The sequence below is a fragment of the Rhodococcus sp. ACPA4 genome (assembly GCF_002300185.1).
GTDB lineage: Bacteria > Actinomycetota > Actinomycetes > Mycobacteriales > Mycobacteriaceae > Rhodococcus_F > Rhodococcus_F globerula.
This window is the reverse complement of the sequence record NZ_NSDY01000001.1, coordinates 1,454,792-1,916,164: the sequence shown is the minus strand read 5'-3', so window position 1 is coordinate 1,916,164 and position 461,373 is coordinate 1,454,792. Positions and strand designations below refer to the sequence as shown.

413 protein-coding genes, 1 tRNA gene, 4 pseudogenes and 1 riboswitch (2 of these 419 only partly in view) are annotated in these 461,373 nt (G+C 62.1%); of the genes and pseudogenes, 255 read left to right on the top strand and 163 right to left on the bottom strand.

The window, feature by feature from the left end; translation table 11 throughout:
- Positions 1-648, bottom strand: the 5' portion of a protein-coding gene (gene nadE, locus CJ178_RS08700; RefSeq protein WP_095886536.1) for an ammonia-dependent NAD(+) synthetase. It extends 177 nt beyond the left edge of the window; 648 of the gene's 825 nt are visible here — the first part of the coding sequence; the start codon lies at positions 646-648; its stop codon lies off the left edge, out of view.
- Positions 649-681: 33 nt separating this feature from the next.
- On the opposite strand from nadE, the gene CJ178_RS08695 reads away from it, so the two are divergent.
- The gene (locus tag CJ178_RS08695) at positions 682-1,236 is read left to right on the top strand and encodes a nucleosidase (RefSeq protein ID WP_045070428.1); all 555 of its coding nucleotides are present in this window, start codon (positions 682-684) and stop codon (positions 1,234-1,236) included.
- Positions 1,237-1,251: 15 nt separating this feature from the next.
- Here CJ178_RS08695 and CJ178_RS08690 read toward each other — a convergent pair whose 3' ends face one another.
- Positions 1,252-2,031, bottom strand: coding sequence for an META domain-containing protein (locus tag CJ178_RS08690; protein ID WP_095886535.1), 780 nt, complete (start codon positions 2,029-2,031; stop codon positions 1,252-1,254).
- Positions 2,032-2,067: 36 nt separating this feature from the next.
- The gene (locus CJ178_RS08685) at positions 2,068-2,667 is read right to left on the bottom strand and encodes a TetR/AcrR family transcriptional regulator (protein ID WP_033231103.1); all 600 of its coding nucleotides are present in this window, start codon (positions 2,665-2,667) and stop codon (positions 2,068-2,070) included.
- 107 nt (positions 2,668-2,774) lie between these two features.
- Here CJ178_RS08685 and CJ178_RS08680 point away from each other — a divergent pair, with 107 nt between their 5' ends.
- Complete coding sequence (locus CJ178_RS08680) at positions 2,775-3,341, top strand: NAD(P)H-dependent oxidoreductase (protein WP_033231102.1); 567 nt, start codon at positions 2,775-2,777, stop codon at positions 3,339-3,341.
- 75 nt (positions 3,342-3,416) lie between these two features.
- Here the strand turns inward: CJ178_RS08680 and CJ178_RS08675 are convergent, their stop codons facing one another.
- Complete coding sequence (locus tag CJ178_RS08675; protein ID WP_095886534.1) at positions 3,417-4,256, bottom strand: siderophore-interacting protein; 840 nt, start codon at positions 4,254-4,256, stop codon at positions 3,417-3,419.
- A gap of 302 nt (positions 4,257-4,558) precedes the next feature.
- Here CJ178_RS08675 and CJ178_RS08670 point away from each other — a divergent pair, with 302 nt between their 5' ends.
- The 3 genes from CJ178_RS08670 to nrdE all read left to right on the top strand — a co-directional run bounded on the left by CJ178_RS08670 (position 4,559) and on the right by nrdE (position 7,511).
- Complete coding sequence (locus tag CJ178_RS08670) at positions 4,559-4,789, top strand: redoxin NrdH (protein WP_033231100.1); 231 nt, start codon at positions 4,559-4,561, stop codon at positions 4,787-4,789.
- A gap of 101 nt (positions 4,790-4,890) precedes the next feature.
- Entirely contained in the window at positions 4,891-5,370 is a 480-nt protein-coding gene (gene nrdI / locus CJ178_RS08665) for a class Ib ribonucleoside-diphosphate reductase assembly flavoprotein NrdI (RefSeq protein WP_033231099.1), read from the top strand.
- Positions 5,328-7,511, top strand: coding sequence for a class 1b ribonucleoside-diphosphate reductase subunit alpha (nrdE, locus tag CJ178_RS08660; protein ID WP_033231098.1), 2,184 nt, complete (start codon positions 5,328-5,330; stop codon positions 7,509-7,511). The genes nrdI and nrdE overlap by 43 nt, the downstream gene beginning before the upstream one ends.
- Before the next feature lie 70 nt (positions 7,512-7,581).
- Here the strand turns inward: nrdE and CJ178_RS08655 are convergent, their stop codons facing one another.
- A complete protein-coding gene (locus CJ178_RS08655) occupies positions 7,582-7,794 on the bottom strand; it encodes a hypothetical protein (RefSeq protein WP_020969285.1) in 213 nt (70 codons plus the stop codon).
- A gap of 12 nt (positions 7,795-7,806) precedes the next feature.
- The gene (locus CJ178_RS08650) at positions 7,807-8,724 is read right to left on the bottom strand and encodes an SPFH domain-containing protein (protein ID WP_033231097.1); all 918 of its coding nucleotides are present in this window, start codon (positions 8,722-8,724) and stop codon (positions 7,807-7,809) included.
- A 171-nt stretch (positions 8,725-8,895) separates the two neighbouring features.
- Between CJ178_RS08650 and nrdF the strand changes: the two genes are divergently transcribed.
- On the top strand, positions 8,896-9,861 hold the full coding sequence (gene nrdF / locus CJ178_RS08645) for a class 1b ribonucleoside-diphosphate reductase subunit beta (RefSeq protein ID WP_033231096.1): 966 nt from the start codon (positions 8,896-8,898) through the stop codon (positions 9,859-9,861).
- 89 nt (positions 9,862-9,950) lie between these two features.
- On the opposite strand, the gene CJ178_RS08640 is transcribed toward nrdF, so the two are convergent.
- The 3 genes from CJ178_RS08640 to CJ178_RS08630 are packed head-to-tail and all read right to left on the bottom strand — an operon-like array spanning position 9,951 to position 12,526.
- Positions 9,951-10,427, bottom strand: coding sequence for an NUDIX hydrolase (locus CJ178_RS08640; RefSeq protein ID WP_095886533.1), 477 nt, complete (start codon positions 10,425-10,427; stop codon positions 9,951-9,953).
- 4 nt (positions 10,428-10,431) lie between these two features.
- Positions 10,432-11,496, bottom strand: coding sequence for an iron-siderophore ABC transporter substrate-binding protein (locus CJ178_RS08635; protein ID WP_095886532.1), 1,065 nt, complete (start codon positions 11,494-11,496; stop codon positions 10,432-10,434).
- A 37-nt stretch (positions 11,497-11,533) separates the two neighbouring features.
- Positions 11,534-12,526, bottom strand: coding sequence for an ABC transporter substrate-binding protein (locus CJ178_RS08630; protein ID WP_095886531.1), 993 nt, complete (start codon positions 12,524-12,526; stop codon positions 11,534-11,536).
- Positions 12,527-12,885: 359 nt separating this feature from the next.
- Between CJ178_RS08630 and ctaD the strand changes: the two genes are divergently transcribed.
- The 4 genes from ctaD to yczE all read left to right on the top strand — a co-directional run bounded on the left by ctaD (position 12,886) and on the right by yczE (position 17,570).
- Complete coding sequence (gene ctaD / locus CJ178_RS08625; RefSeq protein ID WP_072782333.1) at positions 12,886-14,619, top strand: aa3-type cytochrome oxidase subunit I; 1,734 nt, start codon at positions 12,886-12,888, stop codon at positions 14,617-14,619.
- Between the two features lie 150 nt (positions 14,620-14,769).
- Positions 14,770-15,990 (top strand): phosphoserine phosphatase SerB, encoded by a 1,221-nt coding sequence (gene serB / locus CJ178_RS08620; protein WP_033231092.1) that lies wholly within the window; start codon positions 14,770-14,772, stop codon positions 15,988-15,990.
- On the top strand, positions 15,987-16,760 hold the full coding sequence (locus tag CJ178_RS08615) for a peptidyl-tRNA hydrolase (RefSeq protein WP_095886530.1): 774 nt from the start codon (positions 15,987-15,989) through the stop codon (positions 16,758-16,760). The genes serB and CJ178_RS08615 overlap by 4 nt, the downstream gene beginning before the upstream one ends.
- A 120-nt stretch (positions 16,761-16,880) precedes the next feature.
- Positions 16,881-17,570, top strand: a complete 690-nt coding sequence (gene yczE / locus CJ178_RS33645) for a membrane protein YczE (protein ID WP_306453209.1) — start codon at positions 16,881-16,883, stop codon at positions 17,568-17,570.
- A gap of 14 nt (positions 17,571-17,584) precedes the next feature.
- On the opposite strand, the pseudogene glgX (CJ178_RS08605) reads toward yczE, so the two are convergent.
- Positions 17,585-19,525, bottom strand: a pseudogene (gene glgX / locus CJ178_RS08605) (glycogen debranching protein GlgX); the annotation flags it as partial.
- A gap of 33 nt (positions 19,526-19,558) precedes the next feature.
- Between glgX (CJ178_RS08605) and CJ178_RS08600 the strand changes: the two are divergent.
- Genes CJ178_RS08600 through CJ178_RS08580 form a run of 5 tightly spaced genes read left to right on the top strand, consistent with a single transcriptional unit; the run spans position 19,559 to position 24,267 of the window.
- The gene (locus CJ178_RS08600; protein WP_179300730.1) at positions 19,559-20,410 is read left to right on the top strand and encodes an ABC transporter ATP-binding protein; all 852 of its coding nucleotides are present in this window, start codon (positions 19,559-19,561) and stop codon (positions 20,408-20,410) included.
- A gap of 11 nt (positions 20,411-20,421) precedes the next feature.
- Entirely contained in the window at positions 20,422-21,249 is an 828-nt protein-coding gene (locus tag CJ178_RS08595; protein ID WP_033231089.1) for an NUDIX hydrolase, read from the top strand.
- Positions 21,250-21,259: 10 nt separating this feature from the next.
- Positions 21,260-22,039, top strand: a complete 780-nt coding sequence (locus CJ178_RS08590; RefSeq protein ID WP_045070404.1) for an enoyl-CoA hydratase/isomerase family protein — start codon at positions 21,260-21,262, stop codon at positions 22,037-22,039.
- A gap of 52 nt (positions 22,040-22,091) precedes the next feature.
- Entirely contained in the window at positions 22,092-23,105 is a 1,014-nt protein-coding gene (locus tag CJ178_RS08585) for a class I SAM-dependent methyltransferase (protein WP_372472364.1), read from the top strand.
- Positions 23,106-23,109: 4 nt separating this feature from the next.
- Positions 23,110-24,267: a THUMP-like domain-containing protein gene (locus CJ178_RS08580; RefSeq protein WP_045070402.1), complete on the top strand. Its 1,158-nt coding sequence runs from the start codon at positions 23,110-23,112 to the stop codon at positions 24,265-24,267.
- A gap of 19 nt (positions 24,268-24,286) precedes the next feature.
- Here CJ178_RS08580 and CJ178_RS08575 read toward each other — a convergent pair whose 3' ends face one another.
- Entirely contained in the window at positions 24,287-25,594 is a 1,308-nt protein-coding gene (locus tag CJ178_RS08575; RefSeq protein ID WP_095886527.1) for an outer membrane protein assembly factor BamB family protein, read from the bottom strand.
- Between the two features lie 117 nt (positions 25,595-25,711).
- On the opposite strand from CJ178_RS08575, the gene CJ178_RS08570 reads away from it, so the two are divergent.
- On the top strand, positions 25,712-26,473 hold the full coding sequence (locus tag CJ178_RS08570; RefSeq protein ID WP_045070397.1) for an acyltransferase: 762 nt from the start codon (positions 25,712-25,714) through the stop codon (positions 26,471-26,473).
- Positions 26,474-26,501: 28 nt separating this feature from the next.
- Complete coding sequence (locus tag CJ178_RS08565) at positions 26,502-27,131, top strand: maleylpyruvate isomerase family mycothiol-dependent enzyme (RefSeq protein ID WP_045070393.1); 630 nt, start codon at positions 26,502-26,504, stop codon at positions 27,129-27,131.
- On the opposite strand, the gene CJ178_RS08560 is transcribed toward CJ178_RS08565, so the two are convergent.
- Genes CJ178_RS08560 through CJ178_RS08550 form a run of 3 tightly spaced genes read right to left on the bottom strand, consistent with a single transcriptional unit; the run spans position 27,117 to position 30,756 of the window.
- Positions 27,117-28,361: a glycosyltransferase family 4 protein gene (locus CJ178_RS08560; protein WP_033231082.1), complete on the bottom strand. Its 1,245-nt coding sequence runs from the start codon at positions 28,359-28,361 to the stop codon at positions 27,117-27,119. The two genes, CJ178_RS08565 and CJ178_RS08560, sit on opposite strands and share 15 nt — an antisense overlap.
- The gene (locus tag CJ178_RS08555; protein ID WP_045070391.1) at positions 28,358-29,917 is read right to left on the bottom strand and encodes a 1,4-alpha-glucan branching protein domain-containing protein; all 1,560 of its coding nucleotides are present in this window, start codon (positions 29,915-29,917) and stop codon (positions 28,358-28,360) included. The genes CJ178_RS08560 and CJ178_RS08555 overlap by 4 nt, the downstream gene beginning before the upstream one ends.
- Positions 29,918-29,946: 29 nt before the next feature.
- Positions 29,947-30,756: a class I SAM-dependent methyltransferase gene (locus tag CJ178_RS08550; RefSeq protein WP_045070389.1), complete on the bottom strand. Its 810-nt coding sequence runs from the start codon at positions 30,754-30,756 to the stop codon at positions 29,947-29,949.
- Between the two features lie 247 nt (positions 30,757-31,003).
- Between CJ178_RS08550 and CJ178_RS08545 the strand changes: the two genes are divergently transcribed.
- The 9 genes from CJ178_RS08545 (at position 31,004) to CJ178_RS08505 (ending at position 40,721) form a co-directional block, all read left to right on the top strand.
- Positions 31,004-31,804, top strand: a complete 801-nt coding sequence (locus CJ178_RS08545; RefSeq protein WP_033231080.1) for an electron transfer flavoprotein subunit beta/FixA family protein — start codon at positions 31,004-31,006, stop codon at positions 31,802-31,804.
- A gap of 48 nt (positions 31,805-31,852) precedes the next feature.
- On the top strand, positions 31,853-32,809 hold the full coding sequence (locus CJ178_RS08540) for an electron transfer flavoprotein subunit alpha/FixB family protein (RefSeq protein ID WP_045070388.1): 957 nt from the start codon (positions 31,853-31,855) through the stop codon (positions 32,807-32,809).
- 135 nt (positions 32,810-32,944) lie between these two features.
- A complete protein-coding gene (locus CJ178_RS08535; RefSeq protein ID WP_045070386.1) occupies positions 32,945-33,775 on the top strand; it encodes a GNAT family N-acetyltransferase in 831 nt (276 codons plus the stop codon).
- The gene (locus tag CJ178_RS08530; RefSeq protein WP_045070384.1) at positions 33,772-34,629 is read left to right on the top strand and encodes a lysophospholipid acyltransferase family protein; all 858 of its coding nucleotides are present in this window, start codon (positions 33,772-33,774) and stop codon (positions 34,627-34,629) included. Before CJ178_RS08535 ends, CJ178_RS08530 begins: the two co-directional genes overlap by 4 nt.
- 44 nt (positions 34,630-34,673) lie before the next feature.
- Entirely contained in the window at positions 34,674-35,903 is a 1,230-nt protein-coding gene (locus CJ178_RS08525; protein WP_033231476.1) for a cysteine desulfurase family protein, read from the top strand.
- Positions 35,903-37,015, top strand: a complete 1,113-nt coding sequence (gene mnmA, locus CJ178_RS08520; protein ID WP_033231077.1) for a tRNA 2-thiouridine(34) synthase MnmA — start codon at positions 35,903-35,905, stop codon at positions 37,013-37,015. The genes CJ178_RS08525 and mnmA overlap by 1 nt, the downstream gene beginning before the upstream one ends.
- Positions 37,012-38,034: a methionine synthase gene (locus tag CJ178_RS08515; RefSeq protein ID WP_045070381.1), complete on the top strand. Its 1,023-nt coding sequence runs from the start codon at positions 37,012-37,014 to the stop codon at positions 38,032-38,034. Before mnmA ends, CJ178_RS08515 begins: the two co-directional genes overlap by 4 nt.
- A 105-nt stretch (positions 38,035-38,139) precedes the next feature.
- Positions 38,140-40,179, top strand: coding sequence for an NAD-dependent DNA ligase LigA (ligA, locus tag CJ178_RS08510; protein WP_373557475.1), 2,040 nt, complete (start codon positions 38,140-38,142; stop codon positions 40,177-40,179).
- Positions 40,180-40,232: 53 nt separating this feature from the next.
- A complete protein-coding gene (locus CJ178_RS08505) occupies positions 40,233-40,721 on the top strand; it encodes a GNAT family N-acetyltransferase (RefSeq protein ID WP_033231074.1) in 489 nt (162 codons plus the stop codon).
- Positions 40,722-40,776: 55 nt separating this feature from the next.
- Here CJ178_RS08505 and CJ178_RS08500 read toward each other — a convergent pair whose 3' ends face one another.
- A complete protein-coding gene (locus CJ178_RS08500) occupies positions 40,777-41,427 on the bottom strand; it encodes an ACT domain-containing protein (RefSeq protein ID WP_033231073.1) in 651 nt (216 codons plus the stop codon).
- A gap of 254 nt (positions 41,428-41,681) precedes the next feature.
- On the opposite strand from CJ178_RS08500, the gene gatC reads away from it, so the two are divergent.
- The 4 genes from gatC to CJ178_RS08480 all read left to right on the top strand — a co-directional run bounded on the left by gatC (position 41,682) and on the right by CJ178_RS08480 (position 45,385).
- On the top strand, positions 41,682-41,981 hold the full coding sequence (gene gatC, locus CJ178_RS08495; RefSeq protein WP_033231072.1) for an Asp-tRNA(Asn)/Glu-tRNA(Gln) amidotransferase subunit GatC: 300 nt from the start codon (positions 41,682-41,684) through the stop codon (positions 41,979-41,981).
- Positions 41,978-43,459 (top strand): Asp-tRNA(Asn)/Glu-tRNA(Gln) amidotransferase subunit GatA, encoded by a 1,482-nt coding sequence (gatA, locus tag CJ178_RS08490; RefSeq protein ID WP_045070375.1) that lies wholly within the window; start codon positions 41,978-41,980, stop codon positions 43,457-43,459. The genes gatC and gatA overlap by 4 nt, the downstream gene beginning before the upstream one ends.
- A 195-nt stretch (positions 43,460-43,654) precedes the next feature.
- Positions 43,655-44,782: an NDMA-dependent alcohol dehydrogenase gene (locus CJ178_RS08485; protein ID WP_033231475.1), complete on the top strand. Its 1,128-nt coding sequence runs from the start codon at positions 43,655-43,657 to the stop codon at positions 44,780-44,782.
- A 72-nt stretch (positions 44,783-44,854) separates the two neighbouring features.
- Positions 44,855-45,385, top strand: a complete 531-nt coding sequence (locus tag CJ178_RS08480; RefSeq protein ID WP_045070373.1) for a hypothetical protein — start codon at positions 44,855-44,857, stop codon at positions 45,383-45,385.
- On the opposite strand, the gene CJ178_RS08475 is transcribed toward CJ178_RS08480, so the two are convergent.
- The 6 genes from CJ178_RS08475 to CJ178_RS08450 form a co-directional block, all read right to left on the bottom strand.
- The gene (locus CJ178_RS08475) at positions 45,359-46,048 is read right to left on the bottom strand and encodes a hypothetical protein (protein ID WP_045070370.1); all 690 of its coding nucleotides are present in this window, start codon (positions 46,046-46,048) and stop codon (positions 45,359-45,361) included. The genes CJ178_RS08480 and CJ178_RS08475 overlap by 27 nt on opposite strands.
- A complete protein-coding gene (locus CJ178_RS08470) occupies positions 46,045-46,677 on the bottom strand; it encodes a hypothetical protein (protein WP_052683624.1) in 633 nt (210 codons plus the stop codon). The genes CJ178_RS08475 and CJ178_RS08470 overlap by 4 nt, the downstream gene beginning before the upstream one ends.
- Positions 46,674-47,465: an ABC transporter ATP-binding protein gene (locus CJ178_RS08465; protein WP_045070368.1), complete on the bottom strand. Its 792-nt coding sequence runs from the start codon at positions 47,463-47,465 to the stop codon at positions 46,674-46,676. The genes CJ178_RS08470 and CJ178_RS08465 overlap by 4 nt, the downstream gene beginning before the upstream one ends.
- On the bottom strand, positions 47,458-48,543 hold the full coding sequence (locus CJ178_RS08460) for a FecCD family ABC transporter permease (protein WP_095886526.1): 1,086 nt from the start codon (positions 48,541-48,543) through the stop codon (positions 47,458-47,460). The genes CJ178_RS08465 and CJ178_RS08460 overlap by 8 nt, the downstream gene beginning before the upstream one ends.
- Entirely contained in the window at positions 48,524-49,687 is a 1,164-nt protein-coding gene (locus CJ178_RS08455) for an ABC transporter substrate-binding protein (protein WP_045070363.1), read from the bottom strand. Before CJ178_RS08455 ends, CJ178_RS08460 begins: the two co-directional genes overlap by 20 nt.
- A gap of 187 nt (positions 49,688-49,874) precedes the next feature.
- Complete coding sequence (locus tag CJ178_RS08450) at positions 49,875-50,561, bottom strand: GntR family transcriptional regulator (RefSeq protein WP_033231065.1); 687 nt, start codon at positions 50,559-50,561, stop codon at positions 49,875-49,877.
- Positions 50,562-50,732: 171 nt separating this feature from the next.
- On the opposite strand from CJ178_RS08450, the gene CJ178_RS08445 reads away from it, so the two are divergent.
- The 3 genes from CJ178_RS08445 to CJ178_RS08435 are packed head-to-tail and all read left to right on the top strand — an operon-like array spanning position 50,733 to position 53,635.
- Positions 50,733-51,641: a sulfurtransferase gene (locus CJ178_RS08445; protein WP_052683623.1), complete on the top strand. Its 909-nt coding sequence runs from the start codon at positions 50,733-50,735 to the stop codon at positions 51,639-51,641.
- Positions 51,642-51,683: 42 nt separating this feature from the next.
- Positions 51,684-52,526, top strand: a complete 843-nt coding sequence (gene thiM / locus CJ178_RS08440; RefSeq protein WP_033231063.1) for a hydroxyethylthiazole kinase — start codon at positions 51,684-51,686, stop codon at positions 52,524-52,526.
- Positions 52,526-53,635, top strand: coding sequence for an LLM class flavin-dependent oxidoreductase (locus CJ178_RS08435; RefSeq protein ID WP_045070360.1), 1,110 nt, complete (start codon positions 52,526-52,528; stop codon positions 53,633-53,635). Before thiM ends, CJ178_RS08435 begins: the two co-directional genes overlap by 1 nt.
- Before the next feature lie 17 nt (positions 53,636-53,652).
- On the opposite strand, the gene CJ178_RS08430 is transcribed toward CJ178_RS08435, so the two are convergent.
- A complete protein-coding gene (locus CJ178_RS08430) occupies positions 53,653-54,444 on the bottom strand; it encodes a helix-turn-helix transcriptional regulator (RefSeq protein WP_257013061.1) in 792 nt (263 codons plus the stop codon).
- 56 nt (positions 54,445-54,500) lie between these two features.
- On the opposite strand from CJ178_RS08430, the gene CJ178_RS08425 reads away from it, so the two are divergent.
- Complete coding sequence (locus CJ178_RS08425; RefSeq protein WP_095886524.1) at positions 54,501-54,893, top strand: VOC family protein; 393 nt, start codon at positions 54,501-54,503, stop codon at positions 54,891-54,893.
- A 29-nt stretch (positions 54,894-54,922) separates the two neighbouring features.
- On the opposite strand, the gene CJ178_RS08420 is transcribed toward CJ178_RS08425, so the two are convergent.
- The 3 genes from CJ178_RS08420 to CJ178_RS08410 all read right to left on the bottom strand — a co-directional run bounded on the left by CJ178_RS08420 (position 54,923) and on the right by CJ178_RS08410 (position 56,028).
- Positions 54,923-55,240 (bottom strand): hypothetical protein, encoded by a 318-nt coding sequence (locus CJ178_RS08420; protein ID WP_141484478.1) that lies wholly within the window; start codon positions 55,238-55,240, stop codon positions 54,923-54,925.
- 78 nt (positions 55,241-55,318) lie between these two features.
- Positions 55,319-55,765 carry a hypothetical protein gene (locus CJ178_RS08415; RefSeq protein WP_095887897.1) on the bottom strand — a complete coding sequence of 149 codons (447 nt, stop codon included), beginning with the start codon at positions 55,763-55,765 and terminating at the stop codon, positions 55,319-55,321.
- Between the two features lie 32 nt (positions 55,766-55,797).
- A complete protein-coding gene (locus tag CJ178_RS08410) occupies positions 55,798-56,028 on the bottom strand; it encodes a hypothetical protein (protein WP_033231472.1) in 231 nt (76 codons plus the stop codon).
- Positions 56,029-56,183: 155 nt separating this feature from the next.
- On the opposite strand from CJ178_RS08410, the gene CJ178_RS08405 reads away from it, so the two are divergent.
- Both CJ178_RS08405 and CJ178_RS08400 read left to right on the top strand, forming a co-directional pair.
- A complete protein-coding gene (locus tag CJ178_RS08405) occupies positions 56,184-56,441 on the top strand; it encodes a hypothetical protein (protein ID WP_230589960.1) in 258 nt (85 codons plus the stop codon).
- Between the two features lie 171 nt (positions 56,442-56,612).
- On the top strand, positions 56,613-57,071 hold the full coding sequence (locus CJ178_RS08400) for a DUF5994 family protein (protein ID WP_033231058.1): 459 nt from the start codon (positions 56,613-56,615) through the stop codon (positions 57,069-57,071).
- A gap of 27 nt (positions 57,072-57,098) precedes the next feature.
- Here CJ178_RS08400 and CJ178_RS08395 read toward each other — a convergent pair whose 3' ends face one another.
- From CJ178_RS08395 to CJ178_RS08385, 3 genes are all read right to left on the bottom strand, one after another.
- Positions 57,099-58,130, bottom strand: a complete 1,032-nt coding sequence (locus CJ178_RS08395; RefSeq protein ID WP_095886523.1) for an alpha/beta hydrolase — start codon at positions 58,128-58,130, stop codon at positions 57,099-57,101.
- Positions 58,131-58,307: 177 nt separating this feature from the next.
- Complete coding sequence (locus tag CJ178_RS08390) at positions 58,308-58,637, bottom strand: DUF3349 domain-containing protein (protein WP_080711566.1); 330 nt, start codon at positions 58,635-58,637, stop codon at positions 58,308-58,310.
- 11 nt (positions 58,638-58,648) lie between these two features.
- Positions 58,649-59,887 carry an inorganic phosphate transporter gene (locus CJ178_RS08385; RefSeq protein ID WP_245006045.1) on the bottom strand — a complete coding sequence of 413 codons (1,239 nt, stop codon included), beginning with the start codon at positions 59,885-59,887 and terminating at the stop codon, positions 58,649-58,651.
- A gap of 116 nt (positions 59,888-60,003) precedes the next feature.
- Here CJ178_RS08385 and CJ178_RS08380 point away from each other — a divergent pair, with 116 nt between their 5' ends.
- Entirely contained in the window at positions 60,004-60,402 is a 399-nt protein-coding gene (locus CJ178_RS08380; protein ID WP_095887896.1) for a PPOX class F420-dependent oxidoreductase, read from the top strand.
- Here the strand turns inward: CJ178_RS08380 and CJ178_RS08375 are convergent, their stop codons facing one another.
- On the bottom strand, positions 60,403-60,750 hold the full coding sequence (locus CJ178_RS08375) for a nitroreductase/quinone reductase family protein (RefSeq protein WP_095886522.1): 348 nt from the start codon (positions 60,748-60,750) through the stop codon (positions 60,403-60,405). It abuts the gene before it with no gap.
- 122 nt (positions 60,751-60,872) lie between these two features.
- Here CJ178_RS08375 and CJ178_RS08370 point away from each other — a divergent pair, with 122 nt between their 5' ends.
- Positions 60,873-62,075: an LppP/LprE family lipoprotein gene (locus tag CJ178_RS08370; RefSeq protein WP_095886521.1), complete on the top strand. Its 1,203-nt coding sequence runs from the start codon at positions 60,873-60,875 to the stop codon at positions 62,073-62,075.
- Positions 62,076-62,085: 10 nt separating this feature from the next.
- The gene (locus tag CJ178_RS08365; protein WP_095886520.1) at positions 62,086-62,691 is read left to right on the top strand and encodes a transglutaminase-like domain-containing protein; all 606 of its coding nucleotides are present in this window, start codon (positions 62,086-62,088) and stop codon (positions 62,689-62,691) included.
- Between the two features lie 44 nt (positions 62,692-62,735).
- Here the strand turns inward: CJ178_RS08365 and CJ178_RS32730 are convergent, their stop codons facing one another.
- Complete coding sequence (locus CJ178_RS32730; protein ID WP_155276671.1) at positions 62,736-62,888, bottom strand: hypothetical protein; 153 nt, start codon at positions 62,886-62,888, stop codon at positions 62,736-62,738.
- 694 nt (positions 62,889-63,582) lie between these two features.
- Positions 63,583-63,846: a cyclic-phosphate processing receiver domain-containing protein gene (locus CJ178_RS33640; protein WP_095886519.1), complete on the bottom strand. Its 264-nt coding sequence runs from the start codon at positions 63,844-63,846 to the stop codon at positions 63,583-63,585.
- Positions 63,847-64,566: 720 nt separating this feature from the next.
- Between CJ178_RS33640 and CJ178_RS32725 the strand changes: the two genes are divergently transcribed.
- Complete coding sequence (locus CJ178_RS32725; RefSeq protein ID WP_162487763.1) at positions 64,567-64,743, top strand: hypothetical protein; 177 nt, start codon at positions 64,567-64,569, stop codon at positions 64,741-64,743.
- Here the strand turns inward: CJ178_RS32725 and CJ178_RS33820 are convergent.
- Both CJ178_RS33820 and glnA read right to left on the bottom strand, forming a co-directional pair.
- Positions 64,740-64,895, bottom strand: coding sequence for a hypothetical protein (locus tag CJ178_RS33820; protein WP_441346844.1), 156 nt, complete (start codon positions 64,893-64,895; stop codon positions 64,740-64,742). The genes CJ178_RS32725 and CJ178_RS33820 overlap by 4 nt on opposite strands.
- A 251-nt stretch (positions 64,896-65,146) precedes the next feature.
- Positions 65,147-66,583 (bottom strand): type I glutamate--ammonia ligase, encoded by a 1,437-nt coding sequence (gene glnA, locus CJ178_RS08355; protein ID WP_095886518.1) that lies wholly within the window; start codon positions 66,581-66,583, stop codon positions 65,147-65,149.
- Between the two features lie 215 nt (positions 66,584-66,798).
- Here glnA and CJ178_RS08350 point away from each other — a divergent pair, with 215 nt between their 5' ends.
- Entirely contained in the window at positions 66,799-67,272 is a 474-nt protein-coding gene (locus CJ178_RS08350; RefSeq protein WP_033231048.1) for an RDD family protein, read from the top strand.
- Positions 67,273-67,339: 67 nt separating this feature from the next.
- On the opposite strand, the gene CJ178_RS08345 is transcribed toward CJ178_RS08350, so the two are convergent.
- The 5 genes from CJ178_RS08345 to sucB all read right to left on the bottom strand — a co-directional run bounded on the left by CJ178_RS08345 (position 67,340) and on the right by sucB (position 72,805).
- Positions 67,340-68,095: a DUF4191 domain-containing protein gene (locus CJ178_RS08345; RefSeq protein ID WP_033231047.1), complete on the bottom strand. Its 756-nt coding sequence runs from the start codon at positions 68,093-68,095 to the stop codon at positions 67,340-67,342.
- 76 nt (positions 68,096-68,171) lie between these two features.
- Positions 68,172-69,212, bottom strand: a complete 1,041-nt coding sequence (gene lipA / locus CJ178_RS08340) for a lipoyl synthase (RefSeq protein WP_230589957.1) — start codon at positions 69,210-69,212, stop codon at positions 68,172-68,174.
- A gap of 51 nt (positions 69,213-69,263) precedes the next feature.
- On the bottom strand, positions 69,264-70,025 hold the full coding sequence (gene lipB, locus CJ178_RS08335; protein WP_095886517.1) for a lipoyl(octanoyl) transferase LipB: 762 nt from the start codon (positions 70,023-70,025) through the stop codon (positions 69,264-69,266).
- Positions 70,026-70,054: 29 nt separating this feature from the next.
- On the bottom strand, positions 70,055-70,942 hold the full coding sequence (locus tag CJ178_RS08330) for a TIGR01777 family oxidoreductase (protein WP_033231045.1): 888 nt from the start codon (positions 70,940-70,942) through the stop codon (positions 70,055-70,057).
- A gap of 108 nt (positions 70,943-71,050) precedes the next feature.
- Positions 71,051-72,805: a 2-oxoglutarate dehydrogenase, E2 component, dihydrolipoamide succinyltransferase gene (sucB, locus tag CJ178_RS08325; protein ID WP_095886516.1), complete on the bottom strand. Its 1,755-nt coding sequence runs from the start codon at positions 72,803-72,805 to the stop codon at positions 71,051-71,053.
- Between the two features lie 355 nt (positions 72,806-73,160).
- On the opposite strand from sucB, the gene CJ178_RS08320 reads away from it, so the two are divergent.
- The gene (locus CJ178_RS08320; protein WP_033231043.1) at positions 73,161-73,511 is read left to right on the top strand and encodes a hypothetical protein; all 351 of its coding nucleotides are present in this window, start codon (positions 73,161-73,163) and stop codon (positions 73,509-73,511) included.
- 56 nt (positions 73,512-73,567) lie between these two features.
- Here the strand turns inward: CJ178_RS08320 and CJ178_RS08315 are convergent, their stop codons facing one another.
- The gene (locus CJ178_RS08315) at positions 73,568-75,085 is read right to left on the bottom strand and encodes a leucyl aminopeptidase (protein ID WP_095887895.1); all 1,518 of its coding nucleotides are present in this window, start codon (positions 75,083-75,085) and stop codon (positions 73,568-73,570) included.
- A gap of 133 nt (positions 75,086-75,218) precedes the next feature.
- Here CJ178_RS08315 and gcvT point away from each other — a divergent pair, with 133 nt between their 5' ends.
- Complete coding sequence (gene gcvT, locus CJ178_RS08310) at positions 75,219-76,319, top strand: glycine cleavage system aminomethyltransferase GcvT (protein WP_045070334.1); 1,101 nt, start codon at positions 75,219-75,221, stop codon at positions 76,317-76,319.
- Between the two features lie 32 nt (positions 76,320-76,351).
- A complete protein-coding gene (locus CJ178_RS08305) occupies positions 76,352-77,455 on the top strand; it encodes a branched-chain amino acid aminotransferase (protein WP_095886515.1) in 1,104 nt (367 codons plus the stop codon).
- Between the two features lie 91 nt (positions 77,456-77,546).
- On the opposite strand, the gene CJ178_RS08300 is transcribed toward CJ178_RS08305, so the two are convergent.
- From CJ178_RS08300 to CJ178_RS08285, 4 genes are read right to left on the bottom strand one after another with little or no spacing between them, the layout of a single operon-like run.
- Entirely contained in the window at positions 77,547-78,314 is a 768-nt protein-coding gene (locus CJ178_RS08300) for an adenosylcobinamide-GDP ribazoletransferase (protein WP_033231040.1), read from the bottom strand.
- 2 nt (positions 78,315-78,316) lie between these two features.
- Complete coding sequence (cobT, locus tag CJ178_RS08295; protein WP_095886514.1) at positions 78,317-79,471, bottom strand: nicotinate-nucleotide--dimethylbenzimidazole phosphoribosyltransferase; 1,155 nt, start codon at positions 79,469-79,471, stop codon at positions 78,317-78,319.
- A 31-nt stretch (positions 79,472-79,502) separates the two neighbouring features.
- Positions 79,503-80,054, bottom strand: coding sequence for a bifunctional adenosylcobinamide kinase/adenosylcobinamide-phosphate guanylyltransferase (gene cobU / locus CJ178_RS08290; RefSeq protein WP_257013057.1), 552 nt, complete (start codon positions 80,052-80,054; stop codon positions 79,503-79,505).
- A 2-nt stretch (positions 80,055-80,056) separates the two neighbouring features.
- Positions 80,057-80,713, bottom strand: a complete 657-nt coding sequence (locus CJ178_RS08285; protein WP_045070330.1) for a DUF3043 domain-containing protein — start codon at positions 80,711-80,713, stop codon at positions 80,057-80,059.
- A 101-nt stretch (positions 80,714-80,814) separates the two neighbouring features.
- Between CJ178_RS08285 and CJ178_RS08280 the strand changes: the two genes are divergently transcribed.
- From CJ178_RS08280 to CJ178_RS08270, 3 genes are all read left to right on the top strand, one after another.
- On the top strand, positions 80,815-81,876 hold the full coding sequence (locus tag CJ178_RS08280; RefSeq protein WP_095886513.1) for a glycerate kinase family protein: 1,062 nt from the start codon (positions 80,815-80,817) through the stop codon (positions 81,874-81,876).
- A 143-nt stretch (positions 81,877-82,019) separates the two neighbouring features.
- Positions 82,020-82,370 carry a HesB/IscA family protein gene (locus CJ178_RS08275; protein ID WP_033231036.1) on the top strand — a complete coding sequence of 117 codons (351 nt, stop codon included), beginning with the start codon at positions 82,020-82,022 and terminating at the stop codon, positions 82,368-82,370.
- Positions 82,371-82,488: 118 nt separating this feature from the next.
- Positions 82,489-83,463, top strand: coding sequence for a carbohydrate kinase family protein (locus CJ178_RS08270; protein ID WP_033231035.1), 975 nt, complete (start codon positions 82,489-82,491; stop codon positions 83,461-83,463).
- A 68-nt stretch (positions 83,464-83,531) separates the two neighbouring features.
- Here CJ178_RS08270 and asnB read toward each other — a convergent pair whose 3' ends face one another.
- Positions 83,532-85,457 (bottom strand): asparagine synthase (glutamine-hydrolyzing), encoded by a 1,926-nt coding sequence (gene asnB / locus CJ178_RS08265; RefSeq protein WP_045070326.1) that lies wholly within the window; start codon positions 85,455-85,457, stop codon positions 83,532-83,534.
- 321 nt (positions 85,458-85,778) lie between these two features.
- On the opposite strand from asnB, the gene ctaC reads away from it, so the two are divergent.
- The 4 genes from ctaC (at position 85,779) to CJ178_RS08245 (ending at position 88,688) form a co-directional block, all read left to right on the top strand.
- Entirely contained in the window at positions 85,779-86,843 is a 1,065-nt protein-coding gene (ctaC, locus tag CJ178_RS08260; protein WP_033231033.1) for an aa3-type cytochrome oxidase subunit II, read from the top strand.
- Between the two features lie 39 nt (positions 86,844-86,882).
- Positions 86,883-87,299, top strand: a complete 417-nt coding sequence (locus CJ178_RS08255; RefSeq protein ID WP_033231032.1) for a cytochrome c oxidase subunit 4 — start codon at positions 86,883-86,885, stop codon at positions 87,297-87,299.
- A gap of 109 nt (positions 87,300-87,408) precedes the next feature.
- Complete coding sequence (locus CJ178_RS08250) at positions 87,409-87,717, top strand: antibiotic biosynthesis monooxygenase family protein (protein ID WP_033231031.1); 309 nt, start codon at positions 87,409-87,411, stop codon at positions 87,715-87,717.
- Positions 87,714-88,688, top strand: coding sequence for a helix-turn-helix transcriptional regulator (locus CJ178_RS08245; RefSeq protein ID WP_033231030.1), 975 nt, complete (start codon positions 87,714-87,716; stop codon positions 88,686-88,688). Before CJ178_RS08250 ends, CJ178_RS08245 begins: the two co-directional genes overlap by 4 nt.
- Before the next feature lie 83 nt (positions 88,689-88,771).
- On the opposite strand, the gene qcrB is transcribed toward CJ178_RS08245, so the two are convergent.
- The 4 genes from qcrB to ctaE form a co-directional block, all read right to left on the bottom strand.
- Entirely contained in the window at positions 88,772-90,394 is a 1,623-nt protein-coding gene (gene qcrB / locus CJ178_RS08240) for a cytochrome bc1 complex cytochrome b subunit (protein WP_204369004.1), read from the bottom strand.
- 59 nt (positions 90,395-90,453) lie between these two features.
- On the bottom strand, positions 90,454-91,596 hold the full coding sequence (gene qcrA / locus CJ178_RS08235) for a cytochrome bc1 complex Rieske iron-sulfur subunit (RefSeq protein WP_033231028.1): 1,143 nt from the start codon (positions 91,594-91,596) through the stop codon (positions 90,454-90,456).
- Positions 91,593-92,444, bottom strand: a complete 852-nt coding sequence (gene qcrC, locus CJ178_RS08230) for a cytochrome bc1 complex diheme cytochrome c subunit (RefSeq protein ID WP_080711563.1) — start codon at positions 92,442-92,444, stop codon at positions 91,593-91,595. Before qcrC ends, qcrA begins: the two co-directional genes overlap by 4 nt.
- Before the next feature lie 63 nt (positions 92,445-92,507).
- On the bottom strand, positions 92,508-93,122 hold the full coding sequence (ctaE, locus tag CJ178_RS08225; protein ID WP_033231027.1) for an aa3-type cytochrome oxidase subunit III: 615 nt from the start codon (positions 93,120-93,122) through the stop codon (positions 92,508-92,510).
- A 128-nt stretch (positions 93,123-93,250) separates the two neighbouring features.
- Between ctaE and CJ178_RS08220 the strand changes: the two genes are divergently transcribed.
- Both CJ178_RS08220 and trpD read left to right on the top strand, forming a co-directional pair.
- Complete coding sequence (locus CJ178_RS08220) at positions 93,251-93,739, top strand: hypothetical protein (RefSeq protein ID WP_175393471.1); 489 nt, start codon at positions 93,251-93,253, stop codon at positions 93,737-93,739.
- A gap of 109 nt (positions 93,740-93,848) precedes the next feature.
- Positions 93,849-94,940, top strand: a complete 1,092-nt coding sequence (gene trpD / locus CJ178_RS08215; protein WP_033231025.1) for an anthranilate phosphoribosyltransferase — start codon at positions 93,849-93,851, stop codon at positions 94,938-94,940.
- A 3-nt stretch (positions 94,941-94,943) separates the two neighbouring features.
- On the opposite strand, the gene CJ178_RS08210 is transcribed toward trpD, so the two are convergent.
- Positions 94,944-95,219: an Lrp/AsnC family transcriptional regulator gene (locus CJ178_RS08210; protein WP_033231456.1), complete on the bottom strand. Its 276-nt coding sequence runs from the start codon at positions 95,217-95,219 to the stop codon at positions 94,944-94,946.
- Between the two features lie 40 nt (positions 95,220-95,259).
- Positions 95,260-97,041, bottom strand: a complete 1,782-nt coding sequence (locus CJ178_RS08205; protein WP_373557449.1) for a DEDD exonuclease domain-containing protein — start codon at positions 97,039-97,041, stop codon at positions 95,260-95,262.
- 524 nt (positions 97,042-97,565) lie between these two features.
- Positions 97,566-97,743, top strand: a riboswitch (cyclic di-AMP (ydaO/yuaA leader).
- 14 nt (positions 97,744-97,757) lie between these two features.
- Here CJ178_RS08205 and CJ178_RS08200 point away from each other — a divergent pair.
- The 4 genes from CJ178_RS08200 (at position 97,758) to CJ178_RS08185 (ending at position 102,370) form a co-directional block, all read left to right on the top strand.
- Positions 97,758-98,333, top strand: coding sequence for a C40 family peptidase (locus tag CJ178_RS08200; protein ID WP_033231024.1), 576 nt, complete (start codon positions 97,758-97,760; stop codon positions 98,331-98,333).
- 425 nt (positions 98,334-98,758) lie between these two features.
- Entirely contained in the window at positions 98,759-99,727 is a 969-nt protein-coding gene (locus CJ178_RS08195; protein ID WP_092800740.1) for a C40 family peptidase, read from the top strand.
- 69 nt (positions 99,728-99,796) lie between these two features.
- Positions 99,797-101,167, top strand: a complete 1,371-nt coding sequence (locus CJ178_RS08190; RefSeq protein WP_257013055.1) for a hypothetical protein — start codon at positions 99,797-99,799, stop codon at positions 101,165-101,167.
- 75 nt (positions 101,168-101,242) lie between these two features.
- Positions 101,243-102,370, top strand: coding sequence for a glycosyltransferase family 4 protein (locus CJ178_RS08185; protein WP_095887893.1), 1,128 nt, complete (start codon positions 101,243-101,245; stop codon positions 102,368-102,370).
- 69 nt (positions 102,371-102,439) lie between these two features.
- On the opposite strand, the gene CJ178_RS08180 is transcribed toward CJ178_RS08185, so the two are convergent.
- Positions 102,440-104,251 carry an AMP-dependent synthetase/ligase gene (locus CJ178_RS08180; protein WP_095886510.1) on the bottom strand — a complete coding sequence of 604 codons (1,812 nt, stop codon included), beginning with the start codon at positions 104,249-104,251 and terminating at the stop codon, positions 102,440-102,442.
- A gap of 161 nt (positions 104,252-104,412) precedes the next feature.
- Between CJ178_RS08180 and CJ178_RS08175 the strand changes: the two genes are divergently transcribed.
- From CJ178_RS08175 to CJ178_RS08140, 8 genes are all read left to right on the top strand, one after another.
- Positions 104,413-104,805 (top strand): polyketide cyclase / dehydrase and lipid transport, encoded by a 393-nt coding sequence (locus tag CJ178_RS08175; RefSeq protein ID WP_033231019.1) that lies wholly within the window; start codon positions 104,413-104,415, stop codon positions 104,803-104,805.
- Between the two features lie 79 nt (positions 104,806-104,884).
- Entirely contained in the window at positions 104,885-105,322 is a 438-nt protein-coding gene (locus CJ178_RS08170) for an SRPBCC family protein (RefSeq protein WP_095886509.1), read from the top strand.
- A complete protein-coding gene (locus tag CJ178_RS08165) occupies positions 105,319-106,536 on the top strand; it encodes an ArsA family ATPase (RefSeq protein WP_095886508.1) in 1,218 nt (405 codons plus the stop codon). The genes CJ178_RS08170 and CJ178_RS08165 overlap by 4 nt, the downstream gene beginning before the upstream one ends.
- A complete protein-coding gene (locus CJ178_RS08160; protein ID WP_095886507.1) occupies positions 106,533-106,949 on the top strand; it encodes a hypothetical protein in 417 nt (138 codons plus the stop codon). Before CJ178_RS08165 ends, CJ178_RS08160 begins: the two co-directional genes overlap by 4 nt.
- 71 nt (positions 106,950-107,020) lie before the next feature.
- On the top strand, positions 107,021-108,019 hold the full coding sequence (locus CJ178_RS08155) for an ROK family glucokinase (RefSeq protein ID WP_033231453.1): 999 nt from the start codon (positions 107,021-107,023) through the stop codon (positions 108,017-108,019).
- 108 nt (positions 108,020-108,127) lie between these two features.
- A complete protein-coding gene (locus tag CJ178_RS08150) occupies positions 108,128-108,943 on the top strand; it encodes a lysophospholipid acyltransferase family protein (RefSeq protein ID WP_033231016.1) in 816 nt (271 codons plus the stop codon).
- Positions 108,944-109,009: 66 nt separating this feature from the next.
- Positions 109,010-109,501, top strand: a complete 492-nt coding sequence (locus CJ178_RS08145) for a polyadenylate-specific 3'-exoribonuclease AS (RefSeq protein WP_033231015.1) — start codon at positions 109,010-109,012, stop codon at positions 109,499-109,501.
- Positions 109,502-109,591: 90 nt separating this feature from the next.
- The gene (locus CJ178_RS08140) at positions 109,592-110,977 is read left to right on the top strand and encodes a class II 3-deoxy-7-phosphoheptulonate synthase (protein ID WP_033231014.1); all 1,386 of its coding nucleotides are present in this window, start codon (positions 109,592-109,594) and stop codon (positions 110,975-110,977) included.
- Between the two features lie 94 nt (positions 110,978-111,071).
- On the opposite strand, the gene pknB is transcribed toward CJ178_RS08140, so the two are convergent.
- On the bottom strand, positions 111,072-113,123 hold the full coding sequence (gene pknB, locus CJ178_RS08135) for a Stk1 family PASTA domain-containing Ser/Thr kinase (RefSeq protein WP_095887892.1): 2,052 nt from the start codon (positions 113,121-113,123) through the stop codon (positions 111,072-111,074).
- A gap of 137 nt (positions 113,124-113,260) precedes the next feature.
- Between pknB and CJ178_RS08130 the strand changes: the two genes are divergently transcribed.
- Complete coding sequence (locus CJ178_RS08130) at positions 113,261-113,629, top strand: Rv2175c family DNA-binding protein (protein ID WP_033231451.1); 369 nt, start codon at positions 113,261-113,263, stop codon at positions 113,627-113,629.
- A gap of 158 nt (positions 113,630-113,787) precedes the next feature.
- Here the strand turns inward: CJ178_RS08130 and CJ178_RS08125 are convergent, their stop codons facing one another.
- Positions 113,788-115,344 (bottom strand): alpha-(1->6)-mannopyranosyltransferase A, encoded by a 1,557-nt coding sequence (locus tag CJ178_RS08125; protein ID WP_033231013.1) that lies wholly within the window; start codon positions 115,342-115,344, stop codon positions 113,788-113,790.
- A 188-nt stretch (positions 115,345-115,532) separates the two neighbouring features.
- Positions 115,533-116,645, bottom strand: a complete 1,113-nt coding sequence (locus tag CJ178_RS08120) for a polyprenyl synthetase family protein (protein WP_095886506.1) — start codon at positions 116,643-116,645, stop codon at positions 115,533-115,535.
- Between the two features lie 172 nt (positions 116,646-116,817).
- On the opposite strand from CJ178_RS08120, the gene CJ178_RS08115 reads away from it, so the two are divergent.
- Positions 116,818-117,807 (top strand): methylenetetrahydrofolate reductase, encoded by a 990-nt coding sequence (locus tag CJ178_RS08115; protein WP_033231012.1) that lies wholly within the window; start codon positions 116,818-116,820, stop codon positions 117,805-117,807.
- 9 nt (positions 117,808-117,816) lie between these two features.
- On the opposite strand, the gene CJ178_RS08110 is transcribed toward CJ178_RS08115, so the two are convergent.
- Genes CJ178_RS08110 through CJ178_RS08095 form a run of 4 tightly spaced genes read right to left on the bottom strand, consistent with a single transcriptional unit; the run spans position 117,817 to position 121,626 of the window.
- The gene (locus tag CJ178_RS08110; RefSeq protein ID WP_095886505.1) at positions 117,817-118,554 is read right to left on the bottom strand and encodes an LppM family (lipo)protein; all 738 of its coding nucleotides are present in this window, start codon (positions 118,552-118,554) and stop codon (positions 117,817-117,819) included.
- A 23-nt stretch (positions 118,555-118,577) separates the two neighbouring features.
- The gene (locus CJ178_RS08105; RefSeq protein WP_095887891.1) at positions 118,578-119,399 is read right to left on the bottom strand and encodes a carotenoid biosynthesis protein; all 822 of its coding nucleotides are present in this window, start codon (positions 119,397-119,399) and stop codon (positions 118,578-118,580) included.
- Positions 119,399-120,979 carry a phytoene desaturase family protein gene (locus tag CJ178_RS08100; protein ID WP_179300817.1) on the bottom strand — a complete coding sequence of 527 codons (1,581 nt, stop codon included), beginning with the start codon at positions 120,977-120,979 and terminating at the stop codon, positions 119,399-119,401. Before CJ178_RS08100 ends, CJ178_RS08105 begins: the two co-directional genes overlap by 1 nt.
- Positions 120,980-120,984: 5 nt before the next feature.
- On the bottom strand, positions 120,985-121,626 hold the full coding sequence (locus tag CJ178_RS08095; protein WP_095886504.1) for a GNAT family N-acetyltransferase: 642 nt from the start codon (positions 121,624-121,626) through the stop codon (positions 120,985-120,987).
- A gap of 181 nt (positions 121,627-121,807) precedes the next feature.
- Between CJ178_RS08095 and CJ178_RS08090 the strand changes: the two genes are divergently transcribed.
- The 25 genes from CJ178_RS08090 (at position 121,808) to CJ178_RS07970 (ending at position 149,922) form a co-directional block, all read left to right on the top strand.
- On the top strand, positions 121,808-122,365 hold the full coding sequence (locus CJ178_RS08090; RefSeq protein ID WP_233365277.1) for an SAV_6107 family HEPN domain-containing protein: 558 nt from the start codon (positions 121,808-121,810) through the stop codon (positions 122,363-122,365).
- Between the two features lie 238 nt (positions 122,366-122,603).
- Entirely contained in the window at positions 122,604-123,050 is a 447-nt protein-coding gene (locus tag CJ178_RS08085; protein WP_033231008.1) for a DUF3040 domain-containing protein, read from the top strand.
- Between the two features lie 532 nt (positions 123,051-123,582).
- Positions 123,583-124,014 (top strand): division/cell wall cluster transcriptional repressor MraZ, encoded by a 432-nt coding sequence (gene mraZ / locus CJ178_RS08080; RefSeq protein WP_033231007.1) that lies wholly within the window; start codon positions 123,583-123,585, stop codon positions 124,012-124,014.
- 158 nt (positions 124,015-124,172) lie between these two features.
- Complete coding sequence (gene rsmH, locus CJ178_RS08075) at positions 124,173-125,186, top strand: 16S rRNA (cytosine(1402)-N(4))-methyltransferase RsmH (protein WP_095887889.1); 1,014 nt, start codon at positions 124,173-124,175, stop codon at positions 125,184-125,186.
- The gene (locus CJ178_RS08070) at positions 125,183-125,851 is read left to right on the top strand and encodes a hypothetical protein (protein ID WP_095886503.1); all 669 of its coding nucleotides are present in this window, start codon (positions 125,183-125,185) and stop codon (positions 125,849-125,851) included. The genes rsmH and CJ178_RS08070 overlap by 4 nt, the downstream gene beginning before the upstream one ends.
- Positions 125,848-127,791, top strand: a complete 1,944-nt coding sequence (locus tag CJ178_RS08065; RefSeq protein ID WP_233365276.1) for a peptidoglycan D,D-transpeptidase FtsI family protein — start codon at positions 125,848-125,850, stop codon at positions 127,789-127,791. Before CJ178_RS08070 ends, CJ178_RS08065 begins: the two co-directional genes overlap by 4 nt.
- A gap of 153 nt (positions 127,792-127,944) precedes the next feature.
- Entirely contained in the window at positions 127,945-129,576 is a 1,632-nt protein-coding gene (locus CJ178_RS08060) for a UDP-N-acetylmuramoyl-L-alanyl-D-glutamate--2,6-diaminopimelate ligase (protein WP_095886502.1), read from the top strand.
- The gene (locus tag CJ178_RS08055; protein ID WP_095886501.1) at positions 129,573-131,072 is read left to right on the top strand and encodes a UDP-N-acetylmuramoyl-tripeptide--D-alanyl-D-alanine ligase; all 1,500 of its coding nucleotides are present in this window, start codon (positions 129,573-129,575) and stop codon (positions 131,070-131,072) included. Before CJ178_RS08060 ends, CJ178_RS08055 begins: the two co-directional genes overlap by 4 nt.
- Positions 131,069-132,151 carry a phospho-N-acetylmuramoyl-pentapeptide-transferase gene (mraY, locus tag CJ178_RS08050; protein WP_033231003.1) on the top strand — a complete coding sequence of 361 codons (1,083 nt, stop codon included), beginning with the start codon at positions 131,069-131,071 and terminating at the stop codon, positions 132,149-132,151. Before CJ178_RS08055 ends, mraY begins: the two co-directional genes overlap by 4 nt.
- Positions 132,152-132,153: 2 nt before the next feature.
- Complete coding sequence (gene murD, locus CJ178_RS08045) at positions 132,154-133,671, top strand: UDP-N-acetylmuramoyl-L-alanine--D-glutamate ligase (protein ID WP_373557448.1); 1,518 nt, start codon at positions 132,154-132,156, stop codon at positions 133,669-133,671.
- Complete coding sequence (ftsW, locus tag CJ178_RS08040) at positions 133,668-135,071, top strand: putative lipid II flippase FtsW (protein WP_095886500.1); 1,404 nt, start codon at positions 133,668-133,670, stop codon at positions 135,069-135,071. The genes murD and ftsW overlap by 4 nt, the downstream gene beginning before the upstream one ends.
- On the top strand, positions 135,068-136,258 hold the full coding sequence (gene murG / locus CJ178_RS08035; protein WP_095886499.1) for an undecaprenyldiphospho-muramoylpentapeptide beta-N-acetylglucosaminyltransferase: 1,191 nt from the start codon (positions 135,068-135,070) through the stop codon (positions 136,256-136,258). Before ftsW ends, murG begins: the two co-directional genes overlap by 4 nt.
- Positions 136,255-137,763: a UDP-N-acetylmuramate--L-alanine ligase gene (gene murC / locus CJ178_RS08030; protein ID WP_033231000.1), complete on the top strand. Its 1,509-nt coding sequence runs from the start codon at positions 136,255-136,257 to the stop codon at positions 137,761-137,763. The genes murG and murC overlap by 4 nt, the downstream gene beginning before the upstream one ends.
- Positions 137,760-138,566 (top strand): cell division protein FtsQ/DivIB, encoded by an 807-nt coding sequence (locus tag CJ178_RS08025; protein WP_084703025.1) that lies wholly within the window; start codon positions 137,760-137,762, stop codon positions 138,564-138,566. Before murC ends, CJ178_RS08025 begins: the two co-directional genes overlap by 4 nt.
- Positions 138,567-138,792: 226 nt before the next feature.
- Entirely contained in the window at positions 138,793-139,980 is a 1,188-nt protein-coding gene (ftsZ, locus tag CJ178_RS08020; RefSeq protein WP_095886498.1) for a cell division protein FtsZ, read from the top strand.
- Between the two features lie 144 nt (positions 139,981-140,124).
- A complete protein-coding gene (pgeF, locus tag CJ178_RS08015; RefSeq protein ID WP_033230998.1) occupies positions 140,125-140,880 on the top strand; it encodes a peptidoglycan editing factor PgeF in 756 nt (251 codons plus the stop codon).
- A 9-nt stretch (positions 140,881-140,889) separates the two neighbouring features.
- Entirely contained in the window at positions 140,890-141,648 is a 759-nt protein-coding gene (locus CJ178_RS08010; RefSeq protein WP_095886497.1) for a YggS family pyridoxal phosphate-dependent enzyme, read from the top strand.
- A gap of 82 nt (positions 141,649-141,730) precedes the next feature.
- Positions 141,731-142,381 (top strand): cell division protein SepF, encoded by a 651-nt coding sequence (locus tag CJ178_RS08005; RefSeq protein ID WP_045070302.1) that lies wholly within the window; start codon positions 141,731-141,733, stop codon positions 142,379-142,381.
- A 189-nt stretch (positions 142,382-142,570) separates the two neighbouring features.
- Positions 142,571-142,858 (top strand): YggT family protein, encoded by a 288-nt coding sequence (locus CJ178_RS08000; protein WP_033231443.1) that lies wholly within the window; start codon positions 142,571-142,573, stop codon positions 142,856-142,858.
- A gap of 117 nt (positions 142,859-142,975) precedes the next feature.
- Positions 142,976-143,806 (top strand): DivIVA-like cell division protein Wag31, encoded by an 831-nt coding sequence (gene wag31, locus CJ178_RS07995; protein ID WP_033230995.1) that lies wholly within the window; start codon positions 142,976-142,978, stop codon positions 143,804-143,806.
- Between the two features lie 49 nt (positions 143,807-143,855).
- Complete coding sequence (locus tag CJ178_RS07990) at positions 143,856-144,119, top strand: hypothetical protein (protein ID WP_033230994.1); 264 nt, start codon at positions 143,856-143,858, stop codon at positions 144,117-144,119.
- Positions 144,120-144,346: 227 nt separating this feature from the next.
- Positions 144,347-147,511: an isoleucine--tRNA ligase gene (gene ileS / locus CJ178_RS07985; protein ID WP_095887887.1), complete on the top strand. Its 3,165-nt coding sequence runs from the start codon at positions 144,347-144,349 to the stop codon at positions 147,509-147,511.
- A gap of 59 nt (positions 147,512-147,570) precedes the next feature.
- Complete coding sequence (locus CJ178_RS07980) at positions 147,571-147,918, top strand: TfoX/Sxy family protein (protein WP_045070295.1); 348 nt, start codon at positions 147,571-147,573, stop codon at positions 147,916-147,918.
- Between the two features lie 36 nt (positions 147,919-147,954).
- Entirely contained in the window at positions 147,955-149,307 is a 1,353-nt protein-coding gene (locus CJ178_RS07975; RefSeq protein ID WP_045070293.1) for a DNA polymerase IV, read from the top strand.
- A 132-nt stretch (positions 149,308-149,439) separates the two neighbouring features.
- Complete coding sequence (locus tag CJ178_RS07970; RefSeq protein ID WP_245006040.1) at positions 149,440-149,922, top strand: hypothetical protein; 483 nt, start codon at positions 149,440-149,442, stop codon at positions 149,920-149,922.
- 72 nt (positions 149,923-149,994) lie between these two features.
- Here CJ178_RS07970 and CJ178_RS07965 read toward each other — a convergent pair whose 3' ends face one another.
- The 6 genes from CJ178_RS07965 to CJ178_RS07940 form a co-directional block, all read right to left on the bottom strand.
- Positions 149,995-151,386: a glutamate decarboxylase gene (locus CJ178_RS07965; protein WP_033230992.1), complete on the bottom strand. Its 1,392-nt coding sequence runs from the start codon at positions 151,384-151,386 to the stop codon at positions 149,995-149,997.
- A gap of 118 nt (positions 151,387-151,504) precedes the next feature.
- Complete coding sequence (locus CJ178_RS07960; protein ID WP_141484460.1) at positions 151,505-151,840, bottom strand: hypothetical protein; 336 nt, start codon at positions 151,838-151,840, stop codon at positions 151,505-151,507.
- A gap of 186 nt (positions 151,841-152,026) precedes the next feature.
- On the bottom strand, positions 152,027-153,793 hold the full coding sequence (locus tag CJ178_RS07955; protein WP_095887885.1) for a flavin-containing monooxygenase: 1,767 nt from the start codon (positions 153,791-153,793) through the stop codon (positions 152,027-152,029).
- A gap of 19 nt (positions 153,794-153,812) precedes the next feature.
- Complete coding sequence (locus CJ178_RS07950; protein WP_095886496.1) at positions 153,813-154,655, bottom strand: mycofactocin-coupled SDR family oxidoreductase; 843 nt, start codon at positions 154,653-154,655, stop codon at positions 153,813-153,815.
- A gap of 127 nt (positions 154,656-154,782) precedes the next feature.
- Positions 154,783-155,541, bottom strand: a complete 759-nt coding sequence (locus CJ178_RS07945; protein ID WP_052683651.1) for a sensor domain-containing protein — start codon at positions 155,539-155,541, stop codon at positions 154,783-154,785.
- Positions 155,541-156,482: a hypothetical protein gene (locus tag CJ178_RS07940; RefSeq protein ID WP_051730192.1), complete on the bottom strand. Its 942-nt coding sequence runs from the start codon at positions 156,480-156,482 to the stop codon at positions 155,541-155,543. Before CJ178_RS07940 ends, CJ178_RS07945 begins: the two co-directional genes overlap by 1 nt.
- A 78-nt stretch (positions 156,483-156,560) precedes the next feature.
- Between CJ178_RS07940 and lspA the strand changes: the two genes are divergently transcribed.
- The 5 genes from lspA to dnaE all read left to right on the top strand — a co-directional run bounded on the left by lspA (position 156,561) and on the right by dnaE (position 163,409).
- Entirely contained in the window at positions 156,561-157,253 is a 693-nt protein-coding gene (lspA, locus tag CJ178_RS07935; protein WP_052683620.1) for a signal peptidase II, read from the top strand.
- On the top strand, positions 157,250-158,176 hold the full coding sequence (locus CJ178_RS07930; protein WP_045070283.1) for an RluA family pseudouridine synthase: 927 nt from the start codon (positions 157,250-157,252) through the stop codon (positions 158,174-158,176). Before lspA ends, CJ178_RS07930 begins: the two co-directional genes overlap by 4 nt.
- Complete coding sequence (locus CJ178_RS07925) at positions 158,173-158,817, top strand: hypothetical protein (RefSeq protein ID WP_095886495.1); 645 nt, start codon at positions 158,173-158,175, stop codon at positions 158,815-158,817. Before CJ178_RS07930 ends, CJ178_RS07925 begins: the two co-directional genes overlap by 4 nt.
- Positions 158,814-159,773, top strand: a complete 960-nt coding sequence (gene rarD / locus CJ178_RS07920) for an EamA family transporter RarD (protein WP_095886494.1) — start codon at positions 158,814-158,816, stop codon at positions 159,771-159,773. Before CJ178_RS07925 ends, rarD begins: the two co-directional genes overlap by 4 nt.
- Positions 159,774-159,872: 99 nt before the next feature.
- Positions 159,873-163,409 carry a DNA polymerase III subunit alpha gene (dnaE, locus tag CJ178_RS07915; RefSeq protein ID WP_033230986.1) on the top strand — a complete coding sequence of 1,179 codons (3,537 nt, stop codon included), beginning with the start codon at positions 159,873-159,875 and terminating at the stop codon, positions 163,407-163,409.
- A gap of 86 nt (positions 163,410-163,495) precedes the next feature.
- On the opposite strand, the gene CJ178_RS07910 is transcribed toward dnaE, so the two are convergent.
- A complete protein-coding gene (locus tag CJ178_RS07910) occupies positions 163,496-163,726 on the bottom strand; it encodes a hypothetical protein (RefSeq protein WP_033230985.1) in 231 nt (76 codons plus the stop codon).
- Between the two features lie 172 nt (positions 163,727-163,898).
- Between CJ178_RS07910 and CJ178_RS07905 the strand changes: the two genes are divergently transcribed.
- The 3 genes from CJ178_RS07905 to ilvA are packed head-to-tail and all read left to right on the top strand — an operon-like array spanning position 163,899 to position 167,526.
- Positions 163,899-164,333: a nitroreductase family deazaflavin-dependent oxidoreductase gene (locus CJ178_RS07905; protein WP_033230984.1), complete on the top strand. Its 435-nt coding sequence runs from the start codon at positions 163,899-163,901 to the stop codon at positions 164,331-164,333.
- Between the two features lie 15 nt (positions 164,334-164,348).
- A complete protein-coding gene (locus CJ178_RS07900; protein ID WP_095886493.1) occupies positions 164,349-166,124 on the top strand; it encodes a pyruvate dehydrogenase in 1,776 nt (591 codons plus the stop codon).
- Positions 166,125-166,170: 46 nt separating this feature from the next.
- The gene (gene ilvA / locus CJ178_RS07895) at positions 166,171-167,526 is read left to right on the top strand and encodes a threonine ammonia-lyase IlvA (RefSeq protein ID WP_033230980.1); all 1,356 of its coding nucleotides are present in this window, start codon (positions 166,171-166,173) and stop codon (positions 167,524-167,526) included.
- Positions 167,527-167,545: 19 nt separating this feature from the next.
- Here ilvA and CJ178_RS07890 read toward each other — a convergent pair whose 3' ends face one another.
- Positions 167,546-168,067 carry a TetR/AcrR family transcriptional regulator gene (locus CJ178_RS07890; protein ID WP_033230979.1) on the bottom strand — a complete coding sequence of 174 codons (522 nt, stop codon included), beginning with the start codon at positions 168,065-168,067 and terminating at the stop codon, positions 167,546-167,548.
- A gap of 141 nt (positions 168,068-168,208) precedes the next feature.
- Between CJ178_RS07890 and CJ178_RS07885 the strand changes: the two genes are divergently transcribed.
- Positions 168,209-169,753, top strand: a complete 1,545-nt coding sequence (locus CJ178_RS07885) for an MFS transporter (protein ID WP_033230978.1) — start codon at positions 168,209-168,211, stop codon at positions 169,751-169,753.
- A gap of 26 nt (positions 169,754-169,779) precedes the next feature.
- Here the strand turns inward: CJ178_RS07885 and treZ are convergent, their stop codons facing one another.
- Together treZ and CJ178_RS07875 are read right to left on the bottom strand one after the other, a co-directional pair.
- Entirely contained in the window at positions 169,780-171,501 is a 1,722-nt protein-coding gene (gene treZ, locus CJ178_RS07880; protein ID WP_045071093.1) for a malto-oligosyltrehalose trehalohydrolase, read from the bottom strand.
- An 86-nt stretch (positions 171,502-171,587) separates the two neighbouring features.
- Positions 171,588-173,579 carry an MFS transporter gene (locus tag CJ178_RS07875; protein ID WP_033231434.1) on the bottom strand — a complete coding sequence of 664 codons (1,992 nt, stop codon included), beginning with the start codon at positions 173,577-173,579 and terminating at the stop codon, positions 171,588-171,590.
- A gap of 174 nt (positions 173,580-173,753) precedes the next feature.
- On the opposite strand from CJ178_RS07875, the gene CJ178_RS07870 reads away from it, so the two are divergent.
- The 3 genes from CJ178_RS07870 to CJ178_RS07860 all read left to right on the top strand — a co-directional run bounded on the left by CJ178_RS07870 (position 173,754) and on the right by CJ178_RS07860 (position 175,063).
- Complete coding sequence (locus tag CJ178_RS07870; RefSeq protein WP_033230977.1) at positions 173,754-173,942, top strand: DUF1918 domain-containing protein; 189 nt, start codon at positions 173,754-173,756, stop codon at positions 173,940-173,942.
- A 78-nt stretch (positions 173,943-174,020) separates the two neighbouring features.
- Entirely contained in the window at positions 174,021-174,650 is a 630-nt protein-coding gene (locus CJ178_RS07865) for a TetR/AcrR family transcriptional regulator (RefSeq protein WP_033230976.1), read from the top strand.
- 56 nt (positions 174,651-174,706) lie between these two features.
- Entirely contained in the window at positions 174,707-175,063 is a 357-nt protein-coding gene (locus CJ178_RS07860) for a PLD nuclease N-terminal domain-containing protein (protein ID WP_095886492.1), read from the top strand.
- Positions 175,064-175,097: 34 nt separating this feature from the next.
- Here the strand turns inward: CJ178_RS07860 and CJ178_RS07855 are convergent, their stop codons facing one another.
- On the bottom strand, positions 175,098-175,691 hold the full coding sequence (locus CJ178_RS07855; protein WP_045070266.1) for a TetR/AcrR family transcriptional regulator: 594 nt from the start codon (positions 175,689-175,691) through the stop codon (positions 175,098-175,100).
- 55 nt (positions 175,692-175,746) lie between these two features.
- On the opposite strand from CJ178_RS07855, the gene CJ178_RS07850 reads away from it, so the two are divergent.
- On the top strand, positions 175,747-176,166 hold the full coding sequence (locus CJ178_RS07850) for a PaaI family thioesterase (protein WP_239654798.1): 420 nt from the start codon (positions 175,747-175,749) through the stop codon (positions 176,164-176,166).
- Positions 176,167-176,182: 16 nt separating this feature from the next.
- Here CJ178_RS07850 and CJ178_RS07845 read toward each other — a convergent pair whose 3' ends face one another.
- The 5 genes from CJ178_RS07845 to CJ178_RS07825 all read right to left on the bottom strand — a co-directional run bounded on the left by CJ178_RS07845 (position 176,183) and on the right by CJ178_RS07825 (position 184,182).
- The gene (locus CJ178_RS07845; RefSeq protein WP_045070263.1) at positions 176,183-177,112 is read right to left on the bottom strand and encodes an NADP-dependent oxidoreductase; all 930 of its coding nucleotides are present in this window, start codon (positions 177,110-177,112) and stop codon (positions 176,183-176,185) included.
- A gap of 79 nt (positions 177,113-177,191) precedes the next feature.
- Entirely contained in the window at positions 177,192-178,004 is an 813-nt protein-coding gene (locus CJ178_RS07840) for a mycofactocin-coupled SDR family oxidoreductase (protein ID WP_092800635.1), read from the bottom strand.
- Positions 178,005-178,114: 110 nt separating this feature from the next.
- Positions 178,115-180,469 (bottom strand): malto-oligosyltrehalose synthase, encoded by a 2,355-nt coding sequence (gene treY / locus CJ178_RS07835; protein WP_095886491.1) that lies wholly within the window; start codon positions 180,467-180,469, stop codon positions 178,115-178,117.
- A 10-nt stretch (positions 180,470-180,479) separates the two neighbouring features.
- Positions 180,480-182,834 carry a glycogen debranching protein GlgX gene (glgX, locus tag CJ178_RS07830; protein ID WP_095886490.1) on the bottom strand — a complete coding sequence of 785 codons (2,355 nt, stop codon included), beginning with the start codon at positions 182,832-182,834 and terminating at the stop codon, positions 180,480-180,482.
- A 61-nt stretch (positions 182,835-182,895) separates the two neighbouring features.
- Positions 182,896-184,182 (bottom strand): adenosylmethionine--8-amino-7-oxononanoate transaminase, encoded by a 1,287-nt coding sequence (locus CJ178_RS07825; RefSeq protein ID WP_095886489.1) that lies wholly within the window; start codon positions 184,180-184,182, stop codon positions 182,896-182,898.
- A 38-nt stretch (positions 184,183-184,220) separates the two neighbouring features.
- Between CJ178_RS07825 and CJ178_RS07820 the strand changes: the two genes are divergently transcribed.
- Both CJ178_RS07820 and bioD read left to right on the top strand, forming a co-directional pair.
- Positions 184,221-185,366 carry an 8-amino-7-oxononanoate synthase gene (locus CJ178_RS07820; RefSeq protein ID WP_095886488.1) on the top strand — a complete coding sequence of 382 codons (1,146 nt, stop codon included), beginning with the start codon at positions 184,221-184,223 and terminating at the stop codon, positions 185,364-185,366.
- Positions 185,363-186,079: a dethiobiotin synthase gene (gene bioD / locus CJ178_RS07815; protein ID WP_095886487.1), complete on the top strand. Its 717-nt coding sequence runs from the start codon at positions 185,363-185,365 to the stop codon at positions 186,077-186,079. The genes CJ178_RS07820 and bioD overlap by 4 nt, the downstream gene beginning before the upstream one ends.
- On the opposite strand, the gene CJ178_RS07810 is transcribed toward bioD, so the two are convergent.
- Positions 186,035-186,841 (bottom strand): FadR/GntR family transcriptional regulator, encoded by an 807-nt coding sequence (locus CJ178_RS07810; protein ID WP_033230967.1) that lies wholly within the window; start codon positions 186,839-186,841, stop codon positions 186,035-186,037. The genes bioD and CJ178_RS07810 overlap by 45 nt on opposite strands.
- A gap of 96 nt (positions 186,842-186,937) precedes the next feature.
- Here CJ178_RS07810 and CJ178_RS07805 point away from each other — a divergent pair, with 96 nt between their 5' ends.
- From CJ178_RS07805 to CJ178_RS07785, 5 genes are read left to right on the top strand one after another with little or no spacing between them, the layout of a single operon-like run.
- Positions 186,938-188,113 (top strand): acyl-CoA dehydrogenase family protein, encoded by a 1,176-nt coding sequence (locus CJ178_RS07805; protein WP_045070249.1) that lies wholly within the window; start codon positions 186,938-186,940, stop codon positions 188,111-188,113.
- Entirely contained in the window at positions 188,110-189,135 is a 1,026-nt protein-coding gene (locus tag CJ178_RS07800; protein WP_095886486.1) for an acyl-CoA dehydrogenase family protein, read from the top strand. Before CJ178_RS07805 ends, CJ178_RS07800 begins: the two co-directional genes overlap by 4 nt.
- Positions 189,132-189,914, top strand: a complete 783-nt coding sequence (locus CJ178_RS07795) for an enoyl-CoA hydratase/isomerase family protein (protein ID WP_033230965.1) — start codon at positions 189,132-189,134, stop codon at positions 189,912-189,914. The genes CJ178_RS07800 and CJ178_RS07795 overlap by 4 nt, the downstream gene beginning before the upstream one ends.
- Positions 189,911-191,089, top strand: coding sequence for an acyl-CoA dehydrogenase family protein (locus CJ178_RS07790; RefSeq protein ID WP_033230964.1), 1,179 nt, complete (start codon positions 189,911-189,913; stop codon positions 191,087-191,089). The genes CJ178_RS07795 and CJ178_RS07790 overlap by 4 nt, the downstream gene beginning before the upstream one ends.
- Positions 191,089-192,186 (top strand): acyl-CoA dehydrogenase family protein, encoded by a 1,098-nt coding sequence (locus CJ178_RS07785; protein WP_033230963.1) that lies wholly within the window; start codon positions 191,089-191,091, stop codon positions 192,184-192,186. The genes CJ178_RS07790 and CJ178_RS07785 overlap by 1 nt, the downstream gene beginning before the upstream one ends.
- Before the next feature lie 57 nt (positions 192,187-192,243).
- Here the strand turns inward: CJ178_RS07785 and CJ178_RS07780 are convergent, their stop codons facing one another.
- The 3 genes from CJ178_RS07780 to acuI are packed head-to-tail and all read right to left on the bottom strand — an operon-like array spanning position 192,244 to position 196,172.
- The gene (locus CJ178_RS07780; protein ID WP_257013052.1) at positions 192,244-193,944 is read right to left on the bottom strand and encodes a class I adenylate-forming enzyme family protein; all 1,701 of its coding nucleotides are present in this window, start codon (positions 193,942-193,944) and stop codon (positions 192,244-192,246) included.
- A 28-nt stretch (positions 193,945-193,972) separates the two neighbouring features.
- The gene (locus CJ178_RS07775) at positions 193,973-195,172 is read right to left on the bottom strand and encodes an FAS1-like dehydratase domain-containing protein (protein WP_095886485.1); all 1,200 of its coding nucleotides are present in this window, start codon (positions 195,170-195,172) and stop codon (positions 193,973-193,975) included.
- A gap of 16 nt (positions 195,173-195,188) precedes the next feature.
- Entirely contained in the window at positions 195,189-196,172 is a 984-nt protein-coding gene (acuI, locus tag CJ178_RS07770) for an acrylyl-CoA reductase (NADPH) (RefSeq protein ID WP_095886484.1), read from the bottom strand.
- Between the two features lie 337 nt (positions 196,173-196,509).
- On the opposite strand from acuI, the gene CJ178_RS07765 reads away from it, so the two are divergent.
- The gene (locus CJ178_RS07765; protein WP_045070240.1) at positions 196,510-197,910 is read left to right on the top strand and encodes a sensor domain-containing diguanylate cyclase; all 1,401 of its coding nucleotides are present in this window, start codon (positions 196,510-196,512) and stop codon (positions 197,908-197,910) included.
- 18 nt (positions 197,911-197,928) lie between these two features.
- On the opposite strand, the gene CJ178_RS07760 is transcribed toward CJ178_RS07765, so the two are convergent.
- The 4 genes from CJ178_RS07760 to CJ178_RS07745 all read right to left on the bottom strand — a co-directional run bounded on the left by CJ178_RS07760 (position 197,929) and on the right by CJ178_RS07745 (position 202,785).
- Positions 197,929-199,221 carry an acyl-CoA dehydrogenase family protein gene (locus CJ178_RS07760; RefSeq protein ID WP_245006036.1) on the bottom strand — a complete coding sequence of 431 codons (1,293 nt, stop codon included), beginning with the start codon at positions 199,219-199,221 and terminating at the stop codon, positions 197,929-197,931.
- Complete coding sequence (locus CJ178_RS07755; protein WP_095886483.1) at positions 199,218-200,357, bottom strand: acyl-CoA dehydrogenase family protein; 1,140 nt, start codon at positions 200,355-200,357, stop codon at positions 199,218-199,220. Before CJ178_RS07755 ends, CJ178_RS07760 begins: the two co-directional genes overlap by 4 nt.
- Positions 200,358-200,482: 125 nt before the next feature.
- The gene (locus CJ178_RS07750) at positions 200,483-201,259 is read right to left on the bottom strand and encodes an SDR family NAD(P)-dependent oxidoreductase (RefSeq protein ID WP_233365225.1); all 777 of its coding nucleotides are present in this window, start codon (positions 201,257-201,259) and stop codon (positions 200,483-200,485) included.
- Positions 201,256-202,785: a class I adenylate-forming enzyme family protein gene (locus CJ178_RS07745; RefSeq protein ID WP_257013050.1), complete on the bottom strand. Its 1,530-nt coding sequence runs from the start codon at positions 202,783-202,785 to the stop codon at positions 201,256-201,258. The genes CJ178_RS07750 and CJ178_RS07745 overlap by 4 nt, the downstream gene beginning before the upstream one ends.
- Before the next feature lie 77 nt (positions 202,786-202,862).
- On the opposite strand from CJ178_RS07745, the gene CJ178_RS07740 reads away from it, so the two are divergent.
- The 4 genes from CJ178_RS07740 (at position 202,863) to CJ178_RS07725 (ending at position 207,544) form a co-directional block, all read left to right on the top strand.
- Positions 202,863-204,011 (top strand): CaiB/BaiF CoA transferase family protein, encoded by a 1,149-nt coding sequence (locus tag CJ178_RS07740; protein ID WP_095886482.1) that lies wholly within the window; start codon positions 202,863-202,865, stop codon positions 204,009-204,011.
- Positions 204,002-205,246 (top strand): acetyl-CoA hydrolase/transferase family protein, encoded by a 1,245-nt coding sequence (locus tag CJ178_RS07735; protein ID WP_095886481.1) that lies wholly within the window; start codon positions 204,002-204,004, stop codon positions 205,244-205,246. Before CJ178_RS07740 ends, CJ178_RS07735 begins: the two co-directional genes overlap by 10 nt.
- Positions 205,246-206,031, top strand: coding sequence for an enoyl-CoA hydratase/isomerase family protein (locus CJ178_RS07730; protein WP_095886480.1), 786 nt, complete (start codon positions 205,246-205,248; stop codon positions 206,029-206,031). The genes CJ178_RS07735 and CJ178_RS07730 overlap by 1 nt, the downstream gene beginning before the upstream one ends.
- 121 nt (positions 206,032-206,152) lie before the next feature.
- Positions 206,153-207,544 carry an HNH endonuclease signature motif containing protein gene (locus tag CJ178_RS07725; RefSeq protein WP_095886479.1) on the top strand — a complete coding sequence of 464 codons (1,392 nt, stop codon included), beginning with the start codon at positions 206,153-206,155 and terminating at the stop codon, positions 207,542-207,544.
- A gap of 85 nt (positions 207,545-207,629) precedes the next feature.
- On the opposite strand, the gene CJ178_RS07720 is transcribed toward CJ178_RS07725, so the two are convergent.
- From CJ178_RS07720 to CJ178_RS07665, 11 genes are all read right to left on the bottom strand, one after another.
- A complete protein-coding gene (locus tag CJ178_RS07720) occupies positions 207,630-208,208 on the bottom strand; it encodes a carboxymuconolactone decarboxylase family protein (protein ID WP_095886478.1) in 579 nt (192 codons plus the stop codon).
- A 38-nt stretch (positions 208,209-208,246) separates the two neighbouring features.
- On the bottom strand, positions 208,247-208,990 hold the full coding sequence (locus CJ178_RS07715; RefSeq protein ID WP_095886477.1) for an SDR family NAD(P)-dependent oxidoreductase: 744 nt from the start codon (positions 208,988-208,990) through the stop codon (positions 208,247-208,249).
- A complete protein-coding gene (locus CJ178_RS07710; RefSeq protein ID WP_095886476.1) occupies positions 208,987-209,823 on the bottom strand; it encodes a TauD/TfdA dioxygenase family protein in 837 nt (278 codons plus the stop codon). The genes CJ178_RS07715 and CJ178_RS07710 overlap by 4 nt, the downstream gene beginning before the upstream one ends.
- Positions 209,824-209,836: 13 nt before the next feature.
- The gene (locus tag CJ178_RS33635; RefSeq protein ID WP_306453177.1) at positions 209,837-211,303 is read right to left on the bottom strand and encodes an SDR family NAD(P)-dependent oxidoreductase; all 1,467 of its coding nucleotides are present in this window, start codon (positions 211,301-211,303) and stop codon (positions 209,837-209,839) included.
- A 13-nt stretch (positions 211,304-211,316) separates the two neighbouring features.
- Positions 211,317-212,747, bottom strand: coding sequence for an aldehyde dehydrogenase family protein (locus CJ178_RS07695; RefSeq protein ID WP_095886475.1), 1,431 nt, complete (start codon positions 212,745-212,747; stop codon positions 211,317-211,319).
- 69 nt (positions 212,748-212,816) lie between these two features.
- Positions 212,817-214,523, bottom strand: coding sequence for a thiamine pyrophosphate-binding protein (locus tag CJ178_RS07690; protein WP_095886474.1), 1,707 nt, complete (start codon positions 214,521-214,523; stop codon positions 212,817-212,819).
- A complete protein-coding gene (locus CJ178_RS07685) occupies positions 214,513-215,439 on the bottom strand; it encodes an SDR family NAD(P)-dependent oxidoreductase (RefSeq protein ID WP_095886473.1) in 927 nt (308 codons plus the stop codon). The genes CJ178_RS07690 and CJ178_RS07685 overlap by 11 nt, the downstream gene beginning before the upstream one ends.
- Complete coding sequence (locus CJ178_RS07680) at positions 215,432-217,285, bottom strand: flavin-containing monooxygenase (protein WP_233365756.1); 1,854 nt, start codon at positions 217,283-217,285, stop codon at positions 215,432-215,434. The genes CJ178_RS07685 and CJ178_RS07680 overlap by 8 nt, the downstream gene beginning before the upstream one ends.
- 44 nt (positions 217,286-217,329) lie before the next feature.
- Positions 217,330-218,706 carry an aromatic ring-hydroxylating oxygenase subunit alpha gene (locus CJ178_RS07675; RefSeq protein WP_095886472.1) on the bottom strand — a complete coding sequence of 459 codons (1,377 nt, stop codon included), beginning with the start codon at positions 218,704-218,706 and terminating at the stop codon, positions 217,330-217,332.
- Positions 218,707-218,734: 28 nt separating this feature from the next.
- Positions 218,735-219,595, bottom strand: a complete 861-nt coding sequence (locus tag CJ178_RS07670) for an SDR family NAD(P)-dependent oxidoreductase (protein WP_033230943.1) — start codon at positions 219,593-219,595, stop codon at positions 218,735-218,737.
- Between the two features lie 8 nt (positions 219,596-219,603).
- Positions 219,604-221,202, bottom strand: coding sequence for an SMP-30/gluconolactonase/LRE family protein (locus CJ178_RS07665; protein WP_257013048.1), 1,599 nt, complete (start codon positions 221,200-221,202; stop codon positions 219,604-219,606).
- Positions 221,203-221,907: 705 nt separating this feature from the next.
- On the opposite strand from CJ178_RS07665, the gene CJ178_RS32720 reads away from it, so the two are divergent.
- Positions 221,908-222,066, top strand: a complete 159-nt coding sequence (locus tag CJ178_RS32720) for a hypothetical protein (protein WP_165826276.1) — start codon at positions 221,908-221,910, stop codon at positions 222,064-222,066.
- A gap of 20 nt (positions 222,067-222,086) precedes the next feature.
- Here CJ178_RS32720 and CJ178_RS07660 read toward each other — a convergent pair whose 3' ends face one another.
- The 3 genes from CJ178_RS07660 to CJ178_RS07650 all read right to left on the bottom strand — a co-directional run bounded on the left by CJ178_RS07660 (position 222,087) and on the right by CJ178_RS07650 (position 223,526).
- The gene (locus CJ178_RS07660) at positions 222,087-222,467 is read right to left on the bottom strand and encodes a VOC family protein (RefSeq protein ID WP_033230942.1); all 381 of its coding nucleotides are present in this window, start codon (positions 222,465-222,467) and stop codon (positions 222,087-222,089) included.
- The gene (locus CJ178_RS07655) at positions 222,464-222,874 is read right to left on the bottom strand and encodes a VOC family protein (protein ID WP_045070208.1); all 411 of its coding nucleotides are present in this window, start codon (positions 222,872-222,874) and stop codon (positions 222,464-222,466) included. Before CJ178_RS07655 ends, CJ178_RS07660 begins: the two co-directional genes overlap by 4 nt.
- Before the next feature lie 91 nt (positions 222,875-222,965).
- Positions 222,966-223,526, bottom strand: coding sequence for a helix-turn-helix domain-containing protein (locus CJ178_RS07650; protein ID WP_084703021.1), 561 nt, complete (start codon positions 223,524-223,526; stop codon positions 222,966-222,968).
- 64 nt (positions 223,527-223,590) lie between these two features.
- Between CJ178_RS07650 and CJ178_RS07645 the strand changes: the two genes are divergently transcribed.
- Positions 223,591-224,268, top strand: a complete 678-nt coding sequence (locus tag CJ178_RS07645) for an AzlC family ABC transporter permease (RefSeq protein ID WP_045071069.1) — start codon at positions 223,591-223,593, stop codon at positions 224,266-224,268.
- Positions 224,265-224,585, top strand: a complete 321-nt coding sequence (locus CJ178_RS07640) for an AzlD domain-containing protein (RefSeq protein ID WP_092800557.1) — start codon at positions 224,265-224,267, stop codon at positions 224,583-224,585. Before CJ178_RS07645 ends, CJ178_RS07640 begins: the two co-directional genes overlap by 4 nt.
- On the opposite strand, the gene CJ178_RS07635 is transcribed toward CJ178_RS07640, so the two are convergent.
- Positions 224,571-225,209, bottom strand: a complete 639-nt coding sequence (locus CJ178_RS07635) for a TetR/AcrR family transcriptional regulator C-terminal domain-containing protein (protein WP_045070205.1) — start codon at positions 225,207-225,209, stop codon at positions 224,571-224,573. The genes CJ178_RS07640 and CJ178_RS07635 overlap by 15 nt on opposite strands.
- A 139-nt stretch (positions 225,210-225,348) precedes the next feature.
- On the opposite strand from CJ178_RS07635, the gene bioB reads away from it, so the two are divergent.
- Positions 225,349-226,377, top strand: a complete 1,029-nt coding sequence (bioB, locus tag CJ178_RS07630) for a biotin synthase BioB (RefSeq protein ID WP_033230938.1) — start codon at positions 225,349-225,351, stop codon at positions 226,375-226,377.
- Positions 226,374-226,598 carry a biotin synthase auxiliary protein BsaP gene (gene bsaP, locus CJ178_RS07625; protein ID WP_092800548.1) on the top strand — a complete coding sequence of 75 codons (225 nt, stop codon included), beginning with the start codon at positions 226,374-226,376 and terminating at the stop codon, positions 226,596-226,598. Before bioB ends, bsaP begins: the two co-directional genes overlap by 4 nt.
- Positions 226,599-226,616: 18 nt before the next feature.
- On the opposite strand, the gene CJ178_RS07620 is transcribed toward bsaP, so the two are convergent.
- On the bottom strand, positions 226,617-227,783 hold the full coding sequence (locus CJ178_RS07620) for a TDT family transporter (RefSeq protein WP_257013047.1): 1,167 nt from the start codon (positions 227,781-227,783) through the stop codon (positions 226,617-226,619).
- 121 nt (positions 227,784-227,904) lie between these two features.
- On the opposite strand from CJ178_RS07620, the gene CJ178_RS07615 reads away from it, so the two are divergent.
- The 3 genes from CJ178_RS07615 to CJ178_RS07605 all read left to right on the top strand — a co-directional run bounded on the left by CJ178_RS07615 (position 227,905) and on the right by CJ178_RS07605 (position 230,457).
- The gene (locus CJ178_RS07615; protein ID WP_095886471.1) at positions 227,905-228,474 is read left to right on the top strand and encodes a DUF2567 domain-containing protein; all 570 of its coding nucleotides are present in this window, start codon (positions 227,905-227,907) and stop codon (positions 228,472-228,474) included.
- A gap of 50 nt (positions 228,475-228,524) precedes the next feature.
- On the top strand, positions 228,525-229,898 hold the full coding sequence (locus CJ178_RS07610; protein WP_373557447.1) for a DUF2252 domain-containing protein: 1,374 nt from the start codon (positions 228,525-228,527) through the stop codon (positions 229,896-229,898).
- Positions 229,899-230,124: 226 nt separating this feature from the next.
- Positions 230,125-230,457 carry an SDR family NAD(P)-dependent oxidoreductase gene (locus tag CJ178_RS07605; protein WP_045070198.1) on the top strand — a complete coding sequence of 111 codons (333 nt, stop codon included), beginning with the start codon at positions 230,125-230,127 and terminating at the stop codon, positions 230,455-230,457.
- 15 nt (positions 230,458-230,472) lie between these two features.
- Here CJ178_RS07605 and CJ178_RS07600 read toward each other — a convergent pair whose 3' ends face one another.
- Complete coding sequence (locus tag CJ178_RS07600) at positions 230,473-231,201, bottom strand: NUDIX hydrolase (RefSeq protein ID WP_033230933.1); 729 nt, start codon at positions 231,199-231,201, stop codon at positions 230,473-230,475.
- A gap of 102 nt (positions 231,202-231,303) precedes the next feature.
- On the opposite strand from CJ178_RS07600, the gene nadA reads away from it, so the two are divergent.
- Genes nadA through nadC form a run of 3 tightly spaced genes read left to right on the top strand, consistent with a single transcriptional unit; the run spans position 231,304 to position 234,781 of the window.
- Positions 231,304-232,341 carry a quinolinate synthase NadA gene (gene nadA, locus CJ178_RS07595; protein ID WP_033230932.1) on the top strand — a complete coding sequence of 346 codons (1,038 nt, stop codon included), beginning with the start codon at positions 231,304-231,306 and terminating at the stop codon, positions 232,339-232,341.
- Complete coding sequence (locus CJ178_RS07590; protein WP_095886470.1) at positions 232,338-233,912, top strand: L-aspartate oxidase; 1,575 nt, start codon at positions 232,338-232,340, stop codon at positions 233,910-233,912. Before nadA ends, CJ178_RS07590 begins: the two co-directional genes overlap by 4 nt.
- On the top strand, positions 233,909-234,781 hold the full coding sequence (gene nadC / locus CJ178_RS07585; protein WP_095886469.1) for a carboxylating nicotinate-nucleotide diphosphorylase: 873 nt from the start codon (positions 233,909-233,911) through the stop codon (positions 234,779-234,781). Before CJ178_RS07590 ends, nadC begins: the two co-directional genes overlap by 4 nt.
- Before the next feature lie 57 nt (positions 234,782-234,838).
- Here nadC and CJ178_RS07580 read toward each other — a convergent pair whose 3' ends face one another.
- A complete protein-coding gene (locus CJ178_RS07580) occupies positions 234,839-235,291 on the bottom strand; it encodes a GNAT family N-acetyltransferase (protein ID WP_033230929.1) in 453 nt (150 codons plus the stop codon).
- Between the two features lie 112 nt (positions 235,292-235,403).
- Here CJ178_RS07580 and CJ178_RS07575 point away from each other — a divergent pair, with 112 nt between their 5' ends.
- The 3 genes from CJ178_RS07575 (at position 235,404) to CJ178_RS07565 (ending at position 239,244) form a co-directional block, all read left to right on the top strand.
- Positions 235,404-237,395 (top strand): glycosyltransferase family 39 protein, encoded by a 1,992-nt coding sequence (locus CJ178_RS07575; protein WP_095887880.1) that lies wholly within the window; start codon positions 235,404-235,406, stop codon positions 237,393-237,395.
- Between the two features lie 47 nt (positions 237,396-237,442).
- Positions 237,443-238,627 carry a hypothetical protein gene (locus CJ178_RS07570; protein ID WP_095886468.1) on the top strand — a complete coding sequence of 395 codons (1,185 nt, stop codon included), beginning with the start codon at positions 237,443-237,445 and terminating at the stop codon, positions 238,625-238,627.
- A 68-nt stretch (positions 238,628-238,695) separates the two neighbouring features.
- On the top strand, positions 238,696-239,244 hold the full coding sequence (locus tag CJ178_RS07565; RefSeq protein WP_095886467.1) for a GbsR/MarR family transcriptional regulator: 549 nt from the start codon (positions 238,696-238,698) through the stop codon (positions 239,242-239,244).
- A 28-nt stretch (positions 239,245-239,272) separates the two neighbouring features.
- Here CJ178_RS07565 and CJ178_RS07560 read toward each other — a convergent pair whose 3' ends face one another.
- Both CJ178_RS07560 and CJ178_RS07555 read right to left on the bottom strand, forming a co-directional pair.
- Positions 239,273-240,307, bottom strand: a complete 1,035-nt coding sequence (locus CJ178_RS07560) for an iron-siderophore ABC transporter substrate-binding protein (protein ID WP_045070188.1) — start codon at positions 240,305-240,307, stop codon at positions 239,273-239,275.
- A gap of 146 nt (positions 240,308-240,453) precedes the next feature.
- On the bottom strand, positions 240,454-240,909 hold the full coding sequence (locus CJ178_RS07555; protein WP_095886466.1) for a MarR family winged helix-turn-helix transcriptional regulator: 456 nt from the start codon (positions 240,907-240,909) through the stop codon (positions 240,454-240,456).
- A gap of 85 nt (positions 240,910-240,994) precedes the next feature.
- Here CJ178_RS07555 and CJ178_RS07550 point away from each other — a divergent pair, with 85 nt between their 5' ends.
- From CJ178_RS07550 to CJ178_RS07520, 7 genes are all read left to right on the top strand, one after another.
- Positions 240,995-242,257, top strand: coding sequence for a multidrug effflux MFS transporter (locus tag CJ178_RS07550; RefSeq protein ID WP_257013046.1), 1,263 nt, complete (start codon positions 240,995-240,997; stop codon positions 242,255-242,257).
- A gap of 295 nt (positions 242,258-242,552) precedes the next feature.
- Positions 242,553-242,834: a hypothetical protein gene (locus CJ178_RS07545; RefSeq protein WP_033230926.1), complete on the top strand. Its 282-nt coding sequence runs from the start codon at positions 242,553-242,555 to the stop codon at positions 242,832-242,834.
- A 39-nt stretch (positions 242,835-242,873) separates the two neighbouring features.
- Entirely contained in the window at positions 242,874-243,287 is a 414-nt protein-coding gene (locus CJ178_RS07540; RefSeq protein WP_095886465.1) for a DUF7144 family membrane protein, read from the top strand.
- Positions 243,288-243,400: 113 nt separating this feature from the next.
- Positions 243,401-244,774 carry an MFS transporter gene (locus tag CJ178_RS07535; protein ID WP_306453176.1) on the top strand — a complete coding sequence of 458 codons (1,374 nt, stop codon included), beginning with the start codon at positions 243,401-243,403 and terminating at the stop codon, positions 244,772-244,774.
- The gene (locus tag CJ178_RS07530) at positions 244,764-246,278 is read left to right on the top strand and encodes a pyridoxal phosphate-dependent decarboxylase family protein (protein ID WP_095886464.1); all 1,515 of its coding nucleotides are present in this window, start codon (positions 244,764-244,766) and stop codon (positions 246,276-246,278) included. The genes CJ178_RS07535 and CJ178_RS07530 overlap by 11 nt, the downstream gene beginning before the upstream one ends.
- Before the next feature lie 109 nt (positions 246,279-246,387).
- Positions 246,388-247,677 carry an SAM-dependent methyltransferase gene (locus CJ178_RS07525; RefSeq protein ID WP_095887877.1) on the top strand — a complete coding sequence of 430 codons (1,290 nt, stop codon included), beginning with the start codon at positions 246,388-246,390 and terminating at the stop codon, positions 247,675-247,677.
- A gap of 21 nt (positions 247,678-247,698) precedes the next feature.
- Complete coding sequence (locus tag CJ178_RS07520; protein ID WP_267951774.1) at positions 247,699-248,391, top strand: DUF1345 domain-containing protein; 693 nt, start codon at positions 247,699-247,701, stop codon at positions 248,389-248,391.
- Between the two features lie 15 nt (positions 248,392-248,406).
- Here the strand turns inward: CJ178_RS07520 and CJ178_RS07515 are convergent, their stop codons facing one another.
- Positions 248,407-249,036 (bottom strand): LysE family transporter, encoded by a 630-nt coding sequence (locus CJ178_RS07515; protein WP_033230922.1) that lies wholly within the window; start codon positions 249,034-249,036, stop codon positions 248,407-248,409.
- A gap of 161 nt (positions 249,037-249,197) precedes the next feature.
- On the opposite strand from CJ178_RS07515, the gene CJ178_RS07510 reads away from it, so the two are divergent.
- The 3 genes from CJ178_RS07510 to CJ178_RS07500 are packed head-to-tail and all read left to right on the top strand — an operon-like array spanning position 249,198 to position 251,565.
- Positions 249,198-250,310: a GGDEF domain-containing protein gene (locus CJ178_RS07510; protein ID WP_095886463.1), complete on the top strand. Its 1,113-nt coding sequence runs from the start codon at positions 249,198-249,200 to the stop codon at positions 250,308-250,310.
- 56 nt (positions 250,311-250,366) lie between these two features.
- Entirely contained in the window at positions 250,367-251,023 is a 657-nt protein-coding gene (locus CJ178_RS07505; RefSeq protein WP_095886462.1) for a nitroreductase family protein, read from the top strand.
- A complete protein-coding gene (locus CJ178_RS07500; RefSeq protein ID WP_095886461.1) occupies positions 251,017-251,565 on the top strand; it encodes a dihydrofolate reductase family protein in 549 nt (182 codons plus the stop codon). Before CJ178_RS07505 ends, CJ178_RS07500 begins: the two co-directional genes overlap by 7 nt.
- 8 nt (positions 251,566-251,573) lie before the next feature.
- Here the strand turns inward: CJ178_RS07500 and CJ178_RS07495 are convergent, their stop codons facing one another.
- From CJ178_RS07495 to CJ178_RS07485, 3 genes are read right to left on the bottom strand one after another with little or no spacing between them, the layout of a single operon-like run.
- Positions 251,574-252,014, bottom strand: a complete 441-nt coding sequence (locus tag CJ178_RS07495; protein ID WP_095886460.1) for a nuclear transport factor 2 family protein — start codon at positions 252,012-252,014, stop codon at positions 251,574-251,576.
- 8 nt (positions 252,015-252,022) lie between these two features.
- Positions 252,023-253,309, bottom strand: a complete 1,287-nt coding sequence (locus CJ178_RS07490) for a glycoside hydrolase family 1 protein (RefSeq protein WP_095886459.1) — start codon at positions 253,307-253,309, stop codon at positions 252,023-252,025.
- 49 nt (positions 253,310-253,358) lie between these two features.
- Positions 253,359-256,532, bottom strand: a complete 3,174-nt coding sequence (locus CJ178_RS07485) for an arabinosyltransferase domain-containing protein (protein ID WP_257013353.1) — start codon at positions 256,530-256,532, stop codon at positions 253,359-253,361.
- A 335-nt stretch (positions 256,533-256,867) separates the two neighbouring features.
- Between CJ178_RS07485 and hisD the strand changes: the two genes are divergently transcribed.
- The 11 genes from hisD to hisF all read left to right on the top strand — a co-directional run bounded on the left by hisD (position 256,868) and on the right by hisF (position 264,880).
- Entirely contained in the window at positions 256,868-258,190 is a 1,323-nt protein-coding gene (hisD, locus tag CJ178_RS07480; RefSeq protein ID WP_092800465.1) for a histidinol dehydrogenase, read from the top strand.
- Positions 258,187-259,323, top strand: a complete 1,137-nt coding sequence (locus tag CJ178_RS07475; protein WP_095886457.1) for a histidinol-phosphate transaminase — start codon at positions 258,187-258,189, stop codon at positions 259,321-259,323. The genes hisD and CJ178_RS07475 overlap by 4 nt, the downstream gene beginning before the upstream one ends.
- On the top strand, positions 259,320-259,934 hold the full coding sequence (gene hisB, locus CJ178_RS07470; RefSeq protein ID WP_033230915.1) for an imidazoleglycerol-phosphate dehydratase HisB: 615 nt from the start codon (positions 259,320-259,322) through the stop codon (positions 259,932-259,934). Before CJ178_RS07475 ends, hisB begins: the two co-directional genes overlap by 4 nt.
- Positions 259,931-260,080, top strand: coding sequence for a hypothetical protein (locus CJ178_RS32715; protein WP_033230914.1), 150 nt, complete (start codon positions 259,931-259,933; stop codon positions 260,078-260,080). Before hisB ends, CJ178_RS32715 begins: the two co-directional genes overlap by 4 nt.
- A gap of 62 nt (positions 260,081-260,142) precedes the next feature.
- Positions 260,143-261,297 carry an MFS transporter gene (locus CJ178_RS07465; protein WP_230589946.1) on the top strand — a complete coding sequence of 385 codons (1,155 nt, stop codon included), beginning with the start codon at positions 260,143-260,145 and terminating at the stop codon, positions 261,295-261,297.
- The gene (locus CJ178_RS07460; protein WP_033230913.1) at positions 261,284-261,580 is read left to right on the top strand and encodes a DUF2470 domain-containing protein; all 297 of its coding nucleotides are present in this window, start codon (positions 261,284-261,286) and stop codon (positions 261,578-261,580) included. Before CJ178_RS07465 ends, CJ178_RS07460 begins: the two co-directional genes overlap by 14 nt.
- 37 nt (positions 261,581-261,617) lie before the next feature.
- Positions 261,618-262,253: an imidazole glycerol phosphate synthase subunit HisH gene (gene hisH, locus CJ178_RS07455; protein WP_033230912.1), complete on the top strand. Its 636-nt coding sequence runs from the start codon at positions 261,618-261,620 to the stop codon at positions 262,251-262,253.
- On the top strand, positions 262,250-262,513 hold the full coding sequence (locus CJ178_RS07450; RefSeq protein WP_033230911.1) for a membrane protein: 264 nt from the start codon (positions 262,250-262,252) through the stop codon (positions 262,511-262,513). Before hisH ends, CJ178_RS07450 begins: the two co-directional genes overlap by 4 nt.
- Positions 262,514-262,532: 19 nt before the next feature.
- Complete coding sequence (gene priA / locus CJ178_RS07445; RefSeq protein WP_033230910.1) at positions 262,533-263,267, top strand: bifunctional 1-(5-phosphoribosyl)-5-((5-phosphoribosylamino)methylideneamino)imidazole-4-carboxamide isomerase/phosphoribosylanthranilate isomerase PriA; 735 nt, start codon at positions 262,533-262,535, stop codon at positions 263,265-263,267.
- A gap of 9 nt (positions 263,268-263,276) precedes the next feature.
- Entirely contained in the window at positions 263,277-264,110 is an 834-nt protein-coding gene (locus CJ178_RS07440; protein ID WP_095886456.1) for an inositol monophosphatase family protein, read from the top strand.
- Positions 264,107-264,880: an imidazole glycerol phosphate synthase subunit HisF gene (gene hisF / locus CJ178_RS07435; protein WP_033230908.1), complete on the top strand. Its 774-nt coding sequence runs from the start codon at positions 264,107-264,109 to the stop codon at positions 264,878-264,880. The genes CJ178_RS07440 and hisF overlap by 4 nt, the downstream gene beginning before the upstream one ends.
- Here hisF and CJ178_RS07430 read toward each other — a convergent pair.
- On the bottom strand, positions 264,877-265,506 hold the full coding sequence (locus tag CJ178_RS07430; RefSeq protein WP_084703054.1) for a TetR/AcrR family transcriptional regulator: 630 nt from the start codon (positions 265,504-265,506) through the stop codon (positions 264,877-264,879). The two genes, hisF and CJ178_RS07430, sit on opposite strands and share 4 nt — an antisense overlap.
- A 77-nt stretch (positions 265,507-265,583) precedes the next feature.
- Between CJ178_RS07430 and CJ178_RS07425 the strand changes: the two genes are divergently transcribed.
- The 4 genes from CJ178_RS07425 (at position 265,584) to CJ178_RS07410 (ending at position 271,521) form a co-directional block, all read left to right on the top strand.
- Positions 265,584-267,065 (top strand): flavin-containing monooxygenase, encoded by a 1,482-nt coding sequence (locus CJ178_RS07425; RefSeq protein ID WP_095886455.1) that lies wholly within the window; start codon positions 265,584-265,586, stop codon positions 267,063-267,065.
- 116 nt (positions 267,066-267,181) lie between these two features.
- Entirely contained in the window at positions 267,182-270,514 is a 3,333-nt protein-coding gene (locus CJ178_RS07420; RefSeq protein WP_095886454.1) for a protein kinase domain-containing protein, read from the top strand.
- 101 nt (positions 270,515-270,615) lie between these two features.
- Positions 270,616-271,125, top strand: coding sequence for a DUF3558 family protein (locus tag CJ178_RS07415; RefSeq protein WP_373557446.1), 510 nt, complete (start codon positions 270,616-270,618; stop codon positions 271,123-271,125).
- A 57-nt stretch (positions 271,126-271,182) separates the two neighbouring features.
- Positions 271,183-271,521, top strand: a complete 339-nt coding sequence (locus CJ178_RS07410; RefSeq protein ID WP_045070155.1) for a hypothetical protein — start codon at positions 271,183-271,185, stop codon at positions 271,519-271,521.
- Positions 271,522-271,828: 307 nt separating this feature from the next.
- Here CJ178_RS07410 and CJ178_RS07405 read toward each other — a convergent pair whose 3' ends face one another.
- The gene (locus CJ178_RS07405) at positions 271,829-272,365 is read right to left on the bottom strand and encodes a universal stress protein (protein WP_033230903.1); all 537 of its coding nucleotides are present in this window, start codon (positions 272,363-272,365) and stop codon (positions 271,829-271,831) included.
- Positions 272,366-272,494: 129 nt separating this feature from the next.
- On the opposite strand from CJ178_RS07405, the gene hisI reads away from it, so the two are divergent.
- The 4 genes from hisI to CJ178_RS07385 all read left to right on the top strand — a co-directional run bounded on the left by hisI (position 272,495) and on the right by CJ178_RS07385 (position 274,272).
- Positions 272,495-272,839 (top strand): phosphoribosyl-AMP cyclohydrolase, encoded by a 345-nt coding sequence (hisI, locus tag CJ178_RS07400; protein WP_033230902.1) that lies wholly within the window; start codon positions 272,495-272,497, stop codon positions 272,837-272,839.
- Positions 272,840-272,864: 25 nt separating this feature from the next.
- Positions 272,865-273,158 carry a DUF1905 domain-containing protein gene (locus CJ178_RS07395; RefSeq protein ID WP_033230901.1) on the top strand — a complete coding sequence of 98 codons (294 nt, stop codon included), beginning with the start codon at positions 272,865-272,867 and terminating at the stop codon, positions 273,156-273,158.
- A 24-nt stretch (positions 273,159-273,182) separates the two neighbouring features.
- The gene (locus tag CJ178_RS07390; protein WP_095886453.1) at positions 273,183-273,809 is read left to right on the top strand and encodes an SRPBCC family protein; all 627 of its coding nucleotides are present in this window, start codon (positions 273,183-273,185) and stop codon (positions 273,807-273,809) included.
- A 73-nt stretch (positions 273,810-273,882) separates the two neighbouring features.
- Positions 273,883-274,272 (top strand): DUF2784 domain-containing protein, encoded by a 390-nt coding sequence (locus CJ178_RS07385; RefSeq protein ID WP_095886452.1) that lies wholly within the window; start codon positions 273,883-273,885, stop codon positions 274,270-274,272.
- 8 nt (positions 274,273-274,280) lie between these two features.
- Here the strand turns inward: CJ178_RS07385 and CJ178_RS07380 are convergent, their stop codons facing one another.
- The 3 genes from CJ178_RS07380 to CJ178_RS07370 all read right to left on the bottom strand — a co-directional run bounded on the left by CJ178_RS07380 (position 274,281) and on the right by CJ178_RS07370 (position 276,059).
- Positions 274,281-274,892: a glyoxalase gene (locus tag CJ178_RS07380; protein WP_095886451.1), complete on the bottom strand. Its 612-nt coding sequence runs from the start codon at positions 274,890-274,892 to the stop codon at positions 274,281-274,283.
- A 128-nt stretch (positions 274,893-275,020) separates the two neighbouring features.
- Positions 275,021-275,608: a DinB family protein gene (locus CJ178_RS07375; protein WP_095886450.1), complete on the bottom strand. Its 588-nt coding sequence runs from the start codon at positions 275,606-275,608 to the stop codon at positions 275,021-275,023.
- 25 nt (positions 275,609-275,633) lie between these two features.
- Positions 275,634-276,059 carry a nitroreductase/quinone reductase family protein gene (locus CJ178_RS07370; protein WP_033230896.1) on the bottom strand — a complete coding sequence of 142 codons (426 nt, stop codon included), beginning with the start codon at positions 276,057-276,059 and terminating at the stop codon, positions 275,634-275,636.
- A 103-nt stretch (positions 276,060-276,162) separates the two neighbouring features.
- On the opposite strand from CJ178_RS07370, the gene CJ178_RS07365 reads away from it, so the two are divergent.
- The 4 genes from CJ178_RS07365 (at position 276,163) to CJ178_RS07350 (ending at position 282,346) form a co-directional block, all read left to right on the top strand.
- Positions 276,163-276,576 (top strand): ArsR/SmtB family transcription factor, encoded by a 414-nt coding sequence (locus CJ178_RS07365; RefSeq protein WP_095886449.1) that lies wholly within the window; start codon positions 276,163-276,165, stop codon positions 276,574-276,576.
- Positions 276,573-277,598: a cation diffusion facilitator family transporter gene (locus CJ178_RS07360; protein WP_095886448.1), complete on the top strand. Its 1,026-nt coding sequence runs from the start codon at positions 276,573-276,575 to the stop codon at positions 277,596-277,598. The genes CJ178_RS07365 and CJ178_RS07360 overlap by 4 nt, the downstream gene beginning before the upstream one ends.
- A 137-nt stretch (positions 277,599-277,735) precedes the next feature.
- A complete protein-coding gene (locus CJ178_RS07355; RefSeq protein WP_373557474.1) occupies positions 277,736-280,843 on the top strand; it encodes a multicopper oxidase family protein in 3,108 nt (1,035 codons plus the stop codon).
- 132 nt (positions 280,844-280,975) lie between these two features.
- On the top strand, positions 280,976-282,346 hold the full coding sequence (locus tag CJ178_RS07350) for an HNH endonuclease signature motif containing protein (RefSeq protein ID WP_095886446.1): 1,371 nt from the start codon (positions 280,976-280,978) through the stop codon (positions 282,344-282,346).
- Positions 282,347-282,555: 209 nt separating this feature from the next.
- Here CJ178_RS07350 and CJ178_RS07345 read toward each other — a convergent pair whose 3' ends face one another.
- Genes CJ178_RS07345 through CJ178_RS07335 form a run of 3 tightly spaced genes read right to left on the bottom strand, consistent with a single transcriptional unit; the run spans position 282,556 to position 287,050 of the window.
- Positions 282,556-283,527 carry an antibiotic biosynthesis monooxygenase gene (locus tag CJ178_RS07345; protein WP_045070134.1) on the bottom strand — a complete coding sequence of 324 codons (972 nt, stop codon included), beginning with the start codon at positions 283,525-283,527 and terminating at the stop codon, positions 282,556-282,558.
- Complete coding sequence (locus CJ178_RS07340; RefSeq protein WP_095886445.1) at positions 283,524-286,229, bottom strand: molybdopterin-dependent oxidoreductase; 2,706 nt, start codon at positions 286,227-286,229, stop codon at positions 283,524-283,526. The genes CJ178_RS07345 and CJ178_RS07340 overlap by 4 nt, the downstream gene beginning before the upstream one ends.
- On the bottom strand, positions 286,226-287,050 hold the full coding sequence (locus tag CJ178_RS07335) for an FAD binding domain-containing protein (RefSeq protein WP_033230890.1): 825 nt from the start codon (positions 287,048-287,050) through the stop codon (positions 286,226-286,228). The genes CJ178_RS07340 and CJ178_RS07335 overlap by 4 nt, the downstream gene beginning before the upstream one ends.
- Before the next feature lie 196 nt (positions 287,051-287,246).
- On the opposite strand from CJ178_RS07335, the gene CJ178_RS07330 reads away from it, so the two are divergent.
- The 3 genes from CJ178_RS07330 to CJ178_RS07320 all read left to right on the top strand — a co-directional run bounded on the left by CJ178_RS07330 (position 287,247) and on the right by CJ178_RS07320 (position 316,219).
- Positions 287,247-314,138 carry a non-ribosomal peptide synthase/polyketide synthase gene (locus CJ178_RS07330; RefSeq protein ID WP_441346841.1) on the top strand — a complete coding sequence of 8,964 codons (26,892 nt, stop codon included), beginning with the start codon at positions 287,247-287,249 and terminating at the stop codon, positions 314,136-314,138.
- Positions 314,139-314,251: 113 nt separating this feature from the next.
- Positions 314,252-315,295, top strand: coding sequence for an alpha/beta hydrolase (locus tag CJ178_RS07325; protein ID WP_045070131.1), 1,044 nt, complete (start codon positions 314,252-314,254; stop codon positions 315,293-315,295).
- A gap of 93 nt (positions 315,296-315,388) precedes the next feature.
- Positions 315,389-316,219, top strand: coding sequence for a helix-turn-helix domain-containing GNAT family N-acetyltransferase (locus tag CJ178_RS07320; protein WP_033230887.1), 831 nt, complete (start codon positions 315,389-315,391; stop codon positions 316,217-316,219).
- On the opposite strand, the gene CJ178_RS07315 is transcribed toward CJ178_RS07320, so the two are convergent.
- Complete coding sequence (locus CJ178_RS07315; protein ID WP_033231413.1) at positions 316,213-316,692, bottom strand: carboxymuconolactone decarboxylase family protein; 480 nt, start codon at positions 316,690-316,692, stop codon at positions 316,213-316,215. The genes CJ178_RS07320 and CJ178_RS07315 overlap by 7 nt on opposite strands.
- Before the next feature lie 486 nt (positions 316,693-317,178).
- Between CJ178_RS07315 and CJ178_RS07305 the strand changes: the two are divergent.
- Together CJ178_RS07305 and CJ178_RS07300 are read left to right on the top strand one after the other, a co-directional pair.
- Positions 317,179-317,460: pseudogene (locus CJ178_RS07305) on the top strand (hypothetical protein); the annotation flags it as partial.
- A gap of 176 nt (positions 317,461-317,636) precedes the next feature.
- Positions 317,637-318,575, top strand: a complete 939-nt coding sequence (locus CJ178_RS07300) for a thiamine pyrophosphate-dependent enzyme (RefSeq protein ID WP_051730185.1) — start codon at positions 317,637-317,639, stop codon at positions 318,573-318,575.
- Positions 318,576-318,697: 122 nt separating this feature from the next.
- Here the strand turns inward: CJ178_RS07300 and CJ178_RS07295 are convergent, their stop codons facing one another.
- The 4 genes and pseudogenes from CJ178_RS07295 to CJ178_RS07280 all read right to left on the bottom strand — a co-directional run bounded on the left by CJ178_RS07295 (position 318,698) and on the right by CJ178_RS07280 (position 321,537).
- Positions 318,698-319,084, bottom strand: a complete 387-nt coding sequence (locus tag CJ178_RS07295) for a hypothetical protein (RefSeq protein ID WP_033230886.1) — start codon at positions 319,082-319,084, stop codon at positions 318,698-318,700.
- Positions 319,084-319,725 carry a nucleotidyltransferase domain-containing protein gene (locus CJ178_RS07290; protein WP_033230885.1) on the bottom strand — a complete coding sequence of 214 codons (642 nt, stop codon included), beginning with the start codon at positions 319,723-319,725 and terminating at the stop codon, positions 319,084-319,086. The genes CJ178_RS07295 and CJ178_RS07290 overlap by 1 nt, the downstream gene beginning before the upstream one ends.
- A gap of 282 nt (positions 319,726-320,007) precedes the next feature.
- Positions 320,008-320,121, bottom strand: a pseudogene (locus tag CJ178_RS07285) (IS110 family transposase); the annotation flags it as partial.
- Between the two features lie 471 nt (positions 320,122-320,592).
- Positions 320,593-321,537, bottom strand: a complete 945-nt coding sequence (locus CJ178_RS07280) for an alpha/beta hydrolase family protein (RefSeq protein WP_033230884.1) — start codon at positions 321,535-321,537, stop codon at positions 320,593-320,595.
- A gap of 119 nt (positions 321,538-321,656) precedes the next feature.
- On the opposite strand from CJ178_RS07280, the gene CJ178_RS07275 reads away from it, so the two are divergent.
- Positions 321,657-322,256, top strand: a complete 600-nt coding sequence (locus CJ178_RS07275; protein WP_095886442.1) for a TetR/AcrR family transcriptional regulator — start codon at positions 321,657-321,659, stop codon at positions 322,254-322,256.
- A 210-nt stretch (positions 322,257-322,466) separates the two neighbouring features.
- A complete protein-coding gene (locus tag CJ178_RS32710; RefSeq protein WP_179300729.1) occupies positions 322,467-322,841 on the top strand; it encodes a hypothetical protein in 375 nt (124 codons plus the stop codon).
- Positions 322,842-322,853: 12 nt separating this feature from the next.
- On the opposite strand, the gene CJ178_RS07265 is transcribed toward CJ178_RS32710, so the two are convergent.
- From CJ178_RS07265 to CJ178_RS07240, 6 genes are all read right to left on the bottom strand, one after another.
- Positions 322,854-323,984, bottom strand: a complete 1,131-nt coding sequence (locus CJ178_RS07265) for a lipase family protein (RefSeq protein WP_033231410.1) — start codon at positions 323,982-323,984, stop codon at positions 322,854-322,856.
- Positions 323,985-324,223: 239 nt separating this feature from the next.
- A complete protein-coding gene (locus CJ178_RS07260) occupies positions 324,224-325,708 on the bottom strand; it encodes an FAD-dependent oxidoreductase (protein WP_257013041.1) in 1,485 nt (494 codons plus the stop codon).
- A gap of 6 nt (positions 325,709-325,714) precedes the next feature.
- Positions 325,715-326,146, bottom strand: a complete 432-nt coding sequence (locus CJ178_RS07255; protein ID WP_033230881.1) for a carboxymuconolactone decarboxylase family protein — start codon at positions 326,144-326,146, stop codon at positions 325,715-325,717.
- Positions 326,143-327,060, bottom strand: a complete 918-nt coding sequence (locus CJ178_RS07250; protein WP_033230880.1) for an NAD(P)-dependent oxidoreductase — start codon at positions 327,058-327,060, stop codon at positions 326,143-326,145. Before CJ178_RS07250 ends, CJ178_RS07255 begins: the two co-directional genes overlap by 4 nt.
- Positions 327,057-327,833: an SDR family oxidoreductase gene (locus CJ178_RS07245; protein WP_095886441.1), complete on the bottom strand. Its 777-nt coding sequence runs from the start codon at positions 327,831-327,833 to the stop codon at positions 327,057-327,059. The genes CJ178_RS07250 and CJ178_RS07245 overlap by 4 nt, the downstream gene beginning before the upstream one ends.
- 40 nt (positions 327,834-327,873) lie before the next feature.
- A complete protein-coding gene (locus tag CJ178_RS07240) occupies positions 327,874-329,340 on the bottom strand; it encodes an aldehyde dehydrogenase (protein ID WP_095886440.1) in 1,467 nt (488 codons plus the stop codon).
- 224 nt (positions 329,341-329,564) lie between these two features.
- Between CJ178_RS07240 and CJ178_RS07235 the strand changes: the two genes are divergently transcribed.
- The 20 genes from CJ178_RS07235 to CJ178_RS07140 all read left to right on the top strand — a co-directional run bounded on the left by CJ178_RS07235 (position 329,565) and on the right by CJ178_RS07140 (position 348,912).
- Complete coding sequence (locus CJ178_RS07235; protein ID WP_045070108.1) at positions 329,565-330,422, top strand: mycofactocin-coupled SDR family oxidoreductase; 858 nt, start codon at positions 329,565-329,567, stop codon at positions 330,420-330,422.
- Between the two features lie 101 nt (positions 330,423-330,523).
- Positions 330,524-331,099, top strand: a complete 576-nt coding sequence (locus CJ178_RS07230; protein ID WP_033230876.1) for a TetR/AcrR family transcriptional regulator — start codon at positions 330,524-330,526, stop codon at positions 331,097-331,099.
- Positions 331,096-332,301 (top strand): cytochrome P450, encoded by a 1,206-nt coding sequence (locus CJ178_RS07225; RefSeq protein WP_095886439.1) that lies wholly within the window; start codon positions 331,096-331,098, stop codon positions 332,299-332,301. The genes CJ178_RS07230 and CJ178_RS07225 overlap by 4 nt, the downstream gene beginning before the upstream one ends.
- Positions 332,301-333,107, top strand: a complete 807-nt coding sequence (locus CJ178_RS07220; protein WP_095886438.1) for an SDR family oxidoreductase — start codon at positions 332,301-332,303, stop codon at positions 333,105-333,107. The genes CJ178_RS07225 and CJ178_RS07220 overlap by 1 nt, the downstream gene beginning before the upstream one ends.
- Positions 333,104-334,516, top strand: a complete 1,413-nt coding sequence (locus CJ178_RS07215) for a cytochrome P450 (protein ID WP_095886437.1) — start codon at positions 333,104-333,106, stop codon at positions 334,514-334,516. Before CJ178_RS07220 ends, CJ178_RS07215 begins: the two co-directional genes overlap by 4 nt.
- A 3-nt stretch (positions 334,517-334,519) precedes the next feature.
- A complete protein-coding gene (locus CJ178_RS07210) occupies positions 334,520-334,714 on the top strand; it encodes a ferredoxin (RefSeq protein ID WP_045070099.1) in 195 nt (64 codons plus the stop codon).
- Between the two features lie 16 nt (positions 334,715-334,730).
- The gene (locus CJ178_RS07205; protein WP_095886436.1) at positions 334,731-335,282 is read left to right on the top strand and encodes a hypothetical protein; all 552 of its coding nucleotides are present in this window, start codon (positions 334,731-334,733) and stop codon (positions 335,280-335,282) included.
- A gap of 5 nt (positions 335,283-335,287) precedes the next feature.
- Positions 335,288-336,535, top strand: coding sequence for a hypothetical protein (locus CJ178_RS07200; RefSeq protein ID WP_373557445.1), 1,248 nt, complete (start codon positions 335,288-335,290; stop codon positions 336,533-336,535).
- Between the two features lie 26 nt (positions 336,536-336,561).
- The gene (locus CJ178_RS07195; protein ID WP_095886434.1) at positions 336,562-338,199 is read left to right on the top strand and encodes an acyl-CoA synthetase; all 1,638 of its coding nucleotides are present in this window, start codon (positions 336,562-336,564) and stop codon (positions 338,197-338,199) included.
- Positions 338,200-338,246: 47 nt separating this feature from the next.
- Positions 338,247-339,500, top strand: coding sequence for a cytochrome P450 (locus CJ178_RS07190; RefSeq protein WP_095886433.1), 1,254 nt, complete (start codon positions 338,247-338,249; stop codon positions 339,498-339,500).
- Positions 339,501-339,536: 36 nt separating this feature from the next.
- Positions 339,537-340,277, top strand: coding sequence for an MlaE family ABC transporter permease (locus tag CJ178_RS07185; protein WP_045071049.1), 741 nt, complete (start codon positions 339,537-339,539; stop codon positions 340,275-340,277).
- A 5-nt stretch (positions 340,278-340,282) separates the two neighbouring features.
- The gene (locus tag CJ178_RS07180) at positions 340,283-341,134 is read left to right on the top strand and encodes an MlaE family ABC transporter permease (RefSeq protein ID WP_045071047.1); all 852 of its coding nucleotides are present in this window, start codon (positions 340,283-340,285) and stop codon (positions 341,132-341,134) included.
- Positions 341,135-341,143: 9 nt separating this feature from the next.
- The gene (locus CJ178_RS07175; protein ID WP_095886432.1) at positions 341,144-342,313 is read left to right on the top strand and encodes an MCE family protein; all 1,170 of its coding nucleotides are present in this window, start codon (positions 341,144-341,146) and stop codon (positions 342,311-342,313) included.
- Entirely contained in the window at positions 342,310-343,332 is a 1,023-nt protein-coding gene (locus CJ178_RS07170) for an MCE family protein (protein ID WP_095886431.1), read from the top strand. The genes CJ178_RS07175 and CJ178_RS07170 overlap by 4 nt, the downstream gene beginning before the upstream one ends.
- A gap of 5 nt (positions 343,333-343,337) precedes the next feature.
- Positions 343,338-344,351, top strand: a complete 1,014-nt coding sequence (locus CJ178_RS07165) for an MCE family protein (protein ID WP_080711549.1) — start codon at positions 343,338-343,340, stop codon at positions 344,349-344,351.
- Positions 344,351-345,571 (top strand): MCE family protein, encoded by a 1,221-nt coding sequence (locus CJ178_RS07160; protein ID WP_095886430.1) that lies wholly within the window; start codon positions 344,351-344,353, stop codon positions 345,569-345,571. The genes CJ178_RS07165 and CJ178_RS07160 overlap by 1 nt, the downstream gene beginning before the upstream one ends.
- Positions 345,568-346,656 (top strand): MCE family protein, encoded by a 1,089-nt coding sequence (locus tag CJ178_RS07155; protein WP_095886429.1) that lies wholly within the window; start codon positions 345,568-345,570, stop codon positions 346,654-346,656. The genes CJ178_RS07160 and CJ178_RS07155 overlap by 4 nt, the downstream gene beginning before the upstream one ends.
- Entirely contained in the window at positions 346,653-347,951 is a 1,299-nt protein-coding gene (locus CJ178_RS07150; protein WP_095886428.1) for an MCE family protein, read from the top strand. Before CJ178_RS07155 ends, CJ178_RS07150 begins: the two co-directional genes overlap by 4 nt.
- Positions 347,918-348,448: a hypothetical protein gene (locus tag CJ178_RS07145; protein WP_257013040.1), complete on the top strand. Its 531-nt coding sequence runs from the start codon at positions 347,918-347,920 to the stop codon at positions 348,446-348,448. Before CJ178_RS07150 ends, CJ178_RS07145 begins: the two co-directional genes overlap by 34 nt.
- Positions 348,445-348,912 (top strand): hypothetical protein, encoded by a 468-nt coding sequence (locus CJ178_RS07140; RefSeq protein WP_095886427.1) that lies wholly within the window; start codon positions 348,445-348,447, stop codon positions 348,910-348,912. The genes CJ178_RS07145 and CJ178_RS07140 overlap by 4 nt, the downstream gene beginning before the upstream one ends.
- 7 nt (positions 348,913-348,919) lie before the next feature.
- Here the strand turns inward: CJ178_RS07140 and CJ178_RS07135 are convergent, their stop codons facing one another.
- On the bottom strand, positions 348,920-349,507 hold the full coding sequence (locus tag CJ178_RS07135; RefSeq protein WP_033230861.1) for a TetR/AcrR family transcriptional regulator: 588 nt from the start codon (positions 349,505-349,507) through the stop codon (positions 348,920-348,922).
- A gap of 53 nt (positions 349,508-349,560) precedes the next feature.
- Positions 349,561-350,070 carry a MarR family winged helix-turn-helix transcriptional regulator gene (locus tag CJ178_RS07130; protein WP_095886426.1) on the bottom strand — a complete coding sequence of 170 codons (510 nt, stop codon included), beginning with the start codon at positions 350,068-350,070 and terminating at the stop codon, positions 349,561-349,563.
- Between the two features lie 161 nt (positions 350,071-350,231).
- On the opposite strand from CJ178_RS07130, the gene CJ178_RS07125 reads away from it, so the two are divergent.
- On the top strand, positions 350,232-351,014 hold the full coding sequence (locus tag CJ178_RS07125) for a dioxygenase family protein (RefSeq protein WP_045070071.1): 783 nt from the start codon (positions 350,232-350,234) through the stop codon (positions 351,012-351,014).
- Between the two features lie 4 nt (positions 351,015-351,018).
- Here CJ178_RS07125 and CJ178_RS07120 read toward each other — a convergent pair whose 3' ends face one another.
- Entirely contained in the window at positions 351,019-351,477 is a 459-nt protein-coding gene (locus CJ178_RS07120; RefSeq protein ID WP_033231404.1) for a peroxiredoxin, read from the bottom strand.
- A gap of 57 nt (positions 351,478-351,534) precedes the next feature.
- On the opposite strand from CJ178_RS07120, the gene CJ178_RS07115 reads away from it, so the two are divergent.
- From CJ178_RS07115 to CJ178_RS07065, 11 genes are all read left to right on the top strand, one after another.
- A complete protein-coding gene (locus tag CJ178_RS07115) occupies positions 351,535-353,118 on the top strand; it encodes an anthranilate synthase component I (protein WP_033230858.1) in 1,584 nt (527 codons plus the stop codon).
- Positions 353,119-353,184: 66 nt separating this feature from the next.
- Positions 353,185-353,835, top strand: a complete 651-nt coding sequence (locus tag CJ178_RS07110) for a TIGR02234 family membrane protein (protein ID WP_045071040.1) — start codon at positions 353,185-353,187, stop codon at positions 353,833-353,835.
- Positions 353,836-353,966: 131 nt separating this feature from the next.
- Complete coding sequence (gene trpC / locus CJ178_RS07105; protein ID WP_033230856.1) at positions 353,967-354,776, top strand: indole-3-glycerol phosphate synthase TrpC; 810 nt, start codon at positions 353,967-353,969, stop codon at positions 354,774-354,776.
- 99 nt (positions 354,777-354,875) lie between these two features.
- Positions 354,876-356,192, top strand: coding sequence for a tryptophan synthase subunit beta (gene trpB / locus CJ178_RS07100; protein WP_045070068.1), 1,317 nt, complete (start codon positions 354,876-354,878; stop codon positions 356,190-356,192).
- Complete coding sequence (trpA, locus tag CJ178_RS07095) at positions 356,189-356,992, top strand: tryptophan synthase subunit alpha (protein WP_095886425.1); 804 nt, start codon at positions 356,189-356,191, stop codon at positions 356,990-356,992. The genes trpB and trpA overlap by 4 nt, the downstream gene beginning before the upstream one ends.
- Positions 356,989-358,023: a prolipoprotein diacylglyceryl transferase gene (gene lgt, locus CJ178_RS07090; protein WP_033230853.1), complete on the top strand. Its 1,035-nt coding sequence runs from the start codon at positions 356,989-356,991 to the stop codon at positions 358,021-358,023. The genes trpA and lgt overlap by 4 nt, the downstream gene beginning before the upstream one ends.
- Positions 358,024-358,109: 86 nt before the next feature.
- Entirely contained in the window at positions 358,110-358,922 is an 813-nt protein-coding gene (locus CJ178_RS07085) for a TM2 domain-containing protein (protein WP_373557444.1), read from the top strand.
- Between the two features lie 138 nt (positions 358,923-359,060).
- The gene (gltB, locus tag CJ178_RS07080) at positions 359,061-363,554 is read left to right on the top strand and encodes a glutamate synthase large subunit (RefSeq protein ID WP_095886424.1); all 4,494 of its coding nucleotides are present in this window, start codon (positions 359,061-359,063) and stop codon (positions 363,552-363,554) included.
- On the top strand, positions 363,547-365,052 hold the full coding sequence (locus CJ178_RS07075; RefSeq protein ID WP_095886423.1) for a glutamate synthase subunit beta: 1,506 nt from the start codon (positions 363,547-363,549) through the stop codon (positions 365,050-365,052). The genes gltB and CJ178_RS07075 overlap by 8 nt, the downstream gene beginning before the upstream one ends.
- A gap of 74 nt (positions 365,053-365,126) precedes the next feature.
- The gene (gene pyk / locus CJ178_RS07070) at positions 365,127-366,545 is read left to right on the top strand and encodes a pyruvate kinase (protein ID WP_033230849.1); all 1,419 of its coding nucleotides are present in this window, start codon (positions 365,127-365,129) and stop codon (positions 366,543-366,545) included.
- A 1-nt stretch (position 366,546) separates the two neighbouring features.
- Entirely contained in the window at positions 366,547-367,428 is an 882-nt protein-coding gene (locus CJ178_RS07065; RefSeq protein ID WP_033230848.1) for an acyl-CoA thioesterase, read from the top strand.
- 26 nt (positions 367,429-367,454) lie between these two features.
- Here CJ178_RS07065 and CJ178_RS07060 read toward each other — a convergent pair whose 3' ends face one another.
- Complete coding sequence (locus tag CJ178_RS07060; RefSeq protein ID WP_033231403.1) at positions 367,455-367,958, bottom strand: SRPBCC domain-containing protein; 504 nt, start codon at positions 367,956-367,958, stop codon at positions 367,455-367,457.
- A 301-nt stretch (positions 367,959-368,259) separates the two neighbouring features.
- On the opposite strand from CJ178_RS07060, the gene CJ178_RS07055 reads away from it, so the two are divergent.
- On the top strand, positions 368,260-369,402 hold the full coding sequence (locus tag CJ178_RS07055) for a GNAT family N-acetyltransferase (RefSeq protein WP_095886422.1): 1,143 nt from the start codon (positions 368,260-368,262) through the stop codon (positions 369,400-369,402).
- A 29-nt stretch (positions 369,403-369,431) separates the two neighbouring features.
- On the opposite strand, the gene CJ178_RS07050 is transcribed toward CJ178_RS07055, so the two are convergent.
- The 6 genes from CJ178_RS07050 to CJ178_RS07025 all read right to left on the bottom strand — a co-directional run bounded on the left by CJ178_RS07050 (position 369,432) and on the right by CJ178_RS07025 (position 373,680).
- Entirely contained in the window at positions 369,432-370,682 is a 1,251-nt protein-coding gene (locus CJ178_RS07050; RefSeq protein WP_045070059.1) for an amidohydrolase, read from the bottom strand.
- Between the two features lie 134 nt (positions 370,683-370,816).
- A complete protein-coding gene (locus CJ178_RS07045) occupies positions 370,817-371,269 on the bottom strand; it encodes an AMIN-like domain-containing (lipo)protein (protein ID WP_141484378.1) in 453 nt (150 codons plus the stop codon).
- A gap of 262 nt (positions 371,270-371,531) precedes the next feature.
- Complete coding sequence (locus tag CJ178_RS07040) at positions 371,532-372,134, bottom strand: methyltransferase family protein (protein ID WP_045070057.1); 603 nt, start codon at positions 372,132-372,134, stop codon at positions 371,532-371,534.
- A gap of 30 nt (positions 372,135-372,164) precedes the next feature.
- Positions 372,165-372,857, bottom strand: a complete 693-nt coding sequence (locus CJ178_RS07035; protein WP_095886421.1) for a cation transporter — start codon at positions 372,855-372,857, stop codon at positions 372,165-372,167.
- Positions 372,857-373,186 carry an ArsR/SmtB family transcription factor gene (locus CJ178_RS07030; RefSeq protein ID WP_095886420.1) on the bottom strand — a complete coding sequence of 110 codons (330 nt, stop codon included), beginning with the start codon at positions 373,184-373,186 and terminating at the stop codon, positions 372,857-372,859. The genes CJ178_RS07035 and CJ178_RS07030 overlap by 1 nt, the downstream gene beginning before the upstream one ends.
- A 420-nt stretch (positions 373,187-373,606) precedes the next feature.
- Positions 373,607-373,680: transfer RNA gene (locus tag CJ178_RS07025), tRNA-Leu, on the bottom strand.
- A 107-nt stretch (positions 373,681-373,787) separates the two neighbouring features.
- Between CJ178_RS07025 and CJ178_RS07020 the strand changes: the two genes are divergently transcribed.
- Together CJ178_RS07020 and CJ178_RS07015 are read left to right on the top strand one after the other, a co-directional pair.
- On the top strand, positions 373,788-374,405 hold the full coding sequence (locus CJ178_RS07020; RefSeq protein WP_033230841.1) for an ANTAR domain-containing response regulator: 618 nt from the start codon (positions 373,788-373,790) through the stop codon (positions 374,403-374,405).
- Positions 374,406-374,597: 192 nt separating this feature from the next.
- Positions 374,598-375,926, top strand: a complete 1,329-nt coding sequence (locus CJ178_RS07015) for an ABC transporter substrate-binding protein (RefSeq protein WP_033230840.1) — start codon at positions 374,598-374,600, stop codon at positions 375,924-375,926.
- A gap of 62 nt (positions 375,927-375,988) precedes the next feature.
- Here CJ178_RS07015 and CJ178_RS07010 read toward each other — a convergent pair whose 3' ends face one another.
- From CJ178_RS07010 to CJ178_RS06995, 4 genes are read right to left on the bottom strand one after another with little or no spacing between them, the layout of a single operon-like run.
- Entirely contained in the window at positions 375,989-376,795 is an 807-nt protein-coding gene (locus CJ178_RS07010; RefSeq protein WP_033230839.1) for an ABC transporter ATP-binding protein, read from the bottom strand.
- A complete protein-coding gene (locus CJ178_RS07005; protein WP_033230838.1) occupies positions 376,792-377,820 on the bottom strand; it encodes an ABC transporter ATP-binding protein in 1,029 nt (342 codons plus the stop codon). Before CJ178_RS07005 ends, CJ178_RS07010 begins: the two co-directional genes overlap by 4 nt.
- Positions 377,813-378,802 carry a branched-chain amino acid ABC transporter permease gene (locus CJ178_RS07000; protein WP_033230837.1) on the bottom strand — a complete coding sequence of 330 codons (990 nt, stop codon included), beginning with the start codon at positions 378,800-378,802 and terminating at the stop codon, positions 377,813-377,815. The genes CJ178_RS07005 and CJ178_RS07000 overlap by 8 nt, the downstream gene beginning before the upstream one ends.
- Before the next feature lie 6 nt (positions 378,803-378,808).
- Entirely contained in the window at positions 378,809-380,119 is a 1,311-nt protein-coding gene (locus tag CJ178_RS06995; protein ID WP_267951265.1) for a branched-chain amino acid ABC transporter permease, read from the bottom strand.
- Between the two features lie 280 nt (positions 380,120-380,399).
- On the opposite strand from CJ178_RS06995, the gene polA reads away from it, so the two are divergent.
- Positions 380,400-383,147: a DNA polymerase I gene (polA, locus tag CJ178_RS06990; RefSeq protein WP_095886419.1), complete on the top strand. Its 2,748-nt coding sequence runs from the start codon at positions 380,400-380,402 to the stop codon at positions 383,145-383,147.
- A 68-nt stretch (positions 383,148-383,215) separates the two neighbouring features.
- Here polA and trxA read toward each other — a convergent pair whose 3' ends face one another.
- Positions 383,216-383,587, bottom strand: a complete 372-nt coding sequence (trxA, locus tag CJ178_RS06985) for a thioredoxin (protein WP_033230835.1) — start codon at positions 383,585-383,587, stop codon at positions 383,216-383,218.
- Between the two features lie 422 nt (positions 383,588-384,009).
- On the opposite strand from trxA, the gene CJ178_RS06980 reads away from it, so the two are divergent.
- Positions 384,010-384,528, top strand: a complete 519-nt coding sequence (locus tag CJ178_RS06980; RefSeq protein WP_051730183.1) for a C40 family peptidase — start codon at positions 384,010-384,012, stop codon at positions 384,526-384,528.
- A 379-nt stretch (positions 384,529-384,907) separates the two neighbouring features.
- Here the strand turns inward: CJ178_RS06980 and CJ178_RS06970 are convergent, their stop codons facing one another.
- Both CJ178_RS06970 and CJ178_RS06965 read right to left on the bottom strand, forming a co-directional pair.
- On the bottom strand, positions 384,908-388,222 hold the full coding sequence (locus CJ178_RS06970) for a protein kinase domain-containing protein (RefSeq protein WP_095886418.1): 3,315 nt from the start codon (positions 388,220-388,222) through the stop codon (positions 384,908-384,910).
- 155 nt (positions 388,223-388,377) lie between these two features.
- Positions 388,378-389,379, bottom strand: coding sequence for a helix-turn-helix domain-containing protein (locus CJ178_RS06965; protein ID WP_045070043.1), 1,002 nt, complete (start codon positions 389,377-389,379; stop codon positions 388,378-388,380).
- 213 nt (positions 389,380-389,592) lie between these two features.
- On the opposite strand from CJ178_RS06965, the gene CJ178_RS06955 reads away from it, so the two are divergent.
- On the top strand, positions 389,593-390,522 hold the full coding sequence (locus CJ178_RS06955; protein ID WP_095886417.1) for a DMT family transporter: 930 nt from the start codon (positions 389,593-389,595) through the stop codon (positions 390,520-390,522).
- On the opposite strand, the gene CJ178_RS06950 is transcribed toward CJ178_RS06955, so the two are convergent.
- A complete protein-coding gene (locus CJ178_RS06950) occupies positions 390,467-390,988 on the bottom strand; it encodes a 2'-5' RNA ligase family protein (RefSeq protein ID WP_033230829.1) in 522 nt (173 codons plus the stop codon). The genes CJ178_RS06955 and CJ178_RS06950 overlap by 56 nt on opposite strands.
- A 19-nt stretch (positions 390,989-391,007) precedes the next feature.
- Between CJ178_RS06950 and CJ178_RS06945 the strand changes: the two genes are divergently transcribed.
- The 4 genes from CJ178_RS06945 (at position 391,008) to CJ178_RS06930 (ending at position 394,879) form a co-directional block, all read left to right on the top strand.
- Complete coding sequence (locus tag CJ178_RS06945; protein ID WP_095887873.1) at positions 391,008-392,105, top strand: isocitrate/isopropylmalate dehydrogenase family protein; 1,098 nt, start codon at positions 391,008-391,010, stop codon at positions 392,103-392,105.
- Positions 392,106-392,190: 85 nt separating this feature from the next.
- On the top strand, positions 392,191-393,165 hold the full coding sequence (locus CJ178_RS06940; protein WP_242484549.1) for an ABC transporter substrate-binding protein: 975 nt from the start codon (positions 392,191-392,193) through the stop codon (positions 393,163-393,165).
- On the top strand, positions 393,165-394,121 hold the full coding sequence (locus tag CJ178_RS06935) for an amino acid ABC transporter permease (protein WP_084702999.1): 957 nt from the start codon (positions 393,165-393,167) through the stop codon (positions 394,119-394,121). The genes CJ178_RS06940 and CJ178_RS06935 overlap by 1 nt, the downstream gene beginning before the upstream one ends.
- A complete protein-coding gene (locus CJ178_RS06930) occupies positions 394,118-394,879 on the top strand; it encodes an amino acid ABC transporter ATP-binding protein (RefSeq protein WP_033230826.1) in 762 nt (253 codons plus the stop codon). The genes CJ178_RS06935 and CJ178_RS06930 overlap by 4 nt, the downstream gene beginning before the upstream one ends.
- A 3-nt stretch (positions 394,880-394,882) precedes the next feature.
- Here CJ178_RS06930 and CJ178_RS06925 read toward each other — a convergent pair whose 3' ends face one another.
- On the bottom strand, positions 394,883-395,728 hold the full coding sequence (locus CJ178_RS06925) for a class I SAM-dependent methyltransferase (RefSeq protein ID WP_095886416.1): 846 nt from the start codon (positions 395,726-395,728) through the stop codon (positions 394,883-394,885).
- Between the two features lie 307 nt (positions 395,729-396,035).
- Here CJ178_RS06925 and rpsA point away from each other — a divergent pair, with 307 nt between their 5' ends.
- Positions 396,036-397,523, top strand: coding sequence for a 30S ribosomal protein S1 (gene rpsA, locus CJ178_RS06920; RefSeq protein WP_033230824.1), 1,488 nt, complete (start codon positions 396,036-396,038; stop codon positions 397,521-397,523).
- A gap of 186 nt (positions 397,524-397,709) precedes the next feature.
- Here rpsA and CJ178_RS06915 read toward each other — a convergent pair whose 3' ends face one another.
- Entirely contained in the window at positions 397,710-397,931 is a 222-nt protein-coding gene (locus CJ178_RS06915) for a hypothetical protein (protein ID WP_033230823.1), read from the bottom strand.
- 152 nt (positions 397,932-398,083) lie between these two features.
- Here CJ178_RS06915 and coaE point away from each other — a divergent pair, with 152 nt between their 5' ends.
- Positions 398,084-399,298, top strand: coding sequence for a dephospho-CoA kinase (gene coaE, locus CJ178_RS06910; RefSeq protein ID WP_095887872.1), 1,215 nt, complete (start codon positions 398,084-398,086; stop codon positions 399,296-399,298).
- 3 nt (positions 399,299-399,301) lie between these two features.
- On the opposite strand, the gene CJ178_RS06905 is transcribed toward coaE, so the two are convergent.
- On the bottom strand, positions 399,302-399,820 hold the full coding sequence (locus tag CJ178_RS06905) for a DUF402 domain-containing protein (protein WP_045071025.1): 519 nt from the start codon (positions 399,818-399,820) through the stop codon (positions 399,302-399,304).
- A gap of 72 nt (positions 399,821-399,892) precedes the next feature.
- Between CJ178_RS06905 and uvrB the strand changes: the two genes are divergently transcribed.
- From uvrB to CJ178_RS06890, 3 genes are all read left to right on the top strand, one after another.
- Positions 399,893-402,055, top strand: coding sequence for an excinuclease ABC subunit UvrB (gene uvrB, locus CJ178_RS06900; RefSeq protein WP_033230821.1), 2,163 nt, complete (start codon positions 399,893-399,895; stop codon positions 402,053-402,055).
- Positions 402,056-402,101: 46 nt separating this feature from the next.
- Positions 402,102-402,977, top strand: coding sequence for an SCO6745 family protein (locus CJ178_RS06895; RefSeq protein WP_045070036.1), 876 nt, complete (start codon positions 402,102-402,104; stop codon positions 402,975-402,977).
- Positions 402,978-403,136: 159 nt separating this feature from the next.
- Positions 403,137-403,589, top strand: coding sequence for a universal stress protein (locus CJ178_RS06890; RefSeq protein WP_033230819.1), 453 nt, complete (start codon positions 403,137-403,139; stop codon positions 403,587-403,589).
- 6 nt (positions 403,590-403,595) lie between these two features.
- Here CJ178_RS06890 and CJ178_RS06885 read toward each other — a convergent pair whose 3' ends face one another.
- The 3 genes from CJ178_RS06885 to CJ178_RS06875 form a co-directional block, all read right to left on the bottom strand.
- On the bottom strand, positions 403,596-404,078 hold the full coding sequence (locus tag CJ178_RS06885) for a hypothetical protein (RefSeq protein WP_051730181.1): 483 nt from the start codon (positions 404,076-404,078) through the stop codon (positions 403,596-403,598).
- Positions 404,079-404,128: 50 nt separating this feature from the next.
- Complete coding sequence (locus CJ178_RS06880; protein WP_095886415.1) at positions 404,129-406,411, bottom strand: HelD family protein; 2,283 nt, start codon at positions 406,409-406,411, stop codon at positions 404,129-404,131.
- A gap of 134 nt (positions 406,412-406,545) precedes the next feature.
- Positions 406,546-407,415, bottom strand: a complete 870-nt coding sequence (locus tag CJ178_RS06875; RefSeq protein WP_095886414.1) for a DoxX family protein — start codon at positions 407,413-407,415, stop codon at positions 406,546-406,548.
- A 174-nt stretch (positions 407,416-407,589) separates the two neighbouring features.
- Here CJ178_RS06875 and CJ178_RS06870 point away from each other — a divergent pair, with 174 nt between their 5' ends.
- Positions 407,590-409,068 carry an FAD-dependent monooxygenase gene (locus CJ178_RS06870; RefSeq protein WP_095887871.1) on the top strand — a complete coding sequence of 493 codons (1,479 nt, stop codon included), beginning with the start codon at positions 407,590-407,592 and terminating at the stop codon, positions 409,066-409,068.
- Here CJ178_RS06870 and CJ178_RS06865 read toward each other — a convergent pair whose 3' ends face one another.
- Positions 409,069-410,007, bottom strand: a complete 939-nt coding sequence (locus tag CJ178_RS06865; RefSeq protein WP_095886413.1) for a DUF5996 family protein — start codon at positions 410,005-410,007, stop codon at positions 409,069-409,071.
- Between the two features lie 360 nt (positions 410,008-410,367).
- Here CJ178_RS06865 and CJ178_RS06860 point away from each other — a divergent pair, with 360 nt between their 5' ends.
- Genes CJ178_RS06860 through CJ178_RS06815 form a run of 10 tightly spaced genes read left to right on the top strand, consistent with a single transcriptional unit; the run spans position 410,368 to position 421,238 of the window.
- Entirely contained in the window at positions 410,368-411,630 is a 1,263-nt protein-coding gene (locus tag CJ178_RS06860) for an ABC transporter substrate-binding protein (RefSeq protein ID WP_033230814.1), read from the top strand.
- A gap of 22 nt (positions 411,631-411,652) precedes the next feature.
- Positions 411,653-412,426, top strand: a complete 774-nt coding sequence (locus tag CJ178_RS06855) for an ABC transporter ATP-binding protein (protein WP_033230813.1) — start codon at positions 411,653-411,655, stop codon at positions 412,424-412,426.
- Positions 412,419-413,228 (top strand): ABC transporter ATP-binding protein, encoded by an 810-nt coding sequence (locus tag CJ178_RS06850; RefSeq protein WP_033230812.1) that lies wholly within the window; start codon positions 412,419-412,421, stop codon positions 413,226-413,228. Before CJ178_RS06855 ends, CJ178_RS06850 begins: the two co-directional genes overlap by 8 nt.
- Positions 413,221-414,111, top strand: a complete 891-nt coding sequence (locus CJ178_RS06845) for a branched-chain amino acid ABC transporter permease (protein WP_033230811.1) — start codon at positions 413,221-413,223, stop codon at positions 414,109-414,111. Before CJ178_RS06850 ends, CJ178_RS06845 begins: the two co-directional genes overlap by 8 nt.
- Positions 414,104-415,234, top strand: a complete 1,131-nt coding sequence (locus tag CJ178_RS06840; protein ID WP_033230810.1) for a branched-chain amino acid ABC transporter permease — start codon at positions 414,104-414,106, stop codon at positions 415,232-415,234. The genes CJ178_RS06845 and CJ178_RS06840 overlap by 8 nt, the downstream gene beginning before the upstream one ends.
- Complete coding sequence (locus CJ178_RS06835; protein ID WP_033230809.1) at positions 415,234-416,760, top strand: class I adenylate-forming enzyme family protein; 1,527 nt, start codon at positions 415,234-415,236, stop codon at positions 416,758-416,760. Before CJ178_RS06840 ends, CJ178_RS06835 begins: the two co-directional genes overlap by 1 nt.
- Positions 416,761-416,799: 39 nt before the next feature.
- Positions 416,800-418,353: an AMP-binding protein gene (locus CJ178_RS06830; RefSeq protein ID WP_095886412.1), complete on the top strand. Its 1,554-nt coding sequence runs from the start codon at positions 416,800-416,802 to the stop codon at positions 418,351-418,353.
- Positions 418,354-418,380: 27 nt separating this feature from the next.
- Positions 418,381-419,106 carry a GntR family transcriptional regulator gene (locus CJ178_RS06825; protein WP_033230807.1) on the top strand — a complete coding sequence of 242 codons (726 nt, stop codon included), beginning with the start codon at positions 418,381-418,383 and terminating at the stop codon, positions 419,104-419,106.
- 33 nt (positions 419,107-419,139) lie between these two features.
- Positions 419,140-420,306, top strand: a complete 1,167-nt coding sequence (locus CJ178_RS06820; protein WP_033230806.1) for an enolase C-terminal domain-like protein — start codon at positions 419,140-419,142, stop codon at positions 420,304-420,306.
- Positions 420,307-420,314: 8 nt separating this feature from the next.
- On the top strand, positions 420,315-421,238 hold the full coding sequence (locus CJ178_RS06815; RefSeq protein ID WP_095887870.1) for a ketopantoate reductase family protein: 924 nt from the start codon (positions 420,315-420,317) through the stop codon (positions 421,236-421,238).
- Positions 421,239-421,287: 49 nt separating this feature from the next.
- Here CJ178_RS06815 and leuC read toward each other — a convergent pair whose 3' ends face one another.
- Complete coding sequence (gene leuC / locus CJ178_RS06810) at positions 421,288-422,706, bottom strand: 3-isopropylmalate dehydratase large subunit (RefSeq protein WP_095886411.1); 1,419 nt, start codon at positions 422,704-422,706, stop codon at positions 421,288-421,290.
- A 16-nt stretch (positions 422,707-422,722) separates the two neighbouring features.
- Complete coding sequence (locus CJ178_RS06805) at positions 422,723-423,289, bottom strand: VOC family protein (protein WP_371851300.1); 567 nt, start codon at positions 423,287-423,289, stop codon at positions 422,723-422,725.
- Between the two features lie 148 nt (positions 423,290-423,437).
- Here CJ178_RS06805 and CJ178_RS06800 point away from each other — a divergent pair, with 148 nt between their 5' ends.
- Positions 423,438-424,055 (top strand): TetR/AcrR family transcriptional regulator, encoded by a 618-nt coding sequence (locus CJ178_RS06800; RefSeq protein ID WP_033230803.1) that lies wholly within the window; start codon positions 423,438-423,440, stop codon positions 424,053-424,055.
- 69 nt (positions 424,056-424,124) lie between these two features.
- Positions 424,125-425,246 carry an alpha/beta hydrolase gene (locus CJ178_RS06795; protein ID WP_045070009.1) on the top strand — a complete coding sequence of 374 codons (1,122 nt, stop codon included), beginning with the start codon at positions 424,125-424,127 and terminating at the stop codon, positions 425,244-425,246.
- A gap of 79 nt (positions 425,247-425,325) precedes the next feature.
- Here the strand turns inward: CJ178_RS06795 and CJ178_RS06790 are convergent.
- The 4 genes and pseudogenes from CJ178_RS06790 to CJ178_RS06775 form a co-directional block, all read right to left on the bottom strand.
- A pseudogene (locus CJ178_RS06790) lies at positions 425,326-425,556 on the bottom strand (MBL fold metallo-hydrolase); the annotation flags it as partial.
- A gap of 577 nt (positions 425,557-426,133) precedes the next feature.
- Positions 426,134-427,576: a phospholipase D-like domain-containing protein gene (locus tag CJ178_RS06785; protein ID WP_095886410.1), complete on the bottom strand. Its 1,443-nt coding sequence runs from the start codon at positions 427,574-427,576 to the stop codon at positions 426,134-426,136.
- Positions 427,573-427,812, bottom strand: a complete 240-nt coding sequence (locus tag CJ178_RS06780) for a hypothetical protein (RefSeq protein ID WP_095886409.1) — start codon at positions 427,810-427,812, stop codon at positions 427,573-427,575. Before CJ178_RS06780 ends, CJ178_RS06785 begins: the two co-directional genes overlap by 4 nt.
- Positions 427,813-428,107: 295 nt before the next feature.
- On the bottom strand, positions 428,108-428,794 hold the full coding sequence (locus CJ178_RS06775; RefSeq protein ID WP_095886408.1) for an MBL fold metallo-hydrolase: 687 nt from the start codon (positions 428,792-428,794) through the stop codon (positions 428,108-428,110).
- Positions 428,795-428,975: 181 nt separating this feature from the next.
- Here CJ178_RS06775 and uvrA point away from each other — a divergent pair, with 181 nt between their 5' ends.
- On the top strand, positions 428,976-431,936 hold the full coding sequence (gene uvrA / locus CJ178_RS06770) for an excinuclease ABC subunit UvrA (RefSeq protein WP_179300814.1): 2,961 nt from the start codon (positions 428,976-428,978) through the stop codon (positions 431,934-431,936).
- A 73-nt stretch (positions 431,937-432,009) separates the two neighbouring features.
- On the opposite strand, the gene CJ178_RS06765 is transcribed toward uvrA, so the two are convergent.
- Positions 432,010-432,717: an alpha/beta fold hydrolase gene (locus tag CJ178_RS06765; protein ID WP_033230799.1), complete on the bottom strand. Its 708-nt coding sequence runs from the start codon at positions 432,715-432,717 to the stop codon at positions 432,010-432,012.
- An 86-nt stretch (positions 432,718-432,803) separates the two neighbouring features.
- Between CJ178_RS06765 and CJ178_RS06760 the strand changes: the two genes are divergently transcribed.
- Positions 432,804-433,508 (top strand): helix-turn-helix transcriptional regulator, encoded by a 705-nt coding sequence (locus tag CJ178_RS06760; RefSeq protein ID WP_033230798.1) that lies wholly within the window; start codon positions 432,804-432,806, stop codon positions 433,506-433,508.
- Between the two features lie 4 nt (positions 433,509-433,512).
- On the opposite strand, the gene CJ178_RS06755 is transcribed toward CJ178_RS06760, so the two are convergent.
- Entirely contained in the window at positions 433,513-433,932 is a 420-nt protein-coding gene (locus CJ178_RS06755) for a DUF1801 domain-containing protein (RefSeq protein WP_092800179.1), read from the bottom strand.
- Between the two features lie 22 nt (positions 433,933-433,954).
- On the bottom strand, positions 433,955-434,320 hold the full coding sequence (locus CJ178_RS06750; RefSeq protein ID WP_033230796.1) for a DUF1844 domain-containing protein: 366 nt from the start codon (positions 434,318-434,320) through the stop codon (positions 433,955-433,957).
- Between the two features lie 385 nt (positions 434,321-434,705).
- Between CJ178_RS06750 and infC the strand changes: the two genes are divergently transcribed.
- The 6 genes from infC to pheT all read left to right on the top strand — a co-directional run bounded on the left by infC (position 434,706) and on the right by pheT (position 440,647).
- Positions 434,706-435,353 carry a translation initiation factor IF-3 gene (gene infC, locus CJ178_RS06745; protein ID WP_165826367.1) on the top strand — a complete coding sequence of 216 codons (648 nt, stop codon included), beginning with the start codon at positions 434,706-434,708 and terminating at the stop codon, positions 435,351-435,353.
- Positions 435,354-435,397: 44 nt separating this feature from the next.
- A complete protein-coding gene (rpmI, locus tag CJ178_RS06740) occupies positions 435,398-435,592 on the top strand; it encodes a 50S ribosomal protein L35 (RefSeq protein ID WP_033230795.1) in 195 nt (64 codons plus the stop codon).
- A gap of 62 nt (positions 435,593-435,654) precedes the next feature.
- On the top strand, positions 435,655-436,044 hold the full coding sequence (gene rplT, locus CJ178_RS06735; protein WP_033230794.1) for a 50S ribosomal protein L20: 390 nt from the start codon (positions 435,655-435,657) through the stop codon (positions 436,042-436,044).
- A gap of 23 nt (positions 436,045-436,067) precedes the next feature.
- On the top strand, positions 436,068-436,892 hold the full coding sequence (locus tag CJ178_RS06730) for a TrmH family RNA methyltransferase (RefSeq protein WP_045069994.1): 825 nt from the start codon (positions 436,068-436,070) through the stop codon (positions 436,890-436,892).
- A gap of 133 nt (positions 436,893-437,025) precedes the next feature.
- Entirely contained in the window at positions 437,026-438,096 is a 1,071-nt protein-coding gene (pheS, locus tag CJ178_RS06725) for a phenylalanine--tRNA ligase subunit alpha (RefSeq protein ID WP_033230792.1), read from the top strand.
- A 64-nt stretch (positions 438,097-438,160) separates the two neighbouring features.
- Positions 438,161-440,647, top strand: a complete 2,487-nt coding sequence (pheT, locus tag CJ178_RS06720) for a phenylalanine--tRNA ligase subunit beta (RefSeq protein ID WP_095886407.1) — start codon at positions 438,161-438,163, stop codon at positions 440,645-440,647.
- A gap of 74 nt (positions 440,648-440,721) precedes the next feature.
- On the opposite strand, the gene CJ178_RS06715 is transcribed toward pheT, so the two are convergent.
- Positions 440,722-441,771, bottom strand: a complete 1,050-nt coding sequence (locus tag CJ178_RS06715) for an Lrp/AsnC family transcriptional regulator (protein WP_045071018.1) — start codon at positions 441,769-441,771, stop codon at positions 440,722-440,724.
- 102 nt (positions 441,772-441,873) lie between these two features.
- Here CJ178_RS06715 and CJ178_RS06710 point away from each other — a divergent pair, with 102 nt between their 5' ends.
- From CJ178_RS06710 to CJ178_RS06645, 14 genes are all read left to right on the top strand, one after another.
- A complete protein-coding gene (locus CJ178_RS06710; protein WP_095886406.1) occupies positions 441,874-443,193 on the top strand; it encodes a flavin-containing monooxygenase in 1,320 nt (439 codons plus the stop codon).
- Positions 443,193-444,104 (top strand): bile acid:sodium symporter family protein, encoded by a 912-nt coding sequence (locus tag CJ178_RS06705; protein ID WP_033230789.1) that lies wholly within the window; start codon positions 443,193-443,195, stop codon positions 444,102-444,104. The genes CJ178_RS06710 and CJ178_RS06705 overlap by 1 nt, the downstream gene beginning before the upstream one ends.
- Entirely contained in the window at positions 444,101-445,036 is a 936-nt protein-coding gene (locus tag CJ178_RS06700; protein ID WP_095886405.1) for an SDR family oxidoreductase, read from the top strand. The genes CJ178_RS06705 and CJ178_RS06700 overlap by 4 nt, the downstream gene beginning before the upstream one ends.
- 65 nt (positions 445,037-445,101) lie before the next feature.
- Positions 445,102-445,614, top strand: a complete 513-nt coding sequence (locus tag CJ178_RS06695) for a hypothetical protein (protein WP_179300813.1) — start codon at positions 445,102-445,104, stop codon at positions 445,612-445,614.
- A gap of 54 nt (positions 445,615-445,668) precedes the next feature.
- Positions 445,669-446,724 carry an N-acetyl-gamma-glutamyl-phosphate reductase gene (argC, locus tag CJ178_RS06690; RefSeq protein WP_033230787.1) on the top strand — a complete coding sequence of 352 codons (1,056 nt, stop codon included), beginning with the start codon at positions 445,669-445,671 and terminating at the stop codon, positions 446,722-446,724.
- Complete coding sequence (argJ, locus tag CJ178_RS06685) at positions 446,721-447,980, top strand: bifunctional glutamate N-acetyltransferase/amino-acid acetyltransferase ArgJ (protein WP_045069982.1); 1,260 nt, start codon at positions 446,721-446,723, stop codon at positions 447,978-447,980. The genes argC and argJ overlap by 4 nt, the downstream gene beginning before the upstream one ends.
- A complete protein-coding gene (argB, locus tag CJ178_RS06680; protein WP_095886404.1) occupies positions 447,977-448,894 on the top strand; it encodes an acetylglutamate kinase in 918 nt (305 codons plus the stop codon). Before argJ ends, argB begins: the two co-directional genes overlap by 4 nt.
- Positions 448,891-450,090 carry an acetylornithine transaminase gene (locus tag CJ178_RS06675; protein ID WP_033230784.1) on the top strand — a complete coding sequence of 400 codons (1,200 nt, stop codon included), beginning with the start codon at positions 448,891-448,893 and terminating at the stop codon, positions 450,088-450,090. The genes argB and CJ178_RS06675 overlap by 4 nt, the downstream gene beginning before the upstream one ends.
- Positions 450,091-450,095: 5 nt before the next feature.
- Complete coding sequence (gene argF, locus CJ178_RS06670; RefSeq protein ID WP_033230783.1) at positions 450,096-451,034, top strand: ornithine carbamoyltransferase; 939 nt, start codon at positions 450,096-450,098, stop codon at positions 451,032-451,034.
- Positions 451,031-451,510: an arginine repressor gene (locus CJ178_RS06665; protein ID WP_033230782.1), complete on the top strand. Its 480-nt coding sequence runs from the start codon at positions 451,031-451,033 to the stop codon at positions 451,508-451,510. Before argF ends, CJ178_RS06665 begins: the two co-directional genes overlap by 4 nt.
- 47 nt (positions 451,511-451,557) lie before the next feature.
- Positions 451,558-452,757, top strand: coding sequence for an argininosuccinate synthase (locus tag CJ178_RS06660; RefSeq protein WP_033230781.1), 1,200 nt, complete (start codon positions 451,558-451,560; stop codon positions 452,755-452,757).
- A 3-nt stretch (positions 452,758-452,760) separates the two neighbouring features.
- Positions 452,761-454,203, top strand: coding sequence for an argininosuccinate lyase (gene argH, locus CJ178_RS06655; RefSeq protein WP_095886403.1), 1,443 nt, complete (start codon positions 452,761-452,763; stop codon positions 454,201-454,203).
- Between the two features lie 144 nt (positions 454,204-454,347).
- A complete protein-coding gene (locus tag CJ178_RS06650) occupies positions 454,348-457,329 on the top strand; it encodes an acyl-CoA synthetase (RefSeq protein ID WP_095886402.1) in 2,982 nt (993 codons plus the stop codon).
- A gap of 60 nt (positions 457,330-457,389) precedes the next feature.
- On the top strand, positions 457,390-457,596 hold the full coding sequence (locus tag CJ178_RS06645; protein ID WP_033230778.1) for a Trm112 family protein: 207 nt from the start codon (positions 457,390-457,392) through the stop codon (positions 457,594-457,596).
- Here the strand turns inward: CJ178_RS06645 and CJ178_RS06640 are convergent.
- Genes CJ178_RS06640 through CJ178_RS06630 form a run of 3 tightly spaced genes read right to left on the bottom strand, consistent with a single transcriptional unit; the run spans position 457,593 to position 459,684 of the window.
- On the bottom strand, positions 457,593-458,201 hold the full coding sequence (locus CJ178_RS06640) for a TetR/AcrR family transcriptional regulator (RefSeq protein ID WP_095886401.1): 609 nt from the start codon (positions 458,199-458,201) through the stop codon (positions 457,593-457,595). The genes CJ178_RS06645 and CJ178_RS06640 overlap by 4 nt on opposite strands.
- A complete protein-coding gene (locus CJ178_RS06635) occupies positions 458,198-458,953 on the bottom strand; it encodes an ABC transporter permease (protein ID WP_033230776.1) in 756 nt (251 codons plus the stop codon). The genes CJ178_RS06640 and CJ178_RS06635 overlap by 4 nt, the downstream gene beginning before the upstream one ends.
- Entirely contained in the window at positions 458,950-459,684 is a 735-nt protein-coding gene (locus CJ178_RS06630; RefSeq protein WP_095886400.1) for an ABC transporter ATP-binding protein, read from the bottom strand. Before CJ178_RS06630 ends, CJ178_RS06635 begins: the two co-directional genes overlap by 4 nt.
- 84 nt (positions 459,685-459,768) lie before the next feature.
- Between CJ178_RS06630 and CJ178_RS06625 the strand changes: the two genes are divergently transcribed.
- Together CJ178_RS06625 and tyrS are read left to right on the top strand one after the other, a co-directional pair.
- Positions 459,769-460,380 (top strand): DNA-3-methyladenine glycosylase, encoded by a 612-nt coding sequence (locus CJ178_RS06625; RefSeq protein WP_095886399.1) that lies wholly within the window; start codon positions 459,769-459,771, stop codon positions 460,378-460,380.
- Positions 460,381-460,399: 19 nt separating this feature from the next.
- Positions 460,400-461,373, top strand: the 5' portion of a protein-coding gene (gene tyrS, locus CJ178_RS06620) for a tyrosine--tRNA ligase (protein ID WP_095886398.1). Its footprint extends 304 nt past the window's final position; 974 of the gene's 1,278 nt are visible here — the first part of the coding sequence; it begins with the start codon at positions 460,400-460,402; its stop codon lies beyond the right edge, outside the window.

The following is a 461,373-nucleotide window of genomic DNA, read 5'->3' as shown; positions in this document are numbered from 1 at the left end:
GTCTTCGAGGTCTGCGGTGGGCACTTTGCGCCACGTGCTCTCGGGCGCGCCCAGTTCCTGCAACAGTGCGGCGCCCTGCCTCTTGCTCAGGCCGGTCAGCGGTGTGATGTCGACTCCGCCGTCGCCGAACTTGGTGAAGAATCCCGTGATGGCCTCGGCAGCGTGATCGGTGCCGATCACGATGTACCCCAATTGGCCGGCGATGGCGTACTGGATCATCATGCGCTCCCGAGCTTTGATGTTGCCGCGCACGAAGTCTCGCAGTTCACCGTCGCCTAGGGCCTCGGAAGCTTCACGGGCTGTGGCGTCGGCTCCGGGCTTGACGTTGACGGTCAGGCTGCGGTCGGGCTTGATGAAACCGAGCGCGATCTGCGCGTCGGACTCGTCGGCCTGCTCGCCGTACGGCAATCGAACGGCAACGAACTCGGCGTCGTGGCCCTCCTCACGCAGTTCTGTCACCGCGCGCTGAGCGAGCGCACCGGTCAGTGTGCTGTCCTGCCCGCCGCTGATGCCCAGCACGTATCCCTTGGCAGGAGTGGACAGCAGATAGTCCTTCAGGAACTGAACCCGGGTGCGGACTTCGGCCGCCGGCTCGATGGACGGCTTCGCGCCTAGTTCGTCGATGATGCTCTCGCGCAATGTGGCCATGAGGGAACTTTAGCGACCGGTATCGTCTCGCGCATGAGTGCGAAGAAAGTTCTGGTGGTCAGCGCAACCAAGGCGGAGGCGGCGTACGTTCCGCAGGAGTTCGAGTTGGTGATCACCGGTATCGGAAAGGTCAGTGCGGCAACGGCAGTCGCGTCGGCGCTGGCACGGTTTCTTCCCGGAGAGTTGCCGTTGGTCGTCAATATCGGCACTGCAGGCGCGCTGCACGTGCATCACGGCGGGTTGTTCGTGCCGGGTGTCGTGATCAATCACGACATCAGCAGTGCGGCGATCAGATCGTTCGGCCACGAGGTTGTGGATCGACTGGCCTTAGTCGACGGCGACGATTCGGTTCTGGCCACCGGCGACGCGTTTGTCTCCGACGCGGCCGTCCGGGATGCGCTCGCGCAGCGGGCCGATCTGGTGGACATGGAAGGTTTTGCGGTCGCCTACGCGGCGCGGGCCGCCGGTGCTCGGTGCCGGTTGGTCAAGCATGTGAGCGATCAGGCTGACGATTCCGCTCTGGACTGGCCGGCCCAAATCGATGCCAGCGCCCGCGAATTGGGGCGCTGGCTGGCCGAGAACGTCTGAGTCGGACTCGTTCGATCAAGCCTGGGCTGTCAGGATCAAGCCGTTGCCGTCGGGCTTGCGGAGCGTCATGGTTCCGGCGTCGACGGCGACGGTGACCTCACCGTCGAGCACTGTCAGGACGTGCCGTTCGATGTCGGCAACTTCTGGCTCGCACGCCATCCTCGTGGTTCCCATCGGGGCGAAGGTGATGGTGGTGTCGGTGACCGTTGCCGAGCCCATCATGCGGTTGCATCCGGTGCTGCCGGTAACCGATCCGTCGGCGGCGATCGTGAGTTCCGGCGCCGAGGTTTCGAGTGCCAGGCTGGATGTGACGGCGTCGGGAGTGATGAGCGACGTCACGGTCCAGGCAGTGCCCTGAACAGGACGGTCCGGGTCGACGACCTTCTTGTCGGCCAGCGTGACGGTGATCGTGTCGGTGGTGAGCGTGAGCGTGTCACCGGACAGTGTCCAGGACGGCTGCGCGGAAAGGAGCGTTGTCACCCAAGCATCGGATTCCATGACGGTGGGCTCACACGCCATCATCGTCGAGGCCATCGTGTCGGTGGCGATCTTGCCGTCCGTGAATTCGACTGCGCCGCTCGCTGTATTGCAGCCGGCAGTCGCCGCCACCAGGCCGGGCGTCGTGAAGTCGAGGGACAGCGGGCCGCCGCCGGGAATCGGGGTTCCGTCCACCTGGGTGGAGATGAATACCCGCCCTGCGGGATCGGCGACCGAGTCCGGTGTTTCCGAGTTGCTGGAACAGCCGCTGACGGCTGCGATGGCGAGGAGGCCGAGGACGGCGGCTGCGATGCGCATTGGCTCAGACTAGGCGCTGGAATGTGTTCGAGGTCTTCAACATCGAGTAACGCGCCGGGCAAGATTTTCCCAACCGTCAGCGAGTCTTTCCGTCGTCATCCCGAGGTCGCGAACCTGGTACAGAACCAACGACGCTTCGAGTGGCGCCAATAGTGCCGAGGCGAGAAGTTCCAGATCGCCCTCGACGCCGGCCGTGCGGAGCAAACTGATCACGTGCGCGATGCTCAGCGAGCGGGCCGGGCCACCGAAGCGAAACTCCGGCGCGTTCTCGGCAGCGCGGAGAACGTCGCCCTGGACCTCGACCATGGCGATGCGGGCGCGACCGAAGGCGACCAGTCGGTCTATCGGCGGCGCGCCAGGCCCCAGTGGCGGCGGACCGAACATGAAGGCGTGCTGCAACTCTCGCTCGGTGTGGTCCAGGAGTGCTTGCATCAATCCAGCACGACTGCCGAAGCGGCGAAAGACTGTGCCCTTGCCCACACCTGCGCGGCACGCGACGGCGTCCATGGTGACGGCGTCGACTCCGCGTTCGGCCACGAGCAACGCTGCGGCGTCGAGCAGAAGTGCCCGGTTACGTGCGGCGTCGCCGCGCTCGGCCGGTTGCGCGCCGATCTGGGGTAGGGGGATTGCGCTCACCCGGTCGAGGTTACATGGCTGCGGAATATAAGTGGACCGTGGTCCGTTTAGGGGGTATAACTTTCAACCAGAGCCGCCCACCGCACCAATCTCGAAGGAATCACCCAATGTCACAGAGCAATGTTCTCGTTCTCGTCGGAAGCCTGCGCGCCGGATCCGTCAACCGTCAGCTCGCCGAGACTGCAGTGTCCGCTGCGCCGGAGGGTGCTGCCCTGACGATCTTCGAAGGCCTCGCCGACGTTCCCTTCTACAACGAAGACCTCGACGTCGAAGGTGCATCGATCCCCGCAGTCGACGCCCTGCGGGCCGCAGCCGGCAATGCCGACGCCTTCCTGCTCGTCACCCCCGAGTACAACGGCACCATCCCCGCTGTCCTCAAGAACGCCATCGACTGGATCTCGCGTCCCTACGGCGCGGGTGCTGTCTCCGGCAAGCCGGTTGCAGTCATCAGCGCATCGCCCAGCGGCAACGGTGCGAAGTGGGCCAACGACGACACGGTCAAGGCTGTCGGCATCGCCGGCGGCAACGTGCTCAGCGATTCCGCTCTTGCTGTCGCCAGCACGTTCGACAAGTTCGGCACCTCGCACGCACGCGAGAACGCTGAGGTTGTCGCACAGGTGTCCAAGGTTGTCGCAGACCTGGTCGACGCCACGAAGACGCTCGTCAACGCATAATCTGTACCAGTTCTCGAACGAGGGTCACGCCGGACAGGCGTGACCCTCGTTTCATGTCAGCCGGGGTCGGCCGCGCTACAGGCCTTCGCGTTCCATGGCGGCGTCGACGGCATCACGAACGGACTCGAAGTCCTTGCCCGCCATCATTGCTGCGCCCATTGCCTCGTCGATGCGCTCCGCGACGAGAGCATAGCGACGTTCCCAGTTCTCCTTGTCGGCGCGCCAGTAACCCATGGTGTGCATGGCGGTCGCGGGGATCTTGAGCGTGTGACGCAGGTAGGCGCGAACCTTGCGCGCTGCTGCGGCCTCGAGTGCGCACCAGACGTATCCGGTGCCGGGAGGTAGGGGAACGGCGGCCAACTCGGTGAGAAGGGAGTCGGCGTCACCGATCCATCGGATGTCGGCGTCGGCTGCGGTCGTGAAGCTCTGCTGCTCGCTCGGATCGGGAATCTGCGCGATCACCTGTACGGAAATCCCGGCCGGCAGGCTCTCGAGAATTCGGCCGACTGCGGGGAGTGCGGCGTGGTCGGCGAGCAACGTCAGCCACTCGATGTTCTCGGGCGGGCGGAACCATCCGTTGGCGCTCGACAGGTGCACTGTGTCGCCGGGGATAGCCGTCTCGGCCCAGCGCGCCGCCCCGCCGTGTCCGTGCAGAACGAAGTCGATATCGAGCTCGCCGGTGTCCGCGCTCCAGCGGCGCACTGTGTAACTACGCGCGTGTGGGGGCTCGAGTGGGAACCGGACAAGCACCCGTTCGTCGGGTAGGTCACTTGATGCGAAGTCGGCCAGGCCGGCACCGCCGAAGGTGATTCTGCGCATCCCTGGCGTTATCTGCGTTGCCTCGAGAACAGTTGCCAGGTGGCGTGGGGCTTCGTCGCTGGGGAGGTCGATCGGGGCTGATTCCACGTCGCTCATGGTAGAGCTGCGGGGTGTTCCGAGACCCGGTCGAGTAGGCGGCGCACATGTGAGCGCCGACACGCCGACACGGCGTGGAATTGGCGCGGAGTTATGGGTGCTGAGCTGGGTCGACCTGGGAATTTCATCTATGTGACTCACAACATCTTCGGTTATGTGATTCTGTCGGCCACTAGGTGTAGTGTCTTGAGCACTGAGAGACCACAACGCGGAACGCCTTGAGCGAAGCTCCGGCAATCGGTCGAATCGGTGCTGAACATCACTACATCGGCCTTTGTTGGCTAAGCGAAAGAGGGACTCTCATGAGCATCACCGTCTACACCAAGCCCGCTTGCGTTCAGTGCAATGCCACCTACCGCGCCCTCGACAAGGCCGGTCTCGAATACGACATCATCGACATCACCGAGGATGCCGAGGCACGTGACTACGTCATGGCGCTCGGATACCTCCAGGCACCCGTCGTGGTTGCCGGTGAAGATCACTGGTCGGGTTTCCGTCCCGATCGCATCAAGACGCTGGCCGTCGCTGCTTGAAGCGCGGCTGCGCCGGTGGCCGACGACGCTGTCGGCCCTGTAGTTGAAAGTGTTGAATAGTCGAAAGTTCCGGGCACCGCATGAGGAAATGGTGACAACCGATGACTTCGCTGGTTTATTTCTCCAGCGTGTCGGAGAACACCCACCGATTCGTTCAACGTCTCGGGCTGCCTGCGACACGCATACCCATCCATGACCGTGACGGCTCATTTCTCGTCGACGAGCCCTATGTACTGATCCTGCCGACTTACGGCGGCGGGGCAACAGTGACAGGCCGCGACACCAGCTATGTGCCCAAGCCGGTCATTCGTTTTTTGAACAATCCACACAACAGGTCGTTGATCAGAGCTGTGATCGCGGCAGGAAACACCAATTTCGGTGAATCCTTTTGTTACGCAGGAAACATCATTTCCCAGAAATGCCACGTTCCTTTTCTGTACCGCTTCGAACTCATGGGCACTGCCGAGGACGTCGAACGGGTACGAGAAGGCTTGGGGGAGTTCTGGAATCATCTCGAAGCAGAGAAGGAGAACGGGCAGTGGCGCCAACCATCACTGACACGATCGCGGCTGGAAGCGTAGAACGTGACGCACGCGGCGGTGATTCCACCAACGGTCTCGACTACCACGCACTCAATGCCATGCTCAACCTGTACGGCGCAAACGGCGAGATCCAGTTCGAGATGGATGTCGCGGCGGCCCGTCAGTACTTCCTGCAGCACGTCAACCAGAACACGGTGTTCTTCCACAATCTCGACGAGAAGCTCGACTACCTCGTCGAGGAAAACTACTACGAGCCTGAGGTTCTCGATCAGTACTCACGTACGTTCGTGAAGTTCCTGATCGATCACGCGTACTCCAAGAAGTTCCGCTTCCCGACGTTCCTGGGCGCGTTCAAGTACTACACGTCCTACACGCTCAAGACGTTCGACGGAAAGCGCTACCTCGAGCGTTTCGAAGACCGCGTGTGCATGGTGGCCCTGACGTTGGCTGCCGGCAACGAAGATCTGGCCGTCGAACTTGTCGACGAGATCATTGCCGGTCGCTTCCAGCCCGCAACCCCCACATTCCTCAACTCCGGCAAGAAGCAGCGCGGCGAGCCCGTTTCCTGCTTCCTCCTGCGCATCGAAGACAACATGGAGTCCATCGGGCGCTCCATCAACTCGGCTCTGCAGCTCTCCAAGCGTGGCGGCGGAGTTGCGTTGCTGCTCACCAACATTCGTGAGCACGGTGCGCCGATCAAGAAGATCGAGAACCAGAGCTCGGGTGTCATCCCGATCATGAAGCTCCTCGAGGACTCGTTCTCGTACGCAAACCAGCTCGGAGCGCGTCAGGGTGCCGGTGCCGTCTACCTGCACGCACACCACCCCGACATCTACCGCTTCCTCGACACCAAGCGTGAAAACGCCGACGAGAAGATCCGCATCAAGACGCTGTCGCTCGGCATCGTGATCCCGGACATCACGTTCGAGCTGGCGAAGAAGAACGAGGACATGTACCTGTTCTCGCCGTACGACGTCGAGCGCATCTACGGCGTTCCGTTCTCCGACATCAACGTCTCCGAGAAGTACTACGAGATGGTCGACGACAAGCGTATTCGCAAGTCCAAGATCAAGGCTCGCGAATTCTTCCAGACCGTCGCAGAGCTGCAGTTCGAATCGGGCTACCCGTACATCATGTTCGAGGACACGGTGAACAAGGCCAACCCCATCGAAGGCAAGATCACGCACTCGAACCTGTGCTCGGAGATCCTGCAGGTCTCCACGCCGTCCGAGTTCAACGAGGACCTGACCTACAGCCACGTCGGCAAGGACATCTCCTGCAACCTCGGTTCGCTGAACATCGCGAAGACCATGGACTCGCCCGACTTCGCCAAGACCATCGAGGTCGCGATCCGCGGCTTGACCGCGGTGTCGGATCAGACGCACATCTACTCCGTGCCGTCGATCGAGCAGGGCAACAACGACTCTCACGCCATCGGCCTCGGCCAGATGAACCTGCACGGCTACCTTGCTCGTGAGCGAATCTTCTACGGCAGCGAAGAAGGCATCGACTTCACGAACATCTACTTCTACACCGTGTTGTTCCACGCTCTGCGGGCATCGAACCGGATCTCCATCGAACGCGGTTCCTACTTCAAGGGCTTCCCGCAGTCGAAGTACGCGTCGGGTGAATTCTTCGACAAGTACACCGACCAGGTGTGGGAGCCGGCCACGGAGAAGGTTCGTGGACTGTTCGCCGCCGCCGACCTTCACATTCCGACGCAGGACGACTGGCGTGAGCTGAAGGCGTCGGTGCAGAAGCACGGCATCTACAACCAGAACCTGCAGGCCGTGCCGCCCACCGGTTCGATCTCGTACATCAACTACTCCACCAGTTCCATCCACCCGGTGGCATCGAAGATCGAGATCCGCAAGGAAGGCAAGATCGGTCGCGTCTACTACCCGGCGCCCTACCTGACCAACGACAACCTGGAGTACTACCAGGATGCCTACGAGATCGGGTACGAGAAGATCGTCGACACCTACGCTGCCGCAACGCAGCACGTCGACCAGGGCCTGTCCCTGACCTTGTTCTTCAAGGACACCGCCACCACCCGCGACATCAACAAGGCGCAGATCTACGCATGGCGTAAGGGCATCAAGACGCTCTACTACATCCGTCTGCGTCAGCTGGCACTCGAAGGCACCGAGGTCGAGGGCTGCGTTTCCTGCATGCTGTAAAGGGCTCCGCCCCCGTGCGCCTTTTTGGTAGTAACCACTACCGGAAAGGCGCACGGGGGCATTTTCTCTGCTAGGACGGCGGCCGGCCGGGACCATGCATCTTGCCGGCGTTCTTCGGCATTCGGCCGTGCTCGGTGAGCGCCCGTCGGAGTAGGAATTCGATCTGGGCATTGGTACTTCGGAGGTCGTCGGCGGCCCAGCGGGCAAGAGCGTCGTGCACCGCCGGGTCCAACCGAAGAAGGATCTTCTTCCGCTCTGATCTCGGAGCTGGATCCGTGGCCATGTGGCCTTCCCTTTACTGGTAGAGCGAACCGGTGTTGAGCACCGGTTGTGCGTCGCGGTCACCGCACAGCACGACCAGAAGGTTACTGATCATCGTGGCCTTGCGTTCTTCGTCGAGTTCGACGACGTGCTTTTCCTCTAGCTGCTTGAGGGCCATGTCCACCATCGACACTGCGCCTTCGACGATCTGCGTCCGGGCGGCGATGACAGCGCCCGCCTGTTGGCGGCGCAGCATCGCGCTGGCGATTTCCGGTGCGTAGGAAAGCCGGTTGATGCGGGTCTCGATCACTTCGACCCCTGCCGCCCGCACGCGGGCGTGAACTTCCTCCGACAGCGTCGTTGTAATGATGTCGGCGTTCTCCCGCAACGAGACTCGGCCTTCGGCGTCGTACGGGTAACTGCCGGCGATGTGGCGTACTGCTGCCTCGGTCTGAACCGAGACGAACTCCTCGTAGTCGTCCACCTGGAATGACGCGAGCGCGGTGTCGGCCACCTGCCAGACGACAACGGCCGAGATCTCGATGGGGTTGCCGTCGGCGTCGTTGACCTTGGACTGGCCGGTCTCGTGGTTTCTGATGCGGGTGGAGATGGAACGACGCACGGTCAGCGGGTTTGTCCAGCGCAGTCCAGGGGTGCGCAATGTGCCGCTGTACGAACTTCCCAGGAATTGCAGAACACGCGCCTGGTTCGGCTGCACCAGTGTCAGGCCGATCAGTGCGGGGAGTGACGCGAGGAACAGCACCACTCCGATGGGAATCAGCGCTATGAGTCCGAGGAGCCCTCCGACAACGGCCAGGGCGATTCCGCCGAGGAACAGAATCAATCCGCCGAGGAGCATCCAGCTGCCCGACAGGTCCCAACCTGGGCGTTCGGCGATTGTGGTGGTGGCAACTCCGGTTGGTTTCTCGGCCACGGTGGGCGTGCTGGTCATGTGAGACTCGCTTCCTCATCGGTAAGTGATATTTAATTGATATCACATTTTTCACGTTGGCAGGTGGGCGCGTACGACACATCTTGTTGTGTTGGCGTCTGGAGTCGGACACAACGGGTAGTGTTCAGGCAAGCCAACATTCGGCAGTATCTCTCGCGCTAGGTAGGAATTATGGTCAAGCTGGTCAGTCGCGTTTCCGCAATCAACTGGAATCGCGTCCAGGACGAGAAGGACGCCGAGGTGTGGGACCGCCTCGTCAGTAACTTCTGGCTGCCCGAAAAGGTGCCGGTCTCCAACGACATCCCGTCCTGGGGGACTCTGACCGCGCCTGAGCAGCAGCTCACGATGCGCGTATTCACGGGTCTGACGCTGCTCGACACCATTCAGGGAACCGTCGGCGCCGTCAGCCTCATCCCCGACGCCATCACCCCACACGAAGAAGCGGTGTACACCAACATCGCCTTCATGGAATCGGTGCACGCCAAGAGTTACAGCTCCATCTTCTCGACGCTGTGCTCCACGCCCGACATCGACGACGCCTTCCGCTGGTCGGAGGAAAATCCGAACCTGCAGCGCAAGGCTCAGATCGTTCTCGACTACTACAACGGTGAGTCGCCGCTCAAGCGCAAGGTCGCGTCGACCCTGCTCGAGAGCTTCCTCTTCTACTCGGGCTTCTACCTGCCGATGTACTGGTCCTCGCGGGCCAAGCTCACCAACACGGCCGACCTCATCCGCCTCATCATCCGCGACGAGGCCGTGCACGGTTACTACATCGGCTACAAGTACCAGAAGGGCCTCGAGCAGCTGTCCGAGGCAGAGCGTGAAGAGCTCAAGAACTACACGTTCGAGCTTCTCTTCGAGCTGTACGAGAACGAGGTCGAGTACACCCAGGATCTCTACGACGAGGTCGGACTGACCGAGGACGTCAAGAAGTTCCTGCGTTACAACGCGAACAAGGCGCTCAACAATCTCGGTTACGAAGGACTGTTCCCGAAGGACGAGACGGACGTCAATCCGGCTATCCTGTCGGCACTTTCACCCAACGCCGACGAGAATCACGACTTCTTCTCCGGCTCGGGTAGCTCCTACGTCATCGGCAAGGCCATCAACACCGAAGACGACGACTGGGACTTCTAGAGCGACGCGCTCAGGATTTCCAGCCCCTGACAACTGAGCCCGATTCCTGCACACGCGGGAATCGGGCTTTTGTTGCCGGTAGGGGAGGGCTAGCTCGCCGAGAACCAGGCTTCTGCCTTGTCCTGCAACGCTTTTTCCAGACGCAGGCGCGACGTGTCGGTCAGATCCGAGGGCAAGTTGTCGGGCGCGAACCACGCAACCTCGAGATTCTCGTCGTCCGCGACATGCGCGTCGCCGCCCGTCCAGCGGGCCAGGAAACAAACGTCGAGATACTGCGTGATATCCCCATTGGGGTACGTAATAGGTTCTGTCACATCAACACTCGTGATGCGAACCAACTCCGCGTCGACGCCCGTCTCTTCCTTGGCTTCGCGAACGGCAGCCGACGCCGGCTCCTCGCCGGGCTCGAGAACGCCGGACACCACTGCCCACAATCCGTTGTCGGCGCGGCGGGTGAGGAGCACGCGGCCCTCGTCGTCGCGAATCACGACACTGACTCCGGACAGCCACAGTGGCGCGTGACCGATTTTTTCGCGTAACTCGACGATGAACTCAGGGATCGGCATCGCGTCAGCTCGCGTAACCGTTGAGCGTGTGCTGGAGATCGTCGAGAACGGCGCGCGCGGCAGTCATACCGTTGCCGTTCCAGATCTCGTCCTCAGCGACGAAGACGCGGTTCCCGGAGGGCGCTCCCAGATCGTGCCACTGGTCGCTCTTCATCACCTCGGTTCCGAACTTCAGCCCGTTCGGACCGTCGAACAGCACGTAGATCAGATCACCTTCGGCAGCGCTGAGATCGTCGGCGGGAACCTCGGCGGTCACGGTGTCGGTGAGTCGTTGTGCTGGGGGCCGGCGCACCCCGACATCGCTCAGAATCTGACCCGAGAACGAGGCGGGGCCCTCGATGTTCAGCGAGTCCGAATCGAACCGCACCACAGATGCCTGAGTCTGCGCCGAATTGAGCGACTCGCCCAGTTCCCGAGCGTCCCGTTGGTAACCGTCCAGAGCGGCTGCTGCTGCGGCGGACCGTCCGAGGGCCTGGCCGGCCAGAGCGAACTGCGACTTCCAATAGACGGGATCGGAACCGGCAAACACTGTCGGGGCGATGCCGGTCAGTTGCCCGTACAAGTCCGCCGACGCCGGACTCGATCCGAGAATCAGATCCGGTGCTGCTGCCTTGATCGCAGCGACATCGGGCGCGCTGACCGGGCCGACGCTCGGAATCTCCGAAATGCCGAAACCGAGGTACGACGGCTGAGGTGAATCCACGCCCGTCGCGGCGCCCACCACACGTTCCCACAATCCCAATGCACACACCGCGTCCATCGACGCACTGTCGAGCACAACGATGCGCGCAGGATCCGAGGGAACCTCGGCCGTGCCGGCCGTGTGCGCGACCTGTCGCGTCACCGTGGGTCCGGCGCCGGCGTCGGCCGCTGTCGGGGTGGGGCACGCGCTCGCCGTATCGCGCGCGAGCCCCATGACACCGGCTCCGGCGATGGACGTCGTGGTCCGCACGATGCTGCTGGCGATGTCGTCGGAGGTGTCCGACGAACAACCACTCAATACAAGGAGTGTGGCTGCGATGCCGAGTATCGAGACGCGGCGAACGGTAATGCGGGAGAGAACGGTCAAGTCGACGGCTTCCTGTGTGGGCGGGCGCCGCTTTAGGTTAGCTGCTCGACTTGTCCACTCCGAACGTGTCCGCGAGGTCGTCCAGAATCAGGTGCGCGCCCTGAATACTGACCGGAGACATCCACTCCGAATCGTCGACGTCGACGGTACGGCCACGCAGAGTTTGCCACAGCGGACTCGTGAGGAACGGCTTCGCGGCTTCGGCGCTCTTGCCCTCGGGATCCTGCCACGTACTGACGAAGATGACGTCGGCGTCGGCCTCGTTGATCAGCTCTGGACTGATCTTCATCATGATATTGCCCGGGTCGGCAGGATCGGGGCCCTGGTTGCTCGGGCGGGCGAGGCCGGCGTCCTCAAGGACGATGCCGCTGAACGAGGTGGTGCGGTACAGGCGTGCTGTCGGTTCGCCGGCAAAGCGGACGACGGAGATGACCGGGTTGTTCGCGGCCTTGTTGACGGCGCTTCCGACGGAGGCGGCACGCGCTTCGTATTCGCCGATCTTCTGCTCGGCAAGATCTTCCTTGCCGAGGGCCTCACCGACGAGTCGGATGTTGGCCTTCCACGTCGGTCCCGTCGTCTGTGTGAACACGGTCGGGGCGATTGCGGAGAGTTGTTCGTAGTTCTTGCCGTCGCGGACTTCGGCCGAGATGATCAGATCGGGCTGGAGTGCCGCGATCTTCTCGAGGCTGACGGCGCCGACTGTTCCGACGGAAATTGCGTCGGCTGCGAACTCGTCGCGGGTTGATCCGAGGTAGTCGGGCAATCCCGGCTCGCGGTAGTCGACGTATCCCACGAGGGGTGACTCGAGGAGCAGTGTGGCGTCGGTGAAGCTGTTGTCGAGCGCAACGACTCGCTTGGGCTGCGACGGAATCTCGGTGCTACCGCGGAAGTGTTCGATCGTGCGGGGAAATGCCCCCTGTTCGGTCGACGTCGCGGTGGTGTCCGGCTCGTCACTCGAACATGCGGGGACGATCAACGCCAGGGCGGCAACGACGGAAATCGCCGCGGTTCGGCGAGCAAAGTGTTTCACGGGTACTCCTGTACTAGGTTAGGCAAGCCAGACCTTAACAACCGGACCGAACAACGGGACAGTTCGGGCTTCGACTCCCTGGCGATGCGAAATCAGGGTGCGACACGCCGCAACACGAGATCACACTCGTCACTTCGGGAACATAAACCGCAGGTCGATCGTTTAGTGGGAGCCAAAACGGTCCCTCGAGTACGACGCTGAGTAGGACCGGGTCGCGAGGCGTCACGGTCACGGTCTACGATTCGATGAGCGCAAGCCAGAAGCCGTTTCCCGCACGCCGGGAAATGGACCCTGCGGCGCGACCAAAGGCTCTGTCGAAGGAGTCTGCGGAGCGACCAAAGGCACATTCAGGAGGATCAGTGACTGCCGTAGCGCCCCAGCCAGTCCCCGCGATAGCTGCAGCCAGGCCTTACCCGCCGCGGCAGGGACCCAAGGGCTCATTCATTTTCAAGATGATCACGACCACCGACCCCAAGGTGCTCGGAATCATGTACTTGGCGACTTCCATCGCCTTCTTCCTCATCGGTGGCCTCATGGCACTGATGATGCGTGCCGAGCTAGCTGTGCCCGGCATGCAGTTTCTCTCGAACGAACAGTTCAACCAGCTGTTCACCATGCACGGCACCATCATGCTGCTGCTGTACGCGACGCCGATCGTCTTCGGCTTCGCCAACTACATTCTTCCGCTGCAGATCGGCGCGCCCGACGTTGCGTTCCCGCGTCTGAACGCGTTCAGCTACTGGCTGTACCTGTTCGGTGCGATCATCGCGACGGCCGGATTCGTGACCCCCGGTGGCGCAGCCGACTTCGGTTGGACCGCCTACACCCCGTTGACGAATGCACTGCATTCTCCGGGCGTCGGCGCTGACCTCTGGATCATGGGCCTCGCAGTCGGTGGTCTCGGCACCATCCTCGGTGGCGTCAACATGATCACCACCGTGATCTGCCTGCGTGCACCCGGTATGACCATGTTCCGCATGCCGATCTTCACCTGGAACATCTTCATCACCAGCATTCTCATCCTGCTGGCGTTCCCGCTGCTGACCGCTGCACTGCTCGGCCTGTTCGTCGACCGACATCTGGGTGGTCACATCTTCGACCCGGCAACAGGCGGTGTGTTGCTCTGGCAGCACCTGTTCTGGTTCTTCGGTCACCCCGAGGTGTACATCATCGCGCTGCCGTTCTTCGGCATCGTCTCGGAGATCTTCCCGGTCTTCAGCCGTAAGCCGATCTTCGGCTACAGCGGTCTGGTGTATGCAACGCTCGCCATTGCAGCTCTGTCGATCGCCGTGTGGGCGCACCACATGTACGCAACCGGCGCAGTTCTGCTCCCGTACTTCTCGTTCATGACGTTCTTGATCGCAGTGCCGACAGGCGTGAAGATATTCAACTGGATCGGAACGATGTGGAAGGGGCAATTGACCTTCGAGTCGCCGATGCTCTTCTCGATCGGCTTCCTGATCACCTTCCTCTTCGGTGGTCTGTCGGGTGTCATCCTCGCGAGCCCGCCGCTCGACTTCCACGTCACGGACAGCTACTTCGTGGTTGCCCACTTCCACTACGTGGTCTTCGGCACCGTTGTGTTCGCCACCTACGCCGGTATCTACTTCTGGTTCCCGAAGATGACCGGCCGCATGATGGACGAGCGCCTCGGCAAGTGGCACTTCTGGACCACGTTCGTCGGCTTCCACGGCACGTTCCTCGTGCAGCACTGGCTCGGCGCCGAAGGCATGCCGCGTCGTTACGCCGACTACCTGCCGTCCGACGGCTTCACGTCGCTGAACACGGTCTCGACAATCTTTGCCTTCGTACTCGGTGCCTCGACGCTGCCGTTCATCTGGAACGTCTTCAAGAGCTACCGCTACGGCGAAGTTGTCACGGTCGACGACCCGTGGGGTTACGGAAACTCGCTCGAATGGGCAACCAGTTGCCCGCCGCCGCGTCACAACTTCACCGAGTTGCCGCGTATCCGCAGCGAGCGTCCGGCATTCGAACTGCACTACCCGCACATGGTTGAGCGGATGCGCGCAGAAGCGCACGTCGGCCCCGGCCACAACAGTAAGAACGACGCCCTCGAAGGCAGTTCTCACTAAATGAGCAACCCGACCTACACGTAGGTCAACGCCAAAGGCCCCGCCCGAACAACGGGTGGGGCCTTTCGCTTGTTCGATTGCCGATTGGCACAATAGGTGTCGACGCATGTCGATCACGACACGATTTCCAAGAAATGATCGGAGTTCTCGGTGGGTGCCTCAGACACCACTGTTCTGGTGACCGTGACCGGGCCTGACCGGCCCGGTGTCACCTCGGTACTGTTTGCCGCACTGTCGCGGCACAATGTGAGCCTGCTCGACGTCGAGCAGGTGGTCATCCGAGGTCGGCTCACGCTCGGCGTCCTCGTTGCATGCCCGAACGATCCGGAGGCGCTGCAAGAAGAACTCGAGCAGGCGATGGCGACGGTCGGCATGAACGTCGACATCGAAATCGGCGCAGATCCCGGTCGGCCCGCTGTGTCCACCCACGCCGTTGTCGTTCTCGGCAGTCCCGTGAATGCTCGCGCGATGCGCGGAGTGGCACGCGAGTTGGCCAAGCAGGGCGCCAACATCGATTCCATTCGCGGTGTTGCCGACTACCCGGTGACAGGCCTGGAACTCAGTGTCAGCTCCGCCGGCAGCGCCGACGCAGACGCGAAGTTGCGCACCGGTCTTGCCGAAGTCGCAGCACTCGAGAACGTCGACATCGCGGTCGAGCGCGCCGGTTTGGCAAGGCGCGCCAAGCGTCTCATCGTGTTCGACGTCGACTCGACGCTCGTTCAGGGTGAAGTCATCGAGATGCTCGCTGCCAAGGCCGGCGTCGAAGACGAGGTTCGCGCTGTCACGGAAGCTGCGATGCGCGGCGAGATCGACTTCACCGAATCGCTTCATCAGCGGGTGGCCACCCTCGCGGGACTGGACGCCTCGGTGATCGACGAGGTAGCTGCGAGCATCGAACTGACCCCAGGTGCACGCACCACCATCCGCACCTTGCGTCGTCTCGGCTTCCATTGTGGCGTTGTCTCCGGCGGATTCCGTCAGGTCATCGAAGGATTGGCACACGAACTCGAACTGGACTTCGTTCACGCCAACACCCTGGAAATCGTCGACGGCAAGTTGACCGGCCGAGTGATCGGCGAAATTGTCGACCGCGCCGCCAAGGCGGTCGCGCTCCGGAAGTTCGCCGATCAGGTCGGCGTCCCCATGGAACAGACCGTGGCCGTCGGTGACGGCGCAAACGACATCGACATGCTCAATGCTGCCGGCCTTGGTGTGGCGTTCAACGCGAAGCCGGCACTGCGCGAGGTTGCCGACGCGGCGCTGTCGCATCCGTTCCTCGACGCCGTGCTCTTCATCCTCGGTGTGACTCGCGACGAGGTCGAAGCAGCAGACGCGATCGACGGCGGCGTTCGGCGCGTGCCGATCCCATGATCGACGACCCCTGCGCCGCGGTGATGTCGGGCCCGGACGCGCTCTGGCGCGCCCGGCACGCCGTGCTGGCTGCGGGTTACGGTGGCCGGCCCGATCCGGCCGATCCCGCGCAGGTTTTGGCGATGCCGATGGTCCTGCATATTCCGAAAGCTGATCCGCCTCTGCGCAGTTCGCTCCTCGAAGCGGCCGCATCGGCGTCGGTCGCTTTGTGTCTCGACGAGCGAGTCGGGTTGGCCGAGGACGGCGAACCCGGCCCGTGGCGAGGCAGCTTCACGGCATGGGTGAGCGGGCGAATTCGTAAGGTGTCGCGCCGCGCTCGGGGAGCGCAGTGGTTGGCCGCGCAGGATGTCGCGGGAATCACTGTCGATGTCGACGGTGCCCAGGCCCGGGCTCTGGTGCCCGGACCTGTCGGGGAACTTGATCCGCGGATCAAGAAGATGCAGATCGGCGGCACCGATCTCGAACACGACATCCCGGGTCCGCCCATGCCTGGACTGCCCGTGCTGTGGATTGACCCCGCGCTCGAGATGACGGTGGGAAAAGCATCGGCACAGGTCGGTCATGCGTCAATGCTGTTGGCGGCAGCCATGTCCGACGAGGAAGCCTGGCGCTGGGCTCAGACCGGATTCCGGTGTTCGGTTCGTGACGCGGACCCGGCGCACTGGGCGGATGCTGTGGCTCGGTTGAGTTCCGACGCCGTCGCTGTCAGGGATGCCGGTTACACCGAAGTGGCGCCCGGGTCGATGACGGTGATTGCGGTTCCCGGCTAGACCAGTCCAGTATCGCCATCTTGGCTATGGGTTAAGTGTCCAGTGAGCCTGCAGGATGGCTGAGTGCTCATACGTAGATTTGCCTCGCTGTTCCTTGGCCTGTGGCTGTACGGCTTCTCGATGGCGATGATGATCGCCGCCGGACTCGGCCTGGACCCCTGGGATGTTTTTCATCAGGGTGTGGCAGAGCGGTTCTCGTTGAGTTTTGGTGTCATCACCGCGATCACCGGTGCGCTTGTGCTGTTGTTGTGGATCCCGCTGCGTCAACGACCGGGATTCGGAACCGGCGCCAACGTTGTTGTCATCGCCATTTCAGTGGATACCTCATTGGCCTTTTTGCCGGACTTTGATTCCATGCCAGTTCGAATCCTCATGCTGGTATCCGGTGTTCTTCTCAACGGGTTGGCCAGTGTCCTGTACATCGGAGCGGGCATGGGCCCCGGCCCACGCGACGGGCTGATGACGGGATTTGTCGCGCGCACCGGGCTGTCGGTTCGCCTGGTTCGGACCAGCATCGAGGTTGTTGTCCTTGCCGTGGGGTGGGTCCTCGGCGGCACGGTCGGTGTGGGAACCGTGCTGTACGCGTTGGGGATCGGACCCACCATTCAGCTCTTGATCAAGGTGCTGCCGGACTCCATGACGGCGGCAGTGACAGGGACGCGCAAGGCCAGGACCGTCGGACCGCTCACCGTCAGCGTGGAACCAACTGCGACGGGGCCGGCCGACCCTGGTTCGCCGGTGGAGGTGGCCGAATCGAACACCGGCACCAGTGAACCGTCGAACCATTCCGGGGTTCCGACCGTGATCTGAGCCGGTCCGCCGGAATGCAGGATCAGTAGCCAGCTGCTGTCGCCGAGTGGTCGCCCGGCACGCGTATGGGAGCGGACGTCGGCGCCGTCTATCCACGCTTGCACTGTTCGGTTGCGCTCGTCGTACCAGGCGCTGTCGTCGAATTCGGTTCCGGTGGAGTCGAACCAGACGAGGTCGGGATGGTCGATGCGTCGGCGCCCCTCGAAGAACTCAGGTTGCCGGAGGGCAGGTGCCGATCGGCGCAGTGCAAGTGCTCGGGAGACAAAACTGATCAGGGTGGGATCCGCACTCGACCAATCGAGTGCCCACGATTGTGCCGGCGTTGCATGCGTGGGAACGCAATACGCGTTGTTGTTGCCGCCGAGGCTGCGTCCGAACTCGTCACCCGCGGTCAGCATCGGTGTGCCGGTGGAGAGGACGAGTGTTGCCAGGAGTGCCCGGACGTGTCGGCGACGGGCTTCGATGACGTCGCTGTCGTAACTGGGGCCTTCGATTCCGTGGTTGAACGAATCGTTGTTGTCGGCGCCGTCGCGGTTGTCCTCACCGTTGGCCTCGTTGTGTTTTGCGTTGTACGACACGAGATCGGCCGCGGTGAAGCCGTCGTGGGAGGTCACGAAGTTGATCGATGCCCACGGCCGCCGACCGTTGCCGGCAAAAACGTCCTCCGAGCCTGCGAGTCGTGACGCAACTTCCCGGACGCTGGAATCGCCGTTCCAAAAGCGTCGAATACTGCTGCGGTACTTGTCGTTCCACTCGGACCACTGCAAGCCGAAGTTGCCCACCTGATAGCCGTCGCCGGTGGCGTCCCATGGTTCGGCGATCAATTTTCGACGCGTCAAGACGGGGTCGGACGAGATCGCCGAGAGCACGGCAGCTCGCGAATCGAAGGCGCCGCCGCGTGGTCGTCCCAGCGCGCTCGCGAGGTCGAAACGGAAGCCGTCGACGCCCATCTCATCGGCCCAGTAACGCAGGCTGTCGGTAATCATGCGCACCGAGACAGGGGAGGAGGCGTCGACGGTATTGCCGCACCCGGTCAGGTCGATATCGCTGCCGTTTTCGCTCAGGAGGTAGTAGCCGCGCGCATCCAATCCGCGCCAGCTGACGCTGATTCCGTCGACGCCTTGCTCACAGGTGTGGTTGTAGACGACGTCGAGAATCACTTCGATTCCGGCGTTGTGCAACGCGTCGACCATGAACCGGAACTCGGAGACCTCGTTGCCCGGGGTAGCCGCATAACCGGGGTGCGGCGCGAAGTACGACGCCGTCGAATAGCCCCAGTGATTGCGCATTCCGCGCGACCGAACGCTGTCTTCGGTCAGAAATGCTTGGACGGGAAGCAGTTCCACGGCCGTGACGCCTAGGCCTACGAGGTAGTCGACGATGGCTGGGGCTGCAAGCCCGAGATACGTTCCGCGGTGCGCGATCGGTACGTCGGGATGAGTGGCGGTGAAGGCGCCGACGTGAAGTTCGTAGATCACCGTCTCCTCCCACGGTGTCTCGAGTCGATGGTGCGGCGGTGTCAGGCCGGCCGTCACGACGCAGACGGGGACGTGGCCGAGCGAGTCGACTGTCGACGGTTCGCCGAACGGATCGTGTTGGTAGTCGCGCAGCGCTGCAGCGTCGCCGAGGTCACCTTCGATGCGGCGCGCCCACGGGTCGATCAGAAGTTTGTGGGGATTGAACCGCTGACCTGTCCGCGGACTCCACGGTCCGTCGGCGCGGACGCCGTAACGTTGCCCGGCCCCGACGCCGTTGATCACTCCGTGCCAGATTCCGTACGTGTGTTGGCGGAGGTTCACACGCTGTTCTCGGCCGGCGCTGTTGATCAGGCAGATCTGTACCGCGGTGGCGTCCGGCGAATGGACGGCAAACTGGGTTCCGCCGTCGACGACGGTCGCTCCGAGTGGGAACGGAGAACCCGGAAGTGGGGTGTGAGATTCATCTAGAGGCGACACGCAAGTAGATCCTGCCGTGGATGGCCGGAGAATGTGCGGGAAGATGGTCGGGTGCCAACACCTGATCCTGACCTGCTCATCGATTTCGACAACGTTCTCATCCGCCGCGGCGGGTCCACTCTTGTGGGTCCGGTGACGTGGAAGGTGGAGCTCGACGAGCGATGGGTGGTGCTCGGACCCAACGGTGCGGGCAAGACGTCGCTGCTGCGTATCGCGGCCGGCGAGGTGTTTCCCACCAGCGGTACCGCGCATCTGCTCGGCGAGGTGCTCGGCCGCGTCGACGTCAACGAACTCAAGCCGCGCATCGGCCTGTCGTCGTCCTCGCTGGCCAACCGGGTACCCGCCGACGAGAAGGTCAGCGACCTTGTTGTCTCGGCTGGTTATGCGGTTCTCGGCCGCTGGCGCGAGGAGTACGAGGCGATGGACACATCCCGTGCCGTCGAGATGCTCGAGAGCCTCGGCGCCGAACATCTCGCGGACCGCACGTACGGGACTCTTTCCGAGGGCGAACGTAAGCGAGTGCTCATCGCGCGTGCCCTGATGACCGATCCTGAACTGCTGCTGCTCGACGAACCCGCAGCCGGCCTCGACCTTGGTGGCCGCGAAGAACTGGTCGCCCGCCTCGCTGTACTCGCGGCCGATCCCGACGCGCCCGCCACTGTCCTGATCACCCACCACGTCGAGGAGATCCCGCCGGGATTCACTCATGCCCTCCTGCTCAAGGAAGGTGGCGTCGTGGCTCAGGGGCTGCTCGAGGACGTCATCACCGCCGAGAACCTCAGCAACGCGTTCAGTCAGTCGATCACCCTCGATCAGGTCGACGGTCGGTACTTCGCGCGTCGTACGCGAGCATCCGGAGCACACCGGGCACCCGTGACGGTGTAGGTTCCCGAAACATGGCTAACGAGTTTGCGGACGCTGTCCCCACACCCAAGGACGCATCGACGGTGATTCTGGTGCGCGACGCGGAAAACGCGGCATCGGGCATCGAGATATTCCTGCTCCAGCGGGTGAAGGGGATGGCGTTTGCCGGCGGGATGACCGTGTTCCCCGGCGGCGGCGTCGACAAGTCCGACGGCACGGCCGAGGTCGAGTGGGCGGGTCCGTCGGCTCAGTGGTGGGCGGAGCGTTTCAGCACCGATGTCGCGCGAGCCAAGGCGCTCGTGCTGGCAGCAGTCCGTGAGACGTTCGAGGAATGCGGTGTCCTGCTCGCCGGGCCGAGTGCGGATACCGTCGTCGCAGACACGTCCGGCTACTCGGCGTCGCGGGTTGCTCTCGAGAACCACGAACTCACGTTCAGCGATTTCCTGAAGCAGGAGAATCTGGTTCTGCGTACCGATCTGTTGCGTCCGTGGGCGAACTGGATCACCCCGATCGGTGAGGCCCGTCGATACGACACTCGCTTCTTCGTGGCCGCGTCACCCGAGGGCCAGGTGGCCGATGGAGTTACCTCCGAGGCAGCCGAGGTTCGCTGGCAGAGTCCGCAGGACGCGCTGGACCATTGGCGCGCCGGCGACAGTATCCTGTTGCCGCCCACCTGGACTCAGCTGACGGAGTTGGCGAAGTACAACTCCGTTGCCGACGTCCTGGCGGCCGAACCCGAGATTCCGATCATCCTCCCGACGCTCTACCGCGACGAGACGACGTTCCGGATCGACTTCCCGAATCAGGATGACTACTACATCCCCGGGCCGCATCCTTGGGCTGCCCGGCCCGCCAAGTAATCTCCAGGGCATGTCTGAATTCGTAACTCTCGAGGTTTCCGACGGTATCGGCACGATCCGTCTCGCGCGCCCCCCGATGAACGCTCTGAACCGTCAGGTCCAGGACGAACTCGCGGTCGCGGCACGCGCGGCGGCAGTCGATCCGGCAGTGAAGGCCGTCATCGTCTACGGCGGCGAAAAGGTCTTTGCTGCCGGTGCGGATGTCAAGGAAATGGCCGAGATGGACTTCGCTCAGATCAGTGACGCGGTGGCCGGAATCCAAGCCGGAATCGGCGCCGTCGCCGCGATCCCGAAGCCGACCGTTGCAGCGATCACCGGCTATGCCCTTGGCGGCGGACTCGAAGTTGCACTCTCCGCGGACCGTCGTATCGCGGGAGACAATGCCAAGGTCGGCGTACCGGAGATCTTGCTCGGCATCATCCCCGGCGGCGGCGGCACCCAGCGATTGGCCCGTCTCATCGGACCGGCTAAGGCCAAGGATCTGGTGTTCACCGGCCGTTTTGTCGGTGCTGACGAGGCGTTGGCAATGGGCTTGATCGACGAGGTTGTCGCGCCGGACGACGTGTACACCGCTGCCCGGAAGTGGGCGTCGCAGTTCGTGGGCGGCGCATCGCGTGCGATTGCGGCTGCTAAGGCTGCTATCGACGAGGGCCTGAACACGGACCTGGAAACGGGCCTGAAGATCGAGCAGCATCTGTTCGCAGGACTGTTTGCGACCGAGGATCAGTCGATCGGCATGGCGTCGTTCATCGAGAACGGTCCGGGCAAGGCCGAGTTCACGGGCCGGTAGGCTTCCCTAAATTAGAACTTGTTCATCTCTTACCAGCGAGTAGGATAGCCGAATGACTGCCAGCCCCACTGACGACGACATTGCCACGCCGCCTGCTGCCGAGGAAGCAGTAATGGACCCCGCGCCGCGGCCGCACGCCACGGCCGAAGAGGTCGAGGCCGCTCGTAAGGACACCAAGCTTGCTCAGGTGCTCTACCACGACTGGGAAGCCGAGACCTACGACGACAAGTGGTCCATCTCGTACGACGAGCGCTGCATCGACTACGCCAGGGGCCGGTTCGACGCCGTCGCCGGTGATCAGCCGCTGCCGTACGAGCGGGCACTGGAACTGGGTTGCGGCACCGGCTTTTTCCTCCTCAACCTGATGCAGGGTGGGGTTGCCAAGACGGGTTCGGTCACTGACCTCTCGCCCGGCATGGTCAAGGTCGCGATGCGCAACGCCGAAAACCTTGGTCTGCCCGTCGACGGACGCGTCGCCGACGCCGAGACCATTCCCTACGAGGACAACACCTTCGACCTCGTGGTCGGACACGCTGTGCTGCACCACATTCCCGACGTGGAGAAGTCGCTGCGCGAGGTTCTTCGTGTCCTCAAGCCCGGTGGGCGCTTTGTCTTCGCGGGGGAGCCGACCACCGTCGGTAACTTCTATGCTCGCTGGCTCGGCCGCGCGACATGGGAAGCCACGACCACGGTGACCAAGCTGCCGTTCCTCGCCGACTGGCGTCGTCCACAGGAGGAGCTCGACGAGTCCTCACGCGCCGCCGCTCTCGAAGCTGTTGTCGACATTCACACGTTCGACCCGACGGACCTCGAGAACATGGCGAAGTCCGCAGGCGCCGACCAGGTTCACGCCGCCACCGAAGAATTTGCCGCCGCACTGCTCGGGTGGCCGGTTCGCACCTTCGAAGCCGCAGTTCCGCAGGAAAAGCTCGGTTGGGGCTGGGGGCGCTTCGCTTTCGGTGGTTGGAAGACCCTCAGTTGGGTCGACGAGAAGATTCTGCGCCACGTCGTACCGCGCGGCTTCTTCTACAACGTCATGATCACCGGCGTAAAGCCAGGCAACTGAAACATTGGGTTATGACTTCACCCTCGCTGACATCGCCTATCTGGAAAGTGACTCCGGCATAGCGGCATTGGCCGAGATGGAACAGTTCGAGCTGTCCACGCGTACGCGTCTGGCCGACATCGGCCGGGCGCGTACGCGTTTCGGCGACCACATGCCCGCGCTTGTCGACACGGTTCTGCTGCGCCGAAAGGCGGCTGCAAAACTCCCCGGCAGCGGGGGCTGGTTGTTCACCGACGACGCGATGCAGCAGGCCACCCCGGCGGCTGTCGCAGATCACCGTGCGCAGCGACTTGTCGGGCGCACGGTGCACGACGTGACGTGTTCCATCGGTGCGGAACTGCACGCCCTCACCGGCGTTGCGGATCGGGTAATCGGTAGTGACATCGACGCCGTCCGTTTGGCGATGGCCCGTCACAACGTGCCGTCGGCGGCGCTGTTGCGGGCTGATGCTTTGCGTCCGACAACGCGCGGCACCGTGATCCTTGCCGACCCGGCACGCCGTTCGGGTGGACGGCGAACACACGATCCGGCCGCATTGATGCCGCCGCTCCCGGATCTGCTCGATGCGTACGACGGCCGCGACATTGCCGTGAAGTGTGCTCCCGGACTCGATTTCGACAACCTCGGCTGGAACGGCGAGGTCGAGGTCGTCTCACTCGACGGCGGTGTCAAAGAGGCCTGTCTGTGGTCGGCGGGACTTGCCGAGGCGGGCGTGACGCGTCGGGCATCGGTACTGCGGTCCGACGGCACCGGGTGGTCGGTGACCGACGCCGAGGACGACACCATCCCCGAGCAGGAACCGGGGGAGTGGATCATCGACCCGGACGGCGCCGTCGTTCGGGCGGGCCTGGTGCGCCACTATGCGGCCAGACATGGTCTGTGGCAACTGGACCCACGGATTGCGTATCTCACCGGAAACAGCATCCCCGAGGGTGTTCGCGGATTCCGGATTCTCGAACAGATCAAGTACTCCGAAAAGCTGTTGAAGCAGACTCTCTCGAAGCGCGACTGCGGCGTCGTCGAGATCCTGGTTCGTGGTGTCGACGTCGATCCGGCAGTGCTGCGTCCACGGCTCAAACTCAAGGGTTCTGTGTCGCTGAGTGTGGTGATCGTGCGCATCGGACGCTCGGCGTCGGCCTTCATCTGTGAGGCGTCGCGCTAGCCCTGAGTCGTCGCACAGCTCACTTGAAGACGAACAGCTCACCGATTGCGCTGGGCGTCAACACTTCACCATTCGGGCCGATGGAAGTGCCGACGGTGAAGCCGACCGCGCCTGGCAGGGTGTTCTGAGCAACGGTTTCACCGGATCGGGTGTCGAACGTGATCAGGCTCAGCCCGTTGTCGCCTTCGCGGACGACGGTGTACCCGGTGTCCCCGGCAGTTTGAGCCGGAACACCCAACTGCAGTAGATCCTTGCGCTCCCAGACGAGTTCGGCGTGATCGCCCTTGTCCTGGACGGCAAGCAGGTGACCGTCGGCAGCTCCGGCGGGGATGATCAATCCGTCGTCGGAGGTGGAGGGACTACCCGCGGAGTTGAAGCCGATGTTGTAACTCCACACCGGGTCGCCGGTTGCGGCATCGATCGCCCACAGCGTTCCGTTGTTGTCGGTGGTGTAGACGGTCTTTCCGTCCTTCGACAGGTCCGGGCTCGACGCGGTTCCGCCGGGCAGTGCGTCGGTGGACCACTCCGGGGTGATCGAGGGATTGTCGCCGCCTGTGTACTTCATGGCGACCAGATCGGCGGCCTGGGAGTTGGGCCCGTAGAACGTGAAGTAGAACGTGCCGCTTTCCAGATCGATTGCGGGGGTGTTTGCCACCGGGCAGCCCGACGTGCCGAGGAAGCACTCGTCGAGTCCCTGGTTGTCGGGAATGAGTTCGGCGTTGGTCTGCTGCTCGAACGTCGGCGGCGGAATCAAATTGAACGACGAGACAACCTTTGCGCCGGTCTGGGGATTGAGCACGTTGATCTGACCGAGCTGCGTGATGAACAGCAGGTTGCCGTCGCCCGTGAACTGCGCCGACAGGGGAGTGCCGACAACGAGTGTGCGCCAACGCAACTGGCCGTTGCGGGTGTACGACGCCATCGCCCCGCTTTCACCCACGTAGACGTTGGTCGCGGTGTCCACGATGGGCGTCGACGCGGCAACACCGTCGTTCATCCGGGTACACCACACCTTGCGGCCGGTGTCGAGCTGAAACGAGAAGAGGTTGCAGCCGTTCTCGGCGCGCGCCGTCACGAAACTCTGGCCGTTTGCTCCCACGGATGCATATGCGGCAATGGGACCGCCGAGTGGACGAGACCACGCGAACTCGAGATTGCGCGAACCCGTGACCTCGCTGGTGTCGCTGTTTCGGGCGTCGGCGTGCATCGCCGGCCAACCGGCAGTTGCGTAGCGGTCGACGACGGAACTCTCGCTTCCGCACCCGGCAGCCATCACCGTAGCGATCGCCGCCATCACCATCACGGACGACCGTAGGACCCGCCGCATCTCACATCTCCCTGCCGCTTGCGAAAGTAGTTCGGACCAGAGACTATCCCGCCGTAGGCAACGTGACGGGGCACACCCCGAGGGTCGGTGCGTCGACTGCCCGTACTCTGAATACTCATGACGAGCATGTGGGGCGCACCGTTGCGCACTCGGTGGCGGGGATCACGCCGAAACGACAGCGATCAGGCCAAGTTCCTGACCGTCGATTCCCTCAAATGGGTTCTGGCGAACAAGGCATATACCCCCTGGTACCTGGTGCGGTACTACCGTCTTGCCAAGTTCAAGATGGCCAATCCGCACGTGATTCTGCGCGGCATGGTGTTTCTCGGCAAGAACGTCGAAATCCACTCGACTCCCGATCTGTCCCGCCTCGAAATCGGGCGCTGGGTCCACATCGGCGACGGCAACGCGATCCGCTGCCACGAAGGCTCCTTGCGCATCGGAGACAAAGTGGTCTTCGGCAAGGACAACGTCGTCAACACGTACCTCGACATCGAGATCGGCGCCTCGACGCTGGTTGCCGACTGGTGCTACATCTGCGACTTCGACCACCGCATGGACGACGTCAACACCCCCATCAAGGATCAGGGCATCGTGAAGGGCCCCGTGCGCATCGGTCCGGACACCTGGGTTGCCGCGAAGGTCACCGTCCTGCGTAACACCCGCGTCGGTCGGGGTTGTGTTCTCGGAGCGCACGCCGTAGTCAAGGGCGACATCCCGGACTACAGCATCGCCGTCGGTTCCCCGGCCAAGGTCGTCAAGAACCGTAAGGCCGACTGGGAAGCGGGCGCAGCGGACCGTGCCGAGTACATCGCGGCCCTCGAAGACATCGCGCGGAAGAAGGCAGCCGCCGAGGCGGATAAATCTGTCAGGAAGTAGAGCGTGACGCTCGGGAGGGGAGTGCGGCATGAGTGAACAGACACCCGATTGGGTTGTGGAGCACCGACGCGAGTTGGTGACCTTCCTGGACGGTCTCACCACCGCGCAATGGGACACACTCTCGCTGTGTGAGGGGTGGCGTGTGCGTGAAGTGGTCGCGCACATCACCATGCCGTACCGTTATCCCGCTTCGCGATTCGTACTCGAAATGGTGAAATCGCGCGGCAACTTCAACCGCATGTCCAACCGCCGTGCGCTTGCGGACGCACGCGATTTGACCGAGCAACAGCTGCTTGCCTCCCTGCGCGAGCACGTTGCATATCCCTGGAAGCCGCCCGGTGGCGGCTTCGACGGGGCGCTGTCCCACGACGTCATTCACGGCCAGGACATCCGCGTTGCCCTCGGCGACGACTACGTCGTACCGGAGGACCGCCTCAGTCGTGTTCTGGGCGGCTTGTCACCCAAGAACGTGAAGTACTTCGGCGCAGACCTCGAAGGCGTGCGTCTGCGCGCTGACGACCGGGACTGGGAATTCGGCGCAGGCGCCGAAGTGCACGGCGCCGCACAGGACTTGCTGATGGTGCTGTGTGGCCGCATCCTGCCGCCGGGCCATCTGCTCGGCGACGCGCGGATGCGGTTCACGTCAGCGTCCGGGTAGGGGGCGCTCCGGAATCACCGGGCGGGCCAGGGGATGGCGCACCCGACGCTTGGCTCCCGCGTACACGTGCGCGGTTTCCTCGGCCACTTGATGCCAGTCGAAGTCCGAGGTGAGGCGTGCCCGCGCTGCGACGGCTCGTTCCTGAGCGCCCGCCGGGTCGTCGAGCACTTCGCGTACGGCCGACGTCAGTCCCGCAACATCGCCGGGTTGGAAGGACATACCGGTTACGCCGTCGACAACGGCTTCGCCCAATCCACCTGCAGTAGAGGTAATCAGCGGTGTACCGGCTGCTGCGGCTTCGAGAGCGATGATGCCGAACGGTTCGTACCGTGACGGCAGAACTATGGCGTCGGCGCCGTGCAGCCAACTCAGAAGCTCGGAGTGGTCGAGGTTGCCGAGAAAGTTGACCGACCGCACGACGCGATGGGTGCGCGCCTGTTCGGCGAGCCAGCCGAACTGAGTGCCCTCGCCCGCGACAGCGAGTGTGGTGCCGGGATGGCTACGACGGATTCGCGGCAGCGCAGCAATAGCGTCCTGGACACCTTTCTCGTATTCGAGGCGTCCGACAAAGAGTAGTTTCGGTGGCCCCGACCTCGGTGCACGTTCGCGAAAGTTCCACGTGGTCAGGTCAATTCCGTTGCGGATGACCGTGAGCGGCGGTAGTGAAGGGCCGTAGAGCTCGGTAACCTCGTCCTGCATTGACGCGGAACATGTTATGAGAGCGTCGGATTCGTTGGCCAGCCACCACTCGACGGAATGGACCTGACGGTTGATGCGTCCGGAGATCCAGCCGCTGTGCCGGCCGGCTTCCGTGGCGTGGAGCGTGGAAACCAGTGGCACGTCGTAGAATTCGGCCAAGGCGATTGCGGGGTGAGCGACCAGCCAGTCGTGGGCGTGAACCACGTCAGGCTGCCAGCCTTCGCCGACGCCGGGCTTGTGCAGCGCCGTTCCGGCTCTGACCATCGCGTGCCCCATCGCGAGTGTCCAGGCGAGCATGTCCTCGCCGAACACGAAGTGTGCTGGGTCCTCGGCAACCGCGACGACAAGCACGCCTTCGGAGATGTGCGTGACCGTCGGGTGCGTCGACGCGTCGGTACCGGACGGACGACGCGACAGAACAACCACCTCGTGCCCGGCCGCGGCCAGTTCGGTGGCGAGATGGTGGACGTGCCGACCCAGTCCGCCGACCACAACCGGGGGGTATTCCCACGAAACGATGAGAATTTTCACGAGATGCTCCCGTTTGCCAGTTCGCTCTGGGGCGGACCGTCGAGTTCGCTCTGGCGCAGACGCCGTGCGTCGAGGCCGGGGAACAGGCCGTCCGCGCGATTCCAGCCGTCGGCGAGGCGGGTGGCAACCGCATCCCTGCCGGAGACCACGGCGTCGGCGATCTCCCTGGTTGCGTGAGCGTGCTTGTGTGCGCGTTCGCGCGCATACCCCGCTGCGGAATCCTTGCTCACCATGAACGCCCAATCGCTCGACACTGTCATCAGTGTCTCCCGAAGCACCTGATCGTTTACCCGGTTTCGCAGTTCCGGACGTCCGGGGACATTGTCGTGCCCACGAGACTTGTCCACCGCATTCAGTGCCGTGTCGACAACTTCGGTGTTGAGTTGCACGAGATCACTTACCTGATCGCCCGCCCACACTCGCCAGTCCTTACCTGATCCCCAAGACGAATCCTCCAGTTGCACAGGCTTACCCACGTATCCGGCGGCCTGCGCATCGCCTAGGGTTCCGACGCGGATGCCCGCCTCTGGTAGGGCGCGAAGAACCTTTTCGAGCCACTGCGGACCCTCGTACCACCAGTGCCCGAACAGCTCGGTGTCGAACGCCGCGACCACCAGTGCGTCGCGCCCGATGCGCGCGGATTCCGATCGCAATCGCGCACGGACGGCCTCGACGAAGTCGGTGACATGCTTGTCGACGGCGGCCGCTGCGAGGTCCGGATCGTAGGGAGCCTTGTCAGCGGAGTCGACCGTTCGGCCGGTGACCCGGGACGGTTTCAGGCCGGTCTCGTGGTCGTACGTGTGGAAATCGCGGTACGCGCCGTGGCCGGGATATCCGGATTTCGGAGACCAGACGCGGTAGCTGACCTGCAGGTCGCGGCCGAAGGCCACAACATCGGAGTCGCGGACCGGGCGGCCGAGGGTGGTGTCACCGCGCAGGGCAGGGCCGTCGACCATGAAGTGTGTGACGCCGGCTTCGGCGTACCCACGTTCCATTCCGGGGGTGTACCCGCATTCGGGTCCCCAAATGCCGGTGGGAGTGTGGTTCCACCGCGCCTGAGCATCGGCGAGGCCCTCGCGGAGGGAGAACGCGCGCAGCCGAGGATCGAGAAGCGGCTGGAACGGATGAGCCAGCGGGCCCCCGAGCAATTCGAAGGCGCCGCGGTCGATGAGATCGCGGAAAACCGGGGAAGCGCCGTGCTGCCAACGGGTTTCGAAGTCTTCCAATGCTGCGGCAGACGCACGGTGCTCGCGCGCGCCGAGTTCACGGTGCGCCGCGTCGGGCATCCCGGCCGCTTCGTGCGCGCGGATCTGCCAATTGCCGAGCCAGTGGTGCATCCCGGCGAGGCAGTGTGGATCGTCGAGCTGTGCCGCGAGTACCGGCGTGATTCCCAGCGTCAGAAGGTTGGATCGACCTTCGTCGGCGAGGCGTCGTAGCGCCGCGGTGAGAGGGAGGTACGACCCGGCCCACGACTGGTAGAGCCATTCTTCGCCGACGGGCCATCGCCCGTGGTTGGCGAGCCACGGCAGGTGCGAGTGCAGGACCAGGGCGAACATCCCCGGTTCTCGGACGGGTGTTGCGTTACTCACTCGGCAGGATCTTTCACTGCGGGGTCTTTGACAGCGGCGTCTTTCACGGCAATTGCGACGAGGTCGAGGCTTGCGTCGATGTCGGGGACGGCGAGCGTGAAGTCGTCCACGGTGATGCCTTCGACGTCGCGGGTCAGGTCCGCCGGCCATGGCTCACCGGCGAGGGCACGGTCGATCTGCGCATTGATGAACGATCCGCCGTGTTTGGCGTCGAGGTCCTTCAGTCGCGGGCCGTGATGGACACCCGTCATGAGTTGGACGCGGAATCCGGCGTCGACCAGGAGTTCCGTCATCTCGTCTGCGTTGAGTTCGCGGGTGTGAAACGGGTTGAGCGGTGTGTCCCGGCCCGGGGAGAAGGTGATCCGATTGGGGGTGCTGATGAGAAGTTCGCCGCCAGGAGCCAAGACTCGGAAGCACTCGCGCAGGAATTGTCCCTGGTCCCACAGGTGCTCGATTACCTGGAAGTTCACTACTACGTCCACCGAATTGTCTTCGAGTGGCAATTCGGCGAGATTGCCGTGGACCATCTCGACGCGGGGGTAACGAGCGCGGACGTGTTCGACGGCGGAGATGTCGTAATCGAGACCGGTGACCTTGGTGGCGACATCGGCAATCATGTTGGCGCCGTAGCCTTCTCCGGAACCGGCTTCGAGCACGCGGCGATCGGTGCAGCGTTCCAGCAACGCGCGGTAGACAACTTCGTGGCGCCGGAACCAGTAGTTCTCCTCGGGAATTCCCGGCACAGTTCGTTCGCCCGTCAGGGGCAGGGGTGCGTCCTCGTGGTTGCTGACACTTGTTTCACTCACCTCTGGGAGATTAGTGCCAAACGGATAGAACGTGTTCACGTGGTCCAGATCACAGCGATAATTTGCACTCCGTGCCGTTATGGTGAGGGTGGTTCCACGTTAAGTTACCGACGGGTAACTTAACGTGAGGTAATCTAACGCACAGCCGACGTGAGACGAGAAATCCATTTGCGGAATCCCTCGGCCTGCGCGTAGCAACACAGACGATTTATCAGGTGAAATACACACAGGAGGTCGACGAAGACCCATGACGAATATCGTTGTTTTGATCAAGCAGGTCCCCGACACATGGTCCGAGCGCAAGCTGACCGACGGCGACTACACGCTTGACCGTGAAGCCGCAGACGCAGTGCTCGACGAGATCAACGAGCGCTCCGTCGAAGAAGCACTCCTCATCAAGGAAGCTCAGGGCGGTGAGGTGACGGTGCTGTCCGCAGGCCCCGACCGCGCCACCGACGCTATCCGCAAGGCACTGTCGATGGGCGCCGACAAGGCTGTCCACATCAACGACCCCGCGCTGCACGGATCCGACGCCATCCAGACCGCGTGGACCCTCGCAGCCGCACTCGGACAGATCACGTTCGAGAACGAAGAGCCTGCAGACCTGATCATCGCCGGCAACGAGGCCACTGACGGCCGTGTCGGCGCTGTTCCGGCCATCATTGCCGAGTACCTGGGCATTCCGCAGCTCACGCAGCTGCGCAAGCTCGTCGTCGCTGACGGCACCGTCACCGGTGAGCGCGAGACCGACGAGGGCGTTTTCGGCCTCGAGGCTTCGCTGCCCGCAATCGTCTCGGTCACCGAGAAGATCAACGAGCCGCGCTTCCCCTCCTTCAAGGGCATCATGGCCGCGAAGAAGAAGGAAGTTCTCGTCTACACACTGGCCGACCTCGGTGTCGACCCGGAGACCGTGGGTGTTGCCAACGCCGGCACGACCGTGACCTCCTCCACTCCGAAGCCCCCCCGCACCGCTGGTGAGCGCATCGCAGACGAGGGAGACGGTGGCACCAAGATTGCCGCGTACCTCGTCAGCAACAAGGTCATCTGATCGCGCCCTTCTAGGCAACCAGCAGAAAAACTCAGGGAGAGTTAAGTCATGGCAGAAGTACTTGTGCTCGTAGAGCACGCAGAAGGTGCGCTGAAGAAGGTCAGCACCGAACTCATCACCGCTGCACGCGCACTCGGTGAGCCGTCGGCAGTTGTCGCCGGCCCCGCCGGCACCGCAGCCAAGCTCGCCGACGCACTGGCAGCAGCCGGCGCAGAGAAGATCTACGTCGCCGAGTCCGACGACATCGAGGGCTACCTCGTCACCCCCAAGGTCGACGTTCTCGCCGCACTCGTCGAGTCCACCAGCCCCGCAGCGGTCATCACCGCAGCCGGCACGGAGGGCAAAGAGGTTGCCGGTCGTCTGGCCGCACGTCTGGGCTCCGGTCTGCTGACCGACGTCATCGAGATCAAGGCCGACGGAACCGGCGTCCACTCCATCTTCGGTGGCGCGTTCACCGTCGAGGCCAAGGCAAACGGCGACGTCCCCGTCTACTCGGTTCGCCCGGGTGCAGTCGAAGCAGCTCCGCAGGCCGGCGCCGGCGAGCAGATCGCTGTCGAGGTTCCGGCTCAGGACGAGAGTGCCGTCAAGGTCACCTCGCGTGAGCCGATCGTCGGTGGCGACCGCCCCGAGCTCACCGAAGCCAGCGTTGTGGTTTCCGGTGGACGTGGCGTCGGCAGCGCCGACAAGTTCTCCGTCGTCGAAGAGCTCGCCGATTCCCTCGGCGCAGCAGTCGGCGCTTCGCGTGCGGCTGTGGACTCGGGTTACTACCCCGGACAGTTCCAGGTCGGTCAGACCGGTAAGACGGTCTCCCCGCAGCTGTACATCGCACTCGGCATTTCCGGTGCCATCCAGCACCGCGCCGGCATGCAGACGTCCAAGACCATCGTCGCGGTCAACAAGGACGAAGAGGCACCCATCTTCGAGATCGCCGACTTCGGCATCGTGGGCGACCTGTTCAACGTCGCACCGCAGCTCACCGAGGCTGTGAAGGCTCACAAGGGCTAAAAAGCACCACCTGCTGTGCGCCCTTATCAACCCCCAGCGGTTGATAAGGGCGCACAGTGCTTTATTCACCCGGCCTGCATCGGCGCGTCACTTTGCTGATGCCGCGCTGTCGCGTCCGGTCGATAAACCTGGCGCATGACAATTACGTCAGTCCTTCGCCCCGCGAGTGACAATCTCGGCCGTGAGGTCGCCGCGCCGAGATATTCCCTGATCGTCTCCTCCGACCGTGAACATCGAGTGGCCGCGCAGCGCCTTCGATACCGGGTATTCGTCTCCGAGCCCGGATTCTCGATTCCCGCTTCACCTTTCGAGCTCGACGCAGATGCGTTCGACGATTTCTGTGACCACATCCTGGTCTACGACGATCTCACCGGCGATTACGTCGGGTGCTACCGCATGCTCACCCCGGATGCCGCGGCCAGAGCAGGTGGGTATTACACCGCAACGGAATTCGATATCTCGGCTATCGATCCGGCGGCGCGCCGAGTGGTCGAGATGGGCCGCGCATGTGTCGATCCGGCGCATCGCAACGGATCGGTACTCGGACTCATGTGGTCCGGGATTCTGCAGTACCTCGAACTGACCGGCCACGAATGGGTGATGGGGTGCGTCTCCGTTCCGATCACTCCGCACCCCGGTGCCGTCCCCGGCGCGGATGTGCGCGGCGTCCGCGATTTTGTGTTGAACAAGCACGCCAGTCCGTTGGAGAGGCGGGCCGTTCCCCGAAATCCTGTCGTTCTCGGCGGCCGCACACTGGATCAGATCGCACCACCCGCACGCGTGACCATGCCACCGCTGCTGCGCGGATATCTGCGCATGGGCGCAGTGATCTGCGGTGAACCCGCCTACGATCCCGCGTTCGGCGTCGCGGATTTTGTTGCGCTGCAAGGTCTGCACTCGGCGAACAAGAGGTACCTCGATCGGCTTCGATCGGCGGCGTCTACCCAGCAAGGGCTCGCGGGATGACCCCGTACTGGGTGCCGTCGAGCCCCTGCGGCGACGGGTGTCTGCCGTCCGATCCGGCACGTGTGTCGAATGTCACGGTAGGGATTCGAGCGGTGATGGTCGGCTGCGCGTTGCTGACTGCGCCGATCCTGTCAGCGGGCTGGTTGCTGCCGCGAACCTGGCGGGCCCATCTGCAGCGTGCGTACTCACGCCTGCTGCTCCGCTGCCTCGGCATGAAACTGAGCGTCGACGATCAGCGATTGGGCAGGCCTGAACCGGACGGGGTAATGGTGGTCGCCGGCCATGTGTCCTGGACGGACGTACTGGTTGCGAGTGCCGTTGCGCCCGCGAACTTCGTCGCCCGGGCGGATCTGCTCGAGTGGGCGGTCCTTGGATCGCTGGCACGTCGGATGCGAGTTGTGCCGATCGATCGCGCTCGGCTGCGTGAGCTGCCCGAAGTCGTCGCAGCTGTGCGTGAGCGCCTGGAGCGAGGCGTGCGCATCATGGTCTTTCCGGAGGGAACGACCTGGTGCGGGCGGGCGTACGGCGGATTCCGCCCGGCGATGTTCCAGGCCGCGGTCGATTCGCAGTGCCCGGTCCAGCCCATGGCGATCCGGTACGCCAACGCCGACGGCTCCCTGTGTACCGGCCCGTGTTTTGTCGGCAGCGAGACGATCGGGCAATCCATCGGGCGAATCCTGCGTCAGAAAAGTGTGGAGGTCGAGGTCCGATTGGCGCCGCTCGAAGAGGCAGGGGAGTGCAGGCGCGAGCTTGCGGAGCGGTGTGAGCGGGCAGTACGCGGCACAACTGCTCTGGTGCCCGATCTGGAGATGCGGATCACCGCCGCGCCGGAAGATGTTCGCTCAGCCGGGTAAGCGGCGCGAAGCGAGCTGCCGTGCTGGGCTATCCTGGTCAGGCCATGACTCTGCCTGCACACCGTGTTGACACCGCATTTCCGGTGTACCTCGATCATGCCGCCACCACACCGATGACGGCAGCTGCTATCGAGGCGATGACCGATATCTTCACAACCGTGGGCAATGCGTCCTCGCTGCACGGCTCCGGCCGTGCTGCGCGCCGCCGTGTCGAGGAATCGCGCGAGTCGATCGCGGCCTGCCTGGGCGCTCGGCCGTCGGAGGTCATCTTCACGTCCGGCGGTACCGAGAGTGACAACCTCGCAGTCAAGGGAATCTTCTGGGCCCGCCGCGACGCCGACCCGAGGCGCAACCGAATCCTGGCGAGCTCGGTAGAGCACCACGCGGTTCTCGACACCGTGGAGTGGCTCGAAAAGCACGAGGGTGCCAAGGTCACCTGGTTGCCGGTGGACGCCAACGGAGTAGTCGACCCGCAGACCCTGCGAGACGAGTTGTCGGTGCACGCCGACGAGGTTGCACTCGTCACGATCATGTGGGCGAACAACGAGGTCGGCACCGTCATGCCGATTCTCGAATTGGCCGAGATATCAGCGGAATTCGAAATCCCGATGCACAGTGACGCAGTCCAGGCCGTTGCCCAGTTGCCAGTCGATTTTGCCGCGAGCAAGCTCTCTGCTCTGAGTATCGCGGCACACAAGTTCGGCGGCCCGCACGGCGTCGGCGCACTGCTGCTGGGACGTCAGGTTCCGTGTGTGCCGCTCCTGCACGGCGGCGGACACGAGCGTGATCTTCGTTCGGGAACCCCGGATACCGCGGGCGTGGTGGGCATGGCCGCGGCGCTGCGCGAGAACACCGCGCACATCGATTCCAGTGCACGGGAATTGGCGGAACTACGCGATCGTTTGATCGAGGGTGTTTTCCGGATTCTTCCCGAATCGGTACTCAACGGCCCGACCGGTTCGGACCGTCTGCCCGGCAACGCGCACTTCACTTTTCCCGGCTGTGAAGGGGACTCGTTGCTGATGCTCCTCGACGCTGCGGGTATCGAATGCTCCACCGGTTCGGCGTGCACCGCAGGTGTTGCCCGGGCCAGCCACGTGCTGATCGCGATGGGCGTAGAACCGTCGACCGCGCGGGGTTCCTTGAGATTTTCACTCGGACATACGTCGAGTGTCACCGATGTGGATGCGCTCATCGCAGCGCTGCCACAAGTAGTAGAGCGCGCTCGGGCCGCCGGTCTTGCCGGTGCCGGTTCGCGTGGAGGGGATCGCTGATGCGAGTACTCGCAGCCATGAGCGGAGGCGTCGACTCCGCCGTTGCCGCCGCCCGCGCAGTTGCCGCCGGCCATGACGTCGTGGGAGTTCATCTGGCGTTGTCGACGGCACCTGGCGCTTTGCGCACGGGTTCGCGTGGATGCTGTTCCAAGGAAGACGCGGGCGATGCCAGGCGCGCCGCCGACGTTCTGGGAATCCCCTTCTACGTCTGGGACTTTGCGGATCGCTTCAAAGAAGACGTGATCGACGATTTTGTGGCGTCGTACGCCGCGGGTGAGACGCCTAACCCGTGCTTGCGCTGCAACGAGAAGATCAAGTTCACCGCTCTCGCGGATCGCGCGGTTGCGCTCGGATTCGACGCCGTTGCCACGGGCCATTACGCCCGCCTCGAAGACGGCGTTCTGCGCCGCGCAGTCGACTCCGACAAGGATCAGTCGTACGTCCTGGGAGTTCTGACAGCAGCGCAGCTTTCGCGCGCTATGTTCCCGATCGGCGACACACCGAAGGAGCAGATCCGCGAAGAGGCCGCCGAGCGCGGACTTGCCGTCGCGAACAAGCCGGACAGCCACGACATCTGCTTCATCCCGACCGGTGACACCCGAGCATTCCTCGGCGCCCGGATCGGTGTTCGCCCGGGAAGCGTCGTCGACGCCGATTCGGGTGAGGTCCTGGCAGCACACGACGGCGTGCACGGCTTCACGATCGGTCAGCGTAAGGGACTGGGCGTCGAAGGTCCGGCGGTGGACGGACGCCCGCGGTACGTCACGTCGATCGAACCCGAAACCGGCACTGTCCGAGTCGGTTCGGCCAAGAATCTCGATGTGTGGGCGATCACGGCGCAGCGTGCGATCTGGACGTCCGGTCAGGCCCCCGAAGGCCCGGTCGAGTGCATGGTGCAGGTTCGGGCTCACGGCGGACTGGCGCAGGCAGTGGCAGAGGCAGTCGACGACGGCACTTCAGGCGGCGGCATCACGATTTCCTTGCGGGAACCGCTGACGGGTGTCGCGAAGGGGCAGGCAGTGGTTTTGTACCGTCCCGACAGTGAACTGGGCGATCAGGTACTCGGCAGCGGCACTATCGCCGGAACCGAATCCGAGCCGAACACACTGTGACACAGCAGGTTTCCATCGGTGGCCTGGTCACCGGAATCGGATCCTGGCCGGGCACGGATGCCCGGGAAAGTGCCGCCACCATCCTCGGTGAGCTCGGCGGGTTTCCGCACCTGGTGGAACTACCGGCACGCGGTCTCGGCGCAGACACAGTGGGCCGAACCGGTGCCGTCCTCGTCGACATCAACCTCGACGCGTCGACGCGCTCGTACCGGGTTGTGCCCCGGCGCGGCAACATCGCCAAGCGCGCCGAGGATTTCCTGAACCAGGATCTCGACGCTCTCGAGGAAGCCTGGGAAGCAGCGCGGCTGGTCGGCGGAGATCACGTGATCAAGCTGCAGGCTGCCGGCCCGCTGACACTCGGCGCCGAGATCGAGGTCGCAAACGGTTCACGTGTGCTCGTGGATCGCGGAGCACTGCGTGACATTGCCGAATCGTTGGGCGAGGGGTTGGCCCGCCACGCCGCCGAGGTGACCCGCCGCACGGGTGCCCGCGTGATCGTTCAGCTCGACGAACCGCAGATGACTGCTGTGCTCGCCGGGTCTTTGCCCGGACGCACGAGAATGGAAAGTGTTCCGGCACTCCCCGAACCGGAAGCCCTGGCGATTCTGGACTCGGCCATCGAGGGCTGCGGATTGCCGACCATCGTGCACAGTTGCAGCGCGGACCTCCCGTGGGATCTGCTGCGACGCAGCAAGGCGAGTGCCGTGAGCTTCGACCTGTCCCTGATTTCCTCGCGCGACTTGGACGGCATCGGCCAGTTGTTCGATGCCGGCAAGCAGCTGGCGTTGGGTCTGGTTCCCTCCACGGCGCCCGAGAAGCCGCTCACGTGGAAAGAACGCGCAATGCCTGCCGTGACGCTGATCGACCGTCTCGGGTTTTCGCGGGAGCTGCTGCAGACTCAGGTGGCGGTGACCCCGCGATGCGGTCTGGCCGGCGCCGGCCTCGACTACGCCCGCACGGCGCTGAAGGTGTGCACCGACGTCAGCAAGGCCTTGGTGGACGATCCGTCGGCATTCTGACTCGCGGTGCTTTTCTGTCGGTGAGAACCGATATTCTCTTGTCTTGTGAGTGAAACCACCGAGGGAACCGTGCAGCCTGCGCCCAACGAGGCGCGTGAGCAGTGGATGGAGCTGGCCGAGGAGGTCCGTCAGCATCAGTTCCGCTACTACGTTCGTGATGCACCGACCATCTCGGACGGCGCATTCGACACACTGCTCGGTCAGCTCAATGCCCTCGAAGAGCAGTATCCGGACTTGCGGACTCCTGACTCACCGACTCAGTTGGTGGGCGGCGGGTTCGCAACGGATTTCACCTCGGTCGATCACCTCGAGCGCATGCTCAGCCTCGACAACGTTTTCGACGAGTCCGAACTGCGCGGCTGGATTGCCAAGGTAGAGCAGGAAACCGGGCCGGATCTGCACTACCTGTGTGAAGTCAAGATCGACGGCGTTGCGCTCAACCTCGTCTATGAGAACGGCAAGCTCGTGCGGGCTGCCACCCGTGGAGACGGCCGCACGGGCGAATTGGTCACGCTCAACGCGCTCACCATCAACGACATCCCGGAATACCTCACCGCGACGGACGAGTACCCGATCCCCAGCGTGCTCGAAGTGCGTGGTGAGGTGTTCTTCCGCCTCGAGGACTTTGCCGCACTCAACGCGTCGTTGGTCGCGGAAGGCAAGGCGCCCTTCGCAAACCCGCGAAACTCTGCCGCCGGATCGTTGCGCCAGAAGAATCCCGCGGTGACGGCGCGTCGACGCCTCGGCATGATCTGTCACGGTTTCGGCCGCATGGAGGGCTTCGAGCCCGCGTCGCAGTACGACGCCTATGTCGCGCTCGCCGCGTGGGGTCTGCCGGTGTCGACGCACACGTCACGCGTTGTCGGGGCGGACGCCGTCGTGGACAAGATGAAGTACTGGGGCGAACATCGCCACGACGTCGAGCACGAGATCGACGGCCTGGTGGTCAAGGTCGACGAAATGTCGTTGCATCGCCGTCTCGGCACCACGTCACGAGCGCCGCGTTGGGCGATTGCGTACAAGTACCCGCCCGAGGAGGTCACGACCAAGCTTCTCGACATTCGCGTCAGCGTCGGACGAACCGGACGTGTGACGCCGTTTGCGTACATGGAACCGGTAACGGTAGCCGGTTCGACTGTGTCGTTGGCCACGCTGCACAACGGCAGTGAGGTCAAGCGCAAGGGTGTGTTGATCGGTGACACCGTGGTGCTGCGTAAAGCGGGCGACGTCATCCCCGAGGTTCTCGGACCGGTGGCCGACGTCCGCGACGGCACCGAGCGCGAGTTTGTCATGCCGACGCATTGTCCCGAGTGCGACACTTTGCTGGCGCCCGCAAAAGAGGGCGACGTCGACGTGCGCTGCCCCAATCAGCAGCACTGCCCGGCGCAGCTGCGTGAGCGGGTGTTCCATGTTGCCGGCCGCGGGGCCTTCGACATCGAGGTGCTCGGATACGAGGCTGCGACCGGTCTTCTCGAAGCGAAGGCCATCGACGACGAAGGTGATCTCTTCTCACTCGACGCCGACACTCTGATCGGTGTGCCGATCTTCCGGACCAACGCCGGAGCGCTCTCGGCAAACGGAAAACGCTTGCTGGCCAACCTGGATTCGGCCAAGGACAAGCCGTTGTGGAGAGTGCTTGTGGCACTGTCCATTCGGCATGTCGGTCCAACGGCGGCGCGAGCGTTGGCGGGGGAATTCGGTTCGCTGCAACGCATTCGGGAAGCGTCGATGGAGCAGTTGGCAGCTGTAGACGGCGTCGGTTCCACGATTGCCGCCGCAGTGGTCGAGTGGTTCACGGTGGACTGGCATCAGCAGATCGTGGACAAGTGGGCGGCCGCTGGAGTGCGAATGGAGGACGAGCGAGACGATTCCATTCCGCGCAACCTCGAGGGCCTCTCGATCGTGGTCACCGGTTCACTCGAGACGTACTCCCGCGATCAGGCGAAGGAAGCGATCCTCGTGCGCGGCGGTAAGGCAGCCGGTTCCGTTTCGAAGAAAACGGCGTTTGTGGTTGTCGGTGAAGCACCGGGTTCCAAGCACGACAAGGCGGTCGAATTGGGCGTGCCCGTGCTCGACGAGGACGGCTTCCGTCGGTTGCTCGAAGGTGGCCCGGACGCGGTAGCACCCACCGAATTGGACGAATAACTACTTCGCTTTGCGATTTCCGAGTTCGGTACGCAGGGTGCAATAGTGACGCCATGATCGAGATTCGCGAAATCCTCCCCAACGAGTTCGACACCGTAGGGGAGCTGACTGTGCAGGCTTACGTGGGTGGCGGATTTGTTGCCGAAGGAACCCCGTACGCGGAGCGTCTGCGCGACACGGCAACTCGGGCGCAGGACGGCCGAGTGCTGGTCGCGGTTCTCGCTGACCGCGTTGTGGGATCGCTCACCGTGGCAGAACCGGGAACGCCGTTCGCGGACGTAGCGCAGGCCGGCGAACTCGAATTCCGCATGCTCGCAGTCTCACCCGATGCTCGCGGATCGGGAGCGGGTACGGCTTTGGTACGCGCCGTGATCGCCGAGGCGTACGACCGTGGCGATCACTCGGTGGTCATGTCGACTCAACCGGAGATGGTCGATGCGCGTCGTATCTACGATCGCAACGGATTTGTCCCTGACCCGGACCGGGCGTGGGAACCGATCCGGGGCATGGAGCTGACCGTCTTGGTGCGCGACCTGGCCTGAGTAGTAACCCAGAGCTGTAGTAACCCAGAACGGTAATAACCCGGAACTGTAGTTGTCAGCTCAGAACTGTCGCGATGATCCCGGCGAGATAACCCAGCCGGGCAATCTCCGACGGCCGGAATTCCGGCCCGCCGGGGCGTCCGAGCATCAGGACTCGACCGCCCGAACCCAATGGTGCGGCGGCGAGGCTGGTGTCCATGTCGCGCCACACCTCGGGCACCCAGTCGGCTTCACCGTCGAGGACTGCCGGCTTCTCGAGGGGCATCCACGGGACCTCGGTGGCGTGAGTTTCGGGTGCGCCCGAGCTGCCGACCACCCGATATGCCCCTTGCGGGCCGATGTCGACGATGACGGACCAACCCACTCTCAGCACTCGCGGGGCGCCGTCAACGAGTACCTGGAGGCGATCGTCCTTTGCGGTGGCGACTGAGTCGATGAGTTCGAGCTCACGGTGGGTGTCGAGGATTCCCGCGTACGGACGGATGGAATCCACCGATACGCCGGGGAGATGCTCGGCTGCCGTGATGAGTGTGTCCGGTAGCGCTCCCGGTTCGACGTCGACAACAAGATCGTCGATGGCAAAACCGTCGCCTCGCTCTACGACGTCGAGGGAGAGAATGTCGGCTCCGACGGAACCCAGTGCGACGGCGAGTGCGCCGAGGCTACCGGGACGGTCGGGCAGACTGACGCGGAGCAGGTATGACACGTTCGTCCTTTCGCTTTCGGTTGTCGCCCGGGTCGTGGTGACTCGCGCTGTACGTCATCTTTGCACTTGTCGCCGTGTCGATGGTCGGCGCCGCGGCCCCGTCACGCCCGCTGTACGAGGTTGTGACATGACCGAAACACTTCGGTCGAACCGGACGTGGCGGTGGACACGCGAGGCGCGACTACAAGTGTGCTGAGCCGAGCAACTAGGCTGGACCGGCAATGAATACGTCCTCTTCCGAAAGGGGCCCCGCGGTGCCTGCCATCTCCCGTGACGAGGTCGCGCACCTCGCGCGGCTGTCCAGACTCGCACTGTCCGACGCAGAACTCGACGAGTTCGCCGGTCAGTTGGATTCGATTCTCAACCACGTCAAGGTGGTCACCGAGGTTGCGGCCGACGACGTTCCGCCCATGGCGAACCCCAATGCCGTCACCAACGTCACCCGACCGGACGTCATCGTGCCGGGGTTGACCCCGGATCAGGCGTTGTCCGGTGCACCCGCAGTCGAACAGGATCGCTTTGCCGTTCCGCAGATCCTTGGAGAGGGCGAATGACCGCCGACCTGACAACGCTGGACGCCTCGGTTCTGGCAGACAAGATCCATTCGCGTGAGGTGTCCTCCGTAGAGGTCACCCAGGCGCACCTCGATCGCATCGCTGCAGTCGACTCCGAGTACCACGCCTTCCTGCACGTCGCCGGCGATCAGGCGCTCGAAGCCGCTGCTGCCGTCGACAGCTCCCTGGCAGCCGGAAACGAGCCCGTATCGCCGCTCGCCGGTGTGCCGATTGCGCTCAAGGACATCTTCACCACCACGGACATGCCGACGACCTGCGCGTCGAAGATGCTCGAAGGATGGGTAGCGCCGTACGACGCGACCCTGACGAGCAAGCTTCGCGCCGCAGGCATTCCGATCCTCGGCAAGACCAACCTCGACGAATTCGCGATGGGTTCCTCCACCGAGAACTCGGCGTACGGCCCGACGCGTAACCCATGGGACACCACGCGTATCCCCGGCGGCTCGGGCGGCGGTAGTGCAGCTGCGCTGGCGTCCCGTCAGGCACCGTTGGCCATCGGCACCGACACCGGCGGATCCATTCGCCAGCCGGCCGCAGTCACGGCAACCGTCGGCACCAAGCCCACGTACGGAACCGTCTCGCGTTTCGGTCTTGTCGCGTGTGCGTCGTCGCTCGATCAGGGTGGCCCGTGTGGTCGCACCGTGCTCGACACCGCGCTGCTGCACGAGGTCATCGCCGGACACGATCCGCGCGACTCCACGTCTATCGACGCTCCCGTGCGTCCGGTGGTTGCCGCGGCTCGCGAAGGTGCCAACGGAGACCTGCGCGGCGTCAAGGTCGGCGTCGTCAAGGAGCTGCACTCCGACAGCTACCAGCCCGGAGTCATCGCGTCCTTCGACGCGGCTGTCGAGCAATTGAAGGCTCTCGGCGCCGAGGTTGTCGAGGTCTCGTGCCCGAGCTTCGAGTACGCGCTCGCGTCGTACTACCTGGTGCTGCCCAGTGAGGTCTCGTCCAACCTCGCTCGCTTCGACGCCATGCGTTACGGCATGCGCGTCGACGACGGCAACATGAGCGCCGATCAGGTCATGGCAGCCACTCGCGCTGCCGGCTTCGGTCCGGAGGTCAAGCGCCGCATCATGATCGGCACGTACGCACTGTCCTCGGGCTACTACGACGCCTACTACGGCTCAGCCCTGAAGGTTCGCACTCTGATCGCTCGCGATTTCGACAAGGCGTACGAGCAGGTCGATGTTCTGGTCTCGCCGACCAGTCCGTTCACGCCGTGGAAGTTGGGGGAGAAGGTGGGCGATCCGCTCGCGATGTACCTCTCCGACCTCTGCACCCTGCCCACCAACCTGGCCGGCCATTGCGCCATGTCGGTGCCGTCGGGTCTCTCGGCGGACGACAATCTGCCTGTCGGTCTGCAGATCATGGCTCCGGCCATGGCGGACGAGCGTCTGTACCGTGTCGGTGCGGCGTACGAAGCAGCGCGTGGCCCGATCGGTACCGCTGTCTGAGCGAAGATCTCGTGCTTTCGACAATGCCGTCACTAGTTTCTCGGTGGCGGCATTGTCGCGTCTGAAGGTGATCGTCTGAGCGCCGATATTTTTGGCCCCCATCGGGCACACTCGTAGGTGGAGTGTGATCGAGGACACAAGTCCCGATTCGGTCCGTCGTCGTCCGTGCATCACGAATAATTTCGAGGAGTGCTGGTGAAGGTCAAGGCAGCAGTAGTCAAGGCGCCAGGTCAGCCGTGGGAAATCGAAGAGGTCGATCTGGGTGATCCGATTTCCGGAGAAGTGCAGATTCGGCTTGCCGCATCGGGGCTGTGCCATTCGGACGAGCACTTGCGGACGGGTGCAAGCCCGCTTCCCTTCTATCCTGCCGTGGGTGGGCACGAAGGTGCCGGAGTGGTGACCAAGGTGGGACCGGGCGTTACGAGCGTCGTCGAAGGTGATCACGTTGTACTGGCGTTCATTCCGGCGTGTGGACGCTGTCCGTCATGCGCAAAGGGATTGCAGAATATCTGCGACCAGGGTGCGGGTCTGCTTACCGGACAATCGATCTCGGATAATTCGTACCGAGTCACCCTCGATGGTGAGCCCGTCATTCAGATGTGCCTGCTCGGCACGTTCTCTCCGTACGTGACGGTCAACGAGTCCTCGGTGATCAAGATCGAGAAGGACATCCCACTCGACAAGGCAGCGCTGCTCGGCTGTGGCGTCGCGACGGGTTGGGGATCGGCGACGGCTATCGGCGGCGCAAAGGTCGGTGACACGGTCGTGGTTATCGGAGTCGGCGGTGTCGGCATCAACTCGGTGCAGGGTGCCGCGTCTGCGGGCGCGCGCTTTGTTGTTGCGATCGACCCGGTTGAATTCAAGCGGCAGAAGGCCAAGGAATTCGGCGCAACTCATACCTTCGCCTCGCTCGAGGAAGCTATCCCCGCGATCGGTGAACTCACGTGGGGCAAGATGGCCGACGTCACCGTGATCACTGTCGGAGAGATCCACGGCGACATCATTCAACCTGCCCTCAGCGCCACGGGTAAGGGCGGTCAGGTTGTTGTGGTCGGCATGGGCCACTACGCCGATTCGCAGGTGACGCTCAGCCTGTTCGAGCTGACACTGCTGCAGAAGCGCTTGCAGGGAGCCATCTTCGGCGGTGTCGGTCCGCGTTCCCAGATTCCGAAGCTGCTCGATCACTACCGCAGCGGCGCACTCAAACTCGACGAGTTGGTGACCAACACCTACAAGCTCGAGGAGATCAACGAGGGCTACGCCGACATGCTCGCGGGAAAGAACTTGCGCGGCATGATCATTTACACCGAGGACGATTACTGATCTTTCACTGTCCTTGACTCGGGCTCTCCGGCAGTGGTGCCGGAGAGCCCGATTTTCTGCAAGGATTCTGTCATGACCAACAGCCTCACGGTGATCGATCAGGGAACGACCTTGGACTTCACCTTCGCCGACGCCCTGCGCTACCACGGACCTTTGGCGCCCGGCGGTGTTGCCCACGCCTACAAAGTGCTCGAACGGGCACTCGGAGTCCTGGGGCAGGATGAGCCCGTCGAGCGGCGCGAGCTTGTTGTCACGACATCGCACGGTGGCCCTGGAGTGCGGGACACTGTCGAACTGGTCACTCGCGCAGTCACCGAAGGTCGATACACCGTCGACGGCTCCCTTGCTCGCCCCGAGCGGGGAATTACGCTGGAACTGTACGTATTCCAGATCGACTACCGCGATGAGAGTGTCACGCTGATCCTGCGTGAGGGCTTCGTCGTGGACGAATTCATCGAGCTGTCACGCACTCCCAGCCGAAGCGCCGAAGCAGAGGCCCGGTTGGTGGTGCTCAAGCAGGAGATGACTGATCGAGTTATGGCGCAACCGGCCGACGAGGTCTACGACGTAGTGCCGTCAGGTGTGATCGACCCACCGCAGTAGCGCGTAGAGGAATCGCGTCGAACCCGGCATGAAGTTGTTGCCGTGGTGGTACGTCGGGTCCAGCGTCGTGGCGATGATGCGGCCGGGAGTCGAGGTGGTGTCCTCGAACAGCATCATACCGGCGTCACAGGGGTTGCCCTCCGCGTCGGGTTCTTCCGAGATCAGCAGTGGCACAACGTCCGCGTCGGTGTGAAGCAGGCCGTGGTGGTGCCAGATCACAGACTTCGTGGTGAGATATTTCCACGATTCGTGATCGTGGCTGCGTGTGCGGATCAACGGGTCCTCGCCGGTTCGCCACCACCAGAAGTTGGTGGGACGCGGGCTCCAGGTCACACCGGGAAGCCATGTGTGCGCGGCATTCTCACCGAGGACGACGAGGGTGCCACCGCGTTCGGCGACAGCGAGGAACTCGGCGGCGTGCTTGCGGAGAAGCTCCGGATGCAAACGATCGGCCAGGATCAGCGTCGTGACGTCGTCGAGATCGCCGGGCTGCAGATCAGCGAGGTAATGGAAATCCGGCTGGTGCGCGACAACGGCCGGATCCTCGAGGGTCTGCAGATGAAAATGCGAGCCGCCGTGCACCAGAGCGAGATTGCGCGTGGACAGGGGAGCGCGGTCGGTGCGGTTGAATGCTTCGAGGGCGGTTTCGTTGAGTATGGTCATCGGTTTTCCGTTCGGTCGAGCTGGGCAAGCCAGGACAGCAACTGGGGGTAGACGCGTGCCGACGTATTCGGATCGGACTGGAACACCGCCAGATCGATTCCTCCGTGCACCAGCACCTCGCCCTTGCCCAGTGGGTAGACGTAGTCGACCGGCAGTCCGTGGCGGCCGATGTAATTGGTGACGATGGCGTTGTCCGGAAGTTTCTGGCTGTAGCCACGCCCGTAGAAACCGGAGACTTCCTTGCGGAAACTGAGATCGGCCGGGTCGACACCTGCCCACACGGGGTGCGGGCTTCCGGCGGAGATTGCCAGATCTTTGGGGCCGGAGTACTGCAATTTGCGCCACTGTCCCAGGCCGGGAAGGAAATCCGTCAGGGGATGCCCCATGATCGCGATCCGGCCGCCGGCGGTGACGAAGTCCGTGAGGACGTCCTTGCGTCGTTCCAAGTAGATCTGATCGCAGTTGCCGTTGACGATGAGTCCGGAAACAGAAGTCAGGTCCAAGGCGTCGAGTTCGTAGAGGTCTACGTTGCGGACGACATCCGTGTCCGACGTGCCGCCGGCCATGCCGGCGTTGGACCCCATCACGAAGTGCAGAACCGGAGTTGTTGCGTGTAGCGCGGCGGTCATGTGAGTGAGCTTTCTGTGAGGCGAAGGTCGTTTCCGGCCGCCGCAAAATTGTCGTAGCGGGTGTAGACCACGGTGCGCGGATTCCCGCGGTCGTGGACCGTGTCGGTGGCGACATCGATGCCGTAGAGCCGAGAGAGGGTCTCACCGGTAACGAGGGTCGCTACCGGACCGACGACGATCTCTTCGGGACTGAACATCACTACGGCGTCGCCTCCCAGATGAAGTGGGTGATCGGGATGGTGGGTGGTCAGTAGGATGCCCATGCCTTCTGACGCGAGTTCGCGCAGAAGCTGGAGGACGTGCGCTTGGTTTCGCAGGTCGAGCGCCGAGACGGGTTCGTCCAGGATCATGAAGGTGCAGTCGGTGTTGAGTGCGCGCGCGATCAGGACCAGTTGCCGTTGTCCGCCGGACAGTTCGGTGAAGTTCGATGTCGCGAGGTGATCGATGCCGACTCGCTCGAGTACCGTACGGGTCTGGGCCACATCGGCTTTGCTGGGAACCCCGAAGGTCGACACCTTTTTCGCTCGGCCCATCAGCACCATGTCGAAGACCGAGTACGCAAAACTCGACGAGGTAGCTTGCGGAACGTAACCGATGTTCGGGTCGCGGACAACGCGGCCTTCCTGAGCGGTATTCAGCCCGGCAATGCAGCGCAGCAAGGTGGTTTTGCCCTTGCCGTTCGGGCCAAGGATCGAGGTGATCGAGCCCGACTCGATGGTGAGATTCGTGTGGCGAAAAACCCAGTCCCGTCCTGAATACCGAAACCCGAGGTCGATGAGCTCAAGCATCGATGAAGGCCCTTCTGCTCGAATTGCGAAGGAGAACAACAAAGACCGGTGCACCGATGATGGCCGTCAAGATGCCCAGTGGAATCTCGCCCGGACTGATCGTGCGTGACAGCGTGTCGATGACGGTCAGGTAGGCGGCGCCGAGAACAAACGTCGTCGGCATCGAGACCCGGTGATCCGGGCCGACCCACAGCCTGGCCAGATGCGGTACAACCAAGCCGACCCAGCCGATCACACCGGACACCGCCACTGCGCCGGCCGTCATGAACGCCACCATGACCAGCAGCAGCATGCGCAGGCGGTGCGGTTTCACGCCGAGTGACGCGGCATCGTCGTCGCCGAGCGAAAGGATGTTCACCCGCCATCGCAACCCGAGAATGACCGCGCTGCCGAGAAGGATGGGAACAGCGGCGATTGCCACCTTGCCCATGTCTGCGGTGGCCAGGGAACCCATGAGCCAGAACACGATTGACGGCAGCGTGCTGTACGGATCGGCGAGGTACGTGATCAACGAGACAAGCGCCGAGAAGAACGCACTGGTCACCACGCCACCGAGCACGATCATGAGAATCGAACTGCCGGAACGGGTCTTTCCGATCGCCATCACCATGATCAGGGCGGCGATACCGAAAATGAATGCACCGCCGACCAAGAAAGCTGAACCGAGACCGAGCATCAGGACAAGGACTCCGCCGAAGGATGCGCCGGACGAGACGCCAAGGACCTGAGGGCTCACCAAGGGGTTGCGGAATACGGCCTGCAGTGCGGAACCGCCCAGTGCAAGACCGCCACCGACAAGCATTCCGAGCAGAAGTCGCGGGAATCGTACGCCGAGAACAACTTGCGACTCGACATCGGTCCACGTCTGCTCGAGCGGGATGACCCGATCGATGAGGATGCGGGCGACCTCGTTGACGGGGATCGTGTAGCGGCCGATGGCCAGAGCTGCCAGACCGATAGCGAGGATGCCGAACGTCAGGATCAGCGGAACGGTGAAAGCCCGGTACCGGGAGGGCCTTCCGGCAGTTTTCTCGCTACCGGAAGGTACCGCGTCCGACTCAAGCGCGGAACGAGTCATATCCGGCGCTCACCTGGTTGGACTCGAGGTGCAGGATGCGATCGATCTCGGCGTCGGAAACGTCGTAGGCGTACAACGAGGTGTACGTCTGACGAATACGATTACGCAGATCGAGATCGAGTTTCGCTTCGGGATAGAAGATTTCAGCGACCCAGAGCCACATCAAGTTCGACTCGTTGCACGGCGGGTCCCACGAGAATCCGCCGATGGGCGCCTTGTAGACGCGCTTGTTCTTCACGGCGCTCAGGGATGCCCAGTTGGGGTCGTCGTAGATATCCTGCGGGATTGCTGCGTCGAAGTTTCCGAGAACCAGGACCTCGGGATCCCACGTGAGGATTTGTTCCTTGGTGACGGCGACGCTGGTTCCCTTTCCGGCGCCCCTGGCAACATTCTTGCCACCGGCGAGGGTGATCCAGAAGTCCATGTACGTGTTGTCGGCCGAGACCTTGGTTTCAGGGGTGCTGTAGAAGTACATCGCTCGCGGCGCCGTGGCGGTGTTTGCAGCGGCAATGGATTCGACGGTCTTGCGGTCGGTTGCCATGCGCGCGAGGATTTCCTGCGCTTCGGCTTTCTTGTCGAGGAGGTCTCCGAAGATGTTGATCCAGGCTTCGAGGTCTTCCTGCGTTCCGTACTTTAGGAGGATGACTTTGAGACCCGCGTTGCGCAGCGGCGCCACGATGTCGTCGCCCTTGTCGCCCCACTGGATCACGACATCCGGGTTGAGTGAGAGGATCTGCTCGACGTTCGGAACGAAGTCGGGTCCGGAAACAACTGGGGTATTGAGGAATTCGGGGAACATCACCCCGAGCATGCCGTTCTTGGCCAGCGAGATCGCACTCGAGTTGACGCCGACATTGCGCGAGATCGACTGATCGGAGCCGGCAATCATCGACGGAACCGGAATGATCGCGGACGCGATGCGGCCGACCGGGGTGTCGAAGGTGATCGTGTTCTGGTACTGATCCACGACGGTGAACGGACCGCTTGTGGCGCCGGTCGACGCCGTCTCGGATACCGGTGCCCGAGAGGAGCAGGCGGTAATACCAAATGCGCCGAGTGCTGCCGCTGCGATGCCCATCGAGCGGATGAGTTGGCGCCGCGTCAGGGCACCGGCAAGAGGGGAGGGGGTGTGCTTCGGGGGCATGGTTTCTCCGAAAAGACTTGGCGTGGTGATGGTTATCGAAAACTGAAACAATTTCTAGCAGGAATTAAGCTAGCATATCCTTACTAAGGGTTGACTTGCCTAATTATGTGGCGCGATAGACATGGCAAAGACCGCCCGGTCCGTCCGATGGACGGTCGAGCGGTCGTGGTGTCGGTAGTTTCTCCGGTCAGCGACCTGCAAACATCTTGATGCGCTGCTCGCGACTACGTTCGAGGTGAGCCCGCATATGTTCACGGGCGGACTTCTCGTCGCGACCTCGTATTGCCGTCAGGATGTCTTGGTGCTCGGAATTCAGTAGATCGGGTTCACCGTAGTTGGAGGGCGGTCCGCTGTCGTAGATCCGCAGTTGGGTGGTCAACCTGATCAGGAGTGACGTGATCGTCGCATTGTGTGCGGACTGCCAGAGTGCTTCATGGAACTTGAAATTGCCGGCCCGAATCGCTGCGCCGTCAGTGGCTGTGCAGCACTGGTCATGAAGACCTTCGAGGCGCGCAAGGTCCAACTCGGTGTGTCGCAACGCAGCTGCCCCGGCGGCCTCGGACTCCAAAGCCACTCGCGCAGCATAGATTTCGATGACGTCTTCGGGTGTTCCGGATCGCACCCGGAAGCCGCGGGCGGCGCGCTCGAGAAGTCCGTCGTGCGCAAGCCAATTGAGGGCTTCCCGGATAGGTGTGCGCGAGGCACCGTAGGTTTCGCACAATTGCGTTTCGTGAAGCGGGGCGCCCTGGGCAAACTTTCCGTCGAGGATGTCGGCCCGCAACCGAAGGTACTGGCGGGAAGTCTGGTCGGAACGTCCCAGTGCCGCCTCGGGCACCAGTAATTCTGCGCTGGTCGTGGTTTCCTCGACGCCCATGTTTCCCCGTTCCTTCTCCGTGAGTGAAGCGCGTTTGATTATGCCACCGACAACGCATGAGTACTTGCGTATACGCTAGTACTCACTTAAGTTCGTGGGCGTTGGTTTCAGTTCGCTTGGTTCAGCTTGCTTGGTTCTACTTGCTTGGTTCAACTACGGAGAGGTGCTTCGGTGACACAGACATCGGTCACGCCGTTGATCGGCAGTGAGGCGCTTGCGCAGCTGCTGACTGGCAGCGACGTCGTAGTTCTCGACGTCACGGTGCATTTCCCGCCTGCACGATTCGACGGTGATTACCGCCCCGAATCGGGCTACGCAGGCTGGGTCGACGCGCATATTCCCGGATCTCGCCACGTAGATCTCATGACAACGTTCTCCGACCGCGATGCGTCATTGCACTTCACGAAGCCCACGGCCGAGCAATTGTCCCTCGACCTGGCCGCTGCCGGGATCGGTGTGGGCTCGACAATCGTCCTGTACGACCAAGGCTCGATGACCTGGGCCTCGCGGCTGTGGTGGGTGCTGCGTAATGCGGGAATCGACGCGCGGGTTCTCGACGGCGGATTGGCGGCCTGGACGTGGCACGGGTTTCCCGTCGAATCAGGGGATGAAGGAGCACCTGCACACTCTGTTGCGCCGTGCGGCGTTGTCGATCTGGACCTGTGGGCGGATCGAGACGATGTCGCCGCGGTCTCTGCAGGCACCTCGTCGGGCACCCTTGTTTGTGCGTTGTCACCTGAGCAATTTGCCGGAACCGAGAAAACGAGATACTCGCGTCGTGGGCACATCCCGGGAAGCCGGAATCTGTCGGCCAAAAGCCTGCTGGACGACAACGGATTGATGCTCCCTGCCACGGATGTCTCCGTCCGTGCGCGGGAACTGTCGGCGAGCGCCGCACCGATCATCATCTATTGCGGCGGAGGCGTTTCCGCGTGTCTGAGCGCGCTCGGACTGGTGATCAGCGGCTACGACGCCATCAAGGTGTACGACGGTTCTCTCGAAGAATGGACCGCCGACCCCACTTTGCCGATGGTCACGGGAATCGAGCCCGCCGAAGGCGATCGATGTCGCGAGTCCTGATCGCCCGGCCCGTACCGACCTCACATTCTCGAAGGAAAATCCATGTCTGACGTCTCTGCTGACACCGTTGCCTCGGCGCTCGAAGCGCTTCGCGCGCAGGTGCCGCTCGTTCAATCACTGACCAATATCGTCTCTGCCAACTTCCTGACCAACGTTCTCTTGGCGGCAGGCGCGAGCAATGCGCATATCGACAATGTCCACGAGGCGGCCGGATTTGCGGCGATCGCCGGGGGAGTTCTGGTCAATCTCGGAACTCCGGATGACGCGACCGCAGCGGCTTTCCGAGTTGCAGCCGAAGCAGCACAGAGCGCAGGCACACCGTGGGTTCTCGACCCGGTCGGTGTCGGCGGATTGCCCTGGCGCAGTGAGATTGCCGTGGACCTTCTCCAGTTCCATCCGACCGCAATCCGCGGAAACGCGTCGGAGATCATCGCGCTCGCCGGTCTCGGTGGCGATACCCGCGGCGTCGACAGTGCATCCGATTCGATTGATGCTGTTCCGGCGGCGCTTGCACTGCTGAAGTACACGGACGCGGTATCTGCCTCGGGCCCAGTTGATTACGTCGTCGGACGTGATCGTGACGGCGTCGTGGTCGGCGTCAAGATTTCGGGCGGCAGCGCACTACTTCCCCGTGTCACCAGCACCGGATGCTCCCTGGGTGGCCTTGTTGCTGCGTATCTTGCTGTGGCACAGACGCCGCTGGAAGGACTTGTTGCAGCCCACACTCACGTTGCGGTTGCGTCCGAGATCGCCGAGGCGAACTCCACCGGCCCCGGATCGTTTGCGGTTGCCTATCTGGACGCGCTCTATGCCGTCGATGCCGACACCGTTCGGGCGCGGGCCCGCGTCGAATCCTTCGAACTGCCGGCTGGAGTGCAGAACTGATGAGCGTCAAAACTTTCTGGTATCTCACCCAGGCCGACGGCGACTACCCGTGGAGCCCCGGTGGGTTATACCCGGTGGACGGCGCGCGCCAGATCGAACTTGCGAAGACGATCGACGACGGCGGATTCGAAGGTGCACTGGTAGCGACCTGGCCGAACGATCCGTTCATTTCCGCGACGTGGGCCGCAGCCCACACCAGTCGCATGAAGTTCCTGGTCGCGATTTACGCGAACATGACGCCGGCACGATTGCTGGCCGAAAAGGCGCTGACCTTCGACGCTTTCAGTGGTGGCAGGTTGATGATCAACTCGGTCAACGGCCGCGAGAACATCCTGACCAAGTACGACATGAACGTCGACCACGATCAGCGGTACGAACTGGGCGAGCAGTACTGGGCTGATTTCCGACGCATCTACGCCGAGGGCACCGAGTCGAACTTCCCCAACACGCCGTTGCGGATCGACGCGCCGGTGGGACACCAGGTTCCGCTGTGGGGAACCGGGGATTCGCCTGCAGGCCTGGCAAATTCAGGCAAGGTGCTCGACACGTACCTGGCGATGCTCCGTGAAACGTCCTTCATCGAGGAGAAGTTCTCGGCTGCAAGGGATGCGGCAACTGCCGCTGGACGCGAATTCACAGACTTCGGTGCTTTGACCGGCGTGATCGTCAGGCCTACGAAAGGCGAAGCCCTCGAACGATTCCGGTCGCTGTTCGAGAAGACAGGCATCGAGCAGATTGCAGATGTTCTCGACAACGCGGTGCGTCGACGCACACACGGCGCGCAGGATCTCAAGACCTTCACCGCCCGCGACTCGCAGCGCCAAGGGTGGGTCGATGCAATCGCCGCGGGTCGGCTCCCTGAACCTGAAGACTTGTATGTCGGTGACGGGCTCTATGCCGGCATTACCGCGTGGTCGCCGCTCGATATCTTCGGAACCGGTTCGTCGGCGGTCTACTACGTCGGCGACCCCGATTCGATCACCGATTCGGTGCGTACCCTTCGGCAGCGCACCGGGCTGACCGCCCTCATTCTCGCCGGGTGGCCACTCATCGAAGAAGCAAAATGGGTGTCGGAGTATCTGATTCCGCGGTTCGACGAACTGGACTGATCTGTGCGGCACTCGCGTTAGCGGCGGTGCTCGCGCAGTAGCTGGGTCGGAGTGACGCCGGTCAGTGCCTGAACATCTCGAGACAGATGGGCCTGATCGGCGTATCCGGCGTGCACCGCAAGGTCTGCCAGTGACATGTGCGCGGATGTGTTCGTGCCGCGGGCCAGCATCAGCACGTTCTGCATACGTTGGACTCGCTGGATCGTCTTCGGAGAGAGCCCAGTCGACGCAGCGATTGTGCGGCGGAAATGTCTCTCGGAAACCCCGAGATCCGATGCCACTTCGCGGACCCGTATTTCGGGCGACGCGGTCAACGCTGCGTAGCCGATCTGGGCCGTATCATCGGGACAGATACTCGGCCAGAGGTTTTCGAGGAGTGTTGCGTCGACGCGTGTGCTTCGCAGCGCGTCGGCCAGTATCCGGGCCTGGCGTGACGAGAGAACGTCGCCGAAATCGATTTTGGTGTCCTGCACAATCTCGGCGTCGGTTCCGAGTATCGAACGTAGCGCCGGGGGATTGATACGAACTCCCCACCGGGTCACTCCAGGTGCCGTCGTGACGAGATCTGCGACGGTTGCCGGGCCGACCAGCCAGGCTTTGCCGGTGCTGTCGACGATGAAGTCTGCGCAGAGATCCGGAATGATCCGGTGCGTTGCGACGGGTTCCTCGGCTGATGATGTGCTTGTCCACAGGCAACTGAAGAGGTCCGTGCCCGTGATGCGTTGTTCGGTGTATGTGTGGCCGTTTTGTTCAAGACCGGATTCTGCACTGCGACTACCGTGTGTGGTGCGAGCGTCCGTGGCAGTCATCTCTTGATCGTCACACACTCGTCGACTACTTTTCGAACCGAAAACAGGAGAACACAGTGTCGGTTTCACCCCGTCTCGACCTCGTCGGAATTGTCACTACCGATCTCGATCGTTCCCTGGCGTTCTACCGCAGTCTGGGCCTCGACATCCCCGAAACGCCGTCCGATGCCCCACACGTCGAGTTCACCTTCGGCAACGGGTTGCGACTGGCGTGGGATGCAGAGTCGACGATCAAGAGTTTCGACCCTGAATATGCGACGGTCGCGGGCCGACACCCCGTGGCTCTGGCTTTCGATTTCGGCACCCCCGCGGCCGTCGACGTCGCGTACAAGCGGATCACCACAGACTTTCCCGGGCACAAGGAACCCTTTGACGCCGTGTGGGGGCAGCGCTATGCGGTGCTACTCGATCCGGACGGAAACACCGTCGATCTGTTTGCCGCGCTCTGACCCAATCATTTTGAGCGCGAGGTATCTTGTCAGAACTCGAGAACGACGAGTGCCACCAGCAGGTTGAGTAGCGTCGCCGATACCGCGAATGCGACAGCGCCGGGTGTCAAAGTTCGAAAGCGGGCGGCGACGAGCGCCGGCAGCACAAGTGTAATTACGACGGCGGTCACGAATATGACGATCCCGGATTGAAAAGGCAGCGCTTGCCAGAGCGCTCCAGCAGCGATCAGGCCTAGCGGCAAGCCGATGACGATCTGAGCCACGGATCCCATGAGGCGTTGGCGTCGATCATGTTTGGGTATGTCAGTTGCCATTGCTCCGTCGACCGCTTCCAGTAGGTGTCGCATGCTGCGACTATCGGAACAGTATGTGGCAGCGCCTGGCATGCTCCTGTCGCGACCCGGACGACGGATGCCGTTGGGGCGTTAAGGCGCTGCAGGACATACGAATTGACGAGACGCATTCCAGAACGGGAAGAGGTCGGTCGTGCTGGCGTCGGGGTGGTCCACCCGAGCCAGGTCGTTGAAATCGAGGACGGTTCGGCCTGTGGTGTTGCTGACGCCACATGCCTGCAGGCTCAGCTTCGCGGCGGGGACAAATCCGATACTGCGGGCGTAGGGTCCGAGCAGTCCGGAGTTCACGAAGCTATCGATCGCCTCGCCCCACCGGTTGTACTCGGTTTGCAGGTCGAAGCTGCACGTCGCGCCGAACAACTCGGTGCACGTCGTCGGTTGCCCGTCGATAATGGCTGACGTATCGGCGAGTGGGCGCGAAGTGTCGCCATGTGGCGATCTCTGGGTAACGAGATAAACACCCACGGCCACGACACACACAACCACGACGCTCGTCAGTATTGCCGGCAGTGCCTTCATGATCACGTCCGTCGGCGGTCGCGTTCGCGGGCCTACGTCGACCTGTCCGACCACGCAGCGGCAATCTCCGGGTGAGCGCTCATGATCTCGTCGATGTGCTTGGCGTCAGCTGTGTCAACCTCCGCCCGATGCCGTTGTGCTGTGACGAGTAGCCCGTCGGGATGGCCAGGGGGACCTTGCGCAGGCGCTGGTGCATCCGCTTCCAAGTCTCTGATCAACTCGTCCAAACGTGTCGCGAGGAATAACTGCTTTTCCGTGCTCATAGCCGTCACGTCCATTCGTCTTCGCGCTGTACTCGATCGCTGTGCCCGGTCACCGGCGTTGCGAAACCGGAATTCTCGGCTCTGATTTCGAGTCACTGTCAGTGGGTACCTACTGGATGCCCAGGTGTGGTGTTGTCGACGCGAAAGAGATGCGCATGAACGATCTGACCGTGACTGTCGAACACCTGCGAGCTCTTCTCCGGAGCAACCCGCACGCGGAACTGGTGGCCGTCGACGGCGGTATCGCAGTCTACGAACCGCACGAGGAAGGATTCCAATCCGACGGAATCTCAATCGTGACGCGCGAGCAACTCAGCGAGCGATTGCCGTCCGGCGGAAAATCGCCGGTCGAAGGTGAATTGACATTGGCTGCCGCGTCATTGAGTCAGATGATCGCCGAATTGGGCGGCTGACCACCGCTCCGGGTTCGCGGTGGATCTCGAGGGCTCCCGGACGTTGAGCTGGATCGCCATCGCGGCAGGAGATTTCGGACAGCCCGGGCGGCGTACTCTGGATGACATGGGTCTCATGATCCGGCGTACGCTTGACGGTCCCATGAACGTTTTATCTAAGGGGCGTCCGTCATGGCGCACACAAACACCATCGACTTCGGGATGGAAACGCAACCGCGACACCCCGGTCAACCATTTCCTTCGCCTACCCGAACACCACGGTTCCTACTGCGGGGTCAGGGCGCGGTGAAGTCGCATGTCGACGGTGCTTGGTTCCCCTGGACCACCAACGTCACAGCGGAGCTACACGATCTGATATCAGCACTCTCGTTGCGTCTAGGGCCGATTACCCGGGTTGCGTTCGACTGGAACACGGTGAGCACTGCGCAGCGTCGTATCGACGAGGTCGACGGCCTCGAAGTTCGAGGTCCGTATCCAGGTCAACCCGTAGATTTGATGTATCTCGACGACATCTACGGTCGGCAACTTGTGTTGATGATGATTCCGCCATACGTCGATCCGGATCGGGCGTACGACATCATGCGCCGTCTGGTGGATCCTACGTGTGGAGACACCTATCGAGTGCCGTGAGTCGGGGTCTGTGTCACAGGCAGCCGCTCACCAGGCGTTGAGTGTGTCGAGGATCTGACCGCGTGCCTTCCATAGCTCAGAACCCCAGTACGGCCACGAATGGGTTCCGTTGGACGGGAAGCTGTACGTGGCAGAAATGCCGAGTGTGTTGAGGCGTACCTGGAATGCTCGGGTGTTGAGCAAGGCGAGTGCTTCGAGTGCGATTGCGCTACCGGTGTTGACGAAGTCCACTGGTCGTCGGGGTTTGTCGAATTCTCCCGGCAATCCACTCGCCGCCGAGATATACATCGACAGGCCCCTGAGCTCCGGTGCAAAAACGAGGGGATCGTTACGCAACCACGCCGGGTTCCACGGTGGGCCCCACATTGCGTCGACGTTGAAGGATCCGGCGCTGATCATCGCAACCCGGATCGCTTCACGCATGCCGGGCGCGGAGATATTGAGGTATCCCGAGAATGATCCAGCGAACTTGAACTGGTCGCGGTGGTAGGCGGCCAGGGTCAGTGCTGCGCTGCCGCCCATCGAGAGGCCGAGGACACCGTTGTTGGTCCGCGAGACGCCACGAGTATCGAGGTAAGCAGGAAGTTCCTGGGTGAGAAATGTTTCCCATTTGTATGTGACTGGTTGGCGGTTGAGATTGCTGGTCGAATACCAGTCGGAGTAGAAACTCGACTGGCCACCGACCGGCATCACCAACGTGATGTTGTTGTCGCGGAACTGGTCGAATGCATTTGTCTCGAAGCTCCAGGCGTTGCGGTCATTGCGAGCGCGGAGCCCGTCAAGCAGGTACAGGGCAGCGTTGCCGCCGCGAGATGCCCACTGGATCTGAACCTTGATGGGCCCCATCGAGGAGTCGACAAAAACTTCTTCGTAGCCACCGGATTGTGCGGTTCGTGCCGGTGCTGCGGCGGCCACCGAGGATCCGATAAGTCCAATCGCCAACGGAAGCGTCAGGGCGAGTGCCGCGGTTCCGGACCAACGACGTGTTCTGGACCAACGACGTGTCCTGGACTTGCCTTGTCGAATCGGTTCCGTCAACCCTCGTTGGAAAAATCGCATTCGCGCCACTCCCGCCCCTTTAGTGGTGTGCTCGAGAAATCTGGCAGAGCCCCCGAGTTACTGCATTCTCGCGAACTGTCCGGGGGCGGAGTCAATCAATTGCGGATCTGTTACTGCATTGATACCGAAGCGGTTGGTTTGCCGCTACTGGTTCATAGGGGGTCGATCAAGAGGAGATCATCGGCCTGCGTCGAGGTCGGCGAGCGGCCAACCCGCCGCCGCCAGGACTGCTGCGACGCGTGCGATGTCCTGGTCGGAAGCGCTTTGGCTTGTCACATCAGAGATTTGGGCACTGATCTCGTCACCTCTGATTACCTGGTCGCTGCTGTCGTCGATCAGTTCGGCCAGTGCAGTACCGATTGCGATTTCGCGAACCTCCGCGTCGGTGAGTCGGCGGCGAAGCAATGCCATGAGAGGGATTCGGTCCTTCGGTGGGATCCCTTCGGGATAACCGACGCGTAGCCACGTGAGGATCGACTGTGCCAATGATGGGATCGGTGCAGGCAATGTGATGACTTTCAGTTCGGTAGGTGCAGGGTTTGGGTTTCAGTGGGGACGATGGTTTCTGTGGGGACGATGGTTTCGGTGAGGACGCTGACGTCTGGTCCCGGAACTTCGGCGGGAACCAGAGCGCCGTCCCAATCAGCGTTGACGTTGCTGGGATCGATGGGTTCCTTGCGGGAGCGTATGTACATCCAGGCGGCCATTGCGATGAGAATCGCAAAGACCACGAGCACTCCGGGCAGTCCACCGACGACATTTACCAGGCCCCAGCACGCGGCTCCCACGAGTGCAGCGGAGGGGAGCGTGATCAACCACGCGATACCCATCCGTCGTGCGACGCTCCAGCGGACTTCGGCGCCCTTGCGCCCGAGTCCGGTTCCGAGGATCGAACCCGTTGCCACGTGGGTTGTAGACAGCGGGAGACCGAGGTGGCTGGAGGTGAGAATTATTGCAGCGGAAGACGCTTCGGCAGCCATTCCCTGAGGTGCGGCAATCTCGACAAGGCCCTTGCCGAGTGTGCGGATAACCCGCCACCCGCCCAGGTAAGTGCCCGCCGCAATCGCGAGCGCACAGGTCAACTTGACCCAGAACGGCATCGGAGCGTCGGCGGAGATGGTGCCGTGTGCGACCAGAGCCAAGAAGATGACGCCCATGGTCTTCTGAGCGTCGTTGGTCCCGTGAGCGAGAGAAACCAGTGAGGCTGAACCGATTTGGCCCAAGCGGAAGCCTCGCTCCTTGGTGTTTTCGCGGACATTCGACGTGATTCGGTAGACAAGCCATGTGCCTGCTGTTGCTACCAAGCCGGCAACGAGCGGTGCCAGCGCTGCCGGGATAACCACTTTGCTCAGGACGCCGCTCCACGCGACGCCATTCATGCCCAGCGACGCAACTGCTGCGCCGATCAAGCCGCCGAACAGTGCATGAGAGGAACTCGACGGGATACCGAGCAGCCAGGTGGCGAGGTTCCAGATGATGCCGCCCACAAGGCCCGCGAACACTATCGTCAGGAGCGCTTGGCCACCGACATTTCCGAGGTTCACCACACCTTTGGCTACCGTTGCGGCCACCTCGACGGAGAGGAAAGCTCCGACGAGGTTGAGCGATGCGGACAGGGCCACTGCTGCCTTGGGGCGTAACGCTCCGGTAGCGATCGAGGTGGCCATCGCATTTCCGGTGTCGTGAAAACCATTCGTGAAGTCGAACCCGAGCGCGGTGACAACAACAACCAGGAGAACGATCAGTTCCGCATTCACGTGTATAGATATTCCCTGACGAGCGGTCGGTGAAACGGACTTGGCCGCTGGTGTTCGAGCGCTCTAGCTGAATTGTTTCTGTGGTCACTTCGACTGAACAGGAATACGCTCGATCGATGTCCCTCGGTGAAGAGAAAACGATCTCGGTAACTACCTTCAGGAAGAGCGGCGATGGCGTTGCGACGCCCACCTGGGCTGTGCCGCTGTCTGACGGACGAATCGGATTCTGGACGTCCTCGAGATCCGGCAAGGCAAAACGGTTGCGCAACAATCCGCGGGTGACCGTTGTGCCGTGCAACAACCGTGGGAAGCCGCCGCCCGGTGCTGTGCCTGCCGCTGGGACCGCTACCTTGGTGAGTTCCGGTCCCGACTTCGACGAGATTCAAAGCAAAGTGAAAGCGAAATATGGTGTGATGGTGCCGATTTCGAGATTTTTCAACAAGCTCGGCCATATCGGCAAGGGCTCGTTTCCCTATGGCGACGTGGGCGTCGTTGTCGCCGTAGGGTCGTTGTAATCAGCCGACTGGGTCGAGGGTCACCTTCACGGATACGTTGCCCTTGTCGTCTCGGGTGCTGACTGCGTGCCCGGTGCGATCGATTCCCCGAATTTTGACGCGCATCCGATCGCCCTCGTTGAGGAAATTGCGCCACCAGTTCTTTTTCTGGGGAAGTGCAACTCGGATGAACAGTTCGTCGTTCTTCTGGCGGTAGGAAACAGGCAAAGTGAAGGTCTTTCCGGATTTGCGTCCGGTGTAGGTGATCTGGGCCGTCGAACCGCCGATGAGCTTTTCGACAAGCGGCACGCGCATCGCGGCCAAGACCACCTTGTTGATGGCCGCCGCAGACTTCTGGAAGGTGTTCATAGGTCTATCCTCGATCATCTCGATGGTGCCGTCTCGAAATTCGTTCGCCAGCTTAACCCCGATTACCTCAACGGGACTTTTATGATTCTCGGGTATCTCCGGTGATCGGATCAGGGGGCAATGTGAGAACCAAGTTGGCTGTTTTTGTGTGTGCGTCGGCGGTAGTAGTACTCACGTCGTGTGGATCGGAATCGATCGACGGTGCGGCGCAGGTGGGGGAGAGCACGGAATTCTCGACGTCGACGGAAGCATCCGTGCCCGACGTCTGTGCGGGGAGGTTGCGCTGCGTCGATGTGGCGCTGGCGGACGTCGATGGGGACGGACTAGACGATTCGATCGGCCGAGTCGACGATCAGATAGTGGTTCTCACGATGGCCGGCACCGAAGCCCAGGTGGCGGCGACCGAGTCCACCATGCTCGCGGATCCGGCGATTCAACGAACAGGCGGATTTGTCGGAGCGTGGGACATCGACGGGCGTCCGGGGGCTGAAGTAGTCATCGCCACATCCGATCTCGGAGGTAGCGCCGCGTACAAGGTCTGGTCCTGGGAGGACTCGACACTCGCGGTGATGTCGCCGCCGGTCTCGCTGTACGAAGGCAACCCCGTTGAGTGGAAGCTGCACAGCGGCGAGGGTTACGACACTGCGGTCCGCTGCACCGGCGACAGCGATAGGCCGATCGAGGTGTGGAAATTCATCTCGCCGTACGGCGGATCTACCGCCCGGCCGTCGATGAAGGTCACCTCCTACACGTATGACGCTGCCAACGGAGGCGGGTCTGGGGATGGCTCGATGTTCGGTGAAGAGGAGACCTTCAGTGCGGAGCCGCAGAATCTTCGGCAGCTGACAGGTTGGCCCTGGCTGTGTGGCGACAATGCTGTCGATCCCGCGACGGCGTCAACACTCCAGTGCGGTAATGCTTCCCAGAACACTGCGATCACGAGTGCCGTCGCGCAAGTTCCTGCCGATGCCAGGATCCCCGGGATCGAATGGATCTTCATGGGGGACACGAACTTCGATCCGTGTGCCGACCTGAGCTACGCCGTCGTCGAAACCAAGGGAGGCACGGGCAGTTCGCCGGAGCACGTGATGTTTTTCCATCGAGGTGAGTACCTCGGAACTGCGACGTCATGTGCGTTCGGATTCACCACCGTTGTCGATGGCACCAGCGAGAGTGCAACGGTGCAGTACAGGTGGCCGCGCGGTATGGACTCGAATGCAAATCCGAGCGGCTTGGCGACCGCTACTTTCGTCTGGGACGGAAACGAGGTCGTCATGCAGAACGATCTGCCGGCCGAGCTGCTGAATATGAGCGGCTGTAACTAGGGTTCTGGATATGGCGACTGAAAAACTCTTGCTCGAGGCGGGAGCTCCGCAGAACTACCTGGGGCACGACGAGATCATCCAAGTTGCCGACCCGGCTATCCGATCCTTGGCGCAACAGTTGCGTCAGGAGTCGGACACCGAGAGTGCGTTCTCCAAGGTCGCATTCGAATGGGTGCGAGACAACGTCGGGCACTCCAACGATGTTCAGGATCCGAGAGTGACGTTGACCGCGACGGAGGTTCTCGAAGCGCGGGTCGGGCTGTGTTACGCAAAGTCCCACTTACTGGCCGCACTGTTGCGATCCGAGGGCATTCCGACTGGGCTCTGCTACCAGCGACTCGCGGATCGCGACGGTTTCGTGCTCCACGGATTGGTCGCGATCTATCTCGAAGGATCCTGGCATCGCCAAGATCCGCGCGGAAACAAGGCCGGGGTGAACGCGGAATTCTCACTTGGCTCGGAAAGGCTTGCCTGGCAGGTCGATCCGGCGCTGGGGGAGATCGACTACCCGCAGGTATTTGCGTCAACTGCGGCGTGCGTTGCCGATGCACTTCGCGGTGCGACCAACGTTCTCGACCTTCTGGGCGAAGGCTTGCCAACCGCCCTGGATACGTGAGTCTTCTGTGCCGGTGGCTACATGATGAGACTTGAACTGTGGCATTAGCTTGGCTGCGTTTCGGCGCGATAGGTAATGCGTCCAGACTTGCGGCGAGCCCGGACAATTCGGCCGAGGAAAAACATCGCGGTAGCCCACACAGTGATGCCCAGGGCAGGAACAGCAACGGCGATGATGCCGACATCGAGTGGGGTCATCGTCCGATGCTACGAGAATTTGGTGTACCTACACCAGACGGAGGTGGGTTCTCATGCTGGCTAGCTGTTTAACCAGCACGAGTCGACGCTCTGAGAGTCGCCGAATGGCGTCGACGTCACCTGCGAGTTGGGCACGGTTCAGTAGAAACTGACACGTGTCCAGTTGATCCCTGAGGTTCATCCGTTGCCGCCACCTTCGGTCACGTTGTAGGTACGTTTTGACACTGTCAGTGGAAGGCGTGACATGCGCGGGCAGAATTACCTACATAGGTACCTACTTTTTCTGATCCTGCGCTCGCAAAATCAGGAATCAGTTTGTGCGTCTCGGTGAGTCGCGTTACATCGTTATTCGATCTGTAGTTACATATGTTGGTCATGTGTCACAATCGCGACATGTTGATTGTTGAAATTTTGACGGGCTGGACGGCAACCGCCGCGTTCCTTGCTGTTTGGTTAGGCCGCGCTATCAATCATGCTGATGCGGAAGGAGCGCTCCGCGCCTGGCAGTGATCAAACTTGGCGGTGGGCTACCGCAGCGCCCGGTATGCGATCCAAAATATCAAATGCCTTCTTGCTCATGCGAATTGAATTTTCGTATGTAGACGAATCCGCCAGCATCGATGAAGTTCAACCCAGTCGCACCAAACCCGTTCCCGATTCATCGGGGGCGGGGCATCGAACAATTCTGGGCGGGTTAATTGCGATACCGGTCGATGAATTTGGTAAGCAATTCGACACGTACAGGGTTGATGCAATGCACGTGGATCTCCCTCGGCCACACACTATTTTCGCGCATCCAGCGAATGACCGAGCGTGTGGTGTCATCGCCGCCCAGGTTGTAATCAAGAGAGACTCGTTCCACCATGCCGAAACAGAGTGCGTCGATAGCTCCGGAACTGGTCTTTGCCCACGTCCACCCATCTGGCGGTTTCCGTAAGTTGTCGACCCAGAGGTTCATTGTGTATCCGTGGCTATGTTCGGTTGCATTGCTAACCATCTCCCGAAACGGGGGCGAAAGTCCAGCACCTAAGGTGGGCGAGTCGCAAGTGCTGTCAGTCCCGAAGTCTGTGGGGTGTTAGTCGGTCGAGGTAAGCGACCTAAGGAATTCCTCCCAACGGTCGCTGCGTGTGAGCAACTCTGGGCAGCCTGCAAATACGAATCGGCTGCCATCTGTCCCGATCGTCTTGTTCGGAAACCTGGCACGAACCTGTGCGCAGGCCTACGGTTAGGAATGCGAGGCAAGACATGAGGGGTCAGCTCAGCACGGAAAGAGGGTCCCCACGTTGTGTGCTCAACGCGGATGACGACAAAGGCCCCCACCCTCAGCGACTGAGAGTGGGGGCATCGTTCATTGAAGCGAAATCCCCCGACATGGAAGAAGTCCCGAACGACATCGGTTCCTGTGGGCTGTGTGCTCAACCGGCAAGAACCTGAACCGTGCGGTTGCGAGGCCGCATGCTCGCCCCGGCCGTCGCGGCCTGCGAGTCATGTACCCACTTGGCCGTGATCGAAACGAGACCTATGCAGCCCTGCCCGCTAGTTGCCCTGCGTGAGCAATTCTGTGCGGTGGGCTCTTCCAATCCCGTGCGCCCCGGTCGGGTGAAACCGGGGGTGAACCCGCCACCAAAACTGGACCACAGTCCGACAGAGCCAGACAACCCATGGCACACTCCCAGCTATGTGGTGGATTGTCGGAATTGTCGCCGTTTGGATCGTCGTAGGTGCGTTGTCCGCGGTCTGGATTGGCCGCGCAATCAGCCACACCGACCTCGAAGAATCAGCCGCCGAACTGCGGCGAGCAGAAAGGCGTGAGATGCGGCACGCCGGATGCGACAAGCCCCGCCAGGGTGACTAGTTCGAACCTTGGATCCGTGCCCACGTCGCGCCGGTCCACATGAGCGTAAGTGACTCTCCCACAGCGCTCAGTGCCCTATTTGTCGCATCGGACTTCAAAGTGCGACCAGACGTTCCATGCTGAACCGTGAGCCCTGCATTGGCCGCCGACACGTAAGCGAGTGCCGCGTTGGCATACGAGGTGACTTTCGACGACCTAGACAGCGATGAGCTACCCGCGTTCGGGTTCTCCGACGGATAGCGCCAAGACAACCCTCGATGTCTACGGGCACGGCCCGACGCAGACGAGTCCACCCGCTCTGCGATCGATGCTGGGATCGCGAAGCGGGTGGACTCGGCTAAAGGTACTGCGGACGGAGGGCTAGACCTGCGAACTGCTGTGCAGGTCAGCCACTCCACCGGGATCACACGTCGTAGTAGAGCTCGAACTCGTACGGGTGCGGACGCAGGTTGACGGGAGCGATTTCCTGCTCGCGCTTGAGCGAGATCCAGGTCTCGATCAGGTCGGTGGTGAAGACGCCACCCTCGGTCAGGTACTCGTGATCTGCTTCGAGGCGGTTGATAACCGTCTCGAGGCTGGTCGGAGCCTGCGGGATGTTGCGAGCCTCCTCCGGGGGAAGCTCGTAGAGGTCCTTGTCGACCGGAGCCATCGGCTCGATCTTGTTCTTGATGCCGTCCAGGCCGGCCATCATCTGTGCAGCGAAGTTGAGGTACGGGTTACCCGAGGAGTCGGGTGCGCGGAACTCGAGACGCTTGGCCTTCGGGTTGTTGCCCGTGATCGGGATACGGACAGCTGCCGAGCGGTTGCGCTGGCTGTACACGAGGTTGATGGGAGCTTCGTAGCCCGGCACCAGACGGTGGTACGAGTTGATGGTCGGGTTGGTGAAGGCCAACAGCGACGGAGCGTGGTGCAGGATGCCGCCGATGTAGTGGCGAGCCATGTCCGAGAGGCCTGCGTAGCCGGACTCGTCGTGGAAGAGGGGCTTGCCGTCCTTCCACAGGGACTGGTGGACGTGCATGCCCGAACCGTTGTCACCGAAGAGCGGCTTCGGCATGAAGGTGGCGGACTTGCCGTGCTGCCAGCAGGTGTTCTTGACGATGTACTTGAAGAGCTGCAGGTCGTCAGCAGCTGCAAGCAGCGTGTTGAACTTGTAGTTGATCTCCTGCTGTCCGCCGGTGCCGACCTCGTGGTGGCCGCGCTCGAGCTCGAAGCCCGCGTTGGTCAGGTTGGTGGAGATTTCGTCGCGCAGGTCCACGTAGTGGTCGTACGGAGCGACGGGGAAGTAGCCACCCTTGGCGCGAACCTTGTAGCCGAGGTTGGGGGAGCCGTCGGCGTTGGTCTCGGCGCCGGTGTTCCAGGAACCGGAAACCGAATCCAGCTCGTAGAAAGAGGAGTTCATGCCGGAGTCGTAACGAACCGAGTCGAAGATGTAGAACTCGGCCTCGGCGCCGAAGAATGCGGTGTCCGCGATGCCGGTGCTGACCAAGTACTCCTCGGCCTTGCGGGCAACGTTGCGCGGGTCGCGGCTGTAGGACTCACGGGTGAACGGATCGTGGACGAAGAAGTTGATGTTGAGGGTCTTCGCCTTGCGGAAAGGGTCGATCTGGGCCGTGGTGACGTCAGGGAGCAACATCATGTCGGATTCGTGAATCGACTGGAACCCGCGGACGGACGAACCGTCGAACGCAAGGCCGTCTTCGAACACGTCCTGGTTGAAAGCAGACGCGGGAATCGAGAAGTGCTGCTGCACGCCAGGCAAGTCGCTGAAGCGAATGTCGACGTACTCGATGTTCTCGTCCGCGATGTACTTTATGACCTCTTCGGCCGTGGTGAATGCCACGCTTGTGCTCCTTAAGTCGCTTCAGCCAACTGTTATGAAAGGTTGAATCCGTCGAGCCAGACGGTAGGTATCTGGTGTTGCCCGCTCGTCAACCCTTTGTTTCGGCAGTGTTACACGTCGTATTGTCCTGGGGATTTCCGAAATCTGTGTGATCAGCTGCACAGTTAAAACACGGCAATCTGGACTACGGTGCTACGACGCCTATCCTGGACAGCATGGCACGTATCACCGGAACTTGGCTCTCGGGGCCGCAAGCAGCTTTGCCGAAGAACGCCGACGGACGTGAGCAGGCGTACCGCGGCGAGAATCTTGGCTTCCCGCAGGACGGCCCGGGATCGCTTGTCGGCTCCGGCCGACGACTCGGCGCGCTCATGATCGACTGGGTGATGGCGGTCGGCGTTGCCTCACTGATCACCGGAGATTTTTTCGACGGCCAGACGTCGACCATCACCTTGATCGTGTGGTTCATCGTGGGCGTGCTCACGGTAACCCTGTTCAACTTCACTCCCGGGCAATTTGTCATGGGCCTGCAGGTGGCGCGAATCGAAGGACCTATCCGGGTCGGCTTCGTTCGAGCTCTCGCTCGCCAGGCGCTCCTTGTGTTTGTGATCCCGGCAACTATCACCGACATCGACGGACGCGGAATGCAGGACCGAGCGACGGGCACGCTTCTGGTTCGCTCGCGCTGACAATTCGATCGAGCAAAAAATGACCCGAGTCCATGACGGACTCGGGTCATTTTTTGTATGCGCGGAATCAGCGGCGACGAATCGTGCGCTGCATACCCTTCATCTTTGCGCCGCCGGGCATCGGGCCCTTCGGCAAGGCTGCTCCGCCGCCGCGTGCGCTCAATGCTGCGAGGCGGCCCTCGATGTTGTCCATGCGCTTGGTATCGATGTTGCGCGGCAGCTTGTTCAGGTAACGCTGCAACTGCGAGAGCGGAACCTGGCCCTCGTCGTTGCCGATGATGATGTCGTAGATCGGGGTGTCGCCGATGAGGCGGGCAGTCTTCTTCTTCTCCTGAGCGAGGAGGCTCTTGACGCGCTGCGGAGAACCCTCGGCGACGAGGATGACGCCCGGCCGTCCGACAACACGGTGAACGGCGTCGAGTTGGGTGGTGCCGGCGACGGCGTTCGTGACGCGCCACGCGCCCTGCATGTTGTCCAGCGCCCAGGCAGCTGCGCCGGCCTGGCCTTCAGCCTTCTTGTACACCGATTTCTGCACGCGGCGACCGAAGATGATGAAGGCACCGAGAATGCCGAGAACGAGGCCGATCGGCAGCAGGAACCACTCGATGCCCCAGATTAGACCGACCAGGAAGAAGACCAGAGCAGCACCCACCAGGGTGCCGATCATCAGCGGCAGAAGGAGCTTGTCGTCCTTGCGCTGCATCTGGAATGCCTGCCAGAGCTGAGTTCTGCGTTCCTTGGAAGCCTGCTTGCGGGCAGCCTTCGCTGCAGCCTTTGCCTCTTTGGTGGGTTTGCCCTTACCGGATTTGCTGCCGTTCGCCATGTGACCAGGATACGTCCATTGCTGTGCGCCTTTACTAACCGCCCGCGGTTAATAAAGACGCACAGCAAAAAGTGGATCAGCGGGCCAGGCGCGCCATGAGTGAACTGGCTTCCTGGGAAGCGTCTCCGCCCTCGGTGAGATGGCGCTGTGCCTCGGGGAGTTCGCGGCCGTGATGGGCCATGGCCTGCGCGTACAGGCGTCCGGCGCGGTACGACGACCGGACGAGCGGTCCGGCCATGACGCCGGCGAAGCCCATTTCTTCTGCAGCCTTGGAGTGCTCGACGAACTCTTCGGGCTTGACCCATCGCTCGACGGGGTGGTGCCGCGGTGAGGGACGCAGGTATTGGGTGATGGTGAGGATGTCGCAACCGGCGGCGTGCAGATCGGCCATCGCTTCGGTGACCTCTTCGGGGGTTTCGCCCATGCCGAGGATGAGGTTGGACTTGGTGACCAGTCCGTATTCGCGGGCGGCGGTGATGACGTCGAGGCTGCGCTGGTACCGGAAAGCTGGGCGGATCCGCTTGAAGATGCGGGGGACGGTCTCGAGGTTGTGCGCGAGTACCTCGGGGCGGGAGGCGAAGACCTCGTCGAGCAGTTCGGGTTTGCCGTTGAAGTCCGGCACCAGGTTCTCGACGCCGGTGCCCGGGTTGAGTTCGTGGATCTTGCGGACGGTTTCGGCGTAGAGCCAGGCGCCGCCGTCGGGGAGGTCGTCGCGGGCGACGCCGGTGATCGTGGAGTATCGAAGTCCCATGGCCTGAACACTTTCGGCGACGCGACGGGGCTCGTCGCGGTCGAGGGCGTCGGGCTTGCCGGTGTCGATCTGGCAGAAGTCGCAGCGGCGGGTGCACTGCTCGCCGCCGATGAGGAAGGTGGCTTCGCGGTCTTCCCAGCATTCGTAGATGTTGGGGCAGCCTGCTTCTTCGCAGACGGTGTGCAAACCTTCGCGCTTGACCAGGCCCTTGAGCTCCGAGTACTCGGGGCCCATTTTTGCTCGGGTCTTGATCCAGTTGGGTTTGCGTTCGATGGGTGTCTCCGCGTTTCGGATCTCGAGGCGGAGCAGCTTACGGCCTTGTGGGGCGAGCGAAGCGACGGGGGGATTACCGGGGGCGATAGTCACGGGGACGATCCTACGCCCGGTGATTACTGCAACAGGGTTCGGGCGAGCCCGTCAGCTGTACTGAACGGTAGTAAAAGTCGGGGTAGGTGAGGCTTTCTCGAAGGTGACACGTTCGATGTCGCGCACTGTGACGGGCAAGTTTCCGTCCAGGGCGGCGATGATCGCTTCGGTGACCGCCGGAGTGACCTCGGCGACGGTGACGTCTCGGCCGAGTTCCTGCGACAGTGTCGTCACTCCGGCGTCGCGGATGCCACACGGAATGATGTTGTCGAATCCGGTCAGGACCGAGTTGCAGTTCAGCGCAAAACCGTGCAGTGCGACGCCACGTTGGACGCGCACGCCGATGGCGGAAACCTTGCGTTCGGGCTTCCACTGGCCGCCAGACAGTTCAGCGGGTAGCCACACACCTGAGCGGCCGTCGATTCGGCCACACGTCAGGCCCATGTCGGTGCAGACCGTGATCAGCGCTTCCTCGATGAGTCGGACATACCGCACGACGTCGACCGGTTCGGCGAGCTTCACGATCGGGTACCCGACCAGTTGACCAGGCCCGTGCCACGTGATTTTTCCGCCGCGATCGACATCGATGACGGGGGTGCCGTCGACGGGACGGTCCGCGGGTTCGGTACGTCGTCCCGCCGTGTACACCGGAGGATGCTCGAGCAGGAGCAGTGTGTCCTGTCCGATGTTGTCTGCGCGCTCCGCAGCCAATTCGTGTTGGCGATCCCACGCTGCTGTGTAGTCGATCAATCCGAGATTGTCGACGGCGATCGGCAGTTGCGACAATCGTGCGGATCCGGCAGCGCTACTCATGGCACTAGAGATTACGCCCGATTGCCAACTCAATTCAGCGCGGCCGCCAGTGCTTCGCCGATTGTGTTGTGGCGGAACGTGAATCCCGCATTTTCGAGCACCGACGGTATAGCCCGTTGGCCGCCCAGGATGCCACTTTTCGCGAACTCGCCGATCAGAGCTTCGAGGGCGAACCCCGGCACGATCCACGGCGCCGGCCGATGCATGATCCGCGACATCGCGTCGTTGAACTGTGCATTGGTCACCGGTGCCGGTCCGGTCAGATTGACAGGACCGGAGAGCGCGGGATTGGTGAGAGTGAATTTGATTGCGTTGCACTCGTCTTCGAGTGAGATCCACGGAAAGTACTGGCGGCCGTTGCCCAACCGTCCACCGAGGCCGAGTGAGTAGATCCGACGCAGACGCCCGAGCATTCCGCCATGCGGCGACAGGACGACACCCGACCGCAGGTTCACCACCCGAGCGCCGCCTTTGCCGGCCGGTTCGGTGGCGAGTTCCCAGTCACGACACGTCGTCGCGAGGAAATCGGTGCCGGCGGCCGAATCCTCGTCGACGATGCGGTCGCCGGTATCGCCGTAGTAGCCAACCGCGCTGGCATTGGCGAGAACCGGAATCTTGGCCGTCGCGACGGCGTCGGCCAACACGTCTGTCGCACTGATGCGACTGTCGCGAATCTCCTGCTTGTAGGAACCGGACCACCGTTTGTCGCCGATCCCGACGCCACAGAGATTGACGACGGCATCAGCGCCGTGCAGCACTGACGTGTCGAGGCGGTCACGATTGGGGTCCCATCGGGACTCGTCGGGACCGGTGGTCGGGCGACGCACCAGACGCACCACATCGTGGTTGTCCGAGCGCAACGAGGACACCAAGGCCGTTCCGATCAGACCGGACGAACCGGCGACGACTACTCGCATTCGGAAAATGCCTCCTTCGATCCAGCGGGGTTCTCTCTCCGACCGTACTGAAAAAGCCGAGGCGCCACCTCCTGATGGAGATGACGCCCCGGCCGGAACAACAGTTGCTTACAGACCCAGGTCAGCTTCGAACGAGGCTTCTTCCAACCGCTGCTTGACAGTGGTGAGGAATCGGCCGGCGTCGGCGCCGTCCACCAGACGGTGGTCGTAAGTCAGCGGCAAGTAGATCATCGAACGAACGCCGATGGACTCGTTGCCGTTTTCGTCGGTGACCACCATCGGGCGCTTCACAATCGCGCCGGTTCCGAGCATGGCTGCCTGCGGCGGGACCAGGATCGGGGTGTCGAACAGCGCGCCCTGGCTGCCGATGTTGGTGATCGTGAACGTTCCACCCGACAGCTCGTCCGGCTTCAGGCCGCCCGAACGTGCGCGCTTCGCGATGTCCGCGATGGCGCGAGCCAAGCCGGCCAAGCCGAGGTCACCGGCGTTGTGGATGACGGGGGACAGCAGACCCTGATCGGTGTCGACTGCGATTCCGAGGTGCTCGGAGTCGTAGTACGTGATCTGCTTTGCCGTCTCGTCGTAGCTGGCATTGATGTTGGGATGCGACTTCAACGCCTCGACAACAGCCTTGGCGAAGAACGGGAGGAACGTCAGGTTGACGCCTTCACGCTCGATGAAGCCGGCCTTTGCACGGGCACGCAGCGCGACGATCTTGGTGACATCCACCTCGAAGGTCTGGGTGAGCTGCGCGGTGGTCTGCAGCGATTCACGCGTCTTGGTGGCCGTGATCTGGCGGATCCGATTGGCCTTCTGCGTTGTTCCGCGCAGATGGGCCAGCTCGGGGCGGACACCTGCAGTTGCCTTCGCTGCCGGAGCAGCTGCAGCAGCGGCGGGTGCTGCCGGCGCAGCAGCGGCCGGAGCCTTCTTGGCTTCTGCGGCGGCAAGAACATCCTGCTTACGGATGCGTCCACCGACGCCGGTGCCGGTAACAGTGGCGAGGTCGACGCCGTTGTCGTTGGCAAGCTTGCGGACCAGCGGGGTCACGTACGGGCTGCTGTCACCCGATGCTGCGGGGGCTGCCGGGGCAGCCGGTGCGGCTGCGGGAGCTGCGGGAGCCGGAGCTGCCGGTGCTTCGGCCTTGGGTGCGGGAGCGGCCGGTGCTTCGGCCTTGGGCGCCGGAGCTTCGGCCTTGGGTGCGGGAGCGGCGGGTGCTGCCGGTGCCGGTGCTGCGGGTGCCGCCGGTGCTGCAGCTGCGGGAGCGCCGGATCCGATAACGGCCAGCTGGCCACCGATGTCTACGGTGTCGTCCTCGTTGGCGCTGATCTCGAGAAGAATTCCGGCAACAGGCGACGGGATCTCCGTGTCGACCTTGTCGGTGGAAACCTCGAGAAGCGGTTCGTCGACGGCAACTTCGTCGCCCACGGCCTTGAGCCAACGGGTGACGGTTCCTTCGGTGACAGACTCGCCGAGGGCGGGCATCGTCACGGGGGTGCCTTCGGCTCCGCTGCTGGGAGCGGCTGCCGGTGCTTCAGCTGCCGGTGCGGGAGCTGCTTCTGCTGCGGGCGCCTCTGCGGCCGGCTCTTCAGCGGCGGGCGCCGGTGCTTCTTCTGCGGGTGCTTCACCAGCTTCGCCGATAACAGCGAGCTCGCCACCGATATCCACGGTGTCGTCTTCCTGCGCGACAATCTTGGTCAGGACGCCGGCGACCGGAGATGGAATCTCGGTGTCGACCTTGTCCGTGGAGACTTCGAGCAAGGGTTCGTCGACTTCGACCGTGTCTCCTTCCTGCTTGAGCCACCGTGTGACAGTTCCTTCGGTGACGCTCTCACCTAGGGCTGGCATCTGGACGGAGAAGGCCATGTCTTTTGACTCCTCGACAGTTGTGTTCGGGTTGTTTTATTTGTCGACTTGTGGTCGTTAGTGCATTGTGCTCGAGTTGCGCGCGACGTGCGGCTACTTGTAGCTATTTTGTGCCGATGTCGACGCGCGGGCGCGGCGTCACCGTCGTTCATCTTTCCATTGATACGCCGGGCGCGTCCGCTGAGGGGGATGCCACCGGGTTTCGGTGTGTCGCTACTCGTCAGTAGGTGGAGCGTGTAACGCGCGTATGGGACCAAACGGTATGTCTTGTGCCGGTGACAGCAGTTGAATGCTGGCAAACTTGACATACGGCCGGGGTTCTTCCGCGGTCTCGGCACCGAGGAGGGATCCACGCGTGGGGTTGTTCGATCGATTCAAACGCCGACCCAGTGCAGGGCAACTGGCAGCCCAGAGCGACGCAGAGCATCTGGCCAACTGGGCCCATGAGCACGAAGGCGTCGAGGCCTTCGTGGAGCCGGAAACAACCGTCACCGAGGTCACTGTCGTCCTGGTCGACAAGTCCGGGGAATGGACGCGTCGCCGGGTAGGTGGTGAGCGTGGTGCCCGCAAACTTGGTCAGGATCTGAAAATTCCCGTGTACGACGTCCGTAAAACGGGATATCCGCAGCGCATGCGCGATCACGACGAGCGTCTGCGCATCGAACGCAAACGTGCTCGCACGCAGGAATTGCGGGACGGGAGCTGACCGGCTGTGCGCCTTGATTGGCCGCGGGAGGTTAATCAAGGCGCACAGCGAAGAGGTCAGCCGTTGACTGAAATGTCCTCGAGGACCGAGATCATCGTGCGAACCGGAACACCCGTGCCGCCCTTACCCGTGTAACCCCACGGGCCGGAGGTGTTGTAGGCCGGGCCGGCAACGTCGATGTGCGCCCACTGCACGCCCTCGGGAACAAATTCCTTCAGGTAGTGAGCTGCCGCGAGCATGCCGCCCCAACGGTGCGGAGTGACGTTCGCCATGTCGGCAACCTTGGAATCGAGATCGCCGCGCAGTTCCTCCGGCAGCGGCATCGCCCAGGCGTTCTCGCCGATGCTCTGCGAGATGGATGCAACACGGTCGCGGAAGTCGTCGGTTCCCATGACACCGGGAGTGCGGTTGCCGAGGGCGACCATCTGCGCACCGGTCAGCGTGGCGGTGTCGATCATGTAGTCGGGGTTGTCTTCGCCGGCGCGAACCATGGCGTCGGCGAGGACCAAGCGGCCCTCCGCGTCGGTGTTGATGACCTCGACGGTGATTCCGCCGTACTGCGTCAGCACGTCGCCGGGACGCTGGGCGGTGGCCGACGGCATGTTCTCCGCCATCGGGATGTAGGCGACGACGTTGACGGGCAGGCCGAGCTTCGCGGCGAGAACCACGGTCGCGATGACGGCCGCTGCGCCGCCCATGTCGGAGGTCATGTTCTCCATGCCTGCGGCCGGCTTGATGGAGATTCCGCCGGTGTCGAACGTGATGCCCTTGCCGACGAGCGCGACCTTGGACGCGCCGCGCTTCTTCGACGCGTACTCCATCCGGACGAGACGAGGCTGTCGTGACGATCCCTTGCCCACGCCGAGGATTCCGCCGTAGCCGCCCTTGGCGAGTGCCTTCTCGTCCAGAATCTGGACCGTCAGACCGGCCTCGATGCCGAGTGCCTTGGCGCGGTCCGCGAACTCCGCCGGGTAGAGGTGGCTGGGGGGAGTGTTGACGAATTCGCGTGCGGTTGCGACTGCCTCGGCGATAGCGGCCGAACGAGTCAGGGTTGCTTTGGTTTCCTTGGCGCGCGGCGACGGGACAAGAAGTTCGACGCGGGCGAGGGGTTGCGCGTCGGGTCCGGGCGCGGACTTCGACGACTTGAATTCGGTGAAGGTGTACGCGCCGAGCGCAAAGCCTTCGACTGCGGCGGCGAGGTCGAGGACGGACAGCGTCGTCGCTGCTGTGTCGATTCCCGATAGTGCGCGTGCAGCGGCGCCGGCCGACTTACGGATCTGCTCGCTGCCCAGCTTCTCAGCCGAACCGAGGCCGACGGCGAGAACGCTGACCACGGGGAGATCGCTCGGCGCGGGGATTCGAGTGAGCTGCTCCGGCTTGCCCGTTGCGCCGACGGCGATGAGGCTGTCGAGTACTTCGGCCAGAACATCCTCGTCGACGATGCCTTCGCTGAGTGCGAGTTCGGGGCCGTCGGGACCCGATGTGAGACCGACCACCAATACGTCGGCGCGCTTGCCGAGCTTTCCGGCGAGAACCAGGTCGGGTCCCAATGATCGGGCTGTGCGAGTGCTCAAGATGTCTCCTGCGTGGTGAGTGTGCGATGCGTCCGGTTCGGGCGGACGCCTGAGTTGATGGTAGGCCCAGAGCCCCCGGTGCGTGTCTGCGGCGAACATGTTTCGGTGACGGAAGTCCGATAGGTTGTGGGCCATGACCGACGAACAACTCTTGCAGGGTCCGATCCACGCTGTGCACGTCGAACTGGGTGCGACGTTTGCCCCGTTCGGTGGCTGGCAGATGCCGGTGTCGTACGCCGGCGTAGTAGCCGAACACACTTCTGTCCGTGAGAATGTCGGCCTGTTCGACGTCAGTCACCTGGGCAAGGCCGTGGTGCGCGGTGCCGGTGCTGCGGAGTTCGTGAACTCGGCGCTGACCAACGATTTGGGCAAGATCGGTCCGGGCAAGGCGCAATACACCTTGTGCTGCAACGAGTCCGGTGGAGTTATCGACGATTTGATCGTCTACTACGTCAGTGACGAGGAGATCTTCCTCGTGCCGAATGCGGCAAACACGGCAGATGTTGTTGCCGCAATGGTGGCGCTCGCGCCGGACGGAATCACCGTCGAAGATCAGCATCGTGAATACGGCGTGTTGGCCGTGCAGGGTCCGAAGTCGGTTGACGTTCTGACTGCGCTGGGCTTGCCTACCGACATCGAGTACATGGCGTTCGAGGACGCTACGTGGAATGGTGTTCCGGTTCGCGTGTGCCGCAGTGGCTACACGGGCGAGGTCGGTTACGAACTTCTGCCGCGCTGGGCCGACAGCGAGCCGCTGTTCCGCGCGCTTCTCGAGGTTGTCGAAGCTCAGGGTGGGCAGGCCGCTGGGCTCGGCGCGCGCGACACCCTGCGTACCGAAATGGGCTATCCGCTGCACGGGCATGAGCTTTCGCTCGAAATCTCACCCCTCGAAGCTCGCTGCGGATGGGCTGTCGGCTGGAAGAAGCCCACGTTCTGGGGCAAGGAGACCCTGGTCGACGAGAAGGCGGCAGGCCCGGCGCGCAAGTTGTGGGGAATCAAGGCACTCGATCGTGGTGTGCTGCGTGCGGGGCTGAGCGTTCTGCGCGACGGCGAACCCGTCGGGGAGACCACGTCCGGAACGTTCTCGCCGACGCTCAAGGTCGGAATTGCGTTGGCGCTCCTCGATTCCGGTGTGGGAATCGCGGCCGGTGACGAGATCGAGGTCGACGTCCGCGGACGTGCGCTGCGGTGTGTTGTCGTGTCGCCGCCGTTTGTGGAGACCAGCACCAAGTAAGGGGATTGTGCGCGTTCGATAGGATTGCCGCCATGACTGGTGCCGCCAATTTCGTTCGTGTCCAGAGCTCGACCCCGAAGTCCGACGCCGAGCGCCGCGACATCTTGGCGGCGCCCGGTTTCGGGAAGTACTTCACCGATCACATGGTCTCCATCGATTACGCCGAGGGTAAGGGCTGGCATAACGGTCAGGTGTTGCCGTATGGAAACATCGAGCTCGACCCTGCGGCGATGGTCCTGCACTACGGTCAGGCCATCTTCGAAGGGCTCAAGGCTTACCGCCAGCCGAGCGGCGACATCAGCTCCTTCCGCGTCGAGGCCAACGCCGAGCGGTTCGGGGCTTCGGCCCGTCGCCTCGCGATGCCCGAGTTTCCGACCGAGATGTTCGTGGACTCCATCACCGAGCTGGTCGACGTCGACATCGAGTGGGTTCCGGCAGCGGGCGGCGAAGACGCCTTGTACCTGCGTCCGTTCATGTTCTCGACCGAAGCCGGCCTCGGTGTGCGTCCCGCCAAGGAATACCGCTACCTGCTGATCGCATCACCTGCCGGCGCGTACTTCCCGCGTGGCGTCAAACCGGTCAGTGTGTGGCTGTCCACTGAATACGTGCGCGCTGCGCCCGGCGGAACGGGCGCTGCCAAGTTCGCAGGCAACTACGCAGCTTCACTCCTGGCCCAGGCTCAGGCTGCTGACGAAGGCTGCGACCAGGTGGTGTGGCTCGACGCCATCGAGCGCACGTATGTCGAGGAAATGGGAGGCATGAATCTGTTCTTCGTCTTCGGTTCCGGCCCCGATGCTCGCCTTGTCACTCCGTCGCTCTCGGGTTCGTTGTTGCCCGGTATCACCCGTAACTCACTGCTGACACTGGCAGCCGATTCGGGCTTTGCCGTCGAAGAGCGCAAGATCAGCACCGACGAGTGGCGCACCAAGTGTAAGAGCGGCGAGATTACCGAGGTATTCGCTTGCGGCACAGCGGCAGTCATCACGCCGGTCGGTCGCGTCAAGTCCGCCGAGGGTGAATTCACCATCGCCGACGGTGAGCCCGGCGAGGTCACCATGGCGCTGCGCGACACCCTCACCGGCATTCAGCGTGGCACGTTTGCCGACACCCACGGCTGGATGACCAAGCTTCACTAGTTCATTGCTCGCGCGGCGAGACGGCTTCATTGCTCGCGCGGCGAGACGACGGCAGAAGAAACGCCGTAATCTCGTCGCGCGCAGCGATCGTTCAGATTCCGAGAGTTAGCCCGACGGCAGTGATCGTGACCGTCAATTCCAGTGCAAATCCCAGAACATCACCGTTGAGGCCACCGAACCGGCGGACGCAATGACGCACGCAGACAACGCTGATCAGTAGCGCAACGGCGGCGACAAGTGGTCCGAGCCACCATCGGTCTGTCACCAGAACCGACGCGGCAAGCAGGGGAGCGGTCCAGGCGGCAGCCGCCCACCACGGTTGCGAATCGGCAACCAGCGCACCGAATCCGGTAGTGCTCGACGCGGGAATCCCTCGGCGGCAGGCAAAAACGACGGCAACTCGTCCCGCGGCGACGGCGACAACCACGCCTGCCCACTGGGTGGGAGAGTCCGCTGCAGCCAAAACGCCGAACGATACTGCTTGCAGCCCAAGGAATATGAACAGCGCGGCCACCCCGAACGGCCCCGCGCCGCCACTGTGCATGACCTCTCGTGCACGCTCAGGGGGGCCGTAGCACCCCAAGCCGTCGACGGTATCGGTGAGGCCGTCGACGTGCATGCCGCGGGTTCCCAGTGCGAGCGCACCCACGGTCACAATGCCCGCTAGGTACGGGTTGAGGCCGATACTGGTCGCGCCCCACAAGATTGCGACCGCAAAGACTCCGAGCGCGATCCCGGTGAGGGGCGCGGCCGCGATAGCGCGCCGGCCAGCGGTGCGGTTGATGTCCGACGGACCGCGTACCGGCAGTACCGTCAGCCAGGAAAATGCCAGTGGCACACCGGAAAGCGCGCCGGCCATGGTCAGTCCGCCGTGTCTGTCTTGGTGAGCTCGACCGCCTCGGGTTCGGCGGTGGGTTTGCTGCCCTCGGTGCTCACGCCCGCTTCGCTGAACGTAGCCATCTTCGCAAGGATGGCCACCGCACCCTGCAGGATCGGCAGCGCTGTCACCGCGCCGGAGCCTTCGCCGAGTCGCATGTCGAATTCGACGATCGGGGTCAATCCCATGCGCGTCAAGGCAATGGTGTGTGCTGGTTCGGTGGAGCGGTGTCCGGCCACCCACCAGTCCCGGGCACCGAAAGCCAACTCGTCCGCAGCCATGGCCGCAGCGGTCACGACAACACCGTCGAGGATGACGGGAGTGCGACGCGACGCTGCCTGGGCGAGGAAGCCGGCCATCGCGGCAAGATCTGCGCCGGAAACTGTTCGTAGCAGTGCGACTGTATCGCGGACGTGCGGCCGGGCGCGGCGCAGTGCGTCGCGGATGGCTGCGGTCTTGCGGATCCAGCCTGCGTCGTCGATGCCGGTGCCGCGGCCGACTGCTGCGACGGGCTCTGTGTCTGTCAGTGCCGCGATCAGTACCGTGGCGGGCGTCGTGTTGCCGATGCCCATGTCGCCGGCAATGAGAAGGTCTGCGCCCCCGTCGATTTCCTCGTCGGCAATAGCTCGGCCGGCTGCGATGGCCTGCAGAGTTTCGTCGTGGGTGAGGGCGTCTTCGCGATCGATAGAACCGGAGGAACGGCGCACCTTGTAGTTCGAGACCGCAGGATCGGTATCCACTTCCACCGCGATGTCGACAACGCGCACGGTTGCGCCGGCAACCTCGGCGAGTACGTTCACCGCTGCGCCGCCGCCGAGGAAGTTGGCAACCATCTGCGCGGTAACTTCAGGTGGATAGGCAGATACGCCGTTGCGGGCGATGCCGTGGTCGCCCGCGAACACGACCACGCGGGGACGGGCGAAAGCATGTGGGGGACAAACACCTTGGCAGGCTGCAGCCCAGCCGGCCAGTGCTTCCAGCCGGCCAAGCGATCCGGCGGGCTTGGTGAGGTCGAGCTGGCGAGCATCGGCGAGCGCCCGAACGTCGCGATCCGGCGGAGTAACCGGCTCGAACTCCGCGTTACTGACAGCCGCGTTACTGACAGCCGCGCTACTGGTGGAGTTCGCTTCGGTGCTCACTTCGTGCCTTCCGGTTGTGCAACAGTAAATTTCACGCTGAGGGCTCTTTCAAGACGAGTGGTAGTCCTGCGACCACCAGCACAACACGATCGCACACCGCTGCGACGCGGGCATTGAGCGAGCCGATTTCGTCGCGGAACAACCGGCCCGATCGGGTTTCCGGAATGACTGCCAAGCCGACTTCCGGGCTGACCAGGACCAGTGATCCGCGGTAGTCGCGCACACTCTCGATCAGCGCATCGACCGCGGGCGTGATGGTGCCGCGCGGTGCATCCCAGGCACCGCGTCGATCGAACTCGCCGGTCAGCCAGGTACCAAGATCATCGACCAGGGTATCCGTCGAATTGTCGTTGCGGAGCGTGCGCTCGAGATCGCCATCAGCCGCAGTTTCGACGGTCGACCAGTGAGCCGGTCGCCGGACGCGGTGCTGGTCGATGCGGCTTTCCCAGTCGGTGTCGGTGTGGTCGCGCCGGGCTGTGGCGACGTAGCGAACCGGCGATCCGGGAGAAAACAAAGCCTCGGCGTGCGCGGACTTACCAGACCGCGCGCCGCCGAGGACCAGAGTTCTGACAGGGTTCGACACGCTCAGATTGCGTCGCCGGGTCCCACGCGAGGCTTCGGTGCGCGAAGTTTGCGGATCTGCGACGCGCGGACAAACGCGTACCAGCCGAGCTTGAACCCTCCGTCGGTGCTCTCGGGGAAGCGCTCCGCGACGCGGTTGTTGATCATGCGTCCGAGCCAGATGCCTTCACCGACCATGAACAGCATCATCACGAGCATGGCGAGCGTGACAATCGCCTGCAGCTGCGGCGTCACGAACATCGTCATGATCAGGACGAGGGCCAGTGGCATGAACAGGCCGACGAGGTTGCGGCGGGCGTCGATGAAATCGCGAACGTACGCGCGGACGGGTCCCTTGTCGCGGGGGAGGAGGTACTTGTCCTCACCGGCGAGCATGCGCGCGCGACGGTCTGCCGACGATGCACGGCGCTCGGCAGCTTCGACCTTGCGCTCCTCCTTGGAGCCGCGTGTCGCTTTTCGGCGTGCGCGGGCTTCCTTGGACGTCAGCGGAGCGGGCGCGACCGGTCCGCGCTTCTTGGCTTCGGCGTCGCGACGCTTGGGTGTGGGGCGACCCTTGCCCACCTGCTCGGTGGACGCCTCGTCAGAGGCTGAGGACGCCTCAGTGACCTCGACGTCATTTTTGTCGGAGTTGTCTGAGTCACCGCGGCGTAGCAATTTCACCCCTCCAGGCTATTGGATAAGTGCGTCCTCTGGGAAACCGACCTCGGTATTTCTGCCGATTGTGAAACATCGGCGACACCGACCGCCCCTACACTTCGCCCATGCGGGTAATTGTTGCTCCTGACTCCTTCGGTGACACCTTGACTGCTACCGCCGCCGCACACGCGATTTCCGACGGTTGGGGACGGGCGCGATCCGGCGACGAGATCATCTGCGCACCACAGTCCGACGGTGGCCCCGGATTTGTCGATGCACTGGCAGTTTCTGGTGGTGAGATCCGGAATGCGCATGTCTCCGGCCCACTGACCACTCCGGTTGATGCACGTTGGCTCCTCGACTCGGACACCGCATACATCGAGTCCGCTCAGGCCTGTGGACTTGCCCTACTCGGCGGCCCGCCAACCAGGGAGAGTGCACTCGCGGCGCACAGCCGTGGTGTCGGAGACTTGATCGTCGAAGCCCTGGACGCGGGTGCGACGAAGATCGTGATCGGCCTCGGTGGGAGTTGTTGCACAGACGGTGGACGCGGGCTTGTCGACGCATTGGGCGGGGTGCAGGCTGCCCGCGCCGCACTCCGAGGCGTCGAACTGGTCGCTGCCACCGACGTCGAGAACCCGCTATTGGGCGAGATCGGCGCGGCCGAGGTGTTCGGACCGCAAAAAGGAGCAGACGGCAGTGCTGTCGAGATCCTGGAACAACGGAACCGGGAGTGGGCGTCGACGCTGGGGAGTGGAGCCGGCCGATCCGTGGCGGAGCTGCCCGGTGCGGGTGCGGCCGGAGGAATCGGCGCCGCGCTCTTCGCTCTGGGCGGTGACCGCCGCTCCGGTGCGGAAGTGGTGGCGGAGCGGACACGTCAGGCGGAACTTCTCGAGTCCGCCGACCTGGTCATCACCGGCGAAGGAAAATTCGACAGTCAGTCACTGCGCGGAAAACTGGTCACATCCCTCGCCGCCGCAAGTGCGTCGTACGGCGTCCCGACGCTGGTTCTGGCGGGTCAGGTCGAACTCTCGGCGTCCGACTACGAGAGGTTCGGGATAGTCGGCGCGGAATCCGTCACCGACTTCGCCGGATCGATCGAGGACGCTATGCGCGACGCATCGATCCACCTGCGCGGACTGGCCGAAGAGACAGCGCGCGAGTGGACCATCTGGCGACGCGGGTGAACGCTGCCGAGGCGTCGTTGCCGACGGGCGTGGAAAGGTTAGGATGAAGACGAATCGCACACGGTAGTGAACTGGCGGGAATAAGTCGGCAGAGGCGTACCGTTGAAGCGTTCACGGGTTGGTATGAACATTAGGGAGAGCCCATGACTGTGCAGAACGAGACCGCCACCCACGGCGTCACGATGACCGAGTCCGCGTCCGCGAAGGCGAAGGCACTCTTCGATCAGGAAGGTCGCGACGACCTCGCGCTGCGTATTGCAGTGCAGCCGGGCGGCTGTGCCGGACTGAAGTACCAGCTGTTCTTCGACGACCGGAGCCTCGACGGCGACCTCACCGTCAACTTCAACGGAGTCAACCTGGTTGTCGACCGGATGAGTGCCCCGTACGTCGAAGGTGCATCCATCGACTTCCTCGACACCATCGAGCAGCAGGGCTTCTCGATCGACAACCCCAACGCCACGGGCTCATGCGCCTGCGGCGACTCGTTCAACTGAGTCGAGTCGATCACAATTTCAGACATAACAACTGACGCGGAACCGGCAATCGGTTCCGCGTCAGTTGTATGAATTCTTCATTCAACGTCCACTCACTTTCGCTGAAAGGCCTCGATCCGTGACTATTGCGGTAACCGGTTCCATTGCCACCGACCATCTGATGCGTTTCCCCGGCCGCTTCGCGGATCAGCTGCTCGCCGACCAGCTTGCGCATATCTCGCTCAGCTTCCTGGTGGACGACCTCGTGATTCGTCGCGGTGGAGTCGGTGGAAACATCGCGTACGCGATGGGTGTTCTCGGTGGATCGCCGCTGCTGGTCGGCGCGGTGGGCGCCGACTTCGCCGAGTACCGCACCTGGCTCGAGGACAACGGCGTCGATTGCAGCGCGGTCCGGATCTCCGACAAGGCGCACACTGCGCGTTTTGTGTGCACCACGGACGAGGACATGGCCCAGATCGCCTCGTTCTACCCCGGAGCGATGAGCGAAGCCCGTGAAATCGATCTCGCGTCGGTAGCCAAGACGGCCGGTGCCCTCGATCTGGTTCTGATCGGTGCAAACGATCCCGAGGCCATGGTCCGCCACACCGACGAATGCCGCGAGCTCGGAATTCCGTTTGCCGCCGATCCGTCGCAGCAGCTTGCACGCCTGTCGGGAGAGGAAGCCAAGGCACTCATCCACGGTGCCAAGTATCTCTTCACCAACGAATACGAGTGGGGACTCCTCCAGCAGAAGACGGGCCTGAGCGAGGAGGAGATTCGCGCACAGGTGGGTATCCGCGTCACGACGCTCGGCTCGAAGGGCGTCGAAATTGTTGACGCCGAGGGTAATTGGGTACGCGTCGACGTGGTGCCCGAAACCGGCAAGGTTGATCCGACTGGTGTCGGCGACGCCTTCCGTGCAGGTTTCCTGCTTGCCCACGGCGCGGGTCTGAGCTTCGAGCGCGCCGCGCAGTTGGGTTCACTCGTGGCTGTGCTGGTCCTCGAGACCGTCGGAACGCAGGAGTGGGTCTTCAATCGCGACGAGGCGCTCAAGCGTCTCACCGACGCCTACGGCAGCGCCGCCGCAGACGAGATCGCAACGATTCTTCCCTAGGGGGCTACGCCCCCTGTGCGCCTTTCCGGTAGTGCGAACTACCAGAAAGGCGCACAGGGCCGAAGGCCCTAGATGTTGACCGGGTACACCGGTTCCTGGATCTGCGGAACAATCCGCTTCTCCACGAAGATTCCGTGCCACACCATGAAGGTCAGCACGGTCCACAGACGACGGCTGTGATCGGAAACGCCGTCGCGGTGGTCGTTGAGCATCTTCACGACCGCTGCCTTGTCGAAGATGTGATCGGTGCCGGACTCGGCAATCTGCAGATGTGCCCAGTCGAACAGTTCGGTTCCGCGCAGCCAGTGGCGCAGCGGTACGGGGAATCCGAGCTTCGCGCGATGCAGAACATGATGCGGCACAATGCCTTCGAGGGCCTGACGCAGCGCGTACTTCGTGGTGTCCTTGGTGATCTTCTGATCCAACGGCACCCGCGATGCGACGTCGAACACCTCGTTGTCGAGGAACGGCACTCGCAGTTCGAGTGAGTTCGCCATCGTGACCTTGTCAGCCTTGACGAGGATGTCGCCGCGAAGCCAGGTGAACAGGTCCAGGTGCTGCATACGGGCAACCGGATCCCAATCGCGAGACTGCGCGTAGATCGGCGCTGTGACGTCCTGATGCGTCCACTCCGGGCGGAAATCGCGCAGAACGGCGCGCAACTGGGCGTCGTTGAAGCTGCGCGCGTTGCCGTAGTACCGCTCTTCGAGGGTCAGCGAACCGCGGTTGAGCAGGCTCTTGCCGCGCGTGCCATCCGGGATTCGCTCGGACAACTTGCCGGCCGCCCGGCGCAACCCCTTGGGGAGGTACTCGAAAGGCTTCAGCGACAACGGTTCACGGTAGATCGTGTATCCGCCGAACAGTTCGTCCGCGCCCTCGCCGGACAGTACGACCTTGACGTGCTTGCGCGCTTCCTTCGCGATGAACCACAGGGGGATCAACGCGGGGTCCGCGACGGGGTCGTCGAGATACCAGACGATTTCGGGGATCGCGGCAGCGAACTCGGCGGGGGAGACCACCTTCACGATGTGCTTTGCGCCGATCGCGGCGGCCGACTCGGCCGCCACGTCGACCTCCGAGTAGCCCTCGCGCTCGAAACCGGTGGTGAAGGTGATGAGGTTCGGGTTGTGGCGCATGGCGAGCGCGGCGATCGCGGTGGAGTCGATACCGCCGGACAGGAACGAACCGACGGTCACGTCGGCACGCATGTGCTTGGCGACGGAGTCCTCGAGCGCCTCGGCGATTTCCTGGTAGCGAGCCTTCTCCGTGCCCGGCGCAAACGGCTTGGCCGGGAACTTGGGCGTGAAGTATCGCGTGATCTGCGGCTGCTCGCCCGGACGCACCCGCGCGAAACTGCCGGATTCGAGCCGACGAATCTCCTTGTGCAGCGTTTCCGGCTCCGGAACGTACTGCAGGACCGTGTAGTGCTCGATCGCACGCGGATCCAATTCGGTGCCGATTCCGATCAGATCGGTCAACTCGAGCAGGCTCTTCTTCTCACTGCCGAACGCCGTGCCGCCGGTGCCCGTCGCGATGAACAGCGGCTTGATGCCGAAGGGGTCGCGAGCGATGAACAGCTCGCGCGTGTCGGTATCCCAGATCGCGAATGCAAACATTCCGCGAAGGCGTCGTACCGCGTCCTCGCCCCAGTAGTGGAACGCGGCGACGATGGCTTCGGAGTCGCCTTCGGTGAAGAACTTCGCGTCGTGATCCTTCGCGAGCTCCGCGCGGATCTCGAGGTAGTTGTAGATCTCACCGTTGAACGTCAGGGCATAACGCTCCGGATTCTCCGGCGGGCCCCAGCGCAGCGGCTGATGCGAGTGCGCGATGTCGATGATCGACAACCGATTGAAACCGAACACGAGATGGTCGTCGTGCCACGTCCCCTGTTCGTCGGGTCCGCGGTGACGCAGGCAGTGCAGTGCCTGGTCGACCTGTGCGACGGCGTCGTCGCTGGTTCCGCCAGATGTCAGTAGCCCGAGCAGTCCACACACAGCGTCCGGTTCCTCGATTCAGAATTTTTTATTGCAGAAGGCTCCCGGACGTAAGCATCGGGGAGAGGTCAACGAACTCTTCCTGGAAAGTATGCCGCAGATCCGTCTCTGCGCCGATCACAGACGAACGAATCGCAGTGATGTAGGTCGCTGATGATGCCTGACCTGTTCCTGAGCTGCGCCTGAGAGATTTGTGTGACGTCCGACGCGACACGGTGAAGGACCCGGGGATGGATACCGCCCACCTTTGGTCTACGCTGCGTAGTAATTGGGCCTTCCATTCGAGGTGCCCTAGTTGAATTTTGCGGCGATCAGGAAGGCGTGAACGTGGCGCAAGGTCGGATCCTTCGGCGAGCTGGGCTGGCAGTATCTTTGGGCATTGCTGCCTTGCTGCTGTCGGGTTGCTCCATCGACAATGAAGTGCTTCGTTTCGGGTGGCCCTCGGGCATCACTCCTGAAGCGACGCGCATGCGAGAACTGTGGACGTGGTCGGTTGTCGCCGCCCTCTTCATGGGTGTGCTGGTGTGGGGACTGGTCTTCTGGGCAGTTATCTTCCACCGTAAGAAGAAGGACTCACCGGAGTTCCCGCGTCAGACGGCATACAACGTGCCGCTCGAACTCGGTTACACGGCAGTTCCGTTTGTGATCATCGCGGTTCTGTTCTACTTCACCGTTGTCGTCCAGAACCATGTTCTCGAGCGCACGGAGAACCCGGACGTCGTCGTCGACGTCACTGCGTTCCAGTGGAACTGGAAGTTCGGTTACCGCTCCATCGAGTTCGGTGACGGTACCGCCAAGTACAACGGCATCGATCTCGAAGCCGAAGAGGCAGCCAAGGCCGAGGGCGCGACTGTCGACGCCCACGGCGAAGAGGTTCCCGGCCCGATCCACGGAAACAGCGTCCAGGATCTGAGCTACCTGCACTACGACAAGATCGAGACCGTCGGAACCAGCTCCGAGATCCCGATTCTCGTTCTTCCGACCGGTAAGCGCATCCAGTTCGAACTGGCCTCCTCCGACGTGATTCACGCGTTCTGGGTTCCCGAGTTCCTGTTCAAGCGCGACGTGATGCCGAACCCCAAGGAAAACCACTCCGACAACATCTTCCAGATCAGTGAGATCGAGAAGGAAGGCGCATTTGTCGGGCGCTGCGCCGAAATGTGCGGCACGTTCCACGCGATGATGAACTTCGAGGTCCGTGCGGTTTCGCCCGAGGACTTCGCCAAGTACATCGAACTGCGCAAGGGTGACGATCAGGGCAACGGCGGTCTGAGCACCGCTGAGGCATTGTCGGCAATCGGTCAGTCGCCGGTGGCTACGTCGACCACGCCGTTCAACACCGACCGCGAGTACCGTCAGGCAACAGTCGCCACCGCAGGCAACTGAGCCGGCCAGCCTCCTCACTGAACAAGGACAAGTGCTGATATGAAGATCGAAGCCAAGCTCTTCGAGATCCTGACGCTGTTTTTCATCCTCGTCGCGATCATCTACGGTGTGTTCACCGCTCTGTCCCGTACGGGAATCGAGTGGGCCGGACTCACGGCCATCGTTCTGTCTGCGGGCCTGACGCTCATCGTCGGAACCTACTTCCGCTTTGTCGCCCGTCGTCTGGACACTCGTCCCGAGGACTACGACGACGCTGAAATCTCGGATGGTTCAGGCGAGTTGGGCTTCTTCAGCCCCGGTAGCTTCTGGCCCATGCTGCTGGCTGCTTCGGCTGCCATTGCCGCGGTGTCACTGGCGTACTTCCAGCCCTGGATGATCGTGGTTGGAGTTGTCCTCATCATCGCGACCGCAGCCGGTCTGGTGTTCGAGTACCACGTCGGACCTGAGAAGCACTAGCACAAACGCTATCGACAAAGAGGCGCCGAACCCTTCGCGGGGTTCGGCGCCTCTTGCGTTGGGGCGGGGGAGCGCAAGAGATCGCGTCGTCCTCTGCGACACTCGACACATGATCCTCGAACATGCACTGCTCCAGGTTGATCCGGCTCTGTCCGAAGAATTCGAGAAGGCGTTCGGTACAGCAAAGTCCATCATCTCCGCGGTGCCCGGCTTTATCCGTCTGCATCTCTCGCACTGCGTGGAATCGCCGCAGCAGTACCTACTGCTCGTGGAGTGGGAGAGCCTCGAAGCGCACACGGTGGGCTTCCGGCAGTCCGACGGCTACCAGCGGTGGCGCGAGCTTCTCCATCACTTCTACGACCCTTTCCCGGTTGTCGAGCACTACGAGACGGTGGTCGAGGAAGGGTCCCCGACATGAACCGAACTACCGAACTGGCAGAATTCCTCGACATCGCCTTACGTGGTCGGATCGAGAGCGTCGCCGAGCTTGCCGAAGTGACGGGCGGTTCGATGGATACGACCGAAAAGACAGTGGCGCGGCTCGAAGAGTTCGGATTCCTTTCTGTCGCAGACGGCGTCATCACCTACCGACGCCCCGACGCCACCGTCGCCGATGTCACGCAGCACATCCTGGCCGGTGTGGCGCACGACCTCGAGTCCGGTATTGCCAGGACACAAGGGATACTCCAATCGCTTCCCAAGTTGTTGCAGGCCTGGGAGCACGGTGACTCCGATGTCCACGGTCTGCCCATCGACGTGATGCACGGGCCGTTTGCCGCCCCGGACATGTACAAAATTCAGGCTTCACGTTCGAAGCCCGTCGCGTCGTACGCATGTATGCCTGACACAGTGCCTCTGTACACGGTGCTGGCCGAGAAGAAGCCGGGCTCGTACTGGGAGGAAAACGGCGGTCCCAACCACGACATCCGTCTGATCGTCAGCACAGTCGACGCGAACACCGAGTTGGGGCGCAATCAGATCACGCATGAAATCAACGCAGGCTCCCAAGTTCGGATGCACCCGAATCCACCGAGCTTCTTCTGGATACTCGATCACACGAGTGTCGGAATCCCCTTCACTTGGGGAGAAGCGTGGCCGAGCAGCATGATGTCCATCCAGTCCCCGACACTGGCGGGCATCATGACTTGGATCTACCACCGGGTGTGGGAGGAAGCAGTACCGGTCGCGGACCACGGTCATTCGTGGGAGAACCCGTGGGATCCGATATTGAAACTGATGAATTCAGGTTTGACGATGGAATCCGCTTCAATTGCCCTGGGATTGACTCCTAGGACGGGCAGGCGTCGGGTCGCCGACGCCATGCGTCATTACGGTGTGTCCAGTCAATTCTCACTCGGCGCTGCCTGGAGTGCCTCGCGCGGACACTAGCGCACGAAAAAGACACGGTCGCCGCAACCTCTCTTTCGAGAGTGTTGCGGCGACCGTGTCTTTTTCGTGTTGCTGCTGACGATCTAGTGGAGTTCTCCAGTGGAATCGTCGGCCTTGCCGTTGCCACTGCCATTGCCGTGGATGCGGTTCTGGTAGTCGAGCAGAATCTGAAGCTGCTCATGCTCACCGGCATGCTGTGCGGCTTCGAGAGCTGCGCTCTCCTCCACCGGGTCTGCCTTGGTGAGGCTGCCGGTGCCGGGCTTGCCGGCCAGGCCGAGCTTGTTCATCTTCTTCGGAACAGCTGCACCCTGGTACTCGAGGGGGATCGGGTGACCGTGATCGTCGACGGGTCCGAGCGGCTGGTGGATTTCGATGTACTGGCCGTTCGGCATCCGCTTGATGATGCCGGTTTCGATACCGTGCTCGAGCACTGCACGGTCACTGCGCTGCAAGCCGATGCAGAAGCGGTACGTCACGAAGTACGCGAGCGGCGGAAGCACGATCATGCCGATGCGGCCGATCCACGTCATTGCGTTCAACGAGATATGCAGGTGGTACGCGATGATGTCGTTGATGCACGAGATCGTCAGGACCGCGTAGAACGCGATAGCCATTGCACCGATTGCGGTACGAACCGGAACGTCGCGGGGACGCTGCAGGATGTTGTGGTGAGCGTCGTCTCCGGTGAGGCGCTTCTCGATCCACGGGTACGCGAACAGCATGGCGAAGACGAGGCCCATGATCAGGGCGACGGCAAACACTGCGGGGATCGTGTACCGGTCGAACAGGTAGATCTCCCAGGCGGGCCACAGTCGTGCGAGGCCGTCCGTCCACATCATGTAAATGTCAGGCTGAGAACCAGCGGAGACCTGAGATGGGTTGTACGGGCCGATGTTCCACACGGGGTTGATCTGGAACAGACCACCGAGCAGTGCAAGCACGCCGAACGTGATGGCGAAGAATGCGCCACCCTTCATGGCGAAGACCGGAAGGATGCGAACGCCGACGACGTTCTCTTCGGTACGGCCGGGGCCGGGGAACTGCGTGTGCTTCTGGTACCAGACCAGTGCGAGGTGGCCGGCGATCAGCGCGAGGATGATGCCAGGGAAGAGCAACACGTGAGCGACGTAGAGACGCGGGATGATGAGGTCGCCGGGGAAGTCACCGTCGAAGATCATCCAGTGCATCCAGGTGCCTACCACCGGGATACTCATCGTGATACCACCGAACGCGGCGCGGAGGCCGGTGCCGGAGAGCAGGTCGTCAGGAATGGTGTAACCGAAGAAGCCTTCGAACATCGCCAGGACCAGCAGCAAGCAGCCGATGACCCAGTTAGCTTCACGCGGGCGTCGGAACGCACCGGTGAAGAAGATACGTGCGAGGTGCACGATGATCGACGCGGCGAACATCAATGCGGCCCAGTGGTGAATCTGGCGTACGAAGAGACCGCCGCGAACCTCGAACGAGATGTTCAGGGTGGTCTCGTATGCGCGTGACATCGTCACACCACGAAGAGGCTGGTATGCGCCCTGGTAGGTGACGTGCGCCATCGACGGATCGAAGAACAGCGTCAGGAACACACCCGAGATGAGCAGGATCAGGAAGCTGTACAGCGCGATCTCGCCGAGCATGAAGGACCAGTGCGTCGGGAAGACCTTGTTGATCTGACGACGCATACCCGCTGCGAGGTGGTAGCGCGAGTCCATTGCCTCCGCTTGACCTGCTGCAGCAGCGGCGATCTTTGTCGGTTTTGTGGTGGTTGTGGTCACGGTCGACGCTCCCAAAATGCCGGGCCGAGTGCTTCGATGAAGTCACCGTCGGCGACTAGGAAGCCCTCTTCGTTCACTGTAATAGGCAACTGCGGAAGTGCGCGAGCAGCGGGACCGAAAATCGGCTTGCCGTACTGCAGTGCATCGAACTGCGACTGGTGGCAGGGGCAGAGAATACGGTTGCTCTGCTGTTCGTAGAGCGAGGTGGGGCAACCAAGGTGCGTGCAGATCTTCGAGTAGGCGAAGTAATCGCCGTAGTTGAAGCTCTCCTGGCCCTTGCGCTTGGTGACCCGCTCGGTGTCTTCCGTACGCAGACGGATGAGCATGACCGAGTTGCGGATGCCGCGCAGCGCAGCGAGCAATGCGTGCTCGTCACCACGATCGGATTCACGGAACGGGAAGACCGTTTCCATGGAGCCGGCGTCGAGGTCCTCCGGGCGGACGAGAACGATGTCCTCGGGGCGTCCGGTGTCACGACGAAGGTAGATGGTCTCGCCGGGGTAGTTCGGGGTCCAGCCGGACACCCAGAGCGGAGATTCGTCGCCCTTGGCCCACGGGTTCTTGATGAGGCCGCCGAGAGGCATGATCATCATGACGCCGAGTGCGCCACCACCGAACATCAAGCTGCGCTTGATGGCCTTGCGGCGGGGGAAGGTGGACGTCTCCAACGTGTCACTGAGTTCGGCGACGATCGTCCGGCGGTCAACCTCAGCGGATCCACCGTCGTGGCGGTCCTGGATGGACACCTCTTCGGGGATGAACTTCTTGGTGAACTGGACCGCACCGATTCCGACACCGAGGATCGCGAGACCCATGGTCAGACCGATCAACGGTGTGTACAGGCTGTACTTGCCGTAGTTCTCGTCACCGGCGCCGGCGTACTGCCAGGGCCAGAACAAGTAGATCGCGATGAATGCGATCGCCGAGACGCCGGCGAGGCCGAACCAGAACGCAACATTCCGCTCGGCGCGCTTCTCTGCCTTGGTGCCTTCGACGGCCCAGCGGTCGCGACGGTAGACAACGTCGACACCGTCGAGATTGGTGCCCAGGGTGACCAACTCGTCGCGAGTCATCGCTTCGAGTTCCTCATCCGTGTACTTCTTTGGCGTATCGCCGCCCTGCTGGCCAGCGTCGCTCATGACCTTGCTCCGATCCACAATGCTGCACCAACGACAGCGACGATTCCGGCGGCCCACATGAAGAGACCTTCAGAGGCCGGACCGATGCCGCCGAGACCGTAACCACCGGGGTTCTTGGCCTCTCCGGACGACTTCACGTAGGCGATGATGTCTTTCTTTTCCTCGATCGAGAGCTGACGATCGGAGAACTTCGGCATGTTCTGGGGGCCGGTGACCATAGCGGCATAGATCTGCTGCTCGTTGGCGGGGTCCAGGACCGGTGCGTACTTGCCCGAGGACAGTGCGCCACCGCGGCCGGTGAAGTTGTGGCAAGACGCGCAGTTCAGGCGGAACAGTTCGCTGCCTCGGCCGATGTCGCCACCGCGAAGCGAGGACTGAGCGATTTCGCCGTTCTCGTCACGAATGAGCGTCGGGCCGCCACCGTTGGCCTGGATGAAAGCACCCAGGGCATCGGTCTGTGCAGCGTCGAACTTGGGGTCCTTGCGCTGAGCCTGTGCCTCGTTGCGTGCTGCAGGCATACGACCGGTCGAAACCTGGAAGTACACTGCCGCCTCGCCGACACCGATCAGGCTGGGACCGCGGTCCGCGACACCCTGAAGGTTGGCTCCGTGGCACGTGATGCACGACGTGTCGTACAACTGCTTGCCTTCACGGATAAGCGCGGCTGAATCGTCGCTTGCAGTAGCGACCTGCGGAGCGGGTGTCAGTGCCGAGGCGAGGAAACCTGCGCTGATCAATCCCATCATCAGTACGAGCGCTCCGGTGACACGCCGGCGGATCTTCCGCTGGCGACGCGTCTTCGCGGCGGTCGCTGTTGTATCGGATGTGGGAGGGGGGGATGAACTCATCTGTATCCCTTTGGTATGTCGGGACGGACTGGACGTCAGGGGCTGCCTGTGGCGTTCAGCTGATTAACGGATGAAATAAATCGTTGCGAACAGCGCGATCCACACGATGTCAACGAAGTGCCAGTAATACGAAACGACGATCGCTGCGGTTGCCTGAGCCGGCGTGAACTTGCTGACTCGGGTGCGTGCGATCAAGAAAACGAAGGCGATGAGACCGCCGATGACATGCATGCCGTGGAAACCGGTGGTCATGTAGAACACCGAGCCGTAGACACTGCTGGCGATTGTGGTGCCCTCATGCACGAGGTGGTAGTACTCGTAGCCCTGGCCGGCGACGAAGAACGCCCCCATGACCAAAGTGATGGTGTACCAACGTCGAAGTCCGAAGACGTCGCCCCGCTCGGCCGCGAACACGCCCATCTGGCAGGTGAATGAGGATGCGATCAGCACCAACGTCACCGGTACAGCCAAATAAAGGTTCAATTCGGTAGGCTCCGGCGGCCAATTGCCCTCCGGTGCCTGCGCCCGTGCCACGAAGTACATGGCGAAGAGCCCTGCGAAAAACATGAGCTCACTGGACAACCACACGATGGTGCCAACGCTGACCATATTCGGCCGGTTCAGCGAGTGCACGCGTTGGGTGATTGCCGATCCTGAAGTCCCTACTGCGCTCGTCACAGACAGAAGTATGACGCTTCGTCGTAAGAGACGGCCACTCGGGTCCGTCATCGGCGCGTCGTAAGGCTCGAGTTCGCGATTTCGGTCGGCGTACGCGCAGGTGGCGACACTTTGAATATGCTGACGCGATGGCAGCTACACACCAGAGTAGACGTTGGTACCTGAGAATTTTCAGCAGAAAAGTTTCGCCTCCGCTGGATCCGTCTAGAGCCGACCTCGAGATCGTCGCCGAAGGTTTCGACGACGTGGAATCGTGCTCGACCGCTTTGGAGCGAGGGGCCTCCGCGCCGCCTCGTTGGCGACCGGATTCGGAGGCGGTGCTGCGCCACCATCTCGACCTTCCGGAGGCGGCACTCGGAGAGGCCGAGTCGATCGTCGCTCAGGACGGATATCGGCGCTCGGTGACAGCCGCGGATAGCGCGTCGAGCGATGGCAACGGTGTGGTTCGGGTGGTGTTCGAACGCGTCCAGCTTCTGGACGCGCTGCACTGCTCGCAGGAGCGATCGCGGATGGCAGGTTTGGCTCAACGGTTGGGTGGGTCAGTCGCGGGATGGGACGCGCTGCAGCCGGGGGATGCGGCGCAGTCAGGCCCGGGCAAGGGCCGGCGATCAGTGTGAGCGGACCGATTCGCGACCGCCGCACGGTGACTGACTACGCTACGTATGTCAGATACATCGCGATTTGATTCGACTGAACATTTCGACTGAACATAGGGGACCGAAGTAGATGGCCGGCACCGACGCAACCAACGCTGTGAACTCCGATTCGAGCGGTGTAGTGCGGTCCTGGCCGATGATTCTCGGTCAGCTCACCGATGGTTCCGATTTGTCGAGCGACGATTCCCGTTGGGCGATGAGCGAAATCATGTCCGACAACGCAAGTTCGGCGCAGATCGCCGCCTTTGGTGTCGGGTTGAAGATGAAGGGCGAGACACCAGCAGAGTTGCAGGGCCTTGCCGACGCGATGCTCGAACACGCTAAAGCGGTGCCGGTCGATTCCGATGTGGTCGACATCGTCGGAACCGGCGGCGACCGCTCCAACACCGTCAACATCTCGACCATGGCTTCGATTGTGGTGGCCGCCTCGGGAATTCGAGTGGTCAAGCACGGCAACCGGGCAGCATCGTCGAAGAGTGGCGGCGCCGATGTGCTCGAAGCACTGGGTGTTCGGATCAATCTGGGCCCGGAAGACGTGGCTCGGTGCGTAGACGAGGTCGGAATCGGTTTCTGCTTTGCGCCCGTATTTCACCCGGCCCTGCGATTTGCGGCAGTGCCACGGAAGGAAATCGGCATCCCGACGGCCTTCAACGTGCTCGGGCCCTTGACCAATCCAGCTCGGCCGCGTGCCGGATTGATCGGGTGTGCCTTCCCGAAGCTGATCTCCGTTGTTGCGGGAGTTCTTGCGCAGCGCGGTAATTCGGCATTGGTCGTTCGCGGCGACGACGGACTCGACGAACTGACGACATCCACGACGTCGACGGTGTACATCGTTGCCGACGGAGCGGTTCGAACCGTCACACTGGATCCGCGAGATCTGGGTATCGCTCGGGTACCACTGGACGAATTGCGAGGCGGCGACGCGGACGTGAACGCTCAGGTCGCGCGCACCCTGCTGTCCGGTCAGCCTGGCCCCGTCCGGGACGCGGTGCTACTCAACGCGGGCGCGGCGATCGCGGCCTTCAACGGAGTCGGTGACGACCTGGAAGGTGCGATTGCCGCGGGAATGGCCTCGGCCGCTGTCGCAATCGACAGCGGCGCAGCTGCGGAACTGCTGCGGAGGTGGGCGTCGCTCACCACCGCGCTGACCGAAGGCGCCTGAGAGTCATTCGCCGAGCGAGAACCCAGCTTCGACGTCGGCGCTGGAGAAGGACTGGAACGCAATGTGAGTGGCGGTTCGCGTCACTCCGGGAACCTTGTTGATCCGGCCGGTGATGACCTCTGCGATCTGGGCGTGGTCACGGACCCGGACTACCGCGATCAGGTCGACGTCGCCTGCGCAGGAGTACACCTCGCTGACTCCGGGGATGTCGGCGACGGCCTGAGCAGTCTCCGGGATTCGGGCCGATTCGGCGTGAATCATGACGATCGCATTGATCATGTCGCTCCTCTGGTTGCGCGGTGCTGTGCTGTGGTCGAGCTTATGTCCTCGCGTCGCCGCGCCCATTCCAGGCATCACGATGGTTCTCTGCACGCTCGGATTCGTTTCCAGCCTTGGCGAGGTGGCACCAGTCTTCCCACCGCCCTACGCCGCACGCCGGCTCGGTGTAGCCCGATGTAGCGGAGACGATCCTGATTCCGTCCGATCCGAGCCAGCGGACGACGAGCGCCAGTTCCTCCGGGGGCGCTCCGCGCAGCGGTGTGTTGTCGGGAAGTGCGGTTTCGGCCGATGCGACGAGGGCGTCGACCACGGGCATCGGGTGAGTCCCGGCTCGGGCAAGGCCGGCCGAGGCGAGCCTGCCGGCGCGGATCACGGCTAATTCCCAGCCGCCTTCCGGCGCGGGGCGCGCCAGTACCAACTGATCGATGGCGGCGACGGCGGCGAGCTTTTGAGTGCGTCGTACTGCTACTGCAACTGCGGCAGTTCGGTCGCGCAGTCTGGCCGCGTTCTCGAACAGTGCGGTGGCAGCGAGTTGCTCGATGCGCGCTTTCATTCGTTGAAGCGGCATGTCGTGCACGCCGGCGAAGAACTCCCGAACGTCGGCGACTGACACCGCATAGCGCTCCGCGGTGTCATCTCGGGCTGCCGGGCACGAGCCCAGTTCGCGTGCGGGGCAGGCAGGCCCGTGCACGGCGCCAAGAGGTATCCGCTTGGTGCAGGTACGCAGCCCGGTGAACTCGCACACGGTCTCTGCAATCTCCTGCGCGCTCGCGCGGGACGTGAACGGTCCGATCGAGTGCGGCGTCGGGCTACGCACCACGGATAGCCGGGGGAAGGCCTCGTCTGTGAGAACGATCCACCATCCGCGTTTGGGAAACTTGGAGCGGCGGTTGTACGGCGGAGTGTGTGCCACGAGGAGTCGGAGTTCGCGTACTCCGGCCTCCAGGGCGTGAGCACACTCCACATGATCGACCCGGGTGGCAAGGGCCACCATCTCCTTCATGCGCCCACGCGTCTCGGAACCGGTGAAGTAGCCCCGGACGCGGCGGCGCAGGTCCACTGCCGTCCCTATGTACAGCGCTTCGTCGGACGGGCCGCGAAAGAGGTAGACGCCCGGCCTTCGGGGGAGGTCTGCGGCGAAGGAGCGTTTGGCGCGTTGATGAGCCGAGATGTTGGGGAGATAGTCGATCAGCTCGCTGTAACTGTGTACGCCTTGGTTGCCGACCCGATCTATCAGGCCGTGGAGCACGTCGACGGTGGCTCTGGCGTCGTCGAGCGCTCGGTGCGTCGGTTGGGTGGAGACGCGGAACAGATGCGCGAGCGCAGAGAGCTTGACCGAGGGTGCTTCGTCGCGGGTCAGGACACGCCTGGCGAGTTTGACGGTGCAGAGAACCTGGAACGGTGGCCAAGGCCGGGCCGTGCGGGAAGCTGCCGCCTTGAGGAATCCGATGTCGAAGGGCGCGTTGTGGGCAACGAGTACGGAACCCTTCGCGAACTCGAGGAACGCGGGTAGAACGCGATCGATGCGCGGAGCGTTGATCAGCATGGCATCGGTGATGCCGGTCAGTTCGACGATGTACGGCGGGATCGACCGCCCGGGATCGACCAGAGTTGCCATCTCGCCGAGCACCTGGCCACCGCGAATCTTGACGGCACCGATCTCGGTGATCGAATCGTTGTCCGCGCTTCCGCCGGTGGTCTCGAGGTCGACGACTACAAACGTCGTCTCGCTGAGCGGAGTGTCCAGCTCGTCGAACGACAGTTGACGGCCGATATCCGGATCGGCGTCAACGGCGGCCTTGACAGCGTCGGCATGACTCACAGCGCAAGACAGTAGAGGGAGGGGCCGACAGGAATCGGTCGCTTCGGCGCAAGGACCAAGAGAAGTTGAATTCGGGACTAACGGGCATCGCACGCACCCCGGCATTTGGTCGCCCGTGACCTAAAAGAGACGAGCGTCACAGTTGGGCGATTTTCGAGGTGCGTCGGCGCCTTCGGTGTCGCACTCGGGTGGAGTGGATCTGGCTGCGTTGCCTGGCGTGTGCCGACTCGTAATCCACCTCGGGCGAAAAGGGGCCTACCGGTACGTAACTGGTGCTGATCTGGGGTAAGTCACGGATTGCCGGGCCGGATCGAATCGGGTCGACTCACGAGAAATGGTTCACGACGTTACGGAAACCGGACGTATCGTTATCCCGCTGTGACCGTTTTGGCGTATCGAGCGCGACTGCGCGGAAATTCGGATGAATCGCACGCGAAATTGGCGATGCGGTCGACATCGCCGCGATCATTTCGTAATCTTCCTGAGACCTAACGAAGTCTTGCCGGGCCACAAAGGACCGGCTTCGTCAGGAACCGCCTAATCGGGATCTCCGCGAGGAACCCGAACCGGGAACCCAAGTTTCACTGGGGTGAATCCCGCCTGGGGCGTAGCAAGCGTCATCGCTACGGACCACGCGGGTAGGGCTGATCTTCCCAGCCCGAACCCGTCAGCTAACTCGGTCGGCGGACGAATGGAAGAAATGGAGCACCCCTTAAGTGGCGTCACAAAGTTTGAAGCGTTCGGCAACACTGGTTGTCGCCGGCGCACTTGCAGCCGGAGCCTTTGCTACAACCGCTGCGCCTGCCTCGGCAGACCCCATCACCATCCCCGGTGTCGGTACGTTCGACATCCCGGGCGTCTCGATCCCCGAACTTCCCGTTATCCCCGGTGTCACGGACAACCCCGCGTTTGCGCCGATTGCACAGGCTGCACCCGCCGCTCCCATCTCCACCCTTGGTGAGCAGGCTGTTCGCGCCGCAGAGAGCAAGCTGGGCGCCCCGTACGTGTACGGCGCGGCAGGCCCGGACGCGTTCGACTGCTCCGGTCTGATCCAGTGGGCTTACAAGCAGGCCGGCCTCAACATCCCCCGCACGAGCTACGACCAGGCTGCAGCCGGTGTCGCAGTTGCGCAGTCCGATCTCCGCGTCGGCGACGTCATCTCCTTCTACGGCGGATCGCACTCGGGTATCTACGCGGGCAACGGAAATGTCATCCATGCTTCGACCGCGGGTCAGCCCGTGAAGCTGGCACCCGTGTCGTCCATGCCGTACGACGGTGCTCGCCGCTTCTGATCCGGTGTCACTGATCGGGTACCTGTGAAGGTCGACCTGATCCACTGGAAAAGGGGCAGTTCCACTCTGTGCAGATGTGGGCCTCGAATCAACTGATTCGAGGCCCACATCTGTTTATCCGGGTGAGTTCCGGGCGTTCCGAGGGGTTCACACTCGCTTCGCTCCCGTTACACCTACCGGCGAGTAGACACAAACGTATGCCATTCCGTAACCTTATCGAGACATTAGGTGCCGTCGGCAGGTAGTGTGGGTAGTTGACATCCAGCTAACAGATCCTGACGGGCATCGGCAGGCATCACAAAAACTGAGACGGAGAGTCGCGTTCCGTGGTTTCATCTAGATCGTTTTCATCGAGAAAGTACAGCCGGGTCCGCATCGCGCTCACAACAGGCGTATTGGCAGTTGGGCTTGTCGCGTTGCCATCGATGCCGGCGGCCGCCGACCCGGTGATCACGAATCCCACCGAGGCACTCGAGAAGCTCGGCGAACTCGCCCGAGTGTCCGAGCAGACCAACGAGGCTTTGCACAACGCGCAGATCGATCTCGATGCAAAGACGTCCGTGCAGCTCGACGCTGAAGCTCGACTTGTCGAGGATCAGGGACGCTACGACGCGGCAAAGGCCAAGGTCGCCGAGGTTGCGCCGGCTGTGAATCGAATTGCTACGGCCAATTATCAGGGCGCGCGGACCAATCGGCTCTTTGCCTTGATGGTCAGCGATTCACCGCAGCAGCTGCTCGATCAGATGTCTGCACTCGATGTCATCTCCAACGACGCGGCGGTGCAGGTCCGCCAGTTCAACGAAGCGACGCTCGACGCTCGCCAGGCAGCGGACTCGTCGCAACAATCCGCGGATGCTGCACGGGTTGCGGCCGATCAGGCGAAGGCGCTGAGCGACGATCTGCAGCGCAAGCAGAGCGAACTTCAGGCTCAGGTTGCCGAGGTGACCAAGGCGTTCGACGATCTGACCGAAGCCGAACGCGTGCAATTGAGTGGGTCGACATTTCCAGAGGGTGTCGACGCCAGCAAAATCCTGGCTAATCTGACTCCAGGGTCGGGCACCGCGGCACTACAGGCTGGTTTGACCCGCATCGGCGACCCGTACGTCTGGGGAGCTACCGGGCCCAACGAGTTCGATTGCTCCGGGCTCGTCGTGTGGTCGTACAAACAAATCGGTAAAACACTGCCGCGGTCCAGCCAGGCGCAGGCAGCGGGTGGTACGCCGATATCCCGTGACCAGTTGCAGCCGGGCGACATCGTCACGTTCTACAGCGACAATTCGCATGTCGGTATCTACGCCGGCGATGGCAACATCCTCCACGCGTCGACGTTCGGCGTACCGGTGAAGGTCGAGTCGATGGCAGGGATGCAGTTCTCGACTGCTCGCCGTTACTGACCAGCGCATCGTCACAAGTGGCTCGGCCGCTGCGACTGGGGGTCCCCTCCGTCTCCTACACTCGGCATCGTGTCGAGTGACCCCATGACGTCCCCCGCAGCCGGGACGAACCGTAAGCGCCGCTGGGAGTACCCAGCTCTCATTGCGCTCGGGTGTGCCGTTGTGGTGATCCTCGGACTCACCGTTGTCCTGACTGACGCTCCGGGCTCGTCCCAGCAGTCCGCTGCGGAAGCGGATGTTGCGCGTGTCAGCGAGGTTCAAGCGCTCCTCGATTCGTGGGCACGCGCTCAGATGTCCGACGATCCGACATCGCTGGCGCAGTTCGTAGATGCTGCCGCCGCCCCGGGGTTGCTCGACGCAGAGATTCGGCGCGCCACAGCTGCCAGTGCACTGAGTTTTTCGGATTGGGCGTACGAGGTTTCGCCGGGAACACTTGTCGAGGCTGCCCGAACGGGGTCGCCCGACGGCGTCACATTGTGGGGCGCTCAGGTGAACCTGCGTTATGCACTCGACGGTGTGGATGCGGCGCCGACGCGTAAGACTGTCTTGATGACTTTTGCGGAACGTGACGGTTCGTGGTTCGTATTCGCTGACGGTTCGATTGTCGACGTGCTGGGCAGCGGCTCGACCGGTTCGCAGTTGAGCGTCGACTCGTGGCACGGTCCATGGGATTTCGGTCCACTCGCGGTTTCGACCAACGCGGCCGAGGATTCGATAGTCGTCGGGCACCCGGGCCAGCAGGCATTCGTTGACGCGTTGGCCGCCGACCTCGACGGCGCTGTGAAGAATACGACGCAGTTATGGGGCGACGGTTGGTCTGAGCGGGCAGTCGTGATGGTCGCCGGTTCGCCCGAGGAATTCACGGCGATGGTCGGTTCGCAGCACGACGGATCGTCCATAGCGGCTGTGTCGGTGGCGGATACGGTGCGCGATGGTGCCAGTGACGTGAGTGGGCAGCGCATCATATTCTCGCCGGCCGCCGCATCACGCTTGACTTCGACGACGCGGCAGGCGGTGCTTCGCCACGAGATGATGCATATCGCGGCGCGATCCCAGACCCGGGACGGGTCGCCCATGTGGGTGCTCGAAGGGTACGCGGAGTATGCCGGCAACCGTGGCTCCGGGCGGGCGGCGCGGGAGATTGCGCCGACACTTGCGGCCGCTGTTCGGTCCGGTGACGTGCCATCGGAGTTTCCCGAGGATTCACAGTTCGGGGGCGTGCCGGTGGTGAGTTCCCTTGCGTACGAATCGGCGTGGTCGATCAATGCTTATATTGCGGATCGTTTCGGCGAGTCCGAGCTGACGGAACTATTCCGCGCCTTGGCTGTGGGGCCGTCGAAACCGGAGGAGATCAACCGGCACATCGTCGACGTCCTTGGCGTGAGTATCGACGACCTGCGCGACGGCTGGGTGGATTGGCTGCACCGCACACTGGGTTGATTGGCTGCACCGCAGCGTGCGTTGATTGGCTGCACCGCAGCGTGGGTTGATCGGCTCGTGCTTTACGGTGGACGAATGCGCCGGACCCTTTTGGTGACCAATGATTTTCCGCCCCGACCGGGCGGAATCCAGTCGTATCTACATACGTTCGCGAAGCATCTTCCGGCCGACAAGTTGGTTGTCTATGCGCCTCGTTGGCGTGGTGATTCGCACAAGAAGTTCGATGCCGCTCAACCTTTCGAGGTCGTGAGGCATCCCACGACATTGATGCTTCCGACTCCGTTTGTCGCCAGACGGGCCGCGAAACTGGTCAAGAAGCATGACTGCGAGTCCGTGTGGTTCGGCGCGGCGGCGCCCCTTGCGTTGTTGGCGCCGGTGGTCCGCCGGGCAGGTGCGTCGCGGGTGATCGCGAGTACTCACGGTCACGAAGTGGGTTGGTCGATGATTCCCGGTGCGCGGCAGTCGTTGCGGACAATCGGTGAAAACACGGATACGGTTACCTTCGTCAGCAAATACACCCGAGGCCGGTTCGCGGCGGCTTTCGGGCCGCAGGCTGCGCTGGAGCATCTGCCGTCGGGAGTGGATACGTCTGTCTTCCATCCTGATTCGGCTGCTCGCGCAGAATTGCGGGCACGGTACGGACTGGGGGAGCGCCCGACAATTCTCTGCCTGTCACGGCTCGTGCCGCGCAAGGGGCAGGACATGCTGATCAAGGCACTGCCGACTATCCGTGCGAGCATCGACGGCGCTGTACTTGTCATCGTCGGGGGTGGGCCGTACGACGAGAAACTGCGTGAGCTCGCCCACAAGACCGGGATGGACGATCACGTCGTGTTCACGGGCACCGTCCCGGCGGCGGAATTGGCTGCCCATCACACCATCGCCGATGTTTTTGCGATGCCGTGCCGCACCCGCGGTGCGGGACTCGACGTCGAAGGTCTCGGGATCGTGTACCTCGAGGCGTCGGCAACGGGTGTTCCCGTGATCGCGGGTCGCAGTGGCGGTGCCCCGGAAACGGTGCATCAGAACAAGACCGGGCTAGTGGTCGACGGTACGTCGGTTGCCGACGTTGCCGCCTCGGTGATCGAGATCCTGTCCGACCGTGATCGAGCTGCCGCAATGGGCGCCGCCGGTCGCGACTGGGTGGCGACCGATTGGAAGTGGGACACGCTCGCGTCGAAGTTGCAGGCGCTGCTCGGCTGAGCCTCGAGCATCAAGCACTGTGGCCGCCACACCTTTTCCAAGGTATGGCGGCCACAGGTGTGCGCGGTGTTACTTCGTGTAGATCATCTCGATCTCCGCGGCAAAGCTGGCGTGGACGACGTTGCGCTTGAGCTTCATCGTCGGGGTGAGTTCGCCTGTGTCCTCGGAGAAGTCGACCGGCAGGATCTTGAACTTCTTGATTGCCTCGGCATGGGAGACCAGCTTGTTGGCTTCGTCGATCGCGTCCTGGATATCGCCGACAAGTTCGCCGTCGCTGACCAGATCGGCAGCGGTGGTGCCGGCTGCCTTGTTGTTGCGCTCGTTCCAGGCGGGCAAAGCTTCGGCGTCGATCGTGATCAGTGCGCCGATGAACGGCTTCTGATCGCCCACGACGATTGCCTGGCTGATGAGCGGATGTGCGCGCAATGCGTCCTCGAGCTGGGCAGGGGAGACGTTCTTTCCGCCTGCCGTGACGATGATTTCCTTCTTGCGTCCGGTGATCGTGATGAACCCGTCCGCGTCGACGGTTCCGAGGTCGCCGGTGTGGAACCAGCCGTTCTCGATCGACTCGGCGGTTGCCTTCTCGTTGCGCCAGTATCCGGTGAAGACCACGGGTCCGGAGAGTAGGATCTCACCGTCGTCGGCGATGCGAACAGAGTTGCCGGCCAACGGTTTTCCGACGGTTCCGACCTTCTGGGAGCCGATGGTGTTGACGGCAAATGCGGCGGTGGTTTCGGTGAGGCCGTAGCCCTCGTAAATCGTGACACCGATGCCGCGGAAGAAGTGGCCGAGCCGCGCACCGAGCGGGGCGCCACCGGAAATGGCGAGCTGGCACTGTCCGCCGAGGGCTGCCCGCAGCTTGGAGTAGACGAGTTTGTCGAACAACGCGTGCTTGGCCTTGAGGACGATACCGGCGCCACCCTTGTCCTTGGCCTCGCTCCACGCGACAGCGGTCTCCGCGGCCGCGTCGAATATCTTGCCCTTGCCCTCGCCGTGGGCCTTTGCGCGGGCGCTGTTGTAGACCTTCTCGAACACTCGCGGTACCGACAGGATGAAGTCGGGCTTGAATTCGCCGAAGGTGGGGACGAGGTTCGGAATGTCGCTGGTGTGCCCGAGGGTGGCGCCGGCGTCGAACGAGGCGATGCTGACCGCGCGCGCCAGGACGTGAGCGAGGGGCAGGAACATCAGCGTGCGCACGCCTGGCGTCTTGAGCAGATCGCCGAGGTTGGAGTCGAGGATGCCCTTCGACTCTGCAATGAGGTTGGAGTGTGTCAGTTGGCAGCCCTTGGGGCGGCCCGTAGTGCCGGAGGTGTAGATCAGGGTTGCGGGATCGGAGGCCTTCAGAGCGTTGACGCGCGTCTGGACTTCGTCGTCGGAAATGTCGGCGCCCAGGGCAGAGAGTTCCTCGACGGCGCCGCGTCCGCCTGCGGGGGCCTCGATCTGGTAGACGGTGCGCAGCGACGGCGACGCTTCTGCGACGTCCTTGACGGTGGCTGCGTGGACGTCGTTCTCGACAACGAGGTCGATGGCTTCGGAATCCTCGAGAATCCAGCGAACCTGCTCAGCGGCGGATGTTTCGTAGATCGGAACGGTCACGCCGCCTGCGGCCCAGATCGCGTAGTCGATCAGTGGCCACTCGTAGCGAGTCGCGGACATCAGGCCGACGCGATCGCCCTGCTTGACGCCGATCGCGATCAGGCCCTTGGCAACTGCGGTTACCTGGGCGGCGAACTCGCCGGCAGTGACGTCGACCCATGCGGAGCCGACCTTTCGCTTGTAGACGACGGCCGCGGGCTTCGTCTTCGCGAATGTGAACACCGAGTCGACCGCAGAGGCATCCTCGGGAATCGTGAACGTCTGGGGTGCGCTGTATTCAGGCACAAAATACCTCCGACACTGCGAAATACTGACGAGTAGGGTTTGACGCTATTCACTGTAGTCGCACGTCCGGCATAGTTGTGGCCCGGCTTACAGTCTGTCCGTTTCGCAGTGGTGTGACACCGTTCGCTCACTCGTCGACGCGATATGTGAAGCTAACTGTCGTGAGCAGCATTCAGGTCGCAGACCAGACTTTCATCGCGGCACCGCCCGAGCGTGTCGCCGAACTGTTGTCTTCGCGTGCGCAGTGGCGCCGGTGGTGGCGAGATCTCCAGCTCGAGGTGCGCGAGGACCGCGGTCCCGCAGGCTTCCGGTGGGGCGTGTCCGGCAGTCTCGTCGGCACCATGGAGGTGTGGCTCGAACCGGTCATGGACGGCGCCATCGTTCACTATTTCCTGCACGCGGAACCAGTGGGTGTATCGCCGTCAGGCCTGGCTGATCTCGACCTGGCCGCCATGAATCGCGCACGGCGCGTCGACGGCAAGGTCATGTCCTTTGAACTCAAGCGCGAGCTGGAAGCGGGGCGCCCGGCAGGTGTGGCGCCCGAATCTGTGTGACGTGGCAGGAGGTTTTCAGGCCCGTGTTCGGGGAGAATTACGGGGACCATGAAGTTTCGAGGGAAGGAAGAGTAGTCGGATGGCCGAGAAAACCAAGGGGTTGATCAGCATCGACGCTCAGCCTGACGCCGTCATGGCCGTGATCGCCGATTTCGAGGAGTACCCCGCGTGGGTTGCGGCGGCCAAGTCCGTCGAGGTTCTGGAAGTTGGCGGCAACGGCCGCGCGAACCGGGTGCGGTTCGTCCTCGATGCCGGGGTGGTGAAGGACAAGTACGAGCTGGCGTACACGTGGGCGCCCGACGGAATGTCGGTGAGCTGGGAACTGGTGAGCGGGGAGATTCAGAAGTCCCAATCCGGTTCGTACACTTTGCGTTCCGAGCCGGGCGGCAGTACGTCCGTTACCTACGAGCTGACGGTCGATCTGACTATCCCGATGATCGGGTTGTTCAAACGTAAGGCCGAGAAGATCATCACGGACACGGCTTTGAAGGAACTGAAGAAGCGAGTCGAGGGCTGAACGCCGCGCGGGCCCGTCTTCAACTCTTCATCGGCAACGGTGGCAGTGGATCGACGACGCTGGCGTCTGCCGCAGCGCTGTCGGCGGCGACTGCCGGTTCCAAGGTTCTGCTGATGTCGATCGATCGGCTTCATTCGCTTGCGGATGTGCTGGCGATTCCGGTTCCGCGTGTAGTGACCCCGTTGTTCGACCGGATGGATGTCTGGCAGGTCGATACGTTGACGCTTGTCGAAGACAAGTTCCGTGGTGTGTCGGCGCTACTCGATGCGGCGGGTTCCCATGAACACGGATCGTCGCTCCAGACTTTGGAGCCCGAGGAACTCACGGGTTCGCTTGGCATCGCGGACATTCTGGCGCTTGCCGAGGTCGTCGGGATGGCATCGAGCGGCGAATACGACGTCGTGATCGTGGATTGCCCGCCGTCGCCGGAGGCGTTGCGGATCCTCGGCGCGCCCGCGATGGTGTCCGAGTACCTCGAGCGGCTGTGGCCGCGTCACAGGCGGCTTGCGGCGGTGGCGGCTACCGACGTGCGGTTGATGCTGTTGGTGTCGATAATCGAACGCATTGTCTCGTCGGTCGACGAGATCGCAGCGTGTATCGCCGACACTTCGCACACGGAGATTCATCTCGTGACGTCGGCGCAGGAATCGGCGGCGCTTGCGACTCGGCGCACACTGTCCGGTCTTGCGCTCTCAGTGCTGCCGGTTGCGCGGATAATCGTCAATAGTGTTGTTCCGCAACCCGTTTCGCAGAGTTACGCAGATGAAGATATGCGCTGGTTGTCAAATGTTCGCGCGGCCCAGATGTCGGTGCTCGCGGGAGTTCGCGAGGCCGCCGATGGGATTGCCGTCACGGTTGTCGAACATGTCGGCACCGAACCGGTAGGGTTGGCGGCCCTGGGCGACATTGCAGTTGCGCTGGGCGAGGGGGCCGCTGCGCAGCCGCACCGCCATCCCGACCCGATAGCGGTGACGCTGGAATCGGGGACGGGGTTGGAGTCGGTCTACGCGATGCGGATGTATCTGCCGCTCGTCGATCCGGCGTCACTGACGTTGGGTCGGGTAGAAGACGATGTGCTGGTGGGAGCGGACGGGGTGCGACGGAGAGTGAGACTTGCGTCGGTGTTACGGCGATGCGTCGTGACCGGTGCCGAACTCGACGGCGCCTATCTGATCATTCGATTCTCGCCGGATCCCACGGTGTGGCCTGTATGAACGACGATCACACCAAGCTTCTTGCCGAGTTTCGGGTGTTGGCCGATTCCGTCCTCTCCCGGATCGAGCCGATTGTGGCGCAGATGGCGGAGGGGCGCACGAACGCAGCGGCGGATCTCGAGACCTCGGAGGAATTGCCTGCATTCAGCGGCTGCAGTTGGTGCCCGGTGTGCGCTGTTGCAGCCTTGATGCGCGGTGAACATCACGAGTTACTGGCAATCCTGGCAGGGCATGCTGCCGTCCTCCTGGCGTTGCTGCGTGAGCTGCTGGACGAGTTTCTCGGCGGGCGCGCCCCATCCGACGGGACGCCGGACGGTGGTCCAGGGGGTGGGGCGCCGACGCCCGACGGTACCTCGTCGCCGAAGCCCCGATCGCCTGCTTTCGTTCCGATTACGGTGACTGTCAAGCGGTAAACGCTGGTACTTCGGTGCCATCGGTGGGCACAATCGTCAAGAACGCATACCGAGTGTGGAGTGTGGACCGGATGATCACCAATCGCAGTGCAAATGCCGACATCCTGACCGTCGGAATAGATGTGGGCGGCACCAGTATTCGAGCGTCGGTGGTCGACGTCGACGGGCAAGTGCTCGATACCATGCAGGCTCCGACGCCCCAGTCCGCGCGGTCGCTCGAGGATGCGCTCGATCGGGTGGTGCGTGAACTGGTCAGTCGGCACAATGTGGCCGCAGTGGGTTTGGCGGTAGCCGGGTTCGTCACCTCGGATCACGGGATCGTGCTTTTTGCTCCGCACCTGCCGTGGGTGAACGCGCCGGTCGGCAAGGACCTGAGCGTACGGCTGGGGTTGCCGGTTGTTCTGGAACACGATGCCAATGCAGCGGCGTACGCGGAGTATCGGTTCGGTGCGGCGGCTGGTGGCCGGAACGTCGTCACGGTGGCGATCGGGACGGGCATCGGTGGCGCGTTGCTGATCGGCGGTGAGCTGTACCGGGGTAGTTACGGTGTTGCGCCGGAGTTCGGCCACGTCCAGGTCGTGCCGGACGGCCGCCCGTGCGCGTGTGGCAAGCGCGGCTGCTGGGAGCGGTACTGCAGCGGAACTGCATTGGTGGACACAGCAATTGAACTTCTGGCCGAAGATCCGGCCGCGTCAACAGTCCTGGCGCGAGAAGTTGCCGTCGACCCGGGCAGCTTGACCGGGCGTCGAATCGCCAATGCCGCGTACGACGGTGACCCACTCGCGCTGGCGACGATGGCTGAGTTCACGCATTGGCTGGCAGTCGGCCTGGCGATGGTCGCCGACGCCTACGACCCGGATGTCGTGGTGATCGCCGGCGGCGTCGCGAGTTCGGCTCCACTGTTTCTCGATGACGCCCGTGAGCAGTACGCAACGTTGTTGACGGGTGCGAAATATCGACCTCTGGCCCGGATTCGCACTGCCCAGTTGGGGGAGGCCGCGGGGATGGTGGGGGCGGCGGCGTTGGCGCGTTCGGCGGTTCCAGGCATCATTTCGCCTGCCAGGCGTTGAGTCGCACTTGTGATCACGAGGTGGCGGTCGGGGCATGTGTAGCGAGGGTAACCGGCGCGCAGTAAGGTCGTGCACAAGGCAATTCGGGTTGTGAATGGGAGGGACGCCGTGTGGTATTGGCTCTTCAAGTATGTGTTGTTGGGGCCGATTCTCCTGCTGCTCGGGCGTCCGACGATCAAGGGGCACGAGAACATTCCCACTGACGGTGCGGCGATTCTCGCCAGCAACCATCAGGCAGTTCTGGATTCGTTCTATCTTCCGCTGCGCTCGAACCGTCGAATCACGTTCCTCGCAAAAAGTGAGTACTTCACTGGCAGCGGACTCAAGGGTGCGTTCCAGCGGTGGTTCTTCACGGCTGTCGGCCAGGTGCCCATCGATCGCACCGGTGCGGACGCAGCCCAGGACGCGCTCAACGCTGGTCTACGGGTCCTTGATGCCGGCAAGCTGCTCGGTATCTACCCCGAGGGCACTCGCTCGCCGGATGGTCGTCTGTACAAGGGCAAGACCGGAATGGCTCGTCTGGCACTCGAATCCGGTGTCAAGGTGATTCCCGTAGCGATGGTCGGCACCGACAAGATGAACCCCATCGGTTCGAGGATGTGGCGTCCGGCCAAGGTCACCGTCATCGTCGGTGAACCTATCGACTTCTCGCGTTTCGAGGGGATGGGCGGCAACCGCTTCGTGGAGCGGGCTGTGACCGACGAGGTCATGTACAAGCTGATGAAGCTGTCTGGCCAGGAATACGTCGACATCTATGCGGCGAGTTTGAAGAACCCGAAGCCGGTCAAGGCGGAGGAGTCCCCGTCCGACGAGACCCACCAGCTCGGGGAGTCCGACGAGGCTGCCGCTCCACTTGCGGCCGTTGTCGACCCCGATGCCGAGCAGACTGATGGGCCGCACGTCCCGGACACGCGCGCCAGTTAGAGATTTCCCACAACTGCCGGGCGTGCATTAGCTCTCGGGACCGGCGGTGCGGCATAGTTTTGAGCCGTGCGCTACTTCTACGACTGTGAATTCATCGAAGACGGTCGAACCATCGACCTCGTGTCCATCGGCGTCGTCTGCGAGGACGGCCGAGAGTACTACGCCGTCTCGACGGAATTCGATCCGGCGCGGGCCGGCAGTTGGGTGCGCAAGAATGTTCTGCCGAAGCTTCCTGCGCCGTCGTCTCCGCTCTGGAAGTCGCGCGACAAGATCCGTGACGACCTCCTGAAGTTCTTCGTACCGCGGCCGATGGTGGTTCCCGAACTGTGGGCATGGGTCGCGGCGTACGACCACGTCGCGTTGTGCCAGCTGTGGGGCGACATGACCGAACTGCCCCAGTCGTTGCCGCGCTACACGCGGGAGTTGCGCCAGTTCTGGGAGGACAACGGCAGCCCGGCTCTGCCGCCTGCACCGTCCGACGCGCATGACGCTTTGGCGGACGCACGACACAATCTGGTGAAGTTCGACGCGATTGCCCGAGTCCGGTCACTTCGTTGACCTGCTGTGACGCCGAACTCGGTTAGGCGAGACCGCGCGCTAACGAGAGCCTGTGTGACGCGCGGGTAGGTGAGCGAATATCCTGTACTAGTGAACTGGACTGTCGACGTGCCGATCGACCGCTTGCCCGAACTTCCGCCGCTGCCCGCCGGACTGCGTCAGCAGCTCGACGAGGCCCTTGCGAAACCCGCCGCGCAGCAGCCTTCATGGCCCGCTGACCAGGCGGCTGCGATGCGCACTGTGCTCGAGAGCGTGCCGCCGATCACCGTGGCCAGCGAAGTCGAGGCATTGTCGGATCGCCTTGCGCAGGTAGCGCGCGGCGAAGCCTTCCTGTTGCAGGGCGGCGACTGCGCCGAGACGTTTGCCGACAACACCGAGCCGCACATCAAGGGCAATATCCGCACGCTGCTGCAGATGGCTGTCGTCTTGACGTACGGGTCCTCCATGCCGGTGGTCAAGGTGGCACGTATCGCGGGTCAGTACGCGAAGCCTCGGTCTGCCGACATCGACTCGTTGGGCCTCAAGTCCTACCGCGGCGACATGGTCAACTCGATTGTCGCCGACGAGGCTGTCCGCGCCCACGATCCGTCGCGGTTGGTACGGGCGTACGCAAATGCCAGTGCCGCGATGAACCTGGTTCGGGCGCTCACCGGCGCCGGAATGGCCGACCTGCACAAGGTCCACGACTGGAACCGCGAGTTCGTGGCAGCGTCTCCGGCCGGAGCACGCTACGAGCAGCTCGCGTCCGAAATCGATCGTGGCCTGCAGTTCATGAATGCCTGCGGCGTGACCGATCCGAGCCTGCACCAGGCGCAGATCTTCGCGAGCCACGAAGCCTTGGTCCTCGACTACGAGCGTGCGATGCTGCGTCTCGACAACGACAGCGATCACCCCAAGCTCTACGACCTGTCGGCTCACTTCTTGTGGATCGGCGACCGTACTCGTCAGCTCGACGGCGCGCACATCGCCTTTGCCGAGTTGGTGTCCAACCCGATCGGTCTGAAGATCGGTCCCACGACCACTCCGGAGATGGCCGTCGAATACGTCGAGCGTCTCGACCCGACAAACAAGCCAGGTCGCCTGACGCTGATCTCGCGGATGGGCAACGGCAAGGTCCGTGACCTCCTTCCTGCGATCATCGAGAAGGTCCAGGCCACCGGCCATCAGGTCATCTGGCAGTGCGATCCCATGCACGGCAACACGCACGAGGCGTCCACCGGTTACAAGACGCGTCACTTCGATCGCATCGTCGACGAGGTTCAGGGATTCTTCGAGGTCCACAACGGTCTCGGCACCCACCCGGGTGGAATTCACGTCGAATTGACCGGCGAGAACGTCACCGAGTGCCTCGGTGGTGCGCAGGATATTTCGGACGGCGACCTGTCGGGTCGTTACGAGACGGCCTGCGATCCTCGCCTCAACACCCAGCAGTCGTTGGAGCTCGCGTTCCTCGTCGCAGAAATGCTGCGCGGCTGACGCTTAGCTGTTGTATCGAACGCCCTCATTCGCCGTGCGCGGGTGGGGGCGTTTTACGTTGTCAGGCTGTTGGTTCGATCAGGCACTGCTGCGATCAGGGAATGGCAACAACGGTGACGTTGGAGCCTTTCTCCACACGATCGTTCTTATCGCTCTGACTGACGATCAGCGAGCTGTCGTTCTGGGTCAGTTGGCGAACGGTGAGGGTGAGACCGAGGCGGGTCAGTTCCTCGCGAGCGGAGGCGACGCTACGTCCCAGCAGGTTGGGTACCTTCACGGAGCTGGACACGAGAAGGGCAACGGACGTTCCGGCGTTCACAGTCGAACCCGCAGCGGGGTCGGTGCCGATGACCTTTCCGCCGTCGACACCGTCGTCGAAGGCAGATCGGGTTTCGCTGACGGTGATGCCCAGTTTGTCGAGGGCAGCCCGGGCGGCGTTCTCCGACATGCCCTTTACGTCGGGAACATCAACGGGCGGTGATCCTTTGGACGTGACAACTTTGACCGAGGAGCCAACAGGCACGGTGGTTCCCGGAGCCGGGTCCAGAGCGGCGACACCGCCGATGGGGATCTTGGAACTGAACGTCTCACCGCCGTCGACGGCAACGAGGGTGCGCGCAGTGAGCTGATCTCGGGTGGCCTCGACGGCGCCGCCCGCTGGTATCGGCGGCACAGTCGGACGCCCGAGCGACGTGAACAGGACAACACTCGATCCGCGCGAAATCCGCGAGCCCGCTTCGGGATCGGTGCCGGTCACGGTGTCGAGAACCTCGGTGTCCGAGTACGTTCCACGCACTTCCGGCGACAGTCCGGCATCCTGAAGTGCCGTGACTGCCGCATCCTTGTTCAGGCCACCGATCTGGGGGACCGCGGTGAATCGGCCAGAACCCATCCACCAACCGCCGAACCCCAGCGCAAGCGCAAGCAACGCGATGACAAGAAGCCAGACGAGAGTGGTCCGGCGAGAGCGTCGTCGTGCTTGCGAAAAGTGGTCGTGTGGATCGATCTCGGCAGAGTCGTCTTCGTGCTCGTCAGTCTCGGCGACGGGCGGACGCACGGTTTGTGCGGTGACCGCGCGGGTGTGCTGAATGCCGTCCGGTGGTGCGTGCGGCGCCAGCGCGGTTGTAGGCGGCGCCGCAGCTCCGGCCGCAAATGCCGTGGTGGCGGCGCCGACTGGTGCACCGGCGCCACCGATAACGGTGGTGGCGGGCGAACCGGGGGCCGCGGGACGGGGTGTTGCCGGCCGGGGTGTCGGCGCCGGTGCGGCGGCGGCACTGTGATGCTGCGCGGATCGCCGCGGCGCGGGCACCCGATACGCGGGCAGTTCGAGTTGTTCGCACACGATGCGCAGGGCGGCTGCCATTTCGCCGGCATCGGTAAACCGATGCGCAGGTTCACGATTGGTGGCCTGCGTGACGAGGCGGTCGAACTGCGCCGGTACGCCCGCGATTCGTGAACCGGGTGGCGGAACGTCGTCGTGAATTCTCTGGTATGCGATCGAGAGAGAGGTGTCCCCGGTGAAAGGTGTTGTACCGGTGAGGAGTTCGAACATGAGGACGCCGGTGGAGTACACGTCGCTGCGCGGATCGGCCACTCCGGAGGTGACCTGCTCCGGGGAGAGGTAGGCGGCGGTGCCGAGAATGACGCTGTTGGACGTTGTTGTCGCGGCAGCAGCGGCGCGCACCAAACCGAAATCGGCGATCTTCACTTCACCGGCGTCGGAAATCAGGATGTTCTCCGGTTTGACGTCGCGGTGCACCAGGCCGGCCCGGTGTGCAACTGCCAACGCGTCGAGTACCGGCCCGACTACCGCGGCGACAGCGTGTGGCGGCATCGGGCCGCGCTCGCGCAGCAATTCACGCAAGGTGCCGCCGTCGACCAATTCCATGACGAGGAAGGCATGACCGCGATCGCTGCCCTGGTCGTACACGGCAACCAAGGCAGGGTGCTTGAGGCGGGCGACTGCGCGCGCCTCGAACTCGAAGCGGGTGAGAAAAGCGGGATCGGCGGCAAACTGCGGATCCATGACCTTGATAGCGACAGGCCGATCCAACCGCGTATCGAGGCCTCGATACACAGTCGACATTCCGCCGCGTGCGATGGGCGCATCCACGCGATAGCGGCGTTCGAGCATTTCGCCGATCAACCCTTGACCTCCGTTGTGAAAATCTGTGGTGCAGTAATAATCTGTGGTCGCATCCGCCTCGTCCATCGTAGCCAGCGCTGCCGACGGAAAGTTCCACCCACGTGCCGGGCGACAAGCCGACCCGATAAACTTCCGTGGTGAGCGCGATTCCTTATTGTGATGATGTCCTGGATTCTTCGGTATCCCTGTTCCAGTTGGCCGATGTAGCGAAGAGCGTCAGGTTGCCGGTCGCGAAGGTGCACCAGTTGCTCCGCGATCGCAAGATCATCGCAGTCAAGCGCAACGGGGTTCTCGGGGTTCCCGAGGAATTCTTCGACGAAGACGGCCAGATCGTGAAATGGCTTCCCGGTTTGCTGGCAGTTCTGCACGATGGCGGATACAGCGATGTAGCGTCGCTGCGCTGGCTTTTCCAGTCTGACGAGTCCCTCCCCGGACGCCCCGTCGACGCCCTGCATGGGCACCTCGCCCGCGAGGTTATCCGCCGTGCACAGGCAATGGCTTTCTGAGTCTGATTGGTTTTTCCGGCCTGACGTAGCTCGCCGACCGGACTGGAGCCGGTACGGCGAACGTCAGGCGCGTGCGGTGGTGGACGGTCACCCGGCGGTCGAGAATGTGGTCGAGAATGCGATAGCCGACTGACCCCACCCCGTGCGGAGCACCGAATTCATCGTGCCGTCGACGTCGCTTCTGCCGGGACTTTCTCCGGTGCGTGTCCCCGTAGACGCAGTGGGTCTTCCGTCCGGAGTGTCATCGCCGCGACGACGGAGGCAAATGTTGCCAGTACCACGTGCGGGAACGAGTACATGCCGATCGATCCGTCGGGCTGGAATATCAACATGAGCCAGCTGGACAGCCCCACCAGTATGGCCAGGGTCGTCGGGGAGAGTGCAAAGCCGGCAGCTACGGCCAACGGCCACGAGTAGTACCAGGGGAGCGCCGCCGGGGAGAGAATCACGATGGCAACCATGACAATCACGATGCCCATCACGGCGTCGCGTTCGGTGGTGCGGAATCGCCACCAGACAAAAGCGATGATTCCGATGAGCACGACTGCGCTGACAAGCCGGGTCACCTGGAGTATGTCGTCGAAGTGATTGCCGGTGAGCCACGATGTCGCGGCGGTGGACAGTTCGGCGACGAGGGTCGGCAACGACAGCCAGTTGATGATCTTGTTGGAGCCGGAGAGCGCCGTCGTCCAGCCGAGTCCGACACCGGCAATCAACGACGTCGAACCGAGGACAACAACGAACATCGCAAATCCGCTACCGGCGGTCTTGATAAAGGATCGGATCGGATTCGGTGCTTCCGTTCCCTGCGCTGCGGCGTCTTCACGTTCGTGAATCATCCAGATCCAGACGATGAACGGCAGCGCCACCCCGGCAGTGGCCTTGATGGCAACGGCAAAGGCGATGAGACCGATTCCGAACATGTGCTTGCGTTCGAGGGCCAGAGCGATGCCGGCGACCATCAGGCCGACCATCAGCATCTCGTTGTGCACGCCGCCGATCAGATGGATCAGGACGAGTGGATTGAGGACCGCGAGCCACAAGGCGATCGCCGGGTTTCCGCCGAGTTTGCGCGCGAGGTGGGGGACACCCCACACCATCAATGCCAGGCCGGGCAGCATGGTGATGCGCAGTAACATCGTGCCCGCGATGACGTTGTCACCGGTCAGGCGAACAATGGCATCAGTGAGCAGGAGATGAACCGGACCGTACGGGGTTGTTGTCGTCGTCCAGACATTGGAGACGTTGTCGAGCAGGATGCCGGGATTGACCACCGGCCCCACTTCGTACGGGTCGAAGCCGTCACGCAGCAGAGCGCCCTGCGCAAGGTAGGAGTAAGCGTCACGGCTGAACATCGGAACGGCAAAGAGCAGGGGGAACGTCCACAGCGGCACGATGAATCGCAGCCCGCGCAAACCGACGTCACCGCGCAGCGCCGAGCGACCCAGTCGCGCCCACGCGCCGATCATGCACAACACGCCGATCCACACGATCGCCGCCGACAGTATCGACCCGTGCCCGAATCGGAGCCAGGACAGATGCATCGACTCGAGCAACGGGTCCTCGCGCCGGACGCTACCTGCGCCGAATCCGCCGAACATGATCATGGCGGCGCCCAGGAATCCGAGCAGCGCGCTGTGTCCTTCGGGAGTGCGAAGGAAATCAGCGGCCCTTCGATGCCACGCTGGTGTGGTGGCTGCGGCAGAGGGCGTCATGAGTGCAGTTTCCTCCCCCGAGATGTTCGGATGCGGTAGCGCGTACGTGGTGAATTGCTGGCGAATAGTCGGTTACGAGGGGACAGTTTAGTTGCTCCGGAGACCGAACCCTGCCGTCGACTCGTTTGCGCGCGCCGGTGACAGCCGGTTCGGTGCCCAATAGTGACGGATCACTCATGAACAGTCTGTCAGTACGTGCGCGACGTGGCTGCGAGGGCCATCTCGCGCAGCCGTGTCTTGGCCTCCGCGGTGGCGCTGCTCGATTCCAGTGCGGCCGCGGCAGATTCGACCAGGGTGGCGATGCGTGCTTCCGCGTCGTCCACTGCCCCGAGGTCGGTGATCAGGGTGCGTAGCGTATCGACGTCGTTGTCGGTCAGTTCTGCGCCGATTCCGGATCGGAGTTGTTGTGCCGCAGCAGGATCAGTGTCATCGGCGCGCGCAAGTGCGGCAGCGAACAGTGTTGTCCGCTTACCGGTGCGGAGGTCGTCGCCGGACGGCTTGCCGGTCACCGACGGATCGCCGAAGACGCCGAGCAGGTCGTCCCGGAGCTGGAATGCGATACCGATGTCGGTGCCGAACTTCCGGTACGCGTCGATCAGTGGCGCGTCTGCTCCGAAAAGGGCAGCACCGAGGTGCAGGGGGCGCTCGATCGTATACGCCGCAGTCTTGAACCGGTTGACGCGCATAGCTGCCTCGACGCTCTCGTCGCCGCGAGCTTCGTTGCTGATATCGAGGAACTGACCGCCAAGCACTTCGGTGCGCATCGCCGACCACACGGGGCTGATCCGAGCGGCGGCGTCAGAGCTGATTCCGGATTCGCGGATCATGTCGTCTGCCCATGCGAGCGCCAGATCGCCGAGCAGAATTGCGACAGCCTCACCGAAGTGGGCGCCGTCGCCGTTCCAATTGTCAGCTCGGTGCAGGTTCTCGAACTCGACGTGCACGGTGGGAAATCCGCGACGCGTCGTGGAGGCGTCGATGATGTCGTCGTGGACCAGCGCGCATGCCTGGACCAGTTCGAGCGCCGTGCAGGCGCGCATGACGCTGTCGGCGTCGTCGCCGTGAGGGTCGCCGCCGGCGCCGAGCCAGCCCGTCCACGCAAAGGCCGGTCGCACACGCTTGCCGCCGCGCAGAACAAAGCTCTCGAGAGTGTCGACGGCGGTTTCGTATCCGCCGCCGATGGTTTCCACCGCTTCGCGCCTGGAGGCAAAGAAGTCACGCAAGCTCTGTTCGAACAAAGCCGGCAACTCGAGCGAGGACGGATAGGCGGCGTCGGTTCGAGCAGACAGGATGGCCTCCAAGGTCGGTAACTTCTCATACCGGCGAACAGGGCCAGGCAGTGAGCGTAGAGTCCAGCTTAGTGGGGTCCCTACCGATGTCCGGTGTGGGCCGTGAACTGCACGATCCTGGCATCCGGGACGTATTCACGGACGCGATGCTCCGTTCTGCGTCGACAAAACATATGCTTACCTCGTGACATTCGATGCAGTCAGGGGACGCTCCAGCGATGGCTGGGCCAGCCGAACACCATCGATCGTCGATCGGATCACATCTTCCACAGGGAGTCGGATTCCGTTCTCGGTCGAGTTCTCACCGCCGCGCGACGCAGAAGCCGAGGCGCGTCTGTGGCGTGCCGTGCGCACATTCGAGAGGCTCGGTCCGGCTTTTGTCTCCATGACGTACGGCGCCGGCGGTTCGACTCGTGACCGCACCGTTCGGGTCACAGGAGAATTGGCCGAAGAGACCACGTTGCTGCCGGTTGCACACCTCACTGCGGTGTCCCACAGCATCGACGAACTCCGATCCATGGTCGGCGCCTATGCCGATCGCGGAATCAGCAACATCCTCGTTCTGCGCGGCGACCCCCCTGGCGACCCCCTCGGCGAATGGAAGAAACACCCCGATGGCGTCGAGTACGCCGAAGAGCTTGTCCGGATGGTCCGCGATCTCGGTGACTTCCACGTCGGCGTGGCGTCGTTCCCGGAAGGACATTACCGAGCACCTGACCTGGCCCACGACACGAAGTACCTCGTCTCGAAGTTGCGCGCCGGAGCCGAGTACTCCATCACGCAGATGTTCTTCGACGTCGACGACTACCTGCGTCTGCGTGATCGCGTGAGCGCGTTCGACCCCGAGCAGGGCGCCAAGCCGATCATCCCCGAAATCATGCCGGTCACCTCACTGCGGTCGGTGCGGCGCATGCTCGAACTGTCCGGATCGTCGTTGCCGCCCGCCCTCGAGCGCCGGTTCGACGCCGCCGCCGGTTCGGGTTCTCAGGAGAATCGGGCAGCGGTGCGTGAACTCGGGATCGACCTCGCTACCGAAATGGGCGAGCGATTGATCGCTGAAGGCGCTCCGTGCCTGCACTTCATCACGTTGAACTTCGCACGGGCCACGAGCGAGGTTCTTGAACGTCTGGGGCTGACGTCGGATGTGTCGACCGATTCGCAGGCGAGCGTCTAGCACTCCCGCTCAGTGCGTGTCACTCTTTGCCGATTGTGGACTGTTCGGTGCCTGCGAGACGGGTGCGCGATTGCGCACCATCCAGGCCATCGCACCGACGATAATCGCGACACCGAGTGTGAGGCCGGCCATGATGCCTGCCCATCCCGCAAAGCTGCGGGTACTCGGATCGGCGTAGTTCACTTCTGCGCGCACAGTCGATACCTCGCCGGCCGGCAGAGTCCACGAGACCCGGGAATCGCCGTCTCGGTTGCCGTTCGTCGTGGAGATGCGTGCCGGGAAGGCGATGCTGAATTGGATGTCGGAGCCCTGGGCGGGCAGGGCTTTGAGGTCGGCCTTTCCGTCCAACGCGACGGTGTCGCCACTGCGCTGAAGGGTGAGCTGGAACGAACCGGCGCCTTCGTCCGTCATGGCAGCCAGTTGCGAGACGTCACCGAAGCTGAGATCCCAGAAGAACACCTGTGATCCGACGTAGCCGTCCTTCTTGTATTCCTGAACCCGGATGTTCTCCGCGAGCGACGTCGGCGGTACCAGTTGTGGCCCGGGATCGGCTTCGTTCTCCGGAATCACGGCCGCGACGATCTGCCCTGACACCCGATCATCGGCCGAGACACCCATCGAGACCTGGACCCGTAGGCAGCCGGCGAGCAGCGGCACCAGCATCAGTACGAGAGCCGTCGTGGCAAGAAGTTGCTTGCGACGTCGCGGCCGCGTGGTGTCATCCGTGGACTGTTGCACAGTCGTCATCGTGCCAGCCGCTGCATCGGTAGTCAGCTACGAGGGGGTGTGTCGGCGTGGGAAGTCCGAGACCGGGCGAACGCGACGCCGAAGGTGGCAAGAAGCCAGACCCCGAGAATTCCCATCACGACAAACCCGTACATCGCCGAGTAGCGCAGCTCGGGTGCACTGAGGAACACGGCGTGCGCGAGGGCAGAACCGAGCCACGTCCACAGAAACAGGCCGTAGGGAACGCCGTCGGAGACCGTCGGCTTTTCGTATCGACTCGCGATCGCTTCCATGATCGATGCCATGATCAGACCGATCGCGATCCACCCCGCGTAGTTTGTCAGGGGAATGTGAGCGATGCCGGAAAGTCCCGCGTTGTCGACACACCATGCCCATTGATGGTCGGCCACCATCTGTGGATCGAGATACAGATCCCAGCCGACCAACCCTGTGACCGTGAGCGCGACGCGGCCGATTCGCCGTGAGGCCGGCGTGAACCGCCGAACCAGGCGAGTGGCCACACACCAGATCGGATAGAAGCCGGCAGTCCAGGCGAACGGCACGATCAGCGGCACACCGGACAACGCCGGACCGAGTCGGTCGACGCTGTACCCGTAACAGCCGTACGGCATTCCGGTGGCAGTACCCACTATCTCCGACGCCAGCCCGACCCCCGCGGTGACTGCGATCAGCGCGGCGGTCCACACAACGCCACGGTTGATCGCCGCGTGGCTGATTGACGCGGCGGCCAGTAAACCCACCACGGCGATCGTCACGGCATCGCGAGAGCTGCCGTCCACCAACGGATACACGATCTGCGCGCCGATCGCTGCCAACGCCAGAATCAGCGGAACACGTTGGCGGATCACGTCCTTCGACGTATCCGGCGCAGCAACGACGTGCCGCGCCGCTCGGACAGTGCAATGCGCGCAGCGCTGCGCCCACTCGCTCCGGACACACCACCGCCGGGGTGCGTCGACGCGCCGGTGAGGTAGAGGCCCTCTGCGCCGGGGACGCGGTGCGCTGACAACTCGGGCAGTGGGCGCCACATCATCATCTGATCGAGGGACATCTCGACGTGCATGACGTTGCCGCCGATCAACCCCATCTCGGACTCGATGTCGCGCGGAGTCTGGATGTGCCGCTGGCGGATGCTGTCGGTGAAACCGGGCGCCGACGCCTCCATCTCGGCGACCACGCGATCGGCTTCGGACTCCGCGAGCGACGCCCAGTCGCGATCTGCGCTCAGTCGATACGGCTGCCACTGTGACCACAAAGTCACTTGATGCTCGTTCGGGGGAGCGATACTCGGATCGATCCCACTGAAACTCATACCGAGAACCGCGGGGCGCGGGGGAAGTTCGCCGCCGAGCGCTGCTCCGTGAGCAGTCCGTAGGTGTGCGCGATCGGACACCAGAAGTTGCAGGCCGGACGTGCTCTCGGTAATCGACGCCGACGGGTACCGCGGAAGCGCCGATGTTGCCAATCGCAGGACCATGCCGATTCCCGGGCCGACGCGTATCCGCCGACGCCACCGATCCAGTGTGGCTGCGTCGAAGCCTCCGTTGCCCAGTAGATCCAACGTCGTCAAGATGTGGCAGCCGGCGATGACGGTGCGAGCCCGAACCTGGTGTCCATCGGCAGTTCTCACGGTCCAGTGATCGCCGTCGCGGGTCAGCGACGTCACGGCGTCGCCGAGGTCGACGGTGGCTCCGTCCACCTTCAGCCTCGAGATGAGGGCGGCGCTGAGTGCGCCGCTGCCCCCAACGGCGCGCCCCGGCGGCAGAACGTGCATGAGCGCGGCAAAACCAACCATCGGCGCGGTGCCCGGCTCCGACATCGGTGGTCCTGATTGCGCTCCGAACCAGGCGAGTGCGGCTTTGAGTGGTTCGCTGTCGAAGTACTCGTCCAGGAGCGCGTCACCGGTCGCGAGGAACTGGCGCGCGAGATCGCTCCCGCCGCTCCCGGTGTCGAGGCCCCAGAACGACGACAGCAGATTGGGTCCGGTGGGCGGGGCGGAAAATGCCCGCATCACCCGCGCGCTGCGCTCCGACCAGATATTCACGAACCTGCGGTAGGCGTCGGCATCACGTGTGCCACATGCTTGTTCGATCGATCGGCAGGTCGCGTCGAGGTCGCGGTGGAACACGATTCCCGGGCAATCCGAACCTGCGGGAGGTGGTGCGTACGCCCAGGGATCGCAATCGATGTACCGAAGTCCGTGGGCCGCAAGCCCGAGTTCCTCGATGATTCCGGTGTGCCGAATCATGATGTGCGCGGACGAACCACGATCGACTTTGTGTCCCGGAAATCGTTCGATCGTCGATACGGCCCCGCCGGGGACGGTGTCTTTCTCGAGCACCTGGACCGACCAGCCTTCGCGTGCGAGGTAGGCCGCCGAGACCAGCGCGTTGTGCCCGGCGCCGACAACTACTGCGTCGAGAATCGCGGTCACAGCGGCAATCCTCGTCCGAGCACGGCAAACGGTCGACTGTCTCCGGCAAAGCGGAATCGCCTGAGCACGTCCTGAAATCCCAGTCGCCGATACAACCGCCACGCACGGTTGTCTTCGTCGTACACCTCGGGAGTGGACAGGAGAACGGAGCGCTCCATCCGATCTCGCAAGAGATGCCGAAGCAGGGATTCACCCAGGCGATGCCCCTGGCCACTGGGATGGACGTGGAGTTCGGTCAGTTCGAAGTAATCGTCGAGAATGGCCGAGATCTCGGACTGTGGCCGACCGCTGCGACGCAGTCCGTGCAATACCTGTTGGTGCCACCACTGGTCCGAACTTCCGCGATAGCCGTAGGCGATTCCGATCAGGGGAGCAGAAGTGTCTACAGGAGCAGCAGAGTTTTCCGGAGCAACAGTGTTCGCAGTGGGTTCTCGTCCGGCACAGGCGCCGACGGCTTTCCATCCCGGCCTGGTCGAGTGCTCCGTCCACATCGGCGCGCGGTGGAACTCGGTGCCACGTGGATAGTCCATCGCGGTGACGTACACGGACAGTGCCTCGTGTAGTCGATTCGCGAATTCCTCGCGGTCGAGGTCGACCGTGTACGGAGTCCAGGCGATCTGCGGGTCGACTGGTCTCACCTCTTCTCTTGACTACTTGTCGGTGGGTGCAGTTATATTGAATAGGTCGAACGAATGTTCGATAAGGGTGATCTGGAAATGACACCCGAGGTGGGGATGCCCGAAGGGAAGCGGGCATCCCCGCCGCACCAGATTTCGATCCTTGTGAATGCAATCCCCTTTGGCGCGGGAGGTGCCCCGGATGTCCGATCGAGCGAAGTCCGAAAGAACACCGAAGTCCGAAAGGGCGCTGCCGGCGGAACTGGCGTGCCCCTCGCGGTCGGCGCTGTCACGGCTCCCGAAGTCAGCGAAAATGCCGGGGCGAGTGGCGCGATCGTCCGCCGGCGCGTTCTCCGGAAGTGGGTCCGCAGGCGGACTCGCGTGGAATCTGTTGGGGAAGGCCGATTCATTGTTGGCGGAGTCCGTCGGAGCAGGAGACGCGTCAGAACGCTTTCGATGCGCCTATCTGGCAGCGTTGCGCGGCGCTGGAGCAGTTCTGGCTGTGGGTGCGACGGGAAGTGGACGGCGTAAGAAGAGCGGGAACGCATGGACCCGGTTGGACGCGGACGCACCCACTTTCGGTGCGTGGTCGAGTTACTTCGCCGGCTGGTCGAACACCCGGGCGGCGGTCGAAACAGGCATGCAGGTGGATCTCAGCGACGCTGATGCCGATGGATTTTCTGTCGAAGTGGGCAGATTTCTGACTGCGGTCGAAGATTTTGTCGGCCAGGCTCATCGAATCGACCTGAGAGCATCCTGAAATTTTTGATGTCTGAGATGGCCGAATTCAGAGAAAATGCAGGTTCTGTGGCCTGATGGGGCCTGATTTACGGTTCGGCCGGGCAAATACGTACGCTTGTGGCATAACTCGTACCCAGAGTTGGTGGTCCGCGACCTAAACTGCTCGTAGTATAAAAAGCAGGTAGTCGTTCACGTTGACTACCCGCCACCTCACACCGTGGGGTGGTTGCCTAACTTCCAGTGCCGGGGGAGGTACCGTGCCACTCTCCGAGCACGAGCAGCGCATGCTCGATCAGATCGAGAGCGCTCTCTATGCCGAAGACCCCAAGTTCGCCTCCAATGTGAGGGGCGGCCGTATGAGGGCGCCGTCGAGTAGACGGCGTTTTCAAGCTGCGGCGCTCTTTGTTGTGGGCTTGATCCTGTTGATTGCAGGCCTTCAAGTCCTCAAACTGGGCTCATTTCCGATTCTCAGCTTGGTCGGGTTCCTGTGTATGTTCGGCGCCGGCGTCATGCTCTTGTGGGGCGGCGGTCGACGGACTGGGACACCAACTGCGGACGGCGCTCAGGCCGGTGAACACCAGTCCGGGCCTCCAGGCGCGGGTGGGTCGAGCGGCGGCCGAGGGCATTCACGCGGTCGACGATCAGGTGGGGGATTCTCTTCCCGAATGGAAGATCGATTCCGTCGCCGGTTCGAGCAGGACTAGCTCTGACGCAAGCTGATGATCCCGTCGGCCAGTTCGGCGGGAGAGTCACGGTGGTCAATTTCACCTGAATTGTTCCACCTGTGCGGGTGGCGCGTGCGCCCTCGCAAGCGACATAACTCATAACAAAACATGACGGTCGGCAACCACTGGTTGCCGGCCGTCTGTCGCGTTATCGGGGGACCATGGTCCCCTCCACTTTCCTCCCCTGCTATGGGTAGTTCTGGCGTAAAGATGGGCGCATGGGGCTGCGGCAATCCGCCGTACTCGTTGAGCTGGACTTATAGGTCGAATGTGGGCCTGTGTGACGTAGGGCGGAGCACGTCGGTGATGTGCGTGGGGACACTGCTGACGAAAATTCCCCAACTTTCCCCACCTGCTTTGAGCTGCTAATACTCAGCAAATCAGCCCGGTTAGTGCCCGGTAGCTCCTTGTGTGTGGGGGAAAGTGGGGTACTGTGGGTGCGGGCGGAGAGCTTGAAGCCGTATTTCGCCCAAACGGGAGGGTTTCGGCGAAAGCTCGCAGGAGGTGTCGAGTGTTCCTCGGAACCTTCACGCCGAAGCTCGACGACAAAGGCCGGCTCACCTTGCCGGCCAAGTTCCGAGAAGAGTTGTCAGGAGGGTTGATGATCACCAAGAGTCAGGATCACAGCCTTGCTGTCTATCCCCGGGACGAGTTCGTCAAGCTGGCTCGTAAAGCAGCGGCAGCTCCACGTAATGATCCGGCCGCACGAGCGTATGTTCGCGCTCTGGCAGCCGGCACGGATGAACAGCACGCCGATGCCCAGGGGCGAATCACCCTCTCGGCTGATCATCGGCGTTACGCAAACCTTTCCAAGGAATGCGTAGTGACCGGGTCTGTCGACTACCTCGAAATCTGGGATCTCGAAGCCTGGGAGAGGTATCTCGGAGACAACGAAGAGGACTATTCCCAAGCAATTGGCGAATCTCTCAGCGAGATCGTCTAGGCGGATAGTTTGTGGCGAATGCCACGAGGCCTCTGCCCGGAAAGGCCCTGACGCACTTCCCCAGCGCCAGGTTCTCCTTCGGGCAGGGACCTCGGAGCATTCGCCCGTTCGAGCAGTCATTCTTCATCGGAATCATGAAAGTAGGAGCCGGAGCACACATGGTTGATCGCGAGGTGAACGAACCCTCGGACACCGACGGCTTCGCGCACGTTCCTGTTCTTCTGCACCGCGCAGACGACCTCCTCGGTCCCGCTATCACTGCGGTCGGTGCCGGCGGCGCCGGCGCTGTCATGATCGACGCGACACTCGGCCTGGGTGGGCATTCCGAGTTCTTTCTCGGAAAGTACCCGGGACTGCACCTCATCGGTCTCGATCGCGACACCAATGCGCTGGCAATCGCGTCGGAGCGTCTTGCTCCCTTCGCCGACCGAACGACGTTCGTACACACCACCTATGACGGCATCGAAGATGCGCTCGAGCAGGCTGACCTGCCGACGACGGAGTCGGTTCATGCGATTCTCTTCGACCTCGGTGTTTCCTCGATGCAGTTGGACGAAGCTGATCGTGGTTTTGCGTATTCGATCGACGCACCGTTGGACATGCGGATGGACCAGACCGTCGGGCTCACCGCGGCCGAGGTTCTCAATACCTACAGTCACGGCGATCTCGCCCGAATTCTGAGTACGTACGGCGAAGAGCGTTTTGCGGGAAAGATTGCGTCCGAGATACTTCGGCAGCGCGAGAAGGAGCCGTTCACCACCAGCGCCGCTCTGGTCGAACTGTTATATCGGACCATCCCTGCGGCCACCCGTCGCACCGGCGGGCATCCGGCAAAGCGCACGTTCCAAGCTCTGCGGATCGAGGTAAACGCCGAATTGGATTCCTTGCGTGCCGCAGTACCGGCAGGACTGGACGCCCTCGCAGTTGGCGGCCGAGTTGTCTTCATGTCGTACCAGTCGCTCGAGGATCGAGTTGTCAAGGCAGAGTTGGTTCCTCGCTCCAAGTCGACCAGCCCTGAGGGGCTTCCGGTCGAGCTACCCGGCATGGGCCCGGAGTTCAAGATCCTCACCCGGGGTGCAGAGCGAGCTTCGGAGCAGGAAATCGAGGAGAACCCACGAGCAGCTCCGGTGCGCTTGCGTGCCGCTGAACGCATTGCCAGGAGGCGGGCATGACGAAGCAGAGCACCACCGGGGACGAATCTTCACGTAAGCACCGTTCGGGTGCGGCGCAGCGTGCGTACGAAAAGCGAACGGCTCGGGCGCTCGGGCGCAGCGGGGTGGGTGCCAGTGGCACCGCACTCTCTCGAGGCGGCGAGTTCAAGGCCCGAATTCCGTTTGTAGTCTCCATCATCGGGCTGTTCTCCATCGGACTTGCCGTGACGTTGCTCCTGACGACCCGGTCCGCCGAGGACTCGTATCAACTCAGCGATGCCCGTGAGTTCAATCAGTCTTTGGTGGAGCAGAAGGCTGCTCTCGAGCGCGATTTCCAGTCGCGTAACTCCGCACCGGAGCTTGCCAATCAGGCGAGCGCGCTCGGCATGGTTCCGGCCAAGGATCCGGCCCGCCTTGTAGTCCACCCGGACGGTAGCGTCGAGGTGGTCGGTACACCGGCGCCGGCGAGTGCCGAACCGTTGCCGCCGCTCGACGCACCTGTCGTGGCGTCGCCGCCCCGGGTGGCAACCACCGCACCTTCGGCGCCCCCGGCTGCGCGGACGACTGCGCCGGCTCCACTCAACCCGCAAAACCTCGCTCAGAGTGAGCAATTGATCCCCGTCACGTCCGCTCCTCCGTCCCCGACCACGACGGTGGTGCCGTCTCCGACTGAGGACCGTCGGTGAATCGGGACCCACACTACGACGCGCGCCGACGAGATCCCCAGTACGACGCGCCTCGGCGAGATCCACGTCGTCAACCTGCCGGGCAGCGGGCTTCTCGGGGTCCTCGCGGATCGAAGTCTGCGACCTTCCCGTTTCGTCAGCGTGTAGGTCGGTGGACGATGTGTGGGGCGCTTGCCGTTGCAGCGCTGCAGCTGTTGTGGATTCAAGGCGTCGACGCTCCGAGCCTCGCTGCGGAGTCGGCCAATCAGCGCACGACGACTCAGATCGATCCGGCGGTTCGAGGATCGATCACGGATCGGAACGGCACGACGCTCGCATTCACGATGGAAGCGAAGGCGCTGACGTTCCAGCCGAAAGCCGTTCGCAAAGAACTGGAAGAAGCCCGGACCAAGAGCATAGAAGCGGGTGTCGAACCAGATCAGCAGGCACCCGAAGTGTCGACCCGGCTGGCCGAGATCGCGGCGGGGGTCCACGCCAAATTGGGTGATGCAGCCCCGGAAAAGGACATTCTTGCGAAGTTGAACAGCGAGGAGACGTTTGTCTATCTGGCGCGAAGCGTCGATCCGGCTGTGGCAGCGGAGATTTCGGACAGCTTCCGTGAGGTCGGCCTCGAACGCCAGGATATCCGCGAGTATCCGGGCGGCTCACTCGCGGCCAATATGGTCGGTGCGACCGGGTGGGACGGGCACGGCCTCCTCGGCCTCGAGGATTCGATGGACTCGACCCTTGCCGGTATAGACGGTTCCCAGACCTACGACCGCGGCAGTGACGGCGCTGTGATTCCGGGCAGTTGGCGCGACAAGCAGCCTGCCGTCAACGGCTCGGGCGTTCAGCTCACCATCGATTCCGATCTCCAGTTCTTCGTTCAGCAACAGGTGCAGATTGCGAAGGACAAATCAGGTGCGAAGAACGCGTCGGTTGTCGTCCAGGACGTTGCGACCGGTCAGGTTCTGGCAATGGCCAATGACAACACGTTCAACCCTGGGATCGGTCTGGAAAATAATCTGCGGTCGGTCGAGACCGGCAATCTGTCGGTCACGAGCCCGTTCGAACCTGGTTCGGTGAACAAGATCATCACCGCGGCGGCGGCCGTCGAGGACGGATTGACCACACCGGACGAGGTTCTGCAGGTTCCGGGCAGCATCACGATGTCGGGGGCGACGGTCAAGGACGCGTGGGATCACGGTGTGGTTCCGTACACCTCTACTGGTGTGTTCGGGAAGTCGTCCAATGTCGGAACGCTCATGCTCGCCGAGCGGATCGGCGAGGATAGGTTTGCCGAGATGCTCGACAAGTTCGGTTTGGGACAGCGCACCGAGGTCGGGCTTCCCGACGAGAGTGCCGGCTTGGTCCCCAGCCGCGACCAGTGGTCCGGTGGCACGTTTGCCAACTTGCCGATCGGTCAGGGCTTGTCCATGACTTTGCTGCAGATGACTGGCATGTACCAGGCGATTGCCAATGACGGCGTTCGTATTCCGCCGCGCATCGTCAAGTCCACCGAGAACTCGTCAGGGGAGCGAACCGAAGCGCCGCAGCCTGACGGTATCGAGGTGGTGAGCCCGGAAACAGCGGCGACAGTTCGGGACATGTTCCGATCGGTTACGCAGGACGACACCGGAAATCAGCGCGGCACGGGTGTGGCTGCGGGCGTAGAGGGCTATCAGGTCAGCGGCAAGACCGGCACCGCACAGCAGATCGATCCGGCGTGCAAGTGCTACTCCAACTCCAACTACTGGATCACGTTTGCGGGCATCGCACCGGCAGACAACCCGCGGTTCGTGATCGGAATCATGTTGGATGCTCCCGTTCGCGGTGTCGACGGCGGCGGCGGACAATCGGCCGCACCGTTGTTCCACAACATCGCGTCGTGGATGCTGCAGCGTGACAGCGTGCCGATGTCCCCGGATCCGGGTCGTAAGTTGGTGCTGCAGGCGGACTGATCGAGCGGATCACGATCCACAGTTTCGTCAGGGATCACGATCCACGCGGTCTTCGGGGTGTTCCTGCACGCGGTAATCTCATACGTCGCAGTTTTCGGTTGTCCGAATCTGCGACTGCCATGACCAACGACAATCGCCAGGAGTCGAGTGACAGTGCCGAATCGTTCGCAATCGTCAGAGCCGGGTGTAGCGGTGAACGCACGACCGGCGAATCCGATTGAGACGGCGATCACGGCCTTGGCGGAGTTGTCCGGAGCCCGACTCGACTGGCTGCACGCGGAATGGTCGGGTGCCGGGAAGGCCGCCACCGTCGTATCGGGTGTCGACCTGCGTGCGCAGGACATCGTCGCCGGCGATTTGTTTGCCGCGCTGCCGGGCGCACGCTCGCACGGCGCGCAGTTCGCCGGTGACGCATTGGCCAGTGGAGCTGCCGCGATCTTGACCGACGACGACGGGTTGGCGTTGTTGCGCGCATCGAACCCGAGCGTCGACCGGCCGGTGATGGTTCTCGTTCACCCGAAGCCTCGGGATGTCCTCGGCGAGATCTCGGCTGAGATTTACAGCCGACCGTCGGAGAAGATGCAGGTCATCGGCATCACCGGTACGTCGGGAAAGACCACAACGTCCTACCTGTTGGAAGCGGCGTTGGTCGGTGCGGGACGAAACCCCGGTCTGGTCGGCACCATCGAGACCAGAATCCATGGACGGCGGGTTCCGAGCGCTCTCACCACGCCTGAGGCCCCACACCTCCATGCCTTGTTTGCCGTGATGGCAGAGCAGGGTATCGATACCGTTGTGATGGAAGTGTCGAGTCACGCGCTTTCCCTCGGCCGCGTCGACGGCATCCGATTCGACATCGGAGCGTTCACCAACCTTTCGCAGGATCACCTGGACTTTCACCGAAATTTCGAAGAGTACTTCGCGGCGAAGGCCCGTTTGTTCGATCCGGCGTCCACAGTTCACGCCGAAAGTTCCGTTATCTGCGTCGACGACGTGTGGGGGCGTCGGATGGCAGAAGTGGCGTCCGCAGGCGACGTGACAACGGTGGCGACCACGGAAGCCGAGTCCGACTGGAAGGTCGGTTCGGTCGAGGTTGCAGCCGACGGTTCCCAGTTGTTCGACCTTTCCGGACCGAATGAGCAGTCATGGCCGGTGTCCTTGCGACTGCCGGGTCGATACAACGTGGCAAACGCCGCGCTGGCCCTGACGGTGAGCGCGAAGGCCGGTATCGATGTGCAATCGGCGGTGGCGGCGGTGGGATCGGTAGACGTTCCAGGCCGCGTGCAGCGAATCGACCGCGGTCAAGGTTTCCTCGCCGTGGTCGACTACGCGCACAAGCCCGCCGCGCTCGAGGCTGTCATCGCGACGCTGCGTAATCAGGTTTCCGGACGCGTCGGGGTTGTTGTCGGTGCCGGCGGTGATCGCGATGCGGGTAAACGCGCTTTGATGGGGGAGGCCGGCGCGAGAGGCAGCGATCTGCTGATCGTCACCGACGACAACCCTCGGACCGAAGTACCTGCCACGATTCGCGCAGCAGTGATGGCCGGGGCGCTCGCGGTCCCGGAATCCGAGCGTGGGGTTGTGCTCGAGGTCGGGGACCGAGCGGAAGCGATCGAACAAGCCGTTCGTTGGGCACAGCCCGGCGACGTAGTACTGGTGGCCGGCAAGGGCCACGAAACAGGTCAGGAAATCGACGGGGTCAAGCACCCGTTCGACGACCGCGAGGTGCTGGGAGACGCGATCGACCGGATCGCGATCGACACAGCGCATGGAGGCACGAAATGATCCCGATGACGCTCTCTCGGATTGCCGAGATCGTCGGAGGAACTCTGCACGACGTCGACGATCCGTCGGCAATGGTGACAGGGACCGTCGAATTCGATTCTCGCAGAGTAGGTCCGGGTGGACTGTTCCTGGCGCTGCCAGGCGCCCGCGTCGACGGTCACGAGCACGCCGAAGCAGCTGTTGCGGCCGGTGCGGTAGCTGTGCTCGCCGCGCGGCCGGTGGGAGTACCCGCCATCGTGGTGTCGCCCGCGCAGACGACCGGTCCGAGTTCGGTCATGGCGCTCGAGCACGACGCCGACGGTTCCGGTGCGGCAGTGCTGAACGCATTGGGGCTGTTGGCGCGCGCGGTAGTCGATACGTTGTCGGCGCAGAATGGTCTCACTGTTGTCGGGATCACCGGATCGGCCGGCAAGACGTCCACCAAGGATCTTGTTGCTGCGGTACTGCGTGGTTCGGGCGACGTTGTTGCTCCGCCCGGTTCGTTCAACAACGAATTGGGTCACCCCTGGACCGCCCTTCGCGCCGACGAGCAGACCAAATTCCTGGTACTGGAAATGTCGGCCCGCGGCCTCGGTCACATCGCGGAGTTGGCGCGGATCGCTCCGCCCAAGATCGGCGTTGTGCTGAACGTGGGTACGGCGCACCTCGGTGAGTTCGGCTCCCGTGAGGCGATCGCAGCCACCAAAGGTGAACTGGTCGAAGCACTTCCGTCGGCGGCTGATGGCGGCGTCGCCATCCTCAACGCCGATGATCGTATGGTCGCGGCCATGGCGTCGCGGACCGCAGCGCGGGTGGTGTTGGTTGGTCAGTCCGAAGGTGCGCACGTGCGCGCGACGGACGTGACCGTCGATGATCAGGCTCGTGCGAGTTTCACCCTGAACTCGGAGAAGGGTTCTGCGCGAATCCGTCTCGCGGTTCACGGTGAACATCAGGTCGGCAACGCGCTTGCCGCGGCCGCAGTTGCACTCGAGAACGGCGTGGAGGTCGCCGAGATCGCCCGCATCCTCGAAGACACCAAGGCCGCGTCGGCCCGGCGCATGGACGTCAGCGACCGCAGCGACGGCGTCACCGTGATCAACGACAGTTACAACGCCAATCCGGACTCGATGCGCGCAGCGCTCAAGGCGTTGGTGTCGATGGCCAGATCGGACCGTCATTTCGGCCGTCGCAGCTGGGCTGTGCTCGGTGAGATGGCGGAACTCGGTCCCGAGTCGGTAGTCGAGCACGATGCGATCGGCCGATTGGCCGTGCGGCTCGACGTCACGAAGCTCATTGTTGTCGGCACCGGTCGTCCGGCCCGCGCGATGCACCAGGGCGCAGTGATGGAGGGCTCATGGGGTGACGAGTCGATGGTTGTCCCGGACGCTGCCGCGGCCTTGAAGGTGCTCGAGGCGGAACTGGAGCCAGGTGATCTGGTGCTGGTCAAGGCTTCACAGTCGATCGGACTCTGGACGGTCGCCGAGGCGGTCCTGGCGCAGAAGCAGGTGTCGGAGTGATCCAGATTCTGCTGGCCGCGGGCATCGCTCTCGCGGTCTCGATCATGCTCACGCCGATTCTGATCAAGGCGTTTGCAAAACAGGGATTCGGCCAGGAGATCCGCACCGAAGGCCCGGCCAGTCACCAGGCGAAGCGTGGCACACCCACGATGGGTGGCGTCGCTATCCTTGCCGGAATCTGGGCGGGGTACTTCGGAACGCATCTCATCGGAATGGGCATCGACGGGGCGGAGGGTCCGACCGCGTCCGGCTTGCTGGTTCTCGGTCTGACAACAGCACTCGGTGGCGTCGGCTTCCTCGACGACTTCATCAAGATCCGCAAGCAGCGCAATCTCGGTCTGAACAAGACGGCAAAACTGGTGGGGCAGTTTGTCGCGGCCGTGATCTTCGGAATCCTCGCGTTGCAGTTCCGCGGCGCCGACGGTCTGACGCCGGGCAGCGTCCACCTGTCCTACGTGCGTGACATCGCCACGGTGTCGCTCGGTTCGGTCGTCTTCATCGCGTTCTGCTACTTGCTGGTCAGTGCGTGGTCGAATGCCGTCAACCTCACCGACGGCCTCGACGGACTTGCGGCGGGCGCAATGAGTTTCGTTCTCGGCGCCTACGTCATCATCACGTTCTGGCAGTTCCGCAACTCATGCGAAACCAGTCCGGTCAAGGGTTGCTACGACGTGCGTGACCCACTCGATCTGGCCTTGATCTGCGCGGCCGGCGCCGGTGCGTGTATCGGATTCCTGTGGTGGAACGCCGCTCCCGCAAAGATATTCATGGGTGATACCGGTTCGCTGGCCCTCGGCGGCATGCTTGCCGGACTCTCGATCACCACCAACACCGAACTCTTGATGGTTGTCATCGGCGCACTGTTCGTTGCCGAGGCTGCGTCGGTGGTGATCCAGGTAGCAGTGTTCAAGTCCAGCCGTCGACGGGTATTCCGAATGGCACCGTTCCACCATCACTTCGAACTTGCCGGGTGGGCGGAAACCACGGTCATCATCAGATTCTGGCTGCTCGCCGCGATTGCGTCGGCGATCGGGCTTGCACTCTTCTACAGCGAATTCCTCGCAGCTATCGGAGGCTGACCGTGACCGAAGCTGGAGCGAACGACCTGAGTTGGCTACGCGGACAACGCGTTCTGGTGGCCGGTGGCCGGGTATCCGGCCAGGCCACCATCGAACCTCTGGTCGCACTTGGTGCTTCGGTGACCGTCGCCGATTCCACCCTGGATTTTGCCGATCGATGCGCCGAACTCGGTGCAGACACCACCGTCACGACCAGTTCGATCGAGGAAGATCGTGGTTTGATCACGCAGTTCGCGCTGGTCGTCACGAGTCCCGGGTTCCGGCCGGACGCCCCGATTCTGGCGGCCGCCGCAGGACACGGGATTCCTATCTGGGGCGACGTCGAACTGTCCTGGCGCATCGACCACTGCGGTCTCTACGGTCCGCCGCGAAAGTGGTTGGTGGTCACGGGCACGAACGGTAAGACGACCACTACGTCGATGCTCGCGTCCATCCTCGACGCTGCGGGTCTCGAAGGGCGGGCGTGCGGCAACATCGGACTTCCAGTGCTGTCTGCGCTGTCGGACACGTCGCCGCGAGTCGATTACCTGGCCGTCGAATTGTCGTCGTTCCAGTTGCACTGGGCGCCGTCGGTGCGCCCGGACGCCGGTGTTGTCCTCAACGTGGCCGAGGATCATCTCGATTGGCACGGCGGGATGGCCGCGTATGCGGAGGCCAAGGCACGGGCCCTCAGTGGCAAGGTCGCGGTAGTCGGACTCGACGACGCGATTGCCGCAGAGCTCGGTGCCGGCGCCGAGGCCGACATCGTGGTGGGGTTCCGGTTGGGCGCTCCGGCGCCCGGCGAGTTGGGTGTGTCGGACGGCCATCTGGTCGACAACGCATTTGGCGACGGCCTGCAGTTGGCCGAGGCCGCGGACATCGATCCGCCTGGCCCCGCCGGTGTCATGGATGCGCTTGCCGCAGCGGCCCTCGCGCGGGCTGTGGGAATCGAACCTGACTCTGTGCGGGCCGGATTGACGGCTCACAAGGTCGGACCGCACCGCGGCGCAGTTGTCGGTGATGTCGGGTCGGTGCTGTACGTCGATGATTCCAAGGCAACCAATCCGCATGCTGCTCGCCCGTCGATCCTGGCTCACGATCGAGTCGTGTGGGTGGCCGGTGGTCTGCTCAAAGGCGCCAGTGTCGACGAGTTGGTGACAGAGGTCCGCAGCCGACTTGCCGGCGCGGTGTTACTCGGACGCGACGCGGGCGACATCGAGCAGGCATTGACGCGACACGCGCCCGAGGTCCCCGTAGTCCGCGTGATGACGGGGGACGATGCAGACGTGAGTGAAAATCTCAGCTCGTCGACGCAGGTGATTCGGCTGCCATCCGGGTCCGATGCGGACGCCGTGATGGCGGCGGTGGTGAATCAAGCCGCTGCGCTGGCGTCGCCGGGTAGCGCGGTGGTTCTTGCTCCCGCCGCGGCGTCGTTGGACATGTTCGACAGTTACGGCCACCGCGGCGACAGTTTTGCCGCGGCTGTCGGTGCACTGCCGGATCCGCCGGAACGCGCGAACAAGGCTGGGATCGCGGAATGACCAAGGGTCCCAAGACCCGAATCGGTGCCTGGCTTGCGCGGCCGTTGGCGTCATTTCATCTGGTGGTAACCGTCGCAGTGATGTTGACGGTCTTGGGACTTGTGATGGTTCTCTCGGCGTCGAGCGTCGAGGCTTATGCCGAAAACAAGTCGGCGTACTCGATGTTCTTGAAGCAGGCGATGTTCGCCGTTGTGGGATTTGTGTTGTTCTACGTCGCGTTGCGGTTGCCGATTCGTTCGATGCGCGCGATGTCGTTCCCGGTGTTCGTCACCACGGTTGTGCTGCTTGTCCTTGTTCTCATCCCGGGTATCGGGACCGAGGCGCAGGGCACCCGCGGTTGGTTTGTCATCGGTCCGCTGTCGGTGCAGCCGTCCGAGTTGGCCAAGATTGCGTTTGCGATCTGGGGAGCACACGTGTTGGCGTCGCGCCGCGGCGAGATCACAACCATCAAGGAACTACTCGTACCGCTGGTTCCGGCAGCGCTGGTGGTCTTCGTGTTGATCATCCTGCAGCCCGACCTCGGCACAACCGTCTCGCTCATCATCATTCTTTTTGCGCTGCTCTGGTACGGCGGATTGCCCGTCAAACTGTTCCTCGCGATTCTCGGAACCGGCGTGGTGTCGGTGGCGATTCTTGCGTTGACAGCGGGTTACCGCTCAGACCGAGTGCGCGCCTTCTTCGATTCGGATGCAGATCCGCAGGGCACCGGCTACCAAGCGCGTCAGGCTATGTACTCGCTGGCCGACGGTGGAATATTCGGTCGTGGACTCGGTCAGAGCGTGGCCAAGTGGAGTTACCTGCCCAACTCGCACAACGACTTCATCTTCGCGATCATCGGTGAGGAACTCGGATTTGTCGGCGGCGCTGCCGTCATCGGTCTCTTTGCTCTGTTCGTCTACACCGGCCTACGGATTGCGGCGCGGTCCTCGGATCCGTTCCTGCGAATCCTGACCGCGACGGTGACGACCTGGATCACCGGGCAGGCGTTCATCAACATCGGATACGTCGTGGGGCTACTGCCCGTCACCGGGCTGCAGCTGCCGCTGGTGTCGGCGGGTGGAACGTCGACGGCGACCACGTTGTTCATGTTCGGCGTCGTCGCCAATGCCGCACGTCACGAGCCGGAAGCGATCGCCGCCCTGCACTCCGGTCAGGACGGTAGGATTTCCAAGCTGCTGCGGCTACCGATGCCGGTGCCGTTTCAGTCGGTCAGGCCGAGCCGGCCTCGCGGCAGTGCGGAATCGAGCCGCTCGCGCGGCAGCGCGGAATCGAGCCGCTCGCGCGGCAGTGCGGAATCGAGCCGCAAGGCCCCAGCAGGGCAGAATGGACGACGTCGGCAGGCGCCGACGCGCAAGACACACGATGCACATGAAGTTCGAGAGCGAGGAATTCGTAGGTGAGCGGCAATAATTCAGCTCTGTCGGTAGTGGTGGCAGGTGGAGGAACCGCTGGTCATATCGAGCCTGCTCTGGCAGTTGCGGACGCCGTGAAGGCGCTGGCACCCGACACCACCGTTACCGCGTTGGGAACCGCCCGCGGGCTCGAGACGACACTTGTTCCCGCAAGGGGGTACACACTCGAACTGATTCCGCCGGTCCCGTTGCCGCGTAAGCCGACGATGGACCTGGTGAAACTCCCACTACGCATTCGAGCGTCGGTGCGTAAGACACGTGAGGTGCTCGACGCAGTCGACGCCGACGTCATCGTGGGTTTTGGTGGGTATGTGGCACTGCCCGCGTACCTCGCCGCTCGCGGTGGGGTGTTGCGCCGCCGTCGCACCATTCCCATTGTCATCCACGAGGCCAACGCCAGCGCCGGCATCGCGAACAAGATCGGTGCGCGGCTGGCAACGCGTGTCCTGGCTGCAGTCCCCGGGTCAGGGGTGAAGAATCGCGGCGCGAGCGACGCGGACATCGTGGGTATTCCGGTGCGGGCATCCATCGCGAACTTCGACCGGGCCGGTTTGCGGGCACAGGCGCGTGAATATTTCGGCCTTCCGCTCGATGGTCCGGTTCTGCTCGTATTCGGCGGATCGCAGGGGGCCAAGTCGCTCAACGACGCGGTGTCAGGCGCTGCCCGGGAATTGGCAGACGCGGGAATCTCGGTGTTGCACGCACACGGACCCAAGAACACGCTCGACGCCGCGCAGTTCTCGGAGGCTGCGCCGTACGTTGCCGTGCCGTATCTCTCGCGCATGGATCTTGCGTATGCCGCGGCCGACGCCGCAATCTGTCGCTCCGGCGCGATGACTGTGGCTGAGGTGTCCTCCGTCGGACTGCCGGCCGTCTACGTTCCGTTGCCACATGGAAACGGTGAGCAGGAGTTGAACGCAAAGCCAGTCGTCGCAGCAGGTGGTGCGGTGATCGTCAGCGACGCCGACCTGACTCCGGCATTTGTCGCGGACACCGTGGTGCCGTTGCTCACCGATTCGCCGCGACTGCAGGCGATGAGCGCGGCGGCTGCCGGTGTCGGGCACCGGACCGCGGCGACCGAGATCGCGCGGATCGTTCTGGACACTGCCCGGAAAAGCAACACAGAAGCACGTAACAACACCGCAGTACGCAACACAAATAGGGGAAACCGATGACCGCGCTGCCCGCCCACCTCGAGCGAGTACACATGGTGGGTATAGGTGGTGCCGGCATGTCCGGCATCGCACGAATTCTGTTGTCCCGCGGCGGACTTGTATCAGGATCCGACGCCAAGGAAAGTCGCGGCGTGTTGGCTTTGCGGGCACGCGGAGCGCAGGTCCGGATCGGCCATGACGCCGACGCGTTGGATCTCCTTCCCGGCGGCCCCACTGTTGTCGTCACCACGCACGCGGCCATTCCCAAGGACAATCCGGAACTGGTCGAAGCAGCGCGTCGTGGGATCCCGGTGATTCTCCGGCCGGCGGTTCTCGCGTCGTTGATGGAGGGAAACCGCACGTTCCTGGTTTCGGGAACCCACGGTAAGACGTCGACCACGTCGATGTTGGTAGTCGCTCTGCAGCATTGCGGATTCGATCCGTCGTTTGCAGTGGGGGGCGAACTCAACGAGGCCGGAACCAACGCGCATCACGGTAGCGGCGACGTCTTCGTGGCAGAAGCCGACGAGAGTGACGGCTCGCTGCTGCAGTACGACCCCGACGTGATCGTCGTAACCAACATCGAAGCCGATCACCTGGACTACTTCGGAAGCGTCGAGAACTACGTGCAGGTCTTCGATGATTTTGTGGGCAAACTGGCTCCCGGTGGTCTCCTGATCGCCTGCCTCGACGACGCGGGTTCGGCGGATCTGGCCAAGCGGATCGTAGCTTCCGGCCGGGGCGATATTCGAGTCATCGGCTACGGCAGTGCAGATGCGGGAGATGCGGCGTTCGAGCCGGTCGACGGGGTCGAGGTGGGTGTGCGACTGCTCGATTTCCGGGCGCACGACGTCGGCGGAGTCCTGCAGTTCCAGTTGGCGGGGGAAAAGGCTGCGCGGACGGTTCGGATGGCTGTTCCCGGTCGTCACATGGCGTTGAACGCTCTGGCTGCGCTGTTGGCTGCGCGTGATGCCGGTGCGGAGATCGACGAGATCGTCGAAGGGCTCGCCGGATTCGGGGGAGTGCACAGGCGGTTCCAGTTCACGGGTCGTGAGCGCGGTGTGCGTGTGTTCGACGATTACGCCCACCATCCCACCGAGGTGCGAGCAGTTCTCGGCGCAGCCGCGGATCTTGTTCGACCACAAGATGTTTCATCGGTTGCGAACTCTGCTGCCGGTCGCGTGATCGTGGTTTTCCAGCCGCACCTGTATTCACGCACGGCGACGTTTGCCGACGAGTTCGCGGCAGCGCTGGACCTTGCAGACGAGGTAGTCGTTCTCGATGTCTACGGTGCGCGTGAAGAACCGTTGCCCGGTGTCAGTGGGGCATTGGTTGCACAGGCTGTCACGAAACCCGTTCACTACCAGCCTGATCTGTCGCTCGCGCCGCGTCAGGTAGCCGGCCTGGCCGGTCCCGGCGACATCGTCATCACGATGGGTGCCGGTGACGTGACCATGTTGGGCAAACAGATCCTCGACGCGTTGCGCGCAGTTCCTCATCAGGCTTCGCGCACGCAGACGCGATGAGTTCGGACGCACGTAGCCGCCGCGGTCGTCGTGATCCGGCGGCCCGGCGTACCGCAGGCGCCAGAGCGCGAAGTACCCGCACAGAATCGCGATACTCGACCCGCGCTACTGCGCCGAAGCCGCCGCCGACACCGAAATCGCCCTGGTACAAGCGGCCGGTGGTGATGGCGCCGCTGGCGGTCGTTGTTGTTGTCGGACTCGTTCTGACAGCGTGGTTGTCACCAGTTCTCTCGGTTCGCGGTACCGAAGTCAGGGGAGCGTCGACGGTATCCGAGGAGCAGATCCTGGAATTGCTGGCAATCCCTGCCGGTACGCCGTTGATGCGCGTCGATGCAGGTTCGGCAGCGGCACGTGTCGCGGCTATTCCGAAGGTCGCATCCGCGCGTGTACAGCGGATGTATCCGTCGACCATTCGGGTGACGGTAACCGAGCGAGTCCCCATGGTGTTCGTGGATTCGCCGGAAGGCACCCATCTGCTGGACGAGAAGGGCGTCGACTTCGAGATCGGCGTCCCGCCGCCCGGCGTGCCCCGACTGGTGACGGCGACACCCGGATGGAACGACCCGCCGACCTTGGCTGCGCTCGAGGTGCTCGCGGCATTGCCGCCGGAGTTACGGATGCAGGTGGGAGAGGTTGCTGCCCGGTCCATTTCGGATGTCTCGATGACGTTGGTCGACGGGCGTGTCGTCAACTGGGGTGGCGTCGAGAAGTCGGATCGCAAGGCCGCGGTGACGCTGCCGCTGTTGACGCAGCCGGGCCAGACATACGACGTGTCGAGTCCCGACCTTCCGACGGTGCGGTAGTTCAGGCGCGGAATGTGCGAACTCACGTCAAATACTTCCCGAAGTTTCGGCGCGCCTAATGGCGGATCGTGATGTCGATGCATAGCGTTTGGTTTCAGATCGAATACTTGACATAACTCTAACCCTGTGGTTGAGGTTGAGAGTTGAGATTCACCCGCTTTACCCAGTACCTGCTTTACCCAGCAATAGACAACAGCGCGTAATACGACACGGAAGGCGAGAGCCGATGACGCCCCCGCACAACTACCTCGCCGTAATCAAGGTCGTCGGCATCGGCGGCGGCGGCGTGAACGCAGTCAACCGCATGATCGAACAAGGACTCAAGGGAGTCGAGTTCATCGCGGTCAACACGGACGCGCAAGCCCTCCTGATGAGCGACGCCGACGTCAAACTCGATGTCGGTCGTGAACTGACCCGAGGCCTCGGCGCCGGTGCAGATCCCGAGGTCGGCCGCAAGGCCGCCGAGGATCACAAGGACGAAATCGAAGAGGTCATCAAGGGCGCTGACATGGTGTTCGTGACCGCCGGTGAGGGTGGTGGAACCGGAACCGGTGGTGCCCCTGTCGTCGCCAGCATCGCCCGGAAGTTGGGCGCCCTCACCGTTGGTGTCGTAACCCGGCCGTTCTCCTTCGAAGGCAAGCGTCGTGGTGGCCAGGCCGACACGGGCATCCAGGCGTTGCGTGAGTCGTGTGACACGCTCATCGTCATCCCCAACGATCGGCTCCTTCAGCTCGGGGACGCGGCTGTCAGTTTGATGGACGCATTCCGTAGCGCCGACGAGGTTCTGCTTAACGGCGTTCAGGGCATCACCGACCTGATCACCACCCCCGGACTGATCAACGTCGACTTCGCGGATGTGAAGGGCGTCATGTCCGGTGCCGGTAGTGCACTCATGGGCATCGGCTCCTCGCGAGGCGAAGGTCGGGCGATCAAAGCTGCTGAGTCCGCTATCAACTCACCGCTTCTCGAGGCGTCGATGGAAGGCGCCCGCGGCGTTCTGCTGTCGATCGCCGGTGGCAGCGATCTTGGTCTGTTCGAGATCAACGAAGCGGCTTCCCTCGTGCAGGAAGCCGCGCACATCGATGCCAACATCATCTTCGGAACGGTGATCGACGATTCACTCGGAGACGAAGTTCGTGTGACGGTCATCGCTGCCGGTTTCGACGGGGGAGCGCCTGCGCGTCGCCCCGTCGAGTCCGCGGCACCCGGCCGAGGAGCTATCGGAGCAGGGCGCGCCGGCGAGGTCGGACGTTCGCCGGTAGCTGCGGAACCGCCTGTGGAGCAGCAGGTTCCGGTTTCGCGCGAGCCGATTGGTTCGGGCTCGCTGCCGCCGATTGCTCCGCCGCGCCATGTTGCGCCACAGGAGGACGACGGCGATGACGACGTCGACGTTCCCGTCTTCATGCGTCGCTGAGTAGAGCGCCGCGCACGCTTTCGAGAGCAGGGTATCCAGATTTTCTGGGTACCCTGTTCTTGATTGATCCCTTATCTCTGTCCGGAAGCTGCCTCGGGATCATGTCCCGTGCAGCAGTGAACATTCGACGTTTGTGAGCACAAAATTTTGAGTACCGAGAACTCGACCGCCAATTTCCGAGTCCGCCGTGTCGTGACCAGTCGCGCTGGCGGTGTTTCGGAAGCGCCGTACGACTCGTTCAATCTCGGTGATCACGTCGGCGACAACGCCGAAGCCGTCGACGCAAACCGTCGACGCCTCGCACGCGAAATCGGAGTCGAGCCGAATCATCTTGTCTGGATGGAACAAATCCACTCGCGCAACGTAACCGTCGTTACCGAGCCGACGGACGAGGTCATCGAGGTGACCGACGCCTTGGTCACTACTGTCCCCGGGTTGGCACTGGCCACGCTCAGTGCCGACTGCGTTCCGGTGCTGCTGTCCGACGAGCAGGCCGGCGTCATCGCCGCCGTGCATGCCGGCCGGATCGGTGCGCGCCTCGGAATCGTGCCGCGGGTTCTGGCCGAGATGGTTCGCCAAGGCGCTGACGTCTCTCGGATCGGCGCCTTCCTCGGTCCGGCAGCCAGTGGCCGGCAGTACGAAGTGCCTGCCGAGATGCGTGCCGACGTCGAGAAGCATCTGCCTGGCAGTGCAACTCGTACCGCGAAGGGCACTCCCGGTCTGGACCTGCGGGCCGGAATCCGCAAACAACTCCTTGATGCCGGTGTTACGGGTGTCGCCGAGGATCCTCGTTGCACGATCGAGGACCGCGCACTGTTCAGTCACCGCCGCGATTCCCTCACCGGGCGTCAGGCTGCGGTGATCTGGATGGATCCGATCGTCGCTGTGGAAGACAACTAGGCCGATTGCATGAACGCCGACAATTCTGGACGCGTGGCCGAGATCTCGGCGGCACTCGATTCGGTGCGGTCCCGCCTCACTGCGGCGTGCGCCGCGGCAGGGCGTCCGGCTTCTGCCGTGACGCTTCTCCCGGTTACCAAGTTCTTCCCCGCGTCGGATGCGCGAATTCTGTATGAATTGGGTTGCCGCGAGTTCGGTGAGTCGCGCGAGCAGGAAGCGATAGCCAAGGTTGCGGAATTCGCCGCAGCGGCCGCCGGTGGTGCAATCGACGGGGCGGATCCTGTTCGGTGGCACATGATCGGTCAGTTGCAGCGAAACAAGGCACGTTCGGTCGCGAAGTGGGCCTACGCGATTCACTCGGTCGACAGTGCGCGGCTCGCGGACGCTCTCGATCGGGCCGCGCTCGATGCCCTCTCCGCCGGTGATCGCGCTGCACCGTTGCGAGTTCTCATTCAGGTGAGCCTCGACGCCGATCCGACGCGTGGCGGCATCGCGCTCGACGAGTTACCGGCCCTCGCCGCGCGGATCGCGACGGCCGACGGTCTGGATCTGGCCGGGCTGATGGCCGTTCCGCCGCTGGGTTCGGACGCCGACGAGCAGTTTGCTCGCCTGCACGAGGTCCATCGGACCGTCCTCGAGTCCCATCCGCATGCGGTCGAGTTGTCGGCCGGAATGACCGGAGATCTCGAGGCTGCGGTTCGCCACGGATCGACTTGCGTGCGTGTCGGAACCGCACTGCTCGGCTCACGACCAGTAATCTCGAAATGATCGCTCTGGTGATCGCCCAACCCGTCCACACCGCGACCGGCCGCAGTCGGAGACAATCCGCCGCGCCAAGGAAGGTCGATCAATGAGCAACCTGCACAAGTTCAAGGCATATTTCGGCATGGTTCCCCTCGACGACTACGAGGACGAGTACGTAGAAGAACCCGATCAGGCTCGTCGCGCACCTCGTCGTAGCCATGACGGCTATGCCGAACGCGATGACCGCGAGTTTGCCGAGCCGGCTTTCTCGAAGGCTGGCTACGCGCCCAGCCGTCGGGATGAGGAAGAAGCCGAGTTCGATCGCTACGAATCACGTCCGAGAATGGACACCGTTGCCTCGCGTGCACCCCGCCCGTCGATGGCGCCTCGTCCCACCAGCCGGGGCAATCTTGCAGTTGACGCCCGCGCCGAGCGCCCTGAAGTTCGCCGCGCGCCCGCAGTCGACGACGGCGGCCCGTTGGCCAAGATCACGACTCTGCGTCCGCAGAGCTACGCCGAGGCCCGCACGATCGGCGAGCGCTTCCGCGACGGCACGCCGGTCATCATGGATTTGGTCGACATGAGCAACGCCGACGCGAAGCGACTGGTCGACTTCGCCGCCGGTCTCGCATTTGCGCTGCGCGGCTCGTTCGACAAGGTCGCCACCAAAGTGTTTCTTCTCTCACCGGCCGACATCGATGTTTCCGCCGAGGAGCGTCGTCGTATCGCGGAGACGGGCTTCTACAGTCAGAAATGATGCTCTCGATCGTAGATAGCTCCTTGAACAGCCGAAATGCTGGACATTCTGTTGCGCTGGGGCCTGTGCAGGGGTCGCATGCCAGGGGTGTTCACGGTCTCGGCTCGGTGAGTTCGCAGCCTCGTAATCCGGCCTCGGATGGCGAGTGTCTGTTTTGGACGCGACGCAGAAGTCAGGCAGAGTGAGGGTGTGAACGCGCTTTTCGATGTGATCTACCTCGTGCTGGTTGTGTTTTGGCTTTTGCTGATCGGCAGAGTGATTGTCGAGTTCGTTCGTTCGTTCGCCAGAGACTGGCGTCCGTCGGGAGTGGTCGCCATCATTCTCGAAACCGTTTTTACGATCACCGATCCGCCGGTGAAGCTTCTCCGTAGGTTGATCCCCCCGATCAACCTGGGTGGGGTTCGCTTGGATCTATCCATCATGGTCTTGCTTTTCATCGTCATCATCCTGATGTCGGTTGTCGGCTCGGCCCGGTAATTGAGTGGGGTGTGCCAGAATGGAACCCATAACTCGCGTAGTGGTTAGCTGCTACGCACACCGTGCTGTAACTGAATGCTTGCTTGACCGCCAAATGACGCGTGAAGGGATCCTTCCATGCCGCAACTGACTCCAGCTGACGTGCACAACGTTGCGTTCAGCAAGCCGCCTATCGGCAAGCGTGGCTACAACGAAGACGAGGTCGACGCATTTCTTGATCTCGTCGAGCAGGCGCTCTCGCAGCTCATCGAGGAAAATGCAGATCTGCAACAGCGAGTAAGCGAGCTGGATCAGGAACTTGCTGCTGCAAAGAAGGCGCCGGCACCGGCTGCCAATGCAGGTGCCCCGGTAGCCCAGCCCAAGCCCGAACCGGCTCGCGTGGTCGAGGCTCCCAAGCCCGCTCCCGTCGTGGCACCGGTTCCCGTGGCTGCTGCTGCACAGGCTCCGCAGAGCGGCGACACCCACATGCAGGCAGCCAAGGTTCTCGGCCTGGCTCAGGAGATGGCAGATCGCCTCACCGGCGATGCCAAGGCAGAGTCCGAGCAGCTGCTCGGAAGTGCCCGCACCAACTCCGAGCAGCTGATGAGCGAGGCTCGTAGCAAGGCTGACGGCATGATCGCGGACGCTCGCAACAAGTCGGAAGCAATGCTCACCGATGCGCAGACCCGCTCGGAGACCCAGCTTCGCCAGGCTCAGGAGAAGGCCGATGCTCTCAAGGCAGACGCCGAGAAGAAGCACACCGAGATCATGGCGACCATCAACCAGCAGCGATCTGTCCTCGAGGGCCGCATCGAGCAGCTCAAGACGTTCGAGCGCGAATACCGGGTGCGCCTCAAGTCCTACCTGGAATCGCAGCTCGAAGAGCTCGAACAGCGTGGTTCTGCGGTTCCGGTCGACGGTGGCCAGGAGTCCTTCAGCAGTCCGTCGTTCGCAAAGGGAAACAGCTGACCGAGGGATACTCGCCAGGTCAGCGCCGACATCGGGTAGAGGTTGACACGTGCTGGTCGTGACGATAGGACTCGCGGCGGCAGGATTTGCTTTCCTGATTATCGCGCTGACCACCGGGTCGATTATCTGGGCGTGGGCGTGTATTGCAATTTGTTTGGCGGGTGCCGTCCTCCTGCTGGTCAGTGCGCTGACCGGCAAGAGGGCGGTTCTGCCGTTGGACGAGCCGGATACAACCGCCGACGTTGACACACCGGACAACACGGATTTTCCGGGAAACCACGGTGGGTCGGCAAACGAAAACGGCGAGCATTAGACTGTTCGTCAAGAACAGGCTATTCATGAATTACAGGCGATGAACCGGCAATCACCGGGGAGCCTTCGGAAGAACGGTGTTCAGCCAGGCTCGGGCCTGTCAGGCACTCAGTAGAACCGAACGGGTGAGCCCGTCACAGCTCGCGAAGAGTGGCAACACGGAAGGCCTGGCAGAGTTTTGCCGGATTCACGTGGTGCAAGCGGGGTGGTACCGCGGTACGTACGCAGATGCGCACGTATCGTCCCCGTGCCGAGTCGTACAGGCACGAGGAGATCGCAGTGGCGAATAACGGGTATCCCAAAGTCGATTACGGCGTCCCCGCCGACACCGGAGTCAAATTTCCGGCCCTGGAACAGAAGGTTCTGAAAGAGTGGGCCGACGACGACACGTTCCGGGCATCGGTCGACAATCGTGACGGCAACGAGGAGTTCGTCTTCTACGACGGCCCTCCGTTTGCCAACGGCTTGCCGCACTACGGTCACCTTTTGACGGGGTACGTCAAGGACTTGGTGCCCCGCTTCCAGACAATGCGCGGCCGCAAGGTGGAGCGCCGGTTCGGTTGGGATTGCCACGGCCTGCCCGCAGAGCTCGAGGCCGAGAAGCAACTCGGCATCAAGGACAAGTCCGAGATCGACGTCATGGGACTTGCGAAGTTCAACGAGTACTGCAAGGCGTCGGTGCTCAAGTACACCGACGAGTGGCGTGAGTACGTCACCCGGCAGGCTCGTTGGGTCGACTTCGACAACGACTACAAGACCCTGGACCTCGACTTCATGGAGTCGGTCATGTGGGCATTCAAGGAGCTGCACGAGAAGGGCCTGATCTACCAGGGCTTCCGCGTTCTCCCGTACAGCTGGTACGAGCAGACACCGCTGTCCAACCAGGAAACTCGTCTCGACGACGCGTACAAGATGCGTCAGGATCCGGCGGTCACCGTCGAGATGCCGCTGGTGGCGTCGGGCTCACCGCTCGATGGTGCCAATGCCGTCATCTGGACCACAACGCCGTGGACGCTGCCGTCCAACCTCGCTTTGGCTGTTCATCCCGACATCGACTATGTCCAGGTTCTCGGTCAGGACAGCAAGCGCTACGTGCTCGCCGAAGCTCGAGTTGCTCACTACGCCCGTGAGTTGGGGGACGACCCCGAGGTCGTTTCGCGGCACAAGGGTAGCGACCTGGTCGGCCTGTCGTACACACCGCCGTTCGACTTCTTCGTCGGGCACCCGAACGCCCATGTCGTGTTGTCGGCCGATTACGTCACCACCGATTCGGGTACCGGAATCGTCCACCTCGCACCGGCTTTCGGTGAAGAGGATATGGATGTTGCGACCGCCAACGGCATCGAGGTCGTTCAGCCGCTCGACCCCGGTGGAAAGTTCACGTCGATGGTGCCGCCGTACGAGGGTCTGATGGTGTTCGACGCCAACCCCGTCATCATCAAGGATCTCAAAGCCGCCGGAAACCTGTTGCGGCACGAGACGATCGAGCACTCGTACCCGCACAGCTGGCGCAGTGGTCAGCCGCTGATCTACATGGCGGTTCCGTCGTGGTTCGTGGCCGTCACCAAGTTCCGTGACCGCATGGTCGAACTCAACCAGGACATCACCTGGGTTCCCGAGCACATCCGCGACGGTCAGTTCGGCAAGTGGCTCGAAGGTGCTCGCGACTGGAACATCAGCCGAAACCGCTACTGGGGCAGCCCCATTCCGGTGTGGGTCTCCGATGATCCGCAGTACCCGCGTACCGACGTCTACGGTTCCCTGGATCAGTTGGAGGCAGACTTCGGTGTGCGTCCGACCGACCTGCACCGTCCGATGATCGACGATCTGGTACGCCCGAACCCGGACGACCCGACCGGCAAGTCGATGATGCGTCGAGTTCCCGAGGTTCTGGACTGCTGGTTCGAGTCCGGTTCGATGCCGTACGCCCAGGTGCACTACCCCTTCGAGAACCGCGACTGGTTCGAGAGCCACTACCCGGGTGACTTCATCGTCGAGTACAACGGTCAGACCCGCGGCTGGTTCTACACCCTGCACGTTCTCGCGACGGCTCTGTTCGATCGTCCCGCTTTCAAAACCGTTGCAGCACACGGCATCGTTCTCGGTGACGACGGGCTCAAGATGAGTAAGTCCAAGGGTAACTACCCGGATGTCAAGGAGGTGTTCGACCGCGACGGCAGTGATGCCATGCGCTGGTTCCTGATGTCCTCACCCATCCTGCGTGGTGGCAATCTGGTCGTGACGGAGCAGGGCATCCGCGAAGGTGTGCGTCAGGCTCTGCTTCCGCTGTGGAATGCCTGGAGCTTCCTGCAGCTGTATGCGCCGGAATGTGGTGTGTGGCGCACTGATTCGGAGAACATCCTCGACAAGTACATCCTCGCGAAGCTCGCGGGCACGAGGGACGTCATCACCGATGCCCTCGAGGCGAACGACATCGCGGGAGCTTGTGACGAGCTTCGGTTGTTCTGTGATGCACTCACCAATTGGTATGTGCGACGGTCGCGTTCACGCTTCTGGGACGAAGATCGTGATGCCATTGACACTCTGCACACTGTGCTAGAGGTTGTGACGCGTCTGGCTGCGCCCTTGCTGCCGTTGGTGTCCGAGGTGATCTGGCGTGGATTGACCGGGGAACGCTCGGTACACCTCGCCGATTGGCCGACGGAGTCCGAGTTGCCTGGCGATCCGGAACTCGTTGCCGCCATGGACGACGTGCGCACGGTGTGCTCGACAGTGTTGAGCTTGCGTAAGGCGCAGAACCTGCGTGTCCGTCTGCCGCTGCCCGAGGTTACGGTCGCAGCGCCGGACGCCGAGCGCCTGCGTCCGTTCCTCGGCCTGATCGCCGACGAGGTCAACGTCAAGAAGGTCGACCTGACCGAGGATGTCGACGTTCACGGTCGGTTCGAGATCGCGGTCAACGCGCGTGCTGCAGGTCCACGTCTGGGCAAGTCTGTTCAGACCGTCATCAAGGCCGTCAAGGCCGGCGATTGGACCGAAAACGCAGACGGTGTAGTGGTTGCCGCGGGCATCGAGCTCTTGCCCGAGGAATACACGCAGAAACTGGTTGCAGCCGAGCCTGATTCGACGGCAGCGCTTCCCAATGGTGCAGGTCTTGTCGTGCTCGATTCCGTCGTGACGGAAGAGCTCGAGGCCGAGGGTTGGGCCAAGGACCGGATCCGCCAATTGCAGGATGCGCGCCGCGCCGCGGGACTCGACGTCTCGGATCGCATCAACGTTGTGCTCGAGGTGCCGGAGGATCGCAAGGACTGGGCCGATCGTCATCGCGACTTGATCGCCGGTGAGGTTCTGGCCACGTCGTTCACGATCGGCGAGGCCGGGGACGGTGCCGTCGATCTCGGCGACGGTATCCGTGCTGCAATCACGAAGGTCTAGTAGCTGACAACTACTCCGGTGCCCCGAAATATGTCGGAGCACCGGAGTAGTTTGCTCTCATGAGCACGAACAAGGACACCGTGGCGCGCATTCTCGAGCAGTTGGAGCCGCTCGATGTCCGTGCGCGGGCTATGTTCGGTGAATACGGCCTGTACTGCGACGAGAAGGTCGTTGGCTTGATCTGCGGTGACGTTCTGTACGTCAAGCCGACCGAGATCAGTGCGGAGTTCGGATCGGACGCAGACCTTGCGCCGCCGTACCCGGGCGCAAAGGAGTATTACCGGGTTCCAGAGGAGCGGTTTCACGACGTGGATCGGCTGCACGCATTCATTCAGCGAACCGCCGACGCGCTTCCACTGCCCAAGAAGAAGCCACCGAAGAAGGCCAAACCGAAGGTCCAGAAGTAATCCATTGCTCGCCGAGATCGAGAACTGTTACCGCCGATGAACCAGGGTGATCCCACACGAAGCCGCCGGTGGGTGCTTCATCTCGATATGGATGCCTTTTTCGCCTCCGCTGAGCAATTGACCCGACCGACGTTGCGCGGACGTCCCGTCATGGTGGGCGGTCTCGGTGGCAGGGGCGTGGTTGCCGGCGCAAGTTACGAGGCTCGCGCCTTCGGTGCTCGGTCCGCCATGCCGATGCATCAGGCAAGGCGCTTGGTGGGCGGCGGGGCAGTGGTCCTACCGCCGCGCATGTCGCTGTATTCGGTACTGAGTAAAGGGGCGTTCGAGGCGTTGCGTCTGCGCATGCCGGTGCTCGAACAGTTGTCGGTGGACGAAGCGTTTGGCGAACCGGCCGAGTTGGCAGGAGCCGGTGCGGACGAGGTGCGGACGTTCTGCGAGGACCTACGGTCCTTGGTACTGGCAGAGACCGGGATGGTTGCGTCCATCGGCGCGGGTGCGGGCAAACAGGTCGCCAAGATTGCGTCGGGGCTGGCGAAGCCGAACGGTGTCGCGGTGGTGCCGCCGGGTCAGCAACACGAACTCCTCGATTCCCTTCCGGTTCGCAAGCTGTGGGGAATCGGCCCGGTGGCTGAGGAGAAGCTCAAACGGTTGGGGATCGTGACTATCGGGGGGTTTGCGCGCACTCCGATATCGGAGGTCGCGTCCATCCTCGGTACGACGGTAGGCCCTGGCTTGCATCGTCTGGCGCAGGGTATCGACGATCGTCCCGTGGCCGAGCGCGCGGACTCCAAGCAGATCAGTGCGGAATCGACGTTCGCGAGCGACATCGTCACGTTGGGGCAGTTGCGTGCGGCGGTGGAGAACAGCGGTGGGGCGGCGTTCTCACGGTTGGAGAAGGACGGCCGCGCGGCGCGCACGGTCGTGCTCAAGCTGAAGAAATCCGACATGAGTGTGCTGACCAGGTCGGTGACGTTGCCATATGCCACCCTCGACCGGGCGATCCTGATTGCCACCGCGCAGAAGCAGGTGATCGATCCGGTGGAATTGGGGCCGATCCGGTTGGTGGGGGTGGGATTTGCCGGGCTCTCCACAGTGCGTCAGGGATCGCTGTTTCCGGAGTTGGATCAGGATGTGCCGGGATATCCGATGGACACTCTCGCGGAGGATCTCGACGAGAGTCCCATTCCTGCGCGGGTTCCGGAACGATACTGGCATCCCGGTCTGGATGTGAGTCATCCCGAATTCGGACACGGTTGGGTGCAGGGCGCCGGTCATGGTGTCGTGACCGTTCGATTCGAAACCCGTTCCACGGGAACAGGAATCGCCAAAACCTTCACCGACGACGATGCGTCACTTCAGGTGGCGGATGCGCTCGACAGCCTTCTCTAAGGACACCCTTAGACTTTTTCGGCTTACCGTTGGGTAATGTTGTGGCGGACCGCGAGCGATGCACGTCAGTGCTGACAACGTTCGTATGTGAAAACCGGAATGGATAGGACTGAGAAGTTGAAGCTTCGTAACATGACCGTCGCAGCCGTCGCGATTGCAGCGGCCCTGACGATGACTGCCTGCAGTTCCGAAGAGGCCGAGCCCACCAAGACCACCACCTCCGCGAAGGCTACGACCACCACGGTCGAGATTGACGTTGCGCTCCCGACTGCTGCTGAGCTCAACGCCAAGATCGCTACGGCACTCGACGAGAGCGTTCCGTCCTCGGAGAAGGTCAAGTTCGTCGAGGGCGCAGACGCCGATCCCGAGCTGATCAACCAGGTCGCCGCGGCTGCCAAGGCTGCCGGCGCACAGGTCGAGGTTGTCGACCCCGTCACCGATTCGGGCAGCGACACGGCTACCGCACCGCTCGCCATCGTTATCAACGGCCAGCCCCTTGCCGGCGGCATGAACGCTGTCTTCGTGAACCTGGACGGCGAGTGGGCATTGTCCAAGACCACCGCTTGCCAGATCGTCAGCTTCGCTCAGCTGACCACCCCGGCTTGCGCTGCTTGATTTTCAGCTAGCTGACAAAGCGGCCGCCGACCCTCACGGGGCCGGCGGCCGCTTTTGTTTGTTCAGGTGCGCTCAGTGGTGGAATCCCTCGGTGACGCGAGGCTTCGGCATCGGGCTGGACAGTTCGTCGAGAAACGCGGTTTCCTCTTCGATGACACCCAACAGGTTGGCAGCCAAGTCCATGCTCAGACCGTTACGCACGACAATGCGTTGCACGGTGAGGTCGGTGAGGTTGTCCGGCATGGGATAGGCGGGCACGAGCCAGCCTTTGGCGCGTAGCCGATCCGACAGGTCGTAGAGCGTCCAATTCTCCGTGTGACCGGCCTTCAGACGCCACGCGAACACCGGAATATCGCTGCCGTCGTTCCAGAGTTCGAAGGCGTCGAGCTTGCCGATTCCTTCGGCGAGGAATTTCGCGACGTCCTGCGAGGACTGCTGGATGGAACGGTAACCGTCGTGGCCTAGCCGCAAGAACATGTAGAACTGCAAGATCACCTGGGCGCCGGGGCGCGAGAAGTTGAGTGCAAAGGTCGGCATGCTGCCGCCGAGATAACTGACTTTGAACACCAGATCCTCGGGGAGCAGGTCCTCCGAGCGCCACACCACCCAGCCAAGACCTGGGTACACCAGCCCGTATTTGTGCGCCGACGTGTTGATGGAATGAACTCGGGGGAGCCGGAAGTCCCATTCGATTTCCGGTTGGAGGAACGGTGCGATCATGGCGCCGGACGCTCCGTCGACGTGGATCGGGATGTCGAGTCCGGTCTTCTTCTGGATCGCGTCGAGTGCATTGGATATCTCGAGCACGGGTTCGTACATGCCGGTGTAGGTGACACCCATGATTGCGACGACACCGATGGTGTTCTCGTCGACGTACTTCTCGAGGTCGTGTCCGTCGAGTGTGCGATGTTCCTCGCTGATGGGGACGTATCGCGCTTCGATGTCCCAGTAGTTGCAGAACTTTTCCCAGCACACCTGCACGGCTGAACTCATCACCATGTTCGGGCGGTCCACCGGCTTGCCTGCAGCGCGCCTGGCGTGCTGCCAGCGACGCTTGAGAGCGAGTCCGCCCAGCATGCAGGCTTCCGACGAGCCGATGGTCGACGTACCGATCGCGTCTTTCGGAGACGGTGCGTTCCACAGGTCGGCGAGCATCCGCCAGCAGTATGTTTCGATCGCGGCCGTCTGCGGGTACTCGTCCTTGTCGATCATGTTCTTGTCGAACGACTCTGAATACAAGCGCGTGGCGTGGTCGTCCATCCACGTGCCGACAAACGTCGCGAGATTCAAACGGGCATTGCCGTCCAGCATCGTTTCGTCGTGGACGATTTGATACGCGGTTTCGGGAAGCATGCCATCAGGTTCGAGAGTGTATTTCGAGGCAACCGAATCTTCTCCTGGTCTGGAGAAGATAGGATTCGCGGCGACGTAATCGGTGTGTTCGGCTCTTCGCGGCTCTGGCATGAACTTCTGCTCCTCACAACGGTATTTCACGGTGGTCGGTGTCCTGATTGTTCGTATCCAGCTACCCTTACCGTCCATTGCGGGAGGGAAGTTGTCAAAGGGAACTGTGATCAGTCGATCAGGCAGTCTGTGGCCTGAGCCTGCGCGCATCGTAGAACGCCGCGAAGTAACACAAAGTCGTGACAATCAGGAGTAAACCCGCAATGCGGGCGAAGGCGCGGTCGTCGAATGCCAGGATTGCCGTGCCCGATACCCCGAGAGTGAGGACATAGACCAGCTTGGCCACCTGCCAACGCGGCGAGTCGGGACGGATCGCAGAAGGCTTGCCTCGCACGGTGATCCGCCAATCGAAAAGCAAGGGCAGCACCACCGCGACCCAGACGGCCGTACCGAAATCACCTTCGAGAATTCCGGCGACGGCGAGGAATACAGCACTGAGTACGAGAGTGGTCACCACGAGCACCTGCAGTTGTGATTGTGCAGTCACAGGAACCGTCATGCCTGTGTATACCCAGAGAAGGCGGCTGTATGCGGTTAGCGCGCAGCCGTTCTCAGGCCGGGCAGAGTTCGGGTGGTTTCCGCCTCGAACGGCGTCCCCGCGGGGACGCCGTTCGACATCTGGCCGGGCGACATCTGATCGTCAGGTCAGCGTTGGTAATTCGACGCCCGTCAGGTCTGCCTTGATCTGCAGCGCGAGGTACTTGCTGTAGTTACGCACCAGCATGAAGTTCCCACCGTGGATCCAGAACCGGTCGTGCCCGGACGCCCGCCACACCGACTGAAGCTCGCCCTCGTCGTCCAGATCCCAGACCGGACCGCAGGCGTCGGCGACGGCATCACCGAGGACGCGTCGTGCGGTGTCGAGAATGCCACGGAACCCGGTGGCGCACACGATCGTGTCGGCCGGGACGTGGGTGCCGTCCGACATGATCAGCCCATCAGGCACGAGTCGCTCGACGGTCGAACCTGACACCAGTTCGATGCTGCCGTCAGCGATGAGCGGGGAGGCGCCGACGTCGATGTAGTAACCGCCGTTGCGGGTCAAGAACAGCATCATCACTCCGGTGCCGTCCACACCGTCGGAGAGCGCGAATCCCTTGGCGGCGAGAGCGTCGAGCAGGTCGCGGGCGTCCTCGGCCATTGCGGCGGACCCGTACTTCAAAGCCGCAAGAAATTGTGGATCGAGCCGTGCCGACGACGCGTCGAGCAGGTCGGCCACGTCCGTGGAGGTGTGTTCGCCGTAGCGCATCCGGCCTCGATCAGACAGGGTGTGCCCGCTCACCACGTGGGTGGGCCCACGCTGGATCAGTGTCACCTGCGCACCCGATTCGTAGAGCTCCTGCGCGATGTCGTGGCCGCTGTTGCCGGTTCCGATCACCACGGTGCGGGTTCCCTTGCGTGCCGGTTCGGTGCGATACCGGCTCGAATGCAGCAGTTCGCCGGCAAAATCCTCGGCGCCCGCAAATTCTGGAAGGACAGGTTCGGTACCGCTGAGACCTGTCGCGAGAACCACGTGGTGCGGACGAAGTGTGCGCCGTGTGCCGTTACGATCGACGACGACGGTCCAGCGCCGCTCGCCTGGGTCGAATGTGGATTCCACAATCTCCGACCGCGTCCACACGTTCAGATCCATCGCACGTGAATATATTTCGAGCCAGTCGCCCATCTTGTCCTTGGGCGTGAAAACCGGCCAGGACGATGGGAATGGCATGAGCGGAAGATGATTCGACCAGACCGCGTCGTGTAGCACCAACGAGTCGTAGCGCCCGCGCCAGTTGTCGCCGACTCGATCACCGCGGTCGATCAGAAGAGTCCTGACTCCGAGCACGCCGAGTTGAGCGGCCAATGCCAGGCCCGAGTGGCCGGCACCGATTACGAGAACATCCGGATCGGCGTCGTGGCACTCGACTTCGCGGCTGCGCCGTGCCGACCAGTACTCCGGATGATCCCCCGTGCCGTCCGGTCGATGCTCGCCGGTGGTCGGTTCGTGGCCTGCCAGGGTATCCAGTGCGGTGAGGAGATTCCGGGCCCGCCAGGTGCCGTCGTCGAGGATCAGCCTGGCAACACCCCGTACGTGGCCGAGGTCGCTGTCGAACCGGAACAGTAGTTGGATCGTGGATCCGGACAGTGTCGGAACCAATGCTGGTGCGGCAACCGGGTCGAGGTGTTCGCCGTGCACGCGTTGCTCCAACGCGGACGCGATGACGGCATCGATCGGTGCGCTGCCGTTGAGACTGCGCAGGTCGCCGGAGAAGGCGAGCAGATCGCGCCACCACACGTCGGGGTGTAGAACCATCTCAGCACCCACTCCGGAGCGGAGGAGGTCGGCAAAATCGGAGAGCCACTGTTCTGCCGTCGCCGCAACTGCGACCGTGTCGAGGTCGGCGGAATCCAATTGCGTTGTCATATACACACTTTCCGTGAAATCAGCGGGTGGTGAAGCCGGCGTCGACCTTCAGTTCGGTGCCAGTGACGTAGCGCGCCTCGTCAGAAGCCAGGAACAGGACCGCATTGGAGACGTCGATCGGATCGGCCCAGGGGACAGGCAAGGCGTTGGTTCCCGTGAAGAGCGGTGCCACCTGTTCCTTGGTCGGGTTCCGGGTGCCGGGCAGGAAGAGGTTGAAGCAGCGATCGTTCATGATCATGTCGGTATCGGTTGCGCCCGGGTGGACGGTGTTCGCGCGGATGCCGTGTTCGCCGAGTTCGCTGACGAGCGTTCGCATCAGGCCGACGACCGCATGCTTGCTGGCGGCGTAGGCGCCGGCGTTGCGTGTGCCTTTGATTCCGGCTGTCGAGCTGGTGATGACGATCGACCCTCCGTCACCCTGCTCGATCAGGTGCGGTACTGCGGCTTTGCAGGTGTGCCACACGCCCTTGAGGTTGACGTCGAGTACGTCGTCCCACTCGTCTTCGGTAATCCGGTGTGCCGGTTCGCCACTGATGAAGATCCCGGCGTTTGCGACCACGATGTCGACACGACCGAGTTCCGCGACTCCGCGGTCGAGAAGCGTGCGCACCGAGTCGAAGTCGCGTACGTCGGCAATCCCGGCGTGGATGCGACGGCCGATCTTCTCGACTCCCCGAACTGTTTCGGCGAGGTCGTCCGGCGTGGCGGGAGGGTAGAACCGAGTGACCGTATCGATGCCGTCTGCGAGATCGAGGGCGATGATGTCGGCGCCTTCTTCGGCGAGCCGGAGCGCGTGACTGCGTCCCTGGCCTCGCGCTGCGCCGGTGATGAAGGCAACTTTTCCAGCTAGCCGTCCGGGCATCCTGCTCCTTCTGTCCGACGTCGTTGTCGTCCGGAAGGTAACGAGGATCACAGAAGCGTCAGCGCGGCACTCCCATTCAGTAGGACGGAGTCTGGGGGGCTCGCGAGAGTGTCTCCGGCTGAAGTGATTACGAGGACGGAGTGTGTAGACGCTCCACAGCCGTGCTGGCCATCGATCCCAGAACCTCGGGCGCGATGGGCGTCGGCGCGGTGGCGGAGAGTTGAGTCAGGTTGGGTCCCACTGCCGCGACGACTACATCGGCGACAAGTGTGAAACCTTCACTCGCCGTCGTGATTCGGTAGGAGAACGACGCGTCGCCTACGGGCGGCTGATGCCCCGCGCCGACCTGATAGGTGATGTTGATGCCGTCGGCGTCGGTACCCGAGAATTCGCCGCATCCGGCAACCGTGGCCTGCATACTCGCGAATGCTGCTGTGGCCGCGGCGCCGTCGGCGTACGAGGCGCTGTCCTGATCGATGCTCGTGAAATCGGGTCCGGTGAACATCTTCGAGATCGAGGCGACTGAACCCGGAACCTGGGTGGCGATCGGTGCGAGCACGCCGGCACAAGCGGCGGGGTTGGTGCTGGACTTGTCGGATTCCGATGTGGCGGGTGCGGGAGCGAGGCCCAGATCCTCGACCGGATCCGGCACGATGTCGAAACCAGCTGGTAGTTCGCTGAGTGTGAGTACGGTCTGCGTCAGCGCTGCTTTGTCCAGGGGAGTGCCGGTGAGGCCGGTCGGGACAGGCGCAGTGCTGAACGGAGCGAGGGCAACATCGGGTACCGGCGAGGCATCCGACGCTGTGGGAGAAGATGTTTCAGAACCGCATCCGCCGACGAGGAGAACGGTCACCACGCTGAGCCCGGCGACAGCGCGACGCGACATCACGATGTCCACCGAATGTTGTTGGTAATGCTCTGTCGGATGACCGATGTGCCGTCCGGGTCGCTGTAAGCCTGGTCGCCGCCGACCGAAAGTTCGCCGCTGACGGGAAGCGGCAGATTCAGGTCGACGATCATGGTTCCCGACCCGGCCATGACGTACTGATCGATGTCGAGAGTGCCCGCCCCGCCCGCGAGATTCCAGATGTTGCTCTGCGGAGTCTGTGACAGTTCTACGGCGAGGGTGAGACGGTCGCCGTCACGCGCGGTCACGGTGACGGTGGTTGTCTGATCGAGTTGGATCTCGCTACTGACGTCTTGCTTCACCGTCCACCGGGCACCGACTCCGACGGGCTCTGTCGGTAGTGCAACTGCACGATATACCGCTTGGCCGAAGGCCTGTTCGATTGCCGCGCGGGCCGCATTTGCCGACCCGGCCGACGGGCGTAAGCGCAGCGCCGTGACAGCACCGGATTCTGTAAAGGTCAACCCGGCTCCTGACCCTTCGGCGCCACCGAGGGCGGCTTGGAGCGTCTCGTCCGGCGTAGTCATGCCAGACAGGGTGAGATCAACCACGGTTGTCGGATTCTGGGGAGTGGCGGCCGTCGCCACGACGGCATTGAGCGGAATGGTCACTTCAGGCGAGGAAATGTCCTGAACCGGCTGCTGGTCGATCTGCTGGCGCACATCGGTCGACGTCACCAGGGTTGTTGCCTGAGTGGTTCCGGCCGGCAGATTCATCCGCAGGCTTTGCCTGGGCTCACTTCCGGCATCGAGCACCTCGACGGTCGCAGCGGTGACTGGGACGGTGAACTCGGCTGGAGTCGCCGAAGGCGTATCAGGCGACTGCTCGGCGTCGCCGCATGAGGTGAGAACGGTGACGAGAGCAAGGGCGGCGGCGAACACATACGGAACGCGCCGGCCGGAGATAGACAACTGTGGCACGCGCTCCAGGCTAACCGCTTCGCCGGAGTGCCCGGTCGGGTCGGGGAGCGCGTGCGTGCAGAGCAGCAGACATAGGGGATGATGGTGGGCGTGAGTACAGACCACCCAGACCGAGATCTCAGCGCGGAGGATCAGCCGATTACCGATTTGTCGAAGTCCGCATCACCGACACGGCCAAAACGGTTGGCGATGCTGATCGCCATCGCGGCAGTCATCCTGATCGCGGACGTCTTGACCAAGATCTGGGCTGTTGCGGCGATCACGCCCGGCAAGCCGATCGAAATCATCGGCGACGTCGTCACTTTCACGTTGGTCCGCAATCCCGGAGCCGCATTCTCGATGGCAACGTCGATGACGTGGATCCTCACGTTGGTTGCAATCGGCGTCGTGATCGGAGTGATCAAGATCGGTCGCACTCTGCGGTCACCCTGGTGGGCGCTGGGTCTGGGTCTGGTGCTCGGCGGCGCACTCGGCAACCTCATCGACCGATTGTTCCGCGCCCCGGGTTTCATGCGCGGACACGTCGTCGACTTCATGTCCATCGGTTGGTGGCCTGTGTTCAACATCGCTGATTCTGCGATCGTGTGCGGTGCAATCCTGTTGGTCGTCTTGACGCTGTTCGGGTTCGAACCCAACGGCGAGCGCCTGCGCAGTGACAAGGACACGGGCGAGGGCCCGGGCAGTGACAAGGACACGGGCGAGGGCCCGGGCAGTGACAAGGACACGGGCGAGGGCCCGGGCAGTGACAAGGTCACGGGGGAGAGCAAATGAGGGAATCGCGTTCGATGCCGGTACCGGACGGACTCGACGCGATGCGTGTCGACGCCGGATTGGCACGACTACTCGGTCTCTCTCGAACCGTCTCGGCCACCCTTGCAGAAGAAGGTTCGGTACTGCTCGACGGTGTAGCTGTCGGGAAGTCCGATCGGTTGACCGCGGGTTCGTGGCTCGAAGTTGTACTGCCCGAGCCGCCGCGTCCGCTGACCGTGGAAGCCACTCCCGTCGAGGGCATGGAAATTCTCTACGCGGACGACGACGTTGTTGCCGTGGACAAGCCGGTCGGCGTTGCCGCGCACGCGAGTGTGGGGTGGACGGGTCCGACGGTCATCGGCGGCCTGGCCGCTGCAGGTTTCCGGATTTCGACGTCGGGCGCGCACGAGCGTCAAGGCATCGTTCACAGACTTGATGTCGGGACGTCCGGTGTCATGGTCGTTGCGACGTCCGAGCGGGCGTACACCGTACTCAAGCGGGCCTTCAAGCAGCGCACTATCGACAAGAGGTACCACGCGCTGGTCCAGGGGCACCCGGACCCGAGTAGCGGAACGATCGACGCTCCGATCGGGCGGCACCACGGGAACGACTGGCGTTTTGCCGTGACCGCCGACGGTAAGGCAAGCGTCACGCATTACGACACTATCGAGGCATTTCAGGCGGCAAGTCTGTTGGATGTGCACCTCGAAACGGGGCGGACACACCAGATTCGGGTGCATTTCTCCGCGCTGCGCCACCCGTGCTGTGGCGACTTGACGTACGGAGCGGACCCCCGCCTCGCCGAGCGGTTGGGACTCGAGCGGCAGTGGCTTCATGCAGTGTCACTCGGGTTTGCACATCCGGCGGACGGGCGCTGGGTCGAGATCAAGAGCAAGTACCCGAAAGACCTCGAACATGCGCTAGAGGTTCTTCGATCCGCATGAGCGCGCGAGCAGTCGGTTCCGCGCTGGCGGGAATCGCAGTTGTTGCGCTCGTCGTTGGAGCCGGCCTGCTGAATCCGGTTCCCACCCCGCCGGTGGGAACCGATTCGCTCGGCCCGGACAGTGGTGAACTGGTATCCGATTATCTCGACCGTGCGCGAGAATCACTCGACGCGGTCGAGGGCTCGGCGTGGGCCCTCGCATCGTTTGCCGCTCCGATGACTGCCGACGACGTTATCGCGGCCACCCCGGGAGTTCGGGTGTCCGAGGTGTTGTTCCGAGTGCCGTTGGATCGGGTTCAGACTCCGATGGTCGCGATTGCAGTACCGGACAACAACGACGCGATTCGACGGGCACCTGGAGCTGCGGCGACGCGACTCGCCGCCATGACGGGGGTCGACGAACGGCAGAAACGCGTCGCGGAAGTGTCGAGTCGGCTGTTGTCGCAGGGGTGCGCGTGTGCGATCGGCGCGGTAGTGCACGGCACTGCGCAGGAACTTGCGACATTGGCAGGTACTCCATCGATCCGAGCGCTCGAAGCCTTGCCGGAAGACGGCACTCCGTGGCGCGCAGCGGTTCGGCCGCTGCTGCCGGAGTATGTGGACGTGGTTCGGGTAGGACCGGATGACGGACCAGTTCCATGAGCACCGATGACGGACGCGAGATCACGCTGTCGAAAGTGACCAGGTCCGGTTCGAGTTCGAGTTCGGGCATCGCGTTCGGTGCCGGCGCCTTCCTGATCTGGGGCGCATTCCCCGCGTTCTTCGGTTTGCTCGATTTTGCCGACCCGCTCGAAATTCTTGCTCATCGAGTGGTGTGGACACTCGTGCTGATGCTGATCGTGTTGGCGGTTCTCGGTCGACTTGCCTCGCTTCGCGGCATCAGCGGGCGTACGTGGTTGCTGGTGACGGCAGCCTCGGCGGCAATCGCTGTCAACTGGGGAACCTACATCTACGCGGTGGCGTCGGGGCGAGTGGTGGAAGCCGCGCTCGGATATTTCATCAACCCGTTGGTGACTGTCCTGCTCGGTGTGGTGATCTTCCGAGAGCGGCTTCGACGCGCTCAGATCGTGGCGCTGGCGCTGGCTGCAACAGCGGTGGTGGTGATCACCATCGATTACGGCAAACCGCCGATCGTGGCACTCGTCCTGGCGGGGTCTTTTGCGACGTACGGACTGATCAAGAAGGTGGTTCCGCTCGACCCACGAACCAGCTTGACGGCTGAGGGCGTCGTCGCCGCTCCGTTCGCGGTGGGATATCTCGTATTTCTCGGTCTGACCGGCGCCGGTGCTTTTGTCTCCGGCGGCACCGGCCAAAGCCTGCTCCTCATGGCGGCCGGCCCCGTGACGGCATTGCCGCTGTTGCTGTTCGGTGTTGCCGCGCAGCGAGTGAAACTCTCCACAATGGGCATGTTGCAGTACCTGACACCGGCGCTGCAGATGTTGTGGGGCGTCGCGGTGATGCGTGAGGACATGCCCGCGTCGCGGTGGATCGGGTTTGCCTTGATCTGGCTGGCACTGGTGATCTTCACGACAGACATCGTCCGCGCTAATCGGCGTTCACAGGGGTCGACGTCGTCCAAGCAGGAGCCGGTCACGTAACTATCGTCGCGCCGCCTGCCGGTCACATCGATCGGCCGCCGACTCTGTCGGTAGCGGGGCATACACTCGACCAAGCTCCCAGACATCAGAGAGGCGCACGTGGCTGACTCGTTCGTTCATCTTCACAATCACACCGAGTACTCGATGCTCGACGGCGCGGCCAAGGTCGGCGCCATGTTCGAGGAGGCCACTCGGCTCGGCATGACCGCCGTCGGTATGACCGACCACGGAAACATGTACGGCGCCAGCCAGTTCTACAACGAAGCGGTCAAGGCCGGGATCAAGCCGATTATCGGTATCGAGGCGTACATCGCGCCGGAATCCCGGTTCAACACCAAGCGTGTGTTGTGGGGCGATCGCAGCCAGAAGTCCGACGACGTCTCCGGTAGCGGCGCGTATACGCACATGACGATGGTCGCGGAAAATGCGACAGGCCTACGCAACCTCTTCAAACTGTCTTCGCTTGCGTCCATCGAGGGCCAGTTGGGCAAGTGGCCCCGTATGGACGAGGAGCTCATCGCCTCGCATGCCGAGGGAATCATTGCCACCACGGGTTGCCCGTCCGGTGAGATCCAGACGCGCCTGCGACTCGGGCATGATCGTGAAGCCCTCGAAGCGGCAGCGAAGTGGCAGGAAATCTGGGGCCCTGACAATTTCTTCCTCGAGGTGATGGACCACGGTCTCTCGATCGAGCGTCGGGTGCGTGAGGGTTTGCTCAATATCGGTCAGCAGCTCGGCATTCCGCCGCTCGCGACCAACGACTGCCACTACGTCACCAAGGACGCAGCCGAGAACCACGAGGCGCTGCTGTGCATCCAGACCGGTAAGACGCTCTCGGATCCCACGCGCTTCAAGTTCGACGGCGACGGTTACTACCTCAAGTCCGCGGCCGAGATGCGGGCTATCTGGGACAGCGAAGTTCCCGGAGCCTGCGACAACACAGTGACAATCGGTGAGCGCGTCCAGTCGTACGAGGACGTGTGGAAGTTCCACGACCGGATGCCGATCTTCCCGGTACCCGAAGGACATACGCAGCAGACGTTCCTGCGCGCCGAGGTCATGCGCGGCTTGGATCGACGTTTCCCCAGCGGCCCGCCCGAGGAGTACCTCGCGCGTGCCGACTACGAGATCGGCGTCATCAACGAGATGGGCTTCCCGGCCTACTTTCTGGTGGTCGGTGACCTCATCAACCATGCAAAAGAAGTGGGCATCCACGTCGGACCCGGTCGTGGATCCGCTGCAGGTTCGTTGGTGGCGTACGCGATGGGTATCACCAACATCGACCCGCTTCCGTACGGTCTGCTGTTCGAGCGATTCCTCAACCCCGAGCGCGTGTCGATGCCTGATATCGATATCGACTTCGACGATCGCCGTCGCGGCGAGATGGTGCGTTACGCCACCGAGAAGTGGGGCGATGACCGCGTCGCGCAGGTCATCACGTTCGGAACCATCAAGACCAAGGCTGCCATCAAGGACTCCGCTCGCGTGCAGTTCGGTAAGCCCGGTTTTGCTATTGCCGACCAGATCACCAAGGCATTGCCGCCGCCGATCATGGCCAAGGACATCTCGGTATCCGGTATCACCGATCCCAAGCACGAGCGGTACAAGGAAGCTGCCGAGGTTCGCTCGCTCATCGACTCCAGCCCGGACGTCGCGAAGATCTACAAGACCGCGGTGGGTCTGGAGGGTCTGATCCGTAACGCGGGTGTCCACGCCTGTGCCGTGATCATGTCGTCCGAGCCGTTGATGGATGCGATTCCGGTGTGGAAGCGCGCGCAGGACGGTGCGATCATCACGGGCTGGGATTACCCGTCGTGTGAGGCCATCGGTCTACTCAAGATGGACTTCCTTGGTCTGCGAAACCTCACCGTCATCGGTGACACACTCGAGAACATCAAGGCCAACCGCGGTATCGACATCGACCTCGACACGTTGCCGATGGACGACCCGGCTACGTACGAACTCCTGGCGCGCGGCGACACTCTCGGCGTGTTCCAGCTCGACGGTGGCGGTATGCGTGAGCTTCTGAAACTGATGCAGCCCACCGGTTTCGGCGACATCGTGGCCGCACTGGCACTGTACCGGCCGGGTCCGATGGGTGTGGACGCCCACATCTCGTACGCCAAGCGTAAGAACGCGCTCGAAGAAGTCAGCCCCATTCACCCCGAGCTGGAAGAACCGCTCGCGGAGATCCTCTCGGAGACGTACGGCCTGATCATCTACCAGGAGCAGATCATGCAACTGGCGCAGAAGGTGGCCGGGTACACCCTGGGGCAGGCCGACTTGCTGCGCCGCGCCATGGGTAAGAAGAAGCTGTCCGAACTCGAGAAGGCATACGCCGGTTTCCGTCAGGGCATGTTGGACAACAACTTCAGCGAAGCCGCCATCAAGGCGCTCTGGGATACCGTTCTCCCGTTCGCCGGCTACGCATTCAACAAGTCGCACTCAGCTGGTTACGGTCTCGTCTCGTTCTGGACCGCGTACCTCAAGGCGAACTATCCGGCCGAGTACATGGCCGGTCTACTCACCTCGGTCGGCGACGACAAGGACAAGTCCGCTGTCTATCTTGCCGACTGCCGCAAGATGGGCATCACGGTGCTGCCGCCTGACGTCAACGAGTCGCGCGTCGACTTCGCGACGGTGGGGGAGGACATCCGCTTCGGTATGGGGTCCGTCCGCAATGTGGGCGCAAATGTCGTGGCATCCATCATCAAAGCGCGCACGGAGAAGGGTAAGTTCACCGACTTCTCCGACTATCTCGGCAAGATCGATGCGATGGCGTGCAACAAGAAGGTTACTGAATCCCTCATCAAGGCAGGCGGATTCGACTCTCTCGAACATCCGCGTAAGGGCTTGATGTTGGTGCACGCCGACGCTATCGATGCCGTCATGAGCACCAAGAAGGCGGAGGCCATCGGACAGTTCGACCTGTTCGGCGGGTCCGAAGTGGACGAGTCCATCGCGTCGGTGTTCGACGTTCGCATTCCCGAAGAGGAATGGGAAACCAAACACCGCCTTGCGCTCGAACGAGAGATGTTGGGGCTGTACGTTTCCGGGCACCCGCTCAACGGCGTCGAACATATCCTCAAGCAGCAGTCCGATACCTCGATTGCCGCAATCCTCGACGGTGGTGTCCAAGACGGTGCGCAGGTCACATTGGGAGGCATTATTGCGTCGGTCGATCGCCGAGTGAACAAGAACGGCCTCACCTGGTGCATCGTGCAACTCGAGGATCTGGTCGGCGGTATCGAGGTGCTGTTCTTCCCTCAGGCGTACGCCGTGTACGGCATGGACATCGCCGAGGATGCGATCGTTCTGGTGAAGGCGCGGGTGTCTATTCGAGATGACCGTATGTCGTTGATCGGCAACGATCTTGCGGTGCCGGATCTTTCGGCTATCGGCGTGGCGCGACCGCTCTCGGTGTCGTTGCCGCTGCGTCAGTGCACCAAGGACAAGTTGGGCGCGCTCAAGCAGATCCTGACCCGCCACCCGGGCACGTCGGACGTGCATGTCCGTTTGATCGGAAGCAACGAGATCACGATGTGGAAGGTCGACGACGTTCTGCGGGTAGAGCCGTCGTCAGCTCTGATGGGCGATCTCAAGGCGCTCCTCGGGCCTGGCTGCCTGGCGGTTTAGGGCCTCATACAACAAACGTCTCGTTCACCTGGGAAGCCAAGTGAACGAGACGTTTGTGTATGTCCTGAAAGAGCGAAGCGAGAGACTTAGCTGCGGGAGTAGAAATTTCTGCGAACCCACCACGTAACCACCGTCGCGGCGGCGGCGATGAGGACTGCCGGCTGCATGGACGTGGTGATTGCGAGGGTGGCAACAAAGACGACCAGACCGATTGCCAGCGCTTCGAGTTTGTACAGCGGCCACAGCGTGCCGGCGATGTCGACGCTGTTGTCGGTGCTCCGACGTGACACGCGAGTATCGAAACCTGCGGTTGTCATGAGGTCACCTACCGTCTCTGTCGTCTCTGTGGTCCGTTCTGGACTTTAAGGGTATCCAGATAGCTGGTTTCGGGCAAGCGAACTTTATTGATGGGTGCATCACTGTATCGATCACCGTGCAGTGTGCGTGTTGCGGTGGCCAAGGTCAGACAGTCGGTGTTCACTTGTACCCATGCCAATTACAGGTGAATACGAACCCAGTCCCGCTACGTGGGCAGCAGATCAGGTCGAGCAGATCGAGAGCTCCGGTGGCACCGAGGGGAACGAACTCAACGGGATGGCCGTTGTCATCCTCACGACCATCGGCGCAAAGTCCGGCAAGGTGCGCAAGACGCCGTTGATGCGTGTCGAGCATGACGGGAAGTACGCCGTTGTGGCGTCCTTGGGAGGCGCGCCCAAGAACCCCGTCTGGTACTACAACGTCAAGGCAAATCCGAATGTCACGTTGCGTGATGCGACGCAGGTCTTCGACATGGTTGCGCGTGAGGTAACGGGCGACGAAAAGGCGATCTGGTGGGAGCGCGCAGTTGCGGCATTCCCCGACTACGCGAACTATCAGAAGAAGACCGACCGAGAGATTCCGGTGTTCGTGCTCGAACCCAAGTAGATCTACGGAGGCCCGATGAGTCCGAAATCTGTTGCAGATCAATTGGTTCAACAGCTCGTGGATGCCGGGGTTTCCCGGATCTACGGCATCGTGGGAGACAGTCTCAATCCTGTGGTGGACGCCGTGCGGCGCACCGGTGGCTCTGCCAAGGGTGGTATCGACTGGATTCATGTTCGTCACGAGGAGGCGGCCGCGTTCGCGGCTGCGGCCGACGCCCAGATCACCGGCGAGTTGGCCGTGTGTGCGGGCTCGTGTGGACCGGGAAATCTGCACCTGATCAACGGGCTCTACGACGCACATCGCTCGGGCGCGCCGGTCCTGGCGATTGCGTCGCACATTCCGAGTGCTCAGATCGGTATGGGTTATTTCCAGGAAACCCATCCTGAGCGAATTTTCATCGAGTGTTCGAGCTATACCGAGCTGATCAGCACCGCAGCGCAGGCGCCGCGTGTTGTTCAGTCCGCAATCACGCACGCGGTCGCCCGAAGCGGCGTATCCGTGATCGTTCTCCCCGGTGATATCGCGGACTGCCCGGTCGAGGGTGAACCGCCGACGCTGGTCGCAACTCGTCGTCCGACGCTGGTGCCAGACGCCGGTGATGTACGCGCCCTGGCAGACGTGATCAACGCGTCGCGGAAGGTGGCGATCTTTGCCGGAGCCGGCGTGCGAGGTGCCCGCGACGAAGTGCTCGCGCTGGCCGAGGCGGTCGGCGCTCCGATCGGGCACTCCCTCCGCGGTAAGGAGTGGATTCAGTACGACAATCCGTATGACGTGGGCATGACCGGGCTGCTCGGGTACGGCGCGGCGCACGACGGTATGCACGGGGCTGACTTGTTGCTGCTGATCGGCACAGACTTCCCGTATGATCAGTTTCTGCCGCACACCGTTCGTACTGCTCAGATCGATTCTGCCGCAGAGAAATTGGGGCGTCGAACCAGCCTGGATCTTGCGGTGCACGGAGATGTCGCTGCGACGCTGGCGGCGTTGATACCCCAGGTGGAGCGGAAGTCGGATCGAGCGTTCCTCGACGACATGCTCGAGGTGCACAGAACATTGATGACCAAAGTTGTCGGCGCGTACACCGATCCGGTGAAACAGCGCACCCCGATTCACCCCGAGTACGCGGCGTCGATCCTCGACGATCTTGCTGCCGAGGATGCGATCTTCACCGCGGACACCGGTATGTGCAACGTGTGGACGGCGCGGTATCTCACTCCCAACGGATCGCGGCGATTCCTGTCGTCGGCCCTGCACGGTTCCATGGCTAATGCGTTGCCACACGCGATGGGTGCGCAGTGGGCGAGTCCTGGCCGGCAGGTTATTTCGGTCTCCGGCGACGGCGGTCTGTCGATGCTGCTGGGCGAGTTGGTGACAGTGGCGATGTACAAGTTGCCGGTCAAGATCGTGGTGTTCAACAACTCCACGCTCGGTATGGTCAAGCTCGAAATGCTGGTGGACGGCTTGCCTGATTTCGGAGTCGACGTTCCCGCTGTCGACTATGCGGGCGTCGCCGCCGCTCTCGGAATCTACTCGCGACGGATCGAGAATCCTGCTGACATCGAATCAGGTTTACGTGAGGCACTCGATCACGACGGTCCCGCGTTGGTCGATCTTGTGACGGATCCGTTGGCATTGTCGTTGCCGCCCAACATAACCGGTGGTCAGGTCAAGGGCTTCGCTCTCGCGATGTCGAAGATGGTGATGAACGGTGGCGTCGGCGAGGCCGTGCAGATGGCAAAGTCGAATCTGCGGAACGTGCCGCGTCCGTCGCAGTTCAACCCGAGAGGGTAGGTGACCGCGATGGAAACCTTGCGCTCGGACGTGCAAAAATGGCGGAGTGTCTAACTCGCCCGATGTCGTAGCTACCAAGTCCACTCTGCCCGCGCTCGATGCGCGGGAAATTGACGCGGCCATCGAGCGAATTCAGAACGTTATTGCGGCTACACCTCTGCAGTACAGCGAGCGTCTGTCCGCGCTGACCGGTGCCAAGGTCTACCTCAAGCGTGAGGACCTGCAAGGTGTTCGCTCGTACAAGATCCGCGGTGCCTACAACCTCATGTCACAGCTGACGGAGGCGGAACGAGCCGCCGGTGCCGTCACGGCCAGTGCCGGAAATCATGCACAGGGTGTTGCGTACGCGTGCCGCACAATGCAGATCCGCGGACGGATCTACGTTCCGGCTAACACTCCGAAGCAGAAGCGTGACCGAATCCGCGCTCACGGCGGCGATTTTGTCGAACTCTTCATGGTGGGTGAAACGTACGACGCTGCTGCCGCAGCTGCGGCCGAGGATGTCGCCAGGACCGGTGCCACGATGGTTCCGCCGTTCGACGATGTGCGTACCGCTGCGGGTCAGGGAACTATTGCCGCCGAAATCCTGCAGCAACTGGACGCCCCCCTCGACGCGATTGTTGTTCCGGTTGGTGGCGGTGGGTGCATCGCCGGTATTGCCACGTACCTGCACGAGCGTTCGCCGAAGACGTCGATCGTGGGTATCGAACCTTCGGGTGCGGCGTCCATGACAGCTGCTCTGGTTGCCGGTGCGCCTGTGACGCTGCCGGTGGTCGATCCGTTTGTGGACGGTGCGGCGGTCAAGCGGATCGGTGATGTTCCGTTCGAGGTCGTATCGAGGCTCGGCGCTGCCGTGGTCTCTCATGCGTCGTTGCCGTTGGTCGCCAAGCAGTTGTCCGCGATTCCCGGGACCGGATCATTTGTCGTGAACCAGATCGACGAAGGTGCCATCTGCACGGCGATGCTCGAGATCTACCAGAACGAGGGCATCATCGCCGAACCTGCGGGAGCGCTTTCCGTTGCGGCCCTTCAGAATTTGACGCTCGAACCTGGTTCCACCGTGGTGTGCTTGATCTCGGGCGGCAACAACGACGTTTCCCGTTACGGCGAGATCCTCGAGCGCTCGCTGGTGCATCTGGGTCTCAAGCACTACTTCCTGGTGGACTTCCCGCAGGAGCCAGGGGCGTTGCGTCGTTTCCTGTCCGAGGTACTCGGCCCGGACGACGACATCGCGTTGTTCGAGTACGTCAAGCGCAACAACCGTGAGACGGGTGCTGCCTTGGTCGGTATCGAACTGGGCTCGGCCGACGGTTTGGCGTCGTTGCTCGAACGGATGGAGCGGGCGCCGATGCAGTCCGAGCGACTAGAGCCGGGTAGCCCGGCTTATCGGTATCTGACATAACACTTCATGCGCCGGGTGGTCAGGGCAGTAGACGCTCGACCACCTGGCGATGGAGTTCGGGATCGGGCTGGGGGAGTCCGAGCATTGCGGCGAGGTAGAGGCCATCGCCAACGAGGCGGATGATTTCCGCTTGAACGGGATCGGAGATCTCGGCTTGCAGTCCCTGATCCCAGCTGCGCATCACGTCGGTGACGGCCTTCTGGATTTCGTCGTGCTGTCCGTCGACGGTGCGTAGTGCAGCGATGATCGATCGGAATAGTGATAGTTCTTCGTGTTCGGTCGCTTCCGGGATCTGGAGGTAGAACTCGCTTGCCGAGGTTCCGCCGGCAACAGCATCCGCAAGTTGCTGATCGGAGCGTTCGCCGAGTCTGCGAACCATGGCCGCGAGGAGAGCTTCCTTACTCGGGAAGTGGTACAGAAGCCCGCCTTTGGACACTCCTGCTTGTGCTGCGACTGCCTCGAGGGTGACCTGTGCGACCCCATTGACCAGCAGTAACTTCTCCAGTGCGTCGAGAATGCGATCGCGTGTGCCTTCAGCCATGTGATGAAACTGTACCGGGAAATAACTTTACCGCCCAGACGGTTGACTGTTAGTGTTGTCATCACTGTACCGGCTGGACGGTTCAGTGAAATTCTGTTCAGTGAATGCGTAGTCGACTCACGGAAAGTTGCGAGAAGAGCCATGTCAGTGTCGGCAGATCACACGTCTGCAATCAATCCCGAGGACGTTCGGGCAACAAAACGTGACTGGGCAGGACTGGTGGTCCTGGCCTTTGCCGTGTTGCTCATCGCGGTGGACGGCACAGTGCTCGATCTTGCGCTCCCGTTCATCAGCGCGGACCTTGAACCGAGCAGCACACAGTTGCTGTGGATCATCGACGTCTATTCGTTCATCCTTGCCGGTCTCCTGATCACGATGGGTACACTCGGCGACCGCATCGGACGGCGAAAGCTGTTGCTGATCGGTGCTTTCGGCTTTGGTCTGGCTTCGGTCGTCGCGGCCGTTTCCACAAGTCCGGAGATGCTGATCGGTGCCCGCGTGCTGCAGGGTATTTCCGGTGCGACGCTCATGCCCGCGACGCTCGGTCTGATCCGCACCATTTTCGTCAACCCGCGCCAGCGCACCGAAGCCATCGGCATCTGGGGCGCGATGGCCGGCGGTGGTACGGCAGCCGGACCACTGATCGGTGGGTGGATGCTCGAGCATTTCTGGTGGGGCTCGGTGTTCCTGATCAACATTCCGGTCATGATCGCACTTCTCGCGCTCGGCCCGATTCTGATCCCGGAGTCCAAGGATCCCAACCCGGGTCGATTCGACCTGGTCAGCGCCGCATTGTCGATGGCCACGATGCTTCCGCTGGTTTACGCGGTCAAGGAATCCGTGGTGCACGGTATCGATCTGACGATGCTGGGAATTGCCGCGTTCGGTCTTGCCGCGGGTGTTGCGTTCGTCCGTCGTCAGCGCAGTCTGAAGGATCCGATGCTGGATCTGAAACTGTTCTCCAACCCGTCGTTCACCACGGCGGTTCTGACGAACCTCCTCTCGATCTTCGCGCTGGCCGGTGTGCTGTTCTTCGGCTCGCAGTACCTGCAGTTGGTCCTCGGCAACGGTGCGTTCGACGCAGGTCTGCTCATGCTGCCCGGCATGTTGCTCAGTGCTTTCACTGCCGTCGCCGCAGCCTGGCTGGTTCGACGTTGGACAGTGACGCAGGTGCTCAGTGCCGGTCTCATTGTCGCTGGTATCGGCGCGGCGATGCTGCTGGCACTCGGTGTCGACAGCGGGCCACTGGCATTCGTTGCGGGCTTCGGACTGGTTGGCGCGGGTGTCGGTGTTGCACTGACGCTCACCTCCGACCTGGTGGTCAGTTCTGTTGAGCCGGAGCGAGCCGGTGCAGCCTCGGCAGTGTCGGAAACTGCATACGAACTGGGTATTGCACTCGGTGTCGCGATCCTCGGCAGTGTGGTCATGGCGATTTTCCGTAAGGGAATCGACACGTCCATGCTCGACGCGGATCAGGCGCATGCGGCGCAGGGCACACTCGGCGGCGCCATTCAGGAAGCCGCTCACCTGCCTGGCGACGCGGGCTCGGTGCTGGTCGATTCCGCGAAGTCGGCCTTTGTCGACGGTATGCATGTGGCGACCGGTGCGACAGCGCTCGTACTGTTCATCTGTGCGGCGCTGGTTCTGCGGATGCTGCGGAGTACACCAGAGAACGCGAAGCGTTAACGCATGAAACAGCAGAACGCGAAGCGTTAGTTCTCCAGCACGACAAACGAATACCCAGGTACCACTGTTGCGGACGCGGTCTCGTCCTGTGTCGGTCGATCCCACCAGAGAATGGGGGTTCCGCCGGCCGGGACGTGGGCCGCGTCCGGTCCAAGATTGCAGGCAATCTGTAAGGTGCCGCGGCGCAGCGTTATCCACCGCTTGTCCTCGTCGTAGTCGACATGAAGGTGCCCGAGCCACGGGTCGGTGAGGTCACTTCGGCTCTTGCGCAACGCAATCAGATCGCGGTAGCACGCCAGGATTCGAGTGTGTGGCAGCTCGGTAAGTTCGTCCCAGTTCAGTTTCGATCGCAGGAAGGTCTGGGGGTCTTGCGGATCCGGGATATCGTCGGTGTTCCAACCGTGGGCCGCGAACTCCGCTTTGCGTCCCTTGGCGGTTGCCTCGCCCAGTTCGGGCTCCGGATGCGAGGTGAAGAACTGGAAAGGCGTTGATGCACCCCATTCTTCGCCCATGAACAGCATCGGCGTGTAAGGGGAGAGCAACACGAGCGCGGCCTTGACGGCCAGCTGTCCTGGCGTCAGGTAGGCGCTCGGACGGTCTCCGAGTGCACGGTTTCCGATTTGATCGTGCGTGCACGTGTAGGCCAGCAGCGCACTTGCCGGCTGATGCGTGATGTCGATGGGGCGGCCGTGGACCCGTCCGCGGAATGACGAGTACGTGCCCGCGTGAAAGAAACCGAGGCGCAACGTGTTCGCGAGTGTTTCCAGTGAACCGAAATCCGCGTAATAGCCCTGACGCTCACCGGAGACTGCCGTGTGGATTGCATGGTGAATGTCGTCGTCCCACTGTGCGCTGAGGCCGAAACCTCCCGCCGCCCGCGCGGTGATCAGGGTGGCGTCGTTGAGGTCGCTTTCGGCGATCAGTGTCAGCGGCCGGCCGAGATGGGTGGACAGCGTTTCGGTACGGACGGCAAGTTCCTCGAGGATGTGGGTGCCGGTGTGATCGACCAGCGCGTGGACGGCGTCGAGGCGGAGGCCGTCGATATGGAATTCACGCATCCAGCGCAGTGCGTTCTCGGTGATGTACTCGCGTACTTCACCGGACTGCGGACCACCGATATTGATGGTGCGCCCCCATGTGTTGGCTCCGTCGGTGAGGTACGGGCCAAAGCGTTCGAGATAGTTGCCCGACGGGCCGAGGTGGTTGTAGACCACGTCCAGGAGAACGCCCAGTCCGCGCTGATGTGCTGCATTCACCAAGCGCTGCAACCCATCCGGGCCGCCGTACGCCTCGTGGACGGTGTACCAGAGCACGCCGTCGTAACCCCAGTTGTGAGTTCCGTTGAAGCCGTTCACCGGCATGATCTCCAGGAACCCGATTCCCAGATTCACCAGGTGATCGAGGCGCTCGATCGCGGCGTCGAATGTCCCCTCGGGAGTGAAGGTTCCGATGTGAAGTTCGTAGACCGACGAGCCTGCGAGTTGACGCCCTGTCCAGGCGCTATCGGACCACGCAGCGTGGTCGAGGGTATGCAGTTGTGAGCGTTGGTGAACCCCGTCGGGTTGGCGCGGGGATCGCGGATCGGGAAGGGTTGCCCCTTCGACGACAAAGCCGTAGCGAGCATTCTCGGTGCAATCGACAGCGGCGCGCCACCAACCATCGGAATCCCGTGTCATCGCGTGAACTACGCCGTCGACGTCGACCTGTACTGATTCCGGAGTGGGCGCCCAGACCTCGAATGTGTGCACGGCATCAGCATGCCTGGTTTTGCCCGGTTGTGCCGCGCACTCAGATTTGACTGTGCCGCGCACTCGGATTTGACTGTGCCGCGCACTCAGACGCGACTCGGTACCGGGACCTGTTCCAACGGCACGTCGAAGTCGACGGACGTCGATTGCGCGATCACGGCAATCTGTCTGGCTTGCGAGCCTGCTCCGTCGTCGGCGAGTGCCGTGAGGATGTACCGGCCAGACGAGGGGAGCGCGATTCCGTACCGTCCGGCGTGGTCGGTGAGCGTGGAGGCCACAAATTCGCCGGTCGGTTTGGTCAGCGTGATCACGGTTCCGGAGGTCAGTAGGCCGGCAATGGTGACCTGTCCGGAGATGGTCAGTCGTTCGCCCAACATCACGGTATGTGTTGATTCCGCATTATCGAAGCGTATGACCTGCGACGTCGGTGACCATCCGTCAGCACTGGTCACCACGAGATAGCGCCCGGGTTCGGGCAATGCCAGTGAGAAGACTCCCTCGTTGTCGGCGCGACTCCAGTCCACGGGCGACCCGGCCATGTCCATGACGGTGACGACGGCTTGCTTGACCGGGCGCTTGTCGGCACGAATCACACGCCCTGCCACGACGATGTCGTTGTCGGTGGAGGGGATTTCGAAGCCCTCGGGCGTGACGGGACGTACGGCAGATTCGGGCTTGGCGCCGTAACGCGGAATGAAGGCGGCTGCGGCCAGGGCGGCGACGGCAGCAAGGGCAGCGAGCCAGAAGATGTTCTTGAATGCGTCGAGCGACGGCAGTCCGGCGCCGGGACCGGACGGGATCACCAATGCTGTGAGCATCGCGGCAACTACTGCGCTCGACATCGAGGTGCCCACGGAACGCAGGAGCGAGTTGAGTCCGTTCGCCGACGCGGTTTCCGTGATGGGCACCGACCGCATGATCAGCATGGGCATCGCGGAGTAGGCGATGGCCGTGCCGATGCTGACGACGGCGGCACTGATCACGATCAGCGGAATAGAACCGGTGAGGAAGACGCGGGCCACATACGCTCCGGCGAGCACCACTGCGCCGACCATCAGCGTTGTCTTGGCTCCGAATCGTTTGGTGATTTTCGCGGACACCGGTGCGAAGAAGACCATGGCGAGACCCGCTGGGATCATGCAGATTCCGGCTGCCATTACACCGAGTTCGAAGCCGTAGCCGGAGATTTTCGGCATCTGCAGTTGCTGCGTCGTCGACAGATTGTTGGCGTACATGGAGAAACCGACCATGACTGACGCGAGGTTGGTCAGCAAGACCGGGCGTTTGGCCGAGGTCCGCAGGTCGACCATGGGTTGTGTCACGCGAAGCTCGTAAGGGAACCACAGCGCCAGAACGGTGAAGCCGAGCACGAACATCAGGATTGTCGGCTCGCTGGTCCATCCCCACCGCGCTCCCTTGGAGATGGCAAGGAGGAGTGCTGCCAGGGCAACGGACAGCATGACCGCGCCCAGGAAATCGAATTTTCCGCGGGTGCGCACGCTGGATTCGGGAATGACAAGCGCCACTGCGACTATCAGCATCACGCCGACAGCAGCGGAAAGCCAGAATATCGCTTCCCATCCGAACTGTTCGAAGATCAATCCCGATAGCGGCAGGCCTAGCGCGCTGCCGATTCCGAGGGTGGCGCTCATCAGTGCCGTGGCCGATGCGACCTTGTCCTTGGGTAGCTCGTCTCGCATGATGCTGATGCCGACAGGAATCATCGAGATGGCAAATCCCTGCAATCCGCGTCCGATGAGCAGTGTCACAAACGTGCCGCCGGCAGCCGCGATCAGCGACCCGAGGACGATCATCGCCATCGAAATCAGCATCATCCGTCGTTTTCCGAACATGTCGGCCAGGCGCGAGACGATGGGTGTCGCGATCGCACTTGTCAACAGTGTGATCGTGACTAGCCACGAAGCGTCGTCGGAACTGATGCCGAGAATTTTCGGGAAATCGGGGAGGAGCGGAATGACCATCGTCTGCTGTAGGGCGACCACAGTTCCGGAGAGGCAGAGGATTCCGGTGATGAGTCCGCTGGAACGGCGGGCGGCAGGTGCCGAGTGCAGAGCCAAGGTGGGGGCCTTCCTTGACGAGGTGAATGTGCGTTCACCATAGAGTGAACCACTGTTTACCTCGCTGACGCCACGTAATCCGGTGTGGATTTTGTCACCGCGCCGCATCGGGGTTATTCGACGACGCGGTGGGGAACCCGAATTCCGAGTACTCGTCTCGAGGGAGGAATTCACATGCATGCCCAGGTAGGTGATCGTCTACATGTGCAGGGTCGAGTGGTGGGTCAGCCCGAGACGTCGGCCGAGGTGATCGAGGTGCACGGCGAGAACGGCGCTCCGCCGTATCTAGTGCGCTATGACGACGGACATGAAGTTCTGGTGTTCCCGGGCAGTGATGGTTGGATCGATCATCCGAAAAAATAGATCATGACCTGCAATTATTTTATCTGCATCCGCACTGCATTCAATGCAGTTGGTGGAAAGGGCCGCTAGAGTTCTTCTGTGATCGAGAAGCGGCACTATCAATCGAAGGTTCGCGGCGACGCGGCCCGGCGCACGCGTGAATTGATCCGGGATGCCGGTGCTGCGCTCTTTGTCGACAAGGGCTACGTCAGCGCGACGGCCAAGGATATCGCCGACGCCGCGGGTGTCGCCCCTCGCACTGTCTTCACCGCATTTCCCGGGGGCAAGCTCGAGATCTTCGAGGCGGCATTCAGTCATGCGCTCGAAGCGGAGTCGGGCGACGACAGTGCGCCCGTGCGCCGTGACCACTCTGATCCCGACGACGTCCGGAGGTTGGTTGCGCAGATCGTGGAACAGAGCGTCGGTCTGCTCGAACGGGCCGGTCCACTCATGATGACGGCGGTCCAGTCGTCGGGCGCCGACGCCGATATGCGTCGACTGGCCGCGGAATCTTCGGAACAGTCCTTTGCCAATGCCACGTCGATCGCGGAAGGTCTTTCCGAACACGGACTGTTGCGCAATGACATTTCGGTGGACAAGGCGTCGGGCGTTCTCGCGGCCCTGGTCTCGCCGCACGTGCACCAGCAACTGCGGTCGATCGGAGGCTGGAATGTCAACGATTACCGCGAGTGGCTCGAATTCGCGATTCGGACGAATCTAATGTACTAATCGGTCTGTTTTAGCTAGCATGGCGGGAGTTTTTCGAATCTGGGAGGAAATCCAGCGTGCCTTACGCCTTGTTCGGACTCATCACGATGCTGTTGTGGATTTTCTGCATCGTGGACGCCATCACTCGCGACGACGCGTACATCCAGCACGTACCCAAGGTGGTCTGGATTCTGGTGATCATCTTCCTGCCGACGCTCGGGTCGGTGCTGTGGCTGATCGTCGGGCGCGGACATAACGCACCGGCGGGGTACGTCGGATCGACCGGGTACGGCGAATACGAGCGTCCCGGGCGGGCAGTTGCCGCCGATCCGGCCGCGGACGAGGAATTCCTCCGACAGTGCCGTGCCCGCGCCGAGGAGCAGCGACGGATCGCGAAGCAGCAGCGTGGCGACGGCGACGCCGGCCGGATATGAGCCACCGATAGCGCTCTCGTTTCCGGTGTCTCGCTCAGGGCACCTTCGCCGCGGCAATCGCGCCATCGAACAGGTCTGCCACCTCGCCGAGGGAGTCGATAATCGGCTGCCCTGATTGTTCGACACGAGCCCGTACCAGTGAACCCTCGAGTGCCGATACAGCCAGTACCGCAAGCCGTTCCGCTCGAGTGTGTGCGACACCTGAGGCAATCAACGAGTCACTCAGTATCGACGACCACTGTCGGTAGACGGCCTGTCCGGCGGCGGTGACGCTCTCCGAATCGGGGGCAAGTTCCAACAGCACCGTCGTGATCGGTGAGCCTTCGTGGAAGTCTGAATCGCTCACCCATCCGACGAGTAACCGGGAGTACTCGCGCAGCAGTGAGCCGGCGTCCGGGTTGTTGTCGGCGAGTTCGGTGAGGGTGTTGGCCACCAGCTGCCCGCCGACACGGACGACCTCCGTGCCGATCTGCTCTTTGCCGCCGGGAAAGTAGTGGTAGAGCGAACCTTTCGGGGCTCCGCTCGACTTTAGGATCTCGTTGAGACCGGTCGCCGCGTACCCCTGGCGTCGAAACAGATCGGCCGCTGCTCGAACTAGTGCTTCGCGGTGTTTCGGGGGAGTCGCCACGAGTTGGAGCTTAAACACCCCGGCGATCCACCACAATCTATGTAGACTGGTCTACATGAAGAATTCCGAGATGCTCGAGCAGTTGCGGGCGGTCAACGCGTCGGCAGCTTTCAACCGGTGGGCCGGATTCGAGGTCGCGGAGGCTGAACCGGGTCGCGTGAGTCTGCGACTCGAGTGGCGTGAGGATCTTGGGCAGTACGCCGGACATCTGCACGCTGCACTGGTTGCGGGGCTTATCGACACTGCGTGCGGATTTGCTGCTTTCACGCAAGTGGGCGTAGTGGCGGCGTCCAACTGCGCGGTCAATTTCGTGAGTCCAGGGGTCGGAACTGCGTTTGTCGCCACGGCACGCTCGGTCAAGACCGGGCGCAAGCAGGTATTCGTCACCGCCGAGGTTCATGCCGAACGCGAAGGCGAATCCGTGCTCGTCGCGTTCGGCACCACCCTGTTGGTTCCACTCGCCGCTCAGGCTTAGGGAACCTCGGGCAACCTCAGGGAATGAGGATGAACTTCCCGGCGGGATGGGAACTCTGCAACTCGGTGTGAGCGAGTGCGACGTCTGCGAGCGGGAAGGTCTTGGCGATCTTCACGGTGAGGTGTCCGGACCCGGCTTGTTCGACCAGTTCGGAGCGAGCCTTCAAACGTGCTTCGGCACTTGCCGGATTGCCTCCGCCGACAGACGCGAAGCCGTCGGTCTGCGCGCGTCCGAACGCGACGATGGTGACGATACGGCCCTTGTCGGCGACCAATGCCAAAGATGTATCGACGGCTTCGTCAGTTCCGGCGGTGTCGAAAGCGGCGTCGACACCGTTCGGTGCGAGTTCACGAACGCGGGCTTCGAGGCCGTCGCCGTAGAGCACCGGCGTGGCGCCGAGCGAGCGCACGTAGTCCTGATTCGATGCTCCCGCAGTGCCGATCACGGTGGCACCGCGTGCTGCGGCGAGCTGAACCGCAATAGCGCCGACGCCGCCGGACGCGCCGTGGATGAGGACGGTGTCCCCGGAGCCGACTCGTATGGTGTCGAGGGCGTCGACTGCAGTTCCGCCGACGAGAAGGAGTCCGGCCGCCTGCTCCCAACTGATCGAAGAAGGTTTTGGCGTGACGGACGACGAGGGAACCACAACCTGTTCGGAGTACAGGCCACTTCCCGGGCTGACGATCACTTCGTCGCCGACGGCAACTGTCGTGACATCGGGGCCGATCGCTGACACAACTCCGGCAGCCTCACCACCGAGATGTATCGGCAGTTTGCTCGGATCGGTTCCCCACGCACCGCTGTAGAGCTTGTAGTCGAAGGGATTGACGCCGATTGCTTTGACGTCGACGCGTACTTCTCCGCGCGCCGGCGGCGGAACCTCCACGTCGATCAGCTTCAGAACATCGGGGCTTCCGTATTTCTGCGCTATCACTGTTTTGGTCATGTGTGGCGCAACGGGCCTCGGTGGAACGATATTCCCGAGACCCGCTGCACATTCATTGATTTTGTTCGGTGTGACTCGATCAGCGAAGCAAGGTTCCCAGGTCGAGCGGCATGGCAATTCCGGTGATGTGGTGCGCTTCGTCCGATCCCAGGAATGCGACCGCTGCGGCGATGTCTTCCGGCTGGCTGACCGGATCGGGCAGGGTCTGCATGAAGATCGGTCCGAGTGTGTGAGCGTGTTCCGCGATGAGGGGTTGCATATCCGTCATCTGCATCCCGGTGGCCACACCGTGTGGGTGGATGGTGTTGACTCGAATGTTGTACTGCCCCAACTCCGACGCCATGGTCTTCGCGAGACCGGTGATGCCGTGTTTGCTGGCGACGTAGTGGCCGAGAAACGGAAGCCCGCGCAGGCCGGCCACGGAACTGGTGAAGATGATCGAGCCGCCGGTGCCCTGCTTGATCAGGTGCGGGATTGCGGCTTTCGCGGTGTAGAAGACGCCGGTGAGGTTGACGTCGAGCGTTTCCTTCCACTGCTCGGGCGTGATCTCCCAGGACATGTTCGCGGAACAGATTCCGGCATTGGCAACTACGACGTCGAGGCGGCCGAGTTCGGCGATACCGGAGTCGAGTGCGGCCGAGAGCGCGTCGAAGTCGCGGACATCGGTCTTGGTGGCGACGATTCGGCGGTCGAGTGCCTTGACCAGTTCGACGGTCTCGGCCAAGTCGTCTTCGGTTGCTCCGGTATACGAGGTGGAATCGAATTGGACGCACGCGTCGACGGCGATGATGTCGGCGCCTTCCTCGGCGAGCCGAACTGCTTCGGCGCGGCCCTGACCGCGAGCGGCTCCCGTGATGAATGCGACCTTGCCGGTGTAGCGACCTGTGGACATAGTGTGCAACCTCTCGATGGTCCTGTAGTGCTGGTACCAAGAAAGTTAGCGTGGGAAAGTGTGTTGCAGGACACGTAACCCGCTCACCGGAATACACGGGCAGGCCCGGTTCACGGTGATTCGGTCTCGCGAATCAGTAGAGCAGTAGGACCGCCGCGGAAAATATCGCCGGCACGAGACGACTCGATGACGTTGCCGGTTGCATTGTCGGTCCAGCGGCCCTCCGGTAGCCCGATCACCGTGTCACCCCAGCCGTGATCTGCGAGGACCATCGAATGCCGGGTAGCTAGTGCAACGACGGCGGCCTTCCCACCTCGAGGACCGCGCGAGAATCCGACGACGTGCCCTGAGCTCTCACCGGATGCCAGAACCGGGAGATAGGTGCCGCCGACAAACCAAGAGGGGTACTCGCGTCGCAATGTCAGCGCGGTGCGAACTACATGGAGTTTTGCTGCGCCGGTCGCGTCGACGGAGGTTTCGGTGCTGTCAATCAGCCCGCGACGGACATCGAAGTCGATCAATCGACGGTTGTCCGGGTCCACCAGCGAATCTTCCCAGAGTTCGGTGCCCTGGTAGATGTCCGGGATTCCCGGTCCGCAGATCTGAAGTAGTTTCTGTCCCAACGAGTCAGACCAGGCATGTCGGGCGATGCGGGAGACAAGTTGTGTGATCGATGCGGCGACCGGGCCGTCGATGACGTTGTCGATCCAGGTGTGGACTGCCGTCTCGAATGACGAATCCGGAGAATTCCACGAGGTCGCGAGCGCGGCCTCGCGAATTGCCTTCTCGGCGTATGCGTGCAGACGTGAGCGGAAGTCGGGGGCAGCCTCACCCACCGGCCACACGCCGACGATGTTCTGCCAGAGGAACAATCCTGTCATCGGTTCGGGGCTGGGTTCCACCTCTTCCCAGTCTTGCACCAGCCTCGACCACACTTCCGGCATCTGCGACAGGACGTTGATCCGGGCGCGAACGTCTTCGCCGCGTTTGGTGTCGTGGGTGGACAGGGAGGTCATCGCTGCGGGCCACAGTCGAGCCCGATCGGAATTGGCGAGGTGGAACTCGGCAACTGAAATGGAGAACGCGGCCGGATTGCCCCCGACTTCTTGCCGCGAGATCAATCGCGCAGTCCGATAGAACAACCGGTCCTCGACGGATTTTGCCATCACTGCGCCGCACACCTGCTGGAAGCGGACCGCCGCCTCGCCACCGCCGGACAGTGCCTGCGCCAGGGCGTTGAAGGCTTCCTCGTGGCCAGGAGCAAGTTCGTGGATTCCGCCGACAATCCGAGCCGTCAGCCCGGCGAGGGGGCTGTAGTCGGAGCGGTACACCGGCATTCGTGCGATGACAACCACAACTGCGTCATTGAGCGCCTTGTCGCTGCATCGGGTTCCGGTTTCGCTGCGAATAGCCCGCACCAGGCGACGGATTTCAGGGGCGAGTTCACCGCGCGCCGTCTCACGTTTGAACTGACGTTCTGTGTGATGTAGCCAGGTGCTGTCGCCGTCGTTGCCGGTCAAGGCGCCGGACAGTTCGGAAAGCTCGTGCTCGCCGCTGGGATCGACAAATACTCCGCCCAGTTGGTTCAGAGCGTCGTACCCGGTGGTGCCGTCGACGGGAAGTAATGGATCGAGTGGTTCGCTGTGCCCGAGAATCTTCTCGATCACGATCCACTGATCCGGTCCCAGCAACAATCGAAGGCGTTCGAGGTATTCCACCGGATCGGCAAGTCCGTCGGGATGATCGATCCGAACCCCGTCGATCAGGCCCTCGTCGACCCACGATTTCAGTTCACGGTGGCAGAGTTCGAAAACCCGCGGATCTTCTTGGCGCAATGCCGCGAGTTCGTTGACGGCAAAAAATCTCCGGTAAGTGATGATTCCGGCGTCCCACGGAACAAGCCGGTACGACTGACGGGCGTGGATTTCCTGAGCCGATCCCGTGCCTGTTCCCGGGGCGATGGGGAACCGATGTTCGTAGAATGCGAGAAGCGGTGTCGCGGTGGCGTGATCGACGGTGAGGGAGTCGAGATCAGCGGGCTTTCCCAACACCGGGAGAGCTAGCTTTCCGTCCGCCCCGTTGTCCTTGTCCCAGTCGATGTCGAAGAAGTCTGCGTACGTAGATGCCCGCCCGTACGTGAGAACATCCCACCACCAAGCATTTTCGTGGGGTTTGGCCACTCCGACGTGATTGGGCACCAAATCGACGATCAGTCCCATGCCGCGTTCTCGGCACACGCCCGACAGCTTCACCAGTGCCTCTCGGCCACCGAGACCCTCAGCGACGGTGGTGGGGTCGGTGACGTCGTACCCGTGGGTCGATCCGGACGTCGCCGTCAGGACGGGGGAGAGGTAGAGATGTGAAACTCCCAGAGTGTCAAGGTAATCGACGATACCGGCCGCGTCGTGGAGCGTGAACGCGTCTGGTCGCAGTTGCAGGCGGTACGTGCTGGTGATCGGCGTCATCGTTGTCTCCTCAGGCCGTTCTGCGAAGGACCATCAATGCACGAGCGCGGACGCCCAGAACCGTTCCGGCTTCAATCACCACATCGCTTTCGCCGGTGGGCATCGAGGTGTCGAGTACCACCGTCCACTCCGCCGCATAGTCGGCATTGGGAGTGGAGAATTCCATGTCTTCGTAATGGGCGTTGAAACACAACAGGAATGAATCGCCCACTACGCGCTCGCCGCGGTAGTTCGGCTCGGGGATAGCTTCGCCGTTGAGGAACACGGCTAACGATTTACCGAAACCGCTGTCCCAATCCGCCGGTGTCATTTCCTCGCCGGCGGGAGTGAGCCACGCGATGTCACGGCTCTGATCACCACTGCGGATGGGCCGACCCTCGAAGAACCGTCGACGCCGGAACACGGGGTTCTTGGCGCGCAACGCGATAGCGCGTTTGGTGAACTCGACGAGGTCGGCGTTAGTCTCCGCCAGTGACCAGTCCATCCAGGACAGTTCGGAGTCCTGGCAGTAGACGTTGTTGTTACCCAACTGAGTTCGGCCCATCTCGTCGCCGTGTGCGAGCATCGGGGTGCCCTGGCTCAGCATCAGCGTGGCAAGAATGTTGCGACTTTGGCGCGCGCGGAGTTCGAGGATCTCGGGATCGTCGGTGGGGCCTTCGACGCCGCAGTTCCAGGACCGATTGTGTGATTCGCCGTCATTGTTGTTCTCGCCGTTGGCTTCGTTGTGCTTCTCGTTGTACGAGACGAGGTCGTGGAGAGTGAAACCGTCGTGAGCGATGACAAAATTGATGCTGGCGCCGGGACGCCGACCGGTGGCCTCGTACAGATCGGACGATCCGGTGAGCCTGGACGCGAATTCACCGAGTGTTGCCGGTTCGCCGCGCCAGTAGTCACGAACCGTGTCGCGGTATTTGCCGTTCCATTCGGTCCACAGTCCGGGGAAGTTGCCGACCTGGTAGCCGCCTTCTCCGATGTCCCACGGCTCGGCAATCAGCTTGACCTGACTGACAACCGGATCTTGTTGCACCAGATCGAAGAACGCGGACAGTCGGTCGACGTCGTGCAGTTCGCGGGCCAGTGTGGACGCGAGGTCGAAACGGAATCCGTCGACGTGCATTTCGGTGACCCAGTAACGCAGCGAGTCCATGATGAGTTGCAACGTGTGCGGATGACGGGCATTGAGGCTGTTTCCGGTGCCGGTGTAGTCCATGTAGTGCGCTTCGTCGCCGTCGACCAGGCGGTAGTAGGCGGCGTTGTCGATTCCGCGGAAGCTGATGGTCGGCCCCATGTGGTTTCCCTCGGCAGTGTGGTTGTAGACCACGTCGAGGATCACCTCGATACCCGCCTGGTGGAAGCTGCGCACCATGGCCTTGAATTCCGCCACGGCCGCATCGGGTTTGGCGGCCGAGGAGTAGTCGGTGTGTGGAGCGAGAAAGCCGAAGGTGTTGTAACCCCAGTAGTTTCGCAGTCCCTGATCGAGCAGCACCTGATCGTGCATGAATTGGTGCACCGGCATCAGTTCGATGGTGGTGACTCCGAGGTTGGTCAGGTGGTCGATGATCACCGGATGTGCCAGTCCGGCATAGGTTCCGCGCAGCTCCTCCGGAATTCCGGGATGCGCGGCGGTCATACCCTTGACGTGCGCCTCGTAGATCACGGTTTCGTGGTACGGGCGCCCGGGTGAGCGGTCCGACGCCCAGTCGAAGAATGGGTTGATCACTACGGTAGACATCGTGTGACCGAGCGAATCATGCTGCGGGAAAGAGATAGTCGAGGGTTCGTCGACCAACTCGTCGTCTTCGATTGCGGTGTCGCCGGTATCGACGGTGTCGTCTTCGGGTGTTTCTTCGACCTGGGTTGTTTCGGCAACTGTTTCGTCGATGCCTGTTTCTTCGCCGGTAGGTTCTTCGGCAGCAGTTTCCTCGAGTTCGCCGGTGTCAGGAATCGTGTTGTCGTCGTTCGCTTCAGCCATGTCGGCCGCATCGATGTCGTAGGAGAACAGCGAACGATCGCCGTCGAAGTCGCCGGCAAAGGCCTTGCCGTACGGGTCGAGCAACAATTTGCTGGGGTCACAGCGCAGTCCGGCAGATGGATCGTACGGACCGTGCACCCGGTAGCCGTAGCGCTGACCGGGGGATACCGAGGGCAGATAGGCGTGCCAGACGTATCCGTCCACTTCGTCCATCCGGATTCGGGTTTCGGTTCCGTCCTTGGCGATCAGGCAGAGTTCGACGGCGTCGGCAACTTCGGAGAACAGGGAGAAGTTGGTCCCTGCGCCGTCGTACGTCGCGCCCAGAGGATATGCGCTGCCCGGCCACACGGCGATCGGTGTGCTGGCAGGTTTGTCTGTCGGCGACTGCTCCATGAACGAACCCTATCGCCCACGTCGGACACCCTCTTGTCGGACCGCTTTCCCTCCAACCCTGTCAGGCCTGGCTGCGGGCGACTTCGAGCATTGCGGCTGTGATCTGTTCCACCTCGTGGGCGGAGCAGAGATACGGCGGCATCGTGTACACGAGGTTGCGGAACGGGCGCAGCCACACACCTGATCTGACCGCGGCATCGGTGGCGCTGCGCATGTCGACCGGACGGTCGAGTTCGAGAACTCCGATACCGCCGAGAACTCGGATGTCCTTCACGCCTCGGATCGACTGTGCGTCCGCGAGTCCTCGATCGAGTCCCTCGGTCAGTCTCGTCACGTCGCGTCGCCAGTCCATCGCCAGCAGGAGTTCGGTGGACGCGACTGCGATTGCGCAGGCCAGCGGATTGCCCATGAACGTCGGCCCGTGCATCAGGCCGCCGCCCTCGCCTGCGGTGATGGCCTCGGCCATGTCGGTGGTGCACAAAGTGGCTGCCAGGCTCAAATATCCACCGGTCAGAGCTTTGCCGACGCACATGACGTCTGGGCTGACGCCGACGTGATCGGCGGCAAACAGTTCACCGGTTCGGCCGAAACCGGTCGCGATTTCGTCGAAGACCAGAAGGACGTTGTACTTGTCGCAGAGCGCTCGAAGGTCGACGAGGTAGGCGGGGTCGTGGAATCGCATACCGCCTGCGCCCTGAACAACAGGCTCGACAATGACCGCAGCCAGTTCGTGCTGATGCGCCGCGAGCAATCCGTCGAGATGCCGGACGTACTCGGGGTGATACTCGGTTGGCGGTGCGTCCGCAAAAACCTGAGCGCGGAGAACGTCGGTCCAGAGGGAGTGCATGCCGCCGTCGGGGTCACAGACGCTCATCGGGGTGAACGTATCGCCGTGGTATCCACCGCGCCACGTCATCAGGCGATTCTTCGACGGTTTTCCGAGACTGCGCCAGTACTGCAGACACATCTTGACGGCAACTTCGACGGCGACGGAACCGGAGTCCGAGAGAAAGACCTTCTCGAGCCCCGCCGGGGTGATATCCACGAGGAGTTTTGCGAGTGTGGCCGCGGGTTCATGGGTGAGTCCGCCGAACATGACGTGACTCATCTTGCCGAGTTGGGATACCGCGGCGGCGTCGAGAACCGGATTGCGGTAGCCGTGGATCGCAGCCCACCACGAACTCATGCCGTCGACGAGTTGGGTGCCGTCCGACAACGTCAAGGTGGCGCCATGTGCGCTGTCGACGACCAGTGGTTCGGTTGTTGCCGGAAACGCTCCGTACGGATGCCAGAGGTGCGCGGCGTCGATCGCGGAGACGGTGGCTGATTCCTGTCCGAGTGTGTGCACACCTGCACCATAGCGACATGCTTGAACGGCGTTCAAGTATGGTCGGAAATGTGACTACCTCGTTGAACTGGCTCACTGCCGTCGAAACGGAACGCCGCGCCGCCGGATTGCGCCGTGACGTGCGCCCGCGAACTGCCGACTCGCCGCTGATCGACCTCGCGTCCAATGACTACCTCGGATTGGTGCGCCATCCCGAGGTGATTGCCGGCGCCATGGCCGCACTGGAGAAGTGGGGTGCCGGGGCCACGGGTTCGCGACTCGTGACGGGAACCACGACCGAACACGAATTGCTCGAAGTCGAGCTCGCAGAGTTTGTCGGGTCCGATTCCGCCTTGGTCTTCTCGTCCGGCTATACCGCCAATCTCGGCGCGGTGACGGCATTGTCGGGGCCGCGGTCGTTGATCATTTCCGACGCCGGTTCGCACGCGTCGTTGGTCGACGCGTGTCGTCTCTCGCGGGCGAGGGTGGTGGTTGCTCCGCATTCCGACATCGACTTCGTCGCGGCGCAGCTCGAGTCACGAACCGAGGAGCGCGCGCTGGTGGTCACCGATTCGGTGTTCAGTGCCGACGGTGATCTGGCCCCGCTTCGCGAACTGCACGGTGTCTGCCGCGAAAACGGTGCATTGTTGCTGGTCGACGAGGCCCACGGTATCGGTGTCCGGGGGAGCGGTGGGCGCGGTCTGGTGCACGAAGTCGGTCTTGCCGGTGAACCGGACGTAGTGGTGACTGCAACGTTGTCCAAGTCCCTCGCAAGTCAGGGTGGGGTTGTCTTGGGGCACAGTAAGGTTCGCGCACATTTGATCGATTCGGCACGGACGTTCATCTTCGACACGGGGCTGGCGCCCGCAGCGGTGGGTGCGGCGCGGGCAGCGCTGACGGTTCTACGTCGGGAGCCGTCACGCGCGAAGGACGTATTGGATCGTGCGTCGGAGCTGGCCGCGATCACCGGCGTCGGAACGCCTGAATCTGCCGTCGTGTCAGTTATTCTCGGTGATCCGCAACGGGCGTACGACGCGGCCGCCGAGTGTCGTCGGCAGGGGTTGCACGTCGGTTGTTTCCGGCCGCCGTCGGTTCCCGAGGGAACGTCGCGCCTGCGACTCACCGCGCGCGCTTCCCTGTCGCGAGCCGAGATGGACCAGATCGGTCAGATTCTCGGAAATGTCCTGGCGGAGGCCGCGGTATGAGCATTCTTGTGGTGACGGGGACGTCGACGGACATCGGAAAGACCGTGGTGACGGCGGCATTGGCGTCGTTGGCGCTGCAGTCGGGGCGCTCGGTTGCTGTTCTCAAGCCGGCGCAGACCGGCGTCGGACTCGGCGAACCCGGGGATCTGGCCGAGATCGATCGTCTGACCGGCGGCGGCGTCACGCTGGCCGAATTGGCGCGGTATCCCGATCCGTTGGCGCCCGACACCGCCGCACGGCGCAGCGGTCTTCCGATGCTCACGATGGGCGCGGTACTGGCCTGCGCGCGAGAGTTGGATGCCGCTCACGACCTGACGCTGATCGAAGGTGCCGGCGGAGTCCTGGTTCGCCTGGGTGCAGGCAACTTCACGGTGCGCGATGTCGCAGCGGAACTGGGGGCGCCTGCCGTCCTCGTTGCCGCTGCCGGGTTGGGAACGCTCAACCACTGCGCGCTCAGTGTGGAAGCGTTGGCACACAGGGATGTTCGGTGCTCCGGTCTGGTGATCGGGTCGTGGCCGGACGAACCAGGGCTGGCTGAGCAGTGCAACCGCGACGATCTTGTGTCGGTGACCGGTGTTCCGCTGCTCGGATCGCTGCCTGCTGGTAGCGGTTCATTGGAGCCGCGGGAATTCGCTCGCGTTGCGTCGAGCGAACTTGGGTCAAGTTGTCTAGGTGAGTCGCGATCGCCTGTTGGAGTGGATTGCTTGCCGTGACATGGCAACCGAGGCATTGACGACCGTCTCGCCGAAGCGCTCGAGAACAAGTGACTGGGTAGCCGCGAGGTGAACGCGCGCCAGGCGCTCCGCTTCGGCTGATCTTCCGGCTGCGATTTCTTCGACTATGCGGCGATGCGTGCGAACCGCTTCCTCCGCTTCGCCCTCTGACGGATACTCCCCACGAACGGTGAGTGCCTCCGCCCAGGCTTCTTCCTGCGCGGACCACAGGGCAACATAGCTACTCACCGCATAGCGAATGGTGGCATTCGGGGTGAAGGACACGACAAGATCGTGAAACTCGCGCGCCGCGTGAGTGAAGGCGACGCCGTCGCCGATCTTTCGCGCAGATGCGTCGATGGACGCGGTCAGTGCCGGTACTACGACGCGGTTGCGGTCCGCCCGCTTCGCACATTCGGATGCGCAGAGGGGTTCCAGCATCTGGAGGCCGGATGCGAGGTCGCGCAACGTGACTCGCGCGGCTTGAAGGGAGAGGCCAAGGTGGTAGGCGGCCGAAACTTCGTCGGGGCGATGCACGTCGGCGCCGCCGACATTGCCGCGCCGTACCGTCACCAATCCCTCGGTCTCGAGTATGCGCAGTGCTTCCCGGATGGACGGGTAGCTGACACCGAAGTCTTTGACCAGCTGTTCCTGGGTGGCGAGTCGGTAGTTGTCGTCGGCGAGGATGTGGTCGCGAAGTTCGTCGGCAACTGTTTCTGCAATGCGGCGCTGCGGGACGCGGCCGCGCCCGCCGGTATTCACACGGGCACCTTTTTGCTCATGGGGTGAATCCTAGACGGAGAATCTCGCACCTCCAAGTATTGCTATCCTTATTAGGATTGAACTAATGTAATTCCCATGGACTTCACGATGAGTGAGGCCGCGACGGCGTTCCGAGGTGAGCTGCGCCAGCTGGTGAAGGAGCACGTTCCCGAGGATTTCCGCGGGGCCTTCACAGATGACCCGGCTGATCTTGATGTGGCCCAGCGGTTCTGCCGCATTCTTGCCGACCGCGGACTGCTGTGCATGGCATGGCCCGAGGAGTTCGGCGGTCGCGGCGCCACGGTGTGGGAGCAAACGGTGGTTCGCGAGGAGATGTGGGCGCTTCACGAACCGCGCGGCGCGCAATACATGGGCGTCAACTGGGTGGGGCCCACCATCATGCGACACGGAACGCGCACGCAGCAGAGCCTGCACCTCCCACCGATTGCCCGAGGCGACGTCATCTGGTGCCAAGGATTCAGTGAGCCCGAAGCCGGTTCCGATCTGTCCTCGCTGCGTACTGCCGCACGCCGTGACGGCGATGGTTGGCTCATTTCCGGCCAGAAGATCTGGACGTCGTACGCCACGATGGCGCAATGGTGCTTCCTACTTGCCCGGACATCGACCGGTGAGCGCCGGCAGCAAGGCCTGACGGTATTTCTCGTACCGATGTCCGACCCGGATATCGAGGTCAGGCCGATCCGCGCCATGCTCGGACCGCACCACCTCAACGAGGTGTTCTTCAACGATGTGCGGGTTACCGAAGAGAACGTGCTGGGTCAGGTGGACGAAGGCTGGAGCCTGGTTCAGGAAGTGCTTGCCTTCGAGCGCGTCGGCATCGCTCGCTACGCGCGCTGTGAACGGCTGTTGCACGACGCCGCAACGGTTCTCGGGGACAGCTGGGACAGTGTCCCGGAAGGATTGCGAAACCGGTGGGCGCGAATGCTGACTCATTGTCGGCGCGCTCGACTGCTTGCCTATCAAGTCGTCGCGTTGCAGAGCCAGGGAACAGTTCGCCCGGGCGACGCCGCCGCATACCGCATCGCTGTGACCACACTCGATCAGGACAGTGCCGAAGTGCTGACGGAACTCGCGGCCTTTGTACACTCGTCGGACACTGCAGGGGGCGTGGTTGTGGATAACGCAGACGCGCAACGATTCTGCCGCGATGTCGAGGAACATTGGCGCTATTCGCAGGCCGCGACAGTGGCGTCGGGAAGCATCGAGATGCAAAGAATTCTCCTTGCTCGGTCACTTCTGGCGGCCGCATGAAGCTTGAATTAAGTAACGAGGCAATCGAATACGGTCGAACGGCCTTACGTGCCTTCGAGTCTGCGGGTGGTGATCAACTGATTCAGCGGGGCGAGCGGGATCCGGTGCGTCGGGGAAGTGTTGTGGCACCGGTGTTGGCCGACCTCGGCGCGTGGGATCTCGATCCTCGCGGTGACGGGGACGAACTCGAAGCGGCGGCCGCACTGTGTCACAGTGCTGGCTACTGGGCTGTGCCGTATCCAGTGGCTGAGCGGCTGGCGAGGCCGGTTGACCTTGCCGTCGACGGGTTGATCGTTGTTGCCGATCGCGCCCCTGCCGGCCCGGTATCCGGCATCGATCTACGCTGGGCCGCAGTGACATTGGGCGGCCGTCGTAGCTCCGTTGTCGTCCGCCCGTCGCAGGACTCACCGCGCACAACAGCATTCGTCGCGCAGTTCGACACGAACTTCGTCGACGACAACGGAGCGAAGGATGTGGCGCTGGCGTTGCTGTTGCCCTGTTGGACGCTACTCGGGATGCTCGATCGGGCGATGGACCTGACCCGCGCACATGTGTTGCTGCGCGAGCAGTTCGGGCAACCGCTCGCGAAGCTGCAGAGTGTGCAGTTCCAACTCACCGATGCACAGGTGCAGCGCAGTGGCCTCGAGGTGCTCGCGAAGTACGCACTGTGGAGCGTCCAGACCGATAGCAGTGAGGCGCTCGACGACGCACTTGCGCTGCGGTTGGCCGCAATCGAAGCTGCCGAGATCGTGTTCCGCGTTGCACATCAATTGCACGGGGCGAGTGGCTTCTGCGACGAGACCACGCTGTCGTGGCTCTCGCGGTACAGCCTTCCACTGCGGCGGCTACCGCTCGGCTTGTCGGCGACGGGTAGCGCATTGACGCAGCGGATCGGCCGTCGCGGCCTTACCGGACTATTCAGTGACACAGCATCTATCAGTGACACAGCAGCTATCGGTGGTGCAGCGTCTATCGGTGGTGCAGCGTCTATCGGTGGTGCAAGGGAAGTGGCAACACTGTGACCTACGACCTTCCTGAAGAGCTGACGGTCGAGTGTGACGGCCCGATTCGACTTGTCACGATAAATCGACCGGCCGAACGCAATGCCGTGAACAAACCTCTGCACTGGGCTCTGGCGAACGTGTGGCGACAGTTGGCCGCGGATCGTGAGGCGGCTGTGGTGATTCTGACCGGGGCCGGCAAAGCCTTCAGTGCTGGTGGCGATCTGGACTGGATCTCTTCGTTCCTCGACGATCCGGTTGCCCGGGACGAAAGCATCCGTGAGGGTGCAGAAGTCATCGACGAGATGCTGAGATTTCCGCTTCCCGTGATCGCCGCGGTCAACGGTCCGGCGGTAGGCCTCGGGTGCAGTGTGGCTGTCCTGTGTGACGTCGTACTGATGTCGGACACCGCTTATCTTGCCGATCCGCACGTTGCCGTCGGCCTGGTTGCAGGCGACGGCGGGGCTGCCTTCTGGCCGCTACTCACCCCGATCATGAGATCGCGAGAGTTCTTGTACACGGGTGATCGAATCCCCGCTGCTACGGCAGTCGAGTTGGGGCTTGCCAGTCGAACCTGCGCGCCCGAGGACTTGGTTGGGGAGGCGAGACGCCTTGCTGTGCGATTGGCGGCGCAGCCGCGCGAGGCATTGCAGGGGACTAAACGCATCGTCAACATGTACCTATCCCAGGCACTCGGTGGTCCCATGCAAGCCGGTTTTGCTGCGGAGGTTGCCACCATGAGCTCTCCCGAGCATCGGCAGCGTCTTGGCGCCATGCGATCGACGGCCGTGACCCGATGACGGTGCTCGCTCCTGGTGGCACGCTCGACGAATTTCGCGAGAACGTGCGGGACTGGTGCCGCACCCATGTGCCGACAGACTGGCGAGCCGAGCAGACCGGAGCGTCAGACGAGGAGTTCGTTCGGTTCCAGAAGGCATGGATGCAGGAACTCCGCACTGCTGGTCTGGCGGTGCCGCACTGGCCGCAGGAGTGGGGCGGAGGGATGTCCACCCCGCGGCAAATCGTCCTGTATCAAGAGCTTGCGGCCCATGACGCGCCGCGCCTCGTGCTGCCGTTCGTCTCGATCCATCATGCAGCGTCGACGCTGCTTGCGGCGGGGACGGACGAACAGCGGCGTCGTCATCTACCGGCGATCCTCGACGGCGAAATCTGGTGTCAGGGTTTCTCCGAACCGGGAGCAGGATCGGACATGGCGGCACTGAAGACGACAGCGCGACGGGACGGGGATGCCTACGTCGTCAAGGGACAAAAGCTGTGGGCGAGTGGCGCGATGTACGCGGACTGGTGCCTTCTCCTGGCTCGAACCGACCCGAACGCACCGAAGCGGCAGGGCATTTCGTACTTTCTGATGGATATGAAAACTCCAGGAATCGAGGTCCGGCCGATCCGGCAGGCCACCGGCGAGTCGCACTTCTGCGAGATATTTCTCGACGACGTTGTCATCCCGGCGTCGCAACTGGTCGGACGGCCCAACGAGGGATGGCAGGTTGCGCAGGAAACGCTTGGCGCCGAACGTGGGATGACTATGCTCGAGCTTGCAGAGCGCCTGGGCTCGAGCGGGTTTCGGTGGCTGGTGGAGTTGTGTTCGCGTCACCGCGGCGATGCTCTGGTGGCAGATGAACTGGCGTCACTCGAGATCGAACTGACGGGATTGCGCGCGCTGTGCGCAGACTTTGCCGGTAATCCCCGGCCTGGTCCGGCGGATGCATCCATTGTGAAGTTGCACTACAGCGAACTCCTGCAACGGATGACGGATTTCGGCGCCGACATCGCGGGCCTTTCCGCGCACACCGTGCTGCGCAAACCTTTGTCGAGTGGGTGGGAATCCGGTGCGTGGGTTCTGGACTTCATCGGCTCGTGGGAATGGACGATCCCCGGTGGAACCAGCGAAATCCAACGCACCATTATCGGCGAGCGCGGCCTCGGCCTCCCTCGCGAACCGAGAGGCCACTGATGTCGTCGTCGCTTGCAGAACTTGCCGAAGTACACGCAGAGCTGCGTGCAATGGTGCGTGAAATTCTGGCAAAGTCCGGTAGTGAGGCGGTGAACGGGGAGGTGGACTGGGGACTGATTGCTCGCTCCGGTGCAGTTGGTCTCGAGGTGCAGGCGGAATTCGACGGCGCCGACGCAACGTTCGGGGAGGTCGCGCTAGTCCTGCAGGAAATCGGTCGTACGGCTTCACGCACCCGATACGTGACTGTTGCGGCACTTGGCGTCGGCGCGCTCAATCTGCTGGAATCGCGGCCGGAACGAGATCGGCTGTTGTGCGATACCGCCGCCGGATACGCGGCTCCGATTGTTGTTCTCGGTGGTGAAACGTTGGGGGAGAGCACCTTCCGTATCGACCAGAATGCAGATGGTTACCAACTGAGCGGGCACGCGAGCTTTGTGCTCGATGCGAGCGCAGCGGACAGTTACCTTGTGCCTGCACGTGAGGCTGACGGGAACCTCGTTGTTGTCAACATCGACCCGCGGGCTGCCGGACTGACTGTGACGGAGCAGGAAGTTCTCGATGCCACGCGCAACTTCGGGTCCGTGACAGCCTCGTGCGTGGTCGTCGGCCCGGAATCGGTGTGGCGTGTGCGCGATGATGCGTCGAATGCTCTTACCCGACTGTGTGATCGGGCTGCGGTTGCAGTGGCGTGTGACAGCCTCGGGCTGAGCGAGGCCATGTTGGAGGCGACCGTCGACTATGTCGGAGTGCGTGAGCAGTTCGGACGTCGGATCGGTTCGTTTCAGGCCGTCAAACATGCGTGTGCGGACATGCTCGTTCAGGTGACGATTGCCAGGTCTCTGGTCGCGGCGGCGGTGCGTGCTTTAACCCAGGACACGTCGGACGCTTCCGTCGCGGCCGCGATGGCGAAGTCGTACGCGTGTTCTGCGGCAGTTGATATTGCCGGGAAGGCAATGCAACTCCACGGCGGCATGGGCTACACGTGGGAGAGCGGGATACACGTCTACCTCAAACGTGCGACGCTCAATCGTTCCCTGTTCGGGTCTCCGGCTGCGCACCGAACGCGGTTGGCTCAGAGGTATTTTCAGGAGTCGTAGATTTCGCTGGGTGTACCGGCTGATCAACCCGGTAGCTATCGATCAGCCGGTACACCTTCACGCCTTCAACAGTTGTGCAGCGCGCTCTCGAATTTCACTGGATTTGATTTTTGCACTGCCGGTGAGAGCGATTTGGTCCTCGTCGAAAAACAGCACATGACGCGGAACCTTGTAGCTGGCGAGGCGTTCTCGCAGGAAAGTGCGAATTTCTTCTTGATGCAGATCGGTGCCCTCGTGCGCAACGATGCAGGACACGACGACCTCGCCAAGCGTCTCGTGCGGAACACCAACAGTGCGGGTGACCTTCACTCCGGGATGGCTGACCAGAGCCTCGTCGACTTCGAGCGGTGAGACGTTTGCGCCACCGGTCTTGATGATGTCGGTGAGGCGGCCCTCCCAGAACAGCCGGCCGACATCGTCGAGATATCCGCCGTCGCCGGTGTGGAAGAAACCTTCGGCGTCGACGGTCTCGCTGAGCGGTGTGCCGATATACCCGAGCATCAGTGTCGGACCCTTGACACAAATTTCGCCGCGTTCGCCGATCGGGAGAACATCGCCGGTGAGCGCGTCGACAACCTTGACGGTTGTTCCGGGAAGCGGCTCACCGCTGCTGCCCCCCGTTACGTCGTCCGGCGTATTGGCCGGGAAACAAGTTGAAATGGTGAAGGTTTCGGTGTTTCCGTACGCATGGCCGGGTTCGAACCATGTGGCCGTGACGCTGGGGTGACGGGCTACCGGTGTGTTGAAATCGACGTACGACAAGCTACTCAAATCCGCGCCGGTCCAGTTGGGTGCGGATTCGAACTGTGCCCATTGGTGCGGCCACGCAAACGGAAAGTTGACTTGTTCCGACTCGATGAGCCCGATTGCCTCTGCTGCGTCGAACGTCGATTGCAGTACCAATGAGCCACCGCTCGCGAAGGTCGTGCCCAGCGCCATCGCAAAGTTGCCTGACCAGAAAAATCCGTTGGCCGACCAGCATCGGATGTTGTCCTCGGGGTTGAAACGATACATGCGCCGAAATCGCCACATCTGAATGCTGACACCACGATGTGCGCTGAGAATGCCTTTGGGTTTGCTTGTCGTCCCTGACGAGAAGAACAGCACAGCAGCATCACTCGGGCGCACAGCCGCCGCGATGGATTCGATCAACCCCCTCGATTGGTCGACGCCTCGCGAGCGGAATGTGTCCCACGTGTCGATCGCCCCGATTGCTTCTCCGTCGCCGACCATGGCCAGATGACGAAGAAAAGGGAATCGCGGCGACTGCACTGTGCCGGGAGCTGCAGTGCCGAACTGTGGTTCGAGCGTGGTCAGCACCTCCGCAAGGTCCTTACCGAGTACGGTGCGCTCGAACAGCAGAACCGAGACTGCAGAATTCTCCAGCAGGTAGTCCAGTTCCGCCGCTGTTGAGAACGTGCTGAGTGTGACCGCTACACCGCCGGCGAGGGCGGTGCCGAACACCGACGCGATCCACTCCGGACGGTTGGTCATCAAGACGCCCACCCGGCCGTCCTTGCCCAGACCGATACCCCGCAGAGCTTGGGCGACTTCGATTGCGCGCTCCCACAATTGTGCGTAGGACCAGCGGACGACACCGTCATCGGAGCGCATGACCAGAGCTTCGCGATCGCCGTACATCTGCGTCACTTCCCGGAGGAATCCGGGAAGAGTCAGTGCGCCGAGGCCTGGTTCGTCGAGCAGTGGTACACCGTGCGCGATTGAAACAGCTGGTGCCGCATTCACATCGGTGGTCAAGGCTTGCCTCTTTCATGTCGAGGGAGAGTCAGGAGAACGGCAGTTCGACCTCGGCCGTGCAGGACACCAGAACGTCGCCGTCCTGATTTGTCAGACGCAGCTTGATCTGGACAAGCGGTACGCCCCAGGCTGATTGAGCTTCCTTGCCAACGACCTCGGCGTCGAAGTACGTCACGTCGCCCTCGAATGCGGGTGTGCGGAAGTCGGCCTTGGTATGGCGAACCATGCCGTTGTGACCTGCCCAGTTGGCGAGGAAGTCGGTGCACCAGGCGCCCATCGTCGCGCCGTAACCGTAGGCCCTGGCCATCCCGACTTCGCTGGCCTTGTCGCTGTCGATGTGGCCGCGAGACGGACCGACGTACAGGCCGTCGCGCTTGCGCGGGTCGATCTTGGCTCCTTCCTCGTCGTAACCGAAGCCCTCCACCCAGCCCGGATCCTGGTAGACCCAGGGATCTTCGACGCCGTCGGGTGCAACCCAGTGGAAGGTGCCCCAGATGTTGAAAAGGAATGCGCGGTACTCCGTGGTGAAGCTTGCGATGCTGTGCGGGCCGATGACGCGTCGCTGCAGTGTGTCGCCGATCTCGACCTCGTCGAAGCGCGGTGAAACACCCATGCGGTTGGACATGAGCCATTCGTGGCGCAGGTTCTCGACCTCGATGAGTTCTGCGTTGGTCCACCGTTTGACGGCCCCGACATTGTTGTTGTACATGCCGCGCTTTGTTGCCTCGTCGGCCAGATAACGGATGGCTGTCGACCGTTCGAGTGCAACCTTGGAGCCGTGCTGGTTGGTGTGGAGCGTGTCGCCGCGCGAGAACATCGTGGGACCGGCGAACTTCGTATCGGCAACCTTGTAATCGTGGAAGCGTCGTTCTTGGAACAACGTGTCGCCGGGACGCACCGGCGTTCCGTAGAACCACCATTCCTCGCCGCCGAAGATCAAGTGGCTGTTCGGAATGTGTCCGACGCACGCCGGCTGAGCTCCGTGCCCGTAGTCCAGACCTACTGCGATGGACTGCGGTGCGATCAGACCGCCGAACTTACTGGCACGGGCAAATTCCTCATCCCAGTGGATCGGGTTGGGGTTGTCCATCGCCATGACCCAACGCCGCACGTCGGTGGTGCTGCACGGATCCCACAGCTGCCCGCCGCCGACAGGTTGGCCTACACGGTGGTCTACATCGGACAGATCGAGTTCGACGGTTTCCGGTTCGGTTAACTTCGTATTCATCGTCTCTGGCTCCCGGCTATCGATTGACGTCGACGACGATGCGTCCACGCACCGTGCCGTCCATGAGTTTTCTTGCAGCAGTGATCGATTCGCCCAGTGCGATGTCGTGGGCGATTGACTCCAGTGCCTCGGCATCCAGATCACGAGCCAGGCGATCCCAGGTGGCCAGGCGACGAGACTTGGGTGCCATCACGCTGTCGACACCGAGCAGTGACACGCCGCGGAGAATGAACGGCGCAACCGAGCCAGGGAAATCCATCCCCTGAGCGAGGCCACAGGCTGCGACAGCACCGCCGTACCGGGTTTGCGCGCACGCGTTCGCGAGGGTGTGACTGCCCACCGAATCGACGACGCCCGCCCAGCGTTCCTTCTGCATCGGCTTGCCGGCACCGGAGAGTTCGGCGCGGTCGATTACCGTTGTTGCGCCAAGGCTTTGGAGGTATTCCGCTTCGTCGACCTTGCCGGTCGACGCAGCGACGGTGAAGCCTGCCTTTGCCAGTAGGGCGATCGCGACACTGCCCACTCCGCCGGATGCTCCGGTCACGAGTATCTCGCCCTGGTCGGGCGATACACCGAAGTCGATGAGAGCGTCGACGCACAGGCTGGCGGCATAGCCCGCAGTGCCGATGGCCATGGCGGCATGGGCGGTGAATGCCGCGGGAAGTGGTATCAACCAGTCGCCGTTCAGGCGCGCGCGCTGGGCGAGTCCACCCCAGTGGGATTCGCCGACGCCCCAACCGTTGAGTACGACGCGATCGCCGGCTGCCCAGTCTGCGTGTGAACTCTCGGTGACTGTTCCGGCGAGGTCGATTCCGGGGACCATCGGGAACTTGCGCACTACTGGAGACGAACCGGTAATGGCCAGAGCGTCTTTGTAATTGAGAGTTGAATAGTCCACGTCGATGCTGACATTTCCGTCGGGTAGATCAGCTTCGTCGAGACTGGTGCAGGCGACGCTTTGTCCCGTGTCGTTCTTCTCGATGACTATTGCCGAAAACATCAGAAATGAATTCCTTCCTCAACCGGTTCGGAGCGCGTTCGCGTCCTGAAATCCGTGGGTGATGCACTGCAGATCGCGGTGTCCACCGTTAGCGGGGCCGAACTGCCGGGACTGTACTGCGCAGTAGCTGTCGTACAGGTCTTTTCGCACAGTACGTCAATCCTATCAATGATGGCAATACTTGACATTTACGCAGATCGGAATGTACTGACGGATGTCCTTGATTTGACAGCTCCAAAAGGGATAATTAGCGCAATTCGTCGGTTTCCAGCGCACGTTTTCCGCTGTATGTCCGATCGCCTCTCACAATTGATCCAAAGATTAGGTAGGTAGGGCGGTGGATGCGGTGGAAAACTCGACGTCAGCTGCGGCGCTACGCCACAGCCTGCTTATCGGTCTTTGCGTTTTTGTCGCGTGCTTGATCGGGACTTTCAGCCGGCTTCCCGGTACCCTCGCCGTGTTCTGGCCGGCAAACGCACTGTTGCTCGGTCTGCTTGTTCGATCACCCCGTTCGGCAACCGTTCCGACGTGGTTCTGTGCGGCGACCGCCTATATTTCCGCGGATCTGGTCACTGGCGGTTCCGTCGAATCAGCTTTGTGGCTCGGTGCAAGCAACATCATCGGCGTTGTCGGTGGGTTCTACGCATTTCGATGGGTCTGCGCGGAAGATCGAAGGCTTTCGAGTATCCGCTCGGTGGGTTACTTCGTATCCGCGACCATGGTCGCGGCGGCGCTGACAGGATGTGTCGGAGGAGCTGCGAATGTGGCACTTTTCGGCGGCACATGGCCGGACGGCTGGATTCTCTGGTTCTCGGGCAACCTCGTCAACTACATGACGATTGTTCCGCTGGTACTGACTTTTCCGTCGCTTCGACCTGAGGACCGAGACCCTGAGGCCGTGTCCAGGATCCTTCGGCTGTCCGTGATTCCGGCCGCATTGTTGGCGTTGTGCATTCTGCTCCAATGGGTCATCGGCGGCGCCGGTGCAATTGCGTTTGCCATGCCTGCTCTTGTCACCGCCGCACTGCTGACCAATGTCTTTGTCACGTCACTGATGACCGCCATATCGACCGTATGTACGTTGGTCTTGACAGCCGATGGGCACTTGGGAACAGCTGTCGAAGGTTTATCCGCGGTCAGCGTTTCCGTAAGGATCGGATTGGCTCTGTTGGCAACTGCGCCCCTCGCGGTTGCCTGCGTGATCTATGAACGTCGACGCGCTCTCGCTGCTCTGACTGAAGCTGTGATGCTCGACGACCTGACTGGAGCGCTGCGCCGGGACGAATTCATGCGAAAAAGCATCGGCGCCGTCGGATCTCTTCAGTCCGGCCTGCCGGTCAGCGTCCTGATGATGGACCTGGACCACTTCAAGAAGGTCAACGACACCTTGGGCCATCGGACCGGGGACACGGTCCTTGTTGCGTTTGCGGATCAAGTGCGGCGCCATCTCGACGACACAGCGCTGTTTGCGCGCCTGGGCGGTGAGGAGTTTGTCGTTCTGTTGATCGACACGGATCTGGACGAGGCAACGCAAATAGCCGAAATAATTCGGGTGGCACAGCAGGAGCAATCGAGGACAACGCTCGGAGAACTCGGCCCGACTGTCAGTATCGGTGTGGCGTGTTCGCCGTCCGGTGACGCGGACGTGAACAGCATGATCGATTGCGCCGACGAAGCGCTGTATCTGGCAAAGAAGTTCGACCGTAACTGCACCGTGTCCCTGACCGCGAGAAGCTGATGTCCTGACCGCCGGAAACTAGTGGCTGCCGGAAGTTGATCGGCTTTTCGGAATGTCCCGGAAGGCGATGTTCTGCTCGTGTGTGCGTTCACGCGGCATACCGAGGACTCGCTCGCTGATGGCGTTGCGGGCCATTTCGGTGGTCCCGCCGGCGATGCACCACACCTGTTGGCCGAGATAGTCCGTGGCGCAGTCGCCGACCGTACCGTCGTCGTCGTCCCACGCTGCCCCGGCAGGCCCGGTGAATTCGTAGATGATCGTCACCAGACGGGTAGACATCAGACCTGCCATCAATCGGGCGATACTCGCGGCCTGATCGGACATTGCGCCGGTGGTGATGCCCTGGACAACCCGATGCTGTAGTGCGTTGTTGGCCAGTTCCAGCATGCGGGCCTCACCGATGAGGTCACGGCTGACGGGGTCGTTCAAGCGACCCGCATCGCGCGCGACTGCAAGCAGTTCCGGCATCTTCGTTCCTCGTTGCGTGCTTCCGGCTGCCATGGTCGCGTACGGCGAGTTCGACAGCATTCGTTCGTGGAACATCCAGCGTGTGCCGACGGTCCAACCGTCGTTGATTTCGCCGATGCGGTCGCTGTCCGGAACCCTGACGTCGGTCATGAACTCTTGACAGAATTCCCGCGACCCACTGAGCAACTCGATGCGGTTGACTTCCATGCCGGTGCGATCGAGCGGCACCATGAACACGCTCAGCCCCCGATGCTTGGGCACGTCCCAGTTGGTTCTGGCAAGACAGAGCGCCCAATCGGACCACCAGGCGCCGGTAGTCCAGATCTTCGATCCGTTCAGTACCCAGTCTTCGCCGTCTCGAACAGCGGTGGTGACCGCGCCGGCGACGTCGGAGCCACCACTGGGCTCGGAGAGCATTTGCATCCAGATCTCTTCGCCCTTCAAGATGGCGGGGATGTGGCGTTGCTTCTGCTCCTCGGTGCCGAATTCGAGAAGCACTGCGGCGCAGGGCACAAAGGTCGGAGACTGTAGACGTTCGGCGTACTTGTAACCGGCGAGTTCCTCGTTCAATGCCCGCTGGTGAGCATGAGTGAGGCCTTGCCCGCCGTACTCCTGAGGGAAGCAGATCCCGGCAAGGCCCGCATCGAACAGTCGTCGCTGAAGTGCGCGTTGCTCCGCGACGTCGGTGAGTTCGTCCTCGTCGGGTCCTTCGGCGCGCATGACACCGATGTTTGCCTTCGGGTCGCTGGGGCCGAGGTTGTTTCGGATCCAGGTGCGTGCCCGAGTGCGAAACTGCTCCACCGATTCCATGTCGACGACGGTCTGGGGTGCCTGGGTGCTCAACGGATGCTCTCCTGACGTACGGCGATGGCGGCGATCAATTGGCGGTGCTCTGCGGGAGTGCCGTAGCTCGAGCGATTAGCTGCAGCCCGCCGCATGAACAGGTGTAGATCGTGCTCGAATGTGACGCCGATCCCGCCGTGGATCTGCACACAATCCTGGAGTAGCTCGCCGCCGCGATCGCCGATGTATGCGTGTGCGGCGCTGGTGAGTTCAGCGGCGTCCGGGCTTTCCGCAGCAACTGCGGCTGCTGCCGCGTCGGCGAGACCGTGGCTGGCTTCGAGCCAGGTCTTCATGTCTGCGAAGCGGTGTTTGAGTTCTTGGTACGACGCAAGGGGGCGTCCGAACGAGTATCGGTCGAATGCCCACGCAACGGTGAGGTCGAATGCCGCTTGCATCGCTCCGACGGATTCGGCGCAGCCCAGCACGATGGCGAGTTGCCGACAACGCTCGACGTCACGAGCCGCATCGCGTGTGTCTCCGATCATGGCGCTCAGGGGGAGACGTGCGTTGTCGAACGTCACCGCGGCGTAGCGCCGTGTCAGATCGATTGATCGCAACGGCTTTACGTGCACACCGGGAGTATCGGTGGGCACCAGGACTTGCGCGACGGAGTCGCCGTTCTGGCCGGTGACGAGAAGGACATCGGCGGTCTGGGCAGCTTCGACGGGGCGTTTTGTGCCGGACACAATTACGTCGTTGCCATCGACGCGAATCTCCAGTGGTGGAGTGCTCACGAGACTGTTCGCTTGTGGCTGGGTGAAACACCATGCTGCGGTGGAAGTTCCGGCGAGTAGTTCTGCAAGAACTTGGTCTGTGGTCTCGCTGGAGTAGTTGTCGATAAGTGCGGCAACGACGTTGGTCGGGGTGAGTGGGCCGGGCGCGGCGGTGCGGCCGAACTCGTACGCGACAAGTGTGAGGTCGACGAGTCCGCGATCGCTGATTGTGCCCCCACCGTGCTTTTCGTCCACCAGGAGGCTGGTCCAGCCGAGTTCTGCGCCGCGCCGCCAGTATTCGGAGTCGAAGCCCATGGGGTTGTCGCGCAGAAGACGCACAGCTGAGCTGGGCACCTGTGTGTTCAGGAACCGGGCTGTGGTGTCCCGGAAGAATTCCTGGTCCGGGGTCAGCTCCAACAACATGTTCGCCCTCTCGCCCTGCGGTTAGAAATCGCAATCAGAGTATGAAACTCTCTATTCTGAGAATAGCATTTTCAATGTCGAAATTAAAGCGAACTCGAACTGAGATCGGCACCCGTGTCGAACACTCAGCGTGCCGTCCAACCACCATCGACAACTATGGTCTGGCCTGTGACGTAACTTCCTGCGTCACTTGCGAGCCAGAGAACAGAGCCGACAACATCGTGCGGCGTCCCTTCGTGCGGAAGTGGAGTGTTTCGTCGCAGATACTCCGCCGATCGGTCATCGGTGTACAGCTGATCAGTGATTTCACTCCGGAAGAATCCGGGAGCAACTGTGTTCACCCGGATCGAGTGCCGCGCCCACTGGATCGCGAGTTCTGCGGTGAGTCCTGATAATCCGGCCTTACTTGCGGCGTATGACGCCTGCGGGATGCCCGGTATTCCCACCCGGCCGCTGATGGACGAGATGTTGACGACAGTGCCGCGGCCGATGGACTGCATGTGGGGGAAAGTGGCCTGCGCCAACAAGAACGGAGCGATCAAATTCAGATCCAAGGTCTTGCGGACGGCATCGAGTGGCTCGGATTCGGCTCGTTCGTAGGTGAACATGCTGCCCGCTGCGTTGATCAGAATTTCGGGCGGCCCAAGGCTTTCGACCACGGCGGGTACAACAGAGCCGACCTGGCCGGCCTCGGAGAGATCGCACTCGATGGCGGTGCCGTTGATCCGCTCGGCGAGTTCGGCTAGTTTGTCGCGGCGGCGCGCGACGACGGCAACTCGGGCGCCGAGTGAGGCAAGTGCCTCGGCTATGGCAGCGCCGAGGCCTGATGAAGCGCCCGTCACGATGGCTACCCGGCCGTCCAAGCCGAACATCCGTGCGGCGGTATCGCGGTGTGTTGTCACCGGAGACCTCGCTGCGGTGCCCTGACGGCGGAAGTGGTGAGTTCTGCGAGTCCGGCCCGCTGGATTTTTCCCATGGCGTTGACCGGCAGTGCGTCGACCTGTGACCAGAATTCCGGAACCTTGTAGGGCGACAGCTCGTTCCGGCAGAGGTCGGCAAGGATGCGGAACTCCACCGGAGGTCCGACACTTTCGACGATCGCGGCAACCCGCTGACCGAGTCGGTCGTCGGGTACCGGGTACACGGCGACCTTCGCGACATCGGGGTGCGTCGCGATGACTCGTTCCACTTCGAGCGGGTAGACGTTTGCACCACCGCGAATTATGACCAATTTCTTGCGGTCCAGGACTGTGAGCCAACCGTCGGCGTCGACAGTTCCGATATCCCCAGTCGCGAGAGGGCCGGGTTCAGTCGAAGTGACACCGCCGTGCTCCCAATGGCCGAGCATCGGCGTCCACGAGCCCGCCCACTGACCTGACCTCGCTGCTCTGACGCGCAGTTCGCCCAATTTTCCTGCAGGCAGCGGGCTTCCGTCCTCGCTGTAGGCTGCAACCTCGTACTGTGGCAGTACCTGCCCGCTGGTCCCGGGGTGCCATTCGCGCCCGGGAGGATCGATCGATACGACGGTCGGTGCTTCGGTCAGGCCGTACGTGACGCGGGGGACGAGGCCGTGCGCGTCGGTGAACGCCTGGCGCAATCCGTCCGGTGTATCGCCGCCGCCGCACCAGATCTCCTGGAGTGAACTGAGGTTGACGTCGGGACGTCGCGCGAGGTCGTACAGTTGCGCGGGGGCGCCGTTCCACACTGTGACACGCCGCGAGGCGATCCATTCGGCAACCCCGTCGACGTCGCGCCGGTTCATCACGACTGAGCACCCGCCGGCCTGGGCCGTAAGTAGCGTCGACAAGACCATGAGATTGAGGATGGTCAGCGGGAAGCTGTCGCCCTTGCGTAGTTCTGGCCCCCATCCTCTGGTCGCGCACAGGACGGCGCCGGGGAGGAGTAGGTTTCGTTGACTGTGCACCACAGCTTTGGGCTGACCCGAAGTGCCACTGGTGAAAGCGATTCCGGCGGGAGCGTCGATATCCAACTCGACCGAAGGGGCGGTCTCGTCGCGCCCGCACAATTCTGCCCACTGAGCCTCGCTGACGCAGTCGAGAGGGTCCAGCCGACAGTTCGGTCCGGCCAGGACAACACTCGGCTTGCACAGAGTTTGTAATTCTTGCTGCTCACTGGATGACAGCGCTTCGCCGATTCCCACCCAGATCGCACCGATCCGCTGAGCGCCGTGAAATGCCGCGACGATGCCGAGATCGTTGGGCAGGCATGCCGCGACACGATCGCCTGGTCGCACGCCCAGTGACCACAGCGCTCCGGCGCAGCGCCTTGCCTGTGTGTCGAGTTCGGCATATGACCAGATCCCAGATACGGCTTCCACGGCCGGGGCCTGCGGGTTTGCCGCCAGTGCCGCATCGAGCACCGTCGCTATCGTGCCGAGGACGGCGGTCCCGTTGGATTTCTTCACCACTCACTAATACCACTATCCTTGTAAAGATTCACCTGATAGCGTCGAATCGTTCTGAAGAAAAGTGGAGGTTCATTCTGATGAAGCACTCGGGTCCGTTGACCGGGGTTCGGATCGTCGATCTCACGGCGATGGTGATGGGTCCCTACTGCACGCAGATCATGGCCGACATGGGGGCTGATGTTCTCAAGATCGAAAGCCCCGCCGGCGACAACACCCGCTACATTTCGGTGGGTCCGGAACCGGGATTGGGCGGTGTGTTTGTCAACGTGAATCGTGGAAAGCGCAGTGCGGTACTGGATCTGCGAACCGATGAGGGTGCAGGTGTACTGCGTGACTTGATCGCCGATGCGGATGTATTCATCCATTCCATGCGAGGCTCGGCAATCACAAAACTTGGTTTTGGCTACGACGACGTGGCCGCCGTCAATCCGTCGATCGTCTACACCAACTGCTACGGATACGGGCGTCGCGGGCCGGATGCCGATTTGACGGCCTACGACGACACAATTCAGGCCGAATGCGGCTTACCGCACGTGCAGGAACAGTTGACCGGCGAGAGTGGTTATGTCGGAACCATTATCGCGGACAAGGTTGCGGGACTCACTGCCGTGTACGCCACCACGATGGCCCTCTTTCACCGCGAACGTACTGGAGAAGGCCAAGAGGTGGAGGTTGCCATGTTCGAGACGATGGCAGCTTTCATGCTGGTCGAACATGCAAATGGGGCACTGTTCACCCCGGCGCTGGGTCCGGCGGTGTATCCCCGTGCTGTGGCACCGAATCGGAAACCGTACCGGACCAAAGACGGCGAGATCTCGGCCATGGTGTACAACGACAAGCAATGGGCGGCTTTCGTCGACGCAGTCGATCCACCTTGGGCGGGTGCACATTTCGCGACTCTCGAACAACGAGCCCGTCAGATCGACACGGTGTACGCGCTGCTGGGTGAAACCTTCCTCGAACGCACGACGCAGGAATGGCTGGATCTGCTCCGATCTCACGATATTCCGGCCGCTCCGGTGAGGACACTGGACGAGTTGTTGAACAACGAGCACCTCGATGCCGTGAACTTTTTCGAAGACGTCGATACTCCCTACGGCTCAGTGCGTTTCCCTGGTCCGCCGACATGGTTCTCGCGCACGCCCGGTCGTATTGCCCGGGCGGCCCCTCGACTCGGTGAGCACACCGAGGAAGTCCTGAATGAGGTCGGTCGAGCGTGGAGTTGAATTGGTTCCTGAATCGGGGAGACCGTATTGTCATCGGACAAGCGTGCGGCGAACCGACAACGTTGATCGAAGCTCTGATCGATCAAGGGGCAGACATTGGCGGACTATCGGCATTTGTCGCAACGAGTTTCTCAGGAGTCTTCAATGCCGAAGCGAGTGAGAGCTTTTCGCTCTCCAGTATGGGGGCGATCGGAACGCTGCGATCATTGACCAAAGTGCACAAGCTCAGTGTGATTCCGTGCCACGTCAGTCAAGTTGCGCCGATGATCGAGGCCGGGTTGATCGGGTGCGACGTTGCCTTCGTTCAAGTAAGCGCTGCGGATGAGTACGGCAATCACAGCTTCGGATTGATCAGTGACTACGTTCAGGCGGCTGTGGCGAAAGCGCGCGTTGTCGTGGCGGAAGTGAACGATCAAGTCCCGTTCACCTGCGGGGAACTGTTACCGGCAGCGAAGATCGATTACGCCATCGAAGTATCCAGACCTCCGGTTACACTGGCGCCGGCAACAATTGGACCGACCGATCATGCAATTGCCGAACATGCCGCTGCGTATATCGAGGACGGCTCGGTCATCCAGGTGGGGATCGGAGCCGTGCCGGATGCGTTGCTTCGGCTGATTCGAGACCGGAAAGATCTGGGTGTTCATTCGGGAATGGTGGGCGACGGCCTCGTTGATCTGGTGGAAGCAGGCACGGTGACCAACGCACGCAAACGAATCGACACGGGAGTGTCCGTCACCGGCGCACTCATCGGCAGCAAGGAACTGTACGCGTTCGCGCACCGTAACCAGGCAATTCGCATGTGTGCGACGTCGTACACACACGACGCGGCAGTTCTGGCTCAGCTCGACAAACTGGTGACGGTCAATTCCGCACTCGAAGTTGATCTCACAGGGCAAGTCAATGCGGAGCAAAGCGGTTCGGCGTATCTCGGTGGCACGGGTGGTCAGGTGGACTTCGTCCGGGCCGGTTCGCGTTCACCGGGTGGTCACGCGATCATGGCTCTCCCCGCCACGGCCAAGGGGGGAACCGTCAGCAGGATAACCGCGCACCTGTCCGGGCCTGTCACGACGGCGCGTAGTGACATCGATGTTGTGGTCACCGAATTCGGTGCAGCCGAGCTGCGAGGACAGAACCTCGCGGAACGAGCGCGACGTTTGATCAATATTGCCCATCCGGATTTTCGCGAAGAGTTGATGCGCGAAGCGCATGCAATCAGGCAGAGGGGATTCTGATGAGTGATGCTGTGTTTTCGAATGACGCCGTGTTGTTCGACGCGCGCGAGGATGGCATTGCTGTCATCACGCTGAACCGACCGGAGACTCGCAACTGCCTCGACCAGGCCATGCGCGAGGGATTACGCGACGCCTGGAACCGATTCGAATACGACCCAGCGTTGCGGGTAGCGATACTCACCGGTTCCGGCGACGAAACATTTTGCGCAGGTGGCGATCTCAAAGAGATGGTCAATACCGCAATGGCGGTACCGCCGCGCGATATGTTTGCACTTCCCTACGACACGGTCGAACTGTCAAAACCCACCATTGCCGCGGTCAACGGCGTTGCCTACGCCGGTGGTTGGATGATTGCTCAGGCCTGTGACCTGTGTGTCGCCAGCACCACCGCGAAGTTTGCGGTCACGGAGGTCAAGGTGGGGAGAAGCTCGCCGTGGGCGTCGCCGCTGATTCATATGATTCCGCAGCGCATCATGATGGAAATCCTGCTCACGGGTAAGCCGATATCTTCTGCGCGCGCTTACGAGATCGGTCTCGTCAACCGACTTGCCGAGCCTGCGGATCTGATGGCGACGGCTCTGGACCTGGCAACCGAAATACTCTCCGGTGCACCTCTTTCCGTCAAAGCGGCGAGAGAAACTGTGATGATGTCGACGGAGATGGGTCGTTCGGCCGCACTCAAGGCCGCACGCCACGTATCCGAGCACTGCTACAACAGTGACGACGCACAGGAGGGGCCAGCTGCATTTGCGGAAAAGCGTCGCCCGCAGTGGATGGGGCGCTGACTGGCTCATGTGACTCGTGCACGTCGCATTGCAAGAACGTGGTTGGAACGAACTGTGCCCGATATGTCCCTTGAATCGAATAGGTGTTCGAGTATAATTAGGTCAGGGTGGGGAGGCCTTGATGACTACGGTGAGCGATTTTGTTTCGGTGGGGGATGTTGTCGCTGGTTCCGCGACGGGGGTGCGGGGCAGGTTGTGGCGATTGCGACCGGCTGAGGTTCGAGACGTTGCCGTCTGTGCGTCTGCGGAAATTCTTCGGCTGGAAGCGATTCGGGTTGCCGCAGTCGACGAGTTGGCACTCAACCCGGATGAACAGGTGCTCTGTTACCGGGGTGTTGGTCGCTGGTTGGCGGCGAACACGATGCTGCAGAACGCGGCCGGTAACAAGATCGCCGCCCTCGGTGCTGCACTGCGGGTATTCCCGGACATTGCTGCCCAATTCGAGGCCGGCGACCTCTCGCTCGATCATGCGGCAATCATCGTCGCGTTCTGCGAATCCCCACCAAAAGGAATGCCGGACAGGGCGTTACCGTCCTGCATGAAGACTCTTCTTGCTGCCGCATCCGGCGTGGAGGCGACCACCATCAAACTCCGCTATGCGATTGCAGTTCTGGAGCGGATATTCGAATCCGACGACACCCCGCCCGGTGAGGACGACGACCTCAACGTCTTGCGGATTTCGCCGACGCTCAACGGACGGGTCGCGATCAAGGGCGATTTCGACGCGTTGACCGGCGAAATGCTGTTATCGGCTCTCTCGGGTTTGTCGATGCCGAAACCAGCAGCGGACGGAACCCCGGATCAACGATCGGCAGCCAAACGCACCGCCGACGCGTTCACGGAACTGATTCGCCGCTATCTCGACAATGCCGTCACCGGTGTTGATGGTGGTCAGCGTCCGCACGTGAATGTGCACATCACCGCGAAAGACCTTGCCGAGCATCGGGAATGCACCACCACGCGCAGCGAAACAGCATCAGACTGTGCAGATGCCGACGTCAGTGATGGCGAGTTCTACGGCAGTGCCTTCGATGGCGATGAGCCTGATTTCGAAGATCTTGATGTCGGGTACATGCCGTGGATGGGCCCGCTCAGTGTGAGCCTGACCCGGATGCTCGCCTGCGATTGCATGCTCTCCACCGTCCTGATGGACGGCAACGGCGCACCGCTGGATGCGACCCCGCACAAACGCCTCGTCACACCCGAGCAACGCACCGCGCTGATCGCCCGGGACAAAGGCTGCGCCTTCCCCAACTGCGATGCCGTACCTGCTTGGTGCGACGCCCACCACATAAAACCGTGGTCGGTCGGCGGTCTGACGGTGATGGACAACCTCACCCTCCTCTGCCGTAGCCACCACCGATTGATTCACAGCACCAGCGGATTCCGCGGGATCTGGGAAATCAAGATGGGCGACGATCACAAACCCTGGTTCATCCCACCATCCGCAATCGACCCCAAACAACGACGCCGACGCTCCACAACCCGCCAAGGTCCAGTTCACCGAGACTGAATCCGGCTCCGCCGGAAACTGAACACCGCGTGCAAGCTTCGCATCACGAGCTAAGACGATGCGAAGCCAACACGCATGTGTCCATTTACCGAACGGCAGGGAGGTACGGAGCAAGCTCCGGTTCAGGATTCACGTCGAATGACCGCAGTGCCATGGCGAGCATCGAGTAGCAGCCAACTGTGAACACCATATCCATCAGTTGCTCGGTGTTGAACTCCTCGGCCAGCGCCGACCAGGTCAGCTCACTTACCATGCCGTCCGCCAGCAAATCGTCTACAGCACTGAGCAGGGACCGTTCCAGTGATGACCACTCGGATGCACCCGGGCCGTCCGCGACGCGAAGGATTTCGTCTTTCGTCATGCCGGCAGTTTCGGCAAGGATGACGTGCTGGGCCCATTCGTAATCGGATCGCCGAACCGACGCGACGCGGAGTACAAGCAGTTCCCGTTGCCTGTCGGTAAGCGAAGTCCCAGAAAGCAAGTGCGCGTTGAAGGACAGGAATGGCATCGCCAATGCGGGATATCGGGCCAGGGTCCCGACCAAGTTAAGTCCAGCCTTGCCGGCCCGTTGCGGATCGGCAGCAACGGTCGTTCGGAAGCCGTCGAAGAATTCCCTCATCTCGGGCGTCCATTGTTGTGGTGTTGCAGGCGAAATTCGAGCCATCGGCTGTAAATCCTCTCGGGTAGCGAACGTGCTTTCGATCAGGTGTTCCGGCCACCGTTGACACCGATGCTCTGCCCGGTGACGTAACCGGCTTCCTCGCTGGTGAGGAACGCACAGACAGCCGCCACATCCTCTGGTTGGCCGATCCGGCCGACGGGTGTTTTTGCTGTCTGTTGGTCGAGGTCGATGAATCCTTTCTCGACTGTGTTGCGCAGCATCGGGGTGTCGATGAATCCGGGAGGAACCGCATTGACGGTGATTCCGAATTTGGCGAATTCGAGCGCCAGCACTTTGGTGAGGCCGACAACTCCCGATTTGGCGGCCACGTAGCCGGCCAAGCCGGGGGCACCGCTGTGAATGCTCGACGACGAGATGTTGACGATCCGGCCCCAGCCTTCTTCGATCATGTCTGGCAGCACAGCCTGGCAACAGTCGAACGTGCCGGTCAGGTTGATCGCGAGTGAGCGGTTCCACGTTTCGGCAGTGATCTCGAGGAAGGGGCCGTCGATGCTCAATCCGGCGCTGTTCACCAGGATGGCTGGTCGTCCTAGACGTGTACGCGCTTCGTTCAATCCTGCGTCGATCGCGGCGCGGTCGGTCACGTCGACGGTCAATCCGATGGCTTTGCCGCCTGACAATTCGATAGATGACGCCAACGCCTCGGCGGCACTGCCGTCGATATCGAAGATCGCCACCATCGCGCCGTCAGAGACGAGTCGCCGGCTGATCGCTGCTCCGATTCCCGATGCCCCACCAGTGACTACCGCGGTGCGACTGCTCACTTGATGATCTCGTGGCCGACCAGGGTTGAGCGATGCATACGGCGGGGCTCACTCCGGTCGAACTCGCAGGCCCGGTGGACGAGGCCGGAGTTGTCCCAGATCACCAGGTCACCTTCGGACCATGTGTGCCGATACACCAGTTCTTGTGTTGTGGCGCGCTTTTCGAGATCGTCCAGGAGCGCACGACTTTCGTCGAAGTTCATTCCGACGACGTGCGATGTTGTCGCCCCGAACACGAGCGATTGCCGACCCGATTCATGCTGCCACACCAAGGGATGTTCCACTTCACGGCGCGAGGCCCATTCCTTCAATTGAGTCGGTGTCGGATCTGGGTACGTCAGCCGCTGAATTGCCGCGAAGGTGTGGACTACGCGCAGATCGGCGAACAGTTTCTTCTCGTCGTCTGATAGCGCCTCGTATGCGGCGTAGGTACTGGCGAATTCGGTTTCACCACCGCGGTCGGCCGTGACGCGGGCACTCATCACGGACGCCTTCGGTGCGATCTTGTCGAGTAGGCCGTCGATGTGCCAGAAGTCATTACTGGCGAGGTATTCCGCATTGGGGTTGGAGGGGTCGAAGCTGATCTCCATCACTTCTTCCGCGTCGTACGGTGGGAAGCGGGAGAAGTTGATCAGTGTTCCGAGTTTCCGGCAGAACTCGACTTGCGTGCGATCGTCGACGTTGATCTTGCGAAACAGCAATACGCCATGTTTTTCGAGTGCAGTCATACACGCGTCTGCGAGACCGTCATCGCGGAGTAGCCGATCGGTATCGACGCCCAGAACCTCCGCACCGAGATTGTTGCTGAGTTTCTTGATGTCAAGCGTGGTCATGGCTACTCCTGGATCAGTCGGGGACATGCGGATTCCGCATGTTCGTCAGTGGTCGTTGGTACGACGGGTCTGTTGTGCTGCGCGACGGGGCGCCGTTGACGTGAATGTCAGGAACGTCGGCGAAGGGTATGCCCATTGTTGGAACGATGCCGGACCACTCGATTACATTGGTGCGCAGCGCGATTCTCCATTGTCCGTCACGGCGTTCGACGCGGTCGATGTACCGGCCGCCTGCGATCCAATTGGTGTCGTCGTGATTACGTCCGACGAATAGGTAGTACGTCTCGGTGTGTGCCGTGTCGCCGTCGATGTCGCTGGTGTGGTTCAGCAGGTTGTGATGCGTCGACACCTGGCCCAGTTCATGGGTCGCTCTGGCCCACTCGTAGAGATCGATCGGTCCACCGACAAAGTTCCCCGCCGCAATTGTGGCGTCGTCGTGGAAGGCGGAGAGGAAGATATCGCGGTCGAAGCGATCCATGCCACGGCTGAATCTGGTCAACGCGTCGTGGATCTCCTGACGATCGACCATAACGTCGAGGGCGGCTAGCCGATCCGAGGTGGCAGATGTAGTCATGAAGTCCTCCGGTCGATTACCTGAGATGGGTTGATCACGATCACTGAAGATCGGAGACCAGATGGGCGCGCCGCGCGACGAGCGCAGCGACGGAACGACCTTGCCGTCAACGTCTTTGATTCCGTATTCGTGGGCAAGTTCGGCGGTGATGAAGGTGCCGCCCGAGCGTGTCGCGAGATTTGTGTCGACGGCGAGAGCTGCGATGACGCGACCCGGGAATTCCGGGGTGCAGCCGTCCTCCGGCCGAGTAGCAGCCCGGCCATCCAACCCAGGGACATTCGCCAGGTTTCGCTGCGCGCGTTCGGTGAAGGTGAGGCCCTGCCAGAGCGAAAGGGACGTCACGTTATGCGGTTTCAGCTCGATGGCCATATCTCGTGCCATCCGGTCCACCGCAGACTTCGCCGTGCCGAAGATGACGTTGTAGGTGTAAGTGACGCCGGTGTATCCGGAGACGGCCACTATGAGGCCGGACTTGTGCGGTGTCATGATCTTGGCGGCATGCCAAGCTGCTACGAAGTTCGAGCGGACGCCGACATCCACCATTTCCCAATGGGAGAGCGGTTTCTCCCAGAAGGACTGTGGGTCGGTCAGGTCTTCGGGCAAGGAGAATGCGTTGTTGACAAGAATGTCCAATCGGCCTTGCTCGTCTCGTACCTGGTGGAACAGGGCAGCAACCTGTGCGTCGTCGGCGTGGTCCACTGCGACGGCAACGCCCTTGCCGCCGCGCCGCGTACACTCAGCTGCTGTCTCTGCGATCGTGCCGGGTAGAGGATTCGACCCAGCGAGAACCGTGCGTCCCGTGACGTAGACGACGGCGCCCTGCTCTGCGAGCGCCAGCGCGATTCCTTTCCCGATACCGCGACTGGCGCCCGTGACCACAGCAACTTTGCCCGACAGAGAACTCATCTCCCGTGCTATTTCAGGAAGCGTCAGCGGTGTAGCCGAGCATGCCCTTGATCTCCAGGTAGTCGTGGAAACCGAACCCGCCCCACTCACGTCCGTTGCCGCTCTTCTTGTAGCCGCCGAACGGTGCGGCGAAGTCGAATCCGTCATTGATGGCGACGGACCCGGCGCGGATCCGTCGAGCGACGGCGCGAGCTTGCTCGAGGTCCGCGCCGGCAACAAATCCGGCGAGGCCGTACTCGGTGTCGTTTGCGATGTCGATGGCGTCGTCGATGTTGTCGTAGCCGAGAATCGTGAGAACCGGTCCGAAGATTTCCTCGCGGGCGATGGTCATGTTGTTGGTGACGTCGGCAAAAACGGTGGGGCGGACGTAGTAGCCCGTCGGCAAGTCGTCCGGACGTCCGAGGCCGCCCGCAACCAGCGTCGCACCTTCGCCGATCCCCTTGTCGATCAGGGACTGGATCTTCTCGAACTGGGCCTCGGAGACTACGGGGCCGATTGCAGAATCGCCGCTCGGATCACCCACGGTCACCTGTGATGCTGCCTCTTGCGCGGCGCTGATGGCTTCTGCCATCCGGGAATTGGGCACAAGCATGCGTGATGGTGCGCTGCACGTCTGCCCGGAGTTCATCATCATGGTTGCCACACCCTTGGCGACGTTCTCGGCGAAGTCGCCGTCGTCGAGGATGATGTTGGGGCTCTTGCCGCCGAGCTCCTGCGAGACTCGCTTGACGCCGGGTGCGGCGTTGGTGGCGATGTCGATGCCGGCGCGGGTGGAGCCGGTGAACGAGATCATGTCGACGCCCGGGTGTGCGGACAGTGCTGCCCCGACAGTGGGTCCGTCGCCCTGGACGAGGTTGAACACGCCGGCGGGAACTCCTGCAGCGTCGAGGATTTCGGTGAAGATCTGGCCCGTGAACGGTGACTTCTCCGAAGGTTTGAGCACCATGGTGCAACCAGTTGCCAGTGCGGGGAAGACTTTCACGGCAATGAGGCTGATCGGCCAGTTCCACGGGGTGATCAATCCGCAGACTCCGATCGGTTCTTTGACGATCAGTGAATCGCCCTGCTGCTCCTCGAAGACGAAGTTCTCGAGTGCATCGATCGCGGTGGTGAGATGACCGGCACCAAGGTTCACTTGGAAACCGTTGGCCAGCGCGTTCGGTGCGCCCATCTCCTCCGTCAGAGCTGCAGCGAGGTCGCCCATCCGGTTCTGATACTCGGTGAGAATGTTTCGCAGAATCGTGAGTCGTTCCTCGCGGCTGGTTGCAGACCAACTCGAGAACGCGTCGCGTGCTGCCGCAACGGCGCGGTCGACGTCTGCTGGTGATCCTGATGCTACTGTGCCGCAGACCTTCTCGGTCGCAGGATTGACAACCTCCAGTGTGCTGGACTCCGCTGGATCGACCCATTGTCCGCCGATGTAGAACTTCAGATATTCACGCATGACTGTTCTGGTCCCTTTCGCAGTGTTCGTGAGTACTCGTCGAGCCGGGCATGATGCGAGCTGGAATGTTCACTGAGTGCCTTCTGCGTACCATGTTCGGAACTCGTCGTAGCTCGGCATTTCCTCGGAATTCGCCTTGGGGTCGACGGCAACGTGGATGACGCCCGGCTTACCGCTGGCGTAGGCGCGCTTGATCGCCGGCGCGATATCCTCGTCGCGGTCGACGTACTCGCCGTAGCAGCCGAAGCCTTCGGCAACCTTGTCGAGCCGCGTATCTGTGCTCCAGTGAACACCGGTCTCGAGTGATCCCTGGCCGTACGTGCGTTTGTAGACACCCACCTCGAGTCCCCACGCATAGTCGACGGCAACTACGCAGACCAGCGGCAGGTTGAGTCGCGCAGCGGTTTCCAGTTCTGCGATATGGAATTGGAACGACGAGTCGCCGGTGATCAACATGATGGGACGTTGGCCGCCGTCAGCTACACCGGCGCCGACGGCATACGGGAGCCCGGTGCCGAGGTGGCCGAAGTTCTGATTCCACATCACGTCGTGGGGTTTTGCCTGTGAGTACGTCCAGCCGAAGATAGTGGTGGCGCCGCCGTCTCGGACCATGATGCCGTCGCTCGGGAAATCCTTGGTCGCCTCGACAATCAGACGAGCGGGATGCACCGGAGTCATACCGGACGGCGCGGTTTCGGCAAGTTCCGCCAGCTGCGCCGCATCCTGTGTGATCCAGCCGTCGAGCTCGGGGGTTGCCGTGCGCGGTGCATCCCACAGCGCGTCGGAGAGTTGGGGAACAATCGCGCGGAGATCGCCGACGAGGGGCACGTCGATCCTGCGGTTGACGCCGATCGCCTCCGGATCCTGTTCGACGAGGATCCATTTCCGGTTCGCTTCGTTTGCGATCCAGTGCCGGCCCCGGCCGTAGTGGACCGGCTCTCCGAGTTCGGTGCCGATTGCCAGGCACAGGTCGGATTTCACCACGGCGTCGACAGCGGCGGAGGAGAAGCCGTATGGAAAGGTGCGGTTCTCGAGTCCTTCGATGAAGGAGGTGCCCCCTGAGGTCTGAATGACAGGGCAGGCCATGGCATCTGCGAGTGCCTTGACGGATTCGCCGGCGCGGGAGGTGTGGACTCCGTGCCCGATGAGCAGAATGGGTTGCTGGGCCGCTTGGATCAATTTCACCGCTTCGGCAACGAAGTCTGGACCCGCAGTCTGTCCGACCATGCGATATGCATTGGGGGGCAACGGGTCTGGAACGTCCAGCTCTTCCTGGATGATGTGGGAGGGGTATTCGATGTACACGGGTCCAGGGGTGCCGGACAGCGCCTTCCGCAGTCCTTCGCGGATAATTTCGTCCGTCTGATCGGCGTATTCGATACTGGCACTGTATTTTACGGATGCTTCGAAGAGGTTTGCCTGTTTGACGAATTGAATGCGCCCACGTCGAACGCGCTGTTCGGTGATGCGGGCGCGCTGGCCACCGAGGAAGATCACCGGTGAGTTCTCGACTTTGGCGCACATCATGGCGCCGGCCAGGTTTGCGACGCCGGGGCCAAGGGTGCCGATACACACCGCGGCCTTGCCGGTCATGCGCGATACGGCCTCAGCCATGAATCCGGCCGACTCTTCATGGTGCGGCGCAACCACATTCCATCCGCGTTCCTCGGCGAGGTGGAACATGTGCACGAAGTTCGGGTCGGGGATTCCGAAAATCGTGTTGATGCCCTCGGCTTCGAAGAGCTGCAAAATGCGTTCGTAAACCTTAACTGACATGTGCGTTGCCCTCCATGGCTATCGCAAAACTCTTGGTGATGTGGTCGACGTGAGCTGACGGGACGACAGGCAGGATCCACGGATCGCGGATGTCGCGGATGGCGTCGATCTGCCTTCCAACCTCCTCGATCGACCATGACGGTTGGTACACCCCGGGGGTTTCGGCGATGAATGCCCGAGCAACGCGGCCGCCGATTGTCACCAGCATTTCGCCGGTGATGGAACAGGATTCGTGAGCCAGCCAGGCGGCCGTCGGGGCCGTGAGTTCCGGTCCCATGGGCGGGTACGACGACGTGTCGAGCCCGTCGGCCAACCGCGTGATCGCTGCGGGAATGACGACGTTGGACAAGACGCCGTGGTCGGCACCCTCGATTGCTGCCACGTTGGACAGTCCGATGATGCCGGCCTTGGACGCCGCGTAGTTCGCGATGCGGTTGTTTCCGTACAGACCGCCGATCGACGAGGTCAGCACGATCCGGCCGTATCCGGCGTCGCACATCAGCGGGAATGCCGGCCGCAGTACGTGAAATGCGCCGCGGAGGTGAACGTCGAGAACTGCGTCGAAATCCTCGTACGTCATCTCCGTCAGCGGTGCGTAGCGGTTGTTTCCGGCGTTGTGGATGAGGATGTCGATACGTCCGTAGTGCTCGATGGCCGCGTTGACGATCGCCTGGCCGCCCGGTGCGGTTGCAACGGAGGCAGTGCTCGCGACTGCATCGCCGCCGGCAGCAGTGATCTCCGCGACGACCGCACTGGCGACTCCGCTATCTGTATTCTCACCGCTGATCCCGACACCGGGATCGTTGACGACCACTTTGGCCCCTTTGGACGCGAGTAGTAGTGCGTACTCACGTCCGATTCCTCTGCCGGCGCCGGTAATGACGGCAACACGACCGTCGAAGCGGGCCTCAGACATCGAGTTTCAGGCCTTCCAATGTGCCTGTGTCCCGCCAGGTTTGAAGGATTTCGCCCAGTTCGTAGAAGCCGCCCCAGAACGGGTCGCCGAGGAATGAGCGCCCGTTCGGCTCGCCTTCGCTGTTGTAATAGCCGGGGGTGCATTCCGACGTGAACGTGCTGTTGTCGATCGAGTGGGCCCGGATGGTCTGGATCCAGCCTTCTTCGGCTGCCGCGGTGGGTTCGACATGCGTGGCTCCGCGCGCCTGGGCCTCTTTGATGATGTACGCGATATGGTCGGCCTGCTGCTCGAACATCAGCGTTGTCGATGCGGTGACTCCGCCTTGAACGAAGCCGGTGGCGAAGTGGTTGGGGAAGCCGTGCGCCATGACACCGTGCAGGGTGCGGAATCCCTTGCCCCAGTGGTCGTAGAGGGAGGTTCCGTCGCGACCGGCAAACGGCGCGATGTCGAACTGGCGGTCGAGCGCGGTGGTGATCTCGAACCCACTCGCGAACACGATCGCGTCGAACTCGAGCTCGACGCCGTCGACCATCACGCCCTTCTCGGTGATCCGTTCCACGCCTTTGGTTTCCGACACATCGATCAGAGTGACGTTCGGGCGATTGAAGGTCGGGAGATAGTCGTCGTTGAAGACGGGACGCTTGCACATGTTGCGGTAGTACGGCTTCAGTAGTTCCGCAGTGTCCGAGTCGTCGACGATCTCCTCGATCCGTCGGCGGAGCCGTTCCATCGATCGGTAGTCCTCGATCTCCTTGAGTTCCATGAACTTCACCGGATCGGCGAGCGCAGCCCAGCCGTTGGTTTCGGTCAGTTTCGCGGCCATGTTGCGCGACACTTCGGTCCAGCCGTCGCAAATGAGATCCGGCTCGCCGGGGGAGTAGAAGGCAAAGGCGGCATTGTGGAAGTTGCGCTGACGTGCTGCCCGCCAACCTGGCTCGAGACTGTTCACCCATTGGGGATCGGTCGGGTAGTTGGCTCGCTCGAAGATGTACGACGGTGTCCGCTGGAAGACGGTCAGGTGCTTCGCGCCTTTTGCCAGGTGAGGGATCGCCTGAATACCACTCGATCCGGTGCCGATGACGGCGATTCGTTTGTCGGCGATCTTGTCCAGCCCGCCGTGCAGGTCGCCGCCGGTGTAGTCGTAATCCCAACGAGCCGTGTGGAATGTGTGTCCCTTGAAGTCCGTGATCCCGGGGATACCCGGAAGCTTCGGCCGGTTGTATGGGCCCTGTGCCATGACGACAAAACGAGCACGGATCTCGTCGCCGCGATTGGTACGGATCTGCCAGCGATTGATCTCCTCGTCCCATTCCAGCGAGCGGATCAAGGTATGGAAGATCGCATTGTCGTAGAACCCGAAGTGTTTACCGATGCGCTGAGCGTGCTCGAAGCACTCGTCGCCGTGCGAGAACCGCTCCTTCGGCATGTAGCCGGTTTCCTCGAGCAGCGGGAGGTAACAGTAGGCGTCCGAGTCGATCTGGATTCCCGGGTAGCGGTTCCAGTACCAGACGCCGCCGAAGTCGCCACCGAGTTCGACGATCTTGAAGTCTGTGACGCCCGCCTGCTGAAGGCGGTGCGCGGCAATGAGGCCGCAGAATCCACCGCCGAGGACTACGACCTCGATGTCGTCGGTGATGGGCTCGCGCGGTTCGACGGGCAGGTGCGGATCGCTCTCGTAGAAACCCGCGAATTCGTCGGCGGCCTCCACGTACTGCTGCTGACCTTCGGGACGAACACGCTTGTCGCGTTCGAGGAGGTACTTCGCCCGGAGAGCGTCGATGTCGACTTCGGGAGTGTGTGTGGGCGCGCAAGGCGTCATGGCCGTAGCTTGGGTCGGTGCGGTCATCGGATCTTCTTTCGTCAGAGCAAGTCAGTACACGATGTGAGGAGTCAGGCGAGATCCACCGGCGCACCGGTACCCATGTACGTGGCTAGGTTGTGGTGGAGGTTGACGATGCTGCGTTCGCGGTACGGGTTGGGTTTCGGCCCTGAAAAGCCTTGCGACTTCATACCTTTCTGGACCGCAGCCATGTTCACGAAGTCTTGTGGCAGGACGGTTCGCCAGGCCGGATCCTCCGGCGGGGTGAACTCCCATTCGGTTTCCGGTTCCTCGCCTGCGGGGAAGAGTTCGTAGACAGCGGCCTCGAAGATGCACTTGTTCGGATCGTCGCCGTAGGGCCGGGCGCTGTAGCAGAGCATGTTGTTCAGGGCGTGCCCGATCTGGAAGTTCGGGAAGATCTGCCACGCCGTGCCACTTGCGGCGACAACCTGTGGGTCGACGGTCGGCCAGATCACGCCACGCGCTTCGTCGTCGCGCCTGGCCGAATCCAGCCAGTGACGCAGAACCTGATCCGATGGGGTGCCCTCGGGGAGTTCGTCGATCAGTCGCTGGGCCGCATCGACGAGGGTCCGAGTTGTATTGGTGTTTGCATTTTCCCACGTGAAGTTCTGCATTTCGATGGTCGACTTACGGGGGTCCGCGCCGCTGCCGATGCGCAGTTTTGCCTGGTTTTCTTCCATGCCCTTCGGTGCGTCGTAGCCGATGTTGCTGTGCTTACCTTGGGCGCGCGACCAACCGAGAAAATTCCCGAAGTTCATGAACTCCGGGTGGGTGTACGGAACATGGTAGGTCTCCATGAACGCTTCGAGCGCAACCTTCCAGTTGCAGTCGAAGACAAGCCATTTGCGCCAGCGGTACCGCATGTTCTCGAGGTGGAAATGATCGAGAAGAGAAGCCGCGGGCTCGAGATAGTCACGTAGAGGTTCGCAGCCCGGATCCATGTTGATCCAGATCCATCCACCCCAGGTGTCCACTGTGACACCACGCAGCTTCGTTGATTCCTCGGTCAACCCACACGGCCAGTCCTGACGTTCGGCGGCGAAGGTGTTCTTGCCGTCGAGGTCGTACCGCCAGCCGTGAAACCCGCAGATGAATTGCCTTGCCTGGCCGCGGGCTTCGTGGGCACCGGGCGGCGTGTCGACGAGTCGGCGACCGCGGTGGGAGCAGACGTTGTGGTAAGCACTGATCGTGTCCGGGGTCGAGCGCACGATGATGACCGATTCATCGAGAATTTCGTAGGTGAGAAAGTCGCCGACCTTGGGAATTTCCTCCACCCGACCGACCTGCTGCCATACTTTCGACCACAGCTTGTCGCCCTCGGCGCGGGCATACGTCTGCGAAATGTATGCCTCCACACCGATGGTGAGTGGTGTGGAATGTGACTCGGTTACAGTCGATTCCGGAATGCTCTCGGCGGTGTCGGTCATGGTGTCTCCTCTTCACATCGGTTCTGTGTCAGTGCGTTATCGCGTCGCGGAACGATTCGTCCTTGAGAAAAAGTGACGTGTGATCTGGGCCCATGTGCGTCCACTTGAGATTCAGTCCGCCGTCCACGAGCAATGTCTGTCCGGTGATGTAGGTCGAGAGATCCGACAGCAGGAAGAGAATTGCACCGGCTTGCTCCTCAGGGCGGCCGCGTCGACCCATCGTGATGGCGCGGCGATCACGCTCGGGATCGTCGTCGACGTAGGTGGAGGACGCAGGGGTGGCGGTCACGCCGGGAGCGATGGCGTTCACTCGAATACCGACTTCGGCGAGTTCCACGGCCATCGTGCGGGTTGCCGCGACCAAGGCGGCTTTTGCACTGCCGTAACCGATATGAAAAGGCGCGGTGTTCATTCCGCTGATCGACGAGATCGACACGATGGAACCCGGACGGCTCTGCGCCTTCAATTCCGACGCGACCATCTGGCTCATGAAGAACATCGTTTCGAGATTTGCCGTGAACAATTCACGCCAGTCCGCTCGGGTGACGCGAGTGGACGGCATCCAGGTTGCAGGGGCAGCGCCGCCGGCGACGTTGACCAATCCGTGCAGTTTGCCGTCGGTGCGTCGAATCTGCTCCCGCACGATGGCAATACCGTCGTCGGTGGACGCATCGGCCGCGAGTGGGATGATCGAAAGACCCTGCGCGATAAGTGGTGCGATGTGGGTGTCGAGGTTTTCCTTGGAACGGCTCACGGCGATCACGGTTGCTCCGGCGCGGGCAAGCATGCTCGTTACCGACGTGCCGATCCCGCCGCCTGCTGCGCCCGAGACAACCACGATGCGTCCGTCCAGACCGACAAAGCTGTCGCCAACTTGGCTGTTGCTCATGGCGCGGCTCACACTGCCTTGCGTAGTGCCAGGACGCTGCCCTCTGCATCTGCGGAGACGTAGATTGTTCCGTCCGGTCCGGCCGCGATGCCGGCGAACGGGCCCTGAGGACCGGAGAACGGCGCTAGTCCCAGCAGCGGCTTGGGGGTGACACCCTCGGGTGCGCCCACCGGCAGATTGCCGGCAACTCGCTGCTGAATCTTGGTCGACAGATCGAAGCTGATCAGGGCTTTTGTTCCGACATCGACGATGTAGAGCACGCCGCCCCGAACAAGAATTCCCTGCGGGTTCTCGAGTCCGTCGACGATCGTGTCGACGCTGGAGCCGTTGATCGCGACGATTCGTCCGGCGCCGGCTTCGGAGACCAGGCAGGTACCGTCCGCGGTGAAGGCCACGCCCATCGGGTCGTGCAGTCCCGAGGCCAATTCTTCAACCTGCCCGCTCGACCCGACGGCAACAACTTTGCCTGCTCCCAGGTCGGCAACCGCGATGGTTCCGTTCGCGGAGACCGCGACACCGTAGAGTTGGTCGAGTCCTTCGGCGAGGACCTCACTTTCAGCGGTGACGGCGTTGTAGCGCGAAACGGTTCCGTTGCCCGCGACGATGAATTCGCCGTCGCCGACGGCCGTCATTCCGCGGATGTAACCGGGGTATCCTGGGCTGAAAAGCATTCCGAGAGTGCGGAGTTCGCCGCTCGGTTCGAGTGCGAGCAAGAAGGTGCCATCGGCGATGTACAACGTGCCGTCCGGGCCAACGGTCAAATCCAGGGGCCAAGTCAAACCGTCGGCCAAGGCGGTGCGGGTTCGGCCACCATCGAGGATCTCCGTGATCTGGCCGGTGAAACTCGATACGAACAGTCGATCACCTACGAAGGTGAGGTTGTCGAGTCCGGGATTGAGGCTTGCCAGTACGGTGCGATCGCCGTTGCGGGGATTGATCCGCAGCACTTCGCCCGACGCCACCTGGGTGGAGACGATGAAGCCCTCGGAGTCGAACTTGACTGCGTCCGGGACGCCGAGATCTGCTGCGACGCGTTCGGGTTCACCGTTGCCGTCGGGGTCGATGCGCCAGATTTCGTTGGTCCCGAGCACCGGGTAGTACAGCTTCCCGTCGGGACCGACCTCCATGCCGTTGGGCATCGGGAGGTTTTCGAGAAGTATCCGGGGTGCGCCGCCGTCGAGGCTCAGTTCCATCAACCGGCCACCGATGCGGCACTCGTTGACGAACAGTCGCCCCTGGTGGAACGTGATTCCGTTGACTCCGGGGAGGTCGTCGCGCAAAAGCCGCGTGCTGCCGCTTGATTCGCGCACGCTGACCCGGCCGTCGTAGTACTCGGTGATGTACAGGTCACCGGTGGGATCGAAGGCGACGTCGTCGGGCGCAACGATGTCGCTGCCCATGGCGCTGATGGTCTCGAGGTTGCCGGTGTTGATGTCGAGCGCGCTGATCTGGCTGCCTGCCACCTGTGCCACGTAGACGCGGCCGTCCGGTCCGGTGCGGAGTCCGTTTGCGCCGAACAGCCTGCTCGGGGGAGTGAGCCGGGTGAGATTCCAGCCCTCGGTGAGGGTGAATTGCGCTGGGCTGGTGTAGCGGGCCGCCTGTGTCAAGGAGTGCCTCCTGTGGTGAGGAGAGATTTTTGGGGGTGAGTAGACGGGCCTCGACTGACCGATTGGGTCGTGACGTGCGCCACTCTTCGTTGATCGTGAGCTAATCACGGAACCCTAAGCATTTCAAGTATTGCAATCCTTAGGAGGATGGAAGTACGATTCTCGCTATATGTGTGTCTGATTTCCGGTTTTGACGCAGCACTGATCGTGGGCAGTACTGATGACCGCCATGTGCGTATGTGCAGTACGGCGGTTTGTTCGCTGTGAGTCCGGCGCTGCTGGCCGGCGGGCAAGGGGTTTTGACTGTCCTTGGTGGACAGCGACTTTCGTTCGCCCTGACCTTCGAGCAATCCGGCACACTTCGGCTATATGCCGGACGGAGGCATGATCGAGACCGTAAGTCCAGGTGCTGATCTGCCCGAAGGCGGGTTAGCGCGCGACTACCTTTGGGCCGGCCTCGGCGTCACGCGATGCGGTCACTGCATTGCCTACATCCGCGAAGGCATCCACGATTCGTGCGTGGTTGGCCCGCTCTGCGATCACTTTCCACCCTCCTCTGGACGCAACCGTGGATACCGTTTATTCCGGTAACGCGATGGCGTGCAAGACTGGTGGATGAACCGCTGAGTCATCCGTTCCGGATAGGTGCCGTTTCTACGGCAATAGGGTGAAAATCGCGGCGGGTGAAAATCACAAGGGTGGCAAATGTACGAATCGAATTTGTTCTCCGACTCCAGTGCGACGGAGTCGGCCGAGATCGAAAAAACTGCAGAGGAATTGGCGTCCGAACGCACCGCATCTGTGGCGGAACGTTCCAACGCCGACACCGCTGAACAGCGCCAGTCGCAACTGTTCAGCGGGTAGTTTTTCGGCGCCGAGACGGGTCAGGATTCTTTCAGGACGGAGATCACGTTTCCGGCCGGGTCGGTAAACCAGGCGATATCGGGGCCGTTGCCTCGCATGATGCCGTTCTCCTCCTGCGGGAAGCCGTCGTATTTGACGAACTCCACTCCGCGGCCGGTCAGTTCGTCGACCGCACTGTCGATATCGTCCACGAGGAAATTCAGGATCGTGTACGACGCGGGTTCGTGATTCGGCTTGGGATAGACGAGTATTTCGGTCCCACCTGCTAGGTGCAGGCGGATAATTCCCATTTCCTCGTCTGTGACCTTCAATCCAAGGGTTTCGCCATAGAATTTCTTGGCCGCGTCAATGTCGTCGACAGAGAATCCGCTGATGGCCTTTGTGCTTCCGAGTGCGCTCATTTCTTGTCCTCACTCATGGTCGACTCCATCTCTGCTCGGGCTGCCTCGCTGAACTCGATAATCTGGATGTAGTTGCCATCGGGATCGATCGCAGTTGCAAACCAACTGCCGCCGCGGTCTTCGAGCGGGGCGAACCAGGCTCCGTCGAGCGCATCGATCCGCTTCGCAATTGCGCGCGCATCGTCGGTCTCGATATTGAGGAACATTCGGCCGGGTTCTTTGTTGGTGTCGCCGATGTCGTCGCGTTTGTCGATCATCACGTAGAAACCGTTGAAGTCGAGGACGTCGTAGCCGGGTTCTCCGGGTGTTCGGTCGACTTTCGGCGCAAATGCCTGCGCATACCAGTCGCGCAGCCGATCTGGGTTGGTGCTGGAGAGCAAAATGCTCCCGATGCTGGATCCGGACATGCTTCCTCCTGCTGGTAGCCGTACGGGCGAGTCGAGAAGGACTGCCTAGATTTATAGACTGCCCACTTCCGCAAAAGTCATCGCACGATACTCAGATATGTTCGGACACCAGGATTGCCGTCGTGCCGGGTTCGAGCGCTCGGAAGATATGTTCTTCGTCGCCGGGGTAGGAGAGGTAGTCACCCGGGCCCAGTTCGACGGGGTCGGTAGTCGGTCCGACTTCGGCTCGACCATGACCGATGACAACGTGTTCGGTGGTTCCGCGTGCATGCGGCGTGGATATGCGCGGTTCGCCCGGCTCGGCGACTATCCGGTAGAGGTCGCGCCGGGCATTCGGTGGGCTGGGAGCCAGAAGCGTCGCAATGTACGACGCGTTTGCAGACCCAATGGCCGGGCCGTCACCGGCGCGAATCAACTGGACAGGGTGCGACGGAGAGTCGACGAGTTGCGCGAACGGAACGCCCAGCGCGTTTCCGAGAGCCCACAACGTTTCCAGGCTGGGGTTTCCCAGGCCGGATTCGAGTTGTGAGAGTGTCGATTTGGCGATGTCGGCCCGTCGTGCGACTTCGGAGATGCTCAGTCCGGCTCGGGTGCGCTCTCGTTTGAGCGCACGCGCAACCAGTTGCTGAGGTGTGCTGTCCCCACTCACCATTGTTCGATGCTCCGATCATTCGTTCGCCTTGACGAACGGTGTCAGTTCGTTCAACATAGAATACATGCGTTCTCTATGGCGAACACTTGATCGTGACACTGTCCGGGTGGCCGCGTTGATTTGCGCGTCTGTGGCCGTGGTGGGGGTGTCCTACGGCGTCACTGCCGGGTCTGCCGGATTCTCGCTCTGGCAACTACTTGTGCTTGCGATCCTGGTGCTCGGGGCATCGTCGGAGTTTCTGTTCATCGGGATCATTGCCGTCGGCGGAAGTCCGGTCGCGGCGGTTCTTGCCGGGTTACTGATCAATTCACGAAATTTTGCCTACGGATTATCTGTCGGCTCATTCCTCGGCCAAGGCTGGCGGCGAGTGGTGGGCGCGCACCTGGTGAATGACGAATCCGTGGCGATTGCCACCGCTCAGTCCACTCTCGCGCGAAAGCGAGCGGCCTTCTGGCTGTGCGGAATCGGAATCGCGATCTGCTGGCCGCTCGGTGCGTTGACGGGCGGAATTCTCGGCTCGGTGGTCCAGAATCCGGCGACGCTCGGACTGGACGCCGCGTTTCCGGTCGTGATTCTCGCGCTGGTGTTGCCGGCATTGAAGGAGAGACTCACGTTGATTGCGGCGTCCGTCGGCGCGGTTGTAGCGGTGGGCACTTCGACCTTCTTGCCATCGGGAATGGCCCCACTTGTGGCCTTGTTGGGGATGGCTGCTGTCCTCCCGTTTCGGGAGAACGCCCGATGAGCGCACTGGGCGTGAGTGTTGCGATCATCGTATTTGCCTGTGGCACTTATGCCTTGCGGGTCAGTGGAGTTCTACTCCGGGCTCGGGTTGCACTGTCCGCTGGGGCGCTTGCGTCGCTCGATCGCAGTATTGTGTGTCTGCTGGTTGCCGTAGCGCTGACGTCGATGCTATTCGACGGCAACGATTTTGGTGGGCCCGCACGTGTCGTCGGCGTGAGCGCCGGCGCGATTGCTGCGTGGTTCAAAGCTCCACTGGTTGCGGTGGTGTTCGTCGCGGCGGGCGTCACCGCACTGCTGCGGTTGTCAGGAATTGCGTAGCGCAGCGTGCGGGTTTGTCAATCGTGCGCGTATTCCGTCGATGAACAGGTCGAGGCCGAACTGGAAGCGGACGGTGGGATCGCCGGCGAGGAGATCGTCGTCGGATCCGCCGCCGATGATCTCCGGGGCGTCGGGGGAGATGGGAGCCCTGGTCAGGGCGCCGAGTTCTTCCATTTGGGCGCGAGACTGTTCGTCGACGGTATGCCCGAGGACGTAGTACAGGACTGCGTAGGCTGCGAGTTCGGCATGTTCCCGTGACAGGCCTGACGTGAGTCCGGCAGTCACGAAGTTCTCGCGCACCTCGCTTGTCGTCATCCGTGACGCGAAGGTGGCGCTCACCAACTCGGCGCCGTCGCGGTGCGCCAGCAGAGCGGACCTAAGTCTGTGTGCCAGTTCGGAATAGGATTCTTCCCAGTTCTCGGCGTCGATCGGGGTGTCCACGCCCTCGAGGATCTTGTCGACCACCGCGCCGAGCAAAGTCTGCTTGTTCGGGAAATGCCAGTACAGGGCGCCGGGCTGAACGCCGAGAGACGTGGCGAGTCTGCGCATCGTGAGGTCGGCCAGGCCGAATTCGTCGAGGATCGCCATAGCGCCGTCCAGAACGTCTCCGCGTCGCAACTGCACGTGTTTGCCCCTCGTTTTCTGTGGATCGAACCGATGGCCTCATCGGAGCTTGCCTTTGACAGTATTCCACCTCGTCTCTAACGTGAACACCGTTCAACTTGTACGGTGTTCAATTTTCCAGTCTTGAAGGAGACTCCCGGTGACTCCGACCTCGGTAAGCACGGCGCCCGCTTCGATCGACATCCTCGACCTCGCCCGCGAGCAGGTCCTCGAACGCGGCGAAGGCCTGAGCGAAAGCCAGGTGCTCGACGTACTTCGATTGGGCGACGAACGCCTGGAGGACCTGCTGGCCCTCGCCCACGACGTGCGTATGAAATGGTGTGGGCCCGAAGTCGAGGTCGAAGGCATCATCAGCCTCAAGACCGGCGGTTGCCCCGAGGACTGCCATTTCTGCTCGCAGTCCGGGCTTTTCCAATCTCCCGTGCGTGCGGCGTGGCTCGATATTCCCAGCCTGGTGGAGGCTGCCAAGCAGACGGCCAAATCGGGTGCCACGGAATTCTGCATCGTTGCCGCCGTCCGTGGGCCGGACGCGAAGTTGCTGGCGCAGGTCGCGGCCGGAATCGAAGCGATCCGCAATGAGGTCGACATTCAGATCGCCTGCTCGCTCGGCATGCTGACGCAGGAGCAGGTTGATCAACTCGCCGCGATGGGAGTGCACCGGTACAACCACAACCTGGAAACCTCGAAATCGCATTTCCCGAACGTGGTCACCACTCACACGTGGGACGAGCGGTGGAACACGTTGCGCATGGTTCGCGAAGCGGGCATGGAAGTGTGCTGTGGCGGAATTCTGGGAATGGGCGAGACGTTGGAGCAGCGAGCGGAATTTGCCGCGAACCTCGCTGAACTGGAGCCAGACGAGGTCCCGCTCAACTTCCTCAATCCGCGTCCGGGAACGCCGTTCGGCGATCTCGAGGTCCTTCCCGCAAGCGAGGCGCTGAAGTCCGTGGCGGCATTCCGCCTCGCATTGCCGCGCACCATCCTGCGTTTTGCCGGTGGGCGTGAGATCACGCTCGGTGACCTTGGTGCCAAGCAGGGAATCCTCGGCGGCATCAATGCCGTCATCGTCGGTAACTACCTCACGACGCTCGGCCGTCCAGCCGAAAGTGACCTCGATTTGCTCATCGATCTGCAGATGCCGATCAAAGCCCTGAACGACACGCTGTGACCGAGTCGGTCACGGACGAGCGATACAACCCGTACACCGGGCGTCGACTCGTCGAGGGCGTCGAAGACCCGACGCCGGCCGCTGCGTCGCTCGGACTCGAACCACCTCGGTTCTGCGAGCACTGCGGTCGGCGCATGATCGTGCAGATCAGCCCAGACGGGTGGTGGGCACAGTGCTCACGTCACGGGGTGGTCGACTCGATCGACGCAAAGCTCAGGTAGCGCGCGGCAGGTGGCAACTCACGTCGGAGGTGTTGTCACCGGTGGGAATTTGTGTGCTTTGATCGCCCCGGTGTTCGGAGGCGGTAGGAACAGATTTCCGCGAAGGCTGCCGCGGGCAGTTCGGACTGCCACCAAGCACCACGTGCCCAATAGCCCGACGTAGGCGATGGCAGCGGCATATCGGAAGGCCGGCAATTCGGTATGCAACGCCAATTGTGTTGTGCCAGTAACAAAAGTGCCGACCGGAAAAGTCAAACTCCACCACGTCAGGGCAAATGGCATTCCCTGGCGTGCCGTCCGGACTGTGAGCGCTGTGGCCAATCCGATCCACAACACCGCGAATCCCCACACGGGAACTCCGAACAGGATCGAAAAGATCCCCATCCCGGATGCCAACTGCGGTGAAACGGCAAGATGCGCATTCGCTCCGAGCAGGCCGACCGCGGTAATGGACTGGCCCAGCGGACCCAGGACGATCCACAGAGTCGGTACACGGGCGGTCCCGGAGGTACCGAAGTGGGCGAGGCGACTCCACACCATCGTGATGATGATGAACGACGCGAACAACGACAGGCCGAACATGGCGTAACAGCCGTAGAGCATCGTCGTGCGTCCGGTGCCGGGCGGCATATGGGGGATGAGCAGCGCGCCGGTCGCGGCGGAGACCATGGGCGGAACGACGGGCATCAGCCACCCGCCGAAGGCCGCGTCCGCTTCGACCTTGTGCTGAGTGAACATCAGGTAAGGGATGGTCATTGCGGTAAATAGTCCGCCGATGGTTCCCATCGTCCACAGTGCCGCGTCGAGGCCGACAGCAGCGCGTTCCCCGATGAGAGACTTTCCGACCAATAGCGCTCCGGCTCCCACTGTCAGAAATGCCATCGGTGCGGCGCCGTAGAAATGCGCCATCTGCGGGTTGTGTGCATGGCTGCGAGCCACCGTCGGATGGCGTACCCAATGCGCCACCACTGCGACGACGAGAACCACGAGCAAAATCGCGGCGAGTGTCCACATCACCTGTGCAAACACTTGCTGACCCCGAACTTGCACGGGGAGTGTTGCTGCTGCCGTCGCGACAATTCCGGTGCCCATGACGGACGCGAACCAGTTCGGCCCGAGATTGCCGAGGATCTGCCCGGGTGATTGCAGTGAGGAAAGTAACCACGGCTGGTGCGGTGCAACCACGATTGCTCCTCGCTCAGGGCGCCAATTGATATGAAATGGTGCGTCAGGTCAGCGTAGCGGCGCCGGCACTGATTCCGAGAGGTTCTCGACTGATGGACGGGGGAAGGTAGCGTCACACAGTGTGATTTCTCTTCGGCGGACTCGACTACGCACTGCCCTTCTCATCGGTTGCTCAACGGCAGCGGTCAGCGCGCTGATCGGAGTGCTGTGGGCGTTCCTGGCGCCGGCCGAGCATCTGTTGGTTGTCGCCGAGGGCCGCGGAATTGCGCTGACCGGGGAGAGTCTTCATCAGTTCGATGCGGTCGCGATCTTTTTCCTGCTTGCCCTGATTCTCGGTGTTCTCACCGGGGTGGCCGCGTGGCTCGCGAGACTCAGCCGAGGGCCGTACGCGCTCGGCGGGTTGATCGTCGGTTCAGTGCTCGGTACTGCACTGATGGCTGCAGTGGGCACCGGCATCGCGAAGTTGCGATTTCCGTCCGTCGACAATCCGGCGGTGGGAGAGATCATCGCCCGGGCGCCCGGCATCGGCACGTTGCTGGTGCTGATCGTTCAGCCGTTGGCGGCGTGCATCACGACATTGGTTCTTGTGGCACTGAGCCCGTACGACGACCTCGGGGTTGCCGACCATGCGGACGACGCGGACGTCGAGGCTGATGTGTTGTCGGAACCCGCGACGCAGGAATTGTCCTGACGGTTGGTCTAGCAGACGCCTAATTGTCCGTTGTCGTTCATACTCAGCGCGTGCCTGTATTCGAAGCTGACATCGCCCGTCCGCGCGCCACAGTAACCACTCCTGAGGTGTTGCTGGGTGGTAGGTCTGCTCGCAAGGTTGTGACCCGCTCGCAACTAGCGCTGTGGAACGACGCCGAGCGGGGTCACGATTCGCTCGCAACGATACTGGCGCAGAACACGATTCGGGCGCAGGACTTGCTGCCGATCCGGCATGGCCGAATGGCGGCATCTCCGTGGACGTACTTCCGGGGCGCGGCCGCGGTCATGGCCGCCGATCTCGGATCGGCGCCGAACACCGGCATCGGGGTGCAGTTGTGTGGAGATGCCCACGTGCTGAACTTCGGGCTCTGGGCCACCCCGGAACGCAACTTGTCCTTCGATCTCCGCGACTTCGACGAAACCGTTCCGGGCCCGTTCGAGTGGGACGTCAAGAGACTCGCCGCAAGCATCGTTGTCCTCGCCCGTGAGAACGGAGTTTCCGAGGACCGTGCAGAAGCGGCGACGGTGGCAGCAATGAGGGCCTACCGCGACAAGATCGAGTCCTACGCTGCAACCCCCGAAATCGACATCTGGTACGACCGCATCGACGTCGACCGTCTACTGGGTTACTTCACCCCGGATACTGCCCTGCGCGCCGGGAAAATGATCGAAAACAAAGCTCAGAGTCGAACCAGTCGGGGAGCGTCACGCAAGCTCACGGAGATTGTCGACGGACGGCGACGTATCCGTGAAGAGCCACCGTTCCGCACCCACGTCGGCGACAGTCAGGTCGAACTTGTCACCGAGGTCGTGGCCGGTTACAGCACTTCGGTTCCGGACCATATCTGGAGTCTGCTCTCGCGATATCGGGCATCGGACGTGGTGCGGCAAGTGGTGGGTGTCGGCAGCGTCGGGATGCGTGTTTATCTTGCACTTCTCGAAGAGCGTCGGACCGGCGATCCGCTTTTCCTCCAGATCAAGCAGGCCGGGCCCTCGGTGTACGAGGGAAACGTCGAACCGAGCAGATACTCGAACTGCGGTGAGCGAGTTGTCCAAGGGCAACGCATGCTTCAGAGTGCGACTGACATGTTCGTCGGGTGGACCAGTGTTGGCGGCATGGATTTCTACGTTCGACAATTCCGCGACATGAAGGTCATTCCCGACGGCGCAACCATCGGACCGTACCTCGCCGAATTCGCAAGTGCGTGTGGGGAAGTGCTGGCTCGTGCTCATGCCCGCAGCGGTGACGCGAGCGCGATCTCCGAATATCTCGGCCAGTCGGACAAAGCCGTTGTGGCTTTGGCGAAGTTCGCGCGCCGGTACGCGGATCAGAACGAGCGCGATCACGCACAGTTGGTTGCGGCGATTGCCCGTGGATCGGTGGCGCGTGCTCCCGGTTGGTGACGGTGGACCGCGCGAGCCAGGCCGAGGACGCTCAACGGGTATTTTGCGAACTCGCTGCGAAACACGACGTTGCCGTGGCTTTGGTCAGCGAAAGCCCCATGCCACCGATCATTCGTCCTTCCTAGGCCGAATCCCCAGAGTTCTCACAGAATGAGCACAACGGCAGCACAAGATTGTGGGCTTACATAGGAGTCACAGTGATTGATTCCTCGAAGGAGATGCCGCAATGAGTGCTCACACAGTTGTTCTCGACCGGGGAGTGGTGTTGGTGACCGATATCGGCCGCGATCACGGAACGCGTGTTGCCGCCGAGTTCCTTGCTGCCGGCTGGAATGTGGCAGTGACGGCTCGGAGCGTTACGGAACTGGTTCGGATCATGGCTGGCAAGCCGGCGCATCGGTTCTTCGCGGTTGTCGCGGATCCGACGGATCGTTGGCAGGCGGATCGCATTCTCGACCGGGTGGGTGCACGTTTCGGCACGATCAACCGCGTGGTCGATCCCACCGGAACCGTCGCCGCAGCATGGATGATGAGAAGTGATGTCGATGCTGTTGCCTGACAGTAATATTCGCAGTCAGCTTGGCGGTCGTAGAGCCGCAAACTCGTCCGTCACGCGCAGCGTGGAGTCGGTGAAGCGGTAGAGCGCCGGCGGACGGCCACCTGATTTCCCGGACGGCGCCGTGTTTCCGGTGGCCGTGAGCACACCGCGTCGGCAAAGGACTCGATGCAGATTGGTTGCATCCACCTGATATCCAAGTGCAGCGCAATAGATTTCACGCAGAGTCGACATCGCGAACTCGTCTGGAGCCAGGCCGAAGCCGATGTTCGTGTAGGAGAGCTTGGCGGCCAGTCGGTTGCGGGCGTGCCGAACAACAGTGCCGTGGTCGAAAGACATCTCCGGCAGCTGCGACACCGGGTGCCAAGCAGTGTCGGATGGAAGTTGAGGGTCCGCGCTCAAGGGAACCAGTCCCAGGAAGGTCGACGCGATGCGGCGCCCACCCGGAACGCGCTGCGGATCGCTGAAAACGGACAGTTGTTCGAGATGTGCGACCTTACGCAGATCGACCTTGTCGGCGAGGAGTCTGCGAGCCGACGTGGTGAGGTCCTCGTCGTCACGCAGGGTGCCGCCGGGCAGTGACCATGTGCCCTTCTGTGGATCGAGCGCGCGCTGCCACAGCAGGACGGCAAGTTCTTCACGTTCATCGGTGCTGTGAGCGCCGTCACCTGCGGTGATGTCAGTGGGAAAGGCGCGAACCTGGAACACCGCTGTGAGCACTTCGTGGGTGGTGTTACTATTGGGCACGTTTTCGATCCTAAGTCGAAAACCTCGATAACGGAAATCCGGGCCAGCCCGTTCGGATTTGAACTGGGTGATGAGCCTGGGTTCACGGTGAAGGAGAACGCCATGACGACCACGACGTTGTGGGAGGGATCGACCTCGCAGATTCACGACGGCCCCGGCGGATACGCAGGAGTCGAAGCGACCCCCGAGTGGGCTGCCGAGGTCAAACGTCTGGCTCGCGAACGCGGTGCCACGATTCTGGCGCACAATTACCAGCTTCCCGCTATTCAGGATGTCGCCGACCACGTCGGTGACTCTCTTGCCCTCTCGCGTATCGCGGCGGAGGCCCCCGAAGACACGATCGTGTTCTGCGGCGTCCACTTCATGGCCGAGACCGCCAAGATTCTGTCGCCGTCCAAGACGGTGCTGATTCCGGACGAGCGCGCCGGTTGCTCGTTGGCTGATTCCATCAACGCGGAGCAACTTCGCGAGTGGAAGGCGGACAACCCGAACGCCCTCGTCGTGTCATATGTCAACACCACGGCCGAGGTCAAGGGCCTGACGGACATCTGCTGCACGTCGTCCAATGCAGTCGACGTGGTCAACTCCATTGATCCCGACCGGGAAGTTCTCTTCCTCCCGGACCAGTTCCTCGGAGCCCACGTCAAGCGCGTCACAGGCCGCACCAACATGCAGATCTGGGCCGGTGAATGCCACGTCCACGCGGGTATCAACGGTGACGAGTTGACGGCGAAGTCCAAGGCTCACCCCGATGCCGAGCTTTTTGTGCACCCTGAATGCGGTTGTGCCACTTCGGCTCTGTACTTGGCCGGTGAAGGTGCGGTGCCCGCGGACAAGGTCAAGATCCTCTCCACCGGTGGCATGCTCGACGCTGCCCGCGTCACGAAGAGCAAGCAGGTTCTGGTCGCCACGGAAATCGGCATGCTGCACCAGTTGCGTAAAGCCGCACCGGATGTCGACTTCCAGGCGGTGAATGACCGCGCGTCGTGCCCGTACATGAAGATGATCACTCCGGCCGCGTTGCTTCGTTGCCTCCTCGAAGGCAAGGACGAGGTTCACGTCGACCTCGAGATGGCCAAGCGTGCTCAGAAATCGGTGCAGCGCATGATCGAGATCGGTAATCCGGGCGGCGGCGAGTGACGAGCCCTGCCGGGCGCTACGCCTGGGAGGCGCATGCCGATCTTGTTGTGGTCGGCGGCGGCGTTGCGGGGCTCACAGCCGCGCGCGTCGCGTCGATGCGCGGGTTGAAGGTGCTCACTGTCAGCAAGGGCGGTCCGACCGATACGTCGACGCAGTATGCGCAGGGCGGGATTGCCGTCGTGGGCGACTTGAGTACCGATTCGGTGGATTCACATGTCGCCGATACCTGCGAAGCCGGTGTCGGACTGTGCGACGAAGCAGCGGTGTACTCCGTTGTGGAAGCCGGGCACGAGGCAGTCGCGGCACTGGCCGCGCTCGGTGCAGTGTTCGATCGTGGGCGTGACGGCGAAGTGTCCCGTACCCGCGAGGGTGGCCACAGCACCAGGCGGATCATCCACGCCGGTGGAGACGCCACCGGCGCGGAAGTGCAGCGGGCACTCAACGCCGCTGGTCTCCCGGTCCTGTTCGGCGCCGCTGCCGTGCAGGTAGTCACCAATCGGCGCGGTGTGTGCGGGCTTGTCGTGTCCTCCCCGGACGGCCTGGGCGTGATCCATGCGCCTGCTGTTCTGTTGGCGACGGGTGGTCTCGGCCAGTTGTACTCGTGCAGTACCAATCCGCCAGGTGCAACCGCTGACGGTATCGCGCTGGCGCTCGCAGCTGGTGCGTCGGTCGCCGACCTCGAATTCGTGCAGTTCCACCCGACGGTTCTGTTCACTCCCGGCGGCCTCGGCCGACGGCCGCTGATCAGTGAGGCCGTACGCGGTGAGGGTGCAATTCTTGTTGACACCAATGGTGATTCGGTGACTGCAGGAGTTCACCCCCTTGGTGATCTGGCGCCCCGTGACGTCGTCTCGCGGGCAATTGCCGCGCGTCTGCGTGACCTGGGCAGCGATCATGTGTACCTCGACGCTCGAAAAGTCGACGGGTTCTCGACGCGATTCCCGAACATCACGGCCTCGTGCCTCGAGGCGGGCATAGATCCTCGGACGCAGCTGATTCCGGTTGCTCCCGCCGCCCACTACTCGTGTGGTGGTGTCGCGACGGACGTCCACGGACGTACCGGAGTTCCGGGACTCTATGCGGCGGGAGAAGTTGCCCGTACCGGTCTGCACGGTGCCAATCGCCTTGCATCCAATAGTCTTCTCGAAGGATTGGTCGTTGGGGAGCGAGCCGGGATCGCCGCCGCGGAGCGACGTGAGGTTCACGCCGAGGTTGTCAACGTCGCCAGCGCACCGCTGCCGATATTGCCCCGCGAGGCCGTTCAGACGATCATGACTACTCACGCATCGGTTGTTCGAGACGGCGCCGGCCTCGAAGCTGCACGCACCGGCCTTGCGAATGCGGAACTCACTCTTGCAGTGAATGCCGAGGAACTCGAGGACGCCGCGTTGACGGTGACTGCGACGGCACTGGTTGCGGTCGCCGCTGCACGTACCGAGAGCCGCGGGTGCCACACCCGCACCGATTACCCGGAAACCGATCCCGATCAGCGTCGCAGCATCCGCATCAAGCGCGGTGCCGATGGCGAGATGGAAATACACGACATGTTGTTGACAGGAGCCCACCGATGACCGCGCAGAAGACCTTGCCGGCCCCCCTCGAGCTTGACGAAGTCCTGACGCTGGTTCGACTCGCTTTGGACGAAGATCTTCGCTATGGACCAGACGTCACCTCCGTTGCGACAGTTCCCGCTGACGCGGCCGCGAAAGCGTCGGTTGTCTCGCGCGCCGAAGGCACTGTTGCGGGAATCGATGTCGGACTGCTTGTCCTCGACGAAGTGATCGGCGCGGGCAACTACGACGTGGTCGATCGTGTTGCCGACGGCACCCGTGTGGTTCCCGGCCAATCGGTGCTGACCGTCGAAGCGCCTACCCGCGGACTGCTCACGGCGGAGCGGACGATGCTCAACTTGGTGTGCCACCTGTCCGGAATCGCCACCGCTACAGCGGCTTGGGTTGATGCCGTTGCCGGCACCGATGCGAAGATCCGCGACAGCCGCAAGACCCTTCCCGGTCTGCGCGCGCTGCAGAAGTACGCCGTCCAGGTCGGTGGGGGAGTCAATCACCGCATGGGTCTCGGTGACGCGGCTTTGATCAAGGACAATCATGTTGCTGCCGCCGGATCTGTCGTCGCAGCACTGCGGGCTGTGCGTGAACTTGCGCCGGACATCGAGTGCGAGGTCGAGGTAGACACCCTCGAGCAGCTTGATCTGGTGCTTGCCGAAAATGTCGAACTTATTCTGCTGGACAACTTCCCGCTGTGGCAGACCCAGATCGCGGTGCAGCGACGTAACACCGCGTCGCCCGCGACCAAGCTCGAATCTTCCGGCGGTCTGAGTCTCGACGTTGCCGCCGAGTACGCGGGTACCGGAGTCGATTACCTGGCGGTCGGTGCCCTTACGCACTCTGTGACGGTTCTGGATCTCGGTCTGGATATGTGACTCTCATGGCCGCCGCCTGTTCGGGGGCGGCCATGAGAGCATGTGTGGGTTCGGCCGTCAGGTCGTCAGGCGAAGCTGGATCAAAACGTGGTCGGTCTCGGCATCGGTGTAGCGTCCCGTTTCCTCGAAACCCATGATGTCGTAGAAGCGTCGTGCCGATCCGTTGAGTTCGTAAACCTCGAGCGTTACCGCTCCGTGCAGTGTCGTTGCATGCTCGACGAGTAGCCGCCCGATTCCGAGTCGTTGAGCCTGTGGTGACACGAACAGGCCGCCGATCTCTGCTCCCAGTAGTCCGAGCAGGCCTACAACCTGCTCGTCGGTTTCGGCAACCCAGTTGTCTGCCTTCACGAGGTAGATGTCGCGCATCTTCGCCTCACGTGCACCTTCGCCCTCGCCGTCGATAAAGGGGTGTGCGAGTTTTGATGCCTGCGACCACAATTCGATGACGGCATCCTCGTCGGAGGGCCGATAGGGTCGAATCTTCACGATGTTGGCGCCTGTTGAGTCCACGGCATCACCCTAGGTCATCTCGAGTTCACAGGAATCTCGCAGCCACTGTGCAGTGGTGTCGCGGGTCCGCGCGCGAAGGTAGTGAATATCACCACCTGTGAAGGGACTCATGATGACCGCAGTTCTGAATCCGGCGCCGCCGCGGCCGCCGGCGCCCCCTGTCCATCACGGCGACCCGTCACAGTCGTGGATTCGTACCCGCGGCGCCGCATCGGCCTTGACTGCGCTTCTCGTAGGCACCGCAGTTCTCTACCTGTGGAACCTGAGCGCAAGTGGTTATGCCAACACCTTCTATGCGGCAGCGGCTCAGGCAGGTTCGCAGGACTGGAAAGCTTGGTTCTTCGGATCGCTGGACACGTCCAACTTCATCACCGTCGACAAACCACCCGCGTCGCTGTGGGTAATGGGGTTGTCAGGACGAATCTTCGGATTCTCGAGCCTGAGTCTGCTTGTGCCGCAGGCGTTGATGGGAGTTGGTTCGGTTGCGCTCGTCTACGCGGCAGTGAAACGCGTCGCGACTCCGACAGCGGGGCTCATTGCGGGCGCCGTTCTCGCGGCAACACCCGCGGCTGCGCTCATGTTCAAGTTCGACAATCCCGATGCCTTGTTGGTGCTCCTGATGACACTGGCGGGTTACTGGGTGGTTCGAGCAGTCGAGACGTCGGTGGGCCGACGCGCCGCGATGTGGATTGCTCTCACCGGCATTGCTCTCGGCTTTGCATTCCTCACCAAGATGCTGCAGGGCCTGATGGTGCTGCCCGCGTTCGGCCTGGCGTATCTGGTTGCCGGACAGGCCAGGTTGCGCGCCCGAGTTCTGCACCTTGCGATCGGTGTTGGTGCGGTGATCCTGGCGGCCGGGTGGTGGGTGCTGGCCGTGTGGCTCTGGCCCGCAGATTCGAGGCCGTACATCGGGGGCTCGACCAACAACAGCGTCATGGATCTTGTCCTCGGGTACAACGGGCTCGGTCGGATCTTCGGGAATTCCGGTGGCGGTGGCGGCGGAATGAGTGGCGGCGCTGCAGGTTCGAGCTTCGGCGGGAGCACGGGCCTCGATCGGTTGTTCGGAAGTGAGATGGGAATTCAGATCTCGTGGCTGATCCCCGCTGCGCTGATTGCACTTGTTCTCGGACTGATAGCGCGTGGTCGTGCCCCGAGAACCGATCTGTTGCGGGCGTCGATGATCGTCTGGGGCGGCTGGTTCCTGGTGACGGGGCTGATCTTCAGCTACATGTCCGGCACCATCCATCCCTACTACACCGTGGCGTTGGCTCCCGCGATTGCCGGAATGATCGCAGCCGGCGGCTACGCATTGTGGTTGGAACGGTCGCGGTGGATCGGGCGACTCGGCCTGGCATCAATGATGCTTGCTGCGGGAATCTGGAGTTGGGTTCTCCTGCATCGCAATTCCGACTGGCTACCGGCTCTCGAATGGATCGTACTGGCAGGGACTGTCGTCGGCGCGGCACTGATTCTCCTCGGCGCCAGGAATCGGTTCCGGAAGTTGGTGATTGCGGGGCTGGTCGTCGGATCGTTGGCCGGCATCGGAGGCTCAGCCTCGTACTCAATCGCCACCGCAGCAACAGCTCACGGTGGATCTATTCCCACGGCCGGCCCGGCCGGTGCCGTATCCGATTCGGGAATGGGCGGCGGGATGACCCGTGGCCAGGCACCTGGCGACAGCATTACTCCTGGTCAGGCACCTGGCAGCAGTACCGATGCGCCGCTGGGCGCCGACGCCACGCCGACCCCATCGGCCGGCACGGGTGCCAACAGTTCCGAGCTGACAGCCATGCTGATCGGCGCAGGCACCCGCTGGTCCGCGGCAACCAACGGTTCGCAGAGTGCCGCGACGTACGAGTTGGCGAGCAATACTGCCGTGATGGCGATCGGTGGTTGGAGTTCGGACCCAGCACCCACGTTGGACCAGTTCATCTCCTATGTCGCGAACGGCGATGTCCACTATTACGTCGCTGGTGGTCAGGGCGATGGCCGCGGCGGCGGTGACAGTACGTCGAGTGCAATCCAAGCCTGGGTGGAAGCCAATTTCGAAGGCACAACCGTCGGGAATGCAACGGTTTACGACCTCAGTGGCTACACCGACTAGGCGGGGCAGGTGCCCGGTCGCCGGACACTGTCGGTCATGATCGAACAATGCCTGGGACAGAAGAGCGCCCGCCGAAGGATCGGCGTCAACGATGGACGTGGCGCGACACCGCGTTTATCGCGGTCGTCGTGTTGCTGGGCGCCGGTGCGGCGCGCCTGACGCAGGACGACGGCCCGGCTGCGATTCCCGGTTGTGAATCCGTCGAAGCGGCCGGGGAGGTGGAGAGTTTTCTGGTCGCCACGATCGGGGGTGACGACCCCGGGTACAACGATCCTGACTATCCGTGGTTCTCCAAGTCGAAAGCAGACGCGATGCGTAGGGCGGTGACTGAGGCACTACCGGTGGACGCCAGACTTGAAGATCCAGGATTCGCCTTCATATTTCCGCCAGTGCGCAACTTCGGCGAGGCCCGGTCGCCCGAATCGGCGGAGGGATTGACCCTCGGTGGTTCGACCACTGCACTTGGTGACATAGCCCGCGGTGATGCGCGAGCAACGGTCTCGGTGGATGTTCGAGAATGGACAGGACCGATTCCGTCGTGTGTCGAAGGTTCCGTAGATCGGCGTGAAGTGCGTGCCGACGGAACAGTTCTCGACTTCTACGAGGCGAAAGACGCTGCCAGTCCATATGCTCAGGACTTTGTCGTAGTCTACGTCCCCGGTGTCAGTCGCGTCTTCGTCTCGGTAACCGGATTTGACGGATCGGACGCGCAAGTCCTGTCGACGGACGAGTTGGTCGACGTCGCTCTCGCGCCAGGTTTTGCTGTGACAGAAGATATTCCGCCGATGACATTCTGTGGCATTCTCACGGTGATGGACGAGGGTGGGGTGGACGAAGACGACGTGTCGAGGCTCAACACTGTGCTCGACGAGCGATGGCGGTGGCTCGGAACAACCGGCCTCAGGCTCGACCGTCCGTTGGGTTCGCTGGTGCCAGACGACTCGGGTAGCGGCCTGTGCGCGGACGTTGTCGTGAGCGCGCCGGGTGCGGCAGCGAACCTGCAAATCTCGATTACCCGGAACGGATTCCGCTTGCTCGAGAACGCCGTAATCCTGCCCGACGATACGTTGATCAGTCGCACCGAGAACCCCGGCACAAGTTCGGTGGCCGTCCAGCATCCGTCCGGCGAGACTGTTGTTGTGCGAACGGTGACGCACACTGTGTCGCCGCTGGTAATCGAGCAACTCGAGTTGATTGCGACGTCACCCGGTCTCGAAATTGCGCCGAGCTAGGGAAGGTTCGATGGAACTGGCAGAATCAGAGGGTATTTGCCGCTTCGACTAGCTGGAGGCAACAAAAAATGGGCGACGTCAGCCCGGCGCGGGGTGGGGACTTTTCCGCGTGGTTCATCGACCAGTTTGCGACGTATTGGCAGTCGGGCGGTGGTGCTCGCATCGAGGGCCGGATCGCCGGCTATCTGCTCATCAGTGAATCTCCGGGAGTCAGTGCCGAGGAGTTGGCCATTGCTCTCGACACCAGTCGTGGATCTGTCTCCAACTACATTCGACGGCTTATCGATCGTGGATTTGTGAAGCTCGTTCGTAAGCCTCGCGATCGAACTCATTATTACGTCATGGATTCCGACGTGTGGGGCGGCTTCCTCGAGAACGAGCACCAGTACCTCGAGAATCAGCGCACGCTCGCGACCGAGGCACTCCAGTATGCAAACCCCAACGGCCCCGCCTACATTCGTGTGCTGAACATGCGCGACTACATGGGCTGGATCATCGACAATCGCATGCTGGGCAGTGAATGGGCTCGATTCAAGGAAGTGCGGGACGGGGCAGTTCAGGACGAGGCAGTTTGGGACGAGGCAGGACAAGATAGAGCAGGGCCCGCACCTGAATAAGGTACGGGCCCTGCGGGTCTCGCCGGATTTATTTGTTCAGTTTTGCGACTGCCTCATCGATCATCGGTGCGTAGCGCTCGAGTGACCACGGGACGGTCAAGGGATTGATCATCGATGATCCCGTCACAAAAGGCTGGTCCGTCGGGGCGATGATAGTTCCTCGTGCGACGGCCGGAATCTGCTGATAGGCGGGCTGCGCTTCGATTTCGGCCCGGTTCGCGGGATCGGAGTAGAAGGTGAACAGCAGATCCGAATTGTTCAGGAGGTGGGCATTCTCGAGGCCGATCACTGCAGAATCGGTACCTTCGGACTCGGTCAGCGTGTTCACGACGGGATCAACCTGCAAGCCCAGTCCGCGAACCATGGCAACTCGCTGCTCTTCGGCGAAGAACACGCCGAGTGTTCCTGGGCCGGTGTTGTAGATGAACGAGAAGCTTACGTCTGCGTAATCGGGATGTGCTGCAGACGATTTCGCGAACTGGTCTTTGATCTTGTCGATCTCGGCGGTGGCTTTCCCGGTTTCGCCCATGGCCTTTCCGATCACGTTGATCTGCTCTTCCCATGTGATGGTCCACGGGCTTTCCTCGTACGCAACGGTGGGTGCAAAGGCGTTGAGGGAGTCGAACTGCTGCTGGGTGATACCGGACCATGGTGCGAGGATCAGATCGGGATCAAGAGCGATGATCGCTTCGATGTTCAGATCGGCTCCGCCGGTGAACTGCTCGGGGAGTTCGCCGCCTTGTTCGGTGACTGCCTCGTGAACCCAGGGGAGGTAGCCGGATTCGTCACTGCCCCATGAATATTTCTCGACGCCGACGGGAATGGTGCCCAGCGCGATGACTGTCTCGGCGGAACCCATGCCGAGCGTGACGATCCGCTCCGGCTTCTCGGTGATGACTGCCTTGCCGAGAGCATGCTCGATAGTGACGGTCTCGAAGTTGCCGGTATTGGTGTCGGTGGTGTCGCTGCTACTGGTACTGCAACCGCCGATTGCCAGGGCGGCGATGACAAGTCCACTCAGGAGCGCAGACCGGCGGAGGGATCGCACGGGGGCGTATCGCATGAAGAGCCTTTCGGTGTCGAGGCGCCGGAGTGCTCTTGTGGCTCTCGTGGATCACCGAGCAAGATGGACTGGCGCACAGGAAGCATAGGCTAGCCTTCCCTGAACTTTCAAGTCAATTGAAAGTTCAGACCGCCTGCACCGGTTGTTCAGTCCGTCGGCATGGATCCCAGGCGGGCCAGGAGTGGCGCCGCGTCGACAAGTTTGGCCGCGTCGTCAGGATCCATTCCCGCCAAGAGGCTTCGAATGCCGTCGGCCCACATCTGGTCGATCTTCTGGTTGTTGTGGGTGGCCACTGGGGTTTGGTGCAGGCGGAACGAGCGTCCGTCGCTGGGATCGGATCGCTTCTCGAGTAGGCCTTGGTCCACCAGTCGGCGAACCGTTGTGCTGACGTTGCTGCTTTGCAAGTTCAAGGCGCGCGCGATCTCCGACACCGTACTGCCGGGATGTTCCTCGATTACGCGGAGGACTTCGATCTCGGAATGGGGGAGTCGGGACAAGCCTGCCTCCTTCTCGCCGAAGCGCCGCAATGCCCACACCACCGAACGCGCCGTATGTGCCAAGCGCTGGACGTCGTCATCTGTTGCAACCGATTTGTTGGACACGCACCCAGTCTAGACGTTACGATATATATAAATCTATATCTATTTCTAGATATAGCCGTAGTGCAAAACTGGATGAAGGATCAATGTGAAACAGCACGTGCAGGAAGCAGACACCATGGTGGAGTCCGACCCGGTGTCTGTGTCGGACGCGGGACACGCGACACATCTACCCGCCAAGATCATCGCCACATTGGCTCTGTTGGCGGCTGTGGCACCACTGGCCATCGACATGTATCTGCCGGCATTCCCTGAGATGTCGGTGGAGTTCGATACCAGTGCATCAGCCGTACAGCTGACACTCACGACCTTCCTGGTCGGCCTTGCCCTTGGGCAACTTGTGTTCGGCCCGCTCTCCGATCGGTACGGTCGACGGCCACTACTCCTGATCGGAACCGCGGCTTGCGCCGTCTTCAGTGCCGGCGCCGCACTGGCGCCGAGCATCGAACTTCTGGCCGCAGCGCGCTTTGTGCAGGGCTTTGCCGGGGCGGCGGGAATTGTCCTGGGCCGCGCAGTGATCTCCGATCGTGCCCGCGGTGCCGCTGCGGCAAAATTGTTCAGCCTGCTCGTAGTGATCAACGCAGTAGCACCGGTAATCGCGCCGCTACTCGGCGGTGTTGTTGTCACTAATTTCGGGTGGCGTGGCGTGTTCTGGGTTCTGACAGTGCTGTCCGCGTTGATGTTCGTGTGCGTCCTTGCATTGGTATCGGAAACGCTCCCGAAGGAATTGCGCACCACCGGCGGCGCTGCCGCGATGCTGGGTGAGGCTCGAAACGTTCTGCGGAACCGCCGGTACGTCGGGTTCACCCTCGCGTACGCCTTCGCTTTTGGTGTCATGTTTGCGTACATCTCTGCGTCACCGTTTGTCCTGCAGAATGTGCACGGACTCTCCACTGCTTGGTACACAGTTGTTTTCACCGTCAACGCGGTCGGCCTTGTGATCTTCAGCGTCGCCAACGGCGGGGTTGTCGCGAAACTAGGTGACCGGGTGACGTTGCGGATCGGCCTCACCTTGCTCGCGGTGTTTTCGACAGTCATGCTGATCAATGCGCTTGCCGGGCCCGTTCTGTGGATCACTCTGATCGCGTTGTGGTGCACGATGGCCAGCCTCGGCCTTGTCATCGCCAACGCCACAACCTTGGCGCTCGGTGAGGCGCGGCAGGCCGCCGGTACCGGATCGGCAGTGCTTGGTGCGCTGCAGTTCCTGCTCGCTGCTGCGATTTCCCCGCTCGTCGGGATCGGCGGGGAGGGCACCGCCCTACCTATGGCCATCGCAATGGTCGTCAGTGCGCTCATCGCGCTGTCGGCGCTTGCGCTGACGAGAGGGAAGGCTTCAGCAGACGCGAAGTAATCTGTGCCGAACTCGCCACAGCCGACCCGGGACACCACCAGTCCCGGGTCGGTTTTCACGTGGAAGGAGTCGAAATATCACCCTCGGCGGGTGATGTCCGACCGCCAGTGGCCGGATACATTTCAGCTACCCGTTTCCTCGAAGTAGAAGTGCGCGAGAGAACAGTGCAGGTTGAAGCAAGGCGGTCAGCGGATTTTGCTCAATTCACCGACGGATAAACGGACATATGGGAAAGATTGCGCGAAAGCGTCGTGTTCGGTTCGCGGAGTACGCCTAGCTGAAAGGGCTTTGCCTCATGCTCATCATCGGAATGATCTTGTTCGGAACCGTCATCGGAGCGGGTGCCCAGTTGATTCTCGGTGGCAACACCCGACGATTGGACTGGCCCTTCGCTTTTATCGCGGGAATTGGTGGATCGCTGGTCGGCGGCTTGCTCGTGAGTCTGATTGCGGGTGACGGACTTTCATTGCGTCCCAGTGGAATCATCGGCTCGCTGGTCGGAGCTGTCCTGATCACCGCAGGCTGGCAGTGGTACCGCCGGACTTCGAGCAACGCTGCGCATTCCACCGATCGCTAACTTTCATCGTCGACATCTCCTTCTGCGAGAGGCAAGAATATGACCGACACATCGTCACCGTCACACGCTCATCCGGTGCGCAGTGGCATCGCGACCGGCACAAATTTTGCAGCAGCAGCCCTTCTCTTCATTGTCGGCATCATTTCTCTCCTTCAAGGGATTTCGGCTGTCGCGAACGACGACCTTTTTGTTGTCGGGGTCAACTACGTCTACGAATTCGATGTGACGACGTGGGGTTGGATTCACATAGCCCTGGGCGTCGTTGGCCTCGCGATTGCCATCGGAATGATGATGGCTGCCACGTGGGCGCGTATCGCTGCGATCCTGATTGCAGCGCTCTCGATCATCGCGAACTTCCTGTGGCTTCCGCATTATCCGCTCTGGTCGATCCTGATCATCGCGCTCGATGTCACTGTTATCTGGGCCGTAGCCACCTGGGATGCCGAGGACTGACCAAGCGAGGCTCGAAGCGTCTCGGCAGAAGGTGCCTCGAGGTGTTTTCCGAGTTATTCGTGTCTCCCGGCTTTTGCTCTTGAGGATGCACGTCGCCATCTAGTGTGTGATTGGTGACCACAGAAAAGCCCATACAGGGCAGCGGACGCCGCGCGGGCGGACGGTTGTCGCGGGGGGTTGTTGCCGCCTACGCCGCGGGAAGTGTCGGGACGGGTGGTTTTGGCGTCCTGCCAGGATTGGTACTGGCGTACTACCTCACCGACACCTTGGGCGTCGCGGCTGGTTTGGCGTCGCTGGTAGTAATTGTTCCCAAGGTTGCGGACGTACTTGTCGATCCGCTGATCGGCACGGTCAGTGATCGAAGTTCGCATCGAACGGGCACGCGCGTACCCCTGATGTTGGCGGGTTCGCTTGCCCTTCCGTTGCTCTTCGTACTCACCTTTGCTGCACCGGTGTCAGCCGGCCCGGGTGTCGGCGCGGTGTGGGTACTGGTGTTTTTCCTGCTCGCAGCGAGCGCCTACAGCCTGTTCCAAGTGCCGTACATCGCCCTGCCTACAGAACTGACGGGCGACTATCACGAGCGAACTCGATTGGTATCCGTCCGAATAGCGGTACTGGCCTTGGCAATTCTTGTGATCGGTGGCGGGGGACCAGCGCTTCGCAACGCTGCTGGAGGTGGGGCTGCGGGCTATCTGGTGATGGCCGTGGGCGTGTCGGCGTTGATGTGCGGGGCAATGCTCTGGGCGGTATTCGGCGCGGCGCGGCGCACGGTGACACGCGCCGATGCCCCGGTGGGTTCATTGCTCTCGCAGTACCGCGACGGATTCGACGCAGTTCGCAGTACGCGATCGTTCCGTTTGCTCGTGATCGTGTTTGTCCTGCAAGCCCTCGCGACGGCCGTGATGTTGGGCGGTGCCCAGTATCTCGCGACGTATGTCATGGGGAACGAAGACGCCATCACGGGGCTGTTCGCGGCGTTGGTCGGCCCGGCGCTGGTCATCATGCCGCTGTGGTACCGCTATTCCCATCGCCACGGCAAGCTCCGCGGATATGTTGTCGCATCGACGGTTTTTGTTGTCGCCACACTGCTTTTGGCGTTCGCTGCAGTTGACGCCGGAGCGTGGATCTACGGTGCGGTCGGACTGGCGGGCGTCGGCTACGCCGGAATGCAGGTATTTCCGTTGGCCATGCTTCCCGACGTAATCGAAGACGATGCCCGCATCGGCGGACGCCAACGAGGCGGCTCGCTCAGCGGGATCTGGACGGCAGCAGAGACTGCTGGTCTTGCACTCGGACCAGCAGTGTTCCTGCTGTTTCTGGCGTCGACAGGCTTTGTGTCCTCGCAGGCAGGGGAGACGGTTGACCAGCCGGACTCCGCAATCACCGGCATCGCCCTCGGATTCTCTCTGGCCCCGGCCGCTCTGGTCGCGATCAGCCTTGTCGTCTTACGCGCATACAGCAGTGAACAGGAGCACGATGACCGCTAGTGACACCAACTCTTTTCTTGGTAATACCTCGATCGAGCAACGGTCTGCGGAAGTGCTGGAGAGACTCCGCAGCCTGCGTGAACAGGACGCCCCCACCCACGGTGGGCGAGTTCTGTCTTACGTGTACGACAGCGGACTGGCCGCGCTCGATCAGTTGGCCACGGACGCAGCGCAATTAGTACAACCCGTCAACGGGCTTGATCCCACGGTGTTTCCGTCCACCGCGGTGATGGAACGAGAACTCGTCGGGTTCGTCCGCGGATTCCTCCACGGAGATGGCGATGTTATCGGCAACGTCACCAGCGGTGGCACCGAAAGTTGTGTGCTGGCCGTCAAAGCCGCCCGCGACCTGCGCGGACTTCCGCCGGGAGAGGGATCGATAGTCCTGCCTACCACCGCTCATGCTGCTTTCCACAAGGCGGCGCACCTACTCGGTCTCGAACTGATTCTCGTCGCCGTCGATCCCAATTCCGGTCGTGTGCGCGCCGCCGACATTGGATCGGCTCTGCGGAGCGACACGGTGCTGATCGTGGCGTCGGCCCCGAGCTATCCGTTTGCTGCTCTCGACCCGATCGTCGAGATCGCGGAAATTGCTCGTACACAGTCGGTTCCGTTTCACGTCGATGCCTGCATCGGAGGGTTTGCCCTGCCCTGGTGGGGTGAACTGCCGGCCTGGGACTTCCAGGTTCCCGGTGTCACCAGCATCTCGGCCGACGTACACAAGTACGGCTACTCGCCAAAAGGTGCGTCGGTTCTTCTGTACCGGGGGCGCGATCTGCACCGTAAGCAGTACTTCGGTCTTACAGCGTGGCCCGGATATCCCGTGGTCAATCCGACCTTGATGGGGTCGAAATCCGTTGCCGCCCTGGCCGGAGCCTGGTCCATCACTCAGGTGCTGGGCGAATCGGGTTACGCCGACCTCGTTATTCGCGCTCACCGAGCGACTGCGTCGCTCGTGGACACGATTGGCGGCATCGACGGTTTGCGCGTCGTCGGAACGCCGGTCGGCCCACTCTTCGCAGTAGCGGCGGATGGGGGAGTGCCGCCGGACCGGCAGGTCGATCCACATCGCTGGGCCACCGCCGTCGGCGTTCGAGGGTTTGTGCTCCAGGGGCAACCTGCGTCGACGCAACACGACGGAACTGCATTGCCGCGAACCACCCATCTCACGATCACGCCCGTGACGGACAGTGTGCTGAGTGAGCTGACCAGTGCGTTGGTGTTGGGGGCCGACGATGTTCGGGGCCTTCCCGCGGCCGGGCCGCCCCCCGCGCTGGCCGAGCTGGCCGGCGCGTTCGAGCGCGGTGACGTAAGCGTCGACGATGTTCGCGCATTGCCCAGTGAGGCTGTTGCGGCAGCGCTCGTGTCGGCGGGGCTGGATCCGAAGGGCGCGGGCGACTCGCCCCTCGACATGGCTGCGGTCCTCGCCGCCGTCGAGTCCTTGCCCCGCGAGGTCACGACGCGACTGCTGGTGGAGTTCCTGGCTGGACTCGTGGAACCCTGATTCGAACGGCTTGCGTCGCATCAAAACCTCACATATGCCGCGAAATTTCGCTGTCCCGGGCGTAGATTTCGAGTATCGGAGGCTGTCGTTTCGGGGAAGGGACGAATGGGTGACTGGTGCCGCAACCAAGGTTCTGACACTGTTCGAGGAATTGGTGGGGATCGAACTCCCAATCCAGGTGCGCTGTTGGGACGGTTCCCAAGCCGGCCCTCCCGACGCAGCGGCCCGGGTCTTTTTCCGGAACCGACGCGCGCTGCGGAGGGTTCTCTATTCGCCGAACGAATTGGGTTTGGCGCGGGCGTACGTCTCCGGAGACTTGGACGTCGACGGAGACATCTTTGCGCTGCTGGATGTTCCGGATCTTGTTTCGCGGATTGGTGAGCATCGCCTGGCCGGGATGTCGGCACGCACGATTGCTCGGTCGGTGGTGACTTTTGTCGGCTTGGGCGCGGTCGGGCTTCCGCCGTCGCCGCCCGAGATCGAGATGCGCTCCAAACGGGGAAAGCGCCACAGCAAGTCTCGTGATTCGGCGACTGTCTCTCATCACTATGACGTCGGAAATCGTTTCTACGAGCTGTTTCTCGGACCGAGCATGGTCTATTCGTGCGGGTACTGGCCGGACGGCACTGTGTCACTCGAGGACGCGCAGCGAGAGAAACTTGATCTGATCTGCCGGAAGTTGGATTTGAAGCCGGGAATGCGCCTGCTCGACGTCGGGTGTGGGTGGGGATCGATGGCACTGCATGCGGCGCAGAATTACGGCGTCGACGTTGTCGGTGTTTCGCTCAGCCGCGAACAGGTGGAGTACTCCAAGGCTCGGGTAGCGGACGCGGGATTGACCGAACATATCGAGGTTCGGGTGCAAGATTACCGCGACGTGGATGACGGTCCGTACGACGCTATTTCGAGCATCGGTATGTCGGAACACGTGGGTTTGGCGAACCTGCCGGTCTATGCGGCACACCTGCACGGGTTGCTGAAGCCGGAGGGACGCTTTCTCAATCACGCCATTGCTTCGGTGAAGTCGTTGCCGGACAAGGTTGTCGACGCTCCTGGTTTCATCGACAGATACATCTTCCCGGACGGTGAGATCCTTCCGTTGAGTAAAACGGTTGACGCTCTGGAGCGTTCAGGATTCGAGACTCGGGACGGTGATGCGCTGCGCGAACACTACGCGCTGACACTGCGTGCGTGGGTGGCGAATCTGCGGGAGAACTGGGACGCTGCTGTTGCCGAGGTCGGCGACGCGCGGGTCCGTACGTGGTTGTTGTACCTTGCGGCCAGCGCCCTCGGCTTCGAGGAGGCGCATCGACTGACGATTCATCAAGTGCTGGCGGTGAAACCCGGTGAACGAGGATCAAGTGGCATGCCGCGATCGCGGCGCAACTGGTATCGCTGAGCCGGATCGCGGGCGCGTTCGATGCGTCGATGGTTGACTGAGCGGGTGAACGAGCCATTGCAGGATTTGCCGATTCCGGGAAACCAGAGCGGCTTGGGTGCCGGGCCCGCACTGCGAGTCACCGCGGGACTGGTGCTCGGCATTGTCGCGGGAATTGTCATGTGGATAGTGGGCTTTCCGCGGTTCTCCTTTCTGATCGGCTGGAATGTGGCGGCGCTGGTGTTCACGGTCTGGACGTGGATCCTGGTGTGGCCGTTCGACGCTGTCACGACGGCCAGTCACGCGACTCGTGAGGAACCGGCACGCAATGTCGCACACCTTCTCGTTCTCGCTGCAGCGGTGGCCAGCCTGGTCGGTATCGCGCTCCTGCTTGTTGCCTCACCTGACGGCCGTCGATACCAAGTTGTCGCCGCGTCGGTTGCGGTTGTCAGCGTTGTCATTTCGTGGATAGCTGTGCACACGCTGTTCGCTCTGGGATACGCCCGGTTGTACTACACAGGTCCGGACGGTGGGATCGACTTCAATCAGGAAGAACCGCCGCGGTACAGCGATTTTGCCTATGTCGCCTATACCGTGGGTATGAGCTTCGCGATCTCGGACACCAATTTGCAGTCGTCGGACATGCGGGCAATGGCGCTCGGCCACGCGTTGCTGTCTTATCTGTTCGGCTCGGTCATCGTCGCGTCGGTAGTCAATTTGATCGCCGGATTATGAGCTGCCACCGGTAAGTCAGGCCGCGGCGCGGCCGATGCTCGACAGGAAGCCTGCCGCCCCGAAGAACAGTCCGGCAAAAACACGGTTGGTGATTCTCTGCTGTTTCGGTGACCGCATGAGCCGCAGGACCCGAGCCGCAAGTCCGGTGTATCCGGTCATCACGACGACATCGACCGCGCACATGGTCGCCGCGATGATCAGGTACTGCGGTACCAGTGGCGCGTTCGGATCGAGGAACTGCGGAAGAACTGCGAGCATGAACACCACGGCTTTGGGATTGCTGGCATTTACCAGGAACCCACGCACCATCATCATCGGACCGGAGCGCCGCGCGGCTTCGGAGTCGGTGGTTATCTCGCTGGGAGCGGACCGCCACTGCCGCACTCCGAGATACACCAGGTAGGCGACGCCCAGCCATTTGATGATCGAGAACGCCGCCGTCGAGTTGGCGAGGATCGCGCCGACGCCGGCCGCGACGATTCCGATCTGCAGGAGAAGTCCGAGTTGCAATCCGAGAATGTTCCAGTAGCCGCGACGGAGTCCGACGGCCAGACCGGAGGACATCGAGGCGATTGCCCCGGCGCCGGGGGACAGACTGATCACCCAGCTTGCGCCGAAGAATGCCAACCAGACGTGCCAACTCATACTTTTGCCTTTCGGCTGGGAAGGTATGCGGCCCGTGATGGTGACGGGACTCCGAAGAAGTGTAGTTGTACGTGTTGGTGGGTTCGGAGTGGTACCGACCGTTCCGGCACGGTACATTCGTTCTTGTTGTCTGAATATTTGCCAGGCGGGGGATCGGCGTGATGAATTTTGGCGGTGACGCAGGGCCGCGTTCGTTGATTCGTAATCAGATCGAGGTTTCCGAAACCCGTATGCGTTACGGGATCGCCGTGCTGGTTCCCGTTTTTGCTCTTGTCGGGGTGTGTGCTGCGTTTTCCGATGAAGGTCAGAACACTGCGTTCCGGAGAATTGTTGCGGTGCTGGTCCTGGTCAGTACTCTTCCGACAGCGTATCTGGTCAGTCGAATTCGATTCGGCATCATCTGGTGGAACCGGGATATGGGACATCATTCCGTTCCACGGGCGAGCACGTACTTCGTTCTCTATGCAGATTTGGGTGTGACCGTAGTACTGGCGACGTTCGCCAATCACGAATTGGCGCTGTACGGGACAGCTCTGTTTGCGGTGATCAGTGTGTACGTGGCGCATTTTGTCCGGTGGGCGGCGACCGTGGTGCACATGGTCTTCACGAGTTGTGTGATCGCAGTTTTTGCCGTTCTCACGTGGCGTCAGGGATACCACGATATTGCGGGAATTCTTGCGAGGGCGGCAACGTCGGTGATCGCTGTCAATGCGACGCTTGTCCTACTCAGGTCGTTCTCGGCGGGCATGCTGACGTCGTACCGCACTCAATTTGCGAATGCCAATCGTGATCCGTTGACCGGACTCCTCAACCGGCGAGGCTTCGAATTGTGGATGCAGATTGCGGAAGAGCGTGGGCCTGGTCGATCCGGCGTGCTACTGCTCGACATCGACAACTTCAAGGCGGTCAACGACGGGTCCGGTCACGACGGCGGTGACACGGTGTTGCGGTTGCTTTCGCGCAGACTCGAACGAGTCGTCGGCGTGGACGCGGCAGTAGCTCGAACAGGTGGCGATGAGTTTGCTATCGCGGTGCGCGGCGATATAGCAGGGCTCACGCGACTTGCAGAAGCGATTCGGGGGGAGGTCGCCGTGCGTTCCGACGACGTTCCGATCACGGTCAGTATCGGTGTTGCACAACTCGCGTCGGGCGCGCACGGGAAACTGACGGGGCAGGAACAGATCAAGGAGGCTTTGTCTCGTGCAGACAAAGCGATGTACGAGGCGAAGTCGGACGGTCGCAACCGCGTCGTGGCTGATGTGTCAGCGCAGTAGTCCACACTGAGCCACATTTCCAGCGCCGCTCGTCCCGTCGATGCGATGATCGATTGATGAGTGAATTTCCGGTTCTGGACCTGACGCCCGACGAATTGTTGACGACAACGCGCACGGTACGAAAGCGCTTGGACCTGACAAGGCCCGTTCCTCTGGATCTGATCAAGGAATGCCTGGAGATCGCGTTGCAAGCTCCGTCGGGATCGAACCGCCAGGGATGGCAATGGGTGGTGGTGACCGACCCCGAACTGCGTCGACAGATCGGCGACATTTACAAAGATGTCACGGAGAGCTATTTGGCGTCGCAGGGGGATCCGGCGCAGTTGTTCAGTGACGATCCGGATCGGGCTGCAGTCCAAGCGCGTGTCGGAAGTAGTGCCGAGTGGCTCGGCCAACACATGGGTGAAGTTCCGGTGCTGATGATTCCGTGCATCAAGGCGGAGCGGACCTTGCCTGCCGGTAATCAGGCGGGACTCTGGGGATCGTTACTTCCCGCGGCGTGGAGTTACGCATTGGCGGCGCGCGCCCGCGGATTGGGAACGGCGTGGACAACACTGCACCTTGCGCGCGAAGCCGAAGTCGCAGAAATCCTGGGAATCCCGGCGGGCTTCCACCAGGGCGCGCTGGTACCCACCGCGTACTTCACGGGAGAGACATTCAAACCGGCGGCACGCGAGCCGATCGACAACATTCTGCACCTTGACCGATGGTGAACCTCGAGTACTCGGCGATCTGCTCGATCGACGGCTATGTTGCCGACAAGGAGGGGAACTTCGACTGGGCAATGCCGGACGCCGAGGTACACGGCTTTGCCAACAACCTCGAACGTGACGTGGGCACGCACCTGTACGGGCGCCGGATGTACGAGATCATGGCGGCGTGGGAAACGATGGCAGATCCCGACCCGATTGCCGAAGACTTCGCTCGGATCTGGCGCCGAGCGGACAAAGTTGTGTACTCGACGACGCTGGCGGAGCCGTCGACTCAGCGAACCCGTATCGAGCGAACCTTTGACTCCGAAGCCATGCGGGCGATGAAAGCAAGCGCGACGCAGGATATTTCGATCGGTGGTCCCACACTGGCAGCGCATGCGCTGGCCGCCGGTCTGGTCGACGAGATTCACCTGTTCCTTTGCCCAGTGATCGTCGGTAGCGGACTGCGCGCATTGTCTGCCGACGTTAATGTCGACCTCGAACTGATGGAGCAGAAGGCGTTTCGGAGCGGAGTTGTCTATCTGCGATACAGAGTGAGGTAGGGACTGAGTCAGGACAGCGATACGGGCATGATATCTGCCACGATGACGTGAATGAGGCCGTCGCGAATCTCGAATGTCTCCCGGATCTCGACCGTCATCAAGCGTGTGTCGGCAACGCCGGCATCGAGGAGATAGACGGCGGTCACGACGTCCCCCTCTTCGGTCATTCGAAGATCACGCACGGACTGAATCACGGTGTACTGCAGACCGTGATCGAGGTCGGCGCTCAACTGAGGGCCCGAGAACCCGGTTTGGATGCCTGCTTCGACGCGCGTGGCGTCCGGCGCGAAGTGCACGTCGGTGACGTCGTGAGAGACCAACGCGTCGATGTAGGCCCGGGCTTCTGCCTCACGGGGTGAGTCCGGTGCGGCTTGGGCAAGTGAAGCACCGGTAAAAATCATTGCTGCAGAGATGGCTGCAGTGGCGACGGTCTTTCCGAACGTGGACATGAGAGTTCCTATCGCGTGGTGTTGGTGCAACTGAGTGGGGGATCGACAAGCGAGCAGAATGCGGGAGCTTTCACGGGTACGTAATCCGGCCCGACGCCGTTGTCTTCGATGATGTTCCGGTACGTCTCCACGCCGTCGGTGGGGGTACGGGTGAGGGTGGGATCGGTCAGGACGTCGACGGTGTACAGGCCGAAACGTGGCCGGTACGAACCCCATTCGTAGTTGTCGGTGATGGACCAGTAGTTGTATCCGATAACGTCGGCGCCGTCCTCGCGGGCGCGTTCCATCCAATAGACGTGGTCGCTCAGATGATTCGAGCGTGTGTACCCGTCGGGGCGAGGATTTCCGTTGTCTGTGGGCATTCCGTTCTCGACGACGTAGAGGGGGAGTTCCGGGTACTTGCGCGAATAGCGCATCAGTGCGTCGTACAAACCCTCGGGCTGTGGTGTGACGTTGTAGAACTCGTCGATCGCGGCGTAGGCCGCGGTCGGGTTGTCCAGTGCCACACCGTAGTAGTAGTCGATACCGAGGAAGTCGAGTTTGTCGCTGACCCGATCGGTGAACACGGAGTCGATTGCCTCCGAGACACCCGGAATGAACGCGAAATTGCTGCTGACGCGAGCGCCCGGGTCGAGGACGTGGATGCGGTCGTAGATCGATCGGTGCACTCGAACAAGTGCGTCGAACATCAAGGGTGCCTGGGGGAGCGTGATTCCGCCGTACGTCAACTCACGCTGCACGTACACCGTCGGTTCGTTGATCGTGATCCACAATGCGCCGACCCCGGAGTATCGCGCGACCACCTTCTCGGCGTTGGTCAGCCAGTCGGCTTCGGTTTTCGGGTTTGTCCACCCACCTTGATCGACGACCCAACCCGGATATACCCAGTGATCGAGAGTGATCATCGGCGTCATTCCGCGGGCCAGGATATGCGCGACAACATCGTCGTAGTATCCGAATTCGGTCTCGTTCCACGTTCCGGGTGAGGGTTGCACCCGCGCCCATTCGACGCCGAAGCGGAACACCTGCGCGCCCAGATCTGCCGCGCGGTCGATGTCCTCGGTGAAGCGGTGCCGAAAGTCGACCGAGTCGCCGATGATGTCGTGGGTGCGACCCGATGCGGAGTACCTCGACCAGTTGCTGTCTGGGGAGGAACCCTCCGACTGAAAACCGGAAGTGGCAACGCCCCACAGGAACTCCTCGGAAGGAGTTCCCGATGCCTGCGCCGGCGATGCCGCCACCCCGATCACGAGGGCGAGTAGGGCGGCGGCAATCGACCGTGACGTGACTCCCATGATGGGAGGTTAGGTCATACAGGTGTCCAGAAAGGTGGCTTTTGCAGGATCAGAATTCAATCGTCATCGGACCGGGAGTCCACATACCTGAACGTTGCACGCGGGATTCGTCGAGTTCCGCGGGTACCGCCGCGGGATCCAGTCGAGTGTATTTCTCGATCGAACCCCAGTCGCGATCCCAGTCGTTGTCGAGATACGACGGTATGGTCTGCGCACTGACGAGGAGATCGATCCACCCGAGCGGACCACCACCGAAGTGGTCCTGCCACGCTGTGGTCACGAGTGCGCCGCTGTGATCGGGCAGGATGCGGTACTCGGGAACCTCGGCAACGCCGACGCGATGATCGAACGGCCGTTGGCACGGGAAGGCCAGACCCACAGCCCAATCCAACATCACGGGAGCGTCGGAACCGACAACGTCCTGCAGTTTCTGTGTTTGCGGTACACGCGGCGGAGTAACCGCTACCCATTGATCGTCCTTGCTGTCGAGATCGCTGACAACAAGACGAATAGTGTTGGCTTCCACAGGAATCTGGTCGAGAGGAACGCGAAGGTTGCGCCACGACGGCGACGGGCCGATGTCGAGAGGTGCGATTCGGCCACCGATTTCGACGTCATCGGCACCTCGCGCGGTGCCGTATTCGACCTCGACGTTCTGCCCGTACGTGACGATGCCGTCGGTGTCGACGGATCGGACGCGTCCGGCTGCGGCGACGGAAATGATGTCGCCGCGGGTGCCGCTGTCGCTGAGGTCGGGAAGTTGGTACCACCCACTGGTCAGGGTGCCCGGTGCGGCTTGGCCGTAGCTGCCCATCACCGGAGTTGTGGCGGGATCGAGGCCGAACGGCAACGCGACCGAACTGCCGTTGACGCCGGTCACTCCAGCGCCACCACCGGTTCCGGCGGAGTTTCCGGCCGTGGTCTCGTCGCTGTCGACAGTGTTGGCACCACCGGTGGCGGTCGCTTCCTCGTCGGCGCTGAGGTCGCCGGCAACACCGTTCGGATCAAATCCGGTGGCGCCGCCGGCTGAAAGTGCGGTTGCGATGTCGCCGGACAACGGAGCCAGCATCGATGCGTTCGGATCTGTTTCGAGCAGGACGTCGTTGGCTAGTCCACAGGGTTGTCCGAGCACCGCGTCGACGTTCGCGCGACCCACCGAATAGGCCGGGTACTGGCTGATCACGCCCTTGGACATCGAGAGAACTTCGAAGAGAACCATGGCACCGGCCGCGACGGTCAGCGGTGAGATGGCCAGCAGGCGAGCCTGACGCGGCGACATCTCCTTGCCGACGGTGTACGGCTCACGGAAGAAGAACCACGCGGCGACCCCGAGCATCAGCACGGTCAGCCCGAGGAGAACGGTGCTCGCGCCGAGCCCACTGATCGATACGGGTTTGTCCCACCAGGGAACGCTGTAGCTCGAGACGTAGTAGTAGCTGTTGCTGCCGGTGAACGCCACTGCGAGCAGGAACAGCACGCCTGCGGCGAACAGCGCGCGATTGCGCGGGGAACGCAGAAGGGTGGTTCCGACCGCAACTGCCGTCATCATTGCGAGCACTGCTGTCAGCCCTGCGAAGATTCCGAAGTGGTGCGTCCACTTGGTGGGCGAGAACATCAGCAGCGGCAGCGCGCCGATGGTGAGACCGACAATTCGCCGCGGCGGGCCGGCGGCCAATCCGGGGATGCGGCCGCCTTTGCGGAGCATCATCGCTGTGCAGACTCCAAGGCACAGGAACATGACGAACACGCCGAAGCGCCGTGTCAGTGATCCGTCGACGGAGATGTTGAGCAGGTACTGGTAGCGCAGGTATTCGTCGAACCACGGGGCGTTCGGTGAGATCGAGTGAACGCGCTGCATTTCGATGACGGCGGCCAGGCTCTGATCGCCGAAGGCGGGGATGAGAATCGACAGTCCTGCAGCAAGAAGCGGTCCGACGGCAGCGAGGTAACCGGTGGTCCGAGCGCGTTCGACGATGATGCCGATGACGGGACGGATGCCGGCGATCAGCGCGGCGAAGCAGATCAGTCCGGACGGACCTGCCGTCAACGTGAACCCGGCAATCAGAATTGCGACGGCAACCGGCAGGAGTCGACGTGTCGCGATGGCGCGTTCGATCGAGCACCACGTCAGGAGAACGCCGAGTGCAACAATCGGTTCGGGGCGCAATCCGTTGTTGAACGGGAGCCAGAATGCGAGAAAAACGAGCGCGCCGGTCCAGAGAGCAAGACGGTTTCCGCGGATTGCTGCGCCGAGGCGCGGGGCGACCTCACGACTGATGACAAGCCACGCGACGACGCCGGCCACCAGTGCCGGTAGCCGGACCCACGGGCTTGCCGGACTGATGTGCGCGAGCAGTCCGAGGATGTTGTAGTAGGGAGTTCCGAACGGTGTTTCCGGGACGGCGAACCAGCGGAAGTAGTTCGACATGTACCCGGATTGCTCAGCTGCCCTGGCCATCGTGAACTGGTAGCCGTCGTCGGTTGTCGTGGCTCCGATGAAGTGCCACAGCACCAATGTTCCGATGACAACACCGTCGACGCGGGTGAATTTCCACCACCTCGTCGGCAGAAATTTGCGGCTGTGACGGCCGTCGAGATTATCGAGGAGGTGCAACGCGACGAGCGAGATGATCGCGGTCAGCGCACCGAGAATCATGGCGAGCGTTTTGATCGTCGACGGGCTCGACGTGAATCGGGAGTCGGAGTCTATCGAGACGTCCAATCCGGCGGCAGCGGTGTTCAGGTCGCTGAACACGCCGACAACTTGCGGCCGGTGGTCACCATCGAGAATCCGTGGCTCTGACCCGGTGACGGAGACCGTCGTCCGGGTGGGCTCGGCGAGCACCGTCAGCGCGCAACCGCCGGGGAGTTCGTCGAGCGGTCCCGAGAACACAACCTCGTCGCGCAGGATCGCGTCGACGCGTGCGGGTGCATCTGCCGATGCGGGCGACACCGTAGCGACAAACCCGTAGCGACGCGCATCGGCGGCGCTTGCGGGCGCGGTAGATACGAGGGTTCCACCCGTTGCTGCCAGCTCGTTTATCGACGCGCACGGAATGGAGGCCTCGAACCGCTGCGGTGTGTACGAGACGAGGGGGGATTCGACGCTGGTCGTCGAACCGGCCTGTGGCCAGTTGATGCCGGCCGTGTCCTGCTGGATAGGCAGGAACGGTATGGAAACACACGCGAGGATTCCGAGAATGGAGGCAACGATTGCCACCATCCTTGCGTGCGACTGCCGTGCGGCGCGCTGCGGAATCGGCGGGTTGGGAGGTGCGGCCACGGCCACGTCACTGTCTGTCACGACTTTCGACCCTAGCGGTGCGTGACGCGTTTGTTATAAACACAGCGACCTTCGAAATGTCGGATGTGGAATTTGCCTAATCCCGCGACGCCGATCGACCGTGACCGCCGCCACTGGCGGCGATGGCGGGTGGTCGCTGAGCGCCGCAGGTGGACCGGTGCTTAACAGGGTGCGACTATCCTGAATAATTGACGTCAGTTCTGTGTTCTCTCCGCGAGACACAGGTCCCCCGTTTGCGTACGAGAGGAACTCTCATGCTTGCCCGCACCGACCTGCGTGGTCGTACCCCATCCACGGCCGAACTTCGTGCCGCGCTTCCGCGAGGTGGAGTGGATGTGGATGCGGTGCTGCATCAGGTTCGCCCGATGGTCGAGGCCGTTCGCGATCGCGGCGCAGAAGCTGCTCTCGAGTTCGGCGAGAAGTTCGACGGCGTTCGCCCGTCTTCGGTCCGCGTTCCGGCAGCTGAGCTCGAACGCGCACTGCGCGAACTCGACCCCGCAGTCAAGGAAGCTCTCGAGGTTGCGATCGAGCGCACCCGCAAGGTGCACGCCGATCAGCGTCGCAAGGACACCGTCACCGAGGTCGTTCCGGGTGGCACGGTCACCGAGCGCTGGGTTCCGGTCGAGCGTGTTGGTCTCTATGTTCCCGGCGGCAATGCCGTGTATCCGTCGAGCGTTGTCATGAACGTCGTCCCGGCTCAGACCGCCGGCGTCGGATCGTTGGTTGTCGCTTCGCCGCCCCAAGCTGACTTCGGCGGATTGCCGCACCCCACCATTCTTGCCGCCGCAGCCATGCTCGGCGTCGACGAGGTGTGGGCCGTCGGCGGCGGGCAGGGCGTTGCCCTGCTGACCTACGGCGGAACCGACACCGACGGAACCGAGCTTGTCCCGGTCGACCTCATCACCGGTCCCGGCAACATCTATGTCACTGCCGCAAAGCGTCTGTGCCGTGGACTGGTCGGCATCGACGCAGAAGCCGGTCCCACCGAGATCGCGATCCTCGCCGACCACACCGCTGACCCGGTCCACGTTGCCGCCGACCTCATCAGCCAGGCCGAGCACGACGTGATGGCCGCCAGCGTCCTTGTCACGACCAGCGTTGAATTGGCCGACGCGGTCGACAAGGCTCTGGCCGCGCAGCTCGAGATCACCAAACACCGCGAGCGCGTCACCACCGCCCTCACCGGAAGCCAGTCCGGAACCGTTCTGGTCTCGGACGTCGCAGCCGGTCTCCGCGTAGTCAACGCCTACGCGGCCGAGCACCTCGAGATCCAGACCGAAGACGCCACCGGTGTCGCAGCTCAGGTCACCAGCGCCGGAGCGGTTTTTGTCGGTCCGTGGGCGCCGGTAAGCCTCGGCGACTACTGCGCCGGCTCAAACCACGTGCTGCCGACGGCCGGCTGTGCGCGTCACTCGTCCGGACTGAGTGTGCAGACCTTCCTGCGCGGCATCCACGTGATTGACTACTCCGAATCGGCATTGAAAGATGTTGCCGGACATGTCATCACGCTGGCCAATGCGGAAGACCTGCCGGCTCACGGTGAGGCTGTGCGTCTGCGGTTCGAGGCTCTGCGATGAGTGCCGCTCCCGGAGCGTCGATTTCGGTCGACGCGCTCCCGATTCGTGAGAACCTGCGCGGTAAGTCCGCGTACGGCGCTCCGCAGTTGACGGTTCCCGTACAGCTCAACACCAATGAGAACCCGCATCCGCCGACGCAGGCGCTCATCGATGACGTCGCCGAATCCGTGCGTGAAGCGGCCAAGGAACTGCACCGTTACCCCGACCGCGACGCTGTGGCGCTGCGGACGGATCTTGCTGCGTATCTGTCGAAGCAGACGGGTGTACCGGTCACCGTCGACAACCTGTGGGCGGCCAACGGATCGAATGAAATCCTGCAGCAACTACTCCAGGCCTTTGCCGGTCCTGGACGTAGCGCGATGGGATTTGTGCCCTCGTACTCGATGCACCCGATCATCGCGGACGGCACCGATACCGAGTGGGTCGAGGTCTTCCGTCGGGATGACTTCGCATTGGACGTGGATGCTGCCGTCACCGTGATCGCGGAACGTCGACCGGATGTCGTGTTCGTGACCAGTCCCAACAACCCGACCGGCCACAGTGTCGGCATCGCGGAACTGCGACGCATCCTCGAGGTGGCACCGGGCATCGTGATCGTCGATGAGGCTTACGCCGAGTTCTCCGCCGCCCCCAGCGCGATGACGCTCATCGACGAGTTCCCCACCAAGATCGTGGTCACACGCACGATGAGCAAGGCGTTTGCGTTTGCCGGTGGCCGACTCGGCTACCTGGCTGCCGCCCCCGCGTTCATCGATGCATTGTTGTTGGTGCGCTTGCCGTATCACCTCTCGGTGGTCACACAGGCTGCCGCGCGCGCTGCGCTGCGTCACGCCGACGAGACCCTCGCCAGCGTTCACGCATTGTCAGCCGAGCGTGATCGGGTATCGAAGGCATTGGCGGACACCGGTTTCCGAGTGATTCCCAGTGACGCGAACTTCATCTTGTTCGGTCAATTCACCGACAGTGCGCAGGCGTGGCAGGCCTACCTCGATCGAGGTGTCCTCATTCGTGACATCGGTATCCCCGGATATCTGCGGGCGACGGTCGGACTCGAAGCCGAGAACGACGCGTTCATCACAGCCAGTGACGAGATCGCCGGTACAGAACTCATCAACGCAGGAGAAACGGCATGAGCGATCGCATTGCGCGGATCGAACGAACGACGCGAGAATCCAGCATCGTCGTCGAATTGAACCTGGACGGGACCGGCATTGTCGACGTTTCCACCGGCGTTCCGTTCTTCGACCACATGCTCACCGCGTTGGGTACGCACGCCAGCTTCGACTTGAGTGTTCAGGCGAAAGGTGACGTCGAAATCGACGCTCACCATACCGTCGAGGACACCGCCATCGTTCTCGGTCAGGCGTTGGGTCAGGCATTGGGGGACAAGAAGGGTATTCGCCGATTCGGTGATTCCTTCATCCCGATGGACGAAACCCTCGCGCACGCGTCCGTCGACGTGTCCGGCCGTCCGTACTGCGTGCATACCGGGGAACCGGATTACATGGTGCATTCCGTCATCGGCGGGTACCCCGGCGTTCCGTACCACGCGGTGATCAACCGCCACGTCTTCGAGTCGATCGCGCTCAATGCTCGTATCGCCCTGCATGTTCGGGTTCTGTACGGACGCGATCAGCACCACATCACGGAGGCCGAGTTCAAGGCTGTTGCTCGCGCTCTGCGTGAGGCCGTCGAGCCGGATCCGCGCGTGAGCGGCGTGCCTTCGACGAAGGGCACTCTGTGAGCGTCCTCTTTACCTATCTGTTGTTCATCGGCGCGGGAATCGCTGTGGGCGGGGCCTACTCGATGTTCAAGGTGAACAAATTGGCGTCGGGAATCCTTCTGGCACTGGCAATTCTTGCAGCGGTAGCCGGCGCGCTGCGCATCTGATGGTCGAACGCACATCATCCCCGGGGTTACTCCGAACCCCGGGGATGATCAGTGTCCTGGTCATGGCTGCTGCCGCATTTGGTGGCTGGTCGTTACTGCTTCCGGTTGTTCCGTTGGTGGTGGCGCAGTCGGGTGGCTCCGACGCCTTGGCCGGGGCCGTGACGGGCGTCTTCATGGCGGCTACGGTGCTGACACAGTTGCTGGTGCCGCGCTTGTTGAGGACTCGCGGCTATCGTCCTGTACTCACTGCGGGGTGCCTGTTGCTCGGGCCACCGTCGCTGGTGCTGTTGATGTCTTCCGATTCGATTGCGGCGTTGTCGGTGTCGGCAGTGCGCGGTGTCGGATTCGGTTTGCTCACGGTCGCCGGCGGCGCGCTGGTCGCGGAATTGGCGCCCAGGCGGATACTGGGCCGAGCTACCGGAGCCCAGGGTATCGCGATTGCAGCCTCTCAAATGGCAGGGTTGCCACTGGGTTTGGCGATAGCGGCACGATGGTCGGCCACACCAGTCTTCGTTTTGGGTGCCGTGGTTCCGGCGCTCGCGGTAATCGCCATCACCCGCTTGCCGAAATTGCGCGCTCAGCCAACCGGCACATCTGCGCGAGTGAGTGTGTTCACGGTGATCGTCCCCGTGGTCGCGCTTGCGTGTGTGTCAGCGTCGTTCGGCGGCTTGTCCTCACTGTTGCCCATCGCAATTTCGGATCGTGCCGCAATCGCCGGCGTGGTGCTGGCGACGGCCAGCGGGTCCATGCTGGTGGGTCGATACTCAGCGGGATTGATCTCCGATCGATTCGGTAGCGGCAAGATGCTCGCACCGGCCTTGGTGTCGGCGACAGTCGGTCTCCTCCTGTTCGCCCTGAGTGTCGATGACGGTGCGAATGTGGTGTTGATCGGCGCTGCAGTGCTTTTCGGGTTCGGATTCGGTGCTGTGCAGAATGAATCCTTGGTCATGGCTTTTTCGGCGGCAGGTCCGAAACGCATCGGATCGGCCAGCGCGATCTGGAACATCGCATACGACGCCGGAACTGGAATCGGCGCGATTGCGCTGGGATTTGTGGCATCGGCGTCGGGATACACGTGGGTATTCATCGTCTCGGCAAGTGTCGTCGCGTTGATCCCGGCACTCGCTGTGGCCGGCACATCGATCGGCCGGCGGGGCGATCCGAAACCGGACAACCACACGGCAGGTTCTAAGATCCGGAGTTATGACAACCTTTGACGACACGGTTATCGCCGGTGTGACCGCTCATATGAATGCGGATCACACGAGCGACAATCTGATGATCGTTCGGGCTTTCGCGGAGCCGACCGCGACCAGCGCGCGAATGGTGGGACTCGATTCGGTTGCGGGCGAGTGGGTTGCCGAGGTCGACGGGACGGAAAAGCTCGTGAAGGTTCCGTGGCCCGAGCCGGCAGTGGACCGCGCCGCCATCCGGACGCAAGTGGTTGCTCTGTGTATGGACGCGTACAACAAACTTGGTGTCGCGAGGCCCGAGCACTGATCGCAGTAGCGTCAGACGTGCCCGATAGAGTTGGGGCATGAGCGCTTCCACGATTGCCGTCCTCGACTACGGCTCCGGCAACCTGCATTCGGCCACCCGCGCATTGGCGCGCACCGGCGCACAGGTGGAGGTAACCAGCGATCCCAAGGTGGCGCTGGCCGCAGACGGCCTGGTCGTTCCCGGCGTCGGCGCTTTTGCTGCGTGCATGGAGGGCCTGCGTGAGGTTCGGGGTGAGCGGATCATCGGTCAGCGCCTCGCGGGCGGACGGCCGGTTCTGGGCATCTGTGTCGGTATGCAGATCCTGTTCGAGCGCGGCGTCGAATTCGGCGTCGAAGCCGAAGGGTGCGGCGAGTGGCCCGGCACTGTCGAGCGCTTGAAGGCCGATGTGTTGCCGCACATGGGATGGAACACCGTCGAAGCACCCGAGTCCAGCACGCTGTTCAAGGGCATCGACGCGGACACCCGTTTCTACTTCGTCCACTCGTACGGTGTGCAGAACTGGGAACTGCCGCCGTCCGAGCACATCGCTGCTCCCAAACTGACGTGGGCCGATCACGGCGGAAAGTTCCTCGCTGCCGTCGAGAACGGTGCGCTGTCCGCAACGCAGTTCCACCCCGAGAAGTCGGGCGATGCGGGTGCTGAGTTGCTGAGCAACTGGGTGCAGAGTTTGTGACCGGACCTTCCGGCAAGTACAGCGGAGACAACTTCTCGTTGGCTCGTCTTGCGCTGTTCTCGCTCGGCGCCGCCGTGGCTGTTCTGGCAGTCACGACGGTGATCGTCGTTCTGGTGGATCCGACGCCCGTCGTGGGGCTCGTGATCGGCCTCGTCGGGGTTGGCGCGGCCATCGCGGCGATGGGCGTCGTGTCGAAGCGGATGACGCGAAATGCCTTCGGCGACGGTGATCAAGACCCGACACACGGTTCAAGGTCCTGACCGACTAGGGTTATCGCACGTGAGCCTGGTCCTTTTGCCTGCTGTGGATGTTGTCAACGGTGAAGCTGTTCGCCTCGTGCAAGGAGAGGCGGGAAGTGAGACCGGTTACGGGTCGCCCCGCGACGCCGCCCTTGCGTGGCAGAACGACGGTGCCGAATGGGTACATCTTGTCGACCTCGACGCCGCCTTCGGGCGCGGATCCAACAGCGAACTGCTGGCAGGCGTCATCGGTGACCTGACGGTCAAGGTCGAACTGTCCGGTGGAATCCGTGACGACGCCTCCCTCGAAGCTGCACTGGCCACCGGCTGTGCTCGCGTCAACCTCGGCACCGCTGCCATCGAAGATCCCGAGTGGTGCGCTCGTGCATTGGCCAAGTACGGCGACAGGATTGCCGTCGGCCTCGATGTGCGTCTGGTCGACGGCCAGTACCGTACCCGCGGGCGCGGCTGGGTCACCGACGGCGGAGACCTCTGGGAAACCCTCGCTCGTCTGGACCGTGACGGCTGCACGCGTTACGTCGTCACCGACGTATCCAAGGACGGAACCCTCACCGGTCCCAATCTCGAACTTCTGAGCCAGGTGTGCGCCGTGACCGACGCCCACGTTGTTGCATCCGGTGGTGTTTCAACCATCGACGATCTGCTGGCCATCTCCAGCCTCGTTGATCAGGGCGTCGAAGGCGCGATTGTCGGCAAGGCGCTGTACGCCGGCCGCTTCACCCTTCCTGAAGCACTTGCTGCAGTTTCCGGTTAGATTCGCTTGATGAACCCGCCGCGTGACCTCGACGAACTCCTCGCGATTGCCGGTGGGCTGCTTGACGGCGTTCACGATCAGTTTGTTGCCGGTGTGGGTTCGCCGAGCGCAGTCCGTAAGGGTTGGGCCGATTTTGCCACCGAGGTGGACCTCGCGCTCGAGAAGCGGTTGTCGTCGGAGTTGTTCGATCGCACCGGGATTGAAGTGCACGGCGAGGAATTCGGCGGGCCCGACATCGAGTCCGGGCTCGTCTGGGTTCTCGATCCCGTCGACGGCACGTTCAACTACTCGGCCGGGCTCCCGCAGGCCGGAACTCTGCTGGCATTGCTCGACGACGGCGTTCCGGTCCTGGGGTTGACCTGGTTGCCGTTGATCGGACATACCTACGCGGCAAAAGCAGGCGGCCCGTTGCTGGTGAACGGCAGTGCTGTACCACCCTTGGAATCCACTGATCTGGCGTCGTCGATCGTCGCGCTGGGTGCGCTCAACGTGAAGAGTCGCGGACGAATTCCCGGCAGCTATCGGCTGGAAGTACTGGCCGAAATCAGCAAGGTGTCTTCCCGTATCCGTATCCACGGCAGCACGGGAGTTGATCTGGCCTTCACCGCGGCAGGCATTTTAGGCGGCGCAATCGTCTATGGGCACAATGCGTGGGACAATGCGGCGGGCGTTGCCCTTGTACGCGCGGCAGGTGGGGTGGTCACCGACCTCGCCGGTAACCCGTGGACCGTAGAATCGGGTTCGGTACTTGCTGCCGCTCCCGGTGTTCACGGTGAAATTCTCGACATCCTTACATCGCTCGGTGATCCGCGCGCTTCGTCCTCAGGAGGACCAACGTCATGACCCTCGCAGTTCGTGTGATCCCGTGCCTCGACGTCGATGCCGGACGAGTGGTCAAGGGTGTCAACTTCGAGAACCTTCGCGACGCGGGCGATCCGGTCGAACTGGCCGCAGCGTACGACGCCCAAGGCGCCGACGAGCTGACCTTCCTGGACGTGACCGCGTCGACGTCTGATCGTGGCACGATGCTCGACGTCGTAAGTCGTACTGCCGAGCAGGTTTTCATTCCGCTGACGGTGGGCGGCGGTGTACGCACGGTCGAGGACGTCGACCGCCTGCTGCGCGCCGGAGCCGACAAGGTCAGCGTCAACACCGCAGCCATCGCACGTCCTGAACTGCTCAAGGAATTGAGTGAGCGTTTCGGTTCGCAGTGCATCGTCTTGTCCGTCGACGCAAGGACGGTTCCGCAGGGCCAGCCGGACACTCCGTCCGGCTGGGAGGTCACGACGCACGGTGGCAAGCGCGGAACCGGCATCGACGCGGTCGAGTGGGCCGAGCGCGGCGCAGAGTTGGGCGTCGGAGAGATCCTGCTCAACTCCATGGACGCCGACGGCACCAAGGCCGGTTTCGACCTCCTGATGATCCGCGCTGTCCGTGCCGCTGTTCACGTTCCGGTCATCGCCAGCGGCGGCGCCGGTCTGGTCGAACATTTTGCGCCTGCCGTCGAAGCAGGCGCCGACGCAGTCCTCGCGGCAAGTGTCTTCCACTTCGGTGACCTGAGCATCCCGCAGGTCAAGGACGCCATGCGCGCCGAAGGGATTGTTGTCCGCTAGGTGTTTTCTGCTCGGATTCCGTCGAACATCATCCGGGTGATCGCCTGATTGAGGGCGGTGCAGTCCACGGACGACTCGGCTCGCAGTCCCTGTATGCCGCTGGCCAGCATCATGCCGTTGACGGCCTGGGCCGTATTCGCGATGTCGAGGTCGGCGCGAAGGTATCCGCATTCGACGCCGTGACTGAGATATCCGGCCGTCAGTGCGGCGGCCTGGTCGAGTAGGTCGAGCATCCGGCCCGTCAGGTCGGCGTCGACCCCCGTTGTCTCGAAGAGCAGCACCCGCGGGATCCGTGGGTCGTCGAAAAAGATACGGGGGAGTACATCCGCGATGCGGGCTACCTGAGCTCGGTACTCGTCCAAGGTGTTGGCTGCGTCCGGCGCGTTGTCGGTGGCCAGTGCGTCGATGATCTTGGCAATCAGATCGTCGATAACGTGATCGATGATGTCGCGTTTGTTCTCGAAGTATCGGTAGAACGTGCCGTGGCCGATACCGAGAGTTGTTGCAATATCAGCGATTCCGGTGGCGTGATAGCCCCGTTGGGCAAAACACTCGAACGATGCGTCGATGATCTCGCGGCGTAGTTCCGCCTTTTTTCGCTCCGCTCGGGTTATGGCCTTCGTCACGCTGAAGATGATACCGTTTTCCATAACGGAATGACGTGTCAGTTTCTGATGTGCGGTTCACGAGGGGATTTCAACTGATGGCAGTGCAGTACGACGCAGTAGTGGTCGGGGCGGGCTTTGGCGGAATGGGCGCAGCCATTCAACTCAAGCGGTTGGGCCTGAACAACCTGGCGATCCTCGAACGCGAGGATGATCTGGGTGGAACGTGGCACGTCAATCGCTATCCGGGATTGGCGGTCGACATCGCGTCGGTCACCTACTCGTATTCGTTCGAGCCCAATCCGCACTGGTCGCGGCTTTTTGCGCCAGGTGCGGAGTTGAAGAAGTATGCCGACCATGTCGCGGACAAGTACGACCTACGACGCCATATGACGTTCGGCGCCGTGGTGAACGGCGCGCGGTGGGACGAGGACGAGGCGCACTGGGTGGTGTCCGTGGAGGGGCAGCCTGAGATCACCGCGACCTATCTACTGACGGCGACGGGCTTTCTCTCTCAGCCGCATCGGCCGGATATCTCCGGCATCGACGAATTTGCGGGCAAGATCATTCACACCACGGCGTGGGACGATTCGTACGATCTTGCCGGTACAAAGACGGCAATCATCGGAACCGGCGCTACTGCAGTGCAACTCATTCCCGAAGTTGCGCGCCAAGCCGCGGATCTGACCGTGTACCAACGCACGCCAATCTGGGTTGTTCCCAAGCTCGACGTCCCCATTCCGTCGGCCGTCCAGAAGCTCTTCTCCCGAATTCCGTTGACCCAGCGGATCGCGCGAGCTGTCAGTTCCGGAATTCTGGAAATGATCATGGTGAGCGCTGTCTTGCACTACAAGCAGGTGAAGTTGCTCAACAAGGGCGCCGCAGCAGCATCGCGTGCCTTCCTGCGCTCGCAGGTCCGCGACGCGGCGCTGCGTAAGCAGCTCACTCCCGACTACGATTTCGGATGCAAGCGACCTACCTTCTCCAACAGCTACTTCCGTACATTCACCAAACGAAACGTTCACCTCGAGACCGCGTCTATCGACCACATTGCCGCCGACGGTATCGTCACGGTTGACGGTCGTAAGACCGAGATCGACACTCTGGTGCTGGCTACTGGGTTCAATCTGTGGGACGTCAACTTCCCGGCCATCGAGGTTATCGGCCGAGAGGGCAGAAATCTCGGAAAGTGGTGGCGTGACAACCGTTTCCAGGCGTATGAGGGAGTGTCCGTCCCGCATTTCCCTAACTTTCTTACCCTCGCGAGTCCCTATTCGTACAGCGGGCTGTCCTACTTCACGACCATCGAATCGCAGATGCAGCACATCGAGCGACTGTTCGGTGAATTGAAGCGGCGAGGAGCCGACACCTTCGAGGTCACCGAGGCCGCCAATACCGAGTTTCTCGACCGAATGACCGAAAACCTGGCGGACTCCGTTTTCTACGGCGGCAGTTGCCAGACCGCGCGAAGCTATTACTTCAATCAGCACGGTGAGGCGGCTATCCTGCGGCCGACATCGACGCGCAACGCATTTGTCGAGGCGAAGCGCTTCCCTCTCGAGGCCTATTCGATCTCCTGAGCTTGTTTCCTGGCCGAGGGCGACGGTGCGCTGCGGTAAAAAGGGATATCCTGATTTTGGGCTTCTCGAGATCAGTGCCAGCGAATCTTCGGGGAGGGTTGGTTGGTGCAAGGTTGATGTCGGAAATCGATCCGTTTGGTACGCAGCGTGCTGATCCGTTCAGCACGGCGCACGATACGTCGAACGTCGTCTCCGAACTGGAGATGTCGGGGCTGGAGGACGCTCGCGAGATCGGGCGTGGAGGCTTCGGCGTCGTCTATTGCTGTTCGCAGCCGCGCTTGGATCGCATCGTTGCTGTCAAGGTCCTGACCGCGAGCGTTGAACAGGAAAACGATGCTCGCTTCGTCCGGGAACAACACGTGATGGGGAGGCTGACCGGCCATCCGAACATCGTCAACGTTTTGCACGTCGGCACCACGGCAAGCGGTCACCCGTACATCGTGATGCCGTATCACCCGAGAGGATCTCTGGAAACAAGAATTCGTTCGACGGGTCCGCTGTCGCTGAACGAGACTCTTCGGCTCGGAGTGAAAATTGCCGGCGCTCTCGAAAGTGCTCATCGACTCGGGATCCTCCACCGAGACGTCAAACCTGCGAACATCCTGTTCACCGACTATGGCGAGCCGGCGATCACGGATTTCGGTATCGCGCACATCGTGGGCGGATTCGAGACGTCCACCGGTACCGTGACGGGATCGCCGGCGTTCACGGCACCCGAAATTCTCAGCGGAGAGCCGCCCAGCGTTGCGGGAGATATCTACGGTCTCGGTGCAACATTGTTCTGCGCTGTGTCCGGGCACGCGGCATTCCAACGTCGCAGCGGCGAGGAATTGATCGCGCAGTTCTTGCGCATCACGACCGAGCCGATTCCCGACCTCCGTGAACTGGGAATCCCGGAAGGGATGTCCGCGGCGATCGAGCACGCGATGTATGGCGACCCACTTCGGCGGACTGCTTCTGCCCGCGAATTCGGCGAAGACCTTCGGAAGATCCAGTCGGTTAAAGGTTTTCCCGTTACCGATATGGCGCTGCTGGCAACTGAAGCGGGTGAGGAAAGTCAGCAGAACTCCGGAGCGTCAGATGGCAATGTCCTCGTCAGATACGCAGGCTCGTCTGCGACAACCACGTCCCCGCCCCCTTCCGGCAATTTGCCGTTGGAACTGACCAGCTTCATCGGTCGGCGGCGAGAGTTGACCGAAACCAAAGCGAAGATTCTCGAATCGCGGCTGGTCACATTGACGGGTATCGGTGGCGTAGGAAAGACTCGGCTGGCGGTGAGAGTCGCAGCGGATCTGCGACAGAAATTTGACGACGGAGTGTCCGTAGCCGAACTGGGCGAACTCCAGGACGCGTCTTTGCTTGCCGAACTTGTTGCGTCCTCGCTCGGGATCAGAGACCGAACCGGCCCCCTCGACGACGTATTGGCTGACTTTCTTGCCAATCGGAACGTTCTGCTTTTGCTGGACAACTGCGAACACCTGGTTGATGCAGTAGCCGATCTGGTCACGTTTCTTCTGCGTGTGTGTCCGGACCTTCGCATTCTCGCAACCAGTCGTGAACCGCTCGGTATCGGTGGCGAGACTGTCCTTCGGGTGCCGCCGTTGTCCGTGCCCGCCCCCGACCGCGAAACGTCGATTCACGGTCTGTCCAGATTCGACGCGATCACGCTGTTCACTGATCGCGCCGCCGCGGCATTGCCTGGATTCGAGCTGACTGAGGGAAACAAGGTCACGGTTGCGCGGATTTGTCAGCGGCTCGACGGATTGCCCCTACCCATCGAATTGGCTGCAGCCCGATTGCGTTCGATGTCCGTCGAACAGATCCTGGATCGGTTGACCGACCGGTTCAAGCTTCTCACACTCGGTAGTCGTAATGCGCCGTCCCGTCAACAGACCTCGAGGTTGTGCATGGACTGGAGTTACGACCTCTGCACCAGGTGGGAACAGCAGTTGTGGGCGCGGCTGTCCGTTTTTGCCGGTGGCTTCGAACTCGATGCAGTGGAAAGCATTTGCTGCGGCGATCACAGTGCGGACGAGTTGCTCGACGGAATGGCCTCGCTGGTCGACAAGTCGATCCTGATCCGCGAAGAATCGGAAACGGTCGTGCGTTTCCGGATGCTCGATACGCTCCACGACTACGGCCGCGAGAAGGCAGAGGAATCCGGCGACTACGGTTTGTTGCGGCGGCAACATCGCGACTGGTATCGAAAGATGGTGCTGGAAGCGGAAACCGAATGGATCAGTGCCCGGCAGAAGGACTGGATTGATCGATTGGGGAGAGAACAATCAAATCTCCGCGACGCGATGGACTACGCGGAGTCGACGCACAGTGACGACCGCCTCGGGCTGCAGATCGCCGGCGCACTCTTCCCATTCTGGCTCTCGCGTGGACTTTTCAGCGAGGGGCGCTATTGGCTCGATCACCTCCTGGACATCGATGTCGAGCATCCGACCGTCGACAGAATCAAAGCGCTATGTGCCAGTGGCGTTCTCGCCGAAATCCAGGGTGCGCTCGATGTCGCGGCGGCGCGTGTTGCCGAAGCGGTCGAGCTGTCCCAAAAGCTGGATGTGTTCGATCACCTGGACTTGTCCGAGCATCTCGACGAGTGGACCTCGCAGGCTAGGGTGATCCAAGCGCAAGGCTGCCTCGAACTGTTTCTCGGCGACACTGCGCGCGCGTGTGACTACCTCCGGAAGGCGTTGGACCTGGTCGGCACCGGCGATGATCTCGCCTTGCGGGTGTGGATTCTGAACACGCTCGGGATGGCGTACGAAGCCAACGGCGAGACGGACCAGTCGATCTCCTGCCATGAGCAGGTTCTTGCGATCACGCAGCGCACCGGCGAATCGGTGTACCGGTCCTACTCGCTGTGGTCGATGGGCGTCGCGGTCTGGCGTCAAGGAGATCTCGCTTACGCAGCGGACCTTGTCAAACAGGCATTGCGTATCGCCGAACGCGTCGAGGAACCGCTCACAGCGACGGTGTGCCTGGACGCGCTTGCATGGATTGCCGGCGCCGAACACGACGAACGTCGCGCCGTGGTCTTGATGGGCGCCGCCGAGGCGATCGTCGACATGGTGAACAGTTCTCCGGTTCTGTTTCCGAGCTTGGGAAACTACCGGCAGCGATGCGAGCAGGAAACGCTTCGTGCGCTTGGCGGCCAGGCTTTTCGCAGTGCCCGGAATCAAGGGCACGCCCTGGACTTTCACGAGTCCGTAGCCTTTGCGCTGCAAGAGAATCCGTCGGCTACAGGCCAAGAGGCCGGATTGAGTGCGCGCGAACAACAGGTTGCCGACCTCGTCGCTGTCGGCCTGGATAACAAAGCCATCGCGGATAACCTGGCAATCTCGGTTCGGACCACGCAACGGCATATCGAGCACATTCTGACAAAGCTCGGTTTCACCTCGCGCTCACAACTCGCGGCGTGGGAGTTGGAGCAGCCCTCGTAGCGCTGGGGATCATGACTTGTCGCAATGGATGCAGTCGGGCGGAACCGTGCGGTACTCCCGTGCGTCCAACTGGGTGAAGCCAGTGGACAAGGGGGAGTGCTGTGAGGCCGTGGGGCGCTTGTCTGTCGGTTTCTGTGGTCGCTCTACTTGGGGGATGTTCCTCGACGGTTGTGGGTGAGGCTTACCCGGTCGACTCGATCGGAATGTTCGATCCGTGCGCAGTTCTGAGTCACGATGAGCTGTTGAGCTTGGGTGTTGATCCCGGCACGCAGCGTGTGGACCTCCTAAACACGCACATCGATGGATTCAACGTGTGTAGCTGGGAGGGCTCGTGGTTCTATCTCGGACTCACGTCAGCGGATCGTTCACTCGATGCTGTGGAGAAAAATTCCACGATTCGAGATTTGCGTCGAGACGAAATCGCGGGACGAAGCATTCTTGTGTACCAGGAACAGGGCGATGACGGGGATTTGGCATGCAACGTAGCCTTCGCGACAGCTCAGTCAACCGCGATGGTTCGTGTGGGTGCAAAGTTTAGTATCGACCGGCCTGAAACGCCATGCGCACTAGTAGAGCGGGCGGCGCAAACTATCGTTCCGCTGCTGTCCTGAAGGGGTGGGATTTTGTCTTGACCGAAAATCGAGTTATTGAGAGTGAGTGTGAGATCAGTGTCAAATTCGGATCAGGTATTCGGCGTTGACCCGAATGTTGCAAAACCGCTGGCGATTGCATGTGAGGTACTGATCGCCGAGTATCGATCGTTAGTAAACGATGCCCAACACATCAAGCAGTTTGGAGGTTTCGGTACTCTGAACTCCGGTCTTGCTCTCCAAGGAAAATTTCAAGAAAAGGCATTTGGTAGTCCAGACTCATTGGTGAATGCGTTGGAAAGTCACATCGCCGCAGTCGATGGCATGCGCGCGTACTTTCAGAAGTGCATCGACAATGCAGTAACACAAGACCAAACCAATGTTGACTCTCTCAGGGGTGTGGGTCAGACCAACTGAATTATGTTCATTATCGGACGGATTGACACATATTGCCATACTATGTTCAACAGCTATCAATTGCAGTTCCTGTTGAACGAATTGTCAATGGTAATTCCGAAAAATGATCAAGAAGAACAATTGATCACGGATCTGAAAACTGCGCCGCGAAATCTGCAATCCGTCGACACGGATATCTCTGGTTCGTTGGAGATTGAGTGTGGTCGCGCCCTGTTAGATTCGAGAGGTTACGACCTGCGCAATCGTCGGGCGGCAGCAGTTGGTCTGAAGGGAAGCGAACATGACAGTGCAATATTGCCGGCGATAGTTACGTCGACTTATGCGTCCATGTCCTCGACTTCACCCCGGCAGGAACCATGACAATCGGGTATCTGTTCTGGCGGTCCAGGCGCGAGGTGACAGAACTGTGCAGCAACTGACTCATCGCGGAAATCGGACCTCGTCGCGGCGCCCCGATCACGATGGTGAACGCGTCGTACTTCTCCGCCGTCGACACGATGAGATCTGCCGGGTCATCGTGCTTGCAGTCGTATGTCCAGTTGCCGGGGTGAGATGTCAAAGCAGAGAGTGCGCGTTCACGTTGAGTGATCATCGCGGAATTCAGGCGTTTCTCGAACTGAGGTGAATCGGTTTCCACGGGTTGGTCCTCGGCATCGATGCAGTGAACGACATGAAGTGATGCATCTTCCGCGGTGGCCAGCGAGAGGGCAAAGTCCAGCACGTCGACGCTCGACGGTTCGCTGCCGATGCCCACCACGACATGGCGTGGATTGGCGATGCCTGTTGCCGGACTCTCGAGGTGGAAGGTGTGCTCGGGGTGTGGTCCGTCATGATGCTTCTTCATCGCGAGTTCTCCTTAACCAGGCGAACGAATCTACGAATTCGGAACTTTGACAACTACTTTACGGCTGTCGCCACTGAGTTTCCGGAGGCGGATTCCGCAGGAGAGGCCGTGGGACGGTATAAACGTCCTATGAGTCTTGACCCCGCGATTGCAGCAAAACTGAAGCGAAATGACGCCGGACTGTTCAGCGCAGTCGCGCAGGAAAAGTCCACAGGCGATGTGTTGATGGTCGCGTGGATGGACGACGAAGCACTCGCTCGCACTTTGGAAACCCGTAAGGGAACGTACTATTCGCGTTCACGTCAGCAGTACTGGGTCAAGGGGGAGACGTCGGGCCACACCCAGTATGTCCACGAAGTTCGCCTCGACTGTGACGGCGATTCAGTCCTTCTGATCGTCGATCAGGAAGGCGCTGCGTGCCACACCGGCACACACACCTGCTTCGATACCGACGTACTGCTCGCTGCAGAGTAGGAAAACTTCACCGAAGGGGAGCATTATGGCCGCGACGAAGACTCCGCAACCGCTCGATTATTCGTTTACCTCTCCGATCGAGAAGGACGGCGCGTTTGCGACGTATCTGACCGTGCCGGGGTCGGCGGACCTGCTCGGTACCCGGCGAGCAGTCAAGGTTGTCGGCACGCTGGACGGTGAGCACCCCTTCGAAGCGACCTTGATGCCCTCAGGCGACGGACCGCATTGGTTGCCACTGCGGGTAGCGCTGTGCAAAGCGATCGGTAAGAGCGCGGCAGGCGAAGAAGTGTCGGTTCACCTGCAGCAGCGTTTGAGCTGACTTTTCCCTTGATGAAGGAGCGTCATGGTCGCTGAAGCAGTTGACTCTTTGCCATTGGTAACCCGGCGCCTGAGCGGGGTCAGTGGCGACGAGGGGAAAACGCGATCGCTCCACATGTCGCGTGAACTCGCGGCTCCGATCACGACGGTGTGGTCGGCAATAGCCGACTTGGATCGCATTCCACAGTGGTTCATGCCTGTTTCAGGCGACGCCCGACTCGGTAGTCGCTATCAACTCGACGGCAATGCCGGTGGTGAGATTCTGGCGTGCACCGCGCCGCACACACTGAAGATCACCTGGGAATACGGCGGTGACGTCAGCTACGTGACGATCAAATTGATCGAAACCTCCAGCGGGGAAACACTATTCGATTTCGATCACACTGCCGATGTCGACCCGGATCGTTGGAGTGAATACGGGCCAGGTGCCGTTGGGGTCGGTTGGGACATGGGATTGCTGGGATTGGCGCAACACGTCGAACAGGGAACCAACACACCGCTGGAGACGCCGGAGTGGTCGGCAAGTGACGAAGCCAAGGCATTCATGGCAGCCAGTAGTGAGTTGTGGGCTGACGCCGTGATTGCTGCCGGCGACGATCCTGCGCAGGCGCGAGCCGCCGCCGCACGAACAACCGCTGCATACACCGGGTAGAGATCATCTCCGCGGACTAACATCGGAATAGTCTGGTTGTTGCGGGACTTCCGCGCCACGAGCGGAGACAACGATGGTGTACCGGCTCATCGAAAGTGCGACGGTATTCGTTCACTTCAGCTTCATTCTCTACGTGGTCTTCGGTGGTTTCGTGGCGTGGAAGTGGCGTCATACAATTGTTTTTCACCTCGTCGCAGTCGCGTGGGGTGCAGGTTCGGTCCTGATCGGATATGACTGCCCGCTCACGCATCTCGAGAACTGGGCCCGTCGGATGGCGGGAAGTTCCGAATTACCGCCCGCAGGGTTCATCTCTCACTACATTGCCGGCGTTTTCTATCCGGTCAGTATCGAAGCGATTGTCCAGGGCGTTGCCGCGACAGTGGTCGTGGGTTCCTGGGTGGGATACGTCTTGCTCGGACGGCATGTGAAGTCTGCGTCGGTGGGGGCGCAGCCACGCCGTTGATGGTGTTTTCAGGCGAGTCCGGTCTCCCACGTGAAGCCGTCCGGATCGGTGAACGGCGCCCCGTCACCAGTGATGATGATTCGACGCGATCCGGTGCCTTCGGGTGCGACGCCGGCATCTTTGGCCAGGGCCTTCCGGCCGTACAGGGCAACCGTGAGCTTTTTCGGGGGAGCTGTGAACTGGACGTACTTGCGTCCGTAGCTTTTCGACACCTCGAGACCGTGATCGACGTAGAACTGCTTACTGGCCTTGACGTCCTCGACGCCGAGCAACAGCACGAGATCTTCGATCTCCCGGGTCGCTGGGCCGGTGTTCTTCTTCGACGACGTTGCCACTTTCCAGATTGCGCCGTCGGGTGCCTGTACAACACCGCCGTATCCCCAGAACGATTTCTTGACGGGCTTCAACACTGTGGCGCCGGCTTCGAGGGCCGCATCGACGAAGGCGTCGACGATGTTCGGCTGCGACACGACAAGCGAAAGCGTGTGGCCGCGGAACCCTGTTGTCGGTGTCTCCGACGCTCGTACACTCACGCGGTCTCCGACGCCGAAAGCATCGTAAAAGGATTGGGCGGCTGCGGTATCGGGGACTTCGAGGATCACGGACTCTGCGGTGGTCATCTTGGCGCTCCTCGTTGATATGCGAGCGGACTGGGTATCACGTGGTGAATTCATGTCTGTAACGCTAGTTTCGGTGCGGCAACCAACGCTTCTCGATTCCTGATCGGTTTTGTGCGCGCTCCGGGCTGCTACGGGTTTGCCTGGATATCAACAGATCTGGTGTGGGTGTAGAGGTCGCGCAGCAGGGCGACCTCGGACAGATGATGGATCAGCTCGCGGTGGATGTGCAGCACCAGATCGGCCATCGCCAATTCGGGGTAAGGCTCCTTCGCTCCGACTGGTTCCCGCAGGCCGCTCTCGCCAAGACTCCGGACTCCGGCGAGCCAGATATCGAGCTGCGTCTGGAGTTGCTCGAGTGCCTCGGCCCCGGTGCCGGCATACTCCCAGGTCTCGTACGACGCGGCGGCAGCGCCGAAGTGTGAAGCATTCCGCGCGGCAAGCACACCGACAATGACGTGGCCGAGTCGCCATGCGATTGTCGTGAAAGGCGGTGGGACCGGCTCGGGAAAGGCGAAGTCGATCGCGAACTCTCCAGCGCCGACATGCATCGGTGCCGTCGACTGGCCGCGAGGACGGATGCTCCAGGCATTGGGCACCGGGGACCAGAAATACTCGTCGTCGGTGAGACCGACGAGTCGAGTTTTGATCTGATGGTTCCAATGGAATTCCCACTGCTCGCGGAGCGTACGATTCCAGTCGAATTCAGTTGCGTTCATGTACTCACTCTGCCTGCGTCGCTAGCTACGTGCGTCGGAGAGCAATCACGGGAATAGTGCGGATTCCAGCCGTCTTCTCTGCGTACTCTGCAAAACCGGGATACCGCTTGGCCTGCTCGTTGAAGATCTTGTCGCGTTTGTCGCCGGTCACGTCGCTGACAGCAACCGAGTACTTTTCGGTGCCGACTTCGATTTCGGCGTGGTCCGTTGCAGTGAGGTTGTAGTACCAATCCGGATTGGTGGGGGCGCCGGCTTTGGACGCAAAGACGTAGATGGTGTCGGGGTCTTCCTCATCGGCCAGGTACATCATCGGGCTGACGAATTCACGTCCGGACTTTCGGCCTCGATGGTGGACCAACACCATCGGTGCGCCTTCGAAGGGGCCTCCCACGTGACCTTGATTTTCTCGGAATTGGGCAATGATGTCTGCGTTCCAGTCGTCAGTACTCATCGTCGTCTCCTGGTTAGGACTGTGGGGGTTTCGATAACAAAATCTTGGCACACCTTGGGATGCGAGGGATTGTGTTCAGACATACTTGATCTATTATCTACGCATGAACGCAGATAGTCAGATTTGTAGGCGGAAGCTTCCCGACGATCAGGTGGACCTCGTCGTCGAGGTGTTTCGGATGCTCGCTGACGCGACGCGTGTGCAGATTCTCTGGGCGCTGGTCGATCGAGAGTGCTCGGTGAACGAACTGGCGGAGCGCGTCGGAAAGCCCGCGCCGTCAGTGTCGCAGCACCTGGCAAAACTACGGATGGCTCGATTGGTGCGAACCCGTCGTGAAGGCACCACTGTGTTCTACCGCCTCGAGAACGACCATGTGCGCCAACTGGTTACCGACGCAGTCTTCAATGCCGAGCACGCCGGTCCAGGCTTGCCGGGGCATCACCGCACCGCCGGAGAACTCCGTGAGATACATCCTGAGCGCGTGCCTCGCGGAAATGAGGAGGAGGGGGCGTCATGACGCACGAACCCACTGTTGGTCACGGCCACGGCCACGGCCACGGCCATGGCCATCCTCGCGGTGGTTTCCGGTCTGCCGTGCGTGACGTGTTTGCGCCACACAGTCATGACGCGGCCGACAGCGTCGACGACGCTCTCGAATCGAGCAGGATCGGTATCCGGGCAGTCAAGATCAGCTTGGTGGCGTTGGGAATCACTGCTTCGGTGCAAGTGGCGATCGTTGCGATCTCCGGGTCGGTGGCGCTGCTGGCGGACACCATTCACAACTTTTCGGATGCGCTTACCGCGATCCCGCTGTGGATTGCCTTTGCTCTTGGACGACGAGCGGCAACGCGTCGATATACCTACGGATTTGGCCGTGCCGAGGACTTGGCCGGACTGTTCGTCCTGGCCATGATCGCGCTGTCTGCGGTGGTTGCCGGTGTCGAGGCAGTTAGGCGGCTCATCAACCCGATCGAGATCGATCATCTGGGATGGGTTGCTGCCGCAGGTCTGGTGGGCTTCGTCGGCAACGAACTTGTGGCGTTGTACCGGATCAGGGTCGGTCGGCAGATCGGTTCCGCCGCACTGGTCGCCGACGGATTACACGCTCGGACAGACGGATTCACGTCATTGGCAGTTCTGCTCGGTGCCGGGGGAGTTGCGTTGGGATTCCCGCTTGCAGACCCGATCATCGGACTTGTCATCACCGCTGCCATAGTTGCCGTGCTCCGCAGCGCCGCTCGTGACGTGTTGCGACGTCTCATGGACGGCGTCGAACCGGAGTTGGTGGACGACGCTGAAACCGCTTTGCGTGCGGAACCCGGCGTTCTCGGGGTTCGCGGCTTGAAGATGCGGTGGATCGGTCATCGGTTGCACGCAGATGCCGAACTCGATATCGATCCATCTGCGAGTCTTGCGGAGGCCCACGCGATTGCGCACAGCGCCGAACACACATTGACGCACGCGGTTCCGAAGCTGTCCTCAGCGTTGGTTCATGCGTACCCCGCTCACACTACGCTCGACAGGCACACAACAACATGACCACTTTGTTCTGAATATCCTGTTCACTAGGGGTTTCCTCGGTACGCTACGAAGCGTCGATCGGACGTATCTCACGCCGCCACGGAACGGGGAAACCAGTGATCGCTCGGTACAGAAGGTCGCTCGTCGCCCTGATAGTGGTGTCATTGACGGTGGCCTTGGCTGCCTGCGCAACGGGTGATCCGGTATCTGGTGCCGGCGCCAATTACGGATCGGACGGGGCGCCGGCCGACTTCCGGGAACCGATCAAACTCAGTAGCGTGGACGGTGTTCTCGAGGTGCGATTGTCTGCGCACCAGGGATCGGTGCCGCTTGATACTGCGTCGGGAACAGTGTCGGACTTCTTGCTCTTCGGATACGACGTCATTCGTGGCGCAGCGTCTGATGGGTCGAGTTCCGGAACCGATGTGTATCCGGCTCCGACATTGCGGGTTAATCCTGGCGAGCGTTTGATTGTCCACTACGACAACGACTTGCAAGATCTCACGATCGAGGACTTCTACGATCCCGCATTCACTCCGGCGGGTGGTGAAGTACCGATCTATCCTCCGGTGCTGACGTCTGCGCCGCTCAATCTGCACACTCATGGCGTGCACGTCAGTCCGGACGGTAATGCCGACAACGTGTTGCTCAACATTCCCGCCGGGCAGGGGAATGTTTACGACTACGCGATTCCCGGAACGATGCCCAACGGTTTGTACTGGTACCACAGCCACCGTCACACGCTCACTGCTCAACAGACATATATGGGACTCGCGGGACTGCTGGAAATCGGCCGCCCCGATGGGAATTTGCCGATAGTGACGGCCAATGACATACCAGTTCGCGATATGGCACTGCAGTACAACTTCATTTTTGACCGCAAAGGCCTGGGCCGAAAACTCAATGACGCGATGTGGCCACAATTTGTCAGCACTTTGGATCCGCCGACGGGTCAGGAACTTGCCGACGGCTCGTACCGCCCGAGTCTCGCGCCGGTGAATTTCTCGGAAACCACGGAGGGCTCACAGTATTTCACCAACTGGTACAGCGGGCCCTTGTCACCGGCCAACCATCGTGGTCAGAATCAGTTTGTCCCCGCAAATCTGCAGAGTTTCGTTGGCGAATCGACGAACGTTCCGGCCGATCTGTCGCTGCCGGACAATCAACGCGATGTGCAGTACACCGTGAACGGACAGTTCCAACCTTCGTTGAGACTGAAGCCGGGTCAGACCGAAATCTGGGTACTCGCCAATATCAGTGACTTCGCATACATGCCGGTTACGTTGACGGAAACCGCGACAGGCCACCATCCGCGGTTCGCGATAGTGGGTCAGGACGGAAACCCGTTCTCCGAGGTCAGGCCGCCGGTGGACGGTGACGGAACCAGGCTCGTGATTCCGCCGGCGTCGCGATACGCGATCGCGGTGACGATGCCGGAGTCCGGTGATCTGGTGCTGGAAATGCCGCCGCTCGACGGTGCACAACCGGTGAGCAATCCTGGCATTCTCTACACCAACAACGGTACCGATAATCCGCCTGCTGAGCTCGGAACCGTCACCGTCGACCCGTCGGTGATCAGTTACGCCGACGGATTCTTCACCTTCCCGACCCAGCAGCTGATCCGAGCAACGCCAGACGAAGGTGAAGGCAAGACAACACCTTTCGAGTTCGGTCAGAAACTTGATGCCTACACGTCGTTCGTGGATACCGCAGCAGTGAGTCCCGATGTGACCCGCAACCTGACTGTCTCTGGTGGATTCGGAAACAACAAGGCCAGTAACAGTGACCCGAAAGCCTTCACATATGAGTTCGCCGACAACACCTTCCCGAACATCCCCCTGATTCAGCCGCGGCTGAACTCCGTCGAGGAATGGACAATTACCAACCTCAATAATGACGAGCATCCAATGCATATCCACGTCAATGACTTTCAAGTGATGGAGGTTGTGGATCCTGTTGCCGGGACCACAACCGGGGTGCAGCAGTGGGGGATCGACAACGTCAACGTGCCTGCGCCTGTGACGGACGAGAATGAGAACGCGCTCGTACCGGCGTCGGTGACGCTGCGTACCAAGTTCACCGAATACACGGGGACCTTTGTGATCCATTGCCATCGCCTCAATCACGAGGACAACGGTTTGATGGCGACGGTGAACGTGATTCCCGAAGTGTCGACGTATGCGGTTGCGGTGCCCGGCTCTCCCGGCGTGCCTGCAACAGTGCAGATCTTCGACGCGAACGGCGATACGTTGCTGACAACCGTGACGCCATTCCCGTCGTTCGAGGGAACCCCGAGCGTGGCGATGGCAGACGTCAACGGTGACATGGTGCTCGACCTCATCGCTGGAACCGGAGGTGGAGGGGCACCGGAAGTCGTGGCGTATAACGCGGTCGACGGGCCACCGTTCACCGACGAACTGGCACGGTTTGCTCCTTTTGATGCGGGTTTCCGTGGTGGTGTCAACGTCGCCGGCGTCGATATCGACGGAAATGCATTGGCGGACAACATTATCGTGGCCTCCGGCCCGGGTATGGAATCGCAGGTCAAGATCTACTCCACCGTACTGCCGACGGACAAGAAGTCGGCGCCGGCCGAATTCGGATCGTTCATCCCATATCCGGGTTCGAGCAGCGGAGTCACCATTGCCACGGGAATGGTCGACGCGCATTCCGGCCGGGCGAGCATCGTGACTGCTCCCGGACCCGGCGACGAGCCGTTGGTGAAAACGTTCCGGTATGACCTGTACGAGCCGACAGCAGCCGCCGGAAAGACCGACGAACATGAAGGACACACAGGTGGGCCGGTGGCGACCTCGCAGTTCTTGGCATTCGATCAGAGCTATCGAGGTGGGGTATCACTGTCGACCGGTTGGGTGGCCGGTGCGGAAGGCGGCGCGAAATCCATAGTCGCCGGGATGAGCGGCGGAGACGGAACGGTGCGAATCTTCTCGAGCGGATCACGCCTCGACGGATCACCTGAGATGTATCTGGAAAGCCCCGACCACCACTCAACCGACGTTGCCTTTCGGGAGATTGCGTCCTTCGATCCGTTCGAGGGGCTCTCCGGCGTGAGCGTTGCGACTACCAGCACCACAACGGGGGCGGAATTGCTGATTAGCGGTAGCAGCGGAGCGAGTGCCGAAGTTCGGAAGTTTTCTCTGGGACGTGCAGATCCGTCTGCGACGACGCTAACGCCGAGCCTGATCGGAACCATGCCGCCGTATGTGAATGGGATCGGAGTGTTGCCGCTAGGAGGTCGCTAGTGCTTCGGTCGAACATCGAATGCTGTTGTATGTCAGAAGTTCTCGAGCGTAGATCTCCGGAAACCTGTCCGAAATGCCCCTTGAATCGAATGAATGTTCGAGTATACTTGCGGTAAGGGTGGGGAGGCTCTGATGACGACGGTTTGCGATTCAACTGCAGTGGGGGATGTTGTAGCCGGTTCGGCAGTAGGTGTGCGTGGCAGGTTGTGGCGATTGCGACCGGCTGAGGTTCGGGACGTTGCCGTGAGTGCGTCTGCGGAAATTCTTCGGTTGGAAGCGATTCGGGTTGCCGCAGTAGATGAGTTGGCGCTCAATCCTGATGAGCAGGTGCTGTGTTATCGAGGTGTGGGTCGGTGGTTGGCGGCGAATACGATGTTGCAGAATGCGGCCGGTAACAAGATCGCCGCCCTCGGTGCTGCACTGCGGGGGTTCCCGGATATTGCTGCGCAGTTCGAGGCCGGTGATCTCTCGCTCGATCATGCGGCAATGATCGTCGCGTTCTGTGAATCTCCGCCAAAAGGAATGCCCGACAGAGCGTTACCGTCCTGCATGGCAACCCTGCTCGCCGCGGCATCCGGGGTGGAGGCGACCACCATTAAACTCCGCTACGCGATTGCGGTTTTGGAGCGGATCTTCGAATCCGACGACACCCCGCCCGGTGAGGACGACGACCTCAACGTCTTGCGGATTTCGCCGACGTTGAACGGACGGGTCGCGATCAAGGGTGATTTCGATGCACTCACTGGTGAAATGTTGTTGTCGGCTCTCTCGGGGTTGTCGATGCCGAAACCGGCCGCGGACGGAACCCCGGATCAGCGGTCGGCTGCCAAGCGCACTGCCGATGCCTTCACGGAACTGATTCGCCGGTATCTCGACAATGCCATGACCGGTGTTGACGGTGGCCAGCGTCCGCACGTGAATGTGCACATCACTGCGAAAGATCTTGCCGAGCACCGTGAATGCGCGACCACGCGCAGCGAAGCCGCATCGGATGATGGCGAGTTCTACGGCAGTGCGTTCGATGACGATGAGCCTGATGTCGAGGATCTTGATGTCGGGTACATGCCGTGGATGGGACCACTCAGTGTGAGCCTGACCCGGATGCTCGCCTGCGATTGCATGCTCTCGACGGTGTTGATGGACGGCAAGGGTGCGCCGCTGGATGCGACGCCGCACAAACGCCTCGTCACGCCAGAACAGCGCACGGCACTGATCGCCCGCGACAAAGGCTGCGCCTTCCCCAACTGCGATGCAGTACCCGCTTGGTGCGACGCCCACCACATAAAACCGTGGTCGGTCGGAGGCCTGACGGTGATGGACAATCTCACCCTCCTCTGCCGAAATCATCACCGTTTGATCCACAGCACCAGCGGGTTCCGCGGCATCTGGGAAGTCAAGATGGGCACCGATCACAAACCTTGGTTCATCCCACCAGCCGCAATCGACCCGAAACAACGACGCCGACGCTCCACCACCCGCCAAGGGCCAGTGCATCGAGACTGAATCCGGCTCTGCCGGAACTGAATACCGTGTGAGAGCTTCGCATCACCAGTCAAGACGATGCGAAGCCAACACGCATGCGCAGCTCCTGAAGCAAACACCACGGGTTCGCACGGCATATTCGTGGTGAGGGCCAAAGCGGGTAAGTAGGATTCCGCTGATGATGGGGAGGGACCGCTTTGCGTTCAGTGCTGCTGCGTGGTGCTGTGCGATCAGGGCAGCGACCAGATCTGTGTAGTGACGAGATAGAACACCACAACCCAGAACACTGTCACCGCTGCGACGATCGCCAAACCCTGAGCATTTATTTTCGCCGCGGGAACATCGGCCGGCGGACGCAACCAGCGACTCAGCAGACGGTTCACGTAATAAGGCATCGTGAAGAAACTCATGATGAAGCTCGAGAGAAGGTTTCCCACCAACAACCCAAGCCAGAGCGGCATTTTCAGTGGTGACAATGCCAAGGTCAGCAAGACGACAGTCGGGTACAGGCCAACCCACACCGCGATCGCAGTCTTGGTGTCCGATGGTGGTGGGGCTTCGTTGCCGTTCTCGTCGAACGCAAACCAACTGCCGAATGAATTGTCGACGGTGCGCAATTCGAAATCGTGGAACCTACGCCCCTCGGCAAGGAGTTCCTGACGTTCGGGGGAGGTCAGCCAGGTATCGAGATGGGCGGCGCTGTCGAAGCGGTAGAGAGTGGTCCATTCGTCTTGGACTCCGTCGACGGGTCGGAAAAGTTCGGTGCCGCGGAATCCCTCGAACGTGCTTTCCACCTCGCGCAGGCGGTCTTGCCAGGCAAGGAATTCCTCGATGTTGTCATCACTGACTCGGTGTGACACGACAACGGTGAGAAGTGGATCGGGTGGTTTGATCCCGCCACTCACTACCTGTTGGGTACCGGGTCCGTCGAAAAATTGGCGGCCGCGCTCGAGGAAATCCTGACGTGTCGCGCTGTTGATCCAGGCCTGAACATGAGCGATGGAGTCGAAGCGATACACGATTACCCACTCCGGGTGGATGGCCGTCGGCGCGGACACTTCGGTGCCCAGAAATCCGGCGTAGCCCGCGGCAGCCCGGTTGAGGTCCTTTTGCCAGACTTCGAACTGCTCTGCCATTCCGGCGTGTACCCGCTGACCGATGATGACTGTGGCGATGTTGTCGGCGGATGTTTCCGCGGTCATCGGTTCAACCCCGTGTAGATCCGTTCAGGAGTGAGGGGAAGCGACCGGAATCGGGTGCCGGTCGCGTTATGCACAGCATTCGCCAGGGCGGGGGCGACCGGGTTGATGCAACACTCCGCCATGCCTTTCGAGCGGAGTGGGCCGACGGAATCAGCCGAATCGACCAGTATCACCTCGGTGCGAGGAACATCTGCATACGTGGGAATGCGATAGTTTCGCAAGTTCGGGTTCATCATCGCGCCGGCTGCGTCCACATGAAAGTTCTCGGTGAGAGCAAAGCCGATTCCCTGCGCGACGCCACCTTCGATTTGCCCTCGAACTTGTGCAGGATTGATGATCACACCAGCGTCGGTCGCATGAACGCTGGAGAGTATCCGGATTTCGCCGGTTATCCGGTGCACCGCGATGCGGAAGCCGTGAGTATTGGACACCACGCTCCGCGGCGATCCGTAGGCCTTGCGGGCCACGGTAAATCGGATCCCGCGTTGCCTCGCGGCGTCGAGAACTTCCTGCAGAGTCAATCGTGTACTTGCGCAGACGATCTTGTCGTCGTCCATCGAGCACTGATCGACTGCAACGCCAGTGTGGTGTGCGGCAAAGGCAAGTAGGCGATCTCGCAACGCATTCGATGCTCGCAAGACAGCGTTTCCGGCTACAAACAGGCCCGCACTGGCAAAAGCGCCTGTGTCGAAACCGGTACGGTCGGTGTCCGACTGGATGATTCGCACGCGGGACGGTGTGGTTCCCAACTGATTCGCGGCGATCTGGACGTGAGCGGTGGACGTTCCTTCGCCGAATTCGACTGTGCCGATGGCAAGTTCGTACATACAGTCGTCGCCGAGCGTGAGCCACGCCTCCGAGATGTGCTCAGTGGGTGGTGCGGTCTCGTGTAACGAGCTGGCCGTGCCGGTACCGATGAGCCAGTCCTCGCCGAGAGATGGGACCGGCGTGCGATCCAAAGCGGAGTCCACCAGGTCGATGCACTGGCCGAGCCCGTCTTCGGTGAAGATGACGTCATCGGGTCCGTCCTCGAGCGCCACAAGTGAATCGCCTGGCCGCACGATGTTGCGTCGGCGCAGTTCCAGCGGGTCCATGTTCAACGCGAGTGCGAGTTCGGTCATCGCGGACTCCACGGCAAATGCGGGCTGAGTCATCCCGTAACCGCGCAGGGCTCCACTCGGAACGTTGTTCGTGTAGACGGAATACGCGTCGAACTTCTTGTTTGCGCATCGGTACAGCGAGACGGCAGCTCCGCCGGCGAACAACGTTTCACCGCCGTGGTTTCCGTAGGCGCCGGTGTTGGAGATGTTTCGGTACTGAAATGCGGTCAGCGTCCCGTCCGCCGTGGCGCCCAATTTGATGGTCAATTTCATCGGATGTCGCGGAGATGCGGTGGTGAACTCCTCTTCGCGCGTGAACTCGAGGCTGACGGGTCGGCCAGTGTCCAGTGTTGCCAGTGCAACGAGGTCTTCCGTGATCACCTCTTGTTTTCCGCCGAATCCGCCGCCCACCCGTTTGCAGAACACGCGAAGCTGATCCGGGCGCAGATCGAACAGGTGGGAGAGTTTGACCTTGGCAATCGACGGCGACTGCGAGCTGGTGCGTACGTGCAGGCGTTCGTCCTCCATCCAGGCGATGGAACCGTGCGTTTCGAGGTGCGCATGTTGGACCCGGGGCGAGAAGTACGTGCCTTCGTGGATCACGTCCGCCGCTGCAAACCCGGCGTCCACGTCGCCGTCATGCCCATGGATCTCGAGCAGGATGTTGTGTTCGGGGTCGCGGACAAACGGGTCGTCCGATCCGTGCAATGGCGGGGCGCCATCGGCCATCGCCTCCTCTGGATCGAAAACAGCCGGGAGAACCTCGTACTCGACCACAACTCTGCGACGACCTTCTTCGGCTGCGGCAATGGATTCGGCAAGTACGGCTACCACCCGCTGCCCGACGAAGCGCACCACGTTGTCGAGAATGTAGGTGTCGTCGGGATCCACAAGGTGGTCGGTATGGATGGCCGTCGTGAAACGCTTGCGCGGCACGTCTTTCCAGGTATAGACGCGGTGCACTCCGGGAACGGCGAGCGCAGCAGCAGTGTCGATCGAGGCGATGCGCGCGTGGGCGTGCGGTGAATGCAGCACCTTCAGATGCAGCATCCCGCCCGTCGATGTATCGATCGTTGTATCCATCGTGAACTCGGCGCGGCCGGTCACGATATCGGTAGCGGCGGGTGCGCCGACGCTTGTCCCTACTGCTTGCCCGGGTAGTGCGACCTCGATCGCGCTGACTCCGTTGACCGCGTCCTCGATCGCTCGATACCCGGTGCAGCGGCACAGGTTTCCTTTCAGGGCGCGCGGCAGGTCGTCCTTCTGATCGTCGGTCAATGCTGCCGCCGTCATGATCATGCCGGCGGTGCAGAAGCCGCACTGAAATCCAGGCGCGTCGCGGAACTGCGCCTGCATCGGGTGCAGATTCTCCGGAGTGCCGAGGCCTTCGATAGTCGTGACATCCCGACCTTCGGCTCGAAAGGCGGGGGTGATGCAGCTGTGGATCGGAGCGCCGTCAAGCCAGACGGTGCAGGCTCCACAATCGCCCCCGTCACATCCTTTCTTGACGCCGTGATGGCCGAGTGTCCGGAGGAAGGTACGGAGACACTGCCCGGCGAATGGCTGCTCGCTGAAGATCCTGCCGTTCACCACGTAGCTCATAACCGGTCCTCGCTCAGTTCCAGGCGCAGCTCCTCGGCGTAATGCCGGGCGAGGTGAAGGCGGTGGTCAGGGGTGCCGTTCGGGTCGTCGAACCAGGCAGCTTCAGGAATGGCATTGATGACGTGCTGCAGAGAATCGCGGTCCGGGATGGTGGCAAACGACAGTTGGATCGGTCGGGTTGTTCCGGCGGTGATGGTGAGCAGGAGATCAGTAGTCCCCGGTGTCCGAGTAGCGATCATGAAGATGGTGGAACGGCCGAGGTGCGTGAGACTGAATCGGCGGTGGGCGTGACGTTTGGTGAGCGCGTGAATCGGAATGTCGATGCTACGAAGCACCTCGCCCGGTTCGAGGATGTTCTGGTGGTCTCCGATCACAAAATCGGCGGCGTCGACGATTCGTTCGGTGCCGTCGGTGGACCACAGCGTGTATGTCGCCTCGAGTGCGACGCACAGCGTGATCATCGGGCCGGCGGGCAGCGACATGCAGATGTTCCCGCCCACGGTTGCGCTGTTCCAGACTTTGAACGAGGACAGGAAGTACTCACAACTGATACGACAGAGTTGAGCGGCCGGCCAATCACCCGGCGCTACAAACGTATACAGGTCGTGGATCGTGCAGGTTGCGCCGATGGTGAGACCGGTCGCGTGTGTTTCCAGCGGCGTCCAGCCCAGCGTTGTCAGATCGACAAGGCGATCCAGATCGGGCTGTTCTGCTGAAAACAGCCATGTACCACCGGCAAGCCACGCGTCGCCGACCCGCCAGATCGCACCGGGGCGATCCGGTGGTCGCCGAACTACGTCGTTGATGGTGGTGAGGTCCATGCGTCGTGCTCCCCTCGGGGAAGTGACATACCGGACTGCGACATTACCGAGTACACGAAGCGCATTCACATGTTTCGGGTATTTCAGACCAATCGGAATTAAGTCCAACTGGTCGGTGCATGCGATTTCAGATTTTGGGTACGTCTGAGTACGGGGCGGGTTCCGCCTCTTGCATTTTGCGAGCTCGGATACGGACGTGGCTACGCATTCGGCGGCTGCGGAGACCCAACAGGGTGGCACTATTGTGAAACGCTTCGATGTCAGGCAACAGCCCACTCGAGTTTCGGACGTAGAGCTGTTTCCTCTCTCCGCCGCGCAGCGTGCGACCTGGTTTGCGCAGCAACTCGAGCCGAAGGTGCCGATTTCGATAGCGCACTACGTCGAGTTGCGTGGAGTTCTCGATGTCGACCTGCTGCGCAGGGAAACCCGGACGGTCGCACGGGAGTTTCAGTCGCCCTTGCTCAAAGTGCTCGAGGTCGACGGCCAGCCGATGCAGTACGTGGACAACTCGATGGAGATCCCGGTCGAGCTCATCGATTTCCGTGACTACGACGATCCGATGGTCGCTGCACACGAGTGGATGCAGCGGGATTATCAGACCACTCTTGATCTCGGAATTGATCGACTGGTCGAGACCTCGGTGCTCTGCGTGGGTGAGCTGCACTATTTGTGGTACAGCCGAATTCATCATGTCGCACTCGACGGATTTGGTGCGATGACGCTGATGAATCGTATTGCGCACCGATATTCGGCAGCAGTCTCCGGAGGCGAACCGGATCCGAATCGCGCTGCGCCACTACGCAAGCTGTACGACATCGACAGTCGCTACCGGTCGTCGGATCGGTTTGCCGCCGATCGCGAGTACTGGGCGGAGAGGAACTCAGGCGGTACCGGTTCAGCCCTGGCGGCCGGGCACGAACCGGCAGTCGCTGCGAGCAAACTCCAGAGCGCTGTGCTGTCCAGGGAATCGTCTGCCGAACTCCTGGAATCCGAAGGTCAGGCGGCTACGATCATCGGAGCGCTGGCCTGTTATTTGGCACGTCTCACTGCGAAAAGCACTGTCCTGGTGCAAGTTCCGATGTCAGGCCGGACGACGGCGGTACTGCGCGAGTCCGGCGGCATGATGGTCAATGTTGCGCCGCTGTCCATCTCGGTCGACGAAGGGGGTACCGTCGCCGAACTCGTGTCCCGGGTTCAGCGTGAGTTGATGGGCGCACTACGCCATCAGCGCTGCAGTCTCGAAGACATTCGCCGCGACATCGGTGTCAGTACAAATGGTGTCAGTACAAATGGTGTGAGCAGTGACGACGCATTGGCCGGGCCGATGGTCAACGTCATGATGTTCCGACAAGAAGTTCAGCTCGGCGCGATGGTGGGTGAATACCACATCGTCACCTCGGGACCGGTGGAAGATCTCCTGGTCAACGTGTATCCGAGCGCGGATCAACTGTTCGTCGACTTCCGGGCGAATCCGAACAGGTACGCGGATTCGGTGTTGCGTACGCATCACGGGCAGTTCGTCGAACTGCTGGAAGAACTGATCGCGGCGGCTCCGGATGTGCGGCTTGCGACCATTCACGACCGCTCCTTCCGCACTGGCGTGAAATTGCGCCGTGAGGCCGAGCAACTCGAGTACTGGAAGAACCAGTTCGCGGGGATGCCCGAATTGCTGAGTCTCCCGTCCGACCGAATTCGACCCGCGGCGCAGTCGTTGAACGGCGATCGGGTTGACGTTCGGATCAGCGCTGAGACACATCAGCACCTGATCGCGCTGGCTCAGGAACACAACACCACAATGTTCGAGGTGCTGCACGCTGGGTTCGCGCTCTTGACGAGCCGCCTGTCCGGTGCGCTCGATGTAGCGGTCGGGACGCCGGTGTCGGCAGGATCGAACATCGTCGTGTTGCGCAACCAGGTGGCACCGGATAAGTCCTTCTCGCGACTGTTGGGCCAGTTTGTCGAGGTCGACGCGGAAGCGTTCGAGCGCGCCGATATACCGTTTGATCGGTTGGTGGGGGAGCTGGAGGTCAGTGAATCCCCTGCGTATTCGCCTGTTGTTCAAGTGTTGTTCGAGAGCGGCCTCGGGCGCGGCCTCGAGACCGGCCTCGAGACCGGCACTGCCGCGGAGGAGACTGGCAACGGTATCGGCCGATTCGACCTTCGGGTATCTGCGGAAGAAACGTTCAGCGACGACGCCGCACCGTCCGGCATCAATGTGACGCTGGGGTTTGCCACCGATCTGTTCGATGCCGACACTGTGACTCGTCTCGGAATTCGATACCGAACAATTCTGGAGGCGGTCACCGCCGACCCTGAGACGGTAGTCGGTGACATAGGCATTCTCTCCGAGGACGAACGGGGAGCGCTCCTTCCGGTCCAGGCCGCGCCGGGACGTTCGCAGCGCACCCTGCCGGAGTTGTTCGATGCGGCGGCGCGGGCGCATCCCGACGGTATCGCGCTGTCGTATCAGGGCGCCTCGGTAACCTATCGAGAACTCGACGAACGTTCGAACCAGTTGGCGCGCGTGTTGGCTGCCCGCGGCATCGGATCGGAAGATCGTGTGGCGCTGGGTATGACACGCTCGGTGGAGTCGATCCTGGCCATGCTCGCCGTGGCAAAGTCCGGTGCGGCATTTGTTCCCGTGGATCCGACGTATCCGACTGAACGAATTCAACACATGCTGATGGACTCCGGCGCTGTCGTGGGGTTGACAGTTTCCGCTGAGCAATCGTCATTGCCGAATTCGATTCCGTGGATGACTCTCGATGACAACACCTTTCGCGATCATTGCGCGGCGATGCCGATTTCGGCAGTCACCGACGCCGAGCGAGCGCGACCACTTCGCCGCGAGAATCCGGCGTACGTGGTCTACACCTCGGGTTCCACGGGGCGACCGAAAGGCGTGTCGGTCACCCACACTGGACTGGACGGCTTTGCTGCTGAGCAACTTTCACGGTTCGGTGCTACACCGAACTCTCGAACGCTGCATTTCTCGACCCCGAGCTTCGACGCGTCGATCTTCGAGTATCTTCAGGCGTTCGGGGCCGCAGCCACAATGGTGATCGCTCCGCGCACGATCTACGGCGGCGAGGAGTTGGCCCGCTTCCTGAAAACCGAACGGGTCACCCACGGATTCATCACCACCGCCGCACTCGGATCAACACCCGCCGACGGCCTTCCCGACTTTCAGGATGTTGTGTTCGGCGGTGAGGCATGCCCGCCGGAGCTGGTGCAGCGGTGGTCTCCTGGTCGCAGGTTGTGCAATGCCTACGGGCCGACCGAGGCGACAATCATGGCGAATATCAGTACGCCGATGTCGCCGGCGGGACCGATCACACTGGGTGGCCCGCTTCGCGGGTGCGTCGAAGTTGTCCTCGATTCGAGGTTGAATCCCGTCCCGGACGGTGTTGCCGGTGAGCTCTATATTTCCGGTGAGGCCCTCGCTCGCGGGTATCACGGAAAACCGGCATTGACCACAGAACGGTTTGTGGCCAGCCCCTTTGGCCATCCTGGTGACCGGATGTACCGGACTGGAGATGTGGTGCGCCGCCGCGGCGGCACGCTCGAATACGTCGGGCGCAGCGACTTCCAGGTGAAGGTCCGCGGGTTCCGCATCGAACTGGGTGAAATCGATACTCTTCTGCTAGCTCATCCGCGGGTGCGGACTGCTGTAACCGTGGCACGAACCGCGCCGTCAGGCGATACGGTGCTCGTCTCGTATGTTGTGCCTGCCGACGGGCAGGTGCTGTCGCCCGCCGACCTGACGGAATACGTGGGGGAACATCTGCCCACGTATATGGTGCCGGCGGCGATCGTGTTGCGCGACGAGTTGCCGATGACGCCGGTGGGGAAGCTTGATCGTGCGGCGTTGCCAGCGCCACAATTTCTGCGCGGCGCCGGCGAGTTCCGTGCTCCGCTCGACCCGCTGGAGCAGGTTGTTGCACAGATCTTCTCCGATGTCCTCGGGGTTGAACGGATTGGACTGGGCGACAGCTTCTTTGATCTCGGCGGAAACTCCCTTGTGGCAACAAGGCTGATCGCTCGGGTCAACGCGGCCGAGGGGGTCGACCTTGGTGTACGGAGTCTGTTCGAGGCTCCCACCGTTGACGCGCTGGCGGTGGAAATTCGCGGTGCGCGGACCGCCGCTCGCTCCGGCCGTCCGAATCTGAACGCGCAACCTCGTCCCAGCAGAGTCCCTGTTTCGCTTGCGCAACAACGTATGTGGTTCGTCAATCAGTTCGACGTATCGTCGGCCGCGTACAACATTCCGATGGTGGTGCGGCTGGCAGGAACGTTGGATGTAGATGCGCTCCGGGCCGCAATGACAGACGTGATCAACCGCCACGAGTCGCTCCGCACCATGTATCCGGCGTCGGTGGACGGTCCTCTTCAAGTTATTGTTCCGCCGGCGCAGGTGATCCCGGAGTTGATTCCGCTTGTCGCCGTCACGCGCTCCACGTTGGATGCGCGGATTTCCGAACTTGCCGGTCGGGGTTTCGACGTGAGTGCCGATGTGCCCGTTCGCAGTGCGTTGTTTCGGATCAGTCCCGATGAGCATGTCCTGGTTCTTGTGGTACACCACATTTCGGCGGACGGTGCGTCACTGGCGCCGCTCGCCCGCGACCTCACGGCGGCATACGCGGCGCGCGCGGCGAGGCAGGATCCGAATTGGCTGCCGTTACCGGTGCAGTATGCGGACTACAGCCTGTGGCAACAGGGCGTTCTCGGCCTCGACGAAGATCCGGGTAGCGTCATGTCCGCACAATTGGGGTACTGGAAGTCGACGCTGGCCGGCGTCCCCGCCGCTATCGACTTACCGCTGGATCGGCCGCGGCCGGCGCAGCGATCGCTGCGCGGTGAGACCGTCGAGTTCTCGGTTCCCGCGGAATTGCACAGTGAAGTCCTCGAACTTGCGCGCCGGCACAACGCCACAGTGTTCATGGTGATGCATGCTGTGCTTGCGGTGATGTCGGCGCGGCTGAGCGCATCGGCAGACATAGCAATCGGGACACCGACAGGAGGTCGTGGTGAGGAGGCACTCGACGACCTGGTCGGGATGTTCGTCAACACACTGGTGCTGCGGACGGCCGTACATTCTGCCGCGACCTTCGAACAAGTACTGGCCGGCGTCCGTGAGGTGGATTTGGCGGCGTTCGGCCACACGGAGGTGCCCTTCGAGAGTGTCGTCGAAGCATTGGCGCCGGAACGCTCGACGTCGCAATCACCGCTCTTCCAGATCTTGCTGGAGTTCCAGAACACGGTCGCGCCCCACCTGGAACTCCCGGGCCTCACAGTGGACGTCGTACCGGTCGATTCCGGCGTCGCAAAATTCGATCTGCAGTTGACGCTTGCGGAACGCCGTGACGACATGGGGTCGGCAGCAGGCTTTGCGGCGTCGTTCACGTATGCGTCGGACATCTTCGATCGGGACACGGTCGCAGGCTTCGGGGAGCAGTTCGTTCGAATTCTGAGCGCTGTAGTAGCGGATTCGAACACCCCTGTCGGTGATGTAGACGTGGTCGATTCGCGTGAGCGCGACGTGGTTGTGGGGGTGTGGAACGAGACGGATCGACCGATTCCGTCGGTGACGTTGGCTGATCTGTTCGATGGGCAGGTGTTACGGACACCGAATGCGCCAGCTGTTGTGTTCGACGGAACGGTGCTGTCGTATCGGGAGTTCGGTGAGCGCGTGAATCGGCTGGCCCGATTCCTGATTTCGGTGGGTGTTGGTCCGGAATCGCGAGTGGGTGTCGCTATTTCTCGTTCGGTGGAGTTGTTGGTAGCGGTGTATGCCGTGCTCGAAGCAGGTGGGGCGTATGTCGCGATCGATCCGGGCCAGCCACCGGACCGGGTGGGGTTTGTGGTGGGCGCCGCGGATCCCGTGGTGGTGCTGACAACTTCGGGTGAAGGTTCGGTATTGCCCGCCGGTGTTTTCTTCGTCGAGTTGGATCATGTTGATGTGAGTGAGTTTTCGAGTTCACCGGTGACAGATTGTGACCGGCTGACTCCACTGCGGCCGGAACATGCGGCGTATGTCATGTTCACGTCGGGATCGACGGGTCGGCCGAAAGGTGTTGTGGTTCCGCACGCGGGAGTAGTCAACCGCCTGCTGTGGATGCAGGATCGCTACCCTTTGGACGCCAGTGACGTGGTGCTACAGAAAACGCCGGCGACGTTCGACGTCTCGGTGTGGGAGTTGCTGTGGCCGTTGCAGGTTGGTGCGCGGTTGGTCATCGCAGAACCGGGTGGGCATCGTGATCCGGCATATCTTGTGGGCGTGATTGTCGACCAGTCGGTGACAGTGGTGCATTTTGTGCCATCAATGTTGGAGGTGTTTGTTGCCGAGGCGTCGGCGGCGCGGTGTTCAGGTATCCGGCGAGTGTTTGTATCGGGTGAGGCGCTGCCGCCGGGGACTGCGCGGCGGATGCGTGAGTTGATTCCCGGTGCCGGGCTACACAACTTGTACGGTCCGACGGAGGCGTCGGTGGATGTGACGTCCCATGAGGTCAGCGATGTCGACACGACAGTAGTGCCCATCGGTGCGCCGGTGTGGAACACCACGGTGTACGTGCTGGACGGGCGCTTGCATCCGGTGCCGGTGGGTGTTGTGGGGGAGTTGTATCTCGGTGGTGTGCAGTTGGCTCGGGGGTATTTGGGGCGGGCTGATTTGACGGCGGATCGGTTTGTGGCGGATCCGTTCGGGGCGAACGGTGAGCGGTTGTATCGGACTGGGGATCTGGTTCGGTGGGTGCGGCGTGGTATTGCGGGGTCGAGCGGAGTGAGGGGGAATGTTGCTGCTTTGGGTGAGTTGGAGTACGTCGGACGTAGTGATTTCCAGGTCAAGCTGCGTGGTCAGCGGGTAGAACTCGGAGAGGTCGAGGCAACGCTGGCCCGGTACGACGGGGTAGCGCAGGCGGTAGTGGCACGGCGGTCGGGGGTCGCGGGCGATTATCTCGCCGGGTTTGTGGTTCCCCAGCCAGGGGCGACAGTTGACGAGCGAGTGATCTTGGAGCGGGCCGCCGCCGAGCTTCCGGGGTTCATGGTGCCGTCAGTGCTGGTGGTGATGGACGAGTTGCCGGTGACGGCAAATGGAAAGTTGGAGCGGAAAGCGCTGCCGGAAACAGATTTCGAATCCGGTGCTGCCGGATATCTTGCACCGCGCAATCCGATCGAGGACATTGTCGCCACTGTATTTGCGGATCTACTCGGAGTCGCGAAAGTAGGTACGCGCGACAATTTCTTCGACCTCGGCGGGAACTCGCTGATCGCCACGAGGTTGGTCGCGAGGATCAATGCCGTGGTCGGGGACAGGATCGGAGTGCGGGACGTATTCGACGCTCCGACCGTCGCGGATTTGGCGGCATTGGCGCAGTCGAATGACGGTGTGGAATCCAGACCGCCGCTGAAGCCGCGGGGTGGTACTGCGGGAGTCCCACTGTCGCTGGCGCAACAGCGGATGTGGTTTGTCAATCAGTTCGACACGTCGTCGTCGGCGTACAACGTCGCGTTTGCGTTGGGGTTGGACGGCGCGCTCGATATCAGTGCGCTGCAGGCAGCTTTTGGTGACGTCGTCGAACGACATGAGGCAGTGCGCACAATCTTTCCGCTCACCGATGACGGCCCACACCAAGTGGTCGTGCCTACTGCGAGTGCAGTGCCTGACCTTGATCCCATCGCAGTGTCCGGTGACGCAGAGCTTCGCGAGAAGTGCGTGCAGGTGCTGGCCGAAGGCTTCGACGTGACAGAGCAGGTCCCGCTGCGTGCCGCTCTGTTCCGGCTCGAAGGAAAGGCGGCTTCTCATGTCCTGGCAGTTGTGGTGCACCACATTGCTGCCGACGGTTTCTCGATGGCGCCGCTGGCCCGAGATGTCATGGGCGCGTATTCGTCACGTGTGCTGGGTTCGGCACCGGACTGGGCACCACTCGAGGTTCAGTACGCCGACTACACGTTGTGGCAACGCGAGTGGCTGGGTTCGGAATCCGATGAGCAGTCGCTGATGTCGACGCAGCTGGCGTATTGGAGCAACACGCTCTCTGACCTGCCCGAGGTGTTGGAGATTCCCACCGCCAATCCGCGTCCCGCTGTTCGTTCGCTTCGCGGCGGACACGTCCCGTTTTCGATAGATCCCGAGGTTCATGCGGGCGTGGTGGCGCTGTCGCGGGAATACAACGTCACGGTGTTCATGGTTGTGCACGCGGTGTTGGCGGCAATGTTGGCGCGGTTGACTGATTCCGACGATATCGCCGTCGGCACACCGATCGCGGGTCGTGGTGAGAGGGAGCTCGACGACGTCGTGGGCATGTTCGTCAACACGCTTGTCCTGCGCACCACGATCGACACGGGCGCGACATTCGCCGAATTGCTCCACACCGTCCGGGAAGCTGATCTGGGTGCATTCACGCATGCGGAAGTTCCGTTCGAACGCGTTGTGGAAGTGGTGAATCCCTCACGGTCGACCGCGCATTCTCCGCTCTTCCAGGTCATGCTGGAGTTCCAGGACATCGAGCGTCCGACCTTGGAACTTCCCGATCTGCAGGTCAACAGTGTCGATGTCGAGATCGACACCACCAATTTCGATCTGCAATTGACAGTGTCGGAACGCGTGGACGCCGACGGTAACCCAGCCGGCATGGATGCAAAGTTCGGTTATGCCACAGACCTTTTCGACAGTGATTCTGCCTTGACGTTTGCGCGGCGGCTGCAGCGAATCCTCGTCAGTGTCACCGCTGATCCATCTGCAAGGGTCGGAGATATCGATATCCTCGACGTTGGTGAACGTGACGACCTGACCCCGGTTCGAGGTAAGGAGGGAGTGGACCCGCACACGCTGCCGGATCTGTTGGCAGCCGCAACCGCTCACGATCCGAACGCTGTTGCGCTGATCTACGACGCGCGTGAGGTCAAGTACCACGAACTCGACAAACGCTCGAACCAATTGGCCCGCATGCTGATCGAGTACGGTATCGGACCCGAGAACATAGTTGCACTATGCGTGCCGCGATCCGTCGAGTCCATTCTGGCGCTGTGGGCGGTGGCCAAGACGGGTGCGGCGTTCCTTCCCGTCGATCCACATCATCCCTCTGCGCGAATCGAATACATGCTCACCGACTCCGGTGCAGTGTGGGGCGTGACCGGGGCGGCGCACCACGCCACCCTTCCCGCTGTCGTGCCCTGGTTGGTACTGGATGAACCGGGCTTCGACGAACGACTGTCGTCCTACCCGTCGTCGGGGATCAGCGATGAGGAGCGAACATCGACGATTCGGATCGATAATCCGGCGTACTTGATCTATACCTCCGGGTCGACCGGCACACCCAAGGGCGTCGTTACGACACACCGCGGTCTGCACAGCTTTGCCGTTCAGGAGCGCGAAACATTCGGAACCGCAACGCAGTCGCGGACACTGCACTTTGCGTCGCCCAGCTTTGACGCATCGATCCTCGAATTGTTGTTGGCGACCGGTGCCGGCGCCATGATGGTGATTGCGCCGCCGTCCGTGTACGGCGGAACCGCTTTGGCGGAACTGCTCGAATCCGAGCGGGTCACGCATTGTTTTGTCACTCCGGTGGCACTGGCGTCGGTTGAACCGGCAGGTCTGTCTTCGCTCGAATGCGTGGTGACGGGTGGGGAGGCTTGCCCGCCCGAACTGGTGGCACGATGGGCGCCGGGTCGGCGGATGTTCAACGCCTACGGACCGACCGAGACGACAGTAGTATCGAGTATCAGTGCGCCCCTTGCACCCTCGGACCCGGTCACCATCGGTGCCCCCACGCGCGGTTTCACTGAAGTTGTGCTCGATACGCGGCTTCAGCCGGTACCGGTGGGTGTTGCCGGCGAGTTGTATCTTGCCGGTCCGGCTCTTGCACGTGGTTATCACGGGCGGTTCCGCCTGAGCGCCGAACGTTTTGTGGCCGACCCCTTCGGCCCGGGCGGTACGCGCATGTACCGCACCGGCGATCGGGTGCGGTGGTCGTCAGATGGGCAATTGGATTACCTCGGGCGCACTGATTCACAAGTGAAGATTCGTGGTTTCCGCATCGAACTCGGCGAAGTCGAATCGGCGCTCACTGCGCATGAGGACGTGGCTCAGGCCGTTACCGACGTATGGAACGGTGACGGCAGCGGCGACCGGTTGATCGGTTACGTGGTGCCCGAACCTGGCGCGATAATCGACTCGAAAGAAGTTCTCGACGTCGCCGCTGGGCGACTGGCGTCGTACATGGTCCCGGCGACGCTGGTGATACTCGGATCTCTTCCCCTCACGGTTCACGGGAAACTTGACCGCGCGGCGCTGCCGGAGCCTGACTTCTCGGCCGCGGTGACACCGGATCGACCACCGCGAACCGAGACCGAGGCGTTGCTTGCCGGACTGTTCAGCGAGGTACTCGGACTGGAATCGGTGGGCGTCCACGATTCTTTCTTCGCGCTCGGCGGGGACAGCATCATGTCCATCCAATTGGTAGCCCGCGCAAAGGCTGCCGGTGTGATCCTGAGTCCCCGAGATGTTTTTGATCACAGAACCGTTGCAGCGCTTGCTGAATCGGCGCGATTCGACGGTGACGACGCGGATGCCCTCGACGAGTTGCCCGGTGGCGGTGTCGGTTTCCTGCCCGTTACCCCGGTCGCGTCGTGGATGCTCGAACGCAGTGGCGGCAAACTCGACCGATTCTCTCAAGCCTTGCTGCTGGCAGCGCCAGCCGGCCTCACGCAGAACGTTCTTGCTCTCGCAGTCCAGGAAGTGCTTGACCACCACGACATGCTTCGGGCGCGTCTGATCGTGGACAACAGTGCACACCGGGACATGGCAAGACCTGGCATGGAGGTGCTGCCGCCAGGTTCGATCACGGCGGACACGGTGATCGGTCGGGTGCTCGTCGACACGGTTGACGGGGATGATTTTGCCGCCTTGGCCGCCGCGGAACTCGAGGCCGCTGCCGACCTTTTGGATCCGGCCACCGGCGGCCTGCTGCGCATTGTCTGGTTCGACGCCCCGAATGCCAACGGCCGACTCCTTGTGGTGATTCATCACCTCGCGGTAGACGGCGTCTCGTGGCGCATCCTCGTCGCGGATCTTGCGTCGGCAGTGGGACAAGTCCAGGCCGGTGAAACGCCTTCTCTCGCCCCCGTGGGTACGTCGATGCGACGCTGGTCTCATGGCCTGCGCGAACTCGACCGCAGCAGTGAAATCGACCTGTGGACGAGTATCCTGGACGGCCCCGATCCGTTGATCGGGTCGCGTCCACTCGATCCCACTATCGACGTCGAAGCGAGTGTTGGCACCGTCACCGTCGACGTGCCGCCCGCCGTTACACGTAGTCTGCTCACCACATTGCCGACGGCTGTTCACGGAAGCGTTGGCGACGGGTTGCTTGCCGCCGCGGCGCTGGCTCTCGTCAGTTGGCGGCGTCAACAGGGCTCTGCGCGTCAAGAGGGCACTGTTGCGGCAGACGCGCTGATCACACTCGAGGGACACGGCCGCGAGGAAAATGCAGTCCCCGGCGCGGAGCTTTCCCGCACCGTCGGATGGTTCACCACCGTGTATCCGGTGCGGCTGGATCTCGCCGGGATCGATGTCGACGATGCGCTGGCCGGTGGTCGTGCGGCCGGGCAGTCGGTCAAAGCCGTCAAGGAGCAGTTGCGTGCGATCCCGGATCACGGCATCGGCTACGGAATGCTGCGATACCTCGGCGTCGAGGGAGCGTCGCTCAGCCAATATGGTTCTCCTCAAGTCAGTTTCAACTATCTGGGACGAGTGAGCACCTCCGACGGAACGCAAGACTGGCTACCGGTCGCGGGCAGCAGAGAGCTCGGTGGGACGCAGAACCACACCATGCCGGTCGCGTCCGTGATCGACATCAACGCTGCTGTCGAGGACGGTCCGGACGGTCCGCATCTGACCGCGACGTTCACCTACCCGGCAGGTGTGATCAACGAGGACGAAGTCGCGGGGTTTGCCGAACTGTGGCGTCGTGGCCTCGAAGGACTCGCTGCTTACACGTCACTGCCGGGAGCGGGTGGGCTCACCCCGTCCGATGTTCCACTCGTGTCGGTGAGCCAGCAGCAGATCGAATCTTGGGAGGAGCGATTCCCCACAGTGCGCGACGTGTGGTCGCTCTCGCCGCTGCAGGAGGGGTTGCTCTTTCACGCCGCGGTGGCCGCAGAAACCGTGGACGTGTATACCGCACAGCTGTGCATCGAGTTGGAAGGTTCCGTCGATGCGGGGCGCCTGCGTTCCGCTGCAGCAGGTTTGGTGGCCCGTCACCCGAATCTGCGTACCGCGTTCGTCTACGGAAGCGACGGTGCTGCCGCTCAAGTGGTTGTCGACGACCTGGAGATTCCGTGGCAGGAGGTGGATCTGACCGGATACGGATCGGCCGCCGACGAGGAATTGCGACGCTACCTCGACGCGGATCGCAGTGCCCGGTTCAATCTCGACTCACCTCCGTTGCTGCGTCTGACTCTGCTGCGAACTGCACCCGATCGATCAGTGCTTGCGGTGACAAACCATCACATCATCCTCGACGGTTGGTCGATGCCCTTGCTGGTGCGCGAGCTTCTGACGCGGTACGCCGCCGACGGAACCCCGGTGGATCTGCCGGAGTCTGCTTCGTACCGCAATTATCTGACCTGGTTGGCACATCGGGATTCCGAAGCGTCAGCACAGGCGTGGGAACGTGCGCTGCGCGGTGTCACCGAGCCGACGTTGCTGGCGCCTTCCGCGTCTGGCGGGCACCGGGCTGTGCCGGCCGAGGTCGACATCGACCTGCCCGCTTCGGTGCTCGATGCCCTGACTGCCACGGCCCAGCGCAGCGGGGTCACGATGAACACAGTGGTTCAGGCTGCGTGGGGTGTTCTACTGTCCCGCTTACTCTCTCGTGACGACATCGTATTCGGCGCCACTGTCTCGGGGCGATCACCGGAACTGCCCGGTGTGGAAAACATGCTGGGGTTGTTCATCAACACGTTGCCCGTGCGAATGCAGGTAGATCCTGACGAGACCTGCGCACAGTTGCTGGTTCGGATGCAGGAGGAGCAGGCCGCTCTTCTCGATCATCACGAGGTGGGGCTCGGTGAGATTCAGGCCCGCGTCGGTGTGGGCAACCTGTTCGACACGCTGTCGGTATTCGAGTCGTACCCGGTCGACACGTCAGGGCTGGATGATGACGTGGACATCGCCGGTATGCGGGTGACGGGGTTGGATGCTCGCGACGCGACGCACTACCCGCTGACCCTGCTCTCGATCCTCGAACCCCGGTTGCGTCTGAGCCTGCGCTATCAACCATCGATCTTCGACGCCGCGACAGTCCACCTGTACGCCCATCGGTTGACGAGGATTCTCGAAACGATTGCTCTCGACGACTCAACACCGGTCGCTGAAGTCGACATCTTTGCCGACGGTGAGCGGGAGTTGGTGCTGGATGAGTGGAATGCGACGGAGCATCGCGTGCCCGCTGCGACCTTGCTGGATCTAATCGACGCACAGGTGGCACGCACTCCGGACGCTGGTGCGGTGGTGATAGATGGCTCCGTGTTGACGTACGCGGAGTTCGATGCGCGCGTGAACCGACTAGCGCGGCTGCTGATCGGTGCAGGCGTGGGTCCGGAGTCGCGGGTGGGTGTTGCGGTGTCTCGGTCGCTGGAGATGCTGGTGGCAATCTACGCCGTGGGGAAGGCAGGCGGGGCGTACGTTCCGATCGACCCCGATCAACCTGCGGAGCGCGTCGCATATGTGGTGGGAGCGGTTGATCCGGTGCTTGTGCTCTCCACCGCTGCCGAGCGGGCTGTGCTGCCCGGGGGCATGACGGTAGTGGAGCTGGATCATGTTGACGTATCGGAGTATTCGCCGGATCCGGTACGCGAGTGCGAGCGGATTGCGCCGCTGCGACCGGAGCATCCGGCGTATGTGATGTTCACGTCCGGTTCCACCGGTCGACCGAAGGGGGTGGTGGTTCCACACGAGGGTGTGGTGAATCGGTTGCTGTGGATGCAGGATCGGTATCCGCTCGCCGGTGACGACGTAGTACTGCAGAAAACGCCGATGACGTTCGACGTATCGGTGTGGGAGTTGTTCTGGCCGTTGCAGGTTGGTGCTCGACTGGTGATCGCCGAACCTGGTGGGCATCGTGATCCGGTGTATCTGGACCGGGTGATCCGCGACGAGTCGGTGACGACGGTGCATTTTGTGCCGTCGATGTTGGAGGCGTTTCTCGCCGGCGCAGATGTCGGCGGTTGTGACTCTCTGCGGCGGGTGTTTACCAGTGGTGAGGCGCTGGCAGCATCGACGGCGGCGCGTCTGCTGCGGTGCAGTGATGTGGAATTGCACAACTTGTACGGTCCGACAGAGGCGTCGGTGGACGTGACATCCCACGAGGTCAGCGAACTCGACACGACAGAAGTGCCCATCGGTGCGCCCGTGTGGAACACCACGGTGTACGTGCTGGACGGGCGCTTGCATCCGGTGCCGGTGGGTGTTGTGGGGGAGTTGTATCTCGGTGGTGTGCAGTTGGCTCGGGGGTATCAGGGCCGGGCTGATTTGACGGCGGATCGGTTTGTGGCGGATCCGTTAGGGGCGAACGGTGAGCGGTTGTATCGGACTGGGGATCTGGTGCGGTGGGTGCGGAGTGGTATTGCGGGGTCGAGCGGAGTGAGGGGGAATGTTGCTGCTTTGGGTGAGTTGGAGTACGTCGGGCGCAGTGATTTCCAGGTGAAGTTGCGGGGCCAGCGCATCGAATTGGGGGAAATCGAGGCAGTAATGGCGCGCCAGGATGGGCTGGCGCAGGCGGTAGTGGTTCTCCGAAACGGCGAAGCCGGGGATTTCCTGGCTGCCTATGTTGTTGCCGCGCAGGGCCTAACGCTGGTCGAGCAAGAAGTGCTCGACGCGGCAGCACAGGATCTACCCGCGTACATGGTGCCGTCGGTGGTGACGGTGCTAGCGGTACTACCGGTGACCGGGAACGGCAAGCTGGACCGAAAAGCCCTGCCGGAACCGGAATTTGCCGCAGTGGTGTATAGAGCGCCGAGCACACCGGCACAGGAAGTAGTCGCGCAGGCATTTGCCGACGTGATCGGCGTTGATCGCGTCGGCGCCGACGACAGTTTCTTTGCACTCGGCGGCGATTCGCTCAGTGCTACCCGAGCAGTGGGACGGATCAACAGTGCGTTGAACACCGAATTGGGCGTGGCCGGGTTGTTCGACACACCAGTGGTTTCCGCGCTTGCTGCCAGGCTCGAGTCGACTGCCCGAACCGAACTCACCCAACCCGCACTGGCGGCGCGGGCGAGGCCCGATCGAATCCCGTTGTCTCTCGCTCAGGCCCGGATGTGGTTCGTCAACCAGTTCGACACGTCCTCGTCGGCTTACAACATCCCGGTTGTCCTGAAGTTGGACGGCGCACTGGATGTGGAGGCTCTGCGTGCGGCGCTGGGCGATGTGCTGGACCGGCATGAGTCCTTGCGTACAGTGTTCCCGGGTTCTGCGGACGGACCGCGTCAGCTGATACTCGAATCCTCGGATGTCGCGCCGGACCTTCGTCCGATTCCCGCACTCGATCAGGAACTTCACGATGTGATCGAGGGCTTCATCGGCACGGGATTCGACGTCACCACGGATCTTCCGATCCGAGTGCAGTTGCTGCGACTGGCTCCCGAGCGGCACGTTCTTGCCATTGTCGCTCACCACATCTCGGCTGACGGATTCTCGATGACACCGCTTGCCCGGGATGTCATGCTCGCGTACACCGCTCGCGCGCAAGACCAGAGGCCCCAGTGGGCGCCGTTGTCCGTGCAGTACGCCGACTACAGCCTATGGCAGCGGGAGGTTCTGGGCACGGAGCAACAATCGGAGTCGGTGGTCGCCGATCAGCTCGAATACTGGACCGCAGCGTTGGCAGGCATCCCCGAGGTCATGCCGTTGCCCTTGGATCGCCCGAGGCCGATTCAGCGGTCCACCGAAGGTTCCGTGATCCCGTTCGACATTCCTCTCAGCGTGCATCGTGAACTGGTCGAGATTGCGCACCAGAGTAATTCGACGTTGTTCATGGTGATGCACGCAGCGCTGGCAGCGCTGTTGGCACGGTTGTCGGGCTCGGGTGACGTTGCGGTGGGGACGCCGGTCGCAGGCCGGGGTGAAGCATTGCTCGACGACGTGGTGGGGATGTTCGTCAATACGCTGGTGCTTCGAACCCCGTTGTCGCCGGGATCTTCCTTTGCAGACGTGCTGAGTGCGGTGCGATCAGTGGATCTCGGGGCGTTCGGGCATGCGGATATCCCCTTCGAGAGGCTGGTGGACGAGCTTGCACCAGAACGGTCTACGTCGCATACGCCTCTGTTTCAGGTGGTCATCGAATTCCAGAACGCCAGCCACCTGCGACTCGAACTACCTGAGTTGACTGTCCACGAACTCGACGTGGATCTGGACGTGGCAAAATTCGACTTGCAACTCAGTCTCATCGAGCGGGTCGACGAGCACGGGTCGCCGGCCGGGATCAGCGCCGGGTTCCGCTATGCAAGTGACGTTTTCGATCAGGCATCGATTCAACGTATGGCAGAGCGATTTGAGCGTGTGATCGCAACCGTGGCCGAGGACCCCTCGGTTGCGGTAGGTGATATCGACATACTGCTGCCGACAGAACGCGAGCGTGTGCTCCTGGACCCGAACCGCCGGGGCGTTGATGTCGGACCGATGTCACTGGTGGATCTGTTCGATCAGTCGGTGGCGTCGGCGGGTGATGCGGTTGCGGTGAGCTGCGACGGCAATGCGGTGACGTACCGCGAACTCGACGGGCGGGCGAACCGACTCGCGAGGCTGTTGGTGGCGCGGGGAGTCGGCGCGGAAACTCTGGTAGCCGTGGCTATGACGCGATCTGTCGATCTTGTTGTGGCACTGCTGGCTGTGGTGAAAGCGGGTGCGGGCTACCTCCCGGTGGACGTGGCTTCTCCGGCGCAGCGACTGGAATTCCTGTTGAGTGATGCCGCGCCGACCTGCGCTCTCACCACAATCGAAGACTGCGGCGCATTGGAGTCTTCGATTGTCCCCATGATCGTGGTGGACAGCGACGATACTGTGACTGCGCTGCAACAGTTTTCGCCCCTTCCGGTCACGGATGCCGACCGCCTGCGTCCGTTGCATCCCGATTCGGTGGCGTATGTGATCTATACGTCGGGCTCTACCGGACGGCCGAAGGGCGTGCAGGTAGCGCACCGCAACGTGGTCACATTGCTGGCAAACACCCAGGCGCTGTACAAATTCGGCGAAAATGATGTATGGACGATGTTCCATTCCGCCGCGTTCGATTTCTCGGTCTGGGAAATGTGGGGTGCCCTTGCCCACGGTGGCCGCCTGGTATTGGTCGACTACTTCACTGCCCGCTCACCGGAGGCGTTCCTCGAACTCCTGCAGCGCGAACGCGTCACCGTGCTCAATCAGACCCCGACGGCCTTCTACCAACTGGCGCAGGCAGACCGCCTGGCCGGCGAACCCGACTTGTGGTTGCGGTACGTGATCTTCGGCGGGGAAGCCCTCGATTTCGCGCAGTTGGAACGCTGGTACTCGCGACGCGGCGACACCGCCCCGACTTTGGTCAACATGTACGGCATCACGGAAACGACGGTGCATGTCAGCTACCTACCTCTGGATCACGACCTTGTGCGCGACGTATCCGCATCGGTGATCGGCCCGGCATTGCCCGGCCTCCGCGTTTACGTGCTCGATGATCGGCTGCATCCGGTACCACCGGGCGTGGCCGGCGAGATGTACGTCTCGGGCACGCAAATCACACGTGGATATCTCGGTCGGTTCGGACTCACGTCGGCACGATTTGTGCCGGACCCCTTCACACCTGGGGCGCGTATGTACCGGTCCGGCGACCTGGCGCGATGGAATGCGCATGGCCAGTTGGAGTATCTCGGCCGCAACGATCAACAGGTGCAGGTGAAGGGTTACCGGATCGAACTCGGCGAGGTCGAGTCGGCTTTGCTCGCCGGCGCTGGGGTGGCGCAGGCTGCGGCGGTGGCACGCGGTGACCGGTTGGTGGGCTACGTTGTGCCCGAAGCCGGCGCGGTGATCGACCCGGTTGCGCTACTCGATCAGGCCGCGGAGGGTTTGGCATCTCACATGGTGCCGTCGGTTGTCGTGGTCCTGGATCAACTGCCCCTGACCGGGAATGGGAAGCTCGACCGAAAAGCTCTACCGGAACCAGACTTCGGGCAACAGGTGCGGGTGAGTCGAGCTCCGGGTTCCGAGAACGAACGCATTCTCGTCGACCTGTTTGCCGAGGTTCTGGGACTAGGCACAGTAGGCGTCGACGATTCGTTCTTCACCTTGGGCGGCGACAGCATCATGTCGATCCAGTTGGTGACCCGTGCCAAGGCAGCCGGAGTTCTGATCACGCCGCGAGACGTGTTCGAGCGTAAAACCGTTGCGGCGCTGGCCCAGACTGCGCGTACGAGTGGCGACGAAGTTGTTCTTGACGAACTGCCAGGCGGCGGTGTCGGCGAGATCGCGTTGACCCCGATCGCGGCGTGGATGTTCGAGCGTGGCGGCGATTTCCGCCGCTACTCGCAGTCTGCACTCTTCACGGTCCCGGGGAACACGGATGAAGACACTCTGACGACGGCCGTGCAGGTAGTCCTGGACCGGCACGACGTTTTGCGGTCCCGGCTACACCGCACCGAGCACGGCTATTCACTAGAGGTGATGGGCCAAGGTTCGGTGAAGGCATCCGCGGTGGTTCGGCGGGTACCGACAGCCACTGATAACAGCGCGACGGATACAGCGAGGGAACTTGATGCGGCTGTAGGGCGGCTGGACCCGGAGTCGGGTGTCATGGTGCAGATTGTGTGGCTCGACGCCGGTCCGGATCGAGAGGGCCGCTTGTTGTTTGCCATCCATCATCTGGTGATGGACGGCGTGTCCTGGCGAATATTGATCCCCGACCTTGCCCTGGCGTGTGCTCATCTTCAGGCCGGTGTCGAGCCGGCCCCAGCGCCGGTGGGAACGTCGATGCGCCGGTGGTCGCATGCACTGGTCGACGCCGCCCACGATCCGCACCGCGCTGGTGAACTCGACTTCTGGCGACAGACACTCAGCGGTCCCGATCCAGCGCTGGGTACACGGGCACTGACACCGCGGGACACCGGAGCCGGCGTCGCGGATATCGAGGTGCGAGTGCCCATTGCGTTGACCGAGAGCCTGCTCGTGGCGGTGCCGCAGGCATTTCACGGCAGTGTTGCCGACGGATTGTTGACTGCGCTGAGCCTGGCATTGATCCGGTGGCGTCGTGACCGCGGTATCGCACATGCGGACGCATTGCTCAATCTCGAAGGTCACGGCCGCGAAGAGCACGTCGTACCCGGTGCAGATCTTGCCCGCACTATCGGATGGTTCACGACGATCTTCCCGGTTCGTCTCGATCTGAACGGCGTGGATCTAGACGACGCGTATGCCGGCGGTCCGTCCATGGGCAATGCGATCAAGACGGTGAAGGAACAGCTTCGTGCAATTCCCGAGCGCGGCATCGGTTTTGGGTTGCTCCGATATCTGAACAGTGAAACGGCCAGTCAGCTTTCTCCGCTACCCGATCCGCAGATCAGCTTCAACTACCACGGACGGCTAGGCAGTGCCGGCATGGACAGTTCAGCGGGCTGGGCGCCGATTGACGATGGTGCACTACGCGACGCGACAACTGCAGATCTGCCGCTGGCTGTTGTCGTCGATATCAATGCGATGGCTATCGAGACCGACGACGGTACGGTGCTGAGCTCCACCTGGACGTATCCTCCCGGCGTGCTCACCAGCGAAGACGCACAACAACTTACCCGGCTGTGGTTGGAAGCGCTTGCTGCGCTCGGTGCGTACGCGGCATCGAGTGGTGGGTTCACCCCGTCCGACTTCGATCTTGTCGACCTTCGACAGGATGCGATTGACGACCTCGAAAGGCGTTGCGCGGACCTCGCAGACGTCTGGCCACTATCACCGTTGCAATCGGGGCTCCTCTTCCATGCCGAACTGGCAGACGAGTCCGCCCAGGATCTCGAGTCAGCCCACAACCACGAATCTGTCGACGCCTACCTGGTGCAAGTAGCGCTCGACCTTGTAGGCGACGTGGATTCCGGTCGGTTGCACCGTGCCGCCGCCACGCTGCTCGACAGGCATGCCAACCTTCGCACCGCTTTTCTGCACGACGTGGACGGACAGGCCGTGCAGGTCGTTGGGCGCCATGTGCCACCTCCGTGGCGCGAGGTTGATCTCACGGCCGGTGGCGAGCAGAACCTCGAACAGGTTCTGGCGCAGGACAGGTCGACGCCCTTCGACATGACACAACCGCCGCTGATCCGGTTCACACTGATCAAGATCACAGCGAGTACGTACACGCTGGTGATCACCAACCATCACATCCTGCTCGACGGCTGGTCGATGCCGTTGCTGGTCAGAGAACTGTTGACGTTGTATGCCGTCGACAGTGACGCGTCTGCACTGCCACGCACCCGCGGATACCGCGATTACCTCGAGTGGATGAGTCGCCGCGATCACGGTGACTCGCGAGACGCCTGGGCCCTGGCTCTCTCCGGGGTGGACGGCCCAACCCTCCTCGCTCCCGTGGATCGGGCGCGTCGGCTGTCCACCATGACAGCGGAGTGGGAGTTCGATGTCGGCGAAAAGGGGACTACGCGTCTGCGCGATGTTGCGCGTTCGCGCGGACTGACGATCAACACGTTGGTGCAGGTGTCGTGGGGGATCGTTCTTGCCACGCTGACCGGTCGTGACGACGTGCTGTTCGGTGCCACAGTGTCGGGCCGGCCGCCCGAATTGGGTGGCATCGAAACGATGATCGGACTGTTCATCAACACACTTCCCGTTCGGATCAGTCTGCGCACCGACGAGACGCTGGGTGAATTGCTCGATCGGGTTCAGGTTGAGCAGGCAGCGTTGTTGGATCATCACTACCTCGGACTCGCGGAGATCCAGGACGTCGGTGGTCCGGAGATCGGATTCGATACGTTGACCGTGTTCGAGTCGTATCCGGTTGACCGCGAAGGATTGTCGACCGACACCGATATCGCCGGAATGAGAGTCACCGGTGTAGAGGCCAAGGACGCCGCTCACTATCCGCTGAGTCTGGTCGCGTCGGTCGACACCAAGTTGCACCTCAAATTCGAGTACCTTCCCGACGTTTTCGGTCCGGATGCAGTCGAATCCATGGCGCGGCGCCTGCATCAGGTGCTCGACGCGTGTGTTCGCCCAGACCTACCTCTGGCCGCCGTATCGTTGTTGACCGACAGCGAGCGCAGCGAACTGGTGCCGGTCCGTGGCTCCAGTGGCGGTTCGATCCGCACTTTGCCGGAGATCTTCGACGACGCCGTCACGCGTGATCCGGACGCGATCGCCGTCGTCTCGGAGGACGGCGACATGAGCTTCGAGGAGATGGACCGGCGGTCGAATCGAATTGCCCGAGTGCTGATCTCGCGTGGCGTCGGACCGGAGAACGCGGTGGCGGTAAGGATTTCGCGCTCTCTCGATTCGGTGCTGTCGATAGTGGCAGTGGCAAAAACCGGTGCCGCGTTTGTGCCGATCGATCCGAACTATCCGGACGAGCGCATCTCCCACATGCTCGCAGATTCGGGAGTGAGCCTGGGTGTCACCACAACCGATCACCACGATCGTCTCCCGGGAACCGCGCGCTGGCTGGTTCTCGATCACCCCGATTTCGTGGGCGAATGCGAGGAACACTCCGGGGCGCCGGTGAGCGATGACGACCGAATCCGTCCGATCAGGATGGATAGCGCCGCCTACGTCGTGTACACCTCAGGGTCCACCGGCCTGCCCAAAGGTGTCGTGGTCACGCACCGCGGTCTCGACAACTTCGCCCGTGATCAGATCGACAGGTTCTCGGCGGGCCCCCGATCTCGAACCTTGCACTTCTCGACGCCGAGTTTCGACGGGTCGCTGTTCGAATATCTGCAGGCGTTCGGCGCCGGCGCGACGATGGTAATTGCGCCACCAGACGTCTACGGCGGTGAGGAACTCGCCCGTCTGTTGGCCGAGCAGGACGTCAGCCACGCTTTTATCACCACCGCGGCGCTGGCATCCCTCGATCCGGCTGGGCTCGAACATCTTTCGGACCTCGTGGTCGGCGGTGAGGCGTGCCCGCCCGATCTGGTCGCTCGCTGGGCGCCGGGTCGACGGTTGTACAACGCGTACGGGCCGACCGAAACGACGATCATGTCCAACATCAGCGCACCGATGGTGCCTGGCGACCCGATCACCATCGGGGGACCTATCCGTGGCGTGAGTGAACTCGTACTCGACGCTCGGCTGCAACCGGTGCCAGTGGGCGTGCCAGGCGAGCTCTACCTGGCCGGGGCCGGATTGGCGCGTGGATATCACCGGCGACCAGGGCTGAGCGCCGAACGTTTTGTTGCCAATCCCGCCGATCCGGGAGCGCGCATGTACCGCACCGGGGACATCGTGCGCTGGACTCCGGAGAAGCGCATCGAATACGTGGGTCGCAGTGACTTCCAGGTCAAGGTTCGTGGTTTCCGCATCGAACCTGGTGAAATCGACGGTGCCCTCATGGCGCAGCCCCAGGTCGGATTTTCGGCCACGATCGCTCACCGTGGCTCAGCTGGCGACACCCTGCTCGCGTCGTACGTCGTACCGACCGCTGGAGGTGCGCTCGACGGCGAGGTTCTCATGCGGGCGTTGTCCGCGAGCTTGCCCTCGCACATGGTTCCCTCCTCGATCACAGTGCTGGAGCGGATTCCGCTGACAGCAGTAGGCAAGCTCGACCGTTCAGCCTTGCCCATCCCCGACGCCCTGTCGCGGACCAGGCCCTTCCGAGAGCCGACGGGGCTGGTTGCGAAATCAGTAGCGGACGTCTTTGCCGATGTACTCGGCCTCGAACGGGTAGGTGCCGACGACGATTTCTTCGAACTCGGCGGCAATTCGCTCAGTGCAACTCGGGTCACAGCCAGGCTCCGGACAGGTCTCGGCGTCGACAGCGGAGTGCGGGATCTCTTCGAAGCGTCGACCGTCGACGGTCTGGCCTCGCGCATCGAGCAACTGCGCACAACTGAGCCACTGGGTACCGCAGAATCCGGGCGTGCGCCCCTTGCTGCACGCACCCGGCCGGGAGACATTCCACTCTCGTTCGCTCAACAGCGAATGTGGTTTGTCAATCAGCTCGACACCAGTTCTCCCGCATACAACATTCCGATCGTGGTCCGGTTGAGCGGCAAACTCGATGTGGCGGCGCTGGATTCGGCGGTGTCCGATCTGGTTGCCCGGCACGAGTCGCTGCGAACGATGTTCCCCATCCACGGCGCTGCACCCGTCCAGCAGATACTCCCGACCGAGAATGCGGTGGAGACTCTGCTGCCTCACCGCGTTGCGGACGAGCACGAACTGCATGACGAGCTTGCCCGTCTGGTATCGGCGGGATTCGATGTCACCGCGCGTATTCCGTTGCGAGTCGCCCTGTTTGAGCTCACCGACATCGAACACGTTCTGGCCGTTGTGGTACATCATATTTCGGCCGACGGTTTCTCGATGTCCCCGCTTGTTCGGGACGTGATGACGGCGTATCAGGCGCGCACCAGCGGCGCCGCGCCGGACTGGGCGCCGTTGCCGGTGCAGTACGCAGATTACGCGTTGTGGCAACGAGAGGTACTCGGTGATGATGACGACCCGGAGTCGATAATCGGAGAGCAGCTTGCCTATTGGCGCGATGCGCTGGCCGGTACCCCGGATCTTCTCGAACTGCCGCTCGATCGTGACCGGCCGGCGCAGCAGACCTTCCACGGCGCTCGTGTGCACTTCACTGTTGGACGCGACCTTCATCGCCGCATCCGGGAGCTGTCGCGCCGGCATCAGTCCACCGAGTTCATGACTGTGCACGCTGCGCTCGCGATCCTGCTGGCGCGTCTCGGCAGCACTGACGACGTGGTGATCGGGACGCCCATCGCCGGCCGGGGAGATCGCGCTCTCGACGACCTGATCGGCATGTTTGTCGGCACGCTGGCTCTGCGAACGAAAGTCGAACCTGCGCACTCGTTCCGCGCGCTGGCCGCGCATTGCCGTGAAGTTGATCTCGGTGCCTTTGCCCATGCAGATGTCCCCTTCGAGCGAGTGGTCGACACGATCGGTCCGAGCAGGTCGACGGCGTATGCACCGATTGCCTCGGTGTCGCTCGAATTCCAGAACAACGATCGGCCGGTGCTGACACTGCCGGAGTTGGAAGTCGGAGGACTCGACCCCGAGCTCGACGTAGTCAAGGTTGACCTCGAATTCCTGCTGGCGGAGGAATTCGACGACGATGGTGCGCCGACGGGGATGAGCGGTGCTGTCGACTTCGCCACAGACCTTTTCGACACGGAGACCGTTGCCGGGTTTGCCGACATGTTCGTGCGCATTCTGGAATCCGTCACCGAGAACCCGGACCTGCCGATCGGCGATATCCCGCTGCTGGGCGAGATGGATCGTCGCATGATGGTGCCGGCGCTCGGAGAGCCGGCAGTGCAACCTGAGTTGTGGCCCGAGTTGCTCACGACCGCCGCGGCGTTCGACCCGGATTCGGTGGCGTTGACCTACGAAGGTCGCCACGTCAGTTATCGCGAACTCGACGAATGGTCCAACAGAGTGGCCAGGGTCTTGCGAGCGCGTGGAGTTGGTCCGGAAACCTTTGTGGCATTGGGGATGCCGCGGTCGATCGAATCCGTCGTGTCGATCTGGTCGGTGACAAAGGCAGGAGCGGCGTTTGTGCCTGTCGATCCCGCATACCCGCGCGAGCGTATCGACTACATGCTCGCCGATTGCCGTGCTTCGGTCGGGCTCACAGTAGCGGGCAGTCGAGGTCGACTACCCGATACGGTTCCCTGGCTGGTACTCGACGACGCGGATTTTGCGGAGCGTGTGGCCGCGGAGTCGGCGGACGAGGTCACCGACCGGGATCGGACGTGCCCACTGCATCTCGAACATCCGGCCTATCTCATCTACACCTCGGGTTCGACCGGAAAGCCGAAGGGTGTCAACGTCACTCATCGCGGGTTGGCGAACCTTACCGCTGAAACGCGGGAACGATTCGACGTCACTCATGATTCGCGGGTATCGCAATTGGCTTCTCCGAGCTTCGACGCGTCGGTGTTCGAGTTGATGATGGCCTTCAGTGCGTCGGCGCGTGTGGTGATCGTTCCGCCCGCAGTGTTCGGCGGCAGTGAATTGGCCGACCTGCTTCGCGACGAGGAGGTCACCCATGCCACCATCACGCCCACCGCGCTGGCGGCATTGGGTGACAACGGCTTCGAGTCGCTGCACGTCCTCGATTTGGTGGGGGAGGCCTGCCCGCCAGATGTAGTTGCGCAATGGGCGCCCGGTCGTAGCCTGCACAACGGGTACGGACCGACGGAAACTACAGTTCAGGCCAGCGTCAGCGCACCGATGCGGCCAGGAGAAGGGGTGAACATCGGGGCGCCTGCGCTAGGTTTCGGCTTCCTTGTCCTCGACGAGCGACTGCAGCCCGTCCCGTTGGGTGTTCACGGCGAGTTGTACATCATCGGACCCGGCATGGCGCGCGGTTACCACAATCGAACCGTACTCACCTCGGAACGGTTTGTCGCGTGCCCGTACGGTGAGCCGGGGCGCCGGATGTACCGAACCGGAGACGTGGTCCGGTGGCGCGAGTCGGCGAACACCGGGGCGGGAAATGGAGTTGGCCACACGCTCGAGTACATCGGACGTAGCGACTTCCAGGTCAAGGTTCGAGGGTTCCGTATCGAACTCGGCGAAATCGATGCCGTTCTCGTGCGTCATCCGTCGGTGGACTTTGCCGCCACCATCGGTCATACCGCTCCATCGGGTGACACCGTTCTCGCGTCGTACGTGCGAGCAGTGGACGGACACCAGGTGGAGCCCGCAGACCTACGGGCCTTCACCGGGGAGCGGTTGCCGTCGCACATGGTGCCGTCTGCGGTGGTGGTACTCGATCGCATCCCGATGACGCCGGTGGGTAAGCTCGATCGAAAAGCTTTGCCTGCACCGGAATTCGGGTCGATCGGTGCGGAGTATCACGCGCCGACCACCAAAACCGAACATTCCGTCGTGGACGCTTTCGTCGAAGTTCTCGGAGTAGATCGGGTGGGTACCGCCGACAGTTTCTTCGACTTGGGTGGCAATTCGCTCATCGCGACCAGAATAGTTACCGCCCTGCATGCCCGATTGGATCGCAGGATTCCGCTTCAATGGATGTTCCTCGACCCCACGCCGGCGGGGATCGCCAGGCGCCTCGATATCCCGACAGCGAGCAGCGACCTGGAAGAGGCACTTGCCGTGGTGATTCCGCTACGCGCCGAGGGGAGCGGTAGGCCGTTGTTCTGCGTGCATCCCGGAATCGGATTGTCTTGGGGTTACGCGGGTTTGGTGCAGTACCTACCGCCAGATCGGCCCGTGTACGGGTTGCAGTTGCCGACGATCAGCGACGACGGCGACTACCGGTCGATCGAACAACTCGCGAACCGCTATGTAGAGGAGATCGAGGCCATCGCGCCCAACGGTCCGTACGATTTGCTCGGCTGGTCGCTCGGCGGGGTCATCGCACACGCCATGGCTGTCGAACTTCAATTGTCGGGTCGTGAGGTCGCCACATTGGCTGTCATGGACAGTTATCCCGACAACGGTGAGGTGGCACCGCAGGGCGGACTCGATGTTCGAGATCTGTTGCGCGGACTCGGATTGGAGATCGAATCGGGAGGTGAGATGACTTTCGAACACGCCGCTGCACTGTTGGACGAGTCGCTCGGGACCGAGACCGGGATACGCGGAAAAGACCTCGAACGGATTGCCGCGGGATACGAGAACTCGCAGCGGATCGGTCATCAATTCGTCCCGCAAGTGTACGACGGGAACCTGCTCATCTTCCCGGCCACAGGTGATGGGGACAGCGATACTCGGGAGCGGTCACCGCAGGAATGGAAGCCGCTCGTGACCGGGAGGATCGACGAGGTACCTGTCGACTGTTCCCATAACGAGATGATCGAACCGCAGGCCATGACCATCATCGGGCCGGCACTGGCACGCGCACTTTCCGCTGATTCCTGAACCCGTGTGCATACGGTACTGATCGGGTGATGTTTTCGGATTGGACTGTGGGGGAATGACACAAGAGCGACCATCCCGTTTTCGGGCACCGCAATCGAGCACGAGGAGCGGCAATGAGAAGGATCAGACACAGTCGGGCACTACTGGTTGGCGCACTCATTGCGTCGACGGGATTGTTCGGTGAAGTAGCGCTGGCGTCTGCCGATCAGTCTCGATCTCTTCCCCCCGGCACACCGACATCGGCAGACGGGTCCGCGCTCGATCGCATCGAAGTGGTCAACGACCGCCAACTGACGATGTACGTCCGCTCGGCGGCGATGGACAAAGTGATACCGCTCGAGGTGATCCTCCCAGCAGATGCGAGCGCGCCACGGCCGACGCTCTATCTGCTCAATGGAGCCGGCGGCGGCGAAGATTCGGCGACGTGGCAGACCAGGACAGACGTCGTCAATTTCTTCGGTGACAAGAACGTCAACGTCGTCAATCCCATCGGCGGTGCATACAGCTACTACACGGACTGGCAGCAACCCGATCCCGTTCTCGGACTCAATAAATGGACGACCTTCCTGACCGAGGAGCTTCCCCCGATCGTCGACGCAACGCTCGGAACGACTGGGGAGAATGCCGTCGCTGGTCTATCCATGGCCGGCACATCGGTTCTGAGTCTGGCCGAAGCGGCGCCGTCGGTGTATCGCGCCGTGGGAGCGTTCAGCGGTTGCGCTGAGACGAGCACCCAACCGGGTCAGGACTATGTGACCTTCGTGGTCAGCTTCCGCGGCGGCGACGTCAACAACATGTGGGGTCCGCCCGGCAGCCCGGCCTGGGTGGCCAACGATCCGGTTGTCAACGCGGAGAAGTTGCGTGGCATCGACCTGTACATCAGCAACGGAACAGGTTTACCTGGCCCACATGAGACCTTGGCGGGGCCGATGGTGAATGGAGATCCGGGCGTCCTCGCTAATCAGGTGATCGTGGGCGGCGTCATCGAGGCGGGGACAAATCAGTGCACGCAGCGTCTCGCGGATCGCCTCAATACCTTGGGAATCCCGGCAACGTACGACTTCCGGCCGACCGGCACTCACTCGTGGGGTTACTGGCAGGATGACCTGCACAACTCCTGGCCCATGATCGCCGACGCGATCGGTACCCAGCGATAGGTACCGATCAGCCGGTGAGTTATTGCTCACTTCTCTCGCATCGTTCGAGATCTGACTAACCTAGATGCTGGTCAGCGCGGTTATCATCACCGGGTGAGTTCCGAAACGCGCAGCGTCGCCGCAGCCGAAGACACTGACGTTCTTGCCCGTCGATTTGCGTGTCTGGGAGATCCCGCGAGGCTTCGAGTATTGCAACTCGCTGCAGTCGGACCAGTCGAGATTGCCGCACTTGCAGGTGAAACCGGCATCGAACCGTCGACACTCGGAACCCATCTCGAGGCGCTCGCGAACGTGGGCTTCATCGATGTCGACGTCCAAGGCGGGACTTCCGTGATCCGTGTTGCGGGTTCGGCGTATTCCGACCTCATGGACGCGGCAAAGATCGTCTCGCCGCGGGCGCAGGTGCGCGACACACTGGGGGCCTTGCCGACAGACGTCACGCTCCGCAGAATGGACGAGCGTGACTGGGACGGCGTGCGATCGATCTACCGCGAGGGAATCGACACCGGTACAGCAACATTCACCACGTCGGTGCCTTCCGCGCAGAAGCTGGACGAGCAATGGTTGCCCGATCATCGGTGGGTAGCCCAGATCGACGGCCGCGTCGTGGGTTGGGCGACCCTCAGTCCCACCTCATCGCGCGACTGCTACCGGGGTGTTGCCGAGAACTCCATCTACGTCGGCGGCGCAGCGCGTGGCCGCGGCGTCGGAAAACTGCTCCTTCGTCATCAAGTTCAGGCCGCCGACACCAGCGAGATCTGGACAATCCAGTCGTCCATCTTCCCTGAGAATCGAGCGAGCATTGCTCTGCATCAGGCCGTCGGATTCCGCATTGTCGGCACCCGCTCACGGATCGCCCAGCTGGGTGGACAGTGGCGTGACACCTTGTTTCTGGAACGACGCCGTGAGTCCCAGCTTCACTGACCGGGCAGTGCGCAGACCGTGTCGAGTCCGAGAACGTGATTGAGCCGACCGGACGTGATCCACGATCCGATGCTGATCGAGAGTTCGACGATCTCCGCTTGGCTGTACTGCGCGCTCATCCGTTCCCAGAATGCGTCGTCGAGGCCGTGGTGATCCAATGCGTACCGCTGCGCGTATTCGGCGGCCAGGCGCGTGCGGTCATCGAAAGCGTCAGTGGTTTCCCAGTTTTCAACGGATTCGCCAAAAGTATCTTCAACTTTTACTCCGTCGCGTTCGGTGCGCCAGTCCATACACACGATGCAGCCGTTGATTTGCGCGATCCGCAACCGTGCGGCCTCGAACTCGCGTAGGCCGAGAGTCGACTTCGTGGTGACCGCGCGTGAGAGTCTCGACGCCGCGCGCCCGATCTCGGGAACCAGGTCACCCCACACGTATTCGATGGGATCTTTACCCTCGGGCACAGTGATGTTCATCGTCGACTCCATCTCGTGTGGTTTCTTTCTCCGACGATAGCGGCGCGAACCTGCCAAGCCGCTGTGCGAATCCCACTGGTCGGCATGAGAACCGCGTTGTGAAAATGTGCCCGCTATCCCTTGGCTGCCCTGATCCCGGCGCGGCGACCGATCGGAATCACGCCAAGTTGGGGACTCTGTTCAAACCTCTCTGGAGCGGTTCAATTCGCCGGAATCCAGCGGGACATGGAGTGAAGATGCCGTTCTCAACCGAATAGGCCGAGAAATCTCGGTTCAGTCTTCTGCGCAGGAAGAACGTGGTTTTGGCAGAGTCGAACAGCGGGTCACTCAACAGTTTGTCGGCCAGTTCGAGCCATGGTCGATGCCACACGAGCTTGTGTTGATGGCGGGTTTCTCGATGTGATCTTCCCTGTGATTGGGAGCTGTATTTGTACGACTACGGCGCATCCGAGTCCTGATCTCGCTGCCTACAATCTTGCTGCCCGCATGAAGCGGGCGGAACTGGTGACCGCACTGCGCGAGATGCTCGGCGCTCGCCTTGTCGCGGATCTCGGGAAGGTCAAGGAAACACGGGCGGTCCGTCTGTGGGTGGAGGGCACGCGAACCATCGGCAACGACACCGATGTCGAACGCCTTCGTATCGCGTGCCGTGCCGCGAAACTGGTCACTGCCTGTGACACGGCTGCGGTCGCGCAGGCATGGTTCAGGGGTTTGAACCCGATCTTGGATGGCACTGTCCCGTTGATTCAAAGGAATAGTGGCGCAATAGGTTTGGAGAACACGGCGATGCACCCAGTTGGGATTGTTTACGATTCAGGATGCAATCCCGCTCTCGGTGACTTCCTGCCAGACCGCGCGGTCACGTCCTGCGGGCAGCGCGGTGGAGGCAGTTGCTGCGAGCCTACGAGCGAATGATGCGCGGCCGGTGTTTCTCATTGGCGGGGATGCGCTCGAAACTCGTTGCCGCACAATACTTGATCGGATCTGTCGACGAACTGGTGGCCGCGCATTCACCGGAACGACGGCAGCGCGACTTGATCGAGGTTGGAGACCGCCCTGAGTTCGGCCGGTTGCCGTACTTCCCCGAAGATGTGGTTGCGGCGTTATCGACCGCTGCCCCGCTGGTGTTGGTCGGTACCAAGTCGCCGGTCGCGTTTTTCGGGTACCGGGAACATCCGAGTGCTCTTGCTGAAGGCGTTGCAACACTGACGTTGTCGACCGGCGAGGAGGACTCGTACGCCGCACTTGTTGCGCTGGACGAAGAATTGTCCGGCCTCCCGGTGGGCGCTTCGACGGCCACCGTCAGTGTGGGTGGCCAAACTGCCGCGCTCTCGGATGAGCAGGGCCTGGACGGATGGACCATCGGTTCTGTGGCGGCTGAGACGATGCCGGAGGACGCCATTGTTTCAATCGAAGGTGGCACTGTCGGGCACAGCTTTTTCGCAGCATCGCAGAACGGGCCGCGTCACAGTGTTCTTACCAACACCGGTGGTGCAATCGGACAGGGACTACCTGTAGCTTTTGGTGCGTCGTTGGCGGCACCACGACGTCGCGTCGTCGCGATTCAGTCCGATGGCAGTGCCCAGTACACGGTTCAGGCACTGTGGTCGATGGCCCGCGAAGGTACTGATATCACCGTCGTCTTGGTGTCGAACCAAAAGTACGGAATCCTTAACACCGAACTGCAGCGCCTCGGTCACACCAGTGGCGACTTGGCGAACTCTCTGACTTCGCTTACCAATCCGAGTCTGGACTGGTGTGCGACCGCTCGTGGCTACGGAGTGCCGTCCTCTCAGGTGCACTCGGTGGGAGAGTTGCGGGCGGCGTTGCGCCGGGCACATGCGGTCCCTGGACCCACGCTCGTGGAAGCGGTAGTCGGGTAATGCAGGGATCGGGATGCATGATCGGGTAATACAGCTGTGATGGCTCAAAGCGCATTTTTTTGTGAACAAACGACGGCGCACCACGCAACGGTAGGCGCGCTGGATCCCGGGGAGTCGGCGGACTACCCCCGGGCGGCCATTGCCTGCTTGGCTGCCTCGACCAGGTGCTCCGCCGCGCGGTTCATCTTCTTCAACTCCGCAGAGGTCAGGTCCTGGTGCGTGTAGGCCGCTTTGTTCTTCAAGTTCAGCAGTGTGTTCAGATGCCGTTCGGATCCACTGTCGGCACGTTTGAGTAGGGCAATGGCCTCGCTGTGGTTGCCGGTGTTCGAGTGCACACCGAGGCGCACGCAGCAGAGTACGTCCGAGGCGGCGATAGCCGCGTCGACGTACAAGTCCCCGGCGGCGTTGGGCATCTCCTCTCCGAGATAGTCAGCCGCGTCGAAGAACTCGTTCGCTTTGGACATGCGCCCCGCGGTGACAACGGAGTCGCAGTCGCGTTGTCCCGCCATCAGGATCTCCTCGCAGCGGGGAGCAGTTGCGCGTTGAACCAGCTCCGTGTTCCCGCTACGGTCAGGCCCTGCTTCGCCACGTCACGGAGCAGGGGTTCGCCGGCGGCGGCCGCGGCACGGAGTTCGTCTTCGGCGTACTCGACGACGCGGCCGTCGTTGCCGGTCCACGCCGTGACCAGTCGGGCGAGTTCGGTTACCTGTTCCTCCCATGCATCGTCCCCGTCGTTGCCGGCGTCAGCGGCGCGTACCAGGAACAGATCGATGTCGCTGTCGAGCTTCATGCGCCCGGTCGCTGCCGATCCGAACACTGCGGCGTATCGCAGCGTCTTGTGCCACCCGTCCAGGTGCTTTTCGAGGCGCTTGAGGAAGGTGGAGTTCAGCTGTGCAAGCGCCATAATGGGCTCGGCCGCGAGATGCTCGGTGTTGAGGCGGTAGGTGTTGGTCCTACCTACCTGATCGCGGCGCACCACACCCTGCGCGACGAGGCGGGTGAGGACCTTGCGGATGCCTTCGCCCGACCCCGTGGCGAGGATGCGCTGGACCTGGCTGATCGTGAACGTGACCTCCGCGCTCGCCAAGACAGCTAGCACGTCGCCGTCCAGGGTCGGTGTTACCGTGGCGAACGGCCTGTTCAGCTGCATGGCAGGCACCTCCTCATTCCAACTAAAGTTTGACTATAGCAACTATAGTTGGAGTAGTGCGAGGTAGTCCGGACCGTCAGGGCTGAGAGCCACAGAATGGACCTGAGCAATTCTGTCGACGTGCTTGCCGGCTTCTGTGTTCGAGCCTTGTGAGCAGATGCTGTGTGGGCCAATATTGTTGGGAGCGTGGCTGTGACGGCGTCCATCGTAATGTGTGTTCCGTCCGTCATCTGTGGAGTCGATTTGCGGTCATTCTTTCTGCGTCGAAGCAGCCGGCGTATGGTCGTTGCGCACTTTCTGGCTCCAGAGGGCCTTTCCGGTGTCGTCGATCGCGCATGCGTGGTGCGAGGCCTTCCCGACATCGATCCCGATCCACACGGTGAGGTGATCATTCATCAACTCGCTCCTGTCGTTGCAGGTGGGGCCCGTGGACGTCTCCGTCACCAGATCCCTAAACAGCGACCGTTCGCATCAGCTCTCAATCAGCGACCGGAGCGTCCAGAACGGTGAGGCAGCCAGTCCTATCGAGCTACGACAGCAACAAAACCCGATCAGCTACACCCCACCGCGCTGGGCATCCAGAGCGTCCACTCTGGACACCACCAACCTTAGGGAACACCCGATCAATTCTCGGACTCAAGGTTCAGCAGTCAGTCAGGGAACGACTCAGTGATGATGCTTCCACCGAGCGCGCAGTCGTCTTCTGAAAAATGCAGTCATCCCGGCATCCGGCGCAACGTCTTCATCTCATTACGACCACCACCAGTCTCGCCGGCAGTAGTCGCTGTCGACGTGCCGCTCCCAAGTACCGCAGTCAGGCCTCTGCCAGCGACCATTGGTGCACGACGAGAGACCTAACTGGGCCTGTCACTTGCTGTCGACGTGCCCGATCGGGTCGGCGCTGTCGGTGAATGCGGCGCGGGCGGCGGGCCAGCTGGTCTCATCGACGCGGAGAGCGCTGCGAAGGTAGGCGGTGCTCATCCGCTGGATGACGGCGACCCGTTCCGGACTTTCGTCCGTGGTTTCGGCGACTTCGTATCCCACGATTCCGCCAAGCGAGTGCTCGGCACCGTGGAGGGTGAGAAGGTCGGTGGCGCCGGGGCTGTGTGTGTAGGCGTCGGTGAACCAGTCGGGGCCGCGGCTCGACATCTTGGACTGGTCGTGGTCGCCGGCGACGACGAGTGTGGGCGTGGTCAGTTCCTGGAACGAGGGGCGCATGAATGGGAAGTTCGCCTTCGCGAACGGATGCAGGTCGTCGCCGCCGACGCCGGTTGCTGCGAACAGGATGCCCGCGGTGACGCGGCTGTCGGACATGTCCTCGCCGACTTGGCCTGCTTCGTCGAAGATCCGAGCGCCGAGGAGCGACTGCGCTGTCTGTCCGCCCCAGGAGTGACCGGTGGCGGCAACTCGACTGCGGTCGATGCGGCCGGCAAGCCCGGGCACGGCGGCCTCGATGGTGTCGAGCTGGTCGAGGATGCGAGTGAGATCCGTGATCCGCTCGGTCCAGATGGTCGGGAACACCGGGTGGTCGAACCCGAAACCGTTCCGGCGCGAGTCGAGGTGGGTGGGCTGGATCACGACGAACCCGCGGGAGGCCCAGAACGCGGTGAGCGGCGCATACCCGTCGAGGTTCCACCCGTTGCCGTGGGAGAACACCACGATCGGCAGGTTCGCGCCGGTCGCCGGGGCCGACACCCGAACTTCCAGCGGTACCGGCCGGTCGGGGGCGGACAGTTCGGTCGCTGCAACGGAGACGACCGGAGTGCCGGCGCCGACAATGCCGTTCAGTGTGTTGATCATTGATGAGGTCATGGAAAGTTCCTTGCTGCGGGTGCGCTCTGCGATACTGGTTATCGGAGCGACGTTCCGTAACGTTACGGAACAGTGTTCCGTAATGCAAGTACACCCGATCGAATGGTGAGGACAGGCATATGGCTGACACCGAGAGCGACCAGTCGCGCGTTGCGCGGCCCCAGCAGGTGGGCCGTCCGCGTCGAAGCCAGCAGGCACTCCTTGACGCAGCGGCGGCGGTGTTCGTGACGTCCGGGGTCGACGCTCCGGTGCGGGAGATCGCAGCGAAAGCCGGCGTCGGTGTGGGGACGATCTACCGTCACTTTCCGACCCGTCCGGAGCTCGTAGTGGCGGTGTACCGACACCAGGTCGAGGCATGCGCAGAAGCCGGCCCGCGACTACTCGCGGAGAGCGCGACGCCCGAGGTGGCCTTGCGGGCATGGGTGGATTTGTTCGTCGATTTCCTTGTCACCAAACACGGGCTCGCTGGCGCACTCCACGGAGACAGCGCCGGGTCCGACGCTCTGCACACCTACTTCGTTGGCCGTCTCGTACCGGTGTGTAGTGACCTCCTCGAGGCAACACTCGAGTCCGTTGACACTGCTCCGCCGGTCGATGCGTACAACGTGCTCAAAGGCATCGGCAACCTCTGCATCGGTGCCGCAAGCGACGCCCAATACGAGGCCACCATTGTCGTGCAACTACTCATTTCGGGCGTGCTTAGCCGAGGACTTCGCTGACCCAGGCCCATCGCACCCTCACGTGGAGCACGGACAGGAAGCGCCGCGAAAATCACGCCACTTACTGCTGCGATTCACAGTCGGCAAGGCCGGCGCAGGTTCGGAGTGTCTCATCGTCGGGTGTGTTAGTAACGAACGATTCTGAGGCACTGTCGTCGGCACCTCCGAGACGCGCTCGGCCCTGATCTTCCTTTTCGCATCCGTACTTCAATGACTTTGCACGATCACGTGGCTTGTCAGTTGTGGTCGGTCATCACGCAAATGGACCTTTTGGGCCGGATGAAAACGGGCCTCGTACCGAGACACGATTGCCTCGGCATCCCCGTAATAGTGCAGATCTCGCGGACGTATTACCGCACGCCGCAAGGACTCGTCGAGCGTAGCGTCGTCGAGGCGCAGCAGAGCGGCACCCTGATCGCCGGCGAGGCTCGGGACATCGGTCCAATGCTCTGGGGTCTGCTGCACGGACTGGCCATGTCGAATTACCTGGTCGCTGTCCGAGTCTGCCAACCCGAGGCGAGTTATCGGTTCGAAGACATGCAGCGCATTCTTGCTCTGGCACTGAAGAACCTGGCCCCGCGCTGAGCATCGACTTATCTACGGCTCGAACAGGTTCCGGACGAAGGAGAGGCTCTCGGGGAGTGCAGCCCGCATCGTCTCGATATGCCCCGTCGGATAGGTGCGGAATGTGACTGGCTGGCGGTTGGCGGCGAGTTCGGCGGCGAGTTTCAACGCGAGCGGCGCCGGCACCATCTCGTCCGTCAGCCCCTGCCCGAGGAAGACGGGCCGATCGTACCCGGTCGCCGGGATTTCCAGCATGCTGCGAGCAGCGGCCAGCACTGCGGGATCGTCGAGGGGCCGGTTCACCAGATCGCCGATCGTGACGTCGCCGAGGTCCGATGCCATTTCCTGGTAGCAGTCGGTTTCGGCTCGGGCCAGGGCATCGGTGCCGCGCGGTGTCAGGTAACGATCGATGTCGAGATCGGGTCGTGCCGCCCGGAGTCCGGCCAGGATGTACGACACGAATACGGTGCTGCCGGTCAGTGGCAATCGGGGAAAGTCCGGCCCCACGAGTGGTGCAAGGTTCTCCAGATTCGACGGCGCCCCGGTCGCGACCGCGCCCCGGTAGTCCAGTTCCGGTGCGTATCGTGTTGCGATCGCTGCCGTGACCATCGCGGACTGCCCGCCCTGAGACTGTCCGAGTGCCACCCACCGCGGTGAGAGCGACGGTTCGACCGCACGCGCAGCACGCACCATGTCGATCATGCTGTGCGCCTCCGACGGTCCGTCCAGGTAGGGGTGGATTCCCGGCGTGCCGAGCCCCACGTAGTCGGTCGCGACGATCGCGTAGCCCTGCGAGAGCCAGTTCGTGAGGTATGGACTGCCGACGGTCCCGGTCACCGTGGGAGCGCACTTGTCGGCAATGCCGACGGTGCCGTGGGCCCACGAGATCACCGGCCAGCCGCCTTCGGGTGGATCACCGGCGGGGAGGAAGAGCGCGCCCGTACTCAACGCGGGCCGGTTCAGCGGTCCCGTGGACCAATAGGTGAGCTTTGATCCGTTGACGGCGCCGGGGATCCAGAAGGTTCGTGGCAGGGGATCTGTCGCGGTCACTGTGCCCGGCGCCGTGACTGGCGACGGCACCTGCGCCTGGGCGGGCGCGGTCGAGACGACCGCAGAGGCGAGCGTGATCACCATCAATGTTTGGCCGAGCCGTCGTCGGATCATTGCACCGCTCCCGGGGTTCGTCCGTGTGTACGCAGACTTCCATTCTGCGCGAACCGGAGTTGCCGGCACACCGGTTCGACAATCTTCGGGTGCCGCTACCGCGGTCGAGGGCCGGTCGAGTGGTTTCACTGTCAGTCCAGAGGCGAGGGCGAATGCTCCGCAGCGCATCATGTGGTGCGAGGCTCTTTAGGTCCGTTTTCGGTTCGTTGACGGGGACGCGGTCGGTGAGAGTACGCCCGCTAACCCTTGGCTGCGCTGATCCCGGCGCGCCGACCGTAAAAACTGCCGTCACCGAGCGACGTTCCCGACGCGTATCCGCCGGCACAGACTCCGGCAGTGCAACGGCCCGCAGCAAACAATCCGGGGATCGGTTCGCCCGAAACGTGCAGCACCTCCGACTGAATCGACGTTCGCAGGCCGCCGAGGGTGAAGCCTGCCGTGAAGCCCCGAAGGTCAAGGGCGGCAATCGGGGAGCCGATCGGCTTGACCCATTCGGGTTTCTTGCCGAAGACCGGATCCTCGCCCCGTTCGGCGTGGCGGTTGTACACCTCGACAGTGGACTGCAAGGTGCCCTCGGGCAAACCCATGTCCGATTCGAGTTCCGCGGCGGTCTCGGCCACCCACTTGGGGCGGAACCGGAAGAACGGCGTGGAACTGTCAGCGCCGGCGCCCTCGTCGTACGCGGCTTCGTCGATGATCAGGTAGGCCTCATTGTTGTTGCGGAGCAACGTTTCCTGGCCGATGCGCCCAGGATAGGTGTCCTCGTTGACGTAGCGTTGCCCGCGGCCGTTGACCAGGATTCCGCGCACCATCAGCTGAGGATCGCCGAAAAACGCGACCTCGGTGGCGTCCATGTGCGCGAGGTCGGCGCCCAGAGCTTGCGCCATCCGGATGGCAGTGCCGTCGTGCTCCTCGATGGCCGCACCTGGCCGCCCGATCAGACGCGGCGCATACGACTCGACCATCGACTCGTTGTAGGCAAAACTGCCCATTGCCAGAACAACACCGGTCCGAGCCCGCACAGCCACTTCCTTGCCGTAGCGCTTGGCGATGATGCCGACCACTCGATCACCGTCGACAACAAGGCGTTGCACCCGCATGTCGTGCTCGGCCCGCACGCCGAGTTTCTCCGCCGTCTCGACGAGTGGCTTCATCAGCATGAACCCGCCGCCCTTCTCGCCGGTGCGTTTGTCGCTCATCTGCGGTACGTGCCCGCGCGGGGCCGGGGCGGCGATGGCGTTGAAAGGCGCGGCGTTCTCGCCGCCGGAGTACATGAGACCGTCGTCGAACGGAGTTTCCCAGCCCGGCTGGCCGTAGAAACTCTCCTTGAACGGCACTCCGTTGTCGACCAGCCAGTTGTAGTGTTCGACGCTGCCGTTGCAGTAGTCGGTGATCTTTTCCTCGTCGGCACCTGGGCCGAGAGCGGCCATCATGAACGTCTTCATGTTCTCGGGGGTGTCTTCGAAACCGAGTGCCTTCTGCAGCGGTGTACCGCCGCCGAGATAGATGAACCCGCCGGCCAACGCGGCGGCCCCGCCCCACCCGCTGGTGCGTTCGAGAACGAGCACGTCCGCACCCGCTCGCGCCGCTTCGATGGCGGCGCTGACGCCGGCGATCCCGTATCCGGCGACAACAACGTCGGCTTCGAGATGCCAGGTGTCTACATCGTCTACGGCTACGGGCCGAATCGAGTGCGCCGATCCGGTGGAGTTCGCTGGGGCCATCGCGTTTCAGTCCTTCGCGGGAGTTGGTTCGGTTGCGGCCTTTTCGGCAGCTCGGGCGGCCTTACGCCGGTCGGACTTGACCGAGATCAAGGCATTGTTGAGTCCGGTTGCCAATGGCCACCCGGTGTAGTGACACAGGAAGATTGCAGCTTCCTCGACTTGCTGCTCGGTGAGTTCCTCGTTGAGGATCGCCGCATTGATCTGGATTTTTGCGACGTCGGTTTGCCCCTGGGCGGTAATCGCGCCAAGGAGGAGCAACCGTCGATCACGCATCGACAACCCCGGCCGAGTCCAGATATCGGCAAACAGATGATCTGCTGTGACGGCAAAAAACTCTCCCGGAACGTCGGCAGGCAATTCCCAGCCGTACACCTCGTTCATTTTCGACACACCGCGTGTCCGGGCCTCGGAGATGGAGTGTCCGTTCAGATCGGTCATGACTGCTCCTTCGTGGATGGTCCTGAGAATGCGGTATTTTCCGGAGGGGCGCCTACCCCCACACCGAGTCCTGGACCGAGCCCGGTCAGTGCCAGGTTCGCGAGGGGCAGGTCGACGCCGAGACGGTCACCCAGATCGAGCGCCAGGCTCAGATCTTTCTCACCCAGGTTGCGAACGTGACCGAGAATCGAGTACCAAGGATCGCTCTCGTCAACGGGCTCGGTGGTGGTCCGCAGCATGATGGCGCCGGCCCCACCGGTAATGGCATCGGTATGGCGTACGACCTTACCCAGGGTGCGAATATCGAGACCGGCCGCTTCGGCCAACCGCGACGCTTCGGTAGCGGCGGTGAAGGATACGAAGTGAAGAAGGTTACGCGCCAGCTTCATTCGGGTGCCGGCGCCGATGTCTCCGGCGTGGACCACCAGTTCTGCCCAACATCCGAACGGCTCGCGAACCCTCTCGAAAGCCTCTATCGGCCCGCCGATCATCACGGCGAGCTTGCCCTGTGTGGCACCGGGGGCGCCGCCACTGACGGGTGCGTCGATCAAGGTCACACTGTGCTCGTCGCAGAGGCTGGCCAACTCCACCGCGGTGGTGTCGGAGATGGTCGAGTGGACGGCGATGACGGTCCCGGGCCGAGCAGTGCTGAGGATGCCATCAGGTCCGTTGACGACATCACGCACTTGAGCGTCGTCGAGCACAGTGACCGAGATGACGCTCGCCGTGGCTGCGACGTCGGCCGGCGTACGTGCTGCACGAGCCCCCGCGGCAGTGAACGGTTCGAGAGCTTCGGCTCGCGCGTCGCACACCACGAGCCCGGCCGGCCAGTCGAGGAGACGGGTCGCCATGGGCGCGCCCATGTTGCCCAGTCCGATGTAGCCGAGCGTGGGCTTGTTGGCATTCTCGGTCACGATCGGAACACCTGCCCGCCGTCGACGTTGAAGATCTGGCCGGTCACCCAACCAGCTTCGTCGGAAAGGAGGAACAGGCACATGCCCACCAGGTCTTCCGGAGTTCCCATGCGTTGCAGTGGAATCCGTTTGACCATGTCCTTGACGATGTTGCCTGGTGTGACCGTGCGGGTGGCTTCGGTGTCGATCGGTCCGGGGGCAATCGCGTTGATCCGGATCTTGGACCAACCGAGTTCCGTGGCCAATTGCTGAGTCAGGCCGTTGATCCCTACCTTGGCAAGGCCGTAGAAACCGGAGTACAGCCAGGCGGCAGTGGAGGACTGGTTCACGATCGAACCGCCGTTGACGCGCATGTGGGGCACTACTGCTCGGCACATCTGCAGTGCGCCGTCCATGTTCACGCTCATGAACGTCCGGTAGTACTCCCAGTCGACTGTGAGCAGCGAGTCGATCTTCATTCCGCCGTAGATGGCAGCATTGTTGACCAGGTGTTCGATGCTTCCGAATTGCTCGATCGTGAAGTCGGCGAGCGCCTGGGTGGATGCGCCGTCAGCAACGTCGACCGCCTTGAAGACCGCGCTGCCACCGTCGGCAGAGATCTGTTTGGCCACCGATTCGCCGAGTTCGTGATTGAGGTCGGCGACGACAACATTGGCACCCTCGGTTGCGAGTGCGCGGGCGTATGCCTCGCCGATTCCCTGAGCGGCGCCGGTGACGATTGCAGTGCGGCCCCTAAAACGTTCGGTACGTTCTGAAGGTTCTGTACGTCCCATGTCGATCCTGCTTTCGAGGTGACGGATGTGTGTGAGGTGCTTATGCGGGGGATGCGACGAGCTTTGTCTCGAGGTATTCCTCGAAACCGGCGAGGCCCATCTCTCGGCCGATTCCGGATTGCTTGTAGCCGCCGAACGGGGCGTCGGCGGAATACCACACTCCACCGTTGACGCTCAAAGTTCCGGTGCGTACACCAGCGACGACGCGGTTGACGCGATCGGGATCGGTGCCCCACACCGAACCTGACAGGCCGTACGGAGAGTCGTTGGCGATGCGGATGGCATCGTCGTCGTCGTCGAACGGAATGATCACCAGTACCGGACCGAATATCTCTTCTTGGGCGACCCGTGACGAGTTTTCCAGTCCCACAATCAAAGTGGGCTCGATGAAGTATCCGCGCGGTTGATCGTCCGGTCGGCCGCCGCCGGTGACCACGGTGCCCCCTTCATCCTGGGCCAGCTTCAGATAGCCTTCGACGCGGTCGCGTTGGCGTGCGGAGCTCAGCGGGCCGCAGATGGTTCCCGGTATCGACGGATCGGCAGCACGAATGCCGGCCATGGTCCGGGTGGCGGCGGCAAGCGCTTCGTCGTATCGGCTGCGCGGCACCAATAGTCGCGTGCTCAAAGCGCAGCCCTGCCCGGCGTGGACGCACACCGAGAATGCCGCGACGGAACTGGCGGATTTGATGTCGGCATCGTCGAGGACGATGAAGGCAGATTTTCCGCCAAGTTCCAGGAACACCTTTTTCAGGGTGCTCGACGCGGTAGACATCACCGCACGCCCGGTCGCGGTGGATCCGGTGAAGGAGATCAGGTCGACACGGGGGTCGGCGCACAGTTGTGTGCCGAGCGAGTGGTCCGTGGAGGTGATGATGTTGACGACGCCGGCGGGGATGTCGGTCTCCTCGGCGATCACCTTGCCTACCAACGCGGCACACCACGGTGTGTCCGGTGCCGGTTTGAGAACAATGGTGTTGCCGGCGGCGAGCGCCGGACCCAGTTTGGCGAAGTTGATCTGGTGTGGAAAATTCCACGGAGTGATGGCACCGACCACCCCAACGGCTTCCTTGAGTAGCTGACGGTGGGTGGGGACTCCCATCGGCGAGGCATTCCCGAGATCCTGTTGCCACGAATAGGATTCGATCAGTTGTGCCCAATATCGGAGGTCGTCGATCGGTCCTTCGAGTTGGGGGCCGCTGGTCAACATTCGCGGTGCCCCGACCTCGGCGATCGTGATGTCGCGTAGCTCTTCGATATGAGACTCGAGAGCATCGCAGAGTTGGCGAAGGCAGTGTGCGCGAAATGTGTGGTTCCGAGACCAATCGGTGGTGTCGAAGGCGCGTCGGGCCGCGGCGATTGCGGCGTCCATGTCGACGGAGGTGCCTTCGGCCGCTTGACCGAGTACTTCCTCGGTGGCGGGATTGAGGATGTCGAAGGTGCCGCCGGAACCGGGAACAAGTTTGCCGTCGACAAGAAGGGCGGAACTGTCTGTGGGTCGAAGGTTCATAGCGTGAACTCTTCCTTTCTGGACATATGTCTGGACTCTAGTTCACACAATCGTCCATGGCAATGAGTTTCGGGCATAAGCGATTTGGGTACCGAGAATTCGAAAACTGTCTTGGTTAGTCGGTTCGGGCGCTACGGTTCTCCACCAGATATCCCCGATCCGGTGCCCTGCTGTGGGCCTGGGCGGTTCCCTTCGTGTGTCGATCCGAGTGCAGGAGTAGGCCGATGAACAGAGTTGCTGGAAAAGTTGTCCTGGTGACGGGCGCCGCCCGTGGCCAGGGGCGCAGTCATGCGGTGCGTCTGGCTCAGGAAGGTGCGGACGTCATAGCGTTCGACATCTGCGCCGACATCGCAACCAATGAGTACCCGCTGGCCACTCGAGACGATTTGGATGAGACCGCGAGGCTGGTCAAGGAAACCGGGCGCCGCGTTGTCGCAGCGAGGGTGGACGTTCGAGATCGGGCCGGCGTCGAAGAAGCCCTGGCAGAGGGCGTGGAAACGCTCGGCGGGTTACATGTGGTTGTTGCCAATGCCGGGATCTGTCCGCTGGGTAAGCATGTCTCCAATTCCGGCTTCGTCGACGCGTTCGACGTGAACTTTCTCGGCGTCGTGAACACCGTCCATGCGGGTTTGGAATACCTGGGGGAGGGCGGATCGATCATTGCTATCGGGTCCGTGGCCGGCCTGGTTCCGCAGACCGGATTCAACGGTCAACAGGCGCTGCAAGGGCCTGGCGGTGACGGATACGGCTTGGCCAAGAAGATGATTCAGACGTACACCATGTCGTTGGCATTGACACTGGGGCCGAGTTCGATTCGGGTCAATGCGATCCATCCGACCAATGTGAACACGAACATGCTGCAGAGCTTGCCCATGTATCGGACCTTTCGTCCGGATTTGGAAAACCCGACCGCGGAAGATGCCGCTGTGACGTTTCCTTTCATGCAGGCGATGCCGACGCCGTGGGTGGAACCGGAGGACATCTCGCACGCGGTCGTGTATTTGTCGTCGGACGAGTCGCGATTTGTCACTGGTCAGCAGCTTCGGGTTGATGCGGGCGCCGGTATGAAGATCGGCCTCTAAGGTGCGCTTTTCGGCTGTGACCGGCGTGGATGACTTGCTCGTGAATACTGAAATCTCGAATTCGTTGCCCTGGACAGGTACCTGTAGTAACGTCCAGACATGTGTCCAGTCATGGTTACGAATCGACTCGCCGACGCCTCAACGGTAAGCAGGCAGACACCGTCTCCAAGCTCACCGAAGCCGCCGTTGTCGTGCTCCGTGAGCATGAATATTCCGGTTTGACTGTGCGCGCCGTCGCTGCCGAGGCCGGGGTGGGAGCAGCAACCGCCTATACCTACTTCTCGTCGAAGGAGCATCTTGTTGCCGAGGTCTTCTGGCGTCGGTTGCGAGCGTTCCCGAGCTCTGACGGCACCGGTTCGGACCCCACCGCCCGAGTGTTGGCCGTACTGCGCAACATTGCGTTGCTGCTGGCCGACGAACCGCAGGTGTCGGCGGCCGTGACCAATGCATTGCTGGGAACCGATCCTGAGGTTGAGCATCTTCGCGACCGGATCGGATTTGAGATTCACAGCAGGCTGGTTGCGGCAATGGATCCGGTAGTAAATCCACATCGGATCGAGGCAATTGAAATGCTGTATGCCGGAGCACTTTTGCGGGCCGGAATGGGATATGGGACTTACGAGTACATTGCCGGACGCCTGGAGGCTTCCGCACGACTGATCTTGGAGCATCCATGACCGAAGCATTGATCGAACCGGTGGTGTTCAATCCGTACGACTATCACTTTCACGAAGACCCGTATCCGACCTATGCGCGATTGCGGAATGAAGCTCCGATCTACCACAACGACGACGTCGGATTCTGGGCGCTGTCACGGTATTCGGACGTTCTGAGTGCATTCAAGGACAACAAGCGACTCTCGAGTGCGAACGGGGTTTCGCTCGACCCGGCAGCATACGGGCCCCATGCGCACTACGTGATGTCCTTTCTTGCCATGGACGATCCGCGGCATATGCGTCTGCGGCAGTTGGTGTCTCGCGGTTTCACACCCCGCCGTGTTGCCGAACTGGACTCGCGGATACTCGAGCTAACCACGGCGCACCTGACTCCGGCACTTGCCACTGGGGAATTCGACTGGATATCCGAAGTGGCCGGCAAATTGCCGATGGACGTGATCTCCGAGTTGATGGGCGTTCCCGAACCGGACCGCGCGGAACTGCGGAGAAAAGCAGATCTGGTGGTGCACCGCGAAGACGGCGTCCTCGACGTACCGCCGGCTGCGGTGGAAGCGTCGATCAGCCTCATGAACTACTACAAGGACATGATCGCCGAGCGTCGTCGTTCACCAACCGGCGACTTGACATCAGCGCTGCTCGATGCCGAAATCGACGGAGACAAACTGTCGGATGCCGAGATTCTGGGCTTCATGTTTCTGATGGTCGTTGCCGGAAACGAAACCACCACCAAACTTCTCGGAAACGCCCTGTACTGGGGCTCGCACAATCCCAACGAGATTGCGGAGGTTCTTCGTGATCCGGATCTGTCAGCGGAGTGGGTGGACGAAACGCTGCGCTACGACACGTCGAGTCAGATCGTAGCTCGCACGACCACTGTCGATCTCGAGTACTACGGCACTACCGTTCCGGCGGGGGAGAAGATGCTGCTCCTGATCGGTTCGGCCAATCGAGATCCGGATGTCTTCGACGATGCAGACGCGTTTCGCCTCGGACGTAATTCTGCCAACAAGTTGGCGAGTTTCGGTGCGGGCGTTCACTTTTGCCTCGGTGCTCACCTGGCGCGTCTCGAAGCGAAGATCGCTCTTGCCGAATTTGCCCGCCACGTGCGCGATTACGAGGTGGACGAGGCGGGTATCGAGAGAGTCCATTCGACAAATGTGCGGGGTTTCGCGGCCCTGCCGGTGAAGGTGCAGGTGCGCTGATGCCTCGTTTCGAACCCAATCCGGCCCGGCGGACCGCTTTGATCAGCGGCGCATCGTCGGGTATCGGCACCGCGGCGGCCTATGCCCTGGCGGAACTCGGTCACCCAGTCGTCCTCGGAGCGAGGCGGGAAGCCGAGTGCGAGGCGATTGCCGAAAAGATCCGCAGCAACGGCGGCGAAGCCATGGCACATTTCCTCGACGTCACTGACGGCAGTTCGGTGGATGCGTGTGTCACTGCCGCCGAAAAAGCGATGGGGCCGGTGGAAATCGTCGTATCGGGTGCCGGTGATCTCGAATTCGGTGCCGCCGATCAAATGGAACCCGAACGGTTCTTGCGTCAGGTCGAGGTCCATCTTGTCGGTGCACAACGGCTCGCTCACCGAATCCTGCCCGGTATGAGGGAGCGGCAACGGGGTGATTTTGTGCTGATCGGTTCGGATTGCGCCGACCGGCAACGTCCGCTCATGGGTGCTTACGACGCGTCGAAAGCCGGTCTCGAAGCAATGGGGCGTCAGATGCGAATGGAACTCGAAGGCACGGGCATTCGCGCCTCGATCGTGAGGCCTGGACCGACGTTGACCGGGATGGGAATGGACACGACGCCGGAGATCATCGGCCCCGTCGGCGAATCGTGGGCCAGGTGGGGCTTCGCGCGACACGGCTACATGCTGCGGCCGTCCGATATCGCAAACGCCATCGTTGCCGTCGTGACCGCTCCCCGAGGTGCGCACCTCGTTCTGGTGGAGGTTCAGCCGGAAGCTCCACTCAATCCTCGTCCTACTCACACTTCGCAGGAGACGACATGACTCACGGCGTACAGGAGAATCCGCGCACGCTGCCGCAGCCCCCGCGGGTGTCCGGCGGCGAACTCGAACACGGTCATCTCGAAGAACTGCGTACCGATCCGATCGCATTGATGCGCCGGGTCCGCGACGAGTGCGGCGACGTGGGAGCCTTCCAACTAGCCGATCGCACGGTGATCCTGCTGTCCGGCGCCGAGGCAAACGAATTCTTCTTCCGTTCGACTGACGAGGACCTCGACCAGCAAGCTGCGTACCCGTTCATGAAGCCGATCTTCGGTGAGGGGGTGGTGTTCGACGCCAGTCCTGAGCGGCGCAAGGAAATGCTGCACAATTCGGCACTGCGCGGCGAGCAGATGAAAGGCCATGCTTCGACAATCGGCACGGAAGTCGAAGCGTTGGTGGCAGAGTGGGGCGACGAGGGCGAGATTGATCTGCTCGATTTCTTTGCCGAGTTGACCATCTACACGTCGTCGGCCTGCCTGATCGGAAAGAAATTCCGCGACGAACTCGACGACAGTTTTGCCAAGCTCTATCACGAACTGGAACAGGGCACCGACGCGCTTGCCTTTGTCGATCCGTATGCGCCGATCGAGAGCTTTCGCCGACGCGACGAAGCGAGACTGGCTTTGGTTGCGCTGGTTCAGGAGATCATGAACGGGCGGATTGCGAATCCTCCCCATGGCAAGGACGACCGGGACATGCTCGACATCCTGGTTTCGGTCAAGGACGAGAACGGTGAGCTGCGCTTCAGTGCGGACGAGATCACCGGAATTTTCATTTCGATGATGTTTGCCGGTCACCACACGACATCCGGGACGGCGGCGTGGTCGTTGATCGAATTGCTACGCCATCCCGTCGTCATGGCCGACGTCGTCGAGGAACTCGACAGTTTGTACGCAGACGGTGCCGACATCAGTTTTCATGCCCTGCGCCAGATCCCGATTCTCGAAGCCGTGGTGAAGGAAACACTGCGGCTGCATCCGCCGCTGATTATCTTGCTGCGGGTGGCGCGGGGGGACTTCGAGGTGGGTGGTTTCGAGATTCGCGAAGGTGACCTGGTGGCGGCCACCCCGGCAATTTCCAATCGCATTCCCGAAGACTTTCCGAATCCCGACGAATTCGATCCTGGCCGCTACATCGATCCACGTCAGGAAGACATCGTCAATCGATGGACGTGGATTCCGTTCGGAGCGGGCAGGCATCGGTGCGTCGGCGCGGCGTTTGCCCAAATGCAGCTCAAGGCGATCTTTTCGATTCTGCTGCGCGACTACGAATTCGAGATGACCCAACCGTCGGAAAGCTATCGCAACGATCACAGCAAGATGGTCGTGCAATTGGAGCAGCCGTGCTCGGTCAGATATCGGCGGAGAACCGGTACAGGCAGTCGATCCGATACTGGCAGGGGAGCGTGAGTCATGCGTGTCGAAGTCGACCTGGATCTGTGTCAGGGCCACGCCGCATGCGAATTGGAAGCGCCGGACGTTTTTGTGGTTCCGAAAAGGGGCAAGGTCGAAGTGTCCGATCAGCCGCTGCCGGACGAGCAGCGACACGAGGTGGAAATGGCAGTGCGTTACTGCCCGACAGGCGCACTGAAAATTGTCGAGGACTGACCAGGGAGAGGTTCACATGACCGGATTCGACCGCGCCGAGCTCGACGACATGGTGCAACGCTGGATTGACGCGAACAAGAAGGCCGAGTCCGCCGGCGACTGGAAGCCGTTGGCGGACATGTACACCGAGGACGCAACCTACGGCTGGAACTACGGCCCCAAACAGGATTTCATGGCGATCGGTCGGGAAGAGATCCGCACCGTCGCGCTAGGTCTCGAGATGAACGGCCTCGAAGGCTGGGAGTATCCCTATCAGGACTTTGTGATCGACGAGCGCAGTGGCAACGTCATCGGACTGTGGAAACAGATCTCCGACGCCAAACGAGACGACGGCAGTAACTACTCCGTCTACGGCATCGGCGGTAGTTGGTTCCGGTACGGCGGAAATTTCCAATGGTCCTGGCAGCGTGACTTCTTCGACTTCGGAAACGTCTCGGCGCTGTTCATGGAGATGATCCAGAACAACGCGCTGTCCAAAGGTATGCAGGCACGCATTCAGCGATCGATCTCCGGCGAACCACTCCCAGGCTGGTATCGCGCGGGTACCTCGCCGGTTCCACTGTGGTGAGTCCGGTGACTGTCGGTGGGTCCTTCGAGACGCTCTCGCGCGGCGACCTTGCTGTGTTGGTGCCAGAACTCCTGCTCTGTGGTCAGCTGATCGACAGATCCGGGATGGCGCACCTGATCGTGGAGTACGGGCGCGAAGGCATGGCGGAGGTTGCGATCGCGGAGTGGGAATCCGCCAGTCCGTGGTACACCCGCCGGATGCAGAAGGCGCTGCGGTACGAGGGTGATGACGTCGTGACCATTTTCAAAGGACTGCAACTTGACATCGGGGCCCCGCCGCAGTTCATGGATTTCCGCTATCGCGTCGACGACCCGCAGCACGGTGAGTTCTGGCTCGACCATTGTGGCGCTCTGACGGATGTCGAACCGCTGGGGGACGAGTTTGTCACCACCATGTGTCATGACATCGAAGACCCGACGTTCGACGCGACGGCGATAGCAACCAATGCGCATGCGCAGATCCGTCCGATCCATCGGCCGCCGCGCAAACCTGCTGACAGGCACCCACACTGTGCGTGGACAGTCGTAATCGACCCGTCGCATGTCCCGCCGGTCATGACGGCCCACACCGAGCAGATCGGCCGGACTGCTGCGGTGTCGGTTGAGTTGAGTCCGATCGACGGCAGCGACGACGGGGCGGCCGACTACTCGGGACCGCTGCTCTCGGATCTGCGTTTCTCCGACTTCTCCCAGTCAGCGCTGGTTCGTATCGCGCAGGAAGTGTGCCTGCAACACCACCTACTTGCGCTGGGGTTTCTGCTCGCGGTGCGCGGGCGCAATAGTGCGGACAAAGCTCGAGAAATTACGCTCAAACAACTCACCGGAATTGCAGGCGTCGCTTCGCAGCGCATCCGCGACGCATTGGGTCTGCCGCCGGATCTGGAAGGGCTGTCGGTGGTGCTGGAGCTACATCCGTTGCTCAATCCGAAGCAATATGTCGAGCGTGAAATTCGCTGGGATGGAGAGAGTCTCGAGATCTTGATTTCGCGGACCGGCCTGGTTGACGCCGACGGTGGCTGGCCCACTCTGATCGACGGTGAGCATCTGGATCCGCTTCAGGCACTGGTACGCGGCGTGAATCCACATTTCACAGCCCGGGTGCTCGACGATTCCGAGGCCGGGCTTTTGATCACGGTCGATACGACGGCGGAGGCTGCGCCGGAATGTGTCGAGGTCGCCATCACCAAAGTGAGCAGCGGCGCAGCATTTGCTTTCGAAGATCGTGGAATTCCGTTGCCTCTCTTCGTGGTTTGAGTGGCTGACCCTGAAAAGGATCGTTCATGGCCTACACGTTTGCAGACCTTTTCGAGCATTCCGTCGATGCGATGCCTGATCGACGAGCGCTGATCGTGTCGGGGGAGGAAGTGACGTACCGCGAACTCGACTCGCGGGCCAACCGTCTGGCACATCATTTCCTGTCGTCGGGTTTCGGGCACGGCACCCATATCGGAATTCAGATGCACAATTCGATCGAGACGATGGTTGCGGTCCTCGCGTCGTTCAAGGTTCGTGCCGTTCCGATCACCGTGAACTATCGGTACACCACCGACGAGTTGGTGTACCTCTACGACAACGCCGATCTCGAGGCACTCGTGTTCCATCGGGGGTACTCCGCTCGCGTCGCCGAGGCCCTGGAATCCACGCCTCGGGTGAAGCACGCTGTGGTGGTGCCGGACGAGCTTGCCTCGGGTACCGAACCGCCCGTGCCAGGCGCGGTCGCGTACGAGGACGCGCTGTCACCGCATTCTCCGGAACGCACCGGTAGTGACGCGTTCGACGAGCGGAGCGGAGACGACCCGTACATTCTCTACACGGGCGGAACCACCGGACGACCCAAGGGCGTGGTGTGGCGTCAAGAGGATATCTGGCGAGTTCTGGCCGGTGGCTACGATTTCTACACCGGTGAGCCGATTGCCGACGAGTACCAACAATCCCGTGGCGGCGCAGCGGCTGCAGAACCTATGCGATGGTGCATGCTGCCACCGCTCATCCACACGTCGGCCTTGATGCCGACGTTCAACGCACTGTTCTCAGGCAACACCGTGATCTTCGAACCACGGTTCGATGCGGCACACGTCTGGAAAGTTGTTGCCGAATACCGGCCACAGGTCATGGTGATCACCGGTGACGCAATGGGGCGGCCTTTGGTGGAAGCGCACCGCGAACTACAACCAGATGCGTCCAGCTTGGCGGTTCTCGCGTCCGGGGCGGCGCTGTTCTCCGGTTCGGTGAAGGACGCCTTCTTCGAGGTGTTCCCGAATCTGATGATCTCGGACTCGGTGGGCTCTTCCGAAACAGGCTTCGGCGGTATCGGATTCGCAGCCAAAGGGTTGAAGCAGCACGGTGGACCTAGGGTGGGTTCCAACCGGTTCACGGTGGTAGTCGACGATGACAACCGGATTCTGCCACCGGGTTCCGGCGCCGAGGGGTGGCTGGCAAAACTCGGCAACGTCCCACTCGGCTACTACAAGGATCCGGTGAAGTCGGCGGAAATCTTCCGAACGGTGGACGGCGGACGGGCAGTGGTCACCGGAGACCGCGCCCGGATCGAGGACGACGGTTCCATCACGCTGCTCGGCCGGGGCAACATGGTGGTCAACACCGGCGGCGAGAAAGTATTCGTCGAAGAGGTCGAGGCCGTCGTCAAGGCCCATCCGGATATCTACGACGCCACCGTCATCGGGCTGCCGGACGAACGCTGGGGAAGCCGAGTCTCGGCCGTGGTCAGGGTGCGCGATGGTGTTGTTCCGGATTTCGAGTCGATCGAGAAACACACTCGGAGCCAGCTTGCCGGGTACAAGATTCCGCGTGCGTTCTGGATTGCGTCCGAGGTGGTGCGAGCGCCAAGCGGAAAACCCGACTACCGCTGGGCGAAGGAGTACGCCCTCGGTCAGGAGCCGATTCACCGCATCGATTAGTCCGCCTCGGCGCGCGCGGCGCCTTGCCTGCAAGAGGAGCAACCGAAATGCCCGAGCTGAACCTTCCCGACGGCTTCGATGTCACCGACCCTCAGATGTACGGCAAGCGTGTTCCCCTTGCCGAGTTCGCGGAACTACGCCGCTGCGCTCCGGTGTGGTGGAACGCGCAGGAACCGGGAACCGGCGGTTTCCACGACGGTGGCGCCTGGGTAGTGTCGCGGCACGCCGACGTGCGTGACGTGTCGCTGCGTTCGGAGGAGTTCTCCAACAACGTCAACGGGTGCGTCCCACGCCATGAAGACAACATCACCGCCGAAGAACTGGAAGTCAGTAAATACGTTCTGATCAACAAGGACGCGCCCCAACATACCCAGTTGCGCAAGTTGGTGGCGCGATTGTTCACACCCAGGTCCGTCGAAGCGATGCGAGCCGGGCTCGAAGAGCGAGCCGAAGAGATTGCGAAAGCCGCGGCGGCGTCGGGTACCGGTGATTTTGTCCAGCAGGTTGCCAGTGAGCTACCGATGCAGGCGATCTCGGACCTCATCGGAGTTCCGCAGGAGGCTCGACGCCAGCTCTACGAATGGTCGAATCAGATGACCGGATACGACGACGAATCGATGGCCGGGGAGTCTAGAATGGCGTCGGCGCAGATACTCGGGTACGCGTATCAGCTTGCCGAGGCTCGTCGCGACGAACCGCTCGACGACATCATTTCGCGATTGGTCCAGGCGAACGTGGACGGTGAGGCTCTCACGCCGGAACAGTTCGGCTTCTTTGTCATCATGTTGGCGGTTGCGGGCAACGAGACAACACGCAATGCAACAACACTCGGGATGATGGCGTTTCTGGCGTACCCGGATCAATGGGAACTGTACAAGCGTGAGCGTCCACGCACGGCGGCCGACGAGATAATTCGCTGGGCGTCGCCGCTGACGTCATTCCAACGTACGGCGTTGGTGGACACTCAGATTGCCGGAACTCCGATCAAGAAGGGGCAGCGTGTTGTGCTCCTGTATGGATCGGCGAACTTCGACGAATCTGCGTTCGAGAACCCGGACGTATTCGACATTCTTCGTGATCCCAATCCGCACTTGGCTTTTGGTGGTACCGGGCCACACTACTGCGTCGGCGCCAACCTGGCCCGGATGGAGATCGACCTGATTTTCAACAAGATCGCCGACCACATGCCGGACATCAGCAAACTTGGTGATCCCAGCCGGTTGGCATCAGGGTGGATCAACGGGATCAAGGAATTCAGGGTCGATTACGGCAACAACGCCTCGTGTCCCGTGGAGCACTGAACCGTGTACACCGGGCGGGTCTCGCTGGCAGCGCCGATGCGTCAACTCGGTCAGTTCTACAAAATGGGTGCCGATGTTGCGGTGGGACTGGTACGCACACGCTTTCAGGTGCAGGAGTTTCTCGAACAGAGTTGGATGATCGCGCGGGTGTCACTGGTACCGACGGTTCTGGTGGCAGTGCCGTTCACGGTTCTGGTGAGCTTCACTCTCAACATCTTGCTGCGCGAGATCGGTGCTGCAGATCTCAGCGGAGCCGGGGCGGCACTCGGCGCCGTCACCCAGGTCGGGCCAGTGGTCACTGTCCTCATCGTGGCGGGCGCCGGCGCCACCGCCATTGCCGCAGATCTCGGTTCGCGGACCATTCGCGAGGAGATCGACGCGATGGAAGTGCTCGGGATCGATCCGATCAATCGGCTGGTGATTCCCCGGGTTGTCGCGTCGACGGTGGTTGCGTTGCTGCTCAACGGACTTGTGTGCGTCATCGGCATCACAGGCGGCTACATCTTCTCGGTGTTCCTCCAAGGCGTGAATCCCGGTGCGTTTGTCGACGGCATCACGTTGCTCACCGGATTACCCGAAGTTGCCTTGTCGATGGTGAAGGCCGCACTGTTCGGCATGCTCGCCGGACTGGTCGCGTGTTACCGGGGACTGTCCGTCCGTGGCGGTCCGAAAGGTGTTGGCGAGGCTGTCAACGAGACAGTGGTCTACGCATTCATGGCGCTCTTCGTGGTCAATACCATCGTGACTGCGGTGGGCATCAGGCTGACGGCGGGGTGAGCGGCGTGGCACTGGCGGAACTCGGAAAATTCGGGGCGACCCGAGCGCGGATGGCACGTGTGTCGCGGTCCGTCGACGATGTCGGACGGCAAGCGGTCTTCTTCGTCAGAGCTATTGCCTTCATTCCCTGGGCGCTGCGCAAACACCCGAAAGAAGTCTTGCGTCTGGTCGCCGAGATCAGCATGGGAACAGGTGCGTTGGCATTGATCGGCGGCACCGTCGCCGTTGTCGGGTTCCTGACGCTGGCGTCAGGCGGAACCATCGCGATTCAAGGTTTCAGTTCGCTCGGAAACATCGGCGTCGAGGCACTCACCGGGTTCTTCTCCGCGTTCATCAACGTGCGCATCGCCGCGCCGGTCATCGCGGGAATCGGGCTGTCCGCAACGATCGGCGCCGGCTCGACGGCGCAGATCGGTGCGATGCGCATCAGTGAAGAAATCGACGCACTCGAAGCGATGGCGATCAGTTCTGTTCCGTACGTGGTGAGTACGCGCATCGTGGCCGGGATGCTCGCCATTCTGCCGCTGTACTCGTTGGCGCTCGTCGGATCGTTCCTCGCGGGACGTTTCACCACGGTGGTGCTGTTCGGTCAATCGTCCGGGCTCTACGACCACTACTTCACCACCTTTCTCGATCCGGTCGACGTCGCCTGGTCCTTTGTGCAGGTACTGGTGATGGCGTTGCTGGTCATGCTGATTCACACGTACTACGGCTACAGCGCTGTAGGCGGACCCTCGGGGGTGGGCACAGCTGTCGGGCGCGGCGTCCGTCTGTCACTGATTTGTGTTGTGGCGGTGACCCTTCTGGTCTCGCTGGCGCTGTACGGCGGTTCCGGCAACTTCAACTTGTCCGGATAGGGAGAGCGAGTGGAGAGATACGGATACAAGCTTGCGGCATTAGGCTTGGCGTGCGCGATTGTTGCCGTCGTGGCGCTGGCGGTCGCGTCGTTCAATCAGTCGTTCACCACCCGCGTTCCGATAACAATTGTTGCCGAGCGGGCCGGCCTTGTGATGGATCCGGGTGCGCGAGTGAAGATGGCCGGTGTCACCGTCGGGTCCGTCGAGTCGATCGCGCCGGCCGACGATTCCACCGCGACGTTGTCCATCCTTCTCGATCCCGATGCACTCGAGTCGATTCCCGCCAACGTCGATGTCGCGATCACCTCGAACACCGCCTTCGGCGCGAAGTTCGTCAGTATGTCGGCGCCTGCGGATCCGAGCGCCGAGCGATTGACCGCTGGCGCCACCATCGACGCGAATCACGTGACCGTCGAAATCGATACCGTGTTCGAGAAGTTGACGGCCGTCCTGCGGACAGTTGATCCCGGAAAACTCGATCAGACGCTTGGGGCGATTTCCGCCGCGTTGCAAGGTCGCGGGGAGAGGTTGGGCGCCGCACTCGGGAAGGCCGACGCGTCGCTGTCCGAATTCAACAGTGCCGGTGACGCTTTCGACGAGGTTCTCACAGACCTTCCGGTAGTGTCCGGGACATATCGGGCGGCTGTGCTGGATCTGATGGACACCCTCGGCTCGCTCACTGTCACCGGCACCACCGTCCTCGACGAGCAAGAGAATCTGGATCTACTGCTACTCAACGTAATTGGGTTGGCGCGTACCGGAGAAGATGTCCTCGGCGCCAATGCCGACGGTGTGGATACCGTCCTGTCGCTCATGCGGCCAACCACCGAACTTCTCGAGGAGTACTCGCCGGTGATTCCATGCATGTTCCACGGACTCGAGGAGAGCAAGGCAATCGGCGACGGCGCGTACAACGGGCAGCCGGGAATCAAGATGTCGATCGGATTGATCGCAGGCACCGAACCGTATCGCTATCCTGAAGATCTGCCGAAGGTCGCGGCAACCGGCGGACCGCAGTGCATGGGCCTTCCGTTGCGCGATCCGAATGTCAACGCGCCCTACCTGGTGACGGACACGGGTGTGAATCCTTTCGAACCGGAACGTCAGTGGAATGGCGGCCAGCCGATAAACGACATGCCGAACCTGCTCAGTTACCTGTTCGGAACGGCGATTCGATGAAGCGGCGCGGCTACGGCATCAAATTCGGCATCTTCGTGGCGGTGATGTTGCTGGTCAATGCTGGGCTCGTGCTGGTCTTCGGGCAGATGCGAGGAGGCGACGAGCACAGTTACGCAGCCCAATTCGTCAATGTGTCCGGACTGAAATCCGGCGACAAGGTACGGATCGCCGGGGTGCCCGTAGGGACGGTGAGCGCCGTCGAATTCGGTGACGACCACCTTGCTCACGTGAAATTCAGCGTCGATTCGGTGGAGACCCTGACGGAGCAGACCCGGGCGGCAGTGCGTTATCAGGACCTCGTGGGCAACCGCTATCTCGAATTGCTCGACAGTCCCGGCGCCGCGCAACCTATGGCCGCAGGTGCAACCATCCCCACCACCAGGACTGCGCCGGCGCTGGACCTCGACGCGCTGCTCGGTGGCTTCAAACCGTTGTTCCAGGCGCTCGACCCGACCCAGGTCAACGCGCTGTCCCTGTCGCTGCTCGAGGTATTTCAAGGGCAGTCGGGGACAGTGGCGTCGGTGCTCGCACATACCGGATCGATCACCAACACACTTGCCGACCGTGATGTGCTCATCGGCCGGGTCATCAACAATCTTGACGGCGTATTGAGTGAACTACGTGGGCGAGGCGGACAGTTCACCGACACGCTCGACCATCTGCAACAACTGGTCAGCGGACTCGCGTCGGACAAGGAACTGATCGGGACTTCGGTGACGAGCATCGATACCGCTGCACAAACTTTCGCAGATCTCCTGGCCGGGGTCAGGCCCGACATCAGTGGCACACTGTCGCAACTCGACCAGAGCTTGGACCCTTTGGTCGAGCAACAAGGCGAGCTCGATCGAATCCTCGCGTCGATGCCGTCGAACTATCGGCAACTGATCCGAGTTGGTGCCTACGGGTCCTTCTTCAACTTCTATCTCTGCGGTATCGCGCTCAAAGTCGACGGGGCTGACGGCAAACCGATGACGGTCGACCTGATCGACCAGACGACCGGAAGGTGCGCACCACGATGAGAGAGATGGCGCAGAAGCAGGCCGTGCGAGTAGGCGTTGTGGGGATGGTGATGACCGCGTCGGTGGTGCTGGCGTCACTGCAGTATCAGGATCTGCAGTTCGTGAAAAACGGGGTGAGCTACAGCGCAGTGTTCAACGACGCGAGTGGTGTGGCTGCCGGTGACGAGGTAAACGCGGCCGGGGTGAAGATCGGCACCGTCGACAACATCGCTGTCGAAAAAGGCCGTGCTCGAGTTGATTTCACGCTCGACGGTTCCGTCACTCTCGGTGAGAGTACGTCGGCGGCGATCACCACGATGTCCCTGCTCGGTAAACGTGCGCTATCGCTCGACCTGGATGGAAGTGGACGGATACCCGTCGGCGGACAGATCCCACTCGAACGCACCCGATCGGCGTACTCGTTGCCCGACGTACTCGGCGACCTCACCACCACGGTCGAGGACATCAACCTCGACCAGTTGTCGGCGTCGTTGGAGGAGGTTGGTGCAGTGATGACGGACAGCGCGCCTTCCTTGCGGCCCGCCCTCGACGGGGTAGCCCGCCTGTCGGACAGCATCAACCGCCGCGACGAGACACTGAAGCTTCTGCTCGCAGATGCGAATAACGTGGCCGGTCTCCTCGCGGACCGGGGACCGCAGGTCAACGCGCTTCTTGTCGACGGCGATGCTCTCCTTGGTGAACTGGTCCGCAGGCAGGATGCGTTGGGCAACGTCATCACCGACATCTCGGCTGTCTCCACTCAACTCAGTGGGTTGGTACACGACAACGAAGCACAACTGGGCCCGGTCCTGAACAAGCTCGACACGGTGCTCGGGATACTCCAGAAGAACAAGGACAACCTGGCCCAGGGCATCGACGGACTCGGAACGTACGTGGGGACGCTCGGCGATACCGTCGCGAGCGGACCGTTCTACTACTCGTACATCCAGAACCTGCTTCCCGCCCAGTACACCCAACCGTTGATCAACGCGATTGTCGGGCTTCCGCCTGCGCCGCTACCGATACCGGAGGTTCGCTGATGGTCGCGAAACGTATTGTCGCCGCGGTCGGGGTACTCGCGGTGGCGGTGGCGGGATATTTTGTCGTACAGCACTTTCGGTACTACTCGGTGACGGCCTATTTTGCGTCGACGACGGGACTCTACGTCGGCGACGACGTCCGTGTTGTGGGCGTCGACGTCGGCAAGGTCACCTCGATAACTCCGCAGGGGGAGAAGATGCGGGTCGAACTCGAACTCGCCCGATCCGTCCCTGTCGCAGCGGACGCACACGCGGTGATCGTTGCTCAGTCCTTGGTCTCGGCCAGGTTCGTCCAGCTGACGCCGGCATTGACGGAGGACGGGGGAGACGCGTTGGCCGATGGAGCGGAGATCGGAATCGAGCGAACCGCGGTGCCCGTGGAATGGGACCAGATCAAGGAGCAATTGGGCCGGGCGGCAGATGCATTGGGGCCGTCCGAGGGGACCCGCGGGTCAGCGGCCGAATTCCTCGATGCCGCAGGCACGGCTTTGAGTGGGAACGGTGAGGCGTTAGGACGTTCGATCACGGAACTGTCTTCGGCCATGAGCACTCTGAACGAGGGAGGTGGCGATCTTTTCGGAACGATCCGAGGACTGCAGATTTTCACCACGGCGTTGGCGGCAAGCAACGAACAGATAGTGAGCTTTCAGGGACGTCTGGCAACCGTGACAAGTCTGTTGGCAGACAGCCGGACACAATTGGCACCAGCTCTGGTTGATCTGGATGCGGCGATCGGTGATGTCCACCGATTTGTCGAACAGAATCGCAGCGGGCTCACCGAACAGGTGAACACATTGGCCGATGTCTCCCAGGTTCTGGTGGACAAACGCGATGGGATCGAAAAGCTTCTGCATCTGGCGCCGACGGCCTTGTCCAATTACTACAACGTGTACCGCCCGGCCCAAGGCGCGATGGTCGGGGTGCCTGCCTTCCAGAACATCGGCAATCCCATCGACTTCATCTGCGGCGGTATCGCGGGACTGGCAAACGAAACCTCTGCGAAGGGTGCGGAATTGTGTGCCGAGTACCTCGGACCGTACCTGAACACCATCAGAGCGAACTATCCGGATCTGAACATCAATCCGACCCGTGCGCTCGGTGCGGCGCCGGATCAGTTGGTGTACAGCGAACCGGATCTGAAGCCGGCTCCTTCCCTGCCGAGCGTGAGTGTTCCCGCAGGGCTGGGTCAGTTGCTGATGCCGGAGGTGGGGACACGATGATCCGGAGAATCTGTTGCGTCGGTGTTGTTGTGCTCGTGTCCGGCTGCGGGTGGAACGGCCTGAATTCGGTGCCGTTGCCCGGTGCTGCGGGGCGCGGCGCCGACAGTTTTTCCGTGGTCATCGAGATGCCTGACGTCACGTCGATCAGTCCCAACTCCCCGGTAATGGTGAACGATGTGACGGTCGGCAGTATCAGTGCCATCGCCTCCGACAATTGGCACGCGAAAGTGACAGTGTCCCTGGATGGTTCGGCGGTGTTGCCGGCTAATTCCACCGCGAAAATCGGACAGACCAGCCTGCTGGGTTCCAAGCATGTTGCCCTGGCACCGCCGGTCGGTGTCGAACCGGAAGGGACGCTCGCCGAGGGCTCTGTCATTCCGCTGGCGTCGGCGGGCGTGTACCCGACTACGGAGGAAACTCTGACAGCGCTGTCCATAGTGCTCAACGGCGGCGGACTCGCACAAATTCACACCATCACCACCGAATTGAACAATGCACTCGGCGGACGCACCGTCTCAGCACGTGACCTACTCGCGCAGATGGACACATTGACCGAGACCCTGGACCGGCAACGCATCGCCATGGTGACCACGATGGAGAACCTGGATGTGTTTGCGGGGGAAATCAACGCCCAACGCGACGTACTGGGGAAGGCGCTCGACGTGCTGGCTCCAGCCTTGGCAGAACTGGAAGATCAGCGCATTACCCTGACCACCGCACTCGATTCGGTGGGCCGATTCGGAGACGTCGGCACCGACCTGGTCAACCGCACGCGAGATGATCTGAGCGCAAATCTTGCGGCACTCGAGCCGACATTGCAGCAGGTTGTCGCGGCAGGTCCGGATCTGATCAACAATCTCGGAAACCTGAGCACCTTCCCGTTCCCACAGACCACCATCGATGACGGGATGCGCGGCGACTACACCAATCTGTGGGCGCTGATCGACCTGACCACCAACCGACTACAGTCCGGACTCGGTTTCGGCACCCCGTTCGGTGCTCCGCAGCAGCCGGGCGGCGGCCCGGTCGACCCGATGACCGCGCCGCTGAATGCAACGGGCAATGCAGGGGAGGGAGGACGATGATCCTCACCAAGCTTGTTCGCCGGCAGTTGGTGATCTTTGCGATCCTTGCCGTGCTCGGTATGACGGTGGCCGCGATCGCGTACCTCCGTGTTCCCACGATGCTGGGTATCGGGCGATACACAGTGACGCTGGAACTGCCCAACGCCGGTGGCCTGTACCGCAATGCGAATGTGACGTACCGCGGCGACACCATCGGTCAAGTCCGATCGGTGCAGCTCCACCCCGACGTCGTGAAAGCCGAATTGTCCTTGCAGAGTTCAGTTCCCGTACCCAGTACCGAGCTGGTGGCGGCCGTGCGCAGCGTATCGGCGATAGGCGAGCAGTACGTCGATCTGCAGCCGACCACCTCTGACGGCCCGTTTCTGGCCGACGGCGACGTGATCGACACCGAGTCTGTGGTGATATCTCAGGAAATCGGACCCGTTCTCGATCAGGCGCAGGCGTTGCTCGCCTCCGTCCCACAGGACAAACTGCGCGCGGTGATCGACGAGTCTGCAGCTGCGTTTGCCGGTGGCGGCGAAGATCTTGCGAGACTGCTGGATTCGACCACGTCCTTTGTAGATCAGTTGTCCGACGCCACTACTCCCGCGACAACTCTTGTGCAACAACTCGCCCCGCTCCTCGAGACCCAAGTTGTCACGGGGGATCAAATCCGATTGTGGGCGTCGAGCGTCGCCCGGCTGAGCGGGCAATTGGAAATCGCGGACGGCACTATTCGCAACATCATCGACACCGGGCCAGGGTTCGCCACCGAGGCGGAGCTCTTGTTCCAGGATCTGCGTCCGACCCTGCCGATTCTCCTGGCCAACCTGACCAGTGCCGGGCAAGTTGCGCTCACCTACAACGCGTCACTCGAACAGGTACTGGTCATACTGCCGCCGCTTGTTGCTGCTCAGGAGACCGTTGTACAACGCGGCCAGGCGGACGGAGCCGCCAACGTCAATTTCCATCTGCAGGCTCAAGACCCGGCGGCCTGCTCCACCGGATACCTACCGGCGGATCAGCGCCGCAACCCCACGGTGACCAGTGTTCCGGACACTCCGCCCGATCTGTTCTGCAAGGTGCCGGCGGATTCGGTTTTTGCCGTGCGCGGTTCGCGGAACATTCCGTGTATGGAAGTTCCGGGCAAGCAGGCGCCGGACCCGGTGACGTGCCGGAGCCCGGAACCGTACGTGCCGTCGGGAACCAACGCTCCCGACGAGTTGTACACCGGGCCGGACGGGATTGCATACGGGCACACCGATATCGGTAAGGGGGATTCGTGGCAGCAGTTGTTGACGACACCGAATCCCTGACAACCGAGGATGTTTCGCGGCATGTAACCACGCGCGGACGCGTGCTTGTCGCGGTGGTGATTGCAGGTTTGGCGGCAGTGGTGGTGACCGGCGCTATGTCGATGCGGGGCGACAATGCCCGGGACGCTCATCGGCAGGAACTGGTGGACGGGGCGTCGGCGGGAGCGCTGGCATTGGTCGACATTCACGTCGATACCGTGGACGAGGATGTGGCCCAACTGCGAGCGCTCAGCACGGGCGAGTTCGCAGAGGAGTTGGTTGGCGATCAGTCGGAGTTCGTCAACGCGATACGTTCCGCATCTGTCAACTCCGACGCAAGGATCGATGCTGCTGCACTGTCGTCGGAGACGGCGACGTCGGGACTAGTACTGATTGCGGCGTCTGCGGAGGTCGCCAATTCTGCGGGCGAGACGACGTCGCGGACCTATCGACTGCGCATCGGTGTCGAGGACGTCGACGGGAAAATTCTGATGTCGAGTGTGGAGTTCGTGCCGTGAGGCGGGCGATCTCTGTCGTGCTGGTTGCGGTTCTCGCAATTGCCGCGTGCGCCCTGCTGTGGATTCGCCGCGACGGCGATGCACTCGAGTCGGCGAGAGCGGATGCGATTGCAACGGCACCTGCGTTGGTGGAGGACTTGCTTACGTACACCAGTGAAATGGTGGACAGTGACCTCGCGGCAGGGGCTGGCGCAGCCACCGGAACGTTCAAGGACGAATTCGTCGAGTTTGCTGCGACAATCGTTGCGCCCCAATCGAAAGCGCAAGGAATCAGTACCAGCGCCCGGGTTGTGGATGTCGGGTTGCTCGGTGCCATGTTCGATCGCGTCGAATTGCTGATGTTCGTCGATCAGGTCACCACCAGTTTTGCGCAGCCGGCTCCGGCGTCGAGTTCGAGTCGCGTGAAGGTCACCGTCGAACGCGTCGATGACCGGTGGTTGGTGAGTGAGCTGACACCGATCTGAGTTCTGCTCAGCTGTTGTCGTGGCCCGCCATGATCAGCCTTGCGGTGATCTCGAGGCGATCCGCGATCTGCGAGTAGGACTCGTATCCCATTCCAGCTCGCACCAATGCGCCTGACCAGGCGATTTCAAGGGCTTCGAGGACGTCGGCGTCGTGTTCTGGTCCCAATGCCTCGACCAGGCGTTCGCGAATGTTCTTCCCGATCCGGGCGCGGAGATGTTCGACGTCCGGGTCGTCGGCCATCATCGCGGTGGTGACTGCGGCGGCGAGTTCCGGTTCATCGGACACCAGGAGTGCGACACTGCGCAGGACCGAACAGACCTGACTCTCGCGGTCCTGCTCTGCGTCGGCCTCGTGAGGGAGCGCGTCGAGGCGTCGCCAGAACAGTTCTGCGACAAGGTGGCTCTTGGACGAGAAGTAGGTGTACGCGGTTGCCGGCGCGACCCCAGCTTCGCCCGCGACCATGCGAATGGTCAGGGCGGAAAACCCATGCGTACGCAGGATGGCAACAGCTGCCTTGGTCAAACGATCGACAGTTTCGGCCTGTTGTCCCGACAGGCGCCGGCGGGTGGACTCGAAGTTGGCCTTACCAGACATGTGTCCAGACACTACGGGAGCCGGGGAAGTTGTGCGCGGTGTGGGTGGTCCCGTCAGGCTTTCCCGAGTCCGCCGGCAATTCCTCTGTCGAGTTGGTCGACCATGGCGGCGCTCAGGGCGGAGAGTTGTGCGACCTGGCTGTCGTCGAGGCCTTCGAACACCAAGGCTTGGACCAACCGAACGTGGCCGGGCGATGCCTCGATGACCTTGGCCATTCCGGCATCGGTGAGTACCGCGTTGGAGCCTCGGCTACCGCGGATCACTTCACGCTTGACCCAGCCGGCCTTCTCCATCTTCGTGACGACGTGGGAGAGGCGCGACAGCGACGCATTGGCTTGCTGTGCCAGTAGGGAGAGTTGCAGCTTGTGGTCGGGTACTTCTGACAGCGCCGACAGCACGAAGTACTCGAAATGGGTTAGGGCTGAATCGCGTTGGAGCTGGGTGTCGAGAGCCGCTGGTAGGCGGGTTACCAAGGAGATGAGGGTGCGCCAGGCCTGCTGTTGCTCGGTGGTGAGCCACTTGGTCTGAACCGGCGACTCGGCCTGGCCGTTCGATCCACTCATCGGTCTGTACCCCTTCGAAGCGCTGTGTTCTACCACTACAGGGTTGCAGACGAGTGTCCAGTGGGTGCAGGCAGGGAATAGTTGCGCGTTTCAAGTGTTGAGTTCTATATTAGGTTGAACCTTCAACTTAAAACTATTCGGTGAACTCATGAGGAGCCGCTATGTCCGCCGCCACAATGCCCGCGCTGTATCTCAGCCACGGTGCCCCGCCGTTGGTGGACAGCGCTCTCTGGGTGAAGCAACTAGGCGCGTGGGCCGGTGACCTGCCACGGCCGACGGCAATCTTGATCGTGTCGGCACATTGGGAATCCGCGCCGCTGACCATCGGATCGACCACAACGGGAACCCCGCTGATCTACGACTTCGGTGGATTCCCCGAGCGGTTTTACCGGGCTCGGTACAACTCGCCGGGGGCGCCGGACCTGGCCACGCAGGTGGCAGCGTTGATGCCAGATAACGAGCAGGTCGTCCAGCAACCCAATCGTGGCCTCGATCACGGTGCCTATGTTCCGTTGACGGTGATGTACCCGGATGCGGACATTCCCGTGCTGCAGATCTCCCTGCCGACGCTGGACCCCGAACGTCTGCTAGACCTCGGCCAACGGTTGCGTCCACTGCGCGAGCAGGGCGTGTTGATCGTGGGATCCGGATTTACAACCCATGGCCTGCCATTTCTGCGTGACCCGTCGCCGGAGGCAAAGGCTCCAGGTTGGTCTGCCGAATTCGACGCGTGGGCCGGGGAGCGGTTCGCAGCCGGCGACGTCGATTCGCTCATCGATTTCCGAGCACAGGCTCCCGGTATGCCGTACGCACACCCGACCATCGAGCACTTCGCGCCGCTGTTCGTGACTCTCGGTGCGTCGTCCGATCCTGAGCAGGTGCCCACCCAGGTCATCGACGGTTTCTGGATGGGACTCGCAAAGCGCTCGATTCAGGTCGCGTAGCGGGTCAGGTGCGACTCCGGAGAAACTCGAGTGCCTGATCGCCATGTGTGCTCGCGCGGAATTCGCTCGAGATGACCTTCAATACGGTTCGATCCGTGTCGATCACGAACGTTGAACGTTTGACCGGCATCAACTTGCCGAGCAGTCCGCGTTTGACGCCGAACTGCTCGGCAACGGTGCCGTCGGTGTCGGCGAGCAGGGGATAGTCGAAGGACTGGGTAGTGGCAAACGTCGACTGCGCTTCGACGGTGTCGGTGCTGATGCCCGCGCGAGCGGCGCCTACCGCTGCAAAATCCTTGCCGAGGTCGCGGAAGTGGCACGCTTCCGCGGTGCACACCGGCGTTGAGGCTGCCGGATAGAAGAACAGCACCAGTGGCCCCTTCTCCAGCAGGCTGGTCAGCGAACGGGGCGTTCCGTCCTGATCGGGCAGGGTGAAATCGGGAGCAAGCTGACCTGGTTTCATTCGGCTGAGGTTACCCGCGAACGAGGCCCGCGCAGGTGAGCCTGGGATGATGGAGTCATGCACGGCGAGCCCACCTCCAAGTCCGCACCCTCGTCCGACACCGCGATCGTCGATGCGGCGTCCGATTCCACCACCACGCGAGAGCAGTTCCGTGCCCTCGCCGCCGAGCATCGGGTAGTTCCGGTGACACGAAAAGTGCTGGCGGACTCCGAAACTCCGCTCTCGGCTTATGAGAAGTTGGCCGGGAACCGTCCGGGAACCTTCCTTCTCGAGTCTGCGGAGAACGGCCGGTCGTGGTCACGATGGTCCTTCATCGGCGTCGGCAGTCCTGCCGCTCTGACCGTCATCGACGGTGAAGCCGCCTGGTACGGCAACGTCCCCGCCGGCGCACCGTCCGGTGGCAACCCTGTCGACGCACTCGGTGCCACTCTCGAACTTTTGCGCTCGGAACGTCTGCCCGACCTGCCGCCTCTTACCGGCGGGATGGTCGGATTCCTCGGATACGACGCCGTCCGTCGGCTCGAAAACGTGGGCAACTCGGCCGTCGACGACCTGCAGATCCCCGAGATGGTCATGTTGCTGGCCGCAGACATTGCCGCCGTCGACCATCACGAGGGTGCGATCACGTTGATCGCCAACGCAGTCAACTGGGACGGCACCGACGCACGGGTCGAGGAGGCGTACGACGACGCCGTCGCGCGTCTCGACGCGATGACGCGGGCACTTGCGGCACCAGCCAAGTCGACGGTCTCCACGTTTGCCAAGGTCACCCCGAGTTACCGCCGTCAGCGCACGACGGAAAGTTTCGGCGTCGACGTGAAGAAGCTGATCGGCGATATCGAAGCGGGCGAGGCATTCCAGGTCGTGCTCTCCCAACGATTCGAGATCGACTGCACCGCAGCACCTATTGACGTGTACCGAATGTTGCGGGCCTCGAACCCCAGCCCGTACATGTACCTGCTCAACGTCCCGAACGGTGACGGTGAGACCGCATTCTCCATTGTCGGCTCCAGCCCAGAAGCGCTGGTTACCGTCTCGGAAGGTGTCGCAACCACTCACCCGATCGCCGGAACCCGGTGGCGCGGTGCAACCGAGGAAGACGACATCCTCCTCGAGAAGGACCTCCTCGCTGACGAGAAGGAAAACTCCGAGCACCTGATGCTGGTCGACCTCGGACGCAACGACCTCGGTCGTGTCTGCCGACCCGGCACGGTCAAGGTGCACGATTACCGCCACATCGAGCGATACAGCCACGTGATGCACCTGGTCTCCACCGTGACCGGGCACCTCGCGGAGGGCAAGCAGGCGCTCGACGCTGTCACGGCGTGCTTCCCGGCCGGAACGCTCTCGGGCGCTCCCAAGGTCCGGGCGATGCAGTTGATCGAAGAACTCGAACCCACCCGCCGCGGGGTCTACGGCGGCATTGTCGGGTACCTCGACTTCGCCGGTGATGCCGACACCGCGATCGCGATTCGCACCGCACTCATCAAGGACGGCATCGGATACGTCCAAGCCGGTGCAGGTGTGGTCGCCGACTCCGATCCGGTCTACGAGGACACCGAGGCGCGGAACAAGGCGATGGCCGTGCTCAGCGCGATCGCATCGGCACACACGTTGCGCACCATCGGAGGTGAAGGGTAAGTGAGCGAACAAGCTTCGAGCACCGGCGCGGACTCGCCGACACCACGTTCGGGCCGCAGCACCACGATGCTGACCACGCTCCTGCTGGGGATCGCGGCCATTGCGCTGTGGGGAAGCTCGCGGATGACGTGGGTACAAGTAACCTCCAGTGACGGTAAGACTTTGGCGCGCACCACGGATCTCGACGGTGGCACGTGGGCTGCGGCGATGACGCCGCTCGCTCTCACGCTTCTTGCTGCTGTTGCGGCGTCGTTCGCGGTCCGTGGGTGGGCGCTCCGAGTTGTCGGCCTGTTGGTGGGATTGGTCGGCATCGGAGTCGCAGTTCCAGCTGTCCAACTGTTGGTTTCGGGAGCAGATGACGACCGCGCCGCAGATCTTGCCGAACTGTCCTCGCACCTCGAAGAAGTGTCCGCCGAAGCATCGGTGTTGCCTGCGCTGCTCGCGCTCGCCGGGGCCCTTGCGGCTCTCGCTGCCGGTGTTCTGCTCATGCGAAAGCCCAAGGCGCGCGCCGGTCTCTCGTCGAAGTACGACAACCCTGCAGCTCGCCGGGAGGCAGCGGCCAAGCTCGGACAGGGAAGCAAAGATGCGCCCGACGAGCCTGTGACACAACGGATGCTGTGGGACGCGCTCGACGCCGGGGAAGATCCGACGCTCGATACGGAAGGCGAGAAACCTGACGTGGACGGCAATGAGCCGGGCAAGGATTCACGATCGTGACCTCGATTACGTCCGAACTCCCACGCGCGTGGGTACCCGGGCGGAGTAGCAAAAAATCGCCCAACTAGGCTGACACCACCCCGATGACGTATCTCACATCGGGCACTTGCCCAGAAAGGATTCGGGCCACGATGACCGTACTCGACTCGATTCTCGACGGGGTGCGCGCTGATGTCGCCGCCCGCGAAGCCGTACTCGACTTCGCTGCAGTCAAGGCTGCCGCGGCCACTGCACCGCCCGCCCTCGATGCTGTAGCGGCACTTCTGGAACCGAGCATCGGCGTCATCGCCGAGGTGAAGCGCGCAAGCCCGTCCAAGGGTGCGCTCGCAGACATCGCCGACCCCGCCGAATTGGCAGCCGCCTACCAAGCGGGCGGTGCTCGAATCATCAGCGTTCTCACCGAAGAACGTCGTTTCCACGGATCGCTCGCCGACCTGGATGCCGTCCGCAAGGCCGTCACTATTCCGGTGTTGCGCAAGGACTTCATCGTGGGTCCGTACCAGATTCACGAGGCACGCGCCCATGGCGCCGATGTCATTCTGCTGATCGTCGCGGCACTCGAGCAGCAGGCGCTTGCCTCGTTGATCGATCGCACCGAATCGTTGGGGATGACTGCGCTGGTCGAGGTTCACACCGAGGAAGAGGCCAACCGCGCGCTCGAAGCCGGCGCCAAGGTTATCGGTGTCAACGCCCGCAACCTCAAGACCCTCGAGGTCGACAAGAACACCTTCGGTCAGATCGCCCCTGGCCTTCCGACCGAAACCATCAAGATCGCCGAATCGGGCGTTCGTGGCACTGCTGATCTGCTCGCGTACGCAGGCGCAGGCGCAGACGCAGTCCTGGTGGGCGAAGGCCTCGTGACCAGTGGTGATCCGCGTAAAGCGGTTGCCGATCTGGTCAACGCCGGAGCGCATCCGTCCTGCCCTAAACCGTCACGCTGAATCGCATCACCGCTCGGGAGGGGTTTGCCCGCACCCGAGCGGTTGCAATTGCCCGTACCCGGGCGGTGACAGGCGACACGCTTGGGGCAGACTGGGGGAGTGACTTCACGTACTCAGGGACCAGTCTTCAAGGGCGGCAATCTGCCGCCGGCCAGTGCCGGACTTGCCGAGCGCACCACTCATGATCCGGATGCCGGAGGGCACTTCGGTGTCTACGGCGGACGTCATGTGCCCGAGGCGCTCATGGCGGTTATCGAGGAAGTTACCGCCGAATACGAGAAGGCCCGCAGCGACGACGCTTTCCTGAACGAACTCGACCGACTGCAGCGCGATTACACCGGACGCCCGTCGCCGATTTTCGAAGCAACGCGTATGAGCGAATACGCGGGCGGCGCTCGCATCATCCTCAAGCGTGAAGATCTGAACCACACCGGTTCTCACAAGATCAACAACGTCCTCGGTCAGGTACTTCTGGCCAAGCGAATGGGCAAGACTCGTATCATCGCCGAGACCGGAGCGGGACAGCACGGCGTCGCCTCGGCCACCGCCTGCGCGTTGCTCGGCCTCGAGTGTGTCATCTACATGGGTGCGGTCGACACCGAGCGTCAGGCGTTGAACGTCGCCCGGATGCGCCTGCTGGGCGCCGAGGTCGTCTCGGTCGAAACCGGTTCGCGCACACTCAAGGATGCGATCAACGAAGCTCTCCGCGATTGGGTTTCCCACGCGGACGACACTTACTACTGCTTCGGTACCGCTGCCGGTCCGCATCCGTTCCCGACCCTCGTGCGTGATTTCCAGCGGGTCATCGGTCTCGAGGCCCGCGCTCAGGTTCAGGCCTTGACCGGTCGGCTTCCCGACGCCGTCACGGCTTGCGTCGGTGGCGGTTCCAACGCCATCGGTATTTTCCACCCGTTCATCGACGATCTGTCGGTGCGACTGGTCGGTTACGAGGCAGCGGGCGACGGCGTTGAAACCGGTAGGCATGCAGCAACATTCGCAGGCGGCACGCCTGGCGCATTCCAGGGTGCGTACTCGTACCTGCTGCAGGACGAAGACGGTCAGACCATCGAATCACATTCCATCTCCGCAGGTTTGGACTATCCGGGTGTCGGTCCGGAACATGCGTATCTCAACGACATCGGTCGGGCTACCTACGAGCCCGTCACCGACTCCGAGGCAATGGATGCGCTCCTTCTGCTCTCGCGGCGCGAAGGAATCATCCCGGCCATCGAATCCGCGCACGCGGTTGCCGGAGCGCTGCGCCTGGGCAAGGAGCTCGGCGAAGGCGCCATCATCGTCGTCAACCTGTCCGGTCGTGGCGACAAGGACATGGATACTGCCGCGAGCTGGTTCGGTCTGTTCGACAACGCAGACCAGCCCGCAGACCAGAACAACACGGAAGGCTCGGACAAGTGAGCGAACGACCATCACGCCTCGCATCCACGTTTGCGGCATGTAAGGCGGAAAACCGAGCTGCGCTCGTCGGCTACCTGCCAGCAGGCTACCCAACGGTGTCCGAATCCATCGACGTCTTCAAGACGATGGTCGACGGCGGCTGCGACATCATCGAGGTCGGGGTCGCGTACTCCGACCCCGTGATGGACGGACCGACCATTCAGCGTGCCGCTGAAACTGCCCTCAGCAACGGCGTCCGCTTGCGCGACATCTTTACCGTCGTAGAGCAGATCAGCTCGGTCGGCGGCAAGGCCGTAGTCATGACGTACTGGAACCCGGTCATGCAGTACGGGATCGACAAGTTCTCCCGCGACCTCGCTGCCGCAGGCGGACTCGGACTGATCACCCCCAACCTCATTCCCGACGAGGCCGCCGACTGGATGGAAGCGTCCGAGAAGCACCACCTCGATCGGATCTTCCTCGTGGCACCCTCGTCCACCGAAGAGCGACTGGCTATGACGCTCGAGGCAAGTAGCGGGTTCGTATACGCGGCCTCCACGATGGGTGTTACCGGAGCGCGCGACGCAGTGTCGTCGATGGCGCCTGAACTCACCGCACGGATCCGCGCGCATTCCGATATCCCGGTCGGTGTCGGGCTTGGCGTTCGCTCTGGCGCCCAGGCAGCAGAAATTGCCGGCTATGCCGACGCAGTGATCGTCGGGTCTGCGCTGGTCTCGGCTGTGGAAAACGGACTCGGAGCTGTCCGTGCCCTCACCGAAGAACTCGCTGAAGGTGTCCGCTCGGCTAACGTGGCGTCGTGACGTCAACTGTTGAACTACTGGCCTACATTCCCAGTCCTCCACAAGGTGTCTGGTACATCGGGCCCGTGGCACTGCGCGCCTACGCGCTCTGCATCATCGCCGGAATCATCGTCGCCATCGTCTGGGGCGACCGGCGGTGGGTCGCGCGAGGCGGCGAGAAGGGCACCGTTCTCGATATCGCAGTCTGGGCCGTGCCGTTCGGATTGATCGGTGGCCGGCTGTACCACGTGCTCACCGACTGGCCGCAGTATTTCGGTGAAGGCGGCACACCGATCGATGCACTCAAAGTGTGGAACGGTGGCCTCGGAATCTGGGGCGCAGTCTTCCTCGGCGGTGTCGGCGCGTGGATCGGGTGCCGCAGGCGCGGGATCCCGGTTGCGGCGCTGGGCGACGCCATCGCGCCTGGTGTGCTGCTTGCGCAGGCGATAGGCCGGTTCGGCAACTACTTCAACCAGGAGTTGTACGGGCGCGAAACGACAGTGCCATGGGGCTTGGAAATCTTCCAGCGTGTGAACTCGTCAGGTCAGACCGATGCGTTGTCCGGTGTATCGACCGGCGTCGTAGAGAAGGTCGTGCACCCCACCTTCCTGTACGAGGCCGTGTGGAACGTCCTCATCGTCGTCCTGCTTGTCGTGGTCGATCGCCGATTCAAGATCGGCCATGGACGGCTGTTCGCCCTCTACGTGGCGGGTTACTGCGCCGGTCGGTTCTTCGTCGAACTCATGCGCGACGATCCGGCATACGAACTTGCAGGCATTCGCGTCAACTCCTTCACCTCGGTGATCGTGTTCGTGGCGGCAGTTGCGTACTTCCTGCTGGCCAAGAAGGGTCGCGAAGATCCTTCCGAACTGAAGTCCAAGGACTACGTCGAGAACACGCCTGTCGAGAACACGCCCGTCGAGAACACAGCTTCGGAGGCCACCGACAGTGATACCGACTCGGATGACGGTATCGCGACGGCAAAGGTTGCCGATTCAACCAGCGTGGACGCAAAGCAGGATGTTGATCTGAAGAAGCCGGACAAGCCATGACTGGTCCGCATCGCACCCAGTTCGAGGTATAAAGATCACTTGCCTCAACGATTTGCCGGACCGTCGTCGACCCGAAGGAATACACGTTGCCTGACTTGAACAAGTATCCGGATCCCGCAGAGTCCGGGGACGCTTCGAGCTCTCAATCCGCGGTTCCCCCGCAGTTCGGTTCGCCCTTCGATTACGAGGCAACTGCTGATGCTTCCTTGAGCGAAACCTCAGCGCCGACGGAGAAGACTCCGTCAACCGAAACGACGGGCACCGGCCCCGGCTGGGACACATATGCGGGAATGGGCAACGGCCCAGGGTGGGGGAGCCATCCGATTTACCCGCCGCCGGCGGGGTCGGAGCCCACTACAGCTTTCTCGGCTGCTTCGGATCCCACGGCTGCGTATCCGATTTCGGAGCCCGCGCCGCCGAACTACACGCCGCCGAACTACACGCCGCCGAGCTACGAGCAGCAGCCTTATCAGCAACAGAGCTATCCGCCTCCGGCAGACGGTCCGGTGTACGGCGTCCCAGCCGACCAGAGCGCAAATCCGTATGCAGCGCCACCGGTTCAGGGTTACACCGCTCCGCCGCAGAACCCCGGTTACGGGCAGCAGCAGCCTTATGCGCAGCCCTATGGTTTTGTCGATCCGTCGGCGCCGTTCGGTCGTGATCCGATCACCGGGCAGCCGTTCTCCGACAAGTCGAAGGTGACCGCCGGCCTGCTCGGCATTCTGCTCGGCGGATTCGGCGCCGGCCGGTTCTATCTCAATCAGCCCGGTACTGCGATCGCACAGATTGCGGTGACATGGTTGACGTGTGGAATCGGTGGTATCTGGCCGTTGATCGACGGCATCATGATGCTGACCGGCAGTGTGAAGGACAAGTACGGGCGACCACTCCGCAGTTGATCCCCTCGCTCGATTCACCGTGGCACCTCGATACAGGGGTGCCACGGTTTTTTCTATCGCAACCTGCACATACCGGTTGTAAACTGACCCTTGCCGGTTGCGGGTTCGTGTGGCGGCCCCGCATGGTGGAGGGCACGCATGCTGTTTTCTCAGATGCCTGGTCCACAGGGGCTGTACAACCCCGATCAGGAAGCAGATTCGTGTGGTGTCGCCGTTGTCGCTGACATCTACGGCAGACGCTCTCATTCGATCGTGCAAGACGGCTTGTCCGCACTGCGCAAGCTGTCCCATCGCGGTGCCATCGGAGCTGATTCCACCACCGGTGACGGAGCGGGAATTCTCCTTCAGCTACCCGTCGAACTTCTGAGGGCTGTCACCGACTTCGTGTTACCGGATGTAAACGAGCGTGGTGAGAGTAGGTTTGCGGCCGGTATCTGCTTCCTTCCCCGGGCCGCGCGGCCCCGGCGACGTGCGTTCGAGCGCATCGAGCGGTGCGCGCGTTCAGTGGGATTGTCGGTACTCGGCTGGCGAGATGTTCCCGTCGATTCGGCAGTCCTGGGTATATCGGCAACGGAATGTGCGCCGTTCATCAGTCAGTGCTTTGTCGCGGACACACGTGGGGGCTCGGCCGGTATCGCTTTGGACCGCCGTGTCCTCGAGCTGCGTAAGCAGGCCGAACGGATCACCCCACATGTTGTGGACGAGGGTTCCGGCGTCTACTTTCCATCGTTGTCCGCGCGAACGATGGTGTACAAGGCGATGGTGACGCCGTGTCAGTTGCCGCTGTTCTACCCGGACCTGCAGGACGAGCGGATGCGTAGCGCACTGGCCGTCGTGCACAGCAGGTTCTCGACCAACACCTTTCCGTCGTGGACGTTGGCGCAACCGTTCAGATTTGTTGCACACAATGGCGAGTTCAATACCATTGTGGGAAACAGAAATTGGATGCGCGCGCGCGAGCCGCAGCTTCGGAGCGAGCTCTTCGGCGGCAATCTCGACGGGCTGATGCCGATCTGCACGTCCGGGGTGTCGGATTCTGCGTCGTTCGACGAGGTGCTCGAGCTGTTGTCCCTCGGCGGGCGCAGTGTGCCCCACGTTGTGGCGATGATGATTCCCGCTGCCTGGGAACAGGATTCGGCCATGTCGGCCGAGCTACGTGCGTTCTATCAATTTCATGCGTGCCTGATGGAGGCATGGGACGGACCTGCCTCGGTTACGTTCAGTGACGGAACCGTGGTGGGAGCCGTCCTCGACCGCAACGGGCTTCGGCCCGGGCGCTGGTGGCGCACCCGGGCGGGTCGAGTCGTATTGTCCAGCGAGAGTGGTGTGTTCGATGTGCCGTCGGCCGACGTGATAGCAAAGGGTCGACTCGAACCCGGTCGAATGTTCCTGTTGGACACGTCGCAACAGCGTATTGTTCCGGACGACGAGGTCAAGGCCGAGTTGGCAGGTGCTGCGCCCTATCGGCGTTGGCTCGACGCGAACCTCACTCTGGTTGGCAACACACCTGATCCGCCCAGAGCACGTGGGGACCCATCGGTGCTGATGCAGCATCAGCAGGTCTTCGGGTACACCGAGGAAGAGTTGAGTGTAGTTCTGACGCCGATGGCCGCCACCGGTCACGAGCCGGTGGGATCGATGGGAACCGATACGCCGCTGGCAGTGCTCTCCGCGCGTCCCAGGCTGCTGTACGACTACTTCGTTCAACTGTTCGCACAGGTCACCAATCCACCGTCGGATGCGATTCGAGAGGAAGTTGTCACCACGTTGTCGGTGGTTCTGGGCTCTGAACAGAATCTCCTCGACCCGAACGAATCATCGTGTAGGCGAACTCTGGTGCACAGGCCCGTGGTGTCCGGAGCGGAACTGGCGGAGATCGTCCGCATATCCGGCGCTGGTGTGACGACACTGCACGGTGTGTTCGACATTGCCGCCGGCACAGAAGGTCTGGAAGCGGCGCTCGGCGAGCTACGTGACGAAGCCAGTGCGGCAGTAGACGCCGGGCGCCACATCCTGGTCATCTCCGATCGAACGTGGGACCGTGACCACGCGCCGATTCCGTCGTTGCTCGCAGTTGGCGCAGTTCATCACCATCTCGTTCGGAAGCGTCGGCGCAGTAAGGTCTCGTTGATCGTCGAGACCGGCGACGCTCGGGAGATTCACCATTGCGCATTGCTGCTCGGATACGGCGCTGCTGCTGTCCAACCGTATCTGGCCCTCGAGTCGGTTGCGGAATGTGGCCTGGACGGGGTGGATTCAGGTACTGCGGCGACGCGCTATCTGGATGCGGCCAATCAGGGTGTGCTCAAGGTGATGTCGAAGATGGGAATCTCGACTGTCCAATCCTATACCGGTGCACAGGTATTCGAGGCCTTCGGCCTGAGTGCGCGGCTTGTCGACGAGTACTTCTGCGGCACCACGAGCAAGCTCGGCGGCATAGGTATCGCGGAGCTTGCCGAGGATGTGGTGGTGCGCCACGCGGCCGCGCATGCACATCGACGTCAGCTCGACTTCGGCGGCGAATACCATTATCGCCGAGACGGTGAAATACACGTGTTCACACCGGAATCGGTGTTCTTCCTCCAGCACGCCACACGGTCGGGCCGCGCCGACGTGTTCCGCCGGTACAGCGACGAGGTCGATCGCAGCGGCGCGCAGGGCGGAACATTGCGAGGGCTCCTTGGCTTCCGAACCGGAGATCGGCCTGCACTCAGCATCGACGAGGTGGAACCTGCCGAGGCGATTCTGCGCCGATTCAACACCGGCGCCATGAGTTACGGCTCGTTGTCCGCGGAAGCCCACGAGACGATGGCGATAGCGATGAATTCGATGGGTGGACGATCCAATTCGGGGGAGGGTGGTGAGGATCCGGATCGCCTGTACGACTGTGCGCGTCGTAGCGCCGTGAAACAAGTTGCCAGCGGTAGGTTCGGCGTGACCAGCGATTATCTGGTCAGTGCAAGCGATATTCAGATCAAGATGGCGCAGGGAGCCAAGCCGGGCGAAGGTGGACAACTACCGGGCAGCAAGGTGTATCCGTGGATCGCCCGGACGCGGTATTCGACGCCGGGTGTCGGTCTCATCTCGCCGCCGCAGCATCACGACATCTACTCGATCGAGGATCTCGCACAACTGATCTACGATCTGCGCCAAGCCAACAACAAGGCCCGAATTCACGTCAAACTTGTCAGCGCTGTCGGCGTCGGAACCGTTGCAGCAGGCGTGGTCAAAGCGCATGCCGACGTGGTGCTGATCTCCGGCCACGACGGTGGTACCGGTGCGGCCGCGTTGACCTCGATCGAGCACGCCGGGACGCCGTGGGAGCTCGGGCTCGCGGAAACTCAGCAGACGTTGGTGCTCAATGGGTTACGGGAGAGAGTTGTCCTGCAATGCGACGGTGGTATGCGCACGGCCCGTGATGTTGTCGTGGCTGCGTTACTCGGCGCGCAGGAATACGGATTCTCGACAGCGCCGTTGATCGCCGCCGGTTGCGTCATGATGCGAGTGTGCCATCTCGACACCTGCCCGGTCGGGGTCGCGACGCAGAATCCGGAGCTACGGGCACGGTTCACCGGACGCCCCGAGTACGTCACAAGTTTCTTCCGGTTCATCGCCGAAGGTGTGCGGGAGATTTTGGCCGACATCGGTTTTCGCAGCCTCGACGAGGCAGTGGGGCGTGCTGACATGTTGGTGCCCTGCACCGAAAGTGGTAATCGGAAGAGTCGCCGCCTGGACTTGGCGCCGCTCCTGTCGGTTCCGGTCGTGACACGGCGCGGCGTCGCAGCTGCGACGCGGCCCGGCGTCGGTGATCTCAACAGGATGCTTGTCGAGCGCGCTGCCGACACACTCCACCATGCGACACTCGTTCGGATCGACTGCCACGTCCACACCGGGGACAGGGCAGTGGGTACAGCCCTCGGCGCCGAGGTGACCCGGAGATACGGGGCACCAGGGTTGCCGGACAACACCATTGTCGTGCGGCTGCACGGAACGGCCGGTCAGTCACTCGGTGCGTTCCTACCGAGGGGGATCACTCTCGACTTGACCGGCGACGCCAATGATTATGTGGGTAAGGGGCTTTCGGGAGGGCGGATAGCTCTCCGTCCCGACGCTGATGTCGGCTTTCGCCCCGAAGAGCAGGTGATTGCCGGCAACACGCTCCTGTACGGGGCCACTGCAGGGGAACTGTTTGCGCGCGGCCGGGTGGGGGAGCGCTGTGCTGTGCGCAATTCCGGCGCCGACGCAATTGTCGAAGGGGCCGGTGATCACGCGTGTGAGTACATGACCGGCGGACGGGTCGTGATCCTCGGTGCAACGGGTCGAAATCTCGCAGCGGGGATGTCCGGCGGTATCGCATTTGTTCTCGACGTGGATCCGAACAACGTGAACCTGACGTCGGTGACGTTGCAGGAGCCGACGCCCGATGATCTCCAGTGGTTGAAGATGATGATTGCCGCCCATGTCGAATGGACGAGGTCCTGCGTCGGGGCGCGTCTGCTTGCACACTGGTCGTGCGAGTCTGGGCGATTCACCAAGGTGATGCCGGTGGATTACGAGCGAGTAATCGAGGAACAAAAACTGGCAGGTGCAGCGGAGGCCGGCGACATTCTGACGGAGACGGCCAGTGCCTGATCCGCGAGGTTTTCTCGGCATCACGCGCGCTTCGACGCCGATGCGCCCGGTGCCGGAGCGAACAGCTGACTGGAGTGAGGTCTATGCCGAGCTTCCCACCGATCAGCGCAAGCACGAGGTGTCCGAGCAAGCATCGCGCTGCATGGATTGCGGAATCCCGTACTGCCATTCGGGTCTGTCGGGGTGCCCACTGGGGAATCTGATCCCGGACTGGAACGACCTCGTGCGGCGCGACGACTGGTCCCTTGCTGCGGACCGATTGCACGAGACCAACAACTTTCCGGAGTTCACCGGACGGCTGTGTCCGGCGCCGTGTGAAACTGCCTGCGTACTTGCTCTTTCCAGTCACTTGACCAGCGGAAGCGTGGCAATCAAACGCATCGAGGCGGCGATTGCCGACACCGCGTGGGAGGAGGGTTTGGTGCAACCGCAGATCCCGTCCGTACGTTCCGATGCCCGGGTGGCGATCGTCGGATCAGGGCCCGCGGGTCTCGCTGCAGCGCAACAACTGACGCGTGTAGGTCACCGAGTCACGGTGTTCGAGCGGCATGACCGCGTCGGCGGGCTGCTGCGTTACGGCATCCCTGATTTCAAGATCTCGAAGCATCACATCGACCGCAGGCTTGAACAGATGCGCGCCGAGGGGACCGAGTTCGTGACGGATTGTGATGTGGGGACCGACCTCGCGGCGGGCGAGCTCCTCTCCAACTACGACGCCGTTGTTCTGGCAATCGGGGCCGGGAGAGCGCGCGACGTCGACGTTCCCGGTCGTGATCTGACAGGAATACATCCGGCAATGGAGTACCTCGTGCCGGCCAACCGTGAATGTGCTGGTGACGGGCCGAGCAGGATCAGTGCAGCGGGCAAGAATGTCGTCATCATCGGCGGCGGTGATACCGGTGCCGACTGCCTCGGAACCGTTCACCGTCAGGGAGCCGCGTCGATTGTCGAATTGGATTACCACGAGCAGCCCCCACTCGAACGCGACGACGGCGCAGACCCGTGGCCACTCTGGCCGTTGTTACTGCGGAGCGCTCCCGCTGACGCCGAGGGGGGAGTGCGTGAGTTCGAGGTAGCCGCTCAGGAATTCACCGGTGAAAGTCACGTCCGGGCAGTGCGCGTCGCGCCCGTTCGTGTGTCTCGGGACGAGAGTGGCCGACGGATTGCCGAACCGGTGGGGGCTGTATTCGACGTGCCGTGTGACCTTGTGTTCTTGGCCGTCGGGTTTGCAGGCGTCGAGCGCACCGGCTTGCTGTGCGGCTTCGGCCTCGAGCCGAATTCACGAGGGGTGATCGCCTGCGGGCGCGACTGGCAGACTTCGTGCCCCGGCGTCTTCGTGTGCGGTGACGCACACCGGGGTGCGTCGTTGGTGGTGTGGGCCATTGCTGAAGGACGCTCGGTTGCGCGGGCGGTCGATCGGTATCTGACTGGGGCATCGCAGCTTCCGGCTCCCGTACATCCCGGTGCGTTGCCACTCGTTATTAGGAATCGAAACTGAATCGAGTAAGAACAAAAGATGCACGTCGGACGCGCCGGATAGAAGTGCGCACTGCGAGCGACTAGGCTCGAGCCGTGAACCGACGGACAAAAATTGTATGCACCCTGGGACCGGCAACAGCTACCGGTGACCGAATCCGTGAGCTCGTGGAGAGCGGCATGGACGTGGCCCGGCTCAACTTCAGCCATGGCGACCACGCCGATCACGAAGAGAACTACATCCGCGTCCGCGCAGCGTCAGACGCGACAGGCAAGGCCGTCGGCGTCCTCGCCGACCTGCAAGGCCCAAAAATCCGGCTCGGTCGATTCAAGGACGAGCGGACCGTCTGGGAAAGCGGTGAAGAGGTTCGAATCACCGTCGACGACGTCGAGGGCACTCACGACCGCGTCGGAACCACGTACAAGGAACTCGCACGCGACGCCAAGCCGGGCGATCGCCTGCTCGTCGACGATGGCAAGGTCGGTCTTGTCGTCACGGCGGTCGAAGGCAACGACGTCGTCTGCACGGTCACCGAGGGTGGACCGGTCAGCAACAACAAGGGCCTTTCGCTTCCCGGTATGAATGTCTCCGTTCCGGCACTGTCGGGCAAAGATATTGCCGATCTGGAATTTGCCCTGAAGCTGGGTGTCGACTTCATCGCTCTGTCGTTCGTTCGTTCGCCTGCGGACGTCGAACTGGTTCACGCCATCATGGACCGAGTCGGTCGCCGCGTTCCCGTTATCGCGAAGCTCGAAAAGCCGGAAGCTATCGACAATCTCGAAGCCATCGTGTTGGCCTTCGACGCCGTCATGGTTGCCCGTGGCGACCTCGGCGTGGAGTTGCCTCTCGAGCAGGTTCCGCTCGTGCAGAAGCGTGCCATCCAGATCGCCCGCGAAAACGCCAAGCCCGTCATCGTGGCAACGCAGATGCTCGAGTCGATGATCGAGAACTCGCGCCCCACCCGCGCTGAGGCTTCCGACGTTGCCAACGCTGTCCTCGACGGCGCGGACGCGGTCATGCTTTCCGGCGAGACATCGGTTGGCAAGTACGTCATGGAGACCGTCCGCACGATGGCACGCATCGTCGAGGCTGTCGAAACCGAATCGACACGCGTTCCTCCGCTGACTCACGTGCCGCGCACCAAGCGAGGCGTGATCTCCTACGCTGCGCGCGATATCGGAGAGCGCCTCGACGCCAAGGCCCTGGTTGCCTTCACCCAGTCCGGCGACACCGTGCGTAGGTTGGCGCGTCTGCACACGCCGTTGCCGCTTCTGGCCTTCACCCCATTGCCCGAGGTGCGGAGTCAGCTGTCACTCACCTGGGGAACCGAAACGTTCCTCGTCGACTCGGTGTCCACCACTGACGAAATGGTGCGTCAGGTGGACAGTGCACTGCTGTCGCTCGGGCGCTACGCGAAGGGCGATCTTGTTGTCATCGTCGCCGGTTCGCCTCCGGGAACCGTGGGCTCCACCAACCTGATCCACGTTCACCGCATCGGCGAAGAACTCCACTAGCGTGAGCGACGCGGACGCGTCGACAGACCTCGGCACACTTCTCGGTCTGCTCGATCTCGAAACCATCGGAGACGACGCGTTCCGCGGGCATCACCCGGCGCAGGTAAGTTCGCGGACGTTCGGCGGTCAATTGGTGTCTCAGGCGCTGATGGCCGCCGGCCGTACCGTCGACGGTGATCGACCGATCCACGCGATCAACGGCCACTTCATTCGCGGCGGAGATGTCAAGGCGCCCATCGAATATCGCGTCGAGCGGCATCGCGACGGGCGCGCGTTCGCAAACCGTCAGGTCACCGCGTATCAAGGCGACAACGAGCTGTTCGTGATGCTGGCAGCGTTCCAGGATTCCGGCACAGGGCTAGAGCATGCCGTCGAAATCCCGGACGTTCCGCTACCGGAGTCTTTGCCGCCCTTGGGTGATCGACTGTCCGGCTACGAGGCGACGCTTCCGCATTTTGTGGGCGCACTCAAGCCGATCGACATGCGGTACGCCAACGATCCGGCGTGGATTTTGAAAGGCGCGGGGGAGAAGCTCACCCATAATCGCGTGTGGATGCGACCGGACGGCGTGCTGCCGGACGACTCACTGATTCACGCCGCCGTATTGGCGTACTCGTCGGACACCACCGTGCTGGATTCCATCCTGACCACCCATGGATTGTCGTGGGGGCACGATCGGATTGTTGCAGCGACGGTAAATCATTCGATCTGGTTTCACCGGCCGTTCCGCTTCGACGACTGGGTTCTGTACGCGACGGAGTCGCCGGTTGCCGCGGGTTCACGAGGATTGGCGACCGGGCGATACTTCTCGATCGAGGGCATGCTGATGGCAACGGTGGTGCAGGAAGGCGTCATCAGGCACTTCCCGCGCAAGGGGGAATAGGACCCAGCCCCCGTAAGGGGGAACAGTCAGGCTGATTTGCGGTACTGCGATGCGAGTTCGTCGGCGCGATCCCAGGGCGACCAGTCGACTTCACGGCCGTCGAGTTGTGCCGCAACCACTTCCAGGCCGGCATGCCAGCCCGCTGCGTGTGCGTACGCGGAGTCCTCGTCCTCCATTGTGTGTGTGAGGGTCAACCAGCACCCTCCGGTGCCGTCGGGGTGCAATTCCCAGTGCAATGTGTCTGCGTCCCACAGGTACTCGAAGATGTGGTGCGGATGGACGCTGATGACAGTTCCGTGTGAGCTGTGATCAGCGGGCAAGCCGTATCGCTTGACCTGTTGCGGCGTCACTTTGAACAGTAGGTCTGCGCCGGGAGTCAGTGTGAAATCGACGTCGGCGGGAAACCACGTGTCGAGAAATTCGCGTTGAGTGATGACCTTCCATACTTTGTCCGGCGATTGTGGAACGGCGAGCCGGAAGTTCAGAGACACCCGACCGTCGTACGTCAGGTTGATTGTGCCGTTGTCCATCGGTGCCTCCAACGTTGGTGCCCGTGCGGTTGCCACTATCGTGCCATTTTTGAGGCGCGGACGGAATAACTGCAGGTCAGATCGTTGTAATGTGTTCATGTCGATGTTCACGTGGCGTGCGGTTCTTCTCGGTCGGTGAGGACGTCACAGGGGTAGAGGCAATTCTTTGGTTATCGTTCATTCTTTGTTTCCGGTGGTTCGTCATGCCTCCTGTACTGGTGATTCTCTGCTTAACCGTCCGGCATCAGCCGAAAGTACTAGGCATGGTGAACACTTGGTAATGTAATGGTAAGTTCGCGTCATGGTCGTAACGAAGGTGTCCCGGGCGGAGTGTGTGGACGACGCGGATCGCGCTGGTGTCGAAACTGTGCGCTTCTACGACAACCCCGAGGCGATTCGCGGGGACTGGGAGCGTTTGGCTGCCCGTGTCGGGACTCGAATGTCGTCGCGGTTCCTGTACGCAGTCGGCGCTCACGACACCGACGGCAAAGGCTCATTCCTCCTGGTCGCGGTGTACCGGGGAGCAGAGATGGTAGCGCTGGCACCCTTTGCGGTTCGTCGGATGCTCACTGTCGAGGTGGTTCGCCTTCTCGGGCATGGGCGCGGTGTGGTCGGCGAGATCCTTGCCGCAGACGCCGATGCTGCTCGGGTCCTCTGGCGGGCGGTCGCTGCCCGGGGATTGGTGCTGCACGCCGATCTTGTTATCGGTTCGGACATCGCGGCCAGTGCACTGTTGGACGATCCACGATGGAAGTGCGCTGTGCGGGTGCGGGATACCAATCTCTCTGTGGATTTACCGGAAGGTACTGTCCCCGTGGATATTCGGAGCGCGCGTTCGTTGAAGCGGCTACGTTCGTATCGGGCGGCACTCACTCGATCCGGGTCTTCACTGGAATTCGAGCAGTTGACGACTCCGGCCGATGTGGACCGGCGATGGTCCGACATGTGCACGGTTGCTGCAATCGGAACGTCAGGGCGCGACCGCGTCAACTTCCTGGCACCCCCGAATGAGGCGTTTGTATACCGATTCCTCCGGAGAGAAGCAGAACTCGGACGCCTCGTCATCGTCGGGTTGGTCATCGACGGGGTGTGGTGTGCCCACGATGTTTCCGTTCGGACCGGTAGTCGGCTCGAAGGATGGGTCACGCATTACCGACCTGAATGTGCCCGGACTCAACCCGGACATCAAATGATGGAATGGCTTGTCGCGCACAGCAACGAACTTGACGTCGACGAACTGGATATGGGAATCGGTCCTACTGACCTGAAATCGGTGTGGGCGAACAACCGCACACCGGTCGTGACGATCACCGGTGTGCGGTCGGGCAGAATCGGTTCGCGGGCAATCGTTCGCGCAATCGAGACCTGGGAATCGGGATCGTGGGTCAGCCGCTCGAGAGATCTGCGGGACAAGGCTCGGTCTGCTTGGCGCCGCGTGCGCTAATCCGGACGCCGTCGGCGTTAGCCGTTCGATCAGGCCGGCGGTAACCACGTCCTCGTTGCCGTGACCAACGCGGAAACTCCGATGGTCAGTGTCGGTTCGATCACAGGCGCGTAGTGCGGAGAGTGGTTCGACGGCACGGTCCGGAGGGCAGGGTCGCTCATGTCGCCAGTCGTGAACAGCGACGGGTCGGTACCGCCGAGCAGCCAGTACGACAGTTGTGCGCCCGAACTTGTCGCGAGGATGCCGACATCCTCGCTACCGGCGCCTGCCCCCGGATCGAGAATATTGTCCTCGCCCAACCATGTGGCAAACGCGTCGAGGGTTTTGCCCAGAGCAGCCGGATCATTCACGACGATGGGGAAGCGTTCGATCTCGGTGATCGTGGGATCTTCCGGCGCGCCGGCCGTTGCGGCTTCGCCTCGGACGATGCGGTCAACGCTGTTCAGAATGCGCTCCCGGACGGCTGAGTCGTAGCTGCGGATGTTCAACTGCAGTTCGGCTTCGCCGGGTATGACATTGGCTGCGTCGCCGGCGTGGATCGACCCGACCGTGAGCACTGCGATCGCCGTGCTCGGTACCTCGCGGGAGACGATTGTCTGCAGGCGCAGAACGGTTTCCGCTGCCATCACCACGGGGTCGACGGAGTTCTCCGGCATGGATCCGTGAGCGCCTTTGCCGACGAGTCGCACGCGCAGCGAGTCGGAACCTGCATACGAGGGGCCTGCGTGGCCGGCGATCTTTCCGGCAGGCAACGGAGCTACGTGTTGCCCGAGAACAACGTCGGGCTTGGGGACCTTGTCGAACAATCCGTCGTCGACCATGGCTTGGGAGCCGGCGCCGAGTTCTTCGGCGGGTTGGAAGACGAGTAGTAGGGTGCCAGACCAACTGGCCGTGTCCGTGGAGAGGATCTGGGCGGCCCCCAACAGGCATGTCGTGTGGAGGTCGTGGCCGCAGGCATGAGCCACCGGAACGGTTTTCCCGTTCTGATCGGTCGCGGTGACGGTGCTGGCGTAATCCAGTCCGGTGTCTTCCTTGACCGGAAGTGCGTCCATGTCGGCACGCAGGAGTGCCGTTGGTCCTGGGCCGTTCTTCAGGACACCGACTACTCCTGTTTTTCCGATGCCCGTGGTGACGTCGAAACCGAGTGAGGTCAGGCGCGTGGCAACTATTTCGGCGGTGCGATGCTCTTGGAAGCCGAGTTCCGGGTGACTGTGGAGGTCCTTGTACAGGTCGGCCAGCGTCGGATCTACGGTGATGTTCTCGTGCGCAGCGTGTGGCATGAGAGTCCTCTCGATCGAGAAAAGCAGACTAATCGGACGATTTTCACGCTAACAGTGTTCAGGCACTCGGGCGCCGAACGTTACCCGAATGAGTTGATGGACTTCAGCACCGCAAAGTGGGGAGTGCCGGCTACTCAGGCCGGCGCGTAGAAGACATCGACAACAATTTGACCGGGCGATCCCATTCCGGTTGCCTGGAACTCGGGGCGCCCTGCGGCAGTGCCGACAAAAGACTGAACGATCTCACCGCTCACCAGTGCGGTCTCGACGCTCGAAATGGTGCCGCCAGACGTTTCGATCGGTGGAAATTGTTGTAGCGCAGTAGCTCCCATGATATCGATCTGAAGGATCGATGAGCCGTTCACGTCGACCACGTGATTGTCGCCGCCGCGAATCGCTTCGCTGACATACTCGACTTTCCATGTCACAGTGCCGGTTCCACTGAGGTGATACGTCACCCGCGAACGGTCGTCAAGGTGCTCGATGGCAACGGCGGTGACCTCGGCGATGGGCAGCGGTGCGTTTGTTTCAGTTCCAGGAACGACGAGACCGGGTGGCATATTTGGTGGAGGGCTGCCGATTCTCATTGTTCCAGTCTGCGCAACTGAACCTTCGACGGTTGAATATGTCGGCCGCGAATGGGAGTCGGAACCTGGTTGCGGAGATTCGGATTGGCTTTGGCAACCAGTAAGTGTCGCGGCGGACAAGAGTGCTCCGCAGCACGCAACCAGGTATCGGTGCCGCATGGGGGAAACTTATCGGCTCCGTGGATGACGCGTACGCGGATTGCGAATTTCGGTGGCGTTGGTGCCCGAGACGTTGGTGCCGGATGTTGGTAATGGATGTCCGTCAGGTGAGACCGACCCGGGGTACGAATCTGCCGACAGTGCGGCTGTAGGTGCGGTAGGTGTCGCCGTGGCGGTCGCGGAGGTAGGGCTCTTCGACGACCCGCACTTGCAGTTCTATGGTGGCGAGCAGCAGCGCGAAGCCGATAAGCGCGAGTGGGTTCGGTGTGAGGAGCATGATGCCGGCACCGAAGACGAGCATGGCGGTGAAGATGGGATTGCGGACGATTCCGAAAACCCCGGTGTGGACTAGATCGGTTGTCTCGGTCGGATCGACGCCGATGCGCCAGGATTCACCCATCTGGTTCTGTGCGTAGAGCGTGCCGACGATTCCGGCCAGCGCGAGCGCGATCCCCATCGTCTGGACAGCCGGAGTGGTGAGTACGCCGATCGGGTGCAGCACTGCGGCGAGTTGCAGTGCGGGTGCAACGACGCCAAGGGCTATCGCGACGACGAATCCGGTGCCGGCGATCCATTCCAGCGAGCCGAGTCGTCCGGTGACGCCGCGGAATCCGGTCGAGCCGGTCCGTTGGTACTGCAGCGCGCTGCGCCAGCCGAAACCGAGGACCCCGAACAGGGCGTAGAACACGAGCGCGGTCACAGCCATCTCAGATCTTTCCTCATCTGTGGTGTGTGGTCAGTCGCAGCAGTCGCGGCCCGCTGCTGACTTCATGGTTGTTGTCGGCGTGGGGCAGCAGGTATCGCCTTTCCAGGCGTTGAGGCCTTCTTTGACTGCGAGAACGGCGATCACGAGGCCGGCGACAGGGTCGGCCCACGACCAGCCGAACAGGCTGTTGAGAAGTAGCCCCACAAGCAGGACCGCAGACAGGTAGGTGCAGAGCAGGGTCTGCTTGGAGTCGGCGACCGCGGAGAGTGACCCGAGCTCACGGCCGGCGCGGCGCTGCGCGTAGGACAGCACCGGCATGATCGCGAGACTGGCTGCAGCCAAACCGATCCCGATCGGGGAGTGCTGCGCTTCGCCGAATCCTGTCAGGGCCCGGACGGCGTCGGCGGTGACGTAGGTAGCGAGAGCGAAGAAGGAGAACGCGATGATCCGTAGCGCGACCTTCTCCCGCGCTTCGGGGTTGCGGCCGGCGAACTGCCAGGCAACCGCGGCGGCAGAGGACACCTCGATCACCGAGTCCAGTCCGAACCCGATGAGCGCGGTCGACGACACACGCGTTCCCTCGGTGAGAGCTATTGCCGCCTCGATCACGTTGTAGGTGATCGTCGCCGCGACAAACCGCCGAATCCGCCGCGACAGCAAAGCCTTTCGGTGGGGCGGCAGTATCGCTGAGGTCCGGGACGGCATGCCTAGCGGGGTCTCCATCAGCAGCAGTCTTCGGTCTCGGAGGCTGGACAGCAGTCCGGGTCGACGGCCAGGACCAAGCCCACGAGGTCGTCGAGCGCTCTGCCGATGCGAGGGTCGGCGAGCTCATAGCGGCTGCGTCTGCCCTCCGGGACAGCAACGACCAGGCCGCATCCGCGCAAACAAGCCAAGTGGTTGGACAGAATCTGGCGCGACACCCCGATCTTTTCCGCCATCTCGGACGGGTAACCCGGAGTAGTGCGCAGGCTCAACAAGATTTGGGTGCGCGTCGAATCCGATAGGGCGTAACCGAACCTCGACAGGGCATCGGCGTGGATTGCGGTCTTCACCCTTTCAATAGTACAGATGTTTCTGTATTCAGAAAAGGCTGTATCTGTATGGTTTCAGTAATCGAGGGCAGAGGTGTGCTTGCGAATTTCGTCTTGCCATGGCGAGTGGGCGGCCGAGGTTGACTGACACCTGGCGAGTTCCGTATGAGCTACGTCATAGCGCGGCAACGTTGGCGATCAAGTCAGGTGCGAAAGTCACAGTTGTTCAAGGGATTGCTGGGCATAAGAGCGCAATGCTGAGATTTGACCGATGCGGACGACTGTTTCCCGATGAACTTGATGCATCGGCTGCTCGACATGATGAAGATCGGATCAAGGCTTTAGCGGACTGAATCGAATTTCTCGATGTACTGCGAACTGAGGTCCTAGAACCCCGTTGGGAATATAAGACTGAAATTCGCGCTAGCCCGCACCTTTCGGTGCCCTCGGTGAGACTCGAACTCACACTGGACGGGTTTTGAATCCGTTTCCTCTGCCAATTGGGATACGAGGGCTTGTTGCGATGACTACATTAGAAGATGCGATTCGAATGTCAAACACCGGTACCCTCTAAATGTTCGCGCCTCGTGTCGGGGCGGTTCGATCGAGGAGGGTGGTGGCCATGAATTCGCTAGAGCTGCAAGGCAATCAGAGCAAATCACGTCGAGTTGTTGTTGCCGAGGACGAAGCGTTGATCCGGATGGATCTGGTCGAGATGCTCCGCGAAGAGGGCTACGACGTTGTCGGCGAGGCCGGCGACGGTCAGGTTGCGGTCGAACTTGCGGAGGAACTCAAGCCCGATCTTGTGATCATGGACGTGAAAATGCCCAGGCGCGACGGTATTGATGCCGCTTCGGAGATTGCGGCGAAGCGAATTGCTCCTGTGGTCATTCTCACAGCATTCAGTCAGCGTGAATTGGTGGAGCGAGCGCGGGACGCGGGCGCCATGGCATATCTGGTCAAACCTTTCTCGATTTCCGATCTTGTGCCGGCCGTTGAATTGGCCGTCAGCAGGTTTCGTGAGGTTACTGCGCTGGAACGGGAAGTCGCGGATCTGTCCGACCGCTTGGAGGCGCGCAAGCTGATCGAGCGGGCGAAGAGTGTGTTGATGGTGCGCCAGGCACTCACCGAACCAGAGGCGTTCAAATGGATCCAGCGCGCTGCCATGGACCGCCGCTCCACGATGAAGGCCGTCGCCCTGGTCGTGATCGAGACCTTGGGCGGTGAACCTGACGCCTGAGCCCGGTGCGCTCGTGGTGCCGATTAAACCGCGCATTCGGCACGGTTGTGTAAATTGTCGAGGCCATCAGGTAACAGTCAGGTCACAGGGCTTTCTTGTCGGATCGCGATACGGTTTCGAGGTCTAGCGTCTTTTCCCACAGCGAGCGTCGTTTCGGTTGACGCGAGCACCGGCTGATCTAAGGAGCGTGGGATGGCTAGACGAACACTTGTGCGCACTGCCGCAGTTCTCGGCGTTGCAGCATTGGCATTGGCAGGCTGTAGCTCGGACGACTCCGACAGTTCGTCATCGGGCACCACCACGTCCGGCTCAGCAGCGGCAACAACCGTCTCGACGGATTGCACGCCGCAACAGGCCACGGCAGGCACTACACCGTCCACCGACCCTCTGCGCATCGGAACCTTGTTGCCGGACACGGGAAGTCTGTCCTTCCTGGGCCCGCCGATGGTTGCCGGTACGCAACTCGGCGTCAACGACGTCAACGCAGCGGGAGGTGTACTCGGACAGCCAGTCCAGTTGATCCCCGGCGATTCCGGCGATACGACCACGGACACGGCCAACACCACGGTTGACCGCGAATTGGCGGCAGGCACCCAGGTGATTGTCGGTGCGGCGTCGTCGTCCGTGTCATTGAAGGTGATCGACAAGATCGCAAGTGCGGGCGTTGTCATGTTCTCCCCGGCCAATACCTCCGACCAGTTTGTCTGCTACCCCGACAAGGGGATGTACTTCCGCACCGCTCCCACGGACGTACTGCAGGCTCAAGCAGTCGCACAGCTCATTTCAGACGACGGTGGACAGCGCGTAGCCATCCTGGCTATGAACGACCCCTACGGCACGGGTCTCGCCGACAACATCCAGAAGAATCTGATCGACTCCGGCGTTCCGTCGGATCAGGTCGAGAAGATCATCTACGACCCCAACGCGCAGTCGTTCAACTCCGAGGTCGATCAGATCAAGAACTTCAATCCGGACGCCGTGGCGTTGGTGGGCTTCGAGGAATCAGCGAAGATCATCACCCGCATGCACGAGGTGGGCATCGGACCGTCCGACGGAATGGCGCTGTACGGCGTCGACGGCAACATGGGTAACGCACTCGGTGAAGCCGTTGCGACGCCGCTGCTCGACACCATGCAGGGCACTACGCCGCTGACGGATGTGGGAGCCGCGTTCCAGGATCGGCTGAAGGCTGTCAACAGCGCTTTGATCGACTTCAACTACGCGGGTGAGTCTTACGACGCCGTGGTGATCTCGGCCCTCGCGGCGGAGCAGGCAAAGTCGACGGCAGGCGTCGATATCGCCGCCAACATCAACAGCGTCACCGAGGGCGGCACCAAGTGCACGTCGTACGCGGAGTGCCTACCGCTCGTGAAGGCGGGAACCGACATCGACTACGACGGCATCACCGGTGAACTCGACTTCAACGACTCGGGCGAGCCGTCCATCGGTTCGTACGGCAAGTTGGTGTTCGGACCTACGAACACTCTGACCACCGAGGGGTTTGTGGTCGTCGGTAAATAGCAGATCAACACACGAAGGTGGGCCAGGGTCTCGAAGACCCTGGCCCACCTTTTCTGTCGTGGTTACTTCTCCTTGCTGCCGGCCAGCGTTCCGAGGTACAACTCGATCACCTTGGGGTCGTTCATGAGGTTGGCTCCCGTATCGGTGTACGCATTCTTGCCCTGATCCAGCACGTACCCCCGATCGCAGATCTGCAGGCACCGGCGCGCATTCTGCTCGACCATGATCACCGAAACACCGGCTGCATTGATCTTCTTGCAGCGGATGAACACTTCGTCCTGGAACATCGGTGACAAGCCGGCAGACGGTTCGTCGAGGAGCAACACCGACGGATCCATCATCAGGGCCCGGCCCATCGCGACCATCTGACGTTCTCCGCCGGAGAGCGCGCCGGCCTTGACCTTTCGGCGTTCGCTCAGAAGTGGGAACAGGTCACTGACAAAAGCGAACCGCTCCGCGAAGGACTTGGGACGCAGATAGATTCCCATTTCGAGGTTCTCTTCGATAGTCAAGGACTGGAAGACGTTCTGAGTCTGGGGAACGTATCCGACTCCCTTCTGGACGAGTACGTGTGCGGGAGCGGACGTGATGTTGTCCTCCCGGAGAGTGACCGAGCCTTCGCGGACGGGGATGAGCCCGAACAGCGATTTGAGCAGCGTCGACTTGCCGGCGCCGTTCGGCCCGATGATGCCGACGATTTCGCCTTCCTTCAGGAAGAAGTTGCATTCACGCAGGATGTTGACGCCGGGAATGTAGCCGGCCACCACGCTGTCCGCGCGAAGCAGCGCACCCGCCGACAGGCGTGCGTGTTCCTCGGGAGTTGCGGCAAATTCAGCGGGGGTGAGTGACCGTGCTTCGTTCTCGCTCATGGCTTCTCGTGCCTTCCGCGCGATTCCTCCGGACTGGATTCGAGCACCTCGACAACCTCGACCGGTAGGTTCCCCAGATCCGGCTCCGACAGATCACCGCCGGCTTCGAGCGTCTCGACTTCGGCCTCGGCCAGAGCGGCCGCGAGAACGGCGGTGTCGCCCACAGGGTTGCCCTCGTCGTCGAATTCGAGGGCCTGATCGTGATGACTTCCCAGATAGGCGTCGACGACTGCTGTGTTGGACGACAATTCGTCCGGCGTCGACTCGGCGATGACGCTGCCCTGAGCCATGACGACCACCCAATCGCTGATGTCACGAATCACGTCCATGTCGTGTTCGACGAAGACGACCGTCATACCGTCGTCGCGTAGCGATTTGATGTGCCCGAGCAGGCTCTGTGTCAGTGCGGGATTGACGCCTGCCATGGGCTCGTCGAGCATCACGACGGATGGTTCCGTCATCAGTGCCCGTGCCATTTCGAGGAGTTTGCGTTGCCCGCCTGACAGTGAACCGGCAAGGTCGTCGGCTTTGGTGTCGAGCTTGAATCGTCCGAGAAGTTCGCGGGCGCGCTCGGTGATCTCGCGTTCCTGTGCCTTCCAGGTCCAGGGCAGCAGCGACGTGAAGATTCGTTCGCCGCGTTGCCCGGTGGCTCCGAGCCGAACATTGTCGAGCACCGTCAGTTTCGACAGCGCCTTGGTCAGCTGGAACGTGCGGACCACGCCTTTACGTGCCACCTGATGGGGATACATGCGTCCCAAGGACTGACCGTCCATCGACCATGTTCCGGTGTCCGGTCGATCGAAGCCGGTGAGAAGGTTGAACAGCGTGGTTTTCCCGGCGCCGTTAGGACCGATCAGCCCGGTGATACATCCGCGTTGGATTTCGAGATGGTCGACGTCGACGGCCTTGAGGCCACCGAACGTCCGCGACACCTTGTCGGCCACCAACACCGGGTCGGGTTTGGCCGATCCCGGAACGTGGGGGACGTCGGCAAAGATCTGTGCTCGTGTCTCGGCGTCAAGCATTGAGTTGCACCTCCCGCTTGTTACCCAGTATTCCCTGCGGCCGGAACACCATCAGGAGAGCGATCATCAAACCCAGTAGTACGTAGCGCGTCGCGCCGACCTGCTGTTCCGTCAAAGACAGGAGCGGGTTCTCGCCCGAGATCGCCTGACGGAGCAATGCGTCGGGGATGGCGAGGAGGAACCAGAACAGCATCGCTCCCACGACCGGGCCGAATACCGTTGCGGCACCGCCCAGAATCAACGCTCCGAACGCGAAGAAGGTCTGAGCCGTCGAGTAGAAATCGGGGTTGATGGATTTGGTCTGTAGAGCGTTGAAGACTCCGGCCATACCGCCGATCACGCCACCGATGACCAACGCCTGCATCTTGTACACGAAGACGTTCTTTCCCAGCGACCGTGCCGCGTCCTCGTCCTCGCGGACTGCTTTGAGGACACGACCCCATGGACTGTGGCTGAGCAGGTAGACGATCCCGCAGAGGATCAGCACGAGGGTCCATCCCACGACCATCGACCACAGGTCGTCGCCGTAGAACTTCACGCCGAGGAACGAGTACTGCTTTGCGGAATCGAACGGGCTCAGTGAGGTGAAGGGTTCGGCAAAGCTGAAGAGTCCGTTGGTTGATCCGGTGACGGAGTCCGATGCCGTTGACCGGAAGATCAGTCGCAGGATTTCCGCAGCGGCAATGGTGACGATGGCGAGATAGTCCGCGCGAAGGCGAAGAGTCGGTATGCCGAGGACCAACGCGAGAAGGCCGGCGGCGGTCAGTCCGACGATGATTCCCAGCCATAGCGGTTGGTCGTACGTCACCGTCATGATGCCGACGCCGTAACCGCCGAGCAGGGCAAAGCCGATCTGGCCGAAGTTCAGCAGTCCGGCATACCCGAAGTGCAGGTTGAGGCCGATGGCCAACAATGCGTAGAAGATCGCCGACGGCCCGATGAACTGGGCGAAGGAGACCTGGAGTGCTCCCATGATGTCCATATCCACTCACCCGATCCGTTGTCTGGATCCGAGGATGCCCTGGGGGCGAACCACGAGGATCACGATCAAGACGAGAAGCCCGCCGATGTATTTGAGGTCGGGGTTGATGATCAGCGTCGAAAGCTGAACCAGCAGACCGACTATGACGCACCCGAGAAGCGCGCCGTAGGCGGTGCCGAGTCCGCCGAGAGTGATACCGGCGAACATCAGGAGCAGGAGTTTGAAGCCCATTTCCCACTGGACACGGCCGCCGAGTTCGGAGATGCCGAACAAGACGCCGCCGAGGGCGGCCAATCCGCCGCCCAGTCCCCAGACGAACATGATCACGCGTTCGACGTTGATGCCGGACGACGCGGCGAGATCGCGGTTGTCGGAGACGGCGCGCATCGCCTTGCCGATGCGCGTCTTCTGCAGAAGTAGTGCCACGCCGACCAACACGATCAGGCTGACCACCATGACAGCGGCATTGGCGTCGGTCAGTGCGATCGGTCCCCAGTTCTTCTCGACCTGACCTTGGTAGTCGTCGAAGGGTTCGGCGCGATCGGAAAAGAAGATCAGAATCAGGTAGCGCAAGGCGATGGCAAGACCGATCGAGACCACCAACTGCGCGATCAGTCCGGTCTTGCGTTTACGCAAGGGTTTCCACACGATCCCGTTGGTGAGCAAGCCGATGCCGATGCCGACGAGGATGGCGAGCACCGTCGCCGGTATCAGGGGGATGCCGACCGAGGTGTTGAATGCCCATGCGGCGACGGCGCCCAGCGTCACCATCTCACCGTGTGCGAAGTTGGTCAGCCCGGTGGTTCCGTAGATCAGGCTCAATCCGACACCGGCGATGGCAATCACGAGTCCGAAGCGGAGACCGTCGACGGTAGTTCTGATGAGTTTTTCGCCGAAGCTCACATTGGAGGCGGTGCGCACTTCGCCGAACGAGAAGATCACGGTGTTCGCGCGGCCGGCGACCACTTCGCGTTCGACGGTGGCCTGCACGCTCACCCCGTCCGGCAGGGTGTCGGCAACAATTTCGAATGTGTAGACACCCGGCGCAACCGCCAATTCCCAGCGGCCGTTCTGGGCGGATACGCCGGTTGCGACTTCGGTGCCGGACGAATCGAGAGCGCGAACGGTCACTCCTTCGAGTCGCGTTCCACCGTTGTTGAGATTGCCACTGACGGGAACGGCATTGGCCGGCACTGCCGGTGCGGTGGATACGGTCGGAGATTCGGGGGTATCGGTCGGTTCCTGCGCCGACGCGGTTGCGGCGAATGTGAGTACAGCAACTATCACGAGCAGGGCAAAGGCCAGGATTCGGCTCAATGTGGCGAGGGTATGCCGTTTCACTACGGGTGGGGCCACGTACGTCCTCCGAGCGGGTCGGGACAAGGTTGCCGCGCAGTCAGCGAGGTGTCAGCCCGTTGCTGCGATTTCCGGACTCTAACGGCTCTGTTCGCTTCAGACGGGGTTCTGCGATTTCCGGCATGTTTCGGTTCCGTATCGAAGCCGCGCGCAGGGGCGATTGACCTGATTTCGGGCTGGTTCCTGCGTAAAGGACCGTGGGCGGCATGTGTGTCGGTCCGAATCCCTAGACTGATGAACCGTGAGCCCCGCAACCACGACTCGGTCCAGCACGTCCACCGCCGCTACCGGTACATCCGGCAAGGCAGACGATCGTCCTCTTTTGATGCTTCTCGACGGGCATTCTCTGGCATTTCGTGCCTTCTACGCGTTGCCCGCGGAAAACTTCAAGACACAGAGTGGTCAAACCACCAATGCGGTGTACGGCTTCACGTCGATGCTGATCAATCTGCTCCGTGACGAACAGCCCACCCACTTGGCAGCTGCCTTCGACGTCTCCCGTCAGACGTTCCGCGCCGAGTTGTTTCCGGAATACAAGGCGCAACGAGCCAAGGCTCCGGACGAGTTCAAGGGGCAAATCGACATCACCAAGGACGTCCTCGGCGCCATGGGGATTCCGGTCATGGCCGAGGACGGCTTCGAAGCCGATGACGTCATCGCCACGTTGACGACGCAAGCCGAAGCGCTCGGGTACCGCGTACTCGTTGTCACGGGCGACCGCGACTCGCTTCAATTGGTCACGGAGAACGTGACGGTGCTGTATCCGAAGAAGGGCGTGTCGGAGCTCACCAGGTTCACGCCGGACGCGGTCGAGGAGAAGTACAACCTGTCACCGGCTCAGTACCCCGATTTCGCGGCGCTGCGCGGCGACCCGAGTGACAATCTTCCCGGCATTCCTGGAGTAGGGGAGAAGACCGCTACCAAGTGGATTCGCGAATACGGAGACCTTCAGGGTTTGGTCGACAACGTCGACAAGGTCCGGGGCAAGGTGGGCGATTCGTTGCGGGAGAACCTCGCCAACGTGTTGCTGAACCGTCAGCTCACCGAGATGATCCGCGACGTGCCGCTGCCGTACACACCGGAGCAGTTGGTTCTGGCTCCGTGGGATCGCGAGAAGATCCATGCGTTGTTCGACGACCTCGAGTTCAAGGTTCTCCGAGATCGCCTGTTTGCGACCCTGTCATCTTCCGAGCCCGAAGCAGAAGAGGGTTTCGAGGTCAGCGGCGACGCACTTGCGCCGGGTGCGGTGGCGGAGTGGCTGGACGCACACGCGCGTACCGGATCCCGCCACGGAGTCACCGTCCTCGGAACGCGCAGCACGTTCGCTGGAGACGTCACAGCGCTTGCCATCGCTGCATCTGACGGCGAGTGTGCCTACATCTCCACCACCTCGGCTACTGCGGAAGACGAAGCAGCGCTGGGTGATTGGCTCGCCGATGTGTCTGCGCCCAAGGCTGTGCACGAGGCCAAGTGGGCAATTCACGCCTTGCGTGGACGCGGGTGGACCTTGGGTGGATTGACCAGCGACACCGCGCTCGCGGCCTATTTGGTGCGTCCGGGTCAGCGTTCCTTCAATCTCGACGACCTCTCGCTCCGTTACCTCAAGCGTGAACTGCGTGCCGAATCGTCGGGGCAGGAACAGCTTTCGCTGCTCGATGACACTGATCAGCTCGACGCCGAAGCGGCGGAAACGGCGATGCTCAGCGCCCAGGCCGTGCTCGACCTTGCACAGGCGCTCGACAATGAACTCGAGTCGATCGAGTCGACGTCACTGCTCTCGGACATGGAGTTGCCGTTGACAATCGAACTCGCTCAGATCGAGGCAACCGGTATCGCGGTCGACACCGCGCATCTGCACGATCTCCAGAGCCGGTTCGCCTCCGAAGTCTCCGACGCCGCCAACTCGGCGTATGCAGTGATCGACAAGCAGATCAATCTCGGCTCCCCGAAGCAGCTGCAAGTTGTGCTGTTCGAGGATCTCGACATGCCCAAGACCAAGAAGACCAAGACCGGGTACACCACAGACGCCGAGGCGTTGCAGGGCCTGTTCGACAAGACGGGGCACCCGTTCCTCGAGCACCTTCTCGCGCACCGCGACGCAACACGCATGAAGGTCACCGTGGACGGGCTGCTCAAGTCGGTCGCCGAGGACGGGCGGATCCACACCACGTTCAACCAGACCGTCGCCGCAACCGGACGCCTTTCTTCCACCGATCCCAACCTGCAGAACATTCCCGTGCGCAACCAAGCGGGACGCGAGATCCGCGACGGTTTTGTGGTCGGCAACGGCTTCGACGTTCTGCTGACCGCCGACTACAGCCAGATCGAAATGCGGATCATGGCCCACGTGTCGGGCGACGAAGGACTCATCGAGGCATTCAACACCGGTGAGGACCTGCACAGCTTTGTCGGTTCGCGCGCATTCGGTGTGCCGATCGAGGAGGTCACCCCGGAATTGCGTCGTCGGGTCAAGGCGATGTCGTACGGACTTGCCTACGGACTCAGTGCATACGGTTTGGCGTCACAACTCAAGATTTCGACCGAAGAGGCAAAGCAGCAGATGGATGCCTACTTCGCGCGATTCGGCGGAGTACGTGACTACCTCCACGCAGTGGTCGAGCAGGCTCGAAAGGACGGCTACACCTCGACGCTCTACGGCCGTCGTCGCTACCTGCCCGATCTCAACAGCGACAACCGTCAGCGCCGCGAGGTTGCCGAGCGCGCCGCACTCAATGCGCCCATTCAGGGCACGGCAGCCGACATCATCAAGGTCGCGATGATCAACGTCCAGAAGGCACTTGCCGATGCGGAACTCGAGTCGCGGATGCTGTTGCAGGTTCACGACGAGTTGGTACTCGAGGTCGTGGCTTCCGAGCTCGAGGAGGTCACAGCCTTGGTAAAGGACAAGATGTCCACAGCTATCGAGCTGTCCGTTCCGCTTGATGTGTCGGTCGGCACCGGCCGCAGTTGGGACAGCGCCGCTCACTGAGGTTTTCGATGAAAAGTGGCGCAGGGCAATCGAATTCGATTGCCCTGCGCCACTTTTTGTTTTGAGAGTTACTCGGCGGAAGCCGACTGCTCTGCGATCTGCTTGCGAACCTCGTCCATGTCGAGCGCCTTGACCTGAGTGATCAGATCCTCGAGCGCGGGGGCGGGCAGAGCGCCGGCCTGGTTGAACACGAGGACACCTTCACGGAAAGCCATGATCGTCGGGATGGAGCGGATGTTCGCCGCTGCGGCGATACCCTGCTCGGCCTCGGTGTCGACCTTCGCATGGACAACGTCGGAGTGCTTGTCCGCGGAAGCCTCGAAAGTGGGAGCGAACTGGCGGCACGGGCCGCACCACGAAGCCCAGAAGTCCACGAGCACGACATCGCTGCCGTTGATGGTTTCGTCGAAGTTTGCCTGGGTGAGTGTCTGGGTGGCCACGAGGGTCCTTTCCATAGTTCGGTGCGCTGTGAAGCAGCAGCTGTTGGTCTGTCCAACGCCGAGGAATCGCCAATTCTTCCCTGCGGCGCCGACCGGATTGCGTACGAGGCCGCGTGGACGGGGCCGATGTACCCGGTCAGGTACCTACGTGCGCCTATCTGAAGAGCCTTGTCAGTGCATTTACCAGCATGAATGCATATTTTCCTGGGGTTGATCGAACTCGTAGGTCTGAAGATCTGCGCCAAATTTGTGGCATCGGGTGACGCGCGGCACATAAATTACGTGGTTCCGGGCGGAAAACCGAAACAGGTATGCCATGGGCAGTTCAGCGGAAGGCAGGAGCGCGAACCGCCGACAGAGTTGTGGGCATCGCCGCAACCCGATCGGGCAGCGGGACATCCTGAAGGGAAATCCACAAGCTCATGGCTGTACGCACAACCTCTCGAACCAACGCCGCTCTGACCCGCATTCTTCGAAGCGCCATCATTATCGGTGCACTCACCGCAGGAGCCTTTGCCTCGACTACCGCCGGCGCGAGTGCTCAACCGCTGGCGGCTCCGTCTCAGTCGACGCACGTTCAGCAGGTTGCGTTCTACTCGTCAGCCGGATCGCAGGCGGTGAGCGCGGCGGAGTCGAAGGTCGGGGCACCGTACGTGTGGGGCGCGACCGGACCTAGCTCGTTCGACTGCTCCGGATTGGTTCAGTGGGCATACGCGCAGGCCGGAGTGTCCATTCCCCGGACGACCTACGCACAGGAAGCCGGTGGTGTCCCCGTATCTCGAGGAGACCTGCAGCCGGGTGACCTGGTGCTCTACTACGGCGGCGACCACGTCGGCATCTACGCCGGCAACGGCACGGTAGTCCACGCGCCGACGTCCGGACAGTCGGTCACGTACGCGCCGGTCGACTCGATGCCTTTCCACGCCGCACGCCGGTACTGATCCAACGCCCCACAACGTCGCGAGGTGCAGAGAGTGATGGACAGTCGAACTACAGATATTCGATGCCTGACAATTCTGCACTGCGATGGGTGCGGAAGGTTGTCCGCACCACTGACGCAGTCCTGCCCTGAATGTGGCTGTCGGTTTCTCCACTCGGTTCCGTGCTGCGGCACAGGCACCATTGTCTCCTGGCGATATGTGCAAGGAGAGAATTGCGGGTCAGCATCTGCGCGGATTCCGATCATCGCGATTGTCGAGTTGGATGAGGGTCCGTGGTTGTACACGCTGATCGATTCTGTCCGGCACGCGATGCCTGACAAGCAGTCGCGAGTCGCGTTTCGGTGCAAGGAGCCGGGCGATCGGTTTCCCCACTTCAGCCTCACGTGACGTTTCGTGCCTGTTCGACAACCCATCCGGCGATCTGAGCACGCGAGCTGAACCCGAGCTTGGTCAGAATATGTTCGACGTGTCCCTGAGCAGTGCGAATCGAAATCACCAGTTTCGCGGCGATCGCTTTGTTCGTCAGTCCTTGGGCAACGAGGTCGGCGACTTCCGACTCGCGTTTGGTCAGGCTCGGTCCGATTTGGTTCGACGGAACCGTGACCGGTGGATTCTCGTCGAGCGCCAACGCCGTGGCCTCCGAGATCTTCAGCTTCGCGCCCTTCGTGAACTCGGTGTCGAATTTTCGAGCACCGAGCTGGAGTTTTGACACTCGTGCGCACTCCTCGTGATTGGCAGTCATGCCGAGAACACGGATCGCCGGAGTATCGATCTCGTCCAATAACGTCTGCACTGCGCCCATCAGCGCAGCGGCATGTCCGTAGCGCTTCGCGTCTGCCGCGATCCAGGCCAGCACTTCCATGCACCATGCCGAACCGAACGGATCGTCCACGAGCCGAGCCAGTGTCAGCCCCTTCTTCAGCTGCGATTCCGCTCGCGCTTGGTTACCGTCGGACCACAATGCGAGCCCGAGATTCCAGCACGAACGTCCCCGGTACACGATCTCGCCCAGCGGTTCGGTGATCGAGAGCGACTCCTCGTAGCACGCGATGGCCCGGCTGGTGTCGCCAATTTGGTGGTAGGCCAGGCCGAGATGGTTCAGTGCCCAGACATGTCTTAGCAGGTTGTCCTCGGGGCGGAACACTTCGAATGCATGTGAGATGTCCGTGACTGCCTGCTTCGGATTGCCGCTGAAGAGGGCAAGAACACCGCAGGCGTACGACGCGAGCGCATCCGCGTCCGGACTTCCCAGTGACTCCGCGCTCGCGCGCGCTTCCTCGGCAAGAGCAGCGCCCGCCTCGGTGTCGCCTTGGATGGATGCAAGCCGACAGTCAGCGTAGAGCGCTTCCAATCGGGCGACCGTCGGTGTCTCGGAGTCGCACGCGAGGATTCGGTCGAACCAGTGTCGAGCTTCGCTGAACAGCCCTCGGGAGAACCAGAACGGAAAAATTGCCACGGCCATCCGAAGCCCAGCCTCCGTATGGTCTACGCCTGATTCCGAGATGCACAGCTCCATGGCCTCGTGCAGATTCGGCTGTTCCCGCCCCAACCGATCGATCCAGTCCAGTTGATTGGGTCCGATCCACTCGGCTGCTGCCCGTAATGCCAACTGCTCGAACCACTCTCGATGTCGACGTTGTAATTGTCCGGCTTCGCCGGATTCTTTCAATTTCTCCGCGCCGTACTCTCGCAGGGTCTCGAGGAATCGATACCGAACCACGGACGTCGGCTCCTCTCGAATGAGGATCGACTTGTCGATCAGCGATACAAGCACGTCCAGCACATCGGCCGATGTCAACTCGTCAGCGCAGATTCCCTCCACAGCATCCAACTCGAAGCCGCCGGTGAACACGGACAGCCGAGCCCACAGCTTCTGTTCGAGCGGGGTGCATAATTCGTAACTCCAGTCCATGCACAACTGAAGGGTTTGCTGGCGCGTCGGAGCCGTGCGGTTGCCTCCGGTCAGAAGCCGGTACCTGTCAGTGAGATGCTCGAGAATCTGAGTGGTGGACATCGAACGCAATCGGGCCGCCGCCAACTCGATGGGAAGTGGAAGCCCGTCGAGTTGATGGCAGATCTGCGTCACCGAGGCCCTGTTGTCCTCGGTGATCGCGAAGGTCGGAAGCACAGCGCATGCACGTTCGATGAACAACGTCACCGCGTCGTATCCCGACAATCCCTGCAGGGAGGGTGTTTGATCGTGATCCGGGACGGTCAGTGGTGACAGTCGGAGCACGCTCTCCCCGCCGATGCCGAGTGGTTCGCGGCTCGTGGCCAGGATTCGCAGCTCCGGGCAGGTCTGCAATAACGCTTGTGCCAGTGCAGCAATGGCATCGAGCATCTGCTCACAATTGTCGAGCACCAACAACGTTCGATGTGGACGCAGGTGCTCGACCAACGTCTGCTGTACCGGTCGGGCGGAGAGGTTCCGTAGCCCGAGGGAGGCGGTCACTGTTTCGGCCACCAGGGGCTCGTCTCGGATCTCGCCCAGTTCGACCAACCAGACTCCGTCGGGAAATGCTTGCCGGCAACTTCTCGCAACTTGCAGCGCAAGTCTGGTTTTACCGACACCGCCGACCCCGGCCAGTGTCACCAGCCTGTTGGCGGCCAGCGCCTTCTTCGTTTCGGTCAACTCGCGGCGACGCCCGACGAAACTGGTCAGATCGAGCGGTAGGTTCCCCATGTCGTCTCGGCCACGCGTCGAGGCGTTTCCGGACACGGGGTCGGTTCCACGTGGTGGCGAAAAGGCGGTGCGAGGCTTCGAGCTGTTCGAATTCGGGTCACCGAGTTCGGGATTCAATGCCATCTCGTCCAATGACCATCCGCGACGGCGTTGAGTTTGCCTGAGTTCCTCGCCGAATTCTGCGGCAGATGTGGGTCTGTCACCGGGATACACGGCCATCGCGTGTTCGAGGACTACACGTAAGTCGTGGGGGAGGTCGGGTTCGGTGGCGACGCCCGGAACCTGTCTGCCGGAAATGGCTGCGAGCAAGGTCGCGCCGAGGCTGTAAATGTCAGCAGCGGCATCCGACTGATCTCCGCGCAGGATCTCCGGAGCCGTGAACGCCGGCGAACCGGTGACGATGCCCTTGGCGGTTTCGAAGGCGTCGACCACGTGTACCCGCGGCCGGTCGTTGCGATAGCCGTTCACGTGAGCAATGCCGAAATCGGCAAGTTCAGGTTCGCCGTAGTCGCTCAGAAGCACGTTGGCCGGCTTCACGTCCCGATGGAGGATCCCCGCGCGGTGCGCAGTTTCCAACGCGCCCGCGACCTTGATTCCCAGGCGACATGCCGCCTCGCATTCGAACCGGCCATGGGCGTGGATCCACGCTGCCATCGAACCTTGAAGGTGGTACGGCATCACAATGTACGGCCGACCGCTGTTTGTCGCGCCCACCGACAGGACATTGAGAATATTCGGGTGCCCGGTCAATCGGCCCATCGCACGCTGTTCACGAAGGAATCGGGCGAGATTCTCGCTGTCGAATTCGCCGGTCAACACCTTGACAGCCACGACGCGGTCCAGAGCGGGCTGGGAACAACGGAATACCACACCGAATCCGCCGCGGCCGATCTCGCGGGCATCCGCGAATCCGGCCACCGTCAGTTCCGCGGTGACCAGGTCAGCCCGTGTCGGTCCGTCGTGCTGTGTTACTTCGCCGAGCTGCGTCGGCGGTGGATGATTCTCGATCATCAGTTACTTCGATCCGGTGCAATTGCTTTCGGTGTGTAAACGTCACCGAGAAAGCCTCGAGCGGACCGCAGCGCGGTCGCTCGAACATGCACACGTCACTTCTCGGCGAGTATCTACAGGGTAACTCTGCTCGCGGATTGTAGGGAAAATCACGCCTACGGGGATTCGGGCTGTGTGACAGCCCGGAATGTTCGCCGGTAAGCCTGTGGTGTCGTGCACCGCAATCGGAGAAAGTGCTGGCGAAGGACCGCGCCACCGCCGAAACCCACCCGTTCGGCTATGACGTCGACAGGTAGATCACTGTTTTCGAGTAATTGCTGCGCCGCGAGGACGCGTTGATCGCTGAGCCAGCGAGCCGGGGTTGCACCTGTTTCAGATTGGAAACGGCGGGCGAAGGTTCGAGGCGACATGTTGGCGCGCGCAGCCACCCGCGTCACCGTGAGGTTCTCGGCAAGGTGTGCCGTCATCCAGTCGAGTAACGGACTCAGCGTTGTATCGGGAACTGTGGCAAGGGGACTGGCGACGTACTGAGCTTGTCCGCCATCGCGGTGTGGCGGAACAACCATGCGTCTGGCGATCCCGTTCGCGACGCGACTGCCCTGTTCTTTCCGGACAATATGCAGACACAGGTCGATGCCCGCAGCTGTTCCGGCACTCGTGAAAACAGGATCCTCGTCGACGTACAACACGTCTGGATCGACCTTGGCGTCCGGATAGGCGTCGGCCAATCGCTTGGCGTGGCGCCAATGGGTGGTGCACCGCTTTCCGTCGAGTAAGCCTGCCGCTCCCAATATGAAGGCGCCGGTACACAGACTTGCCACCTTCGCGCCGCGGCTCACCGCGTCCTGGAGTTTGAGAAGGAGCGGATCGGCGCTCGAATCGGGGCGCGGGGCGCACATGTAGTCGTCGTCTGCGGCGTAGGTCCCGCCGGCCGACACGATGATCAGATCCGCGTCGTCGAGAGCGTCCAGGTTGTACGGAACGTCGATGCCGTATCCGAACCGGGTTCGGATCGGTCCTGGAACAGCTGCGACCAACGAGAAATCGTACGTCGGCAAGTTCTCGTCCGAGCGATCGAATCCGAACACCTCGCAGGCCACCCCGAGTTCGAAAGCCTCCGTCATCGGCATCAGTGGGACCACCACTTTTTCGAGCATGTGTCGAGTCTGACAGAAAAATGACGTCGTGGCAGAAAATCGTTCAAGTATGGCATTTCTGCCACTATTGCTGCATGTACTACTGCGTCAAGCTTTGTACATGGCAATCATCATCGTCAGTCTGATCGTCCTCGTCACCCTCAACGTCCTGGCTCTGACCGGGCGCACTCCCGACACTCGCCGCGACGTGAGCCCCCACGGCGAATTCACCTTGTGAGGGCGAGCCTGCTCTTCCAGTACGTCGCCGCGTCGATGGTGTGGAGCGCAAGCTTCCTCTTCATGAAGATCGGCCTCGAAGGATTGTCCTTCACTCAAGTTGTCCTGTGGCGCTTGGTTTTCGGTGCACTGGCGTTGGTGATCGTTTCGGCGATCAATCGGATCGGATTGCCGCAGGACCGCCGCATCTGGAAGCACATGTCCTTTCTGGCGGCGATGCAATGTGTAGCTCCGTGGCTGTTGTTCAGTTGGGCCGAGCAGAGCATGTCGTCAGGGCTCGCCAGCATCTACAACGCCACGACACCGCTCATGACGATGGCGGCGTCCCTCGCATTCCTGCCCGGGGAGAGCTTGACCAGATTCAAAGCCACAGGCCTCATGCTCGGGTTCTTCGGTGTTCTGATTGTGCTGTCCCCGTGGAACATCGGAGTTGGTGGAAGCGTCAGCGCGCAGATCGCCTGTCTTGGAGCTACCGCGTCGTATGGCGTCTCGTTTGTCTACCTCCGTCGCTTCGTCCTTCCGCTCGGTGTTGATACCCGCACCATCGCGTTGCTGCAGATCAGCATCGGGGCATTGTTCATGGTGCTCGCGTCGCCGGTCATCGCCAACACGCCGATGCACCTGACACCGGCAATCATCGGGTCGATGATCGCTCTCGGCGCATTCGGAACAGGATTGGCATTTATCTGGAACACCAACGTCGTGCAGGGGTGGGGTCCGACTGCTGGCTCGACTGTCACCTATCTCAGCCCAGTCGTCGGCGTTGCGCTCGGCGCGATAGTGCTCGGCGAGAGCATCGGCTGGAATCAACCACTAGGAGCGTTGATCGTGATCGCGGGAATCCTGGTCACCAGGCGGGCAACTCGATCGCTCACGCCGGCGGAGTCAGTGACCACTCCAATTTCTGTTCGCCGTCCCACCGTCTGATCGGACCGCAATCGCCCGCGATCACGTCCTTGCTCAGTAGGGAGATCGCACCGCCCAGTTGATCCGGCTCGATCCGCCGAGCCAACGTCACATGTGGCGTCCACGTACCCGGTTCGATGTGCCCGGGAATACCACTGGACCCGGCTGCGGCGTCGAAGACATCACGGTGAAGTCGCAGGAGAGCTCTCGACGGGATGACAGAACGTGCCAATACGAACTGCCTGCCGCCGAACACGATGTAACCACCCAATCTGATTTCGAAGGGTGGTAGCGAGAACCGTCTGGTCAGGACCTCGTCGACCTCAGGCGGAATCGCACGCGCGACAAACAACGTGATGTGCGGTCGATTGCTCTCGCGCACCATTTTTCCCTGACTCGGTAGACCTGCGTCAGCGAGCGCAGACCACTGACCGCGTATCGCCGACTCACTCGACTCGCCGAGTAACAACTCCACCGACTGGACCATGATGGGTAATGATTGCCCGATGACAGGTACGAGTGCAATCGGATCATCGGGCCTGCGGCTGGGACTCATGCGCGGCGACGGAATCGGTCAGGATATCGTCCCGGCCACTCGGGAGATCATGGACGGCGCAATGTCCTCGGTTCACGCCCAACCAGTGGAGTGGGTGGAACTGCCGCTCGGCTTCGAAGCCATCGACAGTCACGGGACACCGATTCCCGACGAGACACTCACGGCACTCGAGCAGCTACCCGGATGGATCCTCGGACCACATGACAGCGCGTCGTACCCGAGCGAGTTTCGTGGACAGCTGACGCCCGGCGGTGTGATCCGAAAGAAGTTCGAACTCTTTGCGAACATCCGTCCGGCCGCTGTTCTGAGCGGAGTGAAGGCGACTGTTCCGGACATGGACTTGGTGATCGTCCGCGAGAACACCGAGGGGCTGTACGCAGACCGCAACATGGCTGTCGGTAGCGGTGAATTCATGCCGACGCCGGACCTCGCACTGGCGGTTGGCGTTTTCACGCGCGCAGCGTGCGAGCGAATAGCCCGAACGGCGTTCGCTCTGGCGACGCGTCGACGCAATCACGTCACCATCGTCCACAAAGCGAATGTCCTCACCCTTACCACCGGGCTTTTCCGCGATGCCTGCCGCACTGTGGCCGCCGATTTCCCTCATGTCGTTGTCGACGATGAACATGTCGATGCCATGGCCGCACTTCTGGTTCGGCGAGGTGGAGATTTCGATGTCGTAGTCACCGAGAACATGTTCGGCGACATCCTGTCAGACCTGGCAGGAGAGTTGGCCGGCTCGCTCGGGACAGCGCCGTCGATCAATGTCTCGGACACTCGAGTCATGGCGCAGGCTGCGCACGGAGCGGCGCCGGACATAGCGGGCAAGAACCGAGCCAACCCCACAGCCATGTTTCTCTCGAGTGCGATGATGCTGGACTGGCTGGCAGATGTCCGTCGCGAACCTGTGTTGTCGGCTGCGGCGCGTCGAATCAGAAATGCGGTGAACGCCACTATTTCCTCGGGAATCGCGACCGCTGACCTTGGCGGCCTTGCGTCCACCAGCGAATTCGCCGAAGTGGTGTACGCGCATACACTTCGTCGCTGATTCTTGTATCGCACGGGTGGGGAAGGAGTTCGGAATCGTTAGTCGAGGAAGTCCTGCCGTACCCTACCGTTCTACTGAATTTCGAATGAGCGTTGCTCGATGCGGCGATCGACGAGTGGAGAGCAGAGTCGTGGTCGGTGAAAACGCGCGAGCAAGAGTGTTTCGTCGCGGGGGAGTACGCATACATCTCGTTCGGCTCCTGTTGGTCGGCGTGATTGTCGCGCTCTGCGGGGGATGTGTGGTCAACGACGAAGGTCTTGTGCCGGAAGGTCCTCCACTCACGGTGCAGAAGGTGCCTGAGATTGCGGCGCTGTTGCCACCGAAGGTCGCTGAAACCGGCAAGCTCCAGATCGGGGTGAACATTCCCTACGCGCCCAACGAATTCAAGGACGCGGACGGCAACATCGTCGGATTCGACGTCGACTTGATGAAAGCTGTTGCGGCAGTGCTCGGAGTCGAGGCGGTCTTCAACCAAGCGGACTTCGACAAGATCATTCCCGCAATCCAATCGGGGAGCTACGACATGGGAATGTCGTCGTTCACCGATTCCAAGGAGCGCGAGAAGACGGTCGACTTCGTGACCTACTACAGCGCAGGCATTCAATGGGCGCAGCGCCCGGACAATCCTGTCGATCCGAACAATGCGTGTGGGCTGCGGGTCGCGGTCCAAACCACGACGACCGAGGACATCGACGAAGTGCCTGCAAAGAGCGAGGCATGTGTTGCCGCAGGCAAACCGCCGATCGAGAAGGTCAAGTACGACAGCCAGGACGACGCGGCGAATGCGCTCATCCTCGGCCGAGTCGACGCACTGTCCGCGGACTCGCCGGTCACCGGCTACGCGATCAAGCGCAGCAAGGGCCGAATGGAAGCGGCGGGTGAGCCCTTCGATTCGGCACCGTACGGTTGGCCGATCGTCAAGGGCTCGGAGCTGGGTCCCGCACTTCAGCAGGCCATGCAGTACCTGATCGACAACGGCGTCTATCAACAGATCGCTCAGACGTGGAGCGTCGAGGCCGGCGTCATCGAAGTATCCAAGATCAACGGCGCGGAGAGCTGATGAACATGACAACAACCGAGAGTGGCGATCCGGCGCCGATCAAGGCGATCCCACTGCGCAGACCTGGTCGCTGGATAGCTGCGATCGTCGTAGTGGTGTTGTTCGGACTGTTCGTCTACGGGGCGGCGACCAACGACGCGTTCGGATGGGGAACCTACGGTCGGTATCTGTTCGACTCGCGAATCAGCGCGGCCGCGTGGAAGACCATCCAACTGACAGTGCTGTCGATGGTGATCGCGATAGTCCTTGGCGTGATTTTGGCTGTGATGAGGTTGTCACCCAACCCTGTCCTCAGGACAGCCGCTTGGGGGTATCTCTGGATCTTTCGTGGCACGCCCGTGTACGTCCAATTGGTGTTCTGGGGGCTGTTTCCGTCGATCTACAAGAGCCTCGATCTCGGTATCCCGTTTGTGCATCAGTTCGTGCACATCGATCTACAGGGAATCCAGGCGGCGTTCCTTTTTGCCGTCATCGGGTTGGCATTGAACGAGGCTGCCTACATGGCGGAAATCGTCCGAGCCGGAGTGAGTTCGGTCAACGAGGGACAGACCGAAGCATCCATCGCGTTGGGCATGACGTGGAGCCAGACCATGCGCCGAACGGTTCTCCCACAGGCGATGCGCGTGATTATCCCGCCGACGGGCAACGAGTTGATCAGCATGCTCAAGACGACGTCGCTGGTGTCCGCAGTTCCTTACAGCTTGGAGTTGTACGGTCGTGCCAGAGATATTTCGGGTGCAAACTTCGAGCCGATTCCATTGCTCATGGTTGCGGCAACCTGGTACCTCGCGATCACCAGCCTGCTGATGATCGGCCAGTTCTACGTCGAGCGGTACTACTCGAAGGGTGCCACGCGAGCACTGACCACACGCCAGCTTCAGGCGCTTGCCGATGCGCAAGGCAACGCGACGGTAGTGGAGACACTCCCGGACACTCCCGGAGGAGAACGCAAATGACACCGATGGTCAAGGCAGATCGAGTGTGCAAGAACTTCGGCGCACTCCAGGTTCTCAAAGGCGTGTCACTCGAAATCGATCGTGGGCAGGTGCTCTGCCTGGTCGGTCCGTCCGGGTCGGGCAAGTCGACTTTCTTGCGCTGCATCAACCACCTCGAACAGGTCAATGCCGGACGCCTGTATGTCGACGGCGACCTCGTCGGTTACTCGGAGAAGAACGGCAAGCTTTACGAACTGCACCCACGGGCGGCGGCGAAGCAACGTCAGGACATCGGCATGGTGTTCCAGCACTTCAACTTGTTCCCGCACCGAACTGCGTTGGAAAACATCATCGAAGCGCCCACCCAGGTGAAGCGCGTCAGCAAGAAGAAGGCAATCGAGCGGGCAAAGGATCTGCTCGATCAGGTCGGTTTGAGCGCCAAGGCAAACGCATACCCCGCCCAGTTGTCCGGTGGACAGCAACAGCGCGTTGCCATCGCGCGGGCACTCGCGATGGACCCGAAACTGATGCTCTTCGACGAGCCGACGTCGGCTCTCGATCCGGAACTCGTCGGTGAAGTTCTGACAGTCATGAAACAACTCGCCAAAGACGGTATGACGATGGTCGTCGTCACTCACGAGATGGGCTTCGCCCGTGAGGTTGCCGATCAGCTGGTGTTCATGGACGGCGGAGTTGTCGTCGAATCCGGTGAGCCGCGACAACTTCTGGCCAACCCGCAGCAGGATCGCACCAAGGCATTCCTGTCGAATCTGCTGTAGCTCTCAGGGTTTGACGGCGCTGAATATCGCGGTGCCCGGAAAGAGCTGGCCGCGTAGAGGACTCCACTGTCCCCACTCGCGGTCCAGCCACTCCGGCCACTCCGGTTCGATGATGTCGTGAACCTGCAGGCCGGCCGCCACCAGTTCGCGGACGCGGTCGCCGATCGTGCGGTGGTGCTCGACGTAGGTGGGTACGCCGTTGTCGTCGACCTCGACGTAGGGCGTGCGGTCGAAGTAGGGGAGTGTCGCAGTCAGTCCCTTGGGTCCTGGGTCGTCGGGGAAGATCCAGCGAATCGGATGGTTGACCGCAAACACCCACTTGCCGCCCGGCCGTAGAACTCGCGCTACTTCGTTCATCACTTGCTGCGAATCGGCCACGAACGGAACGGCTCCGAAAGCGGAGCAGACGATGTCGAAGCTCGCGTCGGCAAACGGCAGCAATTCGGCGCTCGCCTGGATCAGCGGTACGCGTGGTCCGCCGGCAGTCATAGCGTCGACTCCGCGCGAGAGCATGCCCATCGAAATATCGAGTCCGACGGCCCGGGCGCCGTGACCGGCCAGCCACCGGGCGCAGGGTGCGGAGCCGCACCCTACTTCGAGGATGTCCTTGTCGACGATGTCGCCGAGCAGGTGGTGATCGCCTTCGTGTAGACCCTCGGGGCACCAGACGAATTCACCGTCTGCGCTGTTCACGCCCAGAAACTCGCCATGAGTGCGGTGGTAGTCCTCGGCGTCTGCGTCCCACCACGCGCGGCTGGCGCGGTCGCTCGCATCGGAGTCGACCCGGACCCTGCCGGCTCCGCTGGTCCCGAGAATGGAATTGGCGGCAGCGTGGCGATCGTCAGACATGTCGAACAGACTAGAGCGCTACCAGCGGCGACAGGGTACCCGGGTTTGCCCGCTCGCACCGCCGACGCGTAGTCTTACCCACGCGAGTGTCTGTCATTCAGTCGAATATCTGTACTAGGCCTTTACCGAGGCCTTGGATCGGCGTGAACGAGAGATCTTGTGGTGCACCGTTCGGGTGCGGAATGTGTTTCGGTTTCCGGTTGTTAGTTTCTGTGCAACTGGGTACTGCATTCCGGTACCTGCAATGTTGCATCTCGTCCGACAAAATCCATCAACCGACCACAACTCGTCCGGAGCAATTCAACATATGCCCTCCACAACCGTCACCTCGCCGCAGGTTGCCATTAACGACATTGGCTCTGCCGAGGACTTCCTCGCCGCCATCGACGCAACGATCAAGTACTTCAACGATGGTGACATCGTCGAAGGCACCATCGTCAAGGTCGACCGCGACGAGGTTCTGCTCGACATCGGTTACAAGACCGAAGGTGTCATCCCTTCTCGTGAGCTCTCCATCAAGCACGACGTCGACCCCAACGAGGTCGTCTCCGTGGGAGATGCGGTCGAGGCTCTCGTCCTCACCAAGGAGGACAAAGAAGGTCGACTGATCCTGTCGAAGAAGCGTGCTCAGTACGAGCGTGCCTGGGGCACCATCGAGGAGCTCAAGGAGAAGGACGAGGCCGTCAAGGGCACCGTCATCGAGGTCGTCAAGGGCGGCCTCATCCTTGACATCGGCCTTCGTGGCTTCCTCCCCGCCTCGCTCGTCGAAATGCGTCGTGTCCGCGACCTCCAGCCGTACGTCGGCAAGGAGATCGAGGCCAAGATCATCGAGCTCGACAAGAACCGCAACAACGTGGTCCTGTCGCGCCGTGCATGGCTCGAGCAGACTCAGTCCGAGGTTCGCAGCGAATTCCTGCACCAGCTCCAGAAGGGCCAGGTCCGCAAGGGCGTCGTGTCCTCCATCGTCAACTTCGGTGCATTCGTGGACCTGGGCGGCGTAGACGGTCTGGTTCACGTTTCCGAGCTGTCTTGGAAGCACATCGATCACCCGTCCGAGGTTGTCGAGGTCGGCACCGAGGTCACCGTCGAGGTTCTCGACGTCGACCTGGACCGCGAGCGCGTCTCCCTGTCGCTCAAGGCAACGCAGGAAGATCCGTGGCGTCAGTTCGCCCGCACGCACGCCATCGGCCAGATCGTGCCCGGCAAGGTCACGAAGCTGGTTCCGTTCGGTGCATTCGTGCGCGTCGAAGAGGGAATCGAAGGCCTCGTTCACATCTCGGAGCTGGCTGAGCGCCACGTCGAGGTTCCGGACCAGGTTGTCGGCGTCGGCGACGATGCACTCGTCAAGGTCATCGACATCGACCTCGAGCGTCGTCGTATCTCGCTGTCGCTGAAGCAGGCCAACGAGGATTACAACGCCGAGTTCGATCCGTCCAAGTACGGCATGGCCGACTCGTACGACGAGCAGGGCAACTACATCTTCCCCGAGGGCTTCGATCCCGAGACCAACGAATGGCTCGAGGGCTTCGACAAGCAGCGCGAAGAGTGGGAGAACCGCTACGCCGAGGCTGAGCGTCGTCACAAGATGCACACCGTTCAGATGGAGAAGACCGCTGCAGACGAGGCCGCTGAAGCTGCCACCGCTGCTGCCGGCTACTCCTCGGAGACGGCTTCTGCAGACGACGAAGAGGCTCCGGCCTCTGCAGGCTCCGCTCCGGCAGAGTCCGCTGGTGGATCGCTTGCAAGCGATGCACAGCTCGCCGCACTTCGCGAGAAGCTGTCGGGCAACGCATAAGGATTACTGCTTGATCTGATCAAGCGAGATCTGTGAAAGAACCCCGCTCCTGCGCAAGCAGGAGCGGGGTTCTTTTGTTGTGTGGCACAAGTATTCGCGTCACACCGGTTGTCGCATGGGAGGAAATGCGACAGCCACCAGTCTGGCGACTGGTGGCTGTCGGGTGAAAGCTGCGGTGCTGCTAGGTCAAGCGGTGGTGGCCGGAGCCGGGACCCAATACGTCGCGGTGGCTTCGGCTGTGCGCTTGCGCATCGACGCGAAGCTGTGACGGCCCTGGCTCACGAGGACGGTGAACCACGTTCGCCGATGTTCGGCCAATGCAAAGGCAACCTCGGGAAATTCGATACAGTGCACGCCGTTCGGCATTCCGAGGCGATGCTGACCAAGATGGTCACGATCTGCTCGCATGGCGTCCACTTTCTCGAGAAGGTGCAGGGCGTTCGCTAGAACTTAACCACACGGATTGCCTTTATTGTGGTATTTGCGTCTCGAGTTGTGTGGCGTGTTCAATTTCAGGACTCGAATCTCGTGCCGTGAGCATAGGTGAGAGACTGTCCGTTGTGTTGAGAGTTGGCCTCACTGGAGGCATCGGAGCCGGCAAGTCGACTGTGTCGAAAATCCTCACCGAACTGGGAGCAGTGATCGTTGATGCCGATCTGATCGCCCGAGAGGTCGTAGAACCCGGTACTCCGGGGTTGGCTGCGTTGGCGCAGGCGTTCGGTGACGGCATCATCGCGCCGGACGGCACCCTCGATCGACCCGCGCTTGCGGCGTTGGCGTTTGCCGACGACGCTTCCCGCGGCACTCTCAATTCGATCCTGCATCCGTTGATCGGCCATCGTACGGCCGAAGCCATTGATGCTGCGCCAGCGAATTCTGTTCTGGTGCAGGATATTCCACTGCTGGTCGAAGCTGGAATGGCTCCGGCGTTCAATATGGTTGTCATCGTGTACGTCGACGCCGAAGAACGCGTCCGGCGGTTGGTCGAGTCACGTGGGATGCCCGAGAGCGATGCCAGGGCGCGAATCGCGGCGCAGGCGACCGACGATCAGCGCCGCGCCGTTGCGGACGTCTGGCTCGACAACAGCGGTGATCCAGGCGCCCTGGACGCTGTCGTCCGTGAACTGTGGGCAGGTCGAATCGCACCGTTCGAGGAGAATCTGCGCACCGGAACAGCGGTTCGTGTACTTCCTGAGCTGAGCCCCGCGGATCCGCAGTGGCCGGTGCAAGCAACTCGCCTGATCAACCGGTTGGCGCTGCTGTGTGGTGATCGAGCCACGCGTATCGATCACATCGGTTCCACTGCCGTACCGGGACTCGACGCGAAGGACGTGATCGATCTTCAGATCACCGTCGAACACATCGGGATTGCGGACGACTTGGCCGCGGACCTTGCAACTGGTGGTTTTCCGCGTCTTGAGAACATCGTCGCGGACGATCCGAAACCTGCCTATGTCGGGGGTGAAACCGATCCGAGCGTGTGGGCGAAGCGGATTCATGCCAGCGCAGATCCGGGCCGGCCGGTGAACATCCATATTCGTGTCGACGGTTGGCCGGGCCAGCAATTTGCCGTGTTGTTCCGTGACTGGCTGCGGGCGGATGACGACGCCCGTGCGGAGTATGCCGCGTTGAAGGTCCGGGCCGCGGAGCAAGCGTCCGGAATAGATGATTACGACAAGGCGATGGATGCGTACCTCGCGGTCAAGACACCCTGGTTCGACGCGGCGTTCCACCGTGCGTGGGAATGGGCAGACAAGTCGGGTTGGACGGCCTGACGCCTACCGCCAGGTGATCGGCATGCCCAACGACGACAGCCACGCGCCGAGATCGTGACCGTGGGCGGCAATGCCGTCGATGGTGCGGGCAGCGGTCAGCATGGCCTGTTCGGACGTCTGGGCGTCGAGTATTCCGGATGCGTGCGCTTCCAGGAGTTCGTCGACGTCGAGTAGTTCGGTGCTGCGGCCGGTCTGCACAATCAGATCGAGATAGTGGTCTTCGGATCTCCATGCGTGCTCACCGCGCGTGAATGTGCCGATGTCGATGTAGTGATCCTGGTCCCGTTCGTGCCCCGGCGTGAAGTGGAAGATCGACGCTCGGATTCCGAGGTCGGGAAGTATCCACGACTCCAGGTAGTGGAATTGTGGATGGTCTGCGTGTCGGCCCATGTACAGGCCCCATGGCTCTTCGCGGTAGGTTTCGACCTGGCGAACGAAGCCCTTGGGGTCGATGTTGGTTCGGGCCTCGAGGTCGAAAGTTTCGACTTTGGGCGGGTGAATGTGAATACGTGCTTCGCTCATGTTGCAAGAACCTACCGCTGCGACGAGCTTGTGCCCACGCATGATGTCGGTGGGTGCGCATACCCTGGTTTCATGGCGTTTGCTTCCGAACATCCAGTCGTCGCACATTCCGAGTTTCGTCCGGTCAGCGACATCGAGCGCTCTGACGGCCGGTTCGAGGTCGTCAGCGAATACGAGCCTGCCGGCGATCAGCCCGCTGCCATTGCCGAGCTCGAGAAACGGCTCAACGAGGGCGAGAAGGACATAGTCCTGCTTGGTGCCACCGGCACCGGCAAATCTGCGACGACCGCCTGGCTGATCGAGCGCGTGCAGCGGCCGACGCTGGTGATGGCACCGAACAAGACCTTGGCTGCTCAGTTGGCCAACGAGCTTCGCGAGATGTTGCCGAACAACTCGGTTGAATACTTCGTCTCGTATTACGACTACTACCAGCCTGAGGCATATATCGCTCAGACGGACACGTATATCGAGAAAGACTCGTCGGTCAACGACGACGTCGAACGTCTGCGTCACTCCGCGACGTCGAGCCTGCTCTCGCGACGGGACGTTGTTGTGGTCGCGTCCGTGTCGTGCATCTACGGTCTCGGTACACCGCAGTCTTACCTCGATCGCTCCATCTCGCTCGAAGTGGGCGTCGAGGTTCCGCGTGATGCGTTTCTGCGCCTCCTGGTCGACGTGCAGTACAACCGCAACGATGTTGCGTTCACCCGTGGTTCGTTCCGCGTCCGGGGTGACACGGTTGAAATCATCCCGTCGTACGAGGAGTTGGCGGTTCGGATCGAGTTCTTCGGCGACGAGATCGAGGCGCTGTACTACCTTCATCCGCTCACCGGCGACATCGTCCGGAAAGTGGATACCGTTCGGATCTTCCCCGCGACCCACTATGTTGCCGGGCCCGAGCGTCTCGAGCGTGCGGTCAAGGACATCGAGGCAGAACTCGAACAACGACTCGAAGAGTTGGAAGGCAAGGGCAAACTGCTCGAGGCGCAGCGGCTACGGATGCGAACGCAGTACGACTTGGAGATGATCAAACAGGTCGGATTCTGCTCCGGAATCGAGAACTATTCACGGCACATCGACGGCCGTGGACCTGGCACCGCGCCGGCTACGCTGATCGACTACTTCCCCGAGGATTTCCTGCTGGTCATCGACGAGTCACATGTGACCGTTCCACAGATCGGCGCCATGTACGAGGGTGACATGTCGCGTAAGCGCAACCTGGTGGAGTTCGGTTTCCGCCTGCCGTCGGCGACGGATAACCGGCCGCTGACGTGGGAAGAATTCAGTCAGCGCATCGGTCAGACCGTCTACCTGTCGGCAACGCCAGGCAAGTACGAGTTGGGGCAAGCCGGCGGTGAGTTCGTCGAGCAGGTGATTCGTCCGACAGGTCTCGTCGATCCCGAGGTGATCGTCAAGCCGACCAAGGGGCAGATCGACGACCTGGTTCACGAGATCCGGGAACGCGCGGCAAAGGACGAGCGAGTCCTTGTCACGACATTGACCAAGAAGATGTCGGAAGATCTCACCGATTATCTGCTCGAACTCGGAATCCGGGTTCGCTATCTACACTCCGACATCGACACGTTACGTCGCGTCGAACTGCTGCGGCAGTTGCGACTGGGGGAGTACGACGTCCTGGTCGGCATCAACCTTCTGCGTGAGGGCCTCGACCTTCCCGAGGTGTCGCTTGTTGCGATTCTCGATGCCGACAAGGAGGGCTTCCTGCGGAGTTCCACCAGCCTTATCCAGACCATCGGCCGCGCTGCTCGTAACGTGTCCGGCCAGGTCCACATGTACGCGGACAAGATCACTGCCTCCATGGCGCAGGCAATCGAAGAGACCGAGCGTCGCCGTGAGAAGCAGGTCGAATACAACAAGAAGATGGGGGTTGATCCGCAGCCTCTCCGCAAGAAGATCGCCGACATCCTCGATCAGGTCTACGAGGAAGCCGAGGACACCGCTGCGTCCGTCGACATCGGTGGTTCCGGACGTAACGCGACGCGTGGCCGTCGAGCGCAGGGCGAAGCGGGCCGCGCGGTCAGTGCAGGAGTGTACGAAGGCCGCGACACCAAATCGATGCCCCGGGCCGAATTGGCAGACCTGGTCAAGGAACTCACAGATCAGATGATGAATGCCGCCCGGGACTTGCAGTTCGAGTTGGCCGGTCGTTTGCGTGACGAAATCTCGGATCTCAAGAAGGAGCTTCGAGGCATGGACGCGGCCGGTTTGAAGTAGTTCGGTGGGATGTGTGTGAATCGGGAACGCCCGCTACGGTTCACATATGGATGCACAGACTGCCGGCAAGACCGGCCGTACTCTCGAACTTCTCCATTCGTTGGCTTACTTCGTTCCGGAGACGGAAAAGGAATTGGTTGCGCTGGGGCTCGAGCCGGGCCGGATGGTGTACTTCGCGGGTCGCGCTGCGCCCTTGGGTACGCCACCCGCCACTGTCGTGACGTCGGCGTTCTACAACTTCAATCCGGAGTTGGTCGCCAGCGTGATTCCGCGCGCGTGGGACCTCGCGAAACCGTCGGAGATTGTTGCTGCGCGCTACCGCGCCATCGACGCCGCGTACGTTCGTCTCCTCGGCGAAGAGGTGACGTCGTCACAGGACATGGCTGAAGCTGCCGAGTTGGTTTCCATTGCAGCGCGGAACATCCCCGGCGTCGAGGGGCGTCCGCTGTACGCCGGTTGGGCTTCCGTCGAGTGGCCGACCGTGCCGCACCTCGCGTTCTGGCACGCACTGACTTTGCTGCGGGAGTACCGCGGTGACGGACACATCGCCGCACTGCAGACTGCCGGACTGAACGGGTTGGAAGCCTTGATCACCCACACCGCCACGGGTATCGGATTCCAGCAGAAGTTTGCTCAGAGTCGTCGCGGGTGGTCTGCCGAGCAGTGGGCGCAAGGTGTCCAGGATCTTCAGGATCGAGAGTTGCTCGATCGTAAGTCGGGAGCACTGACCGAGGACGGGCAGGAACTGCGCGACGTCGTGGAGGACTTGACGGACGATCTGGCTTTGGCGCCGTGGGACGCCTTGGGCGAATCCGGAGCAGACAGGCTTCTCGAACTGGCAGCGCCGTGGCGTGCTGCACTGACTGAACAGGACGTGTTTCCCGCAGCGCTTTTCGGTCCGCGATTCGGAAACCTGCGCTGATCCGGAATTCAGTGTAATTTTTTGATGTGACTGCAGATCACATTCACTGCGGTGTTGTGGTGTGTATGGCAATTGGCACTATCGCTGCGCTCTGCCCGCTAATGTCAGCAGCGCTGACTATCCCGTAACCGCTGACTATCTCGTAACCATGGAGGATGAATGAGTGCCTACCGGACCGTTGTCGTAGGAACCGATGGCTCCGAGTCGTCACTGAAAGCAGTCGACCGGGCCGCAAGCATTGCAGCCGATGCCAGTGCGCAATTGATTATCGCGTGCGCGTACTACCCGGCAGACCCCAAGGACGTCAGCGCTGCGGCAGATGTACTCGGCGACGAGGCATACCAGGTCACAGGTTCGACACCTACCTACGAAATCCTCCGAACGGCTCGGGAGCGCGCACATGCGGCCGGCGCGGAGAAGGTCGTGGAACGGGCAATCGTCGGAGCGCCCGTCGAGTCGTTGCTCGCCTTGCTCGACGAGGTCGAGGGTGATCTGTTGGTCATCGGTAACCGTGGACTCAACACACTGACCGGGCGTCTACTCGGATCGGTACCGTCGGATGCTGCACGAAAGGCAACATCCGACGTCCTGATCGTTCATACCGTTCGCTGAAAGTTCTCAGCAGTACTCGGTCTCGGCCGCGTCGACGATCACGGTTCCCAATCGATAGGGATCGGCACTGATCGGCGATGCGGCCGAACTGTTTTCGGTGCTCTCCACGTCTTGGAGTTGGCCAGGTCGGCTGGTGGCGCCGTTGTGCGTCACGCTGCGCAAATTCTCGATGATCATCGTTCGATCCGTGCCCACCGCCAACTGACGGCAGATTCCGTCCCCGAGTGCTTGCAGGGTGTCGTCGGTAAGCGGTGTGGTGACGCCGTCGGCCGTGATCGCGTCCCGGAACCGTTCGAGTGCCTGAAGCTCGGGTGAGTCGGCCGTGGCAGTGGCAGGTGCGGCGCCGTCGGCGGTATCCGACGGCGAAGACTCGGCCTGAGCGCATCCGATCAGCGTCCCGGCGCACAGGCCGATCAGCGCAGCTCCGACGACCTGTGGGCGGCGACGGAGTAGCCACTGCGGCATGCGTGCGGCGATCGGAGCGGTCACGAGAAGATTTCCTTCAGTAGAAGTGGCACGAGAGAACCTACTCCGCCGCATCACATCACGGGTGTGAATGCAGCTTCGGCGATGTTGTCGAGCACAGCCGGAAGCGATTCGACGTGAATGATGCCGAGTCGCTGGGTTGCGCGGGTCAGTGCGACGTACAGGTCATTCATTCCGCGCGGCGATTCGTCGAGGATATCCGAGGGTTCGACGATGAAAACGGTGTCGAATTCCAGGCCCTTGACGTCCTTGACGGAGAGCACGCTGACAGAGTCGCCGGCGAGGCCGGACAGGTTCTTCACCGTCTCGTGCCCGGCGATCACCGCAGTCAAGCCTGCGTGAGACTCGTGGTCGATGCAGCGACGCACCGTCTCCTGGAGATTCTCCGCTGTGGTTTTCAGTGACCACGGTGCAAAACCGCTGTCTCTGACCGACCGGGGTACTGCTTGCGTGGGATCGATTTCTTCGAGCACCCGGTGTGCCACATCCATGATTTCCGACGGGGTTCGATAGTTCACGGTCAGCTGTGTGAGCTTCCAACGCTTCGCGACGTACGGTTCGAGGATCGTCTGCCATGACGACGTGCCGGCGGGATCACCGGTCTGCGCTGTGTCGCCCACCAACGTCATCCAGCGATTCGGTATGCGGCGCATCAACATTCGCCACGCCATAGCCGACAACTCCTGGGCCTCGTCCACGATCACGTGACCGTAGGTCCAGGTTCGATCACCTGCTGCGCGCTCGGCAGTGGTCTGATGCTGGCCCAAATCGTGACGCTGGGCGAGTTGACTGGCGTCGATCAGGTCGTAGGCCATCAGGATTTCGGGGTCCATCTCGTCTTCGAGATCCTGCGGCGCCGACCCTGTCAGAATATCGAGAGCGCCCTGTGCGTCGGCAATCTGAGCGCGCCATTGTCGTTGTGCCCGTTCGCGTTCAGCGGCGTCGTCAACGCCGAGAATTTCGGCCAGCTCGTCGAGTAGCGGCGCGTCCGCGGCACTGAATCCGGGGCCGACGCTTTGCAACAATTCCGAGCGCTGGTTGTCGTCGAATTGTGGAGCGGCTTTTTCCAGTCGCCGCGGTGACGTCCAGAGTTCGGCGAGAATCTGTTGCGGCGACAACTCGGGCCATAGTGAGCCGATTGCGGACATGATGTCGGCGTCTTCGCGCATCTCGTCACGGATGTCGGCGATGTCGTCACGACTCAGGAGCGAACCGCCGTCCACCAGATTTCCGCCGATGATCTCGGCCATCTGTAGAGCCAGCGCTTCGATGACCGCTGATACGAAGATCGGCCTGGCCAAGTTGTGCGGCCGGCGGGACGAGCGGGCACGGCCACGGGCCTTGGTGACTGTCTTTCGATCCAGTTTCAGGTCGTAGGTGTCGAATCGGAGAACAATCGGCGATGACGGTACTTCCTGGCGATCACGGACAGCGTTCTTGAGTACTTCGAGGATGTCGAGTGAACCCTTGATCTCACCGGCCGCAAGCGAATCGATTCGTGTTGCGCGCACTCCGGGATACAGGTCGCCGATGGTGGAGAGTAGAACGCCGGTTTCACCAAGTGACGGGAGCACCTGACTGATGTAGTCGAGGAACGTTGCGTTAGGGCCGATGATGAGTACTCCGGCCTTCGCCAATTGCTGGCGATAGGTGTAGAGCAGGAACGCTGCACGGTGGAGCGCCACAGCGGTTTTGCCGGTACCGGGGCCACCCTGAACCACGAGCACACTCTTGTGTTCGGATCGGATGATCGAATCCTGCTCGGTCTGGATGGTTTCGACGATGTCGTTCATCTGGCCCGTGCGGGCGGCGTTCAATGCGTCGAGTAGCGCGCTCTCGCCGGCTACGCCACCGGCTTCGGTGACAACGCCGGCAGCGCGAGCTGCGTCGAGGTCGAGGTATTCGTCGTTGATTCCGGTGACCGCGCGGCTACGGCTACGGATGTGGCGTCGACGCTTCACGCCCTCAGGCGCCGCTGGTGTCGCGAGGTAGAACGGGCGGGCCATCGGGGCGCGCCAGTCGAGGAGGAGCGTCTCGTAGTCGTTCTCGGTGTCGAGAATTCCCAGGCGGCCGACGTAGCGATGTTCGTCGTCGAAATCGATTCTGCCGAAGCACAGTCCATTTTCGGCTGCGTCGTACTTGGCTAGATCCTCGGTGTACATCGCGTTGAACGATTCGCGTTCACTGCGTGCCTGCGGGGTTCCACCGCTTTCCAGCAAGACGGTGCTCAGGCGCGATTTGGCATGCTTCCGGAGCTCGTCGAGACGGGAATACAGCATCGTCACGTACTGCTGCTCGAGCTGTTGCTCGGTGTGTGACGGGTCCGCGTCGGGCAAGGGTTCTCCTAGGCTTGGTGAAAGAAGTTCGAGCACCGCAAAAGTGCCAAGACAGTCTAGTTCGCTTAGGTGAATGGGGTGTATCCAACGAGGTCAGGCCACCCGAGGGTGGCCTGACCGGACGTGTGATTGTGTCAGTGCGTCAATTCGTCGCGCTTCTCGCGGGCCTTCGCCAGGGCGATTTCGGCGCGTTTGCGAGCTCGCTTGCCGAGGACCTCGGACTGCTCGGATGCAGTCTCCGCCCATTCGTTGCTTTTTTCGAGCGCAAGTTCTGCAAACTCGGCGCTGCGCTTGCCGGCTAACTCCGCCAGTTCGGACCCACGCTCGCGGGCCGTTTCTGCCAGTTCCGCCCCGCGCTTCTGGGCAACCTCGAGAATCTCGGGGCCTCGTTCCTTTGCGATCTCGAGCAATTCGGCACCGTGAACCTTCGCAGCTTCGGCTAGCTCGGTCCCACGCTCCGATGCAACGGCGAGTGCATGCTCGAGACGTTCGCCGGTGTGATCGTCGTGGTTCGCGGCTGCCAAGGGCAGCGTCGCCGCGATCGAGGCCTGCGCCTTCCTGGCGGCGCGGCGACCGCGCCAGCCGAGTGACGGTTTGCCCTCGGTGTCGACGGCGGCGATCATCAGGCCGCCGAGCAGGCTGACGTTCTTGATGAAGTTGGTGCGTTGCATCGCGCGAAGTGTGGGGTCCGACTCGTTCCAGAAATCGTGGCCTGCAACTGTGGTGGGGATCAGGCTCCCCGCCAGTGCCAACGATGCGACGCGTGGAGCCTTTCCGCTTGCCAGCAATGCCCCGCCGCCGATCTGGATTACCGCGTTGAGCTTGATCAGTGTCTCTGGGTCTGCGGGCAATTTTTGTGTCACCGCGCCGGGGAGTGTTTCCACTGATTTGTCGATCAGCGGAGTTGCTTTTGCCGCACGTTGCGCAGGATTACGGAGCGCATCGATCCCCCCGGCAATGAAAATGGTGGAAAGTAGTGGACGAGCAATTCGACGTACCAGCATGTTCCAAGCCTCCCGATGTAGGTCCTTTCCACACTAGCGATCAGAACGAAACCTGGGACAGGTTACGTTTTGCCGGCCGCTGTGGGAAGACTGCAAAAACCGCGTCCATCAGCGAAGAATTAACCGAAACTCGGCTGCGACACACCTTGGGACGACGGCGTGGGAGGTTTGACGATGGATCGCAACGTCGACGTAGTGGTGGTCGGTGGTGGCCCAGCAGGTATGACCGTGGCTGGTGATCTTGCGCGGCTGGGGCGCTCGGTGGCTGTAGTGGAGAAGTGGCCGACGATCAACCCGTCCAGCCGGGCGTTTGCAACGATGGCGCGAACACTGGAGTTGCTCGATGCGCGCGGAATGGCCGACCAGCTACTTGCGACGAGCACGACCACCCCGGGGATCAACCTTTTCAAGGGTGCAAAGCTGGACCTCACCCACCTGAGATCTCGCTACCGGTTCGCCATGATTACCGCGCAGACCAACGTCGACCAAGCCCTCGAGCTCTATGCCAAGGACCAGGGAGCAGACATTCACCGTGGTATCGCGCTTGTCGATCTCGTTCAGGACGACGCCGGAGTCACCCTCACTGCTCGTCCCAAAGACGATGACAACCCTTCGTCCACGATGACGTGGCGCGCCAAATACGTCGTTGGGGCGGACGGCGCCCACAGTACGGTTCGCGACCTGGTCGGGATGGATTTCCCCGGGAAATCCGTGCTGTCGTCAGTGGTGTTGGCTGACGTGAAACTGACCGCCGGACCGCACGACGGTGGCCTCACGCTGGGGGACACTCCACGTGAGTTCGGGTTCCTTGCGCCCTACGGGAAGGAGGACAGTAGCGGCGCTTGGTATCGCTCGATGACCTGGGATCGACGGCGTCAGGTTCCCGATACCGATCCGGTGGGAGAAGCCGAGATCGTGGGTGCGCTGAACCGGGCCATGGGACGCGATATGGGCGTCGTCGAAATAGGCTGGCATTCGCGTTTCCATTGCGACGAGCGTCAGGTTCGCGACTATCGCAGCGGCAGGGTGTTTCTGGTGGGGGATGCCGCACACGTGCACTCGCCGATGGGCGCACAAGGAATGAACACCGGAATTCAGGATGGTGTCAACCTGGCCTGGAAACTCGGCGCTGTATTGGCCGGCGCCGACGATTCGATCCTGGATACCTATCACCGCGAGCGGCACCCGATCGGGAAGCAAGTGGTTCGGCGATCGGGGCTGATGATGCGCGCCGTCACCGTGCACCCGCGACTCGCCAGGTTCATGCGCGATCGCCTTGCTGCGCATATTCTGTCGATCCCGAAGGTGCGTGACCTCGTCGCCGGCAGTTTTGCGGGCACTGAGCTGCGTTATCCCTCGCCGGACGGACAGAGTGATCTAGTCGGGACTCGTGCGACGGAAGTGCCGCTACACGAAGGCCGACTCACGGAACTGCAGCGCCTGCCGGGTTTTGTTCTCATCCGCGAGCGCGCGAACACCTCGACGATGCAGAAACCGGGACCAGATCTACTCGTCCAAGCGCAACGCGTGGACGACGGACCGGCGCTACTGGTCCGGCCCGACGGTTACGTAGCGTGGGCAGGGAGTTCTACTTCTCGAGAGGGAGAAGAGGGTTGGCCGGCAGCGCTGTCGCGGTGGACCGGAGCGCGATAGTTATCGCCGCGATCCCCAGCGATGGGGGTCGCTCTCCAACGAGGCTCTGTCCCAGCGCCCCGAATCGGCGGCAGCAGCGTAGGTGGTCTGTAGAAACGCAAGCAGTGTCGCGTCCGGGTCGGTGGCCGTCCGGACTGCTTCGTACGGCAGAAGAAACTGACCGAAATCGTTGCTGTAGAACGCTGCCGACGGTTCGACGCGATAGCCCTCGAACGCCGCAGGCGCGGGGTACGAGTACGAATAGAACGCGCCTTCCTCGCCGCCGCCCGGCCAGAAGCCGCAGCTGCTCAATTCGTGAGAGTAACCTTCCACCATCACCCAGTCGCCACAGTTGGGGGCTCCCCCTGGATGTGGTGGCGCAGTGCGTCCGGAGAATCGTGTACAGGCGAGGTCCATTGCGCCCCAGAAGAAGTGGACCGGCGATACCTTTCCGATGAATCCCGCACGGAACGACGCGATGACGCGGTCGGCCTGAACGAGTTGGCGCCAGAACAAGTGGACGGCTTCGGCGTCGTAGGAGCAGTGGACGTGATCGTCGGCAAACGGAAGCGCCGGCTCGACTTCATTCGGTGTTGGCTGAATTGCCACTGAAATGCCCAGGGCGCGTAGTGCTTCCATCGTGCGTGCATAGAACGTCGATACCGATTGAGGTTCGAGTGGAATCTCGTGTGACTCCCCAGAACTGGTGCGGATGCGTAGTTGGTGTTCGCAGAAATCGAACTCGATATCGAAAATGCGGTCGCCGTAGGGGATGGACGATGTGGTCAAACCTCGCGGAGTGACGTACAGCGTGACCTGCCACCAGTGGTTGACCAGTGGTGAACATGCGAGTCGGATCTTTCCCACGATCTGCACCCACATGTGCAGGGTGTCGCGCGTGTCGGTCCAGTCGTTCACACGCAGTGCTGGCCAATCCGCCGGTCTATTGGATGTTGTCATTTGACGTCCTCCGCACTCGATCGGCAATCGGGCCTACTTCGGAGTCTGGCACGGGTGGGTTCGACATGCACGCAACCGATGACGTGACATAGCTCGAGAGTTCGCTGAAATCTATTGGTACGTACCTATAGCTGGCGAATGTGGATCGAAAATTTGGCTTTGAACTGCATGTTTCAATTCAGACCGAAAATTCTTTGGTACGCACCTTGACTTGTGAACTGGCTCACGCTTATATCTAAACCTGAACTTAGATTTATATCTGACGCGAAATGGCTGCGTCCTGGCTGCCGGCTCGGATTGTCGGTGTGCCACAACCGCTTGCCCTGTTTCATCCCGTCCACCAACTGTCCTGGAGAACGAATGAAGAACAAGCTCAAGGTCCTCGGTCCGACGCTAGTGATCGCACTTGCCATCGCCGGCTGCTCCTCGAAGGCGACCGACAATGCCGACTCGGGAGAATCGGGCGGCGTGAAGGCAGGCGTCGGCGTGACGTCCGATGCCATCACCCTCGGTGCGCTGGTCCCTCTCAGCGGACCGATCGGCGGTCTTGGCCAGGACGGGGTTGCAGGCATCCAACTGTGGTTCGACAAGGTCAATGCCGGCGGTGGAGTCTGCGATCGTGAATTGCGGATCGAATCGCGTGACAACAAGTACAACTCGCAGGAGACGATGACGCAGTACACGTCGCTGCGGACGGATATCGCGGGAATTGTCAATCTGTCGCCGGGAACTGACGCGGTGACGCTCGGGCCCAAGCTCGCTCAGGACGGACTCGCCGTATTGGCAGGTTCGTACGATCCGGTGCTCCTGACCGTGCCGCAGGCCTTCATGCCGGGGGCACCGTACGACGTCGAAGCTGTCAACGGTGTTGCCTACCTCGTGGAGAAAGGGATCCTCAAGGAGGGCGACACGATCGGTGTCATCGCGTATCCCAACGGCATCGGTGTAGCGGTGACAAACGGGGTGGCCGGTGCAGCGCAACAGTTCGGTCTGAAGGTGGAGAACACAAAGATCGACAGCACGGCTACCGACGCGACCGCGCAGGTCAACACTTTGCGCCAGGCGGGTGCCAAGGCGATAGTCATGGGCACCGCGAGCGCACAAACCGTTTCGGCTGCTGCTGTCGCGAAGGCCGGCGGATACGACGTCGTGATTCAAGCCACCAACTTGCTGTCAAGTGGCGACCTGGCGGGGCCGGCCCGTGATGCGCTTGTCGATCACGTTGTCCTGACCTCGAACAGTGCACCGTTCAGTTCTGATGCGGCGCCGGTCCAGGAACTTCTCGCCGCCTGGGAGGCCAAGTACGGCGACCGCGCGGCAACCGCACCTGCTGCCGCCGGGTATCTGATGGCGCAACTGCTCGAAAAGGGCCTGAACCAGGCGTGTGAGGACAAGGATCTGACTCCGCAGGGCATCACCACAGCCATGAGCAAAGTGGGAGTAATCGACACCGACGGTCTCGCTGTCGACCTCGATTTCTCCAACCCAGGAACGGCGCCGTCGCTGGAGTCGTTCATTCTCGTGCCGGATCCGAATGCCAAGGGTGGAACCGTGATTGCGCAGACTCCCACCGCCAGCGCCGCTGCAGTGAAGTACGCCGCCGACAAGAGCTACACCAAGTGAGTGTAGGACGAGGAGGGCCACGATGATCGAAGTCGATTCCCTTGCAGTGAGTTACGGTTCTGCGAAGGTATTCCACGACGTGAACCTGCGCGTCGACGAGGGACAGATCGTTGCGCTGATCGGGAATAACGGTGCGGGTAAAACGACACTCCTGCGGGCACTCTCGGGAATTCTCGGTGCCCAAGGCGGACAGGTGGTCGCCGGGACGGTGCGCGGCGAGGGTCTGGACCTCGATCGGAGCAATGCAGACAAGATCGTTCGACACGGCATCGTTCAGGTGCCTGAGGGGCGTCGAATCTTCGCGCAGCTGACGGTCCAGGAGAACCTCATGGCCGGCGCGTTGTCGGTGCGTTCGCGGTCCCGCGTGGCGGCCAGCCTGCGCCGGGTCCGCGAACTGTTTCCGATCCTCGTAGAGAGGGCCGGCCAAACCGCCGGCCTGCTGTCCGGTGGAGAGCAGCAGATGCTCGCAATCGGACGGGCGCTGATGAGTGAGCCGAAGGTATTACTGATGGATGAGCCGTCGTTGGGTCTGGCTCCTCTCGTCGCTCGGCAGATCATGGACACGATTACACAGGTGAATGCGGACGGGACGAGTGTTCTACTGGTTGAACAGAATACGAGGCTTGCACTCTCCGTCGCGCACCATGCGTACGTCCTCAACGGCGGTACCATGGCCGCGCAGGGGCCGGCCGCAGACCTGATCGATTCCGACATGCTCCTCGAGCTCACACTGGGTAAGACCACCGCCCACGGTTCCGCCGTGCTGACCAAGGCAGGGGGCCGGGGTGATGAGTGAAGTAGACGGAAACCTTCTCACGGCCGAGGGACTCACGGTTCGGTTCGGCGGCGTTCTTGCACTCGATGATGTCTCGTTTGCCATCCGGCGGGGCACGATTCATTCGTTGATCGGGCCGAACGGGGCCGGGAAATCGACGTGTTTCAACGCACTCACTGCGCTGTATCCCCTGGCGTCGGGCATGGTTCGTTTCGGTGACGTGCGGCTAGATACAGTGCCACAGCACCAGATCATCACCCACGGAATTGCCCGTACGTTCCAGAATCTGGTGCTCCCGCCGCATCTGACAGTGGCGGACACACTTCGTGTCGGTCGCCACCACCGCACGCGCACTGGGATGTTCGCCGCTGCGCTTGCTCTCCCGTCAGCGCGTCGTGAGAGGACTGAGGACGACGAAGTCGTTCGCACGATGGCGGAGGCGCTGGGAATCGAGAAGTACCTCGACCAGTCCGTGGGTCCGTTGCCCTACGGCATCCGAAAGAAGGTGGAGATCGCCCGCGCTTTGTGTGCGCAGCCGTCGCTGCTGTTACTCGACGAGCCTGTTGCCGGAATGAACGATGCCGAATCGTGGGCCCTGGGTGAGCAGATACTGGAATGCCGCGATCGCTTCGATCTGACCGTGCTTCTCGTCGAGCACGACATGGACTTGGTTCTCGGTCTCTCCGACCACATCACCGTATTGCAGTCCGGCAGGGTAATTGCCGACGCCGCACCTGAAGTGGTGCAACGAGATCCCGCTGTCATCGCCGCATACCTCGGTAGTGAGGCGCCGTTCGAAGTCGAGAGGACTTCTCGTGGATAGTTTCTTGAATGCCTTGGCCGGTGGGGTCTCACTCGGCGCGCTGTATGCCGTGATGGCCCTAGGATTCGTGGTCATCTACCGAGCCACCGGGATCCTCAATTTCGCCCACGGCGGGTTCCTGCTCTCCGGCGTTTTCGTGGCGGCACTCGTCAGCGAATCGCATGGATATCTGGTCGGTGTCCTAGCCGGGTTGGCGGTGGGAGCGCTGGTCGCGATCGTCACCGACGTCGTTTTCATTCGTCAATCACGAACACAGGACCACGTAACTCTGACGATTCTTACTCTCGGCGTGAATTTGCTGATCGTCACCGAAGTCAGCCGTCGTCTCGGAGCGGAAACGTGGCCACTGAATGATCCGGTCGGGGATCGCATCGTCGAGTTCGGGATGATTACGATGCCTGCGTCCCGGCTCATTGCGCTCGGCGTTGCGGTAGCTGCGATCGCGGTGTTTCTGCTCTTGTTCCGCTTTACCAACTGGGGGCTGGCAATGCGGGTGAGCAACCAGGATGCGGAGGTTGCCAAGTTGATGGGCGTGCGTTTGTCGCGTGTCTCGTGGACGAGCTGGGCGATTGGTGGTGCACTGGCCGTTCTCGCAGGGTTGTTCCTTGCGTCCTTCCCGGCTGCAGGTGTTGCACCGTCCTTGGCGGACACAGCATTTCGCGCTTTCCCGGCTGCCGTTATCGGCGGTCTGGGATCGGTCACCGGCGCGCTGGTCGGCGGATTGATGCTCGGCCTGACGGAGGCGTTTGCGGCAACCTACGAGAGTTCTTTGGGCGGGTGGGCGCACAACCTTTCGGGTATCAGCGCCTGGATTCTTCTGCTGGTCGTCCTGCTGGTGCGTTCCGAGGGGCTGTTCAGCACAAAGCAGGTGGCCCGTGTCTAGAGGACGTTTCCTCGTGGTGGGTCTTGTGGTCGCACTGGTCATCGCGCCGTACTTCGTCGGCGAGTTCTGGTTGCAACTAGGCGGTTTGGCGATGGCGGCAGCGATCGCTGCGATGGGTTTGGCGATGCTCGTGGGCGTGGCGGGGCAGATTTCGTTGGCGCATGCGGTCTTCGTCGGTATCGGCGCCTACGGGTACGTCACATTGGCGAGCCCACCCGGTGACAATGTCTGGGGCCTGGGTTTGCCGCCTGCGGTCGCAGCCGTCGGGGCAGTGCTCACCGCGGGGATCGGGGGCCTGCTGCTCAGCCCGTTGTCGAGTCGGGTAACCGGACTCTATCTGGCGGTCGTCACCATCGGGCTTGTGTTCATCTGGGTTCACTTTCTCAACGAGGTCGAACAATTGAGCGGTGGCTACATCGGCAGAGCTGTCCCGGAATTCGAGATCCTCGGCGTGAATTTCGGTGACAGCGAACCGTGGAATGTGCTCGGTGTGCCCTTCGGCGCGGTGGAGAAACTGTGGTTGCTCGGAATCGCACTCGTAGCAGTTGCGTACATTGCGGCTCGCAGAATTGTTCAGGCCAGGCCCGGCCTGGCTCTGTCCATGGTGCGTGAGAGCGAAGTGGCGGCCTCGGCGATGGGTGTCAACGTAGGCCGGAACAAGGCTGCGGCATTCTTCGTCGCCTCCGTATACGCCGGTATTGCGGGTGTCCTTCTTGCAGTGACGATTCAGTTCATCACTCCACAGGCGTTCGGGTTCCTGCTGTCGACCGATTACCTGGTCATCATCATCATCGGTGGTCTCGGCAGCCTGCGCGGCGCCATTGCCGGCGCGGTGTTCGTCACCGCACTGCCGCGGGTGCTCGGGCAGTTCGCCGGCAACATTCCCTTTCTCGTGCCAGTAGGACAAGGCGGCATCGACGCAAACGTCATGAGCGTTTTTGTCTACTGCGGTCTACTGATTCTCGTGATCATGTTTGCCCGCGGTGGGCTCGATCGAGTTCTCGGATGGCTGCTCGGACCGACGCACCGCGCGGGCTCCAGACCCGGGCCGAAGCAAGAACTCGCGCCGCCGCCTGAGCCTGACCCGACGCCCGAACCACACCAGGAGAAGGAGACCGTCTGATGTACACCTGGCTGCATGTCCTTGACTGGCGTGCCACATCCGATCCGGACGCGCTGGCCGTGAGCGACGATCGGGAGCAGTTGACCTACCGACAGTTTCGAGCCCGCGTCGAGCGCACTGCTGCGCAGTGGTGGGCACGCGGCATTCGGCCGGACGACGTTGTGGCGGTGATCGCACGCAACAGCGCCGAATTTCTGGTTCAGACATTGGGTCTCATGAGACTCGGAGCGCTGCCGTTGCTCGTGAACTGGCGAATGACTGCGCACGAAATCGATCGTTTGCTCGATACTGCCACGCCCGCAGGTATTTTCGTCGACCAGGCCTATCAGTCCGTCATGGAGAACCGAGACGATCTCGTCCGTGTGGTTTCAGGAGCGAAGAGTGAGGGCTGGACGGGAGCGGATTGCTGCGGCGAACCACCGGCGCCGTATCCACGGGATCGGTTGCGTGCCGATCAGGCGGCGTTCCTCATGCACAGTAGTGGAACCACCGGTCTGCCCAAGATCATCCCGCTCGATCACGGCGCCCTCATCCGGGGGCTCGCGGGGTTCGCGATCGACATCGGCGACCAGCAGCGAGGCAGTCGCCACCTGGTGATGATGCCGCTGTTCCACCTCGCAGGGTTCGCCCAGGCGATGCAGTGCTTCCTCACCGGAGGAACGCTCTTCATTCACGACGGTGTCGACATCGACCGCGTCATCGACGTGATCGGGCGCGAGCGGATCAACTTCTTCACCGCCGCCCCGACTATCGTCGAGATGCTCGTTGACACGATGGAGCGGACCACACAGGACGCAGATCTGTCGAGCCTGCTCGAAGTGCAGTACGGCGCTGCCCCGATCGAATCGGAGCTGCTCGAGAGGGCGCTTCGTGTGATCTGCCGACGGTTCCGACAAATCTACGGCAGCACCGAACTCCAGGGTTTCCTGTCGGTCCTGCGACCGGAGGATCATGTCCCGGGGAGCGCTCGGCTCGCTACCGCGGGCCAGATCTCGCAGGGATGGGAGGCGCGGATCGTCGATCCCGCCGGGAACGCGCAACCGACGGGCGCACCCGGCGAGTTGTGGGTTCGTAGCGAGAATGTCATCCGCGAGTACTGGCGAAATCCCGTCGAGACCGAAGCAGCCTTCACCAGTGACGGCTGGTACCGGACGGGCGACATGGCAGTGCTCGACGAGGACAACTTCCTCCGGATCGTCGGACGTTCGAAAGACATGATCATCAGCGGCGGCGAGAACGTGTACCCCGCCGAAATCGAGCGGGCACTGCTCGACCACCCGGCAGTTGTCGACGTCGCAGTCGTTGCACGGCCGCATCCGAAGTGGGGTGAGACCCCGGTGGCGTTCGTCGTGTGCGCAGCGGGTGTCGTCCCGGATGTCGGCGAACTGGACAGCCACTGCCGAGAACGGCTGGCGGGGTTCAAGTGTCCGTCCTCGATCCAACACATCACAGAGCTGCCGCGCAATGCTCTGGGCAAGGTGCGCAAAGTCGAACTGCGCGAGCGCCTGGTAGCCGGTTCCGCCTAAACGGCCCTTCAGCTTCGCGTACAAGAGGACGAGGAGAACATGGATCATCATTATTCAATCGGACGAATGCTCGAGTACTGGTCACAGGAAAGGCCCGATTCACCTGGTATTGCCGTCGAAGGTGTTGCCGCACATACCTTTGGCGAGTGGTATCGGCACAGCAGTCGGCTCGCCAACGGCTTCGCTGTTTTGGTGCCTGATAGTGCCACCATCCGTGGCGTCGGTTTTGCGGGAAAGAGTGCAGTGTCGTGGGGAGTGGTGCTTGCTGCAGCTTCCTTGGTGAAAGCCACTGCTACGCCACTTAATTGGCGGCTGAGCCGCCGGGAGATGCAAGAGATAGTCGCGGATGCGAACCTGGATGCGATCGTGGTCGAGGCAGAATTTATGCCGCAGTTCGGATATCCGGTACCGGAGGACGGCCGTACCCGCCTACTCGTCCCGGATGCACAGCCACAGGATTTCGAGAATTGGCTGGCGCAGTTTTCCGAGGAGCCTGTGACACCCGCCGCCGGCCCGGACGATATCGCGCTCATGGTTTATACGTCGGGAACATCCGGTCGGCCCAAGGGTGTGCAGCTGTCCAACCGGGCGATCGCTGCCAATCTTGCGTCCAACCCACCCTGGCAGATCCACCCGGGAGACGTTGTCATGGTTCCGGCGCCGAACTTCCATATTTCCGGCACCGGTTGGATCTTCTACTGTCTCGGGCTTGGCGCCGGTTCGCACCACGTTCTCGACGTCCGTCCGGAGTTGGTGCTGCCCGTCCTGGCCGGGGGCGCTGTCAACCACGCTTTGACAGTGCCCGCCGTGGTGCAGATGTTGGTCGAGCACGAGAGTGCGCGCCGCTCGACGTACCCGGAGTTGCGGACCCTGATCTATGGCGGTTCGCCGATGTCGCCCACCGTTGCCTCGGTTGCGCAGGACGTCTTCGGCTGTGACCTCATGCAAGCCTATGGAATGACCGAAACTTGCGGTCCGATAACGATTCTCGATGCAGAGGATCATCGCGGCGGCGGCGGCCTGCTGCTCGCGTCGGCCGGTCGGCCTGTGCGCGGCGTCGAAATGGGTGTCTTCGACCCTGTCACGGGGGAACGGGTATCGGTGGGTGCGACCGGCGAGGTGTGGACACGCAGCGAGATGCTGTTGACGGGATACCACAACCAGCCGGATGAACTAGCCGCAGTGCTCAGTGGCGACGGTTGGTTCCGGACTGGAGACGCGGGCTACCTCGACGAAGACGGGTATCTGTTTCTCTGCGACCGGGTCAAGGACATGATTGTCTCCGGCGGGGAGAACGTGTATCCGGTGGAAGTGGAGAACGTGCTCATGGCGCATCCCGCTGTGCGCGACGCCGCCGTGATCGCAGTGCCGCACGAGCGTTGGGGTGAGACGGTGAAAGCCGTGATTGTGCCCACCCGCGAGGGCCTGGATGTGAGCGACGTGATCTCCTACTGCCGGCAGCATCTGGCGCACTACAAGTGCCCCACGTCGGTTGACATCGTGGCCGAACTACCGCGAAACCCCAGTGGCAAGCTTCTCAAACGTGAGCTGCGCAGGCCCTATTGGGCGCAACATGAGCGGGGGATCGCATGAATCCCCACGACCGGGAGGAAAAGATAAGTGGTAGCTCGGTATGAGGAGGTAGCGCGTTCACTCGCCCGACGGATCGAGGACGGGTCGTATCCGGTGGGCTCGAAGCTGCCGACGGAGATAAGCCTCGCCGACAGCTACGCAGTGTCCCGAGCCACGGTCCGTTCGGCGTTGGGTTCCCTGGAGAGCTTGGGCATGGTGTCGCGGCGACGCAAGATCGGGACAACGGTGGAATCCATCCAGCCCACCGGCGGATATTCGCGCACCGTCACGAACATGAACGATTTGCTGCAGTACTCGGTCGAGACTCGACGGCTGGTGCTGACTCGAGACGGCGTGGTTGCCGATCAGCTGTTGGCTGAGCAGATCGGCGGCCATGCCGGTGATCGGTGGGCGCGCATCCGGATGTTGCGCCTCGGTGATCTCGGTGAAGAGAGCCCGGTGTGCCACACGGACGTGTACCTCGATCCTGACGTCGCCGCTACCGTCGGAGACCGCCTCGAACGCCCGGACGGTCTCATCAACGAGATCGTCGAGCGGTGTACCGGGCGCCTGACCGATCGCGTCGAGCAGCGAATCCGTGCGTGCGCCTTGCCGAACGACCTTGCCGATCTATTGCGTGCCGAGGCGGGTTCGCCCTGCCTCGAAATCACCCGCAGATATGTAGAGAGCTCGGGGGCGGTAGCCCAGGTGACGGTGTCGATACACCCGGGCGATCGATTCGACTTCAACGTGTCGATGCAGCGGCGTCGTTGAGAACAGCTAGCTCAGAACAGCTATGGAGGAAAATTGAGGATCACCGAGATCCGCGAGCTTGATGTGCCGCTGGTCGGCGCCATCTCGAACGCGGTTGTCAGCTTCGATCGGCACAAGGTGTCCCTTGTCGCCGTTGTCACCGACATAATTCGGAACGGGCGTCCGTTGGTGGGTGTTGCCTTCAACTCGATCGGGAGGCACTCGCAGGGCGGTATTCTGCGCGAACGGATGATTCCGCGGGTCCTCGAGGCAGACCCGGACACTCTGCTGTCGCCGACCACCGGGTTGCTGGATCCTGCTCGGGTTCTGAAGGTCGCCCGCACAGACGAGAAGCCAGGAGGTCACGGAGACCGCGCGGCGGCGGCGAGTGCGATCGAACTGGCGGTGTGGGACGTGCTCGCCAAGTACCACGATGAACCGGTTTACCAGACGATCGCGCGAGCATACGGCCGGACGCCGCTGGCTTCGGGTGCGCCGGTCTACGCCGCCGGAGGTTACTACCAGGACATCGACGACCTGGGGAGATTGCGAGCTGAGATCGCCGGTTACCGGGCTGCCGGATACTCGGCCGTCAAGATCAAGATCGGTGGGGTCGAACTCGGCGAGGATCTGCGCCGGATCGATGCTGCCATCGAGGTCACCGGGAGCGGACGACATCTGGCGGTCGATGCAAACGGTCGTTTCGACCGTGACCAAGCCTTGAAATACGCCGAGGCGCTCGCCCCCTATGGTCTGCGCTGGTACGAGGAGGCGGTCGATCCGCTCGATTACGCCCTGTGCAGCGATCTGTGCGAGGTCTACGACGGCGTGATCGCGACTGGCGAGAACCTTTTTTCCACACAAGACGTCGGTAACCTCCTCCGATTCGGTGGTCTACGACCGGATCGCGACATCCTCCAGATGGATGCGGGACTGAGTTACGGCCTGACCGAGTACGCGGAAATGATTGCGCTGATGGAACACCGGGGCTTCGATCGAACGGCCGCAATGCCCCACGGTGGGCACCTGATGAATCTGCATATCGTCGTCGGGTTGGGTTTGGGCGGTTGCGAAGCGTATCCGGGTGTCTTCCAACCGTTCGGCGGTTACAGCGACGATTGTGTCCTGGCCGACGGACTGATTCGACCCGCGGACAACCCCGGGTTCGGGTTGGAGGCGAAGTCGGGTCTGGCCGAGAGAATCGTGGAGTTGGTGACATGAACCAATCTCTGAAGATTGCAGTAGTAGGTTGCGGCGCAATGGGTTCCGTGTACGCAGGCCGCTTGTCTGGGGCCGGCCACGACGTGCTGGTGGTGGACCGCTGGGGAGATCACGTTCAGGCCATCTCAACCTCGGGTCTGCGAATTTCAGGTCCGGACGGGGAACGTGTGGTGCCTGTGCGCGCTTTCCTGACGATCCCGAACGAGTCGGTTGATCTCGTCGTACTCGCTGTCAAGGCCGCCGACGTCGCCGGCGCCGCCGCCTCCCTCGGGATGTTGATCGGTGACGACACCGTGGTGCTCACGATTCAGAACGGATTGGGATCGGCGGACGAGGTCGCTCGGCACGTCGGCGCAGACCGACTGGCTGTGGGCATTGCAAGCGGTTTCGGCGCGTCGCTGATCGCTCCTGGCCGGGTGAATCACAACGCGATGAGGGCGATGCGATTCGGTGCTTACGGAGATCTCTCGTTCGAGGCCGTCGACAGGGTTGCCGGTGCGTGGCGGACAGCGGGATTCGACGCGCTGGCTGTGGCCGACATCGCAGCGATGCAGTGGGAGAAGCTGATCTGCAATGTCGCATACAGTGCGCCGTGTGCGCTCACCGGTCTCACCGTGGGCGATGTGCTCGATCACGAGCACATGGGTCCGGTCAGCCGGGCCGCCGCGACGGAGACCTGGGAGATAGCCAGGGCCCGCGATATCGCGATCGATGTGGCAGACCCGGTCGCTTTCGTACGGGATTTCGGTGCGGCGATGCCCGCAGCAAAACCGTCGGCGCTACTCGATCACGAAGCCGGGCGGGTCAGTGAGATCGGATCGATCAACGGCGCTGTTCCCCGAGAAGCCGCAAAGGTGGGGCGGCTTGCGCCGGTCAATGCGACACTGACGGCACTGGTCCGAACCCGTGAAGCCGGATTCGGGGTTCGATAGGCAGACGGAGCCGAGTGTTGCGACCGGCTCGGTGGTTAAACCGGCCGGCTCAGTGGTCCCCAGGACCGCTGAGCCGGCCGCGCACTGCCGTCATCGCCGCTACTGCAGGCGATACCAGGTGAGTCCGCGCCCCAGGGCCTTGGCGACCCTCGAAATTCCGATTGGTCGTCGATGCCGAACGTTGTCCGGGACCAAGTGCATCCGGGTTCATGGCAGTGCACATCGAACACCCGGCGGAACGCCACGCAAATCCGGCCTGAGTGAAGATCCGGTCGAGGCCCTCAGCCTCGGCCGCCGCCGCAACGGCTCGTGAACCGGGAACGACGAGGGCCCGGACGCCGGGAGCAACGGTGCGGCCTGTGAGAACCTGGGCTGCCGCACGTAAGTCTTCGAGCCGACCGTTGGTACACGATCCGATGAAAACAGTGTCAATTGTTATGTCGCGCATAGGCGTTCCTGGCTCGAGGGCCATGTAGGCAAGGGCGCGTGTCGCCGCTTCGCGCTCGGCGGGATCGCTGTAGTCGTCGGGGGATGGGACAAAGCCGTCCAGCGAGACCGAGTGACTGGGGATGGTGCCCCAGGTGACCGTGGGGGAGACGTCGGAGGCGGACAATTCGTGCGTGTAGTCGAAGAGGGCGCCGTCGTCCGTCTGCAAGGTTTGCCAGTAGGTGAGCACCTGGTTCCACAAAGCGCCTGTCGGAGCGTGCTTGCGGCCGCGCAGATAAGCAAAGGTCACGCCGTCGGGGGCAACCAGGCCGCCGCGTGCGCCGCATTCGATAGTCATGTTGCACAAGGTCATTCGCTGTTCCATGCTGAGCGAACGAATCGCGCTTCCGCGGTATTCGATGACGCTTCCGGCGCCGCCGTTGGGACCTAGAGTGCGAACGACGTACAGGGCGAGGTCTTTTGCGCTCACGCTGGTGTCGAGATGGCCGTCGACGCATACCTGCATCGAATTCGGCTTCTCCATGCGGAGTGTTTGTGTCGCCATGACGTGCTCGACCTGACTCGTTCCGATCCCGAATGCAAGTGCGCCGAACGCTCCGTGGGTGGAGGTGTGCGAATCGCCGCACACGATTGTCAGGCCGGGCTGCGTCAAGCCCTGCTCGGGTCCGATGACGTGAACGATGCCGTTGCCGGCTGAGTCCATGGGGTTGTGTGGCACACCGAAGGCCGCGCAGTTGCGGCGAACCAACTCCAATTGCAGTCGGCTCATCGGATCCGAGATGGGAGACCCAGCTCCGGTGGTAGGTACGTTGTGGTCCTCCGTCGCCATGGTCAGATCCGGCCGACGGACTGGACGGCCCGCGGCCCGGAGTCCCTCGAAGGCTTGTGGAGACGTCATTTCGTGAAGCAAGTGCAGGTCGACGTAGAGCAGGTCGGGGCCGGTTTCGCCGCGAACCACAACGTGCTCGTCCCAGAGCTTGTCGAACAGGGTACGCGGCGCCACGGCCCGTCCTTCCGGTATTCAGTCAGCGCTGGCTCTAGTCGTTGACGGATACGGGCTTACGGCGGTCCGCTCCAGTTCGCGGAGTGTGTGAGACGTCGTGCGGACCGAAGGCACGCATCCAGCATGCGAACTCGAGGAGTATGCCGTCGGGGTCCTGGAAGTAGAACGAGCGGACGTACACGCCGTCGTGCATCTCGGTCGCGATCTGGGAAGGGCTGTCGTCGTGATTCACGAGAGGGCCCACCCGGACACCTGATTCCTTCAGCTTCTGGCGATAGTCCTGGAACTTCTCCGGTGGGACATCGAACGCGATGTGATTGAGCGAACTCACAGCGCTCGTCCATTCGCCGAAGCCGGGCTTCTCGACCGGCGCGGAAATGCCTGGCACGCCGTCGGGAGCGTCGGTGAACCAGAAGAACGCTAGTGAGTTCCCGTTGCCGACGTCGAAGAAGAAATGTTGTCCGATGCCGTCGGGAAGATCGACGGTCTTTACGAGCGGAAAGCCGAGGATGTTGGTGTAGAAGTCCACCGTCCTTTCCATATCCGAGCAGACGAGCGCGACATGGTTGAAGCCGCGGACTTCGAAACGGGGCGAGTTCATGGGCATCCCTTCCAGAGTGAAAATATGATTCTAACATCAGATTCATATGCGGACAATGGTCGTGCAGTGAGCAGTGGGCGCAGCCTTAACGTGCTTCTGGTGTAGAAAGACGGCTGGAGATCCAAGGCTGCCGTGAAAGGGTGCGCACATGACTGGTCCTGAGAAGGCGCGACCGACAAAGCGTGGCCGCGAGACGTTGGAAGCGATCGATGCGGCTGCACGAAAGGTGATCGCGAAGAAAGGCTTCCTCAAGATGCGCGTGGCTGACATTCTCGCGGAAGCCGGAAGATCGCCGGCCTCGTTCTACAACTACTACGAATCCAAGGAGGCGTTGCTCGAGAGTTGGGCACGTCAGTTCCAGGTGGATGCGCGTGTGCGTGCGCAGGCCAATCGGAAGCTGGTCGGCCGCGAACCGAGGCAGCGTGTAGAGGCTTCAGCCAGGGCCCACTGGGAGACATACCGAGAGCGACTTGCGGAGATGGTGGGGGTCTTTCAGCTCGCCATGGTCAACGACGACTTCGCTCGGGTCTGGGACGAGCTCTGTGACGAAGCTATTTCCGGTATTGCCGAGGAAGTCGTCATCGCGCAGGAACGGGGATACTGCCCTGGCGTCGATCCACGTCTCACCGCCACGGCGATTGTGGGGATGTTGAACATGTTCAGTTACGAGAAGCTGGCTAACGGGGGCGCCGCGGGCGTAGATGACGAGGCATGCATCGCCACGTTGACCGAGATCTGGTTCCGTGCCGTGTATTGGCGCGAGTGAGAGGTATGGACTTATGGCTCGGCGCCGTGATACTAAATCTGAACCCAGATTTATAAACAAGGAGTCGTAGTGGCCATCGAACGCACCTTTGTCGGACTGCCGAGTCTTAACCTTCCCCGGATGGGCGCGGGTGGACACCCGTGTCAGGGTCTCTACCACCGGCGGGCCGGAACGCGCCCGAAGACGGCGGTCATCGCGACGCACTACCAGATCGACTTTTCCGAGCATTACATGGCGGATTATCTTGCGGAACGGGGGGTCGGCTTCCTCGGCTGGAATACCCGGTTCCGCGGAGACGAGGCGAGATTCATCCTGGATTACGCACTCAGTGATATCGGAGTTGGCGTTCGTTGGCTCCGCGAGGAAGCCGGTGTGGAGAACGTCATCCTGCTTGGCAACTCGGGCGGTGGTTCGCTCATGGCGGCTTACCAGTCTCAGGCGGTGGCACCGAGTATCACACCGTTACCCGGAATGTCCCTGGCGGCAGGTGTCGAAAACCTGCCGGCCGGCGATGCGTACATCTCGACCGCAGCTCACCTGGGTCGGCCTGACGTTCTCACTTCATGGATGGACGGTTCGGTCACTGATGAGAGCGATCCTCTGGCAACCGATTCATCCCTCGACTTGTTCGATCCGGCTAACGGGCCTGCTTACAGTGTCGAGTTCGTCGAGCGCTACCGGGCCGCGCAGGTTGCCAGAAACCATCGCATCACCAGATGGGTGAAGGAGGAATTCGAGCGACTCACGGCCGCGGGCTACCACGACCGGCCGTTTTCGGTGTTCCGGACCTGGGCTGATCCGCGGATGGTCGATCCGACCCTCGAACCCACCAATCGCAAGGCGAACCTCTGCTACGCCGGAGTCCCGGAGCGCGCCAACCGGTCGGTCTTCGGAATTGCCTCGGCCTGCACCTTGCGGACGTGGCTTTCGCTATGGAGTCTCGAGGACTCGCAGACGCGGGCGGTCGCGCATCTGCCCAACATCACCGTTCCCGCACTTGTGGTCAACGGTTTGCAGGATACGGGTGTGTTCCCCAGTGATGCTGACGCGATCCACGGGTTGATTGGCGCGCAGGACAAGGAGTTTCACGCGTTGGAGGCGGATCACTACTTCCTCACCCCCGGTGCCCGTGACGAGCTTGCCGATCTGACAGCAGCCTGGATCGAGAAGCGATTCGGAGTGTCGAGCTAGTCACAGTTTCTTCGAAATCGAATCTTCGACGACGCCCGCTCCGGTATTCGATACTGGAGCGGGCGCCCCCATCTCCAAGTCACCAACCGCGTTCGCGCCACTCCTGCAAGTGCGGACGCTCGGCGCCGAGTGTCGTGTCCTTGCCGTGGCCGGGGTAGACGATGGCGGAGTCGTCGTAGCGTCCGAAGAGCTTGGTCTCGACATCGCTGAGCAGTGAGGTGAATTTCTCGGGATCAGCGGTCTTACCCACTCCGCCTGGGAAGAGCGAGTCGCCGGTGAAAACGTGAACCTGGCCCGACGGTTCGGTGAGTTCGCAATGATCGCCGGCCCCGCAGAAGCGATCGAACTTATCATCGCGGATTCTCGGCTCGACGCGGTAATTCATGATCCCGAGGAAAATCCTCCTTTCTATCACTGAATATCGAATGTCTTCGGATCGGCGGTGAGTTCAAAGTGAAAGTTTGGAAGATCGACAAAATATTTTCAGTTCCGGAACGAACTGGCTGATTGATAACTAACGCTTCCGGATTTCGTCGAAAAAGGGGGGATCGGTAGGTTTAGTCACGAAACGGGGATGGTGCCGTTGCAAGGCGGAATGTTCGCCCCCACGACCTGCGCATCGATCTGCGCCGGGATAGATGAAAAGCGCCGCGGCCGACATTGATCAGCGATTGGAGCGATCAATCGAGTCGCCTACTGCGAGCAGGTTGAGATCAGGTTCGCGCTGCCAGCGCGTCCAGCGCGGCGAACCCCTCGGCCCCGCGCCGTTGCCGTGTGTTCCGCACACGACGACTGCATGGCGACCTCCAACGTCAGGGATGTCGAATATGTCGTGACGACTTCCATTGTTACTTCTCCGATCGACAGGTCGTGGAGCGGTTCGAGTCTCAGCGTCTGTCGAGGAGACGGCGTATCCCGTCGATTCGGTCGCTCAGCCTCGGTGGCGTACGTTCCGGATCCATCAGTGCATTTTCAGCGAGCACGTGGTCTTCGCTGTCGACTGTATTTCGGTCGAATTCACGCAGACTGCGGGCGTCGGAGGACGCAAGTGTGCGAACCGTCGTCAACAGTGAGTGCTCGCGCAACGCGTCGTCGATCTCATTCTCGGTGACGTCGAGGTGCTCGCTGAGCAGTCGGCGCCGCAGTCCGACGATCGAGGCCCGCAACTCGACATCTGAGTCGTCGTCGGATTCGACGGCGATGTCACACTCGGTGTCGAAGCCCATCGAACGGTTGTTGAGGTTCGATGACCCGATTCGCAGGAGTCGATCATCCATCACCAGGATCTTTGCGTGCACGTAAATTGGTGCACCAGAAGAGGTCACGGGATAGAACGCACCGAACCGGTCATGGACGTCGGCGGTCCACAACAGATGCAACAGGTCGTGGCGTGCCCCGTCCATCGCCTTTTGTTCCAGCCACCCGTCGGCATTGCGCGGAATGACCAGAACGATCTCCGGTCCGTCGGCCTCACGCAGGCGTGCAGCGATCGCCTCGGCCAGAGTGCGTGAGGCGAGGTACTGGCTTTCGATGTACAGCGTGTGTTCGGCACCGGCGATGGCCGCGAGATAAAGCGCCTCGATCTCGCGTACTTCAGTGCGTTCGTCGAGTTCCGGCAGAGTTCTGGCGATGGCTACGTCGACAACCCGCAACGTGGGCGCCAGATTGACGGGCCACGGTGTTGCCGTGCTCTTGACCGGTCTCAGATCCTCGCCGGTTGCGGATTTCCAGCGTGCCCGCGCCAATTCGCCGATGGCCGCGGCCGCATCGCCGTCGACCGCTGTGGTCGCGTCATGCCAAGGGCCGTAACGCCTTCCGCTCGGTGTGATTCGGTAGTCGTTGCGGTCGACGTGATCCGAGGTGTCCCAGCGGTCCACCGTCATGTCGATGCCACCGCAGAACGCCAAAGCATCGTCGATGACGATGATTTTCTGATGGTGCGCGGCGCCCACTGGGTGGGCGCCGTCGATTTCGAACCGAAGGCGCTCGTCGGTCAACCAGTTCGACACGAAGACTGGAGTCATGCCGCGTCCGATTGCGGTGAAGGCCCCTACGTTCCATTTGAGTACGAGGATTTCGAGGTCGGGTTTTTCGCGGACAAGCCAGCGTAGGAACCTGCCCAGCCGATTGGGGCCGTCGAGCGTCTTCTCGCGCGGCTCGAGTTTGATGCGCGTGTCGAAGTCCCAGCCGATCAACATGATTCGTTTTTCAGCTTGCAGCATCGCGGACTTCGCATGATGAAAGTAGTCAGCGGCATCGATAATGCAGGCAAGATTATCTGCCGGCTCGATGCGCCAGCAGGTTTCGCCCGGAGCCAGAATTCTGCTCACACGTCGACCAAATCGGCGTGGGCAGTTTCCGGCACTGCTTCCTTGGATACTTCTCGCGCCACGACGCCGACATGTGTGGCGAGTAACTCCGAAAGCTCTTCCCCGGCAAGGGCACTGGCTACCGACCCGAAGATTGTGACCTCGGATGCTCCGTGGCGGCGGCGCACCGACTCCCGCTCAGTGCGCTTCGCGGTCGACACGGACCGCAGTTGCCGACTGTGGAGCGGTGCGGTCATGTGGGCTCCTTGGAAGTGACGGTTCGCGATGATGATACCGCTCAGCTAAAGAAGCCGAGGAGCTGTCCTAGCTCCCCGTTCCAGCTATCGCGGCCGTGAGTGACGGACCCTGGGTAGGTTGCGGCCCAGTAAGCTGCGTGGCTGAGGAGCTAGTCCGATTGTCGACAACTTGGAGTCGAAGTCCATTCCGTCTGAGTCGGCTGCTGAGCGACTTCCCGGACTGATCACGTCCGTCGACGGGCGGTCATCCCCAACGCGCGCGGCGGGGCAGCGCTGGGGATGTGCGGTGCAAGGGTCACCAACCGCGTTCGCGCCACTCCTGCAAGTGCGGACGCTCGGCGCCGAGTGTCGTGTCCTTGCCGTGGCCGGGGTAGACGATGGCGGAGTCGTCGTAGCGTCCGAAGAGCTTGGTCTCGACATCGCTGAGCAGTGAGGTGAATTTCTCGGGATCAGCGGTCTTACCCACTCCGCCTGGAAAGAGCGAGTCACCGGTGAAGATGTGAACCTGGCCGGACGGTTCGGTGAGCACGAGTGCGATGGAGCCGGGGGTGTGGCCGGACAGGTGGATGACATCCAAGGTCAGGTTTCCGACCGTGACGCTGTCGCCGTCCTCGAGCAGAACGTCCGGGGTCACGGGAAGTGCTTCGGCATCGAGCGGATGCGCAGCGGTTGGCACGTTGGTGGCAGCGTGGACGTCTTTCAGTGCCAGCCAGTGGTCGCCGTGCTGGTGTGTGGTGACGATGGAGTCGAACACCGGAGCTTCCTGCTCGATCAGCGCAACGATTTTCTCTGCTTCGTTGGCCGCGTCGATCAGGAGTGATTTCCCGGTTGCGGAACAGACCACGAGGTAGGTGTTGTTGTCCATGGGGCCGACTGACATCTTCGTGATGGTTGCACTGTCGATGGTGCGTCGTTGAGGCGCAGAATCGGGGGAGAGCTGACCGGTATAGGAGTTGTCGATCACGATGGGCTGATTCGTCATGATTCGCAGGCTACCTTCGAATAGGGGCTGGTAGAACGCTGGGTTCGTGCTTGTAGTCAAAACTTGTCGGTGGCTCGGCCTACCATGGCGTCGTTCGAGGACTCGCTGCGTTTGAGTGCTCGTGATGTCGGTGATGTCGCTGGTGGACAGCCCCAGATGAATGACGATGAAGGGAATTGGTGTGTCGGATCGCCTGATCGTGCGGGGTGCGCGAGAGCACAATCTGCGAGGAGTCGACCTGGATCTCCCGCGAGACAGCATGATCGTCTTCACGGGTTTGTCGGGTTCGGGTAAATCCAGCCTTGCGTTCGACACGATCTTCGCCGAAGGACAGCGCCGGTATGTCGAGTCACTCTCGGCGTACGCGCGTCAGTTCCTGGGCCAGATGGACAAACCAGATGTCGATTTCATCGAAGGCTTGTCGCCTGCGGTGTCGATCGATCAGAAGTCGACCAACCGGAACCCCCGGTCAACCGTCGGAACCATTACCGAGGTCTACGACTATCTTCGTCTTCTCTATGCCCGCGCAGGTTCCGCTCACTGCCCGGTGTGTGGGGAGAAGATCGCACGCCAGACCCCTCAACAGATTGTCGATCAGGTCCTCGACATGGAGGAGGGCATCAAGTTCCAGGTCCTCGCTCCGGTGGTGCGCACCCGCAAGGGTGAGTTCGTCGACCTTTTCGAACAGCTCAATACGCAGGGTTACTCACGTGTACGGGTTGATGGTGTCGTCTACCCCTTGACCGATCCGCCGAAGCTGAAGAAGCAGGAAAAGCACGACATCGAAGTTGTCGTCGATCGTCTTCAGGTGAAGGCAAGCTCCAAGCAGCGACTCACGGATTCGATCGAGACCGCTCTCCGCCTTGCCGAGGGCATTGTTGTTCTCGACTTTGTCGACCGTGAAGAAAACGCGCCCGATCGGGAGCGGCGATTCTCCGAGAAGTTGGCGTGTCCCAATGCTCACCCACTCGCGATCGACGATCTCGAGCCGCGTTCGTTCTCGTTCAACTCGCCGTACGGAGCCTGCCCGGAGTGCACGGGTCTGGGTATTCGCAAAGAGGTAGACCCCGAACTTGTTGTACCCGACGCGGAGTTGAGCCTCGAGGACGGAGCTATCGCGCCGTGGTCGATGGGGCAGAGTTCCGAGTACTTCGGGCGATTGCTGTCCGGTCTCGGCGACATCCTCGGCTTCGACATGAAAACGCCGTGGAACAAGCTTCCGGCCAAGGCGCGCAAGGCAATTCTCGAGGGCAGTGAGGAGCAGGTCCACGTCCGGTACAAGAACCGGTACGGCCGTACCCGTTCTTACTACGCGGAGTTCGAGGGCGTCATGCCCTTCCTGCATCGCAGGCTCGAGCAGACCGAATCCGATCAGATGAAGGAACGTTACGACGGCTACATGCGTGACACCCCGTGTCCCGCATGTGGCGGTGCGCGACTGCGTCCGGAAATCCTCTCGGTCACTATTGCTGCCGGAGATTTCGGCAGCAAGTCCATTGCGGAGGTCTGTGAACTCTCGATCTCCGACTGCGCGGATTTCCTGAACAGCCTCACACTCGGTTCACGCGAAGAAGCCATCGCGGGACAGGTGCTCAAGGAAGTTCAGGCCCGCCTCGGATTCCTCCTCGACGTCGGACTTGAATATCTCTCGCTGTCGCGTGCCGCGGGCACCTTGTCCGGCGGTGAGGCCCAGCGAATCCGGCTGGCAACGCAGATCGGTTCGGGTCTTGTCGGTGTGCTCTACGTGCTGGACGAGCCGTCCATCGGTTTGCACCAGCGAGACAACCGTCGCCTGATCGAAACGCTGACCAGGCTTCGCGATCTCGGCAATACCCTGATTGTGGTCGAGCACGACGAAGACACGATTCGTACCTCCGACTGGGTGGTCGACATCGGTCCGTATGCCGGCGAGCACGGCGGCCAGGTAGTCCACAGCGGACCCTACGAAGAGCTGCTCACCTGCGACGAGTCGATTACCGGCGCTTATCTGTCCGGGCGAAAGTTCATCGAGGTCCCGGAGATCCGTCGCCCGGTCGATCGTAAGCGTCAGGTCACCGTTGTCGGTGCGCGTGAGCACAACCTCGACGGCATCGATGTGAGCTTCCCATTGGGTGTTCTCACCGCGGTTACCGGTGTTTCCGGTTCGGGCAAGTCGACATTGGTGAACGACATCCTGGCCACCGTCATGGCCAACAAGCTCAACGGCGCGCGTCAGGTGCCTGGCCGCCACACCCGAATCAACGGACTCGACCAACTCGACAAGTTGGTTCAGGTTGATCAGTCGCCGATCGGCCGTACCCCGCGGTCAAACGCGGCTACCTACACCGGTGTGTTCGACAAGATCCGCACGCTGTTCGCTGCGACCACCGAAGCCAAGGTGCGCGGCTATCAGCCGGGGCGTTTCTCGTTCAACGTCAAGGGCGGTCGCTGCGAGGCATGTTCGGGTGACGGCACCCTCAAGATCGAGATGAACTTCCTGCCCGACGTGTATGTACCCTGCGAGGTCTGCCACGGAGCTCGGTACAACCGCGAGACACTCGAGGTTCACTACAAGGGCAAGTCCATCGCCGAGGTTCTGGACATGCCCATCGAGGAGGCGGCGGAGTTCTTCCAGCCGGTCACCTCGATTCACCGGTACCTGAAGACTCTGGTGGACGTCGGTCTCGGTTACGTGCGACTGGGACAGCCGGCGCCGACGCTGTCCGGTGGTGAGGCACAGCGCGTCAAGCTTGCTGCCGAGCTTCAGAAACGTTCCACCGGACGTACCGTCTACATCCTCGACGAGCCGACAACCGGCCTGCATTTCGAAGACATTCGCAAGTTGCTGATCGTCATCAACGGATTGGTCGACAAGGGCAACAGTGTCATCGTGATCGAGCACAACCTCGATGTCATCAAGACATCGGACTGGGTTGTCGACATGGGTCCCGAAGGTGGATCCGGCGGCGGAACCGTTGTGGCAGAAGGAACTCCGGAAGAAATTGCTGCCGTGCCCGAGAGCTACACCGGCAAGTTCCTCAGCGAGGTACTCCATGCGCAACAGGCTCCCGTGAAGAAGAAGACTGTGGCGAAGAAGCGCGCCGCGAAGGCTACGGCCCCCAAGAAGGCTGCGCCGCGGAAGAAGTCCGCATCGGTGGCCTGACAGGGTGAGATAGGCGCGATCGCAGTGATGCCGGGACGGTTTGTCGTCCCGGCATCACTGCTGCGTCGTGACGCTATGCGTCTGCTGCGTCGAGAATGGTTTCGGCCAACTCCTTCGGGCGTGACCACATCGGCCAGTGTCCGGTCGGAAGATCGACGTACGTCACCGGCAACTTCGCGAGTTCGACGGCAATGGGAAATCCACCATCAGCCATCTGTTTGATGACGTCGGAGGGATAGCTGCTGCACACCACAGTGGTGGGAACCGAATAGCGTCTCGGATCGGTCAGGACGATCTGATCTCGAGCTGCGCCCGCAGGTTCGGGGACAGCGCGATCACGAAATGCCGTCAAGGCGTCGTCGTCGAGTCCCTCGATGCTGCTCCCGTCTGCTTCCAGTTCGGCCCAAGGCGGTAGTGGAACCTCGATCGCATCCTCGGCGAGATCGGGTCGAAGAGCGGTGCCATCCGGCATCGGACCGCTGTCGACGTAGACGATGCGCGCAATCTGGTCGGGTACGCGATCGGTCGCGGCGTACCCGGACGCTCCGGCGCCGCTGTGCACGACCAGGATCGTGCGTTCGTCCGACCTCGAGACGGCGTCGACGATTGCGCTGACGTGGGAATCGAGAGTCACGGTGTTCCGGGGCGAGTCCACCGACTCGAGTCCCGGAAGTGTTAGTGCGGTTACGTGGGTATCAGGGCGTTGAAGGTGGGGGAGTACCGCGTCCCACGCCCATGCGCCGAGCCAGAATCCGGGAACCAGAACGATGTGAGTTTTCATGAGCCCATAGTGGCGGGCTATCGGTGACAACTGCGTGTCACCGATTTTGTCACCGTTTGGTATCGAAATTTGGGACAATCGGAAACGTGAATCGAGCGGCCAGATTGCATGCACTCCTCGAGGAGTTGCGTCGTCGTGGCGATCGCGGGTCAAATGCGGCGCAGTTGGCGGCGCAATTCGGTGTCACGCCGCGCACAGTCAAGCGTGACATCGAGACATTGACGGAGTCGGGATCCGCGATCGAAGGTCGCTGCGGACCTGGCGGCGGTTACCGTCTGATTGGGCGCGCGACGCTACCTCCGGTGAATTTCACTGTCCCGCAGGCAGTGTCGATCGCCCTGGCCCTGACTGCTGTCGGAGACGCTCCGTTCGCGGACGACGGACGGGCAGCCCTGGCCAAACTACTCGACGTCATGGACGCCGACAGTCGGGCCAGAGTTGAGGAACTCAGCGGGCGCGTCTGGGTTCGGCATGACGAAGAATCTGATGACGAGTCAGGAGTGAACCGGCGCGCGATCGAGCAGGCTTTGGAACGTAAGTGTGTTGTGTCGTTGCGGTACATCGACGGAGACGGTGCCGAATCGACGCGTGCGGTCGAGCCACATCTGCTGGCTCACGCCCGAGATCGGTGGTTCGTGATCGGTTGGTGCCGAACGAGAGACGCGGTTCGGTGGTTCCGTCTCGATCGGATCCAGAAAGCGACGCTGACCAAGGAGCTTTTTGTTCCTCGAGAGACTGCGCTGTTCGGAGAGCCGCCGCCGACGGCTCGCTCGGCAGCTGACGCGAGTTGACGGCTCAGGAGTTCATGTTCAGGGCCGCCGCAACGGATTCCGTGACAAGTTCTTCCAAGACTGAGCGATCGATGTCACTGAGCCGTTTGACATAGAGGCAGCCTTTGCCGATCTTGTGCTTGCCCAGGCGGCCGAGCGTCGAGGCGTGCTCGTCGAAGTCCAGTGACAAATAGAGAGTCAGTGCGGTCGCTCGAGGTGAGAACCCGATCAGTGCGGTGTCACCTTCGTGTCCGCTTGCATAGCGATAGTGGCGGGCACCGAATCCGATGATGCTGGTTCCCCACATCACCGGCGGTTCGCCGGTCGCAGCCGACAGTACGGAAATCAGTTCCGCACTGTCGGCGCGTTTGACAGGGTCGGCAATTCGATCGACAAAGGCACCGACGTCGTCTGGAGTCGGCTGCGTTTTGTTCGCGGTTGCCATGTGCGTGGTCGCCGTTCGTGACTCAGTAGACCGGTCCGGTGAACTTCTCGCCCGGGCCCTTGCCCGGCTCGTCGGGGTGCGACGACGCTTCGCGGAACGCACGCTGGAGGGCCTGCAGGCCTTCGCGAATGGGACCCGCGTGGGGGCCGAGGTATTCGACGGATGCGGTGACCAGTCCGGCGAGCGCGGTGATGACCCGGCGCGCTTCGTCCAGGTCCAGGTAGGGGCTGGCCGACGGGTCGGCGTCGGACAGTCCGAGCTTCTCTGCTGCGGAGCTCATCAGCATCACGGCGGCGCGGCTGATGACCTCGACTGCGGGAACCTCGGAGAGTTCGCGGACATCAGGGTTCGCGTCGGTGTTCTGATCTGCTTCGAAGTTCTCACTCATGTCTGCAAGGATTCCATCACGGTCCGGAGCAGTTCAATCTGCCCTTGTCTTGTGCAGGCACGATTAGATTCATCGCCGCCGGCCTGATACTCTTGTCCCAACGACCGCCTCCGACATGTTCGGGGGCAGCAAGTGGAGCCCGACTCCCACCTCTGCGCGGCAGGTGAAACTGCAGTTCAGTGGTTCCGGTCACCTGACGAAGAATCTATTCTTCATCAGGTTCCTCGTTTAGTCGAGGAGATTGTTCCTGGCGTGAGCTGGGTTTGATCTGATCGGTCGACATCGGGCCCCGCGGAGAAATATCACCGCGGGGTTTTTTGTTGGGGTTTGGGTAGAACTAGCTGCGTGCGGTCACAAGACCGCACCGTTCAACCTAGGAGGCCCCATCAGCACTGAGACCCGCATCAACGATCGAATCCGCGTTCCCGAGGTCCGTTTGGTCGGACCTGGCGGTGAACAGGTAGGCATCGTGCGTGTTGAAGATGCACTCCGCTTGGCTCTGGAAGCCGACCTCGACCTTGTCGAGGTAGCTCCTGATGCCCGTCCGCCGGTCTGCAAGATCATGGACTACGGCAAGTTCAAGTACGAAGCTGCACAGAAAGCCCGTGAGTCTCGCAAGAACCAGACTCTTACGGTCATCAAGGAGCAGAAGCTTCGCCCCAAGATCGACGCCCACGACTACGAGACCAAGAAGCGCAACGTTGTTCGCTTCCTCGAAGCTGGTTCCAAGGTCAAGGTCACGATCATGTTCCGCGGTCGTGAGCAGTCACGCCCCGAACTCGGCTACCGCCTTCTGCAGCGTCTGGGAGCAGACGTCGCAGACCTCGGTTTCGTCGAGACCTCGGCTAAGCAGGACGGTCGCAACATGACGATGGTTCTGGCGCCGCACAAGGGTGCCAAGACCCGCGTCAAGGCTCAGGAAAGCGCTCAGGCGCCCGTCGCTCAGGCGGCTCCGAAGCCGGCTCCCGAAGCTCCGGCAGCCCCGGCAGCCCCGGCAGCCGAAGAAGCGGCTCCCGAAGCTCCGACCAGCTAGTCGATTCCCCAAGCACCATCACGTAACAAAGAACTGAGGACTCCATGCCCAAGATGAAGACCCACAGCGGCGCCTCGAAGCGATTCAAGGTTTCCGGTTCCGGCAAGCTCCTGCGCCAGAAGGCCGGCCGTCGCCACCTTCTCGAGCACAAGGCCAGCAAGGTCACCCGTCGTCTCGACGGTGTCGCTGTCGTCAGCCCTGATGACGCACCGCGCATCAAGCGCATGCTCGGCATCTGAGTCGTCCCCCTTACTGACCACCCGGGGCCGAATCTCAGCCCCTAGATTGACAGGATTTTCACGTGGCACGCGTAAAGAGGGCGGTCAACGCCCAGAAGAAGCGTCGTTCAATTCTTGCTGCATCCAGCGGCTACCGTGGACAGCGTTCGCGTCTGTACACCAAGGCCAAGGAGCAGCAGCTCCACTCGATGGTTTACGCATACCGCGACCGTCGTGCACGCAAGGGTGAGTTCCGGAAGCTGTGGATCACGCGTATCAACGCTGCAGCTCGGGCCAACGACATCACGTACAACCGCCTGATCCAGGGCCTGCGCCTGGCTGAGGTCGACGTCGACCGCAAGATCCTCGCCGAGCTCGCCGTCTCCGATGCAGAGGCCTTTGCCGGCCTCGTTGCACTCGCGAAGGCCGCTCTGCCGGCTGACGTGAATGCGCCTGCCGGAGAAGCAGCCTGATCGACGCATCACAGCAACGGCCCGTGGATCCGCTCACCGAGCGGACTCCGCGGGTCGTTTCTGCTGTCAAGCTCCTGCGCACAGCAGAACGACGTAAAGCAGGACGATTCCTGGTCGAGGGCGAAAACTCCGTCACAGAAGTCTTGAAGGCCAACGGCTCAACCGCCACCGTGGTCCGTGATCTCTTCTACACAGAGGCCGCTGCCGATCGGTATCAACACGTCATCGATCTGGCGTTGAGCTCCGGAGTTCGCGCTGCTCTCGTCACCGACCGCGCAGCTAAGGCACTGAGCGACACCGTGACTCCGCCCGGCTTGGTTGCCGTGTGTGATCTCCTCGATGTTCCTCTGTCGGACGCGATCCGCCCGGATACCAAGCTCCTTGCCGTTCCGGTCGAGGTCAACGAACCGGGCAACGCGGGCACGGTAATTCGGATTGCCGACGCAGTTGGCGCTGATGCCGCGATCCTGGCCGGAGACAGCGTGGACCCGCACAACGGCAAAGTGGTTCGATCGTCGGCGGGCAGCCTGTTCCACCTACCGGTTGTTCGTGAACGCGATACCGATTCGGTGATCGAACAGATCCGCGCCGCCGGTATTCAGATCCTGGCGACTGCTGCCGACGGAGAGATCGACCTCGACAACGCGGACGAGTTGTTGAGCAAGCCGACGGCCTGGCTGTTCGGAAACGAAGCGCACGGTCTTGATCCGGCCATAGCGGCCCGCGCTGATTACCGTGTCCGTATTCCGATCCACGGGCGCGCCGAGAGCCTTAATCTGGCGACTGCAGCCGCCATCTGCCTCTATGCGAGTGCGCGGGTGCAAAATCGCGACACCGATCAGGGCTGACGAACAAGACGGAAGTGACCTCTCGGAATTCCATTTGCGGAAGCCTGAGAGAATGCAAGAGCGTAACAATGCTCGACACAATGCTCGACCGCAGTAGAGAAGCAAACCGAGAAGCGACAGGAGTGTCACAGCCGTGGCGAAAAATGAGGGCGCGACCCCGCCGGACGTCGATGCGAGTGCGCTCACCGAAGAGGCGCTGACCGCGGCCGCGGAGAACGCAGAGAAGGCGCTCGCGGAGGCAGCGGACCTGGATGCACTGGCTCAGGTCAAGGTTGAGCACATGGGGGACAAGTCCCCGATCGCCCTCGCTCGCCGTGGTCTCGGCAGCCTTCCCGGTAAGGAAAAGGCCGAAGCGGGCAAGCGTGTCAACATCTTCCGTACGCGCATCAGCTCTGCGTACGACGCGCGTCGCGAGGTTCTCCTTGCCGAACGAGACGCCGCGGTGCTGGTCGCCGAGGCAATCGACGTCACGCTGCCATCCGATCGTTATCCAGTGGGTGCCCGTCATCCCATCAGCTTGATCTCCGAGCAGGTCGCCGACGTGTTTGTCGCGATGGGCTGGGAGGTCGCCGAGGGACCGGAGGTCGAGACCGAGCACTTCAACTTCGACGCTCTGAACTTCCTGCCGGATCATCCCGCGCGGACCATGCAGGACACATTCCATCTGGCGCCGGAGAACTCGCGTCAGGTGCTGCGTACGCACACCTCGCCGGTGCAGGTGCGCACGATGCTCACGCGTGAGGTTCCGATCTACGTCGTCTGCCCCGGTCGCACCTTCCGTACCGACGAACTCGATGCGACGCACACGCCGGTGTTCTCGCAGGTCGAGGGTCTTGCTGTCGACAAGGGTCTGACGATGGCCAATCTTCGCGGAACTCTGGACGCATTCGCACGTGCATTGTTCGGTCCCGAGACTCGGACGCGTATGCGCCCCAACTACTTCCCGTTCACGGAACCGTCGGCTGAGGTCGACGTGTGGTTCGCGAACAAGAAGGGTGGCGCAGGGTGGGTCGAATGGGGCGGCTGCGGCATGGTCAACCCGAACGTGCTGCGTGCCAGTGGAATTGATCCGGACGAGTACTCGGGATTTGCGTTCGGTATGGGCCTCGAGCGGACTCTGCAGTTCCGCAACGGCATCCCGGACATGCGTGACATCGTCGAAGGCGACGTGCGTTTCACGCTGCCATTCGGCGTTGCCGGCTGACCGTCCGGTATCCGGACCTTTTCGACCAACAGACTTATCGAGAAAACGAGAGAGCTGAGCTGACGTGCGAGTAGCGCAATCCTGGCTGACCGAGATCCTGCAGCGGGCAACTCCGGAGTGGGAAGTCACTCCCGAAGAGTTGGACGCTGGGTTCGTCCGGGTAGGACTCGAAGTCGAGGAACTCGACACACTCGAGGCAATCGACGGCCCCCTGGTGGTCGGCAAGGTCCTCGAGATCACCGAACTCACCGAGTTCAAGAAGCCGATCCGTTTCTGCCAGGTCGAGGTCGGCGAAGCAGAGCCGCGCGGCATCGTCTGTGGTGCCCGCAATTTTGCCGAGGGTGACCTCGTCGTTGTTGCGTTGCCCGGCGCTGTCCTAACTGGCGGCTTTGCCATCGCGTCTCGTGAGACGTACGGCAAGATCTCCGACGGAATGATCTGCTCTGTCGCGGAACTTGGAATCGGCAAGGATCACTCGGGCATCCTCGTGCTCGAACCCGGCACTGCTGAGCCCGGCGCAGACGGCAACGAGTTGCTCGGGCTCGGTGACACGATCATCGAACTGAACATCACCCCTGACCGTGGCTACTGCTTCTCGGTACGCGGCCTTACTCGTGAACTCGCGTGCGGCTTCGATCTCGAATTTGCCGATCCTGCTTCGGTTCCCGCCCACCCCGCTGAGGGGCAGGCGTGGCCGGTACAGCTCGAACCGGAGTCCAAGGCGACGCGCTTCGTGATGCGTAAGGTCACCGGCATCGATCCCAAGGCGGTCAGCCCGTGGTGGATGCAGCGACGCTTGCTGCTCTCGGGTGTTCGCCCGATCTCTCCTGCTGTGGACGTCACCAACTACGTGATGCTCGAACTGGGTCAGCCGCTGCACGCATTCGATGCAAACGCAGTGAAGGGCGACCTGGTGATTCGCCGCGCGAAAGCCGGCGAGAAGCTCACCACACTCGACGAGGTCGAGCGCACCCTCGATCCCGAGGATGTGGTGATCGTCGACGATTCCGGCGTCATCTCGTTGGCTGCAGTCATGGGCGGCGCGACTACCGAGGTCGGGTCCGAGACCACGGACATCTTGCTCGAGGCAGCTACCTGGGATCCGCTTGCAGTCTTCAAGACTGCGCGTCGGCACAAGCTGTCCAGCGAGGCCAGCAAGCGTTTCGAGCGCGTTGTGGACCCGGCGATCCCGGTTGCCGCAGTCGACCGCGCGGCAGCACTGCTCGTCGAGATCGCCGGTGGCCGTATCGAACCCGTCCTCACCGATGTCGGTGCGGTTGCGCCGCGTGAAGCGATTCGGATGGACATCGACCTTCCCGATCGCGTTGCCGGCGTCAGCTACCCCAACGGCACGGCTGCGCGTCGTCTCACCCAGGTCGGTTGCACTGTCGAGGTCGGAGTCAGCGACGGAGGGCACGGCCAGTTGGTCGCAACCCCGCCGTCGTGGCGACCGGACCTGGTTCAGCCTGCTGATCTGGTCGAAGAGGTCTTGCGTCTCGAAGGACTCGAGCAGATTCCGTCGGTTCTCCCGGCTGCACCCGCCGGACGTGGATTGACGCCGAAGCAGCGTCGCAAGCGCACGGTGTCCAAGGCGATTGCACATGCCGGATTCGTCGAGGTTCTGCCGCCGGTGTTCCTGCCCACCAACATCTTCGATGTCTGGGGACTCGGCAGCGACGATCCGCGTCGCAATACCAGCAAGGTGCTCAACCCGCTCGAGGCGGATCGCCCCGAACTTGCTACGACGCTCCTGCCCGGCTTGTTGGAGGTATTGGCTCGCAACACTTCTCGTGGCCAGCGGGATCTTGCGCTGTACGGCATTGCCCAGGTTGTGCTTCCGGGGCCTGACACCAAGCCTGTCGATGCATTGCCGGTCGACCGTCGTCCGACGGACGATCAGATCGCAAACCTGATTGCGTCACTGCCCGAGCAGCCGGTACACGTCGCCGCTGTGCTCAGTGGTTTGCGTGAGCTCAACGGCCCGTGGGGCCCCGGCCGTGCGGCAGAGGCATCGGACGCGTTTGCTGCAGTGCGCGTCATCGCAGCGGCAGCCGGCGTCGAGGTTGAACTGCGTGCGGCGCAGTATCTGCCGTGGCATCCGGGTCGTTGCGCCGAGGTTCTTGTCGACGGCAACGTTGTCGGGCATGCCGGCGAATTGCATCCGGCTGTTCTCGAGCGTGCTGGACTGCCCGCTCGCACCTGTGCGCTGGAAATCGATCTGGACGCGCTGCCGTTGGTCGAGAACCTGCCCGCTCCGCGTGTGTCGCCGTTCCCGGCTGTTCTGCAGGACGTGGCCGTCGTTGTCGACCGCAACGTTCCGGCCGCCGAGGTTCAGGAAGCTCTACGCGTCGGCGGCGGCGAGCTTCTCGAAGACATTCGTCTGTTCGACGTGTTCGAGGGCGAGCAAGTTGGTGAGGGCCGCAAGTCGCTGGCGTTTGCACTTCGCTTCCGCGGCGTGGATCGCACCCTGACCGAGGACGAGGCCAGTGCCGCGCGTGACGCAGCAGTAGAGGCAGCGTCCAAGGCTGTAGGCGCGCAGATGCGCGGCTAGCAGCACGAGTTGTCATGGGACCCGAGGCCACAGCGCCTCGGGTCCCTTTCTCGTTCAGTCGGATTCGAGAATGTTCAGGCTTCTCGGGGAAGCCAGACATCCGGCGCGATGGTGCCCGTCCGGCGACCCTGCTGGTCGAGTACGTGACCGAGCAGTTTGCGGAGGTAGAGGACGATCGAGCGTTCCCCGATATGCAATTCGGGGCACTCCCTGCGTATTCGGATCTCGAAGGCGTCGAGTTCTGCGGGCGAATGCAGCCACAATTGCACCACCAGATTCTCGCTACCCACGACGGCAAAACAATTCCGCACCTCGGGTGCTCGGCTCAGGAGCCGACCAACCATGTCCAGATGCTCGGCGTCGACACGGCACCACAGGGTTGCGAGTATCGGTAGTCCCGCGACGGGCCGGGCGAATTCGCACCGCAATGCCACCAAACCCGATGAGGTCAACCGGTCGATTTGCCGTTTGCAGGCGGCGGGGCTGATTCCGATCGAATCGGCAAGTTCCCGCATCGGTGTCCGCCCGTCGTGAGCGAGCGTGGTCAGAAGTGTGCGGTCTTGTTCCGACACGGCGGCTACTCGCGAAGGTGACCGTCGCCCACGCGATTCGCCGGCAGCAAGGAAGCCGCGCTCGGATGGCGCAAGCGCGTTGAGTCGCCACCGGCCGCCCTCGGTGAACCAGCGCGTGATGATCGACGTTCGCAAGCCCTGCACGCCGTCGATCGTGGCGATCTGTTGGGAGATGAATTGCGACATCGAGGCCAGATCCGGGGTTCCGGCTGTGACCAGGAGATCGGCTCTGCCCGTAGAGATTTCGATAGTGACCGCGTGGGCCAACGTCGTCAGGCGATCGGCGACGGCATCGAGTTGTGCCGGTGCGCAGTCGATTTCGACAGCAGCTGTCACGATAGCGTCGAGGACGCGAGGTCCAGGGGTAACTGTTACCCAGGCCAACGCGGAGTCGGAGAGCCGGTTCCACCGTCGGGCGATTGTCGCAGCATCCAGTTCGAGTGGCCCGGCCAGTGAGAGCCATGTGGAGCGCGGGGCGAGTTGCAGCGCATTGATTATCCTCAAGTCGATTTCATCGATATACAGACCTTTGTCGGCATAATCAGCACTCATTCCGTCATTATCCGGCATATCGGCGTTAATTTCGGACTATCTGCCACTCTCGAGCGACAGGAAGAATCTGCGTCGAGCAGGCCGGGTGGACGGAAACAACGGATGAGCACAGAGAACAAGTACGCGGTGATCGGTGCGGGACCGTCGGGTTTGGCCGGGGCTCGTAACCTTGATCGGGCCGGTATCGAGTTCGACGGTTTCGAGAGCCACGATGATGTCGGTGGTCTCTGGGACATCGACAACCCGCACAGCACCGTGTACGAATCGGCCCACCTCATCTCGTCGAAAAGCACTACTGCGTTCACGGAATTTCCGATGGCGGATTCGGTGGCCGACTATCCCAGCCATGTGGAACTCGCGGAGTATTTCCGCGACTATGCCGATGTCCACGACCTCCGAAAACACTTCAGCTTCGGAACCACCGTCGTCGAGGTCACGCCGACGGACTCGCTGTGGCAGGTGACTTCCCGCGGGCGAGACGGGGAGATCACGTCCGCGAAGTATCGGGGCGTGATCATCGCCAACGGAACGTTGTCCAAGCCGAATATGCCCACGTTTCGCGGGCAGTTCAGCGGAGAACTCCTGCATACGAGCGAATATCGGAGCGCAGAGGTTTTCCGCGGCAAGAGGGTACTGATCATCGGGGCGGGAAACAGTGGGTGCGATATCGCCGTCGATGCGGTTCACTACGCAGATTCCGTGGATCTGAGTGTCCGGCGCGGATACTACTTTGTACCGAAGTACCTGTTCGGGCGTCCGTCGGACACGCTGAACCAGGGAAAGCCGTTGCCGCCGTGGATCAAACAACGACTCGACACGCTTGTACTCAAACAGTTCACCGGCGATCCGGTGCACTTCGGGTTTCCGGCGCCCGACTACAAGATCTACGAGTCTCATCCGGTGGTGAACTCGCTGATCTTGCATCACGTGGGGCACGGCGACGTGCAGGTTCGCGCTGACATTGACGGGTTCGACAGGGACAGTGTCCATTTTGTCGATGGATCGGTGTCGGATTACGACCTTGTGATGTGTGCGACCGGCTACCACCTCGACTACCCGTTCATTGCCCGCAAGCATCTGGATTGGGCAGGGGCAGCACCGGATCTGTTTCTCAACGTCGCAAGCCGACGACACGAGAATCTGTTTGTTCTCGGGATGGTCGAAGCATCGGGCCTCGGGTGGCAGGGCCGCTTCGAGCAGGCCGAGATGGTCGCGAAACTGATCAAAGCGCGAACCGACGCTCCCGCGGCAGCCCGAGAATTCGACGTGGCCGCAGCTGGTCCACCGCCCGACTTGTCCGGGGGATATCGATATCTGACGTTGGGCCGGATGGCCTACTACGTGAACAAGGATGCCTACCGCGCGGCGATCAAGCGTCATATCGGTCTGCTCGACACAGCATTGACGGAAGGCGGGCAGTGATGCCGATCGACGAGGTGGTTCTCAACTTCAATCCTGGGTCCTTGATGATTCTCAACGTGGTTCTGGCCGCGATCATGCTCGGGATCGCACTCGACACGTCGGTCGACGACTTCCGTCGTGCGTTGACCAAACCCAAGGCGATGGCGGTGGGCATTGCGGCGCAATTCGTATTGCTACCCGCCGTGACATTTGTTCTGACACTGGTTCTTTCGCCGGCTCCATCGGTTGCGCTCGGCATGATCTTGGTGGCGTGCTGCCCACCAGGCAACATCTCGAACGTCCTGACCCACCGCGCCGGCGGCGACGTCGCACTGTCGGTGTCGATGACGGCCGTGTCGAACGTGCTCGCGATCTTCCTGATGCCGCTCAACTTTGCCTTCTGGGGGAGCAGACGCCCGGAGACCGACGCGCTGCTGGCATCGGTGAACCTGAACGCCCTCGAGATGGTCGTGCAGATCGCGCTGATCATCGGGGTGCCATTTGTCATCGGAATCTGGGCTGCCCGGAAGTTTCCGGAACTGGCCGCGAAGGCCCAACCCTGGGTGAAGAACGGCGCACTGATTGCACTGCTGATTTTCATCGTGGCAGGAGTGGCGGGCAACGCGTCGTACTTCGTCGACTACATCGGTGTGGTGCTGATCGCGGTGTTCCTGCACGATGCTGTTGCGCTCGGCCTGGGATACGTGTGCGGTGTCGCGACCGGGTTGAACGAATACAGCCGTCGCGCAGTCTCGTTCGAAGTCGGTATCCGTAACGCAGGGCTCGGGCTTGGGTTGGTGTTCACCTTCTTCGACGGCCTCGGCGGCATGGCAATTGTTGCCGGCTGGTGGGGGATCTGGGACATCATCGCAGGATTGGCGCTCGCAACTCTGTGGTCGAAACGGCGAATTCGAACGGAGGTAGCAGCGTGACCACTGCACTGATTACAGGTGGAAACGGCTTCCTCGGTACTGCAGTCGTCGAGGCATTGACGGCGCAAGGCGTCACAGTCGTCAGCGCGGATCTATCTGTGCCCGAGGTGGCCGTAGACGACGTGCGCCGAGTGCACGCGGACGTCCGTAGCGCTACGGAGTTGGCAGAAGTATTTGCCGAGCACCGGCCGGACGTCGTGGTTCACCTTGCGTCCATCGTCAATCCGGGCAAGCACACCACCGCGGAACAGGAGTATCGCGTCGACGTCGACGGGACGCGGAATGTGCTTGCTGCCTGCGTCGAATTCGGCGTGCGACGAGTGGTTGTGTCGTCGTCCGGTGCGGCCTACGGCTATCACGCCGATAATCCGCCGTGGATCACCGAGGATGTCGCGGTCAGGGGCAACGACGCATTCACATACAGCCGCCACAAGCGACTCGTCGAGGAAATGCTGGCCGAATACCGATTTGTGCACCCGGAACTCGAGCAGGTGATCTTCCGTATCGGCACGATCCTCGGGGAGACGGTGAACAACCAGATCACCGCACTGTTCGATCGCCCTCGGCTTCTCAAGGTCGCCGGTAGTGACAGCCCATTCGTATTTGTCTGGCACACCGATGTGGCGGGTGCCTTTGCCGAAGCGGTGACGGGCGATCAGGTCGGCATTTTCAACGTTGCCGGTGACGGAGCGTTGACGGTCGACGATCTGGCAGCACAGATGGGAAAGGGAACTCTGACACTGCCGGCGTGGTTGTTGCGCGGCGTTCTGCGCGTCGGACGGCGTCTCGGTGTGACGGAGCACGGTCCGGAACGGGTCGGTTTTCTCCAGTACCGGCCGGTTCTCGACAATCGGCGACTCAAGGAGCAGTTCGGTTACGTTCCCGCGTATTCGAGCCAGGAGGCGTTTACCGCGTATCTCGCGTCACGCTGACGCTCCTGGCGGCCGCCGTGGAAGGATCGAGGTTGTCCGTCGGCGTTTTCGAGAAGGGACTGACGATGACCGAGCACGGTGGTTCTGTACACGGTGGTTCTGTGCACGATGTGGTTGAAGCTGCGCACGCACTCGACGACAAGGATTTCCTGGCCGTTATTCGTGCGGTCGCGGAACGTCGCCCCAGTTTGTCGGTCCTCCTCTCCGTCGTTGATGCGGCTGCTGCGAGTATCGACCAGAGTCGAGCAGTAGCCGATTCAACGGCCGCCGACGCCGAGGTGGTGGAACTTCCCGACACCGTGGTGGAAGTTGACGAGATCATCGATGTCCCGGTGGTGGCCGTGAGCGGCGCAATAATCCCTGAAGCCGATTACATCCAGCCGGATTACACCGAAGCGGGAGTTCCTACCTTCGATCGTGTGCGGGAGAAGATCGAAGGACGATTCGGTACGTCGATCGGTTCGGCGGAGTTGGCGCACGAAAGTCCGGCGGGCAAGACCGTCGACGAGCAGTGGGACGAGCGTCAGAAGGCTGCGAAGGCCAAACTGGAGGAGATTCGGCGCTCGATGGGTAAATAACAACCGGGATAAGTAATTATGCATTCCCTTGCACGATGATGCATAATGATGTGTATGACTGAGGAGATACGCAAGCCGATCAGAGTCGCCGTCGCCGGTGCCAGTGGGTATGCCGGTGGTGAGGTTCTGCGTCTGCTTCTCGGACACCCCTCGTACGCCGACGGCAGCCTGGTGATCGGTTCGCTGACTGCCGGTGGAAACGCGGGTTCGACGCTCGGCGAGCATCACCCCCACCTTCTTCCGCTGTCGGCTCGGGTTCTGGAAGAGACCACGGTTGACATCCTGGCCGGGCATGACGTGGTGTTCCTGGGCCTTCCGCACGGAAACTCCGCGCAGTACGCCAAGGCGTTGCCCGAGTCGACGGTCATCATCGACTGCGGCGCGGACTTCCGGCTTCAGGACGGCGCTTTGTGGGAAAAGTTCTACAAGAGCCCCCATGCCGGAACGTGGCCGTACGGTCTTCCCGAATTGCCCGGCAACCGTGAGAAGTTGATGGGCGCAACGCGTATCGCCGTACCGGGTTGCTACCCGACGGCCGCAAGCCTTGCCTTGGCACCCGCAGTTGCGGCCGGAATTGTCGGCTCGCACGTCAATGTTGTTGCTGTGAGCGGCACTTCAGGTGCCGGCCGGGCTCCCAAGGCTGATTTGCTCGGCTCCGAGGTGATGGGTTCGGCCCGTGCATACGGTGTCGGCGGCGTACATCGCCACACTCCCGAGATCATCCAGAATCTGAAAGCCGCAGGCGGACAGGATATCAGCGTGTCGTTCACGCCCGTCCTTGCTCCCATGCCTCGCGGCATCCTCGCAACCTGCACTGCCGCCACCACGGCCAGCGAAGCGCAGGCGCGGGAAGTATACGAAAACGCCTACAAGGACGAGCCGTTCATCCATGTGCTGCCTGCCGGGGTCTTCCCGCAGACCGGCGCAGTGATCGGGTCCAACGCAGTACAGATCGGTATCGCCGTTGACAGCGACGCCGGTCAGCTCGTTGTGATTTCAGCAATCGACAATCTCACCAAGGGCACGGCCGGTGGCGCAGTGCAATCGATGAACCTTGCCCTTGGTCTACCCGAGACCGCAGGTCTCTCTACCGTGGGAGTAGCTCCGTGAGCACCGACAATCCGCAGCAGATCGACGACGCAACCGAATCCGACGTCAAGCACGTCGCCGGGGGCCGCCTGCTGCGCACTCAGGGTGTGACGGCACCTGCCGGATTCCGCGGCGCCGGAATTGCCGCCGGTATCAAGAAGAGTGGCAAGTCGGACCTCGCGCTGGTGCTGAACGAAGGACCTGATCTTGCGGCCGCGGGCGTGTTCACCCTCAACAAGGTGAAGGCTGCGCCGGTTTTGTGGTCGCAGCAGGTGCTCACGACGGGCAAGCTGCGCGCAGTTGTGCTCAACTCCGGCGGTGCCAATGCATGCACCGGTGCCGGTGGATTTCAGGATGCGCACAAGACCGCCGAGGAAGTGGCGTCGGCGCTGAGCAACTGGGGAACCGAGACGGGCGCGATCGAGGTTGCCGTGTGTTCCACCGGACTCATCGGTGACCGGTTGCCGATGGACAAACTGCTTCCCGGTGTCACCGAGGTAGTGCACGAACTTGCGGGCGGTATTTCCGGTGGTACGGACGCGGCGTACGCGATCATGACCACCGATACCGTGCCGAAGCAGGCGTCGCTGCACCACGCAAACAAGTGGAATGTCGGCGGCATGGCCAAGGGTGCAGGCATGCTCGCGCCCGCATTGGCGACGATGCTGTGTGTCGTCACGACCGATGCCGTTGCGACCGCTGAGCAGCTCGACACCGCGTTGCGCGCCGCAACCCACCTGAGTTTCGATCGCCTCGATGTCGACGGTGCCACGTCGACCAACGACACCGTGCTGTTGCTCGCGTCCGGTGCCAGTGGTGTTGCCCCCAGCCAGGACGAATTGAACGCTGCCGTGTTGGCAGTGTGCGACGACCTCGCCGATCAGATGATGGCCGACGCCGAGGGCGTCACCAAGCGTGTGAAGGTGACGGTTCGCGGTGCGGCCTCCGAGTCCGACGCGTTGATCGGTGCCCGGACCATCGCGCGTGACAGCCTGGTCAAGACCGCACTGTTCGGTTCCGATCCCAACTGGGGCCGCGTGCTTGCGGCCGTCGGTATCGCGCCCATCGAACTCGATCCCGATCGAATCAGCGTGTCCTTCAACGGAAGTCCCGTCTGCATTGACGGCGTCGGTGCACCGGGCGCGCGCGATGTCGATCTCAGTGGCATCGACATCGAACTCGATATCAACCTCGGGATCGGCGACGAGTCCGTGACGATTCGTACGACGGACCTGTCGCACGCGTACGTCGAAGAGAACTCGGCGTACTCGTCATGACCGATCTGTTGAGTTCGATCAGCGAACATCAGAAGGCACACGTCCTGGCCGGAGCGTTGCCGTGGCTACAGCGTTTCCGCGACGAGATCGTTGTCGTCAAATACGGCGGCAATGCGATGGTCGACGACGAGCTCAAGACCGCGTTTGCCGCGGACATGGCGTTTCTGCGTACTGTCGGCATTCACCCCGTTGTGGTTCACGGCGGTGGACCGCAAATCAATGCCATGCTGGCCCGTCTGGGCATGAAGGGCGAGTTTCGTGGCGGATTCCGGGTCACGACGCCCGAGGTTATGGACGTCGTCCGGATGGTGCTCTTCGGCCAGGTAGGCCGTGAGCTCGTCGGACTGATCAACGCGCATGGACCGTACGCTGTCGGAATTTCCGGCGAAGACGCCCACCTGTTCACAGCGACGCGTCGTACCGTTGCAGTGGAAGGCGAGCAGACCGATATCGGCCTGGTTGGCGACGTCACCACGGTCAACCCCGACGCGGTGCTTGATCTCATTGCGGCAGGACGCATTCCGGTGGTGTCGACAATCGCTCCCGACGTGGACGGCGTTGTTCACAACATCAATGCGGATACGGCTGCAGCGGCCTTGGCCGAAGCGATCGGTGCGGAGAAGCTGGTTGTTCTGACCGATGTCGAAGGGCTGTACACGGATTGGCCGGACCGTTCCTCGCTCGCGAGCGAAATCGACACCGACGCATTGGCACAGCTTCTGCCGAGTCTCGACGCGGGCATGGTGCCGAAGATGGAGGCCTGCCTGCGCGCTGTGCGAGGCGGAGTTCCGTCGGCGCACGTGATCGACGGACGGCTTGCGCATTCCGTTCTACTCGAACTTTTCACAGGTGAGGGCATCGGCACGATGGTTGTGCCCGGAGCCGACATCACCGAGCAGGGAGCCAACTCATGAGCACGATCGAATTGCAGCAGCGGTGGTCCGCTTCGCTGATGAACAACTACGGTGTACCTCGGGTAGCTCTCGTACGCGGCGAAGGCGCCGTTCTCACCGATGCCGACGGTAAGCAGTACGTCGATTTCCTCGCCGGCATTGCCGTCAACATTCTCGGTCATGCGCATCCCGCAATCATCGAGGCTGTGACGGATCAGCTGTCGACCCTCGGGCACGTCTCCAACCTGTATGCGAGCGAGCCTGTCATCGAATTGGCAGAGCAGTTGCTCGGACATCTGGGCAATGTGTCCGGTCGGGCGTTTTTCTGCAACTCGGGTACCGAGGCCAACGAAGCCGCCTTCAAGCTCGCCCGCGCCACGGGACGCAAGAAGATCATCTCCGCCGAGAACTCCTTCCATGGCCGGACGATGGGTGCCTTGGCACTGACCGGTCAGCCGGCCAAGCGGGCGCCGTTCGAACCGATGCCTGCCGGCGTCGAATTCGTTCCCTACGGCGATATCGAGGCTCTCGACCGGGCTGTCGATTCCGATACCGCAGCAGTGTTCCTCGAACCGATCATGGGTGAAAGCGGCGTTGTCGTGCCGCCGGAGGGATACCTGGTCGAAGCTCGCCGGATCACGGCGGAGCGGGGCGCTCTGCTGGTACTGGACGAGGTGCAGACCGGTATCGGCCGGACCGGCTGGTTCTACGCGCATCAGGCTGTCGGCATCGTTCCGGACGTCATCACTCTCGCGAAGGGGCTCGGCGGCGGAATGCCGATCGGCGCCTGCATTGCGACCGGCGCTGCGGCAGAGCTGTTCGGTCCCGGAAAACACGGGACGACGTTCGGTGGCAACCCGGTGTGCGCTGCGGCGGCACTTGCCGTGCTGAAGACCGTTGCGGACGAAGACCTGATCTCGCGCGCAGACAGCCTGGGCAAGTCCATCACCGCAGGCATCGAAGAACTGGGCCATCCGCTGGTCGACTACGTCCGCGGTTCCGGACTTCTGCTCGGTGTGGTGCTGACGCAGGACGTTGCGCCCGCAGTGGAAAATGCAGCACGTGAAGCCGGGTATCTTGTGAATGCAGCGAATCCCGGAGTCATCCGGTTGGCACCGCCGCTGATCCTCACCGACGAGCAGGCCGAGGCGTTTGTGGCGGCATTACCTGCCATTTTCGATCACGCATTATCGGCTGATCAGCCGGGGGAGAAGTGACTACCATGGTGAAACACTTTCTCAGGGACGACGATCTGACTCCTGCGCAGCAGGCCGAGGTCCTCGCCTTGGCTGCCGAGCTCAAGAAGAATCCGTTTTCGCGTCGCCCACTCGAGGGGCCGCGCGGCGTCGGAGTGATCTTCGAGAAGAACTCGACGCGCACGAGGTTCTCCTTCGAGATGGGCATCGCACAGATGGGCGGCCATGCCGTTGTCGTCGACGGTCGGAGCACGCAGCTCGGCCGCGAGGAGACATTGGCCGACACGGGACGCGTCCTCTCCCGTTACGTCGACGCCGTGGTATGGCGCACGTTCGGCCAGAAGCGCTTGGAGCAGATGGCAACGGGCGCAACGATTCCCATCGTCAACGCGCTCTCCGACGAGTTCCATCCGTGTCAGGTCCTTGCGGATCTGCAGACACTGGCCGAGCACAAGGGTGATTTGAAGGGTCTGAACCTCACCTACCTCGGTGACGGTGCAAACAACATGGCGCACTCGCTGATGCTCGGCGGCGTCACGGCCGGCATCAACGTCACGATCTGCGGTCCGGAGGGCTTCGAACCGGCACAGTGGATTCTCGACGCGGCACGTAAGCGGGCCGAGGAAACCGGCGCCACGATCACGGTTACCCGGGATCCGCAGAAAGCTGCCGCTGGTGCAGATGCACTCGTCACCGACGCGTGGACGTCGATGGGTCAGGAAAACGACGGTCTCGACCGGGTCGGTCCCTTCCGTCCGTACCAGATCAATGCCGACCTGCTGGCACTCGCCGACCCCAAGGCCGTTGTCCTGCACTGCCTTCCCGCACATCGAGGGGAAGAGGTCACCGACGAGGTGCTCGACGGCCCACAGAGTGTTGTGTGGGACGAGGCCGAGAACCGCTTGCATGCGCAGAAGGCCCTTTTGGTCTGGCTGCTCGAGCAGAGAACCGCAGGCGCGGCGTGAGCATCGCTCCTACTCGGGCCGGTCGCCAGTCGCGCATCATCGCGCTGCTGGCGGCGCACCCGGTTCGCAGTCAGACGGAACTTGCGTCGCTGCTGGGAGAAGAAGGCATCGAGGCGACACAAGCAACGCTCTCGCGTGACCTCGAAGAGCTGGGAGCGGTGAAACTCCGGGCAGCGGACGGCGGCGCCGGTGTGTATGTGGTGCCCGAGGACGGTAACCCCGTACGCGGTGTGTCAGGTGGTACTGATCGTCTGTCGCGACTGCTCGGAGAGCTGTTGGTGTCCACGGACTCCAGCGGAAACATGGCGGTACTCCGGACACCACCGGGGGCTGCGCACTACCTGGCGAGTGCACTTGATCGTGCCTCGCTGACCGATATCGTGGGGACTATCGCGGGGGATGACACCATCTTCGTGATGGCCCGGGAACCGCTTTCCGGAGCGGAACTCAGCGCCATGATCGAATCCCTCGCCTGACCCCTTATTCTTGATAGAAGATTTTCAACCGAAGGAGCACACACACCATGGCCGATCGCGTCGTACTCGCCTACTCAGGCGGGCTGGACACCTCTGTTGCCATCAGTTGGATCGGTAAGGAGACGGGCGCTGAAGTTGTCGCCGTCGCCATCGATCTGGGACAGGGCGGCGAGGACATGGAGGTCGTGCGCCAGCGCGCACTCGACTGCGGCGCAGTCGAATCCGTTGTCGTCGACGCTCGTGACGAGTTCGCGGACGAGTACTGCCTGCCCACCATCCAGGCCAACGCCCTGTACATGGATCGCTACCCGCTCGTGTCCGCGATCAGCCGTCCGCTGATCGTCAAGCACATCGTCGAAGCCGCACGCTCGCACGGCGGAACCATCGTCTCGCACGGTTGCACCGGCAAGGGCAACGACCAGGTTCGCTTCGAGGTCGGCTTCGGCGCCCTCGCGCCCGACCTCTCGGTCATCGCACCGGTTCGTGACTACGCGTGGACCCGCGAGAAGGCAATCGCTTTCGCGGAAGAGAACAACATCCCGATCAACGTGTCCAAAAAGTCGCCGTTCTCGATCGACCAGAACGTCTGGGGCCGCGCCGTCGAAACCGGATTCCTCGAGGATCTGTGGAACGCGCCCACCAAGGACGTCTACGACTACACCGAGGATCCGACGGCCAACTGGAACGCACCCGACGAGCTGATCATCAGCTTCGACAAGGGTCGCCCGGTTGCCATCGACGGCCGTCCGGTCTCCGTCCTCGAAGCCATCCAGGAACTGAACCGCCGCGCCGGCGCTCAGGGAGTCGGCCGTCTCGACGTCGTCGAGGACCGCCTCGTGGGCATCAAGAGCCGCGAGATCTACGAAGCTCCCGGTGCGATGGTGCTCATCACCGCTCACCAGGAACTCGAGCACGTCACCCTCGAACGCGAACTCGGTCGCTACAAGCGTCAGATGGAGCAGCGTTGGTCCGAGCTGGTCTACGACGGCCTGTGGTTCTCCCCGCTCAAGGATGCTCTCGACACGTTTGTGGAGAAGACGCAGGAACGCGTCACCGGCGACATCCGTCTCTTCCTGCACGGTGGAGCCATCACGGTCAACGGCCGTCGTAGCCCCGAGTCGCTGTACGACTTCAACCTCGCAACGTACGACGAGGGCGACAGCTTCGACCAGTCCGCATCGAAGGGCTTCGTCGAGATCCACGGTCTGTCGTCGAAGGTCGCCGCGAAGCGCGATCTGGGTCTGTAAAGAATGACTGCGCACGGTGTCGGAGACGCCCAAAAACACGGCACTAATGAAGGCGCGTTGTGGGGCGGGCGGTTCGAATCCGGACCGGCCGCCGCCATGGCGGCCCTGAGTAAGTCGACTCACTTCGACTGGGTTCTGGCTCCGTACGACGTGCGGGCGTCGCAGGCTCATGCTCGCGTGCTGAACAAGGCCGGTCTCCTCAGCGAAGCCGACCTTGCCACCATGCTCGACGGTTTGGAGCGCCTCGCCGCTGACGTCGCAAGTGGTGCCTTCGGGCCCAGCGAGTCCGACGAGGACGTGCACGGCGCACTCGAGCGCGGCTTGATCGAACGAGTCGGTCCCGAGGTCGGTGGGCGTCTGCGTGCCGGCCGTTCGCGCAACGACCAGGTGGCGACGCTGTTCCGTATGTGGCTCCGTGATGCGGTGCGCCGCGTTGCGGACGGAGTGCTCGACGTCGTCGACGCTCTTGCCACTCAGGCGGCTGCACATCCGGACGCAGTCATGCCGGGTAAGACGCACCTGCAGGCCGCTCAGCCCGTGTTGCTCGCGCATCACCTCCTGGCACATGCACATCCGTTGTTGCGTGACGTTGCGCGTCTGCGTGACTTCGACGTGCGAGCTGCGGTGTCCCCGTACGGTTCCGGCGCGCTCGCCGGTTCCTCGCTCGGGCTCGACCCCGAAGCCATTGCGGCAGAACTGAAGTTCGACAGCTCGGCGGAGAACTCGATCGATGCCACGGCGTCGCGCGACTTCGCTGCCGAGGCTGCGTTCGTGTTGGCGATGATCGGCGTCGACCTGTCGAGGATGGCCGAAGAGGTCATCATCTGGAGTACACCGGAATTCGGCTACATCACGCTCGCCGACGCGTGGTCGACCGGATCGTCGATCATGCCGCAGAAAAAGAACCCGGATGTTTCCGAGCTCACGCGCGGTAAGTCGGGTCGTCTGATCGGCAACCTCACGGGATTGTTGGCGACGCTGAAGGCGCAGCCCTTGGCGTACAACCGCGATCTGCAAGAGGACAAGGAACCGGTCTTCGATTCGGTTGCGCAACTCGAAATGTTGCTCCCGGCCATCACCGGCCTGGTGCAGACCCTCGAGTTCCACACCGAGCGCATGGCGGAGTTGGCTCCGGCCGGCTTCACACTGGCCACCGACATCGCGGAATGGATGGTTCGTCAGGGCGTTCCGTTCCGTGTCGCACATGAGGCCGCAGGCGCGTGTGTGCGTGTCGCCGAGGCTCGCGGCGTTGGACTCGAGGATCTGACCGACGAGGAACTGGCCGGAGTCGACGCGTCGTTGACGCCTGCCGTTCGGGAAGTGCTGACCGTCGAGGGCTCCATCGCCTCACGCAACGCACGTGGCGGAACCGCAGGTGTCCGGGTGGCCGAGCAACTGAACGGCGTACGCACGCTGGCTCAGTCGCTGCGAGAGTGGCCCCTCTAAATCAGTCATCGGTTGTCGGTGTTGTCGTACGCGGTCAGAGAGGATTTTTCCTCACTGGCCGCGTACGTGTTCTCGGGGGCAGTAGGCTTGTTTAGCTCGACACGAATGCGACAGAGTTTTTGACGCGAGTTACTTGGGAGTGAAATGGTGGGATTGAATTCCAAGTCGGTGCTGGGTCCGCTTCGGCGGGTGGTCGCGACAGCGCAGAACGGCCTGGAGGTTGTTCGTCTGGGTGGACTCGAGACGGATCTGACAACCTCGCCGTTCGAGATCGTCGAACGTGCGCCGATGTACCGTCTGCGGCGGTATTTTCCCGACACCGATCCAGGGGAGACCGGTCCGCCGATCGTATTGGTCCCGCCGATGATGATGTCGGCCGGTGTGTACGACGTGACGCGCGATCAGGGGGCAGTCGGCATCCTGCACGAGATGGGACTTGATCCGTGGGTGGTCGACTTCGGTGAACCTGACGCCCAGGATGGTGGCTGGGGCCGTAATCTTGCAGACCACATCATCGCGCTCAGTGAGATCGTCGATCACGTTCATCGGCATACCGGCAAAGACGTTCACCTGTCCGGGTATTCGCAGGGCGGAATGTTCGCCTACCAAGCTGCGGCATATCGGCAGAGCCGAAACATCGCCAGTCTCATCACTTTCGGAAGTCCCGTCGACACGCTTGCGGCGCTCCCATTCGGTATTCCGGCCGGGATAGCCACGTGGGGAGCAGACTTCCTCGCGGATCACGTCTTCAACAGGCTGGCGGTCACGGGGTGGATGGCCCGGACAGGCTTCCAATTGCTCGATCCCGTCAAGACGCTCAAGTCGCGTGTCGACTTCCTACTGCAACTTCACGATCGTGAGGCACTCCTGCCGCGCGAACAGCAACGACGCTTCCTGGCGACGGAGGGATGGGTCGGCTGGTCCGGGCCCGCTGTTGCCGAACTGCTCAAGCAGTTTGTCGTGCACAACCGGATGATGTCCGGCGGGTTCGTCATCAAGGATCAAGCGGTGACGCTTGCGTCGATCACCTGTCCCGTTCTGGCATTTGTCGGCGAGGTCGACGACATCGGGCAGCCCCAAGCGGTCCGCGGGATCACGCAGGCAGCGCCGCGAGCTGACGTCTACGAATCAACCTTGCGCGCTGGTCATTTCGGCCTGGTCGTTGGTTCCGTCGCCGCAAATCACACGTGGCCGACAACAGGCGAGTTCGTGCAGTGGATCGAGCAGGGCGGAACACGGCCGGCACGCGTCGAGCGCATGCCGCAGGGCCCGTACCCCGAGGACGAGACCGGGGTGTCGATGAGCAATCGGATCATTCACACCGTGGCCTCGGTAGCCGAGGTCGGCGTCGGCGTGACCAAGGGCATCAGCGATCTGGCCAGCGGAGCATTGCGCGGGACTTTCGAATTGTCCGGCGAGGCTGCTCGGGCTCTGCCCAGGTTGGCCAGGCTCAATCAGATTCAGCCGCACACCAAGATTTCGCTCAGTGCGCTCTTGGCCGAGCAGCGCCGTAAGGCTCCGGCAGGGGAGTGCTTCCTCTTCGACAACCGGGTCCATACCTACGAAGCCGTCAACATCCGCATCGACAACGTTGTTCGCGGTTTGATTTCGGTTGGAGTGCGCCCGGCAGCGCACGTCGGCATTCTCATGGAGACCCGGCCGAGTGCACTCGCTGCTATCGCCGCGCTGTCGCGACTCGGAGCTGTTGCAGTCATGCTCCCACCGGGCGGCGACATTGCGACGGCGGTGAAACTCGGAAATGTCGATCGGATTATCACCGATCCGGAAAACGTTCAGGAAGTGCTCGCAGCGGGGCGTCCGGTACTGGTACTCGGCGGCGGTGACGCGCGTGGGTTGAGCGTGGATTCCGCGCACGACGTCATCGATCTCGAGCAGATCGACCCGACGACGGTCAGTCTGCCGGGTTGGTACAGGCCTGATCCGGGGATTGCGCGCGAACTTGCCTTCATCATCTTCGCGGAATCCGGTGGCCGACTCGAAGCCAAGCAGATTACCAACTACCGGTGGGCGTTGTCGGCATTCGGTACGGCCTCGGCTGCCGACCTCGACCGGGGCGATACCGTGTATTGCCTTGCGCCGCTCCATCATTCGTCAAGTTTGCTGGCGACAATCGGCGGCGCAATGGCAGGTGGCAGCCGGATCGCGCTGTCGAGGGGGCTGGACCCGGCTCGATTTGTCGAGGAGATCCATCGCTACGGCGTCACCGTGGTGAGTTACACGTGGTCGATGATGCGCCAGATTCTCGACGAGGATCTTCTCCTGCTCGACGGTACTCATCCCGTTCGGTTGTTCATCGGATCCGGAATGCCGCCGGGGCTGTGGAAGCGCACCACCGAGGCGTTCGATCCTGCTCAGATCCTCGAGTTCTACGCCTCAACCGAAGGTGACGTGATCCTCGCGAATGTGGCCGGATCGAAGATCGGGTGCAAAGGACGTCCGTTGCCCGGTAGTGCGCGGGTGCGACTTGCGGCGTACGACCCGCTCAGCGGCCGGATCCTCGAGAACGAGGACGGGTTTGTCCGTGAGTGCGCCGACGACGAGGTCGGGTTGTTGCTGGGTCGTGCAGGATTCAATGCCGATCTGTCCGGTGGTGCCATGCGCGGACTCTTCGAGGCCGGAGATTCCTGGATACCCACTGAAAACCTGTTCCGCCGTGATTCCGACGGCGACTACTGGCTGGTCGACCACAAGAACACGGTGATCTCGACGTTGCGTGGACCCGTCTTCACCGCTCCGATCGTTGACGCACTGTCGAGTGTCTCGCGGGTGGACCTTGCGGTGGCGTACGCGGTAGGTGAGGCGCCGTTCCAGTTGGCTGTCGCCGCGGTGACCTGTTTGCCCGGCCGCAATTTCCGTGCGGCAGAACTCGCCGAGACGTTGGATCACCTCGACTTCGATGCGCGTCCTGACATCGTGCACGTGGTCGACGAGATCGCCGTTGGATCGTCGTTCCGGCCCAATCCCGCCGTGCTCGCAGCGGCCGGGCTTCCGGCTCCGGGACCGCGGACCTGGTATCTCGACTCCGAAACCCAGTCGTACAAGCGGCTGACCAAGGCAGTTGCGGCGCAATTGATGCCAACCAGGATGGGTACGGGTTCGCGGTGAGTATCAGCTCAGCAGGTAGCCTGAACCTGATCGGTTCGTGTTCGGTTCGAGAGGATAAACGTGGCTATTGATTCGACGTTGCTCAGCATTTTGGCCTGCCCGCAAGACAAGGGTCCACTGCTGTTGGTCGGGGACGAGCTGCTCTACAACCCTCGTCTGCGACGCGCATACCCGATCGAAAACGGTATCCCGGTATTGCTGATCGACGAAGCGCGCGATGTTGCAGACGACGAGCACGAGAAGTTGCTCGCCAAGGCAGAAGGTTAGATCGGTAGTTCGCCGGTAAGGTACCGCTGGAGGTTCGGAGCTACCAGCGGTACCAACGCGTCGACGCTCAGCGATTTCAGCGGTTCAAGCTCGAGAATGTAGCGAGTGATCAGGAGTCCAGCGATCTGCGACGCCACCAATTCGGCTCGAATAATTCCTGTCCCGGCCGGTGAATCCACCCGCGGGATGATGTCCCGCAGGACGATGTTCAGAAGGAAGCTCTGAATCAGTCGGGTTCCTTCGCCGGAAATGGCCGAGCGAAATGCGGCGAGAATGGCGGCCTGATGCTCCGATTCCCACACGCCGAGGACGGCAGTCAACAGGCTCGTACCCAGTTGGTCGCTTGTCGACGAATGAACCGGGGCCAGAACCTTCTTCGGATCCAGCGGTAGGGCGATTGCGGCGGTGAACAGTTGCTCCTTGCTGCCGAAGTAGTGATGTATCAGGGCCGGATCGACTTGGGCTTCGGTTGCGATGGCGCGGACCGTGGTTCGTGCAAATCCGTTTTGCGAGAATGCGCGTCTGGCGCTCTCGAGGATCTGCGTCCGGGTCTCGGACTTTCCCGGCCGCCGCCCCGGCCGCAACGGTATGTTGTTGCTGCTCATGGGGTTCGGCGGTCCAGCGTTGCAGCGGCTAGTGTGAGGGCGGCCGCGGCAAAGAGAGCCATCACCGCGAGGTCGCGCCACATTTGGCCGGTGGCATCGGCGTGTATCGATACCTGCTGAAGTGCGTCGACGGCGTAACTCAGCGGTAGGACGTTGCTGATCCATTCGAGCCAAGTCGGTAGTTGGTCGCGCGGAACCAGGAGTCCGCAGAGGAACAGCTGTGGAACCACGACCACCGGCATGAACTGAACGGCTTGGAACTCGGTCTTTGCGAAAGCGCTGGCCAACAGACCGAGCGCCACTCCGAGGATTGCGCCCAGTACGGCGATGACTATCACCCAGCCGAGGCTTCCGGCGATAGTGAGACCCAGAAACCCGAAGGCAACGGCACACGCGAGGGCCGCCTGGGCCGCAGCCGACAACGAAAACGCCGCGGCATATCCAGCGAGAAGGTCAAGTTTGCCCATCGGGGTGGTGAGTAGTCGCTCGAGGGTTCCGGAACTGCGCTCACGCTGCATTGCTATGGAAGTGACCAGGAACATCACGACAAAAGGCAAGATCCCGAGCATAGTGATGGCGACCCGTTGAAACAGCGGTACTGCGCCTGGCGCTGTCGGGACGTCGACGTAGAGGAAGTAGAGCAGGATCATCAACAGCGACGGAACCAACAAGATCATGGCAACTGTGCGGCGGTCCTGACGCAGTTGCATGAGAATGCGAACTGTCGTTGCTCCGAAGATGGTGACACTCATGATATTTCGCCTCCCACCGGCGAGGTCCGGATGAGCTCCAGGAACGCGTCTTCGAGGCGTTCGCACCTGGTCTTCGCGCGAAGTTCGTCTGGCGTGAGTTGCGCAAGGAGGAAGCCGTCGCGCATCAGTATCAGTTCGGCGCAATGATCTGCTTCGTCCATGACGTGACTGGAGATCAACAGGGTAGTTCCGCCCTTGGCGAGATCAGCGAATCGCTCCCAGAGTTCAACTCGAAGGACGGGGTCGAGTCCGACGGTCGGCTCGTCGAGAACCAGCAGATCGGGATCGGCAACCAAAGCACAGGCCAGTGACACGCGTCCGATCTGTCCGCCGGACAGGTCTGCGCTGATCTGGTCCGCGTAGCGAGTGAGCCCGACCGCGTCGATTGCGGTCCGAACATCGGCACCGGACTTTCCGTACAGCGATCCGAAGTACTGGACGTTGCGGGTGACAGTCAGGTCGCCGTAGACGCTGGGGGATTGGGTGACGTAGCCGACGCGTCGACGCAGTGCCGGTGTTCCGGCTTGATCACCGAGAACTCGTACGTCGCCGCTCTTGACGATCTGAGTTCCGACTATCGCTCGCATCAGTGTTGTCTTGCCGCAACCAGACGGGCCTAGTAGTCCGGTGACGGATCCGGCGGATACTTGCAGATCAATGGAGTGGAGAACCTCCTGCTTTCCACGGATGACGGTGAGTCCTCGGATGTCGATGGCAGGTGCTGTGGTCACGGTGAACCTCGATTCCGTTAATTCATCACATGTTGAATTGTGAAACCGGACGCGCCCCAGCGTCAAGGGGAAAGGCACAATCGAATGGTGAGCATCAAGCAGTTGGCGAGCGTGACTTCTCCGCTGGAGGCGGGACTGATCATTCTCGGTTCGACACTGTCAGTAGACGACGTCAGCCTTCGGATCGTCGAAGTGGAGGCATACGGCGGGGAGAAGGACGGACCGTGGCCGGACCCGGCAGCACATTCCTATCGGGGGCAGACGCCGCGTAATCGGGTGATGTTCGAGCGCGCAGGTTTGCTGTACGTGTACCGCAGCTACGGGATGCACTTCTGCATGAACATCTCGTACGGTCCGACCGGAGTGGCCGGTGGAGTACTCCTCCGCGCAGCAGAGGTCGAAGCCGGCCACGATATTGTCTCCGGCCGTCGTTCACCGGATCGTCCGCCCCGCGATTGGGCGCGCGGACCGGGAAATCTCGGGTCCGCAGCAGGAATTACGTTGGCGGACAACGGGGCTGATGTCTTCGATCGGGATTCACGAATTCGACTGGACCTGAGCGAGTCGGACAACTGGGTAGCGGGGCCCCGGGTCGGTGTCAGCTCGGCAGCGGAGATCCCGTGGCGGCTGTGGATTCCTGATTCGCCGGCGGTGTCGGCCTACCGTCGAAGCCCGCGAGCGCCCGCCCTTTCGTGAGGGTGGGATGATCTAGCCCGTGACTGAGAATATTCTCGACGAACTGACCTGGCGTGGGCTCATCGCCCAATCAACTGATCTCGACGCTCTGCGTAAGGATCTCGAGGCCGGACCGGTCACGCTCTATGCGGGGTTCGACCCCACAGGGCCGAGCCTGCACGCCGGACATTTGGTTCCTCTTCTTGCGCTCAAGCGTTTTCAGCGTGCCGGTAACCGCCCGATCGTTCTTGCCGGTGGCGCAACCGGTCTGATCGGCGACCCCCGCGACGTCGGGGAACGCACGATGAACTCGGCCGATACCGTCGCTGACTGGGCCGGACGAATCCGCGGCCAACTCGAACGATTTGTGGACTTCGACGATTCTCCGACCAGCGCCGTCATCGAGAACAACATGAACTGGACCGGCAATATGTCGGCCATCGACTTCTTGCGCGACGTAGGCAAACACTTCTCGGTGAATGTCATGCTCGCGCGTGACACCGTCAAGCGTCGTCTCGAATCCGACGGAATGTCGTACACCGAGTTCAGCTACATGCTGCTCCAGGCAAACGACTACCTGCACCTCCGACGCGATCTTGGCTGCACCTTGCAGGTGGGTGGCTCGGATCAGTGGGGCAACATCATCGCCGGCGTCGAACTCAACCGTCGCGTGGATGGCGAAAGTGTCCATGCGATGACCGTCCCGCTGGTGACCTCGGCTGACGGAAAGAAGTTCGGTAAGTCGACCGGCGGCGGCAGCCTGTGGCTCGATCCGGAAATGACCAGCCCGTACGCCTGGTACCAGTACTTCGTGAACACCGGCGACGCCGATGTCATCAAGTACTTGCGTTGGTTCACGTTCCTGAGTGCAGAGGAATTGGCAGAACTCGAGACTGCTACCGCAGAACGCCCGCATGCTCGAGAGGCACAGAAGCGTCTTGCGGCGGAGATGACGACATTGGTTCACGGCGAGCACAACACACGGTCAGTGGAGTTGGCCAGCCAGGCACTGTT

What these genes read in the sequence shown, in the direction of transcription:
- CJ178_RS08695 (WP_045070428.1), top strand. Translation starts at nt 682, where the DNA reads ATGAGTGCGAAGAAAGTTCTGGTGGTCAGCGCAACCAAGGCGGAGGCG.
- CJ178_RS08690 (WP_095886535.1), bottom strand. Translation starts at nt 2,031, where the DNA reads ATGCGCATCGCAGCCGCCGTCCTCGGCCTCCTCGCCATCGCAGCCGTC.
- CJ178_RS08680 (WP_033231102.1), top strand. Translation starts at nt 2,775, where the DNA reads ATGTCACAGAGCAATGTTCTCGTTCTCGTCGGAAGCCTGCGCGCCGGA.
- CJ178_RS08675 (WP_095886534.1), bottom strand. Translation starts at nt 4,256, where the DNA reads ATGAGCGACGTGGAATCAGCCCCGATCGACCTCCCCAGCGACGAAGCC.
- CJ178_RS08670 (WP_033231100.1), top strand. Translation starts at nt 4,559, where the DNA reads ATGAGCATCACCGTCTACACCAAGCCCGCTTGCGTTCAGTGCAATGCC.
- nrdI (WP_033231099.1), top strand. Translation starts at nt 4,891, where the DNA reads ATGACTTCGCTGGTTTATTTCTCCAGCGTGTCGGAGAACACCCACCGA.
- CJ178_RS08655 (WP_020969285.1), bottom strand. Translation starts at nt 7,794, where the DNA reads ATGGCCACGGATCCAGCTCCGAGATCAGAGCGGAAGAAGATCCTTCTT.
- CJ178_RS08650 (WP_033231097.1), bottom strand. Translation starts at nt 8,724, where the DNA reads ATGACCAGCACGCCCACCGTGGCCGAGAAACCAACCGGAGTTGCCACC.
- nrdF (WP_033231096.1), top strand. Translation starts at nt 8,896, where the DNA reads ATGGTCAAGCTGGTCAGTCGCGTTTCCGCAATCAACTGGAATCGCGTC.
- CJ178_RS08640 (WP_095886533.1), bottom strand. Translation starts at nt 10,427, where the DNA reads ATGCCGATCCCTGAGTTCATCGTCGAGTTACGCGAAAAAATCGGTCAC.
- CJ178_RS08615 (WP_095886530.1), top strand. Translation starts at nt 15,987, where the DNA reads ATGATCGACGACCCCTGCGCCGCGGTGATGTCGGGCCCGGACGCGCTC.
- yczE (WP_306453209.1), top strand. Translation starts at nt 16,881, where the DNA reads ATGGCGATGATGATCGCCGCCGGACTCGGCCTGGACCCCTGGGATGTT.
- CJ178_RS08595 (WP_033231089.1), top strand. Translation starts at nt 20,422, where the DNA reads ATGGCTAACGAGTTTGCGGACGCTGTCCCCACACCCAAGGACGCATCG.
- CJ178_RS08590 (WP_045070404.1), top strand. Translation starts at nt 21,260, where the DNA reads ATGTCTGAATTCGTAACTCTCGAGGTTTCCGACGGTATCGGCACGATC.
- CJ178_RS08585 (WP_372472364.1), top strand. Translation starts at nt 22,092, where the DNA reads ATGACTGCCAGCCCCACTGACGACGACATTGCCACGCCGCCTGCTGCC.
- CJ178_RS08575 (WP_095886527.1), bottom strand. Translation starts at nt 25,594, where the DNA reads ATGCGGCGGGTCCTACGGTCGTCCGTGATGGTGATGGCGGCGATCGCT.
- CJ178_RS08570 (WP_045070397.1), top strand. Translation starts at nt 25,712, where the DNA reads ATGACGAGCATGTGGGGCGCACCGTTGCGCACTCGGTGGCGGGGATCA.
- CJ178_RS08565 (WP_045070393.1), top strand. Translation starts at nt 26,502, where the DNA reads ATGAGTGAACAGACACCCGATTGGGTTGTGGAGCACCGACGCGAGTTG.
- CJ178_RS08555 (WP_045070391.1), bottom strand. Translation starts at nt 29,917, where the DNA reads ATGTTCGCCCTGGTCCTGCACTCGCACCTGCCGTGGCTCGCCAACCAC.
- CJ178_RS08545 (WP_033231080.1), top strand. Translation starts at nt 31,004, where the DNA reads ATGACGAATATCGTTGTTTTGATCAAGCAGGTCCCCGACACATGGTCC.
- CJ178_RS08540 (WP_045070388.1), top strand. Translation starts at nt 31,853, where the DNA reads ATGGCAGAAGTACTTGTGCTCGTAGAGCACGCAGAAGGTGCGCTGAAG.
- CJ178_RS08535 (WP_045070386.1), top strand. Translation starts at nt 32,945, where the DNA reads ATGACAATTACGTCAGTCCTTCGCCCCGCGAGTGACAATCTCGGCCGT.
- CJ178_RS08530 (WP_045070384.1), top strand. Translation starts at nt 33,772, where the DNA reads ATGACCCCGTACTGGGTGCCGTCGAGCCCCTGCGGCGACGGGTGTCTG.
- CJ178_RS08525 (WP_033231476.1), top strand. Translation starts at nt 34,674, where the DNA reads ATGACTCTGCCTGCACACCGTGTTGACACCGCATTTCCGGTGTACCTC.
- mnmA (WP_033231077.1), top strand. Translation starts at nt 35,903, where the DNA reads ATGCGAGTACTCGCAGCCATGAGCGGAGGCGTCGACTCCGCCGTTGCC.
- ligA (WP_373557475.1), top strand. Translation starts at nt 38,140, where the DNA reads ATGGAGCTGGCCGAGGAGGTCCGTCAGCATCAGTTCCGCTACTACGTT.
- CJ178_RS08505 (WP_033231074.1), top strand. Translation starts at nt 40,233, where the DNA reads ATGATCGAGATTCGCGAAATCCTCCCCAACGAGTTCGACACCGTAGGG.
- gatA (WP_045070375.1), top strand. Translation starts at nt 41,978, where the DNA reads ATGACCGCCGACCTGACAACGCTGGACGCCTCGGTTCTGGCAGACAAG.
- CJ178_RS08480 (WP_045070373.1), top strand. Translation starts at nt 44,855, where the DNA reads ATGACCAACAGCCTCACGGTGATCGATCAGGGAACGACCTTGGACTTC.
- CJ178_RS08475 (WP_045070370.1), bottom strand. Translation starts at nt 46,048, where the DNA reads ATGACCATACTCAACGAAACCGCCCTCGAAGCATTCAACCGCACCGAC.
- CJ178_RS08470 (WP_052683624.1), bottom strand. Translation starts at nt 46,677, where the DNA reads ATGACCGCCGCGCTACACGCAACAACTCCGGTTCTGCACTTCGTGATG.
- CJ178_RS08465 (WP_045070368.1), bottom strand. Translation starts at nt 47,465, where the DNA reads ATGCTTGAGCTCATCGACCTCGGGTTTCGGTATTCAGGACGGGACTGG.
- CJ178_RS08460 (WP_095886526.1), bottom strand. Translation starts at nt 48,543, where the DNA reads ATGACTCGTTCCGCGCTTGAGTCGGACGCGGTACCTTCCGGTAGCGAG.
- CJ178_RS08455 (WP_045070363.1), bottom strand. Translation starts at nt 49,687, where the DNA reads ATGCCCCCGAAGCACACCCCCTCCCCTCTTGCCGGTGCCCTGACGCGG.
- CJ178_RS08450 (WP_033231065.1), bottom strand. Translation starts at nt 50,561, where the DNA reads ATGGGCGTCGAGGAAACCACGACCAGCGCAGAATTACTGGTGCCCGAG.
- thiM (WP_033231063.1), top strand. Translation starts at nt 51,684, where the DNA reads ATGTCTGACGTCTCTGCTGACACCGTTGCCTCGGCGCTCGAAGCGCTT.
- CJ178_RS08435 (WP_045070360.1), top strand. Translation starts at nt 52,526, where the DNA reads ATGAGCGTCAAAACTTTCTGGTATCTCACCCAGGCCGACGGCGACTAC.
- CJ178_RS08430 (WP_257013061.1), bottom strand. Translation starts at nt 54,444, where the DNA reads ATGACTGCCACGGACGCTCGCACCACACACGGTAGTCGCAGTGCAGAA.
- CJ178_RS08420 (WP_141484478.1), bottom strand. Translation starts at nt 55,240, where the DNA reads ATGCGACACCTACTGGAAGCGGTCGACGGAGCAATGGCAACTGACATA.
- CJ178_RS08415 (WP_095887897.1), bottom strand. Translation starts at nt 55,765, where the DNA reads ATGAAGGCACTGCCGGCAATACTGACGAGCGTCGTGGTTGTGTGTGTC.
- CJ178_RS08410 (WP_033231472.1), bottom strand. Translation starts at nt 56,028, where the DNA reads ATGAGCACGGAAAAGCAGTTATTCCTCGCGACACGTTTGGACGAGTTG.
- CJ178_RS08405 (WP_230589960.1), top strand. Translation starts at nt 56,184, where the DNA reads ATGAACGATCTGACCGTGACTGTCGAACACCTGCGAGCTCTTCTCCGG.
- CJ178_RS08400 (WP_033231058.1), top strand. Translation starts at nt 56,613, where the DNA reads ATGGCGCACACAAACACCATCGACTTCGGGATGGAAACGCAACCGCGA.
- CJ178_RS08395 (WP_095886523.1), bottom strand. Translation starts at nt 58,130, where the DNA reads ATGCGATTTTTCCAACGAGGGTTGACGGAACCGATTCGACAAGGCAAG.
- CJ178_RS08380 (WP_095887896.1), top strand. Translation starts at nt 60,004, where the DNA reads ATGTCCCTCGGTGAAGAGAAAACGATCTCGGTAACTACCTTCAGGAAG.
- CJ178_RS08375 (WP_095886522.1), bottom strand. Translation starts at nt 60,750, where the DNA reads ATGAACACCTTCCAGAAGTCTGCGGCGGCCATCAACAAGGTGGTCTTG.
- CJ178_RS08365 (WP_095886520.1), top strand. Translation starts at nt 62,086, where the DNA reads ATGGCGACTGAAAAACTCTTGCTCGAGGCGGGAGCTCCGCAGAACTAC.
- CJ178_RS32730 (WP_155276671.1), bottom strand. Translation starts at nt 62,888, where the DNA reads ATGACCCCACTCGATGTCGGCATCATCGCCGTTGCTGTTCCTGCCCTG.
- CJ178_RS33640 (WP_095886519.1), bottom strand. Translation starts at nt 63,846, where the DNA reads ATGAACCTCTGGGTCGACAACTTACGGAAACCGCCAGATGGGTGGACG.
- CJ178_RS32725 (WP_162487763.1), top strand. Translation starts at nt 64,567, where the DNA reads ATGTGGTGGATTGTCGGAATTGTCGCCGTTTGGATCGTCGTAGGTGCG.
- CJ178_RS08350 (WP_033231048.1), top strand. Translation starts at nt 66,799, where the DNA reads ATGGCACGTATCACCGGAACTTGGCTCTCGGGGCCGCAAGCAGCTTTG.
- CJ178_RS08345 (WP_033231047.1), bottom strand. Translation starts at nt 68,095, where the DNA reads ATGGCGAACGGCAGCAAATCCGGTAAGGGCAAACCCACCAAAGAGGCA.
- lipB (WP_095886517.1), bottom strand. Translation starts at nt 70,025, where the DNA reads ATGAGTAGCGCTGCCGGATCCGCACGATTGTCGCAACTGCCGATCGCC.
- CJ178_RS08330 (WP_033231045.1), bottom strand. Translation starts at nt 70,942, where the DNA reads ATGCGAGTAGTCGTCGCCGGTTCGTCCGGTCTGATCGGAACGGCCTTG.
- sucB (WP_095886516.1), bottom strand. Translation starts at nt 72,805, where the DNA reads ATGGCCTTCTCCGTCCAGATGCCAGCCCTAGGTGAGAGCGTCACCGAA.
- gcvT (WP_045070334.1), top strand. Translation starts at nt 75,219, where the DNA reads ATGACCGACGAACAACTCTTGCAGGGTCCGATCCACGCTGTGCACGTC.
- CJ178_RS08305 (WP_095886515.1), top strand. Translation starts at nt 76,352, where the DNA reads ATGACTGGTGCCGCCAATTTCGTTCGTGTCCAGAGCTCGACCCCGAAG.
- CJ178_RS08300 (WP_033231040.1), bottom strand. Translation starts at nt 78,314, where the DNA reads ATGGCCGGCGCGCTTTCCGGTGTGCCACTGGCATTTTCCTGGCTGACG.
- CJ178_RS08280 (WP_095886513.1), top strand. Translation starts at nt 80,815, where the DNA reads ATGCGGGTAATTGTTGCTCCTGACTCCTTCGGTGACACCTTGACTGCT.
- CJ178_RS08275 (WP_033231036.1), top strand. Translation starts at nt 82,020, where the DNA reads ATGACTGTGCAGAACGAGACCGCCACCCACGGCGTCACGATGACCGAG.
- CJ178_RS08255 (WP_033231032.1), top strand. Translation starts at nt 86,883, where the DNA reads ATGAAGATCGAAGCCAAGCTCTTCGAGATCCTGACGCTGTTTTTCATC.
- CJ178_RS08250 (WP_033231031.1), top strand. Translation starts at nt 87,409, where the DNA reads ATGATCCTCGAACATGCACTGCTCCAGGTTGATCCGGCTCTGTCCGAA.
- CJ178_RS08245 (WP_033231030.1), top strand. Translation starts at nt 87,714, where the DNA reads ATGAACCGAACTACCGAACTGGCAGAATTCCTCGACATCGCCTTACGT.
- qcrB (WP_204369004.1), bottom strand. Translation starts at nt 90,394, where the DNA reads ATGGACTCGCGCTACCACCTCGCAGCGGGTATGCGTCGTCAGATCAAC.
- qcrA (WP_033231028.1), bottom strand. Translation starts at nt 91,596, where the DNA reads ATGAGCGACGCTGGCCAGCAGGGCGGCGATACGCCAAAGAAGTACACG.
- qcrC (WP_080711563.1), bottom strand. Translation starts at nt 92,444, where the DNA reads ATGAGTTCATCCCCCCCTCCCACATCCGATACAACAGCGACCGCCGCG.
- CJ178_RS08220 (WP_175393471.1), top strand. Translation starts at nt 93,251, where the DNA reads ATGGCAGCTACACACCAGAGTAGACGTTGGTACCTGAGAATTTTCAGC.
- trpD (WP_033231025.1), top strand. Translation starts at nt 93,849, where the DNA reads ATGGCCGGCACCGACGCAACCAACGCTGTGAACTCCGATTCGAGCGGT.
- CJ178_RS08210 (WP_033231456.1), bottom strand. Translation starts at nt 95,219, where the DNA reads ATGATCAATGCGATCGTCATGATTCACGCCGAATCGGCCCGAATCCCG.
- CJ178_RS08195 (WP_092800740.1), top strand. Translation starts at nt 98,759, where the DNA reads ATGCCGGCGGCCGCCGACCCGGTGATCACGAATCCCACCGAGGCACTC.
- CJ178_RS08185 (WP_095887893.1), top strand. Translation starts at nt 101,243, where the DNA reads ATGCGCCGGACCCTTTTGGTGACCAATGATTTTCCGCCCCGACCGGGC.
- CJ178_RS08170 (WP_095886509.1), top strand. Translation starts at nt 104,885, where the DNA reads ATGGCCGAGAAAACCAAGGGGTTGATCAGCATCGACGCTCAGCCTGAC.
- CJ178_RS08160 (WP_095886507.1), top strand. Translation starts at nt 106,533, where the DNA reads ATGAACGACGATCACACCAAGCTTCTTGCCGAGTTTCGGGTGTTGGCC.
- CJ178_RS08155 (WP_033231453.1), top strand. Translation starts at nt 107,021, where the DNA reads ATGATCACCAATCGCAGTGCAAATGCCGACATCCTGACCGTCGGAATA.
- CJ178_RS08125 (WP_033231013.1), bottom strand. Translation starts at nt 115,344, where the DNA reads ATGACGCCCTCTGCCGCAGCCACCACACCAGCGTGGCATCGAAGGGCC.
- CJ178_RS08110 (WP_095886505.1), bottom strand. Translation starts at nt 118,554, where the DNA reads ATGACGACTGTGCAACAGTCCACGGATGACACCACGCGGCCGCGACGT.
- CJ178_RS08090 (WP_233365277.1), top strand. Translation starts at nt 121,808, where the DNA reads ATGTCCGATCGAGCGAAGTCCGAAAGAACACCGAAGTCCGAAAGGGCG.
- rsmH (WP_095887889.1), top strand. Translation starts at nt 124,173, where the DNA reads ATGGTTGATCGCGAGGTGAACGAACCCTCGGACACCGACGGCTTCGCG.
- CJ178_RS08070 (WP_095886503.1), top strand. Translation starts at nt 125,183, where the DNA reads ATGACGAAGCAGAGCACCACCGGGGACGAATCTTCACGTAAGCACCGT.
- CJ178_RS08055 (WP_095886501.1), top strand. Translation starts at nt 129,573, where the DNA reads ATGATCCCGATGACGCTCTCTCGGATTGCCGAGATCGTCGGAGGAACT.
- ftsW (WP_095886500.1), top strand. Translation starts at nt 133,668, where the DNA reads ATGACCAAGGGTCCCAAGACCCGAATCGGTGCCTGGCTTGCGCGGCCG.
- murC (WP_033231000.1), top strand. Translation starts at nt 136,255, where the DNA reads ATGACCGCGCTGCCCGCCCACCTCGAGCGAGTACACATGGTGGGTATA.
- CJ178_RS08025 (WP_084703025.1), top strand. Translation starts at nt 137,760, where the DNA reads ATGAGTTCGGACGCACGTAGCCGCCGCGGTCGTCGTGATCCGGCGGCC.
- ftsZ (WP_095886498.1), top strand. Translation starts at nt 138,793, where the DNA reads ATGACGCCCCCGCACAACTACCTCGCCGTAATCAAGGTCGTCGGCATC.
- CJ178_RS08010 (WP_095886497.1), top strand. Translation starts at nt 140,890, where the DNA reads ATGAACGCCGACAATTCTGGACGCGTGGCCGAGATCTCGGCGGCACTC.
- CJ178_RS08005 (WP_045070302.1), top strand. Translation starts at nt 141,731, where the DNA reads ATGAGCAACCTGCACAAGTTCAAGGCATATTTCGGCATGGTTCCCCTC.
- wag31 (WP_033230995.1), top strand. Translation starts at nt 142,976, where the DNA reads ATGCCGCAACTGACTCCAGCTGACGTGCACAACGTTGCGTTCAGCAAG.
- ileS (WP_095887887.1), top strand. Translation starts at nt 144,347, where the DNA reads ATGCGCACGTATCGTCCCCGTGCCGAGTCGTACAGGCACGAGGAGATC.
- CJ178_RS07980 (WP_045070295.1), top strand. Translation starts at nt 147,571, where the DNA reads ATGAGCACGAACAAGGACACCGTGGCGCGCATTCTCGAGCAGTTGGAG.
- CJ178_RS07975 (WP_045070293.1), top strand. Translation starts at nt 147,955, where the DNA reads ATGAACCAGGGTGATCCCACACGAAGCCGCCGGTGGGTGCTTCATCTC.
- CJ178_RS07970 (WP_245006040.1), top strand. Translation starts at nt 149,440, where the DNA reads ATGACCGTCGCAGCCGTCGCGATTGCAGCGGCCCTGACGATGACTGCC.
- CJ178_RS07965 (WP_033230992.1), bottom strand. Translation starts at nt 151,386, where the DNA reads ATGCCAGAGCCGCGAAGAGCCGAACACACCGATTACGTCGCCGCGAAT.
- CJ178_RS07955 (WP_095887885.1), bottom strand. Translation starts at nt 153,793, where the DNA reads ATGACAACGCAATTGGATTCCGCCGACCTCGACACGGTCGCAGTTGCG.
- CJ178_RS07950 (WP_095886496.1), bottom strand. Translation starts at nt 154,655, where the DNA reads ATGCCCGGACGGCTAGCTGGAAAAGTTGCCTTCATCACCGGCGCAGCG.
- CJ178_RS07945 (WP_052683651.1), bottom strand. Translation starts at nt 155,541, where the DNA reads ATGTCGCGTCGCGCTGTCGCCGGGCTCAGCGTGGTGACCGTTCTCCTC.
- lspA (WP_052683620.1), top strand. Translation starts at nt 156,561, where the DNA reads ATGATGGTGGGCGTGAGTACAGACCACCCAGACCGAGATCTCAGCGCG.
- CJ178_RS07930 (WP_045070283.1), top strand. Translation starts at nt 157,250, where the DNA reads ATGAGGGAATCGCGTTCGATGCCGGTACCGGACGGACTCGACGCGATG.
- CJ178_RS07925 (WP_095886495.1), top strand. Translation starts at nt 158,173, where the DNA reads ATGAGCGCGCGAGCAGTCGGTTCCGCGCTGGCGGGAATCGCAGTTGTT.
- rarD (WP_095886494.1), top strand. Translation starts at nt 158,814, where the DNA reads ATGAGCACCGATGACGGACGCGAGATCACGCTGTCGAAAGTGACCAGG.
- CJ178_RS07910 (WP_033230985.1), bottom strand. Translation starts at nt 163,726, where the DNA reads ATGACAACCGCAGGTTTCGATACTCGCGTGTCACGTCGGAGCACCGAC.
- CJ178_RS07905 (WP_033230984.1), top strand. Translation starts at nt 163,899, where the DNA reads ATGCCAATTACAGGTGAATACGAACCCAGTCCCGCTACGTGGGCAGCA.
- CJ178_RS07900 (WP_095886493.1), top strand. Translation starts at nt 164,349, where the DNA reads ATGAGTCCGAAATCTGTTGCAGATCAATTGGTTCAACAGCTCGTGGAT.
- CJ178_RS07890 (WP_033230979.1), bottom strand. Translation starts at nt 168,067, where the DNA reads ATGGCTGAAGGCACACGCGATCGCATTCTCGACGCACTGGAGAAGTTA.
- CJ178_RS07885 (WP_033230978.1), top strand. Translation starts at nt 168,209, where the DNA reads ATGTCAGTGTCGGCAGATCACACGTCTGCAATCAATCCCGAGGACGTT.
- CJ178_RS07870 (WP_033230977.1), top strand. Translation starts at nt 173,754, where the DNA reads ATGCATGCCCAGGTAGGTGATCGTCTACATGTGCAGGGTCGAGTGGTG.
- CJ178_RS07850 (WP_239654798.1), top strand. Translation starts at nt 175,747, where the DNA reads ATGAAGAATTCCGAGATGCTCGAGCAGTTGCGGGCGGTCAACGCGTCG.
- CJ178_RS07845 (WP_045070263.1), bottom strand. Translation starts at nt 177,112, where the DNA reads ATGACCAAAACAGTGATAGCGCAGAAATACGGAAGCCCCGATGTTCTG.
- CJ178_RS07840 (WP_092800635.1), bottom strand. Translation starts at nt 178,004, where the DNA reads ATGTCCACAGGTCGCTACACCGGCAAGGTCGCATTCATCACGGGAGCC.
- treY (WP_095886491.1), bottom strand. Translation starts at nt 180,469, where the DNA reads ATGACGCCGATCACCAGCACGTACCGCCTGCAACTGCGACCAGACGCG.
- glgX (WP_095886490.1), bottom strand. Translation starts at nt 182,834, where the DNA reads ATGGAGCAGTCGCCGACAGACAAACCTGCCAGCACACCGATCGCCGTG.
- CJ178_RS07820 (WP_095886488.1), top strand. Translation starts at nt 184,221, where the DNA reads ATGGTCGGAAATGTGACTACCTCGTTGAACTGGCTCACTGCCGTCGAA.
- bioD (WP_095886487.1), top strand. Translation starts at nt 185,363, where the DNA reads ATGAGCATTCTTGTGGTGACGGGGACGTCGACGGACATCGGAAAGACC.
- CJ178_RS07805 (WP_045070249.1), top strand. Translation starts at nt 186,938, where the DNA reads ATGGACTTCACGATGAGTGAGGCCGCGACGGCGTTCCGAGGTGAGCTG.
- CJ178_RS07800 (WP_095886486.1), top strand. Translation starts at nt 188,110, where the DNA reads ATGAAGCTTGAATTAAGTAACGAGGCAATCGAATACGGTCGAACGGCC.
- CJ178_RS07790 (WP_033230964.1), top strand. Translation starts at nt 189,911, where the DNA reads ATGACGGTGCTCGCTCCTGGTGGCACGCTCGACGAATTTCGCGAGAAC.
- CJ178_RS07785 (WP_033230963.1), top strand. Translation starts at nt 191,089, where the DNA reads ATGTCGTCGTCGCTTGCAGAACTTGCCGAAGTACACGCAGAGCTGCGT.
- CJ178_RS07775 (WP_095886485.1), bottom strand. Translation starts at nt 195,172, where the DNA reads ATGAATACGAAGTTAACCGAACCGGAAACCGTCGAACTCGATCTGTCC.
- acuI (WP_095886484.1), bottom strand. Translation starts at nt 196,172, where the DNA reads ATGTTTTCGGCAATAGTCATCGAGAAGAACGACACGGGACAAAGCGTC.
- CJ178_RS07755 (WP_095886483.1), bottom strand. Translation starts at nt 200,357, where the DNA reads ATGTTGTTGGAGCTGACCCCGGACCAGGAATTCTTCCGGGACACCACA.
- CJ178_RS07740 (WP_095886482.1), top strand. Translation starts at nt 202,863, where the DNA reads ATGAAGCACTCGGGTCCGTTGACCGGGGTTCGGATCGTCGATCTCACG.
- CJ178_RS07730 (WP_095886480.1), top strand. Translation starts at nt 205,246, where the DNA reads ATGAGTGATGCTGTGTTTTCGAATGACGCCGTGTTGTTCGACGCGCGC.
- CJ178_RS07725 (WP_095886479.1), top strand. Translation starts at nt 206,153, where the DNA reads ATGACTACGGTGAGCGATTTTGTTTCGGTGGGGGATGTTGTCGCTGGT.
- CJ178_RS07720 (WP_095886478.1), bottom strand. Translation starts at nt 208,208, where the DNA reads ATGGCTCGAATTTCGCCTGCAACACCACAACAATGGACGCCCGAGATG.
- CJ178_RS07710 (WP_095886476.1), bottom strand. Translation starts at nt 209,823, where the DNA reads ATGACCACGCTTGACATCAAGAAACTCAGCAACAATCTCGGTGCGGAG.
- CJ178_RS33635 (WP_306453177.1), bottom strand. Translation starts at nt 211,303, where the DNA reads ATGAGTTCTCTGTCGGGCAAAGTTGCTGTGGTCACGGGCGCCAGTCGC.
- CJ178_RS07695 (WP_095886475.1), bottom strand. Translation starts at nt 212,747, where the DNA reads ATGCGTGAATATCTGAAGTTCTACATCGGCGGACAATGGGTCGATCCA.
- CJ178_RS07690 (WP_095886474.1), bottom strand. Translation starts at nt 214,523, where the DNA reads ATGTCAGTTAAGGTTTACGAACGCATTTTGCAGCTCTTCGAAGCCGAG.
- CJ178_RS07685 (WP_095886473.1), bottom strand. Translation starts at nt 215,439, where the DNA reads ATGTCTGAGGCCCGCTTCGACGGTCGTGTTGCCGTCATTACCGGCGCC.
- CJ178_RS07680 (WP_233365756.1), bottom strand. Translation starts at nt 217,285, where the DNA reads ATGACCGCACCGACCCAAGCTACGGCCATGACGCCTTGCGCGCCCACA.
- CJ178_RS07675 (WP_095886472.1), bottom strand. Translation starts at nt 218,706, where the DNA reads ATGACCGACACCGCCGAGAGCATTCCGGAATCGACTGTAACCGAGTCA.
- CJ178_RS07670 (WP_033230943.1), bottom strand. Translation starts at nt 219,595, where the DNA reads ATGAGCAACAGCCAAGTTGGCGACAGCTTTGTCGGTCTGGACGGACGC.
- CJ178_RS32720 (WP_165826276.1), top strand. Translation starts at nt 221,908, where the DNA reads ATGTACGAATCGAATTTGTTCTCCGACTCCAGTGCGACGGAGTCGGCC.
- CJ178_RS07660 (WP_033230942.1), bottom strand. Translation starts at nt 222,467, where the DNA reads ATGAGCGCACTCGGAAGCACAAAGGCCATCAGCGGATTCTCTGTCGAC.
- CJ178_RS07655 (WP_045070208.1), bottom strand. Translation starts at nt 222,874, where the DNA reads ATGTCCGGATCCAGCATCGGGAGCATTTTGCTCTCCAGCACCAACCCA.
- CJ178_RS07650 (WP_084703021.1), bottom strand. Translation starts at nt 223,526, where the DNA reads ATGGTGAGTGGGGACAGCACACCTCAGCAACTGGTTGCGCGTGCGCTC.
- CJ178_RS07645 (WP_045071069.1), top strand. Translation starts at nt 223,591, where the DNA reads ATGCGTTCTCTATGGCGAACACTTGATCGTGACACTGTCCGGGTGGCC.
- CJ178_RS07640 (WP_092800557.1), top strand. Translation starts at nt 224,265, where the DNA reads ATGAGCGCACTGGGCGTGAGTGTTGCGATCATCGTATTTGCCTGTGGC.
- CJ178_RS07605 (WP_045070198.1), top strand. Translation starts at nt 230,125, where the DNA reads ATGAGTGCTCACACAGTTGTTCTCGACCGGGGAGTGGTGTTGGTGACC.
- nadA (WP_033230932.1), top strand. Translation starts at nt 231,304, where the DNA reads ATGACGACCACGACGTTGTGGGAGGGATCGACCTCGCAGATTCACGAC.
- nadC (WP_095886469.1), top strand. Translation starts at nt 233,909, where the DNA reads ATGACCGCGCAGAAGACCTTGCCGGCCCCCCTCGAGCTTGACGAAGTC.
- CJ178_RS07575 (WP_095887880.1), top strand. Translation starts at nt 235,404, where the DNA reads ATGACCGCAGTTCTGAATCCGGCGCCGCCGCGGCCGCCGGCGCCCCCT.
- CJ178_RS07570 (WP_095886468.1), top strand. Translation starts at nt 237,443, where the DNA reads ATGCCTGGGACAGAAGAGCGCCCGCCGAAGGATCGGCGTCAACGATGG.
- CJ178_RS07565 (WP_095886467.1), top strand. Translation starts at nt 238,696, where the DNA reads ATGGGCGACGTCAGCCCGGCGCGGGGTGGGGACTTTTCCGCGTGGTTC.
- CJ178_RS07560 (WP_045070188.1), bottom strand. Translation starts at nt 240,307, where the DNA reads ATGCGATACGCCCCCGTGCGATCCCTCCGCCGGTCTGCGCTCCTGAGT.
- CJ178_RS07545 (WP_033230926.1), top strand. Translation starts at nt 242,553, where the DNA reads ATGCTCATCATCGGAATGATCTTGTTCGGAACCGTCATCGGAGCGGGT.
- CJ178_RS07540 (WP_095886465.1), top strand. Translation starts at nt 242,874, where the DNA reads ATGACCGACACATCGTCACCGTCACACGCTCATCCGGTGCGCAGTGGC.
- CJ178_RS07530 (WP_095886464.1), top strand. Translation starts at nt 244,764, where the DNA reads ATGACCGCTAGTGACACCAACTCTTTTCTTGGTAATACCTCGATCGAG.
- CJ178_RS07520 (WP_267951774.1), top strand. Translation starts at nt 247,699, where the DNA reads ATGCGTCGATGGTTGACTGAGCGGGTGAACGAGCCATTGCAGGATTTG.
- CJ178_RS07515 (WP_033230922.1), bottom strand. Translation starts at nt 249,036, where the DNA reads ATGAGTTGGCACGTCTGGTTGGCATTCTTCGGCGCAAGCTGGGTGATC.
- CJ178_RS07510 (WP_095886463.1), top strand. Translation starts at nt 249,198, where the DNA reads ATGAATTTTGGCGGTGACGCAGGGCCGCGTTCGTTGATTCGTAATCAG.
- CJ178_RS07505 (WP_095886462.1), top strand. Translation starts at nt 250,367, where the DNA reads ATGAGTGAATTTCCGGTTCTGGACCTGACGCCCGACGAATTGTTGACG.
- CJ178_RS07500 (WP_095886461.1), top strand. Translation starts at nt 251,017, where the DNA reads ATGGTGAACCTCGAGTACTCGGCGATCTGCTCGATCGACGGCTATGTT.
- CJ178_RS07495 (WP_095886460.1), bottom strand. Translation starts at nt 252,014, where the DNA reads ATGTCCACGTTCGGAAAGACCGTCGCCACTGCAGCCATCTCTGCAGCA.
- CJ178_RS07490 (WP_095886459.1), bottom strand. Translation starts at nt 253,309, where the DNA reads ATGGGAGTCACGTCACGGTCGATTGCCGCCGCCCTACTCGCCCTCGTG.
- CJ178_RS07485 (WP_257013353.1), bottom strand. Translation starts at nt 256,532, where the DNA reads ATGGTGGCAATCGTTGCCTCCATTCTCGGAATCCTCGCGTGTGTTTCC.
- hisD (WP_092800465.1), top strand. Translation starts at nt 256,868, where the DNA reads ATGCTTGCCCGCACCGACCTGCGTGGTCGTACCCCATCCACGGCCGAA.
- CJ178_RS07475 (WP_095886457.1), top strand. Translation starts at nt 258,187, where the DNA reads ATGAGTGCCGCTCCCGGAGCGTCGATTTCGGTCGACGCGCTCCCGATT.
- hisB (WP_033230915.1), top strand. Translation starts at nt 259,320, where the DNA reads ATGAGCGATCGCATTGCGCGGATCGAACGAACGACGCGAGAATCCAGC.
- CJ178_RS07465 (WP_230589946.1), top strand. Translation starts at nt 260,143, where the DNA reads ATGGCTGCTGCCGCATTTGGTGGCTGGTCGTTACTGCTTCCGGTTGTT.
- CJ178_RS07460 (WP_033230913.1), top strand. Translation starts at nt 261,284, where the DNA reads ATGACAACCTTTGACGACACGGTTATCGCCGGTGTGACCGCTCATATG.
- hisH (WP_033230912.1), top strand. Translation starts at nt 261,618, where the DNA reads ATGAGCGCTTCCACGATTGCCGTCCTCGACTACGGCTCCGGCAACCTG.
- CJ178_RS07440 (WP_095886456.1), top strand. Translation starts at nt 263,277, where the DNA reads ATGAACCCGCCGCGTGACCTCGACGAACTCCTCGCGATTGCCGGTGGG.
- hisF (WP_033230908.1), top strand. Translation starts at nt 264,107, where the DNA reads ATGACCCTCGCAGTTCGTGTGATCCCGTGCCTCGACGTCGATGCCGGA.
- CJ178_RS07425 (WP_095886455.1), top strand. Translation starts at nt 265,584, where the DNA reads ATGGCAGTGCAGTACGACGCAGTAGTGGTCGGGGCGGGCTTTGGCGGA.
- CJ178_RS07420 (WP_095886454.1), top strand. Translation starts at nt 267,182, where the DNA reads ATGTCGGAAATCGATCCGTTTGGTACGCAGCGTGCTGATCCGTTCAGC.
- CJ178_RS07405 (WP_033230903.1), bottom strand. Translation starts at nt 272,365, where the DNA reads ATGAAGAAGCATCATGACGGACCACACCCCGAGCACACCTTCCACCTC.
- hisI (WP_033230902.1), top strand. Translation starts at nt 272,495, where the DNA reads ATGAGTCTTGACCCCGCGATTGCAGCAAAACTGAAGCGAAATGACGCC.
- CJ178_RS07395 (WP_033230901.1), top strand. Translation starts at nt 272,865, where the DNA reads ATGGCCGCGACGAAGACTCCGCAACCGCTCGATTATTCGTTTACCTCT.
- CJ178_RS07390 (WP_095886453.1), top strand. Translation starts at nt 273,183, where the DNA reads ATGGTCGCTGAAGCAGTTGACTCTTTGCCATTGGTAACCCGGCGCCTG.
- CJ178_RS07385 (WP_095886452.1), top strand. Translation starts at nt 273,883, where the DNA reads ATGGTGTACCGGCTCATCGAAAGTGCGACGGTATTCGTTCACTTCAGC.
- CJ178_RS07380 (WP_095886451.1), bottom strand. Translation starts at nt 274,892, where the DNA reads ATGACCACCGCAGAGTCCGTGATCCTCGAAGTCCCCGATACCGCAGCC.
- CJ178_RS07375 (WP_095886450.1), bottom strand. Translation starts at nt 275,608, where the DNA reads ATGAACGCAACTGAATTCGACTGGAATCGTACGCTCCGCGAGCAGTGG.
- CJ178_RS07370 (WP_033230896.1), bottom strand. Translation starts at nt 276,059, where the DNA reads ATGAGTACTGACGACTGGAACGCAGACATCATTGCCCAATTCCGAGAA.
- CJ178_RS07365 (WP_095886449.1), top strand. Translation starts at nt 276,163, where the DNA reads ATGAACGCAGATAGTCAGATTTGTAGGCGGAAGCTTCCCGACGATCAG.
- CJ178_RS07360 (WP_095886448.1), top strand. Translation starts at nt 276,573, where the DNA reads ATGACGCACGAACCCACTGTTGGTCACGGCCACGGCCACGGCCACGGC.
- CJ178_RS07350 (WP_095886446.1), top strand. Translation starts at nt 280,976, where the DNA reads ATGACGACGGTTTGCGATTCAACTGCAGTGGGGGATGTTGTAGCCGGT.
- CJ178_RS07345 (WP_045070134.1), bottom strand. Translation starts at nt 283,527, where the DNA reads ATGACCGCGGAAACATCCGCCGACAACATCGCCACAGTCATCATCGGT.
- CJ178_RS07340 (WP_095886445.1), bottom strand. Translation starts at nt 286,229, where the DNA reads ATGAGCTACGTGGTGAACGGCAGGATCTTCAGCGAGCAGCCATTCGCC.
- CJ178_RS07335 (WP_033230890.1), bottom strand. Translation starts at nt 287,050, where the DNA reads ATGGACCTCACCACCATCAACGACGTAGTTCGGCGACCACCGGATCGC.
- CJ178_RS07325 (WP_045070131.1), top strand. Translation starts at nt 314,252, where the DNA reads ATGAGAAGGATCAGACACAGTCGGGCACTACTGGTTGGCGCACTCATT.
- CJ178_RS07315 (WP_033231413.1), bottom strand. Translation starts at nt 316,692, where the DNA reads ATGAACATCACTGTGCCCGAGGGTAAAGATCCCATCGAATACGTGTGG.
- CJ178_RS07300 (WP_051730185.1), top strand. Translation starts at nt 317,637, where the DNA reads ATGCGCTCGAAACTCGTTGCCGCACAATACTTGATCGGATCTGTCGAC.
- CJ178_RS07295 (WP_033230886.1), bottom strand. Translation starts at nt 319,084, where the DNA reads ATGGCGGGACAACGCGACTGCGACTCCGTTGTCACCGCGGGGCGCATG.
- CJ178_RS07290 (WP_033230885.1), bottom strand. Translation starts at nt 319,725, where the DNA reads ATGCAGCTGAACAGGCCGTTCGCCACGGTAACACCGACCCTGGACGGC.
- CJ178_RS07280 (WP_033230884.1), bottom strand. Translation starts at nt 321,537, where the DNA reads ATGACCTCATCAATGATCAACACACTGAACGGCATTGTCGGCGCCGGC.
- CJ178_RS07275 (WP_095886442.1), top strand. Translation starts at nt 321,657, where the DNA reads ATGGCTGACACCGAGAGCGACCAGTCGCGCGTTGCGCGGCCCCAGCAG.
- CJ178_RS32710 (WP_179300729.1), top strand. Translation starts at nt 322,467, where the DNA reads ATGACTTTGCACGATCACGTGGCTTGTCAGTTGTGGTCGGTCATCACG.
- CJ178_RS07265 (WP_033231410.1), bottom strand. Translation starts at nt 323,984, where the DNA reads ATGATCCGACGACGGCTCGGCCAAACATTGATGGTGATCACGCTCGCC.
- CJ178_RS07260 (WP_257013041.1), bottom strand. Translation starts at nt 325,708, where the DNA reads ATGGCCCCAGCGAACTCCACCGGATCGGCGCACTCGATTCGGCCCGTA.
- CJ178_RS07255 (WP_033230881.1), bottom strand. Translation starts at nt 326,146, where the DNA reads ATGACCGATCTGAACGGACACTCCATCTCCGAGGCCCGGACACGCGGT.
- CJ178_RS07245 (WP_095886441.1), bottom strand. Translation starts at nt 327,833, where the DNA reads ATGGGACGTACAGAACCTTCAGAACGTACCGAACGTTTTAGGGGCCGC.
- CJ178_RS07240 (WP_095886440.1), bottom strand. Translation starts at nt 329,340, where the DNA reads ATGAACCTTCGACCCACAGACAGTTCCGCCCTTCTTGTCGACGGCAAA.
- CJ178_RS07235 (WP_045070108.1), top strand. Translation starts at nt 329,565, where the DNA reads ATGAACAGAGTTGCTGGAAAAGTTGTCCTGGTGACGGGCGCCGCCCGT.
- CJ178_RS07225 (WP_095886439.1), top strand. Translation starts at nt 331,096, where the DNA reads ATGACCGAAGCATTGATCGAACCGGTGGTGTTCAATCCGTACGACTAT.
- CJ178_RS07220 (WP_095886438.1), top strand. Translation starts at nt 332,301, where the DNA reads ATGCCTCGTTTCGAACCCAATCCGGCCCGGCGGACCGCTTTGATCAGC.
- CJ178_RS07215 (WP_095886437.1), top strand. Translation starts at nt 333,104, where the DNA reads ATGACTCACGGCGTACAGGAGAATCCGCGCACGCTGCCGCAGCCCCCG.
- CJ178_RS07210 (WP_045070099.1), top strand. Translation starts at nt 334,520, where the DNA reads ATGCGTGTCGAAGTCGACCTGGATCTGTGTCAGGGCCACGCCGCATGC.
- CJ178_RS07205 (WP_095886436.1), top strand. Translation starts at nt 334,731, where the DNA reads ATGACCGGATTCGACCGCGCCGAGCTCGACGACATGGTGCAACGCTGG.
- CJ178_RS07195 (WP_095886434.1), top strand. Translation starts at nt 336,562, where the DNA reads ATGGCCTACACGTTTGCAGACCTTTTCGAGCATTCCGTCGATGCGATG.
- CJ178_RS07190 (WP_095886433.1), top strand. Translation starts at nt 338,247, where the DNA reads ATGCCCGAGCTGAACCTTCCCGACGGCTTCGATGTCACCGACCCTCAG.
- CJ178_RS07185 (WP_045071049.1), top strand. Translation starts at nt 339,537, where the DNA reads ATGCGTCAACTCGGTCAGTTCTACAAAATGGGTGCCGATGTTGCGGTG.
- CJ178_RS07170 (WP_095886431.1), top strand. Translation starts at nt 342,310, where the DNA reads ATGAAGCGGCGCGGCTACGGCATCAAATTCGGCATCTTCGTGGCGGTG.
- CJ178_RS07165 (WP_080711549.1), top strand. Translation starts at nt 343,338, where the DNA reads ATGGCGCAGAAGCAGGCCGTGCGAGTAGGCGTTGTGGGGATGGTGATG.
- CJ178_RS07160 (WP_095886430.1), top strand. Translation starts at nt 344,351, where the DNA reads ATGGTCGCGAAACGTATTGTCGCCGCGGTCGGGGTACTCGCGGTGGCG.
- CJ178_RS07155 (WP_095886429.1), top strand. Translation starts at nt 345,568, where the DNA reads ATGATCCGGAGAATCTGTTGCGTCGGTGTTGTTGTGCTCGTGTCCGGC.
- CJ178_RS07150 (WP_095886428.1), top strand. Translation starts at nt 346,653, where the DNA reads ATGATCCTCACCAAGCTTGTTCGCCGGCAGTTGGTGATCTTTGCGATC.
- CJ178_RS07135 (WP_033230861.1), bottom strand. Translation starts at nt 349,507, where the DNA reads ATGTCTGGTAAGGCCAACTTCGAGTCCACCCGCCGGCGCCTGTCGGGA.
- CJ178_RS07130 (WP_095886426.1), bottom strand. Translation starts at nt 350,070, where the DNA reads ATGAGTGGATCGAACGGCCAGGCCGAGTCGCCGGTTCAGACCAAGTGG.
- CJ178_RS07125 (WP_045070071.1), top strand. Translation starts at nt 350,232, where the DNA reads ATGTCCGCCGCCACAATGCCCGCGCTGTATCTCAGCCACGGTGCCCCG.
- CJ178_RS07120 (WP_033231404.1), bottom strand. Translation starts at nt 351,477, where the DNA reads ATGAAACCAGGTCAGCTTGCTCCCGATTTCACCCTGCCCGATCAGGAC.
- CJ178_RS07115 (WP_033230858.1), top strand. Translation starts at nt 351,535, where the DNA reads ATGCACGGCGAGCCCACCTCCAAGTCCGCACCCTCGTCCGACACCGCG.
- CJ178_RS07110 (WP_045071040.1), top strand. Translation starts at nt 353,185, where the DNA reads ATGCTGACCACGCTCCTGCTGGGGATCGCGGCCATTGCGCTGTGGGGA.
- trpC (WP_033230856.1), top strand. Translation starts at nt 353,967, where the DNA reads ATGACCGTACTCGACTCGATTCTCGACGGGGTGCGCGCTGATGTCGCC.
- gltB (WP_095886424.1), top strand. Translation starts at nt 359,061, where the DNA reads ATGCTGTTTTCTCAGATGCCTGGTCCACAGGGGCTGTACAACCCCGAT.
- CJ178_RS07060 (WP_033231403.1), bottom strand. Translation starts at nt 367,958, where the DNA reads ATGGACAACGGCACAATCAACCTGACGTACGACGGTCGGGTGTCTCTG.
- CJ178_RS07055 (WP_095886422.1), top strand. Translation starts at nt 368,260, where the DNA reads ATGGTCGTAACGAAGGTGTCCCGGGCGGAGTGTGTGGACGACGCGGAT.
- CJ178_RS07050 (WP_045070059.1), bottom strand. Translation starts at nt 370,682, where the DNA reads ATGCCACACGCTGCGCACGAGAACATCACCGTAGATCCGACGCTGGCC.
- CJ178_RS07045 (WP_141484378.1), bottom strand. Translation starts at nt 371,269, where the DNA reads ATGAGAATCGGCAGCCCTCCACCAAATATGCCACCCGGTCTCGTCGTT.
- CJ178_RS07040 (WP_045070057.1), bottom strand. Translation starts at nt 372,134, where the DNA reads ATGGCTGTGACCGCGCTCGTGTTCTACGCCCTGTTCGGGGTCCTCGGT.
- CJ178_RS07035 (WP_095886421.1), bottom strand. Translation starts at nt 372,857, where the DNA reads ATGGAGACCCCGCTAGGCATGCCGTCCCGGACCTCAGCGATACTGCCG.
- CJ178_RS07020 (WP_033230841.1), top strand. Translation starts at nt 373,788, where the DNA reads ATGAATTCGCTAGAGCTGCAAGGCAATCAGAGCAAATCACGTCGAGTT.
- CJ178_RS07015 (WP_033230840.1), top strand. Translation starts at nt 374,598, where the DNA reads ATGGCTAGACGAACACTTGTGCGCACTGCCGCAGTTCTCGGCGTTGCA.
- CJ178_RS07010 (WP_033230839.1), bottom strand. Translation starts at nt 376,795, where the DNA reads ATGAGCGAGAACGAAGCACGGTCACTCACCCCCGCTGAATTTGCCGCA.
- CJ178_RS07005 (WP_033230838.1), bottom strand. Translation starts at nt 377,820, where the DNA reads ATGCTTGACGCCGAGACACGAGCACAGATCTTTGCCGACGTCCCCCAC.
- CJ178_RS07000 (WP_033230837.1), bottom strand. Translation starts at nt 378,802, where the DNA reads ATGGACATCATGGGAGCACTCCAGGTCTCCTTCGCCCAGTTCATCGGG.
- CJ178_RS06980 (WP_051730183.1), top strand. Translation starts at nt 384,010, where the DNA reads ATGGCTGTACGCACAACCTCTCGAACCAACGCCGCTCTGACCCGCATT.
- CJ178_RS06970 (WP_095886418.1), bottom strand. Translation starts at nt 388,222, where the DNA reads ATGATCGAGAATCATCCACCGCCGACGCAGCTCGGCGAAGTAACACAG.
- CJ178_RS06965 (WP_045070043.1), bottom strand. Translation starts at nt 389,379, where the DNA reads ATGCTCGAAAAAGTGGTGGTCCCACTGATGCCGATGACGGAGGCTTTC.
- CJ178_RS06950 (WP_033230829.1), bottom strand. Translation starts at nt 390,988, where the DNA reads ATGGTCCAGTCGGTGGAGTTGTTACTCGGCGAGTCGAGTGAGTCGGCG.
- CJ178_RS06945 (WP_095887873.1), top strand. Translation starts at nt 391,008, where the DNA reads ATGACAGGTACGAGTGCAATCGGATCATCGGGCCTGCGGCTGGGACTC.
- CJ178_RS06940 (WP_242484549.1), top strand. Translation starts at nt 392,191, where the DNA reads ATGAGCGTTGCTCGATGCGGCGATCGACGAGTGGAGAGCAGAGTCGTG.
- CJ178_RS06935 (WP_084702999.1), top strand. Translation starts at nt 393,165, where the DNA reads ATGAACATGACAACAACCGAGAGTGGCGATCCGGCGCCGATCAAGGCG.
- CJ178_RS06930 (WP_033230826.1), top strand. Translation starts at nt 394,118, where the DNA reads ATGACACCGATGGTCAAGGCAGATCGAGTGTGCAAGAACTTCGGCGCA.
- CJ178_RS06925 (WP_095886416.1), bottom strand. Translation starts at nt 395,728, where the DNA reads ATGTCTGACGATCGCCACGCTGCCGCCAATTCCATTCTCGGGACCAGC.
- rpsA (WP_033230824.1), top strand. Translation starts at nt 396,036, where the DNA reads ATGCCCTCCACAACCGTCACCTCGCCGCAGGTTGCCATTAACGACATT.
- CJ178_RS06915 (WP_033230823.1), bottom strand. Translation starts at nt 397,931, where the DNA reads ATGCGAGCAGATCGTGACCATCTTGGTCAGCATCGCCTCGGAATGCCG.
- CJ178_RS06905 (WP_045071025.1), bottom strand. Translation starts at nt 399,820, where the DNA reads ATGAGCGAAGCACGTATTCACATTCACCCGCCCAAAGTCGAAACTTTC.
- uvrB (WP_033230821.1), top strand. Translation starts at nt 399,893, where the DNA reads ATGGCGTTTGCTTCCGAACATCCAGTCGTCGCACATTCCGAGTTTCGT.
- CJ178_RS06895 (WP_045070036.1), top strand. Translation starts at nt 402,102, where the DNA reads ATGGATGCACAGACTGCCGGCAAGACCGGCCGTACTCTCGAACTTCTC.
- CJ178_RS06890 (WP_033230819.1), top strand. Translation starts at nt 403,137, where the DNA reads ATGAGTGCCTACCGGACCGTTGTCGTAGGAACCGATGGCTCCGAGTCG.
- CJ178_RS06875 (WP_095886414.1), bottom strand. Translation starts at nt 407,415, where the DNA reads ATGCTGGTACGTCGAATTGCTCGTCCACTACTTTCCACCATTTTCATT.
- CJ178_RS06870 (WP_095887871.1), top strand. Translation starts at nt 407,590, where the DNA reads ATGGATCGCAACGTCGACGTAGTGGTGGTCGGTGGTGGCCCAGCAGGT.
- CJ178_RS06865 (WP_095886413.1), bottom strand. Translation starts at nt 410,007, where the DNA reads ATGACAACATCCAATAGACCGGCGGATTGGCCAGCACTGCGTGTGAAC.
- CJ178_RS06860 (WP_033230814.1), top strand. Translation starts at nt 410,368, where the DNA reads ATGAAGAACAAGCTCAAGGTCCTCGGTCCGACGCTAGTGATCGCACTT.
- CJ178_RS06855 (WP_033230813.1), top strand. Translation starts at nt 411,653, where the DNA reads ATGATCGAAGTCGATTCCCTTGCAGTGAGTTACGGTTCTGCGAAGGTA.
- CJ178_RS06850 (WP_033230812.1), top strand. Translation starts at nt 412,419, where the DNA reads ATGAGTGAAGTAGACGGAAACCTTCTCACGGCCGAGGGACTCACGGTT.
- CJ178_RS06835 (WP_033230809.1), top strand. Translation starts at nt 415,234, where the DNA reads ATGTACACCTGGCTGCATGTCCTTGACTGGCGTGCCACATCCGATCCG.
- CJ178_RS06830 (WP_095886412.1), top strand. Translation starts at nt 416,800, where the DNA reads ATGGATCATCATTATTCAATCGGACGAATGCTCGAGTACTGGTCACAG.
- CJ178_RS06805 (WP_371851300.1), bottom strand. Translation starts at nt 423,289, where the DNA reads ATGAACTCGCCCCGTTTCGAAGTCCGCGGCTTCAACCATGTCGCGCTC.
- CJ178_RS06800 (WP_033230803.1), top strand. Translation starts at nt 423,438, where the DNA reads ATGACTGGTCCTGAGAAGGCGCGACCGACAAAGCGTGGCCGCGAGACG.
- CJ178_RS06780 (WP_095886409.1), bottom strand. Translation starts at nt 427,812, where the DNA reads ATGACCGCACCGCTCCACAGTCGGCAACTGCGGTCCGTGTCGACCGCG.
- CJ178_RS06775 (WP_095886408.1), bottom strand. Translation starts at nt 428,794, where the DNA reads ATGACGAATCAGCCCATCGTGATCGACAACTCCTATACCGGTCAGCTC.
- CJ178_RS06765 (WP_033230799.1), bottom strand. Translation starts at nt 432,717, where the DNA reads ATGAAAACTCACATCGTTCTGGTTCCCGGATTCTGGCTCGGCGCATGG.
- CJ178_RS06755 (WP_092800179.1), bottom strand. Translation starts at nt 433,932, where the DNA reads ATGGCAACCGCGAACAAAACGCAGCCGACTCCAGACGACGTCGGTGCC.
- CJ178_RS06750 (WP_033230796.1), bottom strand. Translation starts at nt 434,320, where the DNA reads ATGAGTGAGAACTTCGAAGCAGATCAGAACACCGACGCGAACCCTGAT.
- rpmI (WP_033230795.1), top strand. Translation starts at nt 435,398, where the DNA reads ATGCCCAAGATGAAGACCCACAGCGGCGCCTCGAAGCGATTCAAGGTT.
- CJ178_RS06715 (WP_045071018.1), bottom strand. Translation starts at nt 441,771, where the DNA reads ATGAGTGCTGATTATGCCGACAAAGGTCTGTATATCGATGAAATCGAC.
- CJ178_RS06710 (WP_095886406.1), top strand. Translation starts at nt 441,874, where the DNA reads ATGAGCACAGAGAACAAGTACGCGGTGATCGGTGCGGGACCGTCGGGT.
- CJ178_RS06705 (WP_033230789.1), top strand. Translation starts at nt 443,193, where the DNA reads ATGCCGATCGACGAGGTGGTTCTCAACTTCAATCCTGGGTCCTTGATG.
- CJ178_RS06695 (WP_179300813.1), top strand. Translation starts at nt 445,102, where the DNA reads ATGACCGAGCACGGTGGTTCTGTACACGGTGGTTCTGTGCACGATGTG.
- argC (WP_033230787.1), top strand. Translation starts at nt 445,669, where the DNA reads ATGACTGAGGAGATACGCAAGCCGATCAGAGTCGCCGTCGCCGGTGCC.
- argB (WP_095886404.1), top strand. Translation starts at nt 447,977, where the DNA reads ATGACCGATCTGTTGAGTTCGATCAGCGAACATCAGAAGGCACACGTC.
- CJ178_RS06675 (WP_033230784.1), top strand. Translation starts at nt 448,891, where the DNA reads ATGAGCACGATCGAATTGCAGCAGCGGTGGTCCGCTTCGCTGATGAAC.
- argF (WP_033230783.1), top strand. Translation starts at nt 450,096, where the DNA reads ATGGTGAAACACTTTCTCAGGGACGACGATCTGACTCCTGCGCAGCAG.
- CJ178_RS06660 (WP_033230781.1), top strand. Translation starts at nt 451,558, where the DNA reads ATGGCCGATCGCGTCGTACTCGCCTACTCAGGCGGGCTGGACACCTCT.
- argH (WP_095886403.1), top strand. Translation starts at nt 452,761, where the DNA reads ATGACTGCGCACGGTGTCGGAGACGCCCAAAAACACGGCACTAATGAA.
- CJ178_RS06650 (WP_095886402.1), top strand. Translation starts at nt 454,348, where the DNA reads ATGGTGGGATTGAATTCCAAGTCGGTGCTGGGTCCGCTTCGGCGGGTG.
- CJ178_RS06640 (WP_095886401.1), bottom strand. Translation starts at nt 458,201, where the DNA reads ATGAGCAGCAACAACATACCGTTGCGGCCGGGGCGGCGGCCGGGAAAG.
- CJ178_RS06635 (WP_033230776.1), bottom strand. Translation starts at nt 458,953, where the DNA reads ATGAGTGTCACCATCTTCGGAGCAACGACAGTTCGCATTCTCATGCAA.
- CJ178_RS06625 (WP_095886399.1), top strand. Translation starts at nt 459,769, where the DNA reads ATGGTGAGCATCAAGCAGTTGGCGAGCGTGACTTCTCCGCTGGAGGCG.